The 461373-nt window shown below is 60.6% G+C and carries 409 protein-coding genes, 1 tRNA gene and 1 pseudogene (2 of these 411 only partly in view); 240 read left to right on the top strand and 171 right to left on the bottom strand.

Going from position 1 to position 461373, the window contains the following annotated elements:
- The 5 genes from PSH76_RS22570 to PSH76_RS22550 form a co-directional block, all read left to right on the top strand.
- Window positions 1–578, top strand: partial view of an amino acid ABC transporter permease gene (locus PSH76_RS22570; protein ID WP_098949510.1) — the 3' portion only. It extends 604 nt beyond the left edge of the window; only the last 578 of its 1182 coding nucleotides appear in the window; the start codon falls outside the window, past its left edge; the stop codon is at window positions 576–578.
- Window positions 579–588: 10 nt separating this feature from the next.
- The gene (locus tag PSH76_RS22565) at window positions 589–1686 is read left to right on the top strand and encodes an amino acid ABC transporter permease (RefSeq protein ID WP_003188758.1); all 1098 of its coding nucleotides are present in this window, start codon (window positions 589–591) and stop codon (window positions 1684–1686) included.
- Between the two features lie 10 nt (window positions 1687–1696).
- On the top strand, window positions 1697–2461 hold the full coding sequence (locus PSH76_RS22560; protein ID WP_003188759.1) for an amino acid ABC transporter ATP-binding protein: 765 nt from the start codon (window positions 1697–1699) through the stop codon (window positions 2459–2461).
- A 367-nt stretch (window positions 2462–2828) separates the two neighbouring features.
- Window positions 2829–3488 carry a FadR/GntR family transcriptional regulator gene (locus PSH76_RS22555; protein WP_305492958.1) on the top strand — a complete coding sequence of 220 codons (660 nt, stop codon included), beginning with the start codon at window positions 2829–2831 and terminating at the stop codon, window positions 3486–3488.
- The gene (locus PSH76_RS22550) at window positions 3478–4743 is read left to right on the top strand and encodes a CynX/NimT family MFS transporter (protein ID WP_305492957.1); all 1266 of its coding nucleotides are present in this window, start codon (window positions 3478–3480) and stop codon (window positions 4741–4743) included. Before PSH76_RS22555 ends, PSH76_RS22550 begins: the two co-directional genes overlap by 11 nt.
- Here the strand turns inward: PSH76_RS22550 and PSH76_RS22545 are convergent.
- From PSH76_RS22545 to PSH76_RS22505, 9 genes are all read right to left on the bottom strand, one after another.
- Window positions 4740–5384 carry a DUF1120 domain-containing protein gene (locus PSH76_RS22545; protein ID WP_305492956.1) on the bottom strand — a complete coding sequence of 215 codons (645 nt, stop codon included), beginning with the start codon at window positions 5382–5384 and terminating at the stop codon, window positions 4740–4742. The two genes, PSH76_RS22550 and PSH76_RS22545, sit on opposite strands and share 4 nt — an antisense overlap.
- Window positions 5385–5407: 23 nt before the next feature.
- Window positions 5408–6547 carry a DUF1120 domain-containing protein gene (locus tag PSH76_RS22540; protein WP_305492955.1) on the bottom strand — a complete coding sequence of 380 codons (1140 nt, stop codon included), beginning with the start codon at window positions 6545–6547 and terminating at the stop codon, window positions 5408–5410.
- A gap of 11 nt (window positions 6548–6558) precedes the next feature.
- Window positions 6559–8994 carry a fimbria/pilus outer membrane usher protein gene (locus PSH76_RS22535; RefSeq protein ID WP_305492954.1) on the bottom strand — a complete coding sequence of 812 codons (2436 nt, stop codon included), beginning with the start codon at window positions 8992–8994 and terminating at the stop codon, window positions 6559–6561.
- 119 nt (window positions 8995–9113) lie between these two features.
- Entirely contained in the window at window positions 9114–9818 is a 705-nt protein-coding gene (locus PSH76_RS22530; RefSeq protein WP_305492953.1) for a fimbria/pilus chaperone family protein, read from the bottom strand.
- Between the two features lie 33 nt (window positions 9819–9851).
- Window positions 9852–10535 (bottom strand): DUF1120 domain-containing protein, encoded by a 684-nt coding sequence (locus PSH76_RS22525; RefSeq protein WP_305492952.1) that lies wholly within the window; start codon window positions 10533–10535, stop codon window positions 9852–9854.
- 3 nt (window positions 10536–10538) lie between these two features.
- A complete protein-coding gene (locus tag PSH76_RS22520) occupies window positions 10539–11159 on the bottom strand; it encodes a DUF1120 domain-containing protein (RefSeq protein WP_138761341.1) in 621 nt (206 codons plus the stop codon).
- An 11-nt stretch (window positions 11160–11170) separates the two neighbouring features.
- Complete coding sequence (locus tag PSH76_RS22515; RefSeq protein ID WP_305492951.1) at window positions 11171–11791, bottom strand: DUF1120 domain-containing protein; 621 nt, start codon at window positions 11789–11791, stop codon at window positions 11171–11173.
- Window positions 11792–11819: 28 nt separating this feature from the next.
- Complete coding sequence (locus PSH76_RS22510) at window positions 11820–12464, bottom strand: DUF1120 domain-containing protein (RefSeq protein WP_305492950.1); 645 nt, start codon at window positions 12462–12464, stop codon at window positions 11820–11822.
- Window positions 12465–13088: a DUF1120 domain-containing protein gene (locus tag PSH76_RS22505; protein WP_278916058.1), complete on the bottom strand. Its 624-nt coding sequence runs from the start codon at window positions 13086–13088 to the stop codon at window positions 12465–12467.
- Window positions 13089–13472: 384 nt separating this feature from the next.
- Here PSH76_RS22505 and PSH76_RS22500 point away from each other — a divergent pair, with 384 nt between their 5' ends.
- The 7 genes from PSH76_RS22500 (at window position 13473) to dacB (ending at window position 22159) form a co-directional block, all read left to right on the top strand.
- A complete protein-coding gene (locus tag PSH76_RS22500) occupies window positions 13473–14291 on the top strand; it encodes a response regulator (RefSeq protein WP_305492949.1) in 819 nt (272 codons plus the stop codon).
- A 198-nt stretch (window positions 14292–14489) separates the two neighbouring features.
- Entirely contained in the window at window positions 14490–15125 is a 636-nt protein-coding gene (locus tag PSH76_RS22495; RefSeq protein ID WP_032893444.1) for a response regulator transcription factor, read from the top strand.
- Window positions 15126–15215: 90 nt separating this feature from the next.
- Window positions 15216–15686, top strand: a complete 471-nt coding sequence (locus tag PSH76_RS22490) for a nuclear transport factor 2 family protein (RefSeq protein ID WP_003188784.1) — start codon at window positions 15216–15218, stop codon at window positions 15684–15686.
- Window positions 15687–15722: 36 nt separating this feature from the next.
- Entirely contained in the window at window positions 15723–15995 is a 273-nt protein-coding gene (locus PSH76_RS22485; RefSeq protein WP_032897605.1) for a GIY-YIG nuclease family protein, read from the top strand.
- 75 nt (window positions 15996–16070) lie between these two features.
- Complete coding sequence (locus PSH76_RS22480; protein WP_032893443.1) at window positions 16071–17012, top strand: glutathione S-transferase family protein; 942 nt, start codon at window positions 16071–16073, stop codon at window positions 17010–17012.
- 580 nt (window positions 17013–17592) lie between these two features.
- Window positions 17593–20007: a TonB-dependent receptor gene (locus tag PSH76_RS22475; protein WP_305492948.1), complete on the top strand. Its 2415-nt coding sequence runs from the start codon at window positions 17593–17595 to the stop codon at window positions 20005–20007.
- Window positions 20008–20701: 694 nt separating this feature from the next.
- On the top strand, window positions 20702–22159 hold the full coding sequence (dacB, locus tag PSH76_RS22470) for a D-alanyl-D-alanine carboxypeptidase/D-alanyl-D-alanine-endopeptidase (protein ID WP_305492947.1): 1458 nt from the start codon (window positions 20702–20704) through the stop codon (window positions 22157–22159).
- A 1-nt stretch (window position 22160) separates the two neighbouring features.
- Here dacB and PSH76_RS22465 read toward each other — a convergent pair whose 3' ends face one another.
- Window positions 22161–22940 carry an IclR family transcriptional regulator gene (locus PSH76_RS22465; protein ID WP_305492946.1) on the bottom strand — a complete coding sequence of 260 codons (780 nt, stop codon included), beginning with the start codon at window positions 22938–22940 and terminating at the stop codon, window positions 22161–22163.
- Window positions 22941–23060: 120 nt separating this feature from the next.
- Here PSH76_RS22465 and hmgA point away from each other — a divergent pair, with 120 nt between their 5' ends.
- The 4 genes from hmgA to PSH76_RS22445 all read left to right on the top strand — a co-directional run bounded on the left by hmgA (window position 23061) and on the right by PSH76_RS22445 (window position 27783).
- Window positions 23061–24344: a homogentisate 1,2-dioxygenase gene (gene hmgA, locus PSH76_RS22460; protein ID WP_186608536.1), complete on the top strand. Its 1284-nt coding sequence runs from the start codon at window positions 23061–23063 to the stop codon at window positions 24342–24344.
- A gap of 3 nt (window positions 24345–24347) precedes the next feature.
- Entirely contained in the window at window positions 24348–25634 is a 1287-nt protein-coding gene (gene fahA / locus PSH76_RS22455; protein WP_305492945.1) for a fumarylacetoacetase, read from the top strand.
- Between the two features lie 12 nt (window positions 25635–25646).
- Complete coding sequence (maiA, locus tag PSH76_RS22450) at window positions 25647–26282, top strand: maleylacetoacetate isomerase (protein ID WP_138761350.1); 636 nt, start codon at window positions 25647–25649, stop codon at window positions 26280–26282.
- 148 nt (window positions 26283–26430) lie between these two features.
- On the top strand, window positions 26431–27783 hold the full coding sequence (locus PSH76_RS22445) for an aromatic acid/H+ symport family MFS transporter (RefSeq protein ID WP_305492944.1): 1353 nt from the start codon (window positions 26431–26433) through the stop codon (window positions 27781–27783).
- Between the two features lie 108 nt (window positions 27784–27891).
- On the opposite strand, the gene PSH76_RS22440 is transcribed toward PSH76_RS22445, so the two are convergent.
- The gene (locus PSH76_RS22440) at window positions 27892–28695 is read right to left on the bottom strand and encodes a SirB1 family protein (protein WP_032893436.1); all 804 of its coding nucleotides are present in this window, start codon (window positions 28693–28695) and stop codon (window positions 27892–27894) included.
- 187 nt (window positions 28696–28882) lie between these two features.
- On the opposite strand from PSH76_RS22440, the gene PSH76_RS22435 reads away from it, so the two are divergent.
- Window positions 28883–29902 carry a Glu/Leu/Phe/Val dehydrogenase dimerization domain-containing protein gene (locus PSH76_RS22435; protein WP_044272022.1) on the top strand — a complete coding sequence of 340 codons (1020 nt, stop codon included), beginning with the start codon at window positions 28883–28885 and terminating at the stop codon, window positions 29900–29902.
- A 55-nt stretch (window positions 29903–29957) separates the two neighbouring features.
- Here PSH76_RS22435 and PSH76_RS22430 read toward each other — a convergent pair whose 3' ends face one another.
- On the bottom strand, window positions 29958–30218 hold the full coding sequence (locus PSH76_RS22430; RefSeq protein WP_003188807.1) for a YebG family protein: 261 nt from the start codon (window positions 30216–30218) through the stop codon (window positions 29958–29960).
- Window positions 30219–30645: 427 nt separating this feature from the next.
- On the opposite strand from PSH76_RS22430, the gene PSH76_RS22425 reads away from it, so the two are divergent.
- Entirely contained in the window at window positions 30646–31134 is a 489-nt protein-coding gene (locus tag PSH76_RS22425) for a phosphate-starvation-inducible protein PsiE (protein WP_014717052.1), read from the top strand.
- Here PSH76_RS22425 and PSH76_RS22420 read toward each other — a convergent pair.
- The 3 genes from PSH76_RS22420 to PSH76_RS22410 all read right to left on the bottom strand — a co-directional run bounded on the left by PSH76_RS22420 (window position 31131) and on the right by PSH76_RS22410 (window position 34453).
- On the bottom strand, window positions 31131–31448 hold the full coding sequence (locus PSH76_RS22420) for a DUF3509 domain-containing protein (RefSeq protein ID WP_032893434.1): 318 nt from the start codon (window positions 31446–31448) through the stop codon (window positions 31131–31133). The two genes, PSH76_RS22425 and PSH76_RS22420, sit on opposite strands and share 4 nt — an antisense overlap.
- 277 nt (window positions 31449–31725) lie before the next feature.
- Window positions 31726–33015 (bottom strand): serine/threonine transporter, encoded by a 1290-nt coding sequence (locus PSH76_RS22415; RefSeq protein ID WP_305492943.1) that lies wholly within the window; start codon window positions 33013–33015, stop codon window positions 31726–31728.
- Window positions 33016–33076: 61 nt separating this feature from the next.
- On the bottom strand, window positions 33077–34453 hold the full coding sequence (locus PSH76_RS22410; RefSeq protein ID WP_305492942.1) for an L-serine ammonia-lyase: 1377 nt from the start codon (window positions 34451–34453) through the stop codon (window positions 33077–33079).
- A 137-nt stretch (window positions 34454–34590) separates the two neighbouring features.
- Here PSH76_RS22410 and PSH76_RS22405 point away from each other — a divergent pair, with 137 nt between their 5' ends.
- Together PSH76_RS22405 and PSH76_RS22400 are read left to right on the top strand one after the other, a co-directional pair.
- Window positions 34591–35538 (top strand): LysR substrate-binding domain-containing protein, encoded by a 948-nt coding sequence (locus PSH76_RS22405; RefSeq protein WP_032893426.1) that lies wholly within the window; start codon window positions 34591–34593, stop codon window positions 35536–35538.
- 213 nt (window positions 35539–35751) lie between these two features.
- Complete coding sequence (locus PSH76_RS22400; RefSeq protein WP_305492941.1) at window positions 35752–36162, top strand: HPF/RaiA family ribosome-associated protein; 411 nt, start codon at window positions 35752–35754, stop codon at window positions 36160–36162.
- Between the two features lie 56 nt (window positions 36163–36218).
- Here the strand turns inward: PSH76_RS22400 and PSH76_RS22395 are convergent, their stop codons facing one another.
- Window positions 36219–37730: an MFS transporter gene (locus PSH76_RS22395; protein WP_305492940.1), complete on the bottom strand. Its 1512-nt coding sequence runs from the start codon at window positions 37728–37730 to the stop codon at window positions 36219–36221.
- A 104-nt stretch (window positions 37731–37834) separates the two neighbouring features.
- On the opposite strand from PSH76_RS22395, the gene PSH76_RS22390 reads away from it, so the two are divergent.
- Complete coding sequence (locus PSH76_RS22390) at window positions 37835–38707, top strand: LysR family transcriptional regulator (protein ID WP_032893424.1); 873 nt, start codon at window positions 37835–37837, stop codon at window positions 38705–38707.
- Window positions 38708–38839: 132 nt separating this feature from the next.
- Here PSH76_RS22390 and fecA read toward each other — a convergent pair whose 3' ends face one another.
- From fecA to PSH76_RS22375, 3 genes are all read right to left on the bottom strand, one after another.
- A complete protein-coding gene (gene fecA / locus PSH76_RS22385; protein ID WP_305492939.1) occupies window positions 38840–41176 on the bottom strand; it encodes a TonB-dependent Fe(3+) dicitrate receptor FecA in 2337 nt (778 codons plus the stop codon).
- 202 nt (window positions 41177–41378) lie between these two features.
- Window positions 41379–42320, bottom strand: coding sequence for a FecR domain-containing protein (locus tag PSH76_RS22380; protein WP_278915600.1), 942 nt, complete (start codon window positions 42318–42320; stop codon window positions 41379–41381).
- Entirely contained in the window at window positions 42317–42805 is a 489-nt protein-coding gene (locus tag PSH76_RS22375) for a sigma-70 family RNA polymerase sigma factor (RefSeq protein ID WP_305492938.1), read from the bottom strand. The genes PSH76_RS22380 and PSH76_RS22375 overlap by 4 nt, the downstream gene beginning before the upstream one ends.
- Window positions 42806–42976: 171 nt before the next feature.
- Here PSH76_RS22375 and PSH76_RS22370 point away from each other — a divergent pair, with 171 nt between their 5' ends.
- Genes PSH76_RS22370 through PSH76_RS22350 form a run of 5 tightly spaced genes read left to right on the top strand, consistent with a single transcriptional unit; the run spans window position 42977 to window position 46739 of the window.
- On the top strand, window positions 42977–43279 hold the full coding sequence (locus PSH76_RS22370; protein WP_305492937.1) for a DUF3649 domain-containing protein: 303 nt from the start codon (window positions 42977–42979) through the stop codon (window positions 43277–43279).
- On the top strand, window positions 43276–44850 hold the full coding sequence (locus PSH76_RS22365) for a PepSY domain-containing protein (protein WP_305492936.1): 1575 nt from the start codon (window positions 43276–43278) through the stop codon (window positions 44848–44850). Before PSH76_RS22370 ends, PSH76_RS22365 begins: the two co-directional genes overlap by 4 nt.
- Window positions 44850–45176: a DUF3325 domain-containing protein gene (locus tag PSH76_RS22360; RefSeq protein ID WP_305492935.1), complete on the top strand. Its 327-nt coding sequence runs from the start codon at window positions 44850–44852 to the stop codon at window positions 45174–45176. Before PSH76_RS22365 ends, PSH76_RS22360 begins: the two co-directional genes overlap by 1 nt.
- Before the next feature lie 10 nt (window positions 45177–45186).
- Complete coding sequence (locus PSH76_RS22355; RefSeq protein WP_032897601.1) at window positions 45187–45765, top strand: RNA polymerase sigma factor; 579 nt, start codon at window positions 45187–45189, stop codon at window positions 45763–45765.
- Window positions 45762–46739, top strand: a complete 978-nt coding sequence (locus tag PSH76_RS22350; protein WP_305492934.1) for a FecR family protein — start codon at window positions 45762–45764, stop codon at window positions 46737–46739. The genes PSH76_RS22355 and PSH76_RS22350 overlap by 4 nt, the downstream gene beginning before the upstream one ends.
- A 774-nt stretch (window positions 46740–47513) precedes the next feature.
- On the opposite strand, the gene PSH76_RS22345 is transcribed toward PSH76_RS22350, so the two are convergent.
- Window positions 47514–47864, bottom strand: coding sequence for a glutaredoxin family protein (locus tag PSH76_RS22345; RefSeq protein ID WP_305492933.1), 351 nt, complete (start codon window positions 47862–47864; stop codon window positions 47514–47516).
- Complete coding sequence (gene yejK / locus PSH76_RS22340; RefSeq protein WP_032893412.1) at window positions 47864–48868, bottom strand: nucleoid-associated protein YejK; 1005 nt, start codon at window positions 48866–48868, stop codon at window positions 47864–47866. The genes PSH76_RS22345 and yejK overlap by 1 nt, the downstream gene beginning before the upstream one ends.
- A 397-nt stretch (window positions 48869–49265) precedes the next feature.
- On the opposite strand from yejK, the gene PSH76_RS22335 reads away from it, so the two are divergent.
- Window positions 49266–49547 carry an HU family DNA-binding protein gene (locus PSH76_RS22335; RefSeq protein ID WP_003188840.1) on the top strand — a complete coding sequence of 94 codons (282 nt, stop codon included), beginning with the start codon at window positions 49266–49268 and terminating at the stop codon, window positions 49545–49547.
- A gap of 78 nt (window positions 49548–49625) precedes the next feature.
- Here the strand turns inward: PSH76_RS22335 and rlmF are convergent, their stop codons facing one another.
- From rlmF to PSH76_RS22310, 5 genes are all read right to left on the bottom strand, one after another.
- Window positions 49626–50642, bottom strand: coding sequence for a 23S rRNA (adenine(1618)-N(6))-methyltransferase RlmF (rlmF, locus tag PSH76_RS22330; protein WP_044272050.1), 1017 nt, complete (start codon window positions 50640–50642; stop codon window positions 49626–49628).
- 238 nt (window positions 50643–50880) lie between these two features.
- Window positions 50881–53727, bottom strand: coding sequence for a valine--tRNA ligase (locus PSH76_RS22325; protein WP_305492932.1), 2847 nt, complete (start codon window positions 53725–53727; stop codon window positions 50881–50883).
- A gap of 210 nt (window positions 53728–53937) precedes the next feature.
- The gene (locus PSH76_RS22320) at window positions 53938–54312 is read right to left on the bottom strand and encodes a hypothetical protein (protein WP_032893407.1); all 375 of its coding nucleotides are present in this window, start codon (window positions 54310–54312) and stop codon (window positions 53938–53940) included.
- A gap of 7 nt (window positions 54313–54319) precedes the next feature.
- Window positions 54320–54748 (bottom strand): DNA polymerase III subunit chi, encoded by a 429-nt coding sequence (locus tag PSH76_RS22315; RefSeq protein WP_044272057.1) that lies wholly within the window; start codon window positions 54746–54748, stop codon window positions 54320–54322.
- Window positions 54749–54889: 141 nt separating this feature from the next.
- Window positions 54890–56380 carry a leucyl aminopeptidase gene (locus PSH76_RS22310; protein WP_032893406.1) on the bottom strand — a complete coding sequence of 497 codons (1491 nt, stop codon included), beginning with the start codon at window positions 56378–56380 and terminating at the stop codon, window positions 54890–54892.
- Window positions 56381–56664: 284 nt separating this feature from the next.
- Between PSH76_RS22310 and lptF the strand changes: the two genes are divergently transcribed.
- The 10 genes from lptF (at window position 56665) to tadA (ending at window position 67260) form a co-directional block, all read left to right on the top strand.
- Window positions 56665–57783 (top strand): LPS export ABC transporter permease LptF, encoded by a 1119-nt coding sequence (gene lptF / locus PSH76_RS22305; RefSeq protein ID WP_003188848.1) that lies wholly within the window; start codon window positions 56665–56667, stop codon window positions 57781–57783.
- Window positions 57776–58855 carry an LPS export ABC transporter permease LptG gene (gene lptG, locus PSH76_RS22300; protein ID WP_044272060.1) on the top strand — a complete coding sequence of 360 codons (1080 nt, stop codon included), beginning with the start codon at window positions 57776–57778 and terminating at the stop codon, window positions 58853–58855. The genes lptF and lptG overlap by 8 nt, the downstream gene beginning before the upstream one ends.
- A 257-nt stretch (window positions 58856–59112) precedes the next feature.
- Window positions 59113–60912, top strand: a complete 1800-nt coding sequence (gene lepA / locus PSH76_RS22295) for a translation elongation factor 4 (RefSeq protein WP_029297480.1) — start codon at window positions 59113–59115, stop codon at window positions 60910–60912.
- A 5-nt stretch (window positions 60913–60917) separates the two neighbouring features.
- Window positions 60918–61772 carry a signal peptidase I gene (gene lepB / locus PSH76_RS22290; RefSeq protein WP_003188855.1) on the top strand — a complete coding sequence of 285 codons (855 nt, stop codon included), beginning with the start codon at window positions 60918–60920 and terminating at the stop codon, window positions 61770–61772.
- A gap of 144 nt (window positions 61773–61916) precedes the next feature.
- Window positions 61917–62606 carry a ribonuclease III gene (gene rnc, locus PSH76_RS22285; RefSeq protein WP_003188856.1) on the top strand — a complete coding sequence of 230 codons (690 nt, stop codon included), beginning with the start codon at window positions 61917–61919 and terminating at the stop codon, window positions 62604–62606.
- Window positions 62599–63501, top strand: coding sequence for a GTPase Era (era, locus tag PSH76_RS22280; RefSeq protein ID WP_028618988.1), 903 nt, complete (start codon window positions 62599–62601; stop codon window positions 63499–63501). The genes rnc and era overlap by 8 nt, the downstream gene beginning before the upstream one ends.
- Window positions 63502–63668: 167 nt before the next feature.
- A complete protein-coding gene (gene recO / locus PSH76_RS22275; protein ID WP_305492931.1) occupies window positions 63669–64358 on the top strand; it encodes a DNA repair protein RecO in 690 nt (229 codons plus the stop codon).
- A 51-nt stretch (window positions 64359–64409) separates the two neighbouring features.
- On the top strand, window positions 64410–65153 hold the full coding sequence (gene pdxJ, locus PSH76_RS22270; RefSeq protein ID WP_305492930.1) for a pyridoxine 5'-phosphate synthase: 744 nt from the start codon (window positions 64410–64412) through the stop codon (window positions 65151–65153).
- Window positions 65154–65377: 224 nt separating this feature from the next.
- A complete protein-coding gene (locus PSH76_RS22265) occupies window positions 65378–66760 on the top strand; it encodes a multicopper oxidase family protein (protein ID WP_278916786.1) in 1383 nt (460 codons plus the stop codon).
- Window positions 66760–67260 carry a tRNA adenosine(34) deaminase TadA gene (gene tadA, locus PSH76_RS22260; protein WP_098949478.1) on the top strand — a complete coding sequence of 167 codons (501 nt, stop codon included), beginning with the start codon at window positions 66760–66762 and terminating at the stop codon, window positions 67258–67260. The genes PSH76_RS22265 and tadA overlap by 1 nt, the downstream gene beginning before the upstream one ends.
- Window positions 67261–67398: 138 nt before the next feature.
- Here tadA and cmoB read toward each other — a convergent pair whose 3' ends face one another.
- From cmoB to PSH76_RS22230, 6 genes are all read right to left on the bottom strand, one after another.
- A complete protein-coding gene (gene cmoB, locus PSH76_RS22255; protein WP_305492929.1) occupies window positions 67399–68355 on the bottom strand; it encodes a tRNA 5-methoxyuridine(34)/uridine 5-oxyacetic acid(34) synthase CmoB in 957 nt (318 codons plus the stop codon).
- The gene (gene cmoA, locus PSH76_RS22250) at window positions 68352–69095 is read right to left on the bottom strand and encodes a carboxy-S-adenosyl-L-methionine synthase CmoA (protein WP_014717080.1); all 744 of its coding nucleotides are present in this window, start codon (window positions 69093–69095) and stop codon (window positions 68352–68354) included. The genes cmoB and cmoA overlap by 4 nt, the downstream gene beginning before the upstream one ends.
- Window positions 69096–69131: 36 nt before the next feature.
- Window positions 69132–69788 carry a lysoplasmalogenase gene (locus PSH76_RS22245; protein ID WP_032893400.1) on the bottom strand — a complete coding sequence of 219 codons (657 nt, stop codon included), beginning with the start codon at window positions 69786–69788 and terminating at the stop codon, window positions 69132–69134.
- A 1-nt stretch (window position 69789) separates the two neighbouring features.
- Window positions 69790–70179: a protease inhibitor I42 family protein gene (locus PSH76_RS22240; protein WP_305492928.1), complete on the bottom strand. Its 390-nt coding sequence runs from the start codon at window positions 70177–70179 to the stop codon at window positions 69790–69792.
- A 199-nt stretch (window positions 70180–70378) separates the two neighbouring features.
- Complete coding sequence (gene lon, locus PSH76_RS22235; RefSeq protein ID WP_047712670.1) at window positions 70379–72799, bottom strand: endopeptidase La; 2421 nt, start codon at window positions 72797–72799, stop codon at window positions 70379–70381.
- Window positions 72800–72944: 145 nt separating this feature from the next.
- The gene (locus PSH76_RS22230) at window positions 72945–73934 is read right to left on the bottom strand and encodes a GntR family transcriptional regulator (RefSeq protein WP_305492927.1); all 990 of its coding nucleotides are present in this window, start codon (window positions 73932–73934) and stop codon (window positions 72945–72947) included.
- Window positions 73935–74281: 347 nt separating this feature from the next.
- Here PSH76_RS22230 and PSH76_RS22225 point away from each other — a divergent pair, with 347 nt between their 5' ends.
- The 9 genes from PSH76_RS22225 (at window position 74282) to PSH76_RS22185 (ending at window position 84694) form a co-directional block, all read left to right on the top strand.
- The gene (locus PSH76_RS22225) at window positions 74282–75613 is read left to right on the top strand and encodes an amidase (protein WP_032893395.1); all 1332 of its coding nucleotides are present in this window, start codon (window positions 74282–74284) and stop codon (window positions 75611–75613) included.
- Window positions 75614–75624: 11 nt separating this feature from the next.
- On the top strand, window positions 75625–76503 hold the full coding sequence (locus tag PSH76_RS22220; RefSeq protein ID WP_032893393.1) for a polysaccharide deacetylase: 879 nt from the start codon (window positions 75625–75627) through the stop codon (window positions 76501–76503).
- A 142-nt stretch (window positions 76504–76645) separates the two neighbouring features.
- Complete coding sequence (locus tag PSH76_RS22215) at window positions 76646–77986, top strand: MFS transporter (RefSeq protein ID WP_032893391.1); 1341 nt, start codon at window positions 76646–76648, stop codon at window positions 77984–77986.
- A 10-nt stretch (window positions 77987–77996) separates the two neighbouring features.
- Window positions 77997–78758: an SDR family NAD(P)-dependent oxidoreductase gene (locus PSH76_RS22210; RefSeq protein WP_032893390.1), complete on the top strand. Its 762-nt coding sequence runs from the start codon at window positions 77997–77999 to the stop codon at window positions 78756–78758.
- A 69-nt stretch (window positions 78759–78827) separates the two neighbouring features.
- Complete coding sequence (locus PSH76_RS22205) at window positions 78828–79577, top strand: SDR family NAD(P)-dependent oxidoreductase (protein ID WP_032893388.1); 750 nt, start codon at window positions 78828–78830, stop codon at window positions 79575–79577.
- A gap of 13 nt (window positions 79578–79590) precedes the next feature.
- The gene (locus tag PSH76_RS22200; RefSeq protein ID WP_056789941.1) at window positions 79591–79893 is read left to right on the top strand and encodes a hypothetical protein; all 303 of its coding nucleotides are present in this window, start codon (window positions 79591–79593) and stop codon (window positions 79891–79893) included.
- 110 nt (window positions 79894–80003) lie between these two features.
- Window positions 80004–80978: a GTP-binding protein gene (locus PSH76_RS22195; protein ID WP_032893385.1), complete on the top strand. Its 975-nt coding sequence runs from the start codon at window positions 80004–80006 to the stop codon at window positions 80976–80978.
- On the top strand, window positions 80975–82150 hold the full coding sequence (locus PSH76_RS22190) for a PotD/PotF family extracellular solute-binding protein (protein WP_032893382.1): 1176 nt from the start codon (window positions 80975–80977) through the stop codon (window positions 82148–82150). The genes PSH76_RS22195 and PSH76_RS22190 overlap by 4 nt, the downstream gene beginning before the upstream one ends.
- Before the next feature lie 207 nt (window positions 82151–82357).
- Window positions 82358–84694, top strand: a complete 2337-nt coding sequence (locus PSH76_RS22185; RefSeq protein WP_305492926.1) for a bifunctional diguanylate cyclase/phosphodiesterase — start codon at window positions 82358–82360, stop codon at window positions 84692–84694.
- On the opposite strand, the gene PSH76_RS22180 is transcribed toward PSH76_RS22185, so the two are convergent.
- The 4 genes from PSH76_RS22180 to PSH76_RS22165 all read right to left on the bottom strand — a co-directional run bounded on the left by PSH76_RS22180 (window position 84691) and on the right by PSH76_RS22165 (window position 92051).
- Window positions 84691–86097 (bottom strand): pyridoxal-dependent decarboxylase, encoded by a 1407-nt coding sequence (locus tag PSH76_RS22180; RefSeq protein WP_305492925.1) that lies wholly within the window; start codon window positions 86095–86097, stop codon window positions 84691–84693. The genes PSH76_RS22185 and PSH76_RS22180 overlap by 4 nt on opposite strands.
- A 34-nt stretch (window positions 86098–86131) precedes the next feature.
- Window positions 86132–86977 (bottom strand): 2OG-Fe(II) oxygenase, encoded by an 846-nt coding sequence (locus PSH76_RS22175; protein WP_305492924.1) that lies wholly within the window; start codon window positions 86975–86977, stop codon window positions 86132–86134.
- 170 nt (window positions 86978–87147) lie between these two features.
- Window positions 87148–89565, bottom strand: coding sequence for a glucose/quinate/shikimate family membrane-bound PQQ-dependent dehydrogenase (locus tag PSH76_RS22170; protein WP_044272077.1), 2418 nt, complete (start codon window positions 89563–89565; stop codon window positions 87148–87150).
- A 467-nt stretch (window positions 89566–90032) separates the two neighbouring features.
- Window positions 90033–92051: a TonB-dependent receptor gene (locus tag PSH76_RS22165; RefSeq protein ID WP_305492923.1), complete on the bottom strand. Its 2019-nt coding sequence runs from the start codon at window positions 92049–92051 to the stop codon at window positions 90033–90035.
- A 170-nt stretch (window positions 92052–92221) separates the two neighbouring features.
- On the opposite strand from PSH76_RS22165, the gene PSH76_RS22160 reads away from it, so the two are divergent.
- Entirely contained in the window at window positions 92222–92455 is a 234-nt protein-coding gene (locus PSH76_RS22160) for a VF530 family DNA-binding protein (RefSeq protein WP_032893373.1), read from the top strand.
- A 4-nt stretch (window positions 92456–92459) separates the two neighbouring features.
- Window positions 92460–93086: a Pr6Pr family membrane protein gene (locus PSH76_RS22155; RefSeq protein WP_032893371.1), complete on the top strand. Its 627-nt coding sequence runs from the start codon at window positions 92460–92462 to the stop codon at window positions 93084–93086.
- A 641-nt stretch (window positions 93087–93727) separates the two neighbouring features.
- On the opposite strand, the gene PSH76_RS22150 is transcribed toward PSH76_RS22155, so the two are convergent.
- Together PSH76_RS22150 and PSH76_RS22145 are read right to left on the bottom strand one after the other, a co-directional pair.
- Complete coding sequence (locus tag PSH76_RS22150; RefSeq protein ID WP_069558862.1) at window positions 93728–94495, bottom strand: siderophore-interacting protein; 768 nt, start codon at window positions 94493–94495, stop codon at window positions 93728–93730.
- Entirely contained in the window at window positions 94492–95001 is a 510-nt protein-coding gene (locus PSH76_RS22145) for a PadR family transcriptional regulator (RefSeq protein WP_078802544.1), read from the bottom strand. Before PSH76_RS22145 ends, PSH76_RS22150 begins: the two co-directional genes overlap by 4 nt.
- A gap of 493 nt (window positions 95002–95494) precedes the next feature.
- On the opposite strand from PSH76_RS22145, the gene PSH76_RS22140 reads away from it, so the two are divergent.
- The 6 genes from PSH76_RS22140 (at window position 95495) to PSH76_RS22115 (ending at window position 102496) form a co-directional block, all read left to right on the top strand.
- Window positions 95495–95992, top strand: coding sequence for a CS1 type fimbrial major subunit (locus PSH76_RS22140; protein WP_078466740.1), 498 nt, complete (start codon window positions 95495–95497; stop codon window positions 95990–95992).
- Between the two features lie 115 nt (window positions 95993–96107).
- Window positions 96108–98630 carry a CS1-pili formation C-terminal domain-containing protein gene (locus PSH76_RS22135; RefSeq protein ID WP_032893366.1) on the top strand — a complete coding sequence of 841 codons (2523 nt, stop codon included), beginning with the start codon at window positions 96108–96110 and terminating at the stop codon, window positions 98628–98630.
- Window positions 98631–98806: 176 nt separating this feature from the next.
- The gene (locus PSH76_RS22130; RefSeq protein ID WP_032897600.1) at window positions 98807–99901 is read left to right on the top strand and encodes a hypothetical protein; all 1095 of its coding nucleotides are present in this window, start codon (window positions 98807–98809) and stop codon (window positions 99899–99901) included.
- A 60-nt stretch (window positions 99902–99961) separates the two neighbouring features.
- Complete coding sequence (locus PSH76_RS22125; protein WP_305492922.1) at window positions 99962–100720, top strand: molecular chaperone; 759 nt, start codon at window positions 99962–99964, stop codon at window positions 100718–100720.
- Between the two features lie 5 nt (window positions 100721–100725).
- The gene (locus PSH76_RS22120; RefSeq protein WP_305492921.1) at window positions 100726–101208 is read left to right on the top strand and encodes a CS1 type fimbrial major subunit; all 483 of its coding nucleotides are present in this window, start codon (window positions 100726–100728) and stop codon (window positions 101206–101208) included.
- A gap of 43 nt (window positions 101209–101251) precedes the next feature.
- Window positions 101252–102496 carry a hypothetical protein gene (locus PSH76_RS22115; RefSeq protein WP_305492920.1) on the top strand — a complete coding sequence of 415 codons (1245 nt, stop codon included), beginning with the start codon at window positions 101252–101254 and terminating at the stop codon, window positions 102494–102496.
- A gap of 374 nt (window positions 102497–102870) precedes the next feature.
- On the opposite strand, the gene PSH76_RS22110 is transcribed toward PSH76_RS22115, so the two are convergent.
- Both PSH76_RS22110 and PSH76_RS22105 read right to left on the bottom strand, forming a co-directional pair.
- Window positions 102871–107730, bottom strand: coding sequence for a dermonecrotic toxin domain-containing protein (locus tag PSH76_RS22110; protein ID WP_305492919.1), 4860 nt, complete (start codon window positions 107728–107730; stop codon window positions 102871–102873).
- Between the two features lie 146 nt (window positions 107731–107876).
- Window positions 107877–110975: a transglycosylase domain-containing protein gene (locus PSH76_RS22105; protein WP_305492918.1), complete on the bottom strand. Its 3099-nt coding sequence runs from the start codon at window positions 110973–110975 to the stop codon at window positions 107877–107879.
- Window positions 110976–111770: 795 nt separating this feature from the next.
- On the opposite strand from PSH76_RS22105, the gene PSH76_RS22100 reads away from it, so the two are divergent.
- Both PSH76_RS22100 and PSH76_RS22095 read left to right on the top strand, forming a co-directional pair.
- Window positions 111771–116369, top strand: a complete 4599-nt coding sequence (locus tag PSH76_RS22100) for a hypothetical protein (protein ID WP_305492917.1) — start codon at window positions 111771–111773, stop codon at window positions 116367–116369.
- A 318-nt stretch (window positions 116370–116687) separates the two neighbouring features.
- Window positions 116688–118100, top strand: coding sequence for an amino acid permease (locus PSH76_RS22095; RefSeq protein ID WP_044272099.1), 1413 nt, complete (start codon window positions 116688–116690; stop codon window positions 118098–118100).
- A 579-nt stretch (window positions 118101–118679) separates the two neighbouring features.
- Here PSH76_RS22095 and PSH76_RS22090 read toward each other — a convergent pair.
- The 6 genes and pseudogenes from PSH76_RS22090 to PSH76_RS22065 all read right to left on the bottom strand — a co-directional run bounded on the left by PSH76_RS22090 (window position 118680) and on the right by PSH76_RS22065 (window position 131138).
- Window positions 118680–120233: an IS3 family transposase gene (locus PSH76_RS22090; protein ID WP_305492915.1), complete on the bottom strand. Its 1554-nt coding sequence runs from the start codon at window positions 120231–120233 to the stop codon at window positions 118680–118682.
- A gap of 160 nt (window positions 120234–120393) precedes the next feature.
- Entirely contained in the window at window positions 120394–125502 is a 5109-nt protein-coding gene (locus tag PSH76_RS22085; protein ID WP_305492914.1) for a hypothetical protein, read from the bottom strand.
- Window positions 125503–125601: 99 nt separating this feature from the next.
- A complete protein-coding gene (locus PSH76_RS22080; protein WP_032893354.1) occupies window positions 125602–126732 on the bottom strand; it encodes an OpgC family protein in 1131 nt (376 codons plus the stop codon).
- Between the two features lie 286 nt (window positions 126733–127018).
- Window positions 127019–129277, bottom strand: coding sequence for a glycoside hydrolase family 3 N-terminal domain-containing protein (locus PSH76_RS22075; protein ID WP_305492913.1), 2259 nt, complete (start codon window positions 129275–129277; stop codon window positions 127019–127021).
- Window positions 129278–129388: 111 nt separating this feature from the next.
- Window positions 129389–129499, bottom strand: a pseudogene (locus PSH76_RS22070) (antibiotic biosynthesis monooxygenase); the annotation flags it as partial.
- Window positions 129500–129518: 19 nt separating this feature from the next.
- Window positions 129519–131138: an FMN-binding glutamate synthase family protein gene (locus tag PSH76_RS22065; protein WP_032893353.1), complete on the bottom strand. Its 1620-nt coding sequence runs from the start codon at window positions 131136–131138 to the stop codon at window positions 129519–129521.
- Between the two features lie 149 nt (window positions 131139–131287).
- Here PSH76_RS22065 and PSH76_RS22060 point away from each other — a divergent pair, with 149 nt between their 5' ends.
- Window positions 131288–132277, top strand: a complete 990-nt coding sequence (locus PSH76_RS22060) for a hypothetical protein (RefSeq protein ID WP_305492912.1) — start codon at window positions 131288–131290, stop codon at window positions 132275–132277.
- 756 nt (window positions 132278–133033) lie between these two features.
- Window positions 133034–133306 (top strand): type B 50S ribosomal protein L31, encoded by a 273-nt coding sequence (locus tag PSH76_RS22055; RefSeq protein WP_003188912.1) that lies wholly within the window; start codon window positions 133034–133036, stop codon window positions 133304–133306.
- A 20-nt stretch (window positions 133307–133326) separates the two neighbouring features.
- Here PSH76_RS22055 and PSH76_RS22050 read toward each other — a convergent pair whose 3' ends face one another.
- Genes PSH76_RS22050 through PSH76_RS22035 form a run of 4 tightly spaced genes read right to left on the bottom strand, consistent with a single transcriptional unit; the run spans window position 133327 to window position 139391 of the window.
- Window positions 133327–134706 (bottom strand): ATP-binding protein, encoded by a 1380-nt coding sequence (locus PSH76_RS22050; RefSeq protein WP_305492911.1) that lies wholly within the window; start codon window positions 134704–134706, stop codon window positions 133327–133329.
- The gene (locus PSH76_RS22045; protein ID WP_305492910.1) at window positions 134703–136520 is read right to left on the bottom strand and encodes a DAHL domain-containing protein; all 1818 of its coding nucleotides are present in this window, start codon (window positions 136518–136520) and stop codon (window positions 134703–134705) included. The genes PSH76_RS22050 and PSH76_RS22045 overlap by 4 nt, the downstream gene beginning before the upstream one ends.
- Window positions 136517–137482, bottom strand: coding sequence for a cytochrome-c peroxidase (locus tag PSH76_RS22040; RefSeq protein WP_305492909.1), 966 nt, complete (start codon window positions 137480–137482; stop codon window positions 136517–136519). The genes PSH76_RS22045 and PSH76_RS22040 overlap by 4 nt, the downstream gene beginning before the upstream one ends.
- Window positions 137483–137507: 25 nt before the next feature.
- A complete protein-coding gene (locus PSH76_RS22035) occupies window positions 137508–139391 on the bottom strand; it encodes a bifunctional diguanylate cyclase/phosphodiesterase (RefSeq protein WP_305492908.1) in 1884 nt (627 codons plus the stop codon).
- 199 nt (window positions 139392–139590) lie between these two features.
- Between PSH76_RS22035 and PSH76_RS22030 the strand changes: the two genes are divergently transcribed.
- Window positions 139591–140904 carry an HD domain-containing phosphohydrolase gene (locus tag PSH76_RS22030; protein WP_032893347.1) on the top strand — a complete coding sequence of 438 codons (1314 nt, stop codon included), beginning with the start codon at window positions 139591–139593 and terminating at the stop codon, window positions 140902–140904.
- On the opposite strand, the gene PSH76_RS22025 is transcribed toward PSH76_RS22030, so the two are convergent.
- Entirely contained in the window at window positions 140905–145089 is a 4185-nt protein-coding gene (locus PSH76_RS22025; RefSeq protein ID WP_305492907.1) for a hypothetical protein, read from the bottom strand. It abuts the gene before it with no gap.
- 197 nt (window positions 145090–145286) lie between these two features.
- Between PSH76_RS22025 and PSH76_RS22020 the strand changes: the two genes are divergently transcribed.
- Both PSH76_RS22020 and PSH76_RS22015 read left to right on the top strand, forming a co-directional pair.
- On the top strand, window positions 145287–145697 hold the full coding sequence (locus PSH76_RS22020; RefSeq protein WP_044274720.1) for an NUDIX domain-containing protein: 411 nt from the start codon (window positions 145287–145289) through the stop codon (window positions 145695–145697).
- Complete coding sequence (locus PSH76_RS22015; RefSeq protein WP_278915121.1) at window positions 145694–146194, top strand: GNAT family N-acetyltransferase; 501 nt, start codon at window positions 145694–145696, stop codon at window positions 146192–146194. Before PSH76_RS22020 ends, PSH76_RS22015 begins: the two co-directional genes overlap by 4 nt.
- 4 nt (window positions 146195–146198) lie before the next feature.
- Here PSH76_RS22015 and metR read toward each other — a convergent pair whose 3' ends face one another.
- Window positions 146199–147116 carry a transcriptional regulator MetR gene (metR, locus tag PSH76_RS22010; RefSeq protein ID WP_003188924.1) on the bottom strand — a complete coding sequence of 306 codons (918 nt, stop codon included), beginning with the start codon at window positions 147114–147116 and terminating at the stop codon, window positions 146199–146201.
- 182 nt (window positions 147117–147298) lie between these two features.
- Between metR and PSH76_RS22005 the strand changes: the two genes are divergently transcribed.
- The 6 genes from PSH76_RS22005 (at window position 147299) to PSH76_RS21980 (ending at window position 153016) form a co-directional block, all read left to right on the top strand.
- Window positions 147299–148318 (top strand): alpha/beta fold hydrolase, encoded by a 1020-nt coding sequence (locus tag PSH76_RS22005; RefSeq protein WP_034126527.1) that lies wholly within the window; start codon window positions 147299–147301, stop codon window positions 148316–148318.
- A 54-nt stretch (window positions 148319–148372) separates the two neighbouring features.
- The gene (locus PSH76_RS22000) at window positions 148373–149026 is read left to right on the top strand and encodes a DsbA family oxidoreductase (RefSeq protein ID WP_032893341.1); all 654 of its coding nucleotides are present in this window, start codon (window positions 148373–148375) and stop codon (window positions 149024–149026) included.
- 540 nt (window positions 149027–149566) lie between these two features.
- A complete protein-coding gene (locus PSH76_RS21995) occupies window positions 149567–150868 on the top strand; it encodes an IS4 family transposase (RefSeq protein ID WP_305494484.1) in 1302 nt (433 codons plus the stop codon).
- Between the two features lie 449 nt (window positions 150869–151317).
- On the top strand, window positions 151318–152238 hold the full coding sequence (locus tag PSH76_RS21990; RefSeq protein WP_032893339.1) for an arginase: 921 nt from the start codon (window positions 151318–151320) through the stop codon (window positions 152236–152238).
- Window positions 152235–152615, top strand: a complete 381-nt coding sequence (locus PSH76_RS21985; RefSeq protein WP_003188930.1) for an EamA family transporter — start codon at window positions 152235–152237, stop codon at window positions 152613–152615. Before PSH76_RS21990 ends, PSH76_RS21985 begins: the two co-directional genes overlap by 4 nt.
- Window positions 152612–153016 carry an EamA family transporter gene (locus PSH76_RS21980; protein ID WP_014717122.1) on the top strand — a complete coding sequence of 135 codons (405 nt, stop codon included), beginning with the start codon at window positions 152612–152614 and terminating at the stop codon, window positions 153014–153016. Before PSH76_RS21985 ends, PSH76_RS21980 begins: the two co-directional genes overlap by 4 nt.
- A 132-nt stretch (window positions 153017–153148) precedes the next feature.
- Here PSH76_RS21980 and PSH76_RS21975 read toward each other — a convergent pair whose 3' ends face one another.
- The gene (locus PSH76_RS21975; protein ID WP_305492906.1) at window positions 153149–153919 is read right to left on the bottom strand and encodes a MipA/OmpV family protein; all 771 of its coding nucleotides are present in this window, start codon (window positions 153917–153919) and stop codon (window positions 153149–153151) included.
- A 241-nt stretch (window positions 153920–154160) separates the two neighbouring features.
- Between PSH76_RS21975 and PSH76_RS21970 the strand changes: the two genes are divergently transcribed.
- The 6 genes from PSH76_RS21970 to PSH76_RS21945 all read left to right on the top strand — a co-directional run bounded on the left by PSH76_RS21970 (window position 154161) and on the right by PSH76_RS21945 (window position 161523).
- Complete coding sequence (locus tag PSH76_RS21970) at window positions 154161–154865, top strand: MtnX-like HAD-IB family phosphatase (RefSeq protein WP_032893338.1); 705 nt, start codon at window positions 154161–154163, stop codon at window positions 154863–154865.
- Window positions 154858–156252, top strand: coding sequence for an aspartate aminotransferase family protein (locus PSH76_RS21965; protein WP_032893337.1), 1395 nt, complete (start codon window positions 154858–154860; stop codon window positions 156250–156252). Before PSH76_RS21970 ends, PSH76_RS21965 begins: the two co-directional genes overlap by 8 nt.
- Complete coding sequence (locus PSH76_RS21960) at window positions 156249–157097, top strand: carboxylesterase (protein WP_305492905.1); 849 nt, start codon at window positions 156249–156251, stop codon at window positions 157095–157097. Before PSH76_RS21965 ends, PSH76_RS21960 begins: the two co-directional genes overlap by 4 nt.
- A gap of 136 nt (window positions 157098–157233) precedes the next feature.
- Window positions 157234–158358 carry a GNAT family N-acetyltransferase gene (locus PSH76_RS21955; protein WP_138761394.1) on the top strand — a complete coding sequence of 375 codons (1125 nt, stop codon included), beginning with the start codon at window positions 157234–157236 and terminating at the stop codon, window positions 158356–158358.
- A complete protein-coding gene (locus PSH76_RS21950) occupies window positions 158358–160136 on the top strand; it encodes a HAMP domain-containing sensor histidine kinase (protein ID WP_032893334.1) in 1779 nt (592 codons plus the stop codon). Before PSH76_RS21955 ends, PSH76_RS21950 begins: the two co-directional genes overlap by 1 nt.
- Window positions 160126–161523: a sigma-54 dependent transcriptional regulator gene (locus PSH76_RS21945; RefSeq protein WP_305492904.1), complete on the top strand. Its 1398-nt coding sequence runs from the start codon at window positions 160126–160128 to the stop codon at window positions 161521–161523. Before PSH76_RS21950 ends, PSH76_RS21945 begins: the two co-directional genes overlap by 11 nt.
- 763 nt (window positions 161524–162286) lie before the next feature.
- On the opposite strand, the gene PSH76_RS21940 is transcribed toward PSH76_RS21945, so the two are convergent.
- The 11 genes from PSH76_RS21940 to PSH76_RS21890 all read right to left on the bottom strand — a co-directional run bounded on the left by PSH76_RS21940 (window position 162287) and on the right by PSH76_RS21890 (window position 174722).
- Window positions 162287–162625 carry a GlpM family protein gene (locus tag PSH76_RS21940; protein ID WP_032893333.1) on the bottom strand — a complete coding sequence of 113 codons (339 nt, stop codon included), beginning with the start codon at window positions 162623–162625 and terminating at the stop codon, window positions 162287–162289.
- Window positions 162625–163905, bottom strand: a complete 1281-nt coding sequence (locus PSH76_RS21935; RefSeq protein ID WP_238344536.1) for a sigma-54 dependent transcriptional regulator — start codon at window positions 163903–163905, stop codon at window positions 162625–162627. Before PSH76_RS21935 ends, PSH76_RS21940 begins: the two co-directional genes overlap by 1 nt.
- Window positions 163906–163958: 53 nt before the next feature.
- On the bottom strand, window positions 163959–165860 hold the full coding sequence (locus PSH76_RS21930) for a sensor histidine kinase (protein WP_305492903.1): 1902 nt from the start codon (window positions 165858–165860) through the stop codon (window positions 163959–163961).
- Window positions 165861–166017: 157 nt separating this feature from the next.
- A complete protein-coding gene (locus PSH76_RS21925; protein ID WP_003188952.1) occupies window positions 166018–166752 on the bottom strand; it encodes an amino acid ABC transporter ATP-binding protein in 735 nt (244 codons plus the stop codon).
- A complete protein-coding gene (locus PSH76_RS21920) occupies window positions 166749–167420 on the bottom strand; it encodes an amino acid ABC transporter permease (RefSeq protein ID WP_032893330.1) in 672 nt (223 codons plus the stop codon). The genes PSH76_RS21925 and PSH76_RS21920 overlap by 4 nt, the downstream gene beginning before the upstream one ends.
- Entirely contained in the window at window positions 167420–168166 is a 747-nt protein-coding gene (locus tag PSH76_RS21915; RefSeq protein WP_003188956.1) for an amino acid ABC transporter permease, read from the bottom strand. Before PSH76_RS21915 ends, PSH76_RS21920 begins: the two co-directional genes overlap by 1 nt.
- Window positions 168167–168360: 194 nt before the next feature.
- Complete coding sequence (locus PSH76_RS21910) at window positions 168361–169287, bottom strand: glutamate/aspartate ABC transporter substrate-binding protein (protein ID WP_005785249.1); 927 nt, start codon at window positions 169285–169287, stop codon at window positions 168361–168363.
- A gap of 369 nt (window positions 169288–169656) precedes the next feature.
- Window positions 169657–171195, bottom strand: coding sequence for a glycerol-3-phosphate dehydrogenase (glpD, locus tag PSH76_RS21905; RefSeq protein WP_098949446.1), 1539 nt, complete (start codon window positions 171193–171195; stop codon window positions 169657–169659).
- 258 nt (window positions 171196–171453) lie between these two features.
- Complete coding sequence (locus PSH76_RS21900) at window positions 171454–172209, bottom strand: DeoR/GlpR family transcriptional regulator (protein WP_003188962.1); 756 nt, start codon at window positions 172207–172209, stop codon at window positions 171454–171456.
- Window positions 172210–172282: 73 nt separating this feature from the next.
- Complete coding sequence (gene glpK / locus PSH76_RS21895) at window positions 172283–173788, bottom strand: glycerol kinase GlpK (RefSeq protein ID WP_032893327.1); 1506 nt, start codon at window positions 173786–173788, stop codon at window positions 172283–172285.
- A gap of 76 nt (window positions 173789–173864) precedes the next feature.
- The gene (locus tag PSH76_RS21890) at window positions 173865–174722 is read right to left on the bottom strand and encodes an MIP/aquaporin family protein (protein WP_014717136.1); all 858 of its coding nucleotides are present in this window, start codon (window positions 174720–174722) and stop codon (window positions 173865–173867) included.
- A 326-nt stretch (window positions 174723–175048) separates the two neighbouring features.
- Between PSH76_RS21890 and ybaK the strand changes: the two genes are divergently transcribed.
- A complete protein-coding gene (gene ybaK / locus PSH76_RS21885) occupies window positions 175049–175519 on the top strand; it encodes a Cys-tRNA(Pro) deacylase (RefSeq protein WP_305492902.1) in 471 nt (156 codons plus the stop codon).
- A 750-nt stretch (window positions 175520–176269) separates the two neighbouring features.
- Window positions 176270–177571 carry an IS4 family transposase gene (locus tag PSH76_RS21880; protein WP_305494483.1) on the top strand — a complete coding sequence of 434 codons (1302 nt, stop codon included), beginning with the start codon at window positions 176270–176272 and terminating at the stop codon, window positions 177569–177571.
- Window positions 177572–177632: 61 nt separating this feature from the next.
- Here PSH76_RS21880 and PSH76_RS21875 read toward each other — a convergent pair whose 3' ends face one another.
- A complete protein-coding gene (locus PSH76_RS21875) occupies window positions 177633–178742 on the bottom strand; it encodes an ABC transporter ATP-binding protein (protein ID WP_278916422.1) in 1110 nt (369 codons plus the stop codon).
- Window positions 178739–179659: an ornithine carbamoyltransferase gene (argF, locus tag PSH76_RS21870; protein WP_032893323.1), complete on the bottom strand. Its 921-nt coding sequence runs from the start codon at window positions 179657–179659 to the stop codon at window positions 178739–178741. Before argF ends, PSH76_RS21875 begins: the two co-directional genes overlap by 4 nt.
- 433 nt (window positions 179660–180092) lie before the next feature.
- Here argF and PSH76_RS21865 point away from each other — a divergent pair, with 433 nt between their 5' ends.
- Both PSH76_RS21865 and grxD read left to right on the top strand, forming a co-directional pair.
- Window positions 180093–182201 (top strand): molybdopterin oxidoreductase family protein, encoded by a 2109-nt coding sequence (locus PSH76_RS21865; RefSeq protein WP_305492901.1) that lies wholly within the window; start codon window positions 180093–180095, stop codon window positions 182199–182201.
- A 77-nt stretch (window positions 182202–182278) separates the two neighbouring features.
- Window positions 182279–182617: a Grx4 family monothiol glutaredoxin gene (gene grxD / locus PSH76_RS21860; RefSeq protein WP_305492900.1), complete on the top strand. Its 339-nt coding sequence runs from the start codon at window positions 182279–182281 to the stop codon at window positions 182615–182617.
- Window positions 182618–182793: 176 nt separating this feature from the next.
- On the opposite strand, the gene bfr is transcribed toward grxD, so the two are convergent.
- The 3 genes from bfr to PSH76_RS21845 all read right to left on the bottom strand — a co-directional run bounded on the left by bfr (window position 182794) and on the right by PSH76_RS21845 (window position 183906).
- Entirely contained in the window at window positions 182794–183264 is a 471-nt protein-coding gene (bfr, locus tag PSH76_RS21855) for a bacterioferritin (RefSeq protein WP_012722487.1), read from the bottom strand.
- Window positions 183265–183465: 201 nt separating this feature from the next.
- On the bottom strand, window positions 183466–183684 hold the full coding sequence (locus PSH76_RS21850) for a bacterioferritin-associated ferredoxin (protein ID WP_003188977.1): 219 nt from the start codon (window positions 183682–183684) through the stop codon (window positions 183466–183468).
- A 27-nt stretch (window positions 183685–183711) separates the two neighbouring features.
- The gene (locus tag PSH76_RS21845) at window positions 183712–183906 is read right to left on the bottom strand and encodes a hypothetical protein (protein WP_138183488.1); all 195 of its coding nucleotides are present in this window, start codon (window positions 183904–183906) and stop codon (window positions 183712–183714) included.
- 22 nt (window positions 183907–183928) lie between these two features.
- On the opposite strand from PSH76_RS21845, the gene PSH76_RS21840 reads away from it, so the two are divergent.
- The gene (locus PSH76_RS21840; RefSeq protein WP_003172097.1) at window positions 183929–184531 is read left to right on the top strand and encodes a peroxiredoxin; all 603 of its coding nucleotides are present in this window, start codon (window positions 183929–183931) and stop codon (window positions 184529–184531) included.
- 634 nt (window positions 184532–185165) lie between these two features.
- Here the strand turns inward: PSH76_RS21840 and rnt are convergent.
- Both rnt and pyrC read right to left on the bottom strand, forming a co-directional pair.
- Window positions 185166–185837 (bottom strand): ribonuclease T, encoded by a 672-nt coding sequence (rnt, locus tag PSH76_RS21835; RefSeq protein ID WP_003188980.1) that lies wholly within the window; start codon window positions 185835–185837, stop codon window positions 185166–185168.
- On the bottom strand, window positions 185834–186880 hold the full coding sequence (pyrC, locus tag PSH76_RS21830; protein ID WP_305492899.1) for a dihydroorotase: 1047 nt from the start codon (window positions 186878–186880) through the stop codon (window positions 185834–185836). Before pyrC ends, rnt begins: the two co-directional genes overlap by 4 nt.
- Before the next feature lie 156 nt (window positions 186881–187036).
- On the opposite strand from pyrC, the gene PSH76_RS21825 reads away from it, so the two are divergent.
- From PSH76_RS21825 to PSH76_RS21815, 3 genes are all read left to right on the top strand, one after another.
- A complete protein-coding gene (locus PSH76_RS21825; RefSeq protein WP_032893317.1) occupies window positions 187037–187945 on the top strand; it encodes an OmpA family protein in 909 nt (302 codons plus the stop codon).
- Between the two features lie 649 nt (window positions 187946–188594).
- Entirely contained in the window at window positions 188595–189812 is a 1218-nt protein-coding gene (locus PSH76_RS21820) for an argininosuccinate synthase (protein WP_003188984.1), read from the top strand.
- Between the two features lie 627 nt (window positions 189813–190439).
- Window positions 190440–191072, top strand: a complete 633-nt coding sequence (locus PSH76_RS21815; RefSeq protein WP_003188986.1) for a response regulator transcription factor — start codon at window positions 190440–190442, stop codon at window positions 191070–191072.
- An 84-nt stretch (window positions 191073–191156) separates the two neighbouring features.
- Here PSH76_RS21815 and PSH76_RS21810 read toward each other — a convergent pair whose 3' ends face one another.
- The 4 genes from PSH76_RS21810 to metG all read right to left on the bottom strand — a co-directional run bounded on the left by PSH76_RS21810 (window position 191157) and on the right by metG (window position 195256).
- Window positions 191157–191342 (bottom strand): PA3496 family putative envelope integrity protein, encoded by a 186-nt coding sequence (locus PSH76_RS21810; protein WP_032893316.1) that lies wholly within the window; start codon window positions 191340–191342, stop codon window positions 191157–191159.
- Between the two features lie 107 nt (window positions 191343–191449).
- The gene (nth, locus tag PSH76_RS21805) at window positions 191450–192088 is read right to left on the bottom strand and encodes an endonuclease III (RefSeq protein ID WP_003188989.1); all 639 of its coding nucleotides are present in this window, start codon (window positions 192086–192088) and stop codon (window positions 191450–191452) included.
- Between the two features lie 60 nt (window positions 192089–192148).
- On the bottom strand, window positions 192149–193117 hold the full coding sequence (gene rsxB, locus PSH76_RS21800) for an electron transport complex subunit RsxB (RefSeq protein ID WP_305492898.1): 969 nt from the start codon (window positions 193115–193117) through the stop codon (window positions 192149–192151).
- 87 nt (window positions 193118–193204) lie between these two features.
- A complete protein-coding gene (gene metG, locus PSH76_RS21795; protein WP_094774806.1) occupies window positions 193205–195256 on the bottom strand; it encodes a methionine--tRNA ligase in 2052 nt (683 codons plus the stop codon).
- 172 nt (window positions 195257–195428) lie between these two features.
- On the opposite strand from metG, the gene apbC reads away from it, so the two are divergent.
- Window positions 195429–196523, top strand: a complete 1095-nt coding sequence (gene apbC / locus PSH76_RS21790; RefSeq protein WP_161906783.1) for an iron-sulfur cluster carrier protein ApbC — start codon at window positions 195429–195431, stop codon at window positions 196521–196523.
- A 522-nt stretch (window positions 196524–197045) separates the two neighbouring features.
- Here the strand turns inward: apbC and fdxA are convergent.
- From fdxA to PSH76_RS21775, 3 genes are all read right to left on the bottom strand, one after another.
- Complete coding sequence (gene fdxA, locus PSH76_RS21785; protein WP_003172109.1) at window positions 197046–197369, bottom strand: ferredoxin FdxA; 324 nt, start codon at window positions 197367–197369, stop codon at window positions 197046–197048.
- Between the two features lie 142 nt (window positions 197370–197511).
- Window positions 197512–200103 (bottom strand): DNA mismatch repair protein MutS, encoded by a 2592-nt coding sequence (gene mutS / locus PSH76_RS21780; protein ID WP_305492897.1) that lies wholly within the window; start codon window positions 200101–200103, stop codon window positions 197512–197514.
- 380 nt (window positions 200104–200483) lie between these two features.
- Window positions 200484–200765 (bottom strand): DUF3077 domain-containing protein, encoded by a 282-nt coding sequence (locus tag PSH76_RS21775; protein ID WP_032893303.1) that lies wholly within the window; start codon window positions 200763–200765, stop codon window positions 200484–200486.
- A gap of 414 nt (window positions 200766–201179) precedes the next feature.
- On the opposite strand from PSH76_RS21775, the gene PSH76_RS21770 reads away from it, so the two are divergent.
- Window positions 201180–201728, top strand: a complete 549-nt coding sequence (locus tag PSH76_RS21770; RefSeq protein ID WP_032893302.1) for a hypothetical protein — start codon at window positions 201180–201182, stop codon at window positions 201726–201728.
- A 284-nt stretch (window positions 201729–202012) separates the two neighbouring features.
- Here PSH76_RS21770 and PSH76_RS21765 read toward each other — a convergent pair whose 3' ends face one another.
- Together PSH76_RS21765 and PSH76_RS21760 are read right to left on the bottom strand one after the other, a co-directional pair.
- Window positions 202013–202384, bottom strand: a complete 372-nt coding sequence (locus tag PSH76_RS21765; RefSeq protein WP_032893301.1) for a hypothetical protein — start codon at window positions 202382–202384, stop codon at window positions 202013–202015.
- The gene (locus PSH76_RS21760; protein ID WP_003189004.1) at window positions 202377–202865 is read right to left on the bottom strand and encodes a Panacea domain-containing protein; all 489 of its coding nucleotides are present in this window, start codon (window positions 202863–202865) and stop codon (window positions 202377–202379) included. The genes PSH76_RS21765 and PSH76_RS21760 overlap by 8 nt, the downstream gene beginning before the upstream one ends.
- 224 nt (window positions 202866–203089) lie before the next feature.
- On the opposite strand from PSH76_RS21760, the gene PSH76_RS21755 reads away from it, so the two are divergent.
- From PSH76_RS21755 to recX, 22 genes are all read left to right on the top strand, one after another.
- On the top strand, window positions 203090–203833 hold the full coding sequence (locus PSH76_RS21755; RefSeq protein WP_169855582.1) for an XRE family transcriptional regulator: 744 nt from the start codon (window positions 203090–203092) through the stop codon (window positions 203831–203833).
- A gap of 590 nt (window positions 203834–204423) precedes the next feature.
- Window positions 204424–204762 carry a phage holin family protein gene (locus tag PSH76_RS21750; RefSeq protein WP_032893298.1) on the top strand — a complete coding sequence of 113 codons (339 nt, stop codon included), beginning with the start codon at window positions 204424–204426 and terminating at the stop codon, window positions 204760–204762.
- A gap of 23 nt (window positions 204763–204785) precedes the next feature.
- Window positions 204786–205301, top strand: a complete 516-nt coding sequence (locus tag PSH76_RS21745; protein ID WP_032893297.1) for a hypothetical protein — start codon at window positions 204786–204788, stop codon at window positions 205299–205301.
- Window positions 205302–205304: 3 nt separating this feature from the next.
- Entirely contained in the window at window positions 205305–205916 is a 612-nt protein-coding gene (locus PSH76_RS21740; protein ID WP_032893296.1) for a phage baseplate assembly protein V, read from the top strand.
- Between the two features lie 9 nt (window positions 205917–205925).
- The gene (locus tag PSH76_RS21735) at window positions 205926–206258 is read left to right on the top strand and encodes a phage baseplate protein (RefSeq protein WP_032893295.1); all 333 of its coding nucleotides are present in this window, start codon (window positions 205926–205928) and stop codon (window positions 206256–206258) included.
- Window positions 206255–207250 carry a baseplate J/gp47 family protein gene (locus tag PSH76_RS21730; RefSeq protein ID WP_098949399.1) on the top strand — a complete coding sequence of 332 codons (996 nt, stop codon included), beginning with the start codon at window positions 206255–206257 and terminating at the stop codon, window positions 207248–207250. Before PSH76_RS21735 ends, PSH76_RS21730 begins: the two co-directional genes overlap by 4 nt.
- Window positions 207247–207885 carry a phage tail protein I gene (locus PSH76_RS21725; protein WP_305492896.1) on the top strand — a complete coding sequence of 213 codons (639 nt, stop codon included), beginning with the start codon at window positions 207247–207249 and terminating at the stop codon, window positions 207883–207885. The genes PSH76_RS21730 and PSH76_RS21725 overlap by 4 nt, the downstream gene beginning before the upstream one ends.
- Window positions 207882–208412 (top strand): tail fiber protein, encoded by a 531-nt coding sequence (locus PSH76_RS21720; RefSeq protein ID WP_032893292.1) that lies wholly within the window; start codon window positions 207882–207884, stop codon window positions 208410–208412. Before PSH76_RS21725 ends, PSH76_RS21720 begins: the two co-directional genes overlap by 4 nt.
- A gap of 47 nt (window positions 208413–208459) precedes the next feature.
- Complete coding sequence (locus PSH76_RS21715) at window positions 208460–209242, top strand: phage tail protein (RefSeq protein ID WP_278916278.1); 783 nt, start codon at window positions 208460–208462, stop codon at window positions 209240–209242.
- Window positions 209243–209253: 11 nt separating this feature from the next.
- The gene (locus PSH76_RS21710) at window positions 209254–209556 is read left to right on the top strand and encodes a hypothetical protein (protein WP_082239702.1); all 303 of its coding nucleotides are present in this window, start codon (window positions 209254–209256) and stop codon (window positions 209554–209556) included.
- Window positions 209557–209644: 88 nt separating this feature from the next.
- The gene (locus PSH76_RS21705) at window positions 209645–209818 is read left to right on the top strand and encodes a hypothetical protein (RefSeq protein ID WP_003189022.1); all 174 of its coding nucleotides are present in this window, start codon (window positions 209645–209647) and stop codon (window positions 209816–209818) included.
- Window positions 209819–209820: 2 nt separating this feature from the next.
- Window positions 209821–210987: a tail protein gene (locus tag PSH76_RS21700; RefSeq protein ID WP_032877508.1), complete on the top strand. Its 1167-nt coding sequence runs from the start codon at window positions 209821–209823 to the stop codon at window positions 210985–210987.
- Complete coding sequence (locus PSH76_RS21695; protein ID WP_305492895.1) at window positions 210987–211493, top strand: phage major tail tube protein; 507 nt, start codon at window positions 210987–210989, stop codon at window positions 211491–211493. Before PSH76_RS21700 ends, PSH76_RS21695 begins: the two co-directional genes overlap by 1 nt.
- Before the next feature lie 181 nt (window positions 211494–211674).
- The gene (locus PSH76_RS21690) at window positions 211675–212256 is read left to right on the top strand and encodes a phage tail assembly protein (RefSeq protein ID WP_305492894.1); all 582 of its coding nucleotides are present in this window, start codon (window positions 211675–211677) and stop codon (window positions 212254–212256) included.
- Between the two features lie 128 nt (window positions 212257–212384).
- Entirely contained in the window at window positions 212385–214616 is a 2232-nt protein-coding gene (locus PSH76_RS21685) for a phage tail tape measure protein (protein ID WP_305492893.1), read from the top strand.
- Window positions 214616–214999 carry a phage tail protein gene (locus PSH76_RS21680; protein WP_278916289.1) on the top strand — a complete coding sequence of 128 codons (384 nt, stop codon included), beginning with the start codon at window positions 214616–214618 and terminating at the stop codon, window positions 214997–214999. The genes PSH76_RS21685 and PSH76_RS21680 overlap by 1 nt, the downstream gene beginning before the upstream one ends.
- Window positions 214992–215204, top strand: coding sequence for a tail protein X (locus PSH76_RS21675; RefSeq protein ID WP_044272200.1), 213 nt, complete (start codon window positions 214992–214994; stop codon window positions 215202–215204). Before PSH76_RS21680 ends, PSH76_RS21675 begins: the two co-directional genes overlap by 8 nt.
- Window positions 215205–215213: 9 nt before the next feature.
- Entirely contained in the window at window positions 215214–216215 is a 1002-nt protein-coding gene (locus PSH76_RS21670; protein ID WP_305492892.1) for a contractile injection system protein, VgrG/Pvc8 family, read from the top strand.
- Between the two features lie 22 nt (window positions 216216–216237).
- Window positions 216238–216795: a glycoside hydrolase family 19 protein gene (locus PSH76_RS21665; RefSeq protein WP_305492891.1), complete on the top strand. Its 558-nt coding sequence runs from the start codon at window positions 216238–216240 to the stop codon at window positions 216793–216795.
- A gap of 152 nt (window positions 216796–216947) precedes the next feature.
- Window positions 216948–217448 carry a CinA family protein gene (locus PSH76_RS21660; protein ID WP_020301157.1) on the top strand — a complete coding sequence of 167 codons (501 nt, stop codon included), beginning with the start codon at window positions 216948–216950 and terminating at the stop codon, window positions 217446–217448.
- A gap of 83 nt (window positions 217449–217531) precedes the next feature.
- Window positions 217532–218590 (top strand): recombinase RecA, encoded by a 1059-nt coding sequence (gene recA, locus PSH76_RS21655; RefSeq protein ID WP_003189042.1) that lies wholly within the window; start codon window positions 217532–217534, stop codon window positions 218588–218590.
- Window positions 218591–218598: 8 nt separating this feature from the next.
- Window positions 218599–219066: a recombination regulator RecX gene (gene recX / locus PSH76_RS21650; RefSeq protein ID WP_003189043.1), complete on the top strand. Its 468-nt coding sequence runs from the start codon at window positions 218599–218601 to the stop codon at window positions 219064–219066.
- A gap of 62 nt (window positions 219067–219128) precedes the next feature.
- Here the strand turns inward: recX and PSH76_RS21645 are convergent, their stop codons facing one another.
- Window positions 219129–220241 (bottom strand): TIGR00730 family Rossman fold protein, encoded by a 1113-nt coding sequence (locus PSH76_RS21645; protein ID WP_305492890.1) that lies wholly within the window; start codon window positions 220239–220241, stop codon window positions 219129–219131.
- Between the two features lie 294 nt (window positions 220242–220535).
- A complete protein-coding gene (locus tag PSH76_RS21640) occupies window positions 220536–220970 on the bottom strand; it encodes a PA3611 family quorum-sensing-regulated virulence factor (protein WP_003189047.1) in 435 nt (144 codons plus the stop codon).
- A gap of 178 nt (window positions 220971–221148) precedes the next feature.
- Here PSH76_RS21640 and PSH76_RS21635 point away from each other — a divergent pair, with 178 nt between their 5' ends.
- The 3 genes from PSH76_RS21635 to PSH76_RS21625 all read left to right on the top strand — a co-directional run bounded on the left by PSH76_RS21635 (window position 221149) and on the right by PSH76_RS21625 (window position 223208).
- Window positions 221149–221868 carry a tRNA-uridine aminocarboxypropyltransferase gene (locus PSH76_RS21635; protein ID WP_098949384.1) on the top strand — a complete coding sequence of 240 codons (720 nt, stop codon included), beginning with the start codon at window positions 221149–221151 and terminating at the stop codon, window positions 221866–221868.
- A gap of 251 nt (window positions 221869–222119) precedes the next feature.
- Window positions 222120–222770: a response regulator transcription factor ErdR gene (gene erdR / locus PSH76_RS21630; RefSeq protein ID WP_032893252.1), complete on the top strand. Its 651-nt coding sequence runs from the start codon at window positions 222120–222122 to the stop codon at window positions 222768–222770.
- Window positions 222771–222845: 75 nt separating this feature from the next.
- Window positions 222846–223208 (top strand): diacylglycerol kinase, encoded by a 363-nt coding sequence (locus tag PSH76_RS21625; protein ID WP_019817716.1) that lies wholly within the window; start codon window positions 222846–222848, stop codon window positions 223206–223208.
- Between the two features lie 3 nt (window positions 223209–223211).
- Here PSH76_RS21625 and PSH76_RS21620 read toward each other — a convergent pair whose 3' ends face one another.
- Window positions 223212–224138, bottom strand: a complete 927-nt coding sequence (locus tag PSH76_RS21620) for a LysR family transcriptional regulator (RefSeq protein ID WP_003189054.1) — start codon at window positions 224136–224138, stop codon at window positions 223212–223214.
- Window positions 224139–224263: 125 nt separating this feature from the next.
- On the opposite strand from PSH76_RS21620, the gene fpr reads away from it, so the two are divergent.
- On the top strand, window positions 224264–225043 hold the full coding sequence (gene fpr, locus PSH76_RS21615) for a ferredoxin-NADP reductase (protein ID WP_003189055.1): 780 nt from the start codon (window positions 224264–224266) through the stop codon (window positions 225041–225043).
- A gap of 195 nt (window positions 225044–225238) precedes the next feature.
- Here the strand turns inward: fpr and tsaA are convergent, their stop codons facing one another.
- From tsaA to PSH76_RS21575, 7 genes are all read right to left on the bottom strand, one after another.
- The gene (gene tsaA / locus PSH76_RS21605) at window positions 225239–225934 is read right to left on the bottom strand and encodes a tRNA (N6-threonylcarbamoyladenosine(37)-N6)-methyltransferase TrmO (protein WP_044272215.1); all 696 of its coding nucleotides are present in this window, start codon (window positions 225932–225934) and stop codon (window positions 225239–225241) included.
- Window positions 225935–225937: 3 nt separating this feature from the next.
- A complete protein-coding gene (locus tag PSH76_RS21600) occupies window positions 225938–226399 on the bottom strand; it encodes a DUF1456 family protein (protein ID WP_005785469.1) in 462 nt (153 codons plus the stop codon).
- A gap of 68 nt (window positions 226400–226467) precedes the next feature.
- Window positions 226468–227178 carry an rRNA pseudouridine synthase gene (locus PSH76_RS21595; protein WP_003189059.1) on the bottom strand — a complete coding sequence of 237 codons (711 nt, stop codon included), beginning with the start codon at window positions 227176–227178 and terminating at the stop codon, window positions 226468–226470.
- A gap of 558 nt (window positions 227179–227736) precedes the next feature.
- Complete coding sequence (locus PSH76_RS21590; protein WP_032893246.1) at window positions 227737–228207, bottom strand: GNAT family N-acetyltransferase; 471 nt, start codon at window positions 228205–228207, stop codon at window positions 227737–227739.
- Window positions 228208–228307: 100 nt separating this feature from the next.
- Window positions 228308–229648 (bottom strand): 30S ribosomal protein S12 methylthiotransferase RimO, encoded by a 1341-nt coding sequence (gene rimO, locus PSH76_RS21585; protein WP_003231334.1) that lies wholly within the window; start codon window positions 229646–229648, stop codon window positions 228308–228310.
- A 183-nt stretch (window positions 229649–229831) separates the two neighbouring features.
- Complete coding sequence (locus tag PSH76_RS21580; protein WP_032893244.1) at window positions 229832–230167, bottom strand: addiction module antidote protein; 336 nt, start codon at window positions 230165–230167, stop codon at window positions 229832–229834.
- The gene (locus tag PSH76_RS21575) at window positions 230164–230487 is read right to left on the bottom strand and encodes a type II toxin-antitoxin system RelE/ParE family toxin (protein ID WP_032893243.1); all 324 of its coding nucleotides are present in this window, start codon (window positions 230485–230487) and stop codon (window positions 230164–230166) included. Before PSH76_RS21575 ends, PSH76_RS21580 begins: the two co-directional genes overlap by 4 nt.
- A 413-nt stretch (window positions 230488–230900) precedes the next feature.
- On the opposite strand from PSH76_RS21575, the gene PSH76_RS21570 reads away from it, so the two are divergent.
- From PSH76_RS21570 to PSH76_RS21560, 3 genes are all read left to right on the top strand, one after another.
- Window positions 230901–232802 carry a potassium transporter Kup gene (locus PSH76_RS21570; protein WP_032893242.1) on the top strand — a complete coding sequence of 634 codons (1902 nt, stop codon included), beginning with the start codon at window positions 230901–230903 and terminating at the stop codon, window positions 232800–232802.
- A 212-nt stretch (window positions 232803–233014) separates the two neighbouring features.
- Entirely contained in the window at window positions 233015–234121 is a 1107-nt protein-coding gene (locus tag PSH76_RS21565) for an NADH:flavin oxidoreductase/NADH oxidase (protein ID WP_161907414.1), read from the top strand.
- A gap of 303 nt (window positions 234122–234424) precedes the next feature.
- Entirely contained in the window at window positions 234425–234610 is a 186-nt protein-coding gene (locus PSH76_RS21560) for a hypothetical protein (RefSeq protein ID WP_003189066.1), read from the top strand.
- 53 nt (window positions 234611–234663) lie between these two features.
- On the opposite strand, the gene PSH76_RS21555 is transcribed toward PSH76_RS21560, so the two are convergent.
- Window positions 234664–236289, bottom strand: a complete 1626-nt coding sequence (locus tag PSH76_RS21555; RefSeq protein ID WP_056790149.1) for a glucan biosynthesis protein D — start codon at window positions 236287–236289, stop codon at window positions 234664–234666.
- Between the two features lie 304 nt (window positions 236290–236593).
- On the opposite strand from PSH76_RS21555, the gene PSH76_RS21550 reads away from it, so the two are divergent.
- The 14 genes from PSH76_RS21550 (at window position 236594) to PSH76_RS21485 (ending at window position 253032) form a co-directional block, all read left to right on the top strand.
- A complete protein-coding gene (locus PSH76_RS21550) occupies window positions 236594–237301 on the top strand; it encodes a tellurite resistance TerB family protein (protein WP_056790152.1) in 708 nt (235 codons plus the stop codon).
- A gap of 762 nt (window positions 237302–238063) precedes the next feature.
- Window positions 238064–239686 carry a methyl-accepting chemotaxis protein gene (locus PSH76_RS21545; protein WP_305492889.1) on the top strand — a complete coding sequence of 541 codons (1623 nt, stop codon included), beginning with the start codon at window positions 238064–238066 and terminating at the stop codon, window positions 239684–239686.
- On the top strand, window positions 239686–240198 hold the full coding sequence (locus tag PSH76_RS21540) for a chemotaxis protein CheW (RefSeq protein ID WP_003189072.1): 513 nt from the start codon (window positions 239686–239688) through the stop codon (window positions 240196–240198). Before PSH76_RS21545 ends, PSH76_RS21540 begins: the two co-directional genes overlap by 1 nt.
- Window positions 240195–241457, top strand: coding sequence for a protein-glutamate O-methyltransferase CheR (locus tag PSH76_RS21535; protein WP_305492888.1), 1263 nt, complete (start codon window positions 240195–240197; stop codon window positions 241455–241457). Before PSH76_RS21540 ends, PSH76_RS21535 begins: the two co-directional genes overlap by 4 nt.
- Window positions 241454–242155, top strand: coding sequence for a chemotaxis protein CheW (locus PSH76_RS21530; RefSeq protein ID WP_305492887.1), 702 nt, complete (start codon window positions 241454–241456; stop codon window positions 242153–242155). The genes PSH76_RS21535 and PSH76_RS21530 overlap by 4 nt, the downstream gene beginning before the upstream one ends.
- Window positions 242152–244431 carry a hybrid sensor histidine kinase/response regulator gene (locus PSH76_RS21525; protein WP_305492886.1) on the top strand — a complete coding sequence of 760 codons (2280 nt, stop codon included), beginning with the start codon at window positions 242152–242154 and terminating at the stop codon, window positions 244429–244431. The genes PSH76_RS21530 and PSH76_RS21525 overlap by 4 nt, the downstream gene beginning before the upstream one ends.
- Window positions 244428–245438 carry a chemotaxis response regulator protein-glutamate methylesterase gene (locus tag PSH76_RS21520; RefSeq protein WP_305492885.1) on the top strand — a complete coding sequence of 337 codons (1011 nt, stop codon included), beginning with the start codon at window positions 244428–244430 and terminating at the stop codon, window positions 245436–245438. The genes PSH76_RS21525 and PSH76_RS21520 overlap by 4 nt, the downstream gene beginning before the upstream one ends.
- A gap of 52 nt (window positions 245439–245490) precedes the next feature.
- Window positions 245491–246492, top strand: coding sequence for a PleD family two-component system response regulator (locus PSH76_RS21515; protein ID WP_014717198.1), 1002 nt, complete (start codon window positions 245491–245493; stop codon window positions 246490–246492).
- Window positions 246493–246780: 288 nt separating this feature from the next.
- A protein-coding gene (gene prfB / locus PSH76_RS21510) for a peptide chain release factor 2 (protein ID WP_096001736.1) occupies window positions 246781–247876 on the top strand; the annotation gives its coding sequence in 2 pieces (ribosomal slippage) (window positions 246781–246852 and window positions 246854–247876; 1095 coding nt in all).
- An 80-nt stretch (window positions 247877–247956) separates the two neighbouring features.
- On the top strand, window positions 247957–249459 hold the full coding sequence (gene lysS, locus PSH76_RS21505; protein WP_003189082.1) for a lysine--tRNA ligase: 1503 nt from the start codon (window positions 247957–247959) through the stop codon (window positions 249457–249459).
- Window positions 249460–249603: 144 nt separating this feature from the next.
- Complete coding sequence (locus PSH76_RS21500; RefSeq protein ID WP_003189083.1) at window positions 249604–250320, top strand: TetR/AcrR family transcriptional regulator; 717 nt, start codon at window positions 249604–249606, stop codon at window positions 250318–250320.
- A gap of 52 nt (window positions 250321–250372) precedes the next feature.
- Window positions 250373–251650, top strand: coding sequence for a flavohemoglobin expression-modulating QEGLA motif protein (locus tag PSH76_RS21495; RefSeq protein ID WP_014717201.1), 1278 nt, complete (start codon window positions 250373–250375; stop codon window positions 251648–251650).
- Between the two features lie 153 nt (window positions 251651–251803).
- A complete protein-coding gene (locus tag PSH76_RS21490; RefSeq protein ID WP_305492884.1) occupies window positions 251804–252709 on the top strand; it encodes an alpha/beta hydrolase in 906 nt (301 codons plus the stop codon).
- Window positions 252706–253032 carry a hypothetical protein gene (locus tag PSH76_RS21485; RefSeq protein WP_003189087.1) on the top strand — a complete coding sequence of 109 codons (327 nt, stop codon included), beginning with the start codon at window positions 252706–252708 and terminating at the stop codon, window positions 253030–253032. Before PSH76_RS21490 ends, PSH76_RS21485 begins: the two co-directional genes overlap by 4 nt.
- Before the next feature lie 1044 nt (window positions 253033–254076).
- Here the strand turns inward: PSH76_RS21485 and PSH76_RS21480 are convergent.
- Entirely contained in the window at window positions 254077–254319 is a 243-nt protein-coding gene (locus tag PSH76_RS21480) for a hypothetical protein (protein ID WP_098949374.1), read from the bottom strand.
- A gap of 191 nt (window positions 254320–254510) precedes the next feature.
- On the opposite strand from PSH76_RS21480, the gene PSH76_RS21475 reads away from it, so the two are divergent.
- The gene (locus tag PSH76_RS21475; RefSeq protein ID WP_305492883.1) at window positions 254511–254888 is read left to right on the top strand and encodes a hypothetical protein; all 378 of its coding nucleotides are present in this window, start codon (window positions 254511–254513) and stop codon (window positions 254886–254888) included.
- 75 nt (window positions 254889–254963) lie between these two features.
- Here PSH76_RS21475 and PSH76_RS21470 read toward each other — a convergent pair whose 3' ends face one another.
- The 3 genes from PSH76_RS21470 to PSH76_RS21460 all read right to left on the bottom strand — a co-directional run bounded on the left by PSH76_RS21470 (window position 254964) and on the right by PSH76_RS21460 (window position 256859).
- On the bottom strand, window positions 254964–255749 hold the full coding sequence (locus tag PSH76_RS21470) for an OmpA family protein (protein WP_003189093.1): 786 nt from the start codon (window positions 255747–255749) through the stop codon (window positions 254964–254966).
- A 56-nt stretch (window positions 255750–255805) separates the two neighbouring features.
- Window positions 255806–256231: a DUF4398 domain-containing protein gene (locus PSH76_RS21465; protein ID WP_003189094.1), complete on the bottom strand. Its 426-nt coding sequence runs from the start codon at window positions 256229–256231 to the stop codon at window positions 255806–255808.
- A gap of 283 nt (window positions 256232–256514) precedes the next feature.
- Window positions 256515–256859, bottom strand: a complete 345-nt coding sequence (locus tag PSH76_RS21460) for a pilin assembly protein (protein WP_120247592.1) — start codon at window positions 256857–256859, stop codon at window positions 256515–256517.
- 197 nt (window positions 256860–257056) lie between these two features.
- Here PSH76_RS21460 and ppc point away from each other — a divergent pair, with 197 nt between their 5' ends.
- The 6 genes from ppc to PSH76_RS21430 all read left to right on the top strand — a co-directional run bounded on the left by ppc (window position 257057) and on the right by PSH76_RS21430 (window position 263439).
- Complete coding sequence (ppc, locus tag PSH76_RS21455; RefSeq protein ID WP_305492882.1) at window positions 257057–259702, top strand: phosphoenolpyruvate carboxylase; 2646 nt, start codon at window positions 257057–257059, stop codon at window positions 259700–259702.
- A gap of 280 nt (window positions 259703–259982) precedes the next feature.
- Window positions 259983–260630 carry an adenylate kinase gene (gene adk / locus PSH76_RS21450; protein WP_032893225.1) on the top strand — a complete coding sequence of 216 codons (648 nt, stop codon included), beginning with the start codon at window positions 259983–259985 and terminating at the stop codon, window positions 260628–260630.
- 90 nt (window positions 260631–260720) lie between these two features.
- A complete protein-coding gene (gene tsaB, locus PSH76_RS21445; protein WP_032893224.1) occupies window positions 260721–261407 on the top strand; it encodes a tRNA (adenosine(37)-N6)-threonylcarbamoyltransferase complex dimerization subunit type 1 TsaB in 687 nt (228 codons plus the stop codon).
- Window positions 261408–261567: 160 nt separating this feature from the next.
- Window positions 261568–261870: a hypothetical protein gene (locus PSH76_RS21440; RefSeq protein WP_032893222.1), complete on the top strand. Its 303-nt coding sequence runs from the start codon at window positions 261568–261570 to the stop codon at window positions 261868–261870.
- The gene (locus PSH76_RS21435; RefSeq protein ID WP_169918536.1) at window positions 261870–262730 is read left to right on the top strand and encodes a DUF72 domain-containing protein; all 861 of its coding nucleotides are present in this window, start codon (window positions 261870–261872) and stop codon (window positions 262728–262730) included. Before PSH76_RS21440 ends, PSH76_RS21435 begins: the two co-directional genes overlap by 1 nt.
- A 34-nt stretch (window positions 262731–262764) precedes the next feature.
- Window positions 262765–263439, top strand: coding sequence for an extensin family protein (locus PSH76_RS21430; RefSeq protein ID WP_305492881.1), 675 nt, complete (start codon window positions 262765–262767; stop codon window positions 263437–263439).
- A 3-nt stretch (window positions 263440–263442) separates the two neighbouring features.
- On the opposite strand, the gene PSH76_RS21425 is transcribed toward PSH76_RS21430, so the two are convergent.
- On the bottom strand, window positions 263443–264063 hold the full coding sequence (locus tag PSH76_RS21425) for an energy transducer TonB (RefSeq protein WP_305492880.1): 621 nt from the start codon (window positions 264061–264063) through the stop codon (window positions 263443–263445).
- A 96-nt stretch (window positions 264064–264159) separates the two neighbouring features.
- On the opposite strand from PSH76_RS21425, the gene PSH76_RS21420 reads away from it, so the two are divergent.
- Window positions 264160–264942: a class I SAM-dependent methyltransferase gene (locus PSH76_RS21420; protein WP_056790197.1), complete on the top strand. Its 783-nt coding sequence runs from the start codon at window positions 264160–264162 to the stop codon at window positions 264940–264942.
- 556 nt (window positions 264943–265498) lie between these two features.
- Here PSH76_RS21420 and PSH76_RS21415 read toward each other — a convergent pair.
- The gene (locus PSH76_RS21415; RefSeq protein WP_098949367.1) at window positions 265499–266161 is read right to left on the bottom strand and encodes a TetR/AcrR family transcriptional regulator; all 663 of its coding nucleotides are present in this window, start codon (window positions 266159–266161) and stop codon (window positions 265499–265501) included.
- Between the two features lie 93 nt (window positions 266162–266254).
- Here PSH76_RS21415 and PSH76_RS21410 point away from each other — a divergent pair, with 93 nt between their 5' ends.
- The 3 genes from PSH76_RS21410 to PSH76_RS21400 all read left to right on the top strand — a co-directional run bounded on the left by PSH76_RS21410 (window position 266255) and on the right by PSH76_RS21400 (window position 270809).
- Window positions 266255–267355, top strand: coding sequence for an efflux RND transporter periplasmic adaptor subunit (locus PSH76_RS21410; RefSeq protein ID WP_278916418.1), 1101 nt, complete (start codon window positions 266255–266257; stop codon window positions 267353–267355).
- Between the two features lie 5 nt (window positions 267356–267360).
- A complete protein-coding gene (locus tag PSH76_RS21405; protein ID WP_305492879.1) occupies window positions 267361–270423 on the top strand; it encodes an efflux RND transporter permease subunit in 3063 nt (1020 codons plus the stop codon).
- Between the two features lie 140 nt (window positions 270424–270563).
- The gene (locus PSH76_RS21400; protein WP_138761435.1) at window positions 270564–270809 is read left to right on the top strand and encodes a type III secretion protein; all 246 of its coding nucleotides are present in this window, start codon (window positions 270564–270566) and stop codon (window positions 270807–270809) included.
- A gap of 86 nt (window positions 270810–270895) precedes the next feature.
- Here the strand turns inward: PSH76_RS21400 and PSH76_RS21395 are convergent, their stop codons facing one another.
- Genes PSH76_RS21395 through plsB form a run of 3 tightly spaced genes read right to left on the bottom strand, consistent with a single transcriptional unit; the run spans window position 270896 to window position 274585 of the window.
- Window positions 270896–271585 (bottom strand): DUF4197 domain-containing protein, encoded by a 690-nt coding sequence (locus tag PSH76_RS21395; protein WP_003189124.1) that lies wholly within the window; start codon window positions 271583–271585, stop codon window positions 270896–270898.
- A 27-nt stretch (window positions 271586–271612) separates the two neighbouring features.
- Window positions 271613–272014, bottom strand: a complete 402-nt coding sequence (locus PSH76_RS21390) for a YbaY family lipoprotein (protein ID WP_057711538.1) — start codon at window positions 272012–272014, stop codon at window positions 271613–271615.
- Window positions 272015–272065: 51 nt separating this feature from the next.
- The gene (gene plsB / locus PSH76_RS21385; RefSeq protein WP_305492878.1) at window positions 272066–274585 is read right to left on the bottom strand and encodes a glycerol-3-phosphate 1-O-acyltransferase PlsB; all 2520 of its coding nucleotides are present in this window, start codon (window positions 274583–274585) and stop codon (window positions 272066–272068) included.
- A 181-nt stretch (window positions 274586–274766) separates the two neighbouring features.
- On the opposite strand from plsB, the gene PSH76_RS21380 reads away from it, so the two are divergent.
- Window positions 274767–274976 (top strand): cold-shock protein, encoded by a 210-nt coding sequence (locus PSH76_RS21380; protein ID WP_003189131.1) that lies wholly within the window; start codon window positions 274767–274769, stop codon window positions 274974–274976.
- 145 nt (window positions 274977–275121) lie between these two features.
- Here the strand turns inward: PSH76_RS21380 and PSH76_RS21375 are convergent, their stop codons facing one another.
- From PSH76_RS21375 to PSH76_RS21360, 4 genes are all read right to left on the bottom strand, one after another.
- Window positions 275122–275499, bottom strand: a complete 378-nt coding sequence (locus PSH76_RS21375; RefSeq protein ID WP_305492877.1) for a hypothetical protein — start codon at window positions 275497–275499, stop codon at window positions 275122–275124.
- Window positions 275500–275553: 54 nt separating this feature from the next.
- Window positions 275554–276363, bottom strand: coding sequence for a putative RNA methyltransferase (locus tag PSH76_RS21370; protein ID WP_125969624.1), 810 nt, complete (start codon window positions 276361–276363; stop codon window positions 275554–275556).
- Complete coding sequence (gene dapE / locus PSH76_RS21365) at window positions 276363–277514, bottom strand: succinyl-diaminopimelate desuccinylase (protein WP_032893206.1); 1152 nt, start codon at window positions 277512–277514, stop codon at window positions 276363–276365. The genes PSH76_RS21370 and dapE overlap by 1 nt, the downstream gene beginning before the upstream one ends.
- Before the next feature lie 223 nt (window positions 277515–277737).
- Complete coding sequence (locus tag PSH76_RS21360; protein ID WP_003189139.1) at window positions 277738–280329, bottom strand: glycosyltransferase; 2592 nt, start codon at window positions 280327–280329, stop codon at window positions 277738–277740.
- Window positions 280330–280546: 217 nt separating this feature from the next.
- Between PSH76_RS21360 and tcdA the strand changes: the two genes are divergently transcribed.
- Window positions 280547–281356 (top strand): tRNA cyclic N6-threonylcarbamoyladenosine(37) synthase TcdA, encoded by an 810-nt coding sequence (tcdA, locus tag PSH76_RS21355; protein ID WP_370874601.1) that lies wholly within the window; start codon window positions 280547–280549, stop codon window positions 281354–281356.
- A gap of 591 nt (window positions 281357–281947) precedes the next feature.
- Here tcdA and PSH76_RS21350 read toward each other — a convergent pair.
- The 4 genes from PSH76_RS21350 to PSH76_RS21335 all read right to left on the bottom strand — a co-directional run bounded on the left by PSH76_RS21350 (window position 281948) and on the right by PSH76_RS21335 (window position 284999).
- A complete protein-coding gene (locus PSH76_RS21350; RefSeq protein ID WP_032893204.1) occupies window positions 281948–282355 on the bottom strand; it encodes a SufE family protein in 408 nt (135 codons plus the stop codon).
- Window positions 282352–283557: an aminotransferase class V-fold PLP-dependent enzyme gene (locus tag PSH76_RS21345; RefSeq protein WP_305492876.1), complete on the bottom strand. Its 1206-nt coding sequence runs from the start codon at window positions 283555–283557 to the stop codon at window positions 282352–282354. The genes PSH76_RS21350 and PSH76_RS21345 overlap by 4 nt, the downstream gene beginning before the upstream one ends.
- Window positions 283558–283624: 67 nt before the next feature.
- Complete coding sequence (dapD, locus tag PSH76_RS21340) at window positions 283625–284659, bottom strand: 2,3,4,5-tetrahydropyridine-2,6-dicarboxylate N-succinyltransferase (protein ID WP_032893202.1); 1035 nt, start codon at window positions 284657–284659, stop codon at window positions 283625–283627.
- 31 nt (window positions 284660–284690) lie between these two features.
- Complete coding sequence (locus PSH76_RS21335; RefSeq protein ID WP_229999207.1) at window positions 284691–284999, bottom strand: arsenate reductase; 309 nt, start codon at window positions 284997–284999, stop codon at window positions 284691–284693.
- A 265-nt stretch (window positions 285000–285264) separates the two neighbouring features.
- On the opposite strand from PSH76_RS21335, the gene PSH76_RS21330 reads away from it, so the two are divergent.
- Complete coding sequence (locus PSH76_RS21330; RefSeq protein WP_047712734.1) at window positions 285265–286908, top strand: Na+/H+ antiporter; 1644 nt, start codon at window positions 285265–285267, stop codon at window positions 286906–286908.
- 11 nt (window positions 286909–286919) lie between these two features.
- Here the strand turns inward: PSH76_RS21330 and dapC are convergent, their stop codons facing one another.
- From dapC to map, 3 genes are all read right to left on the bottom strand, one after another.
- Entirely contained in the window at window positions 286920–288119 is a 1200-nt protein-coding gene (gene dapC / locus PSH76_RS21325; protein ID WP_305492875.1) for a succinyldiaminopimelate transaminase, read from the bottom strand.
- A 162-nt stretch (window positions 288120–288281) separates the two neighbouring features.
- On the bottom strand, window positions 288282–290984 hold the full coding sequence (locus PSH76_RS21320) for a [protein-PII] uridylyltransferase (protein WP_305492874.1): 2703 nt from the start codon (window positions 290982–290984) through the stop codon (window positions 288282–288284).
- Window positions 290985–291048: 64 nt separating this feature from the next.
- Complete coding sequence (gene map / locus PSH76_RS21315; protein WP_003189156.1) at window positions 291049–291831, bottom strand: type I methionyl aminopeptidase; 783 nt, start codon at window positions 291829–291831, stop codon at window positions 291049–291051.
- Between the two features lie 388 nt (window positions 291832–292219).
- Here map and rpsB point away from each other — a divergent pair, with 388 nt between their 5' ends.
- The 23 genes from rpsB (at window position 292220) to ispD (ending at window position 318372) form a co-directional block, all read left to right on the top strand.
- The gene (rpsB, locus tag PSH76_RS21310) at window positions 292220–292957 is read left to right on the top strand and encodes a 30S ribosomal protein S2 (RefSeq protein WP_003189158.1); all 738 of its coding nucleotides are present in this window, start codon (window positions 292220–292222) and stop codon (window positions 292955–292957) included.
- Window positions 292958–293148: 191 nt separating this feature from the next.
- The gene (tsf, locus tag PSH76_RS21305; RefSeq protein WP_003189160.1) at window positions 293149–294012 is read left to right on the top strand and encodes a translation elongation factor Ts; all 864 of its coding nucleotides are present in this window, start codon (window positions 293149–293151) and stop codon (window positions 294010–294012) included.
- Window positions 294013–294223: 211 nt separating this feature from the next.
- Complete coding sequence (gene pyrH / locus PSH76_RS21300) at window positions 294224–294967, top strand: UMP kinase (RefSeq protein WP_003189161.1); 744 nt, start codon at window positions 294224–294226, stop codon at window positions 294965–294967.
- Entirely contained in the window at window positions 294964–295521 is a 558-nt protein-coding gene (gene frr / locus PSH76_RS21295; RefSeq protein ID WP_003189163.1) for a ribosome recycling factor, read from the top strand. Before pyrH ends, frr begins: the two co-directional genes overlap by 4 nt.
- Window positions 295522–295538: 17 nt before the next feature.
- Window positions 295539–296294, top strand: coding sequence for a polyprenyl diphosphate synthase (uppS, locus tag PSH76_RS21290; protein WP_003189167.1), 756 nt, complete (start codon window positions 295539–295541; stop codon window positions 296292–296294).
- Window positions 296295–297101: a phosphatidate cytidylyltransferase gene (locus tag PSH76_RS21285; protein WP_305492873.1), complete on the top strand. Its 807-nt coding sequence runs from the start codon at window positions 296295–296297 to the stop codon at window positions 297099–297101.
- Window positions 297098–298288 (top strand): 1-deoxy-D-xylulose-5-phosphate reductoisomerase, encoded by a 1191-nt coding sequence (gene ispC, locus PSH76_RS21280; protein ID WP_032893185.1) that lies wholly within the window; start codon window positions 297098–297100, stop codon window positions 298286–298288. Before PSH76_RS21285 ends, ispC begins: the two co-directional genes overlap by 4 nt.
- A 53-nt stretch (window positions 298289–298341) precedes the next feature.
- Window positions 298342–299694 (top strand): sigma E protease regulator RseP, encoded by a 1353-nt coding sequence (gene rseP / locus PSH76_RS21275; protein WP_032893184.1) that lies wholly within the window; start codon window positions 298342–298344, stop codon window positions 299692–299694.
- A 74-nt stretch (window positions 299695–299768) separates the two neighbouring features.
- Window positions 299769–302156: an outer membrane protein assembly factor BamA gene (gene bamA / locus PSH76_RS21270; RefSeq protein ID WP_138761441.1), complete on the top strand. Its 2388-nt coding sequence runs from the start codon at window positions 299769–299771 to the stop codon at window positions 302154–302156.
- A gap of 45 nt (window positions 302157–302201) precedes the next feature.
- Window positions 302202–302705 (top strand): OmpH family outer membrane protein, encoded by a 504-nt coding sequence (locus PSH76_RS21265; RefSeq protein ID WP_003189173.1) that lies wholly within the window; start codon window positions 302202–302204, stop codon window positions 302703–302705.
- Between the two features lie 3 nt (window positions 302706–302708).
- Window positions 302709–303764 carry a UDP-3-O-(3-hydroxymyristoyl)glucosamine N-acyltransferase gene (gene lpxD / locus PSH76_RS21260; RefSeq protein ID WP_032893182.1) on the top strand — a complete coding sequence of 352 codons (1056 nt, stop codon included), beginning with the start codon at window positions 302709–302711 and terminating at the stop codon, window positions 303762–303764.
- Window positions 303765–303875: 111 nt separating this feature from the next.
- Window positions 303876–304316: a 3-hydroxyacyl-ACP dehydratase FabZ gene (fabZ, locus tag PSH76_RS21255; RefSeq protein WP_003172281.1), complete on the top strand. Its 441-nt coding sequence runs from the start codon at window positions 303876–303878 to the stop codon at window positions 304314–304316.
- A complete protein-coding gene (gene lpxA / locus PSH76_RS21250; protein WP_032893181.1) occupies window positions 304313–305089 on the top strand; it encodes an acyl-ACP--UDP-N-acetylglucosamine O-acyltransferase in 777 nt (258 codons plus the stop codon). Before fabZ ends, lpxA begins: the two co-directional genes overlap by 4 nt.
- 2 nt (window positions 305090–305091) lie before the next feature.
- On the top strand, window positions 305092–306231 hold the full coding sequence (gene lpxB / locus PSH76_RS21245; RefSeq protein ID WP_278918698.1) for a lipid-A-disaccharide synthase: 1140 nt from the start codon (window positions 305092–305094) through the stop codon (window positions 306229–306231).
- 2 nt (window positions 306232–306233) lie between these two features.
- Window positions 306234–306860, top strand: a complete 627-nt coding sequence (rnhB, locus tag PSH76_RS21240) for a ribonuclease HII (protein WP_161793220.1) — start codon at window positions 306234–306236, stop codon at window positions 306858–306860.
- 76 nt (window positions 306861–306936) lie between these two features.
- Complete coding sequence (gene dnaE / locus PSH76_RS21235) at window positions 306937–310458, top strand: DNA polymerase III subunit alpha (RefSeq protein ID WP_305492872.1); 3522 nt, start codon at window positions 306937–306939, stop codon at window positions 310456–310458.
- 129 nt (window positions 310459–310587) lie between these two features.
- Window positions 310588–311535 carry an acetyl-CoA carboxylase carboxyltransferase subunit alpha gene (locus tag PSH76_RS21230; protein WP_003189182.1) on the top strand — a complete coding sequence of 316 codons (948 nt, stop codon included), beginning with the start codon at window positions 310588–310590 and terminating at the stop codon, window positions 311533–311535.
- Window positions 311536–311695: 160 nt separating this feature from the next.
- A complete protein-coding gene (gene tilS, locus PSH76_RS21225; RefSeq protein WP_305492871.1) occupies window positions 311696–313015 on the top strand; it encodes a tRNA lysidine(34) synthetase TilS in 1320 nt (439 codons plus the stop codon).
- 273 nt (window positions 313016–313288) lie between these two features.
- On the top strand, window positions 313289–314920 hold the full coding sequence (locus PSH76_RS21220; protein ID WP_032893177.1) for a CTP synthase: 1632 nt from the start codon (window positions 313289–313291) through the stop codon (window positions 314918–314920).
- Between the two features lie 5 nt (window positions 314921–314925).
- Window positions 314926–315771, top strand: a complete 846-nt coding sequence (kdsA, locus tag PSH76_RS21215) for a 3-deoxy-8-phosphooctulonate synthase (RefSeq protein WP_003189190.1) — start codon at window positions 314926–314928, stop codon at window positions 315769–315771.
- A 157-nt stretch (window positions 315772–315928) separates the two neighbouring features.
- Window positions 315929–317218, top strand: a complete 1290-nt coding sequence (gene eno / locus PSH76_RS21210) for a phosphopyruvate hydratase (protein WP_003189193.1) — start codon at window positions 315929–315931, stop codon at window positions 317216–317218.
- 171 nt (window positions 317219–317389) lie between these two features.
- Window positions 317390–317668, top strand: a complete 279-nt coding sequence (gene ftsB / locus PSH76_RS21205) for a cell division protein FtsB (protein WP_003189195.1) — start codon at window positions 317390–317392, stop codon at window positions 317666–317668.
- On the top strand, window positions 317665–318372 hold the full coding sequence (ispD, locus tag PSH76_RS21200; RefSeq protein ID WP_044272541.1) for a 2-C-methyl-D-erythritol 4-phosphate cytidylyltransferase: 708 nt from the start codon (window positions 317665–317667) through the stop codon (window positions 318370–318372). Before ftsB ends, ispD begins: the two co-directional genes overlap by 4 nt.
- Window positions 318373–319687: 1315 nt before the next feature.
- Here the strand turns inward: ispD and PSH76_RS21195 are convergent.
- Window positions 319688–320584, bottom strand: coding sequence for a LysR substrate-binding domain-containing protein (locus PSH76_RS21195; protein ID WP_032893175.1), 897 nt, complete (start codon window positions 320582–320584; stop codon window positions 319688–319690).
- 109 nt (window positions 320585–320693) lie between these two features.
- Between PSH76_RS21195 and PSH76_RS21190 the strand changes: the two genes are divergently transcribed.
- The 8 genes from PSH76_RS21190 (at window position 320694) to rpoS (ending at window position 327816) form a co-directional block, all read left to right on the top strand.
- Entirely contained in the window at window positions 320694–321806 is a 1113-nt protein-coding gene (locus tag PSH76_RS21190) for an S-(hydroxymethyl)glutathione dehydrogenase/class III alcohol dehydrogenase (RefSeq protein ID WP_003189203.1), read from the top strand.
- Between the two features lie 8 nt (window positions 321807–321814).
- Window positions 321815–322660: an S-formylglutathione hydrolase gene (gene fghA, locus PSH76_RS21185; protein WP_032893174.1), complete on the top strand. Its 846-nt coding sequence runs from the start codon at window positions 321815–321817 to the stop codon at window positions 322658–322660.
- Between the two features lie 54 nt (window positions 322661–322714).
- Window positions 322715–323188: a 2-C-methyl-D-erythritol 2,4-cyclodiphosphate synthase gene (ispF, locus tag PSH76_RS21180; protein ID WP_032893173.1), complete on the top strand. Its 474-nt coding sequence runs from the start codon at window positions 322715–322717 to the stop codon at window positions 323186–323188.
- Window positions 323185–324243 carry a tRNA pseudouridine(13) synthase TruD gene (gene truD, locus PSH76_RS21175; RefSeq protein ID WP_032893171.1) on the top strand — a complete coding sequence of 353 codons (1059 nt, stop codon included), beginning with the start codon at window positions 323185–323187 and terminating at the stop codon, window positions 324241–324243. Before ispF ends, truD begins: the two co-directional genes overlap by 4 nt.
- On the top strand, window positions 324231–324980 hold the full coding sequence (gene surE / locus PSH76_RS21170; RefSeq protein WP_003189210.1) for a 5'/3'-nucleotidase SurE: 750 nt from the start codon (window positions 324231–324233) through the stop codon (window positions 324978–324980). The genes truD and surE overlap by 13 nt, the downstream gene beginning before the upstream one ends.
- A gap of 41 nt (window positions 324981–325021) precedes the next feature.
- Complete coding sequence (locus tag PSH76_RS21165) at window positions 325022–325657, top strand: protein-L-isoaspartate(D-aspartate) O-methyltransferase (protein ID WP_169850588.1); 636 nt, start codon at window positions 325022–325024, stop codon at window positions 325655–325657.
- 208 nt (window positions 325658–325865) lie between these two features.
- Entirely contained in the window at window positions 325866–326702 is an 837-nt protein-coding gene (locus PSH76_RS21160; protein ID WP_032893170.1) for a peptidoglycan DD-metalloendopeptidase family protein, read from the top strand.
- A 106-nt stretch (window positions 326703–326808) separates the two neighbouring features.
- Window positions 326809–327816, top strand: a complete 1008-nt coding sequence (rpoS, locus tag PSH76_RS21155) for an RNA polymerase sigma factor RpoS (protein WP_032893168.1) — start codon at window positions 326809–326811, stop codon at window positions 327814–327816.
- Between the two features lie 280 nt (window positions 327817–328096).
- On the opposite strand, the gene PSH76_RS21150 is transcribed toward rpoS, so the two are convergent.
- Window positions 328097–328306, bottom strand: coding sequence for a cold-shock protein (locus tag PSH76_RS21150; protein WP_002554837.1), 210 nt, complete (start codon window positions 328304–328306; stop codon window positions 328097–328099).
- Window positions 328307–328694: 388 nt separating this feature from the next.
- Between PSH76_RS21150 and dcd the strand changes: the two genes are divergently transcribed.
- Both dcd and PSH76_RS21140 read left to right on the top strand, forming a co-directional pair.
- A complete protein-coding gene (gene dcd, locus PSH76_RS21145) occupies window positions 328695–329261 on the top strand; it encodes a dCTP deaminase (RefSeq protein WP_003189215.1) in 567 nt (188 codons plus the stop codon).
- Between the two features lie 108 nt (window positions 329262–329369).
- The gene (locus tag PSH76_RS21140) at window positions 329370–329567 is read left to right on the top strand and encodes a hypothetical protein (protein WP_005785769.1); all 198 of its coding nucleotides are present in this window, start codon (window positions 329370–329372) and stop codon (window positions 329565–329567) included.
- A gap of 23 nt (window positions 329568–329590) precedes the next feature.
- Here PSH76_RS21140 and pdeM read toward each other — a convergent pair whose 3' ends face one another.
- The 14 genes from pdeM to PSH76_RS21070 form a co-directional block, all read right to left on the bottom strand.
- The gene (gene pdeM, locus PSH76_RS21135) at window positions 329591–330241 is read right to left on the bottom strand and encodes a ligase-associated DNA damage response endonuclease PdeM (RefSeq protein WP_032893167.1); all 651 of its coding nucleotides are present in this window, start codon (window positions 330239–330241) and stop codon (window positions 329591–329593) included.
- A complete protein-coding gene (locus PSH76_RS21130) occupies window positions 330241–332721 on the bottom strand; it encodes a ligase-associated DNA damage response DEXH box helicase (protein ID WP_305492870.1) in 2481 nt (826 codons plus the stop codon). The genes pdeM and PSH76_RS21130 overlap by 1 nt, the downstream gene beginning before the upstream one ends.
- 157 nt (window positions 332722–332878) lie before the next feature.
- The gene (locus tag PSH76_RS21125) at window positions 332879–333643 is read right to left on the bottom strand and encodes an ABC transporter ATP-binding protein (RefSeq protein ID WP_034126849.1); all 765 of its coding nucleotides are present in this window, start codon (window positions 333641–333643) and stop codon (window positions 332879–332881) included.
- 13 nt (window positions 333644–333656) lie between these two features.
- Window positions 333657–334775: a succinylglutamate desuccinylase/aspartoacylase family protein gene (locus PSH76_RS21120; RefSeq protein WP_305492869.1), complete on the bottom strand. Its 1119-nt coding sequence runs from the start codon at window positions 334773–334775 to the stop codon at window positions 333657–333659.
- 9 nt (window positions 334776–334784) lie between these two features.
- On the bottom strand, window positions 334785–335495 hold the full coding sequence (locus PSH76_RS21115) for an ABC transporter permease (RefSeq protein ID WP_044272623.1): 711 nt from the start codon (window positions 335493–335495) through the stop codon (window positions 334785–334787).
- Entirely contained in the window at window positions 335492–336220 is a 729-nt protein-coding gene (locus PSH76_RS21110; RefSeq protein ID WP_305492868.1) for an ABC transporter permease, read from the bottom strand. The genes PSH76_RS21115 and PSH76_RS21110 overlap by 4 nt, the downstream gene beginning before the upstream one ends.
- A gap of 57 nt (window positions 336221–336277) precedes the next feature.
- Window positions 336278–337057, bottom strand: a complete 780-nt coding sequence (locus PSH76_RS21105) for a transporter substrate-binding domain-containing protein (RefSeq protein WP_033902768.1) — start codon at window positions 337055–337057, stop codon at window positions 336278–336280.
- A 308-nt stretch (window positions 337058–337365) separates the two neighbouring features.
- Window positions 337366–339000: an ATP-dependent DNA ligase gene (locus PSH76_RS21100; RefSeq protein WP_138763365.1), complete on the bottom strand. Its 1635-nt coding sequence runs from the start codon at window positions 338998–339000 to the stop codon at window positions 337366–337368.
- A complete protein-coding gene (locus PSH76_RS21095; protein ID WP_032893158.1) occupies window positions 338997–340001 on the bottom strand; it encodes a ligase-associated DNA damage response exonuclease in 1005 nt (334 codons plus the stop codon). Before PSH76_RS21095 ends, PSH76_RS21100 begins: the two co-directional genes overlap by 4 nt.
- A gap of 627 nt (window positions 340002–340628) precedes the next feature.
- Window positions 340629–343070 (bottom strand): penicillin acylase family protein, encoded by a 2442-nt coding sequence (locus PSH76_RS21090; RefSeq protein ID WP_305492867.1) that lies wholly within the window; start codon window positions 343068–343070, stop codon window positions 340629–340631.
- A gap of 246 nt (window positions 343071–343316) precedes the next feature.
- Window positions 343317–343532 carry an SEC-C metal-binding domain-containing protein gene (locus PSH76_RS21085; RefSeq protein WP_032893155.1) on the bottom strand — a complete coding sequence of 72 codons (216 nt, stop codon included), beginning with the start codon at window positions 343530–343532 and terminating at the stop codon, window positions 343317–343319.
- Window positions 343529–344011, bottom strand: a complete 483-nt coding sequence (locus PSH76_RS21080; protein WP_032893153.1) for an LEA type 2 family protein — start codon at window positions 344009–344011, stop codon at window positions 343529–343531. Before PSH76_RS21080 ends, PSH76_RS21085 begins: the two co-directional genes overlap by 4 nt.
- 21 nt (window positions 344012–344032) lie before the next feature.
- Window positions 344033–344503: a YchJ family protein gene (locus tag PSH76_RS21075; RefSeq protein ID WP_003189238.1), complete on the bottom strand. Its 471-nt coding sequence runs from the start codon at window positions 344501–344503 to the stop codon at window positions 344033–344035.
- A gap of 4 nt (window positions 344504–344507) precedes the next feature.
- Window positions 344508–345005: a DUF6231 family protein gene (locus PSH76_RS21070; protein ID WP_138763367.1), complete on the bottom strand. Its 498-nt coding sequence runs from the start codon at window positions 345003–345005 to the stop codon at window positions 344508–344510.
- Window positions 345006–345184: 179 nt separating this feature from the next.
- Between PSH76_RS21070 and PSH76_RS21065 the strand changes: the two genes are divergently transcribed.
- Window positions 345185–345943: a hypothetical protein gene (locus PSH76_RS21065; protein ID WP_032893150.1), complete on the top strand. Its 759-nt coding sequence runs from the start codon at window positions 345185–345187 to the stop codon at window positions 345941–345943.
- Between the two features lie 565 nt (window positions 345944–346508).
- On the opposite strand, the gene PSH76_RS21060 is transcribed toward PSH76_RS21065, so the two are convergent.
- Window positions 346509–346973, bottom strand: coding sequence for a CopD family protein (locus tag PSH76_RS21060; protein ID WP_305492866.1), 465 nt, complete (start codon window positions 346971–346973; stop codon window positions 346509–346511).
- Between the two features lie 99 nt (window positions 346974–347072).
- On the opposite strand from PSH76_RS21060, the gene dinG reads away from it, so the two are divergent.
- The 6 genes from dinG to PSH76_RS21030 all read left to right on the top strand — a co-directional run bounded on the left by dinG (window position 347073) and on the right by PSH76_RS21030 (window position 355523).
- A complete protein-coding gene (gene dinG, locus PSH76_RS21055; protein ID WP_032893148.1) occupies window positions 347073–349217 on the top strand; it encodes an ATP-dependent DNA helicase DinG in 2145 nt (714 codons plus the stop codon).
- Between the two features lie 88 nt (window positions 349218–349305).
- The gene (locus tag PSH76_RS21050; RefSeq protein WP_305492865.1) at window positions 349306–351603 is read left to right on the top strand and encodes a beta-galactosidase; all 2298 of its coding nucleotides are present in this window, start codon (window positions 349306–349308) and stop codon (window positions 351601–351603) included.
- Between the two features lie 82 nt (window positions 351604–351685).
- Entirely contained in the window at window positions 351686–352831 is a 1146-nt protein-coding gene (locus tag PSH76_RS21045) for a serine hydrolase domain-containing protein (protein WP_305492864.1), read from the top strand.
- A 142-nt stretch (window positions 352832–352973) separates the two neighbouring features.
- A complete protein-coding gene (locus PSH76_RS21040) occupies window positions 352974–354119 on the top strand; it encodes an OmpA family protein (protein ID WP_084570955.1) in 1146 nt (381 codons plus the stop codon).
- Window positions 354120–354146: 27 nt separating this feature from the next.
- On the top strand, window positions 354147–354794 hold the full coding sequence (gene pdxH, locus PSH76_RS21035; RefSeq protein ID WP_305492863.1) for a pyridoxamine 5'-phosphate oxidase: 648 nt from the start codon (window positions 354147–354149) through the stop codon (window positions 354792–354794).
- A 264-nt stretch (window positions 354795–355058) separates the two neighbouring features.
- Complete coding sequence (locus PSH76_RS21030) at window positions 355059–355523, top strand: glycine zipper 2TM domain-containing protein (RefSeq protein ID WP_003189251.1); 465 nt, start codon at window positions 355059–355061, stop codon at window positions 355521–355523.
- 171 nt (window positions 355524–355694) lie between these two features.
- Here PSH76_RS21030 and nhaA read toward each other — a convergent pair whose 3' ends face one another.
- Window positions 355695–356879 (bottom strand): Na+/H+ antiporter NhaA, encoded by a 1185-nt coding sequence (gene nhaA, locus PSH76_RS21025; protein WP_032893143.1) that lies wholly within the window; start codon window positions 356877–356879, stop codon window positions 355695–355697.
- A 216-nt stretch (window positions 356880–357095) separates the two neighbouring features.
- Here nhaA and PSH76_RS21020 point away from each other — a divergent pair, with 216 nt between their 5' ends.
- Window positions 357096–358190 (top strand): PLP-dependent cysteine synthase family protein, encoded by a 1095-nt coding sequence (locus PSH76_RS21020; RefSeq protein ID WP_056790329.1) that lies wholly within the window; start codon window positions 357096–357098, stop codon window positions 358188–358190.
- A 117-nt stretch (window positions 358191–358307) separates the two neighbouring features.
- Here PSH76_RS21020 and PSH76_RS21015 read toward each other — a convergent pair whose 3' ends face one another.
- On the bottom strand, window positions 358308–359306 hold the full coding sequence (locus PSH76_RS21015; protein WP_098952537.1) for an AraC family transcriptional regulator: 999 nt from the start codon (window positions 359304–359306) through the stop codon (window positions 358308–358310).
- Window positions 359307–359644: 338 nt separating this feature from the next.
- Here PSH76_RS21015 and PSH76_RS21010 point away from each other — a divergent pair, with 338 nt between their 5' ends.
- From PSH76_RS21010 to PSH76_RS21000, 3 genes are all read left to right on the top strand, one after another.
- Window positions 359645–360976, top strand: a complete 1332-nt coding sequence (locus PSH76_RS21010; RefSeq protein ID WP_003189258.1) for a dicarboxylate/amino acid:cation symporter — start codon at window positions 359645–359647, stop codon at window positions 360974–360976.
- 133 nt (window positions 360977–361109) lie between these two features.
- Window positions 361110–362096, top strand: coding sequence for an XdhC family protein (locus PSH76_RS21005; protein ID WP_305492862.1), 987 nt, complete (start codon window positions 361110–361112; stop codon window positions 362094–362096).
- The gene (locus tag PSH76_RS21000) at window positions 362093–362677 is read left to right on the top strand and encodes an NTP transferase domain-containing protein (RefSeq protein ID WP_032893140.1); all 585 of its coding nucleotides are present in this window, start codon (window positions 362093–362095) and stop codon (window positions 362675–362677) included. The genes PSH76_RS21005 and PSH76_RS21000 overlap by 4 nt, the downstream gene beginning before the upstream one ends.
- A 629-nt stretch (window positions 362678–363306) precedes the next feature.
- On the opposite strand, the gene rne is transcribed toward PSH76_RS21000, so the two are convergent.
- Window positions 363307–366477 carry a ribonuclease E gene (rne, locus tag PSH76_RS20995; RefSeq protein WP_370874598.1) on the bottom strand — a complete coding sequence of 1057 codons (3171 nt, stop codon included), beginning with the start codon at window positions 366475–366477 and terminating at the stop codon, window positions 363307–363309.
- 757 nt (window positions 366478–367234) lie between these two features.
- On the opposite strand from rne, the gene rluC reads away from it, so the two are divergent.
- From rluC to PSH76_RS20980, 3 genes are read left to right on the top strand one after another with little or no spacing between them, the layout of a single operon-like run.
- Complete coding sequence (gene rluC, locus PSH76_RS20990; RefSeq protein WP_003189264.1) at window positions 367235–368194, top strand: 23S rRNA pseudouridine(955/2504/2580) synthase RluC; 960 nt, start codon at window positions 367235–367237, stop codon at window positions 368192–368194.
- Window positions 368181–368843, top strand: coding sequence for an HAD-IA family hydrolase (locus PSH76_RS20985; protein WP_069558639.1), 663 nt, complete (start codon window positions 368181–368183; stop codon window positions 368841–368843). The genes rluC and PSH76_RS20985 overlap by 14 nt, the downstream gene beginning before the upstream one ends.
- Window positions 368844–368864: 21 nt before the next feature.
- On the top strand, window positions 368865–369848 hold the full coding sequence (locus PSH76_RS20980; protein WP_032893134.1) for a S49 family peptidase: 984 nt from the start codon (window positions 368865–368867) through the stop codon (window positions 369846–369848).
- A gap of 131 nt (window positions 369849–369979) precedes the next feature.
- Here PSH76_RS20980 and PSH76_RS20975 read toward each other — a convergent pair whose 3' ends face one another.
- Window positions 369980–370558 (bottom strand): nucleoside triphosphate pyrophosphatase, encoded by a 579-nt coding sequence (locus PSH76_RS20975; protein ID WP_305492860.1) that lies wholly within the window; start codon window positions 370556–370558, stop codon window positions 369980–369982.
- A gap of 105 nt (window positions 370559–370663) precedes the next feature.
- Between PSH76_RS20975 and PSH76_RS20970 the strand changes: the two genes are divergently transcribed.
- From PSH76_RS20970 to PSH76_RS20905, 14 genes are all read left to right on the top strand, one after another.
- Window positions 370664–371194 (top strand): YceD family protein, encoded by a 531-nt coding sequence (locus PSH76_RS20970; protein WP_032893131.1) that lies wholly within the window; start codon window positions 370664–370666, stop codon window positions 371192–371194.
- A gap of 13 nt (window positions 371195–371207) precedes the next feature.
- A complete protein-coding gene (rpmF, locus tag PSH76_RS20965) occupies window positions 371208–371390 on the top strand; it encodes a 50S ribosomal protein L32 (RefSeq protein WP_003179396.1) in 183 nt (60 codons plus the stop codon).
- Window positions 371391–371394: 4 nt separating this feature from the next.
- Complete coding sequence (gene plsX / locus PSH76_RS20960) at window positions 371395–372405, top strand: phosphate acyltransferase PlsX (protein ID WP_082239708.1); 1011 nt, start codon at window positions 371395–371397, stop codon at window positions 372403–372405.
- A 126-nt stretch (window positions 372406–372531) separates the two neighbouring features.
- On the top strand, window positions 372532–373470 hold the full coding sequence (gene fabD, locus PSH76_RS20955) for an ACP S-malonyltransferase (RefSeq protein ID WP_305492859.1): 939 nt from the start codon (window positions 372532–372534) through the stop codon (window positions 373468–373470).
- A 24-nt stretch (window positions 373471–373494) separates the two neighbouring features.
- Window positions 373495–374238 carry a 3-oxoacyl-ACP reductase FabG gene (gene fabG / locus PSH76_RS20950; RefSeq protein ID WP_003189275.1) on the top strand — a complete coding sequence of 248 codons (744 nt, stop codon included), beginning with the start codon at window positions 373495–373497 and terminating at the stop codon, window positions 374236–374238.
- Window positions 374239–374429: 191 nt separating this feature from the next.
- Entirely contained in the window at window positions 374430–374666 is a 237-nt protein-coding gene (acpP, locus tag PSH76_RS20945) for an acyl carrier protein (RefSeq protein ID WP_003175607.1), read from the top strand.
- A 111-nt stretch (window positions 374667–374777) separates the two neighbouring features.
- Window positions 374778–376022: a beta-ketoacyl-ACP synthase II gene (fabF, locus tag PSH76_RS20940; RefSeq protein WP_032893129.1), complete on the top strand. Its 1245-nt coding sequence runs from the start codon at window positions 374778–374780 to the stop codon at window positions 376020–376022.
- The gene (gene pabC, locus PSH76_RS20935; protein ID WP_098952524.1) at window positions 376022–376837 is read left to right on the top strand and encodes an aminodeoxychorismate lyase; all 816 of its coding nucleotides are present in this window, start codon (window positions 376022–376024) and stop codon (window positions 376835–376837) included. The genes fabF and pabC overlap by 1 nt, the downstream gene beginning before the upstream one ends.
- 1 nt (window position 376838) lies before the next feature.
- Window positions 376839–377975 (top strand): endolytic transglycosylase MltG, encoded by a 1137-nt coding sequence (mltG, locus tag PSH76_RS20930; RefSeq protein WP_305492858.1) that lies wholly within the window; start codon window positions 376839–376841, stop codon window positions 377973–377975.
- 19 nt (window positions 377976–377994) lie between these two features.
- Window positions 377995–378627 (top strand): dTMP kinase, encoded by a 633-nt coding sequence (gene tmk / locus PSH76_RS20925; protein WP_098952521.1) that lies wholly within the window; start codon window positions 377995–377997, stop codon window positions 378625–378627.
- Window positions 378620–379609, top strand: coding sequence for a DNA polymerase III subunit delta' (locus PSH76_RS20920; protein WP_032893125.1), 990 nt, complete (start codon window positions 378620–378622; stop codon window positions 379607–379609). Before tmk ends, PSH76_RS20920 begins: the two co-directional genes overlap by 8 nt.
- Before the next feature lie 62 nt (window positions 379610–379671).
- Window positions 379672–380457, top strand: a complete 786-nt coding sequence (locus PSH76_RS20915; protein WP_003189285.1) for a TatD family hydrolase — start codon at window positions 379672–379674, stop codon at window positions 380455–380457.
- A 445-nt stretch (window positions 380458–380902) separates the two neighbouring features.
- Window positions 380903–381568, top strand: a complete 666-nt coding sequence (locus PSH76_RS20910; protein ID WP_003189287.1) for a TetR/AcrR family transcriptional regulator — start codon at window positions 380903–380905, stop codon at window positions 381566–381568.
- Between the two features lie 139 nt (window positions 381569–381707).
- Window positions 381708–382676, top strand: a complete 969-nt coding sequence (locus PSH76_RS20905; protein WP_032893122.1) for a GTP 3',8-cyclase MoaA — start codon at window positions 381708–381710, stop codon at window positions 382674–382676.
- Window positions 382677–383207: 531 nt separating this feature from the next.
- Here the strand turns inward: PSH76_RS20905 and PSH76_RS20900 are convergent.
- A complete protein-coding gene (locus PSH76_RS20900) occupies window positions 383208–384683 on the bottom strand; it encodes an inorganic phosphate transporter (protein ID WP_003189291.1) in 1476 nt (491 codons plus the stop codon).
- Window positions 384684–385015: 332 nt separating this feature from the next.
- The gene (locus PSH76_RS20895; protein ID WP_003189295.1) at window positions 385016–385216 is read right to left on the bottom strand and encodes a hypothetical protein; all 201 of its coding nucleotides are present in this window, start codon (window positions 385214–385216) and stop codon (window positions 385016–385018) included.
- A 554-nt stretch (window positions 385217–385770) separates the two neighbouring features.
- On the opposite strand from PSH76_RS20895, the gene pcaR reads away from it, so the two are divergent.
- From pcaR to pcaC, 11 genes are all read left to right on the top strand, one after another.
- On the top strand, window positions 385771–386613 hold the full coding sequence (gene pcaR, locus PSH76_RS20890; RefSeq protein ID WP_003189296.1) for a pca regulon transcriptional regulator PcaR: 843 nt from the start codon (window positions 385771–385773) through the stop codon (window positions 386611–386613).
- A 145-nt stretch (window positions 386614–386758) separates the two neighbouring features.
- Entirely contained in the window at window positions 386759–388099 is a 1341-nt protein-coding gene (locus tag PSH76_RS20885) for an MFS transporter (RefSeq protein WP_305492857.1), read from the top strand.
- Between the two features lie 248 nt (window positions 388100–388347).
- Window positions 388348–389205: a CoA transferase subunit A gene (locus PSH76_RS20880; protein WP_003189300.1), complete on the top strand. Its 858-nt coding sequence runs from the start codon at window positions 388348–388350 to the stop codon at window positions 389203–389205.
- Window positions 389205–389984 carry a CoA-transferase subunit beta gene (locus PSH76_RS20875; protein WP_003189301.1) on the top strand — a complete coding sequence of 260 codons (780 nt, stop codon included), beginning with the start codon at window positions 389205–389207 and terminating at the stop codon, window positions 389982–389984. The genes PSH76_RS20880 and PSH76_RS20875 overlap by 1 nt, the downstream gene beginning before the upstream one ends.
- Complete coding sequence (pcaF, locus tag PSH76_RS20870; RefSeq protein ID WP_177327573.1) at window positions 389981–391183, top strand: 3-oxoadipyl-CoA thiolase; 1203 nt, start codon at window positions 389981–389983, stop codon at window positions 391181–391183. The genes PSH76_RS20875 and pcaF overlap by 4 nt, the downstream gene beginning before the upstream one ends.
- A 21-nt stretch (window positions 391184–391204) precedes the next feature.
- A complete protein-coding gene (pcaH, locus tag PSH76_RS20865) occupies window positions 391205–391909 on the top strand; it encodes a protocatechuate 3,4-dioxygenase subunit beta (protein ID WP_032893118.1) in 705 nt (234 codons plus the stop codon).
- A 1-nt stretch (window position 391910) separates the two neighbouring features.
- Window positions 391911–392477, top strand: a complete 567-nt coding sequence (pcaG, locus tag PSH76_RS20860) for a protocatechuate 3,4-dioxygenase subunit alpha (RefSeq protein ID WP_305492856.1) — start codon at window positions 391911–391913, stop codon at window positions 392475–392477.
- Window positions 392478–392688: 211 nt separating this feature from the next.
- Entirely contained in the window at window positions 392689–393984 is a 1296-nt protein-coding gene (locus PSH76_RS20855) for an MFS family transporter (RefSeq protein ID WP_003189310.1), read from the top strand.
- A 10-nt stretch (window positions 393985–393994) separates the two neighbouring features.
- Window positions 393995–395359: a 3-carboxy-cis,cis-muconate cycloisomerase gene (locus tag PSH76_RS20850; protein WP_305492855.1), complete on the top strand. Its 1365-nt coding sequence runs from the start codon at window positions 393995–393997 to the stop codon at window positions 395357–395359.
- Between the two features lie 10 nt (window positions 395360–395369).
- Window positions 395370–396161, top strand: coding sequence for a 3-oxoadipate enol-lactonase (gene pcaD, locus PSH76_RS20845; protein ID WP_098952513.1), 792 nt, complete (start codon window positions 395370–395372; stop codon window positions 396159–396161).
- Between the two features lie 10 nt (window positions 396162–396171).
- Entirely contained in the window at window positions 396172–396570 is a 399-nt protein-coding gene (gene pcaC / locus PSH76_RS20840; RefSeq protein WP_305492854.1) for a 4-carboxymuconolactone decarboxylase, read from the top strand.
- A gap of 131 nt (window positions 396571–396701) precedes the next feature.
- Here the strand turns inward: pcaC and PSH76_RS20835 are convergent, their stop codons facing one another.
- The 5 genes from PSH76_RS20835 to PSH76_RS20815 form a co-directional block, all read right to left on the bottom strand.
- Window positions 396702–397601: a polysaccharide deacetylase family protein gene (locus tag PSH76_RS20835; RefSeq protein ID WP_305492853.1), complete on the bottom strand. Its 900-nt coding sequence runs from the start codon at window positions 397599–397601 to the stop codon at window positions 396702–396704.
- 83 nt (window positions 397602–397684) lie between these two features.
- Window positions 397685–398935 carry an OprD family porin gene (locus tag PSH76_RS20830; protein ID WP_305492852.1) on the bottom strand — a complete coding sequence of 417 codons (1251 nt, stop codon included), beginning with the start codon at window positions 398933–398935 and terminating at the stop codon, window positions 397685–397687.
- Between the two features lie 182 nt (window positions 398936–399117).
- Window positions 399118–400575 (bottom strand): AdeC/AdeK/OprM family multidrug efflux complex outer membrane factor, encoded by a 1458-nt coding sequence (gene adeC, locus PSH76_RS20825; RefSeq protein WP_305492851.1) that lies wholly within the window; start codon window positions 400573–400575, stop codon window positions 399118–399120.
- On the bottom strand, window positions 400572–403733 hold the full coding sequence (locus PSH76_RS20820) for an efflux RND transporter permease subunit (RefSeq protein WP_003189340.1): 3162 nt from the start codon (window positions 403731–403733) through the stop codon (window positions 400572–400574). Before PSH76_RS20820 ends, adeC begins: the two co-directional genes overlap by 4 nt.
- A gap of 3 nt (window positions 403734–403736) precedes the next feature.
- On the bottom strand, window positions 403737–404885 hold the full coding sequence (locus PSH76_RS20815; protein ID WP_032893110.1) for an efflux RND transporter periplasmic adaptor subunit: 1149 nt from the start codon (window positions 404883–404885) through the stop codon (window positions 403737–403739).
- A 265-nt stretch (window positions 404886–405150) separates the two neighbouring features.
- On the opposite strand from PSH76_RS20815, the gene PSH76_RS20810 reads away from it, so the two are divergent.
- Entirely contained in the window at window positions 405151–405783 is a 633-nt protein-coding gene (locus PSH76_RS20810) for a TetR family transcriptional regulator (protein WP_032893109.1), read from the top strand.
- Between the two features lie 312 nt (window positions 405784–406095).
- Here the strand turns inward: PSH76_RS20810 and PSH76_RS20805 are convergent, their stop codons facing one another.
- From PSH76_RS20805 to PSH76_RS20795, 3 genes are read right to left on the bottom strand one after another with little or no spacing between them, the layout of a single operon-like run.
- Complete coding sequence (locus PSH76_RS20805) at window positions 406096–407151, bottom strand: alkene reductase (RefSeq protein ID WP_047710259.1); 1056 nt, start codon at window positions 407149–407151, stop codon at window positions 406096–406098.
- A gap of 27 nt (window positions 407152–407178) precedes the next feature.
- Complete coding sequence (locus PSH76_RS20800) at window positions 407179–408345, bottom strand: MFS transporter (RefSeq protein WP_305492850.1); 1167 nt, start codon at window positions 408343–408345, stop codon at window positions 407179–407181.
- Window positions 408346–408363: 18 nt separating this feature from the next.
- The gene (locus PSH76_RS20795; protein WP_102666650.1) at window positions 408364–408675 is read right to left on the bottom strand and encodes a helix-turn-helix transcriptional regulator; all 312 of its coding nucleotides are present in this window, start codon (window positions 408673–408675) and stop codon (window positions 408364–408366) included.
- 155 nt (window positions 408676–408830) lie between these two features.
- Here PSH76_RS20795 and PSH76_RS20790 point away from each other — a divergent pair, with 155 nt between their 5' ends.
- Window positions 408831–409409 carry an ACP phosphodiesterase gene (locus PSH76_RS20790; RefSeq protein WP_032893105.1) on the top strand — a complete coding sequence of 193 codons (579 nt, stop codon included), beginning with the start codon at window positions 408831–408833 and terminating at the stop codon, window positions 409407–409409.
- A 120-nt stretch (window positions 409410–409529) separates the two neighbouring features.
- On the opposite strand, the gene PSH76_RS20785 is transcribed toward PSH76_RS20790, so the two are convergent.
- A complete protein-coding gene (locus PSH76_RS20785) occupies window positions 409530–410321 on the bottom strand; it encodes a lysophospholipid acyltransferase family protein (protein ID WP_032893104.1) in 792 nt (263 codons plus the stop codon).
- A complete protein-coding gene (gene olsB / locus PSH76_RS20780) occupies window positions 410321–411076 on the bottom strand; it encodes an L-ornithine N(alpha)-acyltransferase (protein WP_305492849.1) in 756 nt (251 codons plus the stop codon). The genes PSH76_RS20785 and olsB overlap by 1 nt, the downstream gene beginning before the upstream one ends.
- A 184-nt stretch (window positions 411077–411260) precedes the next feature.
- On the opposite strand from olsB, the gene PSH76_RS20775 reads away from it, so the two are divergent.
- Together PSH76_RS20775 and PSH76_RS20770 are read left to right on the top strand one after the other, a co-directional pair.
- A complete protein-coding gene (locus PSH76_RS20775; RefSeq protein ID WP_305492848.1) occupies window positions 411261–412334 on the top strand; it encodes a serine hydrolase in 1074 nt (357 codons plus the stop codon).
- Entirely contained in the window at window positions 412331–412645 is a 315-nt protein-coding gene (locus PSH76_RS20770; protein WP_047710263.1) for a hypothetical protein, read from the top strand. The genes PSH76_RS20775 and PSH76_RS20770 overlap by 4 nt, the downstream gene beginning before the upstream one ends.
- Before the next feature lie 191 nt (window positions 412646–412836).
- Here PSH76_RS20770 and PSH76_RS20765 read toward each other — a convergent pair whose 3' ends face one another.
- Entirely contained in the window at window positions 412837–413226 is a 390-nt protein-coding gene (locus tag PSH76_RS20765) for a hypothetical protein (RefSeq protein WP_305492847.1), read from the bottom strand.
- Window positions 413223–414644 (bottom strand): PAAR domain-containing protein, encoded by a 1422-nt coding sequence (locus PSH76_RS20760; protein ID WP_305492846.1) that lies wholly within the window; start codon window positions 414642–414644, stop codon window positions 413223–413225. The genes PSH76_RS20765 and PSH76_RS20760 overlap by 4 nt, the downstream gene beginning before the upstream one ends.
- A 442-nt stretch (window positions 414645–415086) precedes the next feature.
- Between PSH76_RS20760 and PSH76_RS20755 the strand changes: the two genes are divergently transcribed.
- The 6 genes from PSH76_RS20755 (at window position 415087) to PSH76_RS20730 (ending at window position 421918) form a co-directional block, all read left to right on the top strand.
- Window positions 415087–416265 (top strand): M20 aminoacylase family protein, encoded by a 1179-nt coding sequence (locus PSH76_RS20755; protein ID WP_003189359.1) that lies wholly within the window; start codon window positions 415087–415089, stop codon window positions 416263–416265.
- 169 nt (window positions 416266–416434) lie between these two features.
- Entirely contained in the window at window positions 416435–417745 is a 1311-nt protein-coding gene (locus tag PSH76_RS20750) for a citrate-proton symporter (RefSeq protein WP_305492845.1), read from the top strand.
- The gene (locus PSH76_RS20745; protein ID WP_305492844.1) at window positions 417742–419184 is read left to right on the top strand and encodes an amidase; all 1443 of its coding nucleotides are present in this window, start codon (window positions 417742–417744) and stop codon (window positions 419182–419184) included. The genes PSH76_RS20750 and PSH76_RS20745 overlap by 4 nt, the downstream gene beginning before the upstream one ends.
- Before the next feature lie 65 nt (window positions 419185–419249).
- The gene (locus PSH76_RS20740; protein ID WP_098952488.1) at window positions 419250–420008 is read left to right on the top strand and encodes a helix-turn-helix domain-containing protein; all 759 of its coding nucleotides are present in this window, start codon (window positions 419250–419252) and stop codon (window positions 420006–420008) included.
- Window positions 420009–420180: 172 nt separating this feature from the next.
- Window positions 420181–420759 (top strand): YceI family protein, encoded by a 579-nt coding sequence (locus tag PSH76_RS20735; protein ID WP_044272720.1) that lies wholly within the window; start codon window positions 420181–420183, stop codon window positions 420757–420759.
- 1 nt (window position 420760) lies between these two features.
- The gene (locus PSH76_RS20730) at window positions 420761–421918 is read left to right on the top strand and encodes a phosphatidylserine/phosphatidylglycerophosphate/cardiolipin synthase family protein (protein WP_032893094.1); all 1158 of its coding nucleotides are present in this window, start codon (window positions 420761–420763) and stop codon (window positions 421916–421918) included.
- A 184-nt stretch (window positions 421919–422102) separates the two neighbouring features.
- Here the strand turns inward: PSH76_RS20730 and bglX are convergent, their stop codons facing one another.
- Complete coding sequence (gene bglX, locus PSH76_RS20725; RefSeq protein WP_305492843.1) at window positions 422103–424394, bottom strand: beta-glucosidase BglX; 2292 nt, start codon at window positions 424392–424394, stop codon at window positions 422103–422105.
- A gap of 242 nt (window positions 424395–424636) precedes the next feature.
- Between bglX and PSH76_RS20720 the strand changes: the two genes are divergently transcribed.
- The 4 genes from PSH76_RS20720 to PSH76_RS20705 all read left to right on the top strand — a co-directional run bounded on the left by PSH76_RS20720 (window position 424637) and on the right by PSH76_RS20705 (window position 427996).
- Window positions 424637–425248, top strand: a complete 612-nt coding sequence (locus tag PSH76_RS20720) for a LemA family protein (RefSeq protein ID WP_014717327.1) — start codon at window positions 424637–424639, stop codon at window positions 425246–425248.
- 18 nt (window positions 425249–425266) lie between these two features.
- Complete coding sequence (locus tag PSH76_RS20715) at window positions 425267–425995, top strand: YgcG family protein (protein ID WP_032893092.1); 729 nt, start codon at window positions 425267–425269, stop codon at window positions 425993–425995.
- A gap of 31 nt (window positions 425996–426026) precedes the next feature.
- Window positions 426027–426644 (top strand): TPM domain-containing protein, encoded by a 618-nt coding sequence (locus PSH76_RS20710; protein WP_032893090.1) that lies wholly within the window; start codon window positions 426027–426029, stop codon window positions 426642–426644.
- A 134-nt stretch (window positions 426645–426778) separates the two neighbouring features.
- Window positions 426779–427996 (top strand): SAM-dependent methyltransferase, encoded by a 1218-nt coding sequence (locus PSH76_RS20705; protein WP_305492842.1) that lies wholly within the window; start codon window positions 426779–426781, stop codon window positions 427994–427996.
- 610 nt (window positions 427997–428606) lie between these two features.
- Here PSH76_RS20705 and PSH76_RS20700 read toward each other — a convergent pair.
- The 5 genes from PSH76_RS20700 to PSH76_RS20680 form a co-directional block, all read right to left on the bottom strand.
- A complete protein-coding gene (locus tag PSH76_RS20700; RefSeq protein WP_305492841.1) occupies window positions 428607–431165 on the bottom strand; it encodes a TonB-dependent receptor in 2559 nt (852 codons plus the stop codon).
- Window positions 431166–431291: 126 nt separating this feature from the next.
- Window positions 431292–432260, bottom strand: a complete 969-nt coding sequence (locus PSH76_RS20695) for a FecR domain-containing protein (protein ID WP_305492840.1) — start codon at window positions 432258–432260, stop codon at window positions 431292–431294.
- Window positions 432257–432796, bottom strand: a complete 540-nt coding sequence (locus PSH76_RS20690) for an RNA polymerase sigma factor (RefSeq protein ID WP_032893085.1) — start codon at window positions 432794–432796, stop codon at window positions 432257–432259. The genes PSH76_RS20695 and PSH76_RS20690 overlap by 4 nt, the downstream gene beginning before the upstream one ends.
- A 201-nt stretch (window positions 432797–432997) precedes the next feature.
- Window positions 432998–433870, bottom strand: coding sequence for a dihydrodipicolinate synthase family protein (locus PSH76_RS20685; protein ID WP_003189383.1), 873 nt, complete (start codon window positions 433868–433870; stop codon window positions 432998–433000).
- 29 nt (window positions 433871–433899) lie between these two features.
- Window positions 433900–434682, bottom strand: a complete 783-nt coding sequence (locus PSH76_RS20680) for an aldolase (RefSeq protein WP_305492839.1) — start codon at window positions 434680–434682, stop codon at window positions 433900–433902.
- A 160-nt stretch (window positions 434683–434842) separates the two neighbouring features.
- On the opposite strand from PSH76_RS20680, the gene PSH76_RS20675 reads away from it, so the two are divergent.
- Complete coding sequence (locus PSH76_RS20675) at window positions 434843–435370, top strand: helix-turn-helix domain-containing protein (RefSeq protein WP_032893083.1); 528 nt, start codon at window positions 434843–434845, stop codon at window positions 435368–435370.
- Between the two features lie 62 nt (window positions 435371–435432).
- Here the strand turns inward: PSH76_RS20675 and PSH76_RS20670 are convergent, their stop codons facing one another.
- The gene (locus PSH76_RS20670; protein ID WP_305492838.1) at window positions 435433–436449 is read right to left on the bottom strand and encodes a DUF4917 family protein; all 1017 of its coding nucleotides are present in this window, start codon (window positions 436447–436449) and stop codon (window positions 435433–435435) included.
- Window positions 436450–436572: 123 nt separating this feature from the next.
- Here PSH76_RS20670 and yiaY point away from each other — a divergent pair, with 123 nt between their 5' ends.
- Together yiaY and PSH76_RS20660 are read left to right on the top strand one after the other, a co-directional pair.
- A complete protein-coding gene (gene yiaY / locus PSH76_RS20665; RefSeq protein WP_192001992.1) occupies window positions 436573–437721 on the top strand; it encodes an L-threonine dehydrogenase in 1149 nt (382 codons plus the stop codon).
- 690 nt (window positions 437722–438411) lie between these two features.
- Window positions 438412–439086 carry an NAD(P)H-binding protein gene (locus tag PSH76_RS20660; protein ID WP_032893078.1) on the top strand — a complete coding sequence of 225 codons (675 nt, stop codon included), beginning with the start codon at window positions 438412–438414 and terminating at the stop codon, window positions 439084–439086.
- Here the strand turns inward: PSH76_RS20660 and PSH76_RS20655 are convergent.
- The gene (locus PSH76_RS20655; protein ID WP_138762221.1) at window positions 439058–439534 is read right to left on the bottom strand and encodes a DMT family transporter; all 477 of its coding nucleotides are present in this window, start codon (window positions 439532–439534) and stop codon (window positions 439058–439060) included. The two genes, PSH76_RS20660 and PSH76_RS20655, sit on opposite strands and share 29 nt — an antisense overlap.
- Before the next feature lie 68 nt (window positions 439535–439602).
- Between PSH76_RS20655 and PSH76_RS20650 the strand changes: the two genes are divergently transcribed.
- From PSH76_RS20650 to PSH76_RS20635, 4 genes are all read left to right on the top strand, one after another.
- Window positions 439603–440529, top strand: a complete 927-nt coding sequence (locus PSH76_RS20650) for a LysR family transcriptional regulator (protein ID WP_098952477.1) — start codon at window positions 439603–439605, stop codon at window positions 440527–440529.
- 15 nt (window positions 440530–440544) lie between these two features.
- The gene (gene fos, locus PSH76_RS20645; RefSeq protein ID WP_305492837.1) at window positions 440545–440961 is read left to right on the top strand and encodes a fosfomycin resistance glutathione transferase; all 417 of its coding nucleotides are present in this window, start codon (window positions 440545–440547) and stop codon (window positions 440959–440961) included.
- 47 nt (window positions 440962–441008) lie between these two features.
- Window positions 441009–441650, top strand: a complete 642-nt coding sequence (locus PSH76_RS20640) for a LysE family translocator (RefSeq protein ID WP_305492836.1) — start codon at window positions 441009–441011, stop codon at window positions 441648–441650.
- A 119-nt stretch (window positions 441651–441769) separates the two neighbouring features.
- A complete protein-coding gene (locus PSH76_RS20635; RefSeq protein ID WP_003189402.1) occupies window positions 441770–442297 on the top strand; it encodes a DUF4142 domain-containing protein in 528 nt (175 codons plus the stop codon).
- Between the two features lie 84 nt (window positions 442298–442381).
- On the opposite strand, the gene PSH76_RS20630 is transcribed toward PSH76_RS20635, so the two are convergent.
- The 7 genes from PSH76_RS20630 to PSH76_RS20600 all read right to left on the bottom strand — a co-directional run bounded on the left by PSH76_RS20630 (window position 442382) and on the right by PSH76_RS20600 (window position 446373).
- Complete coding sequence (locus tag PSH76_RS20630) at window positions 442382–442882, bottom strand: methylated-DNA--[protein]-cysteine S-methyltransferase (RefSeq protein WP_138762215.1); 501 nt, start codon at window positions 442880–442882, stop codon at window positions 442382–442384.
- Window positions 442883–442968: 86 nt separating this feature from the next.
- A complete protein-coding gene (locus PSH76_RS20625) occupies window positions 442969–443307 on the bottom strand; it encodes a hypothetical protein (protein ID WP_305492835.1) in 339 nt (112 codons plus the stop codon).
- Between the two features lie 84 nt (window positions 443308–443391).
- Window positions 443392–443802, bottom strand: coding sequence for a type II toxin-antitoxin system HicB family antitoxin (locus PSH76_RS20620; protein ID WP_069557924.1), 411 nt, complete (start codon window positions 443800–443802; stop codon window positions 443392–443394).
- Window positions 443803–444101: 299 nt separating this feature from the next.
- A tRNA-Gly gene (locus tag PSH76_RS20615) sits at window positions 444102–444175 on the bottom strand.
- Between the two features lie 113 nt (window positions 444176–444288).
- Window positions 444289–445173: an alpha/beta fold hydrolase gene (locus PSH76_RS20610; protein ID WP_032893003.1), complete on the bottom strand. Its 885-nt coding sequence runs from the start codon at window positions 445171–445173 to the stop codon at window positions 444289–444291.
- Window positions 445174–445478: 305 nt separating this feature from the next.
- Window positions 445479–446171: a pseudouridine synthase gene (locus PSH76_RS20605; RefSeq protein WP_305492834.1), complete on the bottom strand. Its 693-nt coding sequence runs from the start codon at window positions 446169–446171 to the stop codon at window positions 445479–445481.
- Window positions 446161–446373 (bottom strand): cysteine-rich CWC family protein, encoded by a 213-nt coding sequence (locus PSH76_RS20600; RefSeq protein WP_032893000.1) that lies wholly within the window; start codon window positions 446371–446373, stop codon window positions 446161–446163. Before PSH76_RS20600 ends, PSH76_RS20605 begins: the two co-directional genes overlap by 11 nt.
- Window positions 446374–446616: 243 nt before the next feature.
- On the opposite strand from PSH76_RS20600, the gene PSH76_RS20595 reads away from it, so the two are divergent.
- Together PSH76_RS20595 and PSH76_RS20590 are read left to right on the top strand one after the other, a co-directional pair.
- A complete protein-coding gene (locus tag PSH76_RS20595; RefSeq protein ID WP_032892999.1) occupies window positions 446617–446976 on the top strand; it encodes a hypothetical protein in 360 nt (119 codons plus the stop codon).
- 157 nt (window positions 446977–447133) lie between these two features.
- Window positions 447134–447586, top strand: coding sequence for a DUF3757 domain-containing protein (locus PSH76_RS20590; RefSeq protein ID WP_098952473.1), 453 nt, complete (start codon window positions 447134–447136; stop codon window positions 447584–447586).
- Here PSH76_RS20590 and PSH76_RS20585 read toward each other — a convergent pair.
- Entirely contained in the window at window positions 447572–448684 is a 1113-nt protein-coding gene (locus PSH76_RS20585) for an enoyl-CoA hydratase/isomerase family protein (protein ID WP_098952472.1), read from the bottom strand. The genes PSH76_RS20590 and PSH76_RS20585 overlap by 15 nt on opposite strands.
- Window positions 448685–448820: 136 nt before the next feature.
- Between PSH76_RS20585 and ung the strand changes: the two genes are divergently transcribed.
- A complete protein-coding gene (gene ung / locus PSH76_RS20580; RefSeq protein ID WP_138762210.1) occupies window positions 448821–449513 on the top strand; it encodes a uracil-DNA glycosylase in 693 nt (230 codons plus the stop codon).
- 16 nt (window positions 449514–449529) lie between these two features.
- Here ung and PSH76_RS20575 read toward each other — a convergent pair whose 3' ends face one another.
- The 6 genes from PSH76_RS20575 to PSH76_RS20550 form a co-directional block, all read right to left on the bottom strand.
- The gene (locus PSH76_RS20575) at window positions 449530–450465 is read right to left on the bottom strand and encodes a YncE family protein (protein WP_098952468.1); all 936 of its coding nucleotides are present in this window, start codon (window positions 450463–450465) and stop codon (window positions 449530–449532) included.
- A gap of 117 nt (window positions 450466–450582) precedes the next feature.
- A complete protein-coding gene (locus tag PSH76_RS20570; protein WP_305492833.1) occupies window positions 450583–451611 on the bottom strand; it encodes an AbrB family transcriptional regulator in 1029 nt (342 codons plus the stop codon).
- The gene (locus PSH76_RS20565) at window positions 451604–453118 is read right to left on the bottom strand and encodes a tripartite tricarboxylate transporter permease (RefSeq protein ID WP_047710295.1); all 1515 of its coding nucleotides are present in this window, start codon (window positions 453116–453118) and stop codon (window positions 451604–451606) included. The genes PSH76_RS20570 and PSH76_RS20565 overlap by 8 nt, the downstream gene beginning before the upstream one ends.
- A gap of 1 nt (window position 453119) precedes the next feature.
- The gene (locus PSH76_RS20560; RefSeq protein ID WP_032892991.1) at window positions 453120–453578 is read right to left on the bottom strand and encodes a tripartite tricarboxylate transporter TctB family protein; all 459 of its coding nucleotides are present in this window, start codon (window positions 453576–453578) and stop codon (window positions 453120–453122) included.
- A gap of 147 nt (window positions 453579–453725) precedes the next feature.
- Window positions 453726–454715: a tripartite tricarboxylate transporter substrate binding protein gene (locus PSH76_RS20555; protein WP_169918518.1), complete on the bottom strand. Its 990-nt coding sequence runs from the start codon at window positions 454713–454715 to the stop codon at window positions 453726–453728.
- Between the two features lie 28 nt (window positions 454716–454743).
- Window positions 454744–456036, bottom strand: a complete 1293-nt coding sequence (locus PSH76_RS20550; protein ID WP_305492832.1) for an OprD family porin — start codon at window positions 456034–456036, stop codon at window positions 454744–454746.
- A gap of 235 nt (window positions 456037–456271) precedes the next feature.
- Between PSH76_RS20550 and PSH76_RS20545 the strand changes: the two genes are divergently transcribed.
- Both PSH76_RS20545 and PSH76_RS20540 read left to right on the top strand, forming a co-directional pair.
- Complete coding sequence (locus PSH76_RS20545; RefSeq protein WP_014717358.1) at window positions 456272–456943, top strand: response regulator; 672 nt, start codon at window positions 456272–456274, stop codon at window positions 456941–456943.
- A complete protein-coding gene (locus PSH76_RS20540) occupies window positions 456936–458321 on the top strand; it encodes a sensor histidine kinase (protein WP_098952465.1) in 1386 nt (461 codons plus the stop codon). The genes PSH76_RS20545 and PSH76_RS20540 overlap by 8 nt, the downstream gene beginning before the upstream one ends.
- Here the strand turns inward: PSH76_RS20540 and PSH76_RS20535 are convergent, their stop codons facing one another.
- Window positions 458322–459143: an HDOD domain-containing protein gene (locus PSH76_RS20535; RefSeq protein WP_138762205.1), complete on the bottom strand. Its 822-nt coding sequence runs from the start codon at window positions 459141–459143 to the stop codon at window positions 458322–458324. It abuts the gene before it with no gap.
- A 36-nt stretch (window positions 459144–459179) separates the two neighbouring features.
- Window positions 459180–460121: a folate-binding protein YgfZ gene (locus PSH76_RS20530; protein WP_056790519.1), complete on the bottom strand. Its 942-nt coding sequence runs from the start codon at window positions 460119–460121 to the stop codon at window positions 459180–459182.
- A 139-nt stretch (window positions 460122–460260) separates the two neighbouring features.
- On the opposite strand from PSH76_RS20530, the gene PSH76_RS20525 reads away from it, so the two are divergent.
- Together PSH76_RS20525 and PSH76_RS20520 are read left to right on the top strand one after the other, a co-directional pair.
- A complete protein-coding gene (locus tag PSH76_RS20525) occupies window positions 460261–460515 on the top strand; it encodes a succinate dehydrogenase assembly factor 2 (RefSeq protein WP_014717362.1) in 255 nt (84 codons plus the stop codon).
- Window positions 460499–460945 (top strand): protein YgfX, encoded by a 447-nt coding sequence (locus PSH76_RS20520; RefSeq protein ID WP_032892986.1) that lies wholly within the window; start codon window positions 460499–460501, stop codon window positions 460943–460945. Before PSH76_RS20525 ends, PSH76_RS20520 begins: the two co-directional genes overlap by 17 nt.
- Here PSH76_RS20520 and nadB read toward each other — a convergent pair.
- Window positions 460914–461373, bottom strand: partial view of an L-aspartate oxidase gene (gene nadB, locus PSH76_RS20515; RefSeq protein ID WP_032892985.1) — the 3' portion only. Its footprint extends 1157 nt past the window's final position; the window shows 460 of its 1617 coding nt (coding positions 1158–1617); its start codon lies off the right edge, out of view; its stop codon occupies window positions 460914–460916. The two genes, PSH76_RS20520 and nadB, sit on opposite strands and share 32 nt — an antisense overlap.

Raw genomic sequence — 461373 nt, 5'->3', positions numbered from 1 at the left:
GGGCCAACAAGCGCTTTGAAGCGACCGGGGTTCCTTTCCATAAATTCTGGGCGGGCCTGGCGCTGCTGGTGGTGATCCCGACGCTGTGCGTGTTGCTCTTCGGCACGCCGCTGCATTGGGAAATGCCCAAGCTTGCGGGCTTCAACTTTGTGGGTGGCTGGGTGCTGATCCCGGAACTGCTGGCGTTGACCTTGGCGCTGACGGTGTACACCGCGGCGTTCATTGCCGAGATCGTGCGCTCGGGCATCAAGTCCGTCAGCCATGGCCAGACCGAAGCGGCACGTTCGCTGGGCCTGCGCCCCGGGCCGACGCTGCGCAAGGTCATCATCCCGCAAGCGTTGCGCGTGATCATTCCGCCGCTGACCAGCCAATACCTGAACCTGGCGAAAAACTCGTCGTTGGCCGCCGGTATCGGTTATCCGGAAATGGTTTCGCTGTTTGCCGGCACGGTGCTCAACCAGACCGGCCAAGCCATTGAAGTCATTGCCATCACCATGAGCGTGTACCTGGCGATCAGCATCAGCATTTCCCTGCTGATGAACTGGTACAACAAGCGCATTGCGCTGATCGAGCGGTGAGGACACCCCCATGACTACGCATACGTTCAAACCTGACATGCCACCGCCGAGCAAAGTCTTCGGGCCGGTGGCCTGGATGCGCGCCAACTTGTTCTCGAGCTGGCTCAATACACTGCTGACCTTGCTGGCGATCTACCTGGTGTACCTGGTGGTGCCACCGATCCTGCACTGGGCCATCCTCGATGCCAACTGGGTGGGCACCACCCGCGCCGACTGCACCAAGGAGGGCGCCTGCTGGGTGTTTATCCAACAGCGCTTCGGGCAGTTCATGTATGGCTACTACCCCGTCGACCTGCGCTGGCGCGTGGACATGACGGTATGGCTGGCCATCGTCGGCGTGGCGCCGTTGTTCATCTCGCGTTTCCCACGCAAGGCGATCTACGGCCTGGGCTTTCTGGTGTTGTATCCGATCATTGCCTACTGCTTGCTGCACGGCGGCGTGTTTGGCCTGAGCAACGTGGCGACCAGCCAATGGGGCGGCCTGATGCTGACCCTGGTGATCGCCACGGTCGGCATCGCCGGCGCCTTGCCGCTGGGCATTGTGCTGGCGCTGGGACGGCGTTCGAACATGCCGGCGATTCGGGTGGTCTGCGTGACCTTCATCGAGTTCTGGCGCGGCGTGCCGTTGATCACCGTGCTGTTCATGTCGTCGGTGATGCTGCCGCTGTTCCTGCCCGAGGGCATGAACTTCGACAAGCTGCTGCGGGCGCTGATCGGGGTGATCCTGTTCCAGTCGGCCTATGTGGCCGAAGTGGTGCGCGGTGGTCTGCAGGCGATTCCCAAGGGGCAATACGAAGCCGCTGCGGCGATGGGCCTGGGCTACTGGCGCAGCATGGGCCTGGTGATTTTGCCGCAGGCCTTGAAGTTGGTGATCCCTGGGATCGTCAACACCTTCATTGCCCTGTTCAAGGACACCAGCCTTGTGATCATTATCGGCTTGTTCGACCTGCTCAACAGCGTCAAGCAAGCCGCCGCCGACCCCAAATGGCTGGGCATGGCCACTGAAGGCTACGTGTTCGCCGCTTTGGTGTTCTGGATTTTCTGTTTTGGTATGTCGCGCTATTCCATGCATCTGGAACGCAAGCTCGACACTGGCCACAAGCGTTAGGAGTTTTTTGATGAGCGAAGCAATCAAACAGCCTGTGAGCCCTGAAGGCATTATCCAGATGCAGGGCGTCAACAAGTGGTACGGCCAGTTCCACGTGTTGAAAGACATCAACCTCAACGTCAAGCAGGGCGAGCGCATCGTGCTGTGCGGCCCGTCGGGCTCGGGCAAGTCCACCACCATCCGCTGCCTCAACCGCCTGGAAGAACACCAGCAAGGCCGCATCGTGGTCGATGGCGTGGAGCTGACCAACGACCTCAAGCAGATCGAAGCGATCCGCCGTGAAGTCGGCATGGTGTTCCAGCACTTCAACCTGTTCCCGCATTTGACCATCCTGCAAAACTGCACGCTGGCGCCGATGTGGGTGCGCAAGATGCCCAAGCGCAAAGCCGAGGAAATCGCCATGCATTACCTGGAGCGCGTGCGCATTCCGGAGCAGGCCCACAAGTTTCCGGGGCAGCTTTCAGGTGGACAGCAACAGCGCGTGGCGATCGCTCGCGCGCTGTGCATGAAGCCAAAAATCATGCTGTTCGATGAGCCGACCTCGGCGCTGGACCCGGAGATGGTGAAAGAGGTGCTGGACACCATGATCGGCCTGGCCGAAGACGGCATGACCATGTTGTGCGTGACTCACGAAATGGGCTTTGCCCGCACCGTGGCCAACCGCGTGATCTTCATGGACAAGGGCGAAATCGTGGAACAGGCGGCGCCGAATGACTTTTTTGATAATCCGCAGAATGAGCGGACTCGCTTGTTCTTGAGCCAGATACTGCATTGATGGAGCGTTAAAAAATAAACCCGGCCTGGTAGCCTAATGCCGTTCAGTCAAGGATTTTTGTAGGAGCGACCTTGCTCGCGAGAAACTCACAGGCGCCGCGTTCAATCAGGAAACACGCGTTCTCGTTGACGTTTTTCGCGAGCAAGCTCGCTCCTACACGGCATGGTTCAGGAGGCTTGGGCCGCCATAAGGTTTTCTACTTTTCCATAAGACACCTGGGTCCAATAATTACCCTCTAAGGGTAATTTTACCAATCGAAAATACTGCTCCTTTTCCTGCCTAAGAACCCTAGTGCGTTGCCTTTGTAGGCAACTCCGAATAGCCTGTAGGAAAATTCATCCTATGATTGGACGAAAGCGCAAATCCCATGACAGACATCGCCCCGCTGATCAAACGCTCCCTGGTTGACCAGGCCCTGGAGCAACTGCGCCTGCGCATCTCCCAAGGCGTGTGGGCCATCGGCGAGCGCCTGCCCACCGAGCCCGAGTTGTCCGCCGAGCTGGGGATCAGCCGGAACACCGTGCGTGAAGCCATGCGGGTGTTGGCCTTTTCGGGCTTGATCGACATTCGCCAGGGCGACGGTAGCTATTTGCGTTCGATGACCGATCCGCTGGGCACGATGCGGGCGCTGTCTCATTGCACGCTGGAGCAAGCGCAGGAGACGCGTCAGATTCTGGAAGTGGAGGCCATCGGCCTTGCGGCATTGCGTCGTACCGAAGCGGACCTTACGGCATTGCGCAAGGCGCTCGCTCTCAGCGCCGAGCGGTATCACGGTGACCTGGAGGCCTATATCAGCGCCGACCTGGCGTTCCACCAGCACGTGGTGGACGCGGCGCACAACCCGGCCTTGAGCGAGCTGTACCACTATTTCTCCGCCATTGTCGGCGCGCAACTGCGCCAGACCCTGAACCGCTCACCGCGACGCCAGGCGGTGTTCGACCTGCATGGAGCGCTACTCGATGCGGTGGAACAACAAGACCCGGACCGCGCCAAATCCCTCTGCCGGCAGTTGATCAATGAATCCTGAAACCCCACGCAAGACCGAACTCGAAGAACTGTTGATCGACGCCGAAGCTGACGACGACAGCGTGCAGCAGGCGCCGCCGAGCGTGGTTCGGCCATGGCTGCTCTTGCTGGGCCTGGTGTTGGTGGCCTTGAACCTTCGCCCGGCCTTGTCGAGCCTGTCGCCGTTGCTGGCAGAGGTTTCGAGCAGTTTGGGCTTGTCTGCCGCCAAGGCCGGTTTACTGACCACCTTGCCGGTGCTGTGCCTGGGCCTGTTTGCACCCACCGCGCCGATGCTGGCACGACGTTTCGGCGCCGAGCGCGTGGTGCTCGGTATCCTGCTGACCCTGGCCGCCGGAATCATCCTGCGCAGTTCGTTCGGTGAGGCGGGGCTGTTCCTCGGTAGCCTGGTTGCCGGGGCGAGCATTGGCATCATCGGCGTGTTGCTGCCGGGTATCGTCAAGCGCGATTTCGCCCGGCAGGCCGGGGCCATGACCGGTGTTTACACCATGGCGTTGTGCTTGGGCGCCGCCATGGCGGCTGGCGCCTCCGTACCTCTGAGCCACGCCTTTGGCGACAGTTGGAAAATCGGCCTGGGCTTCTGGATCCTGCCGGCCCTGGTGGCGGCCCTGGTCTGGTTGCCCCAGATTGGGCAGAAGCACGGAGCCCATCGTGTGGCCTATCGTGTAAAGGGTTTATTGCGCGATCCCCTGGCCTGGCAGGTCACCCTGTACATGGGTCTGCAATCGTCTCTGGCCTACATCGTGTTCGGCTGGTTGCCGTCGATCCTGATCGGTCGTGGCTTGAGCGCGGCCGAAGCCGGGTTGGCGCTGTCGGGCTCGATCATCGTGCAACTGCTCAGCTCCCTGGCCGCACCGTGGCTGGCGACACGCGGCAAAGACCAGCGCCTGGCGATTGTGGTGGTGATGCTGCTGACTCTTGGCGGGCTGTTCGGTTGCCTGTATGCACCGCTGGAGGGCCTGTGGGGTTGGGCGATTTTGCTCGGCCTGGGGCAGGGCGGTACCTTCAGCCTGGCACTGACCTTGATCGTGTTGCGCTCGCGCGATTCCCATGTGGCGGCCAACCTGTCGAGCATGGCCCAGGGCATCGGGTACACCCTGGCGTCAATGGGCCCGTTCGCGGTCGGCCTGGTGCATGACTGGACCGGCGGCTGGACGGCCATTGGCTGGATCTTCGCCGTGATCGGCCTGGGTGCCATCGTGGCCGGCCTGGGCGCCGGGCGTGCGCGCTATGTGCAGGTCACCAGCGAGAAGGTCTAGAGATACACCACTTCCAGCGTGGCCGAGCCATCGAGCGGGGTTTCCACGCTCAGGTCCAGGTTCTGGCGGGCATTGATCACGGTCTGCACCGTGACATTGCCCCCCAGGGTACCGATGGCCGTGGGCCCACTGACGCTGCCCTCCACGTCGGTAAAGCCCAGGTAGCTTCGCGAGCCAATATCGATGGGGTTGAGATTGGAGGTGCGCCACGCCAGGCCACCGGTGGTGGACTCGGTGCCATAGACCTGCGCGGTGTTGCTGGCCTGGGTTTGCCGCGGGTCGAAGGTCATGGAGTAAACCCCCAGGCGGTTGCCGCTGCTATCAAACCCCAGCCCGTAGTAAATCTCGCTGTTGACCATGGCCGAACCGTCGCGGTTGTCGCGCATGCGAAGGGCGTAGCGGACGGGGCCATTGCAGGCGATGCCGACATGCAGCGTCTTCAAGGGCAGGCGCGTGGCGGTCTCCAGGTTCAGGTCTTGCTGGGCAACCTTGCCGTAGTCGATCAGGCCACCGCTGGAAAGCTGCGGCATGCAGGCGGCGGGGACGATCAGGCCGTGGACGCTCAGGTCTACCGTCGAGGCGGCCAGCACCGAGGGCGCGCAGGCCAGTGACAACAGGCAGGAAAGGATGCGGGTTTTCATGGGAGGGACTCCTTACAGGGGGCTCAGGGGTAGACGATTTCGAGCGTGCCGGAACCGTTGATGTGCACCACGTCACGCAAGTCCAGGGTTTGCATCGGCGCCAGGTACGTCTTGATGCGCATCGTGCCGGTCAGGGTCTGCAGGGCGACTGGCCCTGTGGTAACGCCGGTTTTGTCGGTAAAGCCCATGATGCTGTTGGCCGCCATGGGGATCTGCCGTGCGGTGGAACTGCTCCACGCCACGCCATTGCTGGTGGAGTCGGTGCGGTACAGCGTGGGGAGGGCATCGGCGCTGAATTCGGCCGGGTCGATGGTCAGATAAAAGCGCCCGATCTTGTTGCGGCTGGCATCCAGGTCCACTCCATAGGCCGTTTCATCGGTGCCGCCCGTGGCCGAACCGTCGCGGTTGTCCTTCATGCGCAGGGCGAAGCGGATGGGCGCGTCGCAGGTCACGTTCAGGCGCAAGGTGCGGGTGGGCAGCGGTGTTTCAGTGCTGGCGTTGAGGTCTTTGGCGTACAGGGTGCCGTAGTCCACCACGCCTTGGTCGGACAAGCTCGGCAGGCAGGCGATAGGCGCGAAGTGCGCACGCAGTGTCAGTTCCCGGTAGCGCCCGTGGCGCGGGCCATACAACATGCCGGCGACTTCCCAGGTGGTCGCATCGCGTACTTGGGTGGCGGCAGGGTCGGCCCAGGCGCGCAGGGTCAATTGCAGCGCCAGGGTTTTTCCGTTGAGCACCACGCCCCGTTCCACCGGTGCGATGCCGTGGTCGGTTCGCCATTGCATGACGCTGCCGGTGGCTACGGGCGCCTGCCCCACTGCGGGCAGCACACCCAGCTCCACCGCGCGGCCGTCGAGCAGCGCATTCCCGACTTCAATGGCGTAGCTGCCGTGCTCGGTAAACTGCCAGCGCTGTGGGTTGGCAGCTTGCGCCCGGTAGAACAGGCTGAGGTCTTCGGCCTGGGGGCAACTGACGGTCACACTCAGTCGACGCTCGCCGAGCAGGCGTTGTGGTGCGCTGTCGTTCTGGGCCAGGCGGCTCATCAGGCCCAAATCCAGCAAGGGTTCACTGACGTTCAGTTGGCATTCTTCAAAAGCCTGGGCTGTGCCGGCGACGCCGACCAACAGCCCCAGGCACAGTTGACGCAAACAGCTTGCAAGGGGCATGGCGGGAATCCTCAAGGTGCGTGACAGCGTGCGGGGGCCGTTTCGAAGTACACCGAGGGGTCGGCTTTTTCCGGCAGCGAATAACGCAATTGGCAACGACTGCCCTGGGGCGTAGTTATCCACAGCGTCGATTGGCCCAGCACATTGGGTAGAAACACCTGGCTGCCTTCCTGCACCAGGGTGATGAACTCGCCGTCGGCACTGCTGACCGAGGCACCCGCCGGCAGCGGCGCGCCCTGGTCGTTGCTGACGGTGAGCAGCAGGCGGCGGGTCAGGCCGACACCGAACTCGACGCGGTCCACGGCGCCACGGCCGGCCGAAATCATGGCCAGGCCGTTGTTGATATCGGCGTTGCGCGGCAATGAACGTGTTTGCACTTCCACCGGGCTGCGCCCGTAGGCGGCGACCTGCGGCACCACGGCCTGGCCTTGCCAGTCGGTCCACACCGGGCCGCTGGGGGTGCTGAGCTTGATGCCGCTCATGTCGCCGACCGACACCAGCGCGAAGGTGTCGCGCACCGGGTAGGGGGAAAAGGTCATACCGTCGCCATGCAGCACCACACCGCCGCGCGCACCGCCTTGATAGCTGGAACGCTCGGCGTCGGAGCGGCTGTAGCTGAGGTCTAGCTGGCTGTAGCGTGGCAGCGCGGAGATGCCCAGGGTGGTTTCCACTTGATGGTCGCTGCTGTCGTGTTCGGCGCTGACGCGGTAGCTGAGTTGGTCGTCGATCTGTTCGGTGAGGCCCAGGCCGGTGCGGTTTTCGCCGCCGGAATTGCGCACCCAGCTGCGCAGCCGGCGACTCTCGCCCAGCGGTACGCTGATATTCAGGTACACCGCGTTGTCCTGCTGCTGGCGGCCGCCCATTTGCCACTCGGCGCTGGCCGACAACGACACCGCACCGATGCTCGTGCCCCAGGAGGCCAGCGCACGGCTGCTGCTGTCACCGGCAAAATTGGCCGAGCGCGAAACCCCGGCGCTGAACGCACCCAGACGTGGATGGGACCAGCCCAGGTTGAGGCTTTGCTGGTCGCGGTAGCGCGAATCCCGGTTGTTGTCGTCGCGCGCGTAAGTGCTTTCTTCAAGTTCGCGATAGCCGATGCTGCGCCAGGAATTGGCGGCGCTGATCGACCACTGCTCACCCAGGCGCTGGGACCACGACAGATCGGTCTGCACGCCGGAGATTTTTTCTTGAGCCTGGCTGTTGGACACTTGCGTGGACAGTTGGATCTGGCTGTCCAGCCACGGCAACCAGCCCAGGCTGGCGCCCACCGAACGGTATTGACTGGCCGCCAGCACGCCCGTGCCGAGGGTCAATTGCGGGTGCAAGGTGCCGGTCCAGCCGCCACTGACTACCCACGGATCCTCGCCTTTGGCATCGCCCACATTACGCACTCGGCCCGCTGCCACGGAGTAACCCGGGGCTGGTAACCCGAGCCCGAGCATGGCCGCTGGCACGGTGAAGCGTCGTTCAGCGCCGACGCTTTCCTTGACCGTGACTTCAACGTCCGAGCGGGTGTTCAAGCGACGCACATCGGTGAGGGTAAAGGGCCCGGCGGGCACCACGGTGGAATGAATCAACGCGCCGTTCTGGCGAACCTCTACCTGGGCCGGGCTGTTGGCGATGCCCTGGATCAGCGCGCCCTGGCCTTGCTCTTGAAGGGCGTGCTCGGTGAGCACCTGCACCCCGGTGATCTGCGCGCCGGACAGCACCGGGTTGTACAGGTTGATCTGCCCGGCCTGCAGCACCGCCTGGTGGCTGGCGAAGGTGCGTTGGGCATAGGCTTCCAGGTGGGTACTGCGTGACAGGCCATCCTGCCAGGTCTGCACCTGGCGGCTGCGCACGATCCAGTCGCCAGCATTGAACCCCACCTCGGTATTGGCCGAGCCAAACCGGCTGGCGTCATCGCCGAAGCGGTTGTAGAAGCCGCTGAGGTCGTAGTTGAGCAGCCCGGCAAAGCCGCCGGTTTCGTAGCCGGAGATATCCTGCTGCACGGGGCGCAGGGCGTCGGTGGGCACCACCAGCGACACCGTCAGTGTCGACGGGTCTGGCTCCACAAGGGTTTGCGGGTAGCGCGCAAGAAAATCATCGCAGCCCTCGATTTCACCGAGCGGCAGCAGATTGGCGGCGTCCAGCAAGGCGCGGTCAAAGCACAGCTTGCCTTGCTGATCGAAGTTCACCGCCAGCCGGCCACGGCGCTGGCCGTTGACGCGCAGGTTGACGGTGTGTTGCCCGGCCGCGTAACGCGGTGCGGAGAGCAACAGGCTGGCCAGCTGTGGGTCGATACCACGTTGTTGCAAGGTCTGGGCATCGAAGCCGGACGGGCTGGAAACTTCGGCGCACACCTTGGCCGGTATGAGCGCACACAGCAGCAACGCCAGCACCAGGGCAGGGCTGGCAGAGGGAGCGGGCACGGCTTCGCCGTCACGGTAACTCAATACTGTTTTCACGCAAGGTACTCGAGTAGTGAACGCACAGGCCTTGTGGGCCGGGCGTTCTGGTGACGATCAATAAGCCGTCACTTCGTTACTCAGGCGGCGCAGGGTGGTACGCCGCCTGGGGTGTTCGGTCAGAAGCTGATCGGTGCGTCGTAAGCCTTGACCGCAAACCCGTACACCGTGGCCGGTTGCAGCCTGACCGTCTTGGCCTGGCTGCTGCTGGCCGGCACGCTCAAGGCTTCGCCGGGCAGCACATACGTACGCGGCAGCAGGGCCTTGCCGTCGCCTGGCAGCAGTAACAACTCCTGCGCCAGACGCACCACGTACGGCGTGTCGTTGCGCACCTGCAACTGGCCGTCGCGCAGTGTCCAGGTCAGGTCGGTCCAGGGCGTGCGGTTGGGCGCCAGGCCCTTGGGGTGCACGATCACCGGCAGGTTCTGGCGCACGGTCACGCCCACGCGGGCATGCCCGGCGGCGGTGGCGGCGCGGCCCTGGGGCATACCTTCGAACACCGCGCGTTTAAGCCGCTGGGTCAGTAACGGTTGCTGGTTTTGCAGAATGAAACGCACCAGCTGGGATTTGGACGCTTCGACGCGTGACAGCGGCGGTGTCACCACCAGCAGCGGTTCGGTGTCTTCCGGAATGTCCTGCAAGGTCACATGCAACAGGGCGAGTTGGCTGTCGGTGTTGGTCACCGACACGGCCGCTTCGCCTTCGGCCTCGTGCACGATCACCACGGAGGTGTCCGGGACCATGCCGTCGGCTTTAACCTGGTTGCCGAGCATCAAGAGCAAGGCAATCAGGCCGACAGCGGTGTTTGAGAATGTCGTCGTCATGACGGGTTTCCATTAGCCAATAAAGAGGGGCGGTCAGAGGTAGCGCAGGTCCAGGACGATGGCGCCGTCGAGCGGGACTTCCTGGTCCAGGGTCAGGTACTGGGAAAAGTTGATGGCGGTGCTCACCTGAAGCTGGACGGTCAGTTGGCCGATGAAGTCCGGTTGGCGGTCGCCGACTGGCGCAAAGGCCATGTACGTGCGGGGGTAGGCATTGGGCTCCTGGGACCAGGTTTCACCGTTGTCGCTGGACGCCATTACCTGCATGGCCTGCGCATCGCCCACCGCGTTGCGATAGGCCAACGCCACAGAACCCAGGCGCTCTTCGGGGACGTGGATATTCCTGCCCAGCCCGTAGAAATAATCCGGGGCCGACGAGGAGTCGGCGCGCTCGTCAATGCCCACCAACGCAAACAGCATGGGCCTGGCGCACTGCACACGCAGGTCGAGCGTCTGGATGGGTAGCACGGTGAACTCGTCGGCGTTGAGGCTGTGAGCAGGAATCTTGCCGTGATCGACGGTGCCGTCATGGGTCAGCTCGATATGGCAGGCGTCCGGGGTGACCCGGCCGGTAACCGTAAGGTCGACAGCCGACGCTGCGTGGGCATCGGTCATCGCGGCCAGGCCAAGCACCATGACCATATTTCGCCCCCATGCCATCAGCACGGGCAACGCCAGACGCCGCCCATGCCTGCCACTATTCAAGGACGGGGCGGCCATGGGTCAGAGGTACTTCACTTCAAGGGTGGCGGAGCCGTCGATGGTGACTTCGTTGCTGAGGTCCAGGCCGGCAGTGCCCATGATGAAGGTCTGTACTTGCAGATCGACCAGCAGGTCTTTGACCGCCAGCGGCTGGCTGTCGTCGTCCATTGCGGCGACCGACATGTACAGGCCCGGATCCCAGAACGTTTCTTTAAACCAGGTATTGCCTTGGTCGTTCGATGCAATGGGTTGCACCACTACGCCATCCTCGGCAATCGGGTTGGCAAGCGTGAGGCTATATCCACCTAATTTCTGGGTATCGTTGACAAAGCCCAGGCCGTAATTCGACGTGATACCTGAAGAGGCGCGGTTATCGATCGAGTGCACGGCGAACTGGATCGCAGCGTCGCAATTGACCGCCATGACCAGGGTATGGTTGCCGATAACTGTCGGGTTGTCCGGGTTCAGATCCTTGGCGGAGATCTTGCCATGGTCGATCACGCCCCCACCTGACAGGCTCGGCGTACAGGCGCTGGGCACGATCAGGCCTTTGACAGTCAGGTCCACGCTGGAGGCGGCGAAGGTGGCGGCCGAGTGGAGCAGCAGGGCGCTGGCGGCCAGGGTGGTCAATCGGGTTTTCATCGGGAGGCTCCTTAGAGGTAATTGACTTGCACAGTGGCGTGGCCGTCGATGGGCACTTCGTCGGTCAGCGTCAGGTTGCTGGCGGGGGCGATGTGGGTAATCAAGCGTATTTCGGCGTCCAGTTCCTGGATCGCAATCGGCGCCAGGCCGTCGCTGTCGGCGACGGCCGTCAACAAGGTGTGGCTGAGCATCACCGAGGGGATCCAGGTCACGCCGCCATCCCGGGAGGTGATGGTGCGTACCGGTATTCCATCGGCCACCGGGCTATACAGGCCAAGCCCGGCATCGCCGACTTTTTCATCACTGGGCGTCATCCCCAGGCCGTGCCAGCTGAAGTGGCTGGCGGCAGTGCCCGCACGGTTGTCGATGGTGTTCAGGGTGAAAATGGTCGGCCCTTCGCAACGCACACTCAGCAGCAGGGTTTCCCTGGGCAGGTCGGTGTAGGTGTCGGCATTGAGGTCTTTGACCGACACCTTGCCGAAGTCGACGGTGCCGCCGCCGGAGACCACGGGCGCGCAGGCGCTGGGGGTGATGACCCCTTTGACCGTCAGGTCCTGGCTACTGGCGGCCCATACCGGGCCGGCGCCGATCAGCAACAATGTCGCGGTGAGGGTGGTGAGGGGGCTAACCATGGGTCACGTCCTGTGGGTGGGTTGGCGGTTACAGGTATTTCACTTCAAGGGTGGCGGAGCCGTTGATCGGCACTTCTGTGCTCAGGTCCATGCCGGCAGTGGGAGCGATGAGGGTGTGCACCATCAGGTCTGCCGTGACCTGCTGGACCGGGGAGGGTGCCCAACTGCCGGAGGAGCGATCGCCAAACGAAGCGTGGGAGGTAACCGGCCAGGCGTCACCTGGGTAACTTTCATGCCAGGTGAGACCGTTATCCACAGATTCAATCGTGGAGATCACCGCGTCGTCAGCCATAGCATTACTTAGCGCCAGTAGGTATTCGCCCAATTTCTTGTCGCCGACCAAACCCAAGCCATAGCTGTTTCGTGAGTCAAACGCGTTACCGATATTATCGATGCCCTTTAGAGCCAACAGGGTTGGCGCATCACAGGTAATCGCCAGTTGCAGGGTGTGGTTGTCCAGCATTGTCCAGTGGTCGAGCTTCAAATCCTTGGCTGCGACTTTGCCGTGGTCGACGAGGCCGCCGCTGGAAAGGCTGGGCGCACAGGCGCTGGGCGTGATCAGGCCCTTGACGGTCAGGTCTATGCTGCTGGCGGCGCACACAGCGTTGGACAGGGCGAGCAGCAGGGCACCGCCCAGCAGGGGCATGCAGGTTTTCATGTGGGAGGCGTCCATTTACAGGTACTTGACTTCAAAGGTCGCGGAACCGTCGATCGCGACTTCGTCGGTCAATGTCAGGTCTTTTGCGGGGTTAATCGTCGCTTCGAGCGTGACATCCATGACCGCGTCCTTGATAGGGTGAGGCGCCCAACCGCTGTCGCCCCGACTGCCCAGCGCCACCAGTACGTGGGGGCCAATGACTTCGTCAGACAGCAGCGTCACCCAGAACCCGTCAGCGTTGTACATGGCCAACAGGGTGGAGGGGGTTTCGGCCACCGGGTTGGTGAACGCCAGCAGATACCGCCCCAGCTTCTGGTTTTCGTTGGTCATGCCCAGGCCAAAGTAAAACCTGTTAACCGCAGAGCCGGCTCGATTGTCGATGGGCTGGATGGCAAACAGCGTTGCTGCATCGCAGTTCACGCTCAGTGGCACGGTCTTGCGTTCAAGCAAGGTACCGGTGTCGATATTCAGGTCTTTTGCCGCGATTTTTCCGAAGTCGATATCACCTGGCAGGCTCGGTGTACAAGCGCTGGGCGTGATCAATCCTTTGACACTTAGGTCGACGCTGCTGGCGGCAAACACCGAGGATGTCATGGCGAGCAGCAGGGCACCGCTCAACAGGGATACAGGGGTTTTCATTTCCAATTGTTCCATTGCAGTCTGGCAGATAGAGACGCGTACAGGTCAGCGCTCAGCCCTGTGTGGGCGAGTGGTTGGCGTGGTGGCGTTCTCACTGTTTTTTTGCGTTGCCGGGAAGTGGCAAGCCGTCCCTCTTTTGGGGTGGGCACAATTTAGCGAGGGGGCTTTGAGGGGGAAATACAACTAATACGACATTGGCGGGTTGGGCTGTAAACGCGGTGCGGGACGGTAGATTTTCGCGGCGTTTTTCGTAGTTGTTGTATCGGCGTAAGGCCATTCAAAAGGTTATAGGTTGAAAGCCGATAACAATCAAAAGGGTGCGCCTGGCATTGCTGTATCAGTGCCCTGGATGGCTGCCGAATTAATCACCACGAAGAGGTACTGATGGGTTCGCCAGGAGGTTCAACCGCAGGAGCGAGCCGGACAGTCAAACCGCCTTTTTCTCCCCCGCCTCATTGGCAGGACTTGAATGTTCTGGTCGTGGAGGATCATTCAGCCTATCGCCTGTTGCTGGGTTGGTTGTTGCAAAAACTGGGGCTCGGACACGCGTTGGCCACCGATGGCTTTATGGGATTGGACGCCTTTACCAACCGGCCCTTCGACCTGGTGATCAGTGATTGCCGGATGCCCTTCATGGACGGTTACAGCATGGCCCGTGCGATTCGCCAGCATGAGCGCAAGCACGGGTTGAAGCGGGTGCCCATCATTGCCTTGACCGCCAACCTGCAAAACGACAGCCCCCAACGTTGCTGCAAGGCCGGCATGGATGCCTGGCTGCTCAAACCCCTGACCCTTGAACAACTGCACGCCGTGCTGGTGCGCTGGTTACCAGGCGGGGAAGGCCGTTCTGTCGAGCCATACGCTGCTGCTGCGGTGGCGAACTGGCCCACCCGTGCCACGCTTGTGAGCACGTTTGGCAGCGACCTGGTCGTCGACCAAATGCTGGAAACCCTGTTGATGGAGGCCTGGGAAGACCAGCGGGTGTTACGTCATGCCCGTGTGACGTTGAACGCGCCATTGACCGCCGAGCGCCTGCATCGGCTGGTGGGCAGCCTGGTATTTCTGGGCGGCACGGGGTTGGAATCCAGTGCCGTGAGCTTGATCGAACAGGTCCAGGCCGAGGGTGTCGCTACGCATAAGGCGCAACTGGAAGTGTTTGAAGCACGGCTGTGCGCTTATCTGGAGTATCTGTCTGAGTTGTGAAGAATGCTGTTGCAGAGCGTTTTACCTGGTCGTTGGTCTAAGTTTGGCTGTAGGTATTTTCCTATTGTGTTGTAGTCCAAAAAACAGCCGCTACTGAACATTGGGTTCGGCCGCAAGCGCCTCTTTGTTAGCAGTTGTTGATGATCGCAGGCAGAGGTATTTTGCGCGGATTCAAGTTGCCATCATTCGTGGGTGCCTATGCTTCGAGTAATTATTGCTGACGATCACCCTATTGTCCGGGTCGGACAGAAAGTTGTGATCGAGGCGAATGGCAAGTGCAAAGTGGTCGGTGAGGCCGACGGTCCCGATCAGTTACTCGACGTGCTCAGTCGCACGCCGTGCGACGTACTGGTCACGGACTTCGCCATGCCAGGCGGCCAGCAGGCCGATGGCTACTGCTTGTTGGGCCTGTTGCAGCGCCAGTATCCGCAGTTGCCGGTGGTACTGGTCACCATGTTCGCCAACGTCGCCACGTTACGCGCAGCCTTTGCCCACGGCGCCAGGGCAGTGGTCGCCAAAAGTGCTTCGGCCAAGGAGTTGCCCTTGGCGATCAAGGCGGTGTGTGCTGGCCAGACCTTCGCCAGTGAATGCCTGCGGGTACAACTGGTGGAAGCCGGCACTGGCGATCAATCCCAGGAGCCGCAGTTGTCCGGCAAGGAACGCGAAGTGGTGCGCATGCTGGCCAGCGGCATGACCGTCAGCCAAATTGCAGCCCAGGTCAACCGCAGCATCTCCACCATCAGCAAGCAAAAAAGCACGGCGATGCAGCGCCTGAGTATTTCCACCGACGTTGATTTGTTCGCCTATGCCCGCAGTACCGGGATAGCGCCGTAGCGCGCTTATTTGCGTGGCGAATGACAGTAGCCATGACGGCCTGGGCGGCTTATCGTGCGCCTACTCTTTTGACGCCTGCGGAGCCTGCCCATGAGTGATGCCCATAATGCCCTGATCAGCCAGTTCTACAGCGCCTTCCAGCGTCTGGATGCCGAGGCCATGGTCGCCTGCTACAGCGATGACGTGGTGTTCAGCGACCCGGCCTTTGGCGAACTGCGAGGCCGTGACGCAGGGGACATGTGGCGCATGCTCACCACCCGTGCCAAGGATTTTTCGTTGACCTTCGACCAAGTGCGCAGCGACGAGCGCACCGGCAGTGCGCATTGGGTAGCCACCTACCTGTTCAGTGCAACCGGCAATACGGTGGTCAACGATATCCAGGCGCGTTTTGTGTTGCGCGACGGCAAGATCTGCGAGCACCACGACCACTTCGACCTGTGGCGCTGGTCGCGCCAGGCGTTGGGCACCAAGGGCCTGCTGTTGGGCTGGACGCCGCTGGTACGCAACGCCGTGCGCGCCCAGGCGAACAAAGGCCTGAAGGCATTCCAGGCCAGTCGTTGATAAACTGCGCGCCCCTTTGCCTTGCCGAATTTGACCGTGAGTACGCCTGAACCCAAGCCTTGGTATGTCTACCTGGTGCGCGCCGCCAATGGCGCGCTGTATTGCGGCATCAGCAACGACCCGGTACGCCGGTTCGCTTCGCACCAAAGCGGCAAGGGCGCGCGGTTTTTTCTGTCCAGCCCGGCAGTGGCGCTGGTGTACACCGAGCAGTGTGCGAGCAAGGGGGAGGCGTTGCGTCAGGAACGCCTGATCAAAAAGTTGAAGAAGAGCGCCAAGGAATGCCTGGCCGCAAATGGCTCATCACTCTGACTGATAGGTTCCCATCACGCAGTCAGGACCGTTTGCGCGGTAATCTGCTCGCTCACTCGCCAAGCGGAAACCCGTATGTCTGAGCTCATCCTGCACCATTACCCGACCTCACCCTTTGCGGAAAAAGCGCGGCTGTTGCTGGGCTTCAAAGGCCTATCCTGGCATTCCGTACACATCTCGCCGGTGATGCCCAAGCCCGACTTGACGGCCTTGACCGGCGGTTACCGCAAAACTCCGGTGCTGCAGGTGGGAGCGGATATCTATTGCGACACCGCCCTGATCGCTCGCCGCCTGGAGCAGGAAAAGTCCTCGCCGGCCCTGTTTCCGCTGGGCCAGGAAATGATCACCCAGACCTTCGCCACCTGGGCCGACAGCGTGGTGTTCGCCCATGCCGTCAGCCTGGTGTTCCAGCCCGAGTCGGTGGCGGTGCGCTTTGGCAAGTTACCGCCGGAGGCCATCAAGGCCTTTATCGCTGACCGCGCCGCGCTGTTCAGTGGCGGCACGGCGAGCAAGCTCCCGGCTGAACTGGCCAAGCATCAATGGCCGGCGATCATGGCGCGGTTGGAGCAACAGCTGCAGCGGGAGTCCGGCGACTTCCTGTTCGGCGCGCCGTCGATTGCCGACTTTGCCTTGGCCCACTCGCTGTGGTTCCTCAAGGCCACGCCTGTCACCGCGCCTTTGGTGGATGCTTACCCGGCTGTGCTGGCCTGGCTGGGGCGCGTGCTGGGTTTTGGTCATGGAACCGCCAGTCAGATGACCGCGGAGCAGGCTTTGGATATCGCCCGCAATGCTACACCGGCACCTTTGCCGGATGAGGTGTTCGAGGATTTGAACGGCTTTAAGGTGGGTCAGGAGGTGACCATTGCGGCTATCGACTATGGTGTTGATCCGGTGGCCGGGGAGTTGCTGTTCGCTGGGCGTGAAGAGCTGATCCTGCGTCGCACGGATGAGCGTGGTGGTACGGTGCATGTGCATTTTCCGCGCTGGGGGTTTCGTATCCAGGGCATAGGTGCCTGAAGGGTGGACGAATCACCCCTGTAGGCACTAAGTGGCCAGTGTGGGAGCTGGCTTGCCTGCGATGGCGGCCTGACAGTCAACACAGTTGGACCGTGTACATATCCATTGCTGCGGTAACGGCCACTTGGGGTTCCGCCCTGACGGCGGCTCACTTTTGAAAAGCGCAAAAGTAAGCAAAACGCTCTTGCCCCACCACTCGGCACCTCGCTTAGGCTCGGTGTGCCCGTAATCCGCCAGTGATTTGGGGGGCCGCCGCCACGCGCCATCCATGGCGCGGGGCGGCTAAACCGGCATCCCTGCCGGTTTACCCCCCAAATCCCTGTCGAATTCCGGCCAGCGTGGTTTGACGGGGCGCCTAAGATCAAGATCAAGAGCGGCTCGCTTCGCATCGTGGTTACCGTCTGCTGCTACAGCCCAGAAAGTGATGTAGATACCTATGCTGTGATAACGGTGGGACCCAGATGCAGTAAATAAAAAATAATTGCCAGCAGAGGTGAGGTAAATCGCCGGCCCATTCGTGTAGTGCATGAAACTGCGATCAATTCGCATTAACAGCGTTTTCTACATGGGTGCTCACAGCATGAAATCGACGGCGGGCGGTTGGGTCAAACAGTGGCTGGGAGCCTCGGTATTCACGGTGTCTGGGTTGGCCTTGCTGCCCCTGGCGATGGCGCAGGCGCAGGAGCAGCACAGCGCCCAGTTCAATTTTGCCCTGGCGGCCAAGCCGTTGCCCCAGGCGTTGAGCGATTTCAGCCGGGTTACCGGGATCAGTGTGATCTACACCGATGAAGCGCCCTACGGCATCAACGCCCCGGCGGTCAGTGGGCAGATGAGCGCGAGCCAGGCCCTGCAACGTCTGCTGGGCCGTTCCGGCTTCACCTTTCGACAGATCGACGCCCGTACTCTGGCGCTGGAACCGGTGCCCACCGATGGCGCGGTCAATCTGGGCGCTACCACCATCAGCGGCATCGACTTGACCCAAGCCAGCACCAGCTACCAGCCACCGCCCACCAGTTCGGTGATGCGCTCCCGTGGCTTGCTGCTGGAAACCCCGCAAACCGTGAATGTGGTGCCCGCCCAAGTACTGCGCGATCAACAGCCGCGTAACCTGGATGACGCCCTGGGCAATATCAGTGGTATTACCCAGTCCAACACCCTCGGCAGCACCCAGGACGCGGTGATGCTGCGTGGCTTTGGCGACAACCGTAATGGCTCGATCATGAAAGACGGCATGCCGGTGGTGCAGGGCCGGGCGTTGAACGCCACCGCTGATCGTGTCGAAGTGCTCAAGGGGCCGTCGTCGCTGCTGTACGGCATCCAGGACCCGGGCGGCGTGGTCAATATCGTCAGCAAAAAGCCTGAGCTGGTGCAGTCCACGGCTCTGACTGCGCGTGGTTCAACCTTCGGCAGCGGCAAAAACGGCAGCGGCGGCAACCTCGACACCACCGGGCCCCTCGGTGACAGCGGCTTGGCCTATCGTCTGATCGTCGATCATGAAGACGAAGACTACTGGCGCAACTACGGTACCCATCGCGAGACGCTGGTGGCGCCGTCCCTGGCCTGGTACGGCGATACCACCCAGGTGGTTGTCGCCTATGAACACCGCGAGTTTCTCTCGCCCTTTGACCGTGGCACGGCTATCGACCCCAAGACCCGCCACGCGCTGAACATCCCCGCGACCCGCCGCCTGGATGAGCCGTTCAACAATATGGAAGGGCGCTCCGACCTGTATCGCCTGACCGTCGACCACGACCTGAATGACGACTGGAAAGCCCACTTCGGCTACAGCTGGAACCGCGAAACCTACGACGCCAGCCAGGTGCGGGTGGTCAAGGTCAACCCCAACGGCACCCTGACCCGCAGCATGGACGGCACCCAGGGCGCGCTGACCACCGACCGTTTCGCAACCGCAAGCCTTGAAGGCAAGCTAAATGTGGCGGGTATGCAACACGACCTGGTATTCGGCCTGGACGACGAGTACCGCAAAATCTACCGTGCCGACCTGATCCGCCAGGCACCACGCGGTGTCTTCAATTACAACGATCCGGTGTACGGCAACGAAGTGGCGGGCTCCAACGTCAGCGCGCCGGACAGTAACCAGACGGACCTGCTGCGCAGCGACTCGCTGTTCTTCCAGGATGCGATTCATCTCAACGACCAGTGGATTCTGGTCGGTGGGGCTCGCTATCAAATGTACGATCAATACGCCGGCAAAGGCGTGCCGTTCACCGCCAACACCGATGGCAACGGCCAGAAATGGGTGCCGCGGGCCGGGCTGGTGTACCGCTACACCGATGAACTGTCGTTCTACGGCAGCTACACCGAGTCGTTCAAACCCAACTCCACCATCGCGCCGCTGGCCAACAAAACCGTGCTGGATGGCAGCCTCGACCCTGAAGAATCCAAGGCCTGGGAGCTGGGCACCAAGTTCGACCTGCCGGGGCGTATCACCGCCAGTGCGGCCTTGTTCAACATCGACAAACGCAACGTGCTGGTCCAGGTGGGCGAGGGGCTAACCTCGGTCTACAGCGTGGCGGGCAAGGTGCGCTCCCGTGGCCTGGAGCTGGATGCCAGCGGGCAATTGACCGACAAGTGGAGCCTGATCGGCAGCTATGCCTACACCGATGCCGAGGTCACCGACGACCCGACGCTCAAAGGCAAGCGCCTGCAGAACGTGGCGAAAAACACCGGCTCGCTGTCGGCGGTGTATGACTTCGGCACTATTCTGGGTGGCGATCAACTACGGGTCGGCGCCGGTGCGCGCTATGTGGGCGAGCGGGCCGGAGATGCGGCCAACAGTTTTGAGCTGCCGAGCTATACCGTGGCGGATGTATTTGCCAGCTACGACACGCAACTTGATGGGCAGAAGGTCAAGTTTCAGCTCAATGTGAAGAACCTGTTCGACCGCACCTATTACACCTCTTCGGTGAATACGCAGTTCGTGTCCATTGGCGATGCGCGGCAGGTGTCGGTTTCAAGCACGTTGACCTTCTGATTCATTTTATAGGTGGCTGGCTTGCCTGCGATGGCCATAGGTTTCTACACATCTTTGGTGTGACGCTGGACCTGTGGCGAGGGAGCTTGCTCCCGTGACGGACTGACGGCCGACGCTGATCTAACTGACACACCACGATCCAAATGTGGGAGCTGGCTTGCCTGCGAAGACGGCCTAACAGTCAACACAGCTGGACCAGGTACATATCCGTTATTTAGGTAACGGCCACTTAGGGTTCCGCCCTGACGGCGGCTCACTTTTGAAAAGCGCAAAAGTAAGCAAAACGCTCTTGCCCCACCACTCGGCACCTCGCTTAGGCTCGGTGTGCCCGAACGCAGGCTTGAATCCGTGGGCCGCCGCCACGCGCCATCCATGGCGCGGGGCGGCTAACCCGGCGTCCTGCCGGGTTACCCACGAATTCAAGCCTGCGTTCGGCCAGCGTGGTTTAACGGGGCGCCTGAGATCAAGATCAAAAGCAGATCAAGAGCGGCTCGCTTCGCATCGTGGTTAGCGTCTGCTGTTACAACCCACAAAGTTGTGTAGATACCTAGGCTGTGATGGCATCCACTGGGTTTGCTTGATACACCGAGTTGCCTGCATCGCAGGCAAGCCAGCTCCCACAGGAAAGCGGTCGCCACATTGATAGCGAGCTGTTAGCGTTGCCGCCATTGCAGGCTTATGGAAAACGCTACTGATGCACTTTGGAAAATGGTTTCACACCAGCACCCTGCTGGTCGGCTTGAGTTTTTTACTGGGCGGCTGCGCCAGCGTCTCCCAAACCTCCACCCCGGCAACCCTGGATAAGCTGTTGAGCGACCCGGCGCTGCAAGGCGCCACGGTCTCGCTGATGGTACGTGACGCCCGCACGGGCACCACGCTGTATCAGCACAACCCACGCACTCGGCTGGTGCCCGCGTCCAACCTCAAGCTGTTGACCACGGCGGCGGCCATGGATGTGTTGGGGCCGCACTACCGCTTCGCCACCCAATTGCTGAGCAATGGCATACGCCAGGGCGACCGGCTGACTGGCAACCTGTACCTGCGTGGCTTGGGCGACCCGAGTATTCAGTTTGCCGACTACCAGGCGCTCGCCGCGCAGTTGGCCAGCCAGGGCGTGCGCCAGGTGCAGGGTGACCTGGTGTTCGACGACACCTGGTTCGATGCCGAGCGCTTGGGCGTGGACTGGTCCCATGATGATGAAACCACCTACTACGGCGCGCAGATTTCAGCGTTGACCGTGGCGCCCAATGCCGACTTTGATGCCGGCAGCGTGCTGGTCACCGCCAAGGCGCCGTTGCGCGTCGGCTCGCCGGTCGGCGTGGAGATCTACCCGCCCACCGATTACCTGCAACTGAATAACCGCGCCGTCAGCGGGCCGGGTAACAGCTATGGGATCAACCGTCGCCATGGCACCAACCTGCTGCAGCTCAGCGGCGCGGTGGCGCCGGGCCGGCAGAGTCAGCAATTGATCAGCGTGTGGGAGCCGACGCAACTGGTGGCCAACCTGTTTGAGCAAGCCTTGGCGCAGCAGGGCATCAAGGTGCTGGGGCGTCGGGTGATGGGCGGGGCGAGTCCTGCTGGGGTAGCGGTGCTGGCTGAACACCAATCGGCGCCGTTGCAGGAACTGATCGTGCCGCTGCTCAAGCTCTCGAACAACGCCATGTCCGAAGCCTTGCTCAAGGCCATGGGTCGCCAGACGGCCAACAATGGCACGGCGGCGGCGGGCGCCGTGGCGGTGGCCGGCTTCCTCCAGCGCCAGGGGCTGGACACCAGCGCTTTGAGCCAAGTGGACGGCTCCGGCCTGTCGCGGCGTAACCTGGTGTCGTCGCAAACCCTCACCGACCTGCTGCTGGCGGCCAGCAAACAACCCTGGTTCGACGCCTGGTACAACGCGCTGCCGGTTGCCGGCAATGCCGACCGCATGACCGGCGGCAGCCTGGGTTACCGCCTGCGCGGCACGGCTGCGGAAAATAACCTGCATGCCAAGACCGGCTCCATGGCCGGCGTGTCGTCATTGAGTGGTTACATCACCGATGCTCACGGGCGCAAGCTGGTGTTCGCGATGTTGACCAACAACTATGTGGTCGCTGGCGCGCAGGTAAAAGCCGTGGAAAACCGCGTCGCCCTGGCCCTGTCCCGCAGCGAAGATTGATTCAGGGCTGATAGCCCATGCGCCAACTCACGGCCCGGGTCGCCGCCAGCAAGCGCTGCGCCGCCGGGCCATCTTCATCGGCATGGAACAGTGAGGTCGGGCCGACCACGGTCATCACCGCCGCCACGTGCCCGACCGCATTGAACACCGGCGCTGATAATGCATCCACGCCAGGCATCAGCAGCCCATGCACAAAGTGCAGGCCGCGGCTGCGGATTTGCTCGCACACGCTGGCATAGGCCTGATCGTTCGCCAAGGTGTGGGCGGTGCCGGCTTGAACCTCGCGCTCGCGCAGTTCCACGGTTTCCCGCGACGGCAGGTAGGCGCTGAACACCAGCCCGGTGGACGAGCTGAGCAGCGGTAATACCGAGCCCAATTGCGTCACCACGGTGACGGCACGCACCGCTGGCTCGATGTGCACCACCGTCGCGCCCTGATTGCCCCATACCGCCAGAAAGCAGGTTTCATTCAATTCATCGCGCAGCTCGGCCAGGGGCAGGGCGCCGACTTTCAACACATCCAGGCTGCCCAGCGCCGCCAACCCCACGCGTAACGCTTCGCGGCCCAGGCCGTAATGGTTGGTGGCGCTGTTCTGTTCGGCAAAACCCGAAGCGATCAGGGCCTGCAAATAGCGGTGCACCTTGCTCGCCGGCATCTGCACATGTTCGGCCAGGCGTGACAACGAGGTGGCCGGGGACAGTTCGGCCAGGGCCTTGAGGATATCGGTGCCGACTTCCGCCGAGCGGACTTTCTGTTTACCGGTGTCGCGGGGCTTTTCCATGGAAGGGCGAGAATCCGAGAGATGAATGGGCGTCTTTATAGCTTGACGGTCGAGAGTGATCAAATTACGTTATGCGTAACTGGATTACGATAAATACAACTGACCCTTAGAGGACGATCCATGAACCTCGAATACCTGTCGGGCTTCGGCAATGAGTTCGCCAGCGAAGCCTTGCCCGGCGCGCTGCCGGTCGGCCAGAACTCGCCGCAAAAAGCCCCTTACGGGCTCTATACCGAGCTGTTTTCCGGCACCGCCTTCACCATGGCTCGCAGCGAAGCCCGTCGCACCTGGCTGTACCGCATCCAGCCGTCGGCCAACCACCCGGCATTCGCCAAGCTTGCGCGGCAATTGGCCGGTGGCCCGTTGGGCGCGGTGACGCCGAACCGCTTGCGCTGGAACCCGTTGGACATCCCGAGTGAACCGACGGACTTTATCGACGGCCTGGTGGGCATGGTCGCCAATGCGGGGGCAGAGAAACCTTCGGGCATCAGCATCTATAACTACCGCGCCAACCGCTCCATGGAGCGCGTGTTCTTCAATGCCGACGGCGAACTGCTGATCGTCCCCGAGCAGGGCCGCCTGCGCATCGCCACCGAGTTGGGTGTGCTGGACGTCGAGCCGCTGGAAATCGTGGTGCTGCCCCGTGGTCTCAAGTTCCGTGTCGAACTGCTGGACGCGCAAGCTCGCGGCTACGTCGCTGAGAACCACGGCGCCCCGCTGCGCCTGCCCGACCTGGGCCCTATCGGCAGCAACGGCCTGGCCAACCCGCGCGACTTTCTTACGCCGGTTGCCCACTACGAAGACCTCAAGCAACCGACCACGCTGGTACAGAAGTTCCTCGGTGAGCTGTGGGGCTGCGAGCTGGACCACTCACCGCTCAACGTGGTCGCCTGGCACGGCAACAATGTGCCGTACAAATATGACCTGCGCCGTTTCAACACCATCGGCACGGTGAGTTTCGATCACCCGGACCCGTCGATCTTCACGGTATTGACCTCGCCTACCAGCGTGCACGGCCTGGCCAACCTCGACTTCGTGATTTTCCCGCCACGCTGGATGGTGGCCGAGAACACCTTCCGTCCGCCTTGGTTCCACCGCAACCTGATGAACGAATACATGGGCCTGATCCAGGGCGCCTACGACGCCAAGGCCGAAGGCTTCCTGCCGGGCGGCGCATCGCTGCACAGTTGCATGAGCGCCCACGGCCCGGATGGCGAGACCTGCACCAAGGCCATCAACGCCGACCTGGCGCCGCACAAGATCGATAACACCATGGCGTTCATGTTCGAGACCAGCCAAGTGCTGCGCCCGACCCAGTTCGCACTGGAATGCCCGCAACTGCAACCTGCTTACGACGCGTGCTGGGCCGCGCTGCCCGCCACCTTCAACCCGAACCGGAGATAACCCATGACTCAACCAACGCAGACCCGCAGCTGGGTATCCTCGGCCAATGGTCACGCGGATTTCCCCCTGCAGAACTTGCCCCTGGGCGTGTTCAGTATCAATGGCTCGGCACCGCGCAGTGGCGTGGCGATTGGCGATGCGATTCTCGACTTGCACGCCGCGCTGGACGCGTTTGAAGGTGAAGCTCGGCGCGCCGTTGAAGCCACTGCGGGCGGGCAGTTGAACGGGTTTTTCGAGCTGGGCCGTGGCCCCCGCGTTGCCCTGCGCGAGCGCCTGCTGGAACTGCTGGCCGAAGGCAGCGAGCTGCAAGCCCGTGAGGCGCAAGTGCTGCACCGTGCCGCCGATTGCCAGATGCACTTGCCGGCCAAGATCAATGACTACACCGACTTCTACGTCGGCATCGAGCACGCGCAAAACGTCGGCAAATTGTTCCGCCCCGATAACCCGCTGCTGCCGAACTACAAGTACGTGCCCATTGGCTACCACGGCCGTGCCTCCACCATTCGTCCCTCGGGTACAGAGGTGCGACGCCCTAAAGGCCAGACCCTCCCGGCCGGCCAGACCGAGCCGACCTTTGGCCCCTGCGCGCGCCTGGACTATGAGTTGGAGCTGGGCATCTGGATCGGCCAGGGCAATGCCATGGGCGATGCGATTGCCATTGGCGATGCCGCCGAGCATATCGCCGGTTTCTGCTTGCTCAACGACTGGTCGGCGCGGGACATCCAGGCTTGGGAATATCAGCCGCTGGGGCCGTTTTTGTCGAAAAGCTTTATCACCAGCATCTCGCCGTGGGTGGTGACTGCCGAAGCTTTAGAACCTTTCCGCAAGGCCCAGCCGCCGCGCCCCGAGGGTGATCCGCAACCGCTGCCTTACCTGCTGGACAAGCGTGATCAGAACGCGGGCGCCTTTGATATCGAACTGGAAGTGCTGCTCACCACGGCCTCGATGCGTGAACAAAACCTGCCCGCCCATCGCCTGACCCTGAGCAACACCGAGCATATGTACTGGACCGTGGCGCAAATGGTGGCGCACCACAGCGTCAACGGCTGCCAGTTGCAGGCCGGTGACCTGTTTGGTTCGGGCACGTTGTCTGGCCCGCAGCCGGGGCAGTTCGGCAGCCTGTTGGAGATTACCGAAGGCGGTAAAAAGCCGATTGAATTGGCTTGCGGTGAGGTGCGTAAATTCCTTGAGGATGGCGACGAAATCATCCTGCGTGCCCGTTGCAGCCGCGAGGGCTTTGCCTCCATCGGCTTCGGCGAATGCCGCGGCACCGTGGTCGCGGCGCGCTGAGAGGGCAGGGCCATGGAACTCTATACCTACTACCGCTCTACTGCGTCGTATCGAGTACGTATTGCCCTGGCCCTCAAAGGCCTGGATTTCACCGCGCTGCCGGTCAACCTGCTGGTGCCGGCCGGCGGCGCCAACCGCCAGCCTGACTACCTGGCGATCAACCCCCAAGGGCGCGTGCCGGCGTTGCGTAGCGATGAAGGGGCGTTGTTGATCCAGTCACAGGCGATCATCGAGTACCTGGAAGAGCGTTATCCACAGGTGCCACTGCTCGCCAAGGACTTGGTCGCCAGGGCCCATGAGCGGGCGGTGGCGTCGATCATCGCCTGTGATATCCACCCGTTGCATAACTCCAGCACCCAGAACTTGCTGCGCAAGTGGGGGCACGACGAGGCGCAATTGCTGGAGTGGATCGGGCATTGGATCAGCCAGGGCCTGGGCGCGGTGGAGCAGTTGATTGGCGACACCGGGTTTTGCTTTGGCGAACAACCGGGCCTGGCCGATGCGTTTCTGATCCCGCAGTTGTACGCGGCCGAGCGTTTCAAGGTGCCCTTGGCGGCATACCCACGCATCGGGCGGGTGGCGGCGTTGGCGGCCCAACATCCGGCCTTCATGCAGGCACACCCCGCCAATCAACCTGACACCCCCTGAACCACCTTTAATGATCGTTCCCACGCTCTGCGTGGGAACGCCTCATGTGACGCTCCGCGTCACGGTTCTAAAAACGGACGCGGAGCGTCCAGGGCTGTATTCCCACGCAGAGCGTGGGAACCATCATAAAAAAAACAGGTACCTTGCGATGCACAATCAGATTGCCAGCTTTCGCGCGGCACTCGACGCCCGTCCGGTGTCGCGCTATCAATGGTTGATTCTCCTGCTGCTGGCACTGCTACTGGTCACCGATGGCTATGACGCCCAGGTGCTGGGCTATGTAGTGCCGGCGCTGGCCCAGGACTGGGGCCTGGACAAATCCGCGTTCGGGCCCGTGTTCAGCGCCAACCTGCTGGGCCTCACCCTCGGCTCGCTGTTGGTGACACCGCTGGCGGATCGGTTTGGTGTGCGACGCATTCTGCTGGCGTGCGTGCTGATCTACGCCAGCCTCACGGTATTGATGGTGTTCGCCAATTCCCTGACCACGTTGATGGCGGCGCGATTTATCTGCGGGATCGGCATGGGCGGTGCGATGCCCAGTGCCATGGCGTTGATGTCGGAGTATTCGCCACCACGCCTGCGCACCTTGATGGTGACGCTGGCCGCCTGTGGCTTTTCGTTCGGCGGCGCGGCGGGTGGCTTTGTGGCGGCCGGGTTTATCGACAGTTTTGGCTGGCAGGCGGTGTTCCTGGCGGGCGGTGTGACGCCGTTGCTGCTGTTCCCGTTTCTGGTATGGCTGTTGCCCGAATCCTTGCCGCGTCTGTTGCGCGATGCGCCGCCCTATCTGCGTTTGCGCAGAGTCACGGCGCGGATGCTGCCCGACTGGCAGCCACCGCCCGCGACCGAAGCGGAAAGCTTGAAGGAGCAAGGCAGCAAACTGACGGTGGTGGAGCTGTTTCGCAACGGCTACGCGCGCCCGACGCTGCTGATCTGGGCGACTTTCTTTGTCAGCCTGATCCTGCTGTATTTCATGATCAGCTGGCTGCCTTCGCTATTGCTCGAAAGCGGCCTGGCGTTGAACGAAGCCAACCTGGTCACCTCCATGTTCCTGTTCGCCGGCACCTTGGGCGCCATTCTCATGGCCTGGTTTGCCGACCGCCTGAAAAGCAAAGTACGGTTGCTGTCCGGCGTGTTGGCGGCGGCAGCGTTGTGCACCATCTTGCTGGGCTTGAACCACGACAACCCACGCTACCTGGTGGCCTGCGTGTTCGCTGCCGGGTTCTGCATCATCGGCGGGCAACTGACCCTCAATGCCTTCGCGAGCAACTTCTACCCGGCGCACGTGCGCGCCACCGGCACGGGCTGGGCGTTGGGGGTGGGGCGATTCGGGTCGATTCTGGGGCCGCTGTTTGGCAGCCTGTTGCTGGCGATGCATATACCGGTCGAGCAGATTTTCTTCTTCTGCGCGATTCCGGCGGTGATTGCAGCGTTGTTGATTATTCAAGTGCGGGCGCCGGGAGCTAACACGCTGCACAGCGACGTTCTCAAACCCTCACTGTAGGAGCGAGCTTGCTCGCTAAGCACGTCAACGATAATGCGGGCATCCTGGTTTAACGCGGTGCCCTTGCGTTCTTCGCGAGCAAGCTCGCTCCTACAGTTGGGAGTTGGGTCAGTGCATTACTGAGTTGGGCGGCAGGTGCCCGAGCCGCTCGGTCAGGCGCAGACGCTGGATCGGGTCATCGCTGAGCATCAGGGCGTGTTCCAGGTCGAAGCGTTCGGCGCTGGGGCAATCCAGGCGTTGATACAGGCTGGCGCGCGCCAGGTAGTCGGAGGCGCTGGCGTTGCCCAGTTCCAGTACGCGCTCGGCGTCCACCAGGGCCGCCAACGGTTCGTCGTTGGCAAGGTAGAGTTGGCGCAGGTTGCGCGACAGCCGTTGCAGGATCGCCCGTGGCTCGGCAGTCAGCAGGTGGTCGGCCTGCAATTTCAGCTTCTCCCCGTATTGGCGCGCCAGCAACTCGCGACAGTCGTTAGGGTACAGGCGCCGGCCGCCGCAAGGGTCCAGCAGGTGATCGGCACCCGGTACCCGCAGCAGGAAGTGCCCGGGGAAGTTCACGCCGACCATGGGGATATCCAGGCGTCGTGCCATCTCCAGGGCGATCAGGCCCATGGCCAAGGGTTGCCCGCGTTTGCGTTGCAGCACTTTGTCCAGCAGCGCGGCGGCGGGGCGCAATGGCGTATGGTCATCCTGGGCAAACCCAAGGTCATTCAGGCGTCGCAGCAGCGGTTGGCCGAGTTCATCCGCCGGTAGCAGGGGCATGCCCAGGCTGACCTGTTGTTGCAGCGCGCCAAGCTCGTGCAGGATCAGCGCCGGCTGCACGCTGGCGTCATGCTCGGCAGCAATCCACAGCGCGGCTTCGAACAGCGCGGGGGGTGAACGGTCCAGGCAGGCGAAAAAAGCTGTGCGGGGGTTCATCGAGTTCTCCGGCGTATGCCCCCGTTTTAGCCTTGCTGAGAATTTTCGTCCAGCATCTTGAGAGATATCCCACGCGCTTATGTCGTAGATCCTACGAAAACGCGCGGCTTATTCCAGCGCAATCCAGCAGTTTTCTGCCGCAAGCCTATACTTGGCCCACTACCAGAAGTGATTCGGGAGCTCATTGATGTTTGCGCTCATGCACAGCACCCGCCTTGAATCGCTGCACCTGAGCGTTGATCCGGTGACCGGCTTGAAGGCGATCATCGCCATCCACAACAGTCGCCTGGGCCCAGCGTTGGGTGGCTGTCGTTACCTGGCTTACCCTAATGATGAAACCGCCGTAGCCGATGCTGCGCGCCTGGCGCAAGGCATGAGCTACAAAGCCGCACTGGCCGGGCTGCCGGTGGGCGGTGGCACGGCGGTGATCATCCGCCCCGTGCACGTGGAAAGCCGTGCGGCGCTGTTCGAGGCGTTTGGCCGTTGTGTGGAAAAACTCGACGGCCGCTTCATCACCTCGATCGACAGCGGCACCTCGGTCGCCGACATGGACTGCATCGCCCAGAACACCCGCTTTGTCACCAGCACCACCGCCGCCGGCGACCCCGCGCCCCATGCTGCCATGGGAGTGTTCGCCGGTATCCGCACCACCGCTATGGCGCGCCTGGGCAGCGACAACCTCGAGGGCCTGCGCGTCGCGGTACAGGGCCTGGGCAATGTCGGTTACGCCCTTGCCGAGCAACTGCATGCCGCCGGTGCCGAGCTGCTGGTCAGCGACATCGATCACGGCAAGGTGCAACTGGCCATGCAGCAACTGGGCGCCCACCCGATTGCCAACGACGCCTTGCTCAGCACCCCGTGCGACATTCTTGCGCCCTGCGGCGTCGGCGCAGTATTCAACCGTAACAGCGTCGGCCAGCTGCGTTGCGCCGCCGTGGCGGGTTCGGCCAGCGCGCAACTGACCAACCTGGACATCGCCGACCAATTGGAAGGCCGCGGCATCCTCTACGCACCGGACTATGTGATCAACTCTGGCGGGCTGATCTACGTCGCCCTCAAACACGCCGGCACCGACCTGCCCGGCATCACCGCGCACCTGTCAAACATCGGCAGCCGCCTGACCGAAATCTTCGCCCACGCCCAAGCCGAAAAACGCTCGCCCGCACGGGTGGCTGATGAGCTGGCCGAACGCCTGCTGTACAAATAGGCCAGGCATTAAAAAGGCCCTGAATCCATGATTCAGGGCCTGTTCAATTCGGGCTTTACTCCGCCGCCGGGTTCAGCAACTCGGACAATGCGTCCGGCTGGCTCTTGAACGCCTTGGCAAACACATCGCGGTTCTTCGCCATGTAGATCCCGGCTTCTTCCACCTGCTGCTCGCTCAACGACGGCACGGCTTTTTGCAACACCTCTGCCAGCAACTCAGCGAGTTCAAGCATCTTGTCATGACGGTCAGCTTCGGCTTTATCCATGAACAAACGCTCCAGATCTCGGCTGCTGCGGTATACCACTTCGACGGCCATTCACCACCTCACATGCCTTCACGATAGTTTTCTTTTGCGACTACTGTATTTATATACAGCTAAAAGGATAAGCCAAACGTTGGGGTTTGGATAGTAGGTTTTTAATGTAGTTGGGAAATGGGGGGCTGAACCGGAAATTTCGCACAGCACGCTGAGGTCGATGGTTCCCACGCTCGATCCTTCCCACGCTCCGCGTGGGAATGCATCCCGTGACGCTCCGCGTCACCCACGAGCAGGTCTGAGGGACGCGGAGCGTCCCAGGCGGCGTTCCCACGCGGAGCGTGGGAACGATCGGGGGGGTAATTTAAGTGCCTCGTGTCACACGGCCACCATCTTATGCTCCAGCCCTGGCCTTTTTTCTGCATGCAGAACAACCGTCACGTCCACCCCGCATTATCCGGTCGAGCCGACCTAAGGAAGCATCATCGTGAAAATCAACTGGGCCGAAAGGCTGCGTCAGCAAGTACATGGGCTGGCCGAGTCGCTGGGTAATCTGTTTGTCGAGTCGTTCCATTACCTGGCGCTGTTCGCCATTGGTGCGGTGACCGCCTGGGCGGCGGTGATGGAGTTCCTGGGGATGCTGGAGAACGGGCACATCAAGATTGATGACATCTTGCTGCTGTTCATCTACCTGGAATTGGGCGCGATGGTCGGGATTTACTTCAAGACCAACCACATGCCGGTGCGCTTTTTGATCTACGTGGCGATCACCGCGCTCACGCGTTTGCTGATCTCCAACGTGTCCCATCACAACCCGCCAGACCTGGGCATCATCTACCTGTGCGGCGGCATTTTGCTGTTGGCGTTTGCGATCCTGGTGGTGCGCTACGCCTCGTCGGCCTTCCCTTCGGTGAAGGTCGAAAGCCCGCGTCGCAAGGGCGAGGCGAGCCTGGAGACCGAGAAGGGCGAGCTTTAAAGCCCGACGCTGAAGGGTAGGGTACGGGCGGGCGGGCGCTGCAGGAGTTTGTGGCTGTCGCCGTCCGTCATCAGCTCCAGGATTTGCACGGCGCTGTGGCCCTGTTCGATGGCGATGCCGAACTGGATGCTTTGCACCAGGCGCTTGAGGCGTTGCGGGTCGTTGCGTTGTTCGGCGCTGATCATGCGCTTGGCCACCACGCCGGTCTCGTTCGAGAGCGTGAGCATGATGCTGCCGTCCAGCCGTTGGATACTCAGGTTGACGCGGTATTGGGGGCTGAACGTGTCGGTGATGATCTGAAAAGGATTGTCCATGGTGCGTTACCGCCTGATAAGAACATGCAGTCATTGACGGCCGGTGTCGGGATTAGTTCGCATTCCCTGACCACCGGCCAAATTCCGTTTTCCTCAAAAGCTCTACAGCAAAGGCCGTGCCGTACAGCGATTTACCCGGCACAGAAAACCAAATGTGGGAGCGGGCTTGCTCGCGAAGGCGGTGTATCAGCCAACAAATACTTGGCTGAAGCACTGCATTCGCGAGCAAGCCCGCTCCCACATTATTTTTGGCTGTTTTTGAGATCAGTGAGCTAATTCAGGGCATCACGGAAAAAACGATCGCAGACAGCGCAATCAGCCCGATGACCACCACAAACACATTCGATGCCTGGCCTGAATACTGGCGCAAAGATGGCACTCGGCGGATCGCGTACATCGGCATCAGGAACAGCAGGCACGCGATGATCGGCCCGCCCATGGTTTCGATCATGCCCAGGATGCTCGGGTTGAAGGTGGCCACGGCCCAGCAGGTCAGCACCATGAACAACGCGGTGCAGCGTTCCAGCCATTTCGCCGACATCGAACGGTTGCGCCCGCGCAGGGATTTGACGATCAAGCCTTGGAAGCCTTCGCTGGCACCAATGTAGTGGCCCAGGAAGGATTTGGTGATCGCCACCAGCGCGATCAACGGCGCGGCGTAGGCGATCACCGGCGTCTGGAAGTGGTTCGCCAGGTACGACAGGATCGAGATGTTCTGCGCCTTGGCCGCGGCCAGGTCAGCCGGTGACAGCGCCAGCACGCAGCTGAAGCAGAAGAACATCACGGTCAGCACCATCATGCCGTGGGCGGTGGCCAGGATGCCGCTGCTTTTGCGCTCGGCCTGGGCGCCGTAGACGCGCTTTTGGTCCACGGCAAAGGCGGAGATGATCGGTGAATGGTTGAACGAGAACACCATCACCGGGATCGCCAGCCACAACGTCTTGAAGAACAGCGGCAGCGGCATGCCCTCGCTGGCCGAGGCGAAGAACGCGCCGTTCCAGTTGGGGATCAGGCTGAATGCAAGCAGTAGCAGGGCGGCCACGAAGGGGTACACCAGCACGCTCATGGCCTTGACGATCACGCCCTGGCCGCAACGCACAATAGCCATCAGGCCGAGGATCAGCACCAGCGACAGAATCGCCCGGGGCGGCGGCGCCATGTGCAATTGGTGCTCCATGAAACTGCCCAGGGTGTTGGTCAGCGCCACGCTGTACACCAGCAGGATCGGGAAGATCGCAAAAAAGTAGAGCAGGGTGATCAGCTTGCCGGCGCCGACACCAAAGTGTTCCTCGACTACTTCGGTGATGTCGCCGGATTTGCCTGACAACACAAAACGCGTCAGCCCACGGTGAGCGAAGAAAGTCATCGGGAAGGCCAGCACTGCCAGCACGATCAGCGGCCAGAAACCGCCGACGCCGGCATTGATCGGCAGGAACAGGGTGCCCGCGCCGATGGCGGTGCCATAGAGGCCGAGCATCCAGGTGGTGTCGTGTTTGGTCCAGCCGGTGGTTACTGTGTTTTCTCTGACATCGGGATTTTCGGCAGCAGGTGTACGTACATCAGTCATCGGTATTGCCTCGTTATTATTTTTGCGCGGGCTCACGTTGGGGCGGGTAGCAGTGCTCCGATCAGCACTCCACCCAGCTGACCGCCAGGCCGCCCCGTGAAGTTTCTTTGTATTTGTCATGCATATCGGCGCCGGTATCGCGCATGGTGCGGATCACCCGGTCGAGGGAGATGAAGTGCTTGCCGTCACCGCGCAGGGCCATCTGCGTGGCGTTGATCGCCTTGACCGCCGCGATGGCATTGCGCTCGATGCAGGGCACCTGCACCAGGCCGCCAACCGGGTCGCAGGTCAAGCCGAGGTTGTGTTCCAGGCCGATTTCGGCGGCGTTTTCCAGTTGTTCCGGGGTGGCGCCGAGGATATCGGCCAGGCCGGCAGCGGCCATGGCGCAGGCCGAGCCTACTTCGCCCTGGCAGCCGACTTCGGCGCCGGAGATGGAGGCGTTTTTCTTGCAGAGGATGCCGACGGCGGCAGCGGCGAGGAAGAAGTTGACCACGTCGTCGTCCGACGCGTCGGCGTTGAACTTCATGTAGTAGTGCAGCACGGCGGGGATGATCCCGGCCGCGCCATTGGTCGGCGCGGTGACCATGCGCCCGCCGGCGGCGTTTTCTTCGTTGACGGCGAGGGCGAACAGATTGACCCACTCCATGGCCGACAAGGTCGAGGTGATCACGTTGGGCTTGCCGATTTCCAGCAGGCTGCGGTGCAATTTCGCGGCGCGACGCGGCACATCCAGGCCGCCGGGCAGGATGCCTTCATCGCGCAGGCCCTGTTCCACGCATTCGCGCATCACCGACCAGATATGCAGCAGGCCGCTGCGGATTTCTTCGTCGCTGCGCCACGCCCGTTCATTGGCCATCATCAGTTCGGATACCCGCAGGCCGTGCTTGTTGCACAAGGCCAGCAGTTCTACGGCGCTGGAAAAGTCATAGGGCAATTGCACATCGCTGCTGGGCGCAACGCCTGATGCGGCTTCGGCGGCTTCGATGATGAAACCACCGCCCACCGAGTAATAGGTTTGTTCGCTCAGCAGGCCGCTGTCGCCATAGGCGTGCAGGGACATGGCATTGGGGTGGTAGGGCAGGCTTTCGTCCAGCAGCAACAGGTCGGTGTGCCAGTTGAAGGCAATTTCCTGTTGGCCGGCCAGCAGCAGCCGGCCGGACTCGCGCAATTGCTGGATACGCCCGCTGATCGAGGTGGGGTCGACGCGGTCTGGCCATTCGCCCATCAGGCCCATCACACAGGCACGGTCGGTGGCATGGCCGACGCCGGTAGCGGACAGCGAGCCATACAGGCGCACTTCGACGCGACGGGTTTGGCTGAGCACATGCTGGTCGGTCAGGGCTTGGGCGAACGTCGCGGCAGCGCGCATCGGGCCGACGGTGTGGGAGCTGGAAGGGCCGATGCCCACCTTGAATAGATCGAAAACACTGATAGCCATGCTAAAGCCTTACAAGCAATGGAGTAGAAATCGCTGCCATGTTTTGTAGAGCAGGCGGAATTGGCGCGATACTGAGCCTCTGGCTCGGCACTGACCAACGAATTATCCTAAGACACCCTTTAGCAGGACTAAACGCTATGACCCGCCCCCTCCACGGCCAGACCTATGTCTGGTTGCACGTGTTTTCCTGCGCTGCACGGCATCTGTCGTTCACCCGCTGCGCCGAAGAACTGCACATCACGCCGGGAGCGGTGAGCCAGCAAATTCGCCAGTTGGAGGAGCGCCTGGGCTTTCGGCTGTTTCATCGGCGTGCGCGGGGGGTGGAACTCAGCGCCGAGGGGCAGCGCCTGGCGGCCGTGGTGGGGGAGGCTTACGGCAGCATTGATGCAGAGTTGCAGCGCCTGGACGCCGGGATGATCAGCGGTACCTTGCGCCTGCGTTCGATCCCCTCGTTTCTGGGCAAGTGGCTGACCCCGCGTCTGCCGCGCTTTCAGCAACGTTTTCCGGACATTCAACTGCGCATGGTCGCCGAAGACAGCAGCATCGCCCTGCATGAAGGCGACTTCGACCTGGCCATCGACCTCAACGACGGCAGCTACCCTGGGTTGTTATCCACAGCCCTGTTGGATGAACAGATATTCCCGGTGTGCGCCCCCAGCCTGTTGCGTGGCCGCCCGCCCTTGCATGGCCCGGCGGACCTGGCGCATTTCCCGCTGCTGCACGACATCACGGCCTGGCGTGGGAGTTATGAATATGCCGAGTGGGAGTTTTACCTCAATGCCATCGGCTACCACGGCGCCGACGTGCGGCGCGGGCACACCTTCAACCGCAACCACCTGACCATCGAAGCCGCCATTGCCGGCATGGGCGTGGCGATTGCCCGGCGCACCTTGCTGAACGATGAACTGGAGCGCGGCACTTTGATCGTGCCGTTCGGCCTGGCGGTGCCCAACCATAAACGCTACGTGCTGCTGTATGCGCCGGGGGCGTTGAACCATCCGGGCGTGCGTGCGGTGCATGACTGGCTGGTGGAGGAAGCAGGGATTTTTCGCGGATTGCACCCGTTGGGAGAGGGGCAATTGTGAGTTTGGCAGGGCGTAAGAAGATGTAACTAACTCCCCACCCTAACAGCGTTTTTGCTCGTCGTCAGGGTTAATTTGTAATGTAGGATTTATCTTTGCAAAGGGCTTGAATTGTTTCAGCAGGTGCTCAATTGTGTAATCAAGAGGTCATGGTTTCACCACCCCGGTGTTGCAGTTTGTGACCTCTGGCGAGCTAGCTGAAATAAGGGAAGAACTATGCAAATCCAAGTCAATAGCGATAACCATATTGAAAGCAGCATCCGACTGGAGGAGTGGGTACGTACTACCATTGAGAGCACGCTCGAACGCTACGAAGAAGACCTGACCCGTGTGGAGGTCTACCTGCGGGACGAGAACGGCGATAAGCCCGGCCCCCACGATTTGAGTTGCCGTCTGGAAGCACGGCCAAAGGGCCATCAGCCGCTGTCGGTGTGCGCCAAGGGCGATACCCTGGAGCAGGCGATTGACAGTGCGGCGAACAAGCTCGAACACGCACTGGAACATCTGTTTGGCAAACTGCAAGGCAAGCCGCGCGCTGCCGGTAAAAACCAGCCAATCAACAAAGTGAACGAAGACGCGTTGGAAGAGGAATTTCTGGAAAACGAAAACGCTGCCATTAACGGCTGATTGTTTTTTCATTCCCCCACTGAAAACGGGCCTGCACATGCAGGCCCGTTTTTCGTTCAGCGCTCGCGCCGGAAGAAATGCCGGCTCAACAGCGCCAACCCGCTAGCGCCCAAGCCCGCAAACAGCATGGCCCAGCCGGCGCCGCTGCGTAGCGCTGTTTGCGCATCATGAACGGTCAGCCCCGGCGCATCCAACTTGCCGGCGGCAATATGCTGGCTGAGGCTTGCCCACTCCAACGTCGTGCTGGCAGGCAGCACATGGGCCAGGTGATGGCTGATTCCCAACAACAGCACCAGGCCCATCAGCGCGATATTGAGCGCGAGGGTGATCAGCCGTGCGCTGAAGTCGATGCCCGAGGCCATGCCGGCGCGGTCAGCCGAGACTGAACCGGTGGTGGTGTTGGTGGTGGGGGAGTTCGTCAGCCCCAGTCCTATGCCTGCGATCACGCAACTGAGCAGCACCAGCGCGATGCTGGGTTGTTCGGCAACATTGACGATGGCCATTGCCACGAATCCCGCGCCCATCGTGCCCAGGCCCAGGGGGATGATGCGTTCGGCGCCAAAACGCAGGGCCAGGCGTTCGGCCAGCGGCGGCACCAGCAAAGTGGGCAAGGTGTAAGCGAGCAAGGCGCCGCCAGTGGTCAGCGTGTCGTAACCCAAGCCCGCCTGGAAGTACAATGGCAGGTAGATCATGAACGGCCAGAAGCTGAAGTTCATGCCGATCGAGCCCATCAACGCGCCGTTGAAACGTTGGATGCGCAATACCGAGAAGTCAAACATCGGGTGGGCACTGCGCCGCTCAATCCAGATAAACAGCAGCAGCCCGAAGACCGACAGGCCAGCCCAGCCGAGCATCGCCGAGGTGCCAAAGCCGATTTCGCTGCCCTGGGTGATGAAATAGACCAGCGCAAACACCGTGAGTGTCATGGTCAGCATGCCGGCGATGTCGAGGCGATGGCTGGCCGGGTCGCGGGATTCCTGCACCCTGATGTGCAACAACGCCAAGGTGAACAGGGTCAGCGGTACGTGCACCAGGAACACCCAGCGCCAGTCCGCCACGGCCAGGATCAAGGCCCCCACCATCGGCCCGAAACCCAGGCCCACGCCAGCGATCACGCCCCATATCGCGAAGGCCCGCGCACGCGTCGCGGGTTCGCGGAACTGGTGGGACAATATCGCGAACTGGCAAATCATCATTGCTCCGGCGCCGATACCTTGAACAAACCGCGCCACGATCAGCGTGGCGGCGCTGTCGGCCAGCCCACAGGCCAATGAAGCTAGCCCGAACAGCCATAGGCACACCACCAATACGCGCCGACGACCAAAGCGATCCGCCAAGGTGCCCGCCGCCATGAGTACGCTGGTACAGGCCAGGGTGTAGGCATTCATGATCCATTGGGCGTCTTGAAAGCCGGTGCCCAGTTCCTGTTCCAGCGTAGGCAGGATCACCGGCACGCTGGAGATTTCCAGGCCGAACATCAGGGCCACCAGGCAGACAGCGGTGAGGGCCATGCCGTTCCTGGCGGTACGCGGGGGAGTGAGGGCCGAGAGTGCGGCGGCGCGGGGCATACGACATTCCTTTCGAGAGCGGGAGGGGCTATTCTCTCGGGAATAAGGTTCTTTATTGGCGACAACTTTTCCATTGATAAGGGAACAAAGGGCGACAATTAAGCATGGCTACCCCACGTTTTGATGGCGTCGAACTCTTTTTGCAGATTGTCGAAAGCGGCAATCTCACCGAAGCCGCCGAACGCCTGAACCTCACGCGCTCGGCGGTGGGCAAGGGCCTGGCGCGGCTGGAAGCGCGCTTGGGCACTTGCCTGTTACAGCGCTCCACTCGGCGCCAGCGGTTGACCGAGGACGGGCAGGCGTACTACGAGCATTGCCTGCGCGCATTGGCGGAGCTGGAGGCGGCCGAGTCGGTGTTGGAAAGCGGCCGTCAGCAACCCCGCGGGCGTTTGCGAGTGAGCGTACCCCTGGCGTTTGGTCATCACTATGCCGCGCCAGCGTTGTGGGCCCTGATGGACAGCTATCCGGAACTGGAAATCGACCTTTGTTTTTCCGACCGCATGATCGACTTGGTGCAGGAAGGCTTCGATATCGCTGTGCGCATCGGCCCGTTGCCCGACACCGACCGCCTGAGTGCACGGCGCTTGGGAGAGCAGGCCATGGGGCTGGCGGCGTCACCGGCGTATTTGCAGCGCAAGGGCGCCATTGAAAGTATCGAAGACCTGGCCGTTCATCGTGGCATTGCTTACCGCAGCAACACCGCGCAGTGTTCGCGCCTGGCTTCGCCCTTGATCGTGGACGACCTCCAGGCCGTGGCCGATGCCGCCATCGCGGGCGTGGGCCTGGCCTGGTTGCCGAGTTGGTTGATTGCCCACTATGCGCTACGTGGGCAGTTGCAGGCCGTGCTGCCCAGCTACCGTGAGCAACCTGCGCCGATCCATGTGATCTGGCCGACGGCGGCGCATATGCCGGCCAAGACGCGGTGTGCCATTGACGCGTTGGTGGCCGCTACCCCCAGTTGCCTGGCGGGCAGTTAGATCCTGAACACACTGAAAACCATCTGTAGGAGCGAGCTTGCTCGCGAAAAACATCAACGATAACGCGTGTTTGCTGAATGAACGCGGCGCCTGTGAGTTTTTCGCGAGCAAGCTCGCTCCTACAAAATGCGGTCAGAACGCGATAGAAGTTTGCACATACACCGTGCGCGGCTCACCCACGTACTTGCCCTTGTTGTTGTCATCAAACGAGCGGGTGTAGTACTGCTTGTTGAAGATGTTCTTCACCCCCACCGCCACATTCAAATCCGACAACTGCGGGCCGAAGTCATAGGCTGCGCGGCTGCTGAACAGCATGTAGCCGGGGATGCGGCCATTGGCACCGTCGGCGCTTTCGGCCTGGGTGTTGGCGTTGTCGGCGAACTGGCTGCTCTGGTAGCTGCTGTCCACATTCAGCTTCCATGGGCCTTCGGTGTAACCCACGCCGAGGGTACCTTTGTGCTTGGAGGAGAAGGGCACGCGGTTGCCTTTGTTCGGGCCGTCTTCGCGGATGGTCGCGTCCACATAGGCGTAGGTAGCGTACACATCAAACCCTGCCAGCGCCGGGCTCAGGCCATCGAGAGCGTAGTTGATGCTCGACTCGATGCCCTGGTGGCGCGTTTCACCCCGGGCAATCACCGTGTCGTTGGTCTGGTTGCTGTCGTACTGGTTGTCGAAGTTGATCAGGAACGCACCGATTTCCGCGCGCAGGTTGCCGTTGTCATAGCGCGTGCCGAGTTCCCAGGTGCGGGCTTTTTCCGGTTTCACTTCGCCGCTGTTCACGCGGTTGGGCATCTGGCTGTATTGCACGCTGCCGAACGAGCCTTCGGTGTTGGCGTAGAGGTTCCAGTCGTCGGTGAGGTGGTAGAGCACGTTCAGCGCCGGGAGTGCGGTGTTGTAGTCGCCCTTGTATTTGACGTTGCTCAGGTTGTTGGTCTGCTGGGACTCGATCATCTCGTAGCGAATGCCTGGGGTGATGGTCCACTTGCCGATGTCGATGCGGTCGTCGATGAAGAACGCATTGGCTTCGGTGCCGCCGCGTGTGTCGCGGTCGTTGCGGCTGTTGGTGGTGGGGATTTGCTGGTTGGCGGCAATCGGCGTGCGGTAACGCAGCTCATGGCCGGCTTCATTGATGTAGCGGTAGCCCACGCCGACTTCATGGCTGGTAGGGCCGAGGTCAAAGCCTTGGGCGAAGCGCGTCTCCAGGCCGCGTACCCAATATTCCCGTGGCGACAGTGACAGGAAACTGCCCTGGTCCAGGTAACCGCTGCGCAGGGTCTTGGTGAAGAAACTGTTGACCGTGAATTCGCGGCGGTCCTGCTCGTAGCGATAGCCGACGTTGAACATCGTACGGCGGCCCCAGAACTTGTCGTAGGGGCGTGTGGACTGGTACGGATCAGCCTTGTAGTCCTTGACGTTCAAACCGCCCGGCATATCGGCCTGGCCTTCGTAGTACTGCGCCATGGCGTTGAAGCTGTTGGCGTCGTCCAGCTGGTATTTGCCCTTGAGGATCAGGTCGTCGATGCGCGTGTTGCTGTTTTCCCGACAATCGCCGCCGCGGGTGCCGGAGTACAGCAGCGCACCGCCCAAGCCATTGTCGGCGGTGCCGCCCGCCAGCAGGTTACCGGTGGTCTTGAAACCGTCGTGGCTGGAGGAGGGGCTGGTCTCGGTCTGCAAACCGCCCTTGACCGTCGGCGCATCCGGGATAGCCCGGGTGACGAAGTTGACGATGCCACCCACGTTTTGCGGGCCGTAGCGCACCGCACCGCCGCCGCGTACTACATCCACCGCGTCCATGTTGCCCATGCTGATCGGCGCAAAGGAGAGTTGTGGCTGGCCGTACGGCGCGAAGGGCACCGGGATGCCATCCATCAGCACGGTGGAGCGCGACGCCAGGCGTGGGTTGAGCCCGCGAATGCCGAAGTTCAGCGCCATGTCGTGGCTACCGGTGCCGTTGTTGTCCGGGGCGTTGACGCCGGGGATGCGGTTGAGCACATCGCGGGCCTGGGTGGCGCCCTGGCGTTCGAATTCTTCGCGGCGGATCACATCACGGGCGCCGGGGTGCTCGAACACGTTGGTTTGCGCCGCGTCACCGAGCCAGTCGCCGACCACGTTGGATGTCTGCAGCTCCAGGGTCGCGGGGGCGCCGGCCGGTTGCAGGCTGTAGGCGTTATCACCCTCGGCGCGAGCTTGCAGGCCGGTGCCTTCCAGCAGTTTCTGCAGGCCTTCGGCTGCGCTGAAGTTGCCGGACAAACCAGGGCTTTGCATACCGGCGGTCACTGCCGAACCGAAGGACACCAGCACACCGGCTTCACGCCCGAATTGATTCAAGGCCGCTTCCAAAGTGGTTGGCGCAATGTGGTACGCCTTGGCGTCGGCCGCCATCACCGCCGGCAGTGCGGTCAGGCTGAGGCTGGCGCCGAGCAGGAGTTGGCGCAGTGTACGGGCGAGAAGCGTCGGTTGCTGGGGCATGAAGGGCGGTCCTGAGAAGGAAGGATCAAGGGGGCTTTCCTTCTCTGTCACGCCAGGTGCGGAAAACGGCTCACAGTTGCAAAAAATATTTCAAGTTCACTGCCACTGTAGGAGCGAGCTTGCTCGCGAAAATCGTCAACGATAACGCGGGTTGTCCGTTTAACGCGGTAGGTTGGGGGCGCGAGCAAGAAAGCGCTATGCATCACGCTCGTGCCTGCACGGTCACCCAATAACGCGTAAAACGCCGCACGTTCACCGGCAGGCTGATCTCCAGCAGGTCGAGGATGCGTTCGCTGTCATCCAATGGGTAACTGCCGGACAGCAGCAGGTTGGCCACTTGTGGATCGCAATGGAGCTGGCCGCGACGATAGCGCCCCAGTTCACTCAAGAAGTCTTCAAGGCGCATATGTGCGGCCACCAGCATGCCGTCGGCCCAGGCGCCGCTGTTGGCGTCGGTGGCGCGCGGGGTGTCCCAGCCTTTGCGGGTGAAATTGACTTGGTGCGCGGCGTCGACGCTCAGCGCCAAGCCGTTGTAGCGGTTGGGCATTACCTCGACCTGGCCGGCCAGCACCGCCAGTTGGGTGTGGTCGTTGAACTGGCGCACATTCAAGCGCGCCGCCTGGCTGCTGAGCAGGCCCTGGCCGGTCAGCACGTGCAACGGCGCCTGGCCTGCGCGGGCGGTGAGCAGGATTTCACCTTCAAGCAGGCGCACCAGGCGCTGTTGGCCGTCGAAATGCACATCCACGGCGCTGCCGGTGTTGAGTTGCAACTGGCTGCCGTCGGCCAATTGCACCGTGCGGCGTTGGCCCACCGGGCTGCGATAGTCAGCCGTCAGCGGCGGCAGGATATGTTGCTGGCGCAGGCTCCAGGCGGCGGCCGAACCGGCACCCAGAATCAACAGCAATTTAAGCGCCTGACGCCGGCTGCTGGAGGTGGGCGCGTTCAACGCCGCATGGGCCAGGGGCGAGGGCACGCCGCGTAGGCGTTGGTTGACGCGCTGGATCTGCTCCCACGCGCGTTGGTGTTCGCTGTGGGCATTCAACCATTGCTGCCAGGCCGCCTGCTGGCGTGGGTTGAGCGCGCCTTGCTGCATTTCCAGCAACCAGTGCACGGCTTGTTCGGCGACTTGGCTGGAGACGTTCATAGGGCGAAGTAGCAGCGCATGGCCGCTTTGGTCAGGTGGCGTTTGACGGTGGCGATGGAGATGCCCAGTTGCGCGCCGATTTGCGCGTAGGTCAGGCCGTCGAGTTGGGCCAGCAGGAAGGCGCGTTTGACCTGCTTGGGCAAGCCGTCAAGCAGTTGGTCGAGTTCCAGCAAGGTTTGCAGGATGATTGCGCGGTCTTCTTCCGACGGCGCCACGTGTTCGGGCATCTGCGCCAAGGTCTCGAGGTAGGCGCGTTCCAGGTCCTGACGGCGGTAGAAGTTGAACAGCACACGCTTGGCCACGGTGGTGAGGAAGGCGCGCGGTTCGATCAGCGTTGGCGTATCCCGGGCACTGAGCACGCGGATAAAGGTGTCTTGCGCCAGGTCGGCCGCGTTGTCCGGGCAGCCGAGCTTGCGTCGCAACCAGCCGGTGAGCCAGTGGTGATGGTCGTTGTACAACACTTCGACGGGATTGGACGGCTGCAACGCGATCACTCCGCAAGCATTCGATATGCTTTAGAGAACAAGAATTGTTCGCATTGTAGGGCCCGTGACCAGGTTCGGCAATCGGCCAAGGCAGGTGATTCATCCGTTCTCTTTTGCATATGAGAATATTTATCATTAATATTGCGCGCTGATGAACCAGGCGCCTGCCGCATGAAAAGTAAAACCTCATTGCCCGCTTCCTACCGCCTCGCTGTCACCTCGCGCGTGCTGGCGGCGGTGATTGGCGGTTACCTGATGGCCTCACTGGCCGCCATTTGCCTGGCGCTCTGGCTGCCTACGTCCCGCGCAGATGCGGTGGTCACCGGCATGATGAGTTCGTTTGTGTTTTACCTGTTGGCGGTGCTCTGGTGTTTTGCCTGCCGCACGGCCTGGCGCGCCTGGGTAGGGGTGATGGTGCCGAGTGCGCTGTTGGCCACCCTGGCCGGCATTGGTTTCTGGATGGCTCGCACATGAAAGAGGGCTTTCGCCAGGCCATGGCCTGGTTGCACACCTGGGCGGGCTTGATCTTCGGTTGGCTGCTGTTCGCGATTTTCCTGACCGGCACCCTGGCCTATTTCAACGATGAAATAACCCACTGGATGCAGCCCGAAGTGCAGGCCCATCCCCTGGACGATGGGCGCAGCCTCGCCGTGGCGCAAAGCTACCTGCAACAGCAGGCACCCACCGCCGCGCGCTGGTTCATTACCTTGCCAACCCGCCGCGACCCCGGCCTATCGGTGATGTGGCAAGACAAGCTCGAGCCCGGCAAGCGCGGCACCTTCATCCAGAAAGTCCTCGACCCCGTCACCGGCCAACCGGTGCAGGCGCGCGAAAGCAAGGGCGGCGAGTTCTTCTATCGTTTCCACTTCCAGCTGCAAATGCCTTACCCCTGGGGCCGCTGGCTGTCGACCATCGCCGCCATGGTGATGTTCGTCGCGCTGATCACCGGCATCATTACCCACAAGAAAATCTTCAAAGACTTCTTCACCTTCCGCCCACGCAAAGGCCAGCGCTCCTGGCTGGACGGGCACAACGCGGTGGGTGTGCTGGTGCTGCCGTTTCACCTGATGATCACCTACAGCAGCCTGGTGATATTCATGAGCATGGTCATGCCCGCGCCCATCGTGGCGTCCTATGGCGACGACAGCCGGGCGTTCTTCAGCGAGTTGTTCCCCGCTACCGACAATCCGCCAGCCCTCGGCCAGCCGGGCAAACTGCTGCCGTTGATGCCGATGTACCAGCAGGCGCGGGAACAGTGGGCGGGCGGGCATGTGGGGCGTGTGGCGGTCAACAACCCCGGCGATGCCAACGCCTCGGTCAATGTGTCTCGCGCCGGCTCCGACAGCGTGGTGCATGCCTCCGGCAGTACCCTGTCGTTCAACGGCACCACTGGCGAGCTGTTGCGAGGCAGTGCCGAGCCGTCTTTGGCGACGGCCATCGGTGGCAGTTTCTACGGTTTGCACATGGGCCATTTCGCCGGCCCGGTGCTGCGCTGGCTGTACTTTATCTGCGGCCTGGCGGGCACGGCGATGATCGGCACGGGCCTGGTGATCTGGCTGGGCAAACGCCAGCTCAAACACGCCAAGGCCGCGGTCATGCCCTTTGAACTGCGCCTGGTGGAGGTGCTGAATATTGCCAGCATGTCCGGATTGATGATCGCCATTGCGGCGTTTTTCTGGGCCAACCGCCTGTTGCCGGTAAACTTCGCTGCGCGTTCCGACTGGGAAGTGCAGGCGTTCTTTATCGCCTGGGGCCTGAGCCTGTTGCACGCCTTGCTGCGGCGCGGTCGCCAGGGTTGGGTTGAGCAACTGAGCCTCGGCGCGCTGTTGTTTGCCGCCATTCCACTGCTTAACGCCATCACCACCTCGCACCACTTGGGCGTCTCCCTGCCAAACGGCGATTGGGCCATGGCCGGCTTCGACCTAACCTGCCTGGCCAGCGGCATGTTCCTGGCGTGGGCGGCGTGGAAGATGCACCACCGCACCGCGCCGCAACCCAAGGCTGAACGTGCCCGCGGGTTGGCACTCAAGCAGCAGGCCCACTGATGCTCCTCGCGCTAATGATGTGCTACGCCGGGTTTACCGCGCTGTGTTTGTCCACCGACCGTCACCACGGCGAATTGCTGCACAGCAAACCCACGCCCACGCGGCGCCTGGGGCTGCGGGTGGGCGGCTGGTTGCTGCTGGCCGTGTCGATCTGGCCGGCGGTGCTTGGCGCCGGTTGGGGCCAGGGCCTGGTGGAGTGGTGCGCGGTGTTGATGCTCAGCGCCTTGCTGCTGGTGTTGCTGCTGCCGTATCGGCCAAGGCTGGCCTTGATCCTGGCGGGCCTCGGCCTGTTGGCCAGCCCTGTTGCGGCGTTCGCCCTATCTTGAGCCGGCCATGATCAGGATCAACCCACCGCCCAATCCCCAGGATAATCCGCACGCGGAGGCGGCCGGTGGGCGTGCGCATTTTTTGCAGGTGTTTTTGTCCCAGCGTTCGCAAATGGAGGCGTTGGTCAGCCGCCGTGTCGGGTGCCGCGCCACGGCAGCCGACTTGGTGCAGGATTTGTTCCTGCGCTTCTGGCGTCGCCCGCTGGTGCAGGTCGAAGAGCTGAGCACCTACCTGCTGCGCTGCGCCGGCAACATCGCCATCGACCACCTGCGCAGCGAAGGCGCACGGGCGCGCAGCAGTGAAGGCTGGCTACCCGAGCAGTCAGACAATCAAGGCTGCGAACCCCAGGCGGCGCTGGAGGCGGGCAATGATCTGCGCCATGTGGAAGCTGCCTTGCGCAGCTTGCCCGAGCGTACCCGCCAGATTTTCCTGCTTAACCGCATTCACGGGCGCAAGTACGCCGAAATCGCCAAGGCCATGGGCCTGTCCCAAAGCGCCGTGGAAAAACATATGATGCGCGCCCTCGAAGCCTGCAAGGCCAGCCTTCGCGAACCCTCGCCGCCACGCACGCCAGGGAAAGCCCCGTGAACGTCACGCCCACGCCCGCCCAGGAACAGGCCGCGCTCGATTGGTTGTGCCTGCTGCATGACCAGCCCAGCAGCGGCGACCAGGCCACGTTCAGCCGCTGGTTGCGCGCAGATCCCGCACACGTGGAGGCCTACTCCCAAGCCCAGGTGCTCTGGGAGTTGAGCGAAGTGCCAGCGCGCCAACTGGCCGATGAGGACGCACTCGCCTTGCAGGTCTACCTCAATACGATCAACGCCTCCAAACGCTCCCGGGTAGCGCGTTGGTCCGGTGCCTTGGCCGTCGCCGCCTGCCTGCTGCTGATGGTATCGATGGGCGCCGGTTGGCAGCCGTCACGCTGGGTCGATGAGTGGGGCGCCGATTATGTAACGGCGCCAGGGCAGGTGAAGACCTTCACCCTGGCCGATCAATCCAAGGTCACCCTCGACGCCGACAGCGCCATTGCGGTGGATTTCAGCCAGGGCGAACGGCACATCCAACTGCGCCGTGGTGCAGGTTTTTTCAGCGTGACCCACACCGGGCAATCCTTCGTGGTGGAGGCGAGCGGCGGTGAAACGCGGGTACTGGGAACGCAGTTTGAAGTGCGCCTGCAACCTGACGGCGCCGAGGTCGCTGTGCTGTCCGGCCGTGTCGGCGTGACGCCCTCAAAACAGGGCCAGCAACAGGTGCTGACCGCGGGCCAGCAAGTGGCCTACGCCCATGGCATTGCCGCTCCTTTGCATGGCGTCGACAGCGCCACACACCTTGCCTGGCGCGAGGGTTGGCTCAACTACTACAAGGCACCCCTGGCCGAGGTGGTCCAGGACCTGCGGCGTTATTACCCCGGCCGCATTCTTCTGCTGAACGAGGACATGGCCGCCAAACGCGTCAGCGGCAGCTTTCCGAGCCAGGACCCGGTCGCGGTCTTGAACGCCTTGCAAGCGGTGCTGGGTTTTGAACAGCACATACTTTTAGGTCGCATGATTGTGCTGCGCTAGGCTTGCGTCGCGGTTTTCGCTGCTGAACCCGTTAGGCAAGGAATACCTCAGCTCGACACGCACGGCGATGATGTCGCTGGTGGCCAACTTCTAAGCCCACCCCCAAGCCCAATGTGCAGAGCTGACGTGTGTGGGAGCTGGCTTGCCTGCGATAGCCATAGGCATCTACACAATTTTGTAGGTTGTAGCAGCCAACGGTAACCACGATGCGAAGCGAGCCGCTCTTGATCTTGCTCTTGATCTGCTTGTGATCTTGATCTTAGGCGCCCCGTTAAACCACGTTGGCCGGAATTCGACAGGGATTTGGGGGGTAAACCGGCAGGGATGCCGGTTTAGCCGCCCCGCGCCATGGATGGCGCGTGGCGGCGGCCCCCCCAAATCACTGGCGGATTACGGGCACACCGAGCCTAGGCGAGGTGCCGAGTGGTGGGGCAAGAGCGTTTTGCTTACTTTTGCGCTTTTCAAAAGTGAGCCGCCGTCAGGGCGGAACCCTAGGCGGCCGTTACCGCAGCAATGGATATGTACACAATCCAACTGTGTTGACTTTCAGGCCGCCTTCGCGAGCAAGCCCGCTCCCACATTTGGATCGCGTTGTATCATTTAGAGAGTCGCTGGCAGTCAGGCCGCCACGGGAGCAAGCTCCCTCGCCACAAGTTCGGTGCAATACCCGAAGTTGTGTAGATACCTATGCTGCGATAGCAGTATGTCAGTCACAGGTATTGAACCTGTTACACCGCCATCGCAGGCAAGCCAGCTTCCACATTTGATAGTGTGTTACTTCAATGCAGCCATGATCGCTTCAGGGTTGTAGTCGCGAATCAAGGTCCCGTTCACATCCACAAACGGAATCCCACCACCGCCCAGCGCCTCATACGCCTTGCGCGCCTGGGCATCCTTCTCGATATCGACGGTCTGGTACGGGATACCCTTCTGGTCCAGAAAACGCCGGATCTGCTTGCAGTACCCACACCACTCGGTGGCATAGAGCACCACCCGCGCAGAGGCGCGTACCTGCTCCGGTGCCACCTGGGACGGGTTGAACAGCCGCTCGACCTTGCCCCAGTTCTGGATCGCAACCACCACCAGCAATACCAGCAGGACTTTCTTGAGCACCCCGCCCAGCATCAGTTACGGCGCTTGAGCTGGTCGGTCAGTTGGGTCGGCAGGCCTTTGATGATCAAGGTGCCGGCAGCTTCGTCGTACTCAATCTTGTCGCCCAGCAGGTGCGCTTCAAAGCTGATGGACAAGCCCTCGGCGCGCCCGGTGAAGCGGCGGAACTGGTTAAGGGTGCGTTTATCGGCCGGGATTTCCGGCGACAGGCCGTAATCCTTGTTGCGGATATGGTCGTAGAAGGCTTTTGGCCGATCTTCATCGATCAACCCGGAGAGCTCTTCCAGGCCCATGGGTTCGCCGAGCTTGGCCTGGCTGCTGGCGTAGTCCACCAGGGTCTTGGTTTTCTCGCGGGCGGACTCGTCGGGCAGGTCTTCGCTTTCTACGAAGTCACTGAACGCCTTGAGCAGGGTGCGGGTTTCGCCCGGGCCGTCGACGCCTTCCTGGCAGCCGATAAAGTCGCGGAAATACTCCGAGACCTTCTTGCCGTTCTTGCCTTTGATGAAGGAGATGTACTGCTTGGACTGCTTGTTGTTCTGCCACTCGGAGACGTTGATACGCGCCGCCAGGTGCAACTGGCCCAGGTCCAGGTGGCGCGAGGGCGTCACGTCCAGCTCGTCGGTCACCGCCACGCCTTCGCTGTGGTGCAGCAGGGCGATGGCCAGGTAGTCGGTCATGCCTTGCTGGTAGTGGGCAAACAGCACGTGGCCGCCGGTGGAGAGGTTGGATTCCTCCATCAGCTTTTGCAGGTGCTCAACCGCCGTGCGGCTGAAGGTGGTGAAGTCCTGGCCACCGTCAAAGTAGTCCTTCAACCAGCCACTGAACGGGTGCGCGCCGGACTCGGCATGGAAGAAACCCCAGGCCTTGCCTTGTTTGGCGTTGTAGCTCTCGTTGAGGTCGGCAAGCATGTTCTCGATGGCGGCGGACTCGGCCAGTTCCGTGTCGCGGGCGTGAAGAACTGCGGGTGTGCCGTCGGGTTTTTTGTCGATCAGGTGGACGATGCAATGACGGATCGGCATAGGCTTCTCGGCTGGTTGAAGGGGGAGCGGTTGGCCTCCCCGAAAAGTCGCCCAGTGTACCGCACCCATTGGTCAAGACGTGCCTCGAACGGCATTTTGCACGCCCTCCGACTGGCCATATGCCTTTTTTTCACGGTTTAGAGCGATAAAGCTGACCAAATGGGTATGTTGAGGCGGATATTTCCCCGTCTCTGTGCTAGTTTTGCCCCGTCTTACGCCACGTCTCGGCGTTAAGCGTGCATTCAGCATTTGTCAGGTCGAACCAATCCCCGTTTCAAGCATCTATAACCCCGATCTCCGTGGTTATGGCCGGGGATGCCAGGCCATGACGGTCGGGCTCGACGGCTGACACTGCACTCTGCAATCCATATGAATTTGATAGGGAAGGAACACCACAATGGCTATTACTAAAGACCAACTGATCGCTGACCTGGCTGAAGCAGTAGACGCACCGAAAACTACCGTGCGTGCTCTGCTGGACCAACTGAGCCAAGTTGTTGCTGATCAGCTGGAAAATGGCGGCGAAATCACTCTGCCAGGCGTTGGCAAACTGAAAGTGACCGAGCGTCCTGCCCGTACTGGCCGTAACCCTTCGACTGGCGCTGCCATCGAAATCGCTGCCAAGAAAGTTATCAAGCTGGTTGTGGCTAAAGGCCTGACCGACGCTGTTAACAAGTAAGACGCAGCAAAAAAAACCGTGCTTCGGAGTGATCCGGGCACGGTTTTTTATTGCCTGCGATTTTATTGTGTGGCGGGCTTATCGAACCCAGCGCTGGCGCCAGATCTGCTGCTCGTTCTTGGTCTGGAAGGTCCAGGCCACAAAGCGGCTCTGCTTCTGCCCCTGGGACATCTCCACCACCTGGCTTTCCAGCACGCCGGCTTTTTTCAGTGCCGTTTCGATCGCCGGCAGGTTGGAGGCTTTGGACACCAGGGTGCTGAACCACAGCACTTTATGCGCAAAGTGCGCGCTTTCGGCGATCAATTGGGTCACAAACCGCGCTTCGCCGCCTTCACACCACAGTTCGGCCGATTGACCTCCGAAGTTGAGCACCGGCAACTTGCGTTTCGGGTCGGCCTTGCCCAAGGCGCGCCATTTACGCTCGCTGCCTTTGGTGGCTTCGTCCATGGACGCATGGAAGGGCGGGTTGCACATCGTAAGGTCAAAGCGCTCACCCGGCTCCAGCAGGCCCAACAGGATCTGCTTGGGGTTGGGTTGCTGGCGCAACTGGATGACCTTGCTCAGGTCGTTGGATTGCACGATGGCCTTGGCAGCGGACACGGCGATCGGGTCGACCTCCGAGCCGAGGAAGTTCCAGCGGTACTCCATATAGCCAATCAGTGGGTAGACGCAGTTGGCGCCCATACCGACGTCCAGCACCTTGACGATCGAACCGCGCGGGATCTTGCCGTCGTTGACGCTGGCCAGCAGGTCGGCGAGGAAATGCACGTAGTCAGCACGCCCCGGCACCGGCGGGCACAGGTAATCGGCCGGGATATCCCAATGCTGGATGCCATAGAACGACTTGAGCAACGCCCGGTTGAACACCCGCACCGCATCCGGGCTGGCGAAGTCGATGCTCTCTTTGCCGTAGGGATTGATGATCACGAATTTGGCCAATTCAGGCGTGGTCTTGATCAGCGCCGGGAAGTCGTAACGGCCCGTGTGGCGGTTGCGCGGGTGCAGAGTGGCCTCTTTGCGCGGCGCGACGGGTTTGGCCGTGGCGGCGGTTTTAGGCTTCTTGCGCGGTGGTTTGGGCGTAGTGGGGGCGGTCATGATGATTCTGGTGTTGGCTCAAAGTGGTGGGCATTGTCACACATTCTTGAACACAACTCGGTCAAATGTGGGAGCTGGCTTGCCTGCGATGCAGGCGACTGGGTGTATCAGGCAGACCGAGGTGATGCTATCGCAGGCAAGCCAGCTCCCACAGGGATAGGGTTCAGAGTCGGAAATGGTGTCGTTTTTCTGGACAAAAAAAGAGGCCCGAAGGCCTCTTTCTCTACACGGCTTCCCCTTACAGGCTGGAAATCCGCGCATGTTGCTCCGCCAGCTTGCCCAAGGCCTGTTCAGCCTCGGCCAACTTGGCGCGTTCTTTCTCGATCACTTCAGCCGGCGCCTTGTCGACGAACGCCGCGTTGGACAGCTTGCCGCCCACTCGCTGCACTTCGCCTTGCAGGCGCGCAATTTCCTTGTCGAGACGGGCCAGTTCCGCGCCCTTGTCGATCAGGCCGGCCATTGGCACCAGCACTTCCATTTCACCCACCAACGCAGTGGCGGACAACGGTGCTTCGGCACCGGCAGCCAATACGGTGATCGACTCCAGCTTGGCCAGCTTCTTGAGCAGCGCGTCGTTCTCGCTGAGGCGACGCTGATCTTCGGCACTGGCGTTCTTGACGAACACGGCCAACGGCTTGCCCGGCCCGATGTTCATCTCGGCGCGGATGTTGCGCGTGCCGAGCATCAGGGTCTTGAGCCATTCGATATCGCTTTCGGCGGCCTCATCGATGCGCGCTTCGTTGGCCACCGGCCAAGGTTGCAGCATGATGGTCTTGCCTCCGATACCGGCCAGCGGCGCCAGGCGCTGCCAGATTTCTTCGGTGATGAACGGCATGAAAGGGTGCGCCAGGCGCAACGCCACTTCCAGCACACGCACCAGGGTGCGACGGGTGCCGCGCTGGCGCTCGACCGGCGCGTTTTCGTCCCACAGTACCGGCTTGGACAGTTCCAGGTACCAGTCGCAATACTGGTTCCAGATGAACTCGTACAGGGCCTGTGCGGCCAGGTCGAAACGGAACTGGTCGAGCTGGCGGGTCACTTCGGCTTCGGTGCGCTGCAACTGCGAGATGATCCAGCGATCCGCCAGGCTCAGTTCAACGGCTTCGCCGTTCTGGCCGCAGTCTTCGCCTTTGTCCAGCACGTAGCGCGCCGCGTTCCAGATCTTGTTGCAGAAGTTGCGATAGCCTTCGACGCGGCCCATGTCGAACTTGATGTCGCGACCGGTGGAGGCCAGCGAGCAGAAGGTGAAGCGCAGGGCGTCGGTGCCGTAGCTGGCGATGCCGTCGGCGAATTCGTCGCGGGTCTGCTTCTCGATCTTTTTCGCCAGTTTCGGCTGCATCAGTCCCGAGGTGCGTTTCTGCACCAGGGTTTCCAGGTCGATGCCGTCGATGATGTCCAGCGGGTCCAGGACGTTGCCCTTGGACTTGGACATCTTCTGGCCCTGGCCGTCGCGTACCAGGCCGTGTACGTACACGGTCTTGAACGGTACCTGCGGGGTGCCGTCTTCGTTCTTCACCAAGTGCATGGTGAGCATGATCATCCGGGCAACCCAGAAGAAAATGATGTCGAAGCCGGTGACCAGCACGTCGGTGGAGTGGAATTTCTTCAGGAACTCGGTCTGCTGCGGCCAGCCCAGGGTCGAGAAGGTCCACAGGCCCGAACTGAACCAGGTGTCCAGTACGTCGTTGTCCTGTTGCAGCGCGATGTCCGCGCCGAGGTTGTGCTTGGCGCGCACTTCGGCTTCGTCGCGGCCTACATAGACCTTGCCCGATTCGTCGTACCAGGCCGGAATACGGTGGCCCCACCACAGCTGACGGCTGATGCACCAGTCCTGGATGTCACGCATCCACGAGAAGTACATGTTTTCGTACTGTTTAGGCACGAACTGGATGCGGCCATCTTCAACGGCGGCAATCGCAGGCTCGGCCAGCGGCTTGGTGGACACGTACCACTGGTCGGTCAGCCACGGCTCGATCACGGTGCCGGAGCGGTCGCCCTTGGGCACTTTCAGGCCATGGTCGTCAACGCTGACCAGCAAGCCGGCGGCGTCGAAGGCGGCAACGATCTGCTTGCGCGCTTCAAAACGGTCGAGGCCTGCGTATTCAGCCGGGATCTTGCCGTCGATGCTGTCGTTGAGCGAGCCGTCCAGGTTGAACACCTGGCAGGCCGGCAATACGGCGGCATTTTTGTCGAAGATGTTCAGCAGCGGCAGGTTGTGGCGCTTGCCGACTTCATAGTCGTTGAAATCGTGGGCCGGGGTGATTTTCACGCAGCCGGTGCCGAATTCAGGGTCGCAATAGTCGTCCGCGATGATCGGGATACGGCGGCCAACCAAGGGCAGTTCGACGAACTTGCCGATCAGCGCCTGGTAGCGCTCGTCGTTCGGGTTAACGGCGACGGCGGCATCGCCGAGCATGGTTTCCGGACGGGTGGTGGCGACGATCAGGTAATCGTTGCCTTCAGCGGTCTTGGCGCCGTCGGCCAGCGGGTACTTGAGGTTCCACAGGAAGCCTTTCTCGTCGTGGTTTTCCACTTCGAGGTCGGAAATGGCCGTGTGCAACTTGGTGTCCCAGTTGACCAGGCGCTTGCCGCGGTAGATCAGGCCGTCTTCGTGCAGGCGCACGAAGGCTTCTTTTACGGCTTCGGACAGGCCGTCGTCCATGGTGAAGCGCTCGCGGCTCCAGTCTACGGACGAACCCAGGCGACGGATCTGACGGCTGATATTGCCGCCGGACTGGTCCTTCCATTCCCAGACTTTCTCCAGGAATTTCTCGCGACCCAGGTCGTGACGGTTCTGGCCGGTGGCTTCCAGTTGGCGTTCCACCAGCATCTGGGTGGCGATACCGGCGTGGTCGGTGCCCGGTTGCCACAGGGTGTCGCGACCCTGCATGCGGCGGAAACGGATCAACGCATCCATGATCGCATTGTTGAAGCCATGGCCCATGTGCAGGCTGCCAGTGACGTTCGGTGGCGGAATCATGATGGTGTACGAGTCGCCCGCACCTTGTGGGGCGAAATAGTTCTCGGACTCCCAGGTGTTGTACCAGGAAGTTTCGATAGCGTGGGGCTGGTAGGTCTTATCCATGCGCGGCGGGACCCTAGTTGGCATTTATTCAGGAAAGCCGGCAAGTATAACGGGGGATAGGGGCGAGGGCGAGGTGAAGACGGTTTAAGACCGATGCAGAATTAATGTGGGAGCTGGCTTGCCTGCGATGGCGGTGTTTCAGTCAGCATCTTCGCCGGCTGATGCGCCGCCATCGCAGGCAAGCCAGCTCCCACAGGGATTGGGGCATCTTCAGTTCTGGTATTGGCTGAGCAACCGCTCCATCCGCGCATCCATCCGACGCTTGATCTCAGCCTCGATATGCGGGGCAAAGTCATCGATCACATCCTGCATGATCAATTGCGCAGCGGCGCGCAGTTCGTTGTCCAGGTGCAGCAACAGCGCGTCCGGGGCTTTTTCGGCGGCGGGAGCGGGTTCTGCAACCACAGGTTCCGGGGCGGCAGGCTTGCCGCCGACCATGTCGAACAACAGCGGAATCTGTACCTCGCCCTCGACCGTGTCGGTCAGCAGCGGCGGTTGCAGGTTGTCATCACCCAGCAACTGACGGATCGACTCCAGGTCATCCAGCAGGTGGTCGTCTTTTTTCAGCGGGTTGGGAGTGTCCATCATGTACTCAAAGTCGTTGTAGCCGGTGATCTTGCAGAGGATAGCCCTGTTCACGGTAGAAACGGAAACTCTCCCGCGCAGCCTGACGAATAGCCGGGTCTTCGACCACCACTTCCGCCACACGGGCGAACGCTTTGGCAAAGGCCGGTACTTTCAGGTCGAGGTTGACCAGCAAATCATGGTGATCGCCGCAATTATCCCCCAAACCCAGCACAACCAGGCTTTCGGGTTCGGATTCGGCGGGGCCGTGAGGCACGAAGCTCTCGCCCTTGAAGCGCCACAGGCGGGCATCGAGTTCGTCACGTTGGGCGGCATCGCTGCAATGCAGGTAGATGCGATGGCCCATGCGCCAGGCTTTTTCGGTGAGTTTGCAGGCAAAGTCCAGGCGCGCGAGAGGATCGGCGCTGGGCAATATATAGAAGTCGACTTGGGGCATTGGAAATCCTGGGGGGCGCCAGTCCTGTAGGAGCGAGCTTGCTCGCGAAAAACCTGAGGGCAACGCATTCATCCAGGATGAACGCGTTGTCAAAGGCGATCTTCGCGAGCAAGCTCGCTCCTACAAAAGGGCCGGGGCCGCTTAAGCTTTGGCGCGATCCAGCAGGTATTGGGTCAGCAGGGGCACCGGACGGCCAGTGGCGCCCTTGTCCTTGCCGCCGCTGGTCCAGGCCGTACCGGCGATGTCCAGGTGCGCCCAGTTGAAGTTCTTGGCAAAGCGCGACAGGAAGCAGGCCGCGGTGATGGTGCCGGCTTTCGGGCCGCCGATGTTGGCGATGTCGGCAAACGGGCTGTCGAGCTGTTCCTGGTACTCATCGAACAGCGGCAGTTGCCAGGCGCGGTCGTCGGCAGCCTTGCCAGCGCTGAGCAATTGCTCGATCAGTTCGTCGTTGTTGCCCAGCAGGCCCGAGGTGTGGGAGCCCAGGGCCACGATGCAGGCACCGGTCAGGGTGGCGATGTCGATCACAGCCTGAGGCTTGAAGCGCTCGGCGTAGGTGAGGGCGTCGCACAGCACCAGACGGCCTTCGGCGTCGGTGTTGAGGATCTCCACAGTCTGGCCGCTCATGGTGGTGACGATATCGCCCGGGCGCGCAGCGCCGCCGCTCGGCATGTTCTCGGCACAGGCCAAAATGCACACCAGGTTGATCGGCAGCTTGAGCTCAAGCACGGCGCGCAGGGTGCCGAACACGCTGGCGGCGCCGCCCATGTCGTACTTCATCTCGTCCATGCCGGCGCCCGGCTTGAGGCTGATGCCGCCGGTGTCGAAGGTGATGCCTTTACCTACCAGGGCGTAAGGCTTCTCGGACTTCTTGCCGCCGTTGTATTGCATCACGATCAGGCGTGGCGGCTGGTCGCTGCCCTGGCCCACGGCATAGAACGAGCCCATGCCCAGGTCCTTGATCTTCTTCTCGTCCAGCACTTCAACCTTCAAGCCCTTGAACTCTTTGCCCAATGCCTTGGCCTGTTCGCCCAGGAATGTCGGGTGGCAGATGTTCGGCGGCAGGTTGCCCAGGTCGCGAGTGAACGACATGCCGTTGGCGATGGCCTGGGCGTGGGTGACGGCGCGCTGGACTTCAGCCTGGGCGGCCTTGATGGTCAGCAGGGTGATTTTCTTCAGGGCGCGGGGTTCGGCTTTCTGGCTCTTGAACTGGTCGAAAATATAGCCGCCGTCTACCAGCGACTCGGCCAGCAGGCGGGTCTTGCCGTAGCTGTCGCGGCCCTTGACCACGATTTCATCGAGTGCCAGCACCGCATCGCTGCCGCCCAGGCCCTTGAGGGTGGTGAGGATGCTGCTGACGATCTTGCGAAACGGACGGTCGCCCAGTTCGGCATCCTTGCCCACGCCCACCAGCAAAACGCGCTCGGCCTTAAGGTTGGGCAGGCTCTGCAGCAGCAGGCTCTGGCCGACTTTGCCGGCCAGGTCGCCGCGCTTGAGCACAGCGCTGATAGCGCCGCCGCTCAGTTCATCCAGTTGCTTGGCGGCGACGCCGAGTGTGCGGCCTTCGCCGACAGCGACCACGAGGGTGGCGGTTTTCAACGTTTCGGGGCTAACGCTTTTTACAACCAATTCCATTTTCGGGTCCCTTATCAAGGTCTGTGAGCCGGGAGCTTGTACTCCGGCTTTAAAGCTCGGCAGCGTTGTAAACCGCCAGCGACAAAGGCCGCAGTTTGAACCTCGCCAGCGGAGCCTGACAACCCTTGGCGCACGCTTTGTGCGTGCGCATGAGTAAGCTCCGTGACAGGCGCGGTCAATCACAGGATAATGCGCCATCTTTTTAGCCGGCCCGTGGTAAACGGGTCGACTCGGTATGCTTGCTTGTTTGGCCGCCTTAGCCTGACAACCCTGGAGTGTCTGGTTTGATTGTCTTCCGTTATCTGTCCCGCGAAGTCCTGTTGACCCTGAGTGCCGTGAGTGCGGTGTTGCTGGTCATCATCATGAGTGGTCGTTTCGTCAAGTTCCTGGCCCAAGCCGCCGCTGGCGCCCTGGATCCGGGCTCACTGTTCCTGATCATGGGCTACCGGATGCCCGGCATGCTTCAGTTGATCCTGCCGCTGGGCCTGTTTCTTGGCATATTGCTGGCCTATGGCCGGCTATACTTGGAAAGCGAAATGACCGTGCTGTCGGCCACCGGCATGAGCCAGCAGCGCCTGCTGGCCATGACCATGGTGCCTGCCGCCGGTGTCGCCCTGGTGGTGGCCTGGTTGAGCATGAGCCTGGCGCCCCAGGGGGCCATGCAATTCCAGCTGCTGCTGAACAAACAGGATGCGATGACGGAGTTCGACACCCTCGAGCCCGGTCGCTTCCAGGCGCTCAGCGACGGTTCGCGGGTGACCTACACCGAAACCATGACCGACGACCGTTCCAACCTGGGCGGCGTGTTCATTTCCCAGAAGAACCTCGGCCAGAACCAGAAAGACCGTGGCATTACCATTCTGGTGGCCGACAGCGGGCGCCAGGAAATCCGTCCCGATGGCAACCGCTACCTGATCCTGGAAAACGGCTACCGCTACGACGGCAGCCCAGGCTTGGCCGACTATCGGGCGATCAAGTACGACACCTATGGCGTCATGCTGCCCAAGGCCGAGATCAGTGACGAGGTCACCGACCGCGACGCACTGCCTACCTCATCGCTGTTCGGCAGCCCGGAATTGCGCTCCATCGCCGAGCTGCAATGGCGCCTGTCCCTGCCGCTGCTGGTGTTTATCGTGACCCTGATGGCCGTGCCGCTGTCACGCGTCAACCCGCGCCAGGGGCGCTTCCTCAAGTTGCTGCCGGCGATCCTGCTGTACATGGCCTACCTGACCATCCTGATTTCTGCCCGTGGCTCCCTGGAGAAGGGCAAGCTGCCGCCGGCCCTGGGCCTGTGGTGGGTACACGGGGTTTTCCTGATGATCGGCCTGGGGCTGCTCTATTGGGAACCTATCCGTTTGAAAATGAAGAGCCGTCGTGGCCTGAAGGAGTTGGCTCGTGGCTAAGCTTGATCGCTACATCGGCATTAGCGTACTGATCGCCATCCTGGCGGTACTGGGCATCATCCTTGGCCTGGCCTTGCTGTTCGCCTTCATTGATGAAGTGGGCAACGTCACCGACACCTACACGGTCACGGACGTGCTGAGCTACGTGGCACTGACCGCGCCGCGTCGTCTTTACGACATGATGCCAATGGCCGCGCTGATTGGCTGCCTGATCGGCCTGGGCACCCTGGCCAGCAACAGCGAGCTGACCATCATGCGCGCCGCCGGGGTGTCCATTGGCCGTATCGTCTGGGCGGTGATGAAACCGATGCTGCTGCTGATGGCGTGCAGCGTGCTGATCGGTGAATACGTCGCGCCACCGGCCGAAGCCACCGCCCAGGCCAATCGCGCCCTGGCCCAGGGTTCGGGCGATGCGCAAAGCGCCAAGCACGGCCTGTGGCACCGCCAGGGTGACGAGTTCATCCACATCAACGCCGTGCAACCGGGTGGCTTGTTGATCGGGGTGACCCGCTACACCTTCGACAAAGAGCGCCACATGTTGTCGTCCAGCTTCGCCAAGCGCGCGCAGTACAGTGGCGAGCAATGGCAACTGAGCGACGTCACCACCACGCACTTTCGTAACGTGGGTCAGGGCACCCAGTCCAGCACCGAAGTGGTGAATGTGCCGACCGAACAGTGGGATATCGCCCTCAAGCCGGAATTGCTCAATACCGTGGTGATGGTGCCGGAAGCCCTGCCTATCTCCGGTTTGTGGAGCTATATCCACTATCTCAAGGATCAGGGTTTGAACAATGGCCGTTACTGGCTGGCGTTCTGGGTGAAAGTCTTGCAACCAGTGGTTACCGCCGCCTTGGTGTTGATGGCGATCTCCTTCATTTTCGGGCCATTGCGTTCCGTGACCCTGGGCCAGCGGGTATTTACCGGTGTGCTGGTGGGCTTCACCTTCCGCATCGCCCAGGACTTGCTCGGGCCGTCGAGCCTGGTATTCGGCTTCTCGCCGCTGTTTGCGGTGCTGGTGCCCACGGCCATTTGCGCCGTGGCCGGGTTCTGGCTGCTGCGCCGGGCCGGTTGAAGCCGCGCTCGCATAATGCCCCTCCCTGTAGGAGCGAGCTTGCTCGCGAAAATCTACGAAACGCCGCGTTTATCCAGGATAAGCGCGTTATCGTTGGTGATCTTCGCGAGCAAGCTCGCTCCTACAGTAACAAGCCCCGTGGAAACGGGGCTTTTTTGTATTGGTCAGCAAAGATGACGTCTGGCCTGAGCATCAGGTACAATTCCCGGCTATTTTTCAGCGGGCAATCTGCCTGCAGCCTTTTTGAGTGTTGATCCGTGAGTGATTTGAGTCATATCCGCAATTTCTCCATCATCGCCCACATTGACCATGGCAAGTCGACGCTGGCCGATCGATTTATCCAGATGTGCGGTGGCCTTGCCGAGCGTGAAATGGAAGCCCAGGTACTGGATTCCATGGACCTCGAACGCGAGCGCGGGATCACCATCAAGGCCCACAGCGTTACTCTGTATTACACCGCCAAAGACGGTATCAAGTACCAGCTGAACTTCATTGACACCCCGGGCCACGTTGACTTCACCTACGAAGTCAGCCGTTCGCTGGCGGCCTGCGAAGGCGCGTTGCTGGTAGTGGACGCAGGCCAGGGCGTTGAAGCCCAGTCCGTGGCCAACTGCTACACCGCCATCGAGCAAGGCCTGGAAGTGATGCCGGTGCTGAACAAAATCGACTTGCCACAAGCCGATCCGGACCGGGTGAAGGAAGAAATCGAAAAAATCATCGGTATTGACGCCACCGACGCCGTCGAGTGCAGCGCCAAGACCGGCCTGGGCGTCGACGAAGTGCTCGAGCGCCTGGTCAAGACCATTCCGGCCCCCACCGGCAACATCGAAGATCCGCTGCAAGCGTTGATCATCGACTCCTGGTTCGACAACTACCTGGGCGTTGTCTCCCTGGTACGTGTGCGCCATGGCCGGGTGAAGAAGGGCGACAAGATTTTGGTCAAGTCCACCGGCAAGATCCACCTGGTGGACAGCGTCGGTGTATTCAACCCGAAACACACCGCCACCGTTGACCTGAAAGCCGGTGAAGTAGGCTTCATCATCGCCGGTATCAAGGACATCCATGGTGCGCCGGTCGGTGACACCCTGACCTTGAGCTCCACCCCTGACGTCGATGTGCTGCCGGGTTTCAAGCGCATCCAGCCTCAGGTCTATGCCGGTCTGTTCCCGGTCAGCTCCGATGACTTCGAAGATTTCCGCGAAGCCCTGCAAAAACTGACCCTCAACGACTCGTCGTTGCAGTACACCCCGGAAAGCTCCGACGCCCTGGGCTTCGGCTTCCGCTGCGGGTTCCTGGGCATGCTGCACATGGAAATCATCCAGGAGCGCCTTGAGCGCGAATACGACCTGGACCTGATCACCACTGCACCGACCGTTATTTTTGAGCTGGCGCTGAAAACCGGTGAAACGATTTACGTCGACAACCCGTCCAAGCTCCCAGACCTGTCTTCCATTGAAGACATGCGCGAGCCCATCGTGCGCGCCAATATCCTTGTGCCGCAGGAACACCTGGGCAACGTGATTACCTTGTGTATCGAAAAGCGTGGCGTACAGCACGACATGCTGTTCCTCGGTACCCAGGTGCAAGTGACCTACGATTTGCCGATGAACGAAGTGGTCCTGGACTTCTTCGACCGTCTCAAGTCCACCAGTCGCGGCTATGCTTCGCTGGACTACCATTTCGATCGTTACCAATCGGCTAATCTGGTGAAACTGGACGTGCTGATCAACGGCGACAAGGTAGATGCCTTGGCACTGATCGTGCACAAGGACAACGCGCACTACAAAGGTCGCCAACTGACCGAGAAGATGAAAGAACTGATTCCGCGCCAGATGTTCGACGTCGCGATCCAGGCCGCCATTGGCGGGCAGATCATTGCACGGACTTCCGTCAAGGCTCTCAGAAAGAACGTACTGGCCAAATGCTACGGCGGTGACGTAAGCCGTAAGCGCAAGCTGCTTGAGAAGCAAAAGGCCGGTAAAAAACGCATGAAGCAAGTAGGCAACGTGGAAATTCCACAAGAAGCCTTCCTTGCGGTGCTCAGGTTGGATAGTTAGGTCCTATGTCACTAAATTTCCCGCTGTTGCTGGTCATTGCCGTTGCCGTCTGTGGTCTCCTGGCGTTGCTCGATCTGGTGTTCTTCGCCCCGCGTCGTCGGGCGGCCATCGCTTCCTATCAGGGCAGCGTCAGCCAGCCCGATGCGGTGGTGGTCGAGAAGCTGAACAAAGAGCCCTTGCTGGTTGAGTACGGCAAGTCGTTCTTCCCGGTGTTGTTCATCGTGCTGGTGCTGCGCTCGTTTCTGGTAGAGCCGTTCCAGATCCCTTCGGGGTCGATGAAACCGACCCTGGACGTGGGCGACTTCATCCTGGTGAACAAGTTTTCCTACGGCATTCGCCTGCCGGTGATCGACAAGAAAGTCATCCCCGTGGGTGACCCGCAGCGCGGCGATGTGATGGTGTTCCGCTACCCAAGCGACCCGAACGTCAACTACATCAAGCGTGTGGTCGGCCTGCCGGGCGACGTGGTGCGCTACACCAGCGACAAGCGCCTGTTCATCAACGGTGAGTCGGTGGCCGAGAAACTGTTGGGCGCCGAGCCGAACACCTTGGGCAGCGCCGAGCTGTACCAGGAAAAACTCGGCGCGGTGGAGCACCAGATCCGCAAGGAAATGAGCCGCTACCGTGCGATGCCGGATGGCCAGTGGAAAGTGCCTGCCGGGCACTACTTCATGATGGGCGACAACCGCGACAACTCCAACGACAGCCGCTATTGGGATGACCCCAACATTCCCAAGGACCTGCTGGGCATGGTGCCCGACGAGAACATTGTCGGCAAAGCCTTCGCGGTCTGGATGAGTTGGCCGGAACCCAAGCTCAGCCACCTGCCGAACTTCTCGCGGGTCGGGCTGATCAAGTAATACAAGCGGCGCTGTGAACACAGCGCCGAATGCTTTTCTGGGGCTTGGACATTTTCCGATGCCCGGTACCCATCAGGATTTGAATTTGAACACTGCGTCAATCGTCGATGGCCGCCGGTGCCATCAACTAGATATGGATAAACCGTGACCGTTTCTCTAAGTCGTCTCGAGCGTCAGCTCGGCTACACCTTCAAGGACCAGGAATTGATGGTCCTTGCCCTCACACACCGCAGCTTTGCAGGGCGTAATAACGAGCGCCTGGAATTTCTCGGTGACGCTATCCTCAATTTCGCCGCCGGCGAGGCGCTGTTCGAGCGCTTCCCCCAAGCGCGAGAAGGCCAGCTTTCGCGCCTGCGCGCACGCCTTGTAAAAGGCGAGACCCTGGCCGTGCTGGCCCGAGGCTTCGGCCTGGGCGAGTACCTGCGGCTGGGTTCCGGCGAGTTGAAAAGCGGCGGTTTCCGTCGCGAGTCAATCCTGGCTGATGCCCTTGAAGCCTTGATCGGTGCGATCTACCTTGATGCAGGCATGGAGACAGCCAAAGAGCGCGTTGTCGCCTGGCTGGCCTCGGAAATCGAAAGCTTGACGCTGGTCGATACCAACAAGGATCCCAAGACCCGCCTGCAAGAATACCTGCAGTCGCGCGGTTGCGAACTGCCACGCTACGAAGTGGTGGATATCCAGGGAGAGCCCCATTGCCGGGTGTTCTTCGTGGAATGTGAAATCACCTTATTGAACGAAAAAAGCCGAGGTCAGGGTGTGAGCCGTCGTATTGCCGAACAGGTAGCGGCCGCTGCAGCACTGATTGCCCTGGGCGTGGAGAATGGCCATGACTGATTCAACCGCAACACGCTGTGGCTATGTTGCCATCGTCGGCCGCCCGAACGTGGGCAAGTCCACGCTGCTCAACCACATCCTCGGCCAGAAGCTTGCGATCACCTCGCGCAAGCCCCAGACCACCCGCCACAACATGCTGGGCATCAAGACCGAAGGCAACGTGCAAGCGGTGTATGTCGATACCCCTGGCATGCACAAAGGCGGCGAGAAAGCCCTGAACCGCTACATGAACAAGACCGCCTCGGCGGCGTTGAAAGACGTCGACGTGGTGATCTTCGTGGTCGACCGCACCAAGTGGACCGACGAAGACCAGATGGTTCTCGAGCGTGTGCAGTACGTGACCGGCCCGTTGATCGTCGCGTTGAACAAGACCGACCGTATCGAAGACAAAGCCGAGCTGATGCCGCACCTGAGCTGGCTGCAGGAACAACTGCCGAACGCCCAGATCATCCCGATCTCGGCCCAGCACGGCCACAACCTCGAAGCCCTGGAGCGCGTGATCGCCGAGCACCTGCCGGAGAACGAGCATTTCTTCCCGGAAGACCAGATCACCGACCGCAGCAGCCGCTTCCTCGCCGCCGAACTAGTGCGCGAGAAAATCATGCGCCAGATGGGCGCCGAACTGCCGTACCAGATCACCGTTGAAATCGAAGAGTTCAAGCAGCAGGGCAAGACCTTGCACATTCATGCGCTGATCCTCGTCGAACGTGACGGCCAGAAGAAGATCATCATTGGCGACAAGGGTGAGCGCATCAAGCGCATCGGCACCGAAGCGCGCAAGGACATGGAGTTGCTGTTCGACTCCAAGATCATGCTCAACCTGTGGGTGAAGGTGAAGGGTGGCTGGTCCGATGATGAGCGTGCGTTGCGCTCCCTGGGCTACGGCGACCTGTAATCGGCCTCCAGTCACACAGCAGGACGAAAAATGTGGGAGCGGGCTTGCTCGCGAAGACGGTTCTTCAGTCGGTACATGTATTGGCTGACCCACCGCTTTCGCGAGCAAGCCCGCTCCCACATTAGGTTTATGTTGTTGTCACAATCGCATTCCAGCAGCGAGAGCCTATGTCCTCAACTCAAGCCCCCAGCCAACTCGCCTACGTCCTGCACAGCCGCGCCTACCGCGAAACCAGCGCGCTGGTGGACTTCCTCACGCCCCAAGGCCGCCTGCGTGCAGTCTTGCGCAGCGCGCGCGGTAAGGCTGGCACCTTGGCGCGGCCGTTCGTGGCGCTGGACGTGGAGTTTCGCGGCAAGGGCGAGCTGAAAAACGTCGGGCGCCTGGAAAGCGTTGGCACCTCGGCCTGGCTTAACGGCGATGCGCTGTTCAGCGGCCTTTATCTCAATGAGCTGCTGATTCGCCTGTTGCCCGCCGAAGACCCGCACCCGGCAGTTTTCGATCACTACGCTGCCACCTTGCTGGCCCTCGCTGAAGGCCGTCCGTTGGAGCCGTTGCTGCGCGCTTTCGAATGGCGTTTGCTCGACGACCTTGGCTACGGCTTCGAACTGGCCAACGACTTGCACGGCGAGCCCATCGCCGCCGATGGCATGTATCGCCTGCAAGTCGATGCGGGGCTTGAGCGTGTGTACCTGCTGCAGCCCGGCCTGTTCCAGGGCACCGAACTGTTGGCCATGAGCGAAGCCGACTGGCACGCTCCCGGCGCGCTGTCTGCGGCCAAGCGCCTGATGCGCCAGGCCTTGGCCGTGCATCTGGGCGGGCGGCCACTGGTCAGTCGCGAGTTGTTTCGAAAGCCCTGACATCCCCGTGTATGCTGTGCACCGATTCTTTCCCTTTTCAGGAGCGCTTCCGTGACCACCAGCAATCGCATTCTTCTTGGCGTCAACATCGACCACGTCGCCACCCTGCGCCAGGCCCGGGGCACCCGTTACCCTGACCCGGTCAAGGCCGCGCTGGACGCCGAAGAAGCGGGCGCCGACGGCATCACCGTGCACCTGCGTGTAGACCGCCGCCACATCCAGGAGCGTGACGTGCTGCTGCTCAAGGACGTGCTGCAAACCCGCATGAACTTCGAAATGGGCGTCACCGAAGAAATGATGGCGTTCGCCGAGCGCATCCGCCCGGCGCATATCTGCCTGGTACCGGAAACCCGCCAGGAACTGACCACCGAAGGCGGCCTCGACGTCGCTGGCCAGGAAGCGCGGATCAAGGCGGCGGTGGAACGCCTGTCGCGGATCGGCAGTGAAGTCTCGCTGTTTATCGACGCCGACGAACGCCAGATCGAAGCTTCCCGCCGTGTCGGCGCCCCTGCGATCGAGCTGCACACTGGCCGTTATGCCGATGCGACCACGCCGACCGAAGTGGCCGACGAACTGCAACGCATCATCGACGGCGTGAACTGCGGCCTCAACGAAGGCTTGATCGTCAACGCCGGCCATGGCCTGCACTATCACAACGTCGAAGCCGTAGCCGCAATCAAAGGCATCAACGAGCTGAACATCGGCCATGCCCTGGTGGCCCACGCGCTGTTCGTTGGTTTCAAAGGCGCGGTGGCCGAGATGAAAGCCCTGATCCTGGCCGCTGCCAAGCATTAATCACCAATGAAGATCAATGTGGGAGCTGGCTTGCCTGCGATAGCGGAGTGTCAGTTGACGCATTCGTAGCAGGCCCACCGCAATCGCAGGCAAGCCAGCTCCCACAGGATGAGCCGTTGTGTTTTTGGCATGCGGCAATGCGAACCCTTACTGTTTAGGCCCCGCAGGTGTATCGTATCTGCCCTTTGCGGGCCCTTGGCCTGCGGCAGATACGCGAGGTTGTTGTGTCCCGATCCTTTTCCCGTCGACAAATCCTGGGTGGTCTTGCTGGCCTGGCCGTAGTAGGCGTCGGTGCCGGCGGTGGCTACCGCTACTGGCTGGGGAAAGTCGCTGAGTCCGAGGCAGGGCACGATTACGAGCTGATCGCCGCGCCCCTGGACGTAGAGTTGGTGCCGGGTCACAAGACTCAGGCCTGGGCGTTCGGTCCTTCGGCGCCGGGCACCGAGTTGCGGGTGCGCCAAGGCGAATGGCTGCGGGTGCGCTTTATCAACCATCTGCCGGTTGCCACCACCATCCACTGGCACGGCATCCGTCTGCCGTTGGAAATGGACGGCGTGCCCTACGTCTCGCAATTACCCGTGCTGCCTGGCGAATACTTCGACTACAAATTCCGCGTGCCCGACGCCGGCAGTTACTGGTACCACCCCCATGTCAGCAGCAGCGAAGAACTCGGCCGTGGCCTGGTCGGCCCGTTGATCGTGGAAGAGCGCGAACCCACCGGCTTCAAGTACGAACGCACCTTGAGCCTGAAGAACTGGCACATCGATGAGGAGGGTGCGTTCGTCGAGTTCAGCATCCCCCGTGAGGCAGCGCGTGGCGGCACGGCTGGGCGTCTGTCGACCATCAACGGCGTGCCCCAGGCGGTCATCGATCTGCCTGCCGGGCAAATCACCCGCGTGCGCCTGCTCAATCTCGACAACACCCTGACCTATCGCCTCAATATCCCTGGCGTCGAAGCGCAGATCTATGCTCTGGACGGCAACCCCATCGAGCCGCGCCCGCTGGGCAAGGAATACTGGTTGGGCCCGGGCATGCGCATTTGCCTGGCGATCAAGGCACCGCCGGCGGGCGAAGAACTGTCGCTGCGCAACGGCCCGGTGCGTCTTGGCACCTTCCGCTCGGTCGCCAATACCGACGCGCCTACCGTGTGGCCGCCGGCATTGCCGGCCAACCCGGTTGCCGAGCCAGACCTGGCCAATGCCGAGAAACTCAACTTCAATTTCGAATGGGTCGGCTCGGTGTCGGTCAATGTCGAGAACGGCAAGCCGCCGAGCCTGTGGCAGATCAACGGCCAGGCCTGGGACATCACCGACAAGACCTGCGCCGACCGCCCGATTGCCAAGCTGGAAAAGGGCAAGAGCTATATTTTCGAATTGAAGAACATGACCCAGTACCAGCACCCGATCCACCTGCACGGCATGAGCTTCAAGGTGCTCGCATCCAACCGCCACAAGGTGATCCCGTATTTCACCGACACCTACCTGCTGGGCAAGAACGAACGCGCCCGTGTGGCCTTGGTGGCGGATAACCCTGGGGTGTGGATGTTCCATTGCCATGTGATCGACCACATGGAAACCGGCCTGATGGCCGCCATCGAGGTGGCGTGATGCGCCAGATTCGCCCCGCCACGATTATCGACCGCAGCCGCGACCAGGACTTTATGCGCGAAGCCCTGGCGCTCGCCGCCCAAGGCGCGGCCTTGGGCGAGGTGCCGGTGGGCGCCGTGCTGGTGCAGGACGGTGAAATCATCGGCCGCGGCTTCAACTGCCCCATCAGCGGCAACGACCCTAGCGCCCATGCCGAAATGGTCGCGATCCGCGCCGCTGCGCAAGCGATCAGCAACTATCGGCTGGTGGGCAGCACGCTGTACGTGACGCTGGAACCGTGCAGCATGTGTGCGGGGCTGATCGTGCATTCGCGGGTGGCGCGGGTGGTGTATGGCGCGTTGGAGCCGAAGGCGGGAATCGTGCAGAGCCAGGGGCAGTTTTTTACCCAGGGTTTTCTTAACCATCGGGTGTTGTTTGAAGGTGGGGTGTTGGCCGAGGAGTGTGGGGCTGTCCTCAGCGAGTTCTTCAAAGCCCGCCGAGCCAAGCCACAATCTAACTAACGCTGAAAAAACCCATGTGGGAGCGGGCTTGCTCGCGAATGCGGTGTTTCAGTCACATTATCTTTGACTGACACACCGCATTCGCGAGCAAGCCCGCTCCCACAGTTTGATCTCCCTTTATTCAAGAAGATCGGCGGGTTATTTGCGAGCGATGATCACTGCCCGCATCGGCGCCGGCAGCCCTTCGATGGTCTTGCTGTGATCTTCGGGGTCGAGGAAGTCACTGAGCGACTGGTACTTCATCCACTCTGTTCCACGCTGTTCCTCAACCGTGGTCACGCTCACATCCACACAACGCACATCACTGAAACCGGCGCGGCGCAGCCATAGCATCAACGCCGGCACCGACGGCAGGAACCACACGTTGCGCATCTGCGCGTAACGGTCTTCCGGCACCAGTACTTGTTGCTGATCGCCTTCCACCACCAATGTTTCCAACACCAGCTCGCCGCCCTTGACCAGGGTGTCCTTCAACGCCAGCAAATGCTCGATGGGCGAGCGGCGGTGGTAGAACACGCCCATGGAAAATACCGTGTCAAAGCCTTCCAGGTTCGCCGGCAAGTCTTCGAACGGGAACGGCAAGTGCCAGGCCTTGGGCTCGGACAGGTAACGCTGCACCGCCTGGAACTGGCAGAAGAACAGCCAGTTGGGGTCCACGCCAATCACGCTGTCGGCCCCGGCGCCGAGCATGCGCCACATGTAGTAGCCGTTGCCGCAGCCCACATCGAGGATGCGCTTGCCTTTGAGGTTCAGGTGCGGCGCGACCCGCGACCACTTCCAGTCCGAACGCCACTCGGTGTCCACATGCACGCCGAACAGATGGAACGGGCCTTTGCGCCACGGGCTCAGGCCCATCAAGGCGGTGTGCATTTGCTCACGGGTGGCGTCGTCGCAATCGGTATCCAGCACTAGGCCGTTGAGCAAATCTACGCTGTTGGGCTGGATCTTCGGCAGTGCGTCCAACGCACTCTGCCAGCGCTCCAGGTCGCCATGGCCTTTTTCCATCTTGCTATCGAGCTGCGCTTGCAGGCCCTGGGCCCACACGGCCAGGGGAGTGCCGACCAGGTGGCGGGCGAGGGGGGACAAATCAATCATGGCAAGGCAATCAACGAGGCAAAGTTAAGACACTGGAACCACGGCACGACTTTCGAGAACCCGGCCGCCAGCAGGCGTTCGCGGTGTTCTTCGAGGCTGTCGGGCTTCATGACGTTTTCGATGGCGCTGCGTTTCTGGGCGATTTCCAGTTCGCTGTAGCCGTTGGCGCGCTTGAAGGCGATATGCAGGTCGGTCAGCAGTGCGTGCTCTTCAACATCGTTAAAGCGCAGCTTTTCCGACAGGATCAACGCCCCGCCCGGCAGCAGCGCCTGGCGAATGCGCCCCAGCAACGCCAGGCGCTCCTGGGGGGCGATAAATTGCAGGGTGAAGTTCAGCGCCACCACCGAGGCAGGCTTGAATTGCAGGGCGAGGATATCGCCCTCGATCACCTCCACGGGCAGCAACTCCTGGAACATCGAGTCCTGGCCATTGAGGTATTCGCGGCAGCGCTCGACCATCGCGGCCGAGTTATCCACAGCGATTACCCGGCAACCCTCGGTGCGTACATGGCGACGCAGGGCTTGGGTCACGGCGCCCAGGGAAGAACCCAGGTCATACAGCACGCTACCCGGCTGGGCAAATTGCGCGGCCAGCACGCCGAGGTTTTCGACGATGGTGGGGTAACCCGGCACCGAGCGCTTGATCATGTCCGGGAACACCCGCACCACATCCTCGTTAAAGGCGAAGTCCGGCACCTGGGGCAGGGGCTGGGCGAATAGGCGATCGGGTTCTTTGCTCACGGCTGTTCCGGCGACGATGGGGGAAAGGCCGGCATTTTAGCCAAGTTGCTCCTCGGATGCGCGGGTTGTCTGATGGAAAGCCGAGGCGGTGATGCCCCACTGCCCGAGCCAGTAGGTGGCGATCAGTAAATAGGGCGCTGCCTCGAACGCCAGCACGAACCGGTTGATGCCGATCAGCGCGTCGGAAACCACAAACGACACCGCACCCGCCGCCGCCAGCCACGCCGAACGTTTGGGCACCTGGCTGCCCAGTCGCGCCAACGCACGCCAGAGCATGGCGCTGATCACCAGCGCGTAAACCACCACCGGTATCAGCAATTCTCCGAGGCCGTGGGCGATCAGGATGCTCAGCAAGATTGCGCCAACGCCGAGGGCCAGCACCAGTGGCAGCAAGGCTAAGCGCCGACAGTCACTGAAATAGGCTTTGAGATAGGCCAGATGCGCGAACAGAAACGCGCCCAGGCCAAAGATAAACAAGTCGCCCGGCCAGGCGAGCAACACGTCGCCCACCAGGGAGAAAATCAACCCCAGGCTGATCCAGCGTCGATACTCGGTGGGCGGCGCGTCATGCAGCCAACCCAGCAGCGCCAGCACCGGCAGTGGCTTGACCAGCAGGCACAGCAGCGTCGCATGGGTCGCCAAGCCATAGACAAAGGTGCCGGCGCCCATCAAGGCAAGGATCAGCCAGGGCATATCAGTTCACCGTAATGGCGCAGTCAAACGTTTCGACAGGTTCGACCTCCGGCTCCCAAGGTTGCTGGGACGTCAGGCGCAAACGCCCTTGCCCTTTGGCAAACGCCTGGAAGCGCCAGGTGGACTGGCCGCCACCGCCGATCACGCCGGATTCGGTGCTGCTGTAGACCTCGGGGCTCAAGGCGCGCAACACGCCGCCCGCGGAGTCCTGGATGGCCCAGCGGTAACCGGTGGTGGGGTTGCTGGGCAGAGTGAGGATCAGGTTTTGCCCGTTTTCAAGCTGGAGCGGGCAGGCGCTCTGGTTGTCCACGCTGACGTTTTGCTTGGGGGCACTGGCGCATCCGGCCAGCAGGGCAAGGCTCAAGGGGAGAAACAGGCGGGCAGCGGTCATGAAGGCTCCGTTAATACACGACGAAGGGGGAGCATAACCGAAGATGAGACAAGGTGTGACAAGAGGGCGTGCGGTATGGCGGCTGGCGCCATCGCGGGCAAGCCCGCTCCCACATTTGACCGCGTTGTCATCAACAACGCCGATCCCTGTGGGAGCCGGGCTTGCCCGCGATAGGGCCAATCCAGGCGCTAGAGATCTATCAGAAGAGCACCTTCGCCACATCCGCAAACCGTTTGGCAAAGTGCACCGTCATCCCTTCCTTCAAATAGTCCGGCAACTCTTCAAAGCTGCCACGGTTGGGCTCCGGCAAGATCAATTCGTGAATCTTCTGGCGCCGGGCCGCAATCACCTTCTCGCGCACCCCGCCAATCGGCAGTACATGCCCGGTCAAGGTCAGTTCGCCAGTCATCGCCACGCCTTTTTTCGGCGGTTGGTTGCGGGCCAGAGACAGCAACGCACTGGCCATGGTCACGCCGGCACTCGGGCCGTCTTTGGGGGTGGCGCCTTCTGGTACGTGCAGGTGCACGAAGGCTTCATCGAAGAACTTCGCATCGCCGCCAAACGACTTCAGGTTGGAACTGATGTAGCTGTAGGCGATTTCGGCGGACTCTTTCATTACCTCACCCAACTGCCCGGTGAGCTTGAAGCCGCGGTTGAGCGTGTGGATGCGCGTCGCTTCAATCGGCAAGGTGGCGCCGCCCATGCTGGTCCAGGCCAGGCCGGTTATCACGCCGGTGCCGGACAGCACTTGTTCATTGCGGAACACGGGCGTGCCCAGGGAGCTTTCCAAATCTTTGTTGCCGATCTTGATCACCGAGTCCGGCTCATCCAGCAGCTTGACCACCGCCTTGCGCACCAGCTTGCCCAGTTGTTTCTCCAACTGCCGCACGCCGGCCTCTCGCGCATAACCATCGATCAAGGCGCGCAAGGCACCGTCGCTGATGGTCAGGCTGTTTTTCGCCACGCCGGCTTTTTCCAATTGCTTGGGCCACAGGTGACGTTTGGCGATGGCGACTTTTTCTTCGGTGATATAGCCCGACAGGCGAATCACTTCCATGCGGTCCAGCAACGGGCCCGGGATCGAGTCCAGGGTGTTGGCGGTGCACACGAACAGCACTTTGGACAGGTCCAGGCGCAGGTCCAGGTAATGGTCGAGGAATTCGACGTTCTGCTCCGGGTCCAGGGTTTCGAGCAGCGCCGACGCCGGGTCGCCCTGGAAGCTCTGGCCCATCTTGTCGATCTCGTCGAGCATGATCACCGGGTTCATCACTTCCACGTCTTTCAACGCCTGCACCAGCTTGCCGGGCAGGGCGCCGATGTAGGTACGGCGGTGGCCCTTGATCTCGGCCTCGTCGCGCATGCCGCCGACGCTGAAGCGATAGAACGGCCGCCCCAGGGATTCGGCGATGGACTTGCCCACACTGGTCTTGCCCACGCCCGGCGGGCCTACCAGCAATACGATGGAACCGGCGACTTCGCCCTTGTAGGCGCCCACGGCGAGGAATTCGAGGATGCGGCTTTTGATGTCATCCAGGCCCGCATGGTGCTTGTCGAGTACCTTGCGCGCGTGCTTGAGGTCGAGTTTGTCTGCGCCGTACACGCCCCACGGCACCGAGGTGGCCCAGTCCAGGTAGTTGCGCGTGACGGCATATTCCGGCGAACCGGTTTCCAGGATCGACAGTTTGTTCAGCTCTTCATCGATGCGCTTCTGTGCCTGGGCCGGCAACACCTTGCCTTGCAGGCGTTGTTCGAACTGTTCGACGTCGGCGCTGCGGTCGTCCTTGGTCAGGCCCAGCTCCTGCTGGATGACCTTGAGTTGTTCCTTGAGGAAGAACTCACGCTGGTGCTCGCCGATCTTTCGGTTCACTTCGGCGGAGAGTTCTTTTTGCAGGCGCGCGACTTCCACCTCTTTGCGCAGCATGGGCAGCACTTTTTCCATGCGCTTGAGCATGGGCACGCAGTCCAGCACTTCCTGCAGCTCATTACCGGTGGCCGAGGTGAGGGCGGCGGCGAAGTCGGTGAGCGGCGACGGGTCGTTGGGGCTGAAGCGGTTGAGGTAGTTCTTCAACTCTTCGCTGTACAGCGGGTTGAGGGGCAGCAGTTCCTTGATCGCATTGATCAGCGCCATCCCGTAGGCCTTGACCTCATCGGTCGGCTCGCTGGGCTGGTGCGGGTATTCGACTTCCACCAGGTACGGTGGGCGGTGGTGCTTGAGCCAGGTCTTGATGCGCACGCGGGTCAGGCCCTGGGCCACGAACTGCAGCTTGCCGTTCTCGCGGCTGGCGTGGTGCACCTTCACCAGGGTGCCGTACAGCGGCAGGGCGGAGGTGTCGAAGTGCCGTGGGTCTTCGGGCGGCGTGTCCATGAAAAACAGCGCAAGGGAATGGTGGTCGGATTTGCTCACCAACTCCAGGGTTTCGGCCCAGGGCTCTTCATTGACGATCACCGGCAACACTTGGGCCGGGAAAAACGGCCGGTTGTGGATCGGGATGATGTAGACCTTGTCTGGCAGGTTTTGCCCAGGCAGCGCCAGGCCAGTATTGGACGAGGGGGTTTCAGCGTTTTCGGGGTCGGCGTAATCGTTGAGGTCGTAATCTGGAAATTCTTGCTGGTCGCTCATGGGGCACCTGCATCAGTAAGTATGCAGGTTAGATGGGGCGGGGTTGCGGTGGTTTCAATGGCGGGGCGTCGTTAGCAACAATTTGCATGAAATAACGGGAGAGGTGCGGCCAAGGTGGGGGAGGGAGCAAGCCTCACTCACCTTCTCAGCTGATTTTGTGCAGGTAGGCAGGCAGCGGTTGTTCGGGGAGTACCGAGAGCACTTTCAGGCGCTGCAACATGCGCTGGCTGGCCCGCTGCAAATGCTCGCGCAGGTTCAGCGCCGCAGCATCAAATGCCCCATGCAGCAACAGCTCAAGTATCAGCCGATGTTCGGTCAACATGGCAGGATCGGCGCCGATCCCCAGTAAACGGTAGAAGATTCGACTGATGATCATCGGGCTCTGGCCCTGGCGGATCAGTGCGGCGATCTTGCGGTTTTGCAGGCCGGCCAGGCAGCGCTGGTGCAAGTCTTCTTCAATTTGTTCGATGGCTTCCAGTCTGCAATGGGGGCTGGCCTGGGCGTCGAGTACGCGCTGCAACATTGCCTGGAGCAGGTCGCGGTCAAGGTCAGGCGCGCTCTGGCGCAGGGCTTCGGGCTCCAGGCAGGCACGCAGCTCGTAGTCTTCGGTGACTTCGCGGGCGGTCAAGGGCCCGGCCAGCCATTGGGAGTACGGCTCCTTTTCTACCAGGCCGCGGTCGCGCAGGCGCATCAGCGCTTCGCGCACTACGGCGCGGCTGACGCCGTAGTGGTCAGCCGCGGCTTGCTCGTCCAGGCGGTAATGGCCGAACGCGATGCAGGTGGACAGCGCCGCGCCGATCTCCTCGACAATTCGCTCGCCCAATGGCCGGGTGTCCACCAGCTCATCATCGTGGTTGAGGCCCAGGTGCCCATGACTCAAGGGCAGGCGCAGAGGCTCCATGTTTAGGCCGTCAGGATTGATCAGGTAACCGCGGCCATTGAAGCGGCAAATCAGCCCTTCGGCATGCAACAGGTCCAGCGCCTTGCGCACCGGCACACGGCTGGTGCCGAACAGTTCAGCCAGCGGCGCTTCAAGCAATACCAACCCGTGACGGGCGGTGCCGTTGACGATCGCGTCGCGCAAAATCTGGTGAATCATCGCGTAACGGGAGGCCGAGGCGGACACTGTTTTCATCTGTTTCTCTAAGTAAAAAGCTCTGGGCTTGCAGGACGCTGGCCGGGGATTCTCTCATAGATGGGCTGTCACTCTGCGCCACGTCGGCGGCACATTTTTGGGGCTGTGCAGGACAGGATGTTACTTTTCTGCACCAAAATGTATTTTATAATAAAAGATACATTATTTCATTCGGGACGCATGTCCATCCATTCGTCAATTTTTTTCACCTTATCAAAAGGTATCTAGCCCGTACCTCAGCAGATAAAACCTGAAGCGTGGGGACCACGCCTTGATGAGACTGGCACGAAAGCTGCCTTTATAAAATGTACATTTTATTAATTTGTACGTTTTAGAGGGTCATCTTGATGTCAGATGCCACTTCCATGGCCGAAGCCTTCGCCAGTGGTCGCAGTGATCCGGTGCAGGTGCTTGAGCAAGCCCTTCTTCATGCAAGCATGGCCCCCAGCGTTTTCATCTCTCTGACGGCTGAGCGTGCTCGGCGTGAGGCTCAAGCATCCGCCGCACGCTGGCGCGCCGGGCAGCCTTTGAGCCAGTTCGACGGCGTGCCTCTGGCTTGGAAAGATTTGTTCGACATGGCCGGCAGTGTCACCACGGCCGGTGCTGCCTACCGTCGCCATGCGCCGGCTGCCGTGCAAGATGCGCCCTGTGTTGAACGGTTGTGTCGCGCCGGTATGGTCAGCCTGGGCAAGACCAACCTCAGCGAACTGGCCTACTCCGGTCTGGGCCTGAACCCGCATTTCGGAACACCCCATAACCCGAGCAGCAGCGATCAGCCACGCATTCCCGGCGGTTCGTCCTCGGGGTCGGCGGTCGCCGTGGCGGCGGGCATTGTGCCGATTGCCATGGGCACCGACACCGCGGGCTCGATCCGTATCCCTGCGGCACTCAATGGCGTGGTGGGGTATCGCAGCAGTTGCCAGCGCTACAGTCGCGAGGGCGTTTTTCCTCTGGCGCACAGCCTCGACAGCCTCGGGCCGCTGACGCGCAGTGTGCGTGATGCCTTGGCCCTCGACGACGTGCTCCATGGCCGAAGCCAGCGCCATGTCGCCACTAGCCTCAAGGGCCTGCGCCTGGTCTTGGAGCAAGGCGCGCTGGAAGGTATCGAGCCGGCCGTGCGCGATAACCTGCTGCACGCCGCCGACCAGCTGAGGGCGTCTGGTGCGTTGATCGAGGTGCGCCCATCCGCCACGTTCCAGGCCACCCTGGCGCTGATCAAAGAGCACGGCTGGCTCGGTTCATTCGAAGCGTTTGCCCTGCACGAAGCCTTGCTGAAAAGCACCGACGCCGAGCAACTCGACCCCCGTGTGCGCCGCCGCCTCGAAGCCGCACGCGCGCTGCCGGCCAGTCAACGCCTGCACGTGATCGACGCGCGTCGGCGGCTGCAACAGCAATTGCTCGATGACCTCGACGGTGCCCTGTTGATAACACCGACCGTCGCCCACGTCGCCCCGCCTTTGGCAGCGTTGGAGGCCGACGACGAGCTGTTCGTCACCACCAACCTCGCCACCCTGCGCCTGACCATGCCGGGCAGTTTGCTCGACATGCCAGGCGTCAGCTTGCCCAGCGGCCGCGACGCCCTGGGCTTGCCCACCGGGTTGCTGCTCAGCGCCCCGACTGGCGAAGACGCACGCCTGTTAGGCGCGGCGTTGGCCGTTGAATCCGTACTGACTCGTTAAGGAGACACACCATGGCTAAAGATATTCTCTGTGCATTTGGCGTTGACGTGGACGCCGTCGCCGGTTGGCTCGGTTCCTATGGCGGCGAAGATTCGCCCGACGACATCTCCCGTGGCCTGTTCGCCGGTGAAGTCGGCGCGCCGCGCCTGCTCAAATTGTTTGAACGCTACGGCTTGCGCACCACCTGGTTTATCCCGGGCCACTCGATGGAAACCTTTCCCGAGCAGATGAAGGCTGTGGCCGACGCTGGCCACGAAATCGGTGTGCATGGCTACAGCCACGAAAACCCCATCGCCATGACCGCCGAGCAAGAAGAGATCGTGCTCGACAAATCCATCGACCTGATCACCCAGGTCACCGGCAAACGTCCCACCGGCTACGTTGCGCCATGGTGGGAATTCAGCAAGGTCACCAACGAGCTGCTGCTGAAAAAAGGCATCAAGTACGACCACAGCTTGATGCACAACGACTTCCACCCCTACTACGTGCGCAAGGGGGATAGCTGGACCAAGATCGACTACAGCCAGCACCCCGACACCTGGATGAAGCCTTTGGTGCGCGGCGAAGAAACCGACCTGGTGGAGATCCCGGCGAACTGGTACCTGGACGACCTGCCGCCAATGATGTTCATCAAGAAAGCCCCCAACAGCCACGGCTTCGTCAACCCGCGCCATCTGGAAGAAATGTGGCGTGACCAGTTCGACTGGGTCTACCGCGAACACGAACATGCCGTGTTCACCATGACCATCCACCCCGACGTGTCTGGCCGCCCGCAAGTGCTGTTGATGCTGGAGCGCTTGATCGAACACATCCAGAGCCATGCCGGCGTGCGCTTCGTCACCTTCAACGAAATCGCCGACGATTTTATTCGCCGCCAACCGCGTACCTGACGTCCACCCGGTAGGCGCGAGCTTGCTCGCGAAGGTCGTCAACGATAACGCAGGCCACCTGGTTTTACGCAGTGCCTGTGCGTTCTTCGCGAGCAAGCACGCTCTTACAGAAGGGCAACCCCTATCCCTTGAGGCGCGATTCATGTCTATCTACAACAAGCTTGACCTGACTGGCTGGAAACCCCGGCAACTGACATCCAAGGAAGTGCGCTTTGCCACCTGGATCGCGTTTTTTGCCTGGGTGTTTGCGGTGTATGACTTCATTCTGTTCGGCACCTTGCTGCCGGAAATTGGCCGGCACTTCGGTTGGGGTGAAGTCGAGCAAGCTGAGATTGCGACCTGGGTGGCAGTGGGCACGGCGGTGGTGGCCTTTGCCATTGGCCCCGTGGTCGATAAATTGGGGCGGCGCACCGGCATTATCTTCACCGTGGCCGGCTCCGCGTTGTGCTCGGCACTCACCGCCATTGGCGGCGCGTGGGGCAAGTCGCCGCTGATTCTGATCCGTTCGTTGGGCGGCCTGGGTTATGCCGAGGAAACCGTCAACGCCACCTACTTGAGCGAACTGTATGGCGCCTCAGAGGATCCGCGGCTGACCAAGCGGCGCGGGTTTATCTACAGCCTGGTGCAGGGCGGCTGGCCGGTCGGTGCATTGATCGCCGCAGGTTTGACCGCGCTGTTGCTGCCGATTGTCGGCTGGCAGGGCTGCTTTATCTTCGCCGCCGTCCCGGCCATTGTGATCGCGATCATGGCGCGCAAGCTCAAGGAGAGCCCGCAGTTCCAGATCCACCAGCGCATCAGTCAACTGCGCAAAAGCGGTGCGGTAAAAGAAGCACAGAACGTCGCTGAAACTTACGGCGTGGACTACGACGAGCACAGCAAAGCCGGCCTCAAAGCCGCGTTCCGTGGCCCGGCGCGCCGTGCCACCCTGGTGATCGGTGCCGCGCTGCTGCTCAACTGGGCGGCCATCCAGGTGTTCAGCGTGTTGGGAACGTCGGTCATTGTCAGCGTGCACCACATCTCGTTTGAGAATTCGCTGATCATCCTGGTGCTGTCGAACCTGGTGGGTTACTGCGGCTACCTCAGCCACGGCTGGATGGGCGACAAGATCGGCCGCCGCAATGTGATCGGCCTTGGCTGGATGCTCGGCGGCCTGGCGTTCGCCGGCATGCTGTTTGGGCCCAGCAATATGCCGATGGTGGTCGGGCTGTATAGCCTGGGCCTGTTCTTTTTGATCGGACCGTACTCGGCGGCGCTGTTTTTTATCAGCGAAAGTTTTCCCACCAGCATCCGCGCCACCGGCGGCGCGATCATCCATGCCATGGGCCCGATTGGTGCAGTGATCGCAGGCTTTGGTGCCACCCAAGTATTGGCCGCCGGCAGTGACTGGCAGACCGCCGCGCTGTGGTTCGGTGCGTTGCCGTGCTTCCTGTCCGGAGCCCTGATGTTCGCCGCGCGCCACGTACGCCCGGAAACTGTCCAGTAAGGAGTGTTCGATGAAACGCAAAGTTGCCTTGATTACCGGTGCCGCCAGCGGCATCGGCCAAGCCCTCGCCGTGGCATATGCGCGCAATGGCGTGGCGGTGGTGGGCGGGTATTACCCGGCTGACCCCCATGACCCGCAGGACACCGTGTCGCAGGTGCAAGCGGCGGGCGGCGAGTGCGTGATGCTGCCCTTGGACGTGGGCAATAGCGCCTCGGTTGACGCCCTGGCCGAGCAGGCCGTGCAGCATTTCGGACGCCTGGATTACGCGGTGGCCAACGCCGGGTTGTTGCGCCGCGCGCCGTTGCTGGAGATGACCGACGCGCTGTGGGACGAGATGCTCAATGTCGACTTGACCGGGGTAATGCGCACCTTCCGCGCCGCGACTCGGCACATGAACGAAGGCGGTGCGCTGGTGGCGATATCGTCGATTGCCGGTGGGGTGTATGGCTGGCAGGAACACAGCCATTACGCGGCGGCCAAGGCCGGCGTGCCGGGGCTGTGTCGTTCATTGGCGGTGGAGTTGGCGCCCTTGGGGATTCGCTGCAATGCGGTGATTCCCGGCTTGATCGAGACGCCGCAGTCGTTGGATGCGCAGAACTCGTTGGGGCCTGAGGGCCTGGCGAAAGCGGCGCGGGCGATCCCGCTGGGGCGAGTCGGGCGGGCGGATGAGGTGGCGTCGCTGGTGCAGTTCTTGACCAGTGATGCGTCGAGCTACCTGACGGGCCAAAGCATTGTGATCGACGGTGGCCTGACCGTGCGCTGGCCGGACTGACGTGCTCAACCTAAATGTGGGAGGGGGCAAGCCCCTCCCACAGGGAACCGTGTTTTTTCAGGAGTTTTTATGAGTCAACTCACTCACCGCCGCGCCGTCATCACCGGCGCCGGCAGCGGCATCGGTGCCGCCATCGCCCGCGCCTACGCCACCGAAGGCGCACGCCTGCTGCTGGCCGACCGTAATGCCGCGAGTCTGGCTGAAACCGCGATCACCTGCCGCAACCTGGGGGCCGAGGTGGTCGAATGCCTGGCCGACGTCGGCAGCGTCGAAGGCGCCCAGGCCAGTGTCGACCGCTGCGTCGAACACTTTGGCGGCATCGACATCCTGGTCAACAACGCCGGCATGCTCACCCAGGCGCGTTGTGTCGACCTGAGCATTGAGATGTGGAACGACATGCTGCGCGTCGATCTCACCAGCGTCTTTATCGCCAGCCAGCGCGCCTTGCCGCATATGCTTGCGCAGCGCTGGGGGCGGATCATTAACGTTGCCTCGCAACTGGGTATCAAGGGCGGCGCCGAGCTGACCCATTATGCTGCAGCCAAGGCCGGGGTGATCGGCTTTACCAAATCCCTGGCATTGGAAGTGGCCAAGGACAATGTGCTGGTCAACGCCATCGCCCCCGGGCCCATCGAAACGCCGTTGGTGGGCGGCATCAGCGACACCTGGAAACGCGCCAAGGCCGCCGAGCTGCCGCTGGGCCGCTTCGGCCTGGCGGATGAAGTCGCGCCGGTGGCGGTACTGCTGGCCAGCGAGCCCGGCGGCAACCTGTTCGTGGGCCAGACCCTGGGGCCGAATTCCGGCGACGTCATGCCATGAGCGGGGTGTAGCCATGTGTGGACTCTGCGGGCTGTTGGGTGAAGACCTGCATTGGAGCGACCCTTTGGGCGACGCCTTGCCGCGACGGCGTGAGCGCCTGCGCCGCATTGCGGCGATCAACCAGGTGCTGGCGGTGTTCCGGCTCAAGGTCGAAGACTTTCAAGGTGCCTCTTACCTGCTAATCGGTGCCACCGGTAAACAGGCACTGGCGAGCGGTTTAGACCCACTCTGGCAAGCAGCTGAAAGCATGCTGGGGCGGCCCTTGGATCCCCTCGATCCCACCCTGCTCGACCATTTGGAACACAACCCATTGTAGGCGCGAGCGTGCTCGCGAAAAACGTTAACGATAACGCGCTGCCTGGATGAACGCGGCGCTCTCAGGTTTTTCGCGAGCAAGCTCGCTCCTACAGTGAGTGGAGGTAGAAAATGAGCATCGCCCTGAATGTAATCACCGGCTTCCTCGGCAGTGGCAAAACCACTTTGCTTACCCGCCTGCTGCAAGGCGAGAGCCTCGGTGACACCGCTTTGCTGATCAATGAATTCGGCGACGTCGGGATCGATCATCTGCTGGTGGAAGAGGTCGCGCCCGACACCGTGCTGCTGCCCAGCGGCTGCGTGTGCTGCTCGATTCGCGGTGAGTTGAAAGATGCGCTGCTTGGCCTGCTGCAGCGTCGCGAGCGCGGGGAGATTCCGGCGTTCAAACGGGTGATCCTGGAAACCACCGGCCTGGCCGACCCGGCGCCGATCCTTGCAACTTTGAACAACGACATGCAGTTGCGCGGGCGCTTTCATATCGGCCTGGTCATCACGCTGGTCGATGCCAGCCATGCCGCTCTGCAAGAGCGCCTGCACCCGGAGTGGTTGGCGCAAGTGGCGGCAGCGGATCGTTTGCTGCTGAGCAAGACCGACCTGGTCGACGACTGCGAGCCCCTGCGCACGCACCTGCGGGCCCTCAACGCCGGTACTCCGATCCTCGATACCCAGGCTGTCCACAGCGGTGAGCAACTGCTGCTGGGGGAAGGCTTGCGCAGCGCCGAGCCGGCCCTGGAAGTCAGCCGCTGGCAACTGCATCAAACCACCACGGCCTGCCACGGCGCCGCGCAGGTGTGCTGTTTGACCTTCGATCAGCCGCTGGACTGGGTCGGTTTCGGGGTGTGGCTGTCGATGCTGCTAAGATGCCACGGCGAACGAATCCTTCGTGTCAAAGGGCTGCTCAACGTGAACGCCAGTAACGCTCCCATCGTCATTCATGGCGTGCAGCACTGCCTGCATACCCCGACCCATTTGCCCGCGTGGCCGGGAAGCGACCGGCAATCGCGGTTGGTGTTTATTTTGCGCGGCCTTGACCCGGCATTGTTGCGCCGCTCCTTTGAGGTGTTCTCCCGGCGGTTCGCGGCATGATCACCTTACGCGTCCTCGGCACTTCCGTGACCCTGCTCGAAACGTTGCGTAGACGCGCCGAGCAGGAGTTGGGCATTCGCCTGGTGTACCAAGTGCATGACGTCGAGCAGGCCCAGCGCATTGCAGTGATGCAGCCCGATAGCTACGACCTGTATGACCAATGGTTCCATAACGTGGACTTTGTGTGGCCGGCGCGGGCGATTCAGCCCATCGACACGCGGCGTATCGCCCTGTGGCACGAGATCAATGACCTGCCCAAGCGCGGCCGCCTCTCGGCCGATGACCGCCTGGGCGGCGGCAGTGTGCCCAGTGAGCGGCTGTTCGTGCAGCACGATGGCAGCCTGGGCAGCACCGTCACTGAGCGCATCAGTATGTTGCCGTTGACCCACAACGCCGACAGCTTCGCCTACCGCCCTGAACGTTTGCCCGATGGTTTCTGTCATGGCAATGAAAGCTGGGGCTGGTTGCTCGACCCGGCCTGGGGCGCCCGCACTGCGCTGCAAAGCGACGCCGCCATCGGCGCCCTGGATGCAGCGTTGGCAGTGCAGGGCGCCGGCCTCGCCACGTTCAAGGACATCGGCAACATGAGCATCGAAGAGATCGACGTGCTGGCCGACATTCTGGTGCGCAAGCAGAAACAAGGGCACTTCGCCGCGTTCTGGTCGGATGATGAAGAGGCCGCGCAATTGATGCTCAGCCCGAGCATCGATATCCAGAGCCTTTGGTCGCCGACCTTGATGCGTCTGCACCGCGCGGGGGTGAAATACCGCTTGGCCGTGCCTCGCGAGGGCTACCGCGCCTGGTTCGGCGGCCTGTCCCTGTCACGGCATGCCAAGGGGCCGGTGCTGGATGCGGCCTACGCATATTTGAATTGGTGGCTGTCCGGCTGGCCTGGCGCGGTGATGGCCCGCCAGGGTTACTACATCGGCAACCCGGCGCGTACGCGAGACCACTTGAGCAGTGCCGAATGGGATTACTGGTACGCGGGCAAACCCGCGCGCGAAGAGTTGCTGGGCAGCGATGGCTTGCCGTTGATTGATATTGGAGAGGTGCGCGATGGAGGCTCTTATGAGCAACGCATGGGGCATATTGCGGTGTGGAACTCGGTGATGGATGAACACAACTATCTGGTGAGGCGTTGGGGGGATTTCATGCGGGCACGAGGTAACTAGTCGGCTTGGTGAAAATCGAGTCAATAATGTGACGCTAAACCCCCTCTATTTATTGGGTTTACTTATCCCCAGTCCCAGCTAACCTGCTTTAATAAAATCCCCCATAAAAAAGGATGTTTTTTTGACGCCGGTTAGCAGTCGGCAGGGACGCGTATGACATCAGGAAAGCACGGCCAAGAGCGACGAGCACGGCCCGAGGGTACGGCCATGCACTGGCGCCACACGTTTCAGACCCGTATTGCCGGGGTGCTGGCGCTGTTGTTGTTGGTGGTCGTGGCCGCCACCTATTTTGCCGTGAAGGCCGCCACCACCCGCGCGGTGGAGAACCAGGCCGACGTACAGCTGAACACGGGGCGGCAGGTGTTCGAGCGCCTGCTGGACCTGCGCGGGCGGCGCTTGCAGTACGGGTTGGACTGGCTCACCGCCGATGGGCCGTTCAAGCAGGCGGTGGCCGGTGGTCGCACGGTGCCGATCCTGGAGGCGCTGGGCACCCATGGTACCGGGGTCAGTTCCAGCGAAGTGGTGGTGCTGGGCCTGGATGACAGGGTCATGGTCAGTACCCTGCTGGTGCAGACGCGAGGCCAGTTGTTCCCATATGCCGATGCCTTGCGCAAGGCGCGGCGCAGCGGCCAGCAAATGTTGATCGTCGCCATGGCCGGGCGCCCCTATTTGCTGGTGCAAAAAGATGTGCTCGGGCCTGTGCCTATCGCCCGCGTGGTCATGGGCTTTCCCATGGATACGCAATTTGCCCATGAACTGCGTTCCATGAGCAACCTGGAGGTGTCGTTCCTCAGCGTGCAGGACGGCCATCTGGGGCAACTGTTCACCACCCACCCTGGCAATTGGCGCCCAAGCATCGTCAGCCTCTTGCATGGCACGCAGGTCGATCCCGAGGCGAAGATCCAGCTGTTCCATGGCCAGCGTGTGCTCAGCCAGGTGTTGCCCTTGGCCAATAGCGGCGAGGGCGATGAAGTGCGCGTGTTGCTGCAAAGCCCGCTGGACCATGCGCTGGAATCCTTCGCGCCGCTGGACCGGCAGTTCATGGGGATTGCCCTGGGGGTGCTGCTGGTGTCCCTGGCGGTGGCGTTATTCCTGGCGCGGCGCGTGTCACGCCCGCTCAATGCGCTGGTGCAAGCCGCTGAACGGATCGGGGCCGGTGACTACCGCACCCCGGTGCGGGTGCGTAGCCACGACGAGTTCGGCCTGCTGGCGCGTGCGTTCAATGCCATGCAAAGCGGCATCGCCCTGCGCGAACGGCAACTGGCCCACAATGCCTTGCATGACCCGCTCACCGGCCTGCCCAACCGCGCCCTGGCCATGGAGCGCCTGGGCAGTGCGATCAGCGCGAGGCGGCCGGTGGTATTGCTGTACGTAGGCATTGAAAACTACCGGCTCATCAACGAAGGGTTTGGCCCCGAAGGGGTCGAGCACATGTTGTGCGAGGCCAGCCGCTGCTTGTCCAGCAGCCTGTTGGCCAGCGACACCGCCGCGCGCATCGCCGGCAGTGAGTTTCTGTTGTTGCTGGAAAACACCGAGATCGACTCTGCCGTAGCCCGCGCCGACCAGTTGCATGGGGCATTGACCGAACCCCTGCGCTTCGGCAATGACGAAGTGCGCCATGAGGTGAGCATCGGCATCGCCGCGTACCCTGCTGACGGGCAGCAGGTGGAAGAATTGATCAACCGCGCGGCCATCGCCCGGCACGACGCGGCCAACCTGCCGGGGCATTTGCAGATCTACCAACCGGACCGCGACCTGGCCTACCAACGTCAGATCAGCCTGATTCGCGACCTGCGCCGCGCCGTGATCGAAGGCGAGTTGTTCCTGTGCTACCAGCCCAAGCTTGACCTGCGGCACGGGCACGTGAGCCAGGCCGAAGCCTTGCTGCGCTGGCAACACCCTACGCTGGGGCAAGTGTCCCCCGCAGAGTTCATTCCCCTGGCCGAACGCACCGGCAGCATGGGCGCCCTGACCCTGTGGGTGATCGAGGAAGCCATCCGCCAGATTGCCGAATGGGCGCAGCGTGGGCTGGTTATCCAACTGTCGGTGAATATCTCGGTGAACGACTTGGCGGATGATGACTTGGCCATTCGCGTTACCGCGCTATTGGCTCAATACCACGTGAGCGCCGAGCATTTGATTTTTGAAATCACCGAGAGCGCCATCATGCACAACCCGCAGCAGGCCCTCAGCGTGCTGGAGCAGTTGCGCAACTGCGGGATCAGCCTGTCGGTGGATGATTTCGGCACCGGTTACTCCTCCCTCGCACAGCTGCAGCGCCTGCCGGTGCAAGAACTGAAGATCGACCAGTCCTTTATACGCAACCTCGACAGCACCAGCGGCGACGGCGTGATCGTGCGTTCCACCATCGAGATGAGCCATAGCCTGGGGCTCAAGGTGGTGGCCGAGGGCGTGGAGTTCGAACACAGCCTCACCTTGCTCAAACGCTGGAGCTGCGACACCGCCCAAGGCTACCTGATCAGCCGGCCGCTCAATGCCCTGGCGTTCGAGCGGTGGATGCGGCGTGAGCGGGTGCCTACTTAGACCAGTGTTTGCAGTCGCGCCCACAACCTTTGGACATGCTGGCGTTCGGTGCCCAGCGCACCGATAGACACCCGCACCATCCAGCGCTCATTGAGGAGGGCGGGGGTGACGTAGGCATCGCCTGACTGGTTGAGTTTTTCTGCCCAGGCTCGGGTGTGAGTATCCAGGGCCTGACCTTCCAACCCCGGCGGTTCGTGGCGAATGCACAGGGTTTGCAAGGCGGGCGTGGCCACCAGTGTCCAGTGTTCAGTGGCTTCGATCTGCTCTGCCAGCCAGCGCGCATTGGCCAGGTCTCGCCGCAGCCGCGCTTGCAGGCCGCTGACGCCTTGCTCGCGTATCAGAAACCACAACTTCAAGGCGCGAAAGCGGCTGCCCAGGGAAATCCGCCAGTCACGGTAGTTTCGCACTTGGCCGTCTGCGCTGGACTGCAGGTAGCTCGGGTTGGTGGTCATGATGCGAATCAAATGCTCGGGGTCGCGCACGAAGTACACCGAGCAATCGAAGGCCGCGCCCAGCCATTTGTGCGGGTTGAGCACCAGCGAGTCGGCCTTTTCGATGCCATCCCACAGGGCCCGGCATTCCGGCAGGATCATTGCCGCGCCAGCCATGGCCGAGTCCACGTGCAGCCACAGGCCATGGCGTTGGGTGAGGTCGCCAATCGCATCCAGAGGGTCGATCGCCATGGCGGCCGTGGTGCCGGTGGTGGCAATCACCACGCAGGGGGTGTTGCCGGCGGCCAGGTCCTGTTCGATGGCCTGCGCCAGTGCCTGGGGCGACATTGCATTGTGTGCATCGGTGGCGATGGTGCGGATATGGTTCTGGCCGAACCCGGCCAGGATCGCCGCCTTGTTGACCGAGCTGTGGGCATGGGCTGAGGTGTAGACGATCAAGGGCGCGCCGCTGTTTTGCAGGCCGTTGTGCATCAGCGCGTAATCGGAGCTGCGTTCCCGGGCGCTGATAAGCGCCACCAGGGTGGAGGTGGACGCCGAGTCCTGAATCACACCGCTCCATGTGTTGCCCAGGCCGAGCATGTCGCGCAGCCAGTCGGTGGTGACTTCCTCGATTTCGGTGAGGGCCGGGCTGGATTGCCAGGACAACCCAATCACACCCAGGCCGGTGCTCAGGCAATCGCCCAGCACTGAGGACAGTTCCACATTGGAAGGGAAGAACCCGAAGAAACTGGGATGCTGCCAATGCAGCAAGCCGGGCATGATCAGTTTTTCGACGTCGCCCATGATCTGTTCGAAGGGTTCGGCGGTGTCAGGCGGGCTGGCCGGCAGGGCAGCTTTGATCTCGCCAGGCTGGGTGGTGGGCTGCACGCCGCGTTGTTCGATGTTCTGTCGGTAGTCTGCAATCAGGTCGATCATGGCATAGCCATGTTGGCGGAATTCTTCGGGGGTCATAGATAAACGTCCATGTGCACGAGCGATAAAAGTATTAGCACCAGAAGTAAAACGGTTCACCGGGGGTATAGCCGATAAACGACTGCATGCTGACGCGTTTTCCCGAATCAAACCCGCAGATGGCGTGGGGGCGGCGGGTATTGATCAGCACCAGTTCGTTCTGGCGCGGGCGGATGCGCAGCGGTTTTTGTAAACACTGTTCGGGCAGTTGGGCACCCTCGAAGCGCTGGACCTGGTCATAGCTAAAGGCTTGGGTATCCCAGATGATCAATTCGCCTCCCGAAGGCGGCGTTTCAAGATAGATATTGGCGCTGAATTGCTGCTGCAACTCAGCGATTGAACGGGGCAGACAATCCACATGGGGCACCGTTTCCGAGAGGTGCGCCGTCTCCGGGAACATGACGCGGATGATCCCGCAAAACATCGGTTGGCCCTGGAACGCAGCGGCTGTTGCACCTTGCGGCCAGAGCGCCTGGAACTGTTCCATCAGCTGTTGAATGGGCGGTTTTTGCGGTGCACAGAGGCTGTCGATAAGGCCACGCATACGGGCCGCGTCAGCATAATATTTCTCTTGGGCATCACTGCCGGCGGCCTTGCCGTACGTGGAGTTGAACGGGGTGCCCCAGCGATGCACACCATAGAAGTGCTGAACCACGCGCCCCTCTTCGTAGGTTTCATGGCCGTAGTGTTCCAGGGTGGCGGTGTCGTCGATGGCCTGAATCAACCGTGCGCTGGTGGTTGCGTTGGCAAATTCAGGTACGCGAATGGCAAGCACTTCGCCACTGATGAGTTTTTTCAGAGTGGCAGTAGTGAGGTGTTCAAGTTCCAGGATTTTTGTGGGGGTGGAAAGAATCGGTTTTGTAGCGACATGGTCCGTCATGCAGTGAAGCTCCCTTTAAAGTGTTATCCGTACGCCTTTTTGTATTACGCAGGGCGTGCGCTCTAAATTAGTTTTAAAGGGCAGAGGGGAAACCGCCGGGGCATTTTCGACAGGCAAAAAAAAGCGGCTGCCCATTTGGGCAGCCGCCTTTGTTTTACCGCCAGTGCTACTTAATCCGGCAGTTTGAACGCCATTACATAATCACCCTGCTTGGTGCCCAGGGAACCGTGACCGCCCGCCATGACCAGCACGTACTGCTTGCCGTCCTTGCCGGTGTAGGTCATCGGGGTGGTTTGCGCGCCTGCAGGCAGGCGGCCTTCCCATAGTTGCTTGCCGTTTTTCACGTCATAGGCACGCAGGTACTGGTCCAGGGTGCCGCTGAGGAACGCAACGCCACCGGCGGTGGTGAACGTACCGCCCAGGCTAGGCACGCCCATGGTCAGCGGGATTGGAACCGGCGAGCTGTCACGCACGGTGCCGTTTTTGTGCATCCAGATGGTCTGGTGGGTGGTCAGGTCGACCGCGGCCACGTAGCCCCATGCCGGTGCCTGGCACGGCAGGCCCATCGGCGACAGCAACGCCTCAAGGATCACACCATACGGCGCGCCTTTGTTCGGCTGCACGCCTTCGGTTTCGCTGACGCGTGGGCCTTGCTTGGCGATGTCGGCCGCCGGGATCAGCTTGGATTTGAACGCCATGTAGCTTGGGTTCACGAAGGCGATCTGGCGCACTGGGTCAACCGAGATGCCGCCCCAGTCGAACACGCCGAAGTTGCCTGGGTACACGATCGAACCTTGCAGGGACGGCGGCGTGAACGGGCCGTCGTAGCGCATGGATTTGAAGTCGATCCGGCACAGCATCTGGTCGAACGGTGTCACGCCCCACATGTCGCGTTCTTTCAACGGCGGCGGCATGAAGTTCAGGTCGGACTTGGGTTGGGTAGGGGAGGTGCGGTCGCCCGCCACTGCGCCCTGTGGCACCGGAATCTCATTGACGGGCACCACTGGCTGGCCAGTGGCGCGGTCGAGCACGTAGATGCTGCCTTGCTTGGTCGACGCCATCACGGCCTGCTTCACGCCCGCAGCGGTCTTGATGTCGATCAGCGAAGGCTGGCCGCCCACGTCCATGTCCCACAGGTCGTGGTGGGTGAACTGGAAGGTCCACTTCACGTGGCCGGTGTCGATGTCCAGGGCGGTCAGGCCCGCGGCGTACTTCTCGGAGTCATCGGTACGGTCGCCGCCGTACTGGTCGGGCATCTGGTTGCCCATCGGCAGGTAGAGCATGCCGAGTTTTTCATCCACGGCGAACATGGACCACATGTTCGGCGAGTTGCGGGTGTAAGTCTTGCCTTCGGCCAACGGGGTGGTGTCGTCCGGGTTGCCGCTGTCCCAGTTCCACACCAGCTTGCCGGTGTGCACGTCGAACGCACGGATCACGCCGCTTGGCTCGTCGATGGAAACGTTGTCGGTGACGTGACCGCCGATCACGACCAGGTTCTTGGTCACGGCCGGTGGCGAGGTGGAGTAGTAACCGCCTGGGGCGAAGCTGCCGATGTTGGCACGCAGGTCGACCTGGCCTTTGTCACCGAAGTCTTCGCACATCTTGCCGGTGTCGGCGTTCAGGGCGATCAGACGGGTGTCTGCGGTCGGCACGAAGATGCGTTTCGGGCAGGCATTCGGTGCGGCGGCCGGGCTGGCTGTGCCAGTCGGGCTTTGCTCGGAAGCGTAGGCAGCGTCATCGTGGTACGACACGCCACGGCAGGTCATGTGCGCCCAACCTTTGAAGCTCTCAGCACCCTGGGTGGTGATCTTCGGGTCGAAACGCCAGATTTCCTTGCCGGTGTCCGGGTCCAGGGCAATCACTTGGCTGTGCGGCGTACACACGTAGAGCATGCCGTTGACCTTCAGCGGGGTGTTTTCCGCGGTGGTTTCACCGGGATCGCCCGGGCCAGGGATGTCGCCAGTGCGATAGGTCCACGCCGGCACCAGTTTGTGGGCGTTTTCCGGGGTGATCTGTGCCAGTGGCGAGTAACGGTCACCGAAGGCCGAACGGCCATAGGAATTCCAGTCGCCATCGGCTTGAGTTGGCGCAGCGCTGGCCATACCCGGTACCGCATCGCGGTCCAGTTGGCCGGTCTTGACCATTTCACCTGGGTTGGTGAATTGGCTGGCCAGGGCGGTAGCGCCCGCCAGCACCACGGCCACACTCAGGGCGCCAGTGCCCAGCGGCGCGGCTTGGCCACGCAGCAACGGACGGCGAAACCACGGCAGCAGCATGACGATGCCCAGGGCGAACAACAGGGCCAGGCGCGGCACCAACTGCCACCAGTCCAGGCCGACTTCCCACAGTGCCCACACGGTGCTGGCGAACAACACCAGTGCGTACAGGCCCAGCGCAGCGCGGCGGGTGGCCAGCAGCAACACGCCGGTCAGGGTGATGCCGATACCGGCGAGCAGGTAGTACAGCGACCCGCCGAGCATGCTCAGCTTGACGCCGCCAGCCAGCAAGGCCAGCCCCATGATCAGCAGCAAGACGCCTAGCAGCCTGGGCAGCAGGCGGCTTGGGCTTGAAGCACCATCAGTGCTCATAGTGTGTTTCTCCGTGACGTTGGAATAATTATGTAACCCCGTGCTTCACTGTAGATGACGATTCGGCACGGGCTTGGTTCATCGTTATTTTTGAGTTTTTCTGTGGATAACCGGGTTATCCACAGGCAGGCAACAGATTCCCCGGCGCAGGTCGGTTTAAGACAGCGCTGTCTTTGTGTGAAGGGAAATTCGGCAAATGGGATCAACCCGGAGGTGAAGCGTTTCAGATTGTTGCGAAGGATAATGCGGCGGGGCGTTTTGAGAAAGGGTGAATCGCAAGATGCATCATTTCAGTTTTGGTAACAGTGACAGATAGTCGCTGCAAAAATAGGGGTTGGGCACGCCCCCCCTGTAGGAGCGAGCTTGCTCGCGAAAAACACCCAGGCGCCACGTTTATTCAGGAAGCGCGCGTTATCGTTGGCGTTTTTCGCGAGCAAGCTCGCTCCTACAGGGGGTTGAGGTGACGGTTAGAAGGTGGTGCGAACGCCGAACTGCACACTGCGCCCCGGCGCCGGCGCGATGTCGCGCAGGATCGAGCTGGCATAGCGCACGGTCTGGTTGGTCAGGTTTTCACCGTTGACGAAGGCCAGCCACTGGCTGCCGCCCACATTGAAGCGATACCCCGCGCTGGCGCCAAGGGTGGTGTAGCCGTCGGTGCCGCTTTCGTTATCCGGCACACGCCCTTGGCCTGCCGCATGTTCCACGTCGATACGCGCCTGCCAGCGGTCCAGTTCCCACAGCAGGCCGCTGCTCATGCGCAGGGGCGCAATGCGTGGCAAGGCTTCGCCGGTGTCCAGGTTGGTGGCGCGGGTATAGTCGCCCGACAGTTCCAGCGCAAACTTGCCGTAGGCGCCTTCGCCGAGCTTCCAGTGATCCTGGGCTTCGAAGCCGGCAAAACGTGCGCGCACGCCAGAATATTCATACTCGGGAATACCACCCGCGTCCTCTTCGCCTTCATCGTTCAGGGTGCGACCCGTGCCCAACAAACCGATGTAATTGGAGAAGTGGCTGTAGAACACGCCGAAGCTGCCCTTGTGGGTGCCATTGTCAAAGCGCAGGGCCAGGTCGCTGGACACGGCCTTTTCTTTCTTCAGGTTGGCATCGCCCAACTCATAGGTACCGGTAGCGACGTGGGCGCCGTTGGCGTACAGCTCGTAGAAGGTCGGCGCACGTTCGGTGTAGCCCAGGGTGGCGGCCAGGGACCAGATCGGCGTGAGGGTGTACACCGCGCCGGATGACAGGCTGCCGGCGGTGAAGTTACTGCTCTTGTCGGCATTGGCAAAACGCTCGTTGCCTTTGGCGTTCGGGTCGACGCTGGTGTGTTCCAGGCGTGCGCCGAGGCTGAGTTTGAGGCGCTCGGTGGCTTGCATTTCTTCGAGGACAAACAGCGCGCCGGCGTTGGTGTCGGTCTGCGGTACGAAGGCTTCTTCGCCCAAGGCCGAGAACTCGTTGCGGGTCACTTGGGCGCCGACCACGCCATCGAACGGGCCAATGGGCTGGTGACGCGCTTCTACCCGCGCTTCATAGCCTTTGTTCTTGAAGGTGGTGCCGGTTTCGCCGCCTTCGATTTCGCGGTGTTCGTAGTCGGTGTAACCGGCGTCGAGTTTCACCGAGGTAAACGGCCCTTGCAGGTTGCGGATCTCGGACGCAAAGGCGTAGTGGTCCTGTTTCATGCGGATGCGCACATCCTGCTCGGCGGGTGAGCCGTAGTTACTGTCGTAATTGCTGTAGGACAGCCCGGCATAACCATCGTCCCAGGTGTAGGAGCCGCCCACCGCACCGCCGTCCTGGCGCCCATTGCTGTTGCCCAGGCGCCCGTTTTTGCCGGGGCCGTTCTCGCTCTCCGGGGCATGCCGGCTGCGCGCATAACCTGGGATTTTCAGGTCGTTGAACTCGCGCGCATTGGCGTCCAGATGCAAGGCGAAGGTGCCGTTGCCGGCTTCCAGCTTGCCTGCGCTGCTTCGGGTGGTATCGGCGCCGCCGTAGCGCAACTCGCCAGCGCCATGGATGCCCTCGATGGCCTCGGTGGGGATGCGATTGTCGAAGGTATTGACCACCCCACCGATGGCGCTGCCGCCATACAGCAGGGCGGCCGGGCCGCGCACGATTTCAATGCGGTCAACGTTGATCGGGTCCAGCGGCACCGCGTGGTCGTAGGACAGCGACGAGGCATCCAACGCCCCCACACCGTTGCGCAGGATACGAATACGGTCGCCATCCTGGCCGCGAATGATCGGGCGGCTGGCCCCCGGGCCAAAGTACGAAGACGACACGCCCGGCTGCTTGTTCAGGGTTTCACCGAGGCTGCCTTTTTGTTGCAGGGTCAGGTCATCGCCTTCCAGCACGGTGGTGGGCGAGGCCAGCTGTTCGCTGCCCAGCGGGTTGCCGGTGACCACTTGGGGTGGCAGTTCCAGGGCATGGGCCTGGGAGCCGATCAACAGGGCGGCGGCGAGGGGCGACAAGCACCAGAGAGAAGGCAGCGACATCGGATATTCCTAGGCAAAAAGGTTGTTAAGTAAAGTTACAATATAACATCTCTTTTTTCCGAAAAAGGGGAACTTTTCTTCACGGGCTATATTCAATGCGATGCTTCCACCTGCAGGCCTCGTCGGCTAAGGTGCGCGGCTGTGTTTCCTCTTTTTGCAAAAGGCCCGGCATGACCGCGACAAGCAACGACCCGCTCCACGGTGTGACCCTGCAACACGTGCTCACCACCCTGGTGGACCATTACGAGTGGAGCGGCTTGGCCGAGCGCATTGATATCCGCTGCTTCAAGAGTGACCCGAGCATCAAGTCGAGCCTGACCTTCCTGCGCAAAACCCCTTGGGCGCGGGAAAAAGTCGAAGGCTTGTACGTCAAACTGATGCGTACCAAGCGCCCCCTGGATTGAAAGCATGAAGCGCTTTGTCGCGGCGGCCGCCTTGGCCGGTTGGGTGGGGTTGGCGATCCAGCAATACCTGATTCTCTATTCGCGCTGGACCAGCGGCGCGAGCTTGCTGGGCGGCTTGATCAGTTTTTTCAGCTTCTTCACCGTGCTGACCAATACCCTGGTGGTCGTGGTGCTCAGCTACTCACTGGTCGAGCGCGACTCTGGCGCCAAGCGGTTTTTCCTCGCGCCCCGCATCAGTAGTGCGATAGCGGCGAGCATCGTGGTGGTGAGCCTGGCCTACAACCTGCTGCTGCGACATCTGTGGAGCCCGCAAGGCTTTCAATTTATCGCCGATGAGTTGCTGCACGACGTCATGCCGTTGCTGTTTGTGGTGTATTGGTGGCGGTGTGTGCCCAAGGGCACCTTGCGGTTCAAGCACATTGCCGGCTGGGTGATTTACCCATTGGTGTACTTCGGTTATGTGCTGCTGCGCGGGCATATGCTCGGGCAGTATCAGTACCCGTTCATGGATGTGGACAGCCTCGGTTATCCACAGGTGTTTGTGAATGCCGCAGGTATTTTGGCAGGGTTCATCGTCATCGCGCTGGCGATCATTGGCCTGGACAAGCACCTCAAATCCCCCTCGATTTAAAGTGAGCACCATTAATGTGGGAGCTGGCTTGCCTGTGATAGCCATAGGTATCCACACAATTCTGGTGCGACGCTGAACCTGTGGCGAGGGAGCTTGCTCCCGTGACGACCTGACAGCTGACACTTATCTACCTGCCGCCCCGCGATCAAACTGTGGGAGCTGGCTTGCCTGCGATGACGGCCTGACAGTCAACACAGTTGGATTGGGTACATATCCATTGCTGCGGTAACGGCGACTTAGGGTTCCGCCCTGACGGCGGCTCACTTTCGAAAAGCGCGAAAGTAAGCAAAGCGCTCTTGCCCCACCACTCGGCACCTCGCCTAGGCTCGGTGTGCCCGTAATCCGCCAGTGATTTGGGGGGCCGCCGCCACGCGCCATCCATGGCGCGGGGCGGCTAAACCGGCATCCCTGCCGGTTTACCCCCCAAATCCCTGTCGAATTCCGGCCAGCGTGGTTTGACGGGGCGCTTAAGATCAAGATCAAAAGCAGATCAAAAGCAGATCAAGAGCGGCTCGCTTCGCATCGTGGTTACCGTCTGCTGCTAAAGCCCACAAAGTTATGTAGATACCTATGCTGCGATAGCATCACCTCGGTGTAATTGATAAACCGAGGTGTTTGCATCGCAGGCAAGCCCACATTATTTATTCTTCCTCGCTGCCCTCAGCACGCCAGTAACCCACGGCCTTGAGGTATTGCTCGTTGACCTTGTGCGTGTCCAGCAGCACCCGCCGTACCTGGCGCGACAGCTTGGTTTCGGTGGCGACGAAGCTGTACAGCGTGCCGCTGGGCAAGGTCAGGTTGCGCACCACGTCGAGCAGGTCGTCCTGGCCGCGCAGCACCCAGATCACTTCCACCTTGGCTGCGCTGCTGAGCACCTGCTGTTCCGCCGCATCCGCGATTTCAATCACCGCCAATACCTTGCGCCCCGCGGGCAGCTCTTCCAGGCGCCGAGCGATGGCCGGGATCGCCGTTTCATCACCAATCAGCAAGTAGCTGTCGAAGATATCCGGCACGATCATCGAGCCCCGTGGCCCGCCTATGTACAGATGCTGACCGACCTGAACCTGCTCGGCCCAGGTGGAGGCAGGGCCATCGCCGTGCAGCACAAAGTCGATGTCCAACTCGCCAATGCTCAGGTCATAACGCCGTGGCGTGTAGTCGCGCATCGCCGGTTGCGGGCCGTCGCCCTTGATGCTGAAGCTCGGGCTTTCCAGCGCCGCTTGCTCTTGGGCGTTCTGCGGGAACAACAACTTGATGTGGTCGTCGCTGCCCAGGCTGACAAACCCCGCAAGCTCAGGGCCGCCCAGGGTGACGCGGCGCATGCGCGGGGTGATATCGACCACCCGCAGTACTTGCAGGCGGCGGCGTTTGATTTCGTGGGTCACGCGATGAATGGTTTGAGTGTTCATTGGTCTGTCCCGTCGGCAATGGCTTGGGCGGTGCGATTGAGCAGCGCCGCGACACGAATGATTTCTTCCGGGCTCCAATGCCCGTTATGCGAATGCAAGGCGTGGCGCAGGTTGTGCACCGCCTCGTGGATCTCTGGTGGGCGGTCGTGGCCACGCAGCGAGCGCTTGCTGACATCCAGGCGCATGCGCACACCGTCCAGGGCAACGGCTTGCTCGCTCAAGAAGAGACGACCGGGGTCGGTGATTGTGTAGCGTTTTTTTCCGCCATCGGCGTCGCCGCTGATCAGCTCGCTCTCTTCAAGAAAGGTCAGGGTGGGGTAGATCACGCCGGGGCTGGGGCTGTAGGCGCCGTCGAACAAGCCCTCGATGCGCCGGATCAGGTCGTAGCCATGGCAAGGTTGCTCGGCGATCAGTGACAACAGCAGCAGCTTCAGGTCGCCAGGGGCGAACACCCGTGGGCCGCGACCGCCGCGTTTTTCAAACTCGCCGCGATGTTCGTGTTTCATGGGCAGGTCCTCTGTGCAGGTTTAGATATAACGTAAGATATATCTTAATGCTAAGGATAGTGCCTGGCGACCAACGGTCGTTGGCGGCTGCACAGGCTTGGTCCACTAAGCAACTAACAACTATTGGACCTGATTGGATTTTAGAGCTATAACTTTAATTAGAGTTGTGGCTCGAATTTATATCTGGACTTGTTGTTTGCCAGGCGCTGCTTAGTCTTGTGGTACGCTTCTTACAGCAACTTCTTTAGCGTATTTTTAGCGTGTAGCTTATTTCCTACGGATACTTTTAAAGTTTTGGCGAAATGCCATCTTTTTCGCTCAAGCCCTGTTTACAAGGGCTACGTGCGTTTTCGAATGTGCCTGCATACCTGCTTTTAGTTTCGGTTGATCATTGTCTGGCAGTGCGTAGTTCAACTAACCACGCCTGCTAATTCTTTGTTAGGGACCTCCTTGGCAATGAACCACTCAATGTTGTCAACTACAGGTATTGACCATGTTCAAGAAGTTTGCTGTTGCTGTTCCCCTGGCTGTACTCGCGCTGTCTTCCTCGGTAACGGCTATCGCTGCCGGTGAAACCAGCCACACCGTCAACCTCAAGGCAAACATCCCCACCACCGTGTTCCACGCCCAGCCACGTGACCCGAACTGGGGCCGTGACGAAACCATGACCTACAACCTGGTCAGCGGTGAGTTGGCGCCCCTGAGCGCCATCTACGACATCAAGAACACCAACGGTTCGGTTCATGCCTACATCGAAGGCGGCCCGGCTGTGCTGTTCAACGGTGATGCCGCGCAGAACATCGCGCTGACCACCACCCTCAATGGCGTGACCCTGACCGGCTCGCCGCAGGAAGTGGTCAACGAAGCCGACTCCACCCCAGGCATTGGCGCGGAAATGCGCATCATCGCGGCCAAGCCTTCGGCGACTCAACGCGGTTCCTACACCGCAGTGATGCCGGTGGTATTCGACGCGGTATTGCCAACGCCTTGATGCCAATGAATGCCCGTTGAACACGGGCATTTGCTTGCAGGTCGGCTGACTTTCCCTCCTCGGTCCGCCGGCCTGATTTTCTCTCCAGTCTTTTGGCATACAGAGTGTTCCGTTCATGTTTCCGATGACGCCTATCGCGGCTGCGCTTGCGCTGTTGATGTGTACGAGTGCCCTGGCCGCACCTGCTGCCTCGGGCGCTTTGACGACGGGCAGCCTGCTGAGCCAGGCCCAAGGCCTGCCGGCTGGTTTTACCGATCACTTTTTCGACGTGCCGCTGGCCGTGCGCATAGACCTTGACCAGCAGTTGCTGGGCGAGGCGCTGATTGTGTTGACCCGGGATGATCGCGTCACCTTGCTCGAATTCACCGACACCGCTGACAGCAAAGTGCCCGCCGCTACCCGCGACACCTGGCAAGCGCTGTTGGAAAAAGGCGTGGCGCTGGGCACCTGTACCCAGTCCTGCCCGGAAAAAATGCTCTCGGCGTTCTACAACCTGGAAAACTCCCAGTTGGCGATCATCACCCAGAATGTCGAGCTCAACGACGATGCACCGCGCTTCTACGCGCAACCGGAAGGCGGCAGCCTCGGGCTGATCGTCAACAACCAGCTCAACCTCAACGGTGGCCAGGACAACAAACTGGGCGGGCGCTACGGGTTGCAAGCCAGTTCCAGCGTCGGCAACTGGAGCCAGGTATTCAACCTGCAACTGGCGCGACAGAGTGGCGATAACGAACAGATGCGCCACGCGATCCATGAACTGTACACCCAACGAGAAATGCAAGGGCAGTTTTTCCGCCTGGGCCATTTCACCCCCAATTCCGATGGCCTGACCCGTCAACTGCGCAGCTTCGGCGCCAGCCCCGATACGGCGCTGGGCCTGATGTATGGCAGTTCCGACAGCCTGGCCATCAACAATGCCAAGCCCAGCGTGTACCCGATCTACGTCACCGCCAACCGCCAGGCGGCGGTGGAGATCTACCGCAACGGCCTGTTGATCAACACTCAAGCCGTGGCGGCTGGCCTGCAAACCCTCGACACCCGGACACTGCCCGGCGGCATCTATGAAGTGGAAGTGCGCCTGGTAGAAGATGGCCTGACCACCAGCACCACCCAGGAGCTGGTGTACAAGCCCAGCAACTGGCGCAACGCCGAAGACCCATGGCGCTACAACCTGTTCGCCGGGCGCGAGACCAAGCTGTTCAGTAACTGGGACGAACAAGCCTCTGGCGCAATGACCGCCGGCGCTTCCATTAACTACCTGCTGCACCCACGGGTGATCCTCGGCCTGTCGGCGCGCCAAGTGCGAGAACAACTGCAATACGGCGGTTCGGTGGACTGGACGGTGGCCAACAACACCAGCCTCTACACCAACCTGTATCAAACCCAGGACCACGGCACCGGCATGGACCTGCAAGCGCTCTACACCTTGGGCGCGACCAACCTGGTGTTCAGCCACAACCGCAGTTGGCTCGACACCCGCGACACCTACGAAACCCTGCCGGACGGCACCCGCCTGCGCCGCAATACCTTCGTGGGCGAGGCCAGCAACACGGCGCTGTCGGTCAACCACCGGCTCGATGCGAAAAACACCCTGAACATGCGCCTGTCCCACAGCGAAGGCAATGTCGAGGGCGCCGGTATCGACCTGGGCTGGAGCCGCCACGACAACCTGTTCGGCAGCGATGCCAACTGGCGTTTCTCGGTGTTCGACCGGCCCGGCAGCGCGGGCACCAACGACCGGCGCAACCGAGGCGTGGATGTGAGCGTCAGCGTCAATCTGGGCCGTGACGGTCGGCAGATCTCCGGCAGCATCGGCACCCGCACCGCCCGTGATGGCGGCCGCGACAACAACGCTTCGGTGACCCTGCGCCAAGACCTCACCGACCACTTCCTGCAAAGCGTCTCGGCCACGGCGATCACCGACACCTACGGCGTCGGCCTGTCAGGCATGGCCAGCTTCAGTACGGACGCGGTCAGCGGTGACGGTTTTGTGCAGCGCAGTTCCTTCAACGGCGACCTCAGCGGCGGCTTGAACCTCAACAGCACCCTGGTTGCCGGGGCCGGCAAGGTATTGCTGAGCAGCCAGTACCAGGGCAACGGCGCCGGCATGATCATCGATGTAGAAACCGACCTCGACGAGATCGCCCTGCGCGCCGACGACATGGGCGGCGGCAGCACCCTGCTGAGGCCTGGGCGCAACTACGTGCCGGTCTCGGCCTACAAGAGCAGCAGTGTGGCGTTCGACTTTGAAGGCAACCACCCACCGGCGGCCAATATCCAGCCGGCACGTTCCAGTTACCACCTGAACAAGGGCGGCGTGGACTATCGCAAGGTCAGCGTGATGAAAACCGTCACCGTGCTGGGCCGATTGCTGGATGAACGCGGCGCACCCTTGCGCGGCCATCACGTGATCAACCATGCCAGCCGCGGGGTCAGCGAAGTGGACGGGTTCTTCTCCATGGAAATGAGCTCCAGCTCGCCCACCCTGCAAGTGCGCTACCAGAACCAGTTGCTGTGCCAGTTCCGTCTGGACCCGAGCAACGTGCCGAGTGAAAGCGACGTGTTGATGATCGGTGATCTGCGCTGTACGCCGGATACCTTGGCCGAAGTCGCCCATGCGTCAGAGGCGGCCGGATGAGTTTTTCACCCACAACAACCTGTGTTCGCAGCAACGAGTTGATCAGCATGAACAAGCCTGGCAACACAACGTGGCGCGCTGTCGTATTGGCCGCTTTGTTGTGTTCGTTCATCCCTTTGAGCCTTGCGGCCACGCAAGACATCACCGCTGAATTCCGACCGGATCCCAGCAATCCCATGGTGAACAGGTTCACCAATACCACCCCACAGAGCGGGGTGTGCCCCGGGCATATGCCGGCACGCTGTGAGGCGTTGGGGATTTTCAGTATCCGCACCTGGGACATCAACTTTGTCGCCAGCGGCCCGATAGCCGCCAACCATGCGGATCCGCGTCAAGGCCTGATGTTCAAGGTTCCCTCCGAGTGGCGCAGTTTCGAGGTGGTCTCACCCAAGGGCGACCGCAAAACCGTGGAGATGCGCATCTCTGGTATTGGCAGCCGTTTCAATACAACCAACCCTCCGGGCGTGCATGCCTGGAGTTCGTTACCCGCCAACTGGACGCATGCACCTTCCCCGTGCCAATACACCGGCATGTGGGCGGCGGCCCCCACATTTAGGCTGTGGTTCTGGCTGGTACCGGAAGGTGCCGGTGCGTGCAATTTAGTGACGCCGTTCGATGTTCCCTCCTCCAGTTTCAGCATGCTTGAGTACACGTATGAGCTGAGGACGCCTAATCCTCTGGACATGGACGCTGGGCAATACAGAGGGTCGATTACTTACGGAGTCGGGCCGCATCAGGATTTCGATTTTGGTGACATTTACCAGCCAAACGATGATGTGTTGACCTTCAACTTCGACCTTCGGGTAGAGCACAACCTCAAGGTGGACCTACCACCGGGGGGCAACCGTGTCGAGCTGTTGCCCGAGGGGGGCTGGCAGGCGTGGCTCAATCGCGGGCGGCAACCGGCGCGGCTGTTTCGCGACCAGACCGTCGTCATCTCCGCCAGTACCCGCTTCAAGATGCAACTGGAATGCAGCCTGGCCATCGGCAACACCTGTGGCCTGCGTAATGACGTAGGGGATGAGGTGCCGTTGCAGGTCGGCGTGACCCTGCCTTTCGGCCTGCGTGATCAGTACGGCCAGGCGGTGGACAAGCTGCCCCTGCGCCTGGACGGCAGCGGCTCCGAGCTGTTCCAGCCCGGCCACTACGTTAATAACCGCCCGGCCAGCCTGCACTTTGCCGTGGAGCGCGACGACGTCAAGGAGATGCTCAAACACCCGGGCAGCACCTACAACGGCGTGGTCACCGTGATCTGGGATTCGGAAGTCTAGGCGGGCATTTATCGCATATCAGCCCCTGGGCTGGGTTCAATCATTGAGGCGTAATCAAACATGAAACATGCAGTGTTATCGGTCGGGCTGTTGCTGCTGTCGTTGACCGCTCAGGCGGGGCCGGCAATCAATGTCGGCGTGGTGTATGACTACCTGGAAGGTGATCGCAGTTCCTACCTCAAGCGTGTCTACAACGGTGGCACCAGCACCGCGTTTATCAAGGTCAATGTGCTGGAGATCGTCTACAACGCCGATGGCACGTCCAGGGAAGTGCCCGTTGCCTCGATGACCGACGCCAAGGGCGCCGCCACCAACCGCGACGGCCTGATGGCCAGCCCGGCGCGGCTGATCGTGCCGGCCGGCGGGCGCCAGGGCACGCGGTTGCTGTACATGGGCCAGCGTGACAAGGAGCGGTATTTCCGCGTGCGCTTCATTCCGGTGGTGCCGGAAAAAGAAGACGACTTTGCCGTCACCGACGAAGAGCGGGCCGATTACAAGGATGCGCTGGCGGCCGGGGTCAACGTCATGGCCGGTTACGGCACGGTGTTCTTCGTACGCCCACAGAACACCCGTTTCGACACGCAGATCAGCCAGACCGTCAACCAGTACACCTTGCGTAACGCTGGCAACAGTGTGGTGGTGCTCGATGAATTCAGGGATTGCTCGGTGGTGAAGAAAACCGACTGTGAAGCCACCACCAAGCACCACATCCTGCCCGGCCGCCAGCTGGTGTTCGAGAAAAAGCCCGAGCGCCAGTTCAGTTTCCAGCTGATCGAAGGCCGCGACAAAAAACCGATGACGGTCAACAGCAACGGGTGATGACAATGTTCAAGCAACTGACGGCACTGGCGGTACTGATGACCCCTGTGTTCCTGGGCGAGCCGGCGCAGGCGTTCCAGGAGCGGCACAGCTTCGATGTGTCGGTGACCATCCCGATCGAAGAGGCCTATGTGCTGCCCTCCGAACCTGACTGGATGGGCCATGACCAGGTTTTGGCGTGGGACTTGGCGACGGCGCGTCTGGGCCGCCTGCGCAAGAATTTCGACGTCAAGAACATCAATGGCGGCGTGACCGCGCGCCTGGGCGACATGCCGTATTTGCTGAGTGGGCGCAACCGTATCGACTTGCAGGTGCTGTTCAATCGGGTGCCGTTGACGTTGGACTCCACCCCGGTACTCAACGCCGACGAGGCGCGCACGGGCCGGCGCGCCGAACTGGAGATCTCAGCCATCGAGCCGCAGGACGGTTACAAGGGCGGGGATTATTACGGCACGGTGCACTTGATGTTCGATTTCCCCGCGCCGTGAGCCCGGTGTGTGAAACCCCCAGCGCCGCAGATTCGGAGTGTTTATGCAGTTGATCACCGCAACCAAAAAATGGCTGGGGCCTTGGGCGCTGGCGCTAGGCGTCGGGTGGGCGAGCCTGCCCGTGCAGGCGCTGGAACAAAATATCTCGGCGGTGTTCCGCCCGGACCCGACCAACCCCATGGTCAATAAATTCCAGAACACCACACCCCATAGTGGCATCTGCGCCTGGCACGTGCCGGCGCTTTGCGAGTCACTCAACACCTTCAGTATTCGTACCGACGCGTTGGCGTTCGACTCGATCGCGCCCATCGAGGCGAACCATGAAGACCCGCGTAAAGGCGCGTACTTCAAGGTGCCCTCTGCCTGGCGCGACGTGCAGGTAACTCATGTCGCTACTGGCGAACTTGAAACGGTGCAGATGCGCATCGCCGGCTTCGGTGGCCGATGGAGCCTGAGTGGTGGCGCGCGGGTGGGGGTGTGGTCCCGTGATGGAAACTCCTGGGATTATCCCTGGCGTTACGGTATGGGGGATTGCCGGGGCGTCGGCTACATTGCGGCGGCCATCACTTACGCGTTGTACTTCTGGACCATTCCGGAAAATGCGGGTGCGTGCAATGTGGTCCCCAGCTTGCCTATTCCGCGGATGAGGTATAACCCCGTCGAGTATGGCTATGAACTCAAGACCCCCAACCCGTTGGGCATGGCCAGTGGTGAATACCGCGGTTCGGTCACGTACAGCATCGGACCGGGCGGGGATTTTGACCTGGGTGATGTGATGATACCCAACGACAACGTATTGACCTTCAACTTCACCCTGTCGGTAGAGCACAACCTCAAGGTGGACCTGCCGCCGGGAGGTAACCGCATCGAATTGCTGCCCGAAGGCGGCTGGCAAGTCTGGCTCAATCGTGGGCGGCAACCGGCGCGGCTGTTCCGTGACCAGACTTTCGTGATCTCTTCTAGCGGGCGTTTCAAGATGCAGCTCGAATGCAGCCTGGCCATCGGCAACACCTGCGGCCTGCGCAACGGAGCGGGCGAAGAGGTGCCGCTGCAGGTCGGGGTGACCTTGCCTTATGGCTTGCAAGACCAGTACGGCCAAGCCGTGAACAAGCTGCCCTTGCGCCTGGACGGTAGCGGCACCGAGCTGTTCCAACCCGGCTATTACGTCAACAACCGCCCCGCGAGCCTGCATTTTGCCGTGGAGCGAGATGACGTGAAGGAAATGCTCAAACAACCCGGCAGCACCTACACGGGGGTGGTCACGGTGATCTGGGATTCGGAGGTCTAGGTTCCCCGTCCCCCTCCCTTGCAGAGAGGGGGCAACCTCTGATCACGGTGTTATAAGCGGCGTTCAAACCCACGTCTTTTATAAGGGCATCAATCAAGTCATCCAGCGTTGAGTAACGTTTATTTTGCAACTGCGCCAACGATCAATATAGAACTTCCCTTGAGCATTAGTTTGAATAGGGGTGGACACTATTCGCGCATTATTGGAACGGTAGAGCAAAGTGGCTTGAATCGGTAAAGCCTGTGGGTCAACCACGAAACGACGGGAGGCTTGGCTTGAGCGCGCAGGCCGGAGTCGATTTCAAGCAGGTGGCTGCGTATCTCTTGAAGCGTCGGTGGTGTGGCTGGCAAGGGAGCCGTCGTTCCGGGCCGGGTTCAGACCAGGGGCTGGGCGGAGGTGCCTGCCCGTGAGTAGTCAATAGGGGTTGTTTGCGCTGGTGTAACGGGAATGCCCAAGCGCTCTAGGCGCTTTACCTGTGTGGGGTTGTGCCTGAGGAATGTGCCGTCTTTGGGAGATACGTATTTCATCCAGGAGTCGATGTGAATGTGGTTATCAAAGGCATATGTAGTGACGTCCGCTTTGGTGACCGGTGTTGTTCTCGGAGTTTGCGGCCGCAGGTATAACTTGTCCCAGTCCAGAAGATGTTGGTCCGTGATCTGGCTTCTCTTGCCCGATGGAAGGTTGGCCAGCCTTATCGATCGGGTCAGGCCGACTGGGGTCAATTTACCTTTCGTGGTTATGTAGATTTTCCACACCGTTGGATTAATACGATGTGCTCTGAAAAAAGCGTCCGCAGCTGCCTGGGTTTCATCGCCGAGCCCTACCCAGGTATTGAACAGGTCGTCTGTAAACTTTGCGTACCCTTGCGTGGGCACGGGCCTGAGCCTGGCTATCCCCGCCGTGTTTATCTCGCCGGTCAGCCTTACTACTTTATTCCACGTCTTGAGCGGGATCGCTCGGTTTCTAAAAAAAGTTGTAGGGTCTAGGGTTGTCAGCGGGTTGGCTGCCTGGGCAGCGACATGCGCCTCCCACTCCCTGAGTGCAAGTGTGAGTGCACTCTCGACTTTTGGCGTGCCGCCGGGCAAACGGTTCAACGTGTCCAACTCCCAGCGTTGGTTGGCCAGTTTACGCAGCTTGAAAGGCGTAAACCCACCACTCGGCGTGAGTACCGGGGCAACCAGCCCATTGGGGTCGTAGAGGTTGAACGAGTCCTGAATCCGAAACACCTGCTCTTTGCCTTTTCCATCGACGCCGCGGACCAACAAGGTGCGCAGAGCGTCGGGCGTGCGATAGATACCGGTGCCTTCGGACAGCGATGAGCCGGCCGGAATGCCGCCCTTGACCACCAGGTTGGGGCTCGCTTGTTGGAAGGCTCTCTCATAGGTCGTCAGGTCGGGCTTGGGCATGTTTCTCGCGGGTCGAAGCAGTATCTGCAAAGGCTTGATGCCAATACCGGCGGTGCGTGCAGCGCCGGTGGCCGTGGTAGTGGCCGTTGCGATCTCGAACAGGACACGCTCCTTACCTGCGTGGCGTGCAATTAACCCTGCAACGTTTTGCCCCACTTTGCGTAGGGACTGCACCGTGGTTTGCCCCATCCGGCCCAGCCATCTGAAGGCGGAAGATGTCAACTGACCGCCCCAGGGGAACCCGCTCAGAACAGTCGTAGCCACTTCAACGCCGAACATCACTTTGTTGAACAGGGATTGGTAAGCCAACTCCTCATTGGTCACGCTTTCAGTATCGGTTTTTTCCAGTAGATACAGGTAGTTTTGCCGGTACAGCCCCGCCAGCACATCGCCTGTATAGGCGACCAGGCGATGATTGAGCAGTCGTGTGCCTGCCGGTAGACGCGCCTTGAGATAAGCCTGCCAGGCGGAACTGTGCATCAGCTTGATCAGTGCCGCTTCGTTGGCTATTTCCCTGAGCTCCAGGCCGTCGGGTGCATGCGGGGTATAGAGCACCAGCGTTGCATCGGCGGCGGTGGAAAGTAGCAAAATGCCGTTTACGGTCTGCCCACCGCGCCCGTCGGGCGCGGTGCCGGTCGGATTGAATACCAGGGCATTGGCGATGATTGTCTGTCCATCGACCGGTTGCCGTACCTTGGGGTTGGGCGCGGCGAGCACTGCCGCCATCCAGGCAGCGGCTTTTTTTTGAAGGTTGTCACTGGCCAATGCTGTGCTATAGGCATCCGGGCTCAAGCGGGCCAACATGGCCGCATAGTCCAGGGCGGCCGCCTGGCTTGCCATCCAGGCTTTTCTCAAGGCTTGGGCATCGGCCGTCGTGGCCTGCGGATCGAGGTGTTTTTTGAGGATGTTCTCGGTGTACTCGTGGCCGATGTTCAGCTCTTCGACCCACTGTTCAAGGCGTTCTTTGCCCACGGTAATGGCTTTACCCTTTTCATCGGTCACCCACTTACCTTGCGAGGTGATCAGCGTTGCTTCCAGCAGGTCGTCTTCGGTCCAGGTGAGGCTCTGCTCCCAGGGTTTATTATTTTTCAACAGCAGGTTGGTCAGGCTTATGCGGGTGCTCGCCACAGCTTCATGCGTTGAGCCAAAACCGGCGCCGGCACTGACACGGGTTCGGGTGGTACGAATGACCATCGTCTGGTCCGGGTCAATGCCTTGTGCGGGGTAGTCTGGCAGGAAGGCGCGTATCTTAAGCAGTACCTGTTGCTTGGCATACGCTGCCAGTGTGGGGATCAGAGCGTGCCATTGCTTGCCCAGTTCATTTTGTTTCTCGTCCGTGATGCGGGCTTGGTCTTGCAATGCCTTCTTGTCCTGCGGACTCAAGCGTTTTTCCCAGTCCGGCCGCCAATGTTTCAGCAGTCGCTGGTTGCGCGCCACAAATGCCTCTGCCATGTCCAACAACTCGACCAGTTCCGCAAGGCCATTGCTTTGGGTATCCGGTTCGCCCTCGGTCAGGCTCAGGATGGCTTCGATGTCAGACTGCTGTTTGTCCAGCAACGCTTGAATGTTGTCGGCGACAAAATCGCTTTCTATCGGTGCAAAGGTGTCGCGCAGGTCACTGCCCCATAACCCGGTTTTGCTACGCAGCACCAGCAGCGGTAAACCGGTGACCAATAGCCTGCCGGTGTCCTCGCCGGTATTGATGCGTGTTTTTAGCGTGTCGTGCAGCGCTTGCAGGCTTGCGAACTCTTCAAAGCCTTGGTTCGGGGTATACAGCACTATCGTGCCTGCTACAGTCCTGCGGGTACTGAGGTTTTTGTGCCCGTAGGGCCAGCGGGGAAGTGTCGGGCGGGAGTCGTCGCTTGCGGTCAGGACGAAGCTGCCGGCCAGGCGTACACCCTCTGCGTCACCGGTGTTCAGGGTCAATTGATACACCCCAGGTCGGTTTCCGTGGCCGAAGGCGGCTTCACGCCGAGCCAAGGTCGGGTAGCGCAGCGCACGATCAATCAGCAGTTTGGCCTGCGGGCTCAAGGTATTGTCGGCCATGCCCAGACGCGCTTGCACATCCAGAACTTGACGGTGCACCTCTGTCAGCCTGGCTTGGGGGCAGGCCAATTCAGGCGCTATGGGGGTATGCCAGTAAGTGGTGATGTGTGTGGTCAACTTGGCCAGCAGGGTTTCCGCCAGGGTGGTCAGTGTGCCGGTATACGGGATCTGGTCGGCAGCGCTGAAGGCTGTGGCGCTGCTGAAGACGCCTTCGGTGTGGCTCGCTTGGTCCTGGGGTTCATCTGCCCCGCGCAATAGGGTGCAAAGCGCCTCCAACAGGGTTTGCGAGGATTCAAAATGGCGCTGGCCGCCGCTGTCGGTGCGGTAGCGGTTGACATACAAACCGGACGGTTTGGTCTCGGGCGGCAGCTGTGCAAAGGTCTCCTTGAGCAGGGCTGACAACACACCCTCCAGCGAAGGATGTTTGTGTGGGGCCAGTATGTAGTCGATCTGCTGGTTGAGGGAGTTCCAAAGCTGTATCAACTGCGCCTGCTGTTCAGGGACCGGCGGGGTATGGGCGAGGGCGGGCGTGGTCATTGGGTCTACGGGTTCAGGCAAGCGGGCTCTCAAGCCGGGGCCGCCCTTGAGTGGCAGTGCCAGGGTTGCACTCAGCTCGGTCGCCAAGGCCTCGAACGTGGTATGGGCGGTACTGAAGGCTCGGTCAATATCGGCATCTTGCTGGTCGCGCTGGGCTTGCAGGCACGCGCTGAATACAGGGCCGGTGATAGGCGTGTAGCGCAAGTTCTGCCCACTGCGTAACCCCTCGTCGACTACACCTCGTTGGCTGAGTGCGATGTTGGTGAGCAGCCGACTTTTTTCGGCGCCGGCTACCAGGCGCCTGCGCAGGGTGTTCTCCATAGCGGGGAAATGCTGGAATACCTCCACCCCAAATTGCGGGGTGTAAAGCACAGTCGCTCGGCTCCCGTGCAAGCGCTCGGTGAGTACGAAGCAGCCGTTCAGCGCCGCAGACCATTCGGGCGAGCCCGTCGAGTACAGGGTGATCGTTACCGCCTGCGGGCGTGTGGCGGTGCCCGAGGTCTCATGGAGCACCAGGTTGTCGATTAACTGCCGGCCCTCGGTGTGTACCTTCAGGTGGGCCTTGGCTGCGGTAACGTCCGCCAGGGCTTGAGCGTCGGTGGGTTTGTCCTGCAACGCCTGCTCGGCCTGTGTGACCTGTTGCAGGGCATCGTGTGTTTTCAGATCCGACTCCAGTACAAACACCTCACGTTGTTTTTGACTGATGGCTTCAAACACGCTCAGGGCGCCGGTGGCGGCCTGGACAGACGTCCAGAACACCTCCAGCCTGCGTGAGTAGAGTGCCAGACTGTCGTGTCGCAGATTGTCGATCAATTGGTTGAAAGCGGTGACCTCAAGTGCAGTTATTTCGCCGTTGCGGCCAGTATCGAGGGGGCGTGAGTAGAAGCCCACTGCCTGCTCGAACGTGCCGGTTTGCGGTTCTTTGGTACGCTCGGTCGGTTTTCTTCCGGTGGCAATAGCCTCCTCAAGCACCTGCCTCAGGTTGCGTGCGCGGGTGAGGCGAGGTTCCCGTGTGAGGCTTTCCGAGGCGTCCGTCGCCGGGGGCGCGTACTCATACTCGTTAAGAAAAACCGCGTCGGGATCAAGCGGGTTGCCGGGCACAAGGTTGGCCAGTGCCTGGCGTAACTCGGCGGCCATCAATGTGGCGACGTTTGGCTGGGCATCCAGCAGATGCTCGATGGCGGTGAGGCAGACGGGTAACCGGCGTAGCAGGTCTTCGGTGGGGGGAAGTGGGAGTAAAGACATAACCTGGGTTTCCTGTAGAAATAGGGTGAGGGCACCCCTCGTGAGTCGAACAATCGACTCCACCTAAACTACTAACCCTGAGCATAGGGGCGACCCTACATAACCACCGCATGGACCTTTTATCGCTACGTTGAATTGTTGCCTACTCAGTGCGTGCTTACACTGGGCTGGCACAGGGTCTGGTTGCCCGGCTTCAAATACGGCATCAACATCGGCGCCATGCCTTTGAGCACTTGCACCGGCAACGCCGAGGTGAACTTGAAACCTTGCGCCGAACTGCCAGGCACAAATGCGGTGAGCGTGCCGAAGTGATGGTCACCAATAAAAAACACAAACGTGGCGGTGCGGTTGATCGACTTGGAACTGATCAAGCGCCCGCCCGCGCCCATTGCCTGGATGCGGTTATCGCCCGTGCCGGTCTTGCCGCCCATGGCCATTGGCGTGCCGTCGGCCTGGGTGAAACTGCCCGACACGCGCTTGGCCGTGCCAGCGTCCACCACCCGTGACAACGCCCCGCGCAAGGCACTGGCGACTTCGGACGGCATCACCCGTTTGCCGGGGTCGGGTGTGTTGACCACGCGGGTCTCGTAAGGGGTGCCGGCGGCAAAATGCAGGCTGTCGATGCGCAGCACTTTGCCGCGCACCCCGTCGTTGAGGATGATGCCCATCAGTTCGGCAAGCGCGGCGGGGCGGTCTCCCGAGCTGCCAATGGCGGTGGCCAGTGACGGCACCAGATGATCGAAAGGGTACCCCACCGCTTGCCAGCGCTGATGGATATCCAGGAATGCTTCGACTTCCAGCATGGTGCGGATCCGGCTGTCACGCGCGCCTTGATGACGGCTCTTGAACAGCCAGCTGTACACCTCCTGGCGCTCGAACTGACTGGCCTTGACCATCTCGGTGAAGGTGGCCTGTGGGTGGTTGAGCAGGTAACCGAGCAACCATAGGTCCAGGGGGTGGACCTTGGCGATATAGCCCTGGTCGGGCAGGTCGTAGGTGCCGGGGCCGTAATCTTTGTACAGGCGTTGCAGGCGCTCGTCGCTGAGGGCAGTGGTGTTTTTTACACCGGTCAGGTGGGAGCGCACGAAGCGGTTGAAAGTGTCCGGGTTTGCTTCAGGAAACAGGTAGCGATGCACGGCCGCCAAGCGGATCGCGGTGGGGTGCAGGCTGTCGAGGAAGGTTTCCAGGCGCGCCTGGGTGTCTTTTTTCTGGTACTTCTTCCAGAACTTGAGCAGGAAGGTGGTGCCTTCGCGGTCGGCGAATCGGGCCAGGTATTCTTGGCGGCGTGGGTCGCCGTCATCCTTGAGCAATTGTGCGCTGTTGTTGGCGCCCGCGTAGGTGACGTAGCGCGTCAGGTCGCGCATGAGGCGAATGAACGGCAGGTTGATCGACTCGCGCAGCGCGTCACGCAATGTGGGGCTGCGGCCGTTGTCTTCGTTGCGAAAGTTGTGAAAGTAATGCATCCCGCCACCCGTGAAAAACCCTTCGTTGGGGCTGGCTGAATAGGTGCGGTCCAGGGCCGCCTCTAGCATGGCTGCCAGGGATTTATCCGGGGCCTGCAGCAAGTAATCGATGGCCCAGCGACTGAGCCGGTCCTGCTCGGCGATGTCGGCTTTTTTCAACGTCGCCGGGGTTTGGGTGGCGTAGCGATCATGCAGTTCGCTGATGATTTGCAGGTAGGTGGTGAGCACCCGCAACTTGGCGGTGGAGCCCAGTTCCAGCTTGCTGCCTTCGTTGATATCGAAGGGCTGGTCGGTGTTGTCGGTTTGCACCCGCACCCGTGAGCCGTCGGCGGTGCGTTCGAACAGCGTAAAGCTGTAGCGCACTTGCGGCGTGCTGGCAGGCGTCAGCAGGCGTTCGCCGAGCAGGCCGATGTTGCCCGCGAATACCGGGTCGGCCAGTTGCTTGAGGTAGGCGGTGACCTGGGTTTGCAGCTCGGCCTGCAAGGTGCTGGTGGCTGCGAGGTCAAGGCGGTCGAGGTCGTACAGGGGCCGGTTGAGCAGGGCCGCCAGGCGGCTGCGGGCCACGCTCACGCCCTTGTTGCTGTCGATCGGTTGCAGTGTGGGCTGTTGCAGCCAGTCGCGATAAGTGACGCGCGCGGCCAGGGCGGCCTTGAGCAGCGGCGGGTCGATCACCGCGTTCTGCGCCAGCAGCCGCAGGTGGCTGTCGGTAAGTTGCTTGAGTTCGTCGCGACCGTTGGCCAGGTAATGGGAAGGGCGGCGCTGGGCGATCATCAACGACAACACCTCACGCAGCGCCAAGCCCCGCGCCGCCAGGCTGGCCGGTGTGGTGGCGGTGTCCTGAAGAGCGCGGTTGACCTGGGCGAAATCGGCGCCGTACCACACCCGCAACCCTTCGGCCATGCCATGCACTTCGCCATGGCCCGGCACGGCCGACAGAGGCACGCTGTTGAGGTAATCGCGCACTATGTTGCGCCGCGCCGCAAGCGTATCGGGGCCATGCTGGTAAGCGCGCACGCTGGCGGAGAGCATCTGGCGGATTTTTTCGCTGCCCGACAGGGTCAGGCCGTCGGGCGAGTGGCGGTACTTTTCCAGCTGGGTGGCCAGGGTGCTACCGCCCGCCGCCTGCCCCGGCAGGTGCAACTGGCGCGCCACCTGCGACCACGCCGCCTTGGCAAAGCGCGGCCAGTCCACGGCCGGGTTGGCTTGCGCGGGCTCGGGATCGAGCAGCGTACGGTTTTCGATAAACAGCAGGCTGTGGATCATCAGCGGCGGAATGTCATCGAAGCGGGCGTAAAGCTGGGTCGGGTAATTGAATTGATACAGCGGTGCTGCGCGGCAATCGGTGAGGGTCAAGCCGGCCTGGATTTTCTCGGCGTAGGGGATAAACAGGCCATGACGGCTGTAGTCCATCAACGCCTCGGAAAAGCGCGCCTGGGATTCGATCATGTAATTGCGCTTGAGCAAGCGCGGCAGGAACTCGCCCAGGGCGCTGTAGCCCAACCGCTGATCGAAGGGGCCTGCGCCTGGGTACACCATTGCATCGCTGGCGCCGGGGGCCACCTGGTAGGTCAGCTTCGCCGCCCATTCGCTGAATACGCGGGCCTGCCAGCGTGAGGTCTGCACCTCCCGATGCACGGCGAAAGCCAGGGCGATCAAGGCCATCAACACAATCAGCCAGCCCACGCGACGCCAGGGTCTGGTTTTTTTCGGCAAAGGCGCTGGTGACGGGCTGTCGGGGTCGAGGTCAGCCTGGGTGGCATTGGTGTGCTGCAGAGCGCCCATAGTCGATTGATCCATTCCTACAGATTGATCGGACTTGTCTGAAGCGTAGACGCAGTTTGCCTGCGTCACGAGGTTTGTCGGGCAGAGGATTTTTCTGTGGGAGCGGGCTTGCCTGCGAAGGCGGCCTGCCAGCCGACACTTATCTACCTGCCGCCCGGCGATCAAATTGTGGGAGCTGGCTTGCCTGCGATAGCGGCCTGACAGCCAACGCTTATCTACCAGACGCCCCGCGATCCAACTGTGGGAGCGGGCTTGCTCGCGAAGGCGGCCTGACAGGCGACACAGATACCGAGTACATATCCATTTCTGCCGTAACGGCCACTTAGGGTTCCGCCCTGACGGCGGCTCACTTTGCAAAAGCGGCAAAGTAAGCAAAACGCTCTTGCCCCACCACTCGGCACCTCGCCGGGGCTCGGTGTGCCCGTAATTCGCCAGTGATTTGGGGGGCCGCCGCCACGCGCCATCCATGGCGCGGGGCGGCTAAACCGGCATCCCTGCCGGTTTACCCCCCAAATCCCTGTCGAATTCCGGCCAGCGTGGTTTAACGGGGCGCCTAAGATCACAAGCAGATCAAGAGCAAGATCAAGAGCGACTCGCTTCGCATCGTGGTTAGCGTTGAGCGCTGCAGAGTTGTGTAGATACCTATGGCTATCGCAAGCAAGCCAGCTCCCGCAGTGGTCATGTATGGCTCACAAAATTAGCGCCTGGCACATCTCCTGTAGAGCTAACTGTTTACAGCCGTCAACGCTGCGCCAGCCAGTAGCGTCTGCGGTTTAGCCGCATACCGAGCCCTCCATGATGCCCCTCGATACTTCTGCAGACTCACCCCGCCAAACCACCCTCGAGCAAATCGAAACCCTGTTTCGCGAGCCGCCCTCATTGCTAGTGGTTGCGCAAGACAGCGCCCAGGCCTACTTGGACCAGCACCTGGGTACCGGCATATGGCGAGCCGGCCTGATCTACATCGGCACTCCCAACGACAGCGACGGCACGCTGGCTTACCAATCCCTGGCCGAGCGTGTGGTGCAGCGGCTGGCCAGCGCGAAAACCATGTTGCTGGTGCCGGAGTTTCATAAGGTCGTGCAGCGGCGTCGCGAGGTCTTCGAGCCGGGCGGGCCGGCTCTTGCGCAGCTTGAGCCGCTGATCAACCGCTGCGGCGCGCTCTTGCTCAGCGCCTATGCGCAACGCCTGCAAGCCTGGTGGCGTGAAGCATTGCCGGTGGACATGACGCGCTGGGGTTACCTCTCGGACGACCTGCTGGCCTTGCTGTACGACTCACCCAAACCGCCTGGCTTGAGCCAAGCGCAATTCGCCACGCTGTTCCCCAGGCATCTGCTGCACCCCGTGCGGCCAGACCGACAATGGAATGCTCAGGGTGAAGCCTTGCGCGTACAGGCGTTGTACCAGCCAGGCCCGGACGGGCCGCAGATGCTGCCGGTGCTGGTGCTCAGCCATGGGCAGCAAGCCCTGGTGTTCAGCCCCGCCAGTGGTATCCACCCGCTAGCCCGCCTGGACGACGTCGCCGCGCTATTACCGGCCTATGGTGCGGTAGGCCAATGGTTTGTCCAGGACGTTGAGGGCGATCCCTTCGATGCCCTGGCGGCCAGTTACCTGGCGCAGCAATTGCGCGACATCGACAGCATCGACCGCCACCAACCCCTGTTGTCGGGGCAGCATCAGAGGCTGTTGGACCACATCACCGACCCACGTCGCTGGTTCGTTGCCAGCCTGACTCCCTTGCAACAGACCCTGCGCAGCGCCATGCCAAACTGGCTTGCCCAGGCCGACGATGCCGACAGCATCGCCTATGCGCGCCTGCTCCAGAACCTGGTGCTGGCCCGCCAGCGCAGCAACGGCCAGCACTTTCTGGACGGCATTGACTCGATCCGGCAGTTTGCCGACAACGCCTTGCAAACCTGTCTGCACACTGAGCCCGCTGCCCAGAAGCTGCGCGCGCAAGATATCCAACTGACATTCAATCGCGTGGTTGCCGCCGCCGTCCCGGTGGAGGGAGGCTTTATCGCCGGCGAAGTGGACCCGGTCACCCTGACCATGACCGAACTGGCCCTGGAAAACCTGGCCGGCTTTCCCCATACCGCCAGCGACATCACCCTCAAGGGCGCCAAAGCTCCCAAGTGGCTGACCTACAGCCTGCTCCAACGCTGTGTGACCAAGGCCGACGTGGGCCAGGCCTACCCGGACCTGCTGAAGAAAAAACTGCTGGATGACCCGCAAGAGTCGGCGCGCCGTTTGCAGTTGTTCCAGGCCCAGTTGCGGGTGCAACTGCCGATGCTGGCGCTGGCGTTGAAGATCAAGGCCGAACAGGGCCTGACCGAAGCTGGCTTTCAATGTGTGCACGCCGCGTTGCAAGCCTCGGCTGCTCAACGCAAAGTGCAAGGCCGGGCCATGGCCGTGTGGCCGTTGGCGTTCAAGGCTGCGCCCGGTGCGGTGACGGACGAGGTGACCAACCAGTTCATCATCGGGCCTCGGGATGAAAGTGTTGGCGTGCACCTGTTGTACCGACCTTTGCTGACGCCGACGCTGCAGGCGTTCGTGTCCATCCGGGCACTGCTTGACGCGATCAAGGCCCCGGGTGCCTTGCAAGACCAGGTACTGGCGTGGCTGGCCCCGGCGCGGCAAGCGGTGTATGCCCACGGTGGTTTCAACGAGCCGCATATCCGCCACTTTTTGCCTGGCGATGAGTTCACCGCTTATGAAAAACCGGCGCCGGTGCAACTCAGCAAGCAACTGAGTACCGAGGACCCCGCCCGCCTGATTTTCCACGGCACTGCCAAGGCGCTGGTGGCGTTGGCCGACCGGCAATCGGTGTCGAATGCCGAGCAACGCTGGGCGCAGTTGAAACAGGCCGGCTGGTTGCTGTTGGGTGCCGTGCTGCCGTTTGCCGGCGAGCCGTTGATGCTGGGCGGGTGGTTGCTGCAATTGGTGGACAGCCTGCAAAGCGATATCCAGCGCCTGGCCAGCGATGATCCGCAGGCCAAGAGCGCGGCGGTGATGGATGTGTTGACCAACCTCATGGTGATCCTCGCTCATCAGGCGGCGCCCCACGACCCCCTGCGGCCTCTGCAACTGGAGGCGCCGGTGTTTGCCTCGCTGGCGCGGCCAGAATCGAGCCCGCCAGTGCCGACGCAGGTGCCGGTGCCCATGCGCTTCACTGCGCCGGCCGGCTGGGCCAATGCCCGCGGCAATCTGAATGCCGCACAGATCGCACGGGCGCGCGGCCTCAGTCTCCGGGCTTTTTCCGGTTCATGGGCCGGGGCCGAGCAAAGCGGACCGCAGCGTGGCTTGCTGCGCGATACCTCGCACACCCCGGCGCAGTGGCAGGCGCTGATACGCGGGCACCTGTACCGCGTCACGGACAAAGCCGGTGCGGTGCGGGTAGTCAGCGCCGATGGCAGCACCCTGGGGCCCTGGTTGAAACCTTTGGGCGAGGGGCAATGGGATTTCGATGGGCAGTTGCGCCTGGCGGGCGGCAATGCCGACGCCGCCGTCGACGCCAAGTTGAAGGCCGGCGAGGCGTCGCTGTCGAGCCTTGCGCAGCAATACCGCGAGGCAGGTCGCAGGCGGGCAAGGGCCAACGCGACGATGGAAGTGGCACGCCATCTGGCGCGGGAAACAACCAGCAAGGTCAGCGAGGAACAACGGGCCACGTTGCGCGAGCGTTACCGCAAGGAACTGCAAAACAAGGTGCAATGTTCCCAAGAGGAACTGCAATTGCTGATGCGCATGCGTGAAATCAAGCCACGCCCCCATTATGAGCAGGAGCTGTGTGAAGTCCTTGAGTCGCTGATTTTGAGCCTGCGTTTGCTGGATGTGCACATGCGTGAGCAGATGGCGCAGATCAATGATCGCATCAAGCCGTTGCTGGAGGTGCTGGAGAACGAGAGCGAAGACGAAGCCGGCTCCGACCTCAACCGCCAGGCCCACGCCGACCTTGACTTGCGCATGCGTGAACAGGTCGACGCCGAAGAGTCTGCGATCCATTGGCGCACCCTGGAGCGCGCCTACCTGGACCAACTGCAAGCGGTGCCACGCCTGGGGCGTAACAAGGCGCGTGCGCTGGCGGCGGATGTACCGGCGCGCCCATCGATCCTCGACCTGCAAGCCTTGCAACTGGTCACCTTGTGGGGCATCACCATCAGTATCGAGGGCCCGCCCTTGGAGGAAGAGTTTTTCGACAGCTTTAACCAAGTGATCAATCGTGCCCGCTGGGCCAGTCGCTCCCTGGCCGAGCTGGAAAACATGCCCGCCACCCATGAAGAGCGGGTCGAGCTGCTCAAGAGCTTCAGTCATGTCTATGCCACGACCGATGATCATATTCATTTCTGGCGCGCCATGGCCCCGGACACCTTCGACCTGGCTAACCTGGAAAAACTCCAGGCCTTGCTGGCCAGCCTGCATCAGCATGTGGAGCAAGCGCTGGCCGATTTGCTCGCGCCGCCACCAGGCACCAGGCCGGCTAAGCCAGCCCAGGCGACGGGTGCACGACAGAAAAAGATCATTCGCACCCGCAACCGTGATGTGTACGTCGCCCGTATCAAGGCGCCGACCCGGGTCGGCGACACCGGCACGGCGGAACTGGTTGATAACAAAGGCACTGTGATTGCCACCTTCACCGAGGCGCAGGACGGTGTATGGGAACCGCTGGAGCCGCCGGCCAGGCCGCGTGTGGCCAACCCGCAATTGGGTGCGTTGATGAACAAGGGGCAACGCTTGCTGGCAGATGTCGACAAGGCCATCGACAACGTGCAGGCCATGACTGGCAAGTGCGAGCCGCAGTCGCTGCAGGCCTTGCTCGCGGCGCAGGCCAACAGCCGGCGGATGCTCGCCGCCGATATCGACAGCAAACTGCGCCAGTTGGACGTGTCGAGGTTGGCGGCGACGCAACAGGCCAACGCCCGCGTCCGGGCCAGCGACCTTCGGGCCGCGGCGGTGCGTCTGGATGCAGCGGGTGTACAGGCGCGGGTGCATGCCAGCAAGCTCAAGTTGAGCAGCGCGGAAGATGTGGATTTTCTGCACTCACTCAATGAGGTACGCATTGTGAGGCAGGGCGCACGCGTGCCGATCAAAGGCAAGCCTCGGGACTTCTTACAGGTGTACGCCGTCGTGGACAGCCACACCGGCCAGCCACTGTGCTACGCGCATTTTCACTACGACAGCCGCGTAGGACCGGACGACCATTACAAAGACGATGCTGCCCACCTCAAGAGCCCCGAGCAGGAACGGTTGGGGCGCCAGGCCCAGGCCGAGGTGGAGGCCCAGGCGTTTGCGCGCATCCGCACCGGCCAGACCGGGCGCGTGCGACAAACCCTGGAAATCGAGCGCGCGAGCATTTCCCGACGCCTGGCCAGGCGCCTGTTTTTCAGTGTGGACTGAGGCGCGCTGGATAAGCCTGTGTTTTTAAAGTTATGTAATACTCTGCGCCGTTTTGCCCTGGCAGGGCCGGTCTAGACAGCGGGAAGCCGATCCGTCGAAGCCGATTTTTCCGGGGCTTATCGCCAAATTTTGCCGTTTATTGAGTGAAAAGCCCTATCGGTAGCTTTTTATACTGCACGCCCCGCTGTCCTGGCCGCGCATTTGCGCCAGGCGGGTTTGCCCACGAGGCAGGCCCGGTCCGGTCGGTGTATGAGCCCACCCGCTGATACGCCTGAGACTCGGTGGCTAAATCCAATAACAAAATGAGGTTGTATCCCTATGCCTGTTGGCAAACCACTGCCCCCTGGCGAGACCGCTCAAGGCGGCCCGCTCAAACGTGAACTGGGCGAGCGCCACATTCGCTTGATGGCCCTGGGCGCCTGTATCGGTGTCGGCCTGTTTCTCGGCTCGGCCAAGGCGATCGAAATGGCCGGCCCGGCCATCATGCTCTCGTACATCATTGGCGGCCTGGCGATCCTGGTGATCATGCGCGCCCTCGGCGAAATGGCGGTGCACAACCCCGTAGCCGGTTCGTTCAGTCGTTATGCCCAGGACTACCTTGGCCCCTTGGCTGGCTTTCTCACCGGTTGGAACTACTGGTTCCTGTGGCTGGTGACCTGCGTCGCGGAAATCACCGCCGTGGCGGTGTACATGGGCGTGTGGTTCCCCGACACGCCACGCTGGATCTGGGCCCTGGCGGCGCTGATCAGCATGGGCACCATTAACCTCATCGCGGTCAAGGCGTTCGGTGAGTTCGAGTTCTGGTTCGCGTTGATCAAGATCGTCACCATCATTGCGATGGTGATCGGCGGCGTGGGCATTATCGCGTTCGGCTTCGGCAATGACGGCGTGGCGCTGGGTATTTCCAACCTGTGGACCCACGGCGGCTTCATGCCCAACGGCGTTCAGGGCGTGTTGATGTCGTTGCAGATGGTGATGTTCGCCTACCTGGGCGTGGAGATGATCGGCCTCACCGCCGGTGAAGCGCGCAACCCGCAGAAGACCATTCCCAGCGCCATCGGCTCGGTGTTCTGGCGCATCCTGCTGTTCTATGTGGGTGCGTTGTTCGTGATCCTGTCGATCTACCCGTGGAATGAAATCGGCACCCAGGGCAGCCCGTTCGTGATGACCTTCGAGCGCCTGGGCATCAAGACCGCGGCGGGCATTATCAACTTCGTGGTGATCACCGCCGCGTTGTCGTCCTGCAACGGCGGCATCTTCAGCACCGGGCGCATGCTTTACAGCCTGGCGCAGAACGGCCAGGCGCCGGCGACGTTCGGCACCACCTCCAGTAACGGCGTGCCACGCAAGGCGTTGCTGTTGTCGATCTTTGCCTTGTTGCTGGGCGTACTGCTCAACTACCTGGTGCCAGACCAGGTGTTCGTGTGGGTGACTTCCATCGCTACCTTCGGTGCGATCTGGACCTGGCTGATGATTCTGCTGGCCCAGCTCAAATTCCGCAAAGGCCTGAGCCCGGCCGAGCAAGCGGGCCTCAAGTACCGCATGTGGTTGTACCCGGTCAGCTCCTACCTGGCGCTGGCGTTCCTGGTGCTGGTGGTGGGCCTGATGGCGTACTTCCCCGAGACCCGTGTGGCGCTGTATGTAGGGCCTGCGTTTCTGGTGTTGTTGACCGTGTTGTATTACGCGTTCAAGTTGCAGCCGAGCGATGCGGCGGTGCGTTCCGCTGGTTGATGCCGGCCTGGCCTCCGGTGCATCGGTATCTACATAACTTCGGTATGACGCCGAACCTGTGGCGAGGGAGCTTGCTCCCGCGATGGCCTGACAGCCGGAGCTGATCTAGCTGACGCAGCGCGATCCATATGTGGGAGCTGGCTTGCCTGCGATGGCGGCCTGACAGCCGCCCCATATCTACCTGATACCCCACGATCCAACTGTGGGAGCGGGCTTGCTCGCGAAGGCGGCCTGGCAGTCAACACAGTTGGATTGTGTACATATCCATTGTTGCGGTAACGGCCGCTTAGGGTTCCGCCCTGACGGCGGCTCACTTTTGAAAAGCGCAAAAGTAAGCAAAACGCTCTTGCCCCACCACTCGGCACCTCGCTTAGGCTCGGTGTGCCCGAACGCAGGCTTGAATCCGTGGGCCGCCGCCACGCGCCATTCATGGCGCGGGGCGGCTAACCCGGCGTCCTGCCGGGTTACCCACGAATTCAAGCCTGCGTTCGGCCAGCGTGGTTTAACGGGGCGCTTCAGATCAAGATCAAAAGCAGAGCAACGGCGTTTTTCAAGGTAGTTGTCGCGTCCACCGTCGCGCTACGCGATTTTTATTACCACGGTCAGCTCCCTTTCGGGGTTCAGATACACCGTCCCGATAGGGTTCCAGTTGCGTGTCTCTCCTGACCATCGTTCCGGTCTTTTCTCTCTGGCCTGCCGGTATATCGCATCTCGACGAGCCAAGATTTCTCGGTCTTTTCCTTCATGACGTTGAGCCGGTGTTACGAAGCGGATCCGGCTATGACGGTGCACGGTGTTGTACCAGGTCATAAAATTCCTCACCCAGATACGCGCATCATCCAGGCTGGTAAACCCTGCCTGTGGCCACTGCGGGCAGTATTTCAGTGTCCTGAACAGTGATTCCGAGTACGGGTTGTCGTTGCTAACCCGTGGTCGACCGCGAGACGGCGTGATGCCCAGGTCATACATCTTGGTCAGTAACGTCACCGATTTCATTGGTGCACCATTGTCCGAGTGAAGCACCAGCGGCTGGCGCCAACACTTCTCCTGAGTCACGCTTCGTTGCAGCAACGCTGCCGCCTTTTCCCCGCTCTCGGCTTCATAAACTTCCCAGCCCACGGCTTTTCGGCTGTAGATGTCTTCGATCAGATAGAGATAGTAAAATTTCCCGCGAACCGGGGACGGCAGGTAGGTGATGTCCCATGACCACACCTGATTAGCTGAAGTCGCTGCGTAAGTGGTCGGTGCCTCATGGCGATGCGGTCGCTTGGCTCTGGATCGGTGATGCTGCTGACCTGCCGCATGCAGCACACGATAAAAAGTCGCCTCCGAGGCTACATATCTTCCTTCATCGGCCAATTGCGGCACGATCTGGCTTGGCGGGAGGTGCGCGTAAGCTTTGCTGTTGCACAGCGTCACGATGCCTTGTCGCTCAAGCTCACTGAGCGCGTTGTTCGGTATCGGCCTGAGCGTCGTCGTGCGTCCAGCTGCCAAGAGTTCTTGCGGCAAGCTCCAGCGTTGCAGCGTCCTCAGTGAAATGCCTACCTCCTGACAAGCAGGCGCCCTGCGGGCGCCCGCCAGAATGGCTTCATTAAGCCAATCAACGAGTAAATACCGTTCTGGCAACAAGGTCAGGTGGCCTCGTCGTCGCTCCCCCAGTAGGCATTGAGCTTTTTTTCGTAGTACCAGTAAAGCCGCTGTTTCAGCCAGGGCTGCATCTTTGCGGCGCAACTCACGTTCAAGTTCACGGATACGATTTTTATCATCTCGTGACTGTCCGGAGCTTGCAGTTTTCGCGGTTGACTGTTTCGTGCTGCCGGCAATAAAAGCGTTGCGCCAATCGGTTATTTGCTCGGGAAAAATACCTTTTCGTCGGCAGTACTCACCGATTTCCAGTTCCGATAGCGAACCTGTTTCTATGATGATCGCCAGCTTGGATTCGGCTGACCAATTTTCGGCCGGTTGCTTGGCATCGGACAATTGCGTTCCTCTGGCGGCAGCTTGTTTGCGCCAATAATGGAGAGACATATCGCTACAACCTTCGCGCCGAGCGACCTCCGCCGCCGAGAGGCTCAGGGGCGGAAGCATCATTTTCAGCAGCGCAGCTTTACGTTCTTCTGAATAGAAAGGCATGACCATACTCTTGCCGCCCCCGGAATGCTTTTCAAAAAGCGGGGGACACGACAACTACCCTGACACCGGGGGGCAAGATCAAGAGCGGCTCGCTTCGCATCGTGGTTACCGCTGAGGCCAAATCGGATCAAAAACAGGGTAGCGTGTTTGCTCGCGACGGTTATGGCTTTGGGCTTTTAGTTGTGGTGAGTAACAACCGCAACCAGTCCGGGTGATTAGCCCGCTCCCAGCGATAGGCTTTCCCGTCGTAGAAAAACACCAGGATATCTTCCAGGTCCCAGGTAATCATCTTGATCTCCAGTGTCCTCATGTAGTCCTTTGCCGGGCAAGTGATGGCTGCCCAAGGGTCGCTGATCCATAGATCGGCCCACCCGGTCTCCTGGAAGTCCAGCGTCTGGCTCAAGCCTGTGGGGATCGTGCCCACCACCACAAAGGTATGAACCTGGCAGACCCAGACCTGAGCCGTACCGCCATTGGTTCGAATCATTTCACAGGCAACATGAGCCATCTGGTCGCAGTTGCCGGCACCGGTCTTGAGGATGATCTCCGTGTAGTTCGGCTGGCCGATCTTGCTGTACTCCCACATCACCACCGATTGTGCCTCTTGCACACGGCGCAGCTCATCCAGCGTGGGACCCTGGACATTGGCGGACTTGAGCTGGGTTCTCTCAACCAGCGCCGCGGTGCTGGCGTTGGCTTGTTCGGCCAGGTAGCGATTGATTTGCGCGGGGCTGGGATGTGGCGTCGTGCCAGGCCGCGGTGGCCAGATGTCGAGCTGCACAGGGCGGGATACGAAGTTGATGTTCAGGCTGCGGCCTTGATCACTGAGGTTGAGCAGCAACTCGCGTTGCTTGATGGTTCGAAGGCCGCTGACACGCTTACGCAAGAGGGCAATTTTTTCGGCGCTGAAGCCACGGTGAGCTAACTGTCGATACAGGACTTCCAGCGTCGGCAGTGCCACCAACGGTTGGTCGGGTATGAGCTGTGCTGCTTTCAAGAACTGATTCTTGCGCTCACCGAAGGCATCGATCAGTGCGACGTGCTCGCCACCGACGCTGTAATCCAGTTGTTCAAAGTGCACAACGCTCGACCCTGTGGTTGTTGCGGGCGCTCGGTAAAAGACGCCAACATCGGCTTCGACCACCCAATGATCTTTGCCCGGCACACTGACCAGCAGCGCTCTGAGGGTACGGCTGTCGTTGATGCCATCAACGATGCCAGTGAGTTCCACCACCTGGGTCTGTCGGCTGAGTACGTTGTCAAAATCGTCTCCGGGCAGGCCGAACTGGGGCTCGTTATCAATGCGCCTGCCGATGACGTTGGTTTTGTAGGTCAGGGGCGTCGACGCAGGCAAGGGTGTCAGTTCGAACTCGGTAACGCGCGGTGTGACTTCATGAATGCGTCGGTGATAGACCAGCTGGCGCTTTTGTCCGTCGATCACCGGGGCTGGTATCAGTCGAACGTGGTCCAGTGCCTGGACCCGGCGCAAGTGAATCGAATGTGCAAACTCATACAGGCGTTTGGTGAAGCAAACGATGGGGATGAGGCTGCGTTTTTTTCTGCGGATCGCACACAGGTGATCGAAGGTGTCTACGTGCCAGGCATGTACCGGGGAGGTGAGTTCGTCCATGTGCGTTTGTGCATCGTGGGGCAAGCGCCATACCCGATTTTGGTCCAGCAGATCTGTAGCGTTGGCGCGCTGAATCAGCAGCGCAGGTTTTTTGAACAGCGGTTCGGTGATTCTGGCCTTATAGCCACCCACCGATTGGTGCGGGATGACTGTTATCGCCGTGTCCAGCCGCAGGTCTGCAAGCGGCGGCCCGTAAGGTCTTGAGCTGAAAGGGTCGAAGGCGTACCAGGCGCTGGAGCGCTTTATCGCCAGCACCTGCGCCACCCCATCGGCGCGCGTCAGGGTGGCCGGTGCGATGTCGGCGCTGTTGAGCAGGCGGGTGTAGTCAACGCTGGGGCCTGGGTTCAGCCGCAGGCGTGTATTCCGGATCGCTCCCTCCAACGCACGCATGCCGGCCTGATTCAGGTGTACCAGGCCATGGCGGCCCAGGCGTAGCACCGACGGCAAGCTGTCGAAAGGATTGAATACTGCATTCAGGTACGTGGCACCGAGCTTGGTCAGTTGCAGCAGCTTGATGTAGGCGGGTGCGCCTTTCCCCAGGCGCGCGATGCTGGAGAGCACTAAACCTTTGGTGGGTGCGAGCAGGCCAAACACATCGAAGAAGCATCCATAGGCGCCCTCGATCATGCGCTTGGTATCGCCCGAGGCCAAGTCCCGAGTGCATGACCACAGCGGGATCAGGCCCAGTAAAGCCTGATACACCGCTTGAGCAGTCTTTTGCCGGTCTTCCAGCAGGGTTGAGCCTCTGGCTTGTGCCACCAGGGTGTCGATGTCCTGGAAGAAGTGTTGATTGACGATGGCCTTCGCCAGGGTCAAGGCTCTTGGCGAATCGAAAGTCAGCGCCTGAGTGGTGGCCTCTGTGGCCTCGACACGCCACAACCGATCGATGATTACGCTTGAAGACTGATCTGCTCTGGGCGGGCTGCCGGTCAGGTAGGCTGTTTCGTCAAGGGCCAGCAAGCTGCCGATATGCAGCTGCGAGGTCGGCTGTGTGCTGTGGACATTGCCAGTCTGGATGGTAAATGGAGTGCCTCCCAGCTCCAGTGTGTGTGGAAGGCGGACGTTTTTATACGCCAGGTTCAACAGCGGGAACAGTTCGTAGTCATGGTGACCGTTCAAGGCCTCACACCGCAGGATCACGCCGAAGCGGCCGGTACGGGCCATTTTCTCCCCCGGTTGCTCTTCGATCTGGGGTTTGTTCGCCGGTCGCCTCACCACCAGCAGTTGCACGGCGGCCTTTTGCAAGTGCTCGCGGTCCGCCAAGGGTAATTGTGCGAGCAGGTAGCGGATGACGGTGGTGTAGGCCTCTTTCAGCTGTGCGACATGAGCGATGCTGGCTTCGTTGAATAAGGTGTTGACGTCGCCAAGGCGGCGAAAGTGCTGTTTCATTTCGGCCAGGTCCAGCGCCGGGTCTACAGAGTTCCACTGCTCGGCCAAAGGCTGTAATGCGCCACTCATGTGCAGGTCCACCAGCGATTGCAGGTGGGCGCCGGGGGCCGGAAGGTGAGAAGGTCTGCGTTGTGGCCCTTGTGCCCAGCGCAGGCATTTCTTCTTCAGTAGCCGGTTTCCCCGGAATATTTTTTTCAGGTCATTGAGCGCAATACGGCGGCGTGTAATGAGAGGGGTTCGTAAGGTTCTGGACGCGTCCCCCAACGTGTCGACACGTTCTATAAGCGTATTTTGAAGCGTGTTGATGCTCTGAAGGCTGTAAGTGCTGTGTTCATTCACAGGTGACAGTTGGCCTTGTGCGACAGCCCAGTCAATCAACGTGCTGGTGGTGTAGTGAGCACGCCACAGGGGTTGTTCGGCGGCGTCCAGCTCCTGGGTAGTGAGCGCTACGATATCGCTGAACCGCAGGTGCCGTGATGAGCCGCAGACGAGCGCTTCTGCGAGCATCACCCCTTGTTTTAAAAGCAGCCAGGCATGGGAGGTCATGAAGTAGAGCGAGTCGGGGAGCTGACCTACCAGAAACTCCGGGGCGATACCTGCCAGCAACAGGTGCGCGGCCAGTGCGGTGGAGCGCGAAGTGGCGACACCGCTCTGGATCAGGTGCAGTTCTACTGTGCGACGAAGGTCCGCATAGCGATGCCCCCAACAGTCACTCTGATTGAGGTTGAGGCCAACGATGGTGTAGCGGCTCTGACCGGCCTGGGGGTCGAGATCCAGGATCAGAGCGCTTAGGAGCAAGGTGTTACGACTGGACCGGTTGGCCAACTGACCAGGGGCATGACCGTACCATTGCATCGCATCGATCAATTGATCGGCCAGTTTTTGCGCGGTTGGGTGGGCCAATAGCTGGTGCAACTGTTCATCAGGTGGGGCGGGTAACGGGTCGTTGATCAACCGTTCGAGCAGCCCTTGATTGGGCTGTGGCAGAAACTTGCGGGTGATGTTCATCACCGTGAGGCGTTGCTCGGCCGAAAGCGTCAAGGCGCCGGGTTGGGGCAGGCCCAAGCCTTCCCAGTAATTGCCCAGGCGAGGTTTTACCGGCATGGCCCATTCGGGCTGGATGCCTTGGGCATGAGCCAGGTTGTCGCGCTCATGTTCCGCGGTGAACCATTGCCGATGCACCTGTATGGCCATGTCGGAATCGGCCTGGTCGTCTATCGGCGGAACGTTGATGGGGGGCGGGATGCGTAATTGTTCTATCAGGTCCCAGGCCGCTTCGCGGGTATCGGGCAAAGGCAGATCATGCAGGGTGAGCAGTTGAGCCAGGTTGAATTTTCCATCCAGGGAGATGGACAGTTGCATGGCGTTTGCGAGGTCTTGCAAGCGTTCAAGAGCGCCTTCCAGAGGCAGCTGTGCCAGTTGCTCGTAGTGGATCTCGAGCGGCGTACCACTGGGCCCCGCCCCTTTGATCGACTGTCGGGTGACATCAAAAAAATAGTGCCCTGGGACCAGGTCCTGGGTTTGATCCAGGGCCAGGAACTGTGGATGTGCGGTAATGCCCTGGAGCAAAGCTGCGGCGGCTTCCATGCTCCTCGCCCAGAACGAGCCTGAGGTCAGCCAGCATCGGGTGCGGTACAGCGTGAACAGGCTGAATGGCCGGTCGTCCTCATCCTGCGCAGTGATTCCGGCCAGCAACTGTTGCGCCACTGTCTGACGGTCCTGTTCCAACTGCTGGAACGCTTCTGACAAAGGGGGTTCAGCACGCCAGAAAAATGATTGAAGGTGGCTCAGGGCATCTATCACTGCACCTCGTTGGGCACGGGTGTTTGGCTGTGGGTAACCGTAAAACCGCAGGATGTGCCGAACGCTCAATGCCAGGTGTTCGTCGGGAACGGGTAGCCCCAGCGCGTCGGGGTCGAGCACCTGGGTAATGGCCAGGACCGGCGGTGCGAGCCGGTACCAATCACTCTGGTCGTCAAGGGTGAAGGTTTTGTCTTGGGTATGCAGTGTGCCGTTGCGTACCCTGAGGTCGGCCAGGTTCAGCGACTGCCGTTGGGCCCAGTCCAAGAATCGTGGACGCTCCAACGCTTGGCGGTACACCTGCCACCAGTTGCCCAGCGAGCATTGTGCGGGGATCGATAGCGTCTCGGAGGGCGTGGAGTGGGGTGCCTTGAGATGTTCGATCAAGGCAGTGGTCATCAGCCTGTCGCCATCCTGGCGCAGGCTTTTGCTCAGATTCAGCGGGGTCATCCGTGGGTTTCCTGTCCAGAAGGGCAGCCCTCTTGGCTGCCCTTTCACTGCTTAAATGGACAGAAATGGAAACACCCCGGCGGATGGGCCAGGCGCTAATTATGTGGCGGGAGACTGGGGCAAGGTGGCTCGCCGCTGGTCCAATTGCTTGTTGAACTCCAGCCACGCGGCAAACAAGCTCATCACGGCGGCCCCCACCAGCGCTGTGAATACCTGCATGGCGAAGGTATCGCCGGTCAGGGCATTGACCATGTCCGCCAACGGCGCCAGCACCACACCCAGGCAAAACACCTCCAGGGAGTAGCGTCCCATCCGCACCAGTTGTCGCGCCAGCCCGTGTTGCGTCCAGCCGACACCGGGGAGCAGTTTGGCGGTGACGTAGGCCAGGGCCAGAAAGTGCAGCAAGCGCACCGGTGACAGGTCGGTCTTGCTGATGGGGTACAGCCATTCGCCAATCACGCGCGGCATCCAGGCGTCGTGCACCTCGGGCCAGCGCCACGAGAGGGTGATCACGCAGGTCGTCAGCACATACGCCGCAGCCGCTATGAACAACGGTTGGCGAAGCAGTGGCTGTCGTTTGGTAGGGGGCGTCGAACGCAAGGCCGCTGCGCCGCCGAGGATAAACAGGCACTGCCAGGTGATGGGGTTGAAGTACCAGACTCCGCCGTTGCTGGCCGGCAGGTTCCAGCCCTGCCATGGCGCCAGCAGGTATACGGCCAGCGAGATCGCCACGGTGATCGTGGGCGCACGCAACAGTAACGGCAGCGTAATGGGCAGGCTGAGAATCAGCACGATATACAGCGGCAGCGGGTCGGTCAGGTTGGGTTTGAAGCGCAGCAGCAACTCATCGACCAAGGCCTGTTGGGTATTGTTGAGGAAGTACTCCAGGCCCATCTCCTGCACCAGGTCGCGGGTTTCGATATGACTGTTGGCGAAAATCACGATGCCCATCAACAGCGCCAGCAGGAAAATGTGCACCACGTAGAGCGTCCACACCCGACGCAGGATTTTCAGGCAGGCAATGAAATAGCCATCGCGCTGCAGGATCTTGCCGTAGGCCAACACGGCTGCATAGCCGGCCAGGAATACGAAGATTTCCGCGGCGTCACTGAACCCGAAGTTCTGCACGGTGACGTTGGCCAAGGGGTTATGGGGCACGTGATCCCAGAAAATGAAGATCAACGCCAGGCCCCGAAAAAAATCGATGCGCGGGTCGCGTCCGTTCAGCATGGCAGCGGGCTCTTGAGCAAGTAGTGGAATGACGATAGGTGAGCGCGGGCGTCGCCGCACGTCGGGCGGGCGCAGGTTGGCGGTATTTGTAAGCAATTGCAAAGGCTGGGTATTGCTGAATGTCTCAATTGCGCTTGGGGATAGACCCGTTTCCTTGGGCCGCTACTTGCTGTTCATGACCTGCATGGGCGGCTTGAGCGTGGCCGTGGGATGGCTGGGCGACCATCTGCATATGCCAGGGATTGTCACTGTGCTGGTGTTTTCGCTGGTCAGCCTGGTGCGCGTTTTACTGCGCGCGCAATGGGCAACGCCGGTGGGACAGACTGCCCGCAATAGGCAACCCGCGCGTATCGCTCACCTCGAAATGCGCCTGGTTGGTAGTCGCCGAATCCGGCCCAACGAAGACGGTAAAACTGCCGGCCTCGACCTTCGGCGAAAAATGCTCGTCGAGCAAGGCAAAGTCCGGTTGGCCCAGGGTAAAGCTGACGCTGCGGCTTTCGCCCGGTGCTAAATGAATCTTGCGAAAACCCCGTAACCGGCGCACTGGTCGAGTGACGCTGGCAATATCATCGCGCAGGTACAACTGGACGATTTCATCACCGGCGCGTTTACCGGTATTGGTGACGGTGACTTCAACCGCCAGCGTCTGGGTGGAGGTCAGTCGAGGGCTACTCAGGCGAGGAGAGGAGTAGACGAAGGAGGTGTAGCTCAAGCCGAAGCCAAACGGATACAGGGGTGTCCAGGGCACATCAATGTAGGCGGATGCGTAACTGCCATCACCGCTGGGTGGGCGGCCGGTATTTTTATGCGCGTAGTAAATCGGTATCTGGCCCACATGACGTGGGAACGTCATTGGCAGCTTGCCGCTGGGGTTAACGTCACCAAAGAGCACATCGGCCACGGCATTCCCGGTCTCGCTGCCCAGGAACCAGGTTTCGAGCAAGGCAGGCGCTTGTTGGACTGACTCATCGAGCACCAGCGGGCGGCCGTTCATCAGGACGATGACCAGCGGCTTTCCTGTGTTCAGCAATGTGCTTAGCAGCGCATTCTGCCCACCCGGCAGGCCGAGTTCGGCGCGACTATGGGCTTCGCCGCTCTGTTCTGCGGTTTCTCCGAGCACGGCGATGAGCAGGTCGCTTTCACGCGCCGTGTGTTCGACCTGCTTGATGTCCTGGACATGCGGGCTGCTGGGCGAGGCGCCGGGCAGGTAAACAATCTCGCTGCCAGGTGCGACTGCATTGCGCAGTCCTTGCAGCACTGTGACGGACTCTTCGGCGCGTCCGGCCCCGGCCCATGGGCCGATCGTGGCGCTGGCGTCCGAAGCGAGGCTGCCGGTCACCAATACCTTGCCCGGCTGTTTGGAAAGCGGCAGCAACGGGCCGCTGTTTTTCAGTAAGACGATGGATTTCTGCGCCGCTTCTCGAGCCAGGGCGCGGTGTTGTGGCGTGAGCTGGTTGGCCCGCTCGCGGGCTTCGTCGCTGTACCGATAGGGGGCATCGAACAGCCCCAGGCGTTGCTTAGTCTTGAGTACGCGACGCACCGCGTCGTCCACGCTTTTGCGCGATACCTGACCGTTGCGCACCAGCGTCGGCAGGTGTTGGCGATAGGATTGACTGGCCATCTCGATATCCACCCCGGCAGTGAACGCCAGCCGTGCGGTGTCGGCTGCCGTGGCAGCAATGCCTTGTGGGCCCAGTTCCCAGACAGCATTGAAATCACTGACCAGCAAGCCGGTAAACCCCCATTGTTTGCGCAACAGACCGGCCAGCAGGGCGGTATGGCGGTGCATGGGAATGCCGGCCAACTCGTTGAAGGACGGCATGATTGCATCGACGCCGGCCGCGACGGCGGCCTGGAAGGGAGGTAAGTAAACCTCTCTCAACGTACGTTCCGACAGGTCGGCAACGTTATAGTCTCGACCGCCTTCGGCAGCGCCGTAGGCCACGAAATGTTTTGCCGTCGCGAGCATCGACGAGATGTCGGGGGCACCTGCGCCCTGAAAGCCATGCACGAGGGCAGCAGCCAGTGCAGAACCCAGAAACGGATCTTCACCTGCGCCTTCCACCACGCGCCCCCAGCGCGGATCACGGGTAACATCGACCATGGGCGCAAAGGTCCAATGCACGCCACTGGCGGTGGCTTCTACGGCTGCTGCGCGTGCGGTTCGTTGTGTCAGGTCCGGGTCCCAGGCCGAGGCTTGCGCCAATGGCACTGGAAACACCGTGCGAAAACCGTGCAGTACGTCATAGGCGAATAACAAGGGGATATGCAGGCGAGAGCCGTTGACCACCTGTTCTTGCAACTGGCGGGTCTGTTGCGCGGTACTCGCCCCCAGTACCGACCCCACCAGGGTGACGGGCATCTGTGTTTGCGTGCCTTGATCAATGGCGGGGCCGGTGGGCGTAGCCTGGATGCCAAGTTGGCTGAGCTGGCCAATTTTTTCTTCAAGGGTCATTTGCGCCAGCAAGCGTTCAACCGGATCGTCTTGGGCTAGCGCCAGCAGTGGGAGGCAGGCGAGCAGCAATGAAGCAACATGTATAGGCATGGTTCACCCGTCCATGGGTAGGGTTGATGCCTTCAAGTGTTTTGCATCAGAGCAAAATCATCTACTGTCAGAATTGACAGTGCGCGCCCGTTTCAGACAAGCGGGGTATTCTCAGACAGCGTCCATCAGCAAGACCCTGCACGGTTTGGCCTGATACGCCTTGATCTGCGGTACCAAACGGGTGAAGTGCTCGGTCTGGCAATGCGCATCCAGCGATGACTTTCAACATGCTAGGTGTCCTTTAGGCCGCAGCGATTTCATGGGGCTCAAAACTATCCGCCCGCGCCATCTGCCACATCCGCGAGTAAAACTCGCCGTTCACCTCTCCAGTGAGCAACTCGCCAGGCTTCAAGAACACATGCAGCTGTGAAAACAGCTTGATCTCCGTCGCCGACATGCGCCGTACCAAGTGCTTGGCTGACAATTGCGACGGGTGCTCCAGCCCTGCGGCAGCGAGCATTTCTGCCAGGGCGTGCAGGGTGTTGCGGTGGAAGTTGAATACCCGCTGGGCCTTGTCCGGCACCACCAGGGCGCGTTGACGCAGCGGGTCTTGAGTCGCCACGCCGGTCGGGCATTTGTTGGTGTGGCATGACTGAGACTGAATGCAGCCAATGGCGAACATAAAGCCGCGTGCCGAGTTGGCCCAGTCGGCGCCGATGGCCAGGACGCTGGCGATGTCGAAGGCGCTGACGATCTTGCCGCTGGCGCCGAGCTTGATCTTGTCGCGCAGGTTCAGGCCCACCAGGGTGTTGTGCACAAACAGCAAGCCCTCGCGCAGCGGCACGCCAATATGATCGGTGAACTCCACCGGCGCGGCGCCGGTGCCGCCTTCCTTGCCGTCCACCACGATAAAGTCCGGGAGGATGCCGGTTTCGAGCATGGCCTTGGCAATGCCCATGAACTCCCACGGGTGGCCTAGGCAGAACTTGAAACCCACTGGTTTGCCGCCCGACAGTTCACGCAACTGAGCGATGAACTGCATCAGCTCGATTGGCGTGGAAAACGCGCTGTGGCGCGACGGCGAGATGCAGTCTTCACCCATCATGATGCCGCGGGTGTCGGCGATTTCCTGGGTGACCTTGTGCTTGGGCAGAATTCCGCCATGGCCGGGCTTGGCGCCTTGGCTCATCTTGATTTCGATCATGCGCACTTGCGGGTCCTGGGCCTGCACGGCGAAGCGTTCGGGGTCGAAACGGCCGTCGCTGGTGCGGCAGCCGAAGTAACCGCTGCCCAGTTCCCAGGTGAGGTCGCCGCCGTTTTCTCGGTGGTAGGGGCTGATGCTGCCTTCGCCGGTGTCGTGGGCAAAGTTGCCGAGCTTGGCGCCGTGGTTGAGTGCGCGGATCGCATTGGCGCTCAACGAGCCGAAGCTCATCGCCGAGATATTGAACACCGACGCCGAGTACGGCTGCGTGCACTGCGGGCCGCCGACCATCACGCGAAAGCTGCTGGGGTCGCTCAGGGGCGCAGGGCGCATGGAGTGACCGATAAATTCGAAGCCTGACTGGTAAACGTCAATCAGGGTGCCGAAGGGTTTGTCTGCTGTTTCGTTTTTAGCCCGCGAATACACCAGCGAGCGCTGGGCACGGGAGAAGGGTAGGGCGTCGCTGTCGGACTCCAGCAGGTACTGGCGGATTTCCGGGCGAATGGTTTCCACCAGGTAGCGGATATTGCCCAGGATCGGGTAGTTACGGCGCACCGCGTGGGGCGTTTGCAGCAGGTCGAAAATGCCGATCAGGCTGAGTACACCGGTGACTATCGTGATCGGCCACAGCCATTCATGTTCGATAAAGGGGAGGCTGGCGAGGGTGAAAATGACACACACAGCGAAGAAGGCGTAGCGGCTTAACAAGGACAGGCTCATACGGTTTCCTTGGGTTCGGACTCTTCAGGTCGATTGCCCATTCTGCACCTGTCGTCAAAGCACGGACAAGGATTGATCGCCCAGTCGTTTTTTTATACTTCGGCTTATTTGTACAGACAAAAATATCTATCAGCTTGATAGAGGAACGTATGACGCCCCCGACACCATTCATTGGGTGTCTGGTTGTGACCGGGCAATGGGAAAGTAAGGACACTTTTATCAAGACGGAATTTATAACGGCAAGAGCGAGTGACTTGCATATGACCATAACGGTAACGGCATCGAATAATTTATATACCGCCTCGGCTTCTATACCTTCCAACCCCCACTGGAGTAAAAGCCAGTTAACCGGCTTGCAACGCGAGCAAGTCGCTCAAGAGCATAAACGCATGCAAGGTATTGAGAAACCTGAGCAGGATGTGAGCCGAAAGCCGGAATTTGCCACGGGCCGTCCATCGGGTGATAACCGCATTGCGGAACAAATCATCAACGACAATCCGATCCTCAAAAACCTCGGTCATCAAAAAGATATTAATCGTCCATTGGCCTATAAACTTCTGGGTGATTGGACGAGCAATAACAAAGCCCCTGAAGCACGAGCGGATGCCGCCTTCAACGCTGCGCGGGTGCTCAACTATATTGATACGTCCTTATCGGCTGACGGCGAACATCGAGGCAAAGCCCATGGCAATGGCGACCTTGAAGGAATCACCCGTAGCGGTGATGCCCGGCGCGGAACTCCGGCTGGTATGTGGAAAGACTTTACGGAGCAGGGTTATTCCGCCTTGCGCGACCATCACCGCCTGGATAGCACCAGCGATACCCATGTGAAGGCCGACGGCACCAACAAAGACAACCTGCAGTGGGTTGCCGGTGAGGCTGGCAAGAGAACCTGGTTTATCCCAGGGCTCAGCAATGTTCTTCTGGGGATCGGCAATGCAGACCAGGGGGTGGTCGGGGCCCTCAAGGGGGCCAAGGATGGTTTTGACAAAACCCGGGTCGATGGTTTTGATCAAGCACTCGCCAGTGCTGCGCGGGGAAATATCTGGGGTGTCGTAAAAGGGTATGCCAGTGCTGTGAACAAAAATGAGGCCACGCCGGAACAGGTCAAGACTGTGTTGAATAAGGTGGGCAGCTGAAATCGGAGGGGGCTTAACCGTTGGCGTTCAACCAGATGGCTTTGATTCTTGGAAATTGATTTCCTACAAGCCCGATAAGTCCGTAGATATCTACACAACTCTGTAGCGCTCAACGGTAACCACGATGCGAAGCGAGTCGCTCTTGATCTGCTCTTGATCTTGATCTCAGGCGCCCCGTCAAACCACGCTGGCCGGAATTCGACGGTGATTTGGGGGGTAAACCGGCAGGGATGCCGGTTTAGCCGCCCCGCGCCATGGATGGCGCGTGGCGGCGGCCCCCCAAATCACTGGCGGATTACGGGCACACCGAGCCTAGGCGAGGTGCCGAGTGGTGGGGCAAGAGCGTTTTGCTTACTTTTGCGCTGTTCAAAAGTGAGCCGCCGTCCGGGCGGAACCCTAAGTGGCCGTTACCGCAGCAATGGATATGTACACAATCCAGCTGCGTTGACTGTCAGGCCGCCATCGCAGGCAAGCCAGCTCCCACATTTGGATTGCGGTGCCTCAGGGAGATAGGCGCCAGCTGTCCGGTCGTCACGGGAGCAAGCTCCCTCGCCACAGGTCCAGCGTCGTATCGAAGTTGTGTAGATACCTATGGTCATCGCAGGCAAGCCAGCTCCCACATCTGGATCGCGGGGGGAGATACCTATATCCATAGATCTGCGCAATCTATTCTTATTGCAATAGGCTCTCGTTTGGCTGCTTGATCTTGTGTTACTGTATAACAAATCAACCACGCCCAAACGCCCCGGAGGCCTCATGAAAGCTGGTATCCACCCCGACTACCGCACCGTGCTGTTCCACGACACTGCCGCCGACGTGTTCTTCCTCATCGGCTCCACCGCCGACAGTGATCGCACTCATAAACACAGCGACGGCAACACCTATCCCTACATCCCGCTGGACGTCTCCAGCGCCTCGCACCCGGTCTACACCGGCCAGCAGCGCAAGACTCAGGCCGAAGGCCGGATTGCCGGGTTCAACAAGCGCTTTGCCTCGTTCGGGTCGAGCCCGAAAAAAGCGGATGAATGAGCATGATTCGGCGGCGTGTCCTACGCCGCCGTCTGCCGAATCGGCAGTACCACCCGAAACTTCGTACCCTTGCCCAGCTCACTGCTGACGCTGATATCGCCACGGTGTTTCTTGACGATCCCGTAGGACAACGACAACCCCAACCCCGTACCTTCGCCCACTGGCTTGGTGGTAAAGAATGGGTCGAATATCTTCTGCACGGTTTCAGGCGCAATCCCACAGCCGTTGTCCGCCACTTCCAGCCACACGTGTTCGCCTTCCACCCCGTTGCTGATGGTAATGGTGCCGCGCTCCGGGCCCATGGCTTGTGCAGCGTTGATCACCAGGTTCATCACCACCTGATTGAGTTGTGAGGCCAGGCATTCGATTTCCGGCAGCGGCGCGTAGTGCTTGACCACATCGGCCTTGTACTTGAGTTCGCTGGCAACAATGTTCAGCGTCGAGTCGATGCCTTGCTGCAGGTTGGCAAATTGCCAGGTCTGGTCGTTATCCACCCGTGAGAAGTTCTTCAGGTCTTTGACGATCTGCACTACACGGCCGATGCCATCCTTGGATTCGCGGATCAGGATCGGAATGTCGTCCTTGAGAAAATCCAGGTCCAGCTCGCTGCGCAGTGCCGTGAGTGGGTCGCGATGTTCTGGCTCAGCAATATGTGCTTCGCTGTGCTGGTAAGCATCGAGCATCTGTTGCAGCTGTTTGAAGTAGCCGTCGAGGGTGCTGAGGTTGGAGGAAATAAAGCCCACGGGGTTGTTGATCTCATGGGCGACACCCGCCGCGAGTTGCCCCAGTGAGGCGAGTTTTTCCGACTGCACCAGTTGGCTTTCCAGGTGTTTGCGCTCTTCGATTTCCAGTTGCAGCGCTTGGGTGCGTTCTTCCACCAACCGCTCCAGTTGCGAGGTTTGCAGGGAGGCGCGGCGGGCCATGTCCCATTTGTTGGCCAGGGTGTTGGCCATTTGCTGGACTTCAATGTTGTCGAACGGTTTTTTCAGGATCAGCAGGCGGTCGTGGGCGTGCAGGCGAAACAGCAGGTCATCCCAGGAATAGTCCGAGTAGGCGGTGCACACCACCACTTGCAAGTCGGGGGCGACTTTCCACAGTTCTTCAATGGTCTTGGCGCCGTCCCAACCCTGGGGCATGCGCATGTCGACGAAGGCCAACGCATAGGGGCGCTCTTGCGCCATGGCGGTGGTCAGCAAGCCCAGGCCTTCTTCGCCGCCATACGCGCCGTGCAGTTCGAACGCCTGGGCTTGAGGTTTGGCGGCGTCGCCAAACAGTGCCGACTCCATCTCATCCAGCGCCTGGGTGGAGGCTTCGTCGGGCATCAGGATCTTGCGAAAGTCCTCATGAATGGACGGTGTGTCATCGATCAGCAGGATGCGCCGGTTGGGAGGTTGGTTCATGAGCTGCTTCCGGCAAGGGTCAGGGGGATGGTCAAGGTGAAGACGGCGCCGAGGCCCGGCCCGTCGCTGTGGGCGCTGAGTTGGCCGTTCATTTCCACGGCGGCCAGGGCGCAGCTGTGCAGGCCGAAGCCGTGGCCTTCCTTGCGGGTGGTAAAACCGTGGGTGAAGATGCGTGCCATGTTCTCAGGCGGTATGCCTTCGCCATCGTCCTTCACACTGATCTTCAGGGTCTCGTCGCCTACCGATTCCACCGCCAGGGTGATTTGCCGTGGCCGTTCAGACAGTTTGTCCATGGCGTATTTGGCGTTGCTGATCAGGTTGACCATGATCAGCAATAACCTGTGCTTGTCCGCCAAGATCTCTGGCACCGGGGAGTACGCCTTCACAACAGTGACATGGTGACGACTCAGCGCGCCGGCGTTCATGCGCAGGGCGTCGTCCATCAAGGCGCTGATATTGACCGGCTCCAGCAAGGTAGACGCACCCGCATAGGATTGCTGGGTCGAGACGATGTCCTTGATGTGGTCCACGCTTTTGCTCAACTGCGCCAGCTCATCGCTCATGCCTTGCTGTTCGATGGCAATCGCTTCGACCAACTGGTTGAGATAGCCCGGCAGCAATTTGCCCTTTTCATCTTCGGTGAAGAAGGTGCCCAGGTCGCCTTGATGCGCATTGATCAGTTGCATGGCCTTGCCCAGGCCGAGCGCCTTGCTGGCGCGCAGTTTGCGGTTGACCAGGTCGGCAGAGATATTCACACTGTTGAGCACGTTACCGACGTTGTGCAGCACGTTGGTGGCGATCTCTGCCATGCCGGCCTGGCGGGCGCTGTCCATCAGCTCGCTCTGGGCGTCCTTGAGCTGTTGCGTGCGCCGCTCCACCCGTTGCTCCAGGGTTTCGTTGGCGGCCTGCAACGCGCGGTTGACGCGGTTGATCTCGGCAAAACTGCGCAACAGGCGCACCGCCAGGTAAAGCAGTAGCACCACCAGCAAGGTCGAGAAGATCAGCAGGTAGCGATGGTATTGGTGGTCGATGAGGTCAGCGGCTTGCTGGTCCTGATCAACGTGGGTGGTCAGGTCATCCAGGTGTTCGGCCACCGGCACGGCGGCAATTCGCTCGAGCAGGCTGTTGACCAGTGGCTGTTCGCGCAGGATCAGCGAAATATGATTGCTGAGAATCTCTACCGGTGCCTGGAACTCACTGGGCAGGCTCTGTTGGTTGATGGCCAGTTTGCCCAGGCCCACCAGGATATCAGCGGCACGTTCGTCGCTGGTGACCTGGGCGAACTCCAGGCTGCTGAGCAGCAGGTCGTAGGTGTCGGTGGCCACGCTTTGCAGTTGCAGCCGGCCTTCATCGGTCATGCTGTTGAATTGGGCCTGGATGTCGTCCTCGGCCGTCGGCAAAAATGCCAATGAGTTACGCAGCACTGCGTTGTGGGATTTGAACTGGTCGACCAACCGGGCTTTTTCTTCGATAGCCGTCAGATACGCGTCATGGCTGGCTTGCCAACCGGGCAGGTCGGCAGCGCTGTGATAGGTGTTGCGGCTCTGCAGTTCAGCCCCGATGCGGGTCATTTCGGTCAGCGGTGTGACCAGTGGGTCGTAGTTGTGGGTAATCGCGATGCGGGCCTTGAGCACTTCGCTGTCCCATTGGGCATTGAGCTGCTGGAGCTGGCGGATCAAGTCGCGCGATTGGGTATACGTGGCCGTCTGGTCGCGCGAAGACTTGAGGTACAAAAACACCAGTGTGGAGGCCAGGAACAGGGTGATAAGGCCTAGCAGGATTTGGCTGGTACGTCGGCGTGACAAGGGTCTCATAGTGGCTTGCCCGCCCATTCGCCAGTCAGGGTCTTGAGAAACTGGATAATCAGGTCCTTGTCTTCCTGGGACGGGTTGCGCCCCAACTGGTACTTGAACATCACGTCAACCGCCTCTTCAAGGGTCTTGGCCGAGGCGTCGTGAAAGTACGGCGCAGTGACGGCCACATTACGCAGGCTGGGCACCTTGAACACATGGCGGTCCTCTTCATCCTGGGTCAGCAGGTAGCGCCCCAGGTCCGACTCCAGCGGGTTGCCGCGGGCCTTGAAGTAGTCGCCCATCACGCCGAACTTCTGGAACATATTGCCGCCAATGTTCACGCCCTGGTGGCAGGCGATGCAGCCGTAGTCCTTGAAGCGTTGGTAGCCGTATTTTTCCTGGGTGGTCAGGATATCGGTGTCGCCCAGCAAGTATTGGTCAAACCGCGAGTTGGGTGTCAGCAGCGTGCGCTCGTAGGTGGCCAGGGCGTTTTGCACATTGGAGGCGGTGACGCCATCGGGGTAGGCCTGCTTGAACGCGTTCTGGTAAGCGGGCAGGGCGGAGAGGTTGTGCACCACGGTATTCCAGTCGCTGCCCATTTCCACCGGGCTGATCACCACCTGCTCGACCTGGGCCTCCAGCGTGTCCACCCGACCGTTCCAGAATTGTTTGAAGTTCAGGCTGGCATTGAACACGGAAGGGGTATTGATCTGCACCGGTTTGCCGTCAAAGCCAATGGAGAACGGCTTGTTGTCGGCGCCGCCGCTGGTCAGTTGGTGACAGCTGGCGCAGGACAAGGTGTTGTTGACCGACAAGCGCGGCTCATTGAACAGCTGGCGACCCAACTCAACCTTGACCGGGTCCAGTACAGGAACCGCCGGCAAGGGTTTGAGCGCTTCGTTCAGCGGCGCGGCTGCGAGCGGTGCGGTGCCCAGGCATAACGCCAACATCAGGCCAGAACGGTGGTTTACGACATTGCTCAAGCGAGCACTCCTTGCAGGCCTAGGGCTATTTATTTTCTTGATCGGGCATCAGTGTCGCGCTATCCGTTTGCAGCAACTGCACAAAATCTTTCGAAGGCAGCGCCTTGCTGAATAGAAAGCCCTGGCCCTCTTCACACCGCTGGGCTTTGAGGAAATTCAGTTGGTCGATGGTTTCCACGCCTTCGGCAATGATGTTCAGCTCCAGGCTCTTGCCCATGCCGATGATAGCGCTGATCAGCTGTTCGTCCTGGCTATTGATGCGCAGGCCGCGCACAAAGGATTGGTCGATCTTCAGCACATCGATGGGAAAGCGCCGCAGGTAGCTGAGGCTGGAGTAGCCGGTGCCGAAATCGTCCAGGGCCAGGCGGATGCCCATGGCCTTGATCTTTTGCAGGGTCTCCACGGTTTCATCGACGTTCTGCATCAGCACGCTTTCGGTGATTTCCAGTTCCAATTGGGTGGGCGGCAGGCCTGTTTCTTTAAGGATGTCGGCCAGGTTGTCGACGAAGTCCCGTTGACGAAAGTCGATCGCCGAGATGTTCACCGACATGCGCAGGGGCGCCAGGCCCATCTCGCGCCAGGCTTGTGCTTGTGCGCAGGCTTGGCGCAGTACCCATTGGGTCAGGCGTACGATCAGGCCGCTGTCCTCGGCCACAGGAATAAAATCCGCCGGGCTGACCCAGCCCGACTGCGGTCGAAACCAGCGTGTCAGCGCTTCCGCGCCGACGATGCGCCCGGACTCCAGCGCCAGCTTGGGCTGGTAATGCAGCACAAACTCATCGCGGTCCAGCGCCTGGCGGATCGCGCTTTCCAGGTTTTGCTGGTGCTGGGCGCGCAGGTTCATGTCTTCGGTGTAAAAGCTGAAATCCCCCGGGCCGCGTTCTTTGCTGGTGCGCATCGCGGTTTCAGCGTGCTTGAGCAAGCCCACGGCGTTGTCGCTGTCATTGGGGTAAATACTGATGCCCAGGCTGGCGCTCACACTCAGGTCATGCCCGGCGACATGGCGAGTCGCGCTGACAGCATTGAGCACCTTTTGCGCAATGTGCTGGGTTTGCTGGGGATGCTGGATGTCGTTGAGCAGCACCACGAACTCGTCGGAGCCATAACGAAACACCGAGTCCGAGGCCCGTATCGCCGCCACTAGGCTCAGGCTCACCTGCGCAAGCACCTCATCGCCTGCCGGATAGCCCAGGGCGTTGTTGATGCGCTTGAAGCGGTCGAGCCCCAGAAACATCACCGCCAGTTGCGTGTCGTGCCGCCGGCTCAAGGCGATCGCCTGGGTCAGGCGGTCGCCCAGCAAGGTGCTGTTGGGCAACTCGGTCAGTGCGTCGTATTGCAATAAATGCGAGACCTTTAGCAGCTCTTGCACGCGTTCCTCGATGGTGCGCTCCAGGCTGATCACCTTGAGGGCCGCATCCTGGGCCAGCTGCCATTTCCAGGTCAGCGCGCTGGCCATCTGGCGGATTTCCAGGTGGTCGAAGGGCTTTTTCAGGATCAGCAGTTGATCGTTGTATTTCAGGCGCGCTTCGATGGCCTCGAAGGAATAATCGGAATAGGCCGTGCAGAGGGCGATTTGCAGGTTGGGGTCCACCTCCCACAGCTGTTCGATGGTGTGCAGGCCGTCCCAGCCAGGAGGCATGCGCATGTCGATAAACACCATGGCGTAGGGTGAGTGGGCGTCCAGGGCTTTCTTGACCAGTGCCAAGGCTTCCTGGCCCTGGTAGGCGGAATCCAGGTCAAACGCCTGGCGCACCGGCGCCGTGGTGCCGAACAGGGCGGACTCCAGAGTATCGAGGGAGGGCTCGCCGTGCTCGTCGGCACAGAGGATCTTGCGAAAATCCTGGTGGATCGAAGCGGTGTCGTCGACGATCAGGATGCGCCGGTTGGCCCGGCCCGATTCCGTCTTCATGGCGCACTCGGCACATGCAAAAGGCTTGATGGCATGACAATTCCTTCCCTGGTTCTACAACTGAACGGGGCGCGAGTATGCAATGCAGCATAGTTGAGTTCCCTTGATATCGACGGCCAGTTGGCGTCAAATCAATCGCGCTTTGTATTGCGCAGATTCAATTTAGCTTAACTTCGTTTAATTTGAAGGCAGAGTCGCCATGGATGAACAACTCGCTACGAAGTCCGCTGTTTTGCTGGTCGACGATGAAGAGTCGATCCTTAACAGCCTGCGCCGCCTGTTGCGCGGCCAGCCCTATGACGTGGTATTGGCCACCAGCGGCGCCCAGGCGCTGGAGATCATGGCGACCCGGCCCATCGATCTGGTGATGAGCGATGCGCGCATGCCCGGCATGGACGGCGCCACGCTGCTGGCCGAGGTTCACCGCTTGTATCCCGCCACCAGCCGTATCCTGCTCACCGGTTACGCCGACCTCACCACCATCATCAAGGCGATCAACGACGGGCAGATCCACCGCTACATCAGCAAACCCTGGAATGACGAGGAGTTGCAGCTGGTGTTGCAGCAAACCCTCGAGCACCAACGCCTTGAACGCCTGGCCCGAGACCAGACCGAACAGCTCAAGCTGCTCAACGCCACCCTGGAAAAACGCGTGGCGGCGCGTACCGCCGAATTACAACAAACCGCCGACATGCTCGACCTGGCCTACGACGAACTCAAGCGCAGCTACGTGACCGGCACCGAAGTGTTTTCGCTGCTGGCCAACCTGCGCTTGCCCAAAGACAAACAGACCAACCGCGCGTTGATCGAGTTGATCCGCGTGTACTGCGCCGCCCAGTCCATGGACGAAGCCAGCACCCGCGACCTGACCATGGCCGCCGCGTTGTACAACATCGGCAAGTTGAGCTGGACCGACAGCATGATGGTTGCACCGTCGGACAAACTGCATAGCACCGACCGTGGCTTGTACCGTGAGTATCCGGGGCAGAGCGAGTCGCTGCTGATGACCCTGGAGCCGATGAAGGACGCGGCGCGGATCATTCGTCATCACCAGGAACGCTGGGACGGCACGGGATTTCCCGACCACCTCAAGGGCGATACGATCCCGCCCGGTTCACGGCTGCTGAAGCTGGCGGTGGACTTTATCGAATTGCAAAAAGGCCTGATCCTGGAGCGGCACCTCAACAGCGACGAAGCGCTGTTGTATATCCGCAAGTACGCCGGGCGCCTGTATGACCCGGCGTTGGTGGAAGATTTTGTGCAAGCCTGCGCAACCTTCCTCAGCGACGTGACCCTGGGCGATCCTACGGTCAAAGTCCTCACCACCCGTGAGCTTGAGGCCGGTATGGTGCTGGCCCGCAACCTCAACGCCGATAACGGCATGCTGCTGCTCAATGCCGGCAAGGTGCTGAACTTGCCGCTGGTGGACAAGCTGATCGCGTTCGAGGCCATGGAGGGCGCCAAGTACAGCGTGTTTATCAAGACACCCGACGAGGTGTCGCCACTCCTGTAGCTATACGCCCCAGGCTACGTGCTTGCTGCCGTGGTAATCAAAGATGCCCCTGATGATGTAGACATCTTTGCCACCTTCTTTGCCGTTCTGTTCAATTGCCACGCGCCAAAGACCGCGGCCCGAGCCGGCCTGTACTTGGGGTAAATCGACATAGGTGTAGTTGCCTATTCGCTTGCGGCTGAGGCGTCCGGCTTGGATATCCTGGGTGATTTGCTCAAGTTTGGCCGTGGCCGGGGCGGGCATGAGTTTTTTCTGGGTGTGCGCCAGATCATCGAGCTTCACGATGTTGATGTGCGGATCGCGAGTGGGTAGGGGCAGGACATCCGGGGCTGGGGGCACGGACGGCTCTGGCCTTTGGCCTCGGGTTGGAGGGCGGGGTTGCTCAAACTCCAAGGGTGTAGAGAATTTGGGCAGGGCTTTTTCAAATGCTGTGACGTCTTTGCTGTCCACCATGGCTATGCCAGCGTCTGCCCCGTGCTGGCCTCGGGACAGGGCGATATAGGGAACGCCGGATTTTTTGAAATCCTCTGAAAAGGAGGTGACTTGAAGCCTGGTCATTTTCGCCTTGAAGGTATCCTTCATGAAGGCATCCAGGGTGCTTTTTGTCTCAGGCAGCAACAAGAATCGGCGTATCGCCTGCTGGTGTGTAATTCCTTGATCGGAGGCGAGTTGATTAATACGTCGTAGGTGTTCGGGCTTGTTTGCAAACACTGTCAGTGCAGCCTCTCGCCAAGTAGAAAGTTCATATTTTGCCGCGAATTTATCCATCGCGGTCTGATGTTTATTCGTGATGGCATACCCGACAAATTGTGCCTCTGTATCGGGGTCGAGAACGGCAATCGATGTTCTGATTTGTTTGTCTAAGTTGTCGTTTTTGCCAATGAGCCTTTTGACTTTCTTAAACAGTTCCTCCTTGTCCAGCGCAGACAGATGTTGCGCAAAATGATGGGTCGACAGGTGTATATGTTCAAGCGTGGCCAGTTCGGACCGCAGGTTTAACACGCTATTGCGCAATCGCTCTTGGTGGGTCCGGCTCAGGCTTTTCGGGTTCGATACCCAGCGGCGAAATTCAGCTTCATCCAGGGGGCCGAGCTGTTGTCGGGCGTGAGTGATCAAGTTGAGTTTCAGGGCCGCGTCGGTTTGTTCTATGACGCGCTCGAAATCGCGCATTTCCCCTTCTGTTGCGAAAAGCCGCATGGCCGCGATCATGTCCGCGTCCACTTGCTGTTCAGGGGTCAGAGAACGCAGGGCGCCCAGAACGGAACCTCCGCCTACAGCATTTCGTTCGAAACGGGGCTTCCAGCTCTTTGCGTCTCCTGGCACGACCATAAAATCCACCTGGTTACCGGCCGGGTCTTTTACATAGCGTGCGCCGTCCTCTACATAGGACTGATACAAATGATAGCGGCCTGTAGCGTCGCGCATCGCGATGAACTGGTTATTGTGTTTATCAAAAAAACACGGTGCTCTGCCCGACCGGCGCAACAGACGGTATCGGTGAATGTGGGCAAACTCAGCGACGTCAAAGTGCGGCGTTATCTGCTCAGGTAGCCGATACGGGGCCGCATTGACCCAGGCGGGTTCCAGCGGGCGGACTGAAGCACCGGTCTGTACGATGCCGATGTTCCTGCCCGTACCGACTTTAGTGGCCAGTCCCGGAATGCGCCGCCCAAGCTGTTTGGCCACGTCTAATCCACGGTTGATACCTCGACGCAAAAACGACAGGGCGGTTTTGCCGGGTATCAGCCCGAGCAGAAAGTCAGCTGCGTCCACTCCAAACATAAAGGCGTTCACCGCCGACTCGCGGAAAATTTGCGCATTGCTCCGTGAACGGTAATCGGCGTGCGCGAGCTGAAAACCCAGTTGCGCCGAATACAGGTAGGCGTGGAAATTGCCGGTTATCGGGGTCAAGGTGTAGCGGTACACACTGCGCGTATCGTTGAGGATCCGCGTTATCTCGGTCGTATCCTTTGTGGCCATTTGGGAACTGAAGTAGGTCTGCCATTCGGGTTTTGCTTTCAGCGTGTCCAGCTCTGCCAACCCGTTGACCAGTTCCCTGAAGGGCCCGCCATCTGGCGCATCCGGGGTATACAGCACACTGACCCCATCAGGCTTGGTGCCTTTTCGGTGAATGACCAGGACGCGATGCATGACCTGTCCCCCTTGACCCCTTTCCTGCGCGGCACCCAATACCAGTAGGTTGACCTCTATCTCGAACTCGCTGACCCGGGGCCGGGTAGCTGAATCGGGGTGCTCGGTAACTGCCTTTATCCAGTCAAGCCCACTGCCTGGCGTCTTGAATGTAAACAGCTTGGCGGCGTCAGGGTTGAGACGGCTCTCAAGGGCGTCCTTGTTCATTCTTGCCGCGTTGGCGCGCTGCCAGGCGGTTGCAAAGGTGCTTGTCCCGCTGCTCTGCGAGAAGGCTGAGCGCAGGTACGTATCGTATTTTTGGCCAATGTCAGCCTCTGTGGCGAGGGCACGCAAATCGTCGTTCCCGAGTTTTCCGTGATGGTTGCCGGCCGTGTCGACGATGTTGACGGTAGCGCTGATTATTCTGTGTATGCCATGCACCGACCAAGGGTCGACATTACGTTGGGTGTAGTTTCCCAGTGTGCGCAAATCCACCACGGCTTGGGTACGCCAGGTGCCCCACATAAGTTTTTGGCCCGGCAGGCACTGCGGGATATGGATCTTGCGGTCTTCGCTGATGTAGACAAGGGTGGCCGCCTCGTTACGATACCCCGTCACCTCGGCGGACCGGGAGGACGTTGTCACGCGCAGATGAACCAGGCTTCTATAAGGGTCAATATCCACATTGGCATACGCAGGTTTCTGTTTTTTCAGCACTCGCTCGGTCTCCTGCTGGGAGAACGCTTCCAGTGTCAAGATCCTCTCAAGATGAGGCGCAAGCTCTTCATTGCTGTCAATCAGTTCCTGCTCCAGTTGCCTGTACCGGGCCTGGTCTTGCTCGTTGGAGGCTTTCAACCATGCGGGTTCGGTCGTCAACAAGCGTAGGGTGCGTGCCATAAAGGCATTCGCCACATCCAACTGTGGCGTCAGGTCTGCGGCCAGGTCGAGTTCGCCTGTGGTGGGTAAGGGCTCCCTGTGCAAGCTATTGCGGACAGAGAAATGTTGCCTGACTCGCAATGCGCGGACACTGTCAGCAATCACGTCAGCGTGTATCGGTGACGGGGCCGTCGTCAGTACGGGCAAGCCGTTCAGCGCGGCGCGCGCGGCCGTCGGCAGGCTTGCGATCAATAGCTTGCCTGCCGCTGAGCCGTCTTGTATGCGGGTTGCGACGGTGTGATTCAAGCGCGCCAGGTTTTCAAACTCCTCAAACTCCTCGCTTGGGCTATAGAGCATCACTTTGCCCGTCAGAGGCGTCGTGCCCGTGGGGGCCAGAATGAATGCGCCGGCGAATTCACTGCCATCCTCCAGTGCCAGCCGATACACCGTGGGCCTGTTGTCGAGGGTAAACACCTGATTACGTGCCGCAGCACTTGGGTACTTGAGCACGTTCTGCGCCAGCGTTTGTGCATGCGCCGACAACGTGCCGTCCACCGAGCGCAATGCCAGTTGATGGGCCAGCACTTGTCGTCGCAGTGCGACCAATTGCCCCTCCGTGTCGGCTTGGGAGGGCTCGCCAGCCCCCCAGAATGTATTCAGGCTCAAGGTGATGGCAATTTCCAGCCTGGCGGCCAGGGTTGTCATCGAGGCAGTGGGAGAGAGGCGTTTATCGGTGTCCAGGGTGTTGCATTCGCGGTAGAAAGCGCCGCTCTCTTCGGTCAGATAAGACGCTGCGCCAGGCGCGCGTAAGGTGGCCAGCAGCGAGCCCAGGGGTTCGCAGGACAGCAGGTGCTTTTGCCCTTTCTGGTCTTCGCGATAGCGAGTGAAAAAAATCTGGTTGGGATTGATGGGCAGATGTACATCGGGAAAGATGTCGGCCAATTGCTGCTGGTACACACGGCCGACACTCGGCTGTCGCCCTACCAGCTCAGAGGTCTGTGCATTGAGTTTGTCGAGTTCACGGGTGAGGTGAGCCAGCTGTTCTTCGGCAGAAAGTGAAGCCGGCGGCACGACCGCAAGCGTCATCGGTTGCACGGTAGTGGTTGACGTGCTGTCGGCCGGCAGCGGTTGCGGTTCGTCAGTGGATGATTCTTTAAGGGCAGGCAATGAATTGTGCATGAGTAAACTCTTATAAAAGGGCACGGCGCACCGAGGTGCAGCGAGCCCTGCTGAATATGAGTTTGCGAGTGTAGGGTGGCCGAAACTGGACCCTGCGGTGTATGTATGTCGGAAAAAATCGCCCTGCGCGCGCGAGTTGCGTGTGCAGAATACGCGTGGGATCCTTGGCCGCTTTTCAATCCCAGAGAGGGCGTTCCATGTCCAAGACTATCCGCATTGCAGCCGCGCTGTTGATCCGTGGCGACGGTCAAACCTTGCTGGTGCGCAAGCGCGATACCCTGGCTTTCATGCAACCGGGAGGCAAGATCGACGCCGGCGAGCAACCTGCCGAGGCGCTCGTCCGTGAGCTGCGCGAGGAGCTGAACCTGCGCATTGACCCGAGCGAAGCCGTCTATCTTGGCCAGTTCTCGGCGCCCGCGGCCAACGAGCCGGGCTTTACCGTACAGGCCGAGCTGTTCAAGGTGCAGATCGACGTTGCCGTCACCCCTGCTGCCGAGATTGAAGAGGTGCGCTGGATCGATCCCATGGCCGAAGGTGACTTGCATCTGGCGCCGTTGACGCACGATTTGATCCTGCCGTTCTATCGCGATGGGCTGGCTACCGCATGATGATTCGCCCGCTGGGCACTGACGATGCGCAAGCCTATCGCGCGCTGATGCTCGAGGCTTACGGCGCTTATCCCCAGGCGTTCACCTCCAGCGTGGCCGAACGTGCTTCGATGCCCTTGAGTTGGTGGGAAAAACGCCTCGGCAGCCCCCTGGATCGGCTGTTTGGGGCCTTCGACGGCGATCAGTTGGCGGGTATTGTCGGCCTTGCATTCGAGCCACGGGAGAAGGCCCGGCACAAGGTGACCTTGTTCGGCATGTACGTGACCGAGGCTTATCAACAGCAGGGGCTTGGGCGGCAACTGGTGCAAGCCGCACTGGAAGAAGCCCGTCGCCACCCGCGCCTCAAACTGATCCAACTGACCGTCACCGCCGGCAATGACGCCGCCTTTGCGCTCTACCAGCGCTGCGGTTTCATTCAATACGGCCTTGAGCCGTTGGCCGTGCGGGTTGGCGTCGAATACTTCGACAAGATCCACATGTGGCGTGAGCTACGTTGATCGCTCAACGCACCGCGCTGACGCCATCCAGCGTGGAAAACGAGGTGTCCTTGGCCGTCAGCAAAAAGTCGCGCATATAAGGCGCATCCAGCATGTCGGCCCGAATGCCCGCATACAACGTTGCAAACAACCCTTTCTCGCCCAACCGCTTGGCCTTCACATACCCGCGTGAGCTGTATTCATGCAGCGCCCAGTGGGGCATGCCGCACACCCCACGGCCGCTGGCCACCAGTTGCATCATCATCACCGTCAGCTCCGAAGTCCGTACCTGGGCCGGTTCAACGTCGGCCGGTTCCAGGAAGCGGGTGAAGATGTCCAGGCGGTCACGTTCCACCGGGTAGGTGATCAGGGTTTCGGTCAGCAGGTCTTCGGGCACGATGTAGGACTTGTTCGCCAGCGCGTGTTGGTTGGCAACCGCCAGCATGGCTTCGTAGGTGAACAGCGGCACGTAGGTGATGCCTGGCAGTTCCAGCGGGTCGGAAGTCACCACCAGGTCCAGGTCACCACGGGCCAGGGCCGGCAGTGGCGCGAAGGCAAAGCCCGAGGCCAGGTCCAGCTCGACTTCCGGCCAGGCATCGCGGAACTGGTCGATGGTCGGCATCAGCCACTGGAAACAGCTGTGGCATTCGATCGCCATGTGCAAGCGCCCTGCGGTGCCGCCAGCCAGCCGCGCAATATCGCGCTCGGCACCGCGCAGCAACGGCAGGGTGGCGTCGGCCAATTGCAGCAGGCGCAGGCCGGCGCTGGTGAAGCGCACCGGTTTGGTCTTGCGCACGAACAACGGCATGCCCAGGCGCTCTTCCAGTTCTTTGAACTGGTGGGAGAGGGCGGACTGAGTCAAGTGCAGGCGCTCGGCGGCTTCCACCAGGCTGTCGGCTTCGCGCAAGGCGTGCAGGGTTTTCAAGTGACGGATTTCGAGCACAGGCGCTCCATGAAGAAAATTTGCGACGAAAACGGATTGCGTGATTTTGTCTCATGTTGTGGGGCGTGTCGACCACGACCACTGGGCACTCTTCATCAAACTGTCATCGAACTGTGGCAGCGCGCTTGAACAAACTTCATCAGACTCGCGCTCTACTGGGGTTCTGCGTTTTGGTGTTTTTCATGCGTGCGTTGTTTTTAGTGGCCGCTCTCCTGTTCGGCCTGCCGTCCTTTGCGGCTTCTCGATGTGATGTCAATGTCCCGACCCAAACGGTCGACCTGGCTCAGGTGAGCATCGCCTATCAAAGTATCGGCCGTGCCTCCGACCCTGCGTTGCTGCTGGTGATGGGCCTGGGCGGGCAGCTGATTCACTGGCCGGATGAAGTGGTGGTGGCTTTGTGTGAGCAAGGCTTTCGGGTGATTCGCTACGACAACCGTGACGTCGGCCTGTCCACCTGGCGGCAGGCGCCGGCGAGCGCCAACCTGACCTTCGAAGTGCTGCGCTACAAGCTCGGCCTGCCGGTGGCCGCGCCTTATACCTTGACCGACATGGCCGACGACGCCCTGGGGTTGATGGATGCGTTGCAGGTGCAGCAGTTTCACGTACTCGGCGCGAGCATGGGCGGCATGATCGCCCAACACCTGGCGGCCATGGCGCCGCAGCGCGTGGAAAGCCTGACCCTGATCATGACCAGCTCCGGCGCCGAGGGCCTGCCCGCGCCGAACGCGGCGCTGGTGCAATTGCTGTCGCGGCGCAGCGCGCCCAACCGTGAGGTGGCGCTGGAGCAACAGGCGGATTTGCTCGCGGCATTGGGCAGCCCGGATATCAAGGACGATCGCCAGGCGTTGCTGCACCAGGCGGCGCTGTCCTATGACCGTGCCTTCAACCCCGAAGGCGTGAAGCGTCAGATCATGGCGATCCTGGCCGAGCCAAGCCGTGTGCCCTTGCTCAACCAACTGCGCGTGCCTGCGCTGGTGGTGCATGGCACCGCCGACCCGTTGTTGCCGGTGATGCACGGCGTGCACTTGGCCGCGCATATCCAGGGCAGCCAGTTGAAATTGATTCCCGGCCTGGCCCACCGTTTTCAGGAAGCGTTCAAGGCGCCTTTGCTGGCGGCGGTATTGCCCTACCTGCAAGCCCATCGCCAGGATGCCGCGCACTGGGCGCAGATCGATTTGAGCGAGCCTTCGAAGGTGCTGTGAAGGTGGTGTATCGTGCAACCTTTATGCGCATGATTGCCCGCGAGGTTGCCCACCATGAGTACTCCCCTGAAAATCGATTTCGTCAGCGACGTATCCTGCCCCTGGTGCATCATCGGCCTGCGCGGCTTGACCGAAGCCCTCGACCAGCTCGGCAGCGAAGTGCAGGCCGAGATTCATTTTCAACCGTTCGAACTGAACCCGAACATGCCCTCCGAAGGTCAGAACATCGTCGAGCACATTACCGAAAAGTACGGCTCCACGGCTGAAGAGTCCCAGGCCAATCGTGCGCGTATCCGTGACATGGGCGCCGCATTGGGCTTTGCTTTTCGCACCGACGGCCAGAGCCGTATCTACAACACCTTCGACGCGCATCGTCTGTTGCATTGGGCCGGGTTGGAAGGTTTGCAGTACAACCTCAAGGAAGCGCTGTTCAAGGCTTATTTCAGCGACGGCCAGGATCCTTCCGACCATGCAACCCTGGCGATCATCGCCGAAAGCGTCGGGCTGGACATTGCCCGCGCCGCCGAGATTCTTGCCAGCGATGAATACGCCGCCGAGGTCCGCGAGCAGGAGCAGCTGTGGGTTTCCCGGGGGGTGAGTTCGGTGCCGACCATTGTCTTCAATGACCAATATGCGGTGAGCGGTGGGCAGCCGGCTGAAGCCTTCGTCGGTGCGATTCGCCAGATCATCAACGAATCGAGATCCTGAGGCCGAGCACGGAGCAAAATGTGGGAGCTGGCTGTCAGTTGCAAATGAGGTGGCTGACACACCGCCATCGCAGCATAGGTATCTACACAGCTTTGGTGTGACGCTGGGCCTGAGGCGAGGGAGCTTGCTCCCGTGACGGCCTGACAGCCGGCGCTTCTCTACCTGATACCCCACAATCCAACTGTGGGAGCTGGCTTGCCTGCGATGGCGGCCTACCAGCCAACGCCTATCTACCTGACCCCCGCGATTCAAATGTGGGAGCTGGCTTGCCTGCGAAGGCGGCCTACCAGCCAACGCCTATCTACCTGACACTCCGCGATCAAACTGTGGGAGCGGGCTTGCTCGCGAAGGCGGCCTGACAGGCGACACAATTGGATTGTGTACATATCCATTGCTGCGGTAACGGCCACCTAGGGTTCCGCTCTGACAGCCATCCCTTTCAAGGTCTTCGGTAAAATCCCCTGAAATTTCATTCAGGGATCCCAAACGATGTGGGCCGATGTTCTAGCGCGTTTCGAGAAAAAAGCACCTGCCAGCGTCATGGCCAAATTGGCGCTGGAACAAGCTATTGCCCCTGAGTGGGTCGATCAGGTCTTCGAAGAACATCGGCAACGGCAGTATTCTCGTGAACTACTGTTCTCGACCATAATCAAGCTGATGTCCCTTGTTTCATTGGGCTTGAAGCCATCCCTGCACGCCGCTGCGCGGCAACTGGAAGATCTCCCTGTCAGCTTGGCGGCGCTTTACGACAAGATCAGTCGTACCGAACCCGCGCTATTGCGTGCTCTGGTCACCGGTTGTGCGCAACGACTGACTCCAACCATCAAAGAACTGGGTTGCACGACGATGCTGCCGGACTGGCAGGTTCGCGTGGTAGATGGCAATCACCTGGCATCCACTGAGAAGCGTCTGGGGGCTTTACGCCAGGAGCGAGGTGCGGCTCGTCCCGGTTTTTCGGTAGTGGTCTACGATCCTGATCTCGATCAGGTCATCGACCTTCAGGCATGTGAGGATGCCTACGCCAGCGAGCGCGTTTGCGTGTTGCCTCTGTTGGCTAATGCTGAACCGGGCCAGGTGTGGCTGGCTGACCGACTCTACTGCACGCTTCCGGTAATGGAAGCTTGTGAGCAGGTCCAGACGTCCTTTGTCATTCGCCAGCAAGCCAAACATCCACGCCTGATTCAAGAGGGTGAGTGGCAAGAATCCGTGCCTGTGGAAACAGGCTCTGTGCGTGAGCAGATCATCCAGGTCAGAGGCGGTTACCAATGTCGGCGCGTCGAACTGACGCTTCATTCGCCAACAGACTCGGGTGACAGCAGCTTGATGTTCTGGAGCAACCTGCCTGAAAGCGTCAGCGCTGAGCAGATCGCGCAACTCTATCGCCGCCGCTGGAGCATTGAAGGTATGTTCCAGCGACTGGAAGCGATCCTGGAAAGTGAAATCGAAACTCTCGGCAGCCCAAAGGCCGCCTTGCTCGGGTTCACTACGGCAGTGTTGGCCTACAACGTCCTGGCCGTACTCAAGCGAAGCGTGGAGCAAGCCCATCGGGAGACCCAGCCTGATGGCTGGGAAGCCTCGATCTATCACTTGGCGGTCCAGGTCAGGAGTGGTTATGAGGGAATGCAGATTGCACTGCCCTCGGAATATCTTCCCGCCATCCCTGTGGAAAAGTTGGCCCAGCGTTTGTTGGAGCTGGCCAGAAACATCCACCCCAAACAAGTTGCGAAAAGTCCCCGCGGCCCCAAGGTGCCTAAACCCAAGACATGGGTGCAAGGCAAGGCGGTGAATGCGCATGTTTCAACGGACAGGGTAATCAAGGCTGCCAAAACGAAAAGACCTTGAAAGGGCTGGCTCTGACAGCGGGTCACTTTTGGAAGGACCCAAAAGTAACCAAAAGGTCCACGCCCCACCACTCGGCACCTCGCTTAGGCTCGGTGTGCCCGAACACAGGCTTGAATCCGTGGGCCGCCGCCACGCGCCATCCATGGCGCGGGGCGGCTAACCCGGCGTCCTGCCGGGTTACCCACGAATTCAAGCCTGCGTTCGGCCAGCGTGGTTTAACGGGGCGCCTGAGATCAAGATCAAGATCAAGAGCGGCTCGCTTCGCATCGTGGTTAGCGTCTGCTGTTACAACGCGCAAAGTTGTGTAGATACCCATGGCCATCAGGCAAGCCAGCTCCCACATTTGATCTGTGTGGGCATTAAGAGAAGCGCTGGCCCATCCCTTGCATTACCCCCCTAAAGCCCAACCGGCCTGCGGTTGGGCGCTGCCATTAGGGGTGTAACTTACCTTGAATATTCTTGACCTTGACCACAGCCTCACCGGCCAGGCACCGATTGCCCGGCGGTTGGCCAGCGGTCGGGCCACGCGCCTGGACCTGCTGGACCTGGGCCCGAAATTGCGTTTGTGGTCCACCGAAAAAACCTGGAAGCGTTTCGTCGAGCGCCTGGCCCAACGGCCCCGGCCCCGTGACGCGCGCCCGGAAATCCTGTTTGTCGGCTCCGGCGATTATCACCACCTTACGCCGGCGTTTTTGGCCGACCTCAAAGAGCCTGTCAGCCTGATCCACTTTGACAACCACCCCGACTGGGTGCGCTTTGCGCCCAAGCGGCACTGCGGTTCGTGGGTCAACCGGGCGTTGAAGATGCCGGCGATCCAACGCATCGTCACCCTCGGCCCGTGCAGCGATGACCTGCATAACCCGCAACTGCGCGGCGGCAACCTTGGCGCCCTCAAGCGCGGGCGTTTGCAGCTGTTTCCCTGGCAGCATCCGCCATCCAAGGTCTGGGGCCGGGTCGGTGATGGAGCCGGTCACCAGCAACAGGAAAACCACCTGCACTGGCGCAACCTGGCGGACCTGGATTGGGCAGCCTTCCTCGACCAGATGATTGCCAGTCTGCCCACTGAGGCGATCTGGATCACCATCGACAAAGATGTGCTGGCCAGTGAAGACGCCGCCACCAACTGGGACCAGGGCGGCATGCGCCTGACCCATTTGCTCCAAGCCCTGCGGGCATTGGCGGCGGGTAAACGCATCATTGGCATCGACGTTTGCGGGGAGTTCGCTACGCCGGCATTCAGCAACGCGTTCAAGCGCTGGGAGGCCAAGTCCGACCAGCCGCCACCGGAACGCTGGAGCCCGCAAGACTTGCAGCGTAACGCCGCAACCAACGAAGCCTTGATCGACCTGTTTGAGGAGCTGTTCCCGTGACCCTGACCGTGGTGTTGTTACTGGCGTTTTCCATCGTCCTCGATGTGATTGGCCAGCTGTGTTTCAAACTGGGCGTGGACCGTTTGCCGCAACTCGATGGCGGTTTTCGCCTGCGTGCGTTCTGGGGCCAGGTGTTCAATGCGCCGCTGCTGTGGGCCGGCGTCGGCGCCTATGTGATTGAGTTTTTTGTCTGGCTCGAAGCGCTGTCCCGTGCGCCCTTGAGTCTGCTGTTTCCGCTGGCGGCGTTGGCCTATTGCCTGGTGGTGCTGGCGGGCAGGGTGGTGCTCAAGGAAACCGTCAGCCGACGCCGTTGGCTCGGCACGTTGGTGATCACTTTGGGTGTGATGTTGGTAGCGATAGCGGGGAACCAGGCATGACAACGCAAACAATCAATACCGGCTGGCTGCATGGGCGGCTTGGCACCCTGGTGCTATGGGCACTGCTGATCGCCACCGAAAGCGCCGGGCAGTTGTTCACCAAGGTTGCCGGCGATCAATTGGGGCCGATGGACTTCAGTTGGCAATGGCTGGCGGACGTGGCGCGCAACCCGGGAATTCTGGCGGCGATTGCCAGCTATCTGGGGGCGTTTTTTGTGTGGATGCTGATTTTGCGGCGTAGCAGTTTGTCCCTGGCGTTTCCGCTGAGTTCGCTGGTGTTTGTGGCCGTATTGCTGGGTTCTTGGCTCGGGCTGGGGGAGCACATCAGCGTGCTGCATTGGGTGGGCGTGGTGGTGATTATCGGTGGTATCGCGCTGTTGGCTGAAGGCGAAGAACACTGAACATAGTGCTATGAGCACAGACCCAATGTGGGAGCGGGCTTGCTCGCGAATGCGGTGGATCAGTTAAGTATTAGCTGACTGACACACTGCTTTCGCGAGCAAGCCCGCTCCCACATTTTGCTCCCAGGTGATTCAGTCGAAGGTGTAGCTGATCGCCGTCTGCACCTGGCCCTGATTCACCTGGCCAGCCTCTTTGACGATGCTGCTCTTGGCCGCCGACCCCACCAGGTGTACCCAGCTGGCGCTGGTCAGCAGCGACCAATGGGGCGCCAGGGGGAAGGAAAAACTTTGGCTCAGCGTCACGTTCTGGAAGCCGCCACTCGCGTTATAAGGCCGCAGGCCTGAAGCGACGGCTTCGCTGTTGTCCACGCCGAAGAAGGTATTGGTCTGGCGCGCATCGGCAAAATGCGCAACCAGGCCACTGCTGCCGATAATCCCGCCACCCAAGGGGTAACCCAGTTCGCCGCCGATTTTACCCAGTGCGCCGCTCTGGGAATGCCCGCCGCCCACGGCTTGGCCCAATTGCGCGTAGACCCGCCAAAAATTGGCCGGGGCGTATTGGACGAAACCGCCCACTTCCGCCATGTCCGACACGTTGCGCAGGCCTTGCAACTCGCCGTTGGAGGTACGCCCCGCGAGGTAGTTGATATAGGGGCCAGCGGTAAGGCCGTGGGTATCCAGGGCGCTCCAGGTCAGGCCGTCATCGGTGCTCAGGCTGACGTTGCCCCAATCCAGGTCCAGGTACGGCACAGGCCGGGTTTCGTAGCGGCTGCCAGTGGGGTCGTGGGGCTGATAGCTGAGGCCCGCGCCCACATCGCCCGTAATGCCCTCTGCCCATGCGGCCCCGCAAAGGCCCCACCCTCCAAGTAAACCGGTGAATACAGCAGCAGCGAGCTTGGACATGGGGACGTTTCCTGAAGGTGGGCAGGCGCGCATGAACGCGCAAACCGACGCGCCTGCGCAAGCACTCATGTTGTTTGTAGCAAGCTACAAAAATTGTAGCTCCTGCGACATATATCGCTGCGCATTTCGCCCAAACCCCCAGCCCTGCGGGCTTTTGGCCAGTTGGCACAGTCCCTGCTCTATCCCTTGGCAAGCGCAGACAGCGCGCTCCTCCAAGGCCCTTTACCTAAAGGAAAGGCAGATGATCAACTGGCATATCGTGTGTGACTTCGACGGGACCATTACCCCCACCGATGTCATCGACAACGTCCTCCAACGCTTCGCCGGCCCCGAGTGGGAAACCATTGAGCAGGAATGGCTGGATGGGCATATCGGTTCACGCGAATGCCTGAGCCGCCAACTGGCGCTGATCAAGGCCACCCCCGCTGAACTGCTGGCGTACTTCGACAGCGTCGAGATCGACCCGGACTTCCCGGACTTTGTCGATCACGTCATGGGCCTGGGTGCCTCCATCGAAGTGGTCAGCGACGGCATCGAGCAGGGCATTGCCCGCATCCTTTCGCGCAACTACGTGACTTTGTTGCCGATCCTCGCCAACCGCCTGCGCCAGGTCGACCAGGACAGCTGGCGCATCGACTTCCCGTATGCCAGCGATGCCTGCCGCGCCGCGTCCGGCAACTGCAAGTGCAAATCCACACCGCGCAACAAGCGCGTGCTGGTGATCGGCGACGGCAAGTCCGACATGTGCGTGGCCTCCACCGCCGACTTCGTGTTCGCCAAAGGCAGCCTCGCCGACTACTGCGTCGCCCACCAGATTCCTCATGCGCGCTTCGACACCTTTGCGCAAGTGCCGGCGTTGCTGGCCAAGCTGCCACAAGGCCTCGCTGCCAACGCCACCACCTTCAACACCTCTTCTGACAAACAGGAACTCTTCCATCATGTCTGATATCCGTATCGCTACCGCCGAAGACCAGGTGCTTCTGGATAAAGAAGCCAAGTACTGCTCCTACGGCGACACCGTTCACTACATCGAGCCACCGCGTATCTTCAGCCGCTGCGAAGGCTCGTATGTATGGGACACCGAAGACCAGGCCTACCTCGACCTGCAAATGTGGTACTCGGCCGTCAACTTCGGCTATGCCAACCCGCGCCTGAACAACGCGCTGAAAAAGCAGATCGATACGCTGCCGCAAATCGCCAGCCAATACCTGCACAAAGGCAAGATCGAGCTGTCGGAAATGATCGCGGTCGATGCCAAGAACAAGTTCGGCCTCGATGGTCGCGTGCACTTTAACGTCGGCGGCTCGCAGTCCATCGAGGACTCCCTGAAAGTGGTGCGCAACGCCAGCAACGGCAAAAGCCTGATGTTCGCCTTCGAAGGCGGCTACCACGGCCGCACCCTCGGCGCCTCGTCGATCACCTCCAGCTTCCGCTATCGTCGTCGCTACGGCCACTTTGGCGAACGCGCCAATTTCATCCCATTCCCTTACCACTTCCGTGGCCCGAAGGGCATGACCAAGGAAGAATACGGCAGCCATTGCGTGCAGCAGTTCGCCCGCTTGTTTGAGACCGAATACAACGGTGTCTGGGACCCTAAAACCAACCAGTGCGAATACGCAGCTTTCTATGTCGAGCCGATCCAGGGCACCGGCGGCTACGTGATCCCGCCGATGAACTTCTACCGCGAGCTCAAGCACGTATTGGATCAGCACGGCATTTTGATGGTGTCGGATGAAATCCAGATGGGCTTCTACCGCACCGGCAAGCTCTGGTCGATCGAGCACTTCGACGTACAACCGGACGTGATCGTGTTCGGCAAGGCGTTGACCAATGGTCTCAACCCACTGGGCGGTATCTGGGCCCGTGAAGAGTTGATCAACCCGAAGGTGTTCCCGCCAGGTTCGACTCACTCCACCTTCGCCTCTAACCCGTTGGGTACCGCGGTGGGCCTGGAAATGTTCAAGATGACCAGCGAAGTCGACTACGGCGCCATGGTCATGGCCAAGGGCAAATACTTCCTGGAAGGCCTGCAAGACTTGCAAAAACGCTTCCCGATCATCGGCGATGTGGACGGCCTGGGCCTGGCGCTGCGCTGCGAGATCTGCGGCCCGGATGGCTTCACCCCGGACAAGGCGACCCTGGACTACATGGTCGAAGAAGGCATGAAAGGCGACATGGTGGTAGACGGCCAGAAACTCGGGCTGATCCTCGACGTGGGCGGTTACTACAAGAACGTGATCACCCTGGCGCCGTCCCTGGAGATCAGCTACCCGGAAATCGACCTGGGTCTGAAGTTGCTGGAGCAACTGCTGGTGCGAGCGACCACGCGGTGAAGGCTCAAGGGATCGACCTCGGTGAAGGCACTGCCGGTTTCGTTCTCGGTGATGGTCCGGTCGGGATCCTGTTGATCCACGGCCTGACCGGCACGCCGACCGAATTGCGTCAGGTCGCCAAGGGCCTGGCCAAGGCGGGCAACTGCACGGTGTATGTGCCCACGCTGGCCGGGCACTGCGGCGACAACAGCGACTTGCAAGCTACGGGGTGGCAGGACTGGTACGAAGGCGTGCGCAAGACCTTCGTACAGGTCAAGCAGCGCCACGCCCTGGTGTTTGTCGGTGGCTTGTCCATGGGCGCGGTGATGTCGATGTATGTGGCGTCCGAACACCCAGGGCAAGTCGCCGGGTTGCTGATGTATTCCACCACCTTGAAGTACGACGGTTGGAGCATCAACAAACTGGCGTTTCTCACGCCCTTGCTGATGAAGATTCCGTTCGGCGTGCACATTTGCAGCTTCGAAGAGAAGCCGCCCTACGGGATCAAGAACGAGCGCCTGCGGGCCATCGTCGAGCGGCAGATGAAGGAAGGCGAAAGCAGCGAGGCGGGGTTGCTGACCATGGAAGGCATCACCGTGCGCGAGTTGCACCGCATGAACGCCGTGGTCAAGAAACGCATGCCGCAGATCAAGGTGCCGGCGCTGGTGCTGCATTCCATCGAGGACGACATCACCAGCCGATGGAACGCCGATTACGTAGAGCGCCACCTCGGCGGGCCGGTGACCAAGATCCTGTTGGACAACTGCTACCACATGATCACGGTCGATTTGCAGTACCGGCGGGTGATCGAGTTGAGTGCCAGGTTTGTCGAGCAGCACGCAGTGCAACTCAATCGTGTGGCGTGATTAGTTACTTGTAGGAGCGAGCTTGCTCGCGAAGGTCGTTAACGATAACGCGTACTGCCAGGTTGAACGCGGTGTCTGTTCGATTTTCGCGAGCAAGCTCGCTCCTACAGTAGAGCGGTGTTGATAAGGAAAAACTGTGATAACCACCCAAGCCTACCCGACCATCCGGGCTATCCAGCGCGATGCCTGGAACGATTGTTTTCCCGGTGCCCTGGAGGATTGGGACTATTACCTGGCCGTGGAAAACGCCGCGATCGATGACTTTCAGTGGCGTTACCTGGCGGTCTTTGAGGACCAAACGCTGGTGGCCGTGGCGGCCGCGTTCGTCACCCATTATCGCCTCGACACCACCGTGTCGGGGGCTGGCAAGCGCTTGACCCAGCGCCTGGAGCGGCTGTGGCCGGGGGCTCTGCAACTGGCCTTGTACGCCATCGGTTCGCCGGTGGCTGAACGCTGTGATGCCGGGGTCGCCAGCCATGTGCCCGAATCCCGGCGCGCGTTGCTGTTGCAGCAGTTACTGGCGGCTGCGCGCAGCGATGCCGATGCGCTCGGTATCGGCTTGCTGGCGGTCAAGGACGCGCCCACCAACGACCCGCATTGGGCCCAGAGCTGCCTTGCCGCAGGTTTTCAAAGCATGCCCAGCTTGCCCACGGGGGTGTTGCCGCTGCCTTATGGCTCGGTGGACGCCTACCTGGGTTCGCTGGGCAAGTCCACGCGTAAGGACCTGCGCCGCAAACTGCGCGCACCGGGGCCGCGGGTCGAGTGGCGGCGTAATATCGACGACGTGCTGCCCGAGGTCATGCGCCTGTATGAAGCCACGCTCGCGCGCGCAGACTTGCAGTTCGAACGCCTGCCCGCCGGTTACTTCACGGGCGTGCTCGAACACCTGCACGAGCGGGCGGTCTGTGTTCTGTACTGGGTGGACGAGCGCCTGGTGGCGTTCAACCTGATCCTGCTGGACGAGCATCGGCTGGTGGACAAGTTCTTTGGCCATGACCTGGAGTTCAGCCGTGAATACAACCTGTACTTCCGCAGCTGGCTGACCAATGTCGACTACTGTATTGAACACCGTATTGCGCTGTACGAGTGCGGCCAGGCCGGGTATGCCAGTAAACTGCGCCTGGGGTGCGAGTTCGAGGGCAACAGCCTGTTCTTCCGTCACCGCAACCGGCTGGTCAACGGCCTGCTCAAGCTTGTAAAACTGTTTATTCGACCGGATCGTTCCGACCCTGCCATGGCTGCTGCGATAAGCGAAACCTGATGATTACCAAGACCCGCCAGAAAGCCCGCCCCTTTGCCATTTCGCGTTGGAGCGTCCAGCGCAAGCTGGTGCTGGCGTTCTGGCTGGTCAGCGTGATTCCCACCATGATCGCGGCTGAACTGGCCGCCACCACGCTGTCGCAGATTTTCGACAGCAACGTGCGGATCTGGCTGCAAGAGTCGACCAAGATCGTCAAGGACGAAATCGGCGACATCCTTCACGACAACGCGCGCATGGCCAAGCTGTTCCTGCGCTACACCAGCCCGCCGTCGTCCAAAAATGCAGAGAAGCATGACCGGCTCACCGCCGACATTGCCGATGCCACCGATATCGACGTGGTCGCGCTGATTCGCACCAGCGACCGCAAAGTGATGTTCAGCACGGCCGCCGATGACATCGTCAGGCAGATCAACCTCACCAGCAACGCGGTGCTGCAAACCGTGCAAGTCGCCGGGGTGAGCACGGGCCTGGTGGTGTCCACCTTCGAAACCAGCCGTGATGGCGTGGATTACCTGTTGCTGGTCGCCACCTACCTGGACAGCAGTTTTCTCACCAGCGTGGCCGATGTGCATTCCCTCGACCTGCGTTTGTACCTGGCCAACCCTGCCGGTTTCTCCGAGATATTTTCCACCCAGCGCTTCGCCAATCACCCCTCGCGCATCCCCAAGAATGTCGAGGCCTACCTGCGCAGTACCAAGCAGCCCAGCGAGCAGTTCACTAACCAGTACAGCGGGCTGTATTGGCCGATTTTCAATGACGCCGGCGAGTTGCAAGGCGTGATCTTCAGCGGCCTGCTACGCCATACCAGCCTGGTGGGGCTGGTGAACCAGAGCAACCTGTTTGTGCTGATCTTCCTGGTCAGCTCGGCGCTGTCACTGGCGGCCGGGTTGTTGGTGTCGCGGCGTCTGACCAAGCCCCTGCGCGATTTGTCCCAGGGCGTGGATGCGGTGATCTCGGGCAGTTATGCGCATCGTGTGGTGGTCAGTGGCGGTGACGAACTGGCGCAATTGAGCAGCACCTTTAACCACATGACCGAACGCCTGGGCGAGTTGCACCACTTGGAAGCCCAACTGCGTCGGCGTGATCGCTTGCATGCCCTGGGTGAAGTCGCCATGGGCCTGGCCCATGAAATTCGCAACCCTTTGGGCATCATCAAGACCGCCACCCAACTGTTGCATCGGCGCGCTGACCTGGCGGAAACCGACAAGCGCCACCTGGAATATGTCATCAGCGAGGTCAGCCGCATCAACGAGCTGATTACTGAGTTCCTCGATTTCGCCAAGCCCAACCCGCCGATACGCGTGCAGCAACCGGCACGCGCCCTGGTGGAAGAAATCCTCGGTTTCTGCGGCCCGGAGCTGAGTAGCCATCGCATTGATGCCCAGATTGACGACCAGGCGCCTGGCGCGACGATTTACGCCGATGCCAAGCAGCTCAAGCAGGCGTGTCTCAACCTGATTCTCAACGCCATCGACGCGATGCCCGACGGCGGGCGCCTGACCCTGGGCATTCGCAGCGTGGGCGACAACACCGTGATCAGCATCGCCGATACCGGCGAGGGCATCCCGGCGGACATGGTCGAGCGTATCTTCACGCCATTCGTCACCACCAAGGCCTCGGGCACGGGCCTGGGCCTGGCCAAAGTCTATTCGATCATGGAAAGTCACGACGGCAGCATCGAATGCGCCAGCGAGAAAGATGCCGGCGCGACCTTCAGCCTGTACATTCCGGCTGACGGTGAAGACGACGGTGAAGATGAGGACGGGCATGACGCATAACGTATTGGTGGTCGACGACGAGCCCAAGCTCTGTGATCTGCTGACCCAGGCCCTGAGCCAGAACGGCATCCAGGTGTTCAGCGCGGGCAATGGCCTGCATGCGCTCAAGGTGCTGGGGGAGGAGGACATCGACCTGGTCATTAGCGACTGGCGCATGCCGGGCATGGACGGGCCGGCGTTGCTGGCCGAGATCAAGGTGCGTTATCCGACCTTGCCGGTGATCGTGATGACGGCCTATAGCACGGTGAAAAACGCCGTGCAGTCGATGCGTAACGGTGCCTATGACTACATTGCCAAGCCGTTCGACATTGACGAGCTGGACATCACCGTGGCCAAGGCCCTGCAATTTCGCGACATCATGCGCGACAACGCGCGCATGCGTGCCGAGCTGGACGAACATGCGCAGTTTGACAGCCTGGTGGGCGACAGCCCAGCGTTTCGCCAGGTGCTCCAGGCGGTGGACTCCGTGCGCGACAGCAACGCCACCATCCTGCTGACCGGTGAAAGTGGCACCGGCAAGGAAATGGTCGCCCGCGCCATCCACAAGCATGGCAGCCGTGCCGACCAACCCTTCGTGGCGGTCAATTGCGCGGCCATTCCTGAAGGCCTGCTGGAAAGCGAAATGTTCGGCCATCGCAAAGGCGCGTTCACCGGGGCTGTGGCTGACCGGGTAGGGCGCTTCATGCAGGCCGACAAGGGCACGCTGTTTCTGGATGAAGTCGGTGATATGCCCTTGGCGTTGCAGGCCAAGATTCTGCGCGCCTTGCAGGAGCGGGTTATCGAGCCGGTAGGCGACCCCCGCGAGCGCAAGGTGGATGTACGTGTCATTGCCGCCACCAACAAGAACCTGCTGGATGCGGTGGCGGCCAAGGAGTTTCGCGAAGACCTGTATTACCGCCTCAATGTCTTCCCGATTCCGTTGCCGTCGCTGCGCGAACGCGTGGAAGACATCGCGCCCCTGGCGCGCCACTTCGCCCACACCCTGAGCGCGACCACCGGCAAACGCATCACCGGTTTCAGCCCTGAGGCGTTGCAGGCCATGGCGGCGTATCACTGGCCGGGCAACATCCGCGAGCTGCAAAACTGCGTGGAGCGCGCGACCATCGTGGCGGCTTCATCGGTGATCGAGGATATTGATTTGCCGGGGTATCTGTTTGCTTCCAAACCGAGCGAGGGCGATGTGAGCGCGATCCTCAGCGACGGGCCGGGGGTGCCGCGGGATTTGGATGCGGCGCTGGCCGAGGTGGAGAAAGCCTACATTCTTGCGGCGTTGCAGGAGAGCAATGGGGTGCAGGCGGCAGCGGCGCAGCGGATCGGGATTTCCGAACGCAGCTTTTGGTATCGCCTGAAGAAGCTGGGCATTCAGGTAGACAAGATCGTGCGCTGATCTGAGTGTGGGAGCTGGCTTGCCTGCGATGGCGGTCTGTCTGTGCCGGATGTTTGCCTGACACGCCGCTATCGCAGCATGGTATCTATACAACTTCGTTATGACGCCGAACCTGTGGCGAGGGAGCTTGCTCCTGTGACGACCTGACAGCCGACGCTTATCTACCTGACGCGCCGCAGTTCAAATGTGGGAGCTGGCTTGCCTGCGAAGACGGCCTGACAGTCAACACAGCTGGACCGGGTACATATTCGTTATTTAGGTAACGGCCACTTAGGGTTCCGCCCTGACGGCGGCTCACTTTTGAAAAGCGCAAAAGTAAGCAAAACGCTCTTGCCCCACCACTCGGCACCTCGCCTAGGCTCGGTGTGCCCGTAATCCGCCAGTGATTTGGGGGGCCGCCGCCACGCGCCATCCATGGCGCGGGGCGGCTAAACCGGCATCCCTGCCGGTTTACCCCCCAAATCCCTGTCGAATTCCGGCCAGCGTGGTTTAACGGGGCGCCTAAGATCAAAAGCAGATCAAGAGCGGCTCGCTTCGCATCGTGGTTACCGTCTGCTGCTACAGCCCAAAAGTTGTGTAGATACCTACGGCTATCGCAGGCAAGCCAGCTCCCACATTGGTCATGTACTACCCACAAAATCTGCGCCTGGCACAGATCCCCTGTGGGAGCGGGCTTGCTCGCGAAGACGGTGTGTCAGTCACTGAATCTTTAACTGAACCACCGCTTTCGCAAGCCAGCTCCCACCTGTTTAACCGCGTTGTGTCAGGTGTGGAGGCGTACCCATACGCTGACCAACACCGTCGCGGCCATCAACCAGGCCACGGCGGCGACTGCCAGCGATGCCTCCAACCGCAGCCGATCGACCATCACATACAGCGTCGCCAAATACACAAAATACGGAATGATCGACCACATCCCAAACAGGATCGTGGTCTTCAAGTCCGCAACCGTTCGGCCTTTGCCGACGATGTAATGGGCGATCAGCGCAAAAGTGGGAAACAGCGGCACCAAGCCTGCGATGTAATAGTTTTTGGTCTTGGCCAGCGCCGCCAGAATCAGCACCACTGCGGCGCCAAGTGCGGCTTTCAAGAACAGATCCATCAGTGACTCAACCCGTATTTCTTGACCTTGTCGAACAGGGTGGTCTTGGCCATCCCCAGTTCCTGGCTGGCCTGGGTCAGGTTGCCGCCGCTGCGTTGCAGGGCATCGTTGAGCAGGTTGCGTTCAAAGGCTTCCACCGCCTCGGTAAAGGCAACCCCTTGGTTGCCGCTGCTGGCGCCGCTTTTCTTGAAGGCGGGCAGGCCCAGGGCGAAGCGTTCGGCGACGTTGCGCAGTTCGCGCACGTTGCCTGGCCAGTCGTGGCTCATCAGGCTGGACAGGGTCTGGTTGTCCAGCTCCGGAACGGCGCGGTCGAAGCGTAGCGACGATTGCTGCAGGAAGTGTTCGAACAGTTGCAGGATGTCTTCGCGCCGCTCGCGCAAAGGCGGCAGTTCCAGGGTGACGACATTGAGGCGGTAGTACAGGTCGCTGCGGAACTGGCTGGCGCGGCTCAATTCGTCGAGGTCGGACTTGGTGGCAGCGATTACGCGGCAATCCACCGCCACGCTCTGGTTCGAACCCAGGCGTTCCAACGTACGTTCTTGCAGCACCCGCAGTAATTTGATCTGCAGGTTGATCGGCATGCTCTCTACTTCATCGAGGAACAGCGTGCCTTGATGGGCATGCTCGATCTTGCCGATACGACGTTTGCCGGCGCCGGTGAAGGCGTTGGCCTCGTGGCCAAAAATCTCGCTTTCAAACAGGTTTTCCGGCAGGCCACCGCAGTTGAGCGCGACGAACTGGTGGGTGTGGCGCCGGCTGAAATCATGCAGGCAACGCGCGACCAGTTCCTTGCCGGTGCCGGTCTCGCCTTCGATCAGCACGTTGGCCGAGGTGTCGGCGACATTGGCAATCAGTTCGCGCAGGTTCTGCATGGCCGGCGAGCGGCCGATGATGCGGCCTTCCAGCGAGTCGCGCTCGGCCAGTTGCCGACGTAGCGACCAGACCTCCCGCGCCAGGCCGCGTTGTTCCAGGGCGCGGCGTGCCACGTCCACCAGGCGTTCGGGCGAGAAGGGTTTTTCCATGAAGTCGTAGGCGCCGTTACGCATGGCGCCCACCGCCATGGAGATATCGCCGTGGCCTGTGATCAGCACCACCGGCAGGCTTTTATCCAATGCCTTGAGGCGGGTCAGCAGTTCCAGGCCATCGATGCCCGGCAAGCGGATGTCGCTGATGACGATGCCGGCGAAGTTTTCGCCGATGCGCTTGAGCGCTTCTTCGGCGCTGCCCACGCCGACGCTGGTAATGTCTTCGAGCGCCAGTGCTTGCTGGCAACCGAGCAGTACATGGGGGTCGTCCTCGACGATCAGGACGGTGAGGTCTTGGGCTTGTGTATTCATGTCGACTCAGCTCGTTGAGCGCCCACCAATGGCAGGTTAAGGACAAAGGCGGTACCACCATTGGCCGGATGTTCCACGGCAAGGCTACCGCCGGTAGCGGCCGCGAGGCTTGCGGAAAGGGTCAGGCCCAGGCCCAGGCCTTGTTCGCCGGGCTTGGTGGTAAAAAAGGGTTCGAACAAATGCTTGCGCGCCTCGGGGTCGATGCCGTGGCCATTATCACGCACCAACAGGCGGTATTTGCCATCGCCGCTCTGGCCTTCCAGCCACAGTTGCGGCACCGCTTGGGCTTGCATGGCATCGAGCGCGTTACCGATCAGGTTGACCAGGATCTGCTCCAGGCGGGTCTGGTCGATCTGCAATTGGGCGTTGGCAAAGTCACGGTGCACGGTCAACGGCAGGCTGTCCAGGCGCGCGCCGAGCACCTGGAACGCGGCGTCCACGGCCTTGCCGAGGCTGGCTTCGCCCTGGTCGTCGCCGCGCCGAGCAAAGGAGCGCAGGCTGGCGGTGATGCGGCCCATGCGGTCGATCAGTTCGTTGATGGTCTTGAGGTTGGTACTGGCGGTGTCCAGGGCGCCGCGCTCAAGGAAGCGTACGGTGTTGCCCGACAGCGTGCGCAAGGCCGCCAGCGGCTGGTTCAGTTCGTGGGCGATGCTGGTGGACATCTGGCCGATGGCCGCGAGTTTGCCGGCCTGCACCAGTTCGTCCTGGGCGCGGCGCAAGGTTTCTTCGGCCTGGCGTCGTTCGCGAATCTGGCCCTTGAGCCGTTCGTTGCTGGCGCGCAGGTCGGCGGTGCGTTCGGCAATCCGACGCTCAAGCTGGCTGTTGGCTTCCTGCAAGGCTTCGCGTGCGGCGAGGCGGGTGGCGATGACCTTGCGTCGCTCGTTCCAGGCAATCAGCAGGAAGGCGACCAGGCCGAAGGCGACGGCCACCAGGATGCCCTGGTTGATCGCGGCGCGGCGCAGGTCGTTGAGCGGGGTGAGCAGGGTGAAGTTCCACGGCGTGTCGTTCAGCGGGCGGGTCTGCGCCAGGTAGCTGACCGCGTGCTGGTCGTTGACCACTTCGGTGTTGGCCGGGAAGGTCAGTTTCTCGGTGCCTTCGTTCAGGCGCTCACGGGCCAGGGGTTGCAGTTCATTGAGTGTCGCCCAGTAATATTGCAGGCTGTGGGCCAGGCGGTCCTTGGTGTCATCGCTCAGCGGGCGTACGGCCTTGAGGCGACGCGCCGGGTCGCTGGAAAGAATAATGATGCCGTTCTCATCGCTCACGAAAGCTTCGAGGCGCGCACGTTGCCAGCGCTCTTCAAGGGCTTCGAGGCGCACCTTGACCACGGCGACGCCGATGATCTTGCCGTGCTCTTCCAGGCCATGGGCCAGGTAATAGCCGGGTTCGCCGTTGGTGCTGCCGATGCCGTAGAAACGGCCAGGCTGGCCGCGTACGGCATTCTGGAAATAGGCGCGAAAGGACAGGTCTTCACCTTGGTAACTGTCGGCATCGCGCCAGTTACTGGTGGCCAGCACGCGGCCGGTGGTGTCCATCACATAGATGGCGCGGCTGCGACTGCGGCGGTTCAGGCCTTCGAGGTAGTCGTTGACCGTCTTGCGGGTTTCCTGGCTCGGGTCGGCGAGCAATTGGGAAACACTGGACTCCAGCTCCAGCAGGCTGGGCAGGTAAGTGTACTTGCTCAGTTCGCTTTCGACGGTACGGGCGTGCAGCTCCAACTGGCGTTCGCCGTTGTCGCTGAGGGTGCGGATGCCGTAGTAGTCACTGACCCAGAAGCCGATATAACCCAGGCCGACCATCAGGGCGATGATCAACGGCGGCAGGAACAGTTGGCGTATCAGACGAGGCTTCACGGCAAGTGATGGCGGCGCGGCGCGATATTGATTGGGGTCGCATTTCATCACAGATGCCTTGGGTCAGCTACTTCTCGCCTGCCAACTGTAGGAGCGAGCTTGCTCGCGAAAAACTCAAGGGCAGCGCGTTAATTCAGGATACACGCGTTATCGTTGTCGTCTTTCGCGAGCAAGCTCGCTCCTACAGGGCAGGAGCGAGTTGCTTTTAGTGCTGCAGAATTTTCTCAAGGAAGTGCTGCGCACGCTCGGAGCGGGCGCTGATGTCGCCGAAGAACTCTTCTTTGGGGCAGTCTTCGATGATCTTGCCGGCGTCCATGAAGATCACGCGGTCGGCCACTTTGCGCGCAAAGCCCATTTCGTGGGTCACGCACATCATGGTCATGCCTTCGTGGGCCAGTTGCACCATCACGTCGAGCACTTCGTTGACCATTTCCGGGTCCAGCGCCGAGGTCGGTTCGTCGAACAGCATGACGATCGGGTCCATGGCCAGGGCGCGGGCAATCGCCACACGTTGTTGCTGGCCGCCGGAGAGCTGGCCAGGGTGCTTGTGGGCGTGTGCCGACAAGCCCACGCGGTCGAGCAGTTGCAGGCCTTTCTTGGTGGCCTCTTCCTTGCTGCGGCCCAGCACCTTGATCTGCGCGATGGTCAGGTTTTCGGTGATGGTCAAGTGCGGGAAGAGTTCGAAGTGCTGGAACACCATGCCCACGCGCGAACGCAGTTTTGGCAGGTTGGTCTTCGGGTCGGCGATGGAGGTGCCGTCGACCACGATATCGCCCTTCTGGAACGGTTCCAGTGCGTTGACGCACTTGATCAGGGTGGATTTGCCCGAGCCGGATGGCCCGCACACCACGATCACTTCGCCTTTTTTAACCTCGGTGCTGCAATCGGTCAGCACCTGGAAGTCGCCATACCACTTGTTGATGTTCTTGATAGAGATCATACGGCAAACCTTTTTTGCAGACGCTTGACCAGCAGCGAGGCGGAAAAGCTGATGATGAAGTAGACGACACCGGCAAAGATCAGGAACTCGTTGGAGCGGCCGATGATGTCGCCGTTGGAGCGGGCGGAGTTGAGGAAGTCCACCAGGCCCACGGTGTAGACCAGGGAGGTGTCCTGGAACAGGATGATCGACTGTTGCAGCAGCAACGGCGTCATCTTGCGAAACGCCTGGGGCAGGATGATCAGGCGCATGGTCTGGCCGTAGGTCATGCCCATGGCTTGTGCCGCCGCCATCTGGCCCTTGGGAATCGACTGCACACCGGCTCGGACGATTTCGCAGAAGTACGCGGCCTCGAACATCATGAACGCCACGACGCAGGAGGTGAACGCGCCAATAGGGGTGTCTTCACCGGTGATCCAGCGCAACACGAACGGCACCGCCAGGTAGAACCAGGTGATCACCAGCAGCAACGGGATCGAGCGGAAGTAGTTCACGTAGGCGCCGGCCACGCGGGACAGCAGTTTGTTGGACGACAAGCGCATCAGGGCCAGGATAGTCCCGATGATGATGCCGCCGACCACGCCCATGACCATCAGCTTCAAGGTCATGACCATGCCGTTCCACAGGCCTGGAATGGCGGGGATGATGCCGCTGAAATCGAATTCCATTATTTGCCCCCCACGGAGATCAGGCCGGGCACTGCGACTTTCTTCTCGACCACGCGCATCAGCAGCATCAGGCTCATGTTCAGGGTGAAGTAGATCAGCGTGGCCAGGGTGAAGGCTTCAAACAGGTTGGCCGAGAACTCGGCGGTCTGTTTGGTTTGCGCCAGCAGTTCCATCAAGCCGATCAAGGACGCCACGGAGGAGTTCTTGAACACGTTGAGAAATTCCGAGGTAAGCGGCGGAATGATGATGCGGTAAGCCTGGGGCAGCAGCACGTTCCAGTAGATCTGCGGCAGCTTGAAGCCCATGGCGCGCGCCGCGGATTCCTGGCCGCGTGGCAGCGCCTGGATACCGGTACGCACTTGCTCGCACACACGGGCGGCGGTGAACAGGCCCAGGCACACCACGACACTCAGGTAGGCCGAGGTGGTCGGGTTCAGGTCTTGTTTGTACCAGTCCTGCAGGTTCTGCGGCAGCATGTCCGGTACCAGGAAGTACCAAATGAACAGCTGAACCAGCAGCGGCACGTTACGAAACAGTTCCACGTAGCAGGTCGCGATGCCCGATACGAGGCGGTTTGGCACAGTGCGCATGACCCCCAGAATGGAGCCCAGCAGCAAGGCGATAATCCATGCCACGATAGCGATGGCGATGGTCCAGCCCAGCCCGGAGAGGTACCAGTCGAGATAAGTCTCGCTGCCCACGCCGGTGGACTTGAAGAACACGCCCCAGTCCCAGTTGTAATTCATTAGGGTCTCCCCTCGAGATCGATCGATGTACAAGCACCCGCTTGGGGAAGATCCGTTCCCGCCTGACGTTGAACGCCAGGCACACACGATCGGCTCGAAAACCGCCAGGTCGAGTGTTCCAAGTTAAAGCCAGCAGGTAATTACAGACGCCTGAGGGAGGGTTGGCTCCCTCAGGACATAAGCTTAGTCAGGTATCAGATTTTTACTTCTGGCGCTGGTTTGTCGCTAGGGTTAGCGATCAGCTCCTTAACCTTGTCGCTCATCGGGAAGTTCAGGTTCAGGCCCTTTGGTGGGATCGGGCTTTCGAACCATTTGGCGTAGATCTTGTTGATCTCGCCGGACTTGTACAGGGCGACGATGGCGTCATCCACGGCTTTCTTGAAGTCCGGGTCGCCTTTGCGAACCATGCAAGCGTAGGCTTCGAAGGACTGCGGAGTACCGGTAATGACCCAGTCATCAGGCTTCTTGGCCTTGGCTTCTTCACCGGCCAGCAGGGCGTCGTCCATCATGAATGCAACGGCGCGGCCGCTTTCGAGCATCTGGAAGGATTCGCCGTGGTCTTTGGCGGAGATGACGTTCATGCCCATCTGCTTGTCGGCGTTCATCGCCTTAATGATGCGCTCGGACGTGGTGCCGGCGGTGGTCACCACGTTTTTGCCTTTCAGGTCGGCAAAGTCAGCGTAGGACGGCTTGCCTTCCTTGTCTTTCTTGACCAGCAAACGGGTGCCGATTTCGAAGATGTTGACGGTGAAATCAACTTGCTGGGCGCGTTCGGCGTTGTTGGTGGTGGAGCCGCACTCCAGATCCGCGGTGCCGTTCTGGATCAACGGGATACGGGTTTGCGAGGTCACCAGGTTGTACTTGGCTTTGAGGTCGGGTTTGTTCAGGTCTTTTTTCAGCTGCTCGACGACGGCCAACTGGATGTCGTGGGAGTAGCCCACGGGTTTGCCCGAGCCATCCGCGATGTAGGAAAACGGAATGGAGCTGTCGCGGTGAGCGAGAGTGATGGTGCCGGAGTCGTTGATTTTCTTCAGTGTGCCGGTGAGTTCGGCGGCAAAAACTGGAGTGCTGATCAGAGCAGCAGCGATAGCTGCGCCCAGGATATGGGGAACGATGCGCATCAATACTTCCTCGACATTTGTTTTTTTTATGAAGCCAGCTGAACGGCTCTCTTGTATAGCGACTGCCCGTGACGGCTCCTAAGGCGCCTCAGGCAATCGTTGAAGAGTGTAGAGCATGAGTCGTGCCATACCGAAAACAAAAGGATAACTTCATGATTTATATGGAAATTAACTTTTTGTTTCGGCGATATTTTCGGCCGCCGGTCCGGCAAACCGAATAGCGCACAGGAGCGCGTTCGGAAAACCGAATAGCCTGTAGGAGCGAGCTTGCTCGCGAAAAACGCAAAAATGCCGCGTTTATGCTGAATAAACGCGGCGCTCTCAGGTTTTTCGCGAGCAAGCTCGCTCCTACAGTGTAGGGGGGGGCTGTCAGGCGGCTTCGATCTTGCTGCGGCTCTGCTCGACCTTGGACAGGTAGCGTTGCAGGTTTTCCTGTTCCTGCTCGGTGGTAAACAGGCCAAGCTTGGTACGGCGCCACAGCACGTCCTGCGGTTGTGTCACCCACTCTTCGGCGCACAGGTAGTCGACTTCGCGGGTATACAGGCCGCCACCCAGGTGGTCACCCAGGTCGGCCAGCGATTGCACGCCCTCCAGCAGGCGCCAGGTGCGGCTGCCGTAAGTGGTGGACCAGCGGCGGGCGATCTCGCTCGGTACCCAGTCGAACTTGGCGCGGATGGCGTCGGCCAGGGCTTCAGGGGTGCTCATATTTTCGCCGCCGGGCAGGCTCGCCGTGGCAGTCCAGCTTGGGCGCATCTGGGTGAAGTACGGCGCCAGTTGGGCCATGGCCGACTCGGCCAGTTTGCGATAGGTGGTCAGCTTGCCGCCGAATACCGACAGGATCGGCGCTTCGCCGGTACCGCCGGACAAGGCCAGGGTGTAATCACGCGTGATGGCCGATGGGTTATCCGACTCGTCGTTGCACAGCGGGCGCACGCCGGAGTAGGTGTGGACAATATCGTCACGGCTCAGTTGTTTCTTGAAGTGCGCGTTGACCACCTTGAGCATGTAGTCGGTTTCACCTTCGGTGATCGCCACTGCAGCCGGGTCGCCGGTGTATTCGCGATCGGTGGTGCCGATGATGGTCAAGTGGTTCAGGTACGGAATGGTGAAGACGATGCGCTGGTCTTCGTTCTGCAGGATGTGCGCATGGGCGCCTTCGTACAGGCGCGGCACGATCAGATGGCTGCCCTGGATCAGGCGGATGCCGTAGGGCGAATCCAGCTTCAGGTCGTCCTTGATGAATTTGGCTACCCAAGGGCCGGCAGCATTCACCAGGGCGCGGGCGCGGATCGAGAACAGGCTGCCGTCGGCACGCTCCATGTTCATTTCCCACAGGCCGTTGCTGCGATGGGCGCTGACGCAACGGGTCTGCGTGTGGATGTGCGCGCCTTTCTCGCGGGCTGCCATGGCGTTGAGCACGACCAGGCGGGCGTCATCGACCCAGCAGTCGGAGTATTCGAAGCCTCGGGTGATTTCACTTTTCAGCGGGCTGTCGGCGCCAAACTTGAGGCTTTTGGAGCCTGCCAGTTTCTCGCGCTTGCCCAAGTGGTCATACAGGAACAGGCCAGCACGAATCATCCACGCCGGGCGCAGGTGCGGGCGGTGCGGCAGTACGAAGCGCATTTGCTTGACGATGTGCGGCGCTTTGCCCAGCAGCACTTCCCGTTCTGCCAGGGCTTCACGCACCAGGCGGAATTCGTAGTGTTCCAGATAGCGCAGGCCACCATGGATCAGCTTGCTGCTGGCCGAAGAGGTGTGGCTGGCCAAGTCATCCTTTTCGCAAAGGAATACCGACAAACCGCGACCGGCTGCGTCTGCTGCAATCCCGACGCCATTGATCCCGCCACCAATTACGGCAACGTCATAGACTTCGGCAAGCGGTGGAGCAGGCAAGGTGGAAGGGTTCATCGGCTGGCCTCGCGATCTTTTCGTCTTGGAATTCGAACATAAATGTTCATTTGCGAAAATGGTAGCTGATAATTGCGGGCACAGCCACCCGACTTCGATTGAAAAAACTCATCGAAGGGTGGGGAAAGGAAGAATTATGAAAAAAGGTGAATGTGTTGTGCGGGTGAGGCCGTCATCGCGGGCAAGCCCGGCTCCCACATTTGATCGCATTTCAATCTGTGGGAGCCGGGCTTGCCCGCGATGGCGTCTGAACAGGCGCTACACGACCTCCAGCCGCACCTTATGCTCATTCAACACCTGCACCAACGCCGGCACCGGCTGTTGGTCAGTCACCAGGCAGTCCACCAGGCTGATCGGCCCCAGGCGAATCATGGCATTGCGCCCGAATTTGCTGGAGTCTGCCGCCAGAATCACTTGTCGCGCATTGGCGATGATTGCCTGGGAAACCCGCACTTCCTGGTAATCGAAGTCCAGCAGGCTGCCGTCCTCGTCGATACCACTGATGCCCACCAGGGCAAAGTCGACCTTGAACTGGTTGATGAAGTCGACACTGGCCTGGCCGACCACACCACCGTCACGGCGCACATTGCCGCCGGTGAGCAACACATCGAAGTCGTCCTTGGCACTGAGCATGGTGGCGACGTTGAGGTTGTTGGTGATGATTTTCAGGTGGCTGTGATTGAGCAGCGCACGGGCGATGGATTCGGTGGTGGTGCCGATGTTGATGAACAGCGAGGCGTGATCGGGAATCTGTGCGGCAATGGCTTCGCCGATGCGTTGCTTCTCGTCGCGCATCTGGTCGGCACGCATGGCGTACGCGGTGTTCTCGACACTGGAGTCATAGGCTGCGCCGCCGTGGTAGCGGCGCAACAGGTTGGCGTCCGCCAGCTGGTTGATATCGCGGCGGATGGTTTGCGGGGTGACAACGAATAGCTGCGCCATTTCCTCGATACTGACGTAGCCGCGTTCGCGGACCAGTTCGAGGATTTGTTGTTGGCGGGGAGGCAGATTCATGGGGCGTCCTTTGGGCTGCCATACAAAAGTGGCCCATGATGACGCAGGAATCCGCTCCCTGCCAGTTACAACCTTATTCAGCGCCCTCGTGCGGTTCCCAGTCACGGGTGCGGCTCACGGCTTTTTGCCAGCCGGCATAGAGTTTCTCTTTGGCCGCCTCATCCAGCTGTGGCTCGAACTCGCGTTCGATTACCGCCTTGCCGCGCAGCTCGTCCAGGCTGCCCCAGAAGCCACACGCCAGGCCGGCCAGGTAGGCCGCGCCGAGGGCAGTGGTTTCACGCATTTGCGGGCGTTCTACCTGGGTGCCGAGGATGTCGGCCTGGAACTGCATCAGGAAGTTGTTGGCAACCGCGCCGCCGTCCACGCGCAGGGCCTTGAGGCGTTCGCCGGAGTCCTGTTGCATGGCGTCGAGGACGTCGCGGGTCTGGTAGGCAATCGACTCCAGGGCTGCGCGAATAATGTGGTCGACGCGTACGCCACGGGTCAGGCCGAACAGTGCGCCACGGGCATACGGGTCCCAGTAGGGCGCGCCGAGGCCGGTGAAGGCGGGTACCAGGTACACGCCGTTGCTGTCCTTGACCTTACCGGCAAAGTATTCCGTGTCGTGGGCATCGTTGATGATTTTCAGCTCGTCACGCAGCCATTGCACGGTGGAGCCGCCGTTGAAGACTGCGCCTTCCAGGGCGTAGGCCACCTCGCCGCGTGGGCCGCAGGCGATGGTGGTGAGCATGCCGTGCTTGGATTTGACCGCCTTGTCGCCTGTGTTCATCAGCAGGAAGCAGCCGGTGCCGTAGGTGTTCTTGGCCTGGCCCGCTTCCACGCACATCTGGCCGAACAGGGCGGCTTGCTGGTCACCGGCAATGCCGCCGATAGCGATACCGCTCTTGGTGCGGCCATAGATTTCTGACGACGACTTCACTTCCGGCAGCATTTCCCGCGGAATGTCGAGAATCTCCAGCATCTTCGCATCCCACTCCAGCGTGTGAATGTTGAAGAGCATGGTGCGCGAGGCGTTGGTGTAGTCGGTGACGTGGGTCTTGCCGCCGGTAAATTTCCAGATCAGCCAGCTGTCGACGGTGCCGAACAGCAGTTCGCCATTGCGCGCGCGTTCGCGGCTGCCTTCGACGTTGTCGAGGATCCACTTGAGTTTGGTGCCGGAGAAGTACGGGTCGGTCACCAGGCCCGTGGTGTCGCTGATGTATTGCTCATGGCCGTCGCGCTTGAGCTGCTGGCAGATCTCGGTGCTGCGGCGGCACTGCCAGACAATGGCGTTGTAGATCGGGCGGCCGGTGATCTTGTCCCAGACCACGGTGGTTTCACGCTGGTTGGTGATGCCGATGGCGGCCACTTGGTCATGGTGCAGGCCGGCCTGGGCCAGCGCTTCGACCATCACCGCGCTCTGGGTGGCGAAGATTTCCATCGGGTCATGTTCGACCCAGCCAGCCTGCGGGTAATGCTGGACGAATTCACGCTGGGCGGTACACACCACGTTGGCGTCACGATCGAAGATGATCGCCCGGGAACTGGTGGTGCCCTGATCAAGGGCAATGATGTAGTTCTTATTCTGAAGGTCGGTCATGTCAATTGCCTTGGACGAAATAAGGAAGTCAGAAATCAGCCTGGGCCGCGAAGGGCAGGGGAACAGGCTGGCGCTTTCAGGAAATACGGGTCTTGCCGTTGACAGCCGTGTCAGGTGTTTCTTCAGCGATAGCCGGTGCGGCGCTCGGCAGGTGGCGAGCAATCAGCCCGCGGTAGGCCGCAGCACCGAGGCATGCGCCGACAATCGGGGCGAAAATCGGCACCAGGAAATAAGGAATATCGCGACCGCCAGTAAAGGCCATTTCACCCCAACCGGCGAAAAAGGTCATCAGCTTGGGCCCGAAATCCCGAGCCGGGTTCATCGCAAAGCCGGTCAGCGGGCCCATGGCGCTACCAATCACCGCGATCAGCAAGCCGATCAGCAGGGGCGCCAGTGGGCCGCGTGGCAGGCCGTTGTTGTCATCGGTAAGGGCCATGATCACGCCCATCAGGATGGCGGTGATGACCATCTCCACCAGGAATGCCTGGGCCGTGCTCAGCAGTGCATGGGGGTAGGTTGAGAACACCGAGGCCAATTCGAGGCTGGCTTGGGAGCCGCGGACCATGTGGTGGGTTTGTTCGTAATCGAAAAACAGGTTGCTGTAGAGCGTGTACACCAAGGCGGCGGAGCAGAAGGCGCCGGCGACCTGGGCGAGAATATAGAAGGGCAGTTTGCGCTTTTCAAAATCGGCAAAGATGCACAGGGCGATACTGACCGCCGGGTTGAGGTGAGCCCCGGAAATACCGGCACTCAGGTAGATCGCCATGCTCACGCCGACCCCCCAGATGATACTGATTTCCCACAAGCCAAAGCTCGCACCCGCGACCTTGAGCGCGGCGACGCATCCTGTACCGAAGAAGATCAGCAGCGCGGTGCCCAGGAATTCGGCCATGCATTGGCTCGAAAGTGAAGGCTGTTGAAGAGCAGTTGTCATGGAAAACCTCAATTGTTGTTCTTGTCTTGCGCACGGCCTCAACGGGCAGTTGCGCGATATTCACCGCGACAAGGATCCCCATCCTGGGTCGCGGGTTATTGCAGGAGTACCAAAGGATTATTCCTACGGTATTCGGAAACGAAAAAATATAGACAAGAATGACCGCTGTCAAAGGTCGAAAGTGAACCATTGGTCATTTCCGAACTATTGGTGTGGTGAATGATCATGGGCAGGGCGAGTCGCTTTAGCGGTAATAGGGCTGTGCTAGAGCGTTTCAGGCGGTCTTGGCCTAGAATTGGCCATCAGTTTGCCCGCCAGGAGCCGCTATGACCCCCGCATTGGACTTGTTGAAAAAAGTTCGCGCCGAACATCGTATCCATAGTTATGAACATGATCCCAAGGCAGCATCCTATGGGCTGGAGGCCGCGGAAAAATTGAGCCTCGACCCGGCCCAGGTGTTCAAGACGCTGCTGGCGTGCAGCGAGAAGGGGGAGTTGTTGGTGGCGGTGGTGCCGGTCGTCGGAAGTCTGGACTTGAAAGCCCTGGCTCATGCTGCGGGTGTGAAGAAAGTCGAAATGGCAGACCCGGCAGCAGCGCAGCGTTCCACGGGTTATCTGTTGGGCGGCATCAGCCCGTTGGGGCAGAAGAAGCGGCTGCGCACGTTTATTGATGAAACGGCGCAACCCTTTGCAACGATTTTTGTCAGCGCGGGTAGGAGGGGTTTGGAAGTTGAATTGCCGGCGTCGGTGTTGGCGGAACACACCCAGGCCAAATTTGCACCGATCGGCCGGGCCTGATAAGCATTTTTTGAAGGCCATGGCTCTCAAATGTGTGGCTTGACAGAGATAGGCATAGGTATCTTCATCGTTTTGGAGTGACGCTGAACCTGTGGCGAGGGAGTTTGCTCCCGTGACGGCCTGCCAACCTACGCTGATCTACCTGACACACTGCTATCCAATTCTGGGAGCTGGCTTGCCTGCGATGACGGCCAGCCAGCCGACGACAATCTAGCTGACACCGCACGATCCAACTGTGGGAGCGGGCTTGCTCGCGAAGGCGGCCTGGCAGGCGACACAGTTGGATTGTGTACATATCCATTTCTGCGGTAACGGCCACCTGGGGTTCCGCCCTGACGGCGGCTCACTTTTGAAAAGAGCGCAAAAGTAAGCAAAACGCTCTTGCCCCACCACTCGGCACCTCGCTTAGGCTCGGTGTGCCCGAACACAGGCTTGAATCCGTGGGCCGCCGCCACGCGCCATCCATGGCGCGGGGCGGCTAACCCGGCGTCCTGCCGGGTTACCCACGAATTCAAGCCTGCGTTCGGCCAGCGTGGTTTAACGGGGCGCCTGAGATCAAAAGCAGATCAAGATCAAGAGCGGCTCGCTTCGCATCGTGGTTACCTTGGGCTGCAGCAGCTTTTTGTGTAGGTACTTATGGCCATCCCTTTCAAGGTCTTCGGTAAAATCCCCTGAAATTTCATTCAGGGATCCCAAACGATGTGGGCCGATGTTCTAGCGCGTTTCGAGAAAAAAGCACCTGCCAGCGTTATGGCCAAATTGGCGCTGGAACAAGCTATTGCCCCTGAGTGGGTCGATCAGGTCTTCGAAGAACATCGGCAACGGCAGTATTCTCGTGAACTACTGTTCTCGACCATAATCAAGCTGATGTCCCTTGTTTCATTGGGCTTGAAGCCATCCCTGCACGCCGCTGCGCGGCAACTGGAAGATCTCCCTGTCAGCTTGGCGGCGCTCTACGACAAAATCAGTCGTACTGAACCCGCGCTATTGCGCGCTCTGGTCACCGGTAGTGCGCAACGACTGACTCCAACCATCAAAGAACTGGGCTGCACGACGATGCTGCCGGACTGGCAGGTTCGCGTGGTAGACGGCAATCACCTGGCATCCACTGAGAAGCGTCTGGGGGCTTTACGCCAGGAGCGAGGTGCGGCTCGTCCCGGTTTTTCGGTAGTGGTCTACGATCCTGATCTCGATCAGGTCATCGACCTTCAGGCATGTGAGGATGCCTACGCCAGCGAGCGCGTTTGCGTGTTGCCTCTGTTGGCTAATGCTGAACCGGGCCAGGTGTGGCTGGCTGACCGACTCTACTGCACGCTTCCGGTAATGGAAGCTTGTGAGCAGGTCCAGACGTCCTTTGTCATTCGCCAGCAAGCCAAACATCCACGCCTGATTCAAGAGGGTGAGTGGCAAGAATCCGTGCCTGTGGAAACAGGCTCTGTGCGTGAGCAGATCATCCAGGTCAGAGGCGGTTACCAATGTCGGCGCGTCGAACTGACGCTTCATTCGCCAACAGACTCGGGTGACAGCAGCTTGATGTTCTGGAGCAACCTGCCTGAAAGCGTCAGCGCTCAGCAGATCGCGCAACTCTATCGCCGCCGCTGGAGCATTGAAGGTATGTTCCAGCGACTGGAAGCGATCCTGGAAAGTGAAATCGAAACTCTCGGCAGCCCAAAGGCCGCCTTGCTCGGGTTCACTACGGCAGTGTTGGCCTACAACGTCCTGGCTGTACTCAAGCGAAGCGTGGAGCAAGCCCATCGGGAGACCCAGCCTGATGGCTGGGAAGCCTCGATCTATCACTTGGCGGTCCAGGTCAGGAGTGGTTATGAGGGAATGCAGATTGCACTGCCCTCGGAATATCTTCCCGCCATCCCTGTGGAAAAGTTGGCCCAGCGTTTGTTGGAGCTGGCCAGAAACATCCACCCCAAACAAGTTGCGAAAAGTCCCCGCGGCCCCAAGGTGCCTAAACCCAAGACATGGGTGCAAGGCAAGGCGGTGAATGCGCATGTTTCAACGGACAGGGTAATCAAGGCTGCCAAAACGAAAAGACCTTGAAAGGGCTGGTACTTATGGCCCAATCGCAGGCAAGCCAGCCACACAGTTTGATCCGGTTTTATCAGTGAGCGACGCTGTGGCGGCGCACACCTGACTCAACGGCGGGAATCTGCGCCGCTGTGCTGCCGGATGCCTGGAACAACACTAGGTGTTCAGCCGCCACACGAATCCCCACCTCTGTGCCCACTTGGTGATCGGCATGGCTGGGGAAAATCGACTCCAGTTGCGCGCCGGTCGGCAGCTGTAACCGGTACAGCGTTGAGGCACCGAGGAAAGTCTTGCCGACGATCCGGGCTTTCAGCGCGCTGTCCGGCGCATACACGATGTCATCCGGGCGCAGCAGTACATCCACCGCAGCACCGGTTGGCAAGGTATAGGCTCGGTTGCCGCGCAGGTCGCCCAGTTCAGTGCTGACCGATTCCGGCGAGTTCAGCCGGCCACGGATGAAATACCCCTGGCCGATGAAACTGGCGACGTAAGGCGTTTGCGGTTCGTGATAGAGGTTGTAGGGCGTGTCCCACTGCTCTAGTCGGCCTTCCTTGAAGACCCCCACGTGATCGCTGACGGCGAAGGCCTCTTCCTGGTCATGGGTCACCAGGATCGCGCTGGTGCCGCGCGCTTTGAGGATGTCGCGCACTTCATGGCTGAGCTTGCGGCGCAGTTCGCCATCGAGGTTGGAAAAGGGTTCATCCAGCAACAGCAGTTGCGGCTCCGGCGCCAGGGCGCGAGCGAGGGCGACACGTTGTTGCTGACCACCGGAAAGCTCATGGGCAAAACGCTTGCCCAGGTTCTTCAGGTTGACCAGTTCCAGCAACTCGGCGACCACGCGCTCTTTTTGCGGGTGTTTGCGAATGCCGAAGGCGATGTTGTCAGCCACGCTCAGGTGCGGGAACAACGCGTAGTCCTGGAACACCATGCCGATACGACGTTTCTCCGGAGCCAGGGTGAACCCGGCACGGGAGATGACGTCGCCCGCCAGGCTGATTTCGCCTTCGTGCACCGGCTCAAAGCCGGCAATGGCGCGCAGGGTGGTGGTCTTGCCGCAGCCCGAAGAGCCGAGCAGGCAACCGATATCGCCGGCGTTGAGGTGCAGGTTGAGGTTCTGCACCACGCGTTGGTCTTGATAGCCGCATGCCAGATTGCGCAGGTTCAGCAGTAATGGCTGGCTCATGCGTGGTGGTACGACGGTGGTACGAGGAATTCGAGCAAGGCTTTTTGCGCATGCAGGCGGTTCTCGGCCTGATCCCACGCGACTGAGCGCGGATCGTCGAGCAGGTCTTGGCTGATTTCTTCGCCCCGGTGGGCGGGCAGGCAGTGCATGAACAGCACGTCCGGCGCGGCCAGGTCGAGCAACGCGCGAGTCACCTGGAACGGCGCGAATTGGGCCAGGCGCTTGGCGGTTTCGTCCTCCTGGCCCATGGAGGTCCAGACGTCGGTGCTGACCAGGTGTGCGCCGATCACTGCGTCTTTTGGATCGCGCAGCAGTTGCACACGACCGTCGGCCTTGGCCATGAACTCGGCGCTGGGCTCGTAGCCTTCAGGGCAGGCGATACGCAGGTGGAAGTCAAACTGAATCGCCGCTTCTATATAGCTGTTGCACATGTTGTTGCCATCGCCGATCCAGGCCACGGTCTTGCCTTGGATCGAGCCACGGTGTTCGAGGAAGGTTTGCATGTCGGCCAGCAACTGGCAGGGGTGCAGGTCATCGGACAGGCCGTTGATCACGGGCACACGGGAGTTGGCAGCAAATTCGGTCAAGGTGCTGTGGGCGAAGGTACGGATCATCACGGCATCGAGCATGCGCGACATCACGATGGCGCAATCGCTGATCGGCTCACCACGGCCCAATTGGGTGTCTCGCGGTGACAGGAAGATCGCCTGGCCACCCAGCTGGATCATGCCGGCCTCGAACGACAGGCGTGTGCGGGTCGAGGACTTTTCAAAAATCATCCCCAGTACACGGTTTTTCAAAGGCTCAAACAGTACGCCGCGGTTACGCAGGTCTTTAAGCTCAATGCCTCGACGGATCACGCTGACCAGCTCTTCGGGCGTGCAATCCATCAGGGAGAGAAAGTGCCTTGCGCTCATCATTAACTACCTTTTGCAACAGACCGCAGATACTCAAAGCCTTGTTTATTGCGACAACGGGCGAGACCTGCGGCGAAAGCCGCACGGGGCGACGAAATAGGGGAAGACGCGATATTGACATTAAATGTCGCGTTTTACCAATAGGGCTACGGTTTTAGGGGTGTTCAAGCAGGGCGCTGGCGCGCGTTTGAAGACGATTTCCTGACAGCAGCGAGCCATTTGTACACTGGCGTCCAGGCCTTTTGCAATGCGCGGGGGCGGGCTTGGGCCAGGTCGCGTCGGTTTCAGCGCCTGTGGGCAAGGTTTCTGAAACATTTGCTCATGCTTAGCCATGCCCTGGCCTATGCCCGTCGATTCACAACGCGAAGGTTGCTGGCGCCCCACGGGCGTGCGGCCCATAGTTGAGCCAAAGCCCCTATAAAAGAGACTGGCCATGACCAAGACTCTCCACCACCGTGCCTGCCACCTGTGCGAAGCCATCTGCGGCCTCACCTTGGAAACCACCCAAGCCGAAGACGGCAGCTTGGCGATCACCTCGATCAAGGGCGACCCTCTGGACAGTTTCAGTCGCGGCCACATCTGCCCCAAGGCCGTGGCCCTGCAGGACATCCAGAACGACCCGGACCGTCTGCACCAACCCATGCTGCGGGTGGGCAGCCAATGGCAGCCGATTGCCTGGGATGACGCCTTTGCCCTGGTGGCCGAGCGGCTGGCGGGCATCCAGGCGCGGCATGGCCAGAACGCGGTGGCGGTGTATCAGGGCAACCCCAGCGTGCATAACTATGGGTTGATGACCCACAGCAACTACTTTCTAGGGCTGTTGAAGACGCGCAATCGTTTCTCCGCGACCTCGGTAGACCAGTTGCCTCATCACCTCACCAGTCACCTGATGTACGGCCACGGCCTATTGCTGCCCATCCCAGACATCGACCAGACCGATTTTATGTTGATCCTCGGCGGCAACCCGCTGGCCTCCAATGGCAGCATCATGACCGTGCCCGATGTGGAGAAACGCCTCAAGGCCATCCAAGCACGGGGCGGTAAAGTGGTGGTGGTCGACCCTCGGCGCAGTGAAACGGCGGCCATCGCCGACCAGCACCTGTTCGTACGCCCCGGCGGCGATGCGGCGTTGTTGTTTGGGGTGCTCAACACTTTGTTCTCCGAAGGGCTGACACGCGACAGCCATTTGCCGGTACAAGGCCTGGATGATGTACGCAAGGCGATTGCCGGCTTCGATGCTGAGGCCATGAGCCGCCAGTGTGCGGTGCCTGCCGAACAGATTCGCCAGTTGGCCAGGGACTTCGCCGGCGCTGACAAGGCTGTCTGTTATGGCCGCATGGGCGTCTCGACCCAGGCGTTCGGTACGCTGTGCCATTGGCTGGTGCAACTGATCAACCTGGTGACCGGTAATCTGGATCGCGTCGGCGGCGCGCTCTGCACCAGCCCGGCGGTGGACCTGGTGGCCTCCACCAGCGGCGGCCATTTCAACCGCTGGCAGAGCCGCGTGTCCGGGCTCCCGGAGTACGGTGGAGAACTGCCGGTGTCGGCGCTGGCAGAAGAAATGCTCACCGAGGGTGAAGGCCAGGTCCGCGCCCTGGTGACGGTGGCCGGCAACCCGGTACTGTCCACGCCTAACGGTCGCCAATTGGAGCAAGCCCTGGACGGGTTGGAGTTCATGGTCAGCATCGATCTGTATATCAACGAGACCACACGTTATGCCGACCTGATCCTGCCTTCCACCTCGGCGCTGGAAAACGATCACTACGACACCACCTTTAATTTGTTCGCGGTGCGTAATGTCACGCGCTTCAATCGCGCCATCCTGCCCAAGCCTGAGGGTGCGTTGCATGACTGGGAGATCTTTGTCGGCCTGGCCAAGGCATTTGCGGCGCACACTGGCGCGGTGCTCAAGCCCACCGTGCCACCGGCGCAGATGATCGACTTCGGGCTGCGTGCGGGTGCCTACGGTGACGCATCCAGCCATAAGCTGTCGGTGGCGATGCTGGCGGATTATCCCCATGGCATGGACCTGGGGCCGCTCAAGCCCAACCTCGCGGCACGTTTGAAAACCGCGGATGGCAAGGTGCAAGCGGCACCGACGGTGATCCTCGCAGACCTGGCGCGTTTCGCCGCGCAGCCGGTGCCGGTGGCCGACGAACTGTTGCTGATTGGCCGACGGCATGTGCGCAGCAACAATTCCTGGATGCATAACTATCACCGGCTGGTGAAGGGCAAGCCACGCCATCAACTGTTGATGCACCCCGACGACCTGACCCGTCGGCAGTTGAGCGATGGCCAGCGGGTGCGAGTGAGTTCGCGCACCGGCATGATCGAAGTGGAAGTGGTGGCCAGTGCGGACATGATGCCGGGCGTGGTCAGCCTGCCTCACGGCTGGGGCCACGGTCGCCCGGGCGTGCAGATGAGCATCGCGAACAGCCAGCCGGGAGCGAGTGCCAATGACTTGACCGACGAGCGGCAATTGGATGAGTTGTCGGGTAATGCGGCGCTCAACGGCGTACCGGTGAAGGTGGCGGCGGCCTGAGCATCCTGCTGGATTTTTGCGTTACAATGCGCCACCGTGCCGACCCGTGAGTCGCAAAGTTCCTGCAGAGGTGTTCCATGGATATCATCGAAACGATCAAAGAGCAGATTGCCAACAACACCATTCTGCTTTACATGAAGGGCGCACCTAACGCGCCTCAGTGCGGTTTCTCCGCAAAAGCGTCCCAGGCCGTCATGCAATGCGGCGAGAAGTTCGCTTACGTGGATATCCTGCAAAACCCTGAAATCCGCGCCAACCTGCCAAAGTACGCCAACTGGCCGACTTTCCCGCAGCTGTGGGTAGCCGGTGAGCTGGTTGGCGGTAGCGACATCATCACTGAAATGGCAGCTGATGGTTCGCTTCAAGCGCTGATCAAGGACGCGGCGCAAAAAGCAGCGGCCAAGACTGACGCCTGATTGGCGAGCAATAAAAAGCCCCGCTTCTCACAAGAGAGCGGGGCTTTTTTTGAGCTTTTCTGTAGGCGCGAGCTTGTTCGCGAAGGTCGCCCAGGCAACGCGTTAAATCAGATGCGCTGCGTGATCGTTGACGTCCTTCGCGAGCAAGCTCGCTCCTACAGTGATAACAAGGGCAGTTATTCGCCCATCTGCGATTGCAGGTAATTCTCCAGGCTGACCTTGTCGATCAGGCCCAGTTGAGTTTCCAGCCAGTCGATATGCTCTTCCTGGTCTTCCAGGATATCTTCCAGCAGTTCACGGCTGCCGAAATCGCCCTTGGTTTCGCAGTGAGCGATAGCGGCCTTGAGGTCGCTGTGGCTCTTGCGCTCAAAGCCCAGGTCGCTGCTGATCATTTCCTGGGTGTGCTCGCCGATGTTCAGCTTGCCCAGGTCTTGCACGTTCGGCAGGCCTTCCAGGAACAGGATGCGCTTGATCAGCGCGTCGGCGTCCTTCATGGCTTTGATCGATTCTTTGTATTCACGCTTGCCGAGCTTTTCCAGGCCCCAATCGTCGTACATGCGTGCATGCAGAAAGTACTGATTGATCGCGACCAGTTCATTGGCAAGGATTTTGTTGAGTTGCTGGATGACTGAGATGTCGCCTTTCATGACTGGGGTCCTGCCCTGTAATAGCTGTGTATAGGGCAGAGTCTGAGCGGTGAAAATCCTAGTGTCAAACCTAAGTTATTGAATAATAAATGAAAATTAATCGGAATAAGAATGTTTGTGTTCCGCGTCTAAGCGCTAACTAATTGAATTAATGGCATAAAAAAACCGGACACTAGGTCCGGTTCTTCAAAACAGGCCTATTCAGGCGTGTTTAAATTCTGCTGGGTAGGGGAGCGCGGCTTGGGCTGTCTGCAGCTGCGTGAGGGTTTCCCGTACCACTTGCTTGGCCAGGCAAGCACATTTGCCACACTGGCTGGCTACGCCGGTGGTTTCACGTACTTCCTTATAGCTGCAGCAACCTTCGTAGATTGCTTCGCGGATTTGTCCGTCGGTGACGCCAGTGCAGAGGCAGACATACATAAGTGAGAACCGTCGCGGGTTTATGGCTTAAGTGCGATGGATCTTAATGTTAACGAGAATGATTGTCAAAATAGTTTCATCGACAATCCAGCGCGCATCGCCCATGCGCTGACGAACGGTTTTTTCGGTGTATGATGGTCGGTCTTTACGAAGCGTGATTGCGTCATGTTTCTGTCGATTTTGACCGGCAGACTCGACCTGTCCTTTTACTTCAATCGTCACCCCCTACATCAGGAGATATCCAATGAGCGTACTCGTCGGTAAACAAGCCCCGGATTTCGACGTACCAGCCGTCCTCGGCAATGGCGAAATCGTTGACAGCTTCAAACTGTCTGAAGCCATCAAAGGCAAATACGGCCTGGTGTTCTTCTACCCGCTGGACTTCACCTTCGTCTGCCCTTCGGAGCTGATCGCCCTGGACCACCGCATGGACGATTTCAAGGCGCGCAACGTTGAAGTGGTCGCGGTTTCCATCGACTCCCATTTCACCCACAACGCCTGGCGCAACACCGCCATCAATGATGGCGGCATCGGTAAAGTCAAATACACCATGGCTGCCGACATGAAGCACGACATCGCCAAGGCCTACGACGTTGAGTCCGAAGGCGGCGTGGCGTTCCGTGGCGCGTTCCTGATCGATGACAAGGGCGTTGTGCGCTCGCAGATCATCAACGACCTGCCGCTGGGTCGTAACATGGAAGAGCTGATCCGCCTGGTCGACGCGCTGCAATTCCACGAAGAGCACGGCGAAGTCTGCCCTGCCAACTGGAAAAAAGGCGACAAAGGCATGAACGCTTCGCCAGAAGGCGTTGCGGCTTACCTGACCGAGAACGCTGGCAAGCTGTAAGCCAACGTCACGGTATAAAAAAACCGGCCTGAGAAGGCCGGTTTTTTTGTGGGTGGGGACTTGCTCCCGTGACGGCCTGACAGCCTACGCTGATCTAACTGACGCGCCGCGTTCTAAATGTGGGAGCTGGCTTGCCTGCGATGACGGCCTACCAGCCGACACTTTTCCACCTGACACCCCACAATCCAACTGTGGGAGCGGGCTTGCTCGCGAAGGCGGCCTGACAGGCGACACAGTTGGATTGTGTACATATCCATTGCTGCGGTAACGGCCACTTAGGGTTCCGCCCTGACGGCGGCTCACTTTTGAAAAGAGCGCAAAAGTAAGCAAAACGCTCTTGCCCCACCACTCGGCACCTCGCTTGGGCTCGGTGTGCCCGAACGCAGGCTTGAATCCGTGGGCCGCCGCCACGCGCCATCCATGGCGCGGGGCGGCTAACCCGGCGTCCTGCCGGGTTACCCACGAATTCAAGCCTGCGTTCGGCCAGCGTGGTTTAACGGGGCGCTTAAGATCAAAAGCAGATCAAGATCAAGAGCGGCTCGCTTCGCATCGTGGTTACCGTGGGCTGCGACAACCTACAGAATTGTGTAGATACCTATGCTCACGGGGGCAAGCCCCCTCCCACATTGGAGGCTCAGTCGTTGAAGTCTTCCCAGCCACCCATCTGTTTCCAGCGATTGACGATGCCGCAGAACAGCTCGGCAGTCTTCTCGGTGTCGTAGCGGGCCGAGTGGGCTTCACGCCCGTCAAAGTCGATACCGGCGGCCTGGCAGGCTTTGGCCAGAACGGTCTGACCGTAGGCCAGGCCGGCAAGGGTGGCGGTGTCGAAGCTGGAGAACGGGTGAAATGGGTTGCGCTTCATGTCCAGTCGCGCCACGGCGGCGTTCAGGAAGCCCAGGTCGAAACTGCTGTTGTGGCCGACCAGGATCGCGCGTTTGCAGCCATTGGCCTTCAACGCCTTGCGCACGCCACGGAAGATATCGGTCAGCGCCGCTTCTTCACTCACCGCCATGCGCAGGGGGTGGTCGAGCTTGATCCCGGTGAACTCCAGGGCAGCGGCTTCGATATTGGCGCCTTCGAAGGGCTCTACGCGAAAGAAATGCGTGTGCTCCGGGTACACAAAGCCTTGTTCGTCCATGCCGATGGTGGTTGCGGCAATTTCCAGCAAGGCATCGGTGGCGCAGTTGAAACCACCGGTTTCTACGTCGATGACGACCGGCAGATAGCCGCGAAAACGCTCGGCCATCGGATGGCGCGAGCCGCCACCGCCGTGCTCTTGTTCGTCGTCGTAATGGTCTTCACTCACTTGCTTTCCTCCAGCAGGCGCCAGCGCAGTGTTTCACCGGCGCGCAGCGGGATAACGGTCAGCTCGCCAAAGGGCAGGCTGGCAGGGGCGGTCCAGTCTTCACGAACCAGGGTAATGCGGTCGGTATTCGCCGGCAGGCCGTAGAAACGCGGGCCGTTGAGGCTGGCGAAACCTTCGAGCTTGTCCAGCGCGTTACGCTGTTTAAACGCTTCGGCGTACAACTCGATGGCGGCAAACGCGGTGTAGCAGCCGGCGCAGCCGCATGCGGCTTCCTTGGCGTGCTGGGCGTGGGGCGCCGAGTCGGTACCGAGGAAGAACTTCGGGCTGCCGCTGGTGGCGGCATCCAGCAGGGCTACCTGATGGGTGTTGCGCTTGAGGATCGGCAGGCAGTAGAAGTGCGGCCGAATCCCGCCCACCAGCATGTGGTTGCGGTTGTAGAGCAGGTGATGGGCGGTGATGGTCGCGCCAACGTTGGCCGACGCCTCGCTGACGAACTGCACGGCATCGGCGGTGGTGATGTGTTCAAACACCACTTTGAGCGTGGGGAACAGCTCGACCACACGACGCATGTGTTCATCGATGAAGATTTTTTCGCGATCGAACACGTCCACATCGCCACGGGTGACTTCCCCGTGGATCAGCAACGGCATGCCGACTTCCGCCATGGCTTCGATCGCCGGCAGGATCTTGTCGATACTGGTTACACCGGAATCGGAGTTGGTGGTCGCGCCTGCCGGGTACAGCTTGGCGGCGTGCACATAACCGCTGGCCTTGGCTTCGCGGATTTCTTCAGGCTGGGTGCGGTCGGTGAGGTAGAGCACCATCAACGGTTCGAAGCGGCTGCCGGCCGGTCGTGCAGCGAGGATGCGCTGGCGATAGGCGTCGGCCTCTGCGGCATTGCGCACCGGAGGTACCAGGTTAGGCATGATGATGGCACGGCCAAACGTGCGGGCCACGTCGGCCACGGTTTGGGGTAACGCAGCACCATCGCGAAGATGAATATGCCAGTCGTCGGGACGCAGCAGGGTCAGGCGGTCGGACATTGGGGATTCCAGGCGGGTCAATCTGGTGGGAATGCTACCGGAAAAGACTCTTGCAGGCACTCGCTATCAAGTTTTGCCGGATGCTACCGATATCTCCGGGTATGCCTTAACGATGTATGACGCTGTGAAGTGTTGTAGAAACCCATGGAGCCTCCCGTGCGCCAGTATTATCTAGCCCTGCTCAGTGTGTTCGCCAGCCTGCCTGCGGCGGCCCTCACGTTCCAGACACGTCTGGAGAATATTGAGTGGAAGGTAGAGGGCGATCAGTTCGAGTGCCGCTTGACCCAGCCGATCACCGATTTTGGTTCTGGTGAATTCGTACGCCGGGCCGGCGAACAGGCGACGTTTCGTCTGAAAACCTATGGCAGCAGCCTCGGCGCCGGCTCGGCAACCCTGTTGGCCGCTGCTGCGCCGTGGCAGCCTGGGCGAGGTGATATCAACCTTGGGGCCGTGCGTGTCGGCAGCGGCGACGTGCTGTTCAATAGCTCCCAGGCCCAGGCCGGACGCCTGTTCACCGGCTTGCTCGAAGGGCGCAGCCCGACCGTGCGGCATTACGGGCGTGAAGGCGGTTACTCGGAAATTCGCCTGTTGCCGGTGAAGTTCAGCAAGGCCTATAACGATTATCAGCTGTGCACCACCAAGCTGCTGCCCATGAATTACGACCAGGTCAAACAGACCGAAGTGGGCTTTCCCGGTGGTGGCATTGAGCTGGACGCTGCGGCCAAGAAGAAGTTGTCTGTGATTCTGGCCTTCATGAAGGCCGATCCCACGGTCAATCATGTCGAGTTGAATGGCCATTCCGACAACAGTGGCAACCGTCTGACCAACCGCGACGTGTCGCGCCGCCGTGCCCTGGCGGTGATGGACTACTTCAAGGCCAACGGCATTCAGGAATCGCAGATCACCATGCGTTTTCATGGTGAAAGCTATCCCTTGGCGCCCAACACCAATGCTGCCAACCGTGCGCGTAACCGCCGTGTGAATATTCAGCTTGAGCGCGTGGCCGCGCCTGAGAAACCGGCGCCCCAGGCCACTGCGCCTAGCAACCCGGCGGCTACCTCGTAAGAGCATGGGTAACTACACAACTTCGGTATGACGCCGAAACTGTGGCGAGGGAGCTTGCTCCCGTGACTACCGGATAGCCGACGCTGTTCTAACTGACGCCCCGCGATCCAAATGTGGGAGCTGGCTTGCCTGCGAAGGCGGCCTAATAGTCAACACAGTTGGACCGGGTACATATCCGTTATTTAGGTAATGGCCACTTAGGGTTCCGCCCTGACGGCGGCTCACTTTCGAAAAGCGCGAAAGTAAGCAAAGCGCTCTTGCCCCACCACTCGGCACCTCGCTTGGGCTCGGTGTGCCCGAACGCAGGCTTGAATCCGTGGGCCGCCGCCACGCGCCATCCATGGCGCGGGGCGGCTAACCCGGCGTCCTGCCGGGTTACCCACGAATTCAAGCCTGCGTTCGGCCAGCGTGGTTTAACGGGGCGCCTGAGATCAAGATCAAAAGCAGATCAAGAGCGACTCGCTTCGCATCGTGGTTACCGTTGAACGCTACCAGGGTGTGTAGATACCTATGCTTATAAGAGGCGACCATCGGTCGCCCACTCGACATAATCTGTCGCTTTATCTTCATTTGCTGTCGCGCCCCTGTAATTTCACGGTTTTGATCGGTAGAATCGTCGCCTTTCCGTACAACCCCGTGGAGTGATGGCATGGCCGACGTAAACAAGGTCGTTCTCGCGTATTCCGGCGGCCTGGACACTTCGGTGATCCTCAAGTGGCTGCAGGATACTTATAACTGTGAAGTGGTGACCTTCACCGCTGACCTGGGTCAGGGTGAAGAGGTCGAACCTGCACGTGCCAAGGCGCAAGCCATGGGCGTGAAAGAGATCTACATTGACGACCTGCGCGAAGAGTTCGTCCGCGATTTCGTCTTCCCGATGTTTCGCGCCAACACTGTCTACGAAGGTGAGTACCTGCTGGGTACCTCCATCGCACGTCCATTGATCGCCAAGCGCCTGATTGAGATCGCCAACGAAACCGGTGCCGACGCCATTTCCCATGGCGCCACCGGCAAGGGCAACGACCAGGTCCGTTTCGAACTGGGTGCCTACGCACTCAAGCCAGGCGTGAAAGTCATTGCGCCGTGGCGTGAATGGGACCTGTTGTCCCGTGAAAAGCTGATGGATTACGCTGAAAAGCACGCCATCCCGATCGAGCGTCATGGCAAGAAGAAGTCGCCGTACTCGATGGACGCCAACCTGCTGCACATTTCCTATGAAGGCGGCGTGCTGGAAGACACCTGGACCGAGCACGAAGAAGACATGTGGAAATGGACCGTCTCCCCGGAGAACGCTCCAGACAAGGCCCAGTACCTGGAACTGACTTACCGCAACGGCGATATCGTCGCGCTGGACGGCGTTGAAATGACCCCGGCCACCGTACTGGCGACGTTGAACCGTATCGGCGGCCAGCATGGTATCGGCCGTCTCGACATCGTCGAGAACCGTTACGTGGGCATGAAGTCCCGTGGCTGCTACGAAACCCCAGGCGGCACCATCATGTTGCGCGCGCACCGCGCCATCGAATCCATCACCCTGGACCGCGAAGTCGCTCACCTCAAAGACGAGCTGATGCCCAAGTACGCCAGCCTGATCTACACAGGTTACTGGTGGAGCCCAGAGCGTCTGATGCTGCAACAGATGATCGACGCCTCCCAGGCTCACGTGAACGGTGTCGTACGCCTGAAGCTGTACAAGGGCAACGTGATCGTCACCGGCCGCAAGTCCGATGAGTCGCTGTTCGACTCCAACATCGCCACCTTCGAAGAAGACGGCGGGGCCTACAATCAGGCGGATGCGGCAGGCTTCATCAAGTTGAACGCACTGCGCATGCGCATTGCTGCCAACAAGGGCCGCTCGTTGTTCTGAGTCGTGCGCCTGTTGTGAAAAATGGCCCCTTGCGCAAGGGGCCATTTTTTTTGCCTGGGTTTTTATGGGCGCTTTAAAAGCAGAGCTGTTTATTAATGTTTAGCCTGTGTTTAAGGATTTTTTTTCGTAACTTGCGCAATTATTTTCCGTTTTTGTCATTTGTTTTTAAGTTTGAATGATTTTTTACATCTGGGGAGGAACTATGTCTGACAGAAAATTCACTCATGTAGTTGCAACGGATATGTGAATTGTTGAATTTTCTGTAGGAATTATGGAAGTGCTGAAATATGTTAAATGGAACTAATGGGAACGGTTGTTCCGGGTTGGTTTGTGCGCGTCATGGCGACAAGCAAGGGGCATTTCCTGAAAGTCTTGTGCGGCACGTTTACTTTCAGGGGCTGATGGGCACGATATTTCACTCAAAATATGTGCGCGCCGAGAAAGGTCTGAAAGCAACCATAAAGCTCCAAGCATCTAAGTTGGCGATTTTTTGTAGGTTAATTCCTATCTTCTTGTGGGTTGGGTCTCTGCCTGCTCTTGCTCGGGGTGGAATGCTATGCCAACTAGTAATCGACTAGGCTATTGTGTTTGCTCTAAATAATTCGAACAGCGAAATTGGACTTTCTCATGAATAAAGTGCTGATCGTGGATGATCATCCCGTCATTCGTCTTGCTGTGCGCATGCTAATGGAGCGTCATGGTTATGAGGTCGTTGCCGAGACCGATAACGGTGTCGATGCGTTGCAACTTGCACGGGAACATATGCCGGATATCGTGATACTGGATATCGGAATCCCCAAGCTCGACGGCCTGGAAGTTATTTGCCGGCTGGCTTCAACCAAGCAAGCCGTCTCGTTCAAGGTGCTGGTACTGACGTCCCAGGCGCCCGGCCATTTTTCCATGCGCTGCATGCAGGCGGGCGCCGCCGGCTATGTGTGCAAGCAGCAGGATCTGACAGAGTTGCTCAGTGCCATCAAGGCAGTGCTTTCCGGCTATAGCTATTTCCCGAACCAGGCGCTCAATTCGGTGCGCTCAACCATGGGCAATGCCAGTGAAGCCGACATGGTCGAACGCTTATCGGGGCGGGAGATGATGGTGCTGCAGCAACTGGCCCGTGGCAAAACCAACAAGGAGATTGCCGATGGCATGTTCCTCAGCAACAAAACCGTCAGTACCTACAAGACGCGCTTGCTGCTCAAGCTCAATGCCCGATCCCTTGTGGACCTGATCGAACTGGCCCAACGCAACGGCCTGGTCTAGGGAGGATATTGCACCCTTTGAATACCCGTGTAACCGGCAGAAAAAAGCCTCCGTCAGGGAGGCTTCCGGCCGTCAACGGCTCGATCAGAAATCGAAGTCGTAATCGGCCAGCTGTTTTTGCAAGCGTCGCTCTTCCAGAAGATTGTCGATAGTGCGGCGTTTGCTCAAATTGGTCTTGGCCACCTCTGGTGCAGGTGCCTCTAGATCATCGTCCTCCGACTCAACGAGGTCGTCTTCCACTACCAGGTCTTCTTTGCTGCCAGCGCTCATAAGGTCAACTCCAGGCTAAGACTGCCATTGGGGCCCCTTATAGCGATAATCCGCGAACGGGTAAAAAAGATTTTTTCAATCGCCTGATCACAAAAACCAATGATCGCTCAATCGTCGGAGGTCTTGTCCTTGTATTCGCACAAATCTTCGATGCGGCAGCTGCCACAGCGCGGCTTGCGGGCCTGGCAAACGTAGCGTCCGTGCAGGATCAGCCAATGGTGGGAGTCGAGCAAATAGGGCTTGGGCACGAACTTCATCAACTGCTTTTCCACCTCAACCACATTCTTGCCCCGTGCAATGCCGGTTCGGTTGCTGACGCGGAAAATGTGCGTGTCCACCGCCATGGTCAACTGCCGGAATGCCGTATTGAGCACCACGTTCGCCGTTTTGCGGCCAACGCCTGGCAAGGCTTCGAGGGCTTCGCGGGTTTGTGGTACCTCGCCTCCATGCAGCTCCAACAGCAGGCGGCACGTCTCGATCACGTTCTTGGCCTTGCTGTTATATAAGCCGATGGTCTTGATGTATTCGGACAGGCCTTCCACGCCCAGGGCGTAAATCGCGGCGGGTGTATTGGCTACGGGATACAGCTTGGCCGTTGCCTTGTTGACGCCAACGTCCGTGGATTGAGCCGAGAGGATCACCGCAATCAGTAACTCGAACGGTGAGGAGTAGGCCAATTCGGTTTTCGGTTCCGGATTGTCTTCGTGAAACCTGCGGAAAATTTCCAGGCGTTTTGCGGCATTCATAGGGGCAGGGGTTTCCTTGCAGGCGGTCGGCGTGATGTTAGCAATACACAGTGCAGTGGGTCAGCCGTTGGCCTCGGCATCCTGCAGCGTTTGCTCGGCGGCGTTCAAGGCGGTTTTCAAGGTTGCGATTTCATGCGCGTCAGCTTGCTGATCCTGAGCCTTTTTCAACGCAGCCCGGCGCATGGCCAACTGGATCTTTGCGCGCTTGAACTCGGCGCTTTTAGCGGCCGTCTTTGGTGGCTGTGGTGAGCTGTTGGTCTCCAGTGCAGCAAGCGCCTGCTCGGATGCCTCGAACTGTCGCTGCAGCATAATCAATTGCGACTGCTGCTCAAAGGTCGGCGGATGCCCAAACGCTTTCAAGGATTTGTGCAACTGAGCGCGACTCATGGCGACGTTGGTTTTGGCCTGCTTGATCGCGGCGTCCAGAGCAGCCTGAGGGTTATCGACCGGTGCCACTGCCATCGGCGCTGTGCGCTTGGCTCGTGCCACGCGTTCGGCGAGCTTGCAAGCCTCTTCACGTTGCAGGCGGGCGTTACGTTGCTCGAAGCGCCGCCGCGCCCGGTCGCGTTTGAGGTCGCGTGCACGCCGTTCATCATCATTGCTGGCCAAGTCACCGACGATAGGCAAAACCTCAGCGAGCGGACGCATCTCGATGCAGTCAACAGGGCAGGGCGCAACACACAGGTCGCAACCGGTGCACTCGTAGACAATCACGGTGTGCATCAGCTTGGCGGCGCCCACAATGGCGTCCACCGGGCAAGCCTGGATGCATTTGGTACAACCGATGCATTCGGCCTCGCGGATATAGGCGACTTGCGCAGGCGCATCTCCACGACTGGTGTCCAGGTCCAGTACCGGCAGGCGCAGCAGTTGTGCAAGCCCGGCAATGGTTTCCTGCCCACCGGGCGGGCACTTGTTGATGGCTTCGCCTTTAGCGATGCCTTCTGCGTAAGGCTTGCAACCCGGGTGCCCGCACTTGCCGCATTGAGTCTGCGGCAGCAGCGCGTCGATACGTTGAATGAGGTTCATGCTGTGATCATAGCGTTGACGCCCGGCCCAGGGAGAAGGGCAAGCTGAGAGGCCCCGCCGTAGCGACAGCGGGGCATTTTGCAGAGGTTACTTGATGCGTTGACCCGGCTTGGCGCCGCTGTCCGGGCTCAGCAGGTAGATTTCTTCGCCGCCAGGGCCGGCCGCCATCACCATGCCTTCGGAAATGCCGAACTTCATTTTCCGTGGCTTGAGGTTGGCGATCATCATGGTCAGGCGGCCATCGAGCTTGGACGGGTCCGGGTAAGCGCTCTTGATGCCGGAAAACACGTTGCGCTGTTCGTCGCCGATATCCAGCGTCAGGCGCAGCAGCTTGTCGGCACCTTCCACGGCTTCGGCTTTGATGATCAGTGCCACGCGCAAATCCACGGCGGCAAAGGCGTCGAAATCGATTTCCGGGGAAATCGGGTCCTTGGCCAGCTCGCCATTACCCGCCGGTGCAGATTGGCCGGTATCGGTCTGGCTGGCGACCAGGTCTTCTTTCGAAGCGTCGGTCATGGCCTGGACTTTCACCGGGTCAATACGGGTCATCAGGGGCTTGAACGCGTTCAACTGATGATTACCGAGCAAGGTGGTGTGATCGTTCCAGCTCAACGGCGCCACATTGAGGAACGCCTCAGCATCGGCGGCCAGCAACGGCAGCACCGGCTTGAGGAAGATCACCAACTGACGGAACAGGTTGACGCCGGTGGCACAGATAGCCTGGACTTCAGCTTCCTTGCCTTCCTGCTTGTTCAGCGACCACGGTGCCTTGTCGGCGATCCAGGCGTTGGCGCGGTCGGCCAGGCCCATGATCTCGCGCATGGCGCGGGCAAAGTCGCGGGCTTCATAAGCGTCGGCGATGCTCGGCGCGGTGGCCAGGAAGGCGTCGGTCAGTTCCGGTGCGGCGTTCTCGGCTACCAGTACACCGGCGTTGCCCTTGTGGATAAACCCGGCGCAACGGCTGGCGATGTTGACGACTTTACCCACCAGGTCCGAGTTGACCTTCTGTACGAAGTCTTCCAGGTTCAGGTCCAGGTCGTCGACGCCACGGCCCAGCTTGGACGCGTAGTAATAGCGCAGGTATTCCGGCGACAGGTGGTCCAGGTAGGTGCGCGCCTTGATAAAGGTGCCACGGGACTTGGACATTTTCTGGCCGTTGACCGTCAGGTAGCCGTGTACGGCGATGCCGGTCGGCTTGCGGTAGCCCGAGCCTTCAAGCATCGCCGGCCAAAACAGCGCGTGGAAGTTGACGATGTCCTTGCCGATGAAGTGGTACAGCTCGGCGGTGGAGTCCTTGCCCCAGAACGCGTCGAAGTCCAGCTCCGGGGTGCGGTCGCACAGGTTCTTGAAGCTGGCCATGTAGCCGATCGGCGCGTCCAGCCATACATAGAAGTACTTGCCCGGCTCGCCCGGGATCTCGAAGCCGAAGTACGGCGCGTCGCGGGAGATGTCCCACTGCTGCAGGCCACTGTCGAGCCATTCGGAGAGTTTGTTGGCCACGGCGTCCTGCAAAGTGCCGCTGCGCGTCCAGGTTTGCAGCATTTGCTGGAAATCCGGGAGCTTGAAGAAGAAGTGCTGCGAGTCCTTGAGCACCGGCGTGGCGCCGGAGATCGCCGACTTGGGATCCTTCAAATCGGTGGGTGCGTAGGTCGCGCCGCATTTCTCGCAGTTGTCGCCGTACTGGTCTTCGGTGCCGCATTTCGGGCAGGTGCCCTTGATGAACCGGTCGGCCAGGAACATTTTCTTTTCCGGGTCGAAATACTGGGTCACCGAACGTTGGTCGATGTGCCCGGCTTCCTTCAACCGCAGGTAGATCTGGCTCGACAGCTCGCGGTTTTCGTCGGAGTGGGTCGAGTGGAAATTATCGAAGTCCACCAGGAACTCGGCAAAGTCGGCGCTGTGTTCAGCCTGCACATTGGCGATCAGTTGTTCCGGGGTGATGCCTTCCTTTTCGGCGCGCAGCATGATGGCCGAACCGTGGGCGTCGTCCGCGCAGACATAAATGCATTGATTGCCGCGATGCTTCTGGAAGCGCACCCACATATCGGTCTGGATGTACTCAAGCATATGGCCAAGATGGATAGAACCATTGGCATAGGGCAGGGCGCTGGTGACGAGGATCTTGCGTGGCTCGGACATGGGGCTCGGCTACTTGATGAAACGGAGGTCGGCCACTATAAAGCGCCGGGAAATTTATTTCACCCCGTGACGCTGTTTCAGTATCTTGCGCGCCTTCGAAAGCATGCCGTTCAGCGGCCGGAACGGTTAGGATAGCCGCCTGTTTCAGTCAGTCTTTTTTCGGGAGTAGCCCATGAGCGCCGTCAATCGCGCAGCGGTGGAAGCCGTTCTTCGCCAGTACACCGACCCTTATTTGAACCAGGACCCGGTCAGTGCCGGCTGTGTGCGTGCCATCGAGGTCCAAGGCGACCAGGTGTCGGTGCAGTTGCAACTGGGTTATGCCGCGGGCCTGTTCAAAAGCGGTTGGGCACAGATGCTGCAAATGGCCATCGAGGGCCTCGACGGTGTGGGTTCGGCCAAGGTCGACATCCAATGCGTGATCGCGCCGCACAAGGCCCAGGCGCAGATCCCGGGCCTGGCCAACGTCAAGAATGTGGTGGCGGTAGCGTCCGGCAAGGGCGGCGTGGGTAAATCCACCACCGCGGCCAACCTGGCCCTGGCCCTGGCCCGTGAAGGTGCGCGCGTGGGCATTCTCGATGCCGACATCTACGGGCCGAGCCAGGGCGTGATGTTCGGCATCGCCGAAGGCACACGGCCGAAGGTCAAGGATCAGAAATGGTTTGTGCCCATCGAGTCGCTGGGTGTGGAAGTGATGTCCATGGCCTTCCTTACCGATGACAACACGCCGATGGTCTGGCGCGGGCCGATGGTCTCGGGTGCGTTGCTGCAACTGGTCACACAAACAGCGTGGGGCGACCTTGACTACCTGGTGATCGACATGCCGCCAGGCACCGGCGATATCCAACTGACCCTGGCGCAGAAAGTGCCGGTGGCCGGTGCGGTGATCGTCACCACGCCCCAGGACCTGGCGCTGCTGGATGCCCGCAAAGGTGTGGAGATGTTCCGCAAGGTCAACATCCCGGTGCTGGGCGTGGTGGAAAACATGGCGGTGCATATCTGTTCCAACTGCGGGCATGCCGAGCATCTGTTCGGTGAGGGCGGGGGCGAGAAGCTCGCTACTCAGTATGGCGTTGAACTGCTGGCATCGTTGCCATTGGCGATGGAGATTCGTGAGCAGGCCGATGGTGGCAAACCTACCGTAGCGGCCGAGGCTGATGGGCAGATTGCGATGATCTATCAGGAATTGGCCCGTCATGTGGGGGCGCGGATTGTATTGCAGGAAGCGGCGGCGCCGGCGATGCCGACCATTACCGTGAGCGACGATTGATTAGGCTTTAACGGATACGCGAAAAGCCTGACGACCAGTGGTGGTCTCGGGTTTTTCGCGAGCGAGCTCGCTCCTACAGGTGGGGGGCAATAGGGCTTGTTGCTATTTTGCGTAATGGGCGTGTAAGCATTCGCTTACTTTTTCGTAAGTGTTTGGTTTTTTTAGCGGTTGCGTACGTCTTGAAATGACGAGGCTATTATCTATCTTATTGAAAGATAACGATTATTTTCATGCTGGCGAGCGGCGGAGTTTGTCAGCCTGCCGAGGGCATCGCGTTGAACTTCCCTCGGAACGCTCTAACATCAGCCCTGTGTCCACGGATTGGCACAGCCATCAAGGAACGATGGTTTGAAGGAACGTCGCAGGATGCGATTCATCAGGATGATGAAAAGGAATACAGGGACTAGGGAAAAAATGTGGGCGGGTCATACCGCCCCTTTTTTTGCCTGTAGAAAAGTGAACGCAGGCACCCGAACGCAAAAAAGGCCCTCAAGGGGCCTTTTTTTGTTGGGCAGCGGCGCTTTAGCGCTCTAGTTGCTCAATTTTGTTGGGCTTGCCATCCCATTCAGCTGCATCCGGCATCGGATCTTTGCGCTCGGTGATGTTTGGCCACACTTCGGCCAGCTCGACGTTCAACTGAATGAACTGCTCCATGCCCGCAGGCACTTCGTCCTCGGAGAAAATCGCGACGGCCGGGCATTCTGGTTCACACAGGGCGCAGTCGATGCACTCATCCGGGTGGATAACCAGGAAATTCGGGCCTTCGTAGAAGCAGTCCACCGGACAGACTTCTACGCAGTCGGTGTACTTGCACTTGATGCAGTTGTCGGTGACGACGAAGGTCATTTCTAATTTTCTCCTCAGGCGGCGGCAGCGAAACCCCTTATGGTGGGGTTCGCGAGGTTTGAGAGCGATAGTCTGCGGACCAGGCTAAAAGCCCGCAGCATCCCAAACCGCGCGAGATTCTATCAGCTTGCAAGCGTCTGCGTTATATCCGAGTCTTCAGTGCATATAACATTTCGAGCGCTTTACGCGGCGTCAAGTCATCCAGGTCAAGCTTTGCCAACTCATCCAGCACCGGATGGGGCAGGCTGGCGAACATATCGCTCTGATGCGGCGCGGCAGGTTTCTTGCTGGCCTTGGCCGGGCTAGCGACTACCGTTTCGTGTGGCAGCGCCGTGGTTTCCAGGCGGCTTAAGTGTTCACGAGCACGGGTGATCACCTCGCTCGGCACACCCGCCAATTGCGCCACGGCCAAGCCATAGCTCTGGCTCGCCGGCCCTGGCAGCACATGGTGCAGGAACACGATGCGCTCGTTGTGCTCGGTGGCATTGAGATGCACGTTGGCCACCAGCGGCTCGCTTTCCGGCAGCACCGTCAGCTCGAAGTAGTGCGTGGCAAACAACGTGTACGCACGCAAATGCGCCAAGCGTTCAGCCGCCGCCCAGGCCAGGGACAGGCCGTCGAAGGTGCTGGTGCCGCGGCCCACTTCGTCCATCAGCACCAGGCTGCGCTCGGTGGCGTTGTGTAGGATGTTGGCGGTCTCGCTCATTTCCACCATAAAGGTCGAACGGCCACCGGCCAGGTCATCGCTGGAGCCGATCCGCGTGAAAATGCGGTCCACCAGGGACAACTCGCAACTGGCTGCCGGTACGAAGCTGCCGATATGCGCCAACAGCACGATCAACGCGGTTTGACGCATGTAGGTGGATTTACCGCCCATGTTCGGACCGGTGATCACCAGCATGCGGGTGTCGTCGTCCAGCGACAGGTCATTGGCGACGAACGGCGTGGTCAGCACTTGCTCCACCACCGGGTGGCGACCTTGTACGATGCGCATGCACGGTTCGCTGACAAACCGTGGGCAATTGAGGTCCAGGTTCAGCGCACGTTCGGCGAGGTTGCTCAACACATCCAGCTCCGCCAGGGCGGCGGCGGTGTCTTGCAACGGCGCCAGACGGCTGATCAAGTCTTCGAGCAAAGCTTCGTAGAGCATCTTTTCCCGAGCCAGGGCGCGGCTTTTGGCCGACAGCGCCTTGTCTTCGAACGCTTTGAGCTCGGGGGTGATAAAACGCTCGGCGCCTTTGAGGGTCTGGCGACGTTGATAGTCGATAGGCGCCGACTCGGCCTGTTTGCTCGGCAGCTCAATAAAGTAGCCATGCACACGGTTGTAGCCGACTTTCAGGTTAGCCAGGCCCGTACGGGCTTTTTCGCGGGCTTCCAGATCGATCAGGAACTGCCCGGCGTTTTCGCTCAGCGATTGCAGCTCATCCAACTCGCTGTCATAGCCGGTTTTCAACACGCCGCCGTCACGAATGATCGCCGGTGGGTTGTCGATGATGGCCTTTTCCAGCAGCGCCGCGAGGTCCGGGTAAGTGCCAGCGGTGACGGCAAGCTGTTGCAGGTGCGGCGTGTCCAGTTCGGTCATCGCCACTTGCAACTGCGGCAGCGCGCTCAAGGCATCACGCAGGCGCGCCAAGTCACGGGGCCGCGCATTGCGCAGGCCGATCCGCGCCAGGATGCGCTCGATATCGCCGATTTCTTTCAGTTGCGGTTGCAGCTTTTCAAAGCGATAGCCGTCGAGCAGGCAGGTAATGGAAGACTGGCGCGCTTGCAGCACCGTCAAATCCCGTAGCGGACGGTTCAACCAACGGGTCAGCAAACGGCTGCCCATGGCAGTCTGGCAACGGTCCACCACCGATTGCAGGGTGTTATCACGCCCGCCGGCCAGGTTGGTGTCCAGCTCCAGGTTGCGACGGCTGGCGCCATCGAGCACCACGGTATCGTCCAGACGCTCATGGCGCAGGCTGCGCAAGTGCGGCAGGGCGGTGCGCTGGGTTTCCTTGGCGTAGCTGAGCAGGCAACCGGCGGCGCCGATGGCCAGGGTCAGCGTCTCACAACCAAAGCCTTTAAGGTCCTGCACCGAGAACTGCTGGCACAGACTTTTCAGCGCCGAATCACGCTCAAAATCCCACGGCGCACGACGCTTGGTCCCACGACGTTTCTCCGCCGGCAAGTCCTTGGGCCAATCATCCGGAATCAACAACTCCACCGGATTGATCCGCTCCAGCTCAGCCAGCAGGTTTTCCCAGCCCTTTATTTCCAGCACGCTGAAGTTGCCGCTGGTGATATCCAGCACCGACAGGCCGAACAAACGCTCATCGCCCAACACCGCCGCAATCAGGTTATCGCGACGCTCATCCAGCAGCGCCTCATCACTCACCGTACCCGGCGTAATAATGCGCACGACTTGACGTTCCACCGGCCCTTTACTGGTCGCCGGGTCGCCGATCTGCTCACAAATCACCACCGACTCGCCCAGCTTCACCAGCTTGACCAGGTAGCCTTCCAACGAGTGGTAAGGAATGCCACACATCGGAATCGACTGCCCCGCCGACTGCCCGCGCGCGGTCAGGGTAATGTCCAGCAGCTTGGCGGCCTTCTTCGCGTCTTCATAGAAGATCTCGTAGAAGTCGCCCATGCGATAGAACATCAACTGATCAGGGTGCTGGTTTTTCAGGCGCCAGTACTGCTGCATCATCGGGGTGTGGGAGGACAGATCGGAGGTGTTTTTACTCATTGGGTAATAGGCAAATTCGTTGAAAGTGATGGGGCAAAGGGGGCGCGTGGTCCAGTGTCGATCAGTTTAGAAAGGCGCACGTCAAAACAAAGCAGGTCGAATGTGGGAGCTGTCGAGCTTCAGCGAGGCTGCGATGGGATCACCGCCCTGTACCGGCGGGCCGAAGCACCCGCATCGCTGAAGTTCAAAAGCTCCACACCTTGCCCAATCGTGGTCGTTTAACTGATCGGCATTGGGCGCTTGGCCCAGCATTTTTTGCGATGGGCGCAAGGTTAACATGCGAAGTCGACCCTTCGCAGGTCGCAAACGACCCGGTAGAAATAGAAGAAGGGGCGGCGCATTTATCAAAATACGCCGCCCCCTTCTTTTTTATCGCCCCTTTACTGAATGTTGCCTGGCGAATCCAACACCTTCACCACATCATCAACTACCGCCTTGACCATCTCCTGCAAGTAATGCGACGCCCACGCATAACGGTCCGTCTCCTTGGTCATCGCCGCATCTTCTGCGAGCAGCTTGGCGACATGGAGAAGATCGGAGGCGTGGTGCAGGGCTTCTTGCAGGGAAACACCGCTGTTGACGCGGAATAGAGGTTGGTCGGAGTGAAAGGAGAAGGGGGTGACGCCGAGGGTGGTTAACGCAGGCGGATTTGTAGCGGTCATCGGTAAAACTCCCATATCAAGTGAGAGCTACCACGTTCGTTATCAGGCGAATGGGGTGGCAGCTGTGCGCAGGCTGATAAACCGGAGATACAGGAACCCGGCAGACCCGAAGGTCTCCCACGCACAGCCGCCATTGCACGAAATGAGGGGCGAAAAAAAACGCCTGCAAATCGGGTTTGGTGGCGCTTGTTGCGCCTGCATCTTGACGGGTTATCAGGCCCGGTCGCTGAATTGGCAGCGACGAATCGAAGGGTAGCGTGGTGATAGGGAGGGTGCAACTGGGAAAATTGTGTCCTGGAAATAAATGCGTCCGCTTTTCTCCAGTAGGCAGCATTGGAGAAACACGCCTCCTAGAACGATGTGGCAGGTGATGTCATGATTCGACTAGTTTGAACTTCGCAACCTGGAAAATTTATGACGAGTACCCTGAAGTATCAGATTCTTGCTGGGCTACCGGGCGAAGGGCCTCTTCCTTTGCAGTTCAGCGCTACCGGCCAAGGGCACCATAGTGAAGGATTCGTCATCAGGTTCTCGCCAGAGGCGAAGCCTTCTTGGGTGGGGAATTTTCAGCCGGGTTTTTGCCGCTTCAGTTGCGTTCTGACGCTGGGTTCAACTTTTCATGTGATGATAGTTGCCGGTGGTCAGGGTTATATCGTGGACATTCGTAGCGGCGTTCTCTTGAAGCATTTCGGTGGCGATATCGAGTACTTGGTCAGCATTCCAGAATTAGACAGCATCCTTGTTTCAAATGGGGTGTGGCTCAGGCTTGTTAAAGGCGAGGCTGAGGTCTGGTGCTCTGAGCGCCTGTCTCTGGACGGGATTAGAAATATCCAAATCTCGCTCGCGGATGGGATCATTACAGGGGAGGGATGGTATGTAGACGATTGCTGGTATCCGTTCAAAGTCTGCATCTCCTCGGGTGAAGCTACGGGAGGAGTTTTCGAGTCGCTTGACTTCAGCTAAGTCCATTTCTGCGTTTCTGAATGATTAGCTACCGGCCGCTCTGGAAGCAGTTCGCGCCGAATCACCAAGCAGTAACACCGCCATAACTCAGCGATTCATCGTTCTGATCACTCTTTTTTTCCAGCGCCATTTTTACAACCTGTCACGTTGGGATAAGGCAGGCAGACCAGAATCATTTTACTCTTCGGTTCAAAGCCGATGCGATCAATGCCGGGAAGGTGATGATCTGGCTTTTCGCAGCATATTAATCCTTCAAAGTTGGAATGACTGCGCGGTCCAATAGGCTATTTTGACCTACGCCCACTAGCCGGAAACAACCCTCGGATCACCCCAAGAAACGCCGCAAACAGATTGATTGAAGTCGCCGTAGTGATAGCAATCAACACATTGTCCGAGAACGGCGCTTTGCCCGAGTAATACGTCGACCACCCATTCCACACCAGTAAAACCGCCCAGAAGATCACACCACAAGCGGCAAACCAAAACGCCCGACCCGCATATTTCTTGCGCAGTTGCCTTTCGGCCTTCTGGTCTTTGAGGTTCTGGTTTCTTTCATCGTCGGTGCCTATGGCTTGCTCGCCACCGGCTTGGGTGTCCTGGTCAGGCCCTGCCGCGGGGGGCAGCGTGAGTTCCAGGTTGTCGAGTTCTTCACTCACGGATGCGGCTCTTTGGGTGAATGAGTGTTGCCATGTCTTCCCAGTCGATGGCGGAACCGTCGGCGCCCTTGAGGGCCCAGGCTGTGCCGTCCTCGTGGGAGAGGTTGGACAGTTGGGTGCCAGACCACTTGCCGTATTTGTTGATGATCCGGTCAATCAAACGATGGGTGTAGGTGTCGCTCTCAGGCACTCTCGGTGTCACGAACACAATATCTTCGGCGTCGGGCTTCAGATTGCTGAGCAACGACGTCACCGGACGATTACCGTAGGATTTCAACTCATGGTAAAGCGACGGGATGACCGGACCATATTGCCAGCGGGCAAAGTGATCATCCATAAGGGGCTGATCCCGTTCGCGCAAATGCCAGGACTGCGTATAAAACAGCAGTTTTTGCAGCTTCATGGGCGTCAGGCCCGAAAGCTTGCCTTCCTTCGCACGTTCAATGAAGGCGTTAGCGACAGCTAGCGCTGAATAAGCCATGAGCACCTCCGTCGTTGCTGGCTACGTTGTCCAAGAGTTTTATACATAGGCCTTGAGTTGTCGACATGCAAGGTGTCGACCGGCAGCAATACCAAGCTGTCGGATAATAGAGCGTCGATAACTGGTTGTATATACAGTATTTTGATTCAAGTTAAGTGAAAGACGCGTGTTTAATGCATAAATATGCAAATTAGCATTTGCCAACCCCAAAAACTCCCGTCACTATCCGCGCTATGCAAAAACGCAACGTTTCTATCGTCTTAAGAGAGCTGCTGGACCGCGACCGGATCTCCCCCACGGAGCTTCACCGGCGCACTGGCGTGCCTCAATCCACACTGTCCCGGATCCTCAGCGGCAAGATCGTTGATCCGTCGGATAAACACATCTCCCGTATCGCCGAGTATTTCCGCGTGAGCACTGATTACCTGCGCGGGCGCGCGGCAGTCGGCGCTTTGCGTGATGACGGGCGCGACCCGATGCATTCGGAACTCAAGGACATAAGCCTGTGGGACGACGACACCCCCGTTAATGATGACGAGGTGTCGATCCCCTTTCTGCGCGAGGTTGAATTGGCTGCTGGATCAGGAAGATTCGTCATCGAGGAAAGCGAGAAGGCCAGCCTGCGGTTCGGCAAGCGCAGCCTGCGGCATAACGGTGTGCAGTTCGACCAGGCCAAGTGCGTGACGGTACGCGGCAACAGTATGTTGCCGGTGTTGCGCGACGGCGCCACGGTAGGGGTGAATGCCGGCAAGAGCGGCATTGGCGATATTGTGGATGGCGACTTGTATGCCATCAATCACAACGGCCAGTTGCGGGTTAAACAGCTCTACCGCCTGCCTTCCGGGATTCGCCTGCGCAGCTTCAATCGTGATGAGCACCCCGATGAGGACTACAGCTTCCAGGAGATTCAGGATGAGCAGATCAGCATCCTCGGTCATGTTTTTTGGTGGGGCATGTACGCCCGCTAACCTCCACGCGTAAGAAGAAACCCGCCCATGTGCGGGTTTTTTTTCGCCCCTGGAAAACCGGCCAAGCCCAAGCCCGCAAGGCTTCTAATGCATTCATGCATTTCCATAGCAAAAATAAATGCATCTATGCATTGACTGTATATGCATACATGCATATTCTTCATCTCAAGCCAGCCAACAAGGCCTGGTGGAGGCGGCAAGGATGCTGCCAAGGAAGACAAGGAAGGCACGCAACATCGGCAAGGACGCCATCGAAGCGATGGCAGGGATGCCAGGCAACACCGGCAAGGATGCCGACGCTCTTTAGTTTCAACGCTTCAACAACAGGCAGCGATGAACCGGCCTTACCGGTTCAGAGGGTTGGCAACTGACCCGGGTGTGCAGCGTAAAGCACCAGAAGCAGTTATCCGGCAGACAGGGATCGTGGTCGGAAAAACATCGAGGAAAGGACCGTACCGCGCCAGTAGCGCCGAAAGTCCGAGGACATCATTACTGAAAAGCCCGGGCGACCGGGCTTTTTGGAATGCCTACCTATCCAAGCATTTGTAAATGAAATACGGACTATTTATTGCTCAGCCAGGAGGCGTGACATGACAAATGAACAGCAAGCGTTAGCGGAAATGCCTATCTGGCTGGTCATCATATTGGCGGTGATCGGCGGGGTGTCAGGTGAAATGTGGCGCGCCGATAAAGAAGGCGCACGTGGCTGGTCGCTGATCCGCCGATTGGCCCTGCGTTCCGGGGCGTGCATGGTCTGCGGGGTGTCGGCCTTGATGCTGTGCTACGCCGCCGGCATGTCGATCTGGACCGCCGGCGCCATTGGTTGCCTGACCGCCATGGCCGGTGCCGACGTGGCCATCGGCCTTTATGAGCGATGGGCGGCCAAGCGCATCGGGATCAACCAAGGCTCCGGCCAGGACCCGCACTAATCGTTGCAAGGACGCGACTTAAAATGACGTTTATCGAAAAGCCATCCCAACTGCCCCAGGCCATCGGCGCGGTGCTGCATGCGGCCTTCCCGGACATCAAGGTCGGCAGTCACCAGGACTTTCAAGGCGATGCTGAACAAACCGGCGTAATGGTTACGGTCGAAGGCAATGGCCCGGGCATTCGCTCTCGCGAGGGGCGCAAGGCCCACGTTCTGGCCATTTCACTCAGGGCCATGGTCGCCCCCGGTGCATTGCCGTTCGACGCCTGCGACCTGGCCAGCCAACTCATGGACCTGGTGCTGGATAACCGTTGGAACCTGCCCCAGGCACAGTGCGATTTGCCGGCGAATATCGTCGCTGCGCCCGCTGTGCGCACGTCTGTGCAAACGGACTACGACACCTGGACGGTTTCCTTCACGCAAACCCTCTATCTGGGGCCGACGTTACTCGACGATCCCACAGGCCAACCGCTATTTGCCTGCACCTGGGACGTCTCCAACATCGACGACCCGGCCCAATACAAGCCACTGGCGGAGTAGCCCATGTTCGACGCGCTGTTACGCATGCAATTGGGACCGATCGTCGAACGCCTGGCCGAGATGGAGTCCCAGCTCGAGGACCTCTACCGCCGCGCCGAGAGCTTCTGCCGGATCGGTATTTGCCAGCAGGTTGATGCGGCCAGCAACACCTGCAAGGTCAGCCACGGTGACCTGCTCACCCCGGCGATCCGTTTTTTCAACCCCAGTGCCGGTGCACAAACCGAAACCCGCATCCCCACCGTGGGTGAGCAATGCCTGCTGCTCAACTACGGCGGGGGGGAGGGTGGTGTGCAATCCGTGGCCCTGTTCGGCCTTAACAGTGATCGCTTCCCGCCGGTCTCCAGCGTGGCGACGCTGACCCGGCGCCGACATCAAGACGGCACCCAAAGCGACTACGACGACGCCAGCCACACCTTCAACTGGGTCAACGGCCCGACCACGTTCAGCGGTTCCCGCGAACAGGTTGACGTCAAAGTCGGCGCCGCCAGCCTGACCCTCAGCGCCCAGGGCATCACCCTGCAAGTCGGTGGCACCAGCCTGTTGCTGGATGCCGGCGGCGCGCACTTCAGCGGCCCGGTGGTGGACCATCAAGGACGCGTCATCAGCCCCCGATAAGGACACCCCATGCTCGGAATCGATAGGAACACCGGGGCGGCCGTCGACGACTGGCTGCAATTTGTGCAGCGCGCCACCCGAGCGCTGACCACCCCTGTGGGCACTCGCCAGAAGCGCCCGTTGTACGGCTCGCTGATCCCGCAATTGCTCGGCCAAAACCTCGGTGACGACCTGTTGATCCTCGCCCAGAGCCACGCCGCGCAAGCCTTCTACAACACCCACAACGGCATCGGCGACTTCGACCCTCAGGTCATCGTCGCCACCCGCCAAGGCGCCGGCCTGCTGTTGCGGTTTGCCGGCACCTGGAAAAACCGCCAACAATCCTTCGAGGTCGTGACATGAGCATGCTGATCCCCGGCCAGAACCAACTGGCGGAACCGGCCATCATTAAGGTCGATGAGTTCGAACCGTTGCTGGCCGAATTCAAAGCGTTTGTCATCGACTATGTTGCCACCCGCGCGCCGCAAAGCGCGGCCAAACTCCAGGTCAGCCTCGACAACGAAAGCGAACTGCTGACCCTGGCCCTGGAAGCCTTTTGCGTGCGTCTGCAAACCCATGAGCGCAAATACAACGCCCGCATCAAGCAGATGCTGGCGTGGTGGGCCACCGGCAGCAACCTGGACGCACGCCTGGCCGACATGGGCCTGGAACGCCAAGTACTCGACCCAGGCGACCCGGCCGCGTTCCCGCCGGTGCCGCCCACCTTGGAAAGCGACGACGACGCCCGCCTGCGTTACTACCTGGCGCCCCACGCCCCAGCGGCGGGCTCGCGCATGCAGTATCGCCGTGAAGTGTTCACCTTGGGCGAGCGCCCAGCAGTGAAAGTGCAAAGTGCGACGCCCGGTGTGGTCACGGTCACCTACACCTTCGACCCGGACGGTTACGCGGCCCAGGTCAAGGACGGCAACGCTCGGCGCACCGCACCGGGCGAAGTCATGGTCACTGTGCTTTCCAGGGAAGGTGACGGCACGCCATCTGCCGACTTGCTTGACGGTGTACGTCGACATTTCGCACGGCCGGATGTACGGCCCGAAACCGATCTGGTCAGCGTTCAAGGCGCACAGATTCAACCTTATAAAATTCGCGTGGTGGCCATGATCAACGCCGGCCCAGACTCGGGGCTGACCCAAGTGGCGGCGCAGAAACTGCTGCAAGACTACGCAGAGTCCTGCCACCGCCTGGAAGGGCGGGTGGACCCCAGCTGGATCGACTACGCCATCCACAGTGCTGGCGCTGCGCAACTGCACATCCTTGAACCGCTGGCGCCGATTGTCAGTACCGCGTTCCAGGCCCCGTATTGCACGGGCGTCGAGGTGGAGGTGCGCACGCTATGAGTGAACCCAACGCAAGTTTGCTGCCGGCCAACAGCTCACCGCTGGAAAAGGCCCTGGACCTGGGTTTCGGCAGATTGCTTGAGCGCGTCACCCCGCCGTTTCCGGCGCTGATGAACCCGCTGCACACCCCCAGCGAATTCCTGCCTTACCTGGCCGCCGACCGCGGCGTCAGCGAATGGGATGCCGAGGCCAGCGAAGCGGAAAAACGCCTGACCGTGGCTTTGTCCTGGCAGATCCAGCGCCAGGCAGGTACGCCCAAGGCGCTGAGCCACGCGGTGGAATCATTGGGCTTCACGCCCAATATCAGCGCCTGGTACCAGCAACGTCCGCTGGGCGTGCCTTACACCTTCGACGTGCAGGCGATCATCGGGCGCAGTTGGTCCAGCGGCGACCACAACCGGCTGATCCGTCGCATCAACGCGGCAAAAAGTGAGCGCGATCAGGCGACGATCACCATCGTGCACGAGACCGAAGGCCAGCTCGCGCTCACGCACGTGCTCGACGCGCCTTTAAGCGACGGCGAGTTCTACCTGAACGGCGCGTTGCCGGAATTGGCGCTGGTGGCTCGGCTCAACAGTGCCGGGGTTGCCCAGCACTACACCATTAACGATTACGACCTCAGGGCGCAGCCATGACAGATGAAATCACGCGCCTGGTGCGCTTCACCTCCAAAGGTTTGGATGAAGTGCTGCAGGCAAAGAACCAGGGCCTCAAAGGCGAAATCACCCACATCGGCGCCGGCACCGGCCGCTACAACCCCGACGGCAGCGAAGTGGCCTTGCGTGACGAGCGCCAACGGGTGGCCATCGTCGATTACGAAGACCTGGGCGAACGCCAACTCAGGATGGCCGCGCTGTTTGACGGCGACGGCGAGTATGAGATTGGCGAGTTCGGGTTTTACCTCGCCAGCGGGACGTTGTTGGCGGTGTATTCCGTGGCGGGGAAGTTGCTGACGTATAAAGCGGCGGCGGCAAGGGTGCTGCAGAAGTTTACGCTGGATGTTTCGCCGTTGCCGGCGGATAGCGTGACGATTGTGGTGGGGAGTGAGAACTTGAATCTGTTGTTGGCGGAGGAGATCGCGATTATGGCCGCGGCTTCGGTTGGCAATATGTCCCGCCACGTTGATTTGATGTTTCGGGTTATGCATCTTGAAGCGAAGTAGTAGCACTGACAAAAGTGCTGGAAAGATTAACTGACAGGGAGTTGATGATGGGACTTGAAACGACTATCACGAAAGTTGTGGATGCATGTAACAAGCTTACGGAGACGGTTACCAACCAAATTGGGAAGATTGATGCGCGGGTAGAGGCCGCTTCGAGTCAGTTTACTGCTTGGCGTAATAGTGTGCAGGCTAAGGATATTAATGGTCGTGCGCTTTATAAACAGGATATTGACCTCACTGGATTGTCCACAGAGGTGTTTTATCCTGTTTGGTGGACCATGCCCGGTAACGAGGCGGGTGAAACGGAAATTACCGTCTCGCGGGTATATTATCGAGACAGTGACAAAGCACCCTTCGGTGAGGGGATTTATCACATCGCTGGCTTGAACTTGCAACTCGAGGGCGTCGGGTATATATGGAACGGTGATGCTAACTTCCTAGCTATCAAGCGCATCTCCCAGACTTACCGTGAAACGGTGAGAGGTGTTTCGTTTGGCATGGTTTGTACAGCACGTGCCGTTACTGGGCTCAAGCCTATGTATTTGGGTTTGGTCGCTGGACAACTAACGAATGCTCCGCAGTTTTCTGGGATGTACCTGAGGGGTGGGCTGAGCTATACCATCACCAAAACATTTGATTATCCTGTTAATTACAGCAAGTTAGACACTGAAGTGATTATGAAGGATGACGTTAACGCCGATTGGGAAGTTCGTTGGGCGGTGAAACCTTATTCCTTGGCTCAGGCAGAGGTTGCGCTCGGTAAAACCCTCGAAGAGAAGCGTTTGGCTTATTCCCACGATAACGACATTCGCTATACCGCCAAGGTTTAAGGAGTGATCAAATGACTTTGTTTATCGAAAAGTTGGTAACCCCTGCGGGCGACTCGTTGATCAACGTACCCGCCAGCCCGCAGACCCTCAAAGGTCTGGGCTTTAGCGATGAGGCCGCTCAGACGCTGATCGAGAACGCCACGTCCGCAGCCGCGCTCGCTAGCACTATTGCTGCCCGCCGCTCTGCCTATGTCAGCGAAGCTGACCCGATGTACCTTGAATGGCAATTCGACGGTACAGCTGAAAAGGAAAAAGAGTGGCGAGCCAAAGTAGCCGAAATCAAAGCGCGTTTCCCATTACCTGAAGATAAGTAGTAAACCACCGCGAAAGCGGTTTTTTTTCGCCTCCCCAAAGCCCCTCCCCGCAGGGGCTTTTGCATTTTCCACCCGGAGATTTCCACCCATGCCCACCCGCCAAACCTACACCGTCCTCATCCCATTCCCCATCGGCAACGGCCATTGGTCCACCGCCGGCGAGGAGCTGGAACTGCTCGACGTTGAAGCATCCGCCCTGCGCACCGCTGGCCGCCTGGAACTGACCAGCGTCCTCAACTCCACCCCCAAGAAGGCTGAATAACCATGGCAGAAGTCCTGAACTTCGAGCACAACGGCATCACTGTGAATGCCACTGAATCCCCCGAGGCCATGGGTGGCCTTGGCGATAACGTCATTGGCCTGGTCGGCACTGCGCCGAATGCCCATGCGTCGATTCCGAAAAACGCGCCGTTTCGCATCAACAGCTTCACCACCCAGGCGCTGCTGGACCCCACCGGCACCGAGTCGGGCACTTTGTTCCAGGCGGTGTACCAGATCCTCAAGGTGGTGAAGGTGCCGGTCTATGTGGTCATCGTCGAAGAAGGCGCTACCCCGGCCGACACGATCAACAATGTGATCGGCGGCAACGACCCGGTCACCGGTCGCAAACTGGGCCTGGCGGCCCTGAGCAGCGTGCCAGAAGACCTGACCATCATCGGCGCTCCAGGCTTTACCGGCACCAAGGCTGTGGCCGGTGAGTTCGCCTCGTTCGGCAAACGCATCAAGGCCCGTGTGGTGCTCGATGGCAAAGACGCTTCCGTTGCCGACCAAGTGACCTACAGCGGCGAGCTGGGCGGTGCCGACCTGGGCTTCGACCGTTGCCTGCTGGTACACAACATGCCGTCGGTGTACTCCAAGGCCGCGAAGAAGAATGTGTTCCTGTCGCCATCCTCGCTGGCCATCGCCGCACTGGCCAAGGTCAAGCAGTGGGAAAGCCCGGGTAACCAGGTGACCTTCGCCGAGGACGTTTCCCGCGTGGTCGAGTACAACATCCTCGACACCTCCACCGAAGGCGACCTGCTCAACCGCTACGGCGTGAGCTATTACGCCCGCACCATCCTCGGCGGTTTCTCGTTGCTGGGTAACCGCTCCATCACCGGCAAGTTCATCAGCTACGTCGGCCTGGAAGATGCCATCAGCCGCAAGCTGGTCAAGGCCGGCCAGAAAGCCATGGCCAAGAACCTCACCAAGTCCTTCATGGACCAGGAGGTCAAGCGCATCAATGACTGGCTGCAAACTCTGGTGGCCGACGAAACCATTCCCGGCGGCAGCGTGTACCTGCACCCGGAGCTGAACAGCGTAGAGAAGTACAAGAACGGCACCTGGTTCATCGTCATCGACTACGGCCGCTACGCGCCGAACGAACACATGGTTTATCAACTCAACGCCCGCGATGAAATCATCGAGCAGTTCCTGGAGGACGTTCTCTAATGTTTACCAACCGAGTCAGACAGGCCATTGCGGCCACCCTTCAAGGCCTGCCGTTGTCGGCAACCGTTGATTCCTTTACGCCGCCGAAGATCGAGTTCGAGATGGACCCGATGACCGGTGGGCGCTTCATCGCCGAGGAGGTCGCCAAAAGCGCCAAGGTGCTGAATGCAACCCTGGTACTGCAAGGTGTTGGCGCCCAAGTCCTGCTGGCGCTTGGCGTCACCCAGGGTGACGACATCCTGTTGAGCGTGCGTGAAGCCGGTCAGGATCAGGACGGCAAGACCTACTTCACCTACCACACCGTGGGCGGCAAGCTGAAGTCCCTGGCCGAGACAGCGCTGACGATGAACGCCAAGCCAGTCACCACTCTGGAACTGTCCTGCCGTACCTACAACCGTCTGGAAAATGGCATTCCAGTGATCGACATCGACGTGCGCACCCAGAAGTTTGTGCTCAACGGCGTCGACATTCTTGGCGATGCCCGCCGCGCTGTGCTGATGCCTTAAGGGCCGGCGCAATCTGAAGCGAGCACGGTCAAGGTGGGAGCTGGCTTGCCTGCGATACAGGCGACTCGGTATCCCTGGAGCATCGAGTGGATGCCATCGCAGGCAAGCCAGCTTCCACAGGGGCCGTGCTCAGGTTTAGATTTTTCGCACTTTTCAACACCGCTCAACAAGGAATTGCCCCATGGCCTGGATGCCTCCGTTGCACATCCTGCTGTCCCCGATCACCGCCGATACCGGTGCGACGATCGAGCAGGTTCAACTCAAACCGTTGTTCTACGCCGCGCAAAAAGACGCGCTGGCCCGGGCCGGTGATGACGAGGACGACCAGTTCTTTGAACTGGCGAAACTCGCCACCGGCCTGTCGGAAAAAGAGCTCGACCAACTCAAGCGCCCGGACTACGTGAGCATTGCGCAGTACGTACACGAAATGTCGACCCGACCTGCATCGTTTTTTCTCGCGCAAACCGATAGCCCGCGCGAGTCGTTAACGTGCGAACAAGTTGCCTTGCTGCTGCCGCTGGACGCGAGCGGTCGCACTCTCACCAGCGTCACCCTGGAAATGCCCGCCTTGCGCGCTACCAAGGTGATGAAAAAAATCGCCACTAACAAAGACCGGGCCGAGTTCATCACCGCTCACTGCACCGGCCTGATGATTCCCGATCTTGCCGGCCTGACCGTGCCCGACTGGACCGAACTGCAGGAGCGCATTGACGATTTTTTAAACAAACCGGCGGACTTCTTTCGGAACGCGACATCGAAGTGATCCTCGATGTAGTGCCGCTGGTTTACTCGGTAAGCGAAGCGGAAATCCTCGACTGGGAAGTCGGAAAAGCAATGCGCCGCTACGACATCGCAATCAGTCGTCTTGGCGTTAAACAGGAGTAGAGCGCAATGGCAGACGGTAATCATGGAGCGGGGTCAGCCATTGCCAAGGAAGGCGTGATGACTCAGGGCTCACTTGCAATGGCAGGGGCACAAGCCAGCCTCAAGCCTATGGCGCAAACTCTGGCGAGCCCGCTGGAGGCACCGGGGAGTACGGCGAATTTGGCATTGGCATTGGCCGATGCCAGCTTGCAGATCAAGCATCTGGCGGACGGGCAGGTACGGTTGGTCGATACGCTGGAGCTGTTCAACGTCTCGTTGCTCAAGGTGATGGACGCCCGGCAAGCTCAAACTGCCGGGAACGCAGAGGGTACGAAGACCGTCGCGGCTACAGACAAGCGCACACCCTCGCAGGCGCTGGACGCCGCGATGACCGACCTTGATCAACTGTTGAGGTTTACTCGCAATGAGCGCAAGGCATTGCGCGAAGCCAACCTTGCCATGGCATCCGAGCCGGTGGTGGCCGCCAGTGGTGCCAGCGCCGTCGACCTCGCTAAGGTCGAGTATGCCGCCGCCCGCACAGGTATTGGCAGCGATCGTAAGGACGCTTCAGGCAATATTGACCCCGTTGGGCGCCAGGCAGACCTGCAGCAGTTCACCCGCGACGCCGCAATCATGGCGACCGCGTTCAAGATCGACGTCAAAAATGCCGGCGAACTCATGGGCGGCTGGCGCGAGTCAATGCACCTTGATCGCGCACAAGCCTTGGACCTTGCCGACGCAACAAACGTGCTGGGCACTCAGGTATCGCTCAAGGCCGAATCGGCGGATATCGGGGCTATTGTGCAACTCCAGGGCGCCGCCGCGAAGGCTGCGGGCATGAGCCCCGAACAGGCAGCAGCGCTTTCGGCGGCGTTGTTGAGCGCAGGTAACAGCAAGGCTGTTGCTGGTGCCGGACTGGAAAAAATCAGCGCCGTCCTGGCTAAAGGCGACAACGCCTCTGCAGGGCAACGCAGTGCCTGGGCAGAGCTCAAGCTTGATCCCAAAGTACTCGCGGCGGGCATGAAACAGGACGCCCCGCAGGCCGTGCTTACGGTGCTGGAGGCGCTCAAGTCGCAACCCGCTGAAAGGCAGGCGGTGCTGGCGACGCAGTTGTTCGACGGCAACCAGACGATTTTGAGCCTGGTACCGGTGATCGACAGAGTGAAACAGGCCTTTTCGCTGGTCGCAGAAAAGTCCACCTACGCCACTTCGACGCTGGGCGACCAAGGTTCGGTGCTGCGTTCGGCCGCGGTTCGTGCGGACTCTACTTACGCACGTCGGCAAGCCTACGAGGCCAGTACCACACGCTTGAGCACCGCCTCTGATACAGCGTTGGCCCCCGTTGTGGATACCTCGCTGACCGCAATGAACGGCCTGGTCAGCGGCGTGGCTTGGCTCGCGGAAGGCCTGCCCAAGGCTGCCGCAGCCGTCACCCTGGCGGGTGCGGTGCTGATCCCGGTGGTTTCCGGTGTTTTCGGTGCCGTGAAGGACAAGATTTTCGAAAAGGTCGCAGGGAAAGTACTCGGAGAGGGGCCGGCAGCAGGGAATAAAACCACACCGCCGGGCAGCCAGCGCAAAGCCCCGAGCAATGACGAGCACAGCGGTAATCGCCCGTCTGCTTCCGGCCCTGGCATCTCTGGCAAAGCGGCGAAGGTGAGCACGCTGGCCAAAGGGGTGCCCCTGGGTTTGGTGGTGGCCCAGGCCGGTGTCGAGATGACGCGAGGCGCGATGACCGGAAACCTGGGTCAAGCGGTTGGCACCAGCGTGGGCTCTATCGGCGGCGGTGTTGCCGGCGGTGTCGTTGGTGATGTGGCCGGGATGGCGATTGGCCGAGCGGTCGGCACGCTGGCGGGAGCTGTTATCGGTTCGGTCGTTCCGGGTGCCGGCACAGTGTTGGGCGGGGTGATGGGCGGGGTGATGGGAGGCGTCGCCGGTGGCGCAATCGGCAAGGTAGTCGGTGGTGCCGTGGGCACTTTCGTGGGCAGTGACGTCGGTGCGTGGCTGGCTGAAAAAGTGATGGGGACGGGCGATCGCCTGCCATCCCCCACAGAGGTCAGCAAAAACCTCAACGCCCCTCAAGCCGACAACCGCCAAATCAACTTCGCCCCGCAAATCACCATCACCGCGCCTGAGCAAGCCAGCCATCAACAACTGGCGGCGCTCGTGGTGCAACAGATCGAAGCGCAATTTACCCCGCTGTCGATGGACAACCTGCTGGCGACCCGACGCGGCGCAGCACTCACCGATGGAGCTGTGTGATGCGACAACAGATGGTCTTGGGCACTTTTATTTTCGGGCTGTCCCGTGGGTTCGCCTACGACACCCTTGACCGAGGTAGCAGCGGGGGGTGGGTCAGCCTCGACATCATTGCCGGCAAACCTAAATCCAGCCAGGTCGGCCAGGGGCTCGAAACGCTGGCATTGGGCGGCAAGGCTGCGCGTGCCAAGGGCATGGCGCGCCTGGATGAGTTGCGCGCCCTGCAGGCCCTGCGCACGCCGTTGCCTTTGGTAGACGGATTAGGGCGTAACTGGGGGCTATGGACCATCAAGTCGATCAGTGAAAAACAAGCCAGCGTGATCGACGACGGTACGGCCATGGTGATCAATTGGTCGTTGGTACTGGAGGAGTTCGTCAATGCGTAGGGTTCGAAGTATTGCCGGCGACTCGGTGAACCTGTTGCTCTACCGCCAACTGGGGCGCAGTGATGATGCCGCAGAAGAGGCGTTGTGGCGCTTGAATCCGGAGTTGGCCGAACAGGGCGCAGTACTGCCTGCGGGCGTCAGTGTGCTGGTGCCCGAATTGGATGCGCAACCGGTCGCAAGCCGGCCGGTTTCCGCCTGGGATTAAGGAGCCATCATGGCACTCGGATTTACACCTGTAGTGGAGCTTTATGGAACCAATGCCGCGCTATTTAACGAGCGGTTATTGGAGTGGGAACACACCGACGCAGCGGGGTTTGTATCTGATCAACTGAAGCTGACCCTCGATATCGAGGGGCTTGAAGGGCTGCCCGATCTGGGCGGCAAAATCGGCCTGCGTGTTGGATACCTGGAATCGGGCCTAGTGGATAAGGGCGTGTTCAAGATCACCCAGCGTACGCCCTCGATGTTTCCATTGCGCCTGGTACTGGTGGCCACGGCGGCACCGTTCGACGAGCACGAATTCAAACAGCGACGCACTGCCAGCCATGGGCCGATAACCCTGGGGGCGCTGTTTCGTCAACTGACCACTCGGTACGGTTTTTCCCCGCGTGTGGCGCCTGAACTCGACGGTGAGCCCATCGCGCATATCGATCAGACCAATGAAAGCGACATGGCTTTTCTCACGCGCTTGGCCAAGCGCTTCGATGCGGTGGCCAAGCCTGTCGATGAGCTGTATGTACTGGGGCGTAAAGGCCAGATCAAGACGCTGTCGGGCAAGGCAATGCCGGATGTGCGGTTGTCGATTACCCATGACAATCGTCCAGGCGAGCGTGCGTTCATCAGCGCCAGCTTCACCGACGCCAGCCGTGCCAAATACAACGGCGCGCAAACCTCATGGTGGGATGCCGCAGGCGGCAAACAGCATGTTATCCAGGTGGGCGTCGCTCCCTTCAAAGTGGTGACACAGCGATACCAGAGCGAGGACGAAGCGCGCTCGGCGGCGCAGGGAGAGATGCGGCGGGTGGGGCGCGAAGGGTTGCAGATCGATGTGGTCTGCCCTGGCAACCCCTCGTTGGCTGCTGAAGGCCTGTTGCTGCTGGATGAGTCGTGGCCGGGGTTCATGCAAGGGCGCTGGTCGATTAAAACGGTGAAATCCAAGGGCGAACGCAAAGGTGGCTATCGGAGTACGGTCCAGGCCAGCGGTTTGTCGGTGTAGAGGCTTCCTTAGAGTAAAACCCATGGTCATCACACATGCTCAGCTTCTGGGCGTAATGCCTGGAGCCCGCCTTCGCGCGGGCTTTTTTTTAACCTTTCTAAATGCGGCCTTCGCTGCACACCAGATCAATACGGCCCGTCGCGTTGCCGCCTTCCTCGCCCAAGTTGGCCACGAGTCTGCCCAGTTGCAGTACGTGCGCGAACTGGGCAGTGATCAATACCTGAGCAAGTACGACACCGGCAGCTTGGCCGCGCGGCTGGGCAACACCCCTGAGGCGGACGGTGATGGGCAAATGTATCGGGGCAGGGGGCTGATCCAGATCACCGGGCGCCGCAATTACATGGCATGCAGCCAAGCGCTGTTCGGTGACGATCGCTTGCTTGGACAACCGCAGTTGCTGGAGCAGCCACAGTGGGCCTGCGAATCCGCCGCCTGGTTCTGGCAAAGCAACGGTCTCAATGAACTCGCCGACAAAGACCAGTTCACCACCATCACCCGCCGCATCAACGGCGGCCTCAACGGCCTGGACGACCGTTTGCAGTTGTGGGTGCGAGCGAAGGCGGTGCTGTGCGTTTCCTAGGTGCGTTTCGCTCGGTCGGTGTGTGCCTGCTCATGGTGCATGTGTGGCAGGTGCAGGCCGTCGCGCATTAGTCTCTTGATGCACTCTGTGTCTTGCATGGTCGATGGGCTCCTGTAGGGTAGGCAAACCCCCGCCCATTCCTGGAGACGACCGTGAAGGAAATCACTCAACTGGCTGCCGAACTGGGGCGCCGTTTGCAGGTGCTCAGTGCCCACGTCACCACTGCCGAGTCCTGTACCGGCGGCGGTATTGCCGAAGCCATCACGCGCATCCCGGGCAGTTCGGCCTGGTTCGAGGCGGGCTATGTCACTTATTCCAACCGACAGAAGACCCGGCAACTGAATGTGCCGGAAAAACTGTTCGCCAAAGTCGGGGCCGTCAGCCAGGAAGTGGTGGAAGCGATGGCCCGGGGCGCGCAGGAAAAAAGCCTGGCCCGATTTGCCGTGGCGGTCAGCGGTGTGGCCGGCCCCGATGGCGGCTCGCCGGACAAGCCTGTAGGCACCGTTTGGCTGGCCTTTGCCGTGGGCGACGAAGTCACGGCCGAGCTTGCGCACTTCCCCGGCAACCGCGACGAGGTCCGCCGACAAACGGTAAAAGCCGCGCTGGAGGGCTTGTTGCGACGAGCAGCAGCAGAAATAGACAATCAGGGGTAGGCGATCACCGATCTTTGTGGAACAATACTGTCTACTTATACAGGTGTTGGCCGTCAGGCCTTATTGATTACGTGAGGACTTTAATGGACGACAACAAGAAGAAAGCCTTGGCTGCGGCCCTGGGTCAGATCGAACGTCAATTCGGCAAGGGTGCCGTAATGCGTATGGGCGATCACGACCGTCAGGCGATCCCGGCTATTTCCACTGGCTCTCTGGGTCTGGACATCGCACTCGGCATTGGCGGCCTGCCAAAAGGCCGTATCGTTGAAATCTACGGTCCTGAATCTTCCGGTAAAACCACCCTGACCCTGTCGGTGATTGCCCAGGCGCAGAAAATGGGCGCCACCTGTGCGTTCGTCGACGCCGAGCACGCCCTGGATCCTGAGTACGCCGGCAAACTGGGCGTCAACGTTGATGACCTGCTGGTTTCCCAGCCGGACACCGGCGAGCAAGCCCTGGAAATCACCGACATGCTGGTGCGCTCCAACGCCATCGACGTGATCGTGGTCGACTCCGTGGCGGCCCTGGTGCCCAAGGCTGAAATCGAAGGCGAAATGGGCGACATGCACGTGGGCCTGCAAGCCCGCCTGATGTCCCAGGCGCTGCGTAAAATCACCGGTAACATCAAGAACGCCAACTGCCTGGTGATCTTCATCAACCAGATCCGTATGAAGATCGGCGTGATGTTCGGTAGCCCGGAAACCACCACCGGTGGTAACGCGCTGAAGTTCTACGCTTCGGTCCGTCTGGATATCCGCCGTACCGGCGCGGTGAAGGAAGGCGACGAGGTTGTGGGTAGCGAAACCCGCGTCAAGGTTGTGAAGAACAAAGTGGCGCCGCCATTCCGTCAGGCCGAGTTCCAGATTCTCTACGGTAAGGGTATTTACCTGAACGGCGAGATGATCGACCTGGGCGTACTGCACGGTTTCGTCGAGAAGTCTGGTGCCTGGTATGCCTACAACGGCAGCAAGATCGGTCAGGGTAAGGCCAACTCGGCCAAGTTCCTGGCGGACAACCCGGATATCGCTGCCACGCTTGAGAAGCAGATCCGCGATAAGCTGCTGACCGCCGCGCCAGATGTAAAAGCGGCTGCCAACCGTGAGCCGGTTGAAGAAGTGGAAGAAGCCGACACTGACATCTGAAGCAAACGATGACTGTTGTACTGGATACGCTCGTCGCCGTTCGGCGTACTGCGATGGACCTGCTCGCTCGCCGCGAGCATGGTCGAGTCGAGCTGACGCGCAAGTTGCGTCAGCGCGGCGCAGAGCCTGAGATGATCGAAACAGCCCTCGACCGGTTGACGGAAGAAGGGCTGTTGTCGGAAGCCCGTTACCTTGAAAGTTTTGTGTCTTACCGCGCACGCTCCGGTTATGGCCCTGCGCGGATTCGCGAAGAGTTGAGCCAACGTGGCCTGCAACGTGCCGATATCGACCTCGCGCTACGTGAGTGCGGTATCAGTTGGCAGTCGCAATTGGAGGAAACCTGGCGTCGAAAGTTTGCGGGCCACCTTCCAATTGATGCCAGGGAGCGTGCGAAGCAAGGTCGCTTCTTGAGTTATCGCGGGTTTTCGATGGACATGATCAGCCGCTTGTTGAGCGGTCGGGATATGGACGACTGAACGCCAAAAAACAAAAGGCCCACTATGAAAATAGTGGGCCTTTTTTTTCGCCTGTAAAAAAGTCACGCTGTCTCTGGCGTCATCCGTTGCTGGGCCTTGCCCTGAGCGTGCGCCCAGTTCTCCGGCAGGTTGATGTAATCCACCAACTCCCGCAGCCGCCCCTGATCGCGACCGTTGAAATTGAATACCAGGCGCGTCAAATGGCTGAACCGCGGTTCGTCATGGTCTTCGCCTGTATAGGCGAGTTGCTGGAATTCGCCACTGAGCCGCAGGCTGGCAAACGCTTGCTGCATATGGGCCAGGGCGCGATCACTCAGGGGATGATTCATGCGCACCACAAACTCACGTTTCAACCAACGGGTGGAGTGGAAGTTGGCGTAGAACTGGTTGATTTCGTCTACCGCCTCTTCAGCGCTGTAGACCAGACGGACCAGTTTGAGGTCGGTGGGCAGGATATAGCGATTGGCTTCCAACTGACTGCGGATGAAGTCCAGGGCGCCTTGCCAGAACCCACCGCCCGGCGCATCCAGTAGCACTACCGGCACCAGCGGGCTCTTGCCGGTCTGGATCAGGGTCAGCACTTCCAATGCCTCGTCGAGGGTGCCGAAACCGCCAGGGCACAACACCAGCGCGTCGGCTTCCTTGACGAAGAACAGCTTGCGGGTAAAGAAGAAGTGGAATGACAGCAGGTTGTCGGTGCCATCAATGGTCGGGTTGGCGTGCTGTTCAAAGGGCAGGGTGATATTGAACCCCAGGCTGTGCTCCAGGCCCGCGCCTTCGTGGGCAGCAGCCATGATGCCGCCACCGCCACCGGTGATGACCATCAGGTCGGAACGTGCCAACGCCGCACCCACCTCTCGGGCCAGCGCATACAGGGGGCTTTCCACTGGCGTACGCGCCGAGCCGAATACTGTGACTTTGCGCCGGCCCTTGAACTGTTCGAGGACGCGAAAGGCATGGTCCAATTCGCGAATGGCGCGCAGGGTAATCTTGGCGTTCCAGCGGTCACGGTCGTCCTGTGCCATGCGCAGGACGGTGAGGATCATGTCTCGATAAAGAGGAATATTCGGACTGTTGGGGGCGATCAACTGAATTTGTGCGTCGACCTGCTGGGTGAGGTCGGTCCCGATTTCTTCAAAATGACGAAGCAGCAAATCATTCGATTCATAAGGCATTCAATTTCTCCTTCTTTACAGGGCCTGGGTCGTCGACGAAAACGTCGCCTGGGCCACGACACTGCTTGTGTCGCGGCATGCCGCAGGAGGGCAGGCCTTTTTTGCCCTGAAAATATGACAGAACAGCATTAAAAGCTGTGGTGGGCGGGCATCTGGGATGAATTGATCATGGGCCGAAAAACCCTTGGCTGGCAACCGCTTATTGGTGGCTCATTACGCAGTTTAGTCGTTGGTGGCAAACGCAGAGCAAGCGTGCGCGCCGCTGGGAAGCAGCGCGGGAGGGTCAAGCAGAGGTTACTTTTTCTTCTTCGCTGGCGCCGGGCAATCGGACTCTGCGAACTTGACCGAAGCCACCGGGCGATTGGTCTTGTTCTCGGTGATTTCATAGCGCATCACTGCGCCCTTGGCCATCAGCTCGCGATAGCCTGGGTTGGTGCACACGCTGCGCCCCAGCTGGAAATACACAGCCTTGGGGTTGGCGCGCATCTGTTCGGCACGGTCGGGCAGCACGCTGAGGTGATCAATCAGCTGCATGCCTTCAACGGTGTAGGCGACTTCCAGGGTTTTTTCGTCGATTTCCCGGGGCAGGTCCTTATTGCTTTCAGCCGCGACGCTTTGCAGCTTCTTGTTCATTTGAGCCTCCAGCAGCGAGGCCGCATGGGCGCCCATAGGCAAGACCAGCGCAAGGGCGACGGATGGGGCAACAAGGCGCAGCATGGAACGCAGCATGAAACTCTCCTGATTCGGTTACTGGTGCATAGACCAGCCACTGGGCTGTGCGTTCAGTGGCGCGCAATTATAGGTGAGCCCTTGCCACTACAGCCAGGCGTATCGCTGGTAAACTGCGGGACTTCTGTTTTTCACGAGTTTGTTCCGTGTCGATTTCCCTTTCTTCGCTGCGTGCCCGATGAGCCACGCCGTCTCCCGTTTGCGTACCCAGCGTCTGGCGCGTGCCGTCAGGCCGTTTCTCAATCGGGGTTCGCGTGCTGAGCGCTGTCCCGGCTGTCGGGTCATTCCCGAATACTGCCTATGTGCCTGGCGGCCGCAGGTAGAAGCCAAGTCCGCCATGTGCCTGTTGATGCATGACGTAGAGCCGATGAAACCCAGCAACACAGGCTGGCTGATCGCCGATGTCATACACGACACCACAGCGTTCGCCTGGTCGCGCACCGAAGTCGACCCTGAGCTGCTCAGGTTGCTGGCCGACCCGCAGTGGCAACCGTACATCGTATTCCCCGGTGAATTTGTGGCGCCGCAACGGGTGGTCAGTGAAGTGTGCGTGGAGGAGGGCAGGCGCCCGCTGTTCATTCTGCTGGACGGTACTTGGAGCGAAGCGCGCAAGATGTTTCGCAAAAGCCCCTACCTGGAACATTTACCCGTGCTGAGCCTGGCGCCCGAGCAGCTGTCGCGTTACAAGCTACGGCGCTCCAAGCGTGATGATCATTTCTGCACCGCCGAGGTGGCGGCGCTGTGCCTGGAACTGGCCGATGACCTGGCCGCCAGCGAAGTGCTGGATGCCTACCTTGATGTGTTCAGCACCCATTACCTGGCTGCCAAGTTCCAACTGCCACTGGATGCGGCGGACACCGTGCATACCCGCCTTGCACCCTACATCCCGGCGGGATAACCAGACGACGTTTGCATGATGGCACTGTAAGCCCGCAACCCGCTAAAATCCCCACGGGCGTAGTGCTTGACCCTCCAGGCTACGCTGGGCATGCTGTGCGCCGATTGGGTGCAACCGTGAATTATCGACGTCGTTTCATGTGTTTTTGACGTTGAACGGGCCCTGTGGCGATCGCTGCCTGGCCGTCGCCTTGTGTATTGGTGAACCCTGAACCCATCAGGGCTCCCATAAAAAACAGGATCATTTAACCAATGGCCACATACGAAATCCTGATTGCCGATGACCACCCGCTGTTTCGCAGCGCACTGCATCAGGCCGTAACCTTGGGCCTTGGCCCCGATGTACGTCTGGTCGAAGTGGCCAGCATTGCCGAACTGGAAACCCGCCTTACCGAAAAATCCGACTGGGACCTGGTGTTGCTCGACCTGAACATGCCGGGCGCCTACGGTTTCTCCGGGTTGGTGCTGCTGCGTGGGCAATACCCGCAAATACCGGTGGTGATGGTCTCGGCCCAGGAAGAAGCCGATGTGGTGGTGCGCTCCAAGGAGTTTGGCGCCAGCGGTTTCATTCCCAAGTCCAGCGCGATGGAAGATATCCAGAAAGCTGTGCGTACGGTGTTGGACGGCGATGTGTCCTGGCCACCCCAGGCGTTTGAAGAAATCAATGTGTCCGATGAAGCCAAGGCCGCCCGCGATGGCCTGGCCAGCTTGACGCCCCAGCAGTTCCGGGTATTGACCATGGTCTGCGAAGGGTTGTTGAACAAGCAGATTGCCTACGAGTTGAGTGTGTCCGAAGCGACCATCAAGGCCCACGTTACGGCGATTTTCCGCAAGTTAGGCGTGCGTACGCGCACCCAGGCGGCGTTGCTGTTGCAGCAACTTGAGTCTATTTCGCAACATTAAGTTACAGCCGCTTCACGCTTTTTTGACTTTGCGTGATCTAGCTTCCCCACTTCTTTGGTTCAGTTGCCTACATCTATGTCGCCTTTCAAGGGTCAAACCGGTATCAAACGTATCTTCAACGCAGGGGGCTATTCCCTGGATGGCCTGCGTGCAGCTTTCACTGGCGAGGCGGCATTCCGCCAGTTGGTGTTGCTGAACGTCATCCTGATCCCCGTGAGCTTTTTCCTGCAGGTCAGTCGGGTTGAACGGGCGCTGCTGATTGCAGTGTGTCTGCTGGCGCTGATCGTCGAATTGCTCAACTCAGCGGTAGAAGCGGCCATTGACCGTATTTCCCTGGACCGTCACCCGCTGTCCAAGAACGCCAAGGACATGGGCAGCGCCGCGCAATTCGTGGCACTGACCATGATCACCCTGGTATGGGCCGTCATCCTGATCTGAGGATCACGCGATACTCGGCAGCACGATCTCGTCGCTGCGCTGCACCCCTGCGGTGAAAGCGCGGCACAGTTCGAGAAACTCGCGCATCGCCGAGGTCTGGTACTTCTGCTTGTGCCAGATGAAGTAGAACTGCCGGGCCAGGTCCAGGTCTGGGGTTTCTACCGGCACCAGGCTGCCACGGCGGAACGCATCGCGCAGCGCCAGCCGCGAAATGCAGCCAATGCCCAAGCCCGACTCCACAGCCCGCTTGATCGCCTCAGTGTGTTCCAGCTCCAGGCGGATATTCAGTGCGCTGCGGTGATGACGCATGGCCTGGTCGAAGGTCAGACGCGTGCCCGAGCCCTGTTCCCGCAGGATCCAAGCTTCGTGCGTCAACTCGTCCATGGTGGCCACGCCACGCTTGGCCAAATGATGCTGAGGGGCGCAGAACACCACCAGCTCATCTTCTACCCAGGTTTGCACCTCGATATCCGGGTGGCTGCAGTCGCCTTCGATTAGACCCAGGTCAATTTCGTAGTGCGCCACCTGGTGCACGATATGCGCAGTGTTCTGCACATGCAGCTTTACCTGGCTCTCGGGGTGTTGCTGCATAAAGCTACCAATCAGCAGCGTCGCCAGGTAATTGCCAATGGTCAGCGTCGCGCCGACCGCCAGCGAGCCGAAGCCAGACTTGCCATTGAGCAGGTCTTCGATTTCCTTGGCCTGGTCCAGCAATGCCACAGCCTGGGGCAATAGCTGGTGACCGAGGGCGTTGAGGCTCAGGCGTTTACCGGCGCGGTCGAACAATTGACAGCTGGATTGACGCTCCAGCTCGGTAATTGAGGTGCTGGCGGCGGATTGAGATAAGGCCAGAAGGCCAGCAGCACGCGAGACGCTTTCCTGCTGGGCGACGGCGACGAAAACTTGCAGTTGACGGAGAGTAAATCGCATATCGATATAACCGATAACCCTTATCTTAATAATCCAGTTAACAGATATTGTCGCCGCCATTAGAATGCTGTGCAATTGCGCATCCTTACCTTTGGCGCAGACCCATTTCCAGGAGTCCCCCGTACATGAGCAACATGAACCACGAGCGTGTCCTCAGTGTTCATCACTGGAACGACACTCTGTTCAGCTTCAAGTGCACCCGCGATCCGGGCCTGCGCTTCGAGAACGGTCAGTTCGTGATGATCGGCCTGCAACAGCCCAACGGCCGCCCGCTCATGCGCGCTTACTCCATTGCCAGCCCGAACTGGGAAGAGCATCTGGAGTTCTTCAGCATCAAGGTGCCCGATGGCCCGCTGACTTCCCAGTTGCAGCATCTGAAGGAAGGCGACGAGATCATCATCAGCAAAAAACCGACAGGCACCCTGGTGCTTGACGATTTGAAGCCGGGCAAGCATCTGTATCTGCTCAGCACTGGTACTGGCCTCGCTCCATTCATGAGCGTGATCCAGGACCCGGAGACCTACGAGCGTTTCGAAAAAGTCATCCTGTGCCACGGCGTGCGCTACGTCAACGAAGTCGCCTACCGCGAATTCATCACCGAGCACCTGCCGCAGAACGAGTTCTTCGGCGAGGCCCTGCGTGACAAGTTGATCTACTACCCTACCGTGACCCGCGAGCCGTTCGAAAACGAAGGCCGCCTGACCGACCTGATGCGCAGTGGCAAGCTGTTCAGCGACATCGGCCTGCCGCCGATCAATCCTGAGGACGACCGCGCCATGCTGTGCGGCAGCCCAAGCATGTTGGATGAGACCAGCGAAGTGTTGAACAGCTTCGGCCTCAAGGTTTCGCCACGGATGCGTGAGCCGGGTGACTACCTGATCGAGCGCGCGTTCGTCGAAAAGTGACTTCGGGTCACTTGTAGGAGCGAGGGGGACGCCTAGTTCTTGCTCGCGAAGACCGTCAACGATAACGCTGGCATCTTGACTGAACGCGGTGCCTGCTCGTTTTTCGCGAGCAAGCTCGCTCCTACAGTTGAATGTGTTGCAAAGAAAAGCCCGCGTTGCCTGTGAAGGCAGCGCGGGCTTTTGCGTTTGTGCGATTTACTGCGCCGGAACCACTTCCAGCACACAAATCATCCCCGGCTCCGGGTAGTGCCAGCGCACATCCACGTCCCAGAAGCGCACACCGTATTCACGCTCAGGGCCGGGCGTTTGGTAGGCCGGTCGCGGATCTTGCGCCAGGCACTGATCAATCAACTCTACCAACGGTTCACCAAGACGCTGGGCATGGCCTTGCGCCTGCTGCAGCGCAGCCTTGAGCCATTGCACGCCGATCAGCGCGGGCGCATCGCTGGCGATGTGGTTGGTGGCCGCATCAACGCTATCGGCATACGGCACATACGGCTTGATATCCAGCACCGGCGTGCCATCGAGCAAATCTATGCCGGAAATCCACAGCCGCCCCGGCTCTACCTTGTCCAGCTTCACCACCGACTGGCCGATGCCATTGGGGCGATGGGTCGCACGGGTAGCAAACACACCCATGGAGGTATTGCCCCCCAGGCGTGGCGGGCGCACTTTCAGGCGCGGCTTGTCTTCCAGGGCTTGGTGGAACAGGAACAGCAGCCACACATGGCTGACCTGCTCCAGCCCCTGCACCGCCTCACCCTGGTCGAACGGCGCCACCAACTCCAGCACGCCGCGGGCAGCCGGTGCCAACTGCGGCTGGCGCGGGATGGCGAATTTCTCCTTGAAGCAGGAGCGCACGAAGCCGACCGGTGAGACTTGATAGCTCATGGCTTAAGCACGAACCCGCAGGGTCAAGCCCTTGAGGAAGTTGCGCAGCAACTGGTCGCCACAGGTGCGGTAGTTGGTGTGGCCGAACTTGCGGAACAGCGCGCTCAGCTCTGGCTTGGACACCGGGAACTCCGCCGCCTTGAGGATGGCATGCATGTCGTCTTCCTTCAGTTCGAAGGCCACGCGCAGCTTTTTCAGGATGATGTTGTTGGTCACCGGGGTTTCGATCGGCTGCGGCGGGCGGCTTTCGTCCTTGCCGCGCTTGAAGATCACCAGGCCATCGAGGAAGTGGGCCATGACTTCATCCGGGCAGAACACGAAGCCTTCTTCCTCGTCTTTCTTGAGGTAGGTCAGCAGGTCTTCCTTGGTCACGTCCATGCCGCCGAGCTTGATGATCTCGACCATCTTGTTGTCGCTGATGTCGAGCATGTAGCGCACGCTGCGCAGTACGTCGTTGTGAATCATGGTGGGCAATCCTGGTATTCAACGGATGACACCGCCGGAATCAGGCGGTGTCGGGAAAAGGGAACGGCTTAAAACTTTTCTTTGCCGGACAGGTAACGCCATTGACCCACCGGCACTTTGCCGATGGACACGCCGCCGATACGGATACGGCGGATGGCGATGACTTTCAGGCCAACGGCTTCGCAGAACAGCGCGATCACGCCCGGTTGCGGGTTTTTCATCGCAAAGCGCAGGCGGTTCTCGTTCTGCCAGCTGGCTTTGACGGCCGGCAGCTCTTTGCCTTTGTAGGTCAGGCCGTGGTTCAGGCGGTTGAGGCCGTGGGCAACCATGTCGCCTTCGACTTCCACCACGTATTCCTGCTCGATCTTGGCGGCATCGGCGGTCAACTTGCGCAGAATCTTCCAGTCCTGGGTGAACACCAACAGGCCACTGGCCTTGGCTTGCAGGTCGGCGCTGGCGCTCAGGCGCAGGAAGTGGCCCTTGAGCGGGCGCTTGCCGAAGCGGTGTTCTTCAGAGAGGGTATCGGCGCTGATCGAGGCCATGGCGGTTTCAGCGTCCACGCCTGCGGGGGCGTGAAGCAGGATAGTCACCGGCTCTGGCGCGGTGGCTTTGGCTTCTGGGTCCAGCTCGACTTTTTCGTCAGTGACCTTGAACTGCGGCTCGTCGATCACTTCGCCGTCCACCGAGACCCAGCCGCCTTCGATAAACAGCTCAGCCTCCCGACGGGAGCAACCGACCAGTTCGATAAGGCGTTTGGAGAGGCGTATGGGGTCAGTCATGACAAGGGCCGTAACAAAAGGGGGCCACTATTGTACCTGCCTGGCGCCGGTTAATCCCGGCTCCATTTCAGCGCATGTGCCTTAACAATATTTAACTGACGCGACACGGGTCAAATGTGGGCTGGCTTGCCTGCGAAGGCGGCGGGTCAGTCTACCTATCGGGCGCTGGTATACCGCCATTGCAGCAAACGGTAACCACGATGCGAAGCGAGTCGCCCTTGATCTTGATCTTAGGCGCCCCGTTAAACCACGCTGGCCGGAATTCGACAGGGATTTGGGGGGTAAACCGGCAGGGATGCCGGTTTAGCCGCCCCGCGCCATGGATGGCGCGTGGCGGCGGCCCCCCAAATCACTGGCGGATTACGGGCACACCGAGCCTAGGCGAGGTGCCGAGTGGTGGGGCAAGAGCGTTTTGCTTACTTTTGCGCTTTTCAAAAGTGAGCCGCTGTCAGAGCGGAACCCTAAGTGGCCGTTACCGCAGGAATGGATATGTACACGGTCCAACTGTAAGGCCGTCTTCGCAGGCAAGCCAGCTCCCACAGTTTGTACGGTGTGCTTTCAGGCATTACGCGCCTGTTGCTGCTGGCGCAGACGCAGGTGCAACAACGGATAAGGCTGCCCAAGCCCATCATGCTCTGTGCGCCCGATCACCTCGAAGCCTTGCTTGAGGTAAAACCCCAAGGCCTGAGGGTTCTGTTCGTTGACGTCCAGTTCATCGGCATTCATGTGTTCGATCGCGTAACCCAGCAATTGCCGGCCCAGTCCCTGGCCACGGTAGTGCGGGTCGATAAACAGCATCTCCACCTTGCCCGCCGACACGCCGGCGAACCCGTTGATGCGTTGGCGCGAGTCCTTGGTGCAGATCAGCATCACCGCATCGAGGTAGCGGGTCAGCACCAGGTTTTTCAGCAACTCGATATAGCTGTCCGGGAGGAAGTGGTGGGTGGCACGTACCGAGTCCTCCCAGATCTGCACCAGGCGCGCGTAGTCGCTGGTTTTAGGTGTGTGAATCACCGAATGCTGACGCATACCCGCTGTCCCTTGCTGTATTCGGGGTTGATGGGCAATACGATAGACCTAAAAAAGCCCCGCATCTTCTCAGAGGCGGGGCTTTTTTATCATCGGGCGATCAGTCGCGCTTTTCGGCCCACAAGTCGTACTCGTCGGCATCGGTCACGGTGCACCACACTTTGTCACCCGGCTTCAGGCCGCTGGCATCGTCGATGAATACGTTACCGTCGATTTCAGGGGCGTCGAAGAAGCAACGGCCTACCGCGCCTTGCTCGTCGACTTCATCGATGAGCACTTCGATTTCCTTGCCGATGCGCAGTTGCAGGCGTGCCGAGCTGATGGCCTGCTGATGCGCCATGAAGCGCTCCCAACGGTCTTGTTTGACATCGTCCGGCACCACGGCCAGGTCCAGCAGGTTGGCCGGAGCACCTTCCACCGGCGAGTACTGGAAGCAACCGACGCGGTCCAGCTGCGCTTCGGTCAGCCAGTCCAGCAGGTACTGGAAGTCTTCTTCGGTCTCGCCGGGGAAGCCGACGATGAAAGTGGAGCGGATGATCAGCTCCGGGCAGATCTCGCGCCAGTTCTTGATGCGTGCCAGGGTCTTGTCTTCGAACGCCGGGCGTTTCATCGCCTTGAGCACTTTCGGGCTGGCGTGCTGGAACGGGATGTCCAGGTACGGCAGGATCTTGCCGGCGGCCATCAACGGGATCAGCTCGTCCACGTGCGGGTACGGGTAAACATAGTGCAGGCGCACCCACACGCCCAGGCTGCTGAGGGCTTCGCACAGTTCGGTCATGCGGGTTTTCACCGGCGCGCCGTTCCAGAAACCGGTGCGGTATTTCACATCGACGCCGTAGGCGCTGGTGTCTTGGGAGATCACCAGCAGCTCCTTGACGCCAGACTTGACCAGGCGCTGGGCCTCGTCGAGCACGTCACCCACCGGGCGGCTCACCAGTTTGCCGCGCATCGACGGGATGATGCAGAAGCTGCAGCTGTGGTTGCAGCCTTCGGAAATCTTCAGGTACGCGTAGTGGCGTGGGGTCAGCTTGATGCCTTGAGGCGGCACCAGGTCGATCAGCGGGTTGTGATCCTGGCGTGGCGGCACCACCTCGTGCACAGCGTTGACCACCTGCTCGTACTGCTGCGGGCCGGTCACGGCCAGCACGCTCGGGTGCACGTTGCGGATATTGCCTTCTTCCACGCCCATGCAGCCGGTCACGATGACCTTGCCGTTTTCCTTGATGGCTTCGCCGATCACTTCCAGGGATTCAGCTTTGGCCGAGTCGATGAAGCCGCAGGTGTTGACCACCACCACATCGGCGTCCTGGTACGTGGACACGACGTCGTAGCCTTCCATACGCAATTGCGTGAGGATCCGCTCGGAGTCGACAAGCGCCTTCGGGCAACCCAGGGAAACAAAGCCAACCTTGGGGTTGGCTTTTGCGATGGTGGTGGACATGTCTAACCTCGGTATTGAATGACGCTGCCGGTCGTGCACGACAAGGCAACGGATGGGCGCTTGGTGCGCCTCTGATCAAAAAGTGCGCAATTCTATCGGTGGGCAACGCACTTGACCAGCTTTATGCAGGGAAATACGACGAGTGCTGCGCCGGGTCATCCCCATAGCCACACTGGCGCGCGCTTAAGCCTGGATGTCTTGTTCGGTTCGGTGCGATACCACTTTAGACATGCCCACACCTAACGCCTGGAGGACTTTAAGCAAAGTAGAGAGCTTAGGATCGCCGCCGACGCCGATGGACCTGTAGAGGTTTGCTCTATTGAGTCCGGTGTTCTGCGACAAGCTGAGCATCCCACCACGGGCTTCCGCCACTCGACGGATAGCAACAAGGAAAGCGTCCTCGCCACCGGCTTCATCTATTTCCTCAAGCGCGACAGACAAATATTCGAGGGCAAATGCCTCGTCGTTGCGAAGCATTTCCAGAACGCTATCTTCGTGCGGGCGGGTACGAATGGTCATGTTTGCTGCACCTTGTAAGATTTCCAGAGAGCCTTGGCCTGATCGATATCGTTCTGCTGTCTGGCCTTCGAACCACCGCCCAATAGGAAAATGATTTTTCGATCCTGGACTGCGTAATACACGCGAAACCCCGGGCCGAAATCGAGCTTCATCTCAAAGACCCCATCACCCACTGGCTCGGTAATGCCAAAGTGACCAAGGGACGCCCGATCCACTCTGGTGGTGATTCTTGCTTTCGAACGCGTGTCATGCACTGTATCCAGCCAAGCCTGGTAGATATCCACGCCGTTGATTGACAGTACGTGTTTCACTTCGTACATGAGGAATGTACCTTAAAAGAGACAGCTCGATAATTGAGTTTTTATATCGACTGCGCGCCATGCGAATGCACGATTGACCGATCAGGTAATCCGGCAAGGCGCTCCTGCTCACACCACCCAAGCAGCACGACTGAGCCGGGCCAGGAATATACGGTTGGCCGTAAATGTGATCAATGCAGGCAAAAAGGCGCCAAAGTGCTGCTGTGGCCTCTATGACTGATTGCCTAAAACGACACCCCGTTCACTTGAACGGGGAAATACGACGAGTGCTGCGCTATGCTTCGCGCCGTTACGCACGGGTAAAGCCCTTGGGTCAATAAAACGTCTGTTACGAGAAGTAAAACAGCGCATGCTAGGGTCAGCTTAGAAGCGCTGTTTATAAAAGACCTCAGGTCAAAGGGCAGGAGTGGTTGATGGGTCAGGCAAGTAGTCAGGCAGCAGGTGCCGAGCATTCAAAAGCCAAGCCGATTGGCATGCTGGTGGCGGCGGTCGGGGTGGTTTATGGCGATATCGGGACCAGCCCGCTCTACACCCTTAAAGAGGTGTTCAACGGTGGTTATGGCGTGCAGGTCAACCATGACGGTGTCTTGGGGATCCTGGCGCTGATCTTCTGGTCGCTGATCTGGGTGGTGTCGATCAAGTACGTGCTGTTCGTGCTGCGCGCCGACAACCAGGGCGAGGGCGGGATCATGGCGCTCACCGCGTTGGCGCGGCGAGCTGCCGGCACGCGGGCCAAATTGCGCGGTTTTCTGGTGGTGTGTGGCCTGTGTGGCGCGGCGCTGTTCTACGGTGACAGCATGATCACCCCAGCGATTTCGGTGTTGTCGGCCATTGAAGGCTTGGAACTGGCGTTCGATGGCCTGGAAAAATGGGTGGTGCCCATTGCCCTGGTGGTGCTGGTGGCGCTGTTCCTGATCCAGAAACACGGCACCGACCGCATCGGCAAGCTGTTCGGCCCGGTGATGGTCACCTGGTTCCTGGTGTTGGGCGGCCTGGGTGTGTACGGCATCCTGCAGCAACCCGAAGTGCTCAATGCGCTGAACCCGGCGTGGGGTGTGCGCTTCTTTATGGTTCACCCGGGTATTGGCGTGGCGATCCTCGGCGCGGTGGTGCTGGCGTTGACCGGCGCTGAAGCGTTGTACGCCGACATGGGCCACTTCGGCCGCAAACCCATTGCCCGCGCTTGGTTCCTGCTGGTGCTGCCGGCGCTGGTGCTCAACTATTTCGGCCAGGGCGCGATGCTGCTGGGCGATCCGGAGGCGGCGCGCAACCCGTTCTACCTGTTGGCGCCAAGCTGGGCGCTGGTCCCATTGGTGGGCTTGTCCACCATGGCCACGGTGATTGCTTCCCAGGCGGTGATTTCCGGCGCGTTCTCGTTGACCCGCCAGGCGATCCAGTTGGGTTACATCCCACGCATGCATATCCAGCACACCTCCAGTGCCGAACAGGGCCAGATCTACATCGGTGCGGTGAACTGGTCGCTGATGGTCGGCGTGATCCTGCTGGTGCTGGGTTTCGAATCCTCCGGTGCCCTGGCCTCGGCCTACGGCGTAGCTGTTACAGGCACCATGCTGATGACCACCATTCTGGTATCGGCGGTCATGCTGCTGCTGTGGAAATGGCCGCCGGTGCTGGCCGTGCCGCTGTTGCTCTGCTGCCTGTTGGTAGACGGCCTGTTCTTTGCGGCCAACGCGCCGAAGATCCTCCAGGGCGGCGCCTTCCCGGTATTGGCGGGGATCGTGCTGTTTGTGCTGATGACCACTTGGAAGCGCGGCAAGCAATTGCTGGTCGGCCGTCTCGACGAGGGTGGCCTGCCATTGCCGATCTTTATCAGCAGTATCCGCGTACAGCCGCCCCATCGCGTGCAGGGCACGGCGGTATTCCTCACCGCGCGGCCCGACGCCGTGCCCCATGCGCTGTTGCACAACCTGCTGCATAACCAGGTGCTGCATGAGCAGGTGGTGCTGTTGACCGTGGTCTATGAAGACATTCCACGGGTGCCTGCGGCGCGACGCTTCGAGGTGGATGCCTACGGCGAAGGCTTTTTCCGGGTGATCCTGCACTTCGGGTTCACCGATGAACCGGACGTGCCCGAAGCGTTGAAACTGTGCCACTTGGATGATCTGGACTTCAGCCCGATGCGCACCACCTATTTCCTTAGCCGTGAAACGGTGATTGCCTCGCGCATCAAAGGCATGGCCCGTTGGCGCGAAGTGTTGTTTGCCTTCATGTTGAAAAATGCCAACGGCAACCTGCGGTTCTTCAAACTGCCGGTCAACCGTGTGATCGAGCTGGGCACCCAGGTCGAGATGTAAGGTGCTGCCTACCGGGAGCCGGCAATCGGCTCCCGCTTTCCTTTCTGAACCCTGTGCAAACGATGGTTGTCGACTAGGCTGGTAGGAGCGAGCTTGCTCGCGAAAAACGTCAACGATCACGCGTTAATCCTGGATAAACGCGACCCCTGTGAGGCCTTCGCGAGCGAGCTCGCTCCTACAAAAATGCCTATGAAGCCCAGAAGAGGTGCGCCATGAGTCAGCTGCTCGAACCTTACACCCTGCGCCAATTGACCCTGCTCAACCGCATCGCGGTTTCACCCATGTGCCAATACTCCAGCGACGATGGGCTGGCCAATGACTGGCACCTGGTGCACCTCGGCAGCCGGGCCGTGGGCGGCGCCGGGCTGATTTTTACCGAGGCCACGGCGGTGACCGCCGACGGCCGCATTACCGCCCAGGACCTGGGCCTGTGGAACGACGCCCAGATCGAACCGTTGCGGCGCATCACGCGTTTTATCGCGGCCCAGGGCGCAGTGGCCGGAATTCAGCTGGCCCATGCCGGGCGCAAGGCCAGCACTCATCGGCCATGGATCGGCAAACACGGCAGCGTCAAACCGGAGGAGGGCGGCTGGGTGCCGGTGGGGCCCTCGCCGATTGCCTTCGATCCCAATCACACCCAGCCCAAGCCACTGGACGAAGCACAGATCCAGCAAGTGATCGCCGACTTTGTCGCCGCCGCCAAGCGCGCCTTGACCGCAGGCTTTGAAGTGGTGGAAATCCATGCCGCCCACGGGTATCTGTTGCACCAGTTCCTCTCGCCGATCAGCAACCAGCGTCAGGATCACTACGGCGGCTCTTTCGAAAACCGCATTCGCCTGGTGCTGGAAGTGACCAAGGCCGTGCGAGCCGTGTGGCCTGAGGAGTTGCCGCTGTTTGTGCGCGTGTCGGCCACTGACTGGGTGGAAGACGGCTGGAACCCGGATGAAACCGTGGAGTTGGCGCGCCGCCTGAAAGATCTGGGGGTGGATCTGATCGACGTGTCGTCCGGTGGCACCGCCGCGAATGCCGAGATTCCTACCGGCCCCGGATACCAAACGCGCTTCGCCGAGCGCGTGCGCAAGGAATCGGGCATGGCCACCGGCACCGTCGGCATGATTACCGAACCCGCTCAAGCCGAGCACATCCTGCGTACCTGCCAGGCCGACATTATTTTCCTGGCCCGCGAACTGCTGCGTGACCCCTACTGGCCACTGCACGCCGACGATGACCTGGGTGGGCGCAAGGCAATCTGGCCGGCGCAATACCAACGGGCGACCCACCGGGATCAGCCGATCCATGAGTCAGATCTGCGGGATTGACCCTGTTCACCTCTGTGCCAAACCCACCCTGACACGGTGGGTTTTTTCTTGCGCGCGTTGTAGGCGTTGCGCAGCCGATATCGACCACCCTGTGAGCAATCGCTGTAGGCTTTTATTACCGACGTTATTTTTTAAGTTAATACTCTAAAAAAATCCCACGAATGGTGAGATAGTTTCTACGCTAAGGGTAAGCCCGACTTCTGGCCCAGGGAGACAGGCGGTTGGTCCGCGAAGCCGTTGCGCTTCTCGGGAGTTGGGAAATGGGCACCAGGAGTATTTGACTGATATCAGGAGTAGCGGTCCATGGCCAAGTCCTATGGCGTAGCGGGTGCGGTGGCGTCTTTTCTGAGCCGCCGGATGTCCTTGCGGGGTCGAAGGTTGAGTTCAGATGAAATGGAGTTGCTGGCGCAATATCGGGCGCTGACCGAGAGTGATCAGGTGGCGATGCGCTATCTGATTGGCGCGATGAAAAGCGTGTCGCGGTTCTGAGCCAAATCCGATCATTCCCACGTTATTGCGTGGGAATGATCGTGCGGGTGGCGTCAGGTGTACTTGCGTTGCTCTGGCGCAGGCGGGAAGTACTGATACAGCCAGGTTTCACTGAGGGTGCGGTCCTGGGTGCGAATAAACAGGCGTAGCTCGACCGGCTCCACGCTGTCGCTGGTGGGGTACCAGTCGAACAGGATGCGGTAACCCTTGATGTTATCCAGCACCAGCACGCTGAAATCCTTCACCTCACCGTGGGAACAGGTCACCACAGGCTCGATGCCGGTGCCCGCCGGCAGGCGATCCAGGCCGCCGCCCTTGAAGTCCACGGCAAAACGCCGCGCCCATACCTTCGGATAATGCTCCCCGGGTGCCCAGCCTTCGGTAAAACCGCCCATGCCCGAACGGGTCGCGTCGACTTGTGCCAGCGGCGTGCTCACTGGCGGCAGTGCGCTCCAGTACAGCTTGTAGCCATAGTTGAGCGAATCACCCGCGGCCACGGGCTTTTTCGGGGTCCAGAAGGCCACGATATTGTCCAGGGTTTCGCCGGTGGTGGGGATTTCCAGCAGGTCGATCGAGCCTTCGCCCCAGGCCGTGGTCGGTTCAACCCACAGGCTTGGGCGTTTGCTGTACCAGTCGACGGTGTCTTGGTAGCTGGCGAACTCATGGTCGGTCTGCACCAGGCCGAAGCCTTTGGGGTCGGTGTCGGCGAACGCGTTGAATTGCAGCTTGGCCGGGTTGTTCAGAGGCCGGCAGACCCATTCGCCGTTGCCTCGCCACATGGCCAGGCGGTCGGAGTCGTGGATTTGCGGGTGGATGGTGTCGCACATGCGGCGCTCATGGGTGCCGCAGCTGAACATACTGGTCATGGGCGCGATGCCCAGTTGTTCGATGGCGGTGCGCGCATTGATGTGCGCGTCGATCGCCATCACCACTTGGTTGGCCTGGCAGTCGATGTCGAAGCGATAGGCGCCAGTGGCGCTTGGCGAGTCGAGCAGGGCGTAGACCACAAAACGCGTGGCGTTCTTGTCCGGGGTTTCGAACCAGAACTGCGTGAAATCAGGGAATTCCTCGCGTTTTTTCGCGTAGGTATCAATCGCCAGGCCACGCGCCGAGAGGCCGTACTGGCCGGTGGAATCCACTGCGCGAAAGTAGCTGGCGCCGAGAAACGACAGCACGTCATGGCGGTCCAGTTCCGGCGCCTTGAACAGCTTGAAGCCGGAGAAACCCAGGTCGCCGGTTAATTGCTGGGTGTCCACCGTGGTTTTTTCATAGTTGAACAGCGAAGGGCGAAAGTGCACTTCGCGGGCTTCACGGGTCTTGGGGTCGACGCTGTGCATGCGCACCGGCGTCTTGAAACCCATGCCGACGTGGAAGAACTGCACGTCCAGTTGGCCGTTCAACTCCTTCCACAGTGAATGGTTACGGTCATAGCCGATGGCGTTGAAATTCTGCGGGGTCATGGTGGCCAGGGTCGGCGGCAGCACCTGCTTAGTGTCCTGGTAGCCACGGGTGGCCAATTGCTTGGCCTGGGCCTTGAGCGATTCGAAATCGAACGCCACGGCCTTGCCATCGGCAGCCCGGTTTCCTGCCCAGGCCTGCGCGGCCAGCAGGCCACTGGCCGACAAACCGGTGTAAGCCGCAATGGCCATGGATGCTTTGAGCAAATTCCTGCGGTGCATAGAGACAACCTGTCGTGAGCAAATCCCGCGCCGTTCCTGGCACGTAACGGATCAGAAATAACGGTTCGGACATGCCTTCGGCCAAACGCAACGGACAATAAACAGACGCCGGATAGCTTAAGCGGTTCGATGAGCGAGGCAAATTGATTGATGGCGGGATGATGGCGTTGCATGTGCAACAAGACATTTCCAGCATCGCAACTGAGCGTTACATCTGGAAGCACTCTAGATCACGGCTTTTTGGCACTTAGTTTTACGCTGGAGGCCTATTGGTCCTACGAACCCAAGTGTCTGGAGGCTACGAATGAATACCCGTGGATTGCTCGATCAACTGCTCAAGTCTGGCCAGGACATGTTGCAAAACAAGGCCGGCGGCCAACGCAAGTCCAATGACAAGGGCGCCCTTGGCGGCTTACTCAACGGTGGCGGGCTCGGCAGCATGCTCGGTGGTGCCGGCGGCGGCGCCCTGGCAGCGGGAGCCATGGGCTTGCTGCTGGGCAACAAAAAAGCCCGCAAATTCGGCGGCAAGGCGCTCACCTACGGCGGCCTGGCCGCACTCGGTGTGATTGCCTACAAGGCTTACGGCAACTGGCAAGCCCAGCAGGCCAGCGCGCCCCAAGGCGAGCCGCAAACCATCGACCGCCTGCCAGCGGCCCAGGTCGAACAACACAGCCAAGGCATTCTCAAGGCACTGGTGGCTGCAGCCAAGGCTGACGGCCATGTAGATGAGCGCGAGCGCGCCTTGATCGAAGGCGAATTTACCAAACTGGACAACGATCAGGAGTTGCAACACTGGCTACACGCCGAACTCAACAAACCCCTGGACCCCACCGACGTCGCCCGCGCCGCCAGCACCCCGGAAATGGCCGCCGAAATGTACATCGCCAGCGTGATGCTGGTAGACGAAGAAAACTTCATGGAAAAAGCCTACCTGGACGAACTGGCCCGCCAGCTGAAACTTGAACCAGGCTTGAAGCTGGAGTTAGAAAAACAAGTACGGCTTAACGCATAAACAAGGCCTCACGCCCATCAAAAATGTGGGAGCGGGCTCGCTCGCGAATGCGCTAGACCAGTCACTCTATTTCCGACTGATGCCATCGCCGTAACCACGATGCGAAGCGAGCCGCCCTTGATCTTGCTCTTGATCTGCTTTTGATCTTAGGCGCCCCGTCAAACCACGCTGGCCGGAATTCGACAGGGATTTGGGGGGTAAACCGGCAGGGATGCCGGTTTAGCCGCCCCGCGCCATGGATGGCGCGTGGCGGCGGCCCCCCAAATCACTGGCGGATTACGGGCACACCGAGCCAAAGCGAGGTGCCGAGTGGTGGGGCAAGAGCCCTTTGGTTACTTTGGGGCTTTTCCAAAGTGACCCGCCGTCAGGGCGGAACCCTAAGCGGCCGTTACCGCAGGAATGGATATGCAGACAATACAACTGTGTTGACTGCCAGGCCGCCTTCGCGAGCAAGCCCGCTCCCACAGTTGGATCGTTGGGGTGTCTGGTAGATAGTTGTCGGCTGGGAGGCAGCCATCGCAGGCAAGCCAGCTCCCACATTTAGATTGTGGGGGGGGCAGGTGAATAGGTGTCGGCTATCAGGCAGCCACGGGAGCAAGCTCCCTCGCCACAGGCCCCGCGTCGCACGCAAAATTGTGTAGATAGCTATGGCCAACGCAAGCACATCTGCATTCTGTGCACTGCACATCAAAAGCCTTGATAAAAGCGCGCAGCCGCTCAGCTATACTCCCCTCCATTTGAATGGCCCTGCGAGGAATTACTGTGAAGAACTGGACCCTGCGCCAAAGGATTTTGGCGAGCTTTGCGGTAATTATCGCGATCATGCTGCTGATGGTCGTAGTCTCGTATTCACGCCTGCTGAAAATCGAAGTCAGCGAAAACTCAGTCCGCGACGATGCGGTGCCCGGGGTGTTTTTCAGCTCGATGATTCGCAGCGCCTGGGTCGACAGCTACCTGCAAACCCAGGAGTTGGTCGGAATCCACGAGAATCAGGGCATTTCCGAAACCGACAAACAGGATTACAAGTCTTTCGAAGCTCGGCTTGAGCAGCACATGGCCAGCTATGCGGGAACGATCAATATCACCCAGGATCGCACCGAATTCGATGCCTTCGAAAAACTGCACCAGAACTACAACCAGATTCTCGCCCAAGTCCTGGCGGCCCATCAGAGCAATAACGCAGCCGAAGCGCTGCGGTTGTTCAACGAGCAACTGACCCCCGCCTGGACCGCAGGCCGCATGAAGCTCAACGACATTATCAACGAGAACAAACAGGTCGCCGACAACGCCACCGCTGCCATCGATGATGCGGTAGCGGCCGCGAAGATCAGCATGGGCGTCTCGCTGCTGCTGGCAATTCTCGCCGCCGCGCTGTGCGGCCTGTTGCTGATGCGCGCGATCATGGCGCCGATGCAGCGCATCGTTCAAATCCTCGAAGTCATGCGCACCGGCGACCTGAGTAAGCGCCTGAATCTGGAGCGCAAGGACGAATTCAACGCGGTTGAAACCGGCTTCAACGACATGATGACCGAGCTGACTGCCCTGGTGTCCCAAGCGCAGCGCTCATCGGTACAGGTCACTACCTCGGTCACCGAGATTGCCGCGACCTCCAAGCAGCAACAGGCGACCGCGACAGAAACCGCGGCGACAACCACCGAAATCGGCGCCACATCCCGCGAAATCGCCGCCACGTCCAAAGACTTGGTCCGCACCATGACCGAAGTGTCCACCGCCGCCGACCAGGCCTCGGTGGCAGCAGGTTCCGGCCAGCAGGGCCTGGCCCGCATGGAAGAAACCATGCACTCGGTGATGGGTGCCGCCGACCTGGTCAACGCCAAGCTGGCGATCCTCAATGAGAAGGCCGGCAACATCAACCAGGTGGTAGTGACCATCGTCAAGGTGGCCGACCAGACCAACCTGTTGTCCCTCAATGCTGCGATCGAGGCTGAGAAAGCCGGTGAATACGGGCGCGGCTTTGCCGTGGTTGCCACCGAAGTGCGTCGCCTGGCCGATCAGACCGCCGTGGCGACCTACGACATCGAACAGATGGTGCGCGAGATCCAGTCGGCGGTGTCGGCGGGGGTGATGGGCATGGACAAGTTTTCCGAGGAGGTGCGCCGGGGCATGTCCGAGGTGCAGCAAGTGGGCGAGCAACTGTCGCAGATCATCCATCAGGTACAGGCCCTGGCGCCGCGGGTGTTGATGGTCAACGAAGGCATGCAGGCCCAGGCCACCGGCGCCGAGCAGATCAACCACGCGCTGGTGCAATTGGGCGATGCCAGCAGCCAGACCGTCGAATCCCTGCGCCAGGCCAGCTTTGCCATTGATGAACTGAGCCAGGTTGCGGTCGGTCTGCGCAGCGGCGTCTCGCGTTTCAAAGTCTGATGAGCGAGCTCGCGGCTAAACGCGGTGCCGTCCCGGCAGCGAAAAAGGCGTTGTTCCTGGTGTTTCGCATCGGCAACGAACGCTTTGCCCTCAAGGCCACCGAAGTGGCCGAGGTGCTGCCGCGCCTGGCGCTTAAACCCATCGCCCAAGCGCCCTTATGGGTGGCGGGTATCTTCGCCCATCGTGGGGTGCTGGTGCCGGTCATCGACTTGAGCGCGCTGACGTTCGGCACTTCGGCCCAGGCGCGTACCAGTACGCGCCTGGTGTTGGTCAATTACCAGCCGCAGCCTTGGAGTGAGGCGCGTTGGCTGGGGCTGATCCTGGAACAGGCCACCGATACCCTGCGTTGCGACCCCGCCGAGTTCCAGCCTTATGGCCTGGATAATCAGCAGGCGCCATACCTGGGGCCGGTGCGTGAGGATGCCCAGGGCTTGATGCAGTGGATTGGCGTCGCGGATCTGTTGACCGCGCCAGTGCGCGCCTTGTTGTTCTGCGCCGAGTTGAGCCTATGAGCAATGACCCGCGGTTTTTCGCGTTCTTGAAAGAACGCATCGGCCTGGACGTCGCGTCGGTGGGCGAGGCGATCATCGAACGCGCGGTGCGCCAGCGCTGCCAGTCGTCCCAGTCGCCGTCGGCGGAGGCTTACTGGCAGCACTTGCAAACCTCCCATGACGAGCAGCAGGCGCTGATCGAAGCGGTGATCGTCCCCGAGACTTGGTTTTTCCGTTATCCCGAATCCTTTGCCACCCTGGCCCGCCTGGCCCAGGTGCGCCTGGCCGAGATCAATCAGATGCGCGCCCTGCGTATTCTCAGCCTGCCGTGTTCGACCGGCGAAGAGCCCTATTCGATTGCCATGGCTTTGCTTGATGCGGGTTTGGCGCCCCACCAGTTCAAAGTGCAGGGCATGGATGTCAGCCCGCTGTCGGTGGAGCGGGCGCGGCGGGGTGTGTACGGCAAGAACTCGTTTCGCGGCGCCGACCTTGAATTTCGCGACCGCCACTTCACTGAAGACGCAGGCAGCTATCGCATCGCCGACCGAGTGCGCGAACAAGTGCGCCTGCAAGTCGGCAACTTGCTGGACCCGGCATTGCTGGCGAACGAGCCAACCTACGATTTTGTGTTCTGCCGCAACCTGCTGATCTACTTCGACCAGCCGACCCAGAAACAAGTGTTTGATGTGCTCAAGGCATTGACTCACGTGGACGGCGTGCTGTTTATCGGCCCAGCCGAGGGCAGCCTGCTGGGGCGCCACGGTATGCGCTCCATCGGCGTGCCGCAGTCCTTCGCTTTCAGTCGTCATGTAGAACCGACCCCGCCGCCAGCACCTGTGGTCAAACCGACGCCCGCGCCGCTACCGCAGCGCAGGGCGGCGCCGATAGCGCTCAAGCCGCGGCCGTTCAGTACGGTCAGCCCCAGCGTGCCACCGGTCAAAGGGGTGCCTACCGATGCTGGGGATTTGCTTAGCCAGATCGCAACCCTGGCCAATGAGGGCAAAAGTGCCGAAGCCCGTGCGGCCTGCGAGCGCTATTTGAGCAGCCACCCACCGGCCGCCCAGGTGTTTTACTGGTTGGGGCTGCTCAGCGATGTGGCTGGCAGTGCCCTGGAGGCGCAAGGGTATTATCGAAAAGCCCTGTATCTGGAACCGCAGCATCCCCAGGCCCTGATGCACCTGGCCGCGTTGCTCGAGTCCCAGGGCGACAGTGCCGGCGCGCGTCGTCTTCAGGCACGCGCCGCCCGTAGCGAGCGAGCTGACAGTGAGTCCAAACGATGAGTAGCCCTGACGTGCTCGACACCGCAGGCCTGGACCTGACGCTGACTGACACCCAAGCCATTGACGACTGTTGGAACCGCATCGGTATCCATGGCGACAAGTCCTGCCCGTTGTTGGCTGAGCACATCCACTGCCGCAATTGCTCGGTGTATTCGGCCGCTGCAACGCGCCTGCTTGACCGCTACGCGCTGCAACAGGACGACCATCACGCGCAGGCAAGTGCCGAAGCGGATAACGAGGTGGTCACCCGTTCGCTGTTGATGTTCCGCCTCGGCGAAGAATGGCTCGGGATCGCCACCCGTTGCCTGGTGGAAGTAGCGCCGTTGCAGCCGATCCACTCGCTGCCGCACCAGCGCTCCCGGGCGCTGCTGGGCGTGGCCAATGTACGCGGGGCGCTGGTGGCATGCCTGTCACTGGTGGAACTGTTGGGCCTGGACAGCACCAGTACCGGCGCGAGCGGCGGGCGGATCATGCCGCGCATGCTGATCATCGCTGCCCAGGACGGCCCGGTCGTGGTGCCGGTGGATGAAGTAGACGGCATCCACGCCATCGATGAGCGCACCTTGCAGGGCGCGTCGGTGTCCGGCACCCAGGCCAGCGCCCGCTACACCCAAGGCGTGTTGCAGTGGAAAGGCCGCAGCCTGCGTTGGCTGGACGAAGCGCAATTGTTGTCCGCCGTGACCCGGAGCCTCGCATGACCCCCGACCAGATGCGCGATGCCTCGCTGTTGGAACTGTTCAGCCTGGAAGCCGATGCGCAGACCCAGGTGTTGAGCGCAGGCCTGCTGGCGCTGGAGCGCAACCCGACCCAGGCCGACCAGCTCGAAGCCTGCATGCGCGCCGCGCATTCACTCAAAGGGGCGGCGCGGATTGTCGGCGTGGATGCCGGGGTCAGCGTGGCCCATGTCATGGAAGATTGCCTGGTCAGCGCCCAGGAGGGCCGCCTGTACCTGCAACCTGAACATATCGACGCGTTGCTGCAAGGCACCGACCTGCTGATGCGTATCGCCACCCCGGGCAACGATGTGGGGCCGGCGGATATCGAAGCGTACGTAGCGCTGATGGAGCGCTTGCTCGACCCCGCGCAGCCGATTGCCACTCCGCAGCCAAAACCCGAGCCCCTCTCTGTGCCGCAGGTAGACGCCTTGCTGCTGGAGCCTGAGCTGGAGCCCGCGCCAGCGGTCAGTAGCGAAGCCCCGCGCCAGAACAAGCGCATGACCGAAGGCGGCGAGCGGGTGCTGCGGGTCACAGCCGAGCGCTTGAACAGCCTGTTGGACTTGTCCAGCAAATCCCTGGTGGAAACCCAGCGGCTCAAGCCGTACCTGGCCAGCCTGCAGCGGCTCAAGCGCATTCAGAGCAACAGCTTGCGTGCCCTCGACGCCCTGGATGGCCAGCTCAAATCATTGGATCTGAACCTGGAAGCCCAGGAAGCCCTGGCCGATACCCGTCGCCTGCTGAGTGAAGCCCAGGCCCTGCTGGCGGAAAAAAACGCCGAGCTGGATGAGTTCGGCTGGCAGGCCGGCCAGCGTGCCCAAGTGCTTTACGACACCGCATTGGCCTGCCGCATGCGGCCGTTTGCCGACGTGCTGGCCGGGCAGGTGCGCATGGTGCGTGACCTCGGTCGTAGCCTGGGCAAGCAGGTGCGCCTGGAGATTGAGGGCGAAAAGACCCAGGTCGACCGTGACGTGCTGGAAAAACTCGAAGCACCGCTCACCCATTTATTGCGCAATGCGGTCGACCACGGCATCGAAACCCCTGAGCAGCGCGTGCTGGCGGGCAAACCGGCGGAAGGCTTGATTCGCCTGCGCGCGTCCCATCAGGCCGGGCTGCTGGTGCTGGAGTTGAGCGATGACGGCAACGGTGTCGACCTCGAGCGCCTGCGCGGCACCATTGTCGACCGGAATTTGTCGCCGGTGGAAACGGCCCTGCGCCTGAGCGAAGAAGAACTGCTCACGTTTCTGTTCCTGCCGGGGTTCAGCCTGCGTGACAAGGTCACCGAAGTGTCCGGGCGCGGTGTGGGCCTGGACGCGGTGCAGCATATGGTTCGCCAGTTGCGCGGCGCGGTGGTGCTGGAACAGACAGCAGGGCAGGGCAGCCGCTTCCACCTGGAGGTGCCGTTGACCTTGTCGGTGGTGCGCAGCCTGGTGGTGGAGGTCGGCGAAGAAGCCTATGCCTTCCCCCTGGCGCATATCGAACGCATGTGCGACCTGGCCCCCGACGACATCGTGCAGTTGGAAGGCCGCCAGCACTTCTGGCATGAGGGCCGGCACGTCGGCCTGGTTGCCGCCAGCCAGTTGCTGCAGCGCCCGCCGGGGCAGACCCCGTCAGATACCTTGAAAGTAGTGGTGATCCGCGAACGCGATGCCGTGTACGGGATTGCCGTGGAGCGCTTTATCGGCGAGCGCACCCTGGTGGTGTTGCCGCTGGATGATCGCCTGGGCAAGGTCCAGGACATTTCTGCCGGGGCCTTGCTCGATGACGGCTCGGTGGTGTTGATCGTCGACGTCGAAGACATGCTGCGCTCGGTGGACAAATTGCTCAACACCGGCCGCCTGGAGCGCATCGCCCGGCGCAGCCAGCAGGCCACCGAAGCGCCGCGCAAGCGTGTGCTGGTGGTGGACGACTCACTGACGGTGCGCGAGCTGCAACGCAAATTGTTACTCAACCGTGGTTATGAAGTTGCCGTTGCGGTCGATGGCATGGATGGCTGGAACGCATTGCGCTCCGAGGACTTCGACCTGCTTATCACGGATATTGATATGCCTCGCATGGACGGTATTGAATTGGTCACACTTTTGCGCCGTGACAGTCGCCTGCAATCGTTGCCGGTGATGGTGGTTTCTTACAAGGATCGTGAAGAAGACCGCCGCCGTGGCCTCGACGCCGGGGCCGACTATTATTTAGCCAAAGCCAGTTTCCATGACGACGCCTTGCTCGACGCCGTGGTTGAACTGATTGGAGGCGCCCGGGCATGAGGATTGCGATCGTCAATGACATGCCCCTGGCCGTAGAGGCCTTGCGCCGCGCCCTGAGTTACGAGCCCGCCCACGAGGTGGTGTGGGTGGCCAGCAATGGCCTGGAAGCGGTGCAACGTTGTGCCGAGCTGACCCCGGACCTGATCCTGATGGACTTGATCATGCCGGTGATGGACGGCGTGGAAGCTACCCGCCAGATCATGGCCGACACGCCATGCGCGATCGTGATCGTCACCGTCGACCGCCAGGCCAACGTCAGCCGTGTATTCGAAGCCATGGGCCACGGCGCCCTGGATGTGGTGGACACCCCGCCGCTGGGGGTGGGCAACCCCAAGGATGCGGCGGCGCCGCTGTTGCGCAAGATCCTTAATATTGGCTGGCTGATCGGTCAGCGTGGTACCCGAGTGCGTGCCGAAACCCCGCCGCAGAGGGTCACTGGCAAGCGTCAACGGCTGGTGGCGATTGGATCTTCCGCCGGTGGGCCGGCGGCTCTGGAAGTGCTGCTCAAGGGGTTGCCCCGGGATTTTCCCGCCGCCATCGTGCTGGTGCAGCATGTGGACCAGGTGTTTGCCGCCGGCATGGCCGAGTGGTTGAGCAGCGCTTCCGGCCTGCCGGTGCGCCTGGCCTGTGAAGGCGAGCCGCCTCAACCCGGCGTGGTATTGCTGGCCGGCACCAACCACCATATTCGCTTGTTGAAAAATGGCACGCTAGCCTATACCGCAGAGCCAGTGAACGAGATTTACCGGCCGTCGATCGACGTGTTTTTCGAAAGCGTCGCCAGCCACTGGAACGGTGACGCCGTCGGCGTGTTGCTCACCGGCATGGGGCGCGACGGCGCCCAGGGCCTCAAGCTGATGCGCGAACAAGGATATTTGACCATCGCCCAGGACCAACAGAGCTCGGCGGTGTATGGCATGCCCAAAGCGGCGGCGGCGATTGATGCTGCTGTTGAAATTCGCCCACTGGATAGAATTGCGCCCCGATTGCTGGAGGTCTTTGCAAAATGAACAAGAATCTCCCGCCGTGCTGGCTTGCAGGTAGTAATTCAGGTGACTGCACATGAATGATTTACAGCTCGACGACTTCAAGACCGACGAAAACGCCGCCATGGTGTTGCTGGTCGACGACCAGGCCATGATCGGTGAAGCCGTGCGGCGTGGCCTGGCCCATGAAGAGAACATCGACTTCCACTTTTGTGCTGACCCGCACCAGGCCATTGCCCAGGCGATCCGCATCAAGCCCACGGTGATCCTGCAAGACCTGGTGATGCCGGGCCTGGACGGCCTGACCCTGGTGCGCGAATACCGCAATCACCCGGCCACCGCGAATATCCCGATCATCGTGCTGTCCACCAAAGAGGACCCGCTGATCAAGAGCGCGGCCTTTGCGGCCGGGGCCAACGATTACCTGGTCAAGCTGCCGGACAACATCGAACTGGTGGCGCGCATCCGCTATCACTCGCGCTCCTACATGACCCTGTTGCAGCGCGACGCAGCCTACCGCGCGTTGCGCGTCAGCCAGCAACAGTTGCTGGACACCAACCTGGTGCTGCAACGCCTGATGAATTCCGATGGCCTGACCGGGCTCTCCAACCGCCGCCACTTCGACGAATACCTGGAGCTGGAATGGCGCCGCGCCATGCGTGACCAGACCCAGCTGTCGTTGCTGATGATCGACGTGGACTTCTTCAAGACCTTCAACGACAGCTTCGGCCACGTCGAGGGCGACGAAGCCCTGCGTAAAGTCGCCAACACCATCCGTGAAGCCAGCAGCCGCCCTTCGGATTTGCCGGCGCGCTACGGCGGTGAAGAGTTCGCGCTGGTCCTGCCCAACACCTCGCCGGGCGGCGCACGCCTGGTCGCGGAAAAACTGCGCATGGCGGTAGCGGCGTTGAAAATCCCGCACATCGCCCCGGCTGAAGGTGCCAGCCTGACCATCAGTATTGGGCTGTCGACGTTGACGCCGGTCCAGGGCACCGATTGCCGGCAGTTGATCATGGCGGCGGACAAGGGGCTGTACACGGCCAAGAACAATGGGCGTAATCAGGTGGGCATCGAGTAATCCCCAGCGCCGCCCAACCCCCAATGTGGAAGGGGTAAGCCTTAATACCCGTCAGTTAAGCGCAGATCCCCTGTGGGAGCGGGCTTGCTCGCGAATGCGTGGGTCAGTCAACGCATTTAGTGACTGGTATCGCGCTTTCGCGAGCAAGCCCGCTCCCACATTTCAATCTTCATCGGTCTTGGGATCGTGTACAAACCCCCGCCTTTTCGGCCAAGCGGGCTGCCGTTTCCAGCCGTTTGCCGTTATACTCGCCGGCTTTCAAAAGTTCGCCAACGAGTGCTGCCCGCCATGGAAATCAACCCGATCCTTAACACCATCAAGGACCTGTCCGAGCGCTCCGAAACTATTCGGGGGTATCTTTGACTACGATCAAAAGCATGAGCGTCTGACCGAGGTCAATCGCGAGCTTGAAGATCCGAGTGTCTGGAACAAACCTGAATACGCCCAGGAACTGGGGCGCGAGCGCGCTGCGCTGGCACAGATCGTCGATACCCTCGACGAACTGAACACCGGCCTGGGTGATTGCCGCGACCTGCTGGACATGGCCGTCGAAGAAAACGACGAAGGCGCAGTGGGCGATGTCGTCGCCGAGCTGGCCCGTCTCGAGGAAAACCTCGCCAAGCTTGAATTCCGCCGCATGTTCAGCCATGAAATGGACCCGAACAACGCCTACCTGGATATCCAGGCCGGTTCCGGCGGCACCGAGGCCCAGGACTGGGCCAACATCCTGCTGCGCATGTACCTGCGCTGGGCTGACAAACGCGGTTTCGACGCGACCATCATGGAACTGTCCGCCGGTGAAGTGGCCGGTATCAAGGGCGCGACCGTGCACATCAAGGGCGAATACGCCTTTGGCTGGCTGCGCACCGAGATCGGCGTGCACCGCCTGGTGCGCAAGAGCCCGTTCGACTCCGGCAACCGTCGCCACACCTCATTCTCTGCGGTGTTCGTCTCGCCAGAGATCGACGACAAAGTGGAAATCGAGATCAACCCGGCCGACCTGCGGATCGACACCTACCGTTCCTCCGGTGCCGGTGGCCAGCACGTAAACACCACTGACTCGGCCGTACGTATTACCCACGTACCGACCAACACCGTGGTCAGCTGCCAGAACGAACGTTCCCAGCACGCCAACAAGGACACCGCCATGAAAATGCTGCGGGCCAAGTTGTACGAGCAGGAAATGCAGAAGCGCAACGCCGCTTCCCAGGCGCTGGAAGACACCAAGTCGGATATCGGCTGGGGTCACCAGATCCGTTCGTACGTGCTCGATGCCTCGCGGATCAAGGATCTGCGCACTAACATCGAACGCAGCGACTGCGACAAGGTACTCGACGGCGATATCGACGAATACCTGGAAGCCAGCCTGAAATCCGGCCTCTAATACCCCTGTAGGAGCGAGCTTGCTCGCGATCCCCAGCCGAAGGCTGGGGAAAACGTACCTGTGATGGAATTTCAAAAGACATGAGCGACCAACAACTCGACCCGCAAGCCCTGCAACAGGAAGAAAACTCCCTGATCGCCCTGCGCAAGGAAAAGCTTGCTGCCGAGCGCGCCAAGGGTAACGCCTTCCCCAACGACTTCCGCCGCGACAACTACTGCGATGCCTTGCAGAAGCAATACGCGGACAAGACCAAGGAAGAACTGGCAGAGGCTGCGATCCCGGTCAAGGTGGCAGGTCGCATCATGCTCAACCGTGGCTCGTTCATGGTGATCCAGGACATGACCGGTCGCATCCAGGTCTACGTCAACCGCAAGACCCTGTCCGAAGAAACCCTGGCCTCGGTGAAAACCTGGGACATGGGCGACATCATCGCCGCCGAAGGCACCCTGGCCCGTTCCGGCAAGGGCGACCTGTACGTCGAGATGACCAACGTGCGCCTGCTGACCAAGTCCCTGCGTCCGCTGCCAGACAAGCACCACGGCCTGACCGACACCGAACAGCGCTATCGCCAGCGCTACGTTGACCTGATCGTCAACGAAGACGTGCGCCAGACCTTCCGCGTGCGCTCGCAAGTCATTGCCCACATCCGCAGCTTCCTGATGCAGCGTGACTTCCTGGAAGTGGAAACCCCGATGCTGCAGACCATCCCCGGTGGTGCCGCAGCCAAGCCGTTCGAAACCCACCACAACGCGCTGGACATGGAAATGTTCCTGCGTATCGCGCCGGAGCTGTACCTCAAGCGCCTGGTGGTTGGCGGCTTCGAGAAAGTGTTCGAGATCAACCGCAACTTCCGTAACGAAGGCGTCTCGACCCGTCACAACCCAGAATTCACCATGTTGGAGTTCTACCAGGCCTACGCCGACTACGAAGACAACATGGACCTGACCGAAGAGCTGTTCCGCGAGCTGGCACAGCTGGTGCTGGGCAGCACTGACGTGCCGTACGGCGACAAGGTGTTCCACTTCGGCGAGCCCTTCGTGCGCCTGTCGGTGTTCGACTCGATCCTCAAGTACAACCCCGAGCTGACCGCTGACGACCTCAACGACATCGACAAGGCCCGTGCCATTGCCAAGAAAGCCGGCGCCAAGGTGCTGGGCTTCGAAGGCCTGGGCAAGCTGCAGGTGATGATTTTCGAAGAGCTGGTGGAGCACAAGCTGGAGCAGCCGCACTTCATTACCCAGTACCCGTTCGAAGTGTCGCCGCTGGCCCGTCGCAACGACGACAACCCGAACGTTACCGACCGTTTCGAGCTGTTCATCGGTGGCCGCGAAATCGCCAACGCCTATTCCGAGCTTAATGACGCGGAAGACCAGGCCGAGCGTTTCATGGCCCAGGTGGCCGACAAGGACGCCGGTGACGACGAAGCCATGCACTACGACGCCGACTTCGTACGGGCCCTGGAATACGGCATGCCGCCCACTGCCGGTGAAGGCATCGGTATCGATCGTCTGGTGATGTTGTTGACCAACTCGCCTTCGATCCGCGACGTGATCCTGTTCCCGCATATGCGGCCACAAGCGTAACCGTAGCGAAATCCGAAGCCGCCTTTTATAAGGCGGCTTTTTTATGTGGCCTGTTCAAGTGGTGTTCGTCAGTGATCATTTCCCACGCTCTGCGTGGGAATGCACCCTGTGACGCTCCGCGTCACCTCTAAAGGAAGAAGTGTGGTGAACCGCGTAATAGCTCAAGAAGGTGCCGCCGGCATTGCTGCTGCCGTGGCTGAAAGCGTTCAGTACCAGGGCCGCAAGGCCAGTCGGCGGGGCAGCGAGCAACGCCGGCAAGACATTCTCGATGCGGCCATGCGTATCGTCGTGCGCGATGGCGTGCGGGCCGTACGTCACCGGGCAGTGGCGGCAGAGGCGGGGGTGCCGCTCTCGGCCACCACCTATTACTTCAAAGACATCGACGACCTGCTCACCGACACCTTCGCCCAGTACGTGGAACGCAGCGCCGCATTCATGGGCAAGCTGTGGGTGCGTAACGAAGGCCTGTTACGCGAGATGGTCGCCTATGGCGACGGTAGCCCGGAGTCGCGCTCGCAACTGGCCGATGATATCGCACGCCTGACCGCCGACTATGTGCTGCGCCAACTGACCAACCGCCGCGAATACCTGATGGCCGAACAGGCCTTTCGCCAGGAAGCCCTGCTCAACCCACGCCTGGCCGAGCTGGTACGCTCCCATCAACAGATCCTGTTGCAGGGCACCGGGCAGTTTTTCCAGGTATTGGGTTCCCGTGAGCCGCAGCAGGATGCCAAGGTGTTGACGGCTATCATCAGTCGGATGGAATATCAGGGCCTGTTGGGCGGCGCAGAGCCTCTGACCGGGGAAGAGATGCTTGAAATCCTCAAGCGCTATATGCACCTGGTATTGGCCTCGGTCTGACAGCGTTCGATAAAAGCCTGATAACGTTCAACGTTTAAAGAGGAAGCACCGGGTGGACGATTACCAGCAGACGATACGCACCTTGTCCGATCGCATTGTGCTGGCGCAAACACCGATCCGCGTCCTCGATGCGGTGAAATGGGACGAGAACATTCGCCAGGGATTCCTCAAGGCCAAAGGCAAGGCGATGCCTGCCGTAGACCGTGATTACTACCTGAACCGGCCGCTGTCGTTCGATTCCAGTGCGGTGAAGCTGGAGTTCCAGAACATCGAGCGCGACATTACCCGTCGCCTTGGGCAATTCAGTCCGGTGGGGCAGATCATGCGGCGCATGTGCCGCGAATACCGCATGGTGGTGCGCATGCTTGAAGCGCGCGGCACCGAGGACTTCGGCCTGATTTCCCAGGAGCTGTACGGCGCCGCCTCCGATGCGTTCCACGCCGGTGACCCGACCCTGGCCGACCTTGGCCTGATGCTCTCCGACTACCTGAACAACATCGACGGCCGGGGCGACCTCAAGGACGAAGCCAAGACCCTCACCGCCAAAGATGCGGTCAGCCTGCTGCAAACCCGCCTGAACAAGGTGTTTGGCGAGGCGGAAGAAACCATCCGCGTATTCGAGTCCGACGGCATCGTCGCCGACGCGGCGGCGGGCGCCGACTACATCAAGATCCGCGCCGACGCGATGTTCAACGACCGCGACGTGCGCGCCCTGGAAGTGCATGAAGGCCTGGTGCATGTGGGCACCACCCTCAACGGCCAGAACCAGCCGATCTGCACGTTCCTGTCCAAGGGCCCGCCGTCGTCCACCGTTACCCAGGAAGGCCTGGCGATCCTGATGGAAATCATCACGTTTGCCTCCTACCCCAGCCGCTTGCGCAAACTCACCAACCGGACACGCGCCATCCATATGGTGGAGGAGGGGGCCGACTTCCTGCAGGTGTTCGAGTTCTTCCGCGAGCAAGGCTTTGAAATGGCTGAAAGCTATGGGAATGCCAGCCGGGTATTCCGGGGTTCGGTGCCCACCGGTCTGCCATTTACCAAGGATTTGTCCTACCTCAAGGGCTTTATCATGGTCTACAACTACATTCAGCTCGCCGTACGCAAAGGCAAGCTGGAACAGGTGCCGCTGCTGTTCTGCGGCAAGACCACCCTTGAAGACATGCGTACCCTGCGCCAATTGGTCGACGAAGGCCTGGTGGTGCCGCCCAAGTATTTGCCGGAGCAGTTTCGCGACATGAACGCGCTGGCGGCCTGGATGTGCTTCTCCAACTTCCTCAACCACTTGAGCCTGGACCGGATCGAAGCGGATTACTCCAATATCCTTTAACTGACGAAACCGAATCAAAATGTGGGAGCTGGCTTGCCTGCGATAGCGGTGAGTCAGCCAGCACTCATTCAACTGATAGACCGCTATCGCAGGCAAGCCAGCTCCCACATTTGATCTCTATGGGTCTTCAGAACTTTCGCGAGGCTTCAACGGATGAGAATCCTCGGCATTTTATGCCTGCTACTCACATTGAACGGCTGCAGCGCCTTGCTGTTCTACCCCGAGCCCGGCCTGCCATTCACCCCGGAAAAAGCCCACCTGCAATACCGCGACGTCACGCTCACCACCGCAGACGGGGTGAAACTGCACGCCTGGTGGCTGCCAGCCAAAGCCGGTGTACCGCTCAAGGGCACCGTCCTGCATTTGCACGGCAACGGCGGTAACCTCGCCTGGCACCTGGGGGGCAGTTGGTGGTTGCCGGAACAGGGCTATCAAGTGCTATTGCTGGACTATCGCGGCTATGGGCTGTCGGAAGGCAAGCCATCGTTGCCGGCGGTCTACCAAGATATCGACGCCGCATTCGGCTGGATCGACAAGGCACCTGAAACCCAGGGTCAACCGCTGATTGTTCTCGGGCAAAGCCTGGGCGGTGCACTGGCGGTGCATTACCTGGCAGCCCACCCGGAGCGTCAAGCCCAACTCAAAGCTCTGGTACTGGACGGCGTGCCAGCCAGTTATCGTGACGTAGGACAATTCGCCTTGAGCACTTCCTGGTTAACCTGGCCGTTGCAGGTGCCGCTGTCGTGGCTGGTGCCGGACGCCGACAGTGCGATCAATGCCATGCCCCGCGTGACCGGCGTGCCCAAGCTGCTGTTCCACAGCCTGGATGATCCCATCGTGCCGGTGGCCAATGGCATCCGCCTGTATCAGGCCGCACCGCCGCCCAGGGTGTTGCAACTGACCCGTGGCGGCCATGTGCAGACTTTTGCCGACAAAACCTGGCAGACCGTGATGCTGCGTTATCTGGACGACCCGCAGCACTTCAACGGCTTGCGCCGCCTGGGCGAAATTCCGAATTACCCTATTCCTAAAGTTGATTCATCAGAGAGCCCGCAATGAGCGAAGAACGCAACATGATCCCGCTGATTCTCACCGGCATCGGCACCATCATCGGTACCGTTGGCTGCCTGTGGTATTACGGCTACCTGCACTTCGCCAAGCCGGAAGATGCGTTGCTGCTCAGCGACTTCACCATGCTCAAGACCGTGCCGGGTGAGGATTACAAGGTCTCCCTGACCCCGGCGGCGCAAGTGGCGCAGTGCGTTGACGGCGTGTTGGTGATGTTTGATACCGAACAGAAAGGCTTGAGCGGCGTGCTGGTGAACAATAAGAAGCAGGCCGTGCGTTGCATGGGCCAGGAAACCCCGCAGTTGCAACAGTGAGCCTGGTTTTTTGCGTGGTATGAAACATACCGTTGAGTTCCCGGTTCGGGTGCCTCCGGTGGTTTCCAGGGGGCTGGAGGCGCTCAAGGCTCCGGTGGCTCCCAAGGCGCTGGCGGGGATGAGCGTCTCGAAAAACTGCAGAAGCGGCTGGCAGAAAAACAGGCGGCCCAAGGTGCGCAAGGTGGTGAAGGTGGCGCATCGGGCCAAGGCCAAATTCAGATTGGCGGCGCAGAGAGTCAAGGCTCGATCAACTACTGATCGGCATCCCTCCCAGAGCCCGCCTTTTAGCGGCGGTTTTTCATATCAGCGGCCCTACAGACATCATCGACGAGCCAGGATCTCGTAACGAAATTGTTTGGAACCCAATTGCGTCTAATGCCACAAAGGGCAATGTAATTACGCGAAGTGGGGGCGGGAAGGCAGTGATAAGAATTGATGCGATATGCAATATGCTGGCTATGGTCAGGGCGCATCAGGCGTTGGAGCGGGCGGATGCGCAAGAACAGGCGCGTAATCAGTTGGCAGGTTGCTCAACTGATTCCTCCCGTCATAACAAAAAGATAACGCCGCCGGATGAAGATACTGATCGCAAGATCAAGTTTCCCTAGTCAAAAAAACCACCGTTTCCGGTGGTTTTTTTTCGTTTCAATTTTATCCATCAACGATAGGCGACCTGCTTGGGATACCAACAGGCGAGCCCCTACTTGTTATCAGGATTATACCGTTGGGAACTGATAGAAGTAGGCGACCACTCTATAGCTGCCAGGAGTTTAAACCTGGGCATGTGGGAAAATCATTTGGAGTCAAGGAATGAGGTTAGATTCATTTGTCAATACAGCGCTCGTGAATACCATGGGGGTCATGTCCAATACATGGAACGCTGTCACGGGGCAGCGTATGGGTTGGCGATACCCTCAAGTGGGTAAAACCTATAACTACAATAGCTATCAATCGAGTCGGCGTCCAAACTATGCCGGTACTCAACCTTTGAATCGTGGAACCGTTCGCTACATGGGGCCGCCACCCCGTACTCAGCCGTCAACTTCACAGCCGCCTACGATCAACTACGTGACCTATGTATTCAATACTAATTATGTGACGGTCGGAGGTGTAAAGTCGGCGCAAGTGGGTGTGCATATCAATAACGGTAATAACAGCATGAATGACGGTAACTTCGCCAATTACGGCAATAACGGTAATAGCGGAAGCCACAGTGGCTATTCCAATCACGGCAGTAACGGCAATCGTCAATTGCCCTCCGGGCATAGGCTGGTCGGCAGTGGCCATGCTCGGCGTCTTCAAGGTTGAAACAAGCAATGCGACTGCGTCGCCGCGCATATTTTGACGTGGTTTTTAGAGTTTTAGTAGTGGAACTGCTCGCAGCGATTCCCCAATTAAATGGGCGACACACCAGGCAGCACGCAGCTTAGGTGTCGTAAATCCACACACTCTTATTTCAGTTTGACAGGGAAGATAAAATGACTCATCTATTTGGTTCGCGACCTGCACAGTATGTTGCCTGGCATCCACGTTATGCTGAAGAGCAACCTCGCCATGCCACACCAGGTCAGCGAGTGTGGGGGAGTGGCGGCAGTAATGGCAATAACGGCAATTATGGTAACTATGGCAATAACGGTAATAGCGGCCAGTGCAGTCACTATGAAAATCATGGGCACAACGGCAATGACATGATGGGGGTGCCGGGTAACTACCGCCACTTTGAAGGCTATAGTAATCACGACAGTTACGGTAACTATGGCAACTACGGAAATAACGGCAACTCGGGCGATTCCAGCCGTTACATTAACTCTGGCCAGAATGGCAACCGCAGCACCTTCAGATACTTCAATGACTAAAGCCTGAACACGCGTTCATGGACCGTAACGAAAAAGCCCCGCCTAATAAGGCGGGGCTTTTTACCAGGCTATTGATCAGTTAGCGACGGAAGACCGTGGCTTGACCGGCTGGTTGTCGTTGGAGATGGTCACTTCAACGCGGCGGTTCATGGCGCGGCCGGAAACGCTGCCGTTATCGGCAACCGGATATTCCTTGCCATAACCCTGGGTCACGATGCGCGAGATATCCACGCCTTGCTGAGCCAGTGCACGTTGAACGGAAGCGGCGCGACGCTCAGACAGGCTCTGGTTGTACGAGTCCGAACCGGTGCTGTCGGTGTAGCCTTCGACGATCACTTTACGGTCTGGGTTATCGCGCAGGAACTGAGCCAGCTTGGTGATGTTCACCAGGCCGCTGGATTTCAGGTCGGACTTGTTGGTGGCGAACAGCACATCACCGAAAGTCACCAGGGTACCGCGATCGGTTTGCTTGGCGTTCAAGCTGTTTTGCAGTTGCTTGATTTGCGCATCACGGGCATCCAGCAGGGCGCGGGCACGTTCGTCACCGGCGTTTTTCAGCTTGGCTTCGGATTCGCGCAGAACGATGGTGTCCTTGGCCACTTCAACGCGCTGGTTGGTCAGGTAGGCCAGTTGGTCGACTTTCTTCTCGTCTTCCTTGTCGCGGTAGGCCTTGTCAGCCTTGTCCAGCCAGTCGCTGGCGTCTTTGGTTTCCAGCGCGGCCAGCTTGGTGGCTTGCGGGTTGGTTTGCAGGGACGAGAAATTGGTCCGCGCATTTTCCAGGTTCGCGTTAGGCGGGGTGGAGCAGGCCGCCAAGGCAACGCTCATCGCCAGCAGGGCAGGGATCATCAATTGTTTACGCATAGTCGTGTCGTCCTTTCAATTCGATATCAGGTGCGATGCAGTCAAGAGGCTGCGGCTTACTTCTGCATGATTGCAGCTGGGCGCATGCCTTCTTTACGCAGTTCGTCAACAGCCTTCTGGGAGTCCTTCACAGCCTGTTGAGCCTTGGCAGCCTGGGCTTTACGCTCAGCGACGCGGGCATCCCACTCGGCTTGTTCAGCCAGTTGGCGAGCCTTGTCGTAGTTCTTGTCGTGCATGGCAATCTCAGCTTCTTTGAGCTTGTCCTGGGCCGACTTCATTTCCACCGCCGCGTACTCGGTGCCGCCGGCGCTGACTGCGCTGTTGACGGCCGATTGGGTCACGGCGTACTGCTCGGTTGGAGGGTTGCCGGCGCAGCCAGCCAGAACGAAGCTGGTGCCGATTGCCAGCGCGGCCAATTTGAGCCCGCGCAGATGGTTAAACGAGGATTTGGCAGTGCTGGTGTTCATCGTCTTCAACTCCATTGGATAACTCCTGAAAAACATCAAAATCCATCGGGGCGTATCGATTTCGGGCCCGTCGATAAAGCACATGGCGTCCGTTCAAACGACCGTTCCACACGTGATGGCTACTGGCTGTGACCGGAGGCTTTTTTCAAAAGTTCAGCGGATATGGCGATTTGCCTAAAAAAATATCTGACTGACTGGTCAGTGTTTAAAAAATGGAACTTTCGCGGCGCGCGGCGGTACTTCCGGGCCTGTAAAAGACCCGGAATACGTGGGTTTAATTGACGTCAATAAATGTTTATCAGTGCTTTTGTTCGTCAGTAGCGGCCGACAAATCATGCAAGTGGCGACGGGATAACGTGAGAAAACGTGGGGTGGGGCCGACGTCTTCATACAGCGGGTCACCCTCTTCATCGGTGGCAATCACCTGCTGGCCCTGGATGTAAGGAAAGCTGGCTTCCAGCTCTTCCAGGGCGGCGCCAATCAGCTCGCCGAGCAGTTCTTCAACGTGGCGCTTGGGGTACATCTCGGCAATGGCCGCCAGCCGGGCAGCGGCTTCTACATCCAGATGAATCGCGTACTCAGTCTTGGTCAAACGACCCTTGGCGGTTTCTTCCCAATGCTGGGCCAGTTCTCGAATTTTCATGGCTACCTCAATAAAGCCTGCGAGGGCAGGCGGTGATGAGTGACCAGCCGCCTGCGTGAATAACGCGGCGACTTAACGTTGAGACTAGCTGTAAGCGCCAAGGTTTAAAGTCGTTTGCGTTCGGCCTTGTCAGAAACCGACGTCGGCGGCACTCTGAACCCCCTGCGCGTCCCGGATTTCTGGCTGGAGATTGGCTGATGAGTGATATCGATGCACGCTTGCGTGAGGATGTTCACCTGCTGGGTGAGCTGTTGGGCAACACCATTCGAGAGCAGTACGGCGAGGCTTTCCTCGAAAAGATCGAGCAGATCCGCAAAGGCGCCAAGGCCGACCGCCGTGGAGCCGTTTCAGAGAAAACCGCTGGCGATGAGCTGAGCGCCAGCCTCAACCAGTTGCAGGAGCAGGAGTTGCTGCCGGTGGCCCGGGCCTTCAACCAATTCCTCAACCTGGCCAACATTGCCGAGCAATATCAGTTGATTCATCGGCGCGATGAATCGCAACCTGCGCCGTTCGAATCCCGGGTCTTGCCAGAATTGCTGGCTCGCCTGCAAAACGAAGGGCACAGCAATGAGTCCCTGGCCCGGCAGTTGGCGCGGCTGGACATCGAACTGGTGCTTACCGCCCACCCCACCGAAGTGGCCCGCCGTACGCTGATCCAAAAGTACGACGCCATTGCCGCGCAACTGGCCTTGCAGGATCACCGTGACCTCACCACCGCCGAGCGCGAGCAGATTCGCGAGCGCTTGCAACGCTTGATCGCCGAAGCCTGGCACACCGAAGAAATCCGCCGCGTGCGCCCCACGCCCGTGGATGAAGCCAAATGGGGCTTTGCGGTGATCGAGCATTCGCTGTGGCACGCCATCCCCAATTACCTGCGCAAGGCCGACCAGGCCCTGCACGCCGCCACCGGCTTGCGCCTGCCCTTGGAGGCTGCGCCGATTCGCTTTGCTTCGTGGATGGGCGGCGACCGTGACGGCAACCCGAACGTTACCGCGCCGGTCACTCGCGAAGTGCTGTTGCTGGCGCGCTGGATGGCGGCGGATCTGTATCTGCGCGACATTGATCAGCTGGCTTCCGAGCTGTCGATGCAACAGGCCAGCCCGGCGCTGCACGCCAAAGTCGGCGACAGCGTCGAGCCCTATCGTGCCTTGCTCAAGCAACTGCGTGAACGCCTGCGCGCCACGCGTCAGTGGGCCCACACCTCGTTGACCAGCACCACCCCGGCGCCGGCTGAGGTGTTGCAGAACAACCGCGACCTGCTCGACCCACTGCAGCTGTGCTACCAGTCGCTGCACGAATGCGGCATGGGCGTGATCGCCGATGGCCCGCTGCTCGACTGCCTGCGCCGTGCCGTGACGTTCGGCCTGTTCCTGGTGCGCCTGGACGTGCGCCAGGACTCCAGCCGTCACTCGGCGGCCATGACCGAAATCACCGATTACCTGGGCCTGGGGCGTTATGAGGACTGGGATGAAGAGGCGCGCATCAGCTTCCTGACCCAGGAACTGACCAATCGTCGGCCGTTGCTGCCGGGTTACTTCCAGCCGTCGGCGGACACTGCCGAGGTGCTCAATACCTGCAAGGAAATCGCCGCCGCACCGGCCGCATCACTAGGGTCGTATGTCATCTCCATGGCCGGCGCTGCGTCGGATGTGCTGGCAGTGCAACTACTGTTGAAAGAGTCGGGCGTACAACGGCCGATGCGCGTAGTGCCGCTGTTCGAGACCCTGGCCGACCTGGATAACGCAGGGCCAGTGATGGAACGCCTGCTGCAACTGCCGGGTTACCGCGCGCGCTTGCAGGGCCCGCAGGAAGTGATGATTGGCTACTCGGACTCGGCCAAGGACGCCGGCACCACGGCCGCCGCCTGGGCGCAGTACCGTGCCCAGGAACGCCTGGTGGATATCTGCCGCGAGCAACAGGTGGAGCTGTTGTTGTTTCACGGTCGCGGCGGCACCGTTGGTCGCGGCGGTGGCCCGGCGCACGCGGCCATCCTGTCGCAGCCGCCGGGCTCGGTGGCGGGGCGTTTCCGTACCACTGAACAGGGAGAGATGATTCGCTTCAAATTCGGCCTGCCGGATATCGCCGAGCAGAACCTCAATCTCTACCTGGCTGCGGTACTGGAAGCGACCTTGTTGCCGCCGCCGCCTCCCGAGCCTGCCTGGCGGCATCTGATGGACGAATTGGCGGCAGACGGTGTCAGCGCTTACCGCGCCGTGGTGCGGGAAAATCCGCAGTTCGTCGAATACTTCCGCCAGTCCACGCCGGAGCAGGAGTTGGGCCGTTTGCCTTTGGGCAGCCGCCCGGCCAAGCGTCGTGCGGGCGGGATTGAGAGCTTGCGCGCCATCCCGTGGATCTTTGGCTGGACCCAGACACGCCTGATGCTGCCCGCCTGGCTAGGCTGGGAAGCGGCACTGAGCAAGGCGCTGGAGCGCGGTGAAGGTCAATTGCTGGGGCAGATGCGCGAGCAGTGGCCGTTCTTTCGCACGCGCATCGACATGCTGGAAATGGTGCTGGCCAAGGCCGATGCCGATATCGCCCGTCTTTATGATGAGCGCCTGGTGCAGCCGGACCTGCTGGCATTGGGTGCGCACTTACGCGACCTATTGTCGCAGGCGTGCGCCGTGGTGCTTGGCCTGACCGGCCAGTCGCAGCTGCTGGCCCATAGCCCCGACACCCTGGAGTTCATCCGCCTGCGCAACACCTACCTCGACCCCTTACACCTGTTGCAGGCCGAGTTGCTGGCACGTTCGCGTCAGCAGGAGGCTGCCCAAGACAGCCCTCTGGAACAGGCGCTGCTGGTGTCCGTGGCCGGTATTGCGGCTGGTTTGCGCAACACCGGTTGAGGTTTTTTGCGTGTACTCAATGGCTTGCGGATAAACCGCGACGACCGCCCGGAAACGGGCGGTCGTCGTTTGAGGGGGTGGGTTGCGCTCAGGCACACCCCGGCGCTGACGCATGCGCGGCGCGGGTTTCTCCTACTTTTGGCGGCTTGTATGGTGAGGGCCCGCTGTGTATCTTGATCAGCCTTTGGCCGTTTGATCGGCCTAGAACCACATTTTTACGAGATTGGCCCCACGCGGCGAATCCGAGCGTCATCTCTATAAAAAATTGAGGAGCACATCGATGCGCGTCATTCTGCTGGGAGCTCCCGGGGCCGGTAAAGGTACTCAGGCAAAGTTCATCACTGAAAAATTCGGCATTCCACAAATCTCCACCGGCGACATGCTGCGTGCGGCCGTCAAGGCTGGCACCGAGCTGGGCCTGATCGCCAAGAGCGTGATGGACAGCGGCGGCCTGGTCTCCGATGACCTGATCATCAACCTGGTCAAGGAACGCATCAGCCAGGACGACTGCAAGAACGGTTTCCTGTTCGACGGCTTCCCACGCACCATTCCCCAGGCTGAAGCCCTGGTGAAGGCGGGCGTGGAGTTGGACGCCGTGGTCGAGATCGCAGTTGAAGACGAAGAGATCGTTCAGCGTATCGCTGGCCGTCGCGTTCACGAAGGCTCGGGCCGCGTGTACCACATCGTCTACAACCCGCCGAAAGTCGAGGGCAAGGACGATGTCACCGGTGAAGACCTGGTGCAGCGTAAAGACGACACCGAAGAAACCGTGCGTCATCGCCTGTCGGTCTACCATTCCCAGACCAAGCCCCTGGTGGACTTCTACCAGAAGCTGTCCGCAGCTCAAGGCAAGCCGAAATACAGCCACATCCCAGGTGTGGGCTCGGTTGAGGCCATCACCGCCAAGGTGCTGCAAGCACTGAGCTGATCCTGTGATCGGCGGCACAGACAACGGCCCGCTTGCGGGCCGTTGTTGTTTATACTGGCGCACTTTTTTCCGACTTGGACACCCACACCGATGAGCACCCTGCTGGCCCTGGACACCGCGACTGAAGCTTGCTCCGTTGCCTTGCTGCACGATGGCAAGGTTACGAGCCACTACGAGGTGATCCCGCGCCTGCACGCGCAGAAGTTGTTGCCGATGATCAAGCAACTGCTTGAAGACGCCGGTACCACCCTGGCGGCCGTGGACGCCATCGCGTTCGGCCGTGGCCCCGGTGCATTCACCGGCGTGCGCATCGCCATTGGCGTGGTGCAGGGCCTGGCCTTTGCCCTGGAGCGCCCGGTATTGCCGGTGTCCAACCTGGCGGTGCTGGCCCAGCGTGCGTTGCGTGAGCACGGTGCGTCGCAAGTGGCAGCGGCGATTGATGCGCGCATGGATGAGGTTTACTGGGGTTGCTACCGTGAGACCGCAGGCGAAATGCGCCTGGTCGGTACGGAAGCAGTGCTGGCCCCCGAAGCGGCGCAACTGCCCGCTGACGCCAGCGGCGATTGGTTCGGTGCCGGCACAGGCTGGGGTTATGGCGAACGCATCAAGGTGACGTGTGCCGAGCAGGATGCGGCGATGTTGCCCCACGCCGAAGACCTGCTGGCGTTGGCACGTTTCGCCTTCGAGCGCGGCGAGGCAGTTGCAGCGGACCAGGCGGCACCGGTGTACCTGCGCGATAAAGTCGCGCAGACCAAGGCCGAACGCGGGATTATTTGACGCCAGAAATGTGGGCATTGCGCGGCAAATTTCGCCAATCGTCAGAATTTGCCTGGGTTTTTAAACCTTTTACAAATTATGTGTTCTAGTTATCACCAGAGCATTTGCGCGCCATGGAAAGTGCCGCTAAATTGCCATCATTGATACCGAGTCTGCATGTATGCGTATAGACGGTTTTTCCTCACAGTCCTACCCCCTCAAGCGTAAGCCGCGCAAGGCGAGCGTGACGGTAGACGAATCCGTCGAGGATTCACCGGACTTCATCGAAGTACACACCGATACGCCTTCCAAAGCGCAAGGCGCCGCGAGCGCACGCATCAGCGGCGTTCCTGCCCGTCAGCAAGACATGGTCTTTCCCCGTTCCATGAGCAAAAGCGTTGCCACCGCCTTGGCCAGCTACCTGACCACTGCCGGCTTTGTTGAATGGGATATGGAAGTGCTGGGTCTCGATATCCATATCTGATGCGTTTGCCTTATTACATCGGCTGCCCGTCCTGGAGTGAAAACGCCTGGCGCGAGTACCTGTATCCGGTTGATGCACGTTCCAACGATTACCTCGGGCTCTATTCCCAGGTCTTCAACGCCGTTGAAGGCAATACCACTTTTTACGCTCGCCCCTCGGCCGCCACTGTGCAGCGCTGGGCCGAAATCATGCCTGATGATTTTCGCTTCACCGCCAAATTCCCCGGCGATATCAGTCATGCTGGCGATTTGCGTGAGCAGTTGCCGGCGGCAGAAAGCTTTGTCGGCTTGATGAGCCCTTTGGGTGAGCGCGTTTCACCGCTGTGGTTGCAACTCTCAAAGGGCTTTACGCCGCCACGCTTGGCGGAGCTGGCTGGATTTCTCGATGGCATCGATCGGCCGCTGGCTGTGGAAGTGCGTCATGAACAGTTCTTCGCCAAGGGTGATGCTGAGCGCAGGCTCAACCGCCTGTTGCGCGATCGCGGTGTCGAGCGCATCTGCCTCGATCCGCGTGCCCTGTTCAGCTGTACCTCTACTTCGGAGGCGGTGCTGCATGCCCAGTCCAAAAAGCCCCGGGTGCCACCGCGCCCAGCGGCATTGACGCAGTTTCCCCAGGTGCGCTTCATCGGGCATCCGGACCTTGAGGCCAATGACCCGTTCCTGATTCCATGGGTGGAAAAGATCGCCAGTTGGATTGAAGAAGGCCGCACGCCCTACATGTTCCTGCACACGTCGGACAACCGTCTGGCGGCACAGCTGGCGCTGCGTTTCCACGCCAAGCTGATGGTGCGCCTTCCAGGTTTACCGCCGCTGCCCACCTTGCATCGAGAACCCGTGGCGGAGCAGCTCGGGCTACTTTGAGGATTGAGCCGTGGGTGTGGTCAAGGCGTTGAGTATGTTGCTGTTGTTGATGGGCGCCGTTGCGCTGGCTGTCTGGCGCGGTTGGGTGCCGATGCCGGCTGAGTGGAACCCCTGGGCGCCTTTGGATGTGCGAGCGAGCCCCAACCTGTTGACGCGCTACAAGCTCAGTCGCTTGCAGGACGATCCGGCGTTGTGTGACCAGGTACTGAACACCTCCGGTTTGCGCGTGAGTCGCCAGGCTGATACAGCGGCGGATGCAGCGTGCCCCTTGCGCAATGTCCTGCGTGTGCAGGGCGCTGACGTGGCGTTGAGCAGCAACTTTCTCGCCAGTTGCCCGCTGGCGGTGGCGTTCGCGTTGTTCGAGCGCCACAGCCTGCAACCGGCGGCCCAGGCCGTGTTTGGCCAAGCGGTAAGCCGCGTCGAGCATTTGGGCAGTTTTGCCTGCCGTAATATCTACAATCGCGCCGACGCAAGGCTCAGCCAGCACGCCTCGGCCAATGCCCTGGATATCGCCGGTTTTCGCCTGGCGGATGGGCGCAGCATCAGCGTGCTCAAGGATTGGCCAGGGCAGGGCGACAGCGCGCGTTTCCTGCGCTTGGTACGCGATGGCGCCTGTGATGATTTCAACGTGGTGTTGAGCCCGGACTACAACGCCGCCCATCGCAACCATTTCCATCTGGACATGGGGCGTTGGTGGGTGTGTCGCTAAGGCTCAGGCGGCCAGGCGCAGGTTGTGGGTCACCAGCGGGCGCGCCCAGTAGTAATCGAAATCCAAGGCCTTTTGCTGCGCAAGCAGTTCTTCTTCAAGGTACGGCGTGGCGGCCGGTGGCAGCAGGTCCAGTTCGAACTCGGCAATCGGCAGGTGCAGTGGGCGTGGCTGTGGCGCCGGGCCTGGCTCGGGTAGCGGTTGGCCGGCGTTCAGCACAACGGGGCGCACCCACTCGCTCTCAAACGCTTGCTGGCGTTGCTGGGCGACTATTTCTTCTTCCGGGAACGGCGTGGCGGCCGGTGGCAGTAGCTCGGTTTCGAACTCGGCAATCGGCAGGAACAAAGGCTCCGGCGGCGCGATCTCGGTGTCTTTCACATCGCACTCACGCTGGGTGAGAATCTGCGCCAGCAGGTCGGCGCCTTCGCGGGGTTCTACCGCCGGGTCTGCCGGGGCAGGCGCCTTGGCGGCGAGCGCGTCTGGCGTTTCACCCAGCTGTTCGGCCAACGCACGGGCGAAGAAGTCCTGCCACACATGACTCACCCCGGCCAGCGCTTGGGTATTGCGCAGGCCGTAATGGTTGTGGGTCGGCAGTACACCGATGGAAAGGGGAAGAATGTCTGACATTTTTCTCGGTCGACGCTCAGCTCTGGCAAAATACCTGACTGTGATTTTTATCGGCCGTTGTTTGCCGATCCTTAATATTTTTGAGCGTGGCGATTGATGAACGAACAACCAGCGGCCAGCCGCATCCAGGTCCAAGCCTTGGCTGACAGCTTCCAGGCCCGCGCTGAACAGTGGGCTTCGCTGCTGGGGTTGCCTCTGCAGGTGGCCGATGCGGATTTTTCCCTGCAAGTGGGGGAGCACGGTTTGCAGTTGCAACAGCTTGGGCCCGATGCGCCGGGGCCGGTGCGGGTCGACTTTGTCGAAGGCGGCGCGGCGCATCGGCGGTTGTATGGCGGCGGCAGCGGGCAGATGATCGCCAAGGCGGTGGGCATCGCCCAGGGCGTGCGCCCACGGGTGCTGGACGCCACGGCCGGGTTGGGCAAGGACGCGTTCGTGCTGGCTAGCCTGGGGTGTGAGATGAGCCTGATCGAGCGCCAGCCGTTGATCGGCGCCTTGCTCGAAGATGGCCTGGCCCGCGCTGCCGAGGATTTTGAGGTGGCGCCGATTGTGGCGCGCATGAAGTTGCTCAAGGGTAACTCCATCGACGTGATGCTCAATTGGCAGGGGGAGCCGCCCCAGGTGATCTACCTGGACCCGATGTTTCCGCACCGTGAGAAAACTGCGCTGGTGAAGAAGGAGATGCGCCTGTTTCGGCCGTTGGTAGGGGATGATCCGGATGCACCGGCGTTGCTCGCGGCGGCTCTGGCGCTGGCCAGCCATCGTGTGGTGGTCAAGCGGCCGCGCAAGGCACCCTGTATTGAGGGGCCGAAGCCGAGTCATGCGTTGGATGGCAAGTCCAGCCGCTACGATATTTATCCCAAGAAGGCGCTTAAGGCGTAAGCGGCAGTATTCATCTTGCGGGTGCGGCGAGATCCAATTGTGGAGCTGGCGTGCCTGCGATGACGGCCTGCCAGCCGACACCTATCTACCTGACACCCCACAATCCAAATGTGGGAGCTGGCTTGCCTGCGATGACGGCCTGCCAGCCGGCACCTATCTACCTGACGCCCCGCAATCAAATTGTGGGAGCGGGCTTGCTCGCGAAGGCGGCCTGGCAGTCAATACAGTTGGATTGTGTACATATCCATTGCTGCGGTAACGGCTACTTAGGGTTCCGCCCTGACGGCGGCTCACTTTTGAAAAGCGCAAAAGTAAGCAAAACGCTCTTGCCCCACCACTCGGCACCTCGCTTGGGCTCGGTGTGCCCGAACGCAGGCTTGAATCCGTGGGCCGCCGCCACGCGCCATCCATGGCGCGGGGCGGCTAACCCGGCGTCCTGCCGGGTTACCCACGAATTCAAGCCTGCGTTCGGCCAGCGTGGTTTAACGGGGCGCCTGAGATCAAGATCACAAGCAGATCAAGAGCAAGATCAAGGGCGGCTCGCTTCGCATCGTGGTTACCGTAGGTCGCTACCGCCAACGCTGTTGTGTCGATAGGCCCGCATAAACAACCTCACCACGTCCTGCACATGCTCTTCGGCCTCTTGCGCACTCAATTGCCCGCCACACCCGTACAACAAGCGAAAGTTCGCCGTGCCTTTGAGCAGGCAAAAGAAGTGTTCGGCGGCCTTCAGCGGTGTGTCGATGCTCAGAGCGCCGCTCTGGTGAATCTTGCCGAGCAGGCGCTCCATGCCTTGCAGCATGCGCATGGGGCCGGCGTTGAAGAAGATCTGGGAGAGTTTCACGTCCTGATTGCCGGTGGTCATCATCAGGCGATGCAGGTTTACCGACTCTTCGCTGTTGATCAGTCGATGAAAGCCGCGGGCGATGTTGAGTAGCACCGTCTCGACGGGCATGCCTTCGGGGAGTTCGAAGTACATCACCGGCAATTGCTCTTCGCATTTGGCCACCACCGCAGCGGTGAACAGCGTCTCCTTGTCGGTGAAGTGGCTGTAGACCGTGAGTTTTGATACGCCGGCCGCCAGGGCGACGGCGTCCATGCTGGTGTTTGCATAGCCCTTGCCCAAGAACAGCGATTTTGCCGATTCGAGGATTGCCTGGCGTTTTGCCATGTCCTTGGGACGCCCGGGGCTTGCGGTGTTCAGAGGATTGTCGGACATTTTCACCTTTAATACTGGACTGGTGAGTTTGGTATTAATAACATACCGGCCAGTATAATTATTCCAAGCTCTATTTGCGAAAGGTCCTTCAGCATGCGCAGCGCTTTCCTGCCCCTTGCTTTGCCTGTCAGCCTGGTCTTCCTGTTGGCCGCTTGCGGCCATGAAGAAGCGGCCCAGACCACCGTACGTCCGGCCATGGTGGTGCAACCGCAGCCTTCGGCACAGGCGATGGACAGCTACCCCGGTGAGGTGCGTGCCCGTTATGAGCCGGACCTGGCCTTTCGCATCGGCGGCAAAGTCAGCAAGCGCCTGGTGGAGGAGGGCGAGCGGGTCAAGGCCAACCAGCCGCTGGCCGAACTCGACCCTCAGGACGTGCGCCTGCAATTGGAAGCCACCCGTGCCCAAGTGGCCGCCGCCGAGGCCAATCTGAGCCTGGTACGTGCGGAGCGGGATCGCTACAAGACCTTGATGGATCGTCAGATGGTCAGTCGGTCGCAGTACGACAATTCCGAAAACCTCTACCGAGCCGGTGAAGCACGCCTGAAGCAGATCAAGGCCGAGTTCGATGTGTCGAGCAACCAGGCCGGCTATGCCGTGCTGCGCGCGCCTCAGGACGGTGTGGTCGCCAAGCGTGCCGTCGAGGTGGGGCAAGTGGTCTCCGCTGGCCAGACCGTGTTCACCCTGGCCACCGATGGCGAGCGTGAAGTCTTGATCAGCCTGCCCGAGCAGGGCTTTGGCCGCTTCAAGATCGGCCAGCCGGTGTCGGTGGAGTTGTGGAGCCAGCCAGAGCAACGCTTCGCCGGGCGCATTCGTGAACTGTCTCCTGCCGCCGACCCCAAGTCTCGCACCTTCGCCGCGCGCGTGGCCTTCACCGGCGGCAAAGTGCCCGCCGAACTGGGCCAAAGCGCACGGGTTTTCATCCAGGCCGAGGGTGTCATTCCCCTATCGGTACCGCTGTCTGCCCTGAGTGCCGAGAACGGTGCGTCCTACGTTTGGCGTGTAAAACCGGACAACACCCTTGAACGCACCCCTGTACGCATTGGCGCGTTTGGCGAAAACACCGTGCCGGTACTCGAAGGCTTGGCCGCCACCGATTGGGTGGTGGCCGCAGGCGTGCATGTGCTCCATGAGGGCCAGCCAGTGCGCCCGGTGGATCGCTCCAACCGTGTAGTGAATCTGGCGGCCAAGGAGTAGTCCCCATGGGTTTCAATCTTTCCGAATGGGCGTTGCGTAATCGCCAGATCGTACTGTTCCTGATGATCCTGCTGGCCGTGGTTGGCACCTTGTCCTACACCAAGCTGGGGCAAAGCGAAGACCCGCCCTTTACCTTCAAGGCCATGGTGATCAAGACCAACTGGCCCGGGGCCACGGCCCAGGAGGTTTCGCGCCAGGTCACCGAGCGCATCGAGAAAAAACTCATGGAGACCGGTGAGTATGAGCGCATCGTGTCGTTCTCGCGGCCCGGTGAATCCCAGGTCACCTTTATTGCCCGTGATTCGATGCGTTCGGCGCAGATTCCCGAGCTGTGGTACCAGGTGCGCAAGAAAATCAGCGACATCCGCCACACCTTGCCGCCGGATATCCAGGGGCCGTTTTTCAACGACGAGTTCGGCACCACCTTCGGCAATATCTACGCCCTGACCGGCGACGGCTTTGACTATGCCGTGCTCAAGGACTACGCCGACCGCATCCAGATCCAGCTGCAACGGGTGCCGGATGTAGGCAAGGTCGAGCTGCTTGGCTTGCAGGATCAGAAGATCTGGATCGAGCTGTCCAACCTCAAGCTCGCCACCCTCGGCTTGCCTTTGGCCGCGGTACAGCAGGCGTTGCAGGAACAGAATGCGGTGTCCACCGCCGGTTTCTTTGAAACCCCCACCGAGCGCGTGCAACTGCGCGTTTCAGGCAACTTCAAGACGGTGGAGGAGATCCGCAACTTTCCGATCCGCGTGGGTGATCGCACCTTTCGCATCGGTGATGTAGCTGACATCCACCGAGGCTTCAACGAACCACCAGCACCGCGCATGCGTTACATGGGCGCAGATGCCATCGGCCTAGCGGTGGCCATGCGCGACGGTGGCGACATCCTCGTACTGGGCAAGGCCCTTGAAGCGCAATTCGCACGCCTGCAAAAGAACCTTCCGGCAGGGATGGAACTGCGCAAAGTGTCGGACCAACCGGCAGCCGTGAAGACCAGCGTCGGCGAATTCGTCCAGGTGCTGGCTGAAGCGTTGGCGATTGTTTTGCTGGTGAGCTTTTTCTCCCTCGGCGTGCGCACCGGCATGGTCGTCGCCCTGGCGATCCCGCTGGTGCTGGCGATGACCTTTGCCACCATGTATTACCTGGGCATCGGCCTGCACAAGATTTCCCTTGGCGCCTTGGTCCTGGCCCTGGGCTTGCTGGTAGATGACGCGATCATCGCCGTGGAAATGATGGCGATCAAAATGGAGCAGGGCTACGACCGCCTCAAAGCCGCGAGTTTCGCCTGGACCAGCACCGCATTCCCCATGCTCACCGGCACCCTGATCACGGCCGCTGGCTTCTTGCCGATTGCCACCGCGCAATCGAGCACCGGCGAATACACCCGCTCGATTTTCCAGGTCGTGACCATCGCACTGCTGGCCTCCTGGGTGGCGGCCGTGGTGTTTGTGCCGTACCTGGGAGAAAAACTCCTGCCCGACTTGGCGAAGATTCACGCCGCCAAGCACGGCACCGACGGTCCAGACCCGTACGGCACACCCTTCTACCAGCGTGTAAGACGTTGGGTGGAGTGGTGCGTGCGGCGGCGTAAAACCGTGATCGTGCTGACTTTGCTGCTGTTTATCGGCTCGGTTGCGCTGTTCCGCTTCGTGCCGCAACAGTTCTTCCCGGCTTCCGGTCGCCTGGAGTTGATGGTCGACCTGAAACTGGCCGAAGGCGCTTCCCTGAGCAACACTGCCGAACAGGTCAAGCGCCTGGAAGCGTTGCTCAAGGAGCATGCCGGCATCAACAACTATGTCGCCTACGCGGGCACTGGTTCGCCGCGGTTTTACCTGCCCCTGGACCAGCAATTGCCCGCTGCCAGCTTCGCCCAGTTTGTGGTGCTGGCTGACACTATCGAGGAGCGCGAAAGCTTGCGCACCTGGCTGATCGAAACCCTCAACGAGCAATTCCCCGAATTGCGTTCGCGCGTGACGCGCCTGGAGAACGGCCCGCCCGTAGGCTACCCGGTGCAGTTTCGCGTGACGGGCGAGCACATCGAAGAAGTCCGTGCCCTGGCGCGCAAAGTGGCGGCCAAGGTTCGCGAAAATACCCATGTGGTCAACGTGCATCTGGACTGGGAAGAACCGAGCAAAATCGTGTACCTGAATATCGACCAGGACCGTGCACGCGCCCTGGGTGTGAGCACCGCCAACCTGTCGAAATTCCTGCAGAGTTCCCTGACCGGCTCCAGCGTCAGCCAGTACCGTGAGGACAACGAATTGATCGAGATCCTCCTGCGCGGCACCGTGCATGAGCGTAGCGAACTGTCGCGCCTGCCGAGCCTTGCCGTGCCCACCGACAATGGTAAAAGCGTGGCGCTGTCGCAAATTGCCACCCTCGAATATGGATTCGAAGAGGGCATCATCTGGCATCGCAATCGCTTGCCCACGGTGACGGTACGGGCCGATATCTATGGCAAGGAACAGCCGGCGACCCTCGTGCAGCAGATCCTGCCGACGCTTGCCGATGTGCGTGCCGAACTGCCGGATGGCTACCTCTTGGAGGTGGGCGGTACGGTGGAAGATTCTGCCCGTGGGCAAAACTCGGTGAAGGCCGGCGTGCCGCTGTTTATCGTGGTAGTGCTGACCTTGCTGATGCTGCAACTGCGCAGCTTCTCGCGCACGGCGATGGTCTTTCTCACCGCGCCTTTGGGGCTGATCGGCGTGACCTTGTTCCTGCTGGTGTTCCGCCAACCCTTCGGTTTCGTCGCCATGCTCGGCACCATCGCGCTGTCAGGGATGATCATGCGCAACTCGGTGATTCTGGTGGACCAGATCGAACAAGACATCAAGGCTGGCCTGGCACCTTGGCAGGCAATTATCGAAGCCACGGTGCGACGCTTTCGCCCGATTGTGCTGACGGCGTTGGCTGCGGTGTTGGCGATGATTCCGTTGTCACGCAGTGTGTTCTTCGGGCCCATGGCCGTGGCGATCATGGGCGGGTTGATCGTAGCGACGGCGTTGACGCTGTTGTTCCTGCCGGCGTTGTACGCAGCGTGGTTCAGGATCAAGAAGGAGGAGTAGATCAGTGAGCGTTTTTGGCAGGCCCGGTGGGAACCATTTTTCAAGGCTTGCCACACAGGGTTACCTGTTCGCAGGTACGTTATTCGGGGGTTTTATCACCTGGATAACGTTTCCAGAACGTTCATAGAGGCGAAATAGATATGCTCCTACAAGCATTGGGACAACTTTACACGGGGGTCGGCATGATGCTGGGCGGCGGTCAAATGGGCGGCGCTTGCGCCAAACATTCCCATAATGACTCCGTCAGTCGGCGTGAGCTTTCCGACGCGCTCAAATCGTTCAAATACGATTTTCCCCAGCCGACCAGTCATATCACGATTAACAACAGTGTTGCCAACGCGAACAACAACGCGAATAGCAACGCAAACACCCAAATCGGCCGCTGAATGCGCTGATGTCTGCTATTGGGCCATTGCAAACACTCTGCATCCGCGGAGTGTTTGCTGCGTAAGGCTCAGTGACTGCCGAGGGCTTACAGCGCCCCAAACACCTTCTTGGCTAAGCTGGTGGCCGCCGCCGCCGGGTTCTTGCGAATGGTTTCTTCCTGCTGCGCAATCATCTTGAACAAACCATCCAGGGCCTGCTCGGTCACGTAGTTCTCAACGTTGGCGCTCTTGGCATCCACCGCGCCAAAGGCCGCGGCCTTACCGGCCAGAGCGTTGTACTGCTGGGCCACGCCGACTTTGTCGGTGGCGGCCTTGACGATAGGCAGGAACTTGGCGCGAATCTCTTCACGGCTGCTTTTGTTCAGGTACTGGGTGGCGGAGTCCTGGCCACCGCTGAGAATGCCCTTGGCATCGGTCACGCTCATGTTCTTCACGGCGTTGACCAGGATCGGCTGGGCCTGGGTCACGGCGGTTTCTGCGGCCTTGTTCATGCTGGTTTCCAGCTGCGTAACCTGGTCACCCATACCGAACATTTTCAGCTTGTCGGCGACTTTGCCGAGTTTGCCCGGCAGGCCGATCTTCACGTCCGGGTTGTTGCTGAAACCACCGGGCGTCCCGAGTTGTTTCACAGCAATCTGTGCACCTTGGGTCAAGGCATCCTTGAGGCCGCCGCTGGCGTCGCCCTGGGACAGGCTGCCAAGGTCCAGGGCCATGGCGTTGGCGCCGAACAGCAAGCCAGCACACAGGGCGGTGAGGCGAAGAGATTTGCGGAGCATGGGCGCTTCCTTATGAAGTGGGAGTGATCAGTGTGCCGCCGCATCCACCCGCAGGCGCAGCGGTTGTGGGTCCTGGCCATTGAGTTGCACAGTGTGCCGCTCGGTGGTGATAAACAGTAGCTTGCCGTCCAGCTCGATGCGAGCGCTGACCGAATAGGTGTGGCCCGGTTTGACCTGGGCCGGGTCATAGCTCAGATGAAACGGCAGCGGCACCTGGCCTTTGACCGGGCCTTTCTGTTCGGCGAGGGTCACGGCCGGCGCGTCCATCAGGGACACGTCCTGCAGGCTGACACTCAAGGTGGCGGCTGGCGGCAGGGCGATGCGTTGCAGGTAGAACACTTCGCCGTCCAGGCTTGCCTTAGGGGTTGGAGCCATCGATTGGCAGGCTCCAAGCAGGGCGGTCAGGCCCAGGAGGATGAGTTTTTTCAAGGTGCAACTCCTTTTCAACGGCGCCGGAATCCGCCCGGCGCCTCATTCAATCTAGCGGTTTTCTTCAGGGTTGGCGGCAACCGGTTCGGCGGCGGCCTCGGCTGCACCGTCCACACGGTGCAAGGCGACCTGGCGGATCGACAGGCGAATATCCGCCGGCAACACACGTTTGGCCGCGCCTTCGGCCAGTTCGCCGAGCAGGTCGTGATAACCCAGCTTGCCGGCTTCATCGCGGCGCAGCACATCTTGCTCCAGCAACGTCTGAATAAAATGTCGGAAAAGACTCTTGTCGAAGAACTCCGGAGCGTTGAGGCCGTGCAGGATCGACAGGCGCTGGGCCATGATCGTGCACAGGTCTTCCAGCTCCTCGGCGCTGATGCTGTTCTGGCCGCTGTTGAGCAGCAACGAGATCGCCATGTAGAAGCGTTGCAGGGTCTGGGCGATGCTCTTGGACAGCAGCGTCAGCAGCACAAAATGCCGCGAACTCGGCGCTGGGCGCAGGTACACGGCGTTTTCGAAGCGCAGCAGGCCTTGTTCAACGAAGGCGTCCAGCCATTGGTCGACCACGCTGTCCAAGTCTTCCAGCGACCAACGGATAAACAGCTCCGATTGCAGGTACGGGTAGAGCGCGTGGGTGTAGCGCAGGATCTGTTCGCGGGTCATGCGCGAGCTGCTCTGGAAGAAGCTTGCCAGCAAGGCCGGCAGGGCGAAGATGTGCAGCACGTTGTTGCGGTAATAGGTCATCAGGACAGCATTCTGCTCATCCAGATAAACGATTTTACCCAGGGCATCGCTCTGCTCCGACAACAGGTTCATGTCCTTGACGTGCTTGATCAGCGCCAGGCCATCGCCTTCCGGCAGCGTGGTGTGGGGCGAGTAGGGCACGCGGCGCAACAGCGCCAGGTACAGGTCCAACTGGCGGGCCATGGCTTGTTCATCCAGGGCCAGGCGGGTGGTGGACAGCAGCGCCAGCGCCACCAGGTTCACCGGGTTCACCGCAGCGGCTTCGTTCAAGTGGCGCGCCACCTGTTCGCCGAGGCGATTGGTGGTCTCATTGAGCCAGGCCGGTTTGTAGTTCGGCCCCAGTTCCTGGGCGCGCCAGTCCGGTTGTTCGGCGTCGAGGAATTCTGCCAGCTTGATCGGCTCGCCGAAGTTGACTGCCACTTGGCCGAAGCGCTGCTTGAGCGCGCCGACCACTTTGAAAATGTCGAAGATCGACTCTTTCTTCTTGCTCGCGCCACGTAGTTCGCCCAGGTAGGTACGGCCTTCGAGCACGCGCTCATAGCCGATGTACACCGGCACGAACACGATGGGCATGCGCGAGGAGCGCAGGAAACTGCGCAGGGTGATCGCCAACATCCCGGTTTTCGGTTGCAGCATGCGCCCGGTGCGCGAGCGCCCGCCTTCGACGAAGTACTCCACCGGGAAACCCTTGGTAAACAGGGTGTGCAGGTATTCGTTGAACACCGAGGTGTACAACGGGTTGCCCTTGAAAGTACGGCGCATGAAAAACGCACCGCCACGGCGCAGCAGGCTGCCGATCACCGGCATGTTGAGGTTGATGCCGGCGGCGATGTGCGGCGGGGTCAGGCCGTTCTTGAACAGCAGGTACGACAGCAGCAGGTAGTCGATATGGCTGCGGTGGCAAGGCACGTAGATCACCTCGTAGCCCTGGGCCACCTTTTGCACGCCTTCGATGTTATTGACCTTGATGCCGTCGTAGATCTTGTTCCAGAACCAGCTCAATACCACTTCCAGGAAGCGGATCGCGGTGTAGGTGTAGTCCGAGGCAATCTCGTTGCCATAGCGCAGGGCCAGGGCCTTGGCTTTTTCCGGGGCGATCTTTTCGCGTTCGGCTTCATCCGCAATGGCTTGGCGCACCAGCGGCATATTCACCAGGCCCTTGACCAGATTACGCCGGTGGGAAAGGTCGGGACCGATCACTGCCGTCTTCAGGTTACGAAAGTGCACACGCAAGATGCGCTGGGCCATGCGCACGGTACGTTCGTGACCTTTATTGTGCTCGATCAATTCACGCAGGTTGATAGGCGCGGAGAATTGCACGCGGGTCTTGCGCCCCAGGATCAGGATGCTCAACAACCGGCGTAGACGCCCGGTGACTGCCCAGCTGTCGGCGAATAACAGCTTCCACGGGCTGGACTCGCTTTCGGGGGATTGGCCCCAGAACACGCTGACCGGAATGATTTGTGCATTCTCTTCGGCGTGTTCGGTGAGGGTGTTGACCAGGCGCGTCAGGGTTGGGGGTGCGCCGCGCTTGTCTTGGCGGCCGAGCCAATCCGGGTCTGGCGTGAGGTAGAAGAACGCCGCGGGCTCCATCAACGGCCCTACCGACACCGGCAGCACCGGGCGCGGCAGGCCGGCCTTGGTGCACTCGGCATCGACCACCGCCAACTCGGTGAGGGAAGGTGATTGCAGGACGTAGAAAACCGGCCGGCTGCGGTCCAGGTTAAGGGTGAGGGACGACTGGTTGATCGTCTCCGAGCGAACCCAGAGGTACAACAGTCGGCGCAAGGTGCCAAACACCAGACGGCGGAACGGGGAGCGGGTCATAGGCGAACTGCTTCAAGTGGAAAAAACCGAGCAGGCGCTCGGGCGGGTAGTGTGCCGTATTCGCCGAAAATCGGCAAAAAAGCAGCGATGTAAAGTTGAGTTGATGGTTTTTGAGCCTGTCTTATACTCGGCAGTTCAATGCGAGCGACTCAACAATAAAAAAACCAGTGGGAGTGAACAGATGACAACGCGTGAAACCGGCAATGTGAAGTGGTTCAACGATGCAAAGGGCTACGGCTTTATCCAGCGTGAAGATGGCAAGGATGTGTTTGTGCACTACCGCGCCATTCGCGGTGAAGGCCACCGCTCGTTGGCCGAAGGCCAGCAGGTGGAGTACGCCGTGGTGACCGGCGAGAAGGGCTTGCAGGCTGAGGATGTGGTGGGCCTTTGAGCCAGCCCTAAGCAACGACGCTGAACCCATGTGGGAGCGGGCTTGCTCGCGAAAGCGCTGTGTCAGTCACTAGAGATGTCGACTGATCCACCGCTTTCGCGAGCAAGCCCGCTCCCACATTTTGATTGTGTTCACACTTTGGAGGTTATGCAGTTTTCCAGGTGATCTCTTCTTCGCCATCTGCGCTGATGCGAATCCAGCGATCAGCGCTTTCTTCACCCTCTTCTTCAACCCAGGTACCCGGCGCGCAACGCACTTCGACGTTCAGCGCGGCAAACGCGGCGCGGGCGCAGGCGATGTCGTCGTCCCACGGGGTCTGGTCGCTTTCCAGGAACAGGCTGTTCCATTTGCCCACCGCTTTGGGCAGCCAGGTAACCGGCACGTTGCCGGCCTTGCACTTGTAGGTCTGGCCTTTCTGGACCCAGTCGGTGCACGGGCCCAGGGCGGCGCCCAGCCAGGCGGCGATGGACTTGTGATCGACGTCGGCGTCCTTCAGGTAAATCTCAATATCGGGTTGGCGCATGGATGTTCCTCGTTGCGGGATTCGAAAATCCATTCGCGGATGGGTGAAAGTCGGTCATTGAAGCACGAAATAATCGTAGCGCATCGACACCGTGACCTGCAGCGGCTCAGCCGCCTCAATCACCTCGTGGCGGCGCTCGGCACTGGCCCGCCAGCCGTGGGGCGTCATCGCCAGCAGGTTGGCGCGGTCCTTGGGCTCGGCCAGGCTCAGGGTGAATGCCAGGGTCTCAGTGTGCGCCAGGCTCATGCCGTCCGGCACCAGGGCCAGGTGTTTGTCGTCGGTGTACTCGCGCACTTCGTCGTACAAGCGCTCGCGCAGTTCCATCAAATGACCGCGGGTGGGGCCGACTTTCATCAGGCCGCCGCCGGGGCTGAGCAGGCGCTTGGCTTCCTGCCAGTCCAGCGGGCTGAACACACTGGCGAGGAACTGGCAGCTGGCGTCGGCCAATGGCACGCGGGCCATGCTGGCGATCAACCAGGTCAGCGCCGGGTTGCGTTTGCATGCGCGCTTGACCGCTTCCTTAGAGATATCCAGCGCGTAGCCATCGGCATCGGGCAGAGCCTGGGCGATTTGCGCGGTGTAGTAACCCTCGCCACAGCCAATGTCCACCCAGCGCTGTGGTGCGCGCTCGGCGGCCAGTTCGGCCAGGCGCTTGGCCACTGGCGCATAGTGGCCAGCGTTGAGGAAGTCGCGGCGCGCTTCGACCATGGCCAGGTTGTCGCCCGGGTCGCGGCTGTTCTTGTGCTGCACCGGCAACAGGTTCAGGTAACCCTGGCGTGCGCGGTCGAAGCGGTGCCCGGTCGGGCACGCCACGCCGTTGTCCACGGTATTGAGCGGTGCGCTGCAAATGGGGCAGGCAAGCATCAGGCGAGCAACTTGATCAAGGTCTGGTAGTAGATTTCGGTCAGCACATCGAGGTCGCTGGCCAGGATGCGTTCGTTGACCTGATGGATCGTCGCGTTGACCGGGCCCAGTTCGACCACCTGGGTGCCCAACGTCGCAATGAAGCGCCCATCGGAGGTACCGCCGCTGGTGGACGCCTTGGTCTCACGCCCGGTGATCGCCAGGATGCTGGCCGATACCGCATCCAGCAGAGCGCCCGGCTCGGTGAGGAACGGCAGGCCCGACAGTGCCCACTCCACATGCCAGTCCAGGCCGTGCTTGTCGAGAATGGCTGCGACCCGTTGTTGCAGGCCCTCGACGGTGGATTCGGTGGAAAAACGGAAGTTGAACACCGCCGTCAGGTCGCCGGGGATCACGTTGGTGGCGCCGGTACCGGAGTTGAGGTTGGAAATCTGAAAGCTGGTCGGCGGGAAGAAGGTGTTGCCGTCATCCCAATGTTCGGCGGCAAGTTCGGCCAGGGCCGGTGCGGCCAGGTGGATCGGGTTCTTCGCCAGGTGCGGGTAAGCCACGTGGCCCTGTACACCGCGCACGGTCAAGGTGGCGCCGAGGGAACCACGGCGGCCGTTCTTGACCACGTCGCCCACCAGGCTGGTGCTCGACGGTTCGCCGACGATGCACCAGTCCAGGCGCTCCTTGCGTGCGGCCAGGCGTTCGATCACGGCCTTGGTGCCATGGTGCGCCGGGCCTTCTTCGTCGCTGGTGATCAGGAAGGCGACCGAACCCTTGTGGTCCGGGTAGTCGCTGACGAAACGTTCCGCCGCCACCAGCATCGCCGCCAGGCTGCCTTTCATGTCCGCCGCGCCACGGCCACAGAGCATGCCGTTGTCATCGATCAACGCATCGAACGGGTCGTTCTGCCAAGCCTGTACCGGGCCAGTCGGCACCACATCGGTGTGACCGGCAAAGCACAGCACCGGGCCTTCATGCTTGCCGTGGGTGGCCCAGAAGTTATCCACGTCTTCAATGCGCATCGGTTCAAGCGCAAAACCGGCGTCGCCCAGGCGCTGCATCATCAGCTTCTGGCAATCGGCATCGATGGGCGTGACCGATGGGCGACGGATCAGGTCGATGGCCAGTTGAAGGGTCGGCGAAAGGTCGGCATGGGCCGTCATGGGGGGACTCCGGAAATCGAGGCGGCGACGTTCTAACTGTAGGAGCGAGCTCGCTCGCGAAAAACCCAAGGGCACCGCGTGCATTCAGGATGCCCGCGTCATCGTTAACGATTTTCGCGAGCAAGCTCGCTCCTACAGTGATGGGTGTAAGGCACGCAAAAGGGCCGTTATCTTATAGCAAAACGGCGGCCAAGGGCCGCCGTTTAGTGCATTGCGTGACTTTTTACGCCGCCGGTGCGGCCTCGGGCGCCGCCGAAGGTTTGGGCAGCGACGACAAGAACGCCATGATCAGCGCCGCCACATACGGCAGCGACTGCACCAGCAACATCACCACCCAGAAGCGAATGTCGTTGCTCGGCAGGCCTTGCACCAGGTAGATCCCCAGCGCCGCGCCCCACAGCAGCAGCATGATGAACATTTCTTCGCGGGCTTCGGAAATCGCCACCCAGAAGCCGTGGTTATCCGCGTTTTTCGGTGTGCGAAAGAACGGAATACTGCTGGTGAAGAAGCCGTACAACACCGCCTTGGCGATGGTGTGAGACAACGCCAACCCGGCCAGCGCCGCGCAGAACGCATCTTTCAAGTTCACACCTACCGCACGGCGGTAGAGGAAAATGATCTTGCCGACTTTGAACACAAACAACGCCAACGGCGGGATCGCGAAAATCAGCAACGGCGGGTCGACCCGGGTTGGCACGATGATCATCGCCGCGGACCACAACAGGGCGCCGACGGTAAAGAAGATGTTCATGCCATCGGCCACCCACGGCAACCAGCCCGCGAGGAAGTGATAGCGCTGGCCGCGGGTCAGCTCGGTGTCCTTGCCACGTATCAGGCTGGCGGTGTGGCGCTTGATGATCTGGATCGCGCCATACGCCCAGCGGAAACGCTGTTTCTTGAAGTCGATAAAGGTATCCGGCATCAAACCCTTGCCGTAGCTGTCGTGGTAGTACGCCGCCGACAAGCCTTTTTCGAACACGCGCAGGCCCAGTTCGGCGTCTTCACAGATGCACCAGTCGGCCCAGCCCAGCTCTTCGAGCACCGAGCGGCGGGTCATGGTCATGGTGCCGTGCTGGATGATCGCGTCGCGGTCGTTACGGGTGACCATGCCGATATGGAAGAAGCCTTTGTATTCGGCGTAGCAGAGCTTCTTGAAGGTGCTTTCGTTCTGGTCGCGGTAATCCTGAGGCGACTGCACCACGGCGATTTTCGGGTCGGCGAAGTGCGGCACCATGTGCTTGAGCCAGTTCGGTGATACGCAGTAGTCCGAGTCGATCACCGCGATCACTTCGGCATCCTTGGCGGTGTGCGGGATCAGGTAGTTCAGCGCACCGCCCTTGAAACCGGCCAGGGGCGCGACGTGGAAGAACTTGAAGCGCGGGCCCAAGGTTTCGCAGTAGTCGCGCACCGGCTCCCACACCGCCGGGTCCTTGGTGTTGTTGTCGATGATCAGGACTTCGTAGTCCGGATAATCGAGGGCGGCCAGGGCGTCGAGGGTCTGTTTGACCATTTCCGGTGGCTCGTTGTAGCACGGCACATGGATCGACACTTTTGGGCGGTAGTCCGAGTCGCCTTCCACGGGCAGGAATTCACGCCGACGCTTGTGGGTCCACACTGCTTCTGCCAGTTCGTGGGCTTCGGTCAGCAACACGATAAACACGCCCAGGGCGCCGAGTGCCAGCAACACGCCCACTGTCACGCTGAACCAAGTGCTGTATTGCTGGCTGTAGTCGTAGCCGATCCACACCAGCACCGACCCGCACAGAAACGCAATAAAGGTCAGGAAGGTACGACCCCGCTGGCGCAGGGCCGAGCCATCGATCATCAACAGGGTCAGGGACAGCAGCGCAAGCACCACCGAACCAATGGCCAGTACCCGCCATTGCGGAATCGCCACCACCGGGCCGTCAAAATTGAATTTCTGCTGGCGCGCAGCGTTGAATACACCCCAATACGCACCCGCCGACCCCTCGTCGCTGACCTTCCACGGCTGGTCGAAGGCCTCGATCACGAAGTAGTTGTAACCCTGGCGGTTGAGCTTGTTTACCAGCGTACGCAGGTAAATCGCCTGGTCGGCCGGCGACGATTCATTGCCACCGCGCATACGGCCATTGCTCGGCCAGCCCACTTCCGACAGCAGCAGGGGTTTTTTCGGGAAGGCTTTCTTCAAATCCTTGGCGCGGTCGAGGACGTACTGGCCGGCCTTGTCCATCGGGATGTATTCCCAGAACGGCAGGATGTGCGCGGCGATCAGGTCGACGTGCTTGGCCAGTTGCGGGTTCTTTTCCCAGATGTGCCATTGCTCGGAGGTGGTCACCGGCACCTTCACGGCGGCGCGCACGCGGTCGAGCAGTACGATCAGGGCTTCGGGGGTGATTTCTTCCCGGAACAACGCTTCGTTACCCACCACTACGCGTACGACACTGCGCGAGGTGTTGGCGATCTCGATAGCGCGCTGGATCTCCCGCTCGTTACGTTCCAGGTCCGGGCTGATCCAGATCCCCAGGGTCACGCGCAGGCCGAACTCTTCGGCCAGCTTGGGAATATCCCCCAGGGGGCCGTCCACCGAGTAGGTACGGATGTTGTCCGTCAGCTTGCTCATGATCGCAAGGTCCTGACGCATCTGTTCGTCGGTAGGGTACTGGTCTTTCTGCGGGTACTGGCCTTGCTGGAACGGCGAGTAGGAAAAACCGGAGATCTGATCGGGCCAGTTGGGAGCGGTGACCGGGCGGTTGATCAGCGCCCAGAAACCGGTGAACAGCGCGGCAATTGCCAGCACCACCACCAGGTTGAGTCCAAATTTACGCGATGCCATGGTTATGTCGGGTTCCAAAGGGTGCGGAACGAAAGAGGTGTCGGCCTACGCCGAACGGCGCGCATCCTACACCGGCCCTTCCCTGAGCGTACAGCAGACAGAGAAAAGCCGGACGTTAGTCTGCGAAAGTCCGCTTAAGTTCTTTACTTGTAGCTGCAAGCGTCGAACTTGTCGCGGCGTAGCCCTATAATGCGCGCCGGTTTTTGGGGTAATGATGATGAGTACAGAAGATCCGCGGTTTGCAGGCGTCGCCCGCTTGTACGGCCTTGAGGGCCTGGAGCGCTTGAAAGCCGCCCATGTGGCGATTGTCGGCGTCGGCGGCGTAGGTTCCTGGGCGGCGGAAGCGATTGCCCGTTGTGGGGTGGGCGAGATTTCGCTGTTTGACCTGGACGATGTCTGCGTCAGCAACAGCAACCGCCAGTTGCATGCCCTGGACAGCACCGTGGGCAAGCCCAAGGTCGAAGTGATGGCCGAGCGCCTGCGCGGTATCAATCCTGAGTGCACCGTGCACGCGGTTGCAGATTTCGTCACCCGCGACACCATGGCCGAGTACATCACCCCGACTATCGACTGCGTGATCGACTGCATCGACGCGGTCAACGCCAAGGCGGCGCTGATTGCCTGGTGCAAGCGCCGCAAGATCCAGATCATCACCACTGGCGGTGCCGGCGGGCAGATTGACCCCACGCTGATCCAGGTGTGCGACCTGAACCGCACCTTCAATGACCCGCTGGCCTCGAAAGTGCGCTCTACCTTGCGCCGCGATTATGGCTTCTCGCGTACCGTGACCCGCCACTACAGCGTGCCGTGTGTGTTTTCCACCGAGCAGCTGCGCTATCCCAAGCCTGATGGCAGTATCTGTTTGCAGAAGAGTTTTGTCGGTGATGGTGTGAAGCTGGACTGCGCGGGAGGGTTTGGCGCGGTGATGATGGTCACGGCCACGTTCGGCATGGTGGCGGCGACCAAGGCGGTCGATAAGATTGTGGCGGGAGTGCGTCGTCCCTCAGAACGCATCAAGCCGACCTAGATCTCACCACTCGACAGAGATCCAAACTGTGGGAGCTGGCTTGCCTGCGATGGCGGCCCGCCAGCCAACGCATCTCTATCTGACACCCCCGCGATCCAAATGTGGGAGCTGGCTTGCCTGCGATGACGGCCTCCCAGCCGACATCTATCCACCTGACACCCCACAATCCAACTGTGGGAGCGGGCTTGCTCGCGAAGGCGGTTTGGCAGTCAACACAGTTGGATTGGGTACATATCCATTGCTGCGGTAACGGCCACTTAGGGTTCCGCCCTGACGGCGGCTCACTTTTGAAAAGCGCAAAAGTAAGCAAAACGCTCTTGCCCCACCACTCGGCACCTCGCTTAGGCTCGGTGTGCCCGAACACAGGCTTGAATCCGTGGGCCGCCGCCACGCGCCATCCATGGCGCGGGGCGGCTAACCCGGCGTCCTGCCGGGTTACCCACGAATTCAAGCCTGCGTTCGGCCAGCGTGGTTTAACGGGGCGCCTGAGATCAAGATCACAAGCAGATCAAGATCAAGAGCGGCTCGCTTCGCATCGTGGTTACCCGGTTACCTATGGCCATCGCAGGTAAGCCAGCTTCCACATTATTTCTATGTACGCGTCAGGTCTCGCATGCGTTGCAGTACGGCATTCAAACCATTACTGCGCGACGGCGATAGCTGGCGCGACAAGCCCAGTTGATTAAACCAGTCAGGCAGGTCAACCGCGTGCAATTCATCTGCCGACAACCCATTGACCCGCGCCAGCAGCAACGCCACCAACCCACGAATCATCCGCGCCTCGCTGCTCGCAGCAAACTGCCAATGGCCGTCCTGCAAACGCCCCACCAGCCACACCAGGCTTTCGCAACCGTGCACCAGGTTGGCGTCGACCTTTTCCTCATCAGCCAGGGCGGGCAAGCGTTCACCCCATTGCATCAGCATCCGCGCGCGCTGTTCCCAACTGCCTACGGCCTGGAAAGCTTCCAGTGCGGCGTGTGCCTCCAGCGGCAAGCTCATCGCAGCATGTCCAGCGCCTGGTCCAGCGCTTCAAAAAAGCGCTCCAGGTCGTCGGAATCGTTGTAGAGCGCCAGGGACACCCGGATTGCGCCTGACAGATTCATCGCCTTCAACAGCGGCATTGCGCAGTGATGACCGGCACGTACGGCAATGCCTTGCTCGGTCAGCAGGTGGGCGAGGTCGGCGTTGTGCACGCCCTCTACCACAAAACTCACCAGCGCCACCTGCGGCGAGCCCAGCACGCGCACGCCATTGCGTGCCTTAAGCCCACGCAGCAGGTAGTCATGCAGGGCGGCTTCGTGGGCGATTACCGCCGAAGCATCCAGCGAGCTCAGGTAATCCAGGCTCGCGCCCAGGCCGATCACGCTGGCAATCGGTGGAGTGCCGGCTTCGAAACCCAGTGGTGCAGGACGAAAGCTGGCGCTGTGGTAGTCGGCCTGTTGCACCATCTCGCCGCCGAACTGCCAGTGGCGCAGGTGATGCAGCGCTTCATTACGGCCATACAGCACGCCCACACCGTCCGGGCCGTAGAGTTTGTGGCTGGAAAATACGTAGAAGTCGCAGCCCAGGGCCTGCACGTCGTGGCGGCCATGGACGATGCCTTGGGCGCCGTCCACCACCGTGAGGGCACCGTGTGCCTGGGCCAGCGTCAGCAAGGCTTGCAGCGGCTGCCAGGCACCGAGCACATTGGACAACTGGCTCACCGCCAGCAGGCGTGTGCGTGGGCCAATCAAGCTGGCGGCGGCGTCCAGGTCGATCACGCCGTCAGCGTCCAGAGGCAAGACCACCAGCGTGAGTGCGCGGCGTTTGGCCAATTGCTGCCAGGGCAGCAAGTTGGCGTGGTGTTCCAGGGCGCTGATGGCAATCTCATCGCCCGCATTGAATAAGTGCTCCAGGCCATAGGCCAGGAGGTTCAGCGCAGAGGTTGCGCCGTGGGTAAACACGACCTGCCCGCTGTCACCTGCGTTCAACCACTGCGCGACCTTGCTGCGGCTGTCTTCAAAGGCCTGGGTCGCATGGGCCCCAGGCAAATGCTGGGCACGGTGCACATTGGCTGCGCCATTGGCGTAGTAATGACTGATGGCATCCAGCAGGGCTTGGGGTTTTTGCGTGGTGGCGGCGCTGTCCAGATAGGTCTGGTCTTGCCGTTGCAGGGTGGCGATGGCCGGGAAGTCGGCGCGCCAGGGGGAGGGCACAAGCATGGTGATCAAGACTCGTATAAGCGAGCCGCCCCGAAGATGCGGCTCGCTAGTGGCATCGAGTGGCTGCTTAGTTGTGAGCGTGCAGCGCTTCGTTCAGTTCGATGGCCGATTTGTGGGTTTTGCACTCCACGGCACCGGTCTCGGAGTTACGACGGAACAGCAGGTCTGGCTGGCCAGCCAACTCGCGTGCCTTGACCACCTTGACCAGTTGGTTCTGCTCATCCAGCAGGGCAACCTTGGTGCCGGCGGTGATGTACAGGCCCGACTCCACGGTGTTGCGGTCGCCCAATGGGATACCGGTACCGGCGTTGGCGCCGATCAGGCAGCCTTCGCCCACCTTGATCACGATATTGCCGCCGCCCGACAGGGTGCCCATGGTGGAGCAACCGCCGCCCAGGTCCGAGCCCTTGCCGACGAATACGCCCGCCGAGACGCGGCCTTCGATCATGCCCGGGCCTTCGGTGCCGGCGTTGAAGTTGACGAAACCTTCGTGCATCACGGTGGTGCCTTCGCCCACGTACGCGCCCAGGCGGATACGTGCCGCGTCAGCGATACGCACGCCAGCCGGTACGACGTAGTCGGTCATTTTCGGGAATTTGTCCACCGAGAACACTTCCAGCAGGTCGCCACGCAGGCGCGCTTCCAGTTGGCGCTCGGCCAGCTCGTTGATGTCGATGGCGCCCTGGCTGGTCCAGGCCACGTTCGGCAACTGCGGGAACACACCGGCCAGGCTCAGGCCGTGGGGCTTGACCAGGCGATGGGACAACAGGTGCAGCTTGAGGTAAGCCTCAGGCGTGGAGGTCAGTGCGGCGTCTTCGGCCAGCAGGGTCGCGACCAGCGGCGTGTGGCTTTCAGCCAGGCGGCTGAGCAGAGCGGCCTGGGCGGTATCGACGCCTTTGAGCGCGTCGGCCAGTTGCAGGGCCTGGCTCACGGTGAAGGTGATCGCCTGGTTGCCTTCGGTGTAACCGAGGATCGGTGCGATGGCGGCAACGATTTCAGCCGACGGGTTGAGCAAGGGTTGTGCGTAAAACACTTCCAGCCAAGCACCTTGGCGGTTCTGAGTGCCGACGCCGAAGCCCAGGCTGAACAGGGAATTGGACATGCTGTTACCTCTACAAAAATGGAAGGCTGGCCTACTTGAGAGCCGCCGAATAACTATCTGGCTTGAAGCCAATCAGGGTTCTGTCACCGAGATCGAGCACTGGGCGCTTGATCATCGAGGGTTGTGCGAGCATCAATTCAATGGCTTTCGACTGATCGAGATCGGCTTTGCGTTCGTCTTCGAGTTTGCGAAAGGTGGTGCCCGCACGGTTCAAAACCACCTGCCAACCGTGCTCATTGCACCATTGGGTCAAGTGTTCGCGGTCGATACCGGCCGTTTTGTAGTCATGGAACTCATAACTCACCCCGTGCTCATCGAGCCAGGTGCGCGCCTTTTTCATGGTGTCGCAGGCTTTAATGCCGAAAAGGTGCAAGGTTTTGCTTGAAGCACTCAAGGAATTGCCCCCCTTTGGACCTATGAAAATGAAAGATCGAGGATTATGCCACGACCAGCGGGTTTCGGCGCCGCTCGTCAACAGCGTGCGACTTTTGTGCAAAAGCCGGTGCGCAGCCTAGGCGAGTAACATAGCCAGGTAATATGGCACTTCAACGGCCAGTTGTTGCCTGATGTGTCGTTGCAAGTCGATTGTCCGGGAAACCCGCGTTATGCAAACCGCCTACACCGTTCTTATCCTGCTGATGCTGGTCAGCTTTTCGCGCCTGGTCGGGCGCATCATCCCACTGCCGTTGCCCCTGGTGCAGATCGCCGCCGGCGCCTTGCTGGCGTGGCCTACGTTGGGGCTGCATGTGGCGCTGGACCCGGAGCTGTTCCTGTTTCTGTTCCTGCCGCCGCTGCTGTTTTCCGATGGTTGGCGCATGCCCAAGCGCGAGTTGTGGCGCCTGCGTGGCCCGATCCTGACGTTGGCGGTGGGGCTGGTGCTGTTTACCGTGGTGGGCGCCGGCTATTTCATTCATTGGTTATTGCCAACCATTCCGTTACCGGTGGCCTTCGCCCTGGCGGCGGTTTTGTCACCGACGGACGCCGTGGCGGTGTCGGCCATTTCCCAGAACCGCTTGCCCAAGCCGCTGATGCACATGCTCCAAGGCGAAGCCTTGATGAATGACGCGTCGGGCCTGGTGACGTTCAAATTTGCCCTGGCCGCAGCGTTGACCGGGGTCTTTTCCCTGGCGGATGCCAGCCTGACGTTCGTGTTGGTGGCGGTGGGTGGGCTGGCGATAGGCGTGGCGTTGAGCTGGCTGGTCGGCCGCCTGCGCGCCTGGATGATCGCGCGCGGCTGGGATGACCCGGCGACCCATGTGGTGTTCATGTTGTTGCTGCCTTTTGCTGCGTACGTACTGGCTGAGCGCCTGGGCGCGTCCGGCATCCTCTCGGCGGTGGCAGCGGGCATGATGCAAAGCTGGCTCGACTTGCTGCCGCGCCAGACCAGCACGCGCTTGCTCAACCGCAGCGTATGGTCGTTACTGGAGTTTGCCTTCAACGGCTTGATCTTCCTGCTGCTCGGCCTGCAACTGCCAGACATCATCAAGGCCGTGGTCAGCCATGAAACTACGCTGTGGCCCACCTTGATGTATCGCTGCCTGGATGTGGTGGCGATCTTCCTGGTGCTGGTGGTATTGCGCTTTATCTGGGTGCAAAGCATCTGGCGGCTGTCGGGGTTGCTGCGCCGTCTGCGAGGCAAAAGCGCATTGACCCTGGTGCCGACGGCCCGCTCCTGCTGGTTGTTGACCGTCGGCGGTGTACGCGGTGCGGTGACGTTGGCGGGCGTCATGTCGGTGCCCTTGTTGCTGGCGCCGGGCCAGGATTTTCCCGAGCGTGACCTGCTGATCTTTATCGCTGCCGGGGTGATCCTGCTGTCGCTGGTCGCGGCCTGCATCGCGTTGCCGTTACTGCTGCGTGGCGTCGAAAAAGGCCCGGATGAAAAACGCCACAACGAAGTGCGCGAGGCCTGGAAAAAGACCGCCGTAGCGGCGATCCATGCGTTGGAGGCCCAGGAGCCCGCCGAAGCCGAAACCCCGGATGCCGCTCAAGCGGCACTGGCCACCGAGCTCAAGGCGCGGCTGATGGCGGAGTATCGTCACCAGTTGGACGTGTTCAATGACTCGGCCGAAGCCCAGGCGCTGGCGCTGCAGATGGACCAGTTGGAGCGCAAGCTGCGGCTCAAGGCCCTGCGTGCGCAGCGGTTGGAGTTGTACAGCTTGAGCCGTCATCACCAGATCGGTGATGACGTGTTGAGGGAGGTGTTGGCGGAGTTGGATATGAGCGAGGCGAATTTGGGTCACATGAAGTGACCCATCAGCCCTTAACGGCGACGCTGGATAAAGTCGCGAATCCGCTCAGCCGCTTCCACACACTCGGCCAGCGGTGCAACCAACGCCAGGCGCACGCGCCCCGCGCCAGGGTTGAAACCGTCCACCTCCCGCGACAGGTACGAGCCCGGCACCACTGTCACATGTTCTTCCACGAACAAATCCCGGCAAAAAGCAGCGTCGTCACCTTGCACATTCGGCCACAGGTAAAAGCCGCCGTCGGGGCTTTGCACGTCCAGCACCGGCTTGAGGATCGCCAGCACGGCGTCGAACTTTTCACGGTACAGGTCGCGGTTGGCCAGTACGTGGGCTTCGTCCTGCCAAGCGGCGATGCTGGCCAGCTGGGTTTGCACGGGCATCGCGCAGCCGTGGTAGGTGCGGTACAGCAAAAAGGCCTTGAGGATCTCGGCGTCGCCGGCCACAAAGCCTGAGCGCAGGCCTGGCAGGTTGGAGCGCTTGGACAGGCTGTGGAACACCACGCAACGCTTGAAGTCCTGGCGGCCCAGCTCGACGCAGGCGCTGAGCAGGCCCGGCGGCGGGGTTTGCTCGTCGAAGTACAGCTCGCTGTAGCACTCGTCGGCGGCGATGACGAAGTCGTATTCATCGGCCAGGGCGATGAGTTTTTTCAGGGTGTCCACCGGGATCAGTGCGCCGGTCGGGTTGCCGGGGGAGCACAGGAACAGGATCTGGCAACGTTTCCAGATATCCGGGGAGACGGCATCGAAGTCCGGGTTGAAGCCATTACTGTCCAGGCACGGCAGGTAATGCGGCTTGGCCCCGGCCAGGAACGCAGCGCCTTCATAGATCTGGTAGAACGGGTTGGGGCTCACCACCAGCGCGTCGTCGCCACGGTTGACCACGGTCTGGGTGAAGGCAAACAGCGCCTCGCGCGTACCGTTGACCGGCAGGATGTTGCGCGCCGGGTCCAGCCAGCCCTCGGGCACGTTGAAGCGGCGTTCGCACCAGGCGCCGATGGCTTCGCGCAGTGCCGGGATACCCAAGGTGGTGGGGTACACCGCCATTTGATCGAGGTTATTGCTCAAGGCCTCGGCAACGAAGGCCGGTGACTTGTGCTTGGGCTCGCCGATGGACAGGGCGATCGGGCGTTTGTCCGGGTTCGGCGTCACGCTGCCGAGCAGGGCGCGCAGTTTCTCGAAGGGGTAGGGCTGCAACTGGTTAAGGGCGTTGTTCATTGCAAATCTCGTTCAATTCGTATGTGGGCATGCGGCCTGCCGGGCAAAGCAGAGCCAAGTGTGGGAGCGGGCTTGCTCGCGAAAGCGGCGTGTCAGTCGATGCAGCTGCAGCAGGTACACCGCTTTCGCGAGCAAGCCCGCTCCCACAGGTAATCGGTATTTTCAGATTGTTAGCCGCGTCAGCTCGACGCCGGGCTCCTGGCTCACGCTCAATTGCTCCACGATCGCCGCTTGCAAACGCAGGCACAGCTCCGGGTCGGACAGTGGCTGGTTGTCGGCGTCGGTGATAAAGAACACGTCTTCCACGCGCTCGCCCAGGGTCGCAATCTTGGCGTTCTGCAACGACAGGTCGAACTCCAGGAAAATCCCGCCGATGCGTGCCAGCAGGCCCGGGCGATCCGGTGCGCTGAGTTCCAGCACCGTCACTGGTCGCTGGGCGTCGTTGGAAATGGTCACCTGGGGCGCAAAGGCAAAGTGCTTGAGCTGGCGCGGCACCCGGCGCTGGATGATGGTGGGGTAGTCGTCGGGGTTGCGCAGGGCTTCGGTGAGGCCCTCGCGGATCTTTTTCACCCGCGCCGGGTTGTCGCCAATCGAGTCACCGTCGGTGTCGAGCACGATGTAGGTGTCGAGGGTGAACTGGCTGCTGGAGGTGATGACCCGGGCGTCATGGATGTTCAGGTTGAGCTGGTCCATGGCCGCCACGGTCACGGCGAAGAAGTCGTGCTGGTCGGGCGCGTAGATGAAGATCTGCGTGCCGCCTTCGAATTCGCGCTGGGTGGTTTCCTTGATCAAGACCAGTGGGCCGCCATCGGCGGGCTGCTGCAGGATCGCGTCACTGTGCCAGGCCACGTCGCCGGCGGTGTGGCGCAGGAAGTAATCGTCACCCAGTTGCGACCACAGTTGCTCGACGTCGTCCGGGTCATTACCGCCGCGCACCAGGATATCCAGGGCTGCGCTTTGGGTGCGGCGGATCTGTTCTTCGCGGTCCACCGGGTTCTCCAGGCCACGGCGCAGGGCGCGCTTGGTCTCGGTGTACAGTTGGCGCAACAGGCTGGCGCGCCAGGAGTTCCACAGCGTCGGGTTGGTAGCGTTGATGTCGGAAACGGTCAGCACGTACAGGTAATCCAGACGGGTCTCATCGCCGACGATGCCGGCAAAGTCGTGGATCACCTGTGGGTCGGACAAGTCTTTGCGCTGGGCCGTGGTCGACATCACCAGGTGGTTCTGCACCAGCCAGACAATCAGACGGCTGTCCCACAGCGGCAGCTGGTGGCGCTGGCAGAAGGCTTCGGCATCCACCGCGCCGATCTCCGAGTGGTCGCCATGCCGGCCCTTGCCGATGTCGTGATACAGGCCGGCCAGGTAAATCAGCTCGGGCTTGGGCAGCTTGGCCATCAGCTTACTGGCCAGCGGGAATTTCTCTGACACTTGGGTGTACTGCAACTTACGCAGGTGTTTGATCAGGTTCAGGGTGTGGGCATCGACGGTGTAGATGTGGAACAGGTCGTGCTGCATCTGCCCGACGATAAAACCGAACTCCGGCAGGTAGCGCCCGAGAATGCCGTAACGGTTCATGCGTCGCAGGTTGCGGTGGATGCCGATGCGGCACTTGAACAGCTCGATAAACAGGCTGGTATTGCGGATATCGTTGCGAAAGTCGTCATCGATCAGGTGACGGTTTTCCCGCAGCAGGCGGATGGTGTCGGCGCGCACGCCTTTGATTTCCGGCTGCTGGGCCATCAACACGAAGATTTCCAGCATGGCGAACGGCGTGCGGCGGAACACGTTGTCGTTGCGCGCTTCGATATAGCCGTCGTGCAGTTGGAAGCGCGCGTTGATCGGCTGCGGCGGCGCTTCGTCTTCCGGGGCCAGGATTACTTCTTCGAAGTGCTGGATGATCAAGTCGCTGAGCTGGGCGATGCTCATGACCACCCGGTAGTACTGCTGCATAAAGCTTTCGATGCTGGTCTTCGCATCTTCGCCCTCAAAGCCCAGCAGGGTGGCGATAGAGCGCTGGTGATCGAACAGCAGGCGGTCTTCGGAGCGCCCGGCCAGCATGTGCAGGGCGTAGCGCACCTTCCACAAAAATTCTTGGGACGAGGCCAGCAGGGTGTTTTCACTCTCCACCAGGAAACCTTCGCCGGCCAGGGCGCGCAGGTTCAGCGTGCCGTATTGACGGCGCGCCACCCACAAGATTGTCTGGATATCCCGCAGCCCACCGGGTGAGCCTTTGACGTTGGGTTCCAGGTTGTATTCGGTGTCGTTGTACTTGTGGTGCCGGGCTTTTTGCTCGGCGCGCTTGGCCAGGAAAAAGTCTTTGCTTGGCCACATGTGTGCGGTACTGGTGACTTCGAGCATGCGCTGGCGCAGGCGCTCCGGGCCACAGATGGTGCGGCTTTCCATCAGGTTGGTGACCACCGTCAGATCGGCACGGGCCTCTTCGGCGCATTCGTCCACCGAGCGTACGCTCTGGCCGACTTCCAGGCCGATGTCCCACAGCAACGTCAGAAAGCGCTCGATGGAATCGCGAAAGATCTCGTGATCGGCCTGGTCCAGCAGGATCAGCAGGTCGATGTCGGAGTAGGGGTGCAGTTCGCCGCGACCGTAGCCGCCGACCGCCACCAGGGCGATATCGGCGTCGAAACTCCAATTGAACTGCTCCCAGGCCTTTTGCAGGATGTTATCGACGAACCAGGCGCGGTCTTCGATCAGGCGGCGAATATCCCGGCCGCTGCGAAAGCGCGCATCGAGCACCTCGCGGGCTTGGCGGATGGCCTTCTTGAAGGCGGCGATGGGGCTTGCCTTCAGTGCCAGCTCGGCCTGGAATTGGCCACGGTCGAAGAGTTCGGGATCCACCTGGGGCATCGTTCGGCTTTCCTTTCTATCTATCAGTCAGTCACAACACGTTGCGGGAAAACCTGGGCGACCTTCAGGCAGAAACGCGTGGGATGGTGTCGTCAGCGCGCAGGGTGAAGATCTCGTAGCCGGTGTCGGTGACCAGCAGGGTGTGCTCCCACTGGGCCGAGAGCTTGCGGTCCTTGGTGATGGCGGTCCAGCCGTCGCCCAGCACCTTGGTGTCGGCCTTACCTTGGTTGATCATCGGTTCGATGGTGAACGTCATGCCGGCCTTGAGTTCCATGCCGGTGCCGGCGCGGCCGTAATGCAGAATCTGCGGCTCTTCGTGGAACACCTTGCCGATACCGTGGCCGCAGAACTCGCGCACCACCGAGAAGCCGTTCTTTTCCGCGTGCTTCTGGATCACTTCACCGATGTCACCCAGGCGGCAGCCGGGCTTGACGATCTCGATGGCCTTGTACATGCATTCCTGGGTGACCTGGGACAGGCGCTCGGCCCACACTGGTACATTACCGACGTGGAACATGCGGCTGGTGTCGCCGTGGTAACCATCCTTGATCACCGTGACGTCGATGTTCAGGGTGTCGCCGTCTTTCAGTGGCTTGTCACCGGGAATGCCATGGCAGACCACGTGGTTGATCGAGGTGCAGATCGACTTGGGGAAGCCTTTGTAATTCAGCGGGGCAGGGATGGCTTTTTGCACGTCGACTATATAGTCGTGGCAAATGCGGTCCAGCGCTTCGGTGGTGACGCCGGGCTTGACGTGTTCGGCGATCATTTCCAGCACGTCGGCAGCCAGTTTGCCGGCAACGCGCATGCCTGCGATGTCTTCGGCGGTTTTCAAGGTAACGGTCATACAGGCTCTCTCTAGCGCGACGCGCTGAAATCAATACGGTTCACGGGGAGCGCGACAAAGGGGTACAGCATTCGCGCAAGTCCCAAAAAACGCGATTCTAACAGACGATGCTGGCAAATCATGCGCATCTGCTGATCGCTTCTCTCTATGAGGTAGAGGCATGTTGGCTGTATTCAAGGGCTTACGCAAAGACGACGACCGGCAAGTGTGATTGCGGGTTTCGTTTTTGCCGATGCTGTGGTATAAAATGCGCCGCTTTCCGGGGATACCCCGCAAAGCTTAAATCCACACACGTGTCGACACGATGACCTGGGTGCCGGAGGCCTTGATGCCGCTGGTTGGTCATTGGGATACGTGGAGGCCAAACCCGACTTATTAAGGAACTATCATGTCCCAAGTCAACATGCGCGATATGCTGAAGGCCGGTGTGCACTTCGGTCACCAGACCCGTTACTGGAACCCGAAAATGGGTAAGTACATTTTCGGCGCGCGTAACAAGATTCACATTATCAACCTTGAAAAAACCCTGCCAATGTTCAACGAAGCGCTGACTTTCGTAGAGCGTCTGGCCCAGGGCAAAAACAAGATCCTGTTCGTCGGCACCAAGCGTTCCGCTGGCAAGATCGTTGCTGAAGAAGCAGCACGTTGCGGTTCGCCGTACGTCGACCACCGCTGGTTGGGCGGCATGCTGACCAACTTCAAAACCATCCGTGCTTCCATCAAGCGTCTGCGTGACCTTGAAGTGCAAGCCGAAGACGGTACTTTCGCCAAGCTGACCAAGAAAGAAGCGCTGATGCGCTCCCGTGACCTGGAAAAGCTCGATCGTTCCCTGGGTGGTATCAAGGACATGGGCGGTCTGCCTGACGCACTGTTCGTTATCGACGTTGATCACGAGCGCATCGCGATCACCGAAGCCAACAAGCTGGGCATCCCGGTTATCGGCGTAGTCGATACCAACAGCAGCCCGGAAGGCGTTGACTACATCATCCCAGGCAACGATGACGCAATCCGCGCTATCCAGCTGTACATGGGTTCGATGGCTGACGCTGTAATCCGTGGTCGCAACCACGTTGCTGGTGGTACCGAGCAGTTCGTTGAAGAAGCTCCGGTAGCTGCCGCTGAGTAATTGACGCCCTGGCGTTGACTCAGTAAGCAAAAAGGGGGCTTGGCCCCCTTTTTGCCACCTCGAAAACCATTTGTCGGCAGCGCAGCTACATCATTTGTAACGTGCAGCGGCCTACAACGGAGATTCGGGAAGAATTGATCGCCCGTTTGATCGGGTGGAATGGTTGAAAACCTATCCAAGAGGATTTTGAAATGGCAGAGATTACTGCAGCGTTGGTTAAAGAACTGCGTGAGCGTACCGGCGAAGGCATGATGGATTGCAAAAAGGCCTTGACCAAGGCCGGCGGCGACATCGAAAAAGCCATTGATGACATGCGTGCTTCCGGCGCCATCAAGGCTGCCAAGAAAGCAGGCAACGTGGCTGCTGAAGGCGCTATCGCTCTGAAAGAAGACGGCAAATCCGCCGTTCTGCTGGAAGTGAACTCCCAGACCGACTTCCTGGCTCTGCAGGACGACTTCAAGGCATTCGTAGCTGCCAGCGTTGAAAAAGCGTTCGCCGAGAAAATGACTGACGCCGCTCCGCTGATCGAAGCTCAAGAAGCTGATCGCCTGGTACTGGTCGGCAAGGTTGGCGAAAACGTCAACATCCGTCGCCTGGTTCGCGTTGAAGGTGATGTGGTTGGTGGTTACCTGCACGGCAACAAGATCGGTGTTGCAGTTGTTCTCAAAGGCGGCGACGTTGAGCTGGCTAAAGACATCGCAATGCACGTTGCTGCAAGCAACCCTGAGTTCCTGCTGCCTTCGGAAGTGTCTGCCGACGCAATCGAACGTGAAAAAGCTGTGTTCCTGAGCCTCAACGCCGACAAGATCGCCGGCAAGCCAGAGAACATCGTTGAAAACATGATCAAAGGCCGCATCAGCAAGTTCCTGGCTGAAGCAAGCCTGGTTGAGCAGGCGTTCGTCAAGAACCCTGAAATCAAGGTTGGCGAACTGGCCAAGAAAGCCGGTGCTGAAATCGTTTCCTTCACTTACTTCAAAGTAGGCGAAGGCATCGAGAAGCCGGTCGACAACTTCGCTGAAGAAGTTGCTGCCCAGCTGGCTGCCGCCAAGCAATAAGACAGTTCCAAACTGTCGCCGAAAGAGGCTGCCCGCTCACGCGCGCAGCCTCTTTTCAAATGGGAAGGCCAATTTTATTTGGTTTCCTCTCGGAACTGGCTTACAAAGCCGTGTTCCGATGGCGCTGTGACAGCGTCCAGCTAGAGTGAACGCAAGCCGTAAACGGTTCGCCAAGAATTTTTTAAAAAATACGCCGCAGGAGAGATTCGCAATGGCTCAGCAGGGCAGTGGTTATCAGGCTCGCTATAAACGCATTCTACTCAAGCTCAGCGGCGAGGCCCTGATGGGCTCGGAAGAGTTCGGGATCGACCCCAAGGTGCTTGACCGCATGGCGCTGGAAGTCGGCCAGTTGGTCGGTATCGGCGTGCAGGTCGGCCTGGTGATTGGTGGTGGCAACCTGTTCCGCGGTGCGGCGCTGAGTGCTGCCGGTATGGACCGGGTTACCGGCGACCACATGGGCATGCTGGCCACTGTGATGAACGCCCTGGCCATGCGCGACGCCCTGGAGCGTGCCAACATCTCGGCCATCGTGATGTCGGCTATTTCCATGGTTGGCGTGACCGATCACTATGATCGCCGCAAAGCCATGCGCCACCTCAACTCCAAGGAAGTGGTGATCTTTGCCGCCGGCACCGGTAACCCGTTCTTCACCACCGACTCGGCCGCATGCCTGCGTGCCATCGAAATCGATGCCGACGTGGTGCTGAAGGCGACCAAGGTGGATGGCGTATACACTGCAGACCCATTCAAAGACCCGCATGCCGAGAAGTTCGATCATCTGACTTACGATGAAGTACTGGATCGCAAGCTGGGTGTCATGGACCTGACCGCTATCTGCCTGTGCCGCGACCACAAGATGCCGCTGCGCGTATTTAACATGAACAAGCCCGGCGCCCTGCTGAATATCGTACACGGCGGCGCAGAAGGGACTCTGATCGAGGAAGGCCAACAATGATCAACGAAATCAAGAAAGACGCCCAGGCGCGTATGCAAAAATCCCTGGAATCCTTGAGCCACGCCTTTGGCCAGATCCGTACTGGCAAGGCCCACCCAAGCATCCTGGGCAGCGTGATGGTGCCTTACTACGGTTCTGACACCCCGCTGAGCGGTGTGGCCAACGTGACCGTGAAGGACTCGCGTACCCTGCAAGTTGTTGCCTTCGAGCGCAACATGCTCGCTGCCGTCGACAAAGCTATCCAGAGCGCTGGCCTGAACCTCAACCCGACCAACCTGGGCGAGTTGCTGCTGATCTCCATGCCTGCCCTGACCGAAGAAACCCGCAAGGGCTTCACCAAGCAGGCGCGCAGTGCCGCTGAAGATGCGCGCGTTGCCGTGCGTAACATCCGCCGCGATGCGTTGGGCGACCTGAAGAAGCTGGTCAAGGACAAGGAAATCAGCGAAGACGAAGAGCGCCGTGCCGTCGCTGATATCGACAAGCTGACCAAGGACGCCGAAGCCCAGATCACCAAGGCGACCGAAGAAAAAGAAAAGGACCTGATGGCCGTATAAGGGGTCAGGACGCCTTCATGGAAAAGACCAAGCAGACTGTGCCCTCCGTGGTGCCGCGCCATGTCGCGATCATCATGGATGGGAATAATCGCTGGGCGAAAAAACGCTTTATGCCGGGTGTTGCCGGGCATAAAGCGGGTGTTGACGCGGTAAGGGCGGTGATTGAGGTGTGCGCCGAGGCCAAGGTCGAAGTGCTGACCTTGTTCGCGTTCTCCAGTGAGAACTGGCAGCGGCCCGCCGATGAGGTCAGTGCCTTGATGGACCTGTTCTTCAAGGCTCTGCGTCGTGAGGCCAAGCGCCTCAACGACAACAACATCAGTCTGCGCATCATTGGTGATCGCTCGCGGTTCCATCCGGAACTGCAAACGGCCATGCGCGAAGCTGAGGCCATCACTGCCGGCAGTAACCGTTTTGTGTTGCAGATCGCAGCCAACTACGGCGGCCAGTGGGATATCGCCCAGGCTGCGCAGCGGCTGGCCCGCGAAGTGCAGGCCGGCCATTTGCGCCCGGACGACATCACGCCCGAACTGTTGCAAACCTGCCTGGTGACCGGCGACCTTCCGTTGCCGGACTTGTGCATTCGTACCGGTGGCGAGCATCGCATCAGCAACTTCCTGCTGTGGCAGCTGGCCTACACCGAGCTGTATTTCTCCGACCTGTTCTGGCCGGACTTCAAACACGATGCCATGCGTAATGCGCTGGCCGATTTCGCTTCCCGTCAGCGTCGCTTCGGTAAAACGAGCGAGCAGATCGAAGCTGGAGCCCGGGTTTAAATGCTTAAACAACGAATCATCACGGCGCTGATCCTGCTGCCGATTGCCTTGTGCGGTTTTTTCCTGCTCGACGGTTCCGGCTTTGCGCTGTTCATCGGCCTGGTCGTGAGCCTTGGGGCGTGGGAGTGGGCGCGCCTGGCAGGCTTCGTCAACCAGTTGCCGCGTATGGTCTACGCCGCCGTGGTCGCGCTGTTGTTGTTCTTCATGTACATCCTGCCGGATATCGCGCCTTGGGTACTGGGTGCGGCAGTGTTGTGGTGGGCGTTGGCGACATTCCTGGTGCTCACCTATCCGCGCACCAGTGGCCAATGGTCCAGTGTGGCCTGCAAGCTGGTGATTGGCCTGGCAATCCTGTTGCCGGCCTGGCAAGGGTTGGTGGAGATCAAGCGTTACCCGCTGGGCAACGAATTGATCCTGGCTGTGATGGTATTGGTGTGGGGGGCTGATATTGGCGCCTACTTCTCGGGCCGAGCCTTTGGCAAGCGCAAGCTGGCCCCGGCCGTCAGCCCAGGCAAGAGCTGGGAAGGCGTATACGGCGGTCTGGCCTTGACGCTGCTGATCACGCTGGTGGTCGGTGTGGTGCGCGACTGGTCGGTAAAGGAAGTGCTCCTGGCCTTGCTGGGTACGGCTATCGTCGTGTTCATCTCGGTGGTGGGCGACCTGACAGAGAGCATGTTCAAGCGCCAGGCTGGCATCAAGGACAGCAGTAACCTGCTGCCAGGTCATGGCGGTGTGCTTGACCGTATCGACAGCCTTACCGCTGCGCTACCGATCTTTGCCGTGCTGTTGTGGATGATCGCTTCGTGAGCCGCCTGCAGCAGGTTACGGTGCTGGGCGCGACCGGCTCGGTCGGGCTCAGTACCTTGGATGTCATTGCGCGTCACCCCGATCGCTATCAGGTTTTCGCCCTGACCGGCTTCACGCGTTTGCGCGAGCTGCTGGCCTTGTGTGTGCGTCACTCGCCGCGCTTTGCCGTGGTGCCAGAGGCGGCTGCGGCTCGCAGTCTGCAGGATGATCTGCGGGCTGCCGGGTTGGCCACTCAGGTGTTGGTAGGCGAGGCGGGGTTATGCCAGGTCTCGGCCGATGCGGACGTGGATACCGTGGTGGCGGCGATTGTCGGTGCGGCGGGTTTGCGTCCGACCTTGGCGGCGGTCGATGCAGGCAAGAAAATTCTGCTGGCCAATAAAGAAGCCTTGGTCATGTCCGGTGCTCTCTTTATGCAAGCGGTGCGCAAGAGCGGCGCGGTGTTGCTGCCTCTGGACAGCGAGCACAACGCAATCTTCCAGTGCATGCCCGGTGATTTTGCCCGCGGCTTGAGTCAGGTCGGCGTGCGTCGGATTCTGCTGACGGCATCGGGCGGACCCTTCCGCCAGACTCCGTCGGCCGAGCTGGAACATGTATCTCCCGATCAGGCGTGCGCCCACCCGAACTGGTCCATGGGGCGCAAAATCTCGGTGGATTCGGCGAGCATGATGAACAAGGGCTTGGAGTTGATCGAGGCCTGCTGGTTGTTCGATGCGCGGCCGGACCAGGTTGAGGTGGTGATTCACCCACAAAGTGTGATCCATTCCCTGGTCGATTACGTGGATGGTTCGGTGTTGGCGCAGTTGGGTAACCCGGACATGCGCACACCGATCGCCAACGCCTTGGCGTGGCCGGAGCGCATTGATTCCGGCGTAGCACCGTTGGACTTGTTTGCAATTGCGCGCCTGGACTTCGAAGCTCCGGACGAGCAGCGTTTCCCGTGTTTGCGCCTGGCGCGACAAGCGGCCGAGGCGGGTAACAGCGCCCCGGCGATGCTCAATGCGGCCAATGAAGTGGCCGTAGCGGCGTTTCTTGAACGGCGCATCCGCTTTCCGCAGATCGCGAGTATCATCGAGGACGTTCTGGCGCTTGAACCAGTGGTCGCGGTAAATGACCTGGAGGCGGTGTTCGAGGCTGACACCAAGGCCCGAGCCCTGGCCGGGCAATGGTTGGATCGCAACGCGGGTTAGGCTGCGGGCAGGTTTGAGTCTTCAGGCATTGGATTGAAATGCGGAGAAATTAGATGAGTGCGCTCTACATGATTGTCGGCACCCTGGTTGCTCTGGGTGTGTTGGTGACCTTCCACGAATTCGGCCACTTCTGGGTGGCGCGTCGTTGCGGCGTCAAGGTATTGCGCTTTTCCGTCGGTTTCGGCATGCCGTTGTTGCGCTGGCATGACCGCCGCGGCACTGAGTTTGTCATTGCTGCTATCCCGTTGGGCGGCTACGTCAAGATGCTCGATGAGCGCGAAGGCGAAGTGCCTGCAGACCAGTTGGACCAGTCGTTCAATCGCAAGACCGTTCGTCAGCGTATTGCAATTGTTGCGGCGGGGCCGATTGCCAATTTCCTGTTGGCGATGGTGTTCTTCTGGGTCCTGGCCATGCTGGGTAGCCAGCAGGTGCGCCCGGTCATTGGTGCGGTCGAAGCGGACAGCATCGCGGCCAAGGCTGGCCTGACGGCTGGGCAGGAAATTGTATCCATTGATGGCGAACCCACCACGGGTTGGGGCGCGGTCAACTTGCAGTTGGTACGTCGCCTGGGCGAGAGCGGCACCGTCAATGTGGTGGTGCGCGACCAGGATTCCAGCGCCGAAACCCCGCGGGCATTGGCTCTGGACCATTGGCTCAAGGGCGCTGATGAGCCCGATCCGATCAAATCCCTGGGGATCCGCCCTTGGCGTCCGGCCTTGCCGCCGGTGCTGGCCGAGCTCGACCCGAAAGGCCCGGCCCAGGCTGCTGGCCTGAAAACCGGCGATCGCTTGCTGGCCCTCGATGGCCAGGCGCTGGGTGACTGGCAGCAGGTGGTCGACCTGGTGCGTGTGCGCCCTGATACCAAAATTGTGCTGAAAGTTGAGCGCGACGGTGCTCAAATCGACGTCCCTGTGACCTTGTCGGTGCGAAGCGAAGCCAAGGCAGCCGGGGGTTACCTGGGAGCCGGGGTCAAGGGTGTCGAGTGGCCGCCATCGATGGTGCGAGAGGTCAGCTACGGGCCTTTGGCCGCGATTGGCGAGGGTGCGAAACGCACCTGGACCATGAGCGTGCTGACCCTCGAATCCCTCAAGAAAATGTTGTTCGGTGAGCTCTCGGTAAAAAACTTGAGTGGACCGATAACCATTGCTAAAGTGGCGGGCGCTTCTGCCCAGTCGGGTGTCGCGGATTTCCTGAATTTCCTGGCTTATCTGAGTATTAGCCTTGGGGTTCTGAATTTGCTGCCCATTCCAGTATTGGATGGGGGGCATCTGCTGTTTTATCTGGTCGAGTGGGTGCGTGGTCGCCCCTTGTCGGATCGGGTGCAGGGTTGGGGGATACAGATCGGTATCAGTTTGGTGGTTGGGGTGATGTTGTTAGCCCTGGTCAACGATCTGGGACGTCTGTAACGCTTCGCTGAATTGCGAATCTGCCGCATTTTGCGGCAGTTTGTTTATTGCCAGTTGGAATAAGAAAGGACTTCATGAAACGTCTGCTGCTAACTGCGGTTCTCACCGTATTGATGATCGCCGAAGTTCACGCCGAGTCCTTCACCATCTCCGATATTCGCGTCAACGGCCTCCAGCGGGTTTCCGCGGGTAGCGTCTTTGGTGCCTTGCCGTTGAACGTCGGGGAACAGGCGGATGATCGTCGCCTGGTGGAATCCACTCGTGCGCTGTTCAAAACCGGGTTCTTTCAAGATATCCAACTGGGTCGCGAAGGCAACGTCCTGGTCATCACGGTCGTCGAGCGACCTTCCGTCGCGAGTATCGCGATCGAAGGTAACAAGGCCATCTCCACTGAAGACCTGATGAAGGGCCTGAAGCAATCGGGCCTGGCCGAGGGCGAGATCTTCCAGCGCGCGACCCTTGAGGGTGTGCGTAACGAGCTGCAACGCCAGTACGTTGCCCAGGGTCGCTACTCCGCGACGGTGGAAACCGAAGTGATCCCCCAGCCTCGTAACCGTGTGGGCCTGAAGGTCAACATCAACGAAGGCACCGTGGCCGCCATCCAGCACATCAACGTCGTGGGCAACACCAAGTTCCCTGATGAAGACCTGGTCGACTTGTTCGAACTCAAGACCACCAACTGGTTGTCGTTCTTCAAGAACGATGACAAGTACGCCCGTGAAAAACTCTCCGGTGACCTGGAACGCCTGCGCTCCTACTACCTGGACCGTGGCTACATCAATATGGACATCGCTTCGACCCAGGTGTCCATCACCCCGGACAAGAAGCACGTCTACATCACCGTCAACGTCAACGAAGGCGAGAAGTACAAGGTTCGTGACGTCAAGCTCAGCGGCGACCTGAAAGTACCTGAAGACCAGGTCAAGTCCCTGCTGCTGGTGCAGAAGGACCAAGTGTTCTCGCGCAAGCTGATGACCACCACCTCTGAACTGATCACCCGTCGCCTGGGTAACGAAGGCTATACCTTCGCCAACGTCAACGGCGTGCCGACCCCGAATGATGAAGACCACACTGTGGACATCACCTTCGTCGTCGATCCAGGCAAGCGTGCCTATGTCAACCGCATCAACTTCCGTGGCAACACCAAGTCTGCGGACGAAGTGCTGCGTCGTGAAATGCGTCAGATGGAAGGTGGCTGGGCGTCGACCTACCTGATCGACCAGTCCAAGACCCGTCTTGAACGCCTGGGCTTCTTCAAGGAAGTCAACGTCGAAACCCCGGCTGTACCGGGTGTGGATGACCAAGTTGACGTGAACTACGCCGTGGAAGAACAAGCCTCGGGTTCGATCACCGCCAGCGTCGGTTTCGCTCAGAGCGCCGGTTTGATCCTGGGTGGTTCCATCACGCAGAACAACTTCCTGGGTACCGGTAACCGTGTGTCCATCGGCCTGACCCGCAGCGAATACCAGAGCCGATACAACTTCGGCTACACCGACCCCTACTGGACTGCAGACGGTGTGAGCCTGGGCTACAACGCCTTCTACCGCACCACCGACTACAAAGACCTCGATGTTGACGTTGCAAGTTATGCGATCGACAGCCTGGGTGCTGGTGTCAACGTGGGTTACCCGATCAGCGAGACCTCGCGCCTGACCTTCGGCCTCACCGCGCAGCAGGATGAGATCAAGACCGGTGTGTACACCGTGGACGAAATCTTTGACTTCACCCGTCGTGAAGGCGACAAGTTCCTCAACTTCAAGGCGTCCGCCGGCTGGTCCGAGTCGACCCTGAACAAAGGCGTACTGGCAACCCGCGGCCACTCCCAGAGCCTGACTGCGGAAGTCACCACGCCGGGCAGCGACCTGTCGTTCTTCAAGCTCGACTACCGCGGCCAGTTGTTCCAGCCGTTGAGCGATAACTACACCCTGCGCCTGCACACAGAGCTGGGCTATGGCGACGGTTATGGTTCGACCGATGGCTTGCCGTTCTATGAAAACTACTATGCTGGTGGCTTCAACTCGGTACGTGGCTTCAAGGACAGTACCCTGGGCCCGCGTGGTACCCCAAGCCGTGGTTTTGGCGTGACGGGTAACCGAGGCACCACTGCTGATTCGGACAATGACCCGTTGCCATTCGGTGGTAACGTGCTGATTCAGGGTGGTGCAGAGGTCCTGTTCCCGCTGCCATTCGTGAAAGACCAGCGGTCGCTGCGTACTTCGGTCTTCTGGGACGTGGGTAACGTTTTCGACTCCAAGTGCGATCAGATCACCAACCCAAGTGGCGTGAAGTCCAACACCCAATGCAACGACGTGAGCCTCAGCAACCTGGCAAGCTCCGTGGGCGTGGGTGTGACCTGGGTGACTGCGCTGGGCCCGTTGAGCTTTGCTCTGGCCATGCCGATCAAGAAACCGGATAACGCTGAAACCCAGATTTTCCAATTCTCCCTCGGCCAGACGTTCTAAGCGTCTGACCTAAGATAACGACAACGGATTCTGTAGGAGTACATCGTGCGTAAGTTGACTCAATTGGTCTTGCTGGCCACTGTGCTGGTCACCACCCCGGCCTTCGCCGAAATGAAAATCGCCGTTCTGAACTATCAGATGGCCCTGCTGGAATCCGATGCGGCCAAGCGATACGCCGTGGATGCCGAGAAGAAGTTCGGTCCGCAACTGACCAAGCTCAAGACCCTGGAAAGCAGCGCCAAGGGCATCCAGGACCGCCTGGTAGCCGGTGGCGACAAGATGCAGCAAGGCGAGCGCGAGCGTCTGGAGCTTGAATTCAAGCAAAAGGCCCGTGACTACCAGTTCCAATCCAAAGAGCTGAACGAAGCCAAAGCTGTGGCCGACCGCGAAATGCTCAAGCAGCTCAAGCCGAAATTGGACAGCGCTGTGGAAGAAGTCATCAAGAAAGGTGCCTTTGACCTGGTGTTCGAGCGTGGCGCCGTGATCGACGTCAAGCCTCAATACGACATCACCCGCCAGGTGATCGAGCGCATGAACCAGCTGAAGTAAACCATGACAGCGACTATCAAACTCGGCGAGTTGGCCGAGTTCCTGGGGGCCACTTTGCGTGGCTCCAAGGAGAAAGAAATCACTGGGCTAGCCACCTTGCAGGAGGCTGGCCCAGCTCAGTTGAGCTTCCTCGCAAATCCTCAATACCGTAAATACCTGGTCGACTGCCAGGCCGCAGCCGTGTTGCTGAAGGCCGCTGACGCCGAAGGGTTTATTGGGGATGCGCTGGTGGTGGCCGACCCGTACCTGTCGTACGCCAAGGCGTCGCACCTGTTCGATCCCAAGCCGAAGGCGGCTGGCGGTATTCACCCGTCTGCCGTGATCGCCGATGATGCCCAGGTTGACCCGGCGGCCAGCATCGGCGCGTTTGCCGTGATCGAGAGTGGGGCGCGTATTGGTGCAGGCGTCACCGTGGGTGCCCACTGTTTCATCGGCGCGCGCTGCGTAATTGGTGCTGATGGTTGGCTGGCTCCTCGCGTAACCCTGTACCACGATGTGCGTATCGGTCAGCGAGTGGTCATCCAGTCGGGCGCCGTGATCGGCGGTGAAGGCTTCGGCTTTGCCAACTCCAAAGGTGTCTGGCACAAGATCGCCCAGGTCGGTGGCGTATTGATCGGCGATGATGTGGAGATCGGCGTAAACACCGCTGTGGATCGCGGGGCCCTGGCCGATACCGTGATCGGTAACGGTGTAAAGCTCGATAACCAGATCCAGATCGCCCACAACGTGCAGATTGGCGATCACACCGCCATGGCCGCCTGCGTGGGTATTTCCGGCAGCACCAAGATCGGCAAGCATTGCATGCTCGCCGGTGGCGTAGGGCTGGTGGGCCATATCGATATTTGCGACAACGTCTTCATCACCGGCATGACCATGGTGACCCACTCGATCACAGAGCCAGGGGCCTATTCGTCCGGTACCGCGATGCAACCTGCGGCCGAATGGCGCAAGAGTGCCGCGCGTTTGAGGAAGATCGACGACATGGCACGACGTATTAAACAGCTTGAAAAGCGCGTCGGGGACGTGACCCCTGGCGGCAATGCTTCATCAGAAGGCTGATACCATTTCCATATCAAGTGTGCGCAGCCGCTAGACGGCCTCCTTGATTTGCTAGCGGGGCGTGCGCCTGGTGCGCCCGCCCCCAATCTTTATTACAGGCTTCCCCCCGAAATGATGGACATCAACGAGATTCGCGAATACCTGCCTCACCGTTACCCGTTCCTGCTGGTGGATCGCGTAGTGGACCTCAACGTCGAGGAAAAGCGCATTCGTGCCTACAAGAATGTCAGCATCAACGAACCATTCTTCAACGGTCACTTTCCTGCGCATCCAATCATGCCAGGTGTGTTGATCATCGAAGCCATGGCCCAGGCTGCCGGTATCCTTGGTTTCAAAATGCTCGACCTCAAGCCTGCCGACGGCACGCTTTACTATTTCGTGGGTTCGGACAAGCTGCGTTTTCGCAACCCGGTCACCCCGGGTGACCAGTTGATCCTGGAAGCCAAGTTCATCAGTTGCAAGCGCCAGATCTGGAAGTTCGAATGCCAGGCCTCGGTAGATGGCAAGCCGGTGTGCTCTGCCGAGATCATCTGTGCGGAACGCAAACTATGAGTTTGATTGACCCTCGCGCAATCATCGATCCGTCGGCCGTACTGGCCGCCGACGTTGAGGTCGGCCCTTGGTCGATCGTCGGCGCAGGTGTGGAAATCGGCGAGGGGACTGTCATCGGGCCACACGTGATCCTTAAAGGTCCGACCCGTATTGGCAAACACAATCGTATCTACCAGTTCTCCTCGGTAGGCGAAGACACCCCGGACATGAAGTACAAGGGTGAAGAAACACGCCTGGTCATCGGTGATCACAACATCATTCGTGAAGGCGTCACCATTCACCGTGGCACCGTGCAGGATCGCGCCGAAACCACCTTGGGTGATCACAACCTGGTGATGGCCTATGCGCATATCGGCCATGACAGCGTGATCGGCAACCATTGCATCCTGGTCAACAACACAGCCTTGGCAGGCCATGTGCACGTTGATGACTGGGCGATCCTCTCCGGTTTTACCCTGGTGCATCAGTACTGCCATATCGGCGCCCACAGCTTTTCCGGCATGGGCACCGCCATCGGCAAGGATGTCCCGGCGTTCGTGACGGTATTTGGCAACCCTGCCGAAGCCCGTAGCATGAATTTTGAAGGCATGCGTCGTCGCGGTTTCAGCGAAGAGGCCATCCACGCCCTGCGCCGTGCCTACAAGACGGTTTACCGCCAAGGGTTGACCGTGGAACAGGCCCTGGCCGAGTTGGCCGAACCTGCCACGCAGTTCCCGGAAGTCGCGGTGTTCCGTGACTCTATCCAGACCTCGACTCGCGGCATCACCCGCTGATCATGGCCACTTTGCGTATTGCGCTCGTGGCCGGTGAAGCTTCCGGCGATATCCTGGGTGCTGGCTTGATGCGGGCGCTCAAGGCCCAGCATCCGGCGGTGGAATTTATCGGGGTCGGTGGCCCGTTGATGCAGGCGGAGGGCCTGAGCTCCTACTTCCCCATGGAGCGGCTGTCGGTCATGGGGCTGGTGGAAGTCTTGGGGCGCCTGCGTGAGTTGTTGGCTCGCCGCAAGCTGCTGATCAAGACGCTGATCGAAGAAAAGCCTGACGTCTTTATCGGCATCGATGCCCCGGATTTCACGCTCAATATCGAACTCAAGTTGCGTCAGGCCGGGATCAAGACCGTGCACTACGTCAGCCCATCCGTATGGGCGTGGCGCCAGAAGCGCGTGTTGAAAATCCGCGAAGGCTGCGACCTGATGTTGACGTTGCTGCCATTCGAAGCCCGATTCTACGAAGAGAAGGGCGTGCCGGTGCGGTTTGTCGGCCACACCCTGGCTGACGCTATTCCCTTGCAAGCTGATCGTGCGGCTGCGCGTGCCGAGCTGGGTTTGCCCGATGGCCCCTTGGTGGCGTTGATGCCGGGGAGCCGTGGCGGCGAGGTGGGGCGCTTGGGCGCGTTGTTTTTTGATGCCGCCGAACGTCTTCAGGCGCAAAAGCCGGGAATCCGCTTTGTGCTGCCTTGCGCCAGTCCACAACGCCGTGCCCAGATCGAAACCCTGCTGGAAGGCCGCAATCTGCCGTTGACCCTGCTCGATGGCCAGTCCCACCTGGCCTTGGCAGCCTGCGATGCGGTGTTGATCGCCTCGGGCACTGCCACGCTTGAGGCCCTGCTGTACAAGCGGCCGATGGTCGTGGCCTATCGCCTGGCGCCACTGACCTTCTGGATCCTCAAGCGCATGGTCAAGAGCCCTTACATTTCCTTGCCCAACCTGCTGGCCCAGCGCCTGCTGGTGCCGGAGTTGTTGCAGGACGATGCAACGCCCGAAGCGCTTGCAAAAACCCTACTACCCTTGATCGATGGCGGCGAAGAGCAGACCCGTGGTTTCGACGACATCCACCGCACGTTGCGCCGTGATGCCTCGAACCAGGCGGCCGACGCCGTGCTGACCTTGATCGGCCATAAACAGGAAGCCTTATGACCATGCAAATGGGCCTGGATTTCAGCCTCGTTGCCCAAGCCCACGAACTGGTGGCGGGTGTTGACGAAGTCGGGCGCGGCCCGCTGTGTGGCGCGGTGGTCACGGCGGCGGTGATCCTTGATCCGAACCGCCCGATCCTGGGGCTCAACGATTCGAAGAAGCTCACCGAAGCCCGTCGCGAAAAGCTCTATGACGAGATCTGTGAAAAAGCCCTGAGCTGGCATATCGCCCGGGCTGAAGTCGAAGAGATCGACGAGCTGAATATCCTGCACGCCACCATGCTGGCGATGCAGCGCGCTGTGGAAGGGCTGCACATCACCCCGAAAATGGCGATGATCGACGGTAACCGCTGCCCCAAGCTGACGATGCCGTCCGAAGCGGTGGTCAAGGGCGATAGCAAGGTTCCCGCCATTGCCGCCGCCTCGATCCTGGCCAAGGTCAGCCGCGACCGTGAAATGGCCGCGTTCGAATTGATCTACCCCGGCTACGGGATTGGCGGGCATAAAGGCTACCCGACGCCCGTTCATCTGGAAGCCCTGGCTCGGCTTGGCCCCACTCCGATCCATCGCCGCTCGTTTGCCCCGGTACGCCAGGCTTATGAGGCCCGTGAAAGTCTGATCGAGGTTTAGCAGCAAGGCTGATGTTTTTACCCAGGCCCGGTACAATCCGGGCCTTGTTGTTTTCATGTATCAAGACAGGATCACTATGCCGGCTTCATTCGTTCATCTACGCCTGCACACTGAGTACTCCCTGGTCGACGGCCTGGTACGGATCAAACCGCTGGTCAAAACCCTGGTGGGCATGAACATGCCTGCGGTCGCGGTTACCGACCAGAACAACATGTGTTCCCTGGTCAAGTTCTACAAGAACGCCATGGGCGCCGGCATCAAGCCGATCTGCGGTGCCGACCTGTGGCTGTCCAACAAAGACCTGGATAACCCCCTGAGCCGCATCAGCCTGCTGGCGATGAACGGCGTCGGTTATCGCAACCTTACCGAACTGATTTCCCGTGGCTTTATCGACGGCCAGCGCAACGGCTCGATTATCATCGAGCGCGAGTGGGTGGCCGAAGCCAGCGAGGGCCTGATCATGCTCTCGGCGGCCAAAGAGGGTGAAATCGGTATCGCGCTGCTGGGCGGCAATCCCCAGGAAGCCGAGGTGCTGGCGCGCGAGTGGATGCAGGTATTCCCGGGCCGTTTCTACCTGGAAGTGCAGCGCACCAATCGCCCCAACGATGAAGAGCATTTGCACGCTGCTGTTGCCCTGGCCGACAAGCTGGGTGCGCCGCTGGTGGCGACCAACGATGTGCGCTTTATCAAGAAAGAAGACTTCGAAGCCCACGAAACCCGCGTGTGCATTGGCGAAGGCCGGGCCCTGGATGACCCGCGCCGTTCGAAGAACTACAGCGAAGAGCAGTACCTCAAAAGCGCCGATGAAATGGCGGAGCTGTTCAGCGATTTGCCCGAGGCCCTTGAGAACTCCGTCGAGATCGCCAAGCGCTGCAACATTGAAGTAAAGCTGGGCAAGCACTTCCTGCCCAACTTCCCGATTCCCGATGGCATGACCATCGACGAATATTTTCGCAAAGTGTCGTTCGATGGCCTGGAAGAACGCCTCAGCGTCCTGCTGCCCAAGGACACCACTGAGGACTACGAAGCCAAGCGCCAGGTGTATGTCGATCGGTTGAATTTCGAGCTGGATATCATCATCCAGATGGGATTCCCCGGTTACTTCCTGATCGTAATGGACTTTATCCAGTGGGCCAAAAACAACGGCGTACCGGTAGGTCCGGGCCGGGGGTCAGGTGCTGGCTCGCTGGTGGCCTATGTACAGAAGATCACCGACCTTGACCCGCTGGAATATGACCTGCTGTTCGAACGGTTCCTGAACCCGGAACGGGTTTCCATGCCCGACTTCGACGTCGACTTCTGCATGGATGGCCGTGACCGCGTGATTGAATACGTGGCCGAAAAATATGGCCGCAACGCGGTAAGTCAGATCATCACCTTCGGTTCCATGGCCGCCAAAGCGGTAATTCGCGACGTGGCGCGGGTGCAGGGCAAGTCCTACGGTTTGGCGGACCGCCTGTCGAAGATGATCCCGTTCGAAGTCGGCATGACCCTGGAAAAAGCCTACGAGCAGGAAGAAATCCTGCGCGACTTTATCAAGGTCGATGAAGAAGCCGCCGAAATCTGGGACATGGCGCGCAAGCTCGAAGGTGTGGTGCGTAACGTCGGTAAACACGCCGGCGGTGTGGTTATCGCGCCGACCAAGCTCACCGACTTTTCGCCGATCTATTGTGATGAAGAAGGCGACGGCCTGGTCACCCAGTTCGACAAGGACGACGTGGAGGCGGCCGGCCTGGTGAAGTTCGACTTCCTCGGCCTGCGGACCCTGACGATCATCGACTGGGCGCTCAAGACCATCAACCGCGACCGTGCCAAGGTCGGCGAAGAACCGCTGGATATCGCGTTTATCCCGCTGGACGACAAACCGACCTACAGCCTGCTGCAAAAAGCCGAAACCACCGCGGTATTCCAGCTTGAATCCCGCGGCATGAAAGAGCTGATCAAAAAGCTCAAGCCCGACTGCCTGGAAGACTTGATCGCACTGGTGGCCCTGTTCCGTCCGGGCCCGCTGCAATCGGGCATGGTGGATGACTTCATCAACCGTAAACACGGGCGCGCCGAGCTGGCTTACCCGCACTCCGACTACCAGTACGAGGGCCTCAAGCCGGTACTGGCGCCGACCTACGGCATCATCCTGTACCAGGAACAGGTGATGCAGATCGCCCAGGTGATGGCCGGCTACACCCTCGGCGGTGCGGACATGCTGCGTCGCGCCATGGGTAAGAAAAAACCCGAGGAAATGGCCAAGCAGCGCGGCGGTTTCATTGAAGGCTGCGCGACTAATAACATCGATGCCGACCTGGCCGGTAACATCTTCGACCTGGTAGAAAAATTCGCCGGTTATGGCTTCAACAAATCCCACTCCGCCGCCTACGGCCTGGTGTCGTACCAGACCGCCTGGCTGAAAGCCCATTACCCGGCGCCGTTCATGGCGGCGGTACTCTCGGCGGATATGCACAACACCGACAAGGTCGTGACCTTGATCGAGGAAGTGCGCACCATGAAGCTGCGCCTCGACGCGCCGGACGTGAACGCTTCGGAGTTCAAGTTCACGGTGAACGACGAAGGCCGCATCATCTATGGCCTCGGCGCGATCAAGGGCGTGGGCGAAGGCCCGGTGGAGGCCATTACCGAGGCGCGTCAGGACGGGCCGTTCAAAGACCTGTTCGATTTCTGCGCGCGGGTGGACCTCAAACGCATCAACAAGCGTACCCTCGATGGCCTGATCCGCAGCGGCGCACTCGACCGTCTTGGCCCGTACTTCCATGATGAGCCGAAGGCTTACCAGGCCAATATCGACCGCAACCGTGCGGTGCTGCTGACCGCCATGGAAGAGGCGATCAAGGCTGCCGAACAGACTGCCCGTACCCATGACAGCGGCCACGCCGACCTGTTTGGCGGGCTGTTCGTCGAAGAAGATGCGGATGTCTACGCCAACCACCGCAAGGCCAAGGAACTGACGCTCAAGGAACGCCTGAAAGGTGAGAAAGACACCTTGGGCCTGTATCTTACCGGCCACCCGATTGACGAGTACGAAGGCGAAATCCGCCGTTTCGCCCGTCAGCGCATCATCGACCTGAAACCGGCGCGGGATACCCAGACCGTCGCCGGCATGATCATCGCCCTGCGGGTGATGAAAAATAAGAAGGGCGACAAGATGGGCTTCATCACCCTCGATGACCGTTCGGGCCGCATCGAAGCGTCATTGTTTGCCGACGCGTTCCACTCCGCCCAGTCGCTGCTGCAAACCGACGCCATGGTGGTGGTGGAAGGGGAGGTCAGCAATGATGACTTCTCCGGTGGCCTGCGCCTGCGCATCAAGCGGGTGATGAGCATGGAAGATGCCCGCACCAACCTGGCCGAGAGCCTGCGCCTGAAGGTCAAGACCGAAGCGCTTAAAGGCGATCAGCTACGCTGGTTGGGTGACCTGCTCAAACGCCACCGTGGCGCGTGCCCGGTGACCATGGAGTACACCGGCAGCGATGCCAAGGCCATGTTGCAGTTTGGCGAGACGTGGCGAATTGATCCCGCTGATGGCTTGATTCAAGCTTTGCGTGACCAGTTCGGGCGAGACAACGTCTTCCTCCAATACCGTTGACGGTCAGATGAGTCTGATCTCGACTAAACATTTAATCTCGACCTAAACGCGCCTCTCCCTTAAGGTAGGGCGCGAATAGACAACCGGCTGGCCAGGCACCCCTTGGCCGTCGACCCAAGACGGACGCTTATGAACCCGAATTTTCTTGATTTCGAACAGCCGATCGCTGACCTGCAAGCCAAGATCGAAGAGCTGCGCCTGGTCGGCAATGACAATTCGCTGAATATCGGCGATGAGATCGCTCGCCTGCAAGACAAGAGCAGCACGCTCACCGAAGACATCTTCGGCAAGCTGACCAGCTGGCAGATCGCGCGCCTGGCTCGCCACCCGCGCCGTCCCTACACCCTGGACTACATCGAGCACATCTTCACCGAGTTCGACGAGTTGCACGGCGACCGTCACTTCTCCGACGACGCGGCCATCGTGGGCGGCATCGCTCGCCTGGACGACCAGCCGGTGATGGTGATCGGTCACCAGAAAGGCCGTGAAGTGCGCGAGAAAGTACGCCGCAACTTCGGCATGCCGCGTCCGGAAGGCTACCGCAAGGCGTGCCGCCTGATGGAAATGGCCGAGCGTTTCAAGATGCCGATCCTGACCTTCATCGACACGCCGGGTGCCTACCCAGGTATCGACGCCGAAGAGCGCAACCAGAGCGAAGCGATTGCCTGGAACCTGCGCGTCATGGCGCGCCTGAAAACCCCGATCATCGCCACCGTGATCGGTGAGGGTGGTTCCGGCGGTGCGTTGGCCATTGGTGTCTGCGACCAGTTGAATATGTTGCAATATTCGACCTACGCGGTGATCTCGCCGGAAGGTTGCGCCTCGATCCTGTGGAAGACCGCCGAAAAGGCGCCGGACGCTGCTGAAGCCATGGGCATCACCGCCGATCGCCTCAAAGGCCTGGGTATCGTCGACAAGGTCATCGCCGAGCCACTGGGCGGCGCCCACCGTGACCCGGCTGCCGCTGCTGCGACTATCCGTGCCGAGTTGGGTTCGCAACTGGCGATGCTCAAGAAGCTGGATAACGAAGCGCTGCTGGCTCGTCGTTATGAGCGCCTGATGAGCTACGGTCTCTAAGAGCGACGTAGTACCCAAATGTGGGAGCTGGCTTGCCTGCGATAGCATCACCTTGGTATCACTGATACACCGAGGTGTCTGCATCGCGGGCAAGCCCGGCTCCCACATTTGCTTTGTGTATGCTGACGAACGTATTCCAGTTTTGCGGCGGTGACGTGTGATGAAACCAACCCTGCCGGCCACACTCCTGCACACCCTGGCCAATTGGCGCAACGCGCCGGCCTGGCACATTGCATTCTCCGGCGGTCTCGACTCCACCGTCCTGCTGCACCTCCTGGCCTCGCTGGCCAAATTTGAAAATCTGCCTCCTCTCAGCGCCGTCCATGTCCACCATGGTCTGCAAGCTGCTGCCGATGCGTGGCCTGCTCATTGCCAAGCGGTCTGCGACAGCCTGGGCGTGCCCCTGCGGACCATGCACGTGCAGGTGCAGCCTGGCGCCAGTCTTGAACGTGCGGCCCGCGATGCGCGCTACCAAGCATTCATGCAGATCATGGGGGCAGGGGAGGTGCTTTTCACCGGCCAACACCGCGACGATCAAGCCGAAACCCTGCTGTTTCGCCTGCTGCGTGGCGCCGGTGTGCGAGGGTTGGCGGCTATGCCTGAGCATCGCCCCTTAGCGCAGGGCTACTTGGTGCGGCCGTTGCTGGCGTTCTCCCGTAGCGAACTGGAAGCCTACGCCCATCAGCATCAGTTGCAGTGGATCGAAGATCCCTCCAATGCTGATCCACGGTTTTCCCGCAATTACCTGCGTCACCGCGTATTCCCAACCCTGACGGAACGCTGGCCCCAGGCGATCACCCACCTGGCCCGCACTGCTGAACACATGGCTGAGGCTCAAGAGCTGCTCGACGAATTGGCGCTGATGGACCTGCAGCGCGCCGATCAGCCTTCTGCGTTTCCCTGGTTGCCTCTGCCGTCTCTGGCGCTTGAACCATTGCGTGAACTATCCGATGCCCGCCAGCGTAACGCCCTGCGGCATTGGCTGATGCCACTGACCCGTTTACCCGACAGCGACCACTGGGCTGGTTGGTATGCCCTGCGCGATGCCAAGGGGGACGCACAGCCTCTGTGGCGTCTGGCCGACGGTCAAATGCAGCGTAGCGGTGAACGCATCTGGTGGTTGCCCTCAGCATGGTCGGAGTTTTCCGACGCATCGGTGAGCTGGCCCGATGCGCAAAATCCACTAGAGTTAACGGGCAATGGCCAACTGAAGTTTATCGGCAAGACTCCCGAAGGCCCGCTGCAGGTTCGTTATCGCCAAGGTGGCGAAATCATCGACGTACCGGGCCGAGGCCGGCGTGATCTCAAGCGTCTGCTGAATGAAAGCGGCATACCGGGCTTCGTCCGTGGCAGATTGCCGCTGGTCTATCGGGGCGAGCAATTGCTGGCTGTGCCAAGCGTTGCGGGGGCATGGGCCCGGTCGATGGGTGAGGTGCAATTGGATTGGTTGCCACAGACCTGCGATCAAGGTTTGAGCTGATAGCGCCTTTCCGGTAGACTACGCTCCCTTCTTGATACAACTTCTGTGGATTCGCCTGAATCGCAGTCGTTGCCGATTACCAAGCAGTCTTTGCTGGGCGATTCCAAAAAATGTGTAGCGATCAACGTACCGGTGTTTCATTGCTGGTCTGTCACAACGCGGCGGTTTTTTTGAAAGGTGCACTGTGATTGATGCAGGTGATCGGGGGCTTCGGCCTTCCTTCGCTTTCCCCGGCGGCTCGGACCGCTTTAACGCAGACTTCTAGGGTTTTTCATGACGCGCTACATATTCGTCACGGGCGGTGTTGTTTCTTCATTGGGGAAAGGCATTGCCTCCGCTTCATTGGCGGCCATCCTGGAGGCGCGGGGACTTAAGGTCACCATGCTCAAGCTGGACCCGTACATCAACGTTGACCCGGGCACCATGAGCCCGTTCCAGCACGGTGAAGTGTTCGTCACCCACGACGGCGCCGAGACCGACCTGGACCTGGGCCACTACGAGCGGTTCATCCGCACGACCATGACCCAGAACAACAACTTCACCACCGGCCGTGTCTACGAGCACGTGCTGCGCAAAGAGCGCCGTGGTGACTACCTGGGTGCAACCATCCAGGTGATCCCGCACATCACCGACGAAATCAAGCGCCGCATCATCAAGGGTGCAGGCGATGCCGACGTGGCGATGGTCGAGATCGGTGGCACCGTGGGTGACATCGAGTCCCAGCCGTTCCTCGAAGCCATCCGCCAGTTGCGTTTCGAAGTCGGCGCCAAGCGCGCGATGCTGATGCACCTGACACTGGTGCCGTACATCGCCACTGCCGGCGAAACCAAAACCAAGCCTACCCAGCACTCGGTCAAGGAACTGCGTTCCATCGGCCTGCAGCCGGATGTGCTGGTATGCCGCTCCGATCACCCGATCGACATTTCCTCGCGCCGCAAGATCGCGCAGTTCACCAACGTTGAAGAACGTGCGGTAATTGCCCTGGAAGACGCCGACACCATTTACAAGATCCCGGGCATCCTGCACTCGCAGGGGCTGGATGATTTTGTGGTCGAGCGTTTCGGCCTGCAGTGCGGCGGTGCCGACCTGTCCGAGTGGGAAGCGGTTGTCGACGCCAAGCTCAACCCGGAGCATGAAGTCACCATCGCCATGGTCGGTAAGTACATGGAGCTGCTGGACGCCTACAAGTCGCTGATCGAAGCCATGAGCCACGCCGGTATCAGCAACCGTACCAAGGTCAACCTGCGCTACATCGACTCCGAAGACATCGAGAACCAGGGCACCGCGCTGCTCGAAGGTGTTGACGCGATCCTCGTTCCCGGCGGTTTCGGCCTGCGTGGCGTGGAAGGCAAGATCACTGCCGTGCAGTACGCCCGTGAAAACAAGGTGCCGTACCTGGGTATCTGCCTGGGCATGCAAGTGGCCGTTATCGAGTTCGCCCGTAACGTGCTGGGCTGGAAAGACGCCAACTCTACCGAGTTCGATCACAGCAGCGGCCATCCAGTCGTGGGCCTGATCACCGAGTGGGAAGACGCCACTGGCGCCGTTGAAACCCGTACCGAAAGCTCCGACCTGGGTGGCACTATGCGCCTTGGCGCACAAAACTGCTTGCTGGAGCCGGGTTCGCTGGTTCATGACTGCTACGGCAAGGACGTGATCGTCGAGCGCCACCGTCACCGTTATGAAGTGAACAACAACCTGCTGCCGCAGATCAAGGAAGCCGGCCTGAAGATTTCCGGTCGCTCCGATGATGGCAAGCTGGTTGAAGTGGTCGAAGCACCGGATCATCCATGGTTCGTGGCCTGCCAGTTCCACCCGGAGTTCACCTCGACGCCGCGCGACGGTCACCCGTTGTTCAGTGGTTTCGTCAAAGCAGCACTGACGCAACATCAGAAGAAGGCGTAAACCTGATGGCCCAGAAGATCATTCGCGTAGGCGACATCGAGATTGCCAACGACAAGCCCATGGTGCTGTTTGGCGGCATGAACGTGCTGGAAAGCCGCGACATGGCGATGCAGGTGTGTGAGGAGTACGTGCGGGTCACCCAGAAACTGGGTATCCCTTATGTCTTCAAGGCCAGCTTCGACAAGGCCAACCGTTCGTCCGTGACCTCCTATCGCGGCCCGGGCCTTGAAGAAGGCATGCGGATCTTCCAGGACATCAAGCAAGCCTTCGGCGTGCCGATCATCACCGACGTGCACGAGCCTGAGCAGGCTGCCGTGGTCGCCGAGGTATGCGACATCATCCAGTTGCCGGCCTTTCTGTCGCGCCAGACCGACCTCGTGGTCGCCATGGCCAAGACCGGCGCTGTGATCAATATCAAGAAAGCCCAGTTCCTCGCCCCCCAGGAGATGAAACACATCCTGAGCAAGTGCGTGGAAGCGGGTAACGACCAGTTGATCCTCTGCGAGCGGGGTTCAAGCTTCGGCTACAACAACCTCGTGGTGGACATGCTCGGTTTCGGCATCATGAAACAGTTCGAATACCCAGTGTTCTTCGACGTGACCCACGCGCTGCAAATGCCCGGTGGTCGTTCGGACTCCGCTGGCGGGCGACGTGCCCAGGTGACGGACCTGGCCAAGGCGGGCATGAGCCAGTCGCTGGCGGGCCTGTTCCTTGAAGCTCACCCAGACCCGGACAACGCCAAATGTGATGGCCCATGCGCCCTGCGCCTGGACAAGCTGGAGCCATTCTTGGCCCAGCTCAAGCAGTTGGACGAGCTGGTCAAGAGTTTTCCGACGGTAGAGACCGCGTAACTGGCATTTCTCCGGTAGAATTTCCCACGCTTTACGCTCAGGCCCCCGGGCCTGAGCCTTGTCGTCTGCAAGCCTGCCCCGTTGTTCCACCCTTGCGGTCGGTCAAAAGATTTCCTTCAGCTGCGTCGTTTTCGTCAACTTTGGAGTGTTTACAACAATGGCAAAAATCGTCGACATCAAAGGTCGTGAAGTTCTCGACTCCCGTGGCAACCCCACCGTCGAAGCCGACGTGCTTCTCGATAACGGCATCATCGGCAGCGCCTGCGCGCCGTCCGGTGCTTCCACCGGTTCGCGCGAAGCGCTGGAACTGCGTGATGGCGACAAGAGCCGTTACCTGGGCAAGGGTGTACTCAAGGCTGTAGCCAACATCAACGGTCCGATTCGTGACCTGTTGCTGGGCAAGGACCCGCTGGACCAGAAAGCCCTGGACCACGCGATGATCAAGCTCGACGGCACTGAAAACAAAGGCAGCCTCGGCGCCAACGCCATCCTCGCGGTGTCCCTGGCAGCTGCCAAGGCGGCCGCGCAGGACCAGGACCTGCCGTTGTACGCACACATTGCCAACCTGAACGGCACCCCTGGCGTCTACTCGATGCCGGTGCCGATGATGAACATCATCAACGGTGGCGAGCACGCGGATAACAACGTCGACATCCAGGAATTCATGGTGCAGCCGGTTGGCGCCAAGTCCTTCTCCGAAGGCCTGCGCATGGGCACCGAGATTTTCCATCACCTCAAGGCTGTACTGAAGGCCCGTGGCCTGAGCACTGCCGTGGGTGACGAAGGTGGTTTCGCGCCGAACCTGGCCTCCAACGAAGATGCACTCAAAGTCATCTCCGAAGCCGTCGCCAACGCTGGCTACAAGCTGGGCACCGACGTGACCCTGGCCCTGGACTGCGCCGCCAGCGAATTCTATGAAGACGGCAAGTACAACCTGTCCGGCGAAGGCCAGGTGTTCAACTCCGAAGGTTTTGCTGAATACCTCAAGGGCCTGACCCAGCGCTACCCGATCATCTCGATCGAAGACGGCCTGGACGAGTCCGACTGGGATGGCTGGAAAATCCTCACCGACAAGATCGGCGAGAAAATCCAGCTGGTGGGCGACGACTTGTTCGTAACCAACACCAAGATCCTGAAAGAAGGCATCGACAAGAAGATCGCCAACTCGATCCTGATCAAGTTCAACCAGATCGGCACCCTGACCGAAACCCTGGAAGCCATCCAGATGGCCAAGGCTGCGGGCTACACTGCCGTGATCTCCCATCGCTCCGGTGAAACCGAAGATTCCACCATTGCCGACCTGGCCGTGGGTACTTCGGCGGGCCAGATCAAGACCGGTTCCCTGTGCCGTTCCGATCGCGTGTCCAAGTACAACCAATTGCTGCGCATCGAAGAGCAATTGGCAGGTAAAGCCAAGTACAACGGTCGCGGCGAGTTTCGCGGCTAAGCAGTAAATGGTAAAAAGTCGGCGGATTACGTCAGAAATCTCACGAAAGTGTGAATTTCGGCGCTAATCTGCTGACTGACAAGCGCAAGCCTGGTTTTACCAGGCTTTGTGCTATCAGTTGCTGCAAAAGGTTTGCATGACTGTCTTTTTTCACTGGATATCCGGATTTCGATGCGCAGTCCCAATTGGTTGTTCCTCGTCTTGCTCTTGTTGCTGGCTGGCCTGCAGTACCGCCTATGGGTCGGTAATGGCAGCTTTGCGCAGGTAGAAGAGTTGACCCAGCAAATTGCCGACCAGCGTGCCGAAAACGAACGCCTGCTGGAGCGCAACCGTGTCCTCGACGCTGAAGTGCTTGAGCTGAAAAAAGGCACGGAGACCGTTGAAGAGCGGGCTCGTCATGAGTTGGGCATGGTCAAGGAGGGCGAAACCCTCTACCAGTTGGCCCAATGAGCCACGATTTACCGGCCTTCTGGGCCGTGATTCCTGCCGCGGGCGTCGGTGCCCGTATGGCCGCGGACCGTCCCAAGCAGTACCTGCAACTGGGCGGGCGCACTATTCTCGAACACAGCCTCGGCTGTTTTCTCGACCATCCCTCCCTCAAGGGCCTGGTGGTCAGTCTTGCAGTTGATGATCCTTATTGGCCCAGCTTGGCATGCGCCAACGACCCGCGTATCCAGCGTGCCGACGGAGGCTCGGAACGTTCCGGCTCGGTGCTCAATGCGCTGCTGCAACTCAATGCCCTGGGCGCCAGTGATGAAGACTGGGTCTTGGTGCATGACGCTGCGCGGCCTAACCTGAGCCGTGATGATCTCGACAAGCTCCTGGCGGAACTGGCCGATGATCCGGTAGGCGGCCTGCTGGCAGTGCCGGCGCGCGACACCCTCAAACGTGTCGACAAACATGGCCGTGTGGTGGACACCATTGATCGCAGCCTGATCTGGCAGGCTTACACGCCGCAGATGTTCCGCCTGGGCGCCTTGCATCGCGCCTTGGCCGACAGCCTGGTGGCCGATGCGCTGATCACCGATGAAGCCTCGGCCATGGAATGGTCCGGGCAGGCGCCGCGCCTGGTTGAAGGGCGTTCGGACAATATCAAGGTGACTCGGCCGGAAGATCTGGAGTGGTTGAAGTTGCGTTGGGCAAACCGGCGGTAACTTGTCAGACCGAGTTGGCCTCATCGCAGTATAGATATCGACACAACTTAGAGTCGACGCTGTACCTGTGGCGAGGGAGCTTGCTCTGGTGACGACCTGACAGCCGACGCTTATCTACCTGACACCCCACGATCCAACTGTGGGAGCTGGCTTGCCTGCGATGACGGCCTCCCAGCCGACACCTATCTACCTGACACCCCAATGATCCCACTGTGGGAGCGGGCTTGCTCGCGAAGGCGGCCTGGCAGTTAACACAGTTGGATTGTGTACATATCCATTGCTGCGGTAACGGCTACTTAGGGTTCCGCTCTGACAGCGGGTCACTTTTGGAAGGACCCAAAAGTAACCAAAAGGTCCTCGCCCCACCACTCGGCACCTCGCCTAGGCTCGGTGTGCCCGAACACAGGCTTGAATCCGTGGGCCGCCGCCACGCGCCATCCATGGCGCGGGGCGGCTAACCCGGCGTCCTGCCGGGTTACCCACGAATTCAAGCCTGCGTTCGGCCAGCGTGGTTTAACGGGGCGCTTGAGATCAAGATCACAAGCAGATCAAGAGCGGCTCGCTTCGCATCGTGGTTACGGTCGCTACAGAGTTGTGTAGATACCTATGGCTATCAGGCAAGCCACCTCCCACATTTGATCGCTGCCATAACAAACAACTCAGCCAACTGTGGGAGCCGGGCTTGCCCGCGATGAGCATAGGTATCTACATAACTTTGTGGGCTGTAGCAGCAGGCGGTAACCACGATGCGAAGCGAGTCGCTCTTGATCTTGCTCTTGATCTTAGGCGCCCCGTTAAACCACGCTGGCCGGAATTCGACAGGGATTTGGGGGGTAAACCGGCAGGGATGCCGGTTTAGCCGCCCCGCGCCATGGATGGCGCGTGGCGGCGGCCCCCCAAATCACTGGCGGATTACGGGCACACCGAGCCCAAGCGAGGTGCCGAGTGGTGGGGCAAGAGCGCTTTGCTTACTTTCGCGCTTTTCGAAAGTGAGCCGCCGTCAGGGCGGAACCCTAAGTGGCCGTTACCGCAGCAATGGATATGTACACAATCCAACTGTGTCGCCTGCCAGGCCGCCTTCGCGAGCAAGCCCGCTCCCACAGTGGGATCATTGGGGTGTCAGGTAGATAGGTATCGGCTGTCAGACCGCTATCGCAGGCAAGCCAGCTCCCACATTTAGATCGCGGTGCCTCAGCCAGATCAGCGTCGGCTGTCAGTCCGTCACGGGAGCAAGCTCCCTCGCCACAGATTTAGCGTTGTGCCGTAGTTGTGTAGATACCTATGCCGCGATGAGGCCGGTGCAGGCCACCTCAATTCAATGCTTGTACTCCGGCCTTTCAGCCAACCCCACCTTCAAGAAATCCACCAACTTCCTCACCTTCGGCGACAAATGCCGCTGCTGCGGATACAACGCCCACACCGCAGTATTCGGCGGTTGATGAGCCTGAAGCAACGACACCAACGCCCCGCTGTGCAGATGCTCCAGCACGTAGTAGTCCGGTAACTGGCACAAGCCCATGCCTTGCAACGCCGCATCCAGCACCGCTTGCCCACTGTTGCAGCGCCAATTGCCTTGTACCCGCTGGGAAAATTCCCGCCCGTCCTGGGCCATTTGCCAGATATCCGAGCTGCCAATCAGGCAGTTGTGCCGGCTCAACTCCGACAAGCTGTGTGGCCGACCGTACCGTTCGAGGTAGGAGGGCGACGCGCACAGGTACATGCGTCGAGGTGCCAGGCGGCTGGCAACCATGCGCGAGTCTTGCAGGCGTCCCAGGCGGATGGCCAGGTCGAGGCCTTCGTGGACCAGGTCCAGCGAGCGATTGCTCAACTCGATATCCACGCGCAATTGCGGATAGTGCGCCATGAACCGCGTCACCAGCGGCACGATAAAACGTTCGCCATAGGCCACGGCGCAGGTCATGCGCAACATGCCCTTGGGTTCGCTGGTCAGGTCGCCCACCGCGCGCAAGGCTTCCTCGCGACCGTCCTGCAGGCGTTGGCAGTGCTGCAGGAAGGTCTGGCCAGCTTCGGTCAGCGTCACCTTGCGTGTGCTGCGGTACAGCAATCGGGTTTGCAGGCGTTCTTCCAGGCGCGCCACTTGCCGGCTGACGTGGGAGGACGATACCCCCAGTCGCTCGGCCGCCGCCGTGAACTGGCTGCATTCGGCCACTGCGACAAACTCGTCAATGCCTTCCCAGCGGTTCTCCAGCATGTTGATTGTCCCTGTACGGCAATAATGTTTTGCTTTTGCCTGGATTATTCATCAATAGGCGATGTTTTACACTCACCGTCTCAGTTTTTAACCCGATGGAGAAACCCGGATGATCAAGTCCCGCGCCGCCGTAGCCTTCGAAGCCAAGAAGCCCCTTGAGATTGTTGAAGTGGATGTCGCCATGCCCAAGGCTGGCGAGGTGTTGCTGCGGGTAGTCGCGTCCGGCGTGTGCCACACCGACGCCTACACCTTGTCGGGCGCTGATCCGGAAGGCATCTTTCCGTCGATCCTGGGCCATGAAGGTGGTGCAGTGGTGGAAGCCATTGGCGAGGGCGTGACCTCGGTGGCTGTGGGCGATCACGTGATCCCGCTGTACACCCCGGAATGCGGCAAGTGCAAGTTCTGTCTGAGTGGCAAGACCAACCTGTGCCAGGCCATTCGCGCCACCCAGGGCAAGGGCTTGATGCCGGATGGCACCACGCGTTTTTCCTACAAAGGCCAGCCGATTTTCCACTACATGGGTACCTCGACGTTCTCCGAGTACACCGTGCTGCCGGAAATCTCCGTGGCCAAGATTCCTAAAGAAGCGCCGCTGGAAAAAGTCTGTCTGCTCGGTTGCGGTGTCACCACCGGCATCGGTGCGGTGATCAACACCGCCAAGGTCAAGCCGGGCGATACCGTGGCCGTCTTCGGCCTGGGCGGCATTGGTCTGTCGGCGATTATCGGCGCGGTCAAGGCTAAGGCCGGTCGCATCATCGCCATTGATATCAACCCGGCCAAGTTCGAAATCGCCAAGCAACTGGGCGCCACCGATTGCATCAACCCGAAAGACTACGACCGCCCAATCCAGGACGTGATTGTCGACCTGACTGACGGCGGTGTGGACTTCTCCTTCGAATGCATCGGCAATGTGCAACTGATGCGTGCGGCCCTTGAGTGCTGCCACAAAGGCTGGGGCGAGTCGGTGATCATCGGTGTGGCCGGTGCTGGCCAGGAAATTGCCACTCGCCCATTCCAACTGGTCACCGGGCGCGTCTGGCGTGGTTCGGCGTTTGGTGGCGTGCGCGGTCGTACCGAATTGCCAAGCTACGTGGAAATGGCCCAGACCGGCGAAATCCCGCTGGATACCTTCATCACCCACACCATGGGCCTGGAAGATATCAACAAAGCGTTTGACCTGATGCATGAAGGCAAGAGCATTCGTACCGTCATTCACTTCTGAGGTCGGCCATGAGTCTGGAAAACCTGTCATGCCAGAAGAGCTTCGGCGGCTGGCATAAACGTTACAAGCATCATTCCGATGTGCTGGGTTGCGACATGACCTTTGCCGTCTACCTGCCGCCGCAAGCGGAGCAGGGCGGCAAGCTGCCGGTGTTGTATTGGCTGTCCGGGTTGACCTGTACTGACGAGAACTTCATGCAGAAGGCCGGCGCCCAGCGCATGGCTGCCGAACTGGGCTTGATCATCGTCGCGCCAGATACCAGCCCCCGTGGCCCTGGCGTGCCGGGCGACCCGGACAATGCCTGGGACTTCGGCCTCGGCGCGGGCTTCTACCTCAATGCCACCCAGGAACCCTGGGCCAAGCACTATCGGATGCATGATTACGTGGTGCAGGAGTTGCCGGCACTGGTGGAAGCGCATTTCCCTGCGTCGGATAAACGCGGCATCAGCGGCCACTCCATGGGCGGTCACGGTGCGCTGGTCTGCGCATTGCGCAACCCTGGACGTTACCTGTCGGTGTCGGCGTTTTCGCCGATCAACAACCCGATGGACTGCCCGTGGGGCCAGAAAGCCTTTTCCCGTTATTTGGGGGAAGAGCGTTCGAAATGGCGCGAATGGGATGCCTGCGTGCTGATCAGCGAAGCCTCGGAAAAGTTGCCGCTCTTGGTGGACCAGGGCGATCGCGACGATTTCCTTGAGGTTCAACTCAAGCCCGAAGCCTTGCAGCAAGCGGCCAAGGCGGCCAACCATCCGCTGGAACTGCGCCTGCAGCCTGGCTACGACCACAGCTACTTCTTTATCGCCAGCTTCATCGAAGACCATTTGCGGCATCATGGTCGTGCTTTGCTCGGTTAATCCGAGGCAAAAGTAGGTAGAATCACGCCCTGAATTAAATCGGGGCGTTTTTTTATGCGTATTGGCCACGGCTACGATGTGCACCGTTTCGCTGAAGGCGATTTCATCACCCTGGGCGGCGTGCGCATTGCACACCACCATGGGTTGCTGGCTCATTCCGACGGCGACGTGGTCTTGCACGCCTTGAGCGATGCCTTGCTCGGCGCGGCGGCATTGGGCGATATCGGCAAGCACTTTCCGGACACCGATCCCACCTTCAAGGGCGCCGACAGCCGTGTGTTGCTGCGCCATGTGGTCGGCCTGATCCACGCCAAGGGCTGGAAGGTTGGCAACGTCGACAACACCATCGTCGCCCAGGCGCCAAAAATGGCCCCCCATATCGAAGCGATGCGCGCTGCTATCGCAGCAGACCTGCAAATTGAATTGGATCAAGTCAACGTGAAAGCCACCACCACCGAAAAGCTCGGGTTTACCGGTCGTGAAGAGGGCATCGCAGTGCACTCCGTCGCCTTGTTGCTGCGCGCATGAACGACCTGCAACTGCTGGGCCCGCGGGCCTATGGCGAGGCCCTGGGCAGCGCGGTACTGAAGGCCACGGCCGAAGACTTCCAGGTTGATGAGGTGCTGGACATCCCGCTGACCGGCGATGGCGAGCACCTGTGGCTGTGGGTGGAAAAACGCGGTTTGAACACCGAGGAAGCGGCACGGCGTATCGCCAAGGCGGCTGGCGTACCGTTGCGCACCGTCAGCTATGCCGGGCTCAAGGACCGTCAGGCCCTGACCCGCCAGTGGTTCAGCGTGCAATTGCCCGGCAAGGCCGACCCGGACATGAGCGGCGCAGAAAACGACACCCTCAAGATCCTGAAAACCGCCCGTCACAAGCGCAAGCTGCAGCGTGGTGCCCATTCGGCCAACGGCTTCACCCTGCGCCTGACCCAACTGGCCGGCGACACCGCTGCCATCGACGCACGTCTGCAGTTGATTGCGCGGCACGGCATCCCCAATTACTTCGGCACCCAGCGTTTCGGCCACAACGGCGGCAACGTGGTGGATGCTCGCGAGTGGGCCGCCCGCAAGGCCCTGCCCGAGCAGCGCAACGTGCGCTCGCGCTTGCTGTCCACGGCTCGCAGTTACCTGTTCAACAAAGTATTGGCGGCCCGCGTCGCCGACGGTTCATGGCAGCGAGCCCAAGTCGGCGATCTGCTGGCGTTTACCGACAGTCGCAGTTTTTTTCCGGCCGGGGAAGCGGAATGCAGTGACCCGCGTCTGGCGATCCTGGACCTGCATCCCACCGGCCCGCAGTGGGGCGAAGGCGATTCGCCGGCGAAAGGTCTTACATACGAGCTAGAACAATCTGTCGCCGCTGGCGAAGCTGACCTACGTGATTGGCTGGTGAAGGCGGGAATGAGCCAGGAACGTCGCATTCTGCGACTGCCCATTGGCGGGTTGACGTGGCATTATCCCGGGCCTGACATTCTGCAATTGGAATTCGTCCTGCCGGCCGGATGCTTCGCCACTGTCTTGGTGCGCGAGCTTGTTGATCTGGTGCCGGTGGGGCAGACGGACAGCCCATGCGTATTCTGATATCAAACGATGACGGTGCCACCGCACCCGGTCTTGCCGCGCTCCATGCTGCGCTGCAGGATTACGCCGAGTGCGTGGTGGTTGCCCCCGACCAGGACAAGAGCGGCGCCAGCAGTTCGCTGACGCTCGACCGTCCGCTGCACCCGCGGGTCCTGGCCAATGGCTTTATCAGCGTTAACGGAACCCCCACCGACTGCGTGCACCTGGCAATCAACAGTTTGCTGGAGCATCAGCCAGACCTGGTGGTTTCGGGAATCAACCTGGGCGCCAACCTGGGTGACGACGTGCTGTATTCCGGCACCGTGGCGGCGGCCCTCGAAGGGCGCTTCCTGGGCCGCACCGGCTTTGCCTTTTCCTTTGCTTCGCGGCAATTGGATAACCTGGCGACGGCGGCCTATTACGCGCGCAAGTTGGTGGAGGCCCATGCTTCCCTGGACCTGCCGCCGCGTACGGTGCTCAACGTCAATATCCCCAACTTGCCCCTCGACCATATTCGCGGTATCCAGCTCACACGCCTGGGCCATCGTGCCCGTGCGGCGGCGCCCTTGAAGGTGGTCGACCCGCGCGGCAAGGAAGGCTATTGGATCGCCGCCGCTGGCGACGCCGAAGATGGCGGCGAGGGCACGGACTTTCATGCGGTGATGCAAGGCTATGTCTCCGTTACCCCGTTGCTGTTTGATCGCACCTTCAGTGATGCCTTCAGTGGCCTTGATGGCTGGCTGGAGGGACTGCGTTGATGGCTCGTGAACAAGACGACTTGTTGCGCCGTGGCATCGGGATGACCTCCCAGCGCACCCGGGAGCGGTTGATCCAGCGCCTGTATGAAGAAGGTTTGTCCAACGCGCAGGTGCTGGAAGTGATCCGGCGCACGCCGCGGCACCTGTTTGTCGATGAAGCCCTGGCGCATCGCGCCTATGAAGACACGGCGTTGCCCATCGGCCACAACCAGACCATCTCCCAGCCTTACATGGTCGCGCGCATGAGCGAGCTGCTGCTGGCGGCGGGGCCTTTGGACAAGGTGCTGGAGATTGGCACCGGCTCCGGCTACCAGACGGCCGTGCTGTCGCAATTGGTAGAGCGGGTGTTTTCGGTCGAGCGCATCAAGGTGCTGCAGGACCGGGCCAAAGAGCGTCTGGTGGAGCTGAACCTGCGCAACGTGGTATTCCGCTGGGGCGATGGCTGGGAGGGCTGGCCGGCGCTGGCGCCCTACAACGGTATCATCGTCACCGCCGTGGCTACCGATGTGCCGCAAGCCTTGCTGGATCAATTGGCACCTGGCGGGCGGCTGGTCATCCCGGTGGGCTCCGGCGAAGTGCAACAGTTGATGCTTATTATCCGTGAGGACGAAGGCTTTTCCCGGCATGTACTCGGTGCCGTGCGTTTCGTCCCCTTGCTCAATGGCCCGCTGGCCTGATCATTTATTCGCGTGCAGTGAATTCTGTAAGCGGGGATGTGTCTTACGGCGGGGTCTATTGAATCAACATGCCTGGCAGCACGATTAAACATGATGAATTTTTCCTTTCAGTCATGTGCCAGTAAAAAGCCAATGCCCAGTTATACTTGCGTCATATTTCAAGCCTGATCCAGGCGTTAACGTTCAGCCACCACAAAGGGAGCGGCGGGTGAGTCTCACAGGTCCTGCGCAGCGAATGAGTAAAACAAGCTTTCAGCGACTGGTGCTTGGCCTTGTCTTGAGTTCCTTATTGGCAGCCTGCTCGAGCACGCCATCCGGCGGTGCGCGGGTCGTTGACCGTACCAACGCAACTCCCCAAAGGCCCACGGTGACCACTGGGCAATACGTGGTGCGCAAAGGCGACACCCTGTTCTCGATTGCCTTCCGTTATGGCTGGGACTACAAGGCGCTGGCCGCCCGTAACAACATTCCTGTGCCGTATACGATCCATCCTGGGCAGACCATTCGTTTCGATGGTCGCTCAGGTTCTGCACCTACGGCAGTTGTGACAAAGTCGGGATCTTCGCCATCGTCGTCGAGCAAGACCACCATCATTACCCGGCCTGCAGGCAGCGCCGCGCCTACGGTTGCGAGCAAGCCGGCACCCGCGCCGTTGCCACCCGCCGGGCCTGCACCGACCGGTTGGGGATGGCCTTCAAACGGAGTGTTGATTGGAAAATTCTCTTCAAACGGTAGTTTGAATAAAGGCATTGATATCGCCGGGGATTTGGGACAGCCTGTTTTAGCTGCGTCTGATGGGACAGTGGTGTACGCCGGGAGTGGTTTGCGGGGCTACGGCGAGCTGGTCATCATCAAACACAGCGATACCTACGTCAGTGCCTACGGTCATAACCGCAGGTTGTTGGTTCGGGAGGGGCAGCAGGTCAAGGTCGGACAGACGATTGCCGAAATGGGGTCAACGGGCACAGACCGGGTGAAACTGCACTTTGAGATTCGCCGCCAAGGGAAGCCTGTAGATCCGCTGCAATTCCTGCCCCGTCGTTGATGTGTTGCACAGCCTGTTCCCTCACGTAGAAGGAACAGGCTCCAGCGTTGCCAAGGATAGAGGCGTCGCTTGAGCTTGAGGTCGAACTCACCAAAGGACTATAACAATGGCTCTCAGTAAAGAAGTGCCGGAGTTTGACATCGACGATGAGGTTCTCCTTATGGAGGCCAGCATCGATTTGGAAACGATGTCAGATAATGAAGGGGTATCACCACCTTCAGTTCGCACCAAATCCAAAAATGCTGCCGCGTTGAAGCAGCACAAGTACGTTGATTACACGCGGGCGCTCGACGCGACCCAGCTGTACCTCAATGAAATCGGCTTTTCCCCTCTGTTGACCCCCGAAGAAGAAGTCCATTTTGCGCGTTTGTCGCAAAAGGGCGATCCGGCTGGGCGTAAGCGCATGATTGAAAGCAACCTGCGCCTGGTGGTGAAAATCGCCCGACGCTACGTCAATCGTGGGCTGTCCCTTCTGGACCTGATCGAGGAGGGCAACCTGGGCTTGATCCGGGCTGTGGAGAAGTTCGACCCTGAGCGGGGCTTCCGTTTCTCCACCTACGCCACCTGGTGGATTCGCCAGACCATCGAACGGGCGATCATGAATCAGACCCGCACGATCCGGTTGCCGATCCATGTGGTCAAGGAGCTCAACGTCTACCTGCGGGCGGCGCGTGAGCTGACGCAAAAACTCGATCATGAACCCTCGCCTGAAGAAATCGCCAACCTGCTGGAAAAACCGGTAGGGGAGGTCAAGCGCATGCTGGGCCTTAACGAGCGTGTGTCTTCGGTGGATGTCTCGCTGGGGCCGGATTCGGATAAGACTCTGCTGGACACCCTGACCGATGATCGTCCAACAGACCCTTGCGAGCTGTTGCAGGACGATGATCTTTCCCAAAGTATTGACCAGTGGCTGTCAGAGCTCACGGACAAGCAGCGTGAAGTGGTGATTCGCCGCTTCGGCCTGCGCGGCCATGAGAGCAGCACCCTGGAGGATGTAGGCCTGGAGATTGGCCTGACCCGTGAGCGGGTGCGGCAGATCCAGGTAGAGGGCCTCAAGCGCTTGCGCGAGATCCTGGAGAAGAATGGCTTGTCGAGTGAGTCGTTGTTCCAGTAACAACGCAGCTTGAAGGTTTGAATGTGGGAGGGGGCTTGCTCCCGAATGCAGTGTGACAGTCGCTGATGTGTTGACTGATACACCGCATTCGGGAGCAAGCCCCCTCCCACATTTTTTTGTCCGACATTACATCGGTGTGCTGATCGATCCCACGCTCTGCGTAGGCATGCAGTCGTGACGCAGAGCGTCACAAGAGGCATTTCCACGCGGAGCGTGGGAACGAGCGCATAAAAAAACCCCGCTTTTAAGGGCGGGGTTTTTTCGACTGAGTCAGTACAAGTTAGATAACTTGAACTTCTTCAGCTTGCATGCCTTTCTGACCGCGGGTAGCGATGAAAGAAACCTGTTGGCCTTCTTTCAGGCTTTTGAAGCCGTCGGATTGGATAGCTTTGAAGTGAACGAACAGGTCGTCACCGGATTGTGGAGTGATGAAGCCGAAGCCTTTTTCATCGTTGAACCACTTAACGGTACCAGTTTGGCGATTAGACATGGTGTATCTCCTTGGACAAAGTTAACTGCGACTCAGGAAAAGCCCTGGCCGAGACTGAGTGCAAAGAGCAGGAAAAATTCTTGGAGATGGTTGGATCGAAATTCAACATATCGTGTAGAGATTCTCAGTGACACAAGCAGCACAGTGGCGCCACCTTAACCCTTTTTCCGGAACGTGCCAATGGTATTTCCGAAGGTTTCTCTATTTTCGTGACTGGCGGTGGTATTTACAGTCATTGATGCCGGCCATCCGGGCCCCGGCCACGCTGGCTGCGGCTTATAGCGGGCGGTGCATTCATCAAGAAAACCCGTACGGCCTTTGAACCCCAACGCCGGCCCCGGTAAGATGGCCCACAGATTTTTTTCGCCTCGCTATTCAGGACACCGCCATGAGCATCAAATCGGACAAGTGGATTCGCCGCATGGCGCAGGAACACGGCATGATCGAGCCGTTCGTCGAACGCCAGATTCGTGGTGAAGGCGACGAGCGCGTGATTTCGTACGGCGTTTCCAGCTATGGCTACGACGTGCGTTGCGCCGATGAATTCAAGGTGTTCACCAACATCAATTCGGCGATCGTCGATCCGAAAAACTTCGACGAAAAGAGCTTCGTCGACGTCAAGAGCGACGTGTGCATCATCCCGCCCAACTCTTTCGCCCTGGCGCGCACCGTGGAATTCTTCCGCATTCCTCGCGACGTGCTGACCATCTGCCTGGGTAAAAGCACCTATGCCCGCTGCGGCATTATCGTCAACGTCACGCCGCTTGAGCCTGAGTGGGAAGGCCACGTGACCCTGGAATTCTCCAACACCACCACCTTGCCGGCGAAAATCTACGCCAACGAAGGCGTGGCACAAATGCTGTTCTTGCAGTCCGACGAGGCTTGTGAAGTGTCCTACAAAGACCGTGCGGGCAAGTATCAGGGCCAGCGTGGCGTCACTCTCCCACGCGCTTGATCTAAAGCTCCTACGGGCAAAGGGAATTTGTCTGCAGAAAGTGACTCTATCTAGGTGTACTGCTTCGGCGCGTGTGAAACGCGCCGGGCCATACTTGAGGAGTACCCTATGAAGATCGACCCGCGAATCAGCGCAGAACTCGCCCGGCTTGAACCCAACCAGATTGGTGTTCTGGCCTGGTCCTTGATGGCCAACCCCGCGCACGCGGGCGGCATCCCCGGTCAACCCGAACCTGATTACCCGCAGCCTACCGAGCCGGGTGAGCCGACCTTACCGGACGAGCCACCACCCGCGCCTGTTGCCTGATACCTGAGCGGGCCTTTATCGATTCATTGAATCGGCCAGACCTGGTGATCGCCAATCACAAAGATTCGGTGGTCTTGGGCCTGCTCCACGGCATAACCCCCTGTAAACGCGCCAAAGGCTGGCAACAGGCTTAACCGGGCGCCGATCTGGAAGCACGGCAGGCGTAGCCGCTGGCGCCCCTTGCCGCGCAGGTGGTACACCGGATGCACGTGCCCCGCCAGTACATGGTGACTGGCATGGGCGTCGGGCTCATGTTGCAAGGCGAAAGGGCCCATCAGCAGAGGCTCCGCGACCACATCGATGCCCAGATCCAGCGGTGGGTCGCCGGCCCGTTTGTCGTGATTGCCGCGAATCAGGGTCAAGGCCAGTGGGCGATTGCGCTCGCGCCAGGCCCGAATTGCGTTCAGGGTGCCGCTGGCGTGAGAGCCAGGGCCGTGCAGGAAATCGCCGAGAAAGATCAACTGCGCGCAGGGCAGCGCCGTTAACAGCCTGTCCAGGCGTTCCAGGTTGGCCGTAGTCGTGCCCTGTGGCACCGGTTGCCCCAGGCTGCGATAGGCCGACGCCTTGCCAAAATGCGCATCGGCAATCAGTAGGCATCGACGTGCGGGCCAGTACACGGCCTTGTCCGGCAATAGCCATAGCTCTTCGCCTTCCAGCATCAGTGGGTAATGCATCAGCCTTGCCCTTTGTCGGCGACTTTTTCCAGGTCCTTGACCATCCGCGCGATGCGCTCCGAGAGTTTTTCCGAGCTCATGCTTTCGCGCATCCGTTCTACCAGCAGCGGAAAGGCCAGCGGTGTGGGCCGCTGGATCGTGTGCAAGTCCAGCTTCAGCGTCGACAGATGATTCAGCGTGTGTTCCAGCCGGCGAATATCCAATTCATCACGCAGAACCTCTTCCCCGGCCTGGGCCAGCAGCAGGTTCTGCGGGTCATATTGCTTGAACACCTCAAAGAACAAGCCGCTGGAAGCCTGCACTTGTCGCGTGCTTTTCGGCGCGCCGGGATACCCGGCAAAGACCAGCCCGGCGATTCGTGCAATCTCGCGAAAGCGGCGCAGGGCCAGTTCGCCGGCATTGAGGCTGGCGATCACGTCAGCCAGCAGTTCTTGGGGGCTCAGCAACGTAGCGTTCAACAGCTGGGGCCACTGCACCTCGGTGGCGCTCAACAGCTCCAGGCCATAATCATTCACCGCAATTGAGAAGGTCAGCGGCTGCTGTTGGCTGACCCGCCAGGCCAGCAAACTGGCCAAGCCCAGGTGTACCTGGCGGCCAGCGAAGGGGTACAGAAACAGGTGCCAGCCTTCCCGCGACCGCAGGGTTTCAGCCAGCAAATGCTCACGGGTCGGCAGGCCGGACCAGCGCAGTTGGGTATGCAGCAACGGTTGCACCGCCTGCATCTCCGGGCCGTCGAAGTGCCCATGCGCAGCGGCATCAAAACGCTCGACCACCGCCTGGGCCAGTTCGTTGGAAAGGGGCATGCGCCCGCCATTCCAGCGTGGCACGGCGGCTTTTTTCGCGGTGCTGCGGCGTACATAGGCGGTCATGTTTTCCACGCGCACCAGTTCAAGCAAGCGCCCGGCGAACAGAAACCCATCCCCCGGCTTGAGCCTTGCAATAAAGCCTTCCTCGACACTGCCCAGGTTCTTGCCGCCACCGCCCTTGCTCCAGAATTTGAGCTGGATACTGGCATCACTGACGATGGTGCCGACGCTCATGCGATGGCGGCGTGCGAGGCGTGCATCCGGGACACGCCAGATGCCCTGTTCATCGGGCTCCACGCGGCGGTAATCCGGATAAGCGGTGAGTGACAGGCCACCATGGCGCACGAACCCCAGGGCCCAGGCCCAATCCGCTTCGGTGAGGTCGCGATAGGCCCAGGCGCCGCGCACTTCGTCCAACAGTGCCGCCGGGGTAAAGCCGCCGCCCAAGGCCATGCTGACCAGGTGTTGTACCAGCACATCCAACGGCTTGTAAGGTGATTCCCGCGCTTCGATGCGCCGTTGGGCGATTGCATCCTGGGCGGCCGCCGCCTCCACCAACTCGAGGCTGTGGGTTGGCACCAGGGTTACCCGTGAGGGCCGCCCAGGCGCGTGGCCGGAGCGCCCGGCGCGTTGCATCAACCGCGCTACGCCCTTGGCGGAGCCGATTTGCAGCACCCGTTCCACCGGCAGGAAGTCCACGCCCAGGTCGAGGCTGGAGGTGCACACCACCGCCTTGAGCTGCCCGTCTTTCAACGCCCGCTCCACCCAGTCGCGGGTCTCGCGCGATAACGAACCGTGGTGCAGGGCAATCAAGCCGGCCCAGTCCGGACGCGCGTCCAGAATCGCTTGGTACCAGATCTCCGACTGCGCCCGGGTATTGGTAAACACCAGGCAACTGCTGCTGGCCTCCACCTCATTGACCACCTGCGGCAACATCTTCAAACCGATATGCCCGGCCCAAGGGAAACGCTCCGTGACCGCCGGCAACAGGGTGTCGACCTTCAGCGCCTTCGCCGTTTGCCCCTGCACATTGACCCCGCCACCCTGTGGGACCAAAACCTCCAACGCGTGAGCCTGATTACCCAAGGTCGCTGAAATGCCCCACACCATCAATTGCGGATGCCAGCGTCGCAAGCGTGCCAGCGCCAGTTGCAACTGCACGCCGCGCTTATTGCCGATCAGTTCATGCCATTCATCCACGATGACCATGCGCAGGTGCGCCAGGCTGGTTTCACTGTCGGCACGGGCCAGCATCAACGTCAGGCTTTCCGGGGTGGTGACCAGGGCGGTGGGTTGGCGACGGGTCTGGCGCGCGCGTTCACTGCTGCTGGTGTCACCGGTGCGCAGGCCCACGCTCCAGGGGATCTGCAACGCCTCCAGTGGGGCTTGCAGGGCGCGTGCGGAGTCGGCGGCCAACGCGCGCATCGGCGTGATCCACAGCACGCTCAGCGGCTCGGCAGGCGGCTTGCGTTTGCCTGTGGCGGGCGGGCGGGTGATGGCGAAACGGTTGAGGGCGGCAAACCACAGGGCATAGGTTTTACCCGCCCCGGTGCTGGCATGCAGCAACCCCGACTGGCCGGCCTTGACCGCGGCCCATACCTCTTTCTGAAAGGCGAATGGCTTCCAGCCTTGGGTGGCAAACCATTGCTTGGCGAAGTCGTGGTTTTTTGCCATGCGGCAGCGGACGCTCTGGAGGGGTTAGTTCAAAGACCCCTGAGGCAGCGCCGACGTTCCACTGTAGGAGCGGGCTTGCCCGCGAAAAAGGTTCAGGCACCGCGTTTATCCAGGATGCCCGCGTTATCGTTGACGATTTTCGCGAGCAAGCTCGCTCCTACTTCAAGTTGCCGCTCAAAAATTGTTGCAGGCGTTCGCTCTTTGGATTGCCCAGCACATCCTCTGGCAGGCCTTGCTCCTCCACCAGGCCTTGGTGCAGGAACAGCACTTGGCTTGAGACCTTGCGTGCAAAGCTCATCTCGTGGGTCACCATGATCATGGTGCGGCCTTCCTCGGCCAGGCCTTGGATCACCTTCAACACTTCGCCCACCAGCTCCGGGTCCAGGGCTGATGTGGGTTCATCGAACAGCATCACCTCCGGCTCCATCGCCAGGGCGCGGGCGATGGCGACGCGCTGCTGCTGGCCACCTGAGAGGAACGCCGGGTATTGATCAGCCACGCGCGCCGGCAGCCCGACTTTGTCCAGGTAGCGGCGGGCGCGGTCTTCGGCGTCCTTCTTGCTGCAACCCAGCACGCGGCGCGGGGCCATGGTGATGTTTTCCAGCACGCTCATGTGGCTCCACAAGTTGAAGTGCTGGAACACCATCGCCAGCCGTGTGCGCAGGCGTTGCAGCTCGGCGTCGTCGGCCACGCGCATGCCATGGCGATCGCTGACCATGCGGATCGCTTGGCCGTCCAGGGTCATGGCGCCATCGTTGGGGGTTTCCAAAAAGTTGATACAGCGCAGGAAGGTACTCTTGCCTGAGCCACTGGCGCCGATCAGGCTGATCACATCACCGGTCTTGGCCTTGAGCGACACACCTTTGAGCACTTGATTGTCGCCATAGCTTTTGTGCAGGCCTTCAACGGTCAGTTTGTACATGGGGCGTGCATCCTCAAGGCGAAAGTAGATAACCGCTGCGGTAGGCCTGTGTGCCGGCGACATGGCAGATCACCATGCCGGCCGTGGCCATGCGACGCAGCGAGCGGGCGTAAAGCAGCCCGGCGTGCTGGCAGTGCACAGGCGTTACGCGGTCTGTAATGGGGTCGATGATGTCGGCGACCCATTGCCCGGCTTCCAGGTATTCGCCTGGCAGGGCGTTGAATACCAGCAAGCCACCCACCGGGGTGGTCACCGGCTCCACCGCCGCCAGCGGCGTAGCCGGGTAGGCCAGGGCCGGCAAGGGGGCTGCATCGCCGTGAATGGCGCCGAAGTGGATCAAATAATCAATGATGGCCTGGCAGTCCAGCGCGGCGAGGCCGTGGTTGACATCGCCCTGGCCGCGCAATTCGACGGTGACCGACAAGCTGCCCATGGGGATCGGGTAGTGTTCGCCGAAGCGTTGCTGCAACTGCCACCACAGCAGGGTGAAACATTCATCAAAAGACTGCCCGCCGGAATCGGTGGCCAACAGGTTGGCTTCCGAACCCAGGTAGCGCGCCAACGGTTCTACCTGTGGCCAGGCGTCGGGCGTGGTGTACAGGTGCGCCACGGCTTCGAAGTCGCAATGCAAGTCCAGCACCACGTCGGCATCACAGGCCAGGCGTTGCAGCACCAGGCGTTGGGAGTGCAACTGGGTCTGGGCGGAGTGCGCGGCCAGGGCGTGGGACAGTGCGCTGCGGATCAAATGGGCATTGCGCTGGGGATCATCGCCCAGCAGGTTTTCGACCTGGTTGCCGACGTCTTCGCTGAGATCGACGAACAGGCGATTGAAGTTCTGCCCGCTTTCCAGTTCGTAGCGGCCCAAGGGGATGTCCATCAACACCTGTTCCAGGCCCACCGGGTTGGCGACGGGCACCAGCACGATTTCGCTGCGCAAGCGTCCGGCCGCTTCAAGCTCTGCCAGGCGCGCCTTGAGATGCCAGGCCACCAGCATGCCCGGCAATTCATCGGCATGCAGGGAGGACTGGATGTACACCTTGCCTTCGGGCTGCTGCGGGCCGAAGTGAAAACTGTGGATCTGCCGCGCCGTGCCGGGCACCGGCGCGATCAGGTCATGTAGCTGATGGTGCATGCAAGCTCCTTAGTGGCTCGGCCCGAGGAAAGCCAGCCAACGCCGCTCCGCCAGGCGAAACAGGCCGACCAGGGCGAAGGTCACCGTCAGATAGATCAGTGCGGCAATGCCGAATGACTGGAAGGTCATGAAGGTGGCGGAGTTGGCATCCCGCGCCACCTTGAGGATGTCCGGGATCGTTGCGGTAAAGGCCACCGTTGTCGAGTGCAGCATCAGGATCACTTCGTTGCTGTAGTAGGGCAACGAGCGTCGCAACGCCGAAGGCATGATTACATAGGCGTACAGCTTCCAGCCGCTGAGGCCGTAAGCCTTGGCCGCCTCGACTTCGCCGTGGGCCATGCTGCGGATCGCCCCGGCGAAAATCTCCGTGGTGTAGGCGCAGGTGTTGAGGGCGAAGGCGAGGAGGGTGCAGTTCATCGCATCGCGAAAGAACGCATCCAGCACCGGTTGCGCCCGCACGGCGGCAAGGCTGTAGATGCCGGTGTAGCAGATCAGCAACTGGATATAGAGCGGCGTACCGCGAAACAGGTAGGTGTAGAACTGCACGGGCCAACGCACCAGGCGCTTGCGCGAAACGCGGGCGATGGACAGCGGGATCGACACCAGAAAGCCGATCACCAGTGAGCCACTGAGCAACCACAAGGTCATGGCCAGGCCGGTGATGTGCTGGCCGTCGCTATAAAGAAAAGGGCGCCAGTATTCCTGCAATAGCTCGATCATCGCACGGCCTCCCGGGCGCCTGCGGAGTAGCGACGTTCAAGTCGGCGCAAGACAAAGTTGGAGGCGCTGGTGATCAACAGGTAGATCAGCGCCGCCAGTACCAGAAAATAAAACAGTTGATAGGTGCTCTTGCCGGCATCCTGGGCGGCTTTTACCAGGTCTGCCAGGCCGATGATCGACACCAGCGCGGTGGCCTTGAGCATCACCATCCAGTTATTGCCGATGCCTGGCAGCGCAAAGCGCATCATCTGCGGGAAGGTCACGTAGCGAAACCGCTGCCCGCGCTTGAGCCCGTAGGCAGTGGCGGCTTCGAGTTGGCCACGGGGCACGGCGAGGATCGCGCCGCGAAAGGTTTCGGTGAAATACGCACCGTAGATAAAGCCCAGGGTGATCACCCCGGCGCTGAATGGGTCGATCTCGATGTATTCCCATTCCATGAAGTCGGTAAAGCCGCTGAGCCAGGTTTGCAGGCTGTAGAAAATCAACAGCATCAGCACCAGGTCCGGCACCCCGCGAATCAGGGTGGTGTAGAGCTGGGCGGGGATACGCACAATGGCCAGGCTGGACAATTTGGCGCTGGCGCCGAGCAGGCCCAGCAAGACGCTGACGGCCAGGGACAGCACCGACAATTTGATGGTCATCCAGGTGCCGTGCAGCAACAGCGGGCCGAAACCCTTCAGACTGAATGCGCTCAGCCCGAGGGTTTGCAACAGATCTTCGAACATAAATCAGGACCTATGGCGATAAAAAAGCGCCCCACCCGAAGCAGGGCGCCCCAGGCATTATTTGCCGCTGTACAGGTTCAGATCGCCAAAGTGTTTCTTCTGGATAGTGGCGTAGGTGCCATCATCGTGTAACGCTTTGATACCTTTATCCAAAAGCGCCTTGAGTTCAGTGTTACCTTTTTTGATACCGACCGCGGTTTTCGACGGCAGCAGCGGGTCGTCGATCGCGGCGCTCACTTCATAGCCGGCACCGGCTGGCGACTTGAGAAAGCCCAGTTCGGCTTGCAGCATGTCCTGCACGGAAGCGTCGAGGCGCCCGGAGGTCAGGTCGGCGTACACCTGGTCTTGGTTGGCGTAAGCCTTGGTGGTCACCCCGGCTTTATCCAGCACAGCCTTGGCGTAGGCTTCCTGGATGGTGCCTTGCTCGTAGCCGACGGATTTGCCCTTGAGAGATTCTGGCGTCGAATAGCCAGCGCCTTTCTTGAACACCAGTGAAGTCGGGCCGGAGAACAGCTCGGAGGAGAAGTCGATGGCCTTCTCGCGCACTGGGGTCACGGTCATCGACGAAATCACGCCATCGAATTTATTGGCTTTCAGGCCCGGGATCATGCCGTCGAAGTCACTTTCGACCCACTTGCACTTGACCTTCAGCTCCGCGCAGATCGCATTGCCCAGGTCGATATCGAAGCCCACCAGGCTGCCGTCGGCGGCCTTGGATTCGAACGGTGCGTAGGAAGGGTCGACACCAAAACGCAATTCCTTGTATTCCTTGGCTGTAGCAACACCAGCAGCCATGCACAGAGCCAGTGCAGAAAGGGTCAGCAATGCTTTTTTCATTAGGTAATCCCTGGAAACCAAGATAAGCGCTTGTGGCGCGATTAGGACTGTTACTGAACGGTGTCAGACCCATCACAAGTAGCAATTTCTGCACCATAGTTCCGGATGGGCTTTTTAAAAGGTGGGATAAGGCAGTTTCAAGTGTAGGCGGTGCCCGAAAGTGGGCATGGAATTTCCAGTGCACCATTGTGGATCGGTTGCTGATCAAAAGGTGGGAGCTGGCTTGCCTGCGATAGCGGTGGGTCAGTTGTTACATGGGGTGCTGACTCACCGTCATCGCAGGCAAGCCAGCTCCCACAAGGGCTATATCAGGTCAGCAGGTCTTGTAGCGTGGCCAGGTTGTCCGCTTCTTCCACCGCCTTATCCTGGCGCCAGCGCAGCATTCGCGGAAACCGCACGGCAATCCCGCTCTTGTGCCGCTTGGACAGGGCAATCCCTTCGAAACCCAGCTCAAACACCATGCTCGGCGTCACGCTGCTGACTGGGCCGAATTTCTCCACGGTGGTTTTACGCACAATGGCGTCGACCTTGCGCATTTCCTCGTCGGTCAGCCCGGAATACGCCTTGGCGAACGGCACCAGGGTGCGCTCGCTGCCCGGCGGGCCGTCCCATACAGCGAAGGTGTAGTCACTGTAGAGGCTGGCGCGTCGACCATGGCCGCGCTGGGCGTAGATCAACACGGCGTCGACGCTGAAGGGGTCGACCTTCCACTTCCACCACAGGCCCATGTCCTTGGTGCGGCCCACGCCGTAGAGGCCCTTGCGGTCCTTGAGCATCATGCCTTCCACCCCCAGGCTGCGAGAGGCTTCGCGCTGTTCGGCCAAGGCTGCCCAGGTTTGGCCTTCCAGCAATGGCGAGGGCAATAACACCGGTTGGTTGCACGCCGCGATCACCTGTTCCAATTGGGTGCGACGTTCAGCCTGGGTGTGGTTGCGCCAGTCGTCGCCCTGATATTCCAGCAGGTCGTAGGCGAGCACCGCCACTGGCGCATCCTCTAGCACTTTTTTACTCAAGGTCTTGCGGCCAATGCGCTGTTGCAGCAGCGCAAAGGGTTGCACCGAATCTTTCCACACCACGATTTCGCCATCGATCACCGTACCGTCGGGCAGGCCACTGACCAAGCTATGAAGTTCGGGGAAACGCTCAGTCAGCAACTCTTCACCGCGAGACCAGACCCACAGGCGCCCCTCGCGCTTGACCAGTTGTGCGCGAATGCCATCAAACTTCCATTCCACCTGCCAGTCGGCGGGCGGACCGAGCAGCGTGTCGAATTGCTCCACCGGTTGCGCCAGCCCGTGAGCCAGAAAAAACGGATAGGGCTGCCCGCCACGTTGCGCGTGTTCGTCGGATGATTCGGCGGCGATCAGCTTGAGGTAGCCCTCGGCTGTCGGACGGTTCGACAGGTCGGTGTAGCCCACCAGCCGCTGTGCTACGCGTTTGCTGTCGAGGTCGGCCATGGCGGCGAGGGCGCGGGTCACCAGCAGTTTGGACACCCCGACCCGGAAGCTGCCGGTGATCAACTTGATGCACACCATCAGGCTCGGTTGGTCCAATTGCGCCCACAGCGCGGGCAGCCGTTCTGCCAGGTCCAAGGGCGGCAGGCCGCGCAGGGGCAGGAGTTTTTCTTCCAGCCATACGGCCAAGCCGTCTTCGGAGGTGTAGGTGGATTCTGGCAGGAGCAGGGAGATGGTCTCGGCCAAGTCACCCACGGACTGGTAGCTCTCTTCGAACAGCCAGGGTTCGATACCGGCCGCTTCGGTGGCCATGTCCCGTAGCAGACGTGTGGGCACCAGTTGGCGCGGCCGCCCACCGCTGAGAAAGTACACGGCCCAGGCCGCATCGGCCGGCGGCGCCTGCATGAAGTAGGCTTGCAGGGCGGCGAGTTTGGCATTGCTGGAGGTGGTGGCGTCGAGGTTGGCGTACAGCTCGGCGAAGGCTTTCATGCCGTGACCTCTTCTTCGTCATCGCCGTACTCGGTGCTGAAACCTTGGGCATCCAAGCCCTTTTCCCGCAGGTGACGTACCAACACTCCGACCGAGCCATGGGTGACCATCACCCGGTGTGCGCCGGTTTGTTCGATGGCCCACAATAAGCCAGGCCAGTCGGCGTGGTCCGAAAGCACGAAGCCACGGTCCACACCGCGCCGCCGCCGTGTACCGCGCAGGCGCATCCAGCCGCTGGCGAAGGCGTCGCTGTAGTCGCCAAAGCGGCGCATCCAGGTACTGCCACCGGCAGAGGGCGGGGCGATGATCAGGGCTTGGCGCAGCAGTGGGTCGGTTTTTTTGAAGTCGCCGGCATACAGGGTTTCGGGAATGTAGATGCCCGCTTCGCGGTACACCCGGTTCAACGGCTCGACCGCGCCGTGGCTGAGGATCGGGCCGATGCTGGCGTCCAGCCCATGGAGGATGCGTTGGGCCTTGCCGAATGAATAGCAGAACAACACGCTGGCTTTGCCACTGGCGATATTGGCCTGCCACCAGTCATTGATCCCGGCAAAAATCTGCGCCTGGGGCTGCCAGCGGTAAATCGGCAGGCCGAAGGTGGATTCGGTGATAAAGGTGTGGCAGCGCACCGGTTCGAAGGGGGCGCAGGTGCCATCGGGCTCGACCTTGTAGTCGCCGGACGCCACCCAGACTTCGCCTTGGTATTCCAGGCGTACCTGGGCCGAACCCAGTACATGCCCGGCCGGATGAAAACTCAGGGTCACGCCGTGATGCACCAACCGTTCGCCGTAGGCCAGGGTTTGCAGGTTGATGTCCTGGCCCAGGCGCCAGCGCAGGATGCCTTCGCCGGGGGCGGCGGCCAGGTAGTGTTGATTGCCGGTGCGGGCGTGGTCGCCGTGGGCGTGGGTGATGACTGCGCGTTCCACTGGGCGCCAGGGGTCGATGTAAAAATCACCGGCAGGGCAGTAGAGGCCTTCGGGGCGGGCGATGACGAGGTCCATGGGGTGGCCGGGGCGGTGGGCTTGTTAGTTATGAGGCGGGGCTGGGGGGAGAAGTTCTATTTGAATGCGGGCAGTGCAGAGGTGGGTTTGCCTTCGATGTCGGCCTGATGCCCCGCGATCCAACGGTGGGAGCTGGCTTGCCTGCGATGACGGCCTCCCAGCCGACACCTATCTACCTGCCACCCCACAATCCAACTGTGGGAGCGGGCTTGCTCGCGAAGGCGGCCTAACAGTCAACACAGTTGGACCGGGTACATATCCGTTATTTAGGTAACGGCCACTTAGGGTTCCGCCCTGACGGCGGGTCACTTTGGAAAAGCCCCAAAGTAACCAAAGGGCTCTTGCCCCACCACTCGGCACCTCGCCTGGGCTCGGTGTGCCCGTAATCCGCCAGTGATTTGGGGGGCCGCCGCCACGCGCCATCCATGGCGCGGGGCGGCTAAACCGGCATCCCTGCCGGTTTACCCCCCAAATCCCTGTCGAATTCCGGCCAGCGTGGTTTGACGGGGCGCCTAAGATCAAGATCACAAGCAGGTCAAGAGCAAGAGCGGCTCGCTTCGCATCGTGGTTACTCGGCTGCTATCGCAGGCAGGCCCGCTTTATCTGGTTTCGTCACTGGAAACCGGTTTACTTACCGGGCGTCAGGGTCAATCTGGCCTTGCCATACACCTTCTCAAAATTCTGCGGCTGCATCGGAAAGCTCAGGTATTGCCCCTTCAGCGACGGGTCGATGCCGTTGGCATAGTTCGGGCTGGCCGGGTTGCCGGACTGGCCGATGCCGCCTTGGCCCATCATCGGTTCCGCCTGGCCGAAGTCGATGATCATGCGCAGCGCCGATACTTGGGTCGTGTTGAAATCCTGGCCCCAGGTGTACGGCGCCGGGTTCAGGGTGTTGTGATCGCCACCGCTGGCGAAGGGGCCACGGATAACCTGGCCGCTGGTATTTTTCCACGTGGTGCTGTGCAGCTTGCCCCACTGCCAGGCCTTGTGATCGGCGCCCAATTGGCTGTCGCCAGTAGTGATGGCGGCGGCCAGGGTGCGGGCCAGAATCGCTGGTTTGTCTTCTTTTTGCGCGGTACGCGTGTCATCCCAGAACGGGCTGTCTTCACGGCCCAGCAGGTGGTCGGCGATGGCCGAGTAGGACAGGCTGGCGTTGCTGACGAAGGCTTTCCAGCTGGCGCTGTTTTCCGGGCCGAGTTTGTCGAGGAAGATCTGCCGGGCGCTTTCTTGCAGGAACAGTTCATAGGTCGCCGCGTCAGCCGAGGTGGTCGCCAGTCGACCATCGAAGGCCATCAGGCGCTCCAGTGCTTCGCGGGCCTTGGCGCGTTCCGCTGCCGGCAATGCATCGATGGCCTGCTTGAGGGGCTGGGCCATGCCCGGCGCCTGGAACATGTTCTTGAGCTTGGCGGCGAAGAGGGTGGTCTGGTCGTATTGCATGGCAATCAGGCTGCGGCTGTCATGCTTGCCGGCGTTGGCCAGTTGCGCCAGGCGTTCGCTGCGCTCCGGTGCATCCCAGGCGTTGGACAGTTGCATGCCGTAGCCACGCGGCGCGGTGCGCTGGTTGGCGGTGCCGATCCAGCCTTGGGCCGGGTCCTGGTCGTACGGGTGCAGCATCGCGTCGGCGTAGCCGTCCCAGTCAAAGCGCGTGTCCCAGCCCGGCGATGGCAGCAGGCCCTCGCCTTCGCGGCGGTTGGGGAAGCGTCCGGTGACTTGCCAGCCGATGTTGCTGGCGTCGGCGAAGATCATGTTCAGGGCGATGGCGCGAATTTCGCGGGTGGCATCCGAGGCCTTGCCGGCGTTTTGTGCGCGGGACAGGTCGAAGAATGCATCCAGGCTCTTGTCGTCTTTGAAGTCGGCGGTTTGCAAGGCCAGGCCAAGACCGCTGGTGAGCGCCTGGCTGCTGTTGAGCAGGGCGCCGTGGCGGGTTTCGTACACCACTTCGCGAATCGAGCGCTGGCCCTTGATAAAGAAGGTTTCGTTGCGCACGCCGGCCGGCAGCCATTTGCCGTTGTTCTCGTAGTACAGCGCGCTGCCCTGGCGTTTGACCTTCTCCAGGAACAGGTCGTGGGTGTCGCCCTTGACCGCACTCATGCTCCACGCCACTTTGCCGTTGAAACCGGAGAGCAGGGTCGGCAGGCCGGCAATCGAAGCACCGACGGCCTGGTATTTGGGCGCACGAATCTGCACGTAGCTCCACGGCGACGGTGCTTGTGGCTGAGCGGCGATGTCGTTGGCCAACAGGCTCTTGCCGCTGCGGCTGCGTTGCGGGCCTATGGCCCAGTTGCTTGAGGTGGTGACGCCCAGGGCGTTGAGGCTGCGCAATTGCTGGCCTACCGTTTCCAGCCCGGCGAGGCCGGTGATCTGGCTCAGGTTGACGCCCTTGAGCTTGTCGGCTTCGGCCAGCGGGACGGGTTCGTCCGGTGCGCTTGGGGTGAGCCAGGCGAGTTTGTCGACGCCGACCTTTTGCGCCAGCATCAGGGACGAGAGCTCCTCCTGCAGGTTGCTCGACTGGCTGAAATTGAGCAGGCAGAACAGCAGCGCCGAATCTTCCGGTTTCCAGTACTCGGGCTTGTAGCCGCTTTGGGCCAGGTCCGCCGGCAGCTTGTCGCGGTAGCGGAACAGGTAGGCGTTGACGCCTCGGGCATACACTTCAAAGAAGCGTTTGAGGCGTGGCGATGAGGCGTTGTACAACTCGCCGGCGCTTTTCTTGAGGTTGACCGCCCGCATGAAGCGGTCGACATCCAGCACTTGCGGCCCCGACATTTCCGCCAGACGGCCCTGGGCCAGCAGGCGCAGGGTGACCATCTGCGTGATGCGGTCGCTGGCGTGCACGTAACCGAGGCTGAACAGTGCGTCGTGGAAGGTGTTGCTTTCGATCAGCGGCATGCCTTGGGCATTGCGGCGCACCGACACATTCTGTGCCAGGCCCTTGATCGGCTGCACGCCAGCAACGGGCGGCAGGGTGTCCTGGGTGTTCTGGAGCTGGCAACCGGCCAGGCCCAAGGCACTGACCACTGCCGCGGCAACGCCGAACCGGGGAAGAAAATGTAAGAGGGCTGGCGAGGCCATGGCAAAGCTCCTGCGGGGGGTAGCGTCAGTAAAGGCGCTACGTTAGTGAGCGCGGCGAAACGACGCAAGCGGGAGTTTTGGCAATTGCGTGAGAACTTGAAACAGCCATCCATCGAGGTGGGGGCTGGTTTAAGGCTTTGTAGGAGCGAGCTTGCTCGCGAGAAACCGATAGGCGCTGTGTTTATTCAGGAAACACGCGTAATCGTTGACGTTTTTCGCGAGCAAGCTCGCTCCTACACGTGCGGTTTAAGCGCCGTGGCACTTCTTGAATTTCTTCTCGCTGCCGCACGGGCAGGGATCGTTGCGACCTACGTCCTTCAACGCATTGCGCACCGGCTCTTGGTGAGCGTGGCCGCAGTTCGGGCCGTGAACATGGCCGTGGTCGTGATCATGGTGGGCATGATCATGATGATCATGATCGTGGTTGCAGTCAGGACCATGGACATGGGGTTGCTGTGTCATCGATGTTGCTCCGGAATAAAATCGCCGGGGATTATCTCGCCATTGTGTGCCACCTGCACGTCATTACCGATGAATAATCCGGTTTTCAGTTCGCCCTCTAAACGATAAGGCACGGGCCGGTCGGGATTTTTCAGCATCTGCACCACCTCACGCACTTGTGGCCAGAGGTTGGTGCGCACCGAGACCTTGAAGAATTTATGACCGCGTGGCGGTACGGTCAGCCACTCGTTGGACTCGCCTTCGGTCAACACCAGGTTGCCCAGGCTGACCTTGTAGACCAGGCCACGCACGGTCAGGTCGGCGTCGTCGCGGTTGTCCACGCGAAAGTACAGCTTGAATTTCTGCTCCAACAGCTTGGCCCGCACCACTTCGACCTTGACCAGGGAAACGTGGGGCGGCGGCGTGTCGTCTTCGAACCAGGACGCGCAGCCGGTCAGGCCCAGGGTCAACGCCAGCATCAAGCTATACATCCGAAGCATGGCGTTTTCCCCGTCAAGTGATTAGAAGTAGCTGGAACAGCACTTCTTGAATTTCTGCCCACTGCCACACAAACAGGCGTCGTTACGTCCGGCCTTCACTTCTACTGTAGGGTCGATGAAGTACCAGCGCCCCTCATTCTGTACGAAAGAAGACTGCTCGCGGTGACTATGTTCACCGGTAGCGTCATGCCAGCGCGCGGTAAAGGTGACAAAGGCGTGTTCCGGTTGCCCGCCGAACACCTCGGAGCTTTCCACCTCAAGGCCCAGCCAGGTGCTCTGGGCACTCCAGGCGGCAATGGCGTCGCGGTCCAGGCCGGCCTGTTGCGCAGGCAAGGTTGTGGCGACCAGGTAATCGACCAGGCCCAGCACATAGGCGCTGTAGCGCGAGCGCATCAACGCGCTGGCGCAGGGGGCTGGGTGACCGGCGTGATAATGGCCGCAGCAGGCATCCAGCAGATTGCCGCTGCCGCACGGGCAAATGGATGTACTCATCGGGTTACCACCAATACTTTCCGAAGTTTTCCGGGTTGGCCCAGAAGCGGGCGTTGAGCCAGTCCGGCACCTGTTTATAGTCAAGCAGATCATAGGTAAACAGCGTCAGTACCTGATCATCGCGTTGGAAGCGTTCGCCGGCTTGCAGGGCCAGGGAGAAAAAGTCGGTGTCCTTCCAGTCGCAGGCGCTCAGGTCGGCCAGCACGGCGATGCGGCTGGCGTTGAGGTTACGAATGCCACCGAGCAGGGTCAGGCCCTGGGGTTTGGTCAGGTGCTCCAGGCAGTCGACCACCAGCGCGAGGTCAAAGCGCTGCACCGCGAGGTTTTCCGGCAATGGCCCTGGCGGGGCATAGAACACCTCGGTATCCGGGTGCGCAGCTTTGAAGGCATCCAGCGCCGGAAATTGGCTGGCGCCTACTAATAACAGGCGTTTTGGCCTGTGAAGGTCCAGCAGGGCCGCCAAGGCTTGTTGGGGCGTACGGGCAGAAATTCCAGCGGTCATTGCAGATCCTCGCATCAAGACCGTAGAGACTAGCGCGGCTGGGCGCGTGGGCCTAGAGCGCGGCGGTCGATAGCCGCCGGGGGAGAACTAAAGTTTTTTGATCCTTCACTGGCAAATCGCCTGTAGAAGTCGTTACTGTGCGCTCAAAGAAAAATTTGAAAACACTCAGGAGCCCCATGATGCGTAAGGTTTTTCTGTTGGCCCTGTTGGTCAGCCCCGTTGCCCTGGCCCAGAGCGTCAGTGTTGAAACCAATTCGTTGATGCGCTTGCCCAGCAGCACCAGCGTGTTGCAGCTCGAGCGCCTGGACGTGGCGGATTACGGCACCTTGCTGATTCCGGCCACCATCAGCCAGGTCACGGTGGATGAGCTGCACTTGGGGCGCGACGCACGCATCACCATTGTTCCCGGCAATACCGCACTGCAAATGCAAGTGCGCGATGCGCAGTTGGAGCAAGGTAGCCAGATCACCTCACGGGGCGCTCCCGGTACCCACGAAAAACCCGCCAAGGCTGGGCGTGACCTGACCTTGCGCATTAACTCGCTGACCGCAGACGCGCTGTTGGTGGATGCCCGTGGCGGCGCCGGAGCCCAAGGTTATGCGGGCTTGGATGGTGCCAACGGCGTGGACCCGGGTTGCACTTGGGGTTCAGCCGGGCGCGGTTTTAATGGCGATAACGGCGGCGATGGCCGGCCAGGGGCGGCGGGCGCGCAGGTACGCCTTGAGTTGCCGCAGGCGTTCCCGGCTGAACAGATCAAGGTCTGGGTCGATGGCGGGGCGGGAGGCCTGGCAGGTGTTGCGGGTAAACCCGGCAAGGGCGGGCAGTCCAAGGGCTGCCTGGTGTACCGCGCGGACGGCGGCGAAAAGGGCCGTCCAGGGTTGGAAGGGCAACCGGGGCCGGCTGGGCCTGCGGGGGCTGTGACTATCCAGCGGCTCTGAGTCGCCTGGCCTTACGCCATCGCTGGCAAGCCGTAGGTATCACACATTTTCGGCGCGATGCTGGACCTGTGGCGAGGGAGCTTGCTCCCGCGACGGCCTGACAGCCGACGCTTATCTACCTGACGCCCCGCGATCCACATGTGGGAGCTGGCTTGCCTGCGAAGACGGCCTGGCAGTCAACACAGTTGGACCGGGTAAATATCCGTTATTTAGGTAACGGCGACCTAGGGTTCCGCTCTGACAGCGGCTCACTTTTGAAAAGCGCAAAAGTAAGCAAAACGCTCTTGCCCCACCACTCGGCACCTCGCTTAGGCTCGGTGTGCCCGTAATCCGCCAGTGATTTGGGGGGCCGCCGCCACGCGCCATCCATGGCGCGGGGCGGCTAAACCGGCATCCCTGCCGGTTTACCCCCCAAATCCCTGTCGAATTCCGGCCAGCGTGGTTTAACGGGGCGCCTGAGATCAAGATCACAAGCAGATCAAGAGCGGCTCGCTTCGCATCGTGGTTACCGTTGAGCGCTACAGAGTTATTTAGATACCGCCACGATAGTGTCAGCAAGAACAGCTCAGAACATCGGCCGAGCCGAAGCCACTGCCACCACCACCAACCCGACAATCAAGTTAATCCCCACCAACTTGCGAATCTGTCCCAGCGCAGCCGCGCCTGCCGGCCAATCTTCAGCCGCCACCGCTGCCTTCAGCTCCGGGAATTTCAACGCCTGGATGCGGATAAACAGCGCCGTCATCACCAGGTACAAGCCCATCATCACCTGCACATAGCGCGGCGCGGTTTCAAAACCACTGAAGCGCAGGTGCAGCAAACCCATGCCGCTGATCGGCAAAAGCACCACCGCCACCCATACCCATACAAAAAAACGTTGAAACACATTTGCCCATAGCTTGAGCCGGGCAGGGCCCTCAAGTGCCGCCATGGCGGCGGGGCGCAGGATCATCCAAGCGAAAAACATGCCGCCGACCCAGATGAATGCGGCCAGTACATGCAGGGTATAAGCGAGGCTAAACGCGGTCATTGTGGTACTCCGTTCTGCGCGGGATTAATTAGCGGGGTATGATAGCGGCCGATCCGAACCACTGAAAATTTATCCAGCGTTTTTTGCGCCCGACTATCCATGATCAGCACTGAACTCAAAACCACGATCCAGGGCGCCTATTCGCGTTTTCTCGAAGCCAAAAGCTTGAAGCCGCGCTACGGCCAGCGCCTGATGATCGCCGAAGTGGCAAAAGTCCTCGGGGATATCGACACCGACGACGAGGGCCGCCGCGAGGGTGAGCCTGCGGTAGTGGCCGTCGAGGCCGGTACCGGTACCGGCAAGACCGTGGCCTACAGCCTGGCCGCGATCCCCACGGCCAAGGCTGCTGGCAAGCGCCTGGTGATCGCCACCGCTACCGTCGCGCTGCAAGAGCAGATTGTCTACAAAGACCTGCCCGACCTGATGCGCAACAGTGGCTTGAACTTTACCTTCGCTTTGGCCAAGGGCCGTGGCCGCTACATGTGCCTGTCCAAGCTCGACGTATTGCTGCAGGAAGGCCACGCCCAAACCGCCACCGCCTCCTTGTTCGAAGAAGAAGGCTTCAAGATCGAGGTGGATGAGGTCAGCCAGAAGCTGTTTACCAGCATGATCGAGAAGCTGGCCGGCAACAAATGGGACGGCGACCGCGACAGCTGGCCCACCGCCCTGGAAGACTCCGACTGGGCGCGCCTGACCACCGACCACAGCCAGTGCACCAACCGCCATTGCCCCAACTTCGGCCAGTGCGCCTTCTACAAAGCGCGCGAAGGCATGGGCAAGGTGGACGTCATCGTCACCAACCACGACATGGTGCTGGCTGACCTGGCCCTGGGTGGCGGCGCGGTACTGCCCGACCCACGCGACACGCTCTATGTGTTCGACGAAGGCCATCACCTGCCAGATAAGGCCATTGGCCATTTCGCCCATTACACCCGCTTGCGCTCCACGGCCGACTGGCTGGAAACCACTGCCAAGAACCTCACCAAGCTGCTTGCCCAGCATCCGTTGCCCGGCGACCTGGGCAAGTTGATCGAGCAAGTGCCGGAGCTGGCGCGCGAGATCAAGACCCAGCAGCAGTTCATGTTCAGCGCCTGCGAGCAGGTTGCGGACTTCAAGCCCGGTGAAGACGTCGAGGGCCGCGAGCGCCCGCGCCATCGTTTTGTTGGCGGGATGATCCCCGAGCACATGCGCGAAATGGGCATCGAGCTGAAGAAAGGCTTTTCACGCCTCACCGACCTGTTCACGCGCCTGACGGACTTGCTCAAGGAAGGCATGGATGGCGAGGTCAATATCGGCATCGCCAGCAACCAGGCCGAAGAGTGGTACCCCTTGTTCGGCAGCCTGCTGTCTCGTTCCCAAGGCAATTGGGAGCTGTGGACCGCCTTTACCGTCGAAGACCCGGAAGACAACCCGCCCATGGCCCGCTGGCTGACGCTGTCGGAAAGCGGTGCGCTGTTCGATATCGAGGTCAACGCCAGTCCGATCCTCGCCGCTGAAATGCTGCGTCGCAACCTGTGGAACGTGGCCTACGGCTGCCTGGTAACCTCGGCCACGCTGACGGCCCTGGGCACTTTTGACCGCTTCCGCATGCGCGCCGGCCTGCCGAAAAAGGCCGTTACCGCCGTGGTACCCAGCCCGTTTCATCACGCTGACGCCGGCGTGCTGCGGGTGCCAGACCTCAAGGCCGACCCACGGGACGCGGCCGCGCACACGGCGGCGATCATTCGCGATCTGCCGTCGCTGGTGGAAGGTTCCCGCGGCACCCTGGTGCTGTTCTCGTCGCGCAAGCAGATGCAGGACGTGTTCGACGGCCTCGACCGCGACTGGCGCAAGCAGGTGTTTATCCAGGGCAACCTGTCCAAACAGGAAACCCTGAACAAGCACAAGGCGCGGGTCGACGGTGGGGATTCCAGCGTGTTGTTCGGCCTGGCCAGCTTTGCCGAAGGCGTGGACTTGCCCGGCGCTTACTGCGAACACGTGGTGATCGCCAAGATCCCGTTCTCGGTGCCGGATGACCCGGTCGAGGCCGCACTCGCCGAATGGATCGAAGCCCGGGGCGGCAACCCGTTCATGGAAATTTCGGTGCCAGATGCTTCACTGAAGCTGGTGCAGGCCTGCGGGCGTCTGCTGCGCACCGAAGAAGACCGCGGCACCATCACTTTGCTCGATCGGCGCCTGGTCACCCAGCGCTATGGCAAGGCGATCCTCAATGCCTTGCCGCCGTTCAGGCGCGAAATTTCTTAAGCCACTGTGGGCGAAATCGCCCACTGCGTGGTCTATCTCATCACTATCGTCAGGCCAGTCATCGGCCGTTTGGGAGAACCTTGTTCGTATGATTCGCACGCTGCCCGCTCTTTTTGCCCTGCTGTTCGCTGCGCCGCTGATGGCTGCGCCCGAGGGGCAACAAACGCTGTTCAATTTCGTCCGGCCTGCCGATGTGGTCAAGGTGGCGACCCAGGACGCCAGCCTGCCGCAATACAATGCCGAACAAACGCCCGAAGGCGAGGTGCTGCGCCGCATCACCTTCAACCCGGCTGCCGAGCCGAGCCTGGTGCTCAGCCCGCAGACGGGTACCTGGGATTGGTCGCAATCGAGCGCCATGAGCCTGCGTATCCAGAGCGCGATGAACTGGGCGTTGACCCTTTACGTCAAGGTGCAAAGCGCCGACGGCAAGACGCTCGTCAGCCGCATCGACCTGCCGGCCGGCCCGGCCCAGACGTTACTCGTCCCGCTGCAAGCCAACGCCCCCCTGAGCCAGGGCATGAAGGCCGGCCCGCCGATGCCAATGACGGTGGATGGCCAACGGGTGTTGCTGGCCGCCAGCGCCGGGGAAATCGACCGCAGCCAGGTTGTCTCGGTGACCCTGTCGATGCTCAAGCCCAATGCCGCCCAAAGTATCCTGCTGGAACGCTTTGGCGTGCAGGACAGCGAGCCGGTATTGAAGGCCGCCTACACTGAACTGGTGGACGCCTATGGTCAGTCCACCCGCGCACGCTGGCCGGAAAAGGTCAGCAGCGACGAGCAACTCAAGGCATCGGCCGCCAAGGAACAACAGCAGCTCAAGGCCTGGCTGGCCGAGCGGGACAAGTCTTCGCTGGATCAATACGGCGGCTGGAAAAAGGGCCCGGCCTTCGACGCCAGCGGTTTTTTTCGCACCCAGAAGCGCGACGGCCGCTGGTACCTGGTGACGCCGGACGGGCATCCGTTCTACTCCCTGGGGGTGAACACCGTGGCACCGGACAACAGCCAGACCTATGTGGCGGGGCGCGAGTGGATGTTCGCGGCGCTGCCCAAGGCCGGCGAACCCTTTGACAAGTACTACGGCAGCGACGACAGCCGCACCGGCAACGGCGCGGGTGAAGGCCGCGGTTTTGGCTCGGGGCGTTGGTACGATTTCTATGGCGCCAACCTGCAACGCACTTACGGCGGTGACGCGTTGGACCAGCCACGCTGGGTGACCCATACGCTCGATCGCCTGCAAGCCTGGGGCTTCAACACCGTCGGCAACTGGAGCGATCCGGACCTGGCCACTGCCGACCGGGTGCCGTACACCTTGCCGCTGTCGATTGTTGGTGACTATGCCAGCATCAGCACCGGCACCGACTGGTGGGGCGGCATGCCCGACCCGTTCGACCCACGCTTTGCCATGGCCACTGAACGCGCCGTGGCCATTGCGGCACGCGATCACCGCGATGACCCGTGGTTGATCGGTTTCTTTGCCGACAACGAATTGGCCTGGGCCGGCCCCGGAGACGATGCCAAATCCCGTTACGCCCTGGCCTACGGCACCCTGCGCATGACCACCGACGTGCCGGCCAAGCGCGCCTTCCTCAAGCAACTGCGCGACAAATACCGCAATGAAGAGGGCTTTTCCAAAGCCTGGGGCATTCACCTGGCCGGTTGGGAGCTGATGGAAGACCCGGGCTTTGAGCCGCCGATGCCCAGCCCTGAACACCCGGAGATCGAAGCCGACTTCAAGTATTTCCAGAAGACTTTCGCCGATGCTTACTTCAAGACCATCTCCGACTCGCTGAAGTGGCACGCGCCCAACCAGCTGTTGCTGGGCGGTCGCTTTGCGGTGAGCACGCCGGAAGCGGTCGCATCGTGCGCGCAGTATTGCGATGTGCTGAGCTTCAATATGTATACCTTGAAGCCTCAGGATGGTTATGACTTCGCCGCGCTGCGTGCGCTGGACAAACCGGTACTGATCACCGAATTCAACTTTGGCTCTGCCGACCGTGGCCCGTTCTGGGGCGGCGTGACGCAACTGGCCCGCGAAGAAGACCGTGGCGCGGCGTATACGACCTTCCTCAAGCAGGCGGTGGCCGAGCCGTCGATTGTCGGGGTGCACTGGTTCCAGTACCTGGACCAGCCGGTCACCGGGCGTCTGCTGGATGGTGAAAACGGCCATTTCGGCCTGGTCGGCATCACCGATGTACCCTTCCAGGGCTTTGTCGAGACGGTGCGCAAGAGCAACCTGGCCGCGCTCGACCAACTGGGCCGTGAGGCGCAAAAAGCCAAGGCCACCCAAGCGACGCGTGAGAGTGACGCCGCCAAACCTGGGCGTGACGGCAAAGGCGCGGGGCAGGGCGCCGGGCACCCTGGCGGGCATGCTGGGAATGGGCATTGATTCATCGTTGACGGGTTCACAAAACCCACAATGGCTGAAAGAATGGCGACCACTTTTCATGGTGTTTTCCGAGGGGACTTAGGTGCAGATTCAGGGTCATTACGAGCTGCAGTTCGAAGCGGTGCGCGAAGCCTTCGCCGCCCTGTTCGATGATCCTCAGGAGCGTGGTGCCGGGCTATGCATCCAGATCGGCGGGCAAACCGTCGTCGACCTGTGGGCCGGTACTGCCGACAAGGACGGTGCCGAGGCCTGGCACAGCGATACCATCGTCAACCTGTTCTCCTGCACCAAGACCTTCACGGCAGTGACTGCCCTGCAACTGGTCGCCGAAGGCAAGCTCAAGCTCGATGCGCCGGTGGCCGATTACTGGCCGGCGTTTGCCGCGGCTGGCAAGGAAACGATCACGCTGCGCCAGTTGCTTTGCCACCAGGCCGGGCTGCCCGCCATCCGCGAAATGCTGCCCATCGAAGCCCTGTATGACTGGCAATTGATGGTCGATACTCTGGCGGCCGAGGCCCCGTGGTGGACTCCGGGCCAGGGCCATGGCTATGAGGCGATCACCTACGGCTGGCTGGTTGGCGAACTGTTGCGCCGCGCCGATGGGCGCGGGCCGGGGGAGTCGATCGTGGCGCGGGTGGCACGCCCATTGGGGCTGGACTTTCATGTGGGCCTGGCAGATGAAGAGTTTTATCGCGTCGCCCATATCGCGCGCAGCAAAGGCACTATGGGGGATGAAGCCGCGCAACGGTTACTTCAAGTAATGATGCGCGAGCCTGCGGCGATGACTACCCGTGCATTTGCCAACCCACCGTCTATTCTGACCAGCACTAATAAGCCCGAATGGCGACGTATGCAGCAGCCTGCGGCGAATGGCCACGGTAATGCGCGCAGCCTGGCCGGGTTTTATAGTGGGTTGTTGGACGGTAGTTTGCTGGAAAGCGACATGCTCGAACAATTGACCCGTGAGCACAGTATCGGGCTGGATAAAACCTTATTGACCCAAACCCGCTTCGGCCTGGGCTGCATGTTGGATCAACCGCAGTTGCCCAATGCCACGTTCGGCCTTGGACCCCGTGCATTCGGGCATCCAGGGGCAGGGGGCTCAGTCGGCTTTGCCGACCCTGAACATGATGTAGCCTTCGGTTTTGTGACTAATACCCTGGGGCCTTACGTACTTATGGACCCGCGTGCCCAGAAGTTGGTCGGAATATTGGCCGGTTGTCTATAAACCCCTTGCTGTTTCACAATTTTTTGTTACAAAGGCAAGTATAAAAAAGATGCTGAACGACATGTTGTAACTTGAATGTTCTTTTAGCGTCTGTTTAACGGGTCCCGCGACCCCCTGTTTTTTCTCATTTTGTGGATATCTCATGTTATCGAACAAGTCTTTGGCACTGGCGCTGTGTCTCACTATTACGGGTTGTGCACAAACTCCACAAAATGATGCCGAAGGTGGGCATTGGTGGTCATTTGGATCTGACAAAGCGGCAACCAAGGATCCAGTGGCCCAGACCGACGCCAAGCCGGATGCCAAGCCCGACGCCAAGCCGGCCGCGGGTGCCAAGCCTGTTGAACCTGTCGCCGCTGCAGCAGCGCCTGCCAAGGCTGACACCGGTTATAGCTGGTGGCCGTTTTCCACCAAGAGCGCCGAAGAAAAAGCCGCTGACGCCAAGGCTGACCTGAAAGCCGACCTCAAGGCCGCAACCCCGGCCTCGGACGCAGCGCCTGTCGTCGCCAAGACCGACAGCGAGCCGCGCTGGTGGTGGCCGTTCGAAAGCAAGCCAAAGCCGTTGGCCAAGGTTGACGTGACCAACGTACAAATGCCTGACCCGAAGATCACCCAAGCCTGGCTGGACGAATACGAACCACGCTTGCGTGCGGCCATCAAGGACAGCAACCTGCAACTTGAGCGCCGTGACAACACCCTGGTGGTGATTGCCCCGGTAGACGGTTCCTACAACCCCAAGCGCCCGGCCATGTTGCTGCCGGTGACCCTGGGCCCGTTCACGCGGGTGGCCAAGGCAGTTGAAGCTGACCCCAAGACCGCCGTACTGGTGCTGGGCCACGTTGATGCCACGGGCAGCGCTCCTGCCAGCCAGGCGTTGAGCAAGGAACGTGCGCAGTCCATTGCCTCGATTTTCAGCCTGAGTGGTCTGAAACAGGATCGCTTGATGCTGCGTGGCATGGGCGACCTTATGCCGCGTGCCGCCAACGACAGCAATCAGGGGCGTGCGCTGAACCGTCGCATGGAAATCATGTTTACTCAGCGTACAACGATGTTGGCGCTGCTGAGCAAGTACAACTCGGGCAAGACCCCGCCCGTAGCTGAAATGGTCGCAGTGCAGAATGTGCCTGCGCCAGCACCGGCAGCTAAAGCGCCTGCCAAAAAGGCCACGGCCAAGAAAGCGGCGGCCAAGCCAGCGGCTAAAAAGGCTGCGGCCAAGCCGGCTGCCAAGAAGCCGGCGACTGCCAAAGCCAAGGCGGCACCTGCTTCGAACGACCAGGCAAAAAACTGAGCTGTTGAACCACAAGGATAAAGCCGCATGACCCAGGCACTGGCCGATATGCGCCGTGACTATACACGGGACGGTTTGAGCGAGGCCCAGGCCCCGGACGAGCCGTTTGCGTTGTTCCACCAATGGTTTGGCGATGCGGTTAAAACCGAACAGCCGCCAGTGGAGGCCAATGCCATGACGCTGGCGACAGTCGACCAGGACGGTCGCCCGCACTGCCGCATCCTGCTGCTCAAGGGCCTGGATGCGCAGGGCTTTACCTTCTTCACCAACTATCAGAGCGCCAAGGGTGAACAACTCGCGGCGCGGCCGTTTGCGGCCATGACCTTCTTCTGGCCAACCCTGGAGCGCCAGGTACGCGTTGAAGGGCGCGTGGTCAAGGTCACGCCTGAAGAGTCGGATGCTTATTACCAGGTGCGCCCGTTGGGCAGTCGCCTGGGCGCCTGGGCTTCTCCGCAGAGCAAGGTGATTCGTGATCGCGAAGAGCTGCAGGCGCTGCTCAAGGCCACTGAAGAGCGCTTCAGCGATACCCAGCCCGATTGCCCCGAGCATTGGGGAGGGTACCGTTTACTGCCCGAGCGCATCGAGTTCTGGCAAGGCCGCGCCAGCCGCCTGCATGATCGTCTCAACTACCGTTTGCAAGACGGCCAATGGTCCCGCGAGCGTCTGGCGCCCTGAGCGTCACCTTTCGTCATCCCGCCTGAATCAACACCGTTGCGCCGAAGTCTCTGTTCAAGAGGCTCCGGGCGCTTTCGGCTGTGCGCTACACTGATCGAGCCGGTTATGGCATCGTTCTGTACCCTGGCTTGGTTACCGTTCGTCGAGTTCTCTGGTGCTGGCAGTCTGTACTCAGGCTGAATGAAAGCAAGTTTCTGCCTGGCGCGCCGTGACACGCGCCAAGCCACAGCGTTTAATGAATACCTGTCCTTTGGAGTTGATGCTATGCGTAAGTCCGTTTTACTAGTTGCCTGCTTTACCACCCTGTCGTTGCTGTTGGGTGGCTGCGCCTCGAGTCTGACCGGCGACTCGTACTCTCGTGATGAGGCGCGTCGTGTACAGACCGTTCGCATGGGCACCATCGAATCCCTGCGTCCAGTGAAAATCGAAGGCACCAAAACCCCAATCGGCGGCGCTGCGGGCGCAGTCATCGGCGGCGTTGGCGGCAGCGCCATCGGTGGCGGCCGTGGCAGCATCGTTACCGCGGTGATCGGCGCCGTTGCGGGCGGCCTGCTGGGCTCGGCCACTGAAGAAGGCCTGACCCGTACCCAGGGCGTGGAAATCACCGTGCGCGAAGACGACGGCAGCATGCGCGCCTACGTACAAGCCGTGCAGGAAAATGAAATCTTCCGCATTGGCGACCGCGTACGCATCATGACCGTCGACGGTACCAGCCGCGTGACTCGCTAAGCCTTAAGCTACAGGCGAATAAAAACCCCCAACCGGGTGACCGGTTGGGGGTTTTTTTGTAGGAGCGAGCTTGCTCGCGAAAAACGTTAACGATAACGCGTGCTCAATGAATGCGGCGCCTGTAAGTTTTTCGCGAGCAAGAACTAGGCGTCCCCCTCGCTCCTACTTCAATCATGCAACGACGGCTTTCTTGCGACTCGCCATCGCCGTCACCGCATACCCGATAAACGCCGCCAGGATCGACCCGGTCAGAATCCCCATGCGATCTTCACCGGCAAACTCGCTGGCGCCTGGCACAAACGCCAGGGAGCCGACAAACAGGCTCATGGTGAAGCCGATCCCGCACAGGATCGCTACGCCCAATACCTGGCCCCAATTGGCGCCGCTGGGCAGTGAGGCGATGCCGGTCTTGATCGCCAGCCAGGTGAGGCCGAACACACCGACGGTCTTGCCGATCAACAGGCCTGCGGCGATGCCCATGGGCACGGAGTGGGTGAAGCTTTCCAGGCTGACGCCCGTCAGAGAGACCCCGGCGTTGGCAAACGCGAACAGCGGCAGGATGGCGTAGGCCACCCATGGGTGCAGGGCGTGTTCCAGGCTCAGCAGCGGCGAGGTTTCGGCATTCTTGGTGCGCAGTGGAATGCAGAACGCCAGGGTCACGCCAGCCAGCGTCGCATGCACACCGCTCTTGAGTACGCACACCCACAGGATCAGGCCGATGATCATATACGGCCCCAGCTTGATCACGCCCAGGCGGTTCATCGCGATCAGTGCAATTAAACACGCCCCCGCGCCCGCCAGGGATGCGGTGGACAAGTCAGCGGAATAGAACAGGGCAATGACGATGATGGCCCCAAGGTCATCAATAATCGCCAGAGTCATCAGGAACAGCTTCAGCGACACCGGTACGCGCTTGCCTAGCAGGGCCAGAACGCCCAGCGCAAAGGCAATGTCGGTGGCCATAGGGATCGCCCAGCCAGCCAGGGCGGCGGGGTTGTCCTTGTTCAGCGCCCAGTAGATCAGCGCCGGCACCACCATGCCACCGATGGCCGCTGCGCCAGGCAGTACCACTTGGGAAGGCTTGGACAGGTGGCCATCCAGAAGCTCGCGCTTGACCTCCAGGCCGATCAGCAGGAAGAACAGGGCCATCAGGCCATCGTTGATCCATAGCAGCGCCGGTTTGGCGATTTTCAGCGCGCCAACCTGTGCAACCACTGGCGTGTCGAGAAAGGCGTTGTACAGGTGCGACAACGGTGAGTTGTTGATAATCAGCGCCAAGGCAGCAGCGGCGATCAACAACAGGCCACTGGCGGCTTCCAGCTGGAAGAAACGGGTGAAAGTGCTACGCAGAGGCAAGGGATGCTCTCCAATCCAGGTTCAATAGGTGGGTACCCTAACCCGTACCGTTAGTTGTTAAAACAAAAGTTATATTCTTATTTGTTATAAGAGATGGCCCGGGACATCGGTGAGCCAAAGACTAGCAATTGTGTGTCCAATTGCGTCGTCACTGTATCTGTGTGGAGTGTAGGAAACATCTTAAGATCACCGCCGAAAACCTTTAGAGAAGCCACCATGAGCGACCACCGTACCTGGGCCCGCGAAGCCATTCGCATCATTGAAGCGGACTTCCAGCGCAGCGCCGATACCCACCTGATCCCGCTGCCATTACCGGGTTTGCCAGGCATCGAGTTGTACTTCAAGGATGAGTCCAGCCACCCCACTGGCAGCTTGAAACACCGGCTGGCGCGCTCGCTGTTTCTGTATGCGCTGTGCAATGGCTGGCTCAAGCCGGGCGCCCCCGTTATCGAAGCGTCCAGTGGCTCCACGGCGATCTCGGAAGCCTACTTCGCGCGCTTGCTCGGCTTGCCGTTTATTGCCGTCATGCCCGCTACAACCTCTCAAGAGAAGATCGCCCAAATTGCCTTCTACGGGGGCAAAAGCCATCTGGTCCAGGACCCGACGCAGATCTATGCCGAATCCGAACGCCTGGCCCAGGAAAGCGGTGGTCACTTCATGGACCAGTTCACCTACGCCGAACGTGCCACCGACTGGCGGGCGAACAACAATATTGCCGAGTCGATCTTCCAGCAGATGCGCTTTGAACAGCACCCGGAGCCGAGTTGGCTGATTTCCAGCCCTGGCACCGGCGGCACCACCGCGACCCTGGGCCGCTACGTGCGTTATCGCCAGCATTGCACCCGGGTGCTGTGTGCCGATGCCGAACGCTCGGTGTTCTTCGACTTCTACCAGAGTGGTGACGCCAGCCTGCGCCTGGACTGTGGCTCGCGGATTGAAGGGATTGGTCGCCCACGGGTGGAGGCATCGTTTCTGCCGGCGGTGATTGATGCCATGGTCAAGGTGCCAGATGCATTGTCCCTGGCGGCCATGCATTACCTGGCGCAGCGTTTGGGGCGACGGGTTGGTGGTTCCAGCGGGACCAACCTGATCGGTGCGCTGATGGCGGCGCAACAGATGAAAGCGGCGGGGGCGTCGGGGTCGATTGTCGCGATCTTGTGCGATGGTGGTGAGCGTTATGCCACGACCTATTATGATCAAGCGTGGCTGGCGGGGCAGGGCTATGAGCTGGAGGGTTTGATCGCGGCTGTAGCAGCAAGTGTCGAACGTGGTGAAGCGCTACCCGATAGCATCCTGCGGGCCAATATCTGACACCCTGCGAAACAGTGTGGGAGCCAGCTCCCACCTTTGAATGTATTCACACATTAAATTCTGAAACCCGTTTAACTGTAGCTTGCCTGCGATGAGGCCCTCCCTGCCAACACACCTCTAGCTCTCCTGCGCTCTGTAGGCCCCCGGCGTCAACCCCGTCCACTTCTTGAACGCCCGATGAAACGCCGACGGTTCGGAAAACCCCAATTGTTCGGCGATCTCCTGCAAAGACAAATCCGCCCGCCCCAAGTGGTAAATGGCGATATCCCGGCGTAACTCATCCTTCAATGCCTGAAAACTCGTGCCTTCTTCGCGCAGATGCCGGCGCAGGGTCTGTGGGCTGATGTGCAGGTGCTGGGCAACGGCTTCCAGGTCTGGCCAGGGCGTGCGGTCGCGGCTCAGCAGGCGGCGCAGCTGGCTGCTCAGGCTGTCGCCTTCATCCGGCCGGGATAACAAGTCGGCAGGGGAGCGCTGCAAGAAGTGCTTGAGGGTGCGTTCATCCTGCAACAGCGGCAGGCTCAGGTAACGGCTGGGAAACACCAGGCTACTGGTCGGCGCACCGAACACCTGGGGGCAGGGGAACAGCAGGTCGTATTCACCGGCATGGGCCGGCATCGGGTAACTGAAGGTGGCCTGCTGCAGCCGGATACGCTGGCCGATTAACCAACTGCCCAGGCGATGCCAGATTACCAGCAGGCATTCACTGAGAAAGTGGTCCGGGTCCCATAACTGCGAGTCGTCCAGGCTCAGGCGCGCCATGTCGCCTTCTTTGGTCAGCTGCCAGCGCGGGCCTTGGGGGAACAGGCTATAAAACAATAAGCCGCGCTCCAGCGCCTTCTCCAGCGTGCGGCAATGGATCAGCGCGTGGCACATCATGGCAAAAGTGCCACGTTTGCTCGGCCCTTCGGCAAACCCCAGGTATTCGTCATCCAGCTCCAGCCAGAGCATTTGCAACAACCGGGTAAATTGCTCTGGAGCGATGCGGGCGCGGGGCTCGGTCAGCAGTTCCGGGGTAATGCCCACCTGCTGCAACACCCCCGAGTAGTCAAAACCGGCCCGGCGCGCACCGCCGAGGGCTGCTCGGGCGTAATGGCTGGCGATGGTACGTTCACGCATGCAAGGGCCTCATCCATGGAGTGGCGGATGGTAGCCATCACCCGGCGGGGCGACAAGGCGGATATCCGCCAAATTGTAGGACGATACAGGGTGAGTGGGCGGAAATCCGCCACCTTGTTGCGCGCCTCGGAGTCGCCCGTAAACCCCAAGCCCTGATGTCTAAAGGCCTTCAGCGCGTTTAAGCAAAGTGGCACGCTGTTTGCGATAGGGATTACAGCGCAGGCTTGTTCCTACAGGCTTGGCAAACAACAAATCCCTCCAGTGCAGGAGGGTTCGCAATTCAAGTGCCGTGGGCAATGGCGGATATTTGCCCCACGGGACGATTGAGGAACTTTGCAATGACGACTCGTCAGCCAATCTACAAATCCCTGTATTTCCAGGTGATCGTTGCAATCGTTATCGGTATCTTGCTCGGCCACTTCTACCCGCAGACCGGCGTGGCCCTCAAGCCACTGGGTGACGGCTTTATCAAGCTGATCAAAATGGTCATCGCCCCGATCATCTTCTGTACCGTGGTCAGCGGCATCGCTGGCATGCAAAGCATGAAGTCGGTGGGCAAGACCGGCGGCTACGCGCTGCTGTACTTCGAAATCGTTTCTACCATCGCCCTGCTGATTGGCCTGGTCGTGGTCAACGTGGTGCAGCCGGGCGCCGGCATGCACATCGACGTCGCGACCCTGGATGCTTCCAAAGTGGCGGCCTACGTCACCGCCGGTAAAGACCAGAGCATCGTCGGCTTTATCCTCAACGTCATCCCGAACACCATCGTCGGCGCCTTCGCCAACGGCGACATCCTGCAAGTGCTGATGTTCTCGGTGATCTTCGGTTTCGCCCTGCACCGCCTGGGTGCCTACGGCAAGCCGGTGCTGGACTTCATCGATCGCTTCGCCCACGTGATGTTCAACATCATCAACATGATCATGAAGCTCGCGCCAATCGGTGCCTTGGGCGCCATGGCGTTCACCATCGGCGCCTACGGTGTCGGTTCCCTGGTGCAGTTGGGCCAATTGATGATCTGCTTCTACATCACCTGCATCCTGTTCGTGGTGTTGGTGCTGGGCGCCATCTGCCGCGCTCACGGTTTCAGCGTGTTGAAGCTGATCCGCTACATCCGTGAAGAACTGCTGATCGTACTGGGTACCTCGTCTTCCGAATCCGCACTGCCACGCATGCTGATCAAGATGGAGCGCCTGGGCGCGAAGAAGTCCGTGGTCGGCCTGGTGATTCCAACCGGTTACTCCTTCAACCTCGACGGTACGTCGATCTACCTGACCATGGCGGCTGTGTTCATCGCCCAGGCGACCGACACCCACATGGACATCACTCACCAGATCACCCTGCTGCTGGTGCTGCTGCTGTCGTCCAAAGGCGCTGCTGGCGTGACCGGTTCGGGCTTCATCGTACTGGCCGCCACCCTGTCGGCCGTTGGCCACCTGCCGGTTGCGGGCCTGGCGCTGATCCTGGGTATCGACCGCTTCATGTCCGAAGCCCGTGCCCTGACCAACCTGGTGGGTAACGCAGTTGCCACCATCGTTGTGGCCAAGTGGGTCAAGGAACTGGACACCGACAAGCTGCAAAGCGAGTTGGCGTCTGGCGGTACCGGTATCTCCGAAACCCGCGAGCTCGATGATCTGGGCGTGGCTGAAGGCCCGGCGCCTGTCGTCAAATAAGTGGCTGCTGGCGTGAACTGACGCCAACGCTATCGGCAAACGCCCCGACTGGTTCGGGGCGTTTGCGTTTCTGGCGGGATGCTACGGATATTTTTGGTTTACAGTGAACGCGACAGTACTTACCGGAGGCCTGATGGACAGTGTGGATCTGAACGTCCTGCGCAGCGTGCTGCAATGGCGCCGCGCCGGGCAGCGCGTGATCTTGTACAGCGTGGTGCAAACCTGGGGCAGCGCGCCGCGCCCGCCGGGGGCAATGCTGGCCCTGCGCGGTGATGGCGTGGTGATTGGCTCGGTGTCGGGCGGTTGCATCGAGGATGACTTGATCGCACGCCTGCAAGATGGCCGCTTGCTTGCTGACGGCCCGCCTGTGCAGTTGGTGACTTACGGCGTCACTCGCGATGAGGCCGCACGTTTTGGCCTGCCCTGCGGTGGCACCCTGCGGCTCACCGAGGAGCGCGTGGAAGAGTGGGGTTGGGTCCAAGCGCTGCTGGCGCGTTGTGAAGATCATCAGATTGTCGCTCGCGAGCTGAATCTGGCCACGGGCGAGGTAACCTTGAGCACCGCCAGCAAGACCGACGTGGTCAGCTTCGACGGCGAACGCTTGCGCGCCATCTACGGCCCGCGCTGGCGCCTGCTGCTGATCGGCGCCGGGCAGCTGTCGCGCTACGTAGCGGAAATGGCGCGCCTGCTGGATTTCGAAGTGCTGATCTGCGACCCCCGCGAAGAGTTCGTCTACGGCTGGGAAGACCAGCATGGCCGCTTTGTGCCGGGCATGCCCGACGAGGCGGTGTTGAATATTCATACCGATGAACGCACGGCCATTGTCTGCCTGACCCACGATCCACGTCTGGATGACATGGCGTTGCTGACGGCGCTGAACTCCACGGCGTTCTATATCGGCGCCCTGGGTTCGCAGGTCAATACCCAGAAACGTCGGGAGAACCTGGCCGCGCTGGGCCTGTCGGCGGACGCCATCGCGCGTTTGCACGGGCCGATCGGCCTGCACATCGGCAGCCATACGCCGGCGGAAATTGCGCTGTCGCTGATGGCGGAAATTGTTGCGATCAAGAACGGGGTGGCACCGATGCAGAAAAAGCCGTTGGCAGTGGTGGCCGAGTGACGGTGACCGCAATTGTGCTGGCGGCGGGGCAGGGCAGTCGTTTTCGGGCTGAAGCAGGAGCTGATCAAGACAAGTTGCTTGCCGCTTGCGTGGGGCTGGATGGCGTTACCCGTCCGGTTATCGAGCAGGTGCTACGCAATTTGCCTCGGCGTGTCGAAAAGCGCTGGTTGGTGACTTCGCCGGAGCGCGCAGAGGTTATCCGTCTGGCAAAGGCTTATGGCTGTCAAGTTGTGCTGCTGGATTCGAGCGGGATGGGCGACAGCATTGCGGCGGCGGTCAAGGCCAGCGGTGCGGCGGATGGGTGGCTGGTGGTGTTGGGGGATATGCCGTTTATTCAGTCATCGAGTATCGAACGGGTGATTGCCAACGTGGAGGGCGTCACTGTGCCGGTATCTGCCGGGCAGTACGGGCATCCAGTGGCTTTTGATCGCACGTTTGGCCCGGCGCTGATGGCGCTGAGTGGGGATCGCGGAGCCAAGCCGTTGTTTGCGCGAGCACAGGTGCGGGAGATGCAGATGGATGATCCCGGTGTGCTTTGGGATGTGGATGTGCCGCAACGGTTGAGTTTTAGCGCAGATTAAAGGTGGGAGCTGGCTTGCCTGCGATTGCGGTGTGTCAGCCACATCCAGGCTGACTGAATTGACCCTATCGCAGCATAGGTATCTACATAACTTTGTGGGCTGTAGCAGCAGGCGGTAACCACGATGCGAAGCGAGCCGCTCTTGATCTTGATCTTAGGCGCCCCGTTAAACCACGCTGGCCGGAATTCGACAGGGATTTGGGGGGTAAACCGGCAGGGATGCCGGTTTAGCCGCCCCGCGCCATGGATGGCGCGTGGCGGCGGCCCCCCAAATCACTGGCGGATTACGGGCACACCGAGCCTGGGCGAGGTGCCGAGTGGTGGGGCAAGAGCGTTTTGCTTACTTTTGCGCTGTTCAAAAGTGAGCCGCCGTCAGGGCGGAACCCTAAGTGGCCGTTACCGCAGGAATGGATATGTACCCGATAAACTGTGTCAGCTGTCAGGCCGCCTTCGCGAGCAAGCCCGCTCCCACAGTGGGATCATTGGGGTGTCAGGTAGATAGGTATCGGCTGTCAGACCGCTATCGCAGGCAAGCCAGCTCCCACAGTGATTGCATTTCAAGTCGAGATAGCCAGCCACTAAAAAGCCCCGCCTGATCACTCAGGCGGGGCTTTTTAGTGGCGGTTGGAATCAGACGAGGGGTTTAGGCTCGTGCTCTGCTTCCGGGGCCTTGTGCTCTACCGCCTGGGCTGCGGCTGCGGCTGCAGCAGCTTCGGCTTCCTTGCGGCGACGACGCACTTCACGTGGGTCGTTCGGCGCACGGCCGTTTTCGGTGAGGGCGCTTGCAGGTGCAGCTTCAACCACAGGGGCGGCCACTTCGGCAACCACCGGGGCTTCGACTTCAACCACGGGCGCAGGCTCCACAACCGGCGTCGGCTCGACCACTGGGGCTGGCTCGGCGGCGACTTCGGCAACCGGTGCCGGCGCTTCTTCTACCACTGGGGCAGGTGCTGGCGCTTCAACCGGTGCAGCCGGTTCGGCAGTCCACTGGAAGGCGGTCTGTTCTTCGCGAACTTCACGCACGGCCGGGGATGCTTCTTCGACCACCGGAGCTTCTACGGTCGCTTCTACTACTGGCTGAGGCTCAACTACCGGAGCCGGTTCAACGGCAACCGCTTCGGTTTCTGGCTGTGCATCGCGAACCGGGGCCACTTCCACTTCCGGAACCACTGGGGCTTCGACAGGGGTTGTGGCTTCAACGACTGGCGCTTCAACAACCGGCGCTTCGACCGCTGGGGTTTCGGCGGCTGGCGCTTCTACGGCAACAGTGTCTTCGACGGCAGCGGTAGCGCGTTCGGCTTGCTCGTGGGCCTGGGCTTCAGCGGGGGCGCTGATGACCGAGCTGGCAACGGCAGCGGTAACGGCCAAGCCGGCAGCCAGTTCGGCGCCTGTTGGTTCGTTGTTGGCAGCTTCTGGGTTTTCGCCGGTTTCTTCCGAACCTTCGATCACGTTGCCGTTGGCATCACGCTGACGCTCACGACGGTTGCTGCGACGACGCTGGCCACGGGAGCGGCGGCGTGGACGATCGCCTTCGGCGTTGTCCTGGCCGTCTTCCTGCAGTTGCTCTTCGCCGGTCAGTACTTCTTCTTCGCTGGCAGCAGCGGCTTGCTCGGCGCGTGGTTGACGCTCTTCACGTGGCGGGCGCGGTTGGCGCTCTTCACGGGGTGCGCGCTCTTCACGCGGCTGGCGGGCCGGGCGTTCTTCGGTGGTAACGGCTGCGGCAGCGGCAACGGCAACGGCAGGTGCCGCGTCCAGAGGCTCGCGCAATTCACGCACACGTTCTTCACGCTCGCCACGTGGCTTGCGGTCTTCACGTGGAGCGCGTGGGGTACGTGGGGCGCGCTCTTCACGCGGTGCACGTTCTTCACGGGCGACGGTCGGGGTGTCTTCGCGGGCTTCGCGAGGCGCACGTTCTTCACGTGGTGCGCGTTCTTCACGCGGAGCACGTTCTTCGCGAGGCTTGCGCTCTTCGTCGCGGCGGCCATTGCGGTTACGGCTCTGCTGGCGACCGTTGCGACGTTCTTCATTGCGCGCCGGGCGCTCGGTGGCAGGTTTTTCAACCACAACCGGGGCAGCAGGCTCTTCCTTGGTGGCGAACAGGCTGACCAGCGACTTCACCAGGCCCTTGAACAGGCTTGGCTCAGGCAGGGCGGCCGGTGCGGCAACCGGGGCGGCAGCTTCGGTCGGTACCGGTGCGTTGGCGCGGGCCGGCGCAGTCTTGACGGCCGCTTCTTGGCGAACCAGGGTGCGGGTCGCAGCGGCTGGCTGGACTTCTTCGACTTCGGCAGCAGCCGCAGCGATTTCATAGCTGGACTGGCCGCTGTGGGCTTCCGGGCTGTCATCACGCAGGCGCTGGACTTCGAAGTGCGGCGTCTCGAGGTGATCGTTCGGCAGGATGACGATACGGGCACGGGTGCGTAGTTCGATCTTGGTGATCGAGTTGCGTTTTTCGTTGAGCAGGAAGGCCGCAACCGGAATCGGCACTTGTGCGCGAACTTCGGCGGTACGGTCTTTCAGGGCTTCTTCTTCGATCAGGCGCAGGATCGCCAGGGACAGCGATTCAACGTCACGGATGATGCCGGTGCCGTTGCAACGTGGGCAAACGATGCCGCTGCTCTCGCCCAGGGATGGACGCAGGCGCTGACGGGACATTTCCAGCAGGCCGAAGCGCGAGATGCGGCCGACTTGCACGCGAGCGCGGTCAGCTTCCAGGCATTCGCGGACTTTCTCTTCCACGGCGCGCTGGTTCTTGGCAGGGGTCATGTCGATGAAGTCGATGACGATCAGGCCGCCGATGTCACGCAGGCGCAGCTGGCGGGCGATTTCTTCAGCCGCTTCCAGATTGGTCTGCAGGGCGGTTTCTTCGATGTCGCTGCCTTTGGTCGCGCGCGCCGAGTTGATGTCGATGGACACCAGGGCTTCGGTCGGGTCGATCACGATGGAGCCGCCGGAAGGCAGTTCGACCACGCGCTGGAAGGCGGTCTCGATCTGGCTTTCGATCTGGAAACGGTTGAACAGCGGCACGCTGTCTTCGTACAGCTTGATCTTGCTGGCGTACTGCGGCATCACCTGGCGGATGAAGGTCAGGGCTTCGTCCTGGGCTTCAACGCTGTCGATCAGCACTTCGCCGATGTCCTGGCGCAGGTAATCGCGGATGGCGCGGATGATCACGTTGCTTTCCTGGTAGATCAGGAATGGCGCGGAACGATCCAGGGACGCTTCTTTGATAGCGGTCCACAGTTGCAGCAGGTAGTCGAGGTCCCACTGCATTTCTTCGCTGCTGCGGCCAAGGCCGGCAGTGCGCACGATCAGGCCCATGTCGGCCGGTGCGATCAGGCCGTTCAGCGCTTCACGCAGTTCGTTGCGCTCTTCGCCTTCGATGCGACGGGAAATACCGCCGGCACGTGGGTTGTTCGGCATCAGTACGAGGTAACGACCGGCGAGGCTGATGAAGGTGGTCAGGGCTGCGCCCTTGTTGCCACGTTCTTCTTTTTCGACCTGGACGATGACTTCCTGGCCTTCGCTCAGGACGTCCTTGATGTTCACGCGGCCTTCGGGGGCTTTCTTGAAGTATTCGCGGGAGATTTCTTTAAGGGGCAGGAAGCCGTGGCGCTCGGAGCCGAAATCGACAAAGGCAGCCTCAAGGCTTGGTTCGATGCGAGTGATACGGCCTTTATAGATGTTGGCCTTTTTCTGCTCGCGTGCACCGGATTCGATGTCCAGGTCGTAGAGGCGTTGGCCATCTACCAGTGCAACACGCAACTCTTCGGGTTGAGTTGCGTTAATCAGCATTCTTTTCATGTTGTACCGTCGGTTTCCGGGCTGCCGGAAACGGCGTTCGGCACACACGACTTCTCACGGTCGGTGTCAGGTGCGTCAAGAGTGGTTGGCCACTCCAGTGTCCAGCAAAATCGGCCAATTGGGCCGGTATCGCGACGGACGCGTCCTGCTCGTTAGCGGTGGTGACAAAGGCACCACTTCAACAAAAGCTAAGGTCAGGAGGAGGAATCAACCGGCGACTGTGGACGAGATGAAGCGTCTAAAACAAGCCTAGTGCTACACAGTCCGACGGTTGTGCATCTCCACCCTACACGTATCCCTGATAATTCGGGTGCTGCCGCGCGCAGAATCCGCAGCGGGTTGGCATTTACCGTGTTCTCCAATGGGGAGTCCACGCTCATGGCTAAACAAGACTAGGTGTGGGCGGTTGCGCTCTCACTCAGCTCTTAACAGGCGTTGTTTCCGAAGCATTCGCCATGGTCTGGCTCAAAACTGACTGCACTTTGTGAACTGGCCGTAAATATCGGCGCAAAAGGCGAGTATTCACTCTGCTTTCTGCACTCGCTTCAGGCCTCATGTCACCTGCGCTTGTTACAGTCTTGAGCCTCCCAAGGTGGCAAAAGCCCCGTAGGACGGCCTCGCGCCCTGATGAATTGCGATGGTCAGGGCCGGCAGTCTGCCGCATGTCCTCTGTCCAGGCCGCTTTTGGCGGCGTTCGCGACTATAGCAGTAATGATTAAGTGCTTCAATTCCATAAAAAATTGTTATCATCGCCGCCATGACGACTACCGCCCCCCCGACCCCCAGCGTTCAGCTGCTTGAGGTCTCGCCGGAATATGCCGGCCAACGCATCGACAATTTTCTCCTGGCCAGGCTCAAAGGCGTGCCCAAGACCTTGATTTACCGCATCTTGCGCAAAGGCGAAGTGCGCGTGAACAAGGGGCGCATCAAGCCTGAGTACAAGCTGCAGGCGGGCGATATCGTCCGTGTGCCGCCCGTGCGCGTGCCTGAGCGCGACGAGCCGGTGCCGCTGGCCCAAGGCCTGTTGCAGCGCCTGGAAGCGTCGATCGTGTTCGAAGACAACAAGCTGATCGTGATCAACAAGCCCTGTGGCATTGCGGTTCACGGCGGCAGTGGCTTGAACTTCGGCGTGATCGAAGCCTTTCGTCAGTTGCGCCCCGATTGCAAGGAGCTGGAGTTGGTCCATCGCCTGGACCGCGACACGTCTGGCCTGCTGATGATCGCCAAGAAACGCAGCATGTTGCGACATCTGCACACCGCCCTGCGTGGCGATGGCGTGGACAAACGCTACATGGCGCTGGTGCGCGGCAACTGGGCCAGCTCGATCAAGAGCGTGCGTGCGCCGTTGCAAAAGAGCAACCTGCGCTCCGGCGAGCGCATGGTCGAAGTGGACGAGGAGGGCAAAGAGGCCCTGACCCTGTTCAAGGTGCTGCGTCGCTTCGGGGACTTTGCCACCATGGTCGAGGCCAAGCCGGTCACCGGCCGTACCCACCAGATTCGGGTGCACACCCTGCATGCAGGTCACTGCATCGCCGGTGACACCAAGTACGGCGACGAGGATTTCTCCAAGGAAATTCGCGATCTGGGCGGCAAGCGGTTGTTCCTGCACGCCTACATGCTCACCGTGCCGCTGCCCGATGGCGGCGAGTTGAAACTGCAGGCGCCGGTCGATGAAATGTGGGCCAAGACCGTGGAGCGTTTGAGTGTCGCACCTTGACTACAAGCTGCTGATCTTCGATTGGGACGGGACGCTGGCCAATTCCATTGGCCGCATCGTCGAGTCCATGCACATGGCCTCGACCCGCTCGGGCTTTGACTTGTGCACGGACCTGGCAGTCAAGGGCATTATCGGCCTGGGTTTGCCTGAAGCCATTCGCACCCTGTACCCCGACATCAGCGACGCCGAGTTGGTAGCGTTTCGCGAGCACTACGCCGACCACTACATTGCGCTGGAAGCTACGCCTTCGCCGCTGTTTGAAGGTGTGGTGCAATCGCTGGAAGCGTTTCGTGCCCAGGGTTATCACCTGGCGGTCGCCACCGGCAAGGCTCGTCGCGGCCTGGACCGTGTGCTCAAGGCTCACGGCTGGGAAGATTACTTTGATATCACCCGTGCTGCGGATGAAACCGCCAGCAAGCCCCATCCCTTGATGCTGGAACAGATCCTTGCGCACTGTGGTGTAACGCCACGCGAGGCATTGATGGTGGGCGATGCGTCTTTCGACCTGATGATGGCGCGCAATGCGGGCATGGACAGCGTCGCGGTCAGCTACGGCGCCCAGTCGGCCGAGGCATTGCAGCAATACGAACCGAGACTGACGATTGATCATTTTTCCGAACTGCAGGCCTGGCTCAGCCGGGCCCGATAAGTCTTTGCTGGGGTTGATGGCATGAGTGACGAGTGGAAAGCGCCTGAAAAGGCCGAGAGCAGTGATGATAAAAGCTGGAAGCTGCTGGAGAAGACCCTCCTGGCCAGTGTCCAGGAGCAACGCCGTTCGCGGCGCTGGGGGATTTTCTTCAAGCTGCTGACCTTTGTGTACCTGCTTGGGATGCTGGCGCTGTTCAGTCCGTTGATGGACATGGAAAAGAGCGCCACCCGTGGCAGCCATTACACCGCCTTGATCGAGGTGCGCGGCGTGATTGCCGACAAGGAGCCTGCCAGTGCCGACAATATCGTCACCAGTCTGCGCGCGGCCTTTGAGGACCCCAAGGTCAAAGGCGTGGTCCTGCGCATCAACAGCCCAGGCGGCAGCCCGGTGCAGTCGGGCTATGTGTATGACGAGATTCGTCGTCTGCGCGCCTTGCATCCGGATACCAAGCTCTATGCCGTGATCTCCGATCTGGGTGCCTCGGGCGCCTATTACATTGCCAGCGCTGCGGACCAGATCTATGCCGACAAGGCCAGCCTGGTGGGTTCCATTGGTGTGACCGCGGCCGGTTACGGTTTTGTCGGTGCCATGGAGAAGCTGGGGATAGAGCGTCGCACCTACACCTCGGGTGAGCATAAGTCGTTCCTCGATCCATTCCAGCCGCAAAAAGCCGATGAGACCCAGTTCTGGCAGGGCGTCCTCGATACCACCCATCGTCAGTTCATTGCCAGCGTCAAGCAGGGGCGTGGTGACCGGTTGAAGGATAAGGATCATCCGGAGCTGTTCTCCGGCCTGGTCTGGTCGGGTGAGCAGGCGTTGCCGTTGGGCCTGATCGATGGCCTGGGCAGTGCCAGCTCGGTGGCGCGGGATGTGATTGGCGAGAAGGAGTTGGTGGATTTTACGGTCGAGGAATCGCCGTTTGATCGCTTCTCCAAGAAGCTTGGTGCCAGTGTGGCGGAGAAGCTAGCTCTGTATATGGGCTTCCAGGGGCCGTCCCTGCGCTGAAATTCCAAGCTTGGTGTAGGTCAACTGTGGGAGCGGGCTTGCCCGCGATAGTGATGGATTAGTCGATATAAGTGTCGCCTGGTACACCGCTATCGCAGGCAAGCCAGCTCCCACATTGTTTTACGATGGTTTCAAGGGATCTGTACGCCTTCGGTCAGTAGCATGTCCACCAGCCGAATCAGTGGCAGCCCTATAAGGCTGGTCGCATCCGGTCCCTCAGTGCTCTGGAACAGGCTCACCCCCAGCCCTTCTGCTTTGAAACTGCCCGCACAGTCATAAGGCTGCTCGATCCGCAGGTAGCGCTCAATACGTTCTGCATCCAGTTCGCGCATGTGTACGGTAAACGGCACGCAGTCGACCTGGCAGTGCCCAGTCTCGCTGTTGAGCAGTGCCAGGCCCGTGAGGAAGCTCACACGCTTGCCGCTGGCAGCCAGCAGTTGCTCGCGGGCGTTTTCGAAGGTGTGGGGCTTGCCGATGATCCGGCCTTCCAGTGCAGCGACCTGATCCGAGCCAATGATTAAATGGCCAGGATGGCTGGCGGCGAGGGCGCGGGCCTTTTGCTCGGCCAGGCGCTTGACCAGTTCGATGGCGGACTCATCCGGGCGGTGGCTTTCGTCGATATCCGGCGAGCTGCAGGTGAACGGCAGGTGCAGGCGGCTCAGTAATTCCCGGCGATAAACCGAGCTGGACGCGAGTAATAAAGGCAGCATATACGTCTCCTCAAGGCAGTCGCCGATTCTAGCGACGTGACCGGCTGACGCACAGGGCTGAATTTCCTTTGACATGGCCGGGTGCATCCCTATAATGCTGCGCCTATGTTGAATGACCCGATTCCACCTCACGTTGACCCGCGCAAATTGGCTGATCGTGGCACCACCCTTCAAGGTGAAGTGCTGCTGGCCGATTTGGAGAGACTCTGCGACCCGCTTTCCGACACTGTCGGTACGGTGCAGGCACAATTCGTTTTTGAACGAGATGAACGTAAATCTGTGGTAATCCACAGCGTTATCGACACCGAAGTCAAAATGGTTTGCCAGCGTTGTCTTGAGCTGGTCACCCTGCCGATCCACAGCGAATGCAGTTATGCTGTGGTGAAAGAGGGTGCGAATACCCAGTCGTTGCCGAAAGGTTATGACGTGCTGGAACTGGGCGAAGATCCATTGGATCTGCATGCACTGATCGAGGAGGAGCTTTTGCTCGCCTTGCCCATTGTGCCTGCTCATCATCCGGAAGAATGCCAGCAGCCGGAGGGTCTCGATGACGAGGCCGAGCCGAGCGAGGACGAGGTAACGCGGTCCAACCCGTTCAGTGTATTGGCGCAGTTAAAGCGTGACCCAAACGTTTAGGAGTTAATCAATTATGGCTGTTCAGCAGAACAAAAAATCCCGCTCCGCCCGTGACATGCGCCGTTCGCACGACGCTCTCGAGGCTAGCACCCTGTCTGTGGAAAAGACCACTGGTGAAGTTCACCTGCGTCACCACGTATCGCCAGAAGGCGTATACCGTGGCCGTAAAGTGATCGACAAGGGCGCTGACGAGTAATCACTTGTCTGCTCAAGTCATCGCGATTGACGCAATGGGCGGGGACTTCGGTCCCCGCAGCATTGTTCAGGCCTGCATTGCCAGCCTGTCTGCCACGCCCTCGCTGCACCTGACCCTCGTCGGTCAACCCTCCCTACTTGAAGAACTGATTGCCAGCCATCCGGCGGTGGATCGCGCGCGCCTGACGATTACGCCAGCCAGCGAAACCATTGGCATGGATGAAAAGCCGGCGGTTGCCCTGCGTGGCAAGCCTGATTCTTCAATGCGGGTGGCCCTTGAGCTGCTGCGTGATGGCAAGGTGCAAGCCTGTGTCAGTGCCGGTAATACCGGCGCGTTGATGGCCTTGTCGCGGCATGTGCTCAAGACCTTGCCGGGTATTGATCGGCCGGCCATGGTGGCGGCGATCCCGACGCAGAAGGGCTATTGCCAACTGCTGGACCTGGGCGCCAATGTCGATTGCAGCGCCGAGCACCTGTTGCAGTTCGCCGTAATGGGTTCGGTGGCCGCCGAGGCGCTCGGCGTAGCCCGCCCCAGGGTGGCCCTGCTCAATATCGGCACCGAGGACATCAAGGGCAACCAGCAGGTCAAGCTTGCCGCCACCTTGTTGCAAGGCGCGCGGGGTTTGAACTACATCGGCTTTGTCGAGGGCGATGGTTTGTACCGTGGCGAAGCTGACGTGGTGGTGTGTGATGGCTTTGTCGGCAATATCCTGCTCAAGTCCAGCGAAGGCCTGGCAACGATGATTGCCACGCGTATCGAAGCGTTGTTCAAGCGCAACCTGGCGTCACGCATGGTAGGTGCCTTGGCGCTTCCCTTGATGCGACGCTTGCAGGCCGACCTGGCGCCGGCACGGCACAACGGTGCAAGCTTTCTTGGCTTGCAGGGCATTGTGGTAAAAAGCCATGGCTCGGCCGGTGTGCTGGGCTTTCAAAGTGCAATTGCGCGGGCCCTGATCGAGATTCAAGAGAACCTGCCGCAACGCTTGCACGGACGTCTTGAGGATCTGTTGCCTTAGGCGAATTGGCCCGGGAGTGCTTAAATGTGACCGGCCAGTTCAATTGACCATCCAATCTGTCAGTTTCGTTCGCGCCCACCGTAGGCGCGAGCATTTTTGACGACCAGATCATTAGGGGCTTGTTACATGTCTACATCCCTCGCATTCGTCTTTCCAGGGCAGGGTTCGCAGTCCCTCGGCATGTTGGCCGAGCTGGGCGCGCAATACCCGCTGATCCTGGACACCTTCAAGGAAGCTTCCGACGCCCTGGGTTATGACCTGTGGGCACTGACCCAGCAGGGGCCGGAAGCGCTGCTCAACCAAACCGATAAAACCCAGCCGGCCATCCTGACCGCTTCGATCGCCCTGTGGCGCTTGTGGCTGGCAGAAGGCGGCGCACGCCCTGCCTTTGTCGCGGGTCACAGCCTGGGCGAGTACAGTGCCCTTGTGGCTGCGGGCAGCCTGACCTTGGCTGAAGCGGTCAAGCTGGTCGAGCGTCGTGGTCAAGTGATGCAAGAAGCCGTTCCGGCCGGGCAGGGCGGCATGGCCGCTATCCTGGGCCTGGAAGATGCGGATGTGATTGCTGCCTGCGCCGAAGCGGCCCAGGGCGAAGTGGTCAGCGCGGTGAACTTCAACTCCCCAGGCCAGGTGGTGATCGCCGGCGCCAAGGCGGCTGTCGAGCGTGCCATCGAGGGTTGCAAGGCCCGTGGCGCCAAGCGTGCCCTGCCATTGCCGGTGAGCGTACCGTCCCACTGCGAACTGATGCGCCCGGCTGCCGAGCGTTTTGCCGAGTCTATCGCGGCCATCAACTGGCAGGCGCCGCAGATCCCGCTGGTGCAGAACGTCAGCGCGGCCGTGGCCGCCGACCTCGACACCCTCAAGCGCGACCTGCTGGAGCAACTGTACAAGCCAGTGCGTTGGGTTGAATCGGTCCAGACCCTGGCGGCCAACGGTGCCACTGAACTGGTCGAGTGCGGCCCGGGCAAAGTCCTGGCCGGCTTGAACAAGCGCTGCGCCGACGGTGTGTCGACCGCCAACCTCAATACCCCTGAAGCCTTCGCTGCCGCTCGCGCGGCACTGGCCTGAATCCCGTACTTAGGAGAAGCCTGCATGAGTCTGCAAGGTAAAGTTGCACTGGTTACCGGCGCAAGCCGTGGCATTGGCCAGGCCATCGCCCTGGAGCTGGGCCGTCAGGGCGCCGTTGTGATCGGCACCGCCACCTCTGCCTCGGGCGCCGAGCGTATCGCCGCGACCCTGAAGGAAAACGGCGTGCAAGGCACCGGTCTTGAGCTGAATGTGACCAGCGATGAGTCCGTGGCTGCCGTACTGGCCCAGATCACTGCTCAGTTCGGTGCGCCGGCTATTCTGGTGAACAACGCCGGGATCACCCGTGACAACCTGATGATGCGCATGAAAGACGACGAGTGGTACGACGTGGTCGATACCAACCTGAACAGTCTGTTTCGCCTGTCCAAGGGCGTTTTGCGCGGCATGACCAAGGCGCGTTGGGGCCGAATTATCAATATTGGCTCCGTAGTGGGTGCCATGGGCAACGCAGGCCAAGTAAACTATGCCTCTGCCAAGGCCGGCCTGGAAGGTTTCAGCCGTGCACTGGCGCGTGAAGTCGGCTCGCGGTCGATTACGGTCAACTCGGTGGCCCCTGGGTTCATCGACACCGATATGACCCGCGAACTGCCGGAAGCACAGCGCGAAGCCTTGCTGACGCAGATTCCGCTGGGCCGTCTGGGCCAGGCCCAAGAGATCGCGAATGTGGTCACTTTCCTGGCATCTGACGGTGCGGCATACGTGACTGGGGCTACAATCCCGGTTAACGGCGGGATGTACATGAGTTAAATTGTGACGGATCGCTTCAAAAAAATGTCATACGAGCTGTCTAAAATCCGTTATAAAGCTGCAACTTAATTTATAGGCAGGTGGTCGACCGGGTACAGGGTGAAGCTTTCAGTTGAAAAGCTGAAATGGCTTTCTATACACTTACCCACTGGCCAGCTGCCTGAATTTGTCCATTAGGAGTTAAACAAGGTATGAGCACCATCGAAGAGCGCGTCAAGAAAATCGTCGCCGAGCAACTGGGCGTTAAGGAAGAAGAAGTGGTCAACACTGCTTCCTTCGTAGAAGACCTGGGTGCCGATTCCCTTGACACCGTTGAGCTGGTGATGGCTCTGGAAGAGGAATTCGAGACCGAAATCCCGGACGAAGAAGCTGAAAAAATCACTACTGTTCAAGCTGCCATCGACTACGTTACTAGCCACCAGGCGTAATAGTTTGTAGTCGTCGCTTGCTGTCAGGGAAAAACCGCACTGCTGTAACGGCGTGCGGTTTTTTCTTTAGCGGCGATGAAAAAGTGTCGTCATTAGAAAAAGGAGAGTGCTGTGTCGCGTAGACGCGTCGTAGTCACCGGTATGGGTATGTTGTCGCCACTGGGTACGGATGTGCCGAGCAGTTGGCAGGGCATTCTGGCTGGCCGCAGTGGTATTGGTCTGATCGAACATACGGACCTTTCTGCCTATTCCACCCGTTTTGGCGGCTCGGTAAAGGGCTTCAATGTCGAGGAATATCTCTCGATCAAAGAGTCCCGCAAGCTCGACCTGTTCATTCAGTACGGCCTGGCTGCCGGTTTTCAGGCAGTGCGTAACGCCGGCCTGGAAGTCACCGACGCCAACCGTGACCGCATCGGCGTGGCCATGGGTTCGGGTATTGGCGGTCTGACCAATATCGAAGAAACCAGCCGCACGCTGCATGAGACTGGCCCACGTCGAATTTCACCGTTCTTCGTACCGGGCTCGATCATCAATATGATTTCCGGCTTCCTGTCCATCCATCTGGGGGCACAGGGGCCTAACTACGCGATTTCAACGGCGTGCACCACAGGCACCCACTGCATCGGTATGGCGGCGCGCAACATTGCCTACGACGAAGCCGATGTGATGATCGCCGGCGGCGCCGAAATGGCGGCCTGTGGCCTGGGCATGGGCGGCTTCGGCGCGTCCCGTGCGCTGTCGACCCGCAATGACGAGCCGACCCGTGCCAGCCGTCCGTGGGACAAGGGCCGTGACGGCTTCGTGCTGTCCGACGGTGCCGGTGCGCTGGTGCTCGAAGAGTTGGAGCACGCCAAGGCGCGTGGTGCCACCATCTACGCCGAACTGATCGGGTTCGGCATGAGCGGTGACGCGTACCACATGACTTCACCGCCGTCCGACGGAGCGGGTGCTGCGCGTTGCATCACCAATGCCCTGCGCGATGCGAAGGTCAACCCCGACCAGGTGCAGTACATCAACGCCCATGGTACTTCGACCCCGACTGGCGACCGTGCGGAAGCCGAGGCCATCAAGTCGGTGTTCGGTGAGCATGCCTACAAGCTGGCGGTCAGCTCCACCAAGTCCATGACCGGCCACCTGTTGGGTGCGGCGGGCGCGGTCGAGGCGATCTTCAGTGTGATGGCAATCAGGGATCAGGTCGCTCCGCCGACCATCAACCTTGATGAGCCGGACGAGGGCTGCGACCTGAACTTCGTGCCCCACGAAGCGCAACCCATGCCGATTGACGTGGCGATTTCCAACTCGTTCGGTTTCGGTGGCACCAACGGTTCCCTGGTGTTCCGCCGGTTCGCCGAGTGATGCACAGCTGGGTCGACGGTCAACCAGCGGACAACGTGCCCCTGAAAGATCGCGGCCTGGCGTATGGCGATGGGGTATTCGAGACCATCGCCGTCAAGGCCGGGCAGCCGTTGCTGCTCGACCGTCACCTGCAACGCTTGGAAGAGGGTTGCAGGCGCTTGGCATTGGCGGTGGATCACGGGTTGATTCGCCACGAAGTGCTGACCTTCGCTGCCGGCCTTGGCGACGGTATTCTCAAATTGATCCTTACCCGTGGCGACAGCTTGCGCGGTTATGGCATCAACCCTGGCGCACCGGTGCGCCGCATCTTGCAGGGCAGTGCGCCCGCTGTTTACCCACCCACTCATGAAGTCGAAGGCGTGCGCCTGTTTGCGTGTGCCACGCGTTTGGCGCAGCAGCCGCTGCTGGCCGGTATCAAGCACCTCAATCGTTTGGAGCAGGTGATCGCGCGTGCCGAGTGGCAAGATACCGAACATGCCGAAGGCCTGATGCTGGACATGTCTGGTCGGGTGATCGAAGGCATATTCAGCAACCTTTTCCTGGTGCGCAATGGCTTGTTACTAACCGCTGATCTGAGCCGTTGTGGCGTTGCCGGCGTAATGCGCGCCGAAGTGCTGGCTCAGGCACAAGCGCTGGGCGTCCCGGTGGCCGTGGCCGACATCAGTGTTGAGCAGTTGCAACAGGCCGATGAAGTCTTCGTCTGCAACAGCGTATATGGCATTTGGCCGGTGCGTGGCTGCGCTGCGATGAGCTGGCCGGTTGGGCCACTCACCCGTAAACTGCAGGGCATTGTTCGCGCGCTATTGGATATTTGAGTTGATACGAAAACTGGTGTTACTGCTGCAGATCAGCCTGGTCTCGGCGGCGTTGCTCGTGGGCTTTTCGGCCTGGAAACTCGACTCTGCCCTCAAGCAGCCCCTGAAGCTGCCTCAGGAGCAGTTGCTCGACGTACCCGCTGGCGCGACGCCGACGGGCACCTTCAATCGTCTGGAAGCCGACGGCGTGCTCGACGATGCCTTTTGGCTGCGTCTGTACTGGCGCTTCAACCTCGAAGGCCAGCCGCTGCACAGCGGCGAGTACCGCATGAGCCCGGGCCTTACCGCCGAGGGTTTGATCGGCCTGTGGCAGCGCGGCGAAGTGGTGCAGTACAGCCTGACCTTGGTGGAGGGCTGGAATTTCCGTCAGGTGCGCACCGCCCTGGCCAAGCATGAAAAGATCGTGCAGACCCTGGCGGGCCTGACGGACAGCGAAGTGATGGATAAGCTCGGCCACCCAGGTGTGTTTCCTGAAGGGCGGTTCTTCCCCGACACCTACCGTTTTGTCCGCGGCATGACCGATGTCGAATTCCTGAAAAAAGCCTACAACCGCCTGGACGATGTACTCGCCCAGGAGTGGAGCAAGCGTGCCGCCGACGCGCCCTACACCGACCCTTACCAGGCGTTGATCATGGCGTCCCTGGTGGAAAAGGAGACCGGTGTGCCCCAGGAGCGCGGGCAGATTGCCGGTGTGTTTGTGCGTCGCCTGAAGATCGGCATGTTGCTGCAGACCGACCCCACTGTGATCTACGGCCTGGGTGAGCGCTACAACGGTAAATTGACCCGTGCCCACCTCAAGGAAGCCAACCCCTACAACACCTACATGGTCGCCGGCCTGCCGCCTACGCCCATCGCGATGGTCGGCCGCGAGGCGATCCATGCCGCGCTGAACCCGGTGCCGGGCAGCAGCCTGTATTTCGTCGCCCGTGGCGATGGCAGCCATATATTCTCGGATAACCTGGATGCGCATAATGCTGCCGTGCGGGAGTTCCAGCTCAAGCGCCGTGCCGATTACCGTTCCAGCCCGGCGCCGGTGGTGAAACTGCTGGAAGATTCGGCACCTTCCAGCGATGCACCTGCCCCCGACGCACCGATCGAGCCCGCGCCGGACACTACCGCGCCGCAAAGCCCGCAATGACTCTGACTAAGGACTGCCTGTGACTGGCTTGTTTATTACCCTGGAAGGCCCGGAAGGCGCCGGCAAAAGCACTAACCGTGACTACCTGGCGGAGCGCCTGCGGGCGCAGGGAATCGAGGTGGTGCTGACCCGGGAGCCGGGCGGTACGCCGTTGGCCGAGCGCATTCGCGAAGTCCTGCTGGCTACGGGTGACGAGTCGATGAACCCGGACACCGAATTGCTCCTGGTATTTGCGGCCCGTGCCCAGCACCTGGCCGAAGTGATTCGCCCGGCCCTGGCGCGGGGTGCCGTAGTGATCTGCGACCGGTTTACCGATTCCACCTACGCCTATCAGGGCGGGGGCCGGGGGTTGTCCCTGGAGCGTATCGCCACCCTGGAAACTTTCGTGCAAGGCGATCTGCGCCCCGACCTGACCCTGTTGTTCGACCTGCCGGTGGAAGTGGGCATGGCCCGCGCCAGTGCGCGTGGCCGCCTGGACCGTTTCGAGCTGGAAGGCCAGGCCTTTTTTGATGCGGTGCGCAGTGCTTTCCTGCAGCGCGCCAAGGCTGAGCCCGCACGTTATTACCTGTTGGACGCCGCCCAGCCGCTGAACCAGGTGCAGCAGGCTATCGACGCGCTGTTGCCCGCCCTGTTGGAGCGTAGCCGTGGCTGAGTCCTACCCGTGGCAGGACGGCCTCTGGCAGCAACTGGCGGGGCGCGCACAGCACGCCCACGCCTATCTGCTGCATGGGCCGGTGGGCATCGGTAAGCGCCATCTAGCCGAACGCCTGATGGGCAGCCTGTTGTGCCAACGCCCGGTCAATCTGGAGGCGTGTGGCGAGTGCAAGTCCTGCCTGTTGCTCAAGGCTGGCAGTCACCCGGACAACTATGTGCTGGAGCCCGAGGAAGCGGACAAGGCCATCAAGGTCGACCAGGTGCGCGACCTGGTGAGCTTCGTGGTGCAGACCGCGCAGATGGGCGGGCGCAAAGTGGTGCTGATCGAGCCGGTCGAGGCGATGAATATCAACGCGGCCAACGCCTTGCTCAAAAGCCTTGAAGAGCCGTCCGGCGATACCGTGCTGTTGCTGGTGAGCCACCAATCCAGCCGCTTGTTGCCGACCATTCGCAGCCGTTGCGTGCAGCAGGCTTGCCCGTTGCCCAGCGAGGCCATGAGCCTGCAATGGCTGGCGCAGGCCTTGCCGGAATGCAGCGCAGAAGAACGCGGCGAGTTGTTGACCCTGGCGGCCGGTTCGCCCTTGGCAGCGGTGAAGTTGCAGGCCCAGGGCGTGCGCGAACAGCGTGCACTGGTCGTGGATGGCGTGAAGAAGCTGCTCAAGCAGGAACTGTCCGCCACGCAACTGGCCGAAAGCGCCTGGAAGGACATTCCGCTGTTGCTGCTGTTCGACTGGTTCTGCGACTGGTCCAGCCTGATCCTGCGCTACCAGCTTACCCAGGATGAGAGCGGCCTGGGCCTGGCGGATATGCGCAAGGTCGTGCAATACCTGGCGCAAAAAAGTGCCCAGGACAAAGTGCTGAACATCCAGGACTGGATCCTCGCCCAGCGCCAGAAAGTCCTCGGCAAGGCCAACCTCAACCGCGTGCTGTTGCTCGAGGCATTGCTGGTGCAGTGGGTAGGCCTGCTCGGGCGCCGTTAAATTCCGTGGCCGACGGGTGTATCGTTGGCCCTACCTCTTTTGTGACTTAAGCCCTGATTCCTATGCTCGTAGATTCCCATTGCCACCTTGATCGCCTCGACCTTGCCCAGCACGGCGGCTCCCTCGACGCCGCCCTTGAAGCGGCCCGCCAGCGTGGGGTAGGGCACTTCCTGTGCATTGGCGTCAGCGCCGATAACGCCGCCGACGTCAAAGCCCTGGCTGATCGCTACGCCGACGTCGATTGCTCGGTGGGTATCCACCCGCTGGACCTCAAGCCTGGCGAAGCCCCGGCGCTCGATTGGTTACTGGGTGAACTCAACCACCCGCGGGTCGTGGCCATTGGCGAAACCGGCCTGGACTACCACTACGAGCCTGAAGCTGCCGAGTTGCAGCAGGCCTCGTTCCGCCTGCACCTGCAAGCCGCCCAGCAGACGCGCAAGCCGGTGATCGTCCACACCCGAGGCGCCCGTGCCGATACCCTGGCCTTGCTGCGTGAAGCCGCGTTGCCGCAGGCTGGTGTGCTGCATTGCTTTACCGAAGACTGGGACATGGCCAAGGCCGCTCTGGACCTGGGGTTCTATATTTCCCTGTCGGGCATCGTCACCTTCCGCAATGCCGACGCGCTACGCGATGTGGCCCGTCAGGTGCCCGCCGACCGCCTGCTGGTGGAAACCGACTCGCCGTACCTGGCCCCCATCCCCCATCGCGGCAAGCCGAACCTGCCCGAATATGTACGTGACGTGGCTGATTACCTGGCGATGCTGCGCGGTGAGCCTTACGAGCGTTTTGCCGAGCAGACCACTGAAAACTTCAAGCGCCTGTTCCCGCTGGCCCACGTAGCCGGTTAGAGCGGCTGAATCGCAGGCAAAAAAAACCCGGGTTCTGGGGGGTGAATCCGGGCTAAGACCATTAGGAGTAAAACAAGGGCACGCAGTCCGTCGGTACCCAGGTCGACGCGTCACTTGGGGGAGATGTCGCGCCGACAGTTGAAGTATTGACCACTATCCCATTCAGTCCAGTCGCGATTGATCGTTTTTTAAACAGATTTGGAATACGCCGCCTTCGCTTGAGTTCTCATTGCGCTGATGGGCAGGTTCAGGTGTTGCGTATTATTTCTGACTGATAACCAAGAAATCGTTGGCGCATTGAAAGTTATGTGCCTGACGGGTTCACATAGACATTGCCCAACGACCGTTCAGTCGGGATAATCCCTCGCATCGGGTAAATCGTATCGCCACGTATCCATGGCGCTGCGCAACCCTCCCTATTTCCGACCTTTGCAGACTCTTCCTCATGCACAAAGAACCCCGTAAGGTCCGTGAGTTTCGCCGCCGTGAGCAGGAAATTCTCGACACCGCGCTCAAGCTGTTCCTCGAACAAGGTGAAGACAGCGTCACCGTCGAGATGATTGCGGATGCCGTGGGTATCGGCAAAGGCACGATCTACAAACACTTCAAGTCCAAGGCCGAAATCTACCTGCGCCTGATGCTCGACTACGAGCGCGATTTGAACGAGTTGCTGCACTCGGCCGATGTCGACAAAGACAAGGAAGCCCTTTCCCGCGCTTACTTCGAGTTCCGCATGCGTGACCCGCAGCGCTATCGCCTGTTCGACCGCCTGGAAGAAAAGGTGGTCAAAGGTCACCAAGTGCCGGAGATGGTCGAGGAACTGCACAAGATCCGCGCCTCGAACTTCGAACGCCTGACCCTGTTGATCAAGGGCCGTATCAGCGAAGGCAAGCTTGAAGACGTGCCACCGTATTTCCACTACTGCGCCGCCTGGGCCTTGGTGCATGGCGCCGTGGCGCTGTACCACTCGCCGTTCTGGAGCAATGTGCTGGAAGACCAGGAAGGTTTCTTCCAATTCCTGATGGACATCGGCGTGCGCATGGGCAACAAGCGCAAGCACAGCCCGGAACTGCCGGGCGCCGAGAAGAGCGGCGAAACCCCTGCCACGTAAGTCATTCGCCACTGTGATGGCGCAATGATTTACTGCCAGGCGCAGTAACCCAGGAATATACTCAGGCAAGGACCTTGCTAAAAGCTGAGTTATGAGTCAGCTTTTAGCGCGCCCGAATTATCCTCTGCCGGAGTGATCCATGATCGTTGATCGTCAAGGCAGGCGTTTTCGCAATTTGCGGATCAGCCTGACTTCAGCCTGCAATTATGCGTGTACCTATTGCGTGCCCGACGGCAAGCGGCTGGTGGCTGCCCAGGATGAACTGTCGGCCGAAGCCATGGCCCGAGGCGTGGCGTACCTGATCGAAGCGGCGGGTATCGAGCGCTTGCGCATTACTGGCGGTGAGCCGTTGGTCAGCCCCAAGCTGGAAGCCTTCATGGGCGCGGTAGGGCAGATGGGCCTGAGCGACATCAGCCTGACCACCAACGGCCAACTGCTGGCGCGCAAACTGCCGTTGCTGGTGGCTGCCGGCATTCGGCGCATCAATGTCTCCCTCGACACGCTGGATGCCGAAGCTTTCCGCAGCATCGCCCGTGGCGGCGACCTGGCCACCGTGCTCGATGGCATGGATCAGGCCAGTGCTGCCGGGATCAAGATCAAGGTCAACATGGTGCCGTTGCGCGGCCAGAACCTGGACCAGGTGATGCCGCTGCTCGATTACTGCCTGGAGCGTGGCTACGAGCTGCGCTTTATCGAACTGATGCGCATGGGGCACCTGGCCAAAGACTCCAACGCCTTCCTGCAACAGTTCGTCAGTTTGCAACAGCTGCTCAGCTTGATCGGCGAACAACATGAATACCTGCAAGCCAACGCGCCCGTCGATGCGACAGCGGTACGTTATGAAGTGCCGGGCAAGGGCTTCTTCGGCGTGATCGCCAACGAGAGCGTACCGTTCTGCCGCACCTGTTCGCGGTTGCGATTATCCTCCACCGGTTGGCTGCATGGGTGCCTGTCGTCCAGCAATCGCCATTATGTCGGTGACTTGCTCGATCAACCGCGTCACCAGGCGTTGCCGGCGTTGCAGGGCTTGTTGATGAAAGCCTTGGCTGACAAGCAGGAAGTGGCGTTTTCCGGCGGTGCCACGATCATGAAGATCATCGGCGGCTGATGCCGTTTTAATTCGGTTGCACATCAGTGGTAGGAGCTGGCTTGCCTGCGATGCTTATAGATCCTTGCAACTTTCAAGGTTATAGCCACCGACGGTAACCACGATGCGAAGCGAGCCGCTCTTGATCTGCTTTTGATCTTGATCTCAGGCGCCCCGTCAAACCACGCTGGCGGATTACGGGCACACCGAGCCTAAGCGAGGTGCCGAGTGGTGGGGCAAGAGCCTTTTGCTTACTTTTGGCTGGGCCGGCATTCCGGCTCTTTTCAAAAGTGAGCCGCCGTTGGGCGGAACCCTAAGTGGCCGTTACCGCAGCAATGGATATGTACTCGGTATAACAGTGTCGACTGTCAGGGCGTCTTCGCAGGCAAGCCAGCTCCCACAGTTTGATCGCGGGGCGTCAGGTAGATAGGCGTCGGCTGTCCGGTCGCCACGGGGGCAAGATGCCTTGCCACAGGTGGGCTACGGTGCGCTTGGAACATAAAAAAAGGTGCGGCCCTCGCGGATCGCACCTTTTTTATTGCCGGCTGGCTATCAGTTGCCCAATGCCTTGGACGCCAACCAGAACAACCCGGCCGAGAGGCCTACGGTCGCTGGCAAGGTCAATACCCAAGCCATCAAGATGGTCTTGACCGTGCCACCTTGCAGGCCGCTCTTGTTGGCAACCATCGTGCCCGCCACGCCAGAAGACAGGACGTGAGTGGTGGACACTGGCAGGGCAAAGATATTGGCGAAGCCGATCATGGTGGCCGTGGTGATTTGCGCCGACATGCCCTGGGCATAGGTCATGCCTTGCTTGCCGATCTTCTCACCGATGGTCAGGACCACGCGCTTCCAGCCCACCATGGTGCCCAGGCCCAGGGCCAGTGCGACCGCGAGGATCACCCAGAACGGGGCGTACTCGGTGGTGGCGGTCAGGTCTTTGCGCAGCTTGTCGAGGTCGGACTTCTCACGGGAGTCCAGGCCTGGCAGCTTGCCGACTTTCTTCGCGGTGTCATCCAGGCAGAGCAGGTAACGACGCACTTCGATGCGGTGGTCGGCCGTCAGCGAGTGGTAGTCCGAGACGCCCTTGAGGGTGCCCAGCAGCGCGTTGATCGTCGGTTCGGTCTGCTGCGGGTTGCAGCGGAACTTGCCCGGCAGGTCATCCTTCACGCTTTTGCCTAGGGCCAGGAACTCACCTAGGGTCTCGTGGTTGCGCTGGTAGAACTGGTTCAGGTGCAGGGTGGCGTCGCGGGTACGTTCGATCTGGTAGGTGGTGCTGCCCAGGTCCAATACGAACTGCGCCGGCACGATACCGATGAGCACCAGCATGATCAGGCCGATGCCTTTCTGGCCATCGTTGGAGCCGTGCACGAAGCTCACAGCCATGGCCGAAATCACCAGGACCAGGCGGTTCCAGAACGGCGGGTGCTTTTTGTCGTCAAGCTTGCGGCGCTGGTCCGGGGTCTTGTGCATCTTCGACAGCGGGCGCCACCACTTCAGGCCGATCAGCACCAGGGCGGCGACCAGGAAGCCCGCCATCGGCGAGAACACCAGCGACGCGCCGATATCCACGGCCTTCTGCCAGTTCACACCGTCAGCCAGGGGGATGTCGTTGATCAACGCGTTGGCCAGGCCGACACCGAGGATCGAGCCGATCAGGGTGTGGGAGCTGGAGGCGGGGATACCGAAGTACCAGGTGCCCAGGTTCCAGGTGATTGCCGCCGCCAACAACGAGAAGACCATTGCCAAGCCATGGCCGGTGTTCACATTGATCAGCAACTCCACCGGCAGCAAGTGCACGATGGCGTAGGCGACACCGACACCACCGAGCAATACGCCGAGGAAATTGAACACCCCGGAGAAGAACACGGCCAAGTGTGGCGGCATGGCTTTGGTATAGATGACTGTGGCCACCGCGTTAGCGGTGTCATGAAAGCCATTGATGAACTCGAAGGCGAGGACAAAGGCCAGGGCGAGCAACAGGCTCACGAGAACCCAAGCATCCAGTCCGCTGAATAAATCGATCATGAAGGTTTTCTGACCCGGTCGTAAGGGGGCGCGATTATGCCAGAAAACATCAGTAATCGATGCATTAGCTGCTCATCGGTAACAATCTTCCTGGAAAAAAACGCGGCAAGACACACGCATCCCAGGGTTTTCGGGGCTTTGGCAAGTCTTTGATTTATAAAGCGCAGGCCGCCGAAGGCGGGCTTTAGTCATGAAAATGCCATGTCTGAAACATTTGTATGAAATTTCGTGGGTAGCTGTAGGTTACTGACCAGCGGACGCTAAAGCAGGTGCCCTCTGCCAGCACTTCACCGGCAGAGACAGCACGACCCTAGAGGCTCGAACCGAAGCGCTTATGGCTCCTCGGTCTTGAGTTCCTGCTCGATCTTTTGGATTTCCTGGGCAAATGCCTGGTCCAGCAGGCTGGCGCGTTTACGCCATGGCTTGCGCTCCGGCTCGGGTTGCGCGGCGTAGGTGGTGACTTCCCCGCCGTAGACATCCTTGTAACGTTGCTCCTGGCGCTCAAGTTCCGCGCGCAGTTCATCTTTCGTCACAGTATTACCTAATTGAGTTGAGTTTATTGATTGCGCAGTGTCATGCCTGAAAGTCGTGCTCGGGCGATTCCAAATAGAACAGTCGAACCGTTCAAATTGGTATGCGGGCCTGAGGGCCGTTCTTTTTTTAAGCAAGTACTTGTGACCGGCGCTGCCTGAAGCCTGCAATGCCTGGTGAGCCCCACTCCCGATAGTGTTACCGGGCTGACCTCTGCACAGGTTGCATTATAGCGGCGCATTTGAATAACACTATCATCAAGAAGTTAAAAAGCGTCAACGACGTGTCTGGAGTTTGTTACATACCGCCGCATTATTTGTGAACACCGTCATCTTCATGTCTGTATTCATTCTGTTGGCAGGGTAAGTGTGGGCACTTTGCAGGGGCATCAGGCAAATCTGAAACGTGAGCGGGTGGGGCTGAGCCAAATTGCGATAATCGCATGATCGTCCGATAATCGCCCGATGTTGCGGCCGCTGGCTTGTGCGGTGCGGCCGGCACGGCTTGTAATAGCCGCCAACCCTCCCGTGGTGATAACAAGAGAAGGCCCTTTGAAATGAACGATCAATTGCGCAACTCCTTTGCATCAGTGGCGCCGCCGATCGTGGCTTCACCGGCCAAGCGCATCCAAGCATTCACCGGTGATCCGGATTTCATGACGTCCCTGGCCCGTGGCCTGGCCGTGGTGCAGGCATTTCAGGAGCGCAAGCGTCACCTGACCATCGCCCAGATCAGCCACCGCACGGAAATTCCCCGCGCTGCGGTGCGCCGTTGCCTGCATACCTTGATCAAGCTCGGCTACGCCACCACGGACGGGCGCACCTATTCGTTGTTGCCCAAGGTGCTGACCCTCGGTCATGCCTATCTGTCGTCCACACCGCTGGCTGTCTCGGCCCAGCCTTATCTGGACCGCATGAGCGAGCAACTGCATGAAGCCTGCAACATGGCGACCCTGGAAGGCGATGACATTCTCTATATCGCCCGCTCCGCCACCACCCAGCGCCTGATCTCGGTTGACCTGTCGGTAGGCGGGCGCTTGCCTGCATATTGCACGTCCATGGGCCGCATTCTGCTGGCCGCCCTCGACGATGCCTCGCTGCAGGATTACCTCGACCATGCCGACCTGCAAACCAAGACCAGCCGCACGCTGACCACACCGCAAGCGTTATTTGAATGCCTGCAACAGGTGCGTCAGCAGGGCTGGTGTATTGTCGACCAGGAACTGGAGCAGGGCCTGCGTTCCATCGCGGTGCCGGTGTATGACGCGTCTGGCCAGGTGTTGGCCGCGCTGAATGTCAGCACCCACGCCGGCCGGGTCAGCCGCAGCGAGTTGGAGCAGCGCTTTTTGCCGAGCATGCTCAGCGCCAGCCGTGAGCTGAGTGCGCAACTGTTTGCCTAAGCTGTTCGGTGACCGCACAGATCCCGGCTCGCTCGATTGACGGTGTTTCCCTTGGCTTATTAATGTGCGGCAGCGCTCTGAGGAGCTGCCCAATAAGAACGACGGCCCCAGGCCGTCAGCCCGCCATCGGTGTGGAATAAAAATAATGAATCAGCCTTCTGTCGGTACCACCCTGGACGTACAGTCCTTTATCAACACCCAGCCACTTTCGCGCTATCAGTGGCGCGTGGTGATCCTGTGTTTCCTGATTGTCTTTCTCGACGGCCTCGACACGGCCGCCATGGGCTTTATCGCGCCCGCGCTGTCCCAGGACTGGGGCATCGACCGCGCCAGCCTCGGCCCGGTGATGAGCGCCGCGTTGATCGGCATGGTGTTTGGCGCCCTCGGTTCCGGCCCACTGGCCGACCGTTTTGGCCGCAAAGTCGTGCTGGTCGGCGCGGTGTTGGTGTTTGGTGCGTTCAGCCTGGCGTCGGCCTACAGCACCAATGTCGACCAGTTGCTGGTACTGCGCTTTCTCACCGGGCTAGGCCTGGGCGCCGGCATGCCGAATGCCACCACCTTGCTCTCTGAATACACCCCCGAGCGGCATAAATCCTTGTTGGTGACCAGCATGTTCTGTGGCTTCAACCTGGGCATGGCCGGCGGTGGGTTTATATCGGCCAAGCTGATCCCCGCGTTCGGCTGGCACAGCCTGTTGCTGATCGGCGGTATCCTGCCGTTGATCCTGGCGGTGGTGCTGTTGGTTTGGCTGCCGGAGTCGGCGCGTTACCTGGTGGTGCGCAATCGCGGCACCGACAAGGTGCGCAAGACCCTGGCCCCTATCGAGCCAAGCATCGTCGCCCTGGCCACTCACTTCAGCGTGCCGGAGCAAAAAACCGTCAAGGCCCGCAATGTGTTCGCGGTGATTTTCTCGGGCACCTACAGCGCTGGCACTTTGCTGTTGTGGCTCACGTATTTCATGGGCCTGGTGATCGTTTACCTGCTGACCAGTTGGCTCCCGACCTTGATGCGCGACAGTGGCGCGAGCATGGAGCAGGCCGCGTTTATCGGCGCGCTGTTCCAATTTGGTGGGGTGCTGAGCGCGGTGGGCGTGGGCTGGGCGATGGACCGGTTCAACCCGCACAAAGTGATCGGCACTTTCTATCTGCTGGCCGGGGTGTTTGCCTACGCGGTGGGGCAGAGCCTGGGCAACATCACGCTGTTGGCCACCCTGGTGCTGGTCGCCGGGATGTGCGTCAACGGTGCGCAATCGGCGATGCCGTCCCTGGCTGCACGGTTCTATCCTACTCAGGGCCGTGCCACCGGGGTGTCGTGGATGCTCGGCATCGGCCGCTTCGGCGCGATCCTGGGGGCGTGGATGGGCGCTACCTTGCTGGGCCTGGGCTGGAACTTCGAGCAGGTGCTCACGGCGCTGGTGATTCCGGCGGCATTGGCCACGGCAGCGGTGGTGATCAAGGGCATGGTCAGCCATGCCGATGCCACCTGAAACCGATCACTACCCCTGTGGGAGCTGGCTTGCCTGCGATAGCGGTGTTGAATCCACAGGCGCCATCGCAGGCAAGCCAGCTCCCACATTGCCCCTGTTCTTGCAGATGATTAGTTAAGTAACAATCGGTTCGATAATCGAACACTCAGTCGATTATCGGATTGTTTGACCCATTACCCCGGCTTAATCTTCAAGCACTTCGGCGCCACCTCAGCGCCTTTTTCGATCAACACCGGGAGCCCAACCCCATGGCTGAAATCCTCACCCTGCGTGATGCGGTCAAGCGCTTCGTGAACGACGGCGATACCGTCGCCCTCGAAGGCTTCACCCACCTGATCCCTACGGCCGCAGGCCATGAAATCATTCGTCAGGGCAAGAAAGACCTGACACTGGTGCGCATGACGCCTGACCTGATCTACGACCAGTTGATCGGTGCCGGCTGTGCGCGCAAGTTGATTTTCTCCTGGGGCGGCAACCCGGGCGTGGGTTCCCTGCATCGCCTGCGTGACGCGGTAGAGAAACAATGGCCGCAAGCGCTGGAGATCGAAGAGCACAGCCACGCCGACCTGGCCAATGCCTACGTCGCCGGTGCCTCCGGCCTGCCGTTCGCCGTGTTGCGTGCTTACGCAGGTTCCGACTTGCCCAAGGTCAACCCGCTGATCAAGACCGTCACCTGCCCCTTCACCGGCGAAGTGCTGGCGGCGGTGCCATCGGTGCGCCCGGACATCACCGTGATTCACGCGCAGAAAGCCGACCGCAAAGGCAACGTGCTGCTCTGGGGCATTCTGGGGGTGCAAAAGGAAGCGGCGCTGGCGGCCAAGCGCTGCATCGTCACCGTCGAGGAAATCGTCGACGACCTGAATGCGCCGATGAACAGCTGCGTGCTGCCGACCTGGGCGCTGACAGCGGTGTGCCACGTACCCGGTGGTGCGCATCCGTCCTACGCGCACGGCTACAACGAGCGGGATAACCGCTTCTACCAGGCGTGGGACCCGATTGCCCGTGACCGTGGGACCTTTACCGCCTGGATCGACGAATACATCCATGGCACTGCCGACTTCAGTGAATTCCAGGCCAAGCTGGCCACCGCGCAGGAGGCTAAGTAATGGCTTACTCCACCAATGAAATGATGACCGTCGCCGCCGCACGCCGCCTCAAGAACGGCTCGGTGTGCTTCGTCGGCATCGGCCTGCCATCGAAGGCCGCCAACCTGGCGCGCCTGACATCGTCGCCGGATGTGGTGCTGATCTACGAGTCGGGCCCGATTGGGGCCAAGCCCAGCGTGTTACCGCTGTCCATCGGTGATGGCGAGCTGGCGGAGACCGCCGACACAGTGGTGCCCACCGGTGAGATCTTTCGCTACTGGCTGCAGGGCGGGCGTATTGATGTCGGTTTTCTCGGCGCGGCCCAGGTCGACCGTTTCGGCAATATCAACACCACCGTGGTCGGTGATTATCACCAGCCCAAAGTGCGTTTGCCGGGTGCCGGTGGCGCGCCGGAAATCGCCGGTTCCGCCAAGAGCGTGCTGATCATTCTGAAGCAGTCGTCCCGTTCGTTCGTCGACAAACTCGATTTCATCACCTCTGTGGGGCACGGCGAAGGTGGCGACTCACGCAAGCGTCTGGGCCTGCCCGGCGCCGGCCCTGTGGGCATCATTACCGACCTGTGCATCATGGAACCGGAGGAGGGCAGCCATGAGTTCGTGGTCACTGCGCTGCATCCTGGCGTGACCCGCGAGCAAGTGGTCGCCGCCACCGGCTGGGCGATTCGCTTTGCCGACCAGGTGAGCACCACCGCTGAACCCACCGAGACCGAACTGACCGCCCTGCGTGACCTCGAAGCGCGCACGGCCGCTGCCCACGGCCAAGCACCGGGAGAAGCCTGATGCGCGAGGTTTATATCTGTGATGCCATTCGCACGCCTATCGGCCGTTTTGGCGGTGGCCTGTCCACGGTGCGTGCCGACGACCTGGCGGCGCTGCCGATCAAGGCGTTGATCGAGCGCAACCCATCGGTGGACTGGAGCGCCGTAGACGAAGTCTTCCTCGGCTGCGCCAACCAGGCCGGTGAAGATAACCGCAACGTGGCACGCATGGCGTTGCTGCTGGCGGGGCTGCCGGAAAGTATTCCTGGTGTGACCCTCAACCGCCTGTGCGCCTCGGGCATGGATGCCATCGGCACCGCCTTTCGTGCGATTGCCAGCGGTGAAATGGAGCTGGCGATTGCCGGTGGCGTCGAGTCGATGTCCCGTGCACCGTTTGTGATGGGCAAGGCCGACGCGGCGTTCTCGCGCAACATGAAGTTGGAAGACACCACCATTGGCTGGCGCTTTATCAACCCGCTGATGAAGGCCCAGTACGGCGTGGATGCCATGCCGCAGACCGCCGATAACGTGGCCGACGACTACCAGGTTTCCCGCGCCGACCAGGACACTTTCGCCCTGCGCAGCCAGCAACGCACCGCCGCCGCCCAGGCCGCCGGGTTCTTTGCCGAGGAAATCGTTCCGGTGCGGGTCGCGCATAAAAAAGGCGAGACCCTGGTGGAACACGATGAACACCCACGGGACACCACGTTGGAAGCCCTGGCCAAGCTCAAGCCGGTCAACGGCGCGGACAAGACCGTCACCGCCGGCAATGCCTCGGGCGTCAACGACGGCGCCGCCGCGCTGATCCTCGCCAGCGCCGAGGCCGTCAAGCAACACGGCCTCACCGCCCGCGCCCGTGTGCTGGGCATGGCCAGTGCCGGTGTCGCCCCGCGGGTGATGGGCATCGGCCCGGTGCCGGCGGTACGCAAGCTGGTGGAGCGCCTGGGGTTGGCGGTCACTGACTTTGACGTGATCGAACTCAACGAAGCCTTCGCCAGCCAAGGCCTGGCGGTGCTGCGCGAACTGGGCATTGCCGACGATGCGCCGCAAGTCAACCCGAACGGCGGCGCCATTGCCCTCGGCCATCCCCTGGGGATGAGTGGTGCGCGGTTGGTGCTGACGGCCCTGCACCAATTGGAAAAAACCGGCGGCCGCAAAGGCCTGGCGACGATGTGCGTGGGCGTCGGCCAAGGCCTGGCCCTGGCGATTGAACGCGTCTGATAACTAAAAGAGGATTGCTCCATGAGTGACAAGCCCGGTTACCGGCGCCCGCAAGCGGGCACCCAACCTGATTACCTGCATCCGGCCTACCAGTCGACGAACCTGCGTTCGCCGTCCCAGCCGTTGGTGTTCCTGCCCCATTCCTTGTCGGAAATCACCGGCCCGACCATCGGCGCCGAACGTATCAATGACAAGGACAACGACCTGACGGCCCAGCATGACGGCGAGCCGCAAGGCGAGCGCATCATCATTCATGGCCGCGTGCTGGACGAAAACGGCCTGCCAGTGCCGGGCATTCTTGTGGAGATCTGGCAGGCCAATGCCGCCGGCCGCTACAACCACAAGCGCGACCTGCATGATGCACCCCTGGACCCGAATTTCACCGGCACCGGGCGCACCGTCACCGACGCCGACGGCTGGTACCAGTTCCAGACCATCAAGCCTGGCGCCTACCCGTGGGGCAACCACCACAACGCGTGGCGCCCGGCGCATATCCACTTTTCGCTGTTCGGCCCCAGCGTGCTGACGCGCTTGGTGACGCAAATGTATTTCCCGGGCGATCCGTTGCTGGAATACGACCCGATCTACAACTGCGTGCCGGATACCAGTGCCAAGCAGCGCTTGATCGCCAGTTTCGATCTGGAAAAAACCATTCCTTCCTATGCCCTCGGCTACCGCTGGGACATCGTCCTGCGCGGCCGCGACGCCACGCCGATGGAGAAATGAGATGACACTCAACGCGACCACGTCCCACACCGTCGGGCCGTATTACCACATTGGCCTGACCTGGCTGAACCGTGAAGACCTGACCGTCACTGCCACCCTCGGCGAACGCGTGGCAATCACCGGGCAAGTGGTGGACGGCAACGGTGATGTCGTCAACGACGCCATGCTGGAAGTCTGGCAGGCCAATGCCGCCGGCAAATATGCCCACCCCGAAGACGAGCAGGACAAAGCGCTCGACCCGAACTTCGAAGGCTTCGGCCGCGTGCCGGTGGATGCCGAAGGGCGTTTTCGCTTTACCACCATCAAGCCGGGCAGTGTGCCGGGGCTCAAGGGCACCACCCAGGCGCCGCACTTGGTGGTGCTGGTGTTTGCCCGTGGGTTGGTGAAGCACTTGCTGACGCGGATTTATTTTGACGGTGAGGCCTTGAACGGCGATGACCCGTTGCTGGCGTGTGTACCGGCGGAACGTCGTAGCACCCTGATTGCCAAGGCGGATGCGGACGGGGTTTATCAGTGGAATGTGATTTTGCAGGGAACAGATAAGGAAACGGTGTTCTTCGACTACTGAGTTGACGATCGTTCCCACGCTCTGCGTGGTAATGCATCCCGTGACGCTGCGCGTCACCCACGAACGGCAGGACGCGGAGCGTCCCATGCGGCATTCCCACGCAGAGCGTGGGAACGATCATCCAGGCTCCACCTATCCAAAAGTCTGCTTGCGGAACAGGGTTGTTGCAAAGTATGTCTAGGCTATAACCGTTCCCACTGAGTAAAAAAACATGACAACAAAAACCAGCCACTACACCGGAGAAGAACGCAGCAAACGGATCTTTGCGATTGTCGGTGCGTCCTCCGGCAACCTGGTCGAATGGTTCGACTTCTACGTCTATGCCTTTTGCGCGATTTATTTTGCCCCGGCGTTTTTCCCCTCGGATGACCCTACGGTGCAGTTGCTCAACACCGCCGGTGTGTTTGCCGCCGGGTTCCTGATGCGCCCGATTGGCGGCTGGTTGTTTGGCCGGGTGGCCGACAAGCACGGGCGTAAGAACTCGATGATGATTTCGGTGCTGATGATGTGCGGCGGTTCCCTGGTCATCGCCTTCCTGCCCACCTATAACGACATCGGTGCCTGGGCCCCGGCGTTGCTGTTGGTGGCGCGACTGTTCCAGGGCTTGTCGGTGGGCGGCGAGTACGGCACCACGGCCACCTACATGAGTGAAGTCGCGCTCAAGGGCCAGCGTGGCTTCTTCGCCTCGTTCCAGTACGTGACCCTGATCGGCGGCCAGTTGCTGGCGGTGCTGGTGGTGGTGATCCTGCAACAGGTCCTCACCGAAGAAGAACTGCGCGCCTGGGGCTGGCGCATTCCGTTTGTGATCGGTGCCATAGCTGCCGTGATCTCCCTGCTGCTGCGTCGGACCCTCAAAGAAACCACCAGCAAGGAAATGCGCGAAGACAAGGACGCCGGCAGTATCGTCGCGCTGTTTCGCGACCACGGCAAAGCCTTCATCACGGTGCTGGGCTACACCGCCGGCGGCTCGCTGATTTTCTACACCTTCACCACCTACATGCAGAAGTACCTGGTGAACACCGTGGGCATGCACGCCAAGACCTCGAGCTACATCATGACCGGCGCGCTGTTTCTGTACATGTGCATGCAGCCGTTGTTCGGCATGTTGGCCGACAAGATCGGCCGACGTAATTCGATGCTCTGGTTCGCTGGCCTTGGCACGCTGTTCACGGTGCCGATCCTGCTGACCTTGAAAACCGTGACCAGCCCGTTTCTGGCCTTTGTGCTGATCACCCTGGCCTTGGCGATTGTCAGCTTCTACACCTCCATCAGCGGCCTGGTCAAAGCGGAGATGTTCCCGCCGCAGGTGCGTGCATTGGGCGTGGGCCTGGCGTATGCAGTGGCTAACGCGGTGTTTGGCGGTTCGGCAGAAGTGGTTGCGCTGAGCCTCAAATCCATCGGCATGGAAAACACCTTTTATTGGTACGTCACCGCGATGATGGCGGTGGCCTTCCTGTTCAGCTTGCGCCTGCCGAAACAGGCGGCGTACCTGCATCACGATCTGTAAGGGATGAGTTATGACGTTGCGCACGAGCAATCAACTGTTCGACGCTTATTTCACCGCTGACAGCATGGCCGACGTGTTCTGTGACCAGGGACGCTTGCAGGGCATGCTGGATTTCGAAGCCGCACTGGCCCGGTCGCAGGCCCGCGTCGGGTTGATTCCCCAGGCCGCCGTCGCACCGATTGCCCAGGCGTGCCTGGCGTCGCTGTATGACGTGGATGCCCTTGGCAGCGCAATTGCCACGGCGGGCAACTCAGCGATTCCATTGGTGAAGGCGTTGGGCAAATTGATCGCCAGTGAGGACGCCGACGCCGAGCGTTATGTGCACCTGGGCGCCACCAGCCAGGACGTGATGGACACTGGCCTGGTGCTGCAACTGCGCCGTGGCGTAAAACTGATCGAGGCCGACCTGGCTCGCCTGGGGGATGTGTTGGCCGCCCAGGCCCAGCGATATGCCAGCGTGCCGTTGGCCGGGCGTACCTGGTTGCAGCACGCGACGCCGGTCACCCTGGGGATGAAAATCGCCGGTTGGCTGGGCGCGGTGACGCGCAGTCGCCAGCGCCTGGCCGAATTGAAGCCGCGCCTGCTGGTGCTGCAATTTGGCGGCGCGTCCGGCACCTTGGCGGCGCTCGGCGAACACGCCATGCCCGTGGCCGAAGCCTTGGCCGCCGAGTTGCAACTGGGCTTGCCGGAACAACCCTGGCACACCCAGCGTGACCGCCTGGTGGAATTTGCCAGCCTGCTTGGCCTGATCGCCGGCAGCCTCGGCAAGTTGGGCCGGGATATCAGCCTGTTGATGCAGACCGAAGCGGCGGAGGTGTTCGAGCCTTCGGCGCCGGGCAAGGGCGGTTCGTCCACCATGCCGCACAAGCGCAATCCGGTGGGCGCCGCGGTGCTGATCAGCGCAGCCACCCGCGTACCGGGCCTGGTGGCAACGATGTTCAGCGCCATGCCTCAAGAGCACGAACGCAGCCTGGGCTTGTGGCACGCCGAATGGGAAACCTTGCCAGAGATTTGCCGCCTGGTGTCCGGTGCCTTGCATCAGGCACTGCTGGTCAGTGAGGGGCTGGAGGTGAATGCCGAACGCATGGCACAGAACCTCGACCTGACCCAGGGCCTGGTGCTGGCCGAAGCGGTGAGTATCGTGCTCGCCCAACGCTTGGGCCGCGACACCGCGCATCATCTGCTGGAACAGTGCTGCAAACGTGCGGTCGCCGAGCAGCGCCATTTGCGCGCGGTGCTGGCGGATGAACCGCAGGTCACCGCCGAGCTGTCGGCGGCTGAACTGGACCGCCTGCTCGACCCGGCTCACTACCTGGGCCAGGCGTCCACCTGGGTCACGCGTGCAGTGACCGAACATTTTGCTTTGACTGCCTGAGGAGACCGCTGTGGCTTTTGTACAACTCGCCGAGGGCGAACTGCATTACCAACTCGAGGGGCCCGCCGACGCACCGGTATTGGTGCTGTCCAATTCCCTGGGTACCGACCTGCATATGTGGGATATCCAGATTCCGGCCTTTACCGAGCATTTTCGTGTGCTGCGCTTTGACACCCGCGGCCACGGCCAATCCCTGGTGACCGAGGGGCCTTACAGCATCGAGCAACTGGGTGCAGACGTGATCGCCCTGCTGGATGCGCTGGACATCCAGAAGGCGCATTTTTGCGGGCTGTCCATGGGCGGCTTGATTGGCCAATGGCTGGGCATTCATGCCGGCGAGCGTCTGCAACGCCTGGTGGTGTGTAACACCGCGGCCAAGATCGGCACGCCCGAGGTATGGAACCCGCGTATCGAAATGGTCCTGCGTGATGGCGCAGATGCGATGGTAGCGCTGCGCGATGCGTCGATTGCGCGCTGGTTCACCGCAGATTACGCCGCCGCCCACCCGCACCAGGCCAAGCAGATCACCGACATGCTCGCGGCCACGTCGCCCGAGGGCTATGCCGCCAACTGCGGCGCCGTGCGCGATGCAGATTTTCGTGAGCAACTGGCGTCGATCAAGGTGCCGACCCTGGTGATTGCCGGCACCGAAGACGCGGTGACGCCGCCAGCCGGTGGCCACTTTATCCAGAGTAATGTGCAGGGCGCCGAGTATGCCGAGTTCCATGCGGCGCACCTGTCCAATGTGCAAGCCGGTGCCGCGTTCAGCGACCGGGTGATCGAATTTTTGCTGGCCCGCTGAGGAGCTGTTTGTGGACGAAAAACAACGTTACGCCGAGGGCCTGCAGGTACGCCGCGAAGTACTGGGCGATGCCCATGTCGATCGCAGCCTCAATGCCCTTACCGAGTTCAACAGCGAGTTCCAGGAAATGATCACCCGCCACGCCTGGGGTGACATCTGGACCCGCCCGGGTCTGCCTCGGCATACCCGCAGCCTGATCACCATCGCGATGCTGATCGGCATGAACCGCAGTGAAGAACTGAAACTGCATCTGCGTGCTGCTGCCAGCAGCGGCGTGACCCGTGCCGAGATCAAGGAAGTGCTGATGCAGAGTGCGATCTACTGCGGGATCCCGGCAGCGAATGCGACGTTTCACCTGGCGGAGTCAGTGTGGGATGAGTTGGGCGTGGAGTCTCGCCAACAAGACTGAATGTGAAATGCAATCAAATGTGGGAGCTGGCTTGCCTGCGATTGCAGTGGGCCAGTCAATATTGGGCTGACTGACAGATTGCTATCGCAGGCAAGCCAGCTCCCACAGGGGATCGTCACACGTTTGGGGTATCAGTGGGAATCACCATCCCACACCCAATTCCACACCCCCGGCAGATGCACCGGCGCGTTCACAGCCTTGACCGTACGGGCCAGAGCTGCACGTTCCAGCGCGGCGTGGTCGGTATAGAACGGCTCTGCCGCTGTCTTCAAACCGTTGACCCGCGCGCTGTCCATCAGGATCTGCAAGTACTCCTGCATATGCCGCGCGGTGTAGCGGTTGATGTCATGGAAGGTCACCACCACCGGGATCACGCCCTCCACCGTCGGTAGCTCACCCACGGCAATACGCTCGCGCACCACCGACAGTTGCCGATACAGGTTGGCCCGCCGACGCGGGCTGGCGTTGAAGCCCCAGATCTTGCCGTCATTGGCACTCAGGTCCGTCAGCAGTACGTGCATGCCGTGGCGTTGGTAGGCGGCGAAGGTGCGCTTGTCGTAGTTCCAGAAGGGTGGGCGTACCAGCACAGGGGGCGCGCCCGTGATGGCGGCAATGTCTGCGGCCCCTTCGGTAAGGGTGTGTTCCCGGGTGGCGTCGTTCAGCCAGCGATGATTGGTGTGAAACGCCGTGGCGGTGTGAAAGGCCAGGACATGGCCGGCGGCGAATTCGCGTTCCATGGTCTTGCGCCCCCGGGCACTGCCGCCGGAGCGAGCGGCTTCGGTCTGCAGGAAGAACACCGCCTTGATCCCCGGCAGCACCGGGTTGTTGGCCAGGTCCGCCACTACCGAACGGCTCGGATTGTTGTAGCCCGAGGCGCTTGGGCCGTCATCGAAAGTCAGCAAAAAGCGGATCGGCGCCTGGGCCAGCAGGCGCTGTTCGGTTTGAGGCGTCAGGGCGATGGGCGCGCTGATACAGCCCCCCAGGCTCAAGGCCAGGGCAAACAGTGCGATTGCTGTAGCGAAGGATTTCATGCCGTGCAGGGCCCGAGTAAAGGCCGCTGCTGGGGGGGATCAGCAGCGGCAGGCGCGCACCATACAGTAAGTGTTGTGCCGGTTCACAGCAGACTGATCGGATAGCTGACGATCAACCGGTTCTCATCGAACTCGTTGTTGCTGTAATCCCTGCGCATGCTGGAATTGCGCCAGCGCACGTTGAGGTTTTTCAGCGCGCCGCTCTGCACTGTGTAGCCCACTTCGGTCTCGCGGCCCCACTCCTTGCCGTCGGTGATAGTGCCGGTGTGCACGTTGCTGCCGCTGATATAGCGGTTCATCAACGTCAGGCCCGGTACGCCGAGGGCGGCGAAGTTGTAGTCGTGGCGAACCTGCCAGGATTTTTCCTGTGCGTTGTCGTAGCTGGAGTTGTAGCTGTCGTTGGCCAGGGTGCCGCCGCTGGTGCCGTTGACGCGCATCCAGGCGCTGTCGCCGGTGAGTTTTTGCAGGCCGACGTAGAAGGTGTTGCCACCGTACCTGGCCGAAAACAGGCCGGACCAGGTTTTGTTGTCCAGGTCGCCGGCGCGGGCACTGCCGTCGTCCTTGCCGTAGAAAAAGCCCAGGTTGGCGCCCAGGGTCCAGTCGCCCACAGGCTGGCTGTGGATCAGATTGACGAACTGCTGGCTGTAGATGTCCTTGAGCTGGGCATTCCACACGCCGATTTGGGTGCGTTTGTCGTTGAATGCGTATTCGGCGCCCTGGAAGTTGAAGCGGTCGGAGGTGAAGGCGGTTTTGCCGACCATCGACATGTCGCTCATGCTGCCGTCGTCCCGCGGGCTGTTGGCGCGGAACTGGCCGCCATAGAGGGTCAGGCCGTCGATTTCCTTGGAGGTTATCTGCCCGCCACGCAGGGTTTGCGGCAGGGAGCGGCCATCGTCGGAGCGCAGGATCGGCAGCACCGGCATCCATTCGCCCACCTTCAGCTCGGTCTTGGAAAAGCGCGCCTTGAATGCCACGCCCAGCCGGCCAAACTCATCGGCTGGCCGGCCGTCATGGTCCAGCGGCAGCAACTGCGTGCCGCCCGTGCCACGGCCGCCATCGAGCTTGAGCGAGTACAAGCCCAGCACGTCCACACCAAAACCGACTGTGCCCTGGGTGAAACCGGACTTGGCGTCGAGGATGAAACTTTGTGTCCACTCCTGCGCGCCACCCTGGGCTTTGGTCGGGTTGGTGAAGTTGCGGTTGAAGAAGAAGTTACGCAGGTTGAGGTTGGCGCTGGCGTCTTCGAGAAAGCCGTGCTCCTGGGCGAAAACGGGCAGGGCAGAACTGGCGACAGCAGCCGCCAGCAGCAGCTGGCGCGGTTGGAAAGTGCTCATGGTGTGGACCTGTTGTTATTGGGTTTATGCAGGTGACGGCCATGGTGCGCGGCGGTGCGGGGGCGATGAAAGTGGGGGAGGGCGGGTTGTGGGCGATGATCGAACGTAACTTGTGAGGGCAATAACGCAGGCATAAAAAAACCGCTTCCGGTAAGGGAAGCGGTTTTTTCACACCCGCGCTATCAGAACAACTTCAACGGCGGTGCTTGTTCTTTCAACGGCTCGTTCTTCGCGGTCTGCTCGTTCCAGCCACCGCCGAGGGCCTTGTACAGGTTGACCTCGCTGGTGAGCTGCGCCAGGCGGTCGGTGATCAGCGATTGCTGGGCACTGAACAGTTGGCGCTGGGCGTCGAGGAAGGTCAGGTTGCTGTCGACACCAATGCGGTAGCGACGCTCGGCCAGGCGGTAGTAATCCTGGTTAGCCTCGACGAAGCCGCGCTGGGCATCCAGTTGCTGCTTGTAGGTCGCACGCGCGGCGAGGCCGTCGGAGACTTCCTGGAAGCCGGTCTGGATGGCCTTCTCGTAGTTGGCCACGTTGATCTCTTTCTGGATCTTCGAGTAGTCCAGGCTTGCGCGCAGGCTACCGGCGTTGAAGATCGGGATGTTGATCTGCGGGGCAAACGCCCAGGTCCCCGAACCGCCTTTGAACAGGCCGCCCAGGGTAGGGCTGGCGGTACCGGCGCTGGCGGTCAGGCTGATGCTCGGGAAGAACGCCGCACGGGCCGCGCCGATATTGGCGTTGGCCGCCTTGAGGTTGTACTCGGCCTGCACAATGTCGGGACGACGTTGCAACAGGTCCGATGGCAACCCGGCCGGCACTTCGCTGAGCAGGTCATCGGACAGCGGCTTGCTGGCGATATTCGCTGGCAGGCCGGTGCCCAGCAGCAGGGTCAGGCTGTTTTCGTCCTGGGCCACCTGGCGGGTGTAACGCGCCAGTTGCACACGGGCGTTTTCTACCGAGGTGCGTGCCTGGCTGAGGTCGAGGGCCGAGGCCACGCCGACTTCATTGCTGCGCGAGGTGAGCTTGTAGCTTTGCTCGAACGCGGCCAGGGTGTCCTGGGTCAGCTTGAGCAACTCCTTGTCGGCCTGCCAGGTCAGGTAGGCATTCGCCACGCTGGCCACCAGGCTGATTTGGGTGCTGCGGCGCGCTTCTTCAGTGGCGAAGTACTTTTGCAGCGCTTCTTCACTGAGGCTGCGCACGCGGCCGAACAGGTCCAGCTCGTACGAACTGATGCCCAGGCCCGCCGAGTACTGGCTGGCAATAGTCGAATCGCCGGTCTGCGACAGCTTGGCCGGGGTACGCGAACGGCTGCCGTTTCCGGTGGCCGATACCGCCGGGAACAGGTCGGCACGCTGGATCTGGTACTGCGCTGCATAGGCGTCGATGTTCAGCGCCGCGACACGCAGGTCACGGTTGTTCACCAACGCGGTCTGGATCAGCTGTTGCAGGGCAGGGTCATGGAAAAACTGCTTCCAGCCTTGCTCGGCAGCGGCCTGGCTCGGCGCCTGGGCCGACGAATACGCCGGCCCCTGCGGGAATTGCGCGGCCACCGGCGCTTCGGGGCGCTGATAGTCAGGTATCAGCGAGCAGCCACTGAGCACGAATGCGGTGACGGCTAGGGAAAGTAGCGACTTGCTCATTGGCCAGCCTCTTTAGGAGTTTCAGTAGTGTCTTTCTTTTTGCGTTCGCCAGCAGCGGATACCGTTGCGTAGAACAGTGGCACCCAGAAGATCGCCAGCACAGTGGCCGTGATCATACCGCCGATAACGCCGGTACCGATTGCGTGCTGGCTGCCTGAGCCGGCGCCGGTGGAGATTGCCAGCGGCAGTACGCCGAGCATGAACGCCAACGAGGTCATGATGATCGGGCGCAGACGCATGCGGGACGCTTCGATAGCCGCCTCGACGATGCCTTTGCCTTGCTCATGCAGTTCCTTGGCGAATTCCACGATGAGAATGGCGTTTTTCGCCGCCAGGCCCACCGTCACCAACAGACCCACCTGGAAGAACACGTCGTTGGACAAGCCGCGCATGCTGGTGGCGATCAGTGCACCGATCACACCCAGTGGCACAACCAGAATCACCGCGATCGGGATCGACCAGCTTTCGTACAGTGCTGCCAGGCACAGGAACACGACCAGCAGCGACAACGCGTACAGCGCTGGCGCCTGGGAACCGGAAAGGCGTTCTTCGTACGACAGGCCTGTCCAGGCATAACCGACACCGGCCGGCAGCTCTTTGGCAATGCGTTCGACTTCAGCCATCGCATCACCGGTACTGTAGCCCGGTGCCGGGGTACCGAGGATTTCCATCGCCGCTACACCGTTGTATCGCGAAAGCTTGGGCGAACCGTAGATCCACTGGCCCGACGAGATGGCCGACAGCGGCACCATTTTCCCGTCGTTGCTGCGCACGTACCATTTGTCCAGGTCTTCGGGCGACATGCGGCTGGCGGCGTCACCTTGTACATACACCTTCTTCACGCGACCACGGTCGATGAAGTCGTTGATGTAGCTGCCACCCAAGGCAATGGCCAGGGTCTGCTGGATATCGGCGAGGCTGATGCCTTGGGCACTGGCCTTCTCGTCGTCAACGGTCAGCTCGTACTGCGGCTCATCGTTCACGCCGTTAGGACGTACGCCGGCCAGCACCTTGCTCTGTGCCGCCGCGCCCAGGAACTGGTTACGTGCAGCCATCAGCTTGTCGTGGCCGACGCCACCCTGGTCTTGCAGGAACACGTCGAAACCGGTGGCGTTACCCAGTTCCAGTACCGAAGGCGGCACGATGGCAAATACCATGGCGTCCTTGAAGGCCCCGAAGAAGTAACCCTGGGCACGCTTGGCCACTTCGAACACCGATTGGGTCGAGTCACGCTCATCCCACGGCTTGAGCATCACGAACGCGAGACCCGAGCTCTGGCCACGGCCAGCAAAGTTGAAGCCGTTCACGGTAAACACCGACTTCACTGCCTTGCCTTCGCCTGGCTCGCCTTCCTTGTCGTTCAGCAGGAAGGCACGCATGTCGTCGACGACTTTTTGCGTGCGCTCAGCCGAAGCACCAACCGGTGTCTGCACCTGGGCGAAGATCACACCCTGGTCTTCCTCAGGCAGGAACGCGCTTGGAATACGGGTGAACATCCAGATCATGCCGACCAGGATCAGCGCATACACCAGGAACGCCGGGATCTTGTGCTTGATCATGCCGCCCACGCCGCGCTCGTACTTGAGTACGCCACGGTCGAAGGTGCGGTTGAACCAGCCGAAGAAGCCGCGCTTGGGTTGGCCGTGTTTTTCCGGATCAATCGGCTTGAGCATGGTGGCGCACAAGGCCGGGGTAAAGATCAGGGCTACGAGTACCGACAACGCCATCGCCGAAACAATGGTGATGGAGAACTGCCGGTAGATCACACCGGTGGAACCACCGAAGAACGCCATCGGCAGCAGTACCGCCGAGAGTACCAGGGCAATACCCACCAGGGCGCCCTGGATCTGGCCCATGGACTTGATCGTTGCTTCCTTGGGCGACAGGTGCTCCTCGGCCATTACCCGTTCGACGTTTTCCACCACGACGATGGCATCGTCCACCAGCAAGCCGATGGCCAGGATCATGCCGAACATGGTCAGGGTGTTGATGGTGAAGCCGCACGCCGCCAGGATCCCGAAGGTACCCAGCAATACCACCGGTACGGTCATGGTGGTGATGATGGTGGCGCGGAAGTTCTGCAAGAACAGGAACATCACCAGGAACACCAGCACGATCGCTTCGACCAGGGTGTGAACCACACCGGAGATCGATTCGGTCACCACCGGGGTGGTGTCATACGGCACCACCGCCTTCATGCCAGGCGGGAAGAACGGTTCCAGGGACTTGACTGTTTCGCGGATGGCCTTGCCGGTGTCCAGTGCGTTGGCACCGGCCGCCAGCTTGATCGCCATACCCGAAGCCGGCTTGCCGTTGAACTGTGCACTGATGCTGTAGTTCTGGCCGCCAAGTTCGATACGCGCGACGTCACCCAGGCGAACCTGCGAGCCGTCGGTGTTCACCTTCATCAGGATCTTGGCGAATTCCTCGGTGCTTTGCAGGCGCGTCTTGCCGATGATCGTGGCGTTCAGCTGGGTGCCGGGCAGGGCAGGCAGGCCGCCCAATTGGCCGGTGGCCACCTGCACGTTCTGAGCCTTGATGGCATTGCTGACGTCCACTGGCGTGAGCTGGTAGTTGTTCAGCTTGGCCGGGTCGAGCCAGATACGCATGGCGTACTGCGAACCGAACACCTGGAAGTCACCCACCCCCGCAGTACGGGAGATCGGGTCCTGGATGTTGGACACGATGTAGTTGGAGAGGTCGTCCTTGGTCATGCTGCCGTCTTCCGACACCAGACCGATCACCATCAGGAAGTTCTTCACCGACTTGGTCACACGGATACCCTGTTGCTGCACTTCTTGCGGCAGCAGTGGGGTGGCCAGGTTCAGCTTGTTCTGTACCTGAACCTGGGCGATATCCGGGTTGGTACCCTGGTTGAACGTCACGGTGATGGTCATGCTGCCGTCGGAGTTACTGTCCGAGGAGACATAACGCAGGTTGTCGATACCGTTGAGCTGTTGCTCGATGACCTGCACCACGGTGTCCTGCACGGTTTGTGCGGACGCGCCTGGGTAGGTCACCTGGATATCAATGGCCGTTGGCGCAATGGCCGGGTATTGGTTGATGGGCAACTTCAGGATCGAGAGTGCCCCGACCAGCATGATCACCAGGGCAATTACCCAGGCGAAAATGGGACGGTCGATAAAAAATTTCGACATGGATTACTCCCCTTGACCAGCAGCGGCAGCAGGCGCAGCAGCGGTACCGGCGGGTTTGGCGTTGGAGGCTTCCGTGACCTTCACCTCGGCGCCCGGCTTGACGTACTGCAAGCCTTCGGTGATGACGCGATCACCGGCATTGAGGCCTTTTTCCACCAGCCAGTAGGCACCGGCGGTACGGTTGGCAACCAGTTCGCGTTGCTCGACCTTGTTGTCCTTGTTCACGATCAGCGCCGTCGGAATGCCGCGCAGGTCACGGGTCACGCCTTGCTGCGGAGCCAGGATGGCCTTGCTGTTCACACCGGCCAGCAACTGGGCGTGCACGAACATGCCCGGCAGCAGCACATGGTCAGGGTTGGGGAACACGGCGCGCAGGGTCACGGAACCGGTGGTCTGGTCGACCGACACTTCGGAGAACTCCAGCTTGCCGTCCTGGGCGTAGGCCGTGCCGTCTTCCAGGGTCAGCTTGACCTTGGCAGCGTTGTCGCCGGCTTTTTCCAGTTGGCCGCTGGCCAGGTCGCGACGCAGCTTGAGCATTTCAGCCGAAGATTGCGTGACGTCGACGTAGATCGGGTCCAGTTGCTGGATCACCGCCATGGCGTCGGCCTGGCCGTTGCTGACCAGTGCGCCTTCGGTCACCGCAGAACGGCCGATACGCCCGGAGATCGGCGCGTACACCTTGGTGTAGCGCACGTTGATCTGGGCGGTTTGAACGTTTGCCTCGGCCGTCATGCGGTTGGCAACGGCGGTGTCGTATTCCTGGCGGCTGACGGCTTGCTCATCGACCAATTGCTTGTAGCGATCGGTGATGGACTTGGTCTGGGTCAGGCTGGCTTGCGCGCTTTTGAGCGTGGCCTCATACACCGACGGGTCGATCTGGTAGAGCTGTTGCCCTTCCTTCACGTCGGCGCCTTCCTTGAACAGGCGCTTGAGAATGATGCCGTTGACCTGCGGCCGAACTTCCGCAATGCGAAAGGCCGTGGTGCGGCCTGGCAGCTCGGTGGTCAGGGTATAGGCTTGCGGTTGAATGGTGACCACGCCGACCTGAGGGGTTTGAGCGGGCGGTGCCGCTTCTTCCTTTTTACATCCGCTGAGCAGCGATGCCAGGGCGACGGCAGTGACCAGAGCGGTAACAGCTGGCTTAAGTTGCATGAAGATCCTCGGGTCAGGCGCGCAGAGTGCGCACAAGAAGTGTGGAAGGGTAAAAAACAAGCCGTGAGTGGATAAGTAGCTTGCTACGCAATATACTTACGTTCATGGTTGTTTGTAAACTCTTGACAGGCTTCGCGCAATGCTGACAAAGCACCGCCGCAAGCCTCGATTCTAGTACGTTCGGCGCCCATGACGGCGTCGTCCCACAATTATTCAGATGGTGGTCAAGTACCATCCACAGTGTCCTGATTGAGGTTTTACTGCCATGGTTCGTCGCACCAAAGAGGAAGCTCAGGAAACGCGCAGCCAGATTCTCCAAGCCGCCGAGCAAGCCTTTTATGAGCGTGGCGTGGCGCGTACCACCCTGGCGGACATCGCCGCGCTGGCAGGGGTGACGCGCGGGGCTATCTATTGGCATTTCAGCAATAAGTCCGATTTGCTCCAGGCCTTGCTCGACACGCTGCACGAACCCCTGGACGAATTGGCCCGGGCAAGTGAAAGCGAGGATGAAGTCGACCCGCTGGGCTGTATGCGCAAGCTGCTGATTCATCTCTACCATGAAGTGGCCCTGGACCCGAAAACCCGGCGCATCAACGAGATTCTGTTTCATAAGTGCGAGTTCACCGACGAAATGTGCGACATGCGCCGCCAGCGCCAGACCCACAGCCTGGAATGCAACCTGCGTATCAGCCTGACGTTGCGTAACGCGGTCAATCGCGGGCAACTGCCTGAAAATCTCGACACCACCCGTGGGGCTGTCTGCATGCATGCCTTTATCCACGGTTTGATCGGCCAGTGGCTGCTGGTCCCCGATAGCTTTGAACTGCACCAGGACGCCGAGCGCTGGGCTGATATAGGGCTGGACATGCTGCGCCTGAGCCCCAGCCTGCGCAATTGAAACAAAATGCGTAATTGCAACCCGTTGTGTCAACAGTAAAGCCTAAAGACGGTCAATCGTCCTTCTGCCTGATTTGTGGGGTGACTTTATATACGGCATGGCGGGCGGTTGATAGGTAGCCGGCTAAGTATTTTGTAGCGATATTGTTGCGGTTCTGTGAAGCGATGTTTCCAAGAGGCTACCCCTGACACTGTAGGAGCGAGCTTGCTCGCGAAAAACTGACAGACGCCGCGTTCATTCAGGAAGCGCGCGTTATCGTTGACGTTTTTCGCGAGCAAGCTCGCTCCTACAGTATTGGGTTTGCGGGTTACGTTAGATCGGCAGCGTCGGGTAGTCGATGTAACCCACCGGGCCTTTGCCATAGAAGGTTTCCGGGTGCGGCTCGTTCAACGGCGCATCGGCCTTCAGTCGCGCCGGCAGGTCTGGGTTGGCGATGAAGGGAATACCAAAGGCCACCGCATCCGCCTTGCCCGCCGCCAGCCAGGCATTGGCGCTGTCTTTGGTGAAGCGCTCGTTGGCGATGTACGCACCGCCGAAGGCTTTTTTCAGCTGTGGGCCAAGGCTGTCTGCGCCTTCTTTTTCACGGGAGCAGATGAACGCGATGCCACGCTTGCCCAGTTCACTGGCGACGTAGGTGAAGGTCTCGGCGAGGTTGTCGTCGCCCATGTCATGCGCATCAGCACGCGGTGCCAGGTGCACGCCCACGCGGCCGGCGCCCCAGACTTCGATGGCGGCGTCGGTGACTTCCAGCAACAGGCGCGCACGGTTTTCCAGGGAGCCACCGTACTGGTCGGTGCGCTGGTTGGTGCTGCTTTGCAGGAACTGGTCGAGCAGGTAGCCGTTGGCGCCGTGGATTTCCACGCCGTCGAAACCGGCGGCCTTGGCGTTCTCGGCGCCGGTGCGGTAAGCGTCGACGATGTCGGCGATTTCAGCGGTTTCCAGGGCGCGCGGGGTAGGGTAGTCGGCCAGTGGGCGAACCAGGCTGACGTGGCCTTTAGCCTGGACTGCACTCGGGGCCACCGGAGTTTCGCCGTCCAGGTAGGACTCGTGGGAGATGCGGCCAACATGCCACAACTGCAGGAAGATCTTGCCGCCCGCGCCATGCACGGCCTTGGTGATGTTGGCCCAGCCGCGCACCTGATCGTTGGACCAGATGCCGGGGGTGTCCGGGTAGCCCACGCCCATCGGTGTCACGGAAGTGGCTTCGCTGAGGATCAGCCCGGCGGAGGCGCGCTGCACGTAGTACTCGGCCATCAGCGCATTGGGCACGCGCCCGGCATCCGCGCGGCAGCGGGTCAGCGGCGCCATGATGATGCGGTTCGACAGCTGCACGTCGCCCAGTGTGATCGGATCGAAAATAGTCGTCATGGAAAAAACACCTTCTCTTTAAGTTGATCAGTGGGTCGCGGGGGCCAGGTCGGCATTGCCGCCCTGACGGAAAGTGATCAGGGTCACCAGCAGCGCGAGAATCGCCAGTGCGGCGGCCGCCAGCGGCACGCTGGTCAGGCCGAAGCCGTGGGCAATCACGCTGCCGCCGACCCAGGCGCCGAGGGCGTTGCCAATGTTGAAGGCGCCGATGTTCAAGGTGGATACCAGGTTCGGCGCGGCCTTGCCGAAGGTCACCACATTGATTTGCAGCGCCGGCACGGCGGCGAACGAGGCGGTGGCCCACAGGAACAGGGTGATCTCGGTTGGGATCACCGCAACGCTGGTCCAGCTCAGCAGCGTGGACACCACCGCCATGCTGGTGAACACGCCGATCAAGGTGGCCGCCAGGCGCTTATCTGCCAGTTTGCCGCCGATGATGTTGCCCACGGTGAGGCCCAGGCCGATCAGCAACAGGGTCCAGGTCACGCCTTTGGGCGATACGCCGGTGACATCGCCGAGCAGCGGTGCGACATAGGTAAAGAGGGTGAACATCGACGCGGCAAACAGCGCAGTCATGCTCAGCGACAGCCAGATACCGGCACCCTTGAGGGCGGCCAGTTCGGCGCGCATGTCGAGTTTTTCTTCGTCACGCTTGGCGGGCAAGAAGCGAATAAGGCCGATCAAGGCGATCACGCCAATCACGGTCACGGCCCAGAAGGTCGAGCGCCAGCCGGCTTCCTGGCCCAGCGCCGTACCCAGGGGCACGCCCAGCACGTTGGCCAGGGTCAACCCGGTGAACATCAGCGCCACCGCCGACGCACGTTTGTTGGCCGGCACCAGGTTGGCCGCCACCACTGAACCAATCCCGAAGAAGGCACCGTGGCACAACGCCGTTACCACACGGGCAAACATCAGCACGTTGTAGTCGCTTGCCAGGGCACAGAGCAGGTTGCCGATAATGAAAATACCCATCAACGCTACCAGCGCCGCCTTGCGTGGCAGCTTGGCGGTAGCCAGTGCCATGAACGGTGCGCCGATGGCCACGCCCAGGGCGTAGCCGGTCACCAGCCAGCCGGCGCCGGGAATCGACACACCCAGGTCCGCCGCCACATCGGGCAGCAAGCCCATGATGACGAACTCGGTGGTGCCGATGGCGAAGGCGCTCAGGGCCAGTATGAGTAGCGAGAGGGGCATGGGGCGTGTCCTTGGTGATTACGGTGCGCTGAGTTCGTTGATGAGCGCCGTGAGAAAGGCTTGGATCACTTCCTCGTTGCGCTTGAAAAAGTGCCACTGCCCGGCCTTCTGGCTGCTGATCAACCCCGCCCGTTGCAAGGTGGCCAGGTGGGCCGACACGGTCGACTGGGACAAGCCGCAGCGCTGGTCGATCTGCCCGGCGCAGATGCCGTATTCGTGGTTGTGCAACTGCTCGGGGAACTGCACTTTGGGGTCTTTGAGCCAGGTGAGGATGTCTCGTCGTACTGGGTGCGCCAGGGCTTTTATTATTTCGTCGAGGTCGATGGACATGGCAGGGTGCTCGGTGTCGTAAAGCGTTATATCGCGATGAGGCGAACTTTAAATCGTCATATCCCGATATACCAATATGATTTTGATCTGAGGTCAAAGCGAATCGGTATATCGGGTTATAACGATATGTTGGTGGCAGTGGTAGACTGCGCGGCATGAATTATCTCGCACATCTGCACCTGGGCGGCCAACTTCCTGGGCAATTGCTGGGCAGCCTCTATGGCGACTTCGTCAAAGGCCGCCTGCAGGGCCAGTTCAGCCCGCAAATCGAAGCGGCGATCCAGCTGCATCGCTCCATCGACCGGTTCACCGACAGCCACCCCTTGGTGGGGGAGGCGTTGTCGCGTTTCAGCCAGACCCGCAGGCGCTATGCCGGCATCGTCCTTGATGTGTTTTTTGACCATTGCCTGGCGCGCGATTGGGCGCTGTATGCCGACCAGCCCCTGGAGCGTTTTACGTCCCAGGTGTATCGGGTGTTGGCGGCCGAACCCGCGTTGCCGGGGCGGCTGGCGCAGATCGCACCCTATATGGCAGCCGATGATTGGTTGGGCTCGTACCGCGAGTTTGCGGTGATGGACCAGGTGCTGCGGGGGATTTCGCGGCGGCTGACACAGCCTGAAGAGTTAGGGTATGCGATGCAGGAGTTGCGGGTTTTGTATGAGCCGCTGAGTGAGGACTTTCGACTGTTCTACCCAGAGTTGCAGAAGTTTGCACAATCTCAACTGACTACATGAGATCTGAATGTGGGAGCTGGCTTGCCTGCGATAGCGGCCTACCTGTTGAGAATGCTGTGGCTGACCCACCGCCATCGCAGGCAAGCCAGCTCCCACATTTTAGAGGGTGTTCACATTGCTTCAGGCGGCGAATGCTGGCCGAGCAGCCACTTGCTCAGTCTCCGGCACCGGCCCGAACAACGCCTTCTGCACCGCCTGCTGCGCCTGATACGCCAATGCCGCACGTTCCTGCCCAGCGCAAGCAATCGGCTTGAGCACATGAATCTCCACATCGCCGCGGTCATTGGAAAACAAGCGCATCAGGTGTGAGAGCAAATCATCATCGCCAATAAAGGGCGCCAGCGGGTCGACTTGGCCGTCGCGCAGATACCGAATCGCTACCGGCTGCAGTGACACATCCGCATCGATCGCGCTGGCCAGCAAGCGCCCATGAAACGTGCGCAGGCCGCGCCCGTCGGTGGTGGTGCCTTCGGGGAACATCAGCAAGGGGTGCTGTTGTTCCAGATGACGGGTCATCTGCTTGCGGATCAACTGGCTGTCACCTGAACCGCGACGAATAAACAGGCTGCCCGCCTTGGCCGCCAGCCAGCCCGCCACCGGCCAGGTACGCACCTCGGCCTTGGACAAAAACGACATCGGCGCCACCATGCCCAGCAACGGGATGTCCGTCCAGGACACGTGATTGCTCACCCACAGCATCGGCGTTTGCGGCAACTCGCCGTGCACCGTCACGCGAAAGGGCAGGGCGTTGGTCAGTCGCGCCATAAAGAAGCGTGACCAACGCTGGCGCCGCACCATCGAGTTAGCCACCCCCAGGCGCTCGAACAGGCCAAACACACTGGCCATGCTCAACCCCAGCCCCACCACCAACAACACGCGGGCGATGCGCCCGTAAATGCGCAGGCGGTTCATCACATGGCCGCCTTGAAGTGGCGCGCATAACGCGGGCACAACTCGTCGCGCTTGAGCAGGATAAACACGTCGGCCACCTGGAAGTCTTCATCCCAGCACGGCTCGCCGCAGATCTTCGCGCCCAGGCGCATGTAGGCCTTGAGCAGCGGCGGCATTTCGGCGATGACGTTGGACGGCAAGTCCAGGGCCGGCAGCGGTTTTTTTGGTTCGGCGCGCAGGTGTTCGTTGCACAGGTAGCGCTCGCGCAAGCGCTGCATGATCGCGTGGGCCTGGATGCCGCCATCGTGCATCGGGATGCTGGCGCAGCCCATCAGGTAGCAGTAGCCGCCCTGGTTGAGCACCTCGGCCAACTCGCCCCAGAGCACCGCGATGGTGCCACCATTGCGGTAGGCCGGGTCGACGCAGGTACGGCCGATTTCCAGGATCGGGCCCTGCAAGTGCAGCAGGCCATGCAGGCTGAATTCTTCTTCACTGTAGAACCGGCCCAGGGTGCTGGCCGCCTGGTGGTCGAGCAGACGGGTGGTGGCGACAAGTCGGCCGCTGTTCAAATCCCGCACGCCGATATGGCTGCAGTGAACATCATAGTCATCCATGTCCAGACCCAGTTCCGCGCCCTTCAGCTTGGCGTTGAACTCGCCGCTGAACACGTTGAACCGCAGGGCCTGGGCTTCCTGCAATGCCTGTGCGCCTACCAGGCGTTCGGCTTGCAGACGGCGTTCATTGCCTTTGTCGCTGATGCGGGCGATCTGAGTCATAGCGAGTCTCCGGGTGCCGGCCAGGTTGCGGCCAGTCGACTTTGTTGTCCAAAGTCAGGCTATGTAGCCTCGGTGTCAGCTCCATGAAGTTACGGTGACGGTTGGATGACAGGCCCCTTGTCGCAAATCTGTCACTGGCGTGGGCTAGGCTCGCGGGCTTGAATGCCCCCTTGAGTTCGCGTCCATGGTCCGAGGCCTGTTGTGCGTTGCCCTGCTGTTTGTCACCGTGAATGCCCGCGCTGAAATCTGGCCTGAAAAGGAGTGGGCCATGGGCACGCTTCTCGCCGGTCCCGCTGTCGATGCCCTGGACGCCTACGCTTTCCCACCCCGCGACGATGCCACCCGCACCGGTATTCGCACCGATGCGTTGCTGGTCATTCGTGACGGCCAAATCATTTATGAACGCTACGCCGCGCCCACCACTGCGAGCACGCCGCACCTGACCTGGTCCGTCAGCAAAAGCCTGATGGCTACCGTGCTGGGCGTGGCCTATGGGCAAGGCCGCTTCAAACTCAGCGACCCCGCTGCACGTTTCTATCCGGCGATGAAGCAGCATCCCAAGGTGAGCATGGCCGACCTGCTGCACTGGGCCTCGGGGTTGGATTGGCAGGAAGACTACGAATACGCCCCATTGAAATCTTCGGTGGTGGCGATGCTCTACACCCGTGGCCACACCGACATGGCGCAATTCGCAGCGGATACCGATGCGGTCGCCGCTCCGGGTCAGGCTTTCCGTTATTCCAGTGGCGACAGCACTATCCTGTCCGCTGCGCTCAAGGGCATGCTCGGCCACAAGGCCTACATGACCTACCCGTGGGACGCGCTGTTCCAGCCCCTGGGCATTCGCGACGCAACCTGGGAAACCGATGCCGATGAGACGTTTGTCGCGTCATCCTATGCCTACCTCACGGCCCGCGATCTGGCACGAGTAGGGCTACTGATGGCGCGAGATGGACGTTGGGGCGAGCGGCAACTGCTGCCCCAGGACTGGGTCGCCTTCAACCGCAGGCCCTTCGACCACTACAAAGCCGGCCAGGATGAAGCCGTGCCGGGCGGCCATTGGTGGCTCAACACCGGCGCCCCCCAACCCTGGCCCGGCGCACCGGCCACCACCTTCGCCGCGCTGGGGCACTGGGGCCAGGCGCTGTTTGTGCTGCCCGACGAACACCTGGTGATCGTGCGCTACGGCGATGATCGGGATGGCAGTTACCGGCATAACGAACTGCTCCAACGCGTGCTGGCGGCGGTGCGCTCATGATCCGTCGTCATCCATTTATCAGCGTTTTACTGGTGTTGTTTATCGCACTCTTGGGCTGGGTTTGGCATGAACGCGTCAACCTGCAAGCCTTCCCCGACATCATCGCGGCGTACACCGCCAAGGAGTACTGCTCGTGCCGGTACGTGGCCAACAACCCGGCGCAGTATTGCCTGGGGTATGTGAAGCAGTACGTGCCCATCAGTGCGTTTATCGATACGCCGGAACGCAGTGAAGTGACGGCAAGTGGGTTGGGGCGTACGCATACAGCGCGATGGATGGGCAACCGCCAAGGCTGCCGCCTGACTCCCTGACACCCCCATCACCCCCTGTGGGAGCGGGCTTGCTCGCGAATGCGGTGGGTCAGTCAACACATGTATTGGCTGGTATTGCGCATTCGCGAGCAAGCCCGCTCCCACAGGGAATATGCGCTGGCAGTTAGATCCGGGGACGCAATGGCGCTGGTTTTTTGCTGATGTCGGACCTCTGCTGAGGCCCGTTTGAGCTACCTGAACTTCACAAGCATCGCTGCAACTACCCCCCATGTGAATGACGTGAACATCAGCGTCATATTGACGATCAGACGTCGTTTCAGACGAGCTGGAAATGTTTCGATATCAGCAGGGTTTACATCACCGGTAAGAACATAAGCCCTCGGCCACACGACCATCCCCGCGATTTTTGATATTTCCAAGAGTGACCAAATCAAGCCCCGTTTTCCCAGGCTATCTCCCCAGAGGTAGATATACCGACTGTTTTTCAAAGCCTCCTTTAATGCGTCCAGATGACGGTGGCTCAGGTGCAAACTATGAGCGATCCCGGCAACTGAGAGCAGACCTGGGGCCCCCAAAACAATGATTGCAGCCCAGGGAGGCCAAGTGTCGATACTGGTCATGGTTGAGTCATTTCGTAAATTTTTTCTCCGATAGCTTCGCCAGTCATACTACCAACAGTCGTACCCATCCATGCGCCTGTCCCTACTATAGCTGCGATGCATACAACACCTCCGATACCTCCAGTGGCTACGCCAATCGCCAGGCAGATCGGACCACTGGCAGAACTAGCCATCGCGCCACCTGCAACGCCGAGGGCAGTTGAAAGCCCAAATTTTCCGCCTTCAGTAAACTTGACCTTTTCGCAAGCTGGTCCAGATTCGCCGTTACACACCTGCTCAATAGCCGTCAGCGAAGACACTCCGCCAATCCCAATCGCGATGTAACCGCCCGCCTTCATGTATCTGGCCGCACGGCTGGTCGCTTCCACATGCGCCGAATAACCCGGAATCTGCCCAGGCCCACCCGCTTTGTCCCAATGATGTACCAAGCTGCGACTGGAAATGCCGAGGGCCGTTTTCAACTTGGGATGGTCGCCCAGGGTGGTTTGGCCACGCAGTCGAGTGGAGTTCAACAGATGGGCATCCAGCTGGTTCATAAGACGCTGTCGATCCGCGAAGAACTGGGGCGATTTAAGGTGACCGTGCTGACGATAATTTTGTTGATGCAGGCGCTCGATGGCTTGGAGGGTGTCGCGCAGGTTGTTCAGGTGAGTTTCCATCACCACAGCGCTGACGCCGAGCCAGGTTGAGGTATGGCCGATAAAGCCAGCGATCTCGGCACCGTGGCGATAGAGAAAGTCAGCCTCGTCCGGCGTCAGCTCATCCAGTGATGCGCTGACGTGTTGAGCCGCCTGCATCAGTTGCGCTTCCTGATAGGTGCAGGAGGTGTTGTTCGGGTCGCTGAGCACGATCATCGAGCCGGCTTTGACGGGCCCTGTGTTGGGATTCAGCGATTGAAACTTGCGCATTACAGCCGGGTCGAGCGTCGGAAAAAGTGTGGCTTCCAGCGCCTCGCGGCTCATGCTTTTGGGCACGATGTAAAAACCTGGCTCTTCGCCTATGAGCGCTTTAAATGCGGCAAATGCGGATTGGGGCGACTCACTTGGCGAGGTGGAGGTGCGTTGAGAGGACGCTGCCCAGTGGGTTACTGGCTGGACCGGCTCAGCGGCCAGTCTGTTGGCGCTTACGACCGAGCCACCTCTGCCATGGTACTCGCCGAATAACGCCAAAGGAATCAGCTCGGCTTTACAGGGACAGCCGCTGTAACTATCCACCGTACCGGCAACAAGCTGGCCATTGCTCTCCATGAAGGAAATGCCGCCGATGATCTTGTACGTTTGCCCATCCTTGCCGCAGGTAACTGGGTCACCTTCGCAGGCACGAAGACGGCCATTCATGTGGGTTGTTTGATCTACGCCCAGCACTTCCCCGCCGCAACTGGTTTTGTCACCTTGACAGATGAAATGACCTACGCTCATTTTTTCGCCTCTTATCCGTGTTTTTTAGCCGTGCTTTCCTGCTCGTCTCGATAAGAAAACTGACGCGTGGCGCCTTTAAATCGAGGTAAACGAGTAAGGAAAAGTCACGTAGCAAGCCAAACTCTGGAGAGGGATTTACTTAGGGTAAAGTCAGACGATTCCGTGAGTTTCGTCGTATAAATCTGATAGGTCTGCGGCGCCACTTGTGGCGAGGGAGCTTGCTCCCGGTAGCGGTGGGGCAGTTACAAATGTTTGGCTGACACTCCGCCATCGCAGGCAAGCCAGCTCCCACCTATGGATGTGTGTGGGTCCACGGAAAAAAGCTCGACCCTGAGGTTCCACAGAGTGGAACCACCTTTGATTGTCCTCACGCCCACATCGCGCTTAGCTGTCGATGTGTCGCCAACAAGAACGGGACCACCCGCCTGTGAGGAGAATCACCATGCGCCCGCACCAGCACATCCTGGATTGGCTCAGCGACGTTGCCAGCGACTTGCACGCTGTGCGTCACGATATCCATGCCCATCCCGAACTCGGCTTTGAAGAGAACCGCACCTCAGCGTTGGTCGCACAGTCACTTAAAGAGTGGGGTTACGAGGTGCACACCGGCATCGGCAAGACCGGTGTGGTCGGCGTGCTGCGCAATGGTAACAGCTCGCGCACGTTGGGGATTCGTGCCGATATGGACGCCTTGCCCATCATCGAAAATACCGGCGCGGCCTACACCAGCCAGCACGCCGGTTGCATGCATGCCTGCGGCCATGACGGCCATACCACCATGTTGCTCGGCGCCGCGCGTTACTTGGCGGCGACGCGGCAATTTCACGGCACTTTGAACCTGATTTTCCAACCCGCCGAAGAAGGCCAGGGCGGCGCCGAGGCGATGTTGGCGGACGGTTTGCTGGAGCGTTTTCCCTGCGAGGCGTTGTTCGGTATGCACAATATGCCGGGCTTGCCGGCGGGGCATCTGGGCTTGAGAGTGGGGCCGATGATGGCCTCTCAGGATCTGCTTACCGTGACGCTTGAAGGCGTAGGTGGCCACGGCTCGATGCCGCATTTGACCGTGGACCCGCTGGTGGCGGCGGCGAGCATGGTCATGGCCTTGCAGACGGTGGTGGCGCGCAATATCGACACCCAGGAAGCCGCCGTGGTCACGGTCGGCGCCTTGCAAGCGGGGCAAGCCGCCAATGTGATTCCCCAGCAAGCCCTGCTGCGCCTGAGCCTGCGCGCACTTAACCCCAAGGTACGCGAACAGATGCTGGAGCGGGTCAACGCAATCATCCAGACCCAGGCCGCCAGCTTCGGCTGCACCGTGCAGGTCGAACACCGCCCGGCCTACCCGGTACTGGTCAACCACGCCGAAGAAACCGAATTCGCCCGCCAAGTCGGCGTGGCCTTGCTCGGTGCCGACGCCGTGGATGGCAACACCCGCACGCTGATGGGCAGCGAAGACTTCGCCTGGATGCTGCAACGCTGCCCCGGCAGTTACCTGTTTATCGGCAACGGCGTGTCGCGGCCGATGGTGCACAACCCCGCCTATGACTTCAACGACGACATCCTGCTGACCGGCGCCGCCTATTGGGGCGCGCTGGCCGAGAGCTGGCTGAAGCCAGCCGGCTAACCCGAACCCTTGTAGGAGCGAGCTTGCTCGCGAAAAACCCACAGGCGACACGTGCTCCCTAATAGCGCTGCGTCATCGTTGACGACCTTCGCGAGCAAGCTCGCTCCTACAGTAACGTCTTTTTCTGCCGCTGGACCCTTTCCCTGATCGGTTGAATGGAGTGTTCCTCATGCAGACTGCAAAACCTGGTGTCTCGCGCACCCGCCAAGTGGTGGCGGCCGTGATCGGCAACGCGTTGGAGTGGTATGACTTTATCGTCTACGGCTTTCTGGCCAGCATCATCGCCCGGCAGTTCTTTCCCTCGGAGGACGAGTACGCCTCGCTGCTGATGGCGCTGGCCACCTTCGGCGTGGGCTTTTTCATGCGTCCGGTGGGCGGCATCCTGTTGGGCATCTACTCCGACCGCAAAGGCCGCAAGGCGGCGATGCAGTTGATTATCCGGCTGATGACCGTGTCCATCGCGCTGATCGCCTTCGCGCCGAACTATGCCGCCATCGGCATGGGCGCGCCGTTGTTGATCGTGGTGGCGCGCATGCTCCAGGGCTTTGCCACTGGCGGTGAGTACGCGAGCGCCACGGCATTTCTGGTAGAGAGCGCGCCAGCCCATCGCAAGGGCTTGTATGGCTCCTGGCAATTGGTGGGGCAGTGCCTGGCGGTGTTCGGTGGGGCGGCGATGGTGGCGTTGGTCACGCATTTCTTTTCGCCCAAGACCCTCGACCTGTGGGGCTGGCGCCTGCCGTTTGTGCTGGGCTTGTTGATCGGCCCGGTGGGGTTGTGGATCCGTCGGCACATGGAAGACCCGGAAGAATTCATCGAAGCGCGCAAGCAAGCCACCGGCCCGGCGCCGAGCCTCATGCAAGTGCTGCGTGAGCATCGGCGCAGTATCTTGGTGTCGATGGGCCTGGCGTGCGGCGCGACGGTGTCGTTTTATGTGGTGCTGGTGAACATGCCGACCTTCGCCCACAAGAACCTCGGCCTGCCGCTGGACCAGGTGTTGATGGTGCAGATGTTTGCGGTGGCGCTGATGACCGTGGTGATCCCCTTGTCCGGCCTGCTCTCGGATCGGTTGGGGCGGCGGCCGGTATTGATGGCCTTCACCCTGGCGTTTTTCGTGATGGTCTACCCGCTGTATGTGTGGGTGGCCGCCGCGCCGTCCATTGAGCGCTTGCTGGTGATGCAGGTGATGTTGTGCACCGCGATTGGCGGGTTCTTCGGGCCAGCGCCGACGGCATTGGCCGAGCAGTTCCCCATTGAGGTGCGCTCCACCGGCGTGTCGGTGGCCTATAACGTGGCGGTGATGGTGTTCGGTGGTTTCGCGCCGTTGATCGTGACCTGGCTGAGCAAAGTGCTGGGCACACCGGTGGCGCCGTCGTTTTATGTATTGTTTGCGTGCGTGCTGACGCTGCTGGGCACTTATTGCATGCGCGAGGCACCGCGTGCGAGTAAGCCGCTGCCGTTTTCCAGAGAGGTGAAGCCTTGAGTATTGTTGATTGGGATGCCACTGAACTGTCGCGAGCCATTCATGGGCGGCAGGTGTCGTGTGAAGAAGTGATGCAGGCGTATCTGGCGCAGATCCAGCGCTTTAACCCCGGCGTGAATGCGCTGGTGTCACTGCGCGACAGCGAGGCCGTGCTGGCCGAAGCGAGGGCCTGCGATCGCGAGTTGGACCAGGGCCACTCCCGTGGCTGGATGCATGGCATGCCCCAGGCCATCAAGGACCTGGCGGCCACCCAGGGCTTGCGCACCACCTTGGGCTCACCGCTGTTCGCCGAGCATGTGCCGGGCGAAGACGCCATCAGCGTGGCGCGGGTGCGGGCCAGTGGTGCGATCATCATCGGCAAGACCAACGTGCCGGAGTTCGGCCTGGGCTCCCACACCTACAACACGCTGTTCGGCACCACCGGCAATGCCTATGACCCGCGCCTTGCAGCTGGCGGCAGCAGTGGCGGGGCGGCGGTGGCTTTGGCGCTGCGTATGCTGCCGGTGGCCGACGGCAGCGACATGATGGGCTCGCTGCGCAACCCGGCGGCGTTCAACAACGTGTTCGGCTTGCGCCCCTCCCAAGGGCGGGTGCCCCACGGGCCGATGGCGGAGCTGTTCGTGCAGCAACTGGGCACCGAAGGCCCGATGGGGCGCAGCGTCACGGATGTGGCGCGGTTGCTGAGCATCCAGGCCGGTTACGATCCCCGCGCGCCGCTGTCCTCCCAGGCCGATCCGGCGGTGCTGGGCCAGCCGTTGCAGCGCGACTTCAAGGGAGCACGCCTCGGTTGGCTGGGGGACTACAACGGTTATCTGCCGATGGATGATGGCGTGATGAGCCTGTGCGAGGCGGCGCTGGACGATTTCGCCAGGCTGGGCTGTGAAGTGCACAGCTGCCAACCGGACTTTTCCATGGCGCGCCTGTGGCGCTGCTGGCTGGTACACCGCCATTGGCTGGTGCACGGCAACCTCGGCGCGGCCTACGCCAACCCGAAAAAACGCGCACTGCTCAAACCCGAGGCCCAGTGGGAAGTGGAGGGCGGCCAGGGTTTGAGCGCTCAACAGGTGTACCAGGCGTCGGTGGACCGCAGTGAGTGGTACCGCGCCTTGGCCAAGTTGTTTGAACGTTACGATTTCCTGCTGTTGCCCACCGCTCAGGTGTTCCCTTTCGATGCACAACAGCCGTGGCCACGCCTCGTCGGCGGGCGTGAAATGGACACTTATCACCGCTGGATGGAAGTGGTGATCGGCCCGACCCTCGCCGGTTTGCCGAGCATGAGCATCCCCGTGGGCTTCAACCCCCAGGGCTTGCCCATGGGCCTGCAAATCATTGGCCCGGCCCAGGCCGACAGGGCCGTGCTGCAATTGGCCTACGCCCATGAGCAACTGACCCAATGGGTACAACGGCGGCCGCCGGCGTGCCTTGCAACGACCCGCTGAGCGCTGACCGGGCCTGTATCTTGCTGTGAAAAAAAGATCATCCACCGGCAACAGGGAGATCGAACATGGAGACAGGCACCGTACGCTCGGTTGAGCGCGCACTGGCAATCGTCGAGTTGCTGGGCGAGCACCAGGCCCTGGGGCTGGAAGAGCTGCACTACCTCACGTGCCTGCCCAAGGCCACGGTGTCGCGCATGTTGCTGACCTTGCAGGAGCAGGGTTGGGTCTATCGGGGCCTGAGTGATCGACGTTACCGCCTGCGTGCCCGGCGCTTATTCGGCGATACCCAGCAACGCTTCAAGCGCCAGGTGGTGGAGAGCGCCGCGCCCTGGTTGCTGGAACTCAGCGAGCGCACCGGGCTGGTGGTGGATTTGTCGTGCTTCGATGGCGAACGCCTGGAGGTCATGGAAAGTGCGATCCCCAGCGTGTTGCGCAAGCTGTACCCGAACAACTGCCAGATCGTCGGCCAGTACGCCAGCCTGTTCCACTCGGCGATGGGCAAGGCGTGCCTGACGCAATTGCCGGCCGAAGAAGTACAGCGCCTGGCAGGCCGCAATCATATGGCGGCGGACGAGCACTATCGCGCCTGCGAGCAAACCCAGCACCAGGGCTTCGGCCAGCGTACCGAGGGCTATTGGGAATATCCTGTGCGTTTGCCGTTCCTGATCCGGGCGGTGGCGCTGCCGGTGCGCGCCAATGGCCGCCTGGTGGGGAGCATGGCGTTGCATTGGCCGATGCATCAGGCGCCGGTGGAGCGTGTGCTGAATTTGCATATGGGCAGCCTTGAAGAAACGATCTGCGAAGTGCAGCGAGCGCTGGTTTGATAGTCACCGCCGAATAAATGTGGGAGCGGGCTTGCTCGCGAAGGCGGTGTATCAGCTACACATGTATTGACTGGCACTGCGCTTTCGCGAGCAAGCCCGCTCCCACAATGAATTTGCGCCGTTCATGAGATTGCGCTTATGGTTCGCTCAGGTTTTCCCCCGCGAGTCTTCAATGTCAATCAAACCCTTGGCCTTCGCCCTTTTGGCCGCTGCAGCAGTGCCCGCCCACGCCGACTGGTACCTGGATAACGAATCCTCACGCCTGTCCTTCGTCACCACCAAAAACACCGAGATTGCCGAAGTGCAGCGCTTCCTGGTGCTGCACGGCAAGGTCGATGCCAAAGGCGCGGCTCAGTTGGAAGTGGAACTGGAGTCGATCAACAGCGGCATCCCGCTGCGCGACGAGCGCATGCGTAGAGAGCTGTTCGAGATCAAGACCTTCCCCGAAGCGCAGATCAGCGCGCAGATCAATCTGCAACCCATCAACGACCTGGCGTCCGGCGCGCAGTTGGAATTGCGCCTGCCCCTGAGCGTCACGCTGCACGGCAAGACCCAGACCTACAGCGCCGAGCTGTTGGCCACGCGCCTGGATGATCGACGCTTCCAAGTGGTGACCCTGGAGCCTGTGGTATTGCATGCCGAGGATTTTGACCTGGCACCGGGTGTAGCCGCCTTGCGCAAGGCAGCGGGGCTCAAGTCGATCAGTTTGTCAGTGCCGGTGGGTGCGGTGCTGATCTTCACGGCGCGCTGACATGAGCGGCGCAGTGTTCCCATGGCGCAGCGCCAATCAGTTCGAATTGCTGATCGACGGGCCGAATTTCTTTCCGCAGATGCTGGTGGGCATCGCCCGGGCCGAGCAGCAGGTTGACCTTGAGTTGTACCTGGTCGAAGCCGGGGCCTGCGCCGAAGCGATGGTGCAGGCACTGGTGCTGGCCGCCGAACGCGGCGTGCACGTGCGTTGCCTGTTCGACGATTACGGCAGCCTGGCGTTTACCCTGGGGCTGCGCAAGCGCTTGACCGATGCCGGCGTGGAGTTGCGCTTTTACAACCGTCTGAGCTGGCGGCGCTGGATGCGCAACCTGTATCGCGATCACCGCAAGTTGCTGCTGATTGATCAGCGTGTCGCCGTGGTCGGTGGTACGGGCGTCACCGACGAATTCTGGACGCCGGGCCAAGACACCGCCGACTGGCACGAAGTGATGGTGCAAATCAGCGGCCCGCTGGTGCTGGACTGGCAGGCCCTGTTCGACCGGCAATGGCACGCTAACGCCGCGCGCCGAGAATGGAAACCGGCGACCCATTTCGGTTTGCCCCGCTTGCCCAAGGTGCCCGCTACCGGGCCGGGGCTGGGCCGCGTTGCGTATGCCGATGCGCGTCAGCACCGCGACATTCTGCAATCGTTGATTCGCGCCTTGAACAGCAGCAAATCGCGTATCTGGCTGGCGACCCCGTACTTCCTGCCCACCTGGAGCGTGCGCCGTGCCTTGCGCCGGGCGGCTGGGCGCGGTGTGGACGTGCGTCTGTTGCTCACCGGGCCGCGCACCGATCACCCGTCGGTGCGTTACGCCGGGCACCGTTATTACCCGCGCCTGCTGCGTTCAGGCGTGCAGATCTTTGAATACCAGCCGTGCTTTTTGCACCTGAAGATGGTGCTGGTGGACGATTGGGTGAGCATTGGCTCATGCAATTTCGACCACTGGAATCTGCGCTTCAACCTGGAAGCCAACCTGGAAGCACTGGACCCGCAATTGACGGCAGCGGTGGTGGGCAGTTTCGAAGCGGACTTTGCCCAGAGCCAGGCGGTGAGCCTGGAGGCATGGAAGGCGCGGCCGTTGTGGCGGCGGGTGAAGCAGCGAGTGTGGGGCTGGATTGATCGTCTGGTGGTGAACCTGCTGGATCGACGCGGCTAGGCGGGCCACCTCAACCCAATGTAGGAGCGAGCTTGCTCGCGAAAAACGTCAACGATAACGCGTGCTAGGATCGTTCCCACGCTCTGCGTGGGAACGCATACGGTGACGCTCTGCGTCACAAGAGCGGACGCAGAGCGTCCAGGGCGGCATTCACGCAGAGCGTGGGAACGATCACAGCTTCAGATCAGAGCAGTTCGAAGGTTTGTTGCTGCACGTCCTGGGAGTCCAACCCGATCTGCACATTGAACTCACCCGGTTCGGCCGCGTACTTGAGCTGGCTGTTGTAGAACTTCAGGTCGTCCTCGGTAATGGTGAAGTGCAGCGTGCGCGCTTCGCCGGCCTTGAGCATGACCTTCTGGAAGTTCTTCAGCTCCTTGATCGGGCGGATCATCGAACCGGCCACGTCCTGGATATACAACTGCACAACCGTTTCGCCGTCGACCTTGCCGGTGTTCTTCACGGTGACGCTGGCGTCGAGCTTGCCGGTCTTGTTCAGGGTGGTGGACGACAGCGCCATGTCCGAGAGGCTGAACGTGGTGTAGCTCAGGCCATAGCCAAACGGAAACAGGGGGCCTGTGGTGTCATCGAAGTACTGCGAGGTGTAGTTGCCCGGCTTGCCTGGGGTGAATGGCCGGCCGATGGTCAGGTGGTTGTAGTAGGTCGGAATCTGCCCAACGGAGCGAGGGAAGGTGATCGGCAGCTTGCCCGATGGGTTGTAGTCGCCAAACAGCACGTCGGCAATGGCGTTGCCGCCTTCTGTACCGGAAAACCAGGTTTCCAGGATCGCATCGGCCTGTTGGTTTTCTTCCAGAATCGACAGCGGACGGCCGTTCATCAGCACCAGCACCAGCGGCTTGCCGGTGGCTTTGAGGGCCTTGATCAAGTCGCGCTGGCTTTGCGGGATGTTCAGGTCGGTGCGGCTCGACGACTCGTGGGACATGCCACGGGACTCGCCCACCGCCGCGACGATTACGTCGGCGTTGTTCGCCGCCTTCACCGCTTCATCAATCAGCACTTGGGCAGGGCGCGGGTCGTCCACCACTTCCGGGGCGTCGAAGTTGAGGAAGTTGAGGTAGTCGAGCACCGCTTTGTCGCCGGTAATGTTGGCGCCACGGGCATAGAGCACTTTGCCTTTTTCGCCGATCACGGCGTTCATGCCGTCGAGCAGGGTCACTGATTGCGCGGGCCGGCCGGCAGCAGCCCAACTGCCCATCATGTCGATGGGCGCCTTGGCCAGCGGGCCGACCAGGGCAATGGTCGCGGATTTTTTCAGCGGCAGGGTGTCGTTGTGGTTTTTCAGCAACACCAGGCTGCGGCGCGCAATGTCGCGGGCCTCGGCCCGGTGCAGGCGGCTGTCGGCGTAGGTGTCGACCGGGTCATCCTCGGCCTTGCCGATGCGCAGGTACGGGTCCTTGAACAGGCCCATGTCGTACTTGGCGCCGAGCACTTCGCGCACGGCGTTGTCGATGTCGCTCTGCTGGATCTCGCCGGACTTGAGCAACCCAGGTAATTCCTTGCCGTACAGCGAGTCGTTCATGCTCATGTCGATGCCGGCCTTGATCGCGAGCTTAGCGGCTTCACGCCCGTCCTTGGCCACGCCGTGCTTGATCAGCTCGAAAATTGCACCGTGGTCGCTGACGGTCAGGCCCTTGAAGCCCCAGTCCTTGCGCAGCAGGTCGTTCATCAGCCAGGTGTTGGCAGTGGCGGGCACGCCGTTGATCGAGTTGAGCGCCACCATCACGCCGCCGGAGCCGGCCTTGATCGCCGCGTGGTAGGGCGGCAGGTAGTCCTGGTACATCTTGACCGGGCTCATGTCGACCACGTTGTAGTCCCGCCCGCCTTCCACCGCGCCATAGAGGGCAAAGTGCTTGACGCTGGCCATGAGGCTGTCGGCATTCGCGGGGCTGGTGCCCTGGAACGCCTTGACCATCACTTCGCCAATGCGTGACACCAGGTAGGTGTCTTCACCGAAACCTTCGGAGGTGCGGCCCCAGCGTGGGTCGCGGGAGATATCGACCATCGGCGCAAAGGTGATGTCGAGGCTGTCGGCGGCGGCCTCCTGGGCAGCGATGCGCCCGGAGCGGCCAATGGCGTCCATGTCCCAGCTGGAGGCCAGGGCCAGGCTGATCGGGAAAATGGTGCGGTGGCCGTGGATCACGTCGTAGGCGAAGAACATCGGGATCTTCAAGCGGCTGCGCATGGCCGCGTCCTGCATCGGCCGGTTTTCCGGGCGAGTGATGGAGTTGAACGTGCCACCGATGCGGCCGGCGGCGATTTCCTTGCGGATCAGCTCGCGGGGCATTTCCGGGCCGATGCTGATCAGGCGCAATTGGCCGATCTTCTCATCCAGGGTCATTTGCTTGAGCAGGTCGCTGACAAAGGCGTCCTTGTCGTTAAGCGCAGCAGGCTTTGTTTCTGCCCAGACGGGGTGGGTGGCCAGCGTGGCAACAAGGCCGAGCAAACACAGCTTTTTCATGAATATCCTTTTTCGGCTACTGCGCAGCATTGAAAGCGATGCTGTCGGCCAAAATGTGGGGAACGTCTATTGTTGTTCGGGTGTTGTTCAGATAAATGCAGCACACTCTGAACTCTTTTTCGCGCTGGGCATCTTTGTAGCTGATTGGCTCGAAGCATTCCAGTGGTGGCGGATTATGCCCCAAGCGCGTGGTTTATAGGGTTAGTCGTCACATTCCATCCAGATTGGGCAGGAGAAACACCATGCAAGCAGCACACACTTATCGCTGGGGCTTCAAGGCTGCGGCGCTGTTACTGATCAGCAGCGTGCTGAGCGGTTGCGGCATCAACAACATCCCGACCCTGGACGAACAGGCCAAGGCCGCCTGGGGCCAGGTGCAGAACCAGTACCAGCGCCGTGCCGACCTGATCCCCAACCTGGTGGAAACGGTGAAGGCGTATGCCGCCCACGAACAGGAAACCCTCACCGCGGTGATTGAAGCGCGGGCCAAGGCCACCTCGATCCAGGTGGATGCCAGCACCCTGGACAACCCCGAAAAACTCAAGCAGTTCCAGCAAGCCCAGGATGGCCTGAGCGGCGCACTCAGCCGTTTGATGGTGGTGTCCGAGCGTTACCCGGACCTGAAGGCCAACCAGAACTTCCTGGCCTTGCAATCGCAACTTGAAGGCACCGAGAACCGCATCGCCGTGTCTCGTCGTGACTTTATCCAAGCCGTGCAGGCTTACAACACCGAGATCCGTACTTTCCCGGGCCGCCTGTGGCACAGCGTGATGTACAGCGATTTGCCGATCCGTGCCACGTTTGAAGCCACCAGCGCCGATGCCGACAAAGCGCCGCAAGTGAAGTTCAAATAAGGCTGCACTGAGGTGTCGATGCGTTTATTACGGATAGGCCTGGCGCTGTGGCTGTTGGCCTGCGTGGGCGTGGCCCAGGCGGCGCTGACCTTCCCGGCGCTGACCGGGCGGGTTGTAGACAGCGCGCAGATGATCGACCCAGCGGTGCGCGAGCAACTGACCCAGCAATTGCAGGCGCTGGAGCAAACCTCGGGCGACCAGTTGGTGGTGGTCACCGTGCCCGACCTGCAAGGCGTGCCCATTGAGGACTACGGTTATCAATTGGGCCGCCAGTGGGGCATTGGCCAGAAGGGCAAGGACAACGGCGCGCTGTTGATCGTCTCCCGTGATGACCGCCAGTTGCGCATCGAAGTCGGCTATGGCCTGGAAGGCGTGCTGACCGATGCGCAATCCTGGGTGATCATCAACCAGGTGATCCTGCCCAAGTTCAAGGCCGGCAATTTCAGCCAGGGCATCAGCGATGGCGTGGCCGCGATGATCCAGGTGGTGGGCGGTGAGCCCTTGGCGGTGCCGGCCCATGTGGCAGATGCCAACTTCGCCATGGATAATCCCGGCTTTTCCATCGGCCTGTTTATTCTGCTGATCGGCGTGCTGTGGTTGTGCAACCGCATGGGCTTGCCGGTAGGCGCCATCCTGCTGGCGATTCTCAACAGCAGTGGACGCGGCGGCGGTGGGGGCGGCGGTGGCGGTGGTTTCCGCGGCGGCGGCGGGGGCTTTGGCGGTGGCGGGGCTTCGGGCGGCTGGTAATGACAATAACGAAAATAGAGCATCTACAACCATGGCATTACTGACTGAACACGAGCAGCGCCAAGTCGCCGAAGCGATCGCCCGGGTCGAGAAAACCACCGACGCGGAGTTGGTCACCGTGCTGGCGGCGCGCGCCGACGACTACGCTTACATTCCGTTGCTGTGGGCGAGCTTGATTGCGTTGGTGGTGCCTGGCGTGGTGCATTACCTGTCGGGCTACTTGACCATGTACACCTTGCTGGTGGCGCAGTGGGCGACGTTCATTGTGCTGTGCCTGGTGTTCCGTTTGCCCAAGGTCACCACCCGGCTGATCCCGCGCTCGGTACGCCACTGGCGTGCGTCCAACCTGGCGCGGCGGCAGTTTATGGAGCAGAACCTGCACCACACGGTGGGCAGCACCGGGGTGCTGATTTTTGTCAGCGAGGCCGAGCGTTATGTGGAGATCCTGGTGGATGAAGGGATTTCCAAGCGCCTGGATGACAGCAATTGGGACGCCATTGTCCAGGCGTTTACCCAGCAAGTGAAACAGGGGCAGACGCTGGCCGGGTTTATCGCCTGCGTTGAAGCCTGTGGCGAGTTGCTCAAGGTGCATGTGCCGGTGACCCAAACCCGCAACGAGCTGCCCAATCGCCTGGTCGTACTCGAATAACCGCTTTTTTGTAGGAGCGAGCAAGCTCGCTCCTACACAGGGCAGCTGATTGACCGTTGATCAAATAACCCCGTGCCCTGAACCCCCATCCCGCCTAAAATGCCCGGCATTCTTTACCCGAGGCGTTTTTGTTCATGTCCGTCACCGCTCAACCTGCCCGCCCTGCGCCGGATCATCATGCCCAGTTCATCGAACTGTTGAGTGCAAGCCTGGCGCAGAACGCTTTTATCAAGCTGGTGCTGGCCAAGTACGTCGGTGAAGAAGCCGAACTGCAGCGGCTGATCATCAAGCCGGTGGTGGTCAAGGAGCAGCCCTGCCTGTCGTTCGTCTATCGCTACAAGACTCGCGACATCACCAAGAACTTTCCCGTGGCCGACGGCGTGGCGGCGATTGCCGAGCTGTTGCCCAACTCGTTCAAGAACGCGCACTTGCTGGCGCTGACCGACGAAGCCCAGTTGGAATACAGCAAGAAGAACAAAAGCTCGTTGTTCAAAAGCAAACCGCAGCAACTGCGCGAGGCGCCGTCGGCCGAGCATAACCGTGAAAAAAATCGCTTCCTCGACCTGAGCCGGCCGTTCCTCGCCGACCTGGGCGTGACCGACGCCAAGCAGGCGCTGATCCCCTCGATGTCGCGCAAGTGGAAGCAGATCAACAAGTTCATCGAAGTGTTCAGCCATGCGCTGACGTCGTCGCCGTTGCAGCTCGACCGCCCGGTGCGTGTCGCCGATTTCGGCTCGGGCAAGGGCTACCTGACCTTCGCCATTCACGATTACCTGCGCAATACCCTCAAGGCCGAGGGCGAGGTCACCGGTGTCGAGTTGCGTGAAGACATGGTCACCCTGTGCAACAGCGCCGCCGCACGCCTTGAACACCCGGGGCTGGTGTTCAAATGCGGCGATGTACGCAGCGTGGCGCCCAGTGAGCTGGACGTGATGATTGCCTTGCACGCCTGCGACATCGCCACTGACTACGCGATACACACCGGCATCCGTTCCGGCGCGTCGATCATCATGTGCTCGCCGTGCTGCCACAAACAGATTCGCCTGCAGATCCAGAGCCCGGCGCTGCTCAAGCCGATGCTGCAATACGGCCTGCACCTGGGCCAGCAGGCTGAAATGGTCACTGACAGCCTGCGTGCGTTGTTCCTTGAAGCCTGTGGCTATGAGACCAAGGTGTTCGAGTTCATCTCGTTGGATCACACCAACAAGAACAAGATGATCCTGGCGGTCAAACGTGCCGAGCCTGTGGACAATGCGCAGCTATTGGCGAAAATCCAGGAGCTCAAGGCGTTCTATCACATCACTGAGCACTGCCTGGAAACCCTGTTGCGCGGGGATGGCTATCTGGCCTGAAATGGGCGCGGTTCGCTGTGGGAGCTTGCTCCCGTGACGGCCCCGGCGGCCAGTGCATATCTACCTGACGCCCCGCGATCCAAATGTGGGCTTGCCTGCGATGACGGCCTGCCAGCCGACACCTATCTAGCTGACGCCCCGCGATCCAAATGTGGGAGCTGGCTTGCTCGCGAAGGCGGCCTGGCAGGCGACACAGTTGGATTGTGTACATATCCATTGCTGCGGTAACGGCCGCTTAGGGTTCCGCCCTGACGGCGGCTCACTTTTGAACAGCGCAAAAGTAAGCAAAACGCTCTTGCCCCACCACTCGGCACCTCGCCTAGGCTCGGTGTGCCCGTAATCCGCCAGTGATTTGGGGGGCCGCCGCCACGCGCCATCCATGGCGCGGGGCGGCTAAACCGGCATCCCTGCCGGTTTACCCCCCAAATCCCTGTCGAATTCCGGCCAGCGTGGTTTAACGGGGCGCCTGAGATCAAGATCACAAGCAGATCAAGATCAAGAGCGACTCGCTTCGCATCGTGGTTACCGTCTGCTGCTACAGCCCAAAAGTTGTGTAGATACCTATGGCTATCGCAGGCAAGCCACACACACATTTGGAATACGTGTGTGCTTAGAAGAACCGCGTCACGCTGATCTTCGCATCACGCCCCTTGGTGTACGCCCGGTCGCCGCTCAAGGCTGGGCGGAAGTTTTTGTTGAACAGGTTGTCCACCGTGAAGTTCACCTCGGTGCCTTTGAGGTACGCCTGTTGCGGTGTCCATTTGGCGAACAGGCCCTGGGTGTTGTAGCGCTTGTTGCCGTATTGGTCGTAGAACAGATCGCCGATGCTGGAGCCTGGGCCGCCGGAGTATTTGTCGCTGGGCAGGCGGTCGGTGGCGCCGATGAATTGGCCCATCCAGCCCACTTGGGCATCCCAGGCCGGGATGTGGGTGCCCAGGACCAGCACCCATTTGGTCGGCGGGATGTCTCGTGCGGCTACGTCCGGGCCCCAAGGGTTGGTGTAGGCGCCTTGGTGCTGGCCCTTGGCATAGGCGAACGACACCGAGCCAAACAGGTAGGTGGAGTTGTAGATCGACTCGAGCTCAACGCCCTTGATGGTCAGGCTGCCGATATTGCGGTAGTTGGACATCGGCCCAGGCGGGCACGCTGAAGCGATGCTGCCGCCGTTGACAGCCTGGTTCTGGCAGCCTACGCCGGTGGCCTTGAAGATCTCGTCTTCGACCTTGTTGTGGAACAGGGTGGTGCGCAGTTGCAGGTTGTCGTCCTGGGCGATCAGGTTGTCGAAGCTGGTGATGTTGCCCAGGGTGATCGAGGTAATGCGCTCCGGGTCCAGGTCGACGCTGGTGGCGGTGCGGCTGCCCACGCCCTGCACTTCGTATTGTTCGTCGATTACCGGGGCGCGCCAGGTCTGGCTCCAGTTGGCGAACAGCCCCACATTCGGCGTCACGGTCCAGAACAGCGCCAAGCGTGGCGACCAGCCGGTGTAGGTGCGGTCGCTGTAGTCGTGACCCACTGCTGGGTTGGGGTTGTTGTAGTAGGGCGCATCGTTGCCTTCGCCGCGGTTGCGCACATGGTCATAGCGCAGCGACGGTGTGATCGTCACGTCGCCCAACGTCACCGCGTCCTGGATAAAGAGGCTGTTGGTATCGACTTTGCCGTGGGGCATGAAGCCCGGCTGGAAGTGCCCGTAGTTGTAGCGCGGCGTGTTGTAGGTGGCGCCGGGCATCCACATTTCGGTTTCGCGGGTGTGCTTGCGCACTTGCCCGCCGACCGTCACGGCATGCTGCAAGGGGCCGGTGTCGAACAGGCTGACGTTACGGATATCCAGGAGCTTGTCGGTGTAGGCGGTGTCCATCTTGCGCCCACCGGTGGCCAACTGGAAAAACGCCGTGGCGTCACGCTCATCGGTCTGCTCGGTGTTGGACTGGGAGTACTTGATGGTCAGGTCCACCAGCGGGTTGTCCAGCGGCTGGTATTCATACTTGCCCGACCAGGTGGTGTCGACCGTGTCACGGTGGGCGAGAAAACGTTTCAACGCGCCTTCGTAGCCGTAGCGGTCGATGTTGAACTGGGTGGGCGGCGTGGGGTAGCTGGCGGCGGAAAACGGCGTCCAGCGGTTGCTGTGGGAGCGCGAGTACGACAGCCCGACGCTGTGCTCATCGGTAAAATGCGCGTTGACCTTGAACAGCTTGCCGTCCACATCCTGGGCGCTGTTGGGCAGGCGCTGGGGGTTGATCGGGTACTCATTGTTGTCGTTGGGCAACTTGGCGGCCACTTTCATATCGCCGCCGTCGCGTTGGGTCAGGTAGGCCAGCGCATCGAAACGGCCATCGTCGGTACGGCCGTACACGGCACTGCTGTAGACCTGCTCATGGTCGTTGCTGGAGTAACCATATTTGAGCATCGCACCGCTGTTGCGGCCGTCCTGGAGCAGGTCGGGGGCGTCCTTGGTGACCATGTTGACCGTGCCGCCGAAGCCGCCATTGCCGGTGAACGGCGAGTTGGGGCCTTTTTCCACTTCGATGCGCTTGATCAGCTCGGGCTCGATAAACACCGTGCCTTGCTGGTAACGCTCAAAGCCTGTCTTGGTGGCACCGTCAACGGTCAGCGGTACGTCTTCGGCATCGCCGAAACCACGGATGTTGATGGTCTGGCCACCGGGTTTCAGCGAGCCGCCCTGGCTGACACCGGGCAAGGTCTGCAACAGGCTGGGGATGTTATTGGACTGGTAGCGGTCGATGTCGGCCTGGGTCAGGGTGGAGCGGTTGACGGTGCTGGCGTTTACCTCATTGCCGGTGCCGATCACGCTCAGGGTGTCCAACTGGATCGCGCCACCGCTGGTGGTTTTGCCCGCATCGGGGCGCACCACGTAGGTACTGCCGACCTTGAGCAGGATGAGTTCACCGTTCTTGAGCAGGGAGCGAATGGCCACTTCCGGGGTGTAGTCACCGTTAAGCGCCGGGGCCTGCACGTTCTTGAGCAGGGTTTCATCGAACAGCAGCTGGATTTTCGCCTGCTGGGCCACCTGGCTCAGGGACGTGGCCAACGGCTGGGCCGGCAGGTGCAGCTTGAACGACTCGGCCTCGGCGCAGAGGCTCAAGGCCAGGCACGTGGCCATGAGTGTCGGTCGAAGAAACAGGTGCGAAGCGTGGCAAGGCGCGCGAAACATGAAATCCCCCGGAGCGGCTAAATAGCCAAAAAGGTGTGCGTATCAAACACAGACAGGAGGAAGACGGGGCAGGCAAAAAAAACCACACATGCGAATGCAAAATATTCTCATGTGTGAGGTTGCCGTTTATTTGCTCGGCTCGATTCTTATCGTGCCATCGGCCGAGAGTACGGTTTTCACCGGCAACAGCGCGGGCAAGGCGTTGAGCAGGGCGTCTGGGTCATTCACGTCAAGGTTGCCCGATACCTTGAGTTGCGCGACGGCCTTGCTCACCTGCAACGACGTCTGCGGGCGGTATAGGCTCAACTCGTCGATCAGGCTGGCCAGTTCGCGATTGCGAAATGCCAAGTGCCCGCTGCGCCAATCGGCGACCTCTTCGGCGCTGAGGCTTTGCGGTTGCACGGTGCCTTTGGCGTAGTTGTAGGAGGCCCGCTGCTGGGCGCCGAGCAGGGTGGCGGGGCTTTTGCTATTTGGCGCGAAAGCGACCTGGCCATGGGCAACGCTGACCACCAATTGCTGCTGCCCACGGCGCACATCGAAAGCAGTGCCCACCACCCGTACGCTCGACTCGCCGGCTTGTACGTAGAGGGGGCGTTCCTTGTCGGCCGCCACTTCGATATACAACTGGCCTTTGTCCAGGTGCAGCACCCGTTGATGGGCGTTGAAGTCCACGCGGATATGGGTGTTGGCATTCACATACAAGGTACTGCCATCCGGCAGATTCAACGTGCGCATGCCTTTGGCATGGGTGGCCACCTGGCTGTGATACAGCTCGCGCGGTGTGCCGATAGAGGTCGCCAACACCGCGCAGAGCACGGCGGCGGCCACCGCCAGGGCAGGGCGCCAGAGGCTTAGCTTACGCTTGGGCAGTGCCACTGGTTTATTTAGCTGTTGCAACTGGGCGAGGTCGGCCCACAGCTGTTCGAATTCGGCATAGGCGCGCGCATGGGCGGGCACCGCCTGCCAGGCGGCAAAGGCTTTACGGTCGGCGCGGCTGACTTCGTTGCGGTTGCGCGCAAACCAACTGGCGGCCTGGGCGTCGATGCAATCGCTCGCTTGGCTGTCCAGCGCGTTGGTGTCGCTGGGGCGGTTCATTCTGGCTGCTCCGTGCCGGTGTCGGGTTGAAGGCGTCGCTTGCAGTGCAGCAGGGCAAAGGCGATGTGCTTTTCCACCATGCTGGTGGAGATGCCCATGCGCGTTGCGATCTGCGCCTGGCTCAAGCCTTCGAAGCGGTGCAGCATAAGGGCTTCTCGGCGGCGGGGCGAGAGTTCGGCGAGGACTTCTTTCAACTGCTCCAGGCGTTGCAGGCGCAGGGCGGCAGCCATGGGGTCGTTGTGCTCGTCAGTGACCGGCTCGGCATCCATTTCGGCATGATCAGGGTGGATGGTTTGCCGTACTTTCTGTTTGCGCCAATGATCGCGCAGCAGATTGCGCGCCATCTGGAAAAGAAACGCCCGTGGTTGCTCGACCTTGGCCCGGTCGCGGTAGCCCAGCCATTGGGTAAATACATCTTGGGCCATGTCCGCTGCGTCGCTGGCGTTGTCCGTGCGTTTACGCAGGAAATACAGAATGTCTGCATAAAACCCGCGACAGGCATCGGCCGACGACGGGTCGGGCTGGGGACGAGACATGGATATCCTTCTTGACGAAGCACGGCTTGGAAAAGTCGTGAATGATATCGAGAACTATTGTCATTTGTCTCTATGCAAGTGCCATCTTCTGGTAGGAGCGAGCTCGCTCGCGAAAAACCAACAGGCGACACGAACACCCGATGGGCTGCGTTATCGTTGGCGTTCTTCGCGAGCAAGCTCGCTCCTACAGGGGGCGGGTGTTTACTTCAGAAGTGTTTTCAGTTGCTCGATCCCTGCTTCGCCCAGAGGGAATACCGGGAGGCGTGGGTTACCCACTTCCAAGCCGGTCAAGCGCAACCCGGCCTTGATCGTCGCCGGCAGCCCGCCTTTGAGGATGAATTGCAGCAAGGGCAACTGTCGGTAGAACAGCTCGCGTGCCTTGTTCAAGTCATCGGCCAGTACGGCCTGATATAGGCTCAGGTTCAGTTGCGGGATCAGGTTCGGCGCGGCGGTGCACCAGCCTTTGGCGCCAGCCGCGAAGGCTTCCAGTGCCAGCGGGTTGCAGCCGTTGTAGAACGGCACGTCACTTTGCAGTTTCAACTGGTGCATGCGCTGGATGTCGCCAGTGCTCTCCTTGACCATGGTCACGTTTTCGACCTGCTTGAGAATCCTCAGGATCAGCTCCACCGACATGTCGGTGCCGCTGGTGGCCGGGTTGTTGTAGAGCATGATCGGCACGCCGATGCTGTCGCCGATCGCGGCATAGTGGGCGAGGATTTCCGCTTCACTGAGTTTCCAGTACGAGGCCGGCAGCACCATGACCACATCGGCGCCGTGCTCTTCGGCATAGCGGGCGCGGCGCACGGCCTTGGCGGTGGTGAGGTCGGACACGCTGACAATGGTCGGCACGCGCTTGGCGACCTTCTTGATGCTGTAGGCACTGACTTCATCCCACTCGGCATCGCTCAGGTAAGCGCCTTCGCCCGTGCTGCCCAAGGGCGCGATGGCGTGGACGCCGCTGTTGATCAAGCGGTCGATGGAATGCCCGAGGGCGTCGAGGTCAACGCGTTGGCCGTCGGCGCTGAAGGGGGTGATGGTGTAGCCGATGATGCCGTGAATGGTTGGGTTGGACATGGGGGAAACTCCGGTCGAAAAAGGGGCAATCAGTTCAGGCAATCGGCGTGCTTGCGCAGGTTTTGCCGGGCGTAGTAGTTGAACGCGGCGCCGTGGCGCTTGGGCTTGGAGATCCAGTCATGGGCCTCGCGCCCCAGCTGCGGCAGGATCGGTTTGACCGTGCCCGCAGACATCGCCAGCAACTGCAACTTGGCAGCACGCTCGATCAACTGCGCAATCACGCAGGCTTCTTCGATGTTGGCCCCGGTGGACAACTGCCCGTGGTGCGAGAGCAGGATGGCGCGCTTGTCGCCCAGGGCCGTGGTGATGATTTCCCCTTCTTCATTGCCCACCGGCACGCCGGGCCAGGCCTCCAGGAATGCGCAGTCTTCGTACAGCGGGCAAAGGTCCATGTGCGACACCTGCAGCGGTACTTCCAGCATCGACAGCGCGGCGATGTGCGTGGGGTGCGTGTGGATGATGCAGTTTACATCCGGTCGGCCGCGGTACACCCAGGTGTGAAAACGGTTGGCGGGGTTGGGAATGCCGTGGCCTTCCAGCACCTCCAAGTCTTCGTTGACCAGCAGCAGGTTGCTGGCGGTGATTTCGTCAAAACCCAGGCCCAGTTGCTGGGTGTAGTAGGTGCCGGGCGTCGGCCCGCGTGCGGTGATCTGCCCTGCCAGGCCGGAGTCGTGGCCGTACTCGAACAGGATTCGGCAGGTCAGCGCCAGCTTTTGCCGGTCGGTCCACGTATTATCTGCCAGGCTGTTTTGCATCTGGCTCAGTGCTTGCTTGACCAGTTGGTCTTTTGGGAGTGCTAATGTCTTGGCCATATCGGTGTCCTTTGGGTGGTTCAATGGACGTCGGATTTGCTGGTCGCCCGCTGCTCGCAAGGTCGTTGGGTGAATGCAAATGACACTAAAGATGCTATATGACACTTTGTGTCATTGGCAAGCCTGTCTCATCGCTTTCTGCATGGATTAACCGCAGCAAATGTCTATCCGCTTGAAAATATTAAGAAAAAAACTTGGCGTGACCCTGGAGGCCCTGGCCGAAAAATCCGGGATGACCAAGAGTTACCTGTCGAAAGTCGAGCGCGGGCTCAATACGCCGTCCATCGCAGCGGCGTTGAAACTGGCCAAGGCATTGAACGTGAAGGTCGAAGAGCTGTTCAGCGAAGACAACGTCAGCCTCGACAGCTACAGCCTGGTGCGCAGCCATGAGCGGCCCGACACCTCGCCGGGTTATGCGGTGCTGGCCCATCAAGTCAGCGAACGCAGCCTGTTGCCGTTCATCATCTACCCGCCGGCTGAGTTCACCGACAAGACCTTCAAGGAGCACCTGGGGGAGGAGTTTTTATTCGTGCATGAAGGCCAGGTGGAAGTGGATTTCATGAACGAGCGCGTGCTGCTGGAGCGCGGCGATGCGCTGCATTTCAACGCGCAGAAACCCCACCGGATTCGCTCGGTGGGAGAGGTGCAGGCACAGCTGTTGGTGGTGGTGCACAGCGCTGAGGAGTGACCCTTCTTACTCATTGAAATGCAGTCAATGTGGGAGCAGGCAAGCCAGCTCCCACATTTTGATCAGCGTTCCACAGGGACTGACAGTGCCGGATTGCCCAGCGGATGAGTGCGCGCCGCAAAGAATTTCAGCGTTACGCCACTGCCCTCGAACAACTCCGAATACCGCCGCTTCTGCTGACGAATAAACCCATCACTGCGCCCCGACACCGAGATCGCCAGGGTGCTGATGCTGGCCTGGCCAATAGCATCCACCAGGTGTTTATCCTGCGGCCCCAAGTCATGGCCGAAGATGCACAGCGCGCCTTCGTGGCTCAACAGCTGTTCATAACAGAACGACAAATAATCCGAACTGCGGATACTTTTGAGCTTCTCCTGCACCTTGCCTTCACTGACGAACAGCGGCACATCGTCGAGGGTTTTGATCGTGTTATTGATGGCAAAACTGCTGAGCAGGGTGCTGTCAGTGGACGGCAATTTACGCGCCGTGCCGTCAAGGTTACGCACCAGATGCAAGCCGCCGTGCAGGTACAGGATGCGGGTGATGTCGGTGCGCGTATTGCGCAGGTCGAAGCTTGAGTCGGCGCTGCGAAACAGGTCGTCGATACCCGGTGCGTGCAGGGTCGCCCAATAGTTGAGCAAGTCGTAGTTACTGGTGAAAACGGTGGCGTAGGTGGCCAATTCTGCGTGGATCGTCGCCAGCGTCGACGGCTGCACCAGGCGCCAGGGAATGTGCACGGTATGGATGGTGTTGATCAGCGCTTCCTTGATCGCGTAGTAGCGGTTACGCGGCGCCGCCGAACTGACCGCCAGAGCCTTGTTGACCCGGCTGGTGGTTTTCAAGGCGCCCAGGGCTTGCTCGAAACTGCGGGTTTGCAAGGCGTCGAACACGCTGAGTTCGGAGGGGCTCAGGGGCTTTTCTTCGACGGCACGGGCATTTTCGAACAGCGAGTCGTAGGCAAAGTCTTCCCAAATCGTGCGGCTGGCGCCGTTACCGATCAGAATCCCGCTGAAGTCGACGGCAGCGCGCAGGGCACTCCAGTCTTCAAGGTGGGCGTCAATATCCTGGAAATCCTTCATTGCGGCGGGTCTACTCGAAATCGGCTGGGGGGTGACTTTATCACGAGCCGGCATTGATCCTGATCAAGATGCGCCACGCGGTACAGGTTGATTCTGTCGGCATAAAGCCTTTGAGGATTGACCATGAGCAGCACGTTCTTCATCCCCGCCGTCAACATCATGGGCATCGATTGCCTCGACGAAGCGATGACCGCCATTCGCAACTACGGCTTCGGCAAGGCGTTGATCGTCACCGACGTTGGCCTGGCCAAAGCTGGTGTGGCTGGCATGATCGCCGAGAAGCTGGCGATGCAGGATATCGACTCGGTGATCTACGACGGCGCCAAGCCCAACCCCAGCGTGGAAAACGTCGAAAAAGGCCTGGCGCTGCTGCAACAGAGCGCCTGCGATTTCGTCGTGTCCCTGGGCGGCGGTTCGCCCCATGACTGCGCTAAGGGCATCGCCCTGTGCGCTACCAACGGCGGGCGTATCGGCGACTATGAAGGCGTCGACCAATCGAGCAAGCCACAACTGCCGCTGGTGGCCATCAACACCACCGCTGGCACGGCCAGCGAGATGACGCGTTTTTGCATCATCACCGACGAAAGCCGCCACGTAAAAATGGCCATCGTTGATCGCAACGTCACGCCGCTGCTGTCGGTCAACGACCCGGCCCTGATGGTCGGCATGCCCAAGGGCCTCACCGCCGCCACGGGCATGGATGCGCTGACCCACGCCATCGAAGCCTACGTGTCCACCGCTGCGACACCGATCACCGACGCCTGCGCGATCAAGGCCATCGAGTTGATCAGCGCCAACTTGCGCCTGGCGGTCCGCGACGGCACTGACAAGGCTGCACGGGAGAACATGGCCTACGCACAATTCCTCGCCGGCATGGCTTTCAACAACGCGTCCCTGGGTTTCGTGCATGCCATGGCCCACCAATTGGGCGGCTTGTACGACCTGCCCCACGGTGTGTGTAACGCGGTGTTGTTGCCCCACGTACAAAGCTTCAATGCCAGTGTCTGCGCCAAACGCTTGAGCGACGTGGGCCGGGCCCTTGGTGCGGATATCAAGGGCATCACCGCTGAAGAGGGCGCCCAGGCTGCGATTGCGGCGATTCGTCGGTTGTCCCAGGACGTGGAAATTCCTGCGGGTTTGCGTGAGCTTGGCGCTAAGTTGCAGGACATTCCGTTGCTGGCCAGCAATGCGTTGAAAGATGCCTGCGGGCTGACCAACCCTCGGCGGGCGGACCAGCGTCAGATTGAGGAGATCTTTCGGAGCGCTTTTTGATAGGCATAGGTACCTACACAATGTTGGCGCGATGCTGGACTTGCTCCCGTGACGCCCTGACAGCCGACGCTTATCTACCTGCCGCCCCGCGATCAAACTGTGGGAGCTGGCTTGCCTGCGATGGCGGCCTGACAGTCAACACCAATCTACCTGACACCCGCAATCCAACTGTGGGAGCGGGCTTGCTCGCGAAGGCGGCCTGGCAGTCAACACAGTTGGATGGTGTACATATCGATTCCTGCGGTAACGGCTACTTAGGGTTCCGCCCTGACGGCGGCTCACTTTTGAACAGCGCAAAAGTAAGCAAAACGCTCTTGCCCCACCACTCGGCACCTCGCTTAGGCTCGGTGTGCCCGTAATCCGCCAGTGATTTGGGGGGCCGCCGCCACGCGCCATCCATGGCGCGGGGCGGCTAAACCGGCATCCCTGCCGGTTTACCCCCCAAATCCCTGTCGAATTCCGGCCAGCGTGGTTTGACGGGGCGCCTGAGATCAAGATCACAAGCAGATCAAGATCACAAGCAGATCAAGATCAAGAGCGGCTCGCTTCGCATCGTGGTTAGCTTCGGCAGCAGCAACTCTTTGTGTAGATACCTATGTTTTGATAAGGGCAGCCTTCAGCGGCACGGGTTAAGCTACACGCCTAATGCATTCGAGCATCAAGCGTGCGGCGTGCCGCTGAGGTCCTTTCATGAGAGTTCTGTTATTCGGCGCCACCGGCATGGTGGGCCAGGGTGTGCTGCGCGAGTGCCTGCTGGCGGCCGATGTGCAGGAAGTGGTGGCCGTGGGCCGCACGCCCTTGACCCAGGAGCACGGCAAGCTGCATCAGGTGTTGCACAGCGACATGCTGGATTTCCAACCCCTGGAAAACCTGCTGCAAGGTTTTGATGCGTGCTTCTTCTGCCTGGGTGTTTCGTCGGCGGGCATGAAGGAAGCGCGCTATACCCACCTCACCTATGATCTGACCCTCGTGGCGGCCAGTACCCTGGCGCGGCTCAATCCGCAGATGACGTTTATCTATGTGTCCGGCGCCGGCACGGACAGTTCCGAAGCCGGCAAGTCGATGTGGGCGCGGGTCAAGGGCAAGACCGAAAATGCCTTGCTGCGCCTGCCGTTCAAGGCGGTGTATCTGTTCCGTCCGGGGATCGTCCAGCCGTTGCACGGTGTGCGTTCGAAGACGCCGTTGTATCAATCTTTCTATAGCGTGCTCGGGCCGGTGCTTTCGTTTGTGCGGCGACTAAAGCCGGGCTGGGTGGTGAGCACCGAGACCGTCGGCCGTGCGATGTTGCAGGCGGCCAGCCAGGGCGCGCCGCAGCCGGTGGTGGAGCAGGCGCAGATCAATCGCCTGGCGGCTGAGCGCCGCTGAACTGAATCAATGCCACGCCGCCGATCAGCAGTAACGCGCCCAGTACCCGCGAGGTTGTCAGTTGGCGTTCCACCAGGCCGAACAGGCCGAAATGGTCCAGTAGCAACGAGGCGAGAATCTGCCCGGCCATGGCCAGCGCAATGAAGCCTGATGCGCCGAGCTTGGGCAGCAGCATCAACGCCAATGAAATGAAACACACGCCAAAGGCACCGCCGGCCCACATCCACAATGGTGCCTTGCTGATAAAGGCCAGGCTCGGCAGAGGCAAACGCAGCGCCACAATCACCGGCAGCAGCACGATGATGCTTACCAGCAACGACGCCAAGGTGGCCCACAAAGGATGGCCGAGCCCGCGCCCGAGGTTGGCGTTGATCGCACTTTGAAACGGCACCACTGCACCGGCGAACGCCGCCAGCGCCAACAAACCTACCCACTGCAACACAGTCATTTCGACGCTCCCAGAAGTTTTGCTGGACTCTAGGTTATTCGTCGCGCAAATTTAAATTCCAAATTCTTATGCTGGGCATGCAGCTGATGAATGATCTGCGCCGCATCGACCTTAACCTGCTGGTGATCCTCGACGCCTTGCTCAGCGAGCAACACGTCACCCGCGCTGCCGAGCGCCTGCACCTGAGCCAGCCGGCAGTCAGCCATGCGTTGGCGCGGCTGCGCGACATGCTAGGCGACCCGCTGCTGATGCGTCAGGGCGGCACATTGGTGCCAACGGCTCGCGCCCTGGAGTTGGCGGCACCCTTGGCCGAAGCCCTGGCTCAGGTGCAGGCATTGCTGGCGCCGAATCGTTTTGATCCCACTTCTGCCAAGCGCCGCTTTCGCGTGGCGATGTCTGACTACAGCGCAGCGATTTTCCTGCCCGGCTTGGTTCGCGTCCTACGCCAGGAAGCGCCCGGTATCGACTTGCAGATCATCCAGGCCAGCCGCGAAGGCATGGTCGACGGTGTGCTCAATGGCGACCTCGACCTGGCTGCGGGCGTATTCCCCGACATGCCCGCCGAACTGCGCACTACGCCGCTGTTCGAAGAGCATTACACCTGCCTGGTCGACCGCGACAGCCTTGCGCCCAGTGGGGTGCTGGACCTGCCGGCCTACCTGTCGCGCCCCCATGTACTGCTGGAGATGCGTGGCAGCGGCACGCCGGAAATCGAACGGGCACTGACGGCCATTCGTGAACGTCGGCATGTGGCGATCAGCCTGCCGCATTGGGGTGTGGCGCCGCAGTTGATTCAGGGCACAGATTTGATTCTGACGGTGTCGTCCCGGGGTTTATTGAATATCGACGCTCGGCAATTGCTGGCCGTGCCTCCGCCGTTTCATATCCCTTCGTTTGCCTTTGAGCTGGCTTGGCATACGCGGCGGGGTGGGGATGCGGGGTTGCAGTGGTTGATTGGCCGGGTGGTGGGTGTATTGTCCGCAGACCAACGATAACGCGAGAAAACCTACATGCTCAGCGGTTTCAACCACCTGACCCTGGCCGTCACCGATGTACCGCGCAGCGTGAGTTTCTATCACGACCTGCTGCGCCTGCAGTTGGACGCAACCTGGGACAACGGTGCCTACCTCTCACTGCCTGGGCTTTGGCTGTGCCTGTCGCTGGACCCGTTGCGTTCGACTGCTGCGGCGGTGGACTACACCCATTACGCTTTCACCGTCGATGCGCCTGATTTCACTGCCTTGGTCGAACGCCTGCGCGCCGCTGGCGTACAGGAGTGGCGAGACAACCGCAGCGAAGGCGCGTCGTTTTATTTTCTCGATCCCGACGGCCACAAGCTGGAGGCCCATGTCGGCGATTTGGCCTCGCGCCTGCAAGCCTGCCGTGCCAAGCCCTATGCTGGAATGAAGTTTTACCCGTCGCGGTGAAACATGCAGAATCAATCACCTTTTAGCGTCTGTCGGAGCGTCTATCCATGACCCCATCCTTGCTGCTCGCCGTGCTGGCTTCGGGTTTTATCTACGGCATTACCCCAGGCCCCGGTGTCCTGGCCGTATTCGGCATTGGTGCGGCCCGTGGCCGGCGTGCAGGGGCGGGTTTTTTGTGCGGGCATTTGCTCGGGGATGTGGTGTGGTGCAGCACGGCGCTGATTGCCATCGTCGGTGCGCGGGAAGTCGGCAGCAGCGCCTTTGATGTTCTTGGCGTAATCAGCGGGGTGTATCTGTTCTGGCTGGGCTGGCGTGCGATCCGTACCCAACGCCGCAGCAGCGATGCCCCTCAGGGCGCCGCGCGGCACCCGTTCTGGCACGGCATTCTGTTTGGCTTGACCAACCCCAAGGCCTATCCGGTGGCCGTGGCGACCTTCACTGCGTTGCTGTCCAGCCGGGCCGAGCTGTTGACCTGGTCGATGCTGCCGACCTTGATTCTGCTGAGCTTTATCGGTGGCTTGCTGGCCTACGCGATCCTGATTGGCGTGGTGGGTGCCCAACGGGTGCGCACGCTGTATCAACGCCATGAAATTCTGATCACCAAGCTCTGCGGCGTGATGTTTATCGGCTTCGCCCTCAATGCCTTGGCGCACGCATTGCCGGGTCTGTTCGGCAGCAAAGCGGCCTGAGGCGGCGGCGACCGTTCGTCGCACAGGGAAGTTTTTTCTAAACCTTTACCGCCCTGAAAATTCGAATTCAGAGCGGGGTGTATGCCCACGCACCTATTTTTGCCCTGGAGGAACCCATCATGAGCCGCATGGCTATCCGGTTACGCACCGCCAGTTTCGCGATGCTGCTGGGCCTCGGCGCCAGCAATGCTTTCGCCCAGTCGCCTGCAGAATTCATCGAGCAGGCTTCGGCCAAAGGCATGGCCGATATCGAAACCAGTCGCATGGCCCACGCCAAGACCTCATCCCAGGAAATCAAGGACTACACCATTGAGGTCATCAACGAGCGCACGCTGGCCAACCAGCACTTGGCGGCGATCGCCAAGAAGCTGGATTTGCCAGTGGCCCCGCGAGAGAAGATCGTCGATAAAGCCGAAACCCTGATGCCAGAACTCAAGGACGGCGATTCCTTTGACGCTGCCTATACTGCGCAGCAGGTCAAGGAGAACGAAGACGCCATCGCCTTGTTCCAGAAAGAGGGCGCCGCGTCGGATGTGCCGGAGATAAAGGCACTGGTGGATGAGACGCTGCCCAAGCTTGAAGAGCGCCTGCAAAAAGCCCGCGCCCTGGCCTCGACCTATGGCAAGGGCCATCAAGGCGACGGCTGAGGCCTGCCTTATATGAAAAGCGGCGGTTGGAGAGGATCCAGCCGCCGTTTTTTATGCCGAGTTCAGGCCCGTTCTGGACGCGGCCTATAACGCCAGTTCACCTTGACCGGTGCCTTCCAGCGCCAGCAAATACTGCTTGGCCGCCAGCCCGCCCGCGAAACCGGTCAAGCCGCCAGAAGCCCCAATCACCCGGTGGCAGGGCGCGATGATTGAGATCGGGTTACGCCCATTTGCGGCGCCGACAGCGCGCACGGCTTTGGGGTTGCCGATCTGCTCGGCGATTTGGCTATAGCTGCGGGTTTCGCCGAAGGGGATGGTCAGCAGTGCCTGCCAGACCTGCTTCTGGAAGTCGGTGCCGGTGAAGTCCAGCTCCAGTTCGAACTGGTTACGCGTTCCGGCAAAGTATTGCTGCAGTTGGCGTTCGGTTTCCAAAAGCACCGGGCTGTCATGGGCCTCGATCAATTCACCCAAGCGTACGCGGTTGGCGCGTTCTACTTCCCAGAGGATGGCGCTGAGTTTGCCATCGCGCGCCACCAGGGTGAGTTCACCGACAGGGGAAGGCATGAGCTTGTAGTGGTAAGTCATCGGCAGGCTCCTTGAGGGGAGTGAAGGGGGACGACGTCACTGTAGTTCCATCAGAGTGTCTGGAAACTACGTTTCTTGCGGTCAAACTAGAAGTTCCAGTAAACCCAGCTTGAGTAATAGGGGTACACGTAGAGCCAGGCGATGATGCAAAGGGCCTTCAGGACTGACGCCGTACTTAACATGACCATAGAAACGACGTTGAGCAGGGTCAAAATCAAAGCGAACATAGCCACATGTGGGGTTGCGTGACGCCACGCAAACCTTACGCCATACCCTGACGCGACAATCACTCCTAACTCCAGCAATACTCTAAAAGGGAAGGGGAAGGGCAGACGCACAAACGAGATCAGCAGTGGTAAAACCAGTACCCAGCCCGCCACTTGGCGTAGGATGATTTTGGGTGTGGGTGGCTTGGTTCTCAGCATTGCCTGCTTCCGGTCTCTGGGGCGACGAGCCTGTATCATCGCGATGTTTAGCCCTCATCGCAGTAAGATTTTACTTAGGCGCAACTACCGCTCCTGCTGTAATACCTTGAGCGCTGCCGACGCCAGAAACCCCGAACGGCTTTTTTCCTGTGGATGATTCAACACGTACTCATCGATGCGATTCAACAGATAGCCGGGCAGGGTGATGTTGAGCTTTTGAGCTTTGCCCAGATATTTGGTCACGTCGATGTCCACCACAGCCCACGTGCAACCGGCGTACTGAGGGTTGGCGGCGTGCACGGTGACTTTCTGCGCGCTGGGGATCGGCGCGCCATCTTCTGCGAGGATCTCGAAGTGCCCTTCGATGGCTTCGCGGGCCATGGCCATGGCGTCATCCAGGTCCTCTCCGGCCGAATAACAGCCAGGAATATCCGGGACTTCCACGCCCCAGGCGTGGTCCGCGTCGCCCGTTGAAATTGCGATGGGGTAAAGCATGTTCTTGCCCTCCTTTTGGTGGGTTTTGGTGGTTACTATACCCACAGCTATAAAGTTATCAACACTCTACCTACCAACGGTTGATGTCCGAGATTTCGATAGGTGTTGAATGAAGTGTATGGGCGCGCGGAAATGACGCCGTTTGGAGGTATTGCGAGATACTTCACGTCCTCAGGCACGGCTTCGAGCAGCAGAACAACGCTGAAGACCGAATCCAAGGCATAAAAAAACCGGTCACCAAGGACCGGTTTTTTGTGCATCTTGCGCCAGAACCCTCCTGGCGCAAGTGCAAATCTGAGTGGAGCGGGTAGAGGGAATCGAACCCTCAACTAAAGCTTGGGAAGCTTTCGTTTTGCCACTAAACTATACCCGCTCAGAGCGGCTGACTTTGTACCAGATGTTCGGCTGGATTTGAAGTTTTTCTTTGAAAAATGTGAGAGTTGCGTGTGGCGAGCAAGCTTGCTCGCCACAGTGTCAGGCTTGATTTCAAAGCGCCCATGCATGCTGCGCCTGGCCCTGGCTATATCGCAACGGGCTGGCGGGCCGCTGCCCTTTCAAGAAGCCCACCACGGCCTCACGGCTATCGCGGCATGCGGCTTTATGTTCCATGTCCAGGAAGTGTCCCGTCGCCTGGATGGTGCTGAAGCTGCTCTTGGCCACATGCTGGCCAAACAGCTTGGCGTCGTCTGCACTGGTGTATTCGTCCCATTCGCCGTTCAAGAACAGCACCGGAATGTCGATCTGTCTGGCGGCCTTGAGGTAACACTGCCGGTCGCTGTTGAGCACGTGGCTGATGTGAAAATGCATCTGCCCATATTCGTGTGCGGCCAGGCTGCTGACATGGCGGTAGTTGAAGCGCTTGAACAGCGACGGCAGGTGCTTGCCGATGGTGCTGTTGACCAGGTGGCCGACACGGTCGCGGTCGAGGTTGCCCAGGTAGTCGACGCCCCGTTCCAGGTAGTCACGCATTGGCGCATTGATCACTGGCGAGAATGAGCTGATCACCGCTTTTTCCACGCGCCGGGGCCGGTGCGCAAGGGCGACCAACGTGGCGGCGCCGCCCCAGGAGAAGGACAACACGTGTTCAGCGGCGAAGTGGTCGAGCAGTTCCAGGAGGATCTGGCCTTCGACTTCCTTGGTCAGCATGTGCTCATGACGGTTGTGGATTTTGGAACGGCCAGCGTAGGGCTGGTCGTACAACACCACATTGAATTGCGGGTACAGGCTTTTCACGGTTTGAGCGAAGGACGCTGTGGTCGCCATGGAGCCGTTGACCAAGACGATGGTCTTGGCTGCTGCGTCCGCGCGATAGAACTCCGTGTACACCCGATACTGACCCTGTATATCCAGCACAGCGATTTCTGGCCTCATGTCGTAAGACTCCTGGCAAGCGGGTAGTGCGCGCAAATCACTCTGCACGAGCTTTATGACAGGTAGGCATACGCCTGGAAAATGAGGGCCCATGTCGGTCCGATGACGGCTGGCCGGCGGGTGTTGTTATGGCGGGCTGTTTGCCGGGAGGGCCCGAAGATCAAGCGCGGGCGAGGCAAGGTGTTTCTTGGAGGTTATAGGGCGACTCGTCAGTCATCATCTGGCTGACGCCTTGATTCAAGCAGCACCGAAGGCAGGTCGCAAGGCAAGCGGCTGGTTTTTTGCCATCACCGGCTGAACGGTCGTCAGACTTGTCGGATCTCGTCGTCAGTCAGTGGCCGATACTGACCCGGCGCAAGCGACGCATCCAGCACCAAAGGGCCCATTCGCTCGCGGTGCAGGCCGGTCACCTTGTTATCAAAATGCCCGAACATGCGCTTCACTTGGTGGTAACGGCCTTCGATGATGCTCAACCGGGCCGTTCTTGGGCCCAGCCGTACAAGCTCTGCGGGTTGGGTCGTGAGATCTTCAAAGGCGAAATACACACCTGCCGCGAACGTCACCGCATACTCCGGGCCGATGTCCTGTTCGGTTTGCACGTGGTACACCTTGGGCAACTTGGTTTGCGGTTGCGTGAGGCGCCGCGACCATTGGCCGTCGTTGGTGATCAGCATCAGGCCGGTGGTGTTGAAATCCAGGCGCCCGGCGATATGCAGGTCGGCTTTGTCCGGTTCGTCCAGCAGGTCCAGGACCGTGGGGTGTTGCGGGTCTGATGTAGCGCTGACGCAACCCTGGGGTTTGTGCAGCATGAAATAACGCGCCGGCTTGCCCGCTTGCAGGATTTCACCGTCCACACAGACCTGGCTGAATTCCCGTACGTCATGGTGCGGATCGCTGACCGCAACACCCTCGACGGTCACCCGACGCTCCACCAGCAACAGGCGCACTTGCTTGCGATTGAACTGTGGCAGGTTGCTGAGGAAGCGATCAACGCGCATGGCGGGTACGCAACTGTTCGTCCACTTGGGCGCAGCGCGGGCACAGGCAGGCTTTATTGCGCAACTCATCCGGCAGGGCTTCAAGCACCGCCGGGTCGATGATGACGCTGTAGCACCAGCAGGCCTGATCGGCTGTGCGCGGGTCGGCCAAGGAGCAGTCGTTGCGGGCACCGCAGGCGGGGCAGAGGGTCGGTGTGGTCATGGGTCGGTTCAGAAGGGAATCGGGTAGGGCGCGTTAGTTATTGCACGATACAGCGCGGCTGGGCGGCATTCCATCACCATGGCTGTTTGGCGAGGCTTCACTTCGTCTGAAACAGATGTTTCCACTTGTGTCGCGAACGCACCAGATTCTGTTTTTGATGTCAGATGTTTCGTCATTCAGTGAAGGCTGAATGCCGCTCGCCAGCGTCGCTGGAGGAGCTCTTCCGCGGTCCAGGAGGCCGCCATGTATCGACGACTGCTGCTTATCGCTTTGCTCGGCCTGACCCTTTCAGCCTGCGTGCCCTACTACGATGGAGGCGCTACCTACTATCGCTCTGAGGTCTACACCGCACCGGCGCCAGCCTACTACTACGGCGGCCCGCGTTATTACCCTTCCGGGCGCAGCTATTACGCGCCAGCGCCCCGTTACTATGCACCACAGCCTCGCTATTACTCGGCGCCGCGCTACTACCAACCAGCCCCGCGTTATTACCCCCGCGCCGGCTACCGGCCCTCCCAAAACCATGGATGGGGCGACCGCTGGGGCAATGGCGGGCGTGGACGTGGTTCCGACCACGGAGGTGGCCGCGGCGGGCACCGTTAAATATCTTGAAAAACAAGCGGCGCATCATGCGCCGTTTTTTATGGGTACCGTACGTCCGTACTGTCAGATTTAACAGCTATCTTTGAGTTGCTAGCTGTACTTCACTAGCGCAGAGCCGAGTGCTTTTGCGTGGTGAGACTGAGCAGATGGAACCCCTATGTTCAAACAATTGATTTGCGTGCTACTGCTGATGAGCTACGTCATTGCACCGGCAAGAGCGGAGCAGGGCTGTCCTTATACAACGCAGATCGCATACGCCGACGGCCATTATCGCGCCAAGGACCATGGCCTGCGCTGGCAAAGCCCGAGGGTTGCGTCTCGTGGTGTTATCGACGGATTCATTGGCGCAGTGTTCATGCCGGCCGAGGGCGAGGAGAGAGGAAACGGCTACATGGACAAGTGCATCTACCGCACCAGTCGGAACGGGGTGGTAGCGTTGAGGCCACGCAAGGGCAATGAGGTTATCAACATGTCGTTGACCAGCACCTTGTATTGGGAGCTACAGCCCGATGCGTTCAAGTTGCCGGTGTACACCTGCACGGACAGCCAGCCGGACAATTGCGCTTTCAAGGTCAACGACAAGCGTACAGACCTGTCAGTAGTCAGATAAATCCGCCAGAGGATTCCTACCTTCCCAGGCCTTGTCAAAGTGCGCCTGCACCACCGCTTCCGGCAGTGTATTGATATCCGGCCAATGCCAATGAGGCGTCTGGTCTTTGTCGATCAGGCGCGCCCGAACCCCTTCGGCGAACTCCGGATGACGGCAGCAATTGAGGCTCAGGGTGTATTCCATCTCGAACACCTGGGCCAGGGAGAGGTGACGGGCGCGCTGGAGTTGTTCCCACACCAGATGCGCCGTCAGCGGGCAGCCCTCACTGAGGGTTTTGCCGGCGCGGTTCAATAGCGGGTCGCTGTGGTCGCGCAGCAGGCTCAAGGCGCGCCAGGCACAGCGCACATCTCCTACATCCAGCCATTCGTCGATCTGTGCGCGGCGCGGTAGCCATTGCGCTTCGGGTTGCTGGCTGTCCGCCTCCTGGGCCAGCGCCTTGAGCAGACTGTTGAGCTGCATCGCGCTCTGTTCCTGCCAGTTCAGTTGCAGCAGGCCATCGAGCAATTCGTCTTGCTGGTCATCGCGCAGGAAGCGGTCGGCCAGGCCCAAGTCCAGTGCGTCGCGGCCGTTGATATGGGCGCCGGTGAGGCCCAAAAACAAGCCGAGCTTGCCCGGCAAGCGCGACAGGAACCAACTGGCACCCACATCCGGGTACAAGCCAATGCTGATCTCGGGCATGGCCAAACGACTGCTCGGCGTAACGATACGCACGGCGGCGCTTTGCAACAGGCCCATGCCACCGCCCAATACATAACCGTGGCCCCAGCAGATCAACGGCTTTGGGTAGGTATGCAGGCGGTAGTCAAGACGATATTCAGCGGCAAAAAACTGCGCGGCCAGGGCTGGAACCTCACCGGGCTGTTCACGGCACGCCTGGGCCAGGCTGCGTACTTCGCCACCGGCGCAAAAGGCTTTGGCGCCGTTGCCGCGCAGCAGCACGCAGACGATCTGCGGGTCTTTCGCCCAAGCCTCCATGCGCTCATCCAGGGCCAGGATCATCGGCAGGGAGAGGGCGTTAAGGGACTTTGGCGCATCCAGGGTGGCGATGCCGATGCGGGCGCCGCCACTGCCGGTCAGTTCTTCGAAATGCAGGTTCATCGTGACCTCAATCGAGAAGGTGAAGGATGAGTATGATCCCTTCGTGGGAAAGTGCCGGTGCTGTGTCAGATCAATTGACAAGCGGGGTCGGCTTTCCTAGGGTTCGCCTCATTCTTTTTTACAAGACAATTGAACTATGACCGATGGCGACCGTATCAAACTCGAACCCAGCTGGAAACACGCTCTGCGCGATGAGTTCGAGAAGCCCTACATGGCGCAATTGCGCGAGTTTCTGCGCCAGGAACATGCCGCTGGCAAAGAGATCTACCCGCCCGGCCCATTGATTTTCAACGCCCTCAATTCAACACCGCTGGACAAGGTCAAGGTCGTGATTCTCGGCCAAGACCCGTACCACGGCCCTGGCCAGGCCCATGGCCTATGCTTCTCGGTACAACCGGGCGTGCCGGCGCCGCCGTCGCTGGTCAATATCTACAAAGAACTCAAGCGCGACCTGAACATCGACATCCCCAACCACGGTTACCTGCAAAGCTGGGCCGACCAAGGCGTACTGATGCTCAACACCACCATGACGGTGGAGCGCTCCAATGCTAATGCCCATGCGGGCAAGGGCTGGCAGTTTTTTACCGATCGGATTATCGAAGTGGTCAGCGAGCATCAGCCGCACCTGGTGTTCCTGCTGTGGGGCGCCCATGCTCAAAGCAAGCAGAAGCTCATCGACGCCACCAAGCATCTGGTGCTGACGTCGGTGCATCCGTCACCGTTGTCGGCGTATCGCGGGTTTCTGGGCTGCGGGCATTTCAGCCGGGCCAACAAGTTTCTTGAGCAGAATGGTGAGGCCCCGATCGAGTGGCGGCTGCCGCCACTCTGAACCGGACGACGTCGGGCTACAAACGGACTTGTGACACCGTGCTATTGCCAATATTGGCAACATAGGCGGTTCGGCCGTTGGGTGTCACGACGATACCCCGCGGTTTGTTGAAGCCAGTGAGGGTACCGGTTACGGTTTGTGTGCGGGTATTGAGAATGCTCATGCGGTTACCATCGGTTTCCGTGATGTAGGCGATCTCGAGCATAGTATGAAAGGCCACCTGAAAGGGAGCTAGCAAACCGGTCAGTATCCTACTGACCTGTGCGGTGGAGGTGTTGCCGATATAGACCTCACCACGATCTTGGTAGGTGATGTAGACCTGTGCGTTGAAGCGAGCATGCGCAATGGAGGTAGGTTGGCCGGCAACGGTATTGGTTTGGGTCACCACCCTGTTAGTTCCAAGGTTGATGCTAGTCCACCCATCAAGATCCGAGGCAAGGTGTAAACGGGCGTTGCCTGGTGCTATCGCGATCTCTCGAGGGTAGCGTACTTGGGGGGCGGCGATTCGCTGGTGAGTGGAGGCATCGATCACTACCAACTCTGAAGCGCCTTGGTCGGCGACGTACAAGCGTGTTCCGGTAGAATTCAAGGCCAACCCATTGATAGTAGTAAACCCCCTTATATGGTCACTGACGTTATCGGTCAAAGTGTCTATCACGGTGATCGGCGTATTGCTGGCCTGGCTGTTATCGCTGGCGTAAAGGCGCGGGGCAGTGGGGTGCATTGCCAGCCAAATGGGCGAACCCACAGTGGTGATTGTCCTGAGGACGCTAAAGTTCGCTGTGTCGATGACAGTAATGCCTTGTGGCAATGTGGAGCTTGCTACATACAGACGCGTTCCATCCCCATTGAGTACTAGGTGATTGGGGGACCCCGGGACGGCAACCGTATTTACGATTGCGACGGGTTCTTCATTTTCGTTTTCGAGCGTTGTTTCGGTTGGGGTCACCACGATTGCGCTCCTCAGTGGGAAGTCGCTCCATGAAAGGCCGCTAAGGTGAGTTTGGCTAGCTGTGAAGATTGCCAGTTCAGACAAACGGTCGTGGCCCTTGAGGGGCCACTTCCAGAATTAAGATTGGCGGTTCCAGTGCCTGAACAACGGCTCTGCCAAAAACAGCACAAACAGCAGACGCATCACCTGCATTGCCGTCACCAACGGCACCGACAATTGTAGCGTCTCGGCCGTCAGGCTCATTTCTGCAATGCCGCCGGGCATCATGCCCAGGGTCAGCGAACGCAGGTCCAACTGGGTCAGAGCGCTCAAGCCCACCGCCGCCAATGTCGCCAGCAGCATGGTCAATGCCGTGCCAATCAAGGTGCGGCCCATAAACGACGGTGCACGACGAAAGAACTGCCGATTGAAGTGGCAACCCAAACCGCTGCCGATCAACCATTGGCCGATCTGGCTGCCGCCGTCTGGCAGGCCGATGTGCAAATCCCAGGTCACGCTGGCCACCGCACTCACCAGCAATGGCCCGAACAGCCAAGGGTTGGGTTGGCGCAAGCGTTGCCAGCCCCAGGCAATCAGCGCCCCCACCGGAAACAGCAGGGCCAGCCAGGCCCAGTCCACGGGCGCCGGATGAAACTGCGGCGCGCCGCCCCCGAGCAAATATTTGAAGACCGCCGGCACACACAGCACCACCACCAGCACACGCAGGCTTTGCCCGGCCGCCACCCGGCTGAGCACCGCGCCATTGCGTGCGCCGAGGTTGACCATCTCGCCGGAGCCGCCGGGCATGCTGGAGAAGAACGCCGTGGCGCGGTCTTCACCGCTGCGGCGCATCAACCACACGCCCACCACGCTCGACATGCTGGTGACCAGTGCGCCGAAAAAGATCAAGCCGAAGTGGCTCATCACCTGCTCGATCACCACCGGGGTGAAGTGCAGGCCGATGCCGATGCCCACCACCCATTGGCCGCATTTGCGCCCGCCGGGAATCTCTGCCAACTGCCAGGGCGTGAGGCACCGCACCAGGATGATCGCCAGCAACGAGCCGACCATGTACGGCAAAGGCCAGCCCACCAGGCTGGCCAGGTAACCGCCGGCCAGGCCGACCAGCGGTGTTCCCCACCAATGTTTAAAGGTGACCTCAGACATCGGCCAGGGCACGACGCTGTTGCACGCGTTTACGCCAGATACGCAGCAACGGTACGAGCAGCATGATTGCGGTGAGTACCCAGACGCCAAAGGTGATCGGGCTCGACCACAGGATTTCCAGCGCACCGTTGGAGATCGACAGCGCACGGCGCAGGTTCTGCTCCATCAGGCCGCCGAGGATAAAGCCCAGCAGCAGCGGCGACAGCGGGAAGTCCAGCTTGCGCAGGATGTAGCCGAAGATGCCGATGGCGATCATCAGGAACAGATCGAAGGTGGTGGCATGCACGGCGTACACACCAATCGCGGTGATGATGGCGATCACCGGCACCAGCGCCCAGTTCGGCACGGCGAGGATACGGGTGAAGATGCGGATCATCGGGATGTTGAGCACCACCAGCATGATGTTGGCAATGAACAACGACGCGATCAGGCCCCAGACAATGTCCGGTTGCTGTTGGAACAGCAGCGGGCCAGGGGTGATGTTGTACAGCGACAGGGCGCCGATCATCACCGCCGTGGTGCCCGAGCCAGGAACTCCGAGGGTCAGCATCGGTACCATGGCGCCGCAGACCGATGCGCCAATCGCGGTTTCAGGGGCGGCCAGGCCGCGCATGTCGCCTTGGCCGAATTTGCCGCTGGCACCTGCGATGCGTTTCTCGGTCATGTAGGCAACGGCCGACGCCATGGTCGCACCGGCACCCGGCAACACGCCGATGATAAAACCCGACACGCCGCAACGCAGGTTCACGGTGAGTACCGACAAGGCTTCCTTGACGTTGAACATCATGCGCCCGGTGGCTTTCACTGCTTCCTGGCCACGGTGGGTTTTTTCCAGCAGCAGCAGGATCTCGCTGATGGAGAACAGCCCGAGTACCAGCACCACGAACTGAATGCCGTCGGTCAGGTGAATATTGTCGCCGGTAAAGCGGTACACACCGCTGTTGGCGTCGATGCCCACGCAGGAAAGGAACAAGCCGATCAGCGCCGCCACAAAAGTCTTGAGCGGTTTGTCACCGGCCATGCCGCCCAGGCAGACAATCGCAAACACCATCAACACGAAATATTCCGCAGGGCCAAAAGCAATCGCCCACTTGGCCAGCAGCGGGGCGAACAGCACCATGCCGCAGGTGGCGATAAACGCGCCGATGAACGAACTCCAGGCCGACAACGACAGCGCCACGCCAGCCAGGCCTTTGCGGGCCATCGGGTAGCCGTCGAGGGTGGTCATCACGGTGGACGCTTCGCCCGGGATATTCAGCAGAATCGAACTGATGCGGCCGCCGTATTCGCAGCCCAGGTACACGGCTGCCAGCAGGATCAGCGCCGACTCGGGCGGCAAGCCCAGGGCAAAGGCGATGGGGATCAACAGTGCCACGCCGTTGATCGGGCCCAGGCCCGGCAGCAGGCCAACCACGGTGCCGATCAGGGTGCCGCACAGTGCGGTCACCAGGTTATAGGGGCTCAGCGCAATGCCGAAACCCTGGCCCAAATAGCCAAAAGTATCCATATCAGTTCTCCAGAACGTCGAGCAGGCCGAGGGGCAACGGTACGTCCATGGTTTTATCGAACAGCAGATAAAGACCGACGCTCATCAAGGTGATGATCACCACACTGGGCCACCAGCGGCCGCCGTACAGCCGTGCCATCGGAATACCGATCAGCATGCTGCTGAGAATGAAACCCAAGGATTCGAATGTGCCGGCAAACACCAGCAGCAGGGCCACACAGATGCCGATCTTGATCAGCGTGGGTTGGTCCAGCGCCGGTTCATCGTCAGTGTGTTTGGTCGCTTGCGGGCGAATCATCATGTAGACAAGCGCCAGGCCCATCAGCCCGAGCAGCAGCAGGGGGAAGGCTCTTGGCCCGACGGGTTCGTAGGAAAAGGCCGCCTGATACGGCCAAGCCATCAGTGCCAGGCCGATACAGGCCAGTAACAGCACCGCGGCAAAAATGCGTTGTAAGAGCATAGAAAACTCCAAGGCCCCTCTTGTAGGAGCGAGCTCGCTCGCGAAAAACGTCAACGATAACGCGTGCTGTCTGGACGCACGTGGATGTCCTTGGGTTCTTCGCGAGCAAGCTCGCTCCTACAGGGGCATTACACAAAAGAGGGGCGGTTACTGGATCAGGCCGAACTCTTTGGCCAGCACTTTGTAGTCAGCCACCTGCTTTTTCACATAGGTGTCCAGCTCCTGGCCGGTCATGGCAAATGGGAACAGCTCGCGCTGGTCACGCAGCTTGGCGAACTCCTCGGAGGCCAGCAGTTTGTCGAAGGCGTCTTTCCACCAGGCGTAGTCGGCATCGCTGACCTTTGGCCCCAGGTAGAAGCCACGCACCACCGGCCAGACGATGTCGTAGCCTTGCTCTTTGGCGGTCGGGATGTCCTTCATTTCTGGTTCATCCAGGCGCTTCTCGGAGAACACCGCCAGCAGGCGCATGTCGCCACTTTGGATATGCGGCATGGAGTCGGAGATGTCGGTACTGCCCACTTGGATGTGGCCACCCAGCAAGGCTGTTGCGATTTCACCGCCACCCTCAAGGGCGACGTAACGCAGTTCGCGCGGGTTGATCCCGGCGGCCTTGGCGATCAGCGCGGTTTGCATCCAGTCTTGACTGCCGACGGTGCCGCCGGAGCCGATCACCACGCTGCCTGGGTCTTTCTTCAAGGCTTTGACCAGGTCGTCGAGGGTCTTGTAGGGCGAGTCGCTTTTCACCGCGATGGCGCCATAGCTGGTGCCCACTGCCGCCAACCAGCGCACGGCGCTTTCATCAAAACGGCCGAACTTGCCCTGGGCCAGGTTCAGCAGCGAACCGCTCGACCAGGCGACCAGGGTGCCGGCATCCGCAGGGCGCTGGGCCACGACCGCGTTGTAGGCCACCGCGCCCACGCCGCCGGGCATGTAGGTCACACGCATCGGTTTGGTCAGCAGCTTTTGGTTCACCAGCGCGCTTTGCGCCAGTTTGCAGGTCAGGTCAAAACCGCCGCCGGGGGAGGCCGGGGCGATGCATTCCGGACGCTTGGGTTCGTCGGCGGCCAGCAGTTGGCCGGCGAACAGCATGCAGCCGGCGGCGAGGGCAAATTTACGCAGTGAAAGGGTCATGGTGATCTCCATCGTTTTTGTTATGAGGGGGGTACTACCAAAGTGCGACGCTGTAGCTGACCAGCAAGCGCATTTCATCTGCGTCACGGGCCGAATAGTTGGAGCGATAGGTGGCGTTACGCAGGCGCACGGCTACATCTTTGAACGTGCCGCTTTGCACCACGTACTTGATCTCGCTGTTGCGTTCCCACTCCTTGCCGGTCTCGCCGTTCTTGAGCTTGATGTTGTCACCCGAGAGGTAACGGCTCATGAAGCTCAAGCCCGGAATGCCCAGCTTGGCGAAATCGTAGTCGTAGCGTGCTTGCCAGGAGCGTTCTTCGGCGCCGGCAAAATCGTTGATCTGCACGAAGTTGACCAGGTACGGGTCACTGCCATCCACATACGGGAAGGCGCTGTCGCCGGACATGTGCTGGTAGCCGGCGCTGAGCTTATGGCCATTGAGAGCGTAGCTGAACAGGCCGTTGAGGGATTGGTTATCGATATTGCCGCCGCGGGCCGAGCCGGTGTCATCGCTGATCGCCAGGCGCAGGTCGGCGCCGAAGGTGCCAGGGCCCATCGGGCGGGATGCGACCATGCCGAGGAAGTGCTGGCGGTAGACGTCGTCGAGTTGGGCGAAGTGGTAGCTGCCGGTGATCTTGTCGGCGAACTTGTAGTCGACGCCACCGAAGTTGAAGTGCTTGCCGGTTGCACCGCTGAGAAAGCGGCTGTTCTTGTTATTGAGCGCGATGTCTTCGTAGTTGGTGTCGTCGCGGTCTTTGGCTTTGTCCAGGCGACCACCGGTGAACACCAGGTTCTTGAATTCCTTGGAAGTGATCAAGCCACCGTTGAAGGTCTGCGGCAGGATGCGCCCGTCGTTGGGCTTGAGAATCGGCAGTTCGGGGATCAGCGAGCCGATCTTAAGCTCAGTGGCGGAGATTTTCACTTTGCCGGTCAGGCCCAGCTTTGAGTACTCGTTGGCGGCGCGGCCGTCATCGTGGGTCGGCAGCAGGCCGGTGCCGGTGCGGTCGGGGCTGGAGTCGAGCTTGACGCCGAGCATGCCCAGCGCATCCACGCCAAAGCCGACGGTGCCGTCGGTGTAGCCTGATTGCAGGTTGAGCATGAAGCCCTGGGCCCATTCGTCGCGCTTGGATTGCTGTGCACTGGTACCGTCGCGAAAGTCGCGATTGAAGTACATGTTGCGGGTTTCCAGGGTCGCGCTACTGTCTTCGAAGAAGGCAGCCTGGCTGAGCGGCGCAAAGCCGGCAAGGGCGGCGGCACTGGCGAGGGCGGTGTGGGTCAGGCGGGAAGAGCGAACAGGCGGGCAAGCCTGTGGCTGGGTCGACAGCATCGTGGTGTACTCCGTTATTGTTCTTATTTTGGCGAAAACGCTTCAAGGCGTTTTTCGGGCGCTACGGGTCAGGCAACTCGGCGGGCATAGACCACCGTGGTTGGATGCTAAAGGGCGAAGCTTTCACTAACCTTTCAATCGCCTTTCAATGTTTTCGGGCTTCACAGGCCAGGTTGCGGCTGTAAACTGCCGGGCAAAGCGTGGCGCCGACCACCCCCGAATGAGGTAGAAATCCATGCGTGTCCTGTTGGTTGAAGACCATCTGCAGCTCGCCGAAAGTGTCGCCCAAGCGCTCAAGAGCATGGGTTTGACCGTTGATGTGTTGCATGACGGCGTGGCGGCGGACCTGGCCTTGAGCAGCGAGGAATACGCCGCGGTGATCCTGGACGTAGGGTTGCCGCGCCTGGATGGTTTCGAGGTGCTCGCGCGTTTGCGGGCACGTGGAAAGAACCTGCCGGTGCTGATGCTGACCGCTCGCAGTGATGTAAAAGACCGCGTGCACGGCCTGAACCTGGGCGCCGATGACTACCTGGCCAAGCCGTTTGAACTCACGGAGCTTGAAGCACGGGTCAAGGCACTGTTGCGGCGCAGCGTGTTGGGCGGCGAGCGCCAGCAGACCTGCGGTGTGCTGGTGTACGACCTCGACACCCGGCGCTTCACGGTCGCAGGCGAACTGATGACCTTGACCTCCCGAGAGCAAGCAGTGCTCGAAGCCTTGATTGCTCGGCCGGGCCGCGTGATGAGCAAGGAGCAATTGGCTTCCCAGGTATTTGGCCTGGACGAGGAGGCCAGCCCCGACGCCATCGAGATCTACGTGCATCGCCTGCGCAAGAAGCTCGATGGCCAGCCCATCGCCATCGTTACCTTCCGCGGCCTTGGCTATTTGCTGGAAGCCCGTGATGCATAAGCCCAGCAGCCTGCGCTGGCGCTTGCTGTGCAACCTCGCGCTGTTGCTGGTGCTGTTGATGCTCGCCAGCGGCATGAGCGCTTATTGGAACGGCCGCGAAGCCGCCGACACCGCCTATGACCGTACGCTGCTGGCCTCGGCGCGCACCATTGCCGCCGGCTTGACCCAGGTGGACGGCACCCTCAGCGCCAATGTGCCTTATGTCGCCCTGGATACCTTTGCCTACGACAGTGCTGGGCGCATTTATTACCAGGTCAATGACATTGATCAGAAGCTGATTTCCGGTTACGAAAACCTGCCCGGCCCGCCGCCCGGCACGCCCCGCACCGACGATTACCCAGCCTTGGCGCGCTTCTACAACGCCATGTACCTGGGCCAGCATGTACGGGTGGTGAGCCTGCTCAAGGCCGTCTCGGAACCGAACATGAATGGCATGGCCGAAGTTCGTGTCGCGGAGACCGACGAAGCGCGGGTGGCCATGGCTCGCAGCCTGATGGCTGACACCCTGCTGCGCCTGGGCATGCTCGCCATCGGTGCATTGTTGCTGGTGTGGTTCGCGGTCAGCGCCGCCCTGCGCCCGCTGGAACGCCTGCGCACGGCTGTAGAAGAGCGCCAGCCCGATGACCTGCGGCCCCTGCCTTTGGTGGAAGTTCAGGACGAGTTCGGCCCACTGGTGCGCTCGCTCAACCATTTCACCGAACGTCTGCGCGGGCAGTTCGAGCGCCAGGCGCAGTTTATTGCCGACGCTGCCCACGAACTGCGCACACCCCTGGCGGCGCTCAAGGCCAGGCTGGAACTGGGCCTGCGTGCCGAAGAGCCGGCCACTTGGCGCAGCACCCTGGAAACGGCCGCCCAGGGCACCGACCGCCTGACGCACCTGGCCAATCAGTTGTTGTCACTGGCGCGCATCGAAAACGGTGCTCGCGCCATTGCCGAAGGCGGTGCGCAGTTGCTCGATCTAAGCCAGCTGGCCCGTGAGCTCGGTATGGCCATGGCGCCGCTGGCTCACGCGCGGGGCGTGGCCCTGGCGCTGGAGGCCGATGAGCCGGTATGGCTGCGCGGCGAACCGACGCTGCTTAATGAGTTGCTGAGCAACCTGGTAGATAACGCCTTGGCCCATACGCCACCCGGCGGCAATGTGATTCTGCGGGTGACCGCCCCGGCGGTGCTGGAGGTGGAAGATGACGGCCCCGGTATCCCGCTGGATGAGCGGGACCGGGTGTTCGAGCGTTTTTATCGACGCAGCCAGCAGGGCATGGGCTCGGGCTTGGGGCTGGCGATTGTCGGGGAGATTTGCCGTGCGCACCTGGCGCAGATCAGCCTGCATGATGGCGAGCTGGCGGGGCTTAAGGTACGCGTGAGTTTTATCGCGGGTTGATCAGTAAAACATCGAGCGCGCTTCGTCCAGTTCGCTGCGCAGGGCGTCGCTGTGCAGGTCTATGCGTAACTTCATGAGGGCCGGTAATGTGGCAATCGGCGCGGTCCCCAGGGGATGGTCGGTGCCGCGGTGGCAGTACAGCGCGGCGACTTGCACCAGGTCGACGTAGTCCAGGCTGGCAGAGTCGCGTGTCAGGTCCAGGTATTGGCCCGGCACGTTCACCAGCATCTCGGGAAAGTCCCACACCCGTAGCAGCTTGTCCCCCAGCACCGGGTGGATGCTGTCGATGACGTGGTTGAGGCTGACGGGGTCGGCCAGCAGCTCATAATGGTCCTCGGCATACGTGAGGATCGGCAGCACGCCGATTTGATGTACCAGGCCGCCCAGCGCCGCCTGGTCTGGCTTGAGCTGGCTGTGGCGACGGCACAAGGCGTAGCTCACGCCTGCCACCTCCAGGCTGCGGCGCCACACGTCGCGCATTTTCTGTTCGACCACCTCGGAGCGGGCGTGAAAGATCTGCTCCATCACCAGGCCGATAGCCAGGTTACTGCTGTAGTTGGTGCCAAGCCGGGTAATGGCGGTGTGCAGGTCGGTAACTTCCTGGCTGGCCCGCAGCAACGGGCTGTTGACCACTTTGATCAGGCGTGCCGACAGGGCCGTGTCACGACTGATCACCTTGCTCAGGTGGCTGATGCTGATCTCCGGGTCTTCGGCGGCCTGGCGAATTTTCAGGGCCACCTCCGGCAATGTCGGCAGAACCAGGTCATCGTTATCGATGGCCGTTACCAACGCTTGTTGGACTTTTTCCGCCAGCTTGTTCATTCATGCTCTCTAGGGTGCTGCAAAAAAGTACGGCGATTAACGCTGGATCTCGCGATCTCGGTCCAGTGGGTAGGGCAGGTCAAGCAAGTGCAGGCCTGGGCCTTCCAGGGTGCCCAAGCGCACGTCGCCACTGTCGGCAGCTTCGGCTTGCAGCACCGCGAGAAGTTCAATCGACTGGTCAGCTTTTGCGGCGATGACCACTTCGCCGATTGCGCTGTTATGGCTGGGGGAAAACAGTGGAGTACCTGGCTCGGGGAGTTCGGCTGTTTCCAGGCTCAGGCGATACAGACGTCGCTTGAGTTTGCCCAGGTACTGCATGCGCGCGACGATTTCCTGGCCGGTGTAGCAGCCTTTCTTGAAACTCACGCCGCCCACGGCTTGCAGGTTGAGCATCTGCGGGATGAACAGCTCGCGCGTCTGGGGCATCACCTGGCCGATACCGGCACGGATCTGGCCAAGCAGCCACGCATTCAAGTCAGCCTGCTGCAACTGTGCGGCCAATTGGCTGCGCACGGTGTCGGCGTGTTCGGCAGGTACCCAGAGTTCGGCACGGCCCGGGGAAACGCGGACGGCGATCAATGCCTCGTTGCGTGCCACGCTGTCGGTCTCGACCGGCAGTTCCAGGCCCAGAGCGGTCAAGGCCGCGTCTGCGTTAGCCAGGCCGAAGCGCGCCCAGGCAGCGCTTTCGTCGGTGAGCTTGGACTTGGAGAACACCGCGTACTTTTTCAAATCCGCCAACTGTGGCTCTAGCAACTCGGTGGCCATGGCCAGGAGTACGCCATCACCCTGTAGCAGGATGCGGAAGCTCGACTGCATCCGGCCTTTTTGCGTGCAGCGCGCGCCCAGGCTGGCCTGGGTATCACTCAGGTAATTGAGGTTGCAGGTCAGTTGGCCCTGCAGGAACTTGGCAGCATCAGAGCCGCGGACGGCGAGAACGCCTTCGTGGGACAGGGAGCAGAAAAAAGCGGAGTCAGCCATGGGTCATCGCAGGTCAAAAAGTCATGGGTGCATCATAGAGGGGCGTCCGGCAAATGCATAGTTTCGTCGCGGTCGACCAAAGCCGACTGTTCCGGTGTCGTCGGGGCTGTATACTTGCGCTCTAATTTAGGAGGGCTCCATGGTCGAAGATGTAGAAATCAATCGCCTCTACTGGCACAGCCGTCGCGGCATGCTGGAGCTGGATGTGCTGCTGGTGCCTTTCACCAAAGAGGTGTACGCGACGCTCAATCAGGTGGACCGCGACCTCTACGTCAGGTTGCTCACGTGTGAAGACCAGGACATGTTTGGCTGGTTCATGGAGCGCGCCGAATCCGAAGACCCGGAGCTGCAGCGCATGGTTCGGATGATCCTGGATCGTGTCCAGCCCAAGTAATCGTTTCGAATGCCGCTGGCAGGCCTCGCGGCTGTTGCTGGCGGCCTATGTGCTTGCCCAACTGATCGCGCTGGGCAGCCTGCTGGCTCTAAACCTGCCTTACTCAAGCCTTGGCATCCTGTTATGCCTGGCTCATTGTGCCTGGATATTACCGCGGCAAATCCTGCTCACTCACCGTTCGTCGATTCGTGGCCTGCGCCGTGACGACGATGGCTGGCAATTATGGAGCGCCGCACGCGGGTGGCACCCTGTGCAACTGCGGCCCGACAGCCTGGCGTTGCCGCTGATCGTGGTGTTGCGTTACCGGGTGCAGGGTGAACGGCGAGTGCAGTCCATCTGCGTGCCCAAGGATGCGCAGGCCGCCGATGTGCACCGGCGCCTGCGTGTACGCCTGAAGTTCAGCCGCCGTAGGTGGTTGGCACCAGGATAGTGTCGCGGGCTTCGGGCAGCATCTGGGGGTAGTCGAGGGTGTAATGCAGGCCGCGGCTTTCCTTGCGTTCCATGGCCGAGCGGATCATCAACTCGGCCACTTGGGCCAGGTTGCGCAATTCGATCAGGTCGCGGCTGACCTTATAGTTGCTGTAGAACTCATCGATCTCATCCAGCAGCAAGCGCACCCGATGTTGCGCCCGTTGCAGGCGTTTGTTGGTGCGCACGATACCCACATAGTCCCACATGAAGCGCCGCAGCTCGTCCCAGTTGTGGGCGATGATCACGTCCTCGTCCGAATCGGTAACCTGGCTCGCGTCCCAGCGGGGCAGGGCGGCCGGTACCGGGATACGCGGTAGTTGCTCAAGAATGTCCGCTGCCGCCGAGCGCGCATACACGAAGCATTCGAGCAGTGAATTGCTGGCCATG

Origin of the sequence: Pseudomonas sp. FP215, from assembly GCF_030687795.1 — a bacterium.
In the GTDB taxonomy this organism is placed as follows: Bacteria; Pseudomonadota; Gammaproteobacteria; order Pseudomonadales; family Pseudomonadaceae; genus Aquipseudomonas; species Aquipseudomonas salmasensis.
The sequence above is the reverse complement of the archived record's forward strand: the minus strand, read 5'-3'. Positions and strand labels throughout refer to the sequence as shown.

Bases quoted from the DNA above. Each gene is read 5' to 3' on its own strand.
- PSH76_RS22565 (WP_003188758.1), top strand. From the start codon at position 589: ATGACTACGCATACGTTCAAACCTGACATGCCACCGCCGAGCAAAGTC.
- PSH76_RS22560 (WP_003188759.1), top strand. From the start codon at position 1,697: ATGAGCGAAGCAATCAAACAGCCTGTGAGCCCTGAAGGCATTATCCAG.
- PSH76_RS22555 (WP_305492958.1), top strand. From the start codon at position 2,829: ATGACAGACATCGCCCCGCTGATCAAACGCTCCCTGGTTGACCAGGCC.
- PSH76_RS22550 (WP_305492957.1), top strand. From the start codon at position 3,478: ATGAATCCTGAAACCCCACGCAAGACCGAACTCGAAGAACTGTTGATC.
- PSH76_RS22545 (WP_305492956.1), bottom strand. From the start codon at position 5,384: ATGAAAACCCGCATCCTTTCCTGCCTGTTGTCACTGGCCTGCGCGCCC.
- PSH76_RS22540 (WP_305492955.1), bottom strand. From the start codon at position 6,547: ATGCCCCTTGCAAGCTGTTTGCGTCAACTGTGCCTGGGGCTGTTGGTC.
- PSH76_RS22530 (WP_305492953.1), bottom strand. From the start codon at position 9,818: ATGACGACGACATTCTCAAACACCGCTGTCGGCCTGATTGCCTTGCTC.
- PSH76_RS22525 (WP_305492952.1), bottom strand. From the start codon at position 10,535: ATGGCCGCCCCGTCCTTGAATAGTGGCAGGCATGGGCGGCGTCTGGCG.
- PSH76_RS22520 (WP_138761341.1), bottom strand. From the start codon at position 11,159: ATGAAAACCCGATTGACCACCCTGGCCGCCAGCGCCCTGCTGCTCCAC.
- PSH76_RS22515 (WP_305492951.1), bottom strand. From the start codon at position 11,791: ATGGTTAGCCCCCTCACCACCCTCACCGCGACATTGTTGCTGATCGGC.
- PSH76_RS22510 (WP_305492950.1), bottom strand. From the start codon at position 12,464: ATGGACGCCTCCCACATGAAAACCTGCATGCCCCTGCTGGGCGGTGCC.
- PSH76_RS22505 (WP_278916058.1), bottom strand. From the start codon at position 13,088: ATGAAAACCCCTGTATCCCTGTTGAGCGGTGCCCTGCTGCTCGCCATG.
- PSH76_RS22500 (WP_305492949.1), top strand. From the start codon at position 13,473: ATGGGTTCGCCAGGAGGTTCAACCGCAGGAGCGAGCCGGACAGTCAAA.
- PSH76_RS22495 (WP_032893444.1), top strand. From the start codon at position 14,490: ATGCTTCGAGTAATTATTGCTGACGATCACCCTATTGTCCGGGTCGGA.
- PSH76_RS22490 (WP_003188784.1), top strand. From the start codon at position 15,216: ATGAGTGATGCCCATAATGCCCTGATCAGCCAGTTCTACAGCGCCTTC.
- PSH76_RS22480 (WP_032893443.1), top strand. From the start codon at position 16,071: ATGTCTGAGCTCATCCTGCACCATTACCCGACCTCACCCTTTGCGGAA.
- PSH76_RS22475 (WP_305492948.1), top strand. From the start codon at position 17,593: ATGAAATCGACGGCGGGCGGTTGGGTCAAACAGTGGCTGGGAGCCTCG.
- dacB (WP_305492947.1), top strand. From the start codon at position 20,702: ATGCACTTTGGAAAATGGTTTCACACCAGCACCCTGCTGGTCGGCTTG.
- PSH76_RS22465 (WP_305492946.1), bottom strand. From the start codon at position 22,940: ATGGAAAAGCCCCGCGACACCGGTAAACAGAAAGTCCGCTCGGCGGAA.
- hmgA (WP_186608536.1), top strand. From the start codon at position 23,061: ATGAACCTCGAATACCTGTCGGGCTTCGGCAATGAGTTCGCCAGCGAA.
- fahA (WP_305492945.1), top strand. From the start codon at position 24,348: ATGACTCAACCAACGCAGACCCGCAGCTGGGTATCCTCGGCCAATGGT.
- maiA (WP_138761350.1), top strand. From the start codon at position 25,647: ATGGAACTCTATACCTACTACCGCTCTACTGCGTCGTATCGAGTACGT.
- PSH76_RS22445 (WP_305492944.1), top strand. From the start codon at position 26,431: ATGCACAATCAGATTGCCAGCTTTCGCGCGGCACTCGACGCCCGTCCG.
- PSH76_RS22440 (WP_032893436.1), bottom strand. From the start codon at position 28,695: ATGAACCCCCGCACAGCTTTTTTCGCCTGCCTGGACCGTTCACCCCCC.
- PSH76_RS22435 (WP_044272022.1), top strand. From the start codon at position 28,883: ATGTTTGCGCTCATGCACAGCACCCGCCTTGAATCGCTGCACCTGAGC.
- PSH76_RS22430 (WP_003188807.1), bottom strand. From the start codon at position 30,218: ATGGCCGTCGAAGTGGTATACCGCAGCAGCCGAGATCTGGAGCGTTTG.
- PSH76_RS22420 (WP_032893434.1), bottom strand. From the start codon at position 31,448: ATGGACAATCCTTTTCAGATCATCACCGACACGTTCAGCCCCCAATAC.
- PSH76_RS22415 (WP_305492943.1), bottom strand. From the start codon at position 33,015: ATGACTGATGTACGTACACCTGCTGCCGAAAATCCCGATGTCAGAGAA.
- PSH76_RS22410 (WP_305492942.1), bottom strand. From the start codon at position 34,453: ATGGCTATCAGTGTTTTCGATCTATTCAAGGTGGGCATCGGCCCTTCC.
- PSH76_RS22405 (WP_032893426.1), top strand. From the start codon at position 34,591: ATGACCCGCCCCCTCCACGGCCAGACCTATGTCTGGTTGCACGTGTTT.
- PSH76_RS22400 (WP_305492941.1), top strand. From the start codon at position 35,752: ATGCAAATCCAAGTCAATAGCGATAACCATATTGAAAGCAGCATCCGA.
- PSH76_RS22395 (WP_305492940.1), bottom strand. From the start codon at position 37,730: ATGCCCCGCGCCGCCGCACTCTCGGCCCTCACTCCCCCGCGTACCGCC.
- PSH76_RS22390 (WP_032893424.1), top strand. From the start codon at position 37,835: ATGGCTACCCCACGTTTTGATGGCGTCGAACTCTTTTTGCAGATTGTC.
- fecA (WP_305492939.1), bottom strand. From the start codon at position 41,176: ATGCCCCAGCAACCGACGCTTCTCGCCCGTACACTGCGCCAACTCCTG.
- PSH76_RS22380 (WP_278915600.1), bottom strand. From the start codon at position 42,320: ATGAACGTCTCCAGCCAAGTCGCCGAACAAGCCGTGCACTGGTTGCTG.
- PSH76_RS22370 (WP_305492937.1), top strand. From the start codon at position 42,977: ATGAAAAGTAAAACCTCATTGCCCGCTTCCTACCGCCTCGCTGTCACC.
- PSH76_RS22365 (WP_305492936.1), top strand. From the start codon at position 43,276: ATGAAAGAGGGCTTTCGCCAGGCCATGGCCTGGTTGCACACCTGGGCG.
- PSH76_RS22360 (WP_305492935.1), top strand. From the start codon at position 44,850: ATGCTCCTCGCGCTAATGATGTGCTACGCCGGGTTTACCGCGCTGTGT.
- PSH76_RS22345 (WP_305492933.1), bottom strand. From the start codon at position 47,864: ATGCTGGGCGGGGTGCTCAAGAAAGTCCTGCTGGTATTGCTGGTGGTG.
- yejK (WP_032893412.1), bottom strand. From the start codon at position 48,868: ATGCCGATCCGTCATTGCATCGTCCACCTGATCGACAAAAAACCCGAC.
- PSH76_RS22335 (WP_003188840.1), top strand. From the start codon at position 49,266: ATGGCTATTACTAAAGACCAACTGATCGCTGACCTGGCTGAAGCAGTA.
- rlmF (WP_044272050.1), bottom strand. From the start codon at position 50,642: ATGACCGCCCCCACTACGCCCAAACCACCGCGCAAGAAGCCTAAAACC.
- PSH76_RS22325 (WP_305492932.1), bottom strand. From the start codon at position 53,727: ATGGATAAGACCTACCAGCCCCACGCTATCGAAACTTCCTGGTACAAC.
- PSH76_RS22320 (WP_032893407.1), bottom strand. From the start codon at position 54,312: ATGGACACTCCCAACCCGCTGAAAAAAGACGACCACCTGCTGGATGAC.
- PSH76_RS22315 (WP_044272057.1), bottom strand. From the start codon at position 54,748: ATGCCCCAAGTCGACTTCTATATATTGCCCAGCGCCGATCCTCTCGCG.
- PSH76_RS22310 (WP_032893406.1), bottom strand. From the start codon at position 56,380: ATGGAATTGGTTGTAAAAAGCGTTAGCCCCGAAACGTTGAAAACCGCC.
- lepB (WP_003188855.1), top strand. From the start codon at position 60,918: ATGTCACTAAATTTCCCGCTGTTGCTGGTCATTGCCGTTGCCGTCTGT.
- era (WP_028618988.1), top strand. From the start codon at position 62,599: ATGACTGATTCAACCGCAACACGCTGTGGCTATGTTGCCATCGTCGGC.
- recO (WP_305492931.1), top strand. From the start codon at position 63,669: ATGTCCTCAACTCAAGCCCCCAGCCAACTCGCCTACGTCCTGCACAGC.
- tadA (WP_098949478.1), top strand. From the start codon at position 66,760: ATGCGCCAGATTCGCCCCGCCACGATTATCGACCGCAGCCGCGACCAG.
- cmoB (WP_305492929.1), bottom strand. From the start codon at position 68,355: ATGATTGATTTGTCCCCCCTCGCCCGCCACCTGGTCGGCACTCCCCTG.
- PSH76_RS22245 (WP_032893400.1), bottom strand. From the start codon at position 69,788: ATGCCCTGGCTGATCCTTGCCTTGATGGGCGCCGGCACCTTTGTCTAT.
- PSH76_RS22240 (WP_305492928.1), bottom strand. From the start codon at position 70,179: ATGACCGCTGCCCGCCTGTTTCTCCCCTTGAGCCTTGCCCTGCTGGCC.
- lon (WP_047712670.1), bottom strand. From the start codon at position 72,799: ATGAGCGACCAGCAAGAATTTCCAGATTACGACCTCAACGATTACGCC.
- PSH76_RS22230 (WP_305492927.1), bottom strand. From the start codon at position 73,934: ATGAAAACAGTGTCCGCCTCGGCCTCCCGTTACGCGATGATTCACCAG.
- PSH76_RS22225 (WP_032893395.1), top strand. From the start codon at position 74,282: ATGTCAGATGCCACTTCCATGGCCGAAGCCTTCGCCAGTGGTCGCAGT.
- PSH76_RS22220 (WP_032893393.1), top strand. From the start codon at position 75,625: ATGGCTAAAGATATTCTCTGTGCATTTGGCGTTGACGTGGACGCCGTC.
- PSH76_RS22215 (WP_032893391.1), top strand. From the start codon at position 76,646: ATGTCTATCTACAACAAGCTTGACCTGACTGGCTGGAAACCCCGGCAA.
- PSH76_RS22210 (WP_032893390.1), top strand. From the start codon at position 77,997: ATGAAACGCAAAGTTGCCTTGATTACCGGTGCCGCCAGCGGCATCGGC.
- PSH76_RS22205 (WP_032893388.1), top strand. From the start codon at position 78,828: ATGAGTCAACTCACTCACCGCCGCGCCGTCATCACCGGCGCCGGCAGC.
- PSH76_RS22200 (WP_056789941.1), top strand. From the start codon at position 79,591: ATGTGTGGACTCTGCGGGCTGTTGGGTGAAGACCTGCATTGGAGCGAC.
- PSH76_RS22195 (WP_032893385.1), top strand. From the start codon at position 80,004: ATGAGCATCGCCCTGAATGTAATCACCGGCTTCCTCGGCAGTGGCAAA.
- PSH76_RS22190 (WP_032893382.1), top strand. From the start codon at position 80,975: ATGATCACCTTACGCGTCCTCGGCACTTCCGTGACCCTGCTCGAAACG.
- PSH76_RS22185 (WP_305492926.1), top strand. From the start codon at position 82,358: ATGCACTGGCGCCACACGTTTCAGACCCGTATTGCCGGGGTGCTGGCG.
- PSH76_RS22180 (WP_305492925.1), bottom strand. From the start codon at position 86,097: ATGACCCCCGAAGAATTCCGCCAACATGGCTATGCCATGATCGACCTG.
- PSH76_RS22175 (WP_305492924.1), bottom strand. From the start codon at position 86,977: ATGACGGACCATGTCGCTACAAAACCGATTCTTTCCACCCCCACAAAA.
- PSH76_RS22170 (WP_044272077.1), bottom strand. From the start codon at position 89,565: ATGAGCACTGATGGTGCTTCAAGCCCAAGCCGCCTGCTGCCCAGGCTG.
- PSH76_RS22165 (WP_305492923.1), bottom strand. From the start codon at position 92,051: ATGTCGCTGCCTTCTCTCTGGTGCTTGTCGCCCCTCGCCGCCGCCCTG.
- PSH76_RS22160 (WP_032893373.1), top strand. From the start codon at position 92,222: ATGACCGCGACAAGCAACGACCCGCTCCACGGTGTGACCCTGCAACAC.
- PSH76_RS22155 (WP_032893371.1), top strand. From the start codon at position 92,460: ATGAAGCGCTTTGTCGCGGCGGCCGCCTTGGCCGGTTGGGTGGGGTTG.
- PSH76_RS22150 (WP_069558862.1), bottom strand. From the start codon at position 94,495: ATGAACACTCAAACCATTCATCGCGTGACCCACGAAATCAAACGCCGC.
- PSH76_RS22145 (WP_078802544.1), bottom strand. From the start codon at position 95,001: ATGAAACACGAACATCGCGGCGAGTTTGAAAAACGCGGCGGTCGCGGC.
- PSH76_RS22140 (WP_078466740.1), top strand. From the start codon at position 95,495: ATGTTCAAGAAGTTTGCTGTTGCTGTTCCCCTGGCTGTACTCGCGCTG.
- PSH76_RS22135 (WP_032893366.1), top strand. From the start codon at position 96,108: ATGTTTCCGATGACGCCTATCGCGGCTGCGCTTGCGCTGTTGATGTGT.
- PSH76_RS22130 (WP_032897600.1), top strand. From the start codon at position 98,807: ATGGTGAACAGGTTCACCAATACCACCCCACAGAGCGGGGTGTGCCCC.
- PSH76_RS22125 (WP_305492922.1), top strand. From the start codon at position 99,962: ATGAAACATGCAGTGTTATCGGTCGGGCTGTTGCTGCTGTCGTTGACC.
- PSH76_RS22120 (WP_305492921.1), top strand. From the start codon at position 100,726: ATGTTCAAGCAACTGACGGCACTGGCGGTACTGATGACCCCTGTGTTC.
- PSH76_RS22115 (WP_305492920.1), top strand. From the start codon at position 101,252: ATGCAGTTGATCACCGCAACCAAAAAATGGCTGGGGCCTTGGGCGCTG.
- PSH76_RS22110 (WP_305492919.1), bottom strand. From the start codon at position 107,730: ATGTCTTTACTCCCACTTCCCCCCACCGAAGACCTGCTACGCCGGTTA.
- PSH76_RS22105 (WP_305492918.1), bottom strand. From the start codon at position 110,975: ATGGGCGCTCTGCAGCACACCAATGCCACCCAGGCTGACCTCGACCCC.
- PSH76_RS22100 (WP_305492917.1), top strand. From the start codon at position 111,771: ATGATGCCCCTCGATACTTCTGCAGACTCACCCCGCCAAACCACCCTC.
- PSH76_RS22095 (WP_044272099.1), top strand. From the start codon at position 116,688: ATGCCTGTTGGCAAACCACTGCCCCCTGGCGAGACCGCTCAAGGCGGC.
- PSH76_RS22090 (WP_305492915.1), bottom strand. From the start codon at position 120,233: ATGCCTTTCTATTCAGAAGAACGTAAAGCTGCGCTGCTGAAAATGATG.
- PSH76_RS22085 (WP_305492914.1), bottom strand. From the start codon at position 125,502: ATGACCCCGCTGAATCTGAGCAAAAGCCTGCGCCAGGATGGCGACAGG.
- PSH76_RS22080 (WP_032893354.1), bottom strand. From the start codon at position 126,732: ATGCTGAACGGACGCGACCCGCGCATCGATTTTTTTCGGGGCCTGGCG.
- PSH76_RS22075 (WP_305492913.1), bottom strand. From the start codon at position 129,277: ATGCCTATACATGTTGCTTCATTGCTGCTCGCCTGCCTCCCACTGCTG.
- PSH76_RS22065 (WP_032893353.1), bottom strand. From the start codon at position 131,138: ATGAGCCTGTCCTTGTTAAGCCGCTACGCCTTCTTCGCTGTGTGTGTC.
- PSH76_RS22060 (WP_305492912.1), top strand. From the start codon at position 131,288: ATGACGCCCCCGACACCATTCATTGGGTGTCTGGTTGTGACCGGGCAA.
- PSH76_RS22055 (WP_003188912.1), top strand. From the start codon at position 133,034: ATGAAAGCTGGTATCCACCCCGACTACCGCACCGTGCTGTTCCACGAC.
- PSH76_RS22050 (WP_305492911.1), bottom strand. From the start codon at position 134,706: ATGAACCAACCTCCCAACCGGCGCATCCTGCTGATCGATGACACACCG.
- PSH76_RS22045 (WP_305492910.1), bottom strand. From the start codon at position 136,520: ATGAGACCCTTGTCACGCCGACGTACCAGCCAAATCCTGCTAGGCCTT.
- PSH76_RS22035 (WP_305492908.1), bottom strand. From the start codon at position 139,391: ATGAAGACGGAATCGGGCCGGGCCAACCGGCGCATCCTGATCGTCGAC.
- PSH76_RS22030 (WP_032893347.1), top strand. From the start codon at position 139,591: ATGGATGAACAACTCGCTACGAAGTCCGCTGTTTTGCTGGTCGACGAT.
- PSH76_RS22025 (WP_305492907.1), bottom strand. From the start codon at position 145,089: ATGCACAATTCATTGCCTGCCCTTAAAGAATCATCCACTGACGAACCG.
- PSH76_RS22020 (WP_044274720.1), top strand. From the start codon at position 145,287: ATGTCCAAGACTATCCGCATTGCAGCCGCGCTGTTGATCCGTGGCGAC.
- PSH76_RS22015 (WP_278915121.1), top strand. From the start codon at position 145,694: ATGATGATTCGCCCGCTGGGCACTGACGATGCGCAAGCCTATCGCGCG.
- PSH76_RS22005 (WP_034126527.1), top strand. From the start codon at position 147,299: ATGCGTGCGTTGTTTTTAGTGGCCGCTCTCCTGTTCGGCCTGCCGTCC.
- PSH76_RS22000 (WP_032893341.1), top strand. From the start codon at position 148,373: ATGAGTACTCCCCTGAAAATCGATTTCGTCAGCGACGTATCCTGCCCC.
- PSH76_RS21995 (WP_305494484.1), top strand. From the start codon at position 149,567: ATGGCCAAATTGGCGCTGGAACAAGCTATTGCCCCTGAGTGGGTCGAT.
- PSH76_RS21980 (WP_014717122.1), top strand. From the start codon at position 152,612: ATGACAACGCAAACAATCAATACCGGCTGGCTGCATGGGCGGCTTGGC.
- PSH76_RS21975 (WP_305492906.1), bottom strand. From the start codon at position 153,919: ATGTCCAAGCTCGCTGCTGCTGTATTCACCGGTTTACTTGGAGGGTGG.
- PSH76_RS21970 (WP_032893338.1), top strand. From the start codon at position 154,161: ATGATCAACTGGCATATCGTGTGTGACTTCGACGGGACCATTACCCCC.
- PSH76_RS21965 (WP_032893337.1), top strand. From the start codon at position 154,858: ATGTCTGATATCCGTATCGCTACCGCCGAAGACCAGGTGCTTCTGGAT.
- PSH76_RS21950 (WP_032893334.1), top strand. From the start codon at position 158,358: ATGATTACCAAGACCCGCCAGAAAGCCCGCCCCTTTGCCATTTCGCGT.
- PSH76_RS21945 (WP_305492904.1), top strand. From the start codon at position 160,126: ATGACGCATAACGTATTGGTGGTCGACGACGAGCCCAAGCTCTGTGAT.
- PSH76_RS21940 (WP_032893333.1), bottom strand. From the start codon at position 162,625: ATGGATCTGTTCTTGAAAGCCGCACTTGGCGCCGCAGTGGTGCTGATT.
- PSH76_RS21930 (WP_305492903.1), bottom strand. From the start codon at position 165,860: ATGAAATGCGACCCCAATCAATATCGCGCCGCGCCGCCATCACTTGCC.
- PSH76_RS21925 (WP_003188952.1), bottom strand. From the start codon at position 166,752: ATGATCTCTATCAAGAACATCAACAAGTGGTATGGCGACTTCCAGGTG.
- PSH76_RS21920 (WP_032893330.1), bottom strand. From the start codon at position 167,420: ATGGAATTCGATTTCAGCGGCATCATCCCCGCCATTCCAGGCCTGTGG.
- PSH76_RS21915 (WP_003188956.1), bottom strand. From the start codon at position 168,166: ATGAATTACAACTGGGACTGGGGCGTGTTCTTCAAGTCCACCGGCGTG.
- PSH76_RS21910 (WP_005785249.1), bottom strand. From the start codon at position 169,287: ATGCGCATCGTTCCCCATATCCTGGGCGCAGCTATCGCTGCTGCTCTG.
- glpD (WP_098949446.1), bottom strand. From the start codon at position 171,195: ATGAACCCTTCCACCTTGCCTGCTCCACCGCTTGCCGAAGTCTATGAC.
- PSH76_RS21900 (WP_003188962.1), bottom strand. From the start codon at position 172,209: ATGAATCTGCCTCCCCGCCAACAACAAATCCTCGAACTGGTCCGCGAA.
- glpK (WP_032893327.1), bottom strand. From the start codon at position 173,788: ATGACCGACCTTCAGAATAAGAACTACATCATTGCCCTTGATCAGGGC.
- PSH76_RS21890 (WP_014717136.1), bottom strand. From the start codon at position 174,722: ATGACAACTGCTCTTCAACAGCCTTCACTTTCGAGCCAATGCATGGCC.
- ybaK (WP_305492902.1), top strand. From the start codon at position 175,049: ATGACCCCCGCATTGGACTTGTTGAAAAAAGTTCGCGCCGAACATCGT.
- PSH76_RS21880 (WP_305494483.1), top strand. From the start codon at position 176,270: ATGGCCAAATTGGCGCTGGAACAAGCTATTGCCCCTGAGTGGGTCGAT.
- PSH76_RS21875 (WP_278916422.1), bottom strand. From the start codon at position 178,742: ATGAGCCAGCCATTACTGCTGAACCTGCGCAATCTGGCATGCGGCTAT.
- argF (WP_032893323.1), bottom strand. From the start codon at position 179,659: ATGAGCGCAAGGCACTTTCTCTCCCTGATGGATTGCACGCCCGAAGAG.
- PSH76_RS21865 (WP_305492901.1), top strand. From the start codon at position 180,093: ATGACCAAGACTCTCCACCACCGTGCCTGCCACCTGTGCGAAGCCATC.
- grxD (WP_305492900.1), top strand. From the start codon at position 182,279: ATGGATATCATCGAAACGATCAAAGAGCAGATTGCCAACAACACCATT.
- bfr (WP_012722487.1), bottom strand. From the start codon at position 183,264: ATGAAAGGCGACATCTCAGTCATCCAGCAACTCAACAAAATCCTTGCC.
- PSH76_RS21850 (WP_003188977.1), bottom strand. From the start codon at position 183,684: ATGTATGTCTGCCTCTGCACTGGCGTCACCGACGGACAAATCCGCGAA.
- PSH76_RS21840 (WP_003172097.1), top strand. From the start codon at position 183,929: ATGAGCGTACTCGTCGGTAAACAAGCCCCGGATTTCGACGTACCAGCC.
- pyrC (WP_305492899.1), bottom strand. From the start codon at position 186,880: ATGTCCGACCGCCTGACCCTGCTGCGTCCCGACGACTGGCATATTCAT.
- PSH76_RS21820 (WP_003188984.1), top strand. From the start codon at position 188,595: ATGGCCGACGTAAACAAGGTCGTTCTCGCGTATTCCGGCGGCCTGGAC.
- PSH76_RS21815 (WP_003188986.1), top strand. From the start codon at position 190,440: ATGAATAAAGTGCTGATCGTGGATGATCATCCCGTCATTCGTCTTGCT.
- PSH76_RS21810 (WP_032893316.1), bottom strand. From the start codon at position 191,342: ATGAGCGCTGGCAGCAAAGAAGACCTGGTAGTGGAAGACGACCTCGTT.
- nth (WP_003188989.1), bottom strand. From the start codon at position 192,088: ATGAATGCCGCAAAACGCCTGGAAATTTTCCGCAGGTTTCACGAAGAC.
- rsxB (WP_305492898.1), bottom strand. From the start codon at position 193,117: ATGAACCTCATTCAACGTATCGACGCGCTGCTGCCGCAGACTCAATGC.
- metG (WP_094774806.1), bottom strand. From the start codon at position 195,256: ATGTCCGAGCCACGCAAGATCCTCGTCACCAGCGCCCTGCCCTATGCC.
- apbC (WP_161906783.1), top strand. From the start codon at position 195,429: ATGAGCGCCGTCAATCGCGCAGCGGTGGAAGCCGTTCTTCGCCAGTAC.
- fdxA (WP_003172109.1), bottom strand. From the start codon at position 197,369: ATGACCTTCGTCGTCACCGACAACTGCATCAAGTGCAAGTACACCGAC.
- mutS (WP_305492897.1), bottom strand. From the start codon at position 200,103: ATGAGTAAAAACACCTCCGATCTGTCCTCCCACACCCCGATGATGCAG.
- PSH76_RS21775 (WP_032893303.1), bottom strand. From the start codon at position 200,765: ATGACCGCTACAAATCCGCCTGCGTTAACCACCCTCGGCGTCACCCCC.
- PSH76_RS21770 (WP_032893302.1), top strand. From the start codon at position 201,180: ATGACGAGTACCCTGAAGTATCAGATTCTTGCTGGGCTACCGGGCGAA.
- PSH76_RS21760 (WP_003189004.1), bottom strand. From the start codon at position 202,865: ATGGCTTATTCAGCGCTAGCTGTCGCTAACGCCTTCATTGAACGTGCG.
- PSH76_RS21750 (WP_032893298.1), top strand. From the start codon at position 204,424: ATGACAAATGAACAGCAAGCGTTAGCGGAAATGCCTATCTGGCTGGTC.
- PSH76_RS21745 (WP_032893297.1), top strand. From the start codon at position 204,786: ATGACGTTTATCGAAAAGCCATCCCAACTGCCCCAGGCCATCGGCGCG.
- PSH76_RS21740 (WP_032893296.1), top strand. From the start codon at position 205,305: ATGTTCGACGCGCTGTTACGCATGCAATTGGGACCGATCGTCGAACGC.
- PSH76_RS21735 (WP_032893295.1), top strand. From the start codon at position 205,926: ATGCTCGGAATCGATAGGAACACCGGGGCGGCCGTCGACGACTGGCTG.
- PSH76_RS21730 (WP_098949399.1), top strand. From the start codon at position 206,255: ATGAGCATGCTGATCCCCGGCCAGAACCAACTGGCGGAACCGGCCATC.
- PSH76_RS21725 (WP_305492896.1), top strand. From the start codon at position 207,247: ATGAGTGAACCCAACGCAAGTTTGCTGCCGGCCAACAGCTCACCGCTG.
- PSH76_RS21720 (WP_032893292.1), top strand. From the start codon at position 207,882: ATGACAGATGAAATCACGCGCCTGGTGCGCTTCACCTCCAAAGGTTTG.
- PSH76_RS21715 (WP_278916278.1), top strand. From the start codon at position 208,460: ATGGGACTTGAAACGACTATCACGAAAGTTGTGGATGCATGTAACAAG.
- PSH76_RS21710 (WP_082239702.1), top strand. From the start codon at position 209,254: ATGACTTTGTTTATCGAAAAGTTGGTAACCCCTGCGGGCGACTCGTTG.
- PSH76_RS21705 (WP_003189022.1), top strand. From the start codon at position 209,645: ATGCCCACCCGCCAAACCTACACCGTCCTCATCCCATTCCCCATCGGC.
- PSH76_RS21700 (WP_032877508.1), top strand. From the start codon at position 209,821: ATGGCAGAAGTCCTGAACTTCGAGCACAACGGCATCACTGTGAATGCC.
- PSH76_RS21695 (WP_305492895.1), top strand. From the start codon at position 210,987: ATGTTTACCAACCGAGTCAGACAGGCCATTGCGGCCACCCTTCAAGGC.
- PSH76_RS21690 (WP_305492894.1), top strand. From the start codon at position 211,675: ATGGCCTGGATGCCTCCGTTGCACATCCTGCTGTCCCCGATCACCGCC.
- PSH76_RS21685 (WP_305492893.1), top strand. From the start codon at position 212,385: ATGGCAGACGGTAATCATGGAGCGGGGTCAGCCATTGCCAAGGAAGGC.
- PSH76_RS21680 (WP_278916289.1), top strand. From the start codon at position 214,616: ATGCGACAACAGATGGTCTTGGGCACTTTTATTTTCGGGCTGTCCCGT.
- PSH76_RS21675 (WP_044272200.1), top strand. From the start codon at position 214,992: ATGCGTAGGGTTCGAAGTATTGCCGGCGACTCGGTGAACCTGTTGCTC.
- PSH76_RS21670 (WP_305492892.1), top strand. From the start codon at position 215,214: ATGGCACTCGGATTTACACCTGTAGTGGAGCTTTATGGAACCAATGCC.
- PSH76_RS21665 (WP_305492891.1), top strand. From the start codon at position 216,238: ATGGTCATCACACATGCTCAGCTTCTGGGCGTAATGCCTGGAGCCCGC.
- recA (WP_003189042.1), top strand. From the start codon at position 217,532: ATGGACGACAACAAGAAGAAAGCCTTGGCTGCGGCCCTGGGTCAGATC.
- recX (WP_003189043.1), top strand. From the start codon at position 218,599: ATGACTGTTGTACTGGATACGCTCGTCGCCGTTCGGCGTACTGCGATG.
- PSH76_RS21645 (WP_305492890.1), bottom strand. From the start codon at position 220,241: ATGCCTTATGAATCGAATGATTTGCTGCTTCGTCATTTTGAAGAAATC.
- PSH76_RS21640 (WP_003189047.1), bottom strand. From the start codon at position 220,970: ATGCTGCGTTCCATGCTGCGCCTTGTTGCCCCATCCGTCGCCCTTGCG.
- PSH76_RS21635 (WP_098949384.1), top strand. From the start codon at position 221,149: ATGAGCCACGCCGTCTCCCGTTTGCGTACCCAGCGTCTGGCGCGTGCC.
- erdR (WP_032893252.1), top strand. From the start codon at position 222,120: ATGGCCACATACGAAATCCTGATTGCCGATGACCACCCGCTGTTTCGC.
- PSH76_RS21625 (WP_019817716.1), top strand. From the start codon at position 222,846: ATGTCGCCTTTCAAGGGTCAAACCGGTATCAAACGTATCTTCAACGCA.
- PSH76_RS21620 (WP_003189054.1), bottom strand. From the start codon at position 224,138: ATGCGATTTACTCTCCGTCAACTGCAAGTTTTCGTCGCCGTCGCCCAG.
- fpr (WP_003189055.1), top strand. From the start codon at position 224,264: ATGAGCAACATGAACCACGAGCGTGTCCTCAGTGTTCATCACTGGAAC.
- tsaA (WP_044272215.1), bottom strand. From the start codon at position 225,934: ATGAGCTATCAAGTCTCACCGGTCGGCTTCGTGCGCTCCTGCTTCAAG.
- PSH76_RS21600 (WP_005785469.1), bottom strand. From the start codon at position 226,399: ATGATTCACAACGACGTACTGCGCAGCGTGCGCTACATGCTCGACATC.
- PSH76_RS21595 (WP_003189059.1), bottom strand. From the start codon at position 227,178: ATGACTGACCCCATACGCCTCTCCAAACGCCTTATCGAACTGGTCGGT.
- PSH76_RS21590 (WP_032893246.1), bottom strand. From the start codon at position 228,207: ATGCGTCAGCATTCGGTGATTCACACACCTAAAACCAGCGACTACGCG.
- rimO (WP_003231334.1), bottom strand. From the start codon at position 229,648: ATGTCCACCACCATCGCAAAAGCCAACCCCAAGGTTGGCTTTGTTTCC.
- PSH76_RS21580 (WP_032893244.1), bottom strand. From the start codon at position 230,167: ATGACCATTCGTACCCGCCCGCACGAAGATAGCGTTCTGGAAATGCTT.
- PSH76_RS21575 (WP_032893243.1), bottom strand. From the start codon at position 230,487: ATGTACGAAGTGAAACACGTACTGTCAATCAACGGCGTGGATATCTAC.
- PSH76_RS21570 (WP_032893242.1), top strand. From the start codon at position 230,901: ATGGGTCAGGCAAGTAGTCAGGCAGCAGGTGCCGAGCATTCAAAAGCC.
- PSH76_RS21565 (WP_161907414.1), top strand. From the start codon at position 233,015: ATGAGTCAGCTGCTCGAACCTTACACCCTGCGCCAATTGACCCTGCTC.
- PSH76_RS21560 (WP_003189066.1), top strand. From the start codon at position 234,425: ATGGCCAAGTCCTATGGCGTAGCGGGTGCGGTGGCGTCTTTTCTGAGC.
- PSH76_RS21555 (WP_056790149.1), bottom strand. From the start codon at position 236,289: ATGCACCGCAGGAATTTGCTCAAAGCATCCATGGCCATTGCGGCTTAC.
- PSH76_RS21550 (WP_056790152.1), top strand. From the start codon at position 236,594: ATGAATACCCGTGGATTGCTCGATCAACTGCTCAAGTCTGGCCAGGAC.
- PSH76_RS21540 (WP_003189072.1), top strand. From the start codon at position 239,686: ATGAGCGAGCTCGCGGCTAAACGCGGTGCCGTCCCGGCAGCGAAAAAG.
- PSH76_RS21535 (WP_305492888.1), top strand. From the start codon at position 240,195: ATGAGCAATGACCCGCGGTTTTTCGCGTTCTTGAAAGAACGCATCGGC.
- PSH76_RS21530 (WP_305492887.1), top strand. From the start codon at position 241,454: ATGAGTAGCCCTGACGTGCTCGACACCGCAGGCCTGGACCTGACGCTG.
- PSH76_RS21525 (WP_305492886.1), top strand. From the start codon at position 242,152: ATGACCCCCGACCAGATGCGCGATGCCTCGCTGTTGGAACTGTTCAGC.
- PSH76_RS21520 (WP_305492885.1), top strand. From the start codon at position 244,428: ATGAGGATTGCGATCGTCAATGACATGCCCCTGGCCGTAGAGGCCTTG.
- PSH76_RS21515 (WP_014717198.1), top strand. From the start codon at position 245,491: ATGAATGATTTACAGCTCGACGACTTCAAGACCGACGAAAACGCCGCC.
- lysS (WP_003189082.1), top strand. From the start codon at position 247,957: ATGAGCGACCAACAACTCGACCCGCAAGCCCTGCAACAGGAAGAAAAC.
- PSH76_RS21490 (WP_305492884.1), top strand. From the start codon at position 251,804: ATGAGAATCCTCGGCATTTTATGCCTGCTACTCACATTGAACGGCTGC.
- PSH76_RS21485 (WP_003189087.1), top strand. From the start codon at position 252,706: ATGAGCGAAGAACGCAACATGATCCCGCTGATTCTCACCGGCATCGGC.
- PSH76_RS21480 (WP_098949374.1), bottom strand. From the start codon at position 254,319: ATGGCCACTGCCGACCAGCCTATGCCCGGAGGGCAATTGACGATTGCC.
- PSH76_RS21475 (WP_305492883.1), top strand. From the start codon at position 254,511: ATGACTCATCTATTTGGTTCGCGACCTGCACAGTATGTTGCCTGGCAT.
- PSH76_RS21470 (WP_003189093.1), bottom strand. From the start codon at position 255,749: ATGCGTAAACAATTGATGATCCCTGCCCTGCTGGCGATGAGCGTTGCC.
- PSH76_RS21465 (WP_003189094.1), bottom strand. From the start codon at position 256,231: ATGGAGTTGAAGACGATGAACACCAGCACTGCCAAATCCTCGTTTAAC.
- PSH76_RS21460 (WP_120247592.1), bottom strand. From the start codon at position 256,859: ATGAAAATTCGAGAACTGGCCCAGCATTGGGAAGAAACCGCCAAGGGT.
- ppc (WP_305492882.1), top strand. From the start codon at position 257,057: ATGAGTGATATCGATGCACGCTTGCGTGAGGATGTTCACCTGCTGGGT.
- adk (WP_032893225.1), top strand. From the start codon at position 259,983: ATGCGCGTCATTCTGCTGGGAGCTCCCGGGGCCGGTAAAGGTACTCAG.
- tsaB (WP_032893224.1), top strand. From the start codon at position 260,721: ATGAGCACCCTGCTGGCCCTGGACACCGCGACTGAAGCTTGCTCCGTT.
- PSH76_RS21440 (WP_032893222.1), top strand. From the start codon at position 261,568: ATGCGTATAGACGGTTTTTCCTCACAGTCCTACCCCCTCAAGCGTAAG.
- PSH76_RS21435 (WP_169918536.1), top strand. From the start codon at position 261,870: ATGCGTTTGCCTTATTACATCGGCTGCCCGTCCTGGAGTGAAAACGCC.
- PSH76_RS21430 (WP_305492881.1), top strand. From the start codon at position 262,765: ATGTTGCTGTTGTTGATGGGCGCCGTTGCGCTGGCTGTCTGGCGCGGT.
- PSH76_RS21425 (WP_305492880.1), bottom strand. From the start codon at position 264,063: ATGTCAGACATTCTTCCCCTTTCCATCGGTGTACTGCCGACCCACAAC.
- PSH76_RS21420 (WP_056790197.1), top strand. From the start codon at position 264,160: ATGAACGAACAACCAGCGGCCAGCCGCATCCAGGTCCAAGCCTTGGCT.
- PSH76_RS21415 (WP_098949367.1), bottom strand. From the start codon at position 266,161: ATGTCCGACAATCCTCTGAACACCGCAAGCCCCGGGCGTCCCAAGGAC.
- PSH76_RS21410 (WP_278916418.1), top strand. From the start codon at position 266,255: ATGCGCAGCGCTTTCCTGCCCCTTGCTTTGCCTGTCAGCCTGGTCTTC.
- PSH76_RS21405 (WP_305492879.1), top strand. From the start codon at position 267,361: ATGGGTTTCAATCTTTCCGAATGGGCGTTGCGTAATCGCCAGATCGTA.
- PSH76_RS21400 (WP_138761435.1), top strand. From the start codon at position 270,564: ATGCTCCTACAAGCATTGGGACAACTTTACACGGGGGTCGGCATGATG.
- PSH76_RS21395 (WP_003189124.1), bottom strand. From the start codon at position 271,585: ATGCTCCGCAAATCTCTTCGCCTCACCGCCCTGTGTGCTGGCTTGCTG.
- plsB (WP_305492878.1), bottom strand. From the start codon at position 274,585: ATGACCCGCTCCCCGTTCCGCCGTCTGGTGTTTGGCACCTTGCGCCGA.
- PSH76_RS21380 (WP_003189131.1), top strand. From the start codon at position 274,767: ATGACAACGCGTGAAACCGGCAATGTGAAGTGGTTCAACGATGCAAAG.
- PSH76_RS21375 (WP_305492877.1), bottom strand. From the start codon at position 275,499: ATGCGCCAACCCGATATTGAGATTTACCTGAAGGACGCCGACGTCGAT.
- PSH76_RS21370 (WP_125969624.1), bottom strand. From the start codon at position 276,363: ATGCTTGCCTGCCCCATTTGCAGCGCACCGCTCAATACCGTGGACAAC.
- dapE (WP_032893206.1), bottom strand. From the start codon at position 277,514: ATGACGGCCCATGCCGACCTTTCGCCGACCCTTCAACTGGCCATCGAC.
- PSH76_RS21360 (WP_003189139.1), bottom strand. From the start codon at position 280,329: ATGGCATCGCGTAAATTTGGACTCAACCTGGTGGTGGTGCTGGCAATT.
- tcdA (WP_370874601.1), top strand. From the start codon at position 280,547: ATGAGTACAGAAGATCCGCGGTTTGCAGGCGTCGCCCGCTTGTACGGC.
- PSH76_RS21350 (WP_032893204.1), bottom strand. From the start codon at position 282,355: ATGAGCTTGCCGCTGGAGGCACACGCCGCACTGGAAGCTTTCCAGGCC.
- PSH76_RS21345 (WP_305492876.1), bottom strand. From the start codon at position 283,557: ATGCTTGTGCCCTCCCCCTGGCGCGCCGACTTCCCGGCCATCGCCACC.
- dapD (WP_032893202.1), bottom strand. From the start codon at position 284,659: ATGTCCAATTCCCTGTTCAGCCTGGGCTTCGGCGTCGGCACTCAGAAC.
- PSH76_RS21335 (WP_229999207.1), bottom strand. From the start codon at position 284,999: ATGAAAAAGGCGCGCACCTGGCTCGATGAGCACGGGGTGAGTTATGAG.
- PSH76_RS21330 (WP_047712734.1), top strand. From the start codon at position 285,265: ATGCAAACCGCCTACACCGTTCTTATCCTGCTGATGCTGGTCAGCTTT.
- dapC (WP_305492875.1), bottom strand. From the start codon at position 288,119: ATGAACAACGCCCTTAACCAGTTGCAGCCCTACCCCTTCGAGAAACTG.
- PSH76_RS21320 (WP_305492874.1), bottom strand. From the start codon at position 290,984: ATGCCCCAGGTGGATCCCGAACTCTTCGACCGTGGCCAATTCCAGGCC.
- map (WP_003189156.1), bottom strand. From the start codon at position 291,831: ATGACCGTTACCTTGAAAACCGCCGAAGACATCGCAGGCATGCGCGTT.
- rpsB (WP_003189158.1), top strand. From the start codon at position 292,220: ATGTCCCAAGTCAACATGCGCGATATGCTGAAGGCCGGTGTGCACTTC.
- tsf (WP_003189160.1), top strand. From the start codon at position 293,149: ATGGCAGAGATTACTGCAGCGTTGGTTAAAGAACTGCGTGAGCGTACC.
- pyrH (WP_003189161.1), top strand. From the start codon at position 294,224: ATGGCTCAGCAGGGCAGTGGTTATCAGGCTCGCTATAAACGCATTCTA.
- frr (WP_003189163.1), top strand. From the start codon at position 294,964: ATGATCAACGAAATCAAGAAAGACGCCCAGGCGCGTATGCAAAAATCC.
- uppS (WP_003189167.1), top strand. From the start codon at position 295,539: ATGGAAAAGACCAAGCAGACTGTGCCCTCCGTGGTGCCGCGCCATGTC.
- PSH76_RS21285 (WP_305492873.1), top strand. From the start codon at position 296,295: ATGCTTAAACAACGAATCATCACGGCGCTGATCCTGCTGCCGATTGCC.
- rseP (WP_032893184.1), top strand. From the start codon at position 298,342: ATGAGTGCGCTCTACATGATTGTCGGCACCCTGGTTGCTCTGGGTGTG.
- bamA (WP_138761441.1), top strand. From the start codon at position 299,769: ATGAAACGTCTGCTGCTAACTGCGGTTCTCACCGTATTGATGATCGCC.
- lpxD (WP_032893182.1), top strand. From the start codon at position 302,709: ATGACAGCGACTATCAAACTCGGCGAGTTGGCCGAGTTCCTGGGGGCC.
- fabZ (WP_003172281.1), top strand. From the start codon at position 303,876: ATGATGGACATCAACGAGATTCGCGAATACCTGCCTCACCGTTACCCG.
- lpxA (WP_032893181.1), top strand. From the start codon at position 304,313: ATGAGTTTGATTGACCCTCGCGCAATCATCGATCCGTCGGCCGTACTG.
- lpxB (WP_278918698.1), top strand. From the start codon at position 305,092: ATGGCCACTTTGCGTATTGCGCTCGTGGCCGGTGAAGCTTCCGGCGAT.
- rnhB (WP_161793220.1), top strand. From the start codon at position 306,234: ATGCAAATGGGCCTGGATTTCAGCCTCGTTGCCCAAGCCCACGAACTG.
- dnaE (WP_305492872.1), top strand. From the start codon at position 306,937: ATGCCGGCTTCATTCGTTCATCTACGCCTGCACACTGAGTACTCCCTG.
- PSH76_RS21230 (WP_003189182.1), top strand. From the start codon at position 310,588: ATGAACCCGAATTTTCTTGATTTCGAACAGCCGATCGCTGACCTGCAA.
- tilS (WP_305492871.1), top strand. From the start codon at position 311,696: ATGAAACCAACCCTGCCGGCCACACTCCTGCACACCCTGGCCAATTGG.
- PSH76_RS21220 (WP_032893177.1), top strand. From the start codon at position 313,289: ATGACGCGCTACATATTCGTCACGGGCGGTGTTGTTTCTTCATTGGGG.
- kdsA (WP_003189190.1), top strand. From the start codon at position 314,926: ATGGCCCAGAAGATCATTCGCGTAGGCGACATCGAGATTGCCAACGAC.
- eno (WP_003189193.1), top strand. From the start codon at position 315,929: ATGGCAAAAATCGTCGACATCAAAGGTCGTGAAGTTCTCGACTCCCGT.
- ftsB (WP_003189195.1), top strand. From the start codon at position 317,390: ATGCGCAGTCCCAATTGGTTGTTCCTCGTCTTGCTCTTGTTGCTGGCT.
- ispD (WP_044272541.1), top strand. From the start codon at position 317,665: ATGAGCCACGATTTACCGGCCTTCTGGGCCGTGATTCCTGCCGCGGGC.
- PSH76_RS21195 (WP_032893175.1), bottom strand. From the start codon at position 320,584: ATGCTGGAGAACCGCTGGGAAGGCATTGACGAGTTTGTCGCAGTGGCC.
- PSH76_RS21190 (WP_003189203.1), top strand. From the start codon at position 320,694: ATGATCAAGTCCCGCGCCGCCGTAGCCTTCGAAGCCAAGAAGCCCCTT.
- fghA (WP_032893174.1), top strand. From the start codon at position 321,815: ATGAGTCTGGAAAACCTGTCATGCCAGAAGAGCTTCGGCGGCTGGCAT.
- ispF (WP_032893173.1), top strand. From the start codon at position 322,715: ATGCGTATTGGCCACGGCTACGATGTGCACCGTTTCGCTGAAGGCGAT.
- truD (WP_032893171.1), top strand. From the start codon at position 323,185: ATGAACGACCTGCAACTGCTGGGCCCGCGGGCCTATGGCGAGGCCCTG.
- surE (WP_003189210.1), top strand. From the start codon at position 324,231: ATGCGTATTCTGATATCAAACGATGACGGTGCCACCGCACCCGGTCTT.
- PSH76_RS21165 (WP_169850588.1), top strand. From the start codon at position 325,022: ATGACCTCCCAGCGCACCCGGGAGCGGTTGATCCAGCGCCTGTATGAA.
- rpoS (WP_032893168.1), top strand. From the start codon at position 326,809: ATGGCTCTCAGTAAAGAAGTGCCGGAGTTTGACATCGACGATGAGGTT.
- PSH76_RS21150 (WP_002554837.1), bottom strand. From the start codon at position 328,306: ATGTCTAATCGCCAAACTGGTACCGTTAAGTGGTTCAACGATGAAAAA.
- dcd (WP_003189215.1), top strand. From the start codon at position 328,695: ATGAGCATCAAATCGGACAAGTGGATTCGCCGCATGGCGCAGGAACAC.
- PSH76_RS21140 (WP_005785769.1), top strand. From the start codon at position 329,370: ATGAAGATCGACCCGCGAATCAGCGCAGAACTCGCCCGGCTTGAACCC.
- pdeM (WP_032893167.1), bottom strand. From the start codon at position 330,241: ATGCATTACCCACTGATGCTGGAAGGCGAAGAGCTATGGCTATTGCCG.
- PSH76_RS21130 (WP_305492870.1), bottom strand. From the start codon at position 332,721: ATGGCAAAAAACCACGACTTCGCCAAGCAATGGTTTGCCACCCAAGGC.
- PSH76_RS21125 (WP_034126849.1), bottom strand. From the start codon at position 333,643: ATGTACAAACTGACCGTTGAAGGCCTGCACAAAAGCTATGGCGACAAT.
- PSH76_RS21120 (WP_305492869.1), bottom strand. From the start codon at position 334,775: ATGCACCATCAGCTACATGACCTGATCGCGCCGGTGCCCGGCACGGCG.
- PSH76_RS21115 (WP_044272623.1), bottom strand. From the start codon at position 335,495: ATGATCGAGCTATTGCAGGAATACTGGCGCCCTTTTCTTTATAGCGAC.
- PSH76_RS21110 (WP_305492868.1), bottom strand. From the start codon at position 336,220: ATGTTCGAAGATCTGTTGCAAACCCTCGGGCTGAGCGCATTCAGTCTG.
- PSH76_RS21105 (WP_033902768.1), bottom strand. From the start codon at position 337,057: ATGAAAAAAGCATTGCTGACCCTTTCTGCACTGGCTCTGTGCATGGCT.
- PSH76_RS21100 (WP_138763365.1), bottom strand. From the start codon at position 339,000: ATGAAAGCCTTCGCCGAGCTGTACGCCAACCTCGACGCCACCACCTCC.
- PSH76_RS21095 (WP_032893158.1), bottom strand. From the start codon at position 340,001: ATGGACCTCGTCATCGCCCGCCCCGAAGGCCTCTACTGCCCTGCCGGT.
- PSH76_RS21090 (WP_305492867.1), bottom strand. From the start codon at position 343,070: ATGGCCTCGCCAGCCCTCTTACATTTTCTTCCCCGGTTCGGCGTTGCC.
- PSH76_RS21085 (WP_032893155.1), bottom strand. From the start codon at position 343,532: ATGACACAGCAACCCCATGTCCATGGTCCTGACTGCAACCACGATCAT.
- PSH76_RS21080 (WP_032893153.1), bottom strand. From the start codon at position 344,011: ATGCTTCGGATGTATAGCTTGATGCTGGCGTTGACCCTGGGCCTGACC.
- PSH76_RS21075 (WP_003189238.1), bottom strand. From the start codon at position 344,503: ATGAGTACATCCATTTGCCCGTGCGGCAGCGGCAATCTGCTGGATGCC.
- PSH76_RS21070 (WP_138763367.1), bottom strand. From the start codon at position 345,005: ATGACCGCTGGAATTTCTGCCCGTACGCCCCAACAAGCCTTGGCGGCC.
- PSH76_RS21065 (WP_032893150.1), top strand. From the start codon at position 345,185: ATGCGTAAGGTTTTTCTGTTGGCCCTGTTGGTCAGCCCCGTTGCCCTG.
- PSH76_RS21060 (WP_305492866.1), bottom strand. From the start codon at position 346,973: ATGACCGCGTTTAGCCTCGCTTATACCCTGCATGTACTGGCCGCATTC.
- dinG (WP_032893148.1), top strand. From the start codon at position 347,073: ATGATCAGCACTGAACTCAAAACCACGATCCAGGGCGCCTATTCGCGT.
- PSH76_RS21050 (WP_305492865.1), top strand. From the start codon at position 349,306: ATGATTCGCACGCTGCCCGCTCTTTTTGCCCTGCTGTTCGCTGCGCCG.
- PSH76_RS21040 (WP_084570955.1), top strand. From the start codon at position 352,974: ATGTTATCGAACAAGTCTTTGGCACTGGCGCTGTGTCTCACTATTACG.
- pdxH (WP_305492863.1), top strand. From the start codon at position 354,147: ATGACCCAGGCACTGGCCGATATGCGCCGTGACTATACACGGGACGGT.
- PSH76_RS21030 (WP_003189251.1), top strand. From the start codon at position 355,059: ATGCGTAAGTCCGTTTTACTAGTTGCCTGCTTTACCACCCTGTCGTTG.
- PSH76_RS21020 (WP_056790329.1), top strand. From the start codon at position 357,096: ATGAGCGACCACCGTACCTGGGCCCGCGAAGCCATTCGCATCATTGAA.
- PSH76_RS21015 (WP_098952537.1), bottom strand. From the start codon at position 359,306: ATGCGTGAACGTACCATCGCCAGCCATTACGCCCGAGCAGCCCTCGGC.
- PSH76_RS21010 (WP_003189258.1), top strand. From the start codon at position 359,645: ATGACGACTCGTCAGCCAATCTACAAATCCCTGTATTTCCAGGTGATC.
- PSH76_RS21005 (WP_305492862.1), top strand. From the start codon at position 361,110: ATGGACAGTGTGGATCTGAACGTCCTGCGCAGCGTGCTGCAATGGCGC.
- rne (WP_370874598.1), bottom strand. From the start codon at position 366,477: ATGAAAAGAATGCTGATTAACGCAACTCAACCCGAAGAGTTGCGTGTT.
- rluC (WP_003189264.1), top strand. From the start codon at position 367,235: ATGACGACTACCGCCCCCCCGACCCCCAGCGTTCAGCTGCTTGAGGTC.
- PSH76_RS20980 (WP_032893134.1), top strand. From the start codon at position 368,865: ATGAGTGACGAGTGGAAAGCGCCTGAAAAGGCCGAGAGCAGTGATGAT.
- PSH76_RS20975 (WP_305492860.1), bottom strand. From the start codon at position 370,558: ATGCTGCCTTTATTACTCGCGTCCAGCTCGGTTTATCGCCGGGAATTA.
- PSH76_RS20970 (WP_032893131.1), top strand. From the start codon at position 370,664: ATGTTGAATGACCCGATTCCACCTCACGTTGACCCGCGCAAATTGGCT.
- rpmF (WP_003179396.1), top strand. From the start codon at position 371,208: ATGGCTGTTCAGCAGAACAAAAAATCCCGCTCCGCCCGTGACATGCGC.
- fabD (WP_305492859.1), top strand. From the start codon at position 372,532: ATGTCTACATCCCTCGCATTCGTCTTTCCAGGGCAGGGTTCGCAGTCC.
- fabG (WP_003189275.1), top strand. From the start codon at position 373,495: ATGAGTCTGCAAGGTAAAGTTGCACTGGTTACCGGCGCAAGCCGTGGC.
- acpP (WP_003175607.1), top strand. From the start codon at position 374,430: ATGAGCACCATCGAAGAGCGCGTCAAGAAAATCGTCGCCGAGCAACTG.
- pabC (WP_098952524.1), top strand. From the start codon at position 376,022: ATGCACAGCTGGGTCGACGGTCAACCAGCGGACAACGTGCCCCTGAAA.
- PSH76_RS20915 (WP_003189285.1), top strand. From the start codon at position 379,672: ATGCTCGTAGATTCCCATTGCCACCTTGATCGCCTCGACCTTGCCCAG.
- PSH76_RS20910 (WP_003189287.1), top strand. From the start codon at position 380,903: ATGCACAAAGAACCCCGTAAGGTCCGTGAGTTTCGCCGCCGTGAGCAG.
- PSH76_RS20905 (WP_032893122.1), top strand. From the start codon at position 381,708: ATGATCGTTGATCGTCAAGGCAGGCGTTTTCGCAATTTGCGGATCAGC.
- PSH76_RS20900 (WP_003189291.1), bottom strand. From the start codon at position 384,683: ATGATCGATTTATTCAGCGGACTGGATGCTTGGGTTCTCGTGAGCCTG.
- pcaR (WP_003189296.1), top strand. From the start codon at position 385,771: ATGAACGATCAATTGCGCAACTCCTTTGCATCAGTGGCGCCGCCGATC.
- PSH76_RS20885 (WP_305492857.1), top strand. From the start codon at position 386,759: ATGAATCAGCCTTCTGTCGGTACCACCCTGGACGTACAGTCCTTTATC.
- PSH76_RS20880 (WP_003189300.1), top strand. From the start codon at position 388,348: ATGGCTGAAATCCTCACCCTGCGTGATGCGGTCAAGCGCTTCGTGAAC.
- PSH76_RS20875 (WP_003189301.1), top strand. From the start codon at position 389,205: ATGGCTTACTCCACCAATGAAATGATGACCGTCGCCGCCGCACGCCGC.
- pcaH (WP_032893118.1), top strand. From the start codon at position 391,205: ATGAGTGACAAGCCCGGTTACCGGCGCCCGCAAGCGGGCACCCAACCT.
- pcaG (WP_305492856.1), top strand. From the start codon at position 391,911: ATGACACTCAACGCGACCACGTCCCACACCGTCGGGCCGTATTACCAC.
- PSH76_RS20855 (WP_003189310.1), top strand. From the start codon at position 392,689: ATGACAACAAAAACCAGCCACTACACCGGAGAAGAACGCAGCAAACGG.
- PSH76_RS20850 (WP_305492855.1), top strand. From the start codon at position 393,995: ATGACGTTGCGCACGAGCAATCAACTGTTCGACGCTTATTTCACCGCT.
- PSH76_RS20835 (WP_305492853.1), bottom strand. From the start codon at position 397,601: ATGAAATCCTTCGCTACAGCAATCGCACTGTTTGCCCTGGCCTTGAGC.
- PSH76_RS20830 (WP_305492852.1), bottom strand. From the start codon at position 398,935: ATGAGCACTTTCCAACCGCGCCAGCTGCTGCTGGCGGCTGCTGTCGCC.
- adeC (WP_305492851.1), bottom strand. From the start codon at position 400,575: ATGAGCAAGTCGCTACTTTCCCTAGCCGTCACCGCATTCGTGCTCAGT.
- PSH76_RS20820 (WP_003189340.1), bottom strand. From the start codon at position 403,733: ATGTCGAAATTTTTTATCGACCGTCCCATTTTCGCCTGGGTAATTGCC.
- PSH76_RS20815 (WP_032893110.1), bottom strand. From the start codon at position 404,885: ATGCAACTTAAGCCAGCTGTTACCGCTCTGGTCACTGCCGTCGCCCTG.
- PSH76_RS20810 (WP_032893109.1), top strand. From the start codon at position 405,151: ATGGTTCGTCGCACCAAAGAGGAAGCTCAGGAAACGCGCAGCCAGATT.
- PSH76_RS20805 (WP_047710259.1), bottom strand. From the start codon at position 407,151: ATGACGACTATTTTCGATCCGATCACACTGGGCGACGTGCAGCTGTCG.
- PSH76_RS20800 (WP_305492850.1), bottom strand. From the start codon at position 408,345: ATGCCCCTCTCGCTACTCATACTGGCCCTGAGCGCCTTCGCCATCGGC.
- PSH76_RS20795 (WP_102666650.1), bottom strand. From the start codon at position 408,675: ATGTCCATCGACCTCGACGAAATAATAAAAGCCCTGGCGCACCCAGTA.
- PSH76_RS20790 (WP_032893105.1), top strand. From the start codon at position 408,831: ATGAATTATCTCGCACATCTGCACCTGGGCGGCCAACTTCCTGGGCAA.
- PSH76_RS20785 (WP_032893104.1), bottom strand. From the start codon at position 410,321: ATGAACCGCCTGCGCATTTACGGGCGCATCGCCCGCGTGTTGTTGGTG.
- olsB (WP_305492849.1), bottom strand. From the start codon at position 411,076: ATGACTCAGATCGCCCGCATCAGCGACAAAGGCAATGAACGCCGTCTG.
- PSH76_RS20775 (WP_305492848.1), top strand. From the start codon at position 411,261: ATGGTCCGAGGCCTGTTGTGCGTTGCCCTGCTGTTTGTCACCGTGAAT.
- PSH76_RS20770 (WP_047710263.1), top strand. From the start codon at position 412,331: ATGATCCGTCGTCATCCATTTATCAGCGTTTTACTGGTGTTGTTTATC.
- PSH76_RS20765 (WP_305492847.1), bottom strand. From the start codon at position 413,226: ATGACCAGTATCGACACTTGGCCTCCCTGGGCTGCAATCATTGTTTTG.
- PSH76_RS20760 (WP_305492846.1), bottom strand. From the start codon at position 414,644: ATGAGCGTAGGTCATTTCATCTGTCAAGGTGACAAAACCAGTTGCGGC.
- PSH76_RS20755 (WP_003189359.1), top strand. From the start codon at position 415,087: ATGCGCCCGCACCAGCACATCCTGGATTGGCTCAGCGACGTTGCCAGC.
- PSH76_RS20750 (WP_305492845.1), top strand. From the start codon at position 416,435: ATGCAGACTGCAAAACCTGGTGTCTCGCGCACCCGCCAAGTGGTGGCG.
- PSH76_RS20740 (WP_098952488.1), top strand. From the start codon at position 419,250: ATGGAGACAGGCACCGTACGCTCGGTTGAGCGCGCACTGGCAATCGTC.
- PSH76_RS20735 (WP_044272720.1), top strand. From the start codon at position 420,181: ATGTCAATCAAACCCTTGGCCTTCGCCCTTTTGGCCGCTGCAGCAGTG.
- PSH76_RS20730 (WP_032893094.1), top strand. From the start codon at position 420,761: ATGAGCGGCGCAGTGTTCCCATGGCGCAGCGCCAATCAGTTCGAATTG.
- bglX (WP_305492843.1), bottom strand. From the start codon at position 424,394: ATGAAAAAGCTGTGTTTGCTCGGCCTTGTTGCCACGCTGGCCACCCAC.
- PSH76_RS20720 (WP_014717327.1), top strand. From the start codon at position 424,637: ATGCAAGCAGCACACACTTATCGCTGGGGCTTCAAGGCTGCGGCGCTG.
- PSH76_RS20715 (WP_032893092.1), top strand. From the start codon at position 425,267: ATGCGTTTATTACGGATAGGCCTGGCGCTGTGGCTGTTGGCCTGCGTG.
- PSH76_RS20710 (WP_032893090.1), top strand. From the start codon at position 426,027: ATGGCATTACTGACTGAACACGAGCAGCGCCAAGTCGCCGAAGCGATC.
- PSH76_RS20705 (WP_305492842.1), top strand. From the start codon at position 426,779: ATGTCCGTCACCGCTCAACCTGCCCGCCCTGCGCCGGATCATCATGCC.
- PSH76_RS20700 (WP_305492841.1), bottom strand. From the start codon at position 431,165: ATGTTTCGCGCGCCTTGCCACGCTTCGCACCTGTTTCTTCGACCGACA.
- PSH76_RS20695 (WP_305492840.1), bottom strand. From the start codon at position 432,260: ATGAACCGCCCCAGCGACACCAACGCGCTGGACAGCCAAGCGAGCGAT.
- PSH76_RS20690 (WP_032893085.1), bottom strand. From the start codon at position 432,796: ATGTCTCGTCCCCAGCCCGACCCGTCGTCGGCCGATGCCTGTCGCGGG.
- PSH76_RS20685 (WP_003189383.1), bottom strand. From the start codon at position 433,870: ATGTCCAACCCAACCATTCACGGCATCATCGGCTACACCATCACCCCC.
- PSH76_RS20680 (WP_305492839.1), bottom strand. From the start codon at position 434,682: ATGGCCAAGACATTAGCACTCCCAAAAGACCAACTGGTCAAGCAAGCA.
- PSH76_RS20675 (WP_032893083.1), top strand. From the start codon at position 434,843: ATGTCTATCCGCTTGAAAATATTAAGAAAAAAACTTGGCGTGACCCTG.
- PSH76_RS20670 (WP_305492838.1), bottom strand. From the start codon at position 436,449: ATGAAGGATTTCCAGGATATTGACGCCCACCTTGAAGACTGGAGTGCC.
- yiaY (WP_192001992.1), top strand. From the start codon at position 436,573: ATGAGCAGCACGTTCTTCATCCCCGCCGTCAACATCATGGGCATCGAT.
- PSH76_RS20660 (WP_032893078.1), top strand. From the start codon at position 438,412: ATGAGAGTTCTGTTATTCGGCGCCACCGGCATGGTGGGCCAGGGTGTG.
- PSH76_RS20655 (WP_138762221.1), bottom strand. From the start codon at position 439,534: ATGACTGTGTTGCAGTGGGTAGGTTTGTTGGCGCTGGCGGCGTTCGCC.
- PSH76_RS20650 (WP_098952477.1), top strand. From the start codon at position 439,603: ATGCTGGGCATGCAGCTGATGAATGATCTGCGCCGCATCGACCTTAAC.
- fos (WP_305492837.1), top strand. From the start codon at position 440,545: ATGCTCAGCGGTTTCAACCACCTGACCCTGGCCGTCACCGATGTACCG.
- PSH76_RS20640 (WP_305492836.1), top strand. From the start codon at position 441,009: ATGACCCCATCCTTGCTGCTCGCCGTGCTGGCTTCGGGTTTTATCTAC.
- PSH76_RS20635 (WP_003189402.1), top strand. From the start codon at position 441,770: ATGAGCCGCATGGCTATCCGGTTACGCACCGCCAGTTTCGCGATGCTG.
- PSH76_RS20630 (WP_138762215.1), bottom strand. From the start codon at position 442,882: ATGACTTACCACTACAAGCTCATGCCTTCCCCTGTCGGTGAACTCACC.
- PSH76_RS20625 (WP_305492835.1), bottom strand. From the start codon at position 443,307: ATGCTGAGAACCAAGCCACCCACACCCAAAATCATCCTACGCCAAGTG.
- PSH76_RS20620 (WP_069557924.1), bottom strand. From the start codon at position 443,802: ATGCTTTACCCCATCGCAATTTCAACGGGCGACGCGGACCACGCCTGG.
- PSH76_RS20610 (WP_032893003.1), bottom strand. From the start codon at position 445,173: ATGAGGCCAGAAATCGCTGTGCTGGATATACAGGGTCAGTATCGGGTG.
- PSH76_RS20605 (WP_305492834.1), bottom strand. From the start codon at position 446,171: ATGCGCGTTGATCGCTTCCTCAGCAACCTGCCACAGTTCAATCGCAAG.
- PSH76_RS20600 (WP_032893000.1), bottom strand. From the start codon at position 446,373: ATGACCACACCGACCCTCTGCCCCGCCTGCGGTGCCCGCAACGACTGC.
- PSH76_RS20595 (WP_032892999.1), top strand. From the start codon at position 446,617: ATGTATCGACGACTGCTGCTTATCGCTTTGCTCGGCCTGACCCTTTCA.
- PSH76_RS20590 (WP_098952473.1), top strand. From the start codon at position 447,134: ATGTTCAAACAATTGATTTGCGTGCTACTGCTGATGAGCTACGTCATT.
- PSH76_RS20585 (WP_098952472.1), bottom strand. From the start codon at position 448,684: ATGAACCTGCATTTCGAAGAACTGACCGGCAGTGGCGGCGCCCGCATC.
- ung (WP_138762210.1), top strand. From the start codon at position 448,821: ATGACCGATGGCGACCGTATCAAACTCGAACCCAGCTGGAAACACGCT.
- PSH76_RS20570 (WP_305492833.1), bottom strand. From the start codon at position 451,611: ATGTCTGAGGTCACCTTTAAACATTGGTGGGGAACACCGCTGGTCGGC.
- PSH76_RS20565 (WP_047710295.1), bottom strand. From the start codon at position 453,118: ATGGATACTTTTGGCTATTTGGGCCAGGGTTTCGGCATTGCGCTGAGC.
- PSH76_RS20560 (WP_032892991.1), bottom strand. From the start codon at position 453,578: ATGCTCTTACAACGCATTTTTGCCGCGGTGCTGTTACTGGCCTGTATC.
- PSH76_RS20550 (WP_305492832.1), bottom strand. From the start codon at position 456,036: ATGCTGTCGACCCAGCCACAGGCTTGCCCGCCTGTTCGCTCTTCCCGC.
- PSH76_RS20545 (WP_014717358.1), top strand. From the start codon at position 456,272: ATGCGTGTCCTGTTGGTTGAAGACCATCTGCAGCTCGCCGAAAGTGTC.
- PSH76_RS20540 (WP_098952465.1), top strand. From the start codon at position 456,936: ATGCATAAGCCCAGCAGCCTGCGCTGGCGCTTGCTGTGCAACCTCGCG.
- PSH76_RS20535 (WP_138762205.1), bottom strand. From the start codon at position 459,143: ATGAACAAGCTGGCGGAAAAAGTCCAACAAGCGTTGGTAACGGCCATC.
- PSH76_RS20530 (WP_056790519.1), bottom strand. From the start codon at position 460,121: ATGGCTGACTCCGCTTTTTTCTGCTCCCTGTCCCACGAAGGCGTTCTC.
- PSH76_RS20525 (WP_014717362.1), top strand. From the start codon at position 460,261: ATGGTCGAAGATGTAGAAATCAATCGCCTCTACTGGCACAGCCGTCGC.